This is a genomic window from Stutzerimonas stutzeri, from assembly GCF_024448715.1.
In the GTDB taxonomy this organism is placed as follows: Bacteria; Pseudomonadota; Gammaproteobacteria; order Pseudomonadales; family Pseudomonadaceae; genus Stutzerimonas; species Stutzerimonas stutzeri_AR.
The window spans coordinates 1-461,373 of the sequence record NZ_JAMOHZ010000001.1 but is presented as its reverse complement, the minus strand read 5'-3'; the positions used below and the strand labels follow the sequence as shown (position 1 = coordinate 461,373).

The following is a 461,373-nucleotide window of genomic DNA, read 5'->3' as shown; positions in this document are numbered from 1 at the left end:
CCCGGATGCCGTACTGCATCGCCATGTACAGACAGGTGGGCGTTTTGCCGCACCGGGAAACACCGACCAAAATCAGATCTGCCTTGTCGTAATAGTGCGTGCGGGCACCGTCATCGTTGTCCAGGGCGAAGTTGACCGCGTCGATTCGCTCCATGTAATTGGCGTTATGGCTGATCGAATGGGATTTGCCGACCGAATAGGAGGAGCGTGACATCAGTTCATGTTCCAGCGGAGCAAGGAAGGACGAAAAAATGTCGATCATGAAGCCATTGGACTCAGCCAGGATGTCGCGAATCTCCTGGTTCACCAGCGTATCGAATATGATCGGGCGGGCACCGTCGCTTTCCGCCGCTTTATTGATTTGCTGTACCATTGCCCGCGCTTTTTCGGCCGTATCGATATACGGCCGGGTGAGCTTGGTGAAATTGATCGTTTCGAACTGCGCCAACAGGCTTTGGCCGAGTGTTTCGGCCGTAATCCCGGTGCCGTCGGATATAAAAAATGCAGTTCGTTTCATTGCGTCTGGGACCTTAAGTCAAGAACGGTTCTCAGCTATAGTAGGCCCCTTCGCCGAGCCTCGATTGGCGGGCATTGTTACTTATTTCGCAGGGCCAGGCCAACGTGCCGCGGATGGGCACGAACCGAGTTTCCAACATAACGTGGAGAGATCACCTTGGTAGAGTACGTAGTTTCCCTCGATAAGCTCGGCAATCATGACGTTGAGCGTGTAGGGGGCAAGAACGCCTCCCTGGGCGAGATGATCAGCAACCTCGCAGGTGCGGGTGTTTCGGTACCTGGTGGTTTCGCCACTACGGCCCAGGCCTATCGTGATTTCATGGAGCTCAGCGGTCTCAACGAGCAAATCCATGCGCTTCTCGATGCGCTGGACGTGGACGACGTCAACGCCCTCGCCAAAGCCGGCTCGCAGATTCGCGGTTGGGTCATGGAGGCTGAATTTCCGCCCAAGCTGGACGCCGACATCCGTACCGCATTCGCCGAAATGGCTGCTGGCAATGAACAAATGGCAGTCGCGGTCCGCTCTTCGGCAACCGCCGAAGACCTGCCGGATGCCTCCTTCGCGGGTCAGCAGGAAACCTTCCTCAATATCCGTGGCGTGGACAACGTGATCCGCGCGGCCAAGGAAGTTTTCGCCTCACTGTTCAATGACCGTGCCATTGCCTATCGCGTGCATCAGGGCTTCGACCACAAGCTGGTCGCCCTGTCCGCCGGTGTGCAGCGTATGGTGCGCTCCGAAACCGGCACTGCCGGCGTGATGTTCACGCTGGACACCGAATCCGGCTTCCGTGACGTGGTCTTCATCACCGGTGCCTACGGCCTGGGCGAGACCGTCGTGCAGGGTGCAGTCAACCCCGACGAATTCTACGTGCACAAGCACACCCTCGAAGCAGGCCGCCCGGCAATCTTGCGCCGCAATCTGGGTAGCAAGGCGATAAAGATGATCTACGGCGAAGAAGCCAGCGCCGGCAAGTCGGTCAAGACCGTCGATGTCGATCAGGCCGAACGCATGCGCTTCTGCCTCACCGACGAGGAAGTCAGCAACCTGGCCCGCCAGGCAATGATCATCGAGAAACACTACGGCCGCCCGATGGATATCGAGTGGGCCAAGGATGGTGATGATGGTCAGCTTTACATCGTTCAGGCTCGCCCCGAGACGGTGAAAAGTCGCACCAGCGCCAACGTCATGGAGCGCTACCTGCTCAAGGAAAAAGGTACTGTGCTGGTCGAAGGTCGCGCTATTGGTCAGCGTATCGGCGCGGGCCCGGTGAAGATCATTCGTGACGTTTCGGAAATGGACAAGGTTCAGCCGGGCGACGTTCTGGTGTCGGACATGACCGATCCGGACTGGGAGCCGGTGATGAAGCGCGCCAGCGCCATCGTCACCAACCGCGGCGGTCGTACCTGCCACGCGGCGATCATTGCACGTGAGCTGGGCATCCCGGCGGTCGTGGGTTGCGGCAATGCCACTGAACTGCTGAAGGATGGCCAGCGTGTCACTGTCACCTGCGCCGAAGGCGACACTGGCCTGATCTTCGAGGGCGAGCTGGGCTTCGATATTCGCCAGAACTCCATCGACGCCATGCCTGAGCTGCCGTTCAAGATCATGATGAACGTCGGAAACCCGGATCGCGCATTTGATTTCGCCCAGTTGCCGAACGAAGGCGTCGGTCTGGCTCGCCTTGAATTCATCATTAACCGCATGATCGGGGTTCATCCGAAGGCTCTGCTCAACTTCGATGGGCTGCCAGCCGACGTCAAGGGTAGCGTTGAGAAGCGCATTGCCGGTTACGGCGATCCAGTCGATTTCTACGTCGAGAAGCTGGTCGAGGGCGTGAGCACCCTGGCCGCTGCGTTCTGGCCGAAGAAGGTCATCGTGCGGCTGTCGGACTTCAAGTCCAATGAGTATGCCAACCTGATCGGCGGCAAGCTCTACGAGCCGGAAGAAGAAAACCCGATGCTCGGCTTCCGCGGCGCTTCGCGCTATATCAGTGAATCCTTCCGTGACTGCTTCGAGCTCGAATGCCGCGCAATGCGCAAGGTCCGCGACGAGATGGGGCTAACCAACGTCGAGCTGATGGTGCCCTTCGTGCGCACCCTGGGCGAGGCGTCGCAGGTCATCGATATCCTCGGCCAGTTCGGCCTCAAGCGTGGCGAGAACGGCCTGCGCATCATCATGATGTGCGAGCTGCCGTCCAATGCGTTGCTGGCTGACGAGTTCCTCGAATTCTTCGACGGCTTTTCCATCGGCTCCAACGACATGACTCAGCTGACCCTGGGGTTGGATCGCGACTCGGGCATCATCGCGCACCTATTCGACGAACGTAATCCGGCGGTCAAGAAGCTGCTGGCCAACGCGATCGAAGCCTGCAACAAGGCGGGCAAATACATCGGTATTTGCGGTCAGGGTCCTTCCGATCATCCGGACCTGGCCAAGTGGTTGATGGAGCAGGGCATCGAAAGCGTTTCGTTGAATCCGGACTCGGTTCTGGATACTTGGTTCTTCCTGGCGGATGCCGAGATCGACTGATCTCGCAGGCAAAAAAAGGGGCGGATCTTCCGCCCCTTTTTCCTTGAAGCGAAGAGCGCATGTTTTGTTGCATGCGATCTTTGCGGTTCCTGGATTGTCCCAGGCGCCGACGGCTTCAAGTTGATGCCTTCACGGGAGGTCCGTTGGTTTGCGACGGTGGCTGGGCTGGCGTCGAGGTTCGAAACGGTTATGCGAGAAGGAGGTTTTATGCAATACGTCACCCCTGATCTGTGCGATGCCTATCCTGACCTGGTTCAGGTTGTCGAGCCGATCTTCAGCAATTTTGGCGGCCGCGATTCGTTCGGCGGACAGATCGTCACCATCAAATGCTTCGAGGACAACTCGCTGGTTAGGGAGCAGGTTGACGTAGAGGGTACCGGCAAGGTTCTGGTGGTGGATGGTGGCGGATCGCTGCGGCGTGCGCTGTTGGGCGATATGCTGGCCGAGAAGGCTGCCCGCAATGGCTGGGAAGGAATGGTCATCTACGGTTGCATCCGTGATGTGGATGTCATTGCACAGACTGAGCTCGGCGTCCAGGCGCTTGCCAGCCATCCGATGAAAACCGATAAGCGCGGTGTTGGCGACCTGAATATTCCGGTGACTTTTTGTGGCGTGACGTTTCGCCCTGGTGAATACATATATGCCGATAACAATGGCATTCTGGTTTCGCCTGAATCTCTGAAAATACCGGGCTGATTCGAGCTTTTCGGTTACCCGAGCCCGGCTTTGCCGGGCTTTTTGCAGTTTGAAGAGGCGAAGATGCTGTCTGAGGATAATGCCCAATCAGGGTTGCTGCACGCCTTGGTGCTGGATGGGCGCGGCGGGGCACGTCAGATCGCTTATACCGATCTTGCTGCTCTAGAACTGAGCGAGGCGGAGAGCCTTTGGCTCCACTGGGATCGTAGCCAGCCCGCCGCTCAGAGCTGGCTACGCACGCGCAGCGGACTAAGTGCTTTCGCTTGCGACGTTCTACTGGAAGAGAACACAAGGCCGCGGTCGCTTGCGTTGCCTGGCGACGAGCTGCTGCTGTTTCTTCGCGGAGTTAACCTCAATCCTGACGCCGAGCCGGAGGACATGGTCTCGTTGAGAGTATTCGCCGGTGCGCGTCGGGTCATCACTCTGCGTTTGCGTCCGCTGCGCTCCACCGAGGCGGTTATTCAACAGTTGGAGGCTGGTGTTGGGCCGAAGACTTCTTCGGAGATACTGCTCGGTCTGGCTGATGCGCTTACTGATCGAGTAGATGATCTGGTTGCGGTCCTGACTGAGAAACTGGACGCGGAAGAGGACCGCATCGAAACCGATGAGCGTTACACGCCGCCTCAGGACAAAATGCTCACGCTGCGCCGGCAAGCCGCAAGTCTACGCCGTTTTCTGCTGCCTCAGCGCGAGATATATGGTCAATTAACTCGTAATCGGCTGCCCTGGTTCGTCGAAGACGACACGGACTACTGGAATGAGCTGAGCAACCGCCTGATCCGCTATCTCGAAGAGCTGGAATTGGTACGTGAACGGGCCAACCTGGTTCTCGAGGCGGAAGAGCGGCGCATGCGTGAACGCATGAACAGAACCATGTACTTGCTTGGCATTATCACCGGCTTCTTCCTGCCGATGAGCTTTCTTACCGGACTGCTTGGAATCAACGTTGGTGGCATTCCTGGATCGGAGAATTCGTACGGTTTCGCCTTGGCTTGCGCAATGATTGCCGCGGTTGCGGGGTTTCAGTGGTGGGTTTTCCGGCGCCTGAAATGGGTGTGAATGTGACTGCCTGCGCCTACATGCCGTCTAGGTCAGATAGTTTAGCGAGGTGAACATGCGCGATCCCTTTGAAGAGTCGCTGCGGAACATGCTCAATGAGCAGCCGGCACGGGATGACGATGCCTGTCTGGACCGTGTTCTGAAAACTGCCAACCGCCAGGTTGGTGCGGGCGACCTGTTCGGCCTGATGGGCCATTGGCTCCATGCAGTACTGATCGCACTTAGCAGCCGCACTCCGCATACCTCGGCGGTAACGCGTCGCCTCTCGCCCAATTCTTCTTTCGATAAGGCTGACTGATCATGGAACTCGATCCCTGGAGCCAAAGCCTGATAGGTGCAATGAGCGCACTTTGGGCGCCAATTGCTGCTTTCATTCCACGTTTGTTTGGTGCGTTGCTGGTTGTGGCGGTCGGGTTCGTAGTCGCCAAATTACTAGACGCATTGCTCTCAAAAGTGCTGGCAAAGGTAGGTCTCGATCGGCTGGTAGCTGGTACGGGTGTGACCAAGCTGCTTGGCCGTGCTGGGATCCGTATGCCAGTTTCCGCCTTGATCGGCAGGACCGTGTACTGGTTTGTACTGCTGATTTTCCTCGTGTCGGCTGCCGAATCCCTTGGGTTGGCACGGGTGTCGGCGGTCCTCGATATGCTGGCGCTTTACGTGCCGAAGGTATTTGGGGCAGCGCTTATCCTGCTTGCCGGTGTGTTGTTGGCGCAGTTGGCCAGCGGCCTGGTGCGAGGCGCTGCAGAAGGTGTAGGCCTTGAGTATGCCAGCGGCCTTGGACGAATGGCCCAAGGGCTTGTGATCATCATCAGCATCTCGGTCGCCATTGGTCAGCTGGAAGTGAAGACCGAGCTGCTCAATTACGTGATCGCCATCGCCCTGATCTCCGTCGGGCTCGCCGTTGCGCTGGCTCTTGGCTTGGGCAGTCGCGAACTGGTCAGCCAGATTCTTGCTGGCATCTATGTACGTGAACTTTACGAAGTGGGGCAGCGCGTCAGGCTCGAAGGCTTGGATCTGAGCGGTGAAATCGAGGAAATCGGAACAGCGAAAACCTTGCTGCTTACCGATGATGGCGAATTGGTTTCGATTGCAAATAGAGTTCTGCTGGAGCAGCGTGTCGGCAGCCGTTAGGCTCGGTATCTGCTAAAGTGCGCCGCCCCTTTTCGCTGGTTCCCGTGAACGGTGGCCACGACCATGATTGCCGGTTCGAAGCGTCTTGACTAAAGCCCATTCGCCCACCATGAGCTATGACCCACGCCAGCTTTCTGACGAAGAGCTGGTGCAGCGTGCCCATGTCGAGTTGTTTCATATAACGCGTGCCTATGAAGAATTGATGCGGCGATATCAGCGCACTCTTTTCAATGTATGCGCCCGCTATCTGGGTAACGACCGAGACGCCGATGACGTATGTCAAGAGGTGATGCTCAAAGTACTGTACGGGTTGAAGAACTTCGAAGGGAAATCGAAGTTTAAAACCTGGCTATATAGCATTACTTATAACGAGTGCATTACCCAATACCGCAAAGAGCGGCGCAAACGACGGTTGCTCGATGCGCTGAGCCTGGATCCGCTTGAAGAAGCATCAGAAGAAAAGAGTCCGGTTGTTACTGAGAAGGCCGGGCTTGAGCGCTGGCTCGTGCATGTGAATCAGATAGACCGCGAAATCCTCGTGCTGCGATTTGTAGCGGAACTTGAGTTCCAAGAGATCGCTGACATTATGCATATGGGACTAAGCGCAACGAAGATGCGTTACAAGCGGGCCCTCGATAAGCTGCGCGAAAAATTTTCCGGTATAGCTGAAACTTAACTGCTCGAAGTTGTCATAGTGGTAGCGAACAGCTTGGGCCTTAGTTAGCCGGTTTCCTTAGATTGTTCTGATACTAACCACCAGATGGGGATTTACGGATGAAGCTTAAAAACACCTTAGGCGTTGTAATTGGATCGTTGGTTGCCGCCACTTCTGTTAGCGCGCTGGCCCAAGGCCAAGGCGCAGTAGAGGTGGAAGCGTTCGGTAAGCATTACTTCTCCGATAGCTCCCGTGGCTTCGAAGACGAAGGCGAGCTCTATGGCGCTGGCGCCAGCTATTTCCTCACTGACGATGTCTCCCTGGGCCTGTCCTATGGTGAATATCACGACGTCACATCGGACGAGCCGGTAGCGGGCGGCGGTCACAAGAACATCAAGGGTAGCCTGACTTCACTTGATGCGGCCTACCACTTCGGCCAGCCGGGCGTCGGTCTGCGTCCTTACGTTTCTGCTGGCATGGCTCACCAGAGCATCGGCCAGGCTGCACGTAGCGGTCGCGATCACAGCACGTTCGCAAATATTGGTGCCGGTCTGAAGTATTACTTCACCGAGAACTTCTTTGCCAAGGCTAGTGTTGACGGCATGCATAACATCGATGCCGGCGACAGCGAGTGGATGGCAGGCGTAGGCGTAGGTCTGAACTTCGGTGGCGGCGCACAGCAGCAGGTCGCCCAGGTCGAGCCGACTCCTGAGCCGGCACCGGCTCCGATCGTTGATACCGAGCCAGAGCCGGAACCAGAACTGGTTCGTGTTGAGTTGGACGTCAAGTTCGATTTCGACAAAGCCCGTGTTCGTGAAGAGAGCTATAGCGACATCAAGAATCTGGCTGACTTCATGCAGCAATACCCGCAGACCAGCACCACCGTTGAAGGTCACACTGACTCGGTGGGTACCGATCAGTACAACCAGCGTCTGTCCGAGCGTCGTGCTCAGGCCGTTCGCGACGTGTTGGTCAATCAGTACGGCGTGGAAAACCAGCGTGTTGATTCGGTCGGTTATGGCGAAACCCGCCCGGTTGCTGACAACAGCACCGATGCAGGTCGTCAAATCAACCGTCGCGTAGAAGCTGAGGTTGAAGCGCAGGTTCAATAATCTGTGCCAAGTGTCATGAAAAAGCCCGGCATTGCCGGGTTTTTTCATGCTCGCCTATATAGAAATTCCGATGCGCACCACTGGAGCAGATAAGTTGTCGGATGTGAACCCGAAACAAGAAAAAGCCCGCCGAGGCGGGCTTTTTCATTGGAGCGTTACAGCCTTAAACGGCAACCACATCGATCTTGGCTTTGGCCGCGGACTCGCGGAATTCGGCGATCTGATCGAAGCTTAGATAGCGATATACGTCTGCTGCCATGGTGTCGATTTGCGCTGCGTAAACCATGTACTCCTCGACAGTCGGCAGTCGACCAAGGATCGAAGCGACCGCTGCTAATTCTGCAGAGGCCAGGTACACGTTGGTGGCATCGCCCAGGCGGTTGGGGAAGTTACGAGTCGACGTGGAGACCACCGTCGAACCGGTTTCCACTCGAGCCTGGTTACCCATGCACAGCGAGCATCCCGGCATTTCCAGGCGTGCACCAGCGCGACCGTAGATACCGTAGTAGCCTTCCTCGGTCAGCTGATGCTGGTCCATCTTGGTCGGTGGCGACAGCCACAGGCGGGTCGGCAGCGAACCTTCGACCTTGTCCAGCAGCTTGCCAGCGGCGCGGAAGTGACCGATGTTGGTCATGCAAGAACCGATGAACACTTCATCGATTTTCTCGCCCTGTACGCTGGATAGCAGGCGGGCATCGTCCGGATCATTCGGTGCGCAGAGGACCGGCTCGGTGACTTCGGACAGATCGATTTCGATGATTTCAGCGTATTCAGCGTCAGTATCGGCAGCCAGCAGCTCCGGCTTGGCCAGCCAGGCTTCCATCGCTTGAGCGCGGCGCTCCAGGGTGCGAGCGTCGCCGTAACCTTCGCTGATCATCCAGCGCAGCAGGGTAATGTTGGACTGCAGGTATTCGGCAATCGCAGCTTCCGGCAGCTTGATGGTGCAACCTGCAGCGGAGCGCTCGGCGGAGGCGTCAGACAACTCGAAGGCCTGCTCGACGGTCAGTTCGTTCAGGCCTTCGATTTCGAGAATGCGGCCGGAGAAGATGTTCTTCTTGCCTTTCTTCTCGACGGTCAGCAGGCCTTTCTGAATGGCGTAATAAGGGATCGCATGGACCAGGTCACGCAGGGTGATACCGGGCTGCATCTTGCCCTTGAAGCGAACTAGCACAGATTCCGGCATATCCAGTGGCATCACGCCGGTAGCGGCAGCGAAGGCGACCAGGCCGGAACCGGCCGGGAAGGAAATGCCCATCGGGAAGCGGGTGTGCGAGTCACCGCCGGTACCGACGGTATCCGGCAGCAGCATGCGGTTCAGCCAGCTGTGGATGATGCCGTCACCTGGGCGCAGGGAAACACCGCCGCGGGTCATGATGAAGTCCGGCAGGGTGTGATGAGTGGTGACGTCGATCGGCTTCGGGTAAGCAGCGGTATGGCAGAAAGACTGCATGACCAGGTCGGCAGAGAAGCCCAGGCAAGCCAGGTCTTTCAGCTCGTCGCGAGTCATCGGGCCAGTGGTGTCCTGGGATCCGACGGTGGTCATCTTCGGCTCGCAGTAGGTGCCCGGACGGATGCCTTTGCCTTCCGGCAGACCGCAGGCGCGACCGACCATCTTTTGTGCCAGGGTGAAGCCCTTATTGCTTTCGGCAGGCGCTTCCGGCTTTTTGAACAGATCGGACGGGCCCATGCCCAGTTCCGCGCGCGCTTTCTCGGTCAGACCTCGACCGATGATCAGCGGAATACGGCCGCCAGCGCGGACCTCGTCGAGCAGGACGTCGGTTTTCAACTCGAACGTAGTAACCAGTTCATCGCTGCCATGACGACGGACTTCGCCCTTGTACGGGTAAACGTCGATCGCGTCGCCCATCGCCAGATCGGAGCAATCGAACTCGATCGGCAGAGCGCCAGCGTCTTCCATGGTGTTGTAGAAGATCGGGGCGATCTTGGTGCCAAAGCAGAAACCACCGGCGCGCTTGTTCGGCACATTCGGGATGTCGTCGCCGAAGAACCACAGCACCGAGTTGGTGGCGGACTTCCGCGAAGAACCGGTACCGACCACGTCGCCGACGTAGGCAACCGGGAAGCCTTTGGCTTTTAGTTCTTCCATCTGCTTGAGCGGACCGACCGAACCAGGAACGTCCGGGTTGATGCCGTCGCGGGCCATTTTCAGCATGGCTAGTGCGTGCAACGGGATGTCCGGGCGCGACCAGGCATCAGGCGCTGGAGATAGGTCGTCGGTGTTGGTTTCGCCAGTGACCTTGAAGACGGTCAGGGTGACTTTTTCGGCAACCGGTGCGCGGTTCTTGAACCACTCGCCTTCGGCCCAGGATTGCATCACCGCCTTGGCGTTGGCATTGCCGGCCTTGGCTTTTTCGGCTACGTCGTGGAAAGCGTCGAACATCAGCAGGGTGTGCTTGAGTTGCGCAGCAGTGGTGTCGGACAGTTCCGGGTTGTCCAGTAGGTCGACCAGCGTGACGATGTTGTAGCCGCCCTGCATGGTGCCCAGCAGTTCTACGGCGTGCTGCTTGCTGATCAGCGGAGAGGTAGCTTCACCCTTGGCGATGGCGGCGAGGAAGCCGGCCTTGACGTAGGCAGCTTCATCCACACCGGCCGGAACGCGGTTGGTGATCAGATCGAGGAGAAATTGTTCTTCGCCGGCTGGCGGGTTCTTCAGAAGTTCGACCAGGCCTGCGGTCTGCTCGGCGTTCAGCGGCTGGGGCACGACGCCCTGGGCGGCACGCTCTTCTACGTGTTTGCGATAGGCTTCAAGCACAGTTATTTACCCTCATCAGTGGTCCCTTGGGTGTCTCGGGACGCGCATCCGGAAGCTGTTTTCAAAGTTTTACGCCGGGTTTGGATGCCGGATGCGCAGGGTAGAGGGATCTGCGCATCCGCGAATGCCGGTTCAACTGTGCTCGTGACGCTTTGAAAACAGCTTCGTACGGATCGTGGCGCCGAAAACGGCGGGCCGATTCTACTGGAATGGGTCGGTAAAGTTAAGTGAGTCGCCGTGGCGACCGAAGCCCGCCGGTATTCGCAAGGTGCGGTGATGCATGGCTGAACCCGCGCGCTGCGTGCTATGCACAGCTAACAGTAGAGTGCGAGTTGGATTCTTCAGTGACCCGGCTTGGACAAAAGTCTAAGATGCAGCGCTGTTCTTCGATCCATTATCGTCATGTCCAATCAGCGCATCAAAACCCCATGTGTGGGTCTCTGCTCAACCGTTTATGGTGATCTCGTCTGCCGCGGCTGCAAACGTTTCCACCATGAGGTGGTGAGCTGGAATGCCTATAGCGAGGAGGGCAAGCGCTCCGTCTGGCGCCGGCTGGAGCTGCTCCTCGCGCAGGTGATGGCTGCCAAGCTGGAAATTTTCGATGCGGATCTGTTGCGCCGCCAATTGGAGAGCCGGCAAGTCCGCTTCGTCGTCGAGCAGTCGCCGTACTGTTGGGCGTACCAGTTGATCGCTCGGGGTGCCCGTGTGATCCAGCAGCTTGAGGCCTACGGCGTGGTACTGCTGCCGGAGTTCCGTGATTGGGCGTTACCTGAGCTTCGCGACGCCATCGACCGGGAGTTCTTTCTTCTGTCAGAGGCGCATTACCAGCGCTATATCGCTCCGCAGTTCCTGAATGAGACCGCCGACTAGGTTCTGGCTGCAGGAGAGTGGATGGCCGCGATTACGTCTGCATGGCGCGCCTCGGTTGGCTTAGCGGCGCGCCAACTCATCCAGGTGTTCGATGATAGCGTCCGGTTTGAGTACTAAGACGTCGCTTTCCAGCGCATCCAACACGACCTCGGCGGTATTGCCCATCAGTGCACCGGAGAAACCAGTGCGGGCTACGGTGCCGATCACAGTGACAACTGCTTGGAGTTGATGGCAGACGCGAGGAATCAGCGCATCTGCCGGGCCTTCTTCGATATGGAGTTGGCTGTCTGGAATGTCGAACTCGGCCTGGAATTGTTTGCAGGCATCGCGATAGCGGGCCTCGATGGTTTCCTTCAGTTGGAAGGCAGGGTCCGCAGCTGAAAGCATCGCTGACGGATGAGCGCTGATAACGTGGAGACAGCCCTCGGCGAGCGAGGCGATTTCGTAGCCGTGGCTGATGATGCTGGCGTGAAGTGTGCGATGTTCAGTATCGGCGTTGCCGACGTCGACCGCGGCGAGGATATTGCCGCCGGTCCAGGGTACTTCGGTCTTGGTCATCAACACTGGGCAGGGGCAGTAGCGCAGCAGCTTCCAGTCTTCCGAGGTCAACAGGGCGCGTTTTAACGGGTTATCGGCGACATGTTGCTTGATGACCAGACCACAGCCTTCGGCTTGCTGCACAGCGATGATGGTCCGATGATGATTTTCATGCCAAGCCTGATGGGTGCCGACGGTATGGCCCTGGTTCTCCAGTTCCATACGAAGCCTGCCGAGATACTCACTGTGATCATGTTTGCCGTCGCAGATCAGGAGGTGCAGTCGCGACTGGCTGACACTGGCAATCAAGCGGGCCCGCCTCAGGGCCAGGTTTTCGGGTAGCTTTGGGTCAATTACCACGAGAATGCAGCGAGTGGCTTGCATGATCGGCTCCGTTTCCGGTTTCGGATGATTTCACTATAGACAAGCCACCCGCTCTGGCCAGTGACGCAATCCAACAGCTCTGGTCGTGGCAGACGCTCTTCGTATAATGCGCTGCCGACGACAACGGGCCGCGTTGCCGCCGCCATTCATCTCTTTGATACCAGAACCTCACCATGCTCCCCGAACTAAACGATTTCCTTGGCTGTGCCACGCCTACTGCCTGGGTCGATGCTGCACTGCAGAACCAGGACGTGATGCTCATCGATCACGGTAATTGCGAGAAGAAGGCTGCTGGTGCCGCCTTTCAGTTGATGTTCCGATATATCGACAAGCCCGACTTGCAGAACAAGATGTCGCGGTTGGCCAGGGAAGAGCTACGGCACTTCGAGCAAGTGTTGTCGATCATCCGCAAACGGGAAATTGCCTTGCGCAACGTCGGGTCGTCCCGCTATGCCGCGGGGTTGCGGGAGTTGGTGCGCAATCATGAGCCCTACCGGCTCACCGATACGCTGGTGACTGGCGCTTTCATTGAAGCGCGCTCGTGCGAGCGCTTCGCGATGCTCGTCCCGCACCTGGATGAAGAGCTCGGTAAGTTCTATCACGGGCTGCTTAAATCCGAGGCGAGGCATTTTCAGGACTATTTAAAGCTGGCGTATCTCTATGGGGTTGCGACGGATATCGATGCGACCATCGTTCGGGTGCGTGACCGGGAGCGCGAGCTGATCGAAAGTCCCGACAATGAGTTTCGCTTTCACAGTGGTGTTCCGAGCGCCGCCTGATCGGTTCAGTTCAGGTCGAATGCGGCCTGGTGGAAACCTGACTCATCGACCTGCAGGACCCAGCCCTGCCGGTCCCAATCGCCAAGCACGATGCGCTTGGCTGGCTGATTATCGACCTGCAGCGAATGCGTTGCGGGTCGATGAGTGTGACCGTGAATCAGCGTCTGGACCTTGTAACGCTGCATGATTCGAACAACCTCGTCCGGCGTAACGTCAACGATGTCGCTGGCTTTCATGCGGGTTTCTTGCTTGCTGCTCGAGCGAAGCTTTTGCGCCAGTTGCTGACGCTTGGCGAGCGAGAGGTTGTGCAAGATGAACAGGCTAAGGGGGTTGCGCAGCCAGCGGCGTAGCCGCATATAGCCTTCGTCTCTGGTGCACAGGCTGTCGCCGTGCATCAGTAATACGCGTTCGTTGCCGAGCTGCGCCACATGAGGATCCGCCAATAACGTGCAGCCTGCTTCACGACAGAACCCCTTGCCAATCATGAAATCGCGATTGCCATGCATCAGATAGACGCGAGTTCCTCTTTCGCTAAGTGTTCGTAACGCTCCGGCGATTTCATGCTGAAAAGGCGTCATGCCGTCATCGCCGACCCAGACCTCGAAGAAATCCCCAAGAATGTAGAGCGCCTCGGCCTGCGCAGCGCGATCATCAAGGAAGCGAAGAAACGCCCGGGTGATATCCGGGCGTTGTTCTTCGAGATGCAGATCGGAAATCAGCAGAATCAAGATGCTTACTCGACGATTTCAGCTTTCTCGATGATCACGTCTTCCACCGGAACGTCTTGATGGCCCGACTTCATGGTCGTAGAGACACCCTTGATCTTCTCGACCACGTCCATGCCTTCGACGACCTCCCCAAAGACTGCATAGCCCCAGCCCTGTACGGTCGGCGCGGTGTGGTCGAGGAAATCATTGTCTTTGACGTTGATGAAGAACTGCGCAGAAGCCGAGTGCGGCTCCATGGTGCGCGCCATGGCCAAGGTGCCGGTCTTGTTGGAAAGGCCGTTGTTGGCTTCGTTCTTGATCTGGCCGCGGGTAGCCTTCTGCTTCATGCCCGGCTCGAAGCCGCCGCCCTGGATCATGAAGTTGCTGATTACACGATGGAAAATGGTGCCATCGTAGTGGCCGCTCTTGACGTATTCCTTGAAGTTGGCGGCGCTTTCAGGGGCCTTGTCTTCGAACAGCTTGACGGTAATGACGCCATGATTGGTATGGAGTTTGATCATTGGAAACCTTCCTTATGAGACGAGCGGGAGAATCGCGTCGCGACGGGGCACCCGGCGCGATTATCAAGATGGACGTCCCTGCTGCAGAGCGTCGCGCGGCAGGACGCTTTGCTCTGTCAGGGGGTTGACGGGTCCGCTATGATAGGCGCTTTGATTTGGCCGGCCTACCCTGAGAGAGTGTTTACAAATTACTGCGCTCGGCCAGGCCGCGTTGAAATCAGCCTCAAGATGCTCATGTGCGACGTGTACATTCAGCTTTTCGGCTGATCTCGCCTTGCCTGGCCATCGCTCGCTACATTTGTAAACACTCTCTGAGCCGCATACTCGCAGATCGTTAAGGACACCATGAGCAAGCCTGAGACTACCGCAGCCACCAATTTTCTCCGCCCGATCGTTCAGGCTGACCTGGACTCGGGCAAGCACGCCAAGATCGTCACGCGATTTCCGCCCGAACCCAATGGCTATCTGCACATTGGCCACGCCAAATCGATCTGCCTTAATTTTGGCCTGGCCAAGGAGTTCGGCGGCGAGTGCAACCTGCGCTTCGATGACACTAACCCGGCCAAGGAAGACCAGGAATACATCGATGCGATCAAGAGTGACGTGCAGTGGCTCGGCTTTCAGTGGGCCGGCGAGGAGCGTTATGCCTCGAATTATTTCGCTCAACTGCACGACTGGGCCGTCGAGCTAATCAAGGCCGGCAAGGCCTATGTCTGTGATCTGACGTCGGAGCAGGCGCGCGAATATCGTGGCAGCCTGACCGAGCCGGGTCGCAACAGCCCGTTCCGCGATCGCTCGGTTGAAGAAAATCTAGACCTTTTCTCGCGGATGAAGGCCGGCGAGTTCCCGGATGGTGCCAAGGCACTGCGTGCAAAGATCGACATGGCTTCGCCGAACATGAATCTGCGCGATCCGATTCTCTACCGCATCCGCCATGCTCATCATCATCAGACCGGTAACGACTGGTGCATCTATCCGAGCTATGACTTCACGCATGGCCAGTCGGACGCCATCGAGGGCGTGACCCATTCCATCTGCACGTTGGAATTCGAAGATCATCGTCCACTCTACGAGTGGTTCCTCGAAAATCTGCCGGTCCCGGCCCGCCCGCGCCAGTATGAATTCGCTCGGCTGAATCTGAACTACACCATCACCAGCAAGCGCAAGCTCAAGCAACTAGTCGATGAAAAGCATGTCAGCGGTTGGGACGATCCACGCATGTCTACGCTCAGCGGCTATCGCCGCCGCGGTTACACGCCTGCGTCGATCCGCACTTTCTGCGACATGATCGGCGTGAACCGTGCCGGCGGTGTCGTGGACGTGGGCATGCTCGAGTTCGCCATTCGCGAGGACCTCGATGCCAACGCGCCACGTGCCATGTGCGTGCTCAAGCCGCTAAAAGTCGTCATTACCAACTATCCGGAAGGTCAGGTCGAAAACCTGGAGCTGCCGCGTCATCCGAAACAGGACATGGGCGTGCGCAAGCTGCCGTTCTCGCGGGAGATCTATATCGATGCTGGCGACTACGAAGAGATCCCGCCGGCCGGCTTCAAGCGCTTGGTTCCGGGCGGCGAAGTGCGGCTGCGCGGGAGCTATGTGATCCGCGCCGACGAAGCGATAAAGGATGCCGAGGGCAATGTGGTCGAACTGCGTTGTTCCTATGATCCGGACACGCTTGGCAAAAATCCCGAGGGGCGCAAAGTCAAGGGCGTGATTCACTGGGTGCCGGCAGCGCAAAGCGTCGAATGCGAAGTGCGCCTGTACGATCGGCTATTCCGCTCGGCCAATCCTGAGAAAGACGAGCAGGGCGGCAGCTTTCTCGACAATATAAATCCGGATTCGCTGGTCGTGCTCAAAGGTTGCCGCGCTGAGCCTTCACTGGCGTCCGCTGAAGCCGAAGATCGCTTCCAGTTCGAGCGCGAAGGCTATTTCTGCGTTGACCGTAAGGACAGCCGGCCGGATGCGCTGGTATTCAACCGTACCGTGACCCTGCGTGACTCCTGGGGAGGCCAGTAATGGTGTTGTCGATCTACAACACGCTGACCAAGACCAAGGAGCCACTCAAGCCGCTGATTCAGAACCAGGTGCGGATGTACGTCTGCGGCATGACGGTCTACGACTTCTGCCATATTGGGCATGCGCGGGTCATGGTGGCATTCGATGTGGTTTCGCGTTGGTTGCGCCAGCGTGGCTACGACCTAACCTACGTGCGCAACATCACCGATATCGACGACAAGATCATTCGTCGTGCCCAGGAAAACGGTGAATCGTTCGAGGCTCTTACAGGCCGCATGATCGCCGCGATGCATGAAGATGAAGCACGGCTCAACGTGTTGCGTCCCGATCTCGAGCCGCGCGCCACCGAGCATATTGCTGGCATGCACAGCATGATCCAGACCCTGATAGATAAGGGATTTGCGTACGCACCGGGTAACGGAGACGTGTACTACCGGGTCGGCAAATTCGTTGGTTACGGCAAACTGTCACGGCGCAAGATAGAGGACCTCAAGATCGGTGCGCGCATCGAGGTCGACGAAGCCAAAGAAGATCCGCTGGACTTCGTGCTGTGGAAAGCCGCAAAGCCCGGCGAACCGAGCTGGCAATCGCCGTGGGGGGCAGGGCGTCCGGGTTGGCATATTGAATGCTCGGTGATGTCCACTTGCTGCCTGGGCGAGACCTTCGACATCCACGGCGGCGGGCCTGACCTAGTCTTCCCGCATCATGAGAACGAGATCGCTCAGAGCGAGGCGGCGACCGGCAAGCAGTACGCCAACGCATGGATGCATGCCGGCGCGGTGCGCGTCGATGGCGAGAAGATGTCCAAGTCACTGGGCAACTTCTTCACCATTCGCGAGGTGCTGGAAAAGTATCAGCCGGAAGTGGTGCGCTACCTGTTGGTGTCGAGCCATTACCGCAGCCCGATCAACTATTCCGAAGACAGTCTGAAAGAAGCCAAGGGCGCGCTTGAGCGCTTCTATACCGCGCTCAGGGGCTTGCCGGCAGCATCTGCAAAAGGCGGAGAAACGTTCGTGGCACGCTTTGGCGCTGCCATGGATGACGATTTCAACTCACCCGAAGCCTGTGCTGTGCTGTTCGAGATGGTTCGCGAGATCAACCGTCTGCGCGACACGGATCTGCAAGCTGCCGCCGAGCTCGCTGGCCGGTTGAAGGAACTGGCCGTAGTGCTTGGTGTGTTGCAGATGGTCCCCGACACCTTCCTGCAAGCTGGTGCTGAGGGCAAGGTGGATGCAGCCGAGGTCGAAACGCTGATCGCCGCGCGTCTACAAGCGCGTGCTGACAAGAACTGGGCCGAGTCCGACCGGATTCGCGATCAGCTGACCGCCATGGGCGTTGTGCTCGAAGACGGTAAGGGCGGAACGAGCTGGCGTCTAAGCGAATAAGTTACACAGCCCACAGTCAGTCCCGCGCAGTGGATTAGCTACCACCACCGGTGGGCTGAAGCCCACCCTATGTCGGAGGCGAAACCGTCAATGCCGGTGTCCAGCGTCGTTCAAGCGTCTTGCGGAGCTATGCCGCAAACTTAACCTGGATAAAGGCCCTCGGCACGCAGTCGCTTGTACAAGGTGTTGCGACTGACGCCGAGGTGCCGGGCTAGATGCGAAATATTGCCGCGACAGGCTTCGAACTGACTACGCAGTTGTTGGTTCGGCTGGGTTCGCTGGGGCTCGAGCATGTTGAGTTGGCGCTGCGAGTCGTATCGGCCCTCGTCGGGCTCGGCTTCGAGGTCATCGAAGAAGTCATCAGGCAGATGTTCCGGCCTGATCTGCTGTTCGTCAGCCATCGCCAGGGCGACCTGGATCACGCTGCTCAGCTGACGGATATTGCCGGGCCAGGGGTGGCGTTCGAACAAGCGCTGGACTTCGTTGCTCAGGCCAGCCCATTGCTGTGGCTCGCGATGCTGTTCCCATACCCGCTGAAATAGCGCGAGCTTATCGGCTCGCGCACGCAGCGGCGGCAGCTCGGTACTGAAACCACTGACGCGGTAGAACAGGTCCTGGCGAAAGCGCCCGCTTTCGACCTCCTGCCGCAAAGACCGGTTGGTCGCGCAGATCAGCCGGAAGTCCACAGGATAGGGGTCGCCACCTCCAAGCGGTTGCACGCAACGGTCCTGCAGGACGCGTAACAGCCGGGCCTGTAAATTGGGCGGCATGTCGCCGATTTCATCAAGAAATAGCACTCCCTTGTCGGCCTTGCGAATCAGGCCGCTGCTGCCTTTGTGATGAGCGCCGGTGAACGCACCTTTCTCGTAACCGAAAAGCTCTGATTCGATCAGCTCGCCAGGAATGGCCGCACAGTTAACGGCTATCAGCGGTGCCGCCGCTCGGGAGCTGGCCGCGTGTAGCGCCTTGACCAGAAACTCTTTGCCAACGCCGGTCTCGCCGTGAACAAGGACTGGAATATTCTTTTCCAGCATCCGCTGAGCCTGGCGAGCCACTTTCTGCACACGCGGATCACCGTAATCAACCCCTCCCAGATCCACCGCGTACTTTGCGGCTGCACTACGAAAATCTCGGGCTTGAATGCGCGGCTTCTGCGGTCGTCGAATGGTCCCATGAAATCGATGGCGACCCATGGCGCGCAGCAGCATCGGTTGTTCTTCCGGCTGGTTAAGCAATTGCAGCAGGGGTACATCGAACAGCATGTCGATTCGGGTGCGCGTCAGCGTTACGCCGAGCAGGTTGTCAGCGCGACGGTTGGCCGAGACGATCAATCCGGACTCATCGAAGATCAGCAGGCCGGCCCACTGACTGTCGAGATTGTCCTGGCCCGTGTTGAAGGTCAGCTGGAAGTAATCGTCATGGAACAGGTTGAGGATCAGTCGGTTCTCCACCGACTGGCTCATCATCTTGACCATGCCCAGGGTGTGCGAGGGCGGCAAATAGCTGTCGCTGGAAACGTCGAGCACCGCAATCAGCTGTCGCTGCGCATCGAAGATCGGAGAAGCGGCGCCGGAGAGGTAGCGGTTGGCCTTGAGGAAATGTTCGTCGCGCTGAATGTGTACTGCCTGCCCGCTGGCCAGCGCGGTTCCGATGGCGTTGGTCCCGGTGTCCCGCTCCATCCAGCTGGCGCCAGGGGAAAAGCCCCGACGCTGGGCGGGCTCGACGAAGCGCCGGTCGCCCCAAGACTCCAGTAATTGGCCGCCGCTGTCGGCCAGTAGGATCAGGCAGCTCGAATTCGAAAGGATATTTTCGTAGTAAGGCAGCACTTCGCGCTGGGTGGTTTGCACCAAGTTTCGCTGGCGTTCGAGCAATGCACTCACATCCTGCTCAGCGGGCTGGCCGAAGCTCGGCGTGCTGAGTGGGTTCAGGCCAAAGCGCTCGCAGCGGTGCCAGGACTCTTCGACCAGTGTCTGGTGGGAAATGGACTGGACTGGGTCGGCCATGTCGCCCTCTTCGAATGCGAGTTCTTGTTGTTTTCGCTGCGTTGCAGCGTGCGCCCTGAACAGTCTTGTTCATTTTTGTTCACTGTCAATGTTCATAAATGTTCATTTTGAACAGTTCAGAACTGCTCGTTTACCACTGGAGCTCGAACCAGAGCCGCCGTTTCGAAATGGCACGAATATGGCAATCGTTCTCCTATAACAAATAGAAGGATGCGACATGTCCCTCACGCTGGAACACGTCACCAAGAAGGTCGATGGGCAGCTACACATCGACGACGTTTGCCTGGGCTTCGAGCCTGGTTCGTTCAACGTGCTGATCGGGCGAACGCTAGCGGGTAAAACCTCACTGATGCGCCTAATGGCCGGCCTCGACAAGCCGAGTAGCGGCCGCATTCTCATGAACGGGGCCGATGTGACCGGCGTGCCGGTACGCAAGCGCAACGTGTCGATGGTTTACCAGCAATTCATTAACTACCCGACGTTGACTGTGTTTGAAAACATCGCATCGCCGCTGCGTCAGATTGGGGTTGGTAAGGTCGAGATCGAACGCAAGGTTCGCGAAACGGCGGAAATGCTACACATCGAAAGCTTTCTGGAGCGGCACCCGTTGGAGCTTTCCGGTGGCCAGCAGCAGCGGACGGCCATGGCCCGAGCGCTGGTGAAAGACGCCGATCTGGTGCTATTCGACGAGCCGCTGGTAAACCTCGATTACAAGCTGCGCGAGGAGCTCCGTCAGGAAATGCGCGAGCTGTTCAGGACGCGGCGCAGCATTGCCATATACGCCACCACCGAGCCCAACGAAGCCTTGGCGTTGGGCGGCACGGCCACCGTTCTGCATGAAGGGCGGGTCATCCAGAGCGGACCGACGTCTGAGGTTTATCACCGGCCGAGCCAGATGCTGAGTGCCGAGTTGTTTTCCGAGCCGCCGATTAATTTATTGCCAGGGCGTATCGCTTCCAGTGAGGTCAGCTTTGAAGATCGCATGCATTTTCCGCTGAACGCCGATCTGCGCGGACTATGCGAGGGGGCTTACAGCTTCGGTGTACGTCCCAGCCACATCGGGCTGGTGCCGTCCAATGATGACGACCTGGAGGTTTCTGGCACGGTCGAACTGGCGGAAATCAGCGGCTCGGAGACCTTTCTCCACGTGCGCAACGAGCACTTCAGCTTGGTTCTGCACGTGCAGGGAGTTCACGACTATCCAGTGGACTCGCCCATTCGCGTCTACATCCCGACTCACAAGCTGTTCGTCTTCGACGCCACGGGCCGGTTGGCCCAAGCGCCGGCGCGACGTGTCTGAGGAAGTCCCATGGCAGAGATTCGCCTACAGAACCTGGCCCACAGCTACAGTGCGCAGCCGCGTGGCGCAGCGGATTACGCCATCCGCGAGATGGACCATGTCTGGGAACAGGGCGGAGCTTATGCATTGCTGGGCCCTTCCGGCTGTGGCAAGTCAACTTTGCTGAACATCATTTCCGGTTTGCTCAGCCCATCCGAAGGGCAGGTGCTGTTCGACGCGCGCGAGGTGAACAGGATGACGCCCGAGCAGCGCAACATCGCCCAGGTTTTTCAGTTCCCGGTCGTCTACGACACCATGACTGTGTTCGACAACCTTGCTTTCCCCCTGCGCAATCAGGGCGTCCCGGAGGCGCGTGTCACCAGCAAGGTCCATGAGATTGCCGAGGTACTCGATCTTCATCCGCTGCTCAAGCGAAAGGCTCGCAACCTGACCGCTGACGAAAAACAGAAGGTGTCCATGGGGCGGGGATTAGTGCGGGACGACGTATCAGCGATCCTCTTTGACGAGCCGCTGACGGTCATCGATCCGCACTTGAAGTGGAAGTTGCGACGCAAGCTCAAACAGATCCACGAGCAGTTCAACATCACCATGATCTACGTCACTCATGACCAGCTGGAAGCCTCGACCTTCGCCGAAAAAATTGCGGTGATGCATGGCGGTCAAATCGTTCAGTTCGGCACGCCGCGCGAGCTTTTCGAGCGCCCCCAACACACCTTCGTGGGTTTCTTCGTCGGCAGCCCGGGAATGAATTTGATTGACGTTCGGGCTGAGGAGGGCGGTGTGGCGTTTGGCAATCAATATCTGCGCTTGTCCGAATCGCTTGCGGCGCGCCTGCCATCGCTCGTCGGCAAGCGCCTGCAGATCGGTATCCGACCCGAGTTCGTGCAGGTCGCCGACGAGGCGAGCGGCGGCATGCAGGTTGATGCGGTGCGCGTCGAGGACCTCGGCACCTACAAGATTTTGACCTTCCGCATGCAAGGCCAGCTACTCAAGGCGCGCCTGCCTGAAGATCAGGTCGTCCCGCAAGGGCAAGCCTGGGTGGGCTTTCCGGCGCAATGGCTGATGCTCTACGCGGATGATCTACTAGTTGAGGAGTTGCCATGAGCAAGGTTCAGGACAACCGCGCTTGGTGGCTGGTACTACCGGTTTTCCTGCTGGTGGCGTTCAGCGCCATTCTGCCGATGATGACGGTGGTCAACTACTCGGTGCAGGACATCTTCGATTCATCGACACGATTCTTCGTCGGTGCCGATTGGTATCGGCAGATACTCAACGATCCGCGTCTGCATGATTCATTGCTGCGCCAGTTCATCTTTTCCGGCTGCGTCTTGCTGATCGAGATCCCGTTGGGTATCGCCGTCGCGCTTACGATGCCGACCCGTGGGCGCTGGGCTTCGCTGTGCCTGATCGTTATGGCGATCCCTTTGCTGATTCCATGGAACGTGGTCGGCACCATCTGGCAAATCTTCGGCCGCGCAGATATCGGCCTGTTGGGTTACGTCCTCAACGAACTGGGCATCAGCTACAACTATGCCTCGAATACGCGTGACGCCTGGGTGACGGTGCTGGTGATGGACGTATGGCACTGGACATCGCTGGTCGCGCTGCTCTGCTATTCAGGCTTGCGTGCAATCCCTGACGTCTACTACCAGGCGGCACGCATCGATCGCGCATCGGCGTGGGCGGTGTTCCGCCACATTCAGCTGCCAAAGTTGAAGAGCGTATTGCTGATCGCCGTGATGCTGCGCTTCATGGACAGCTTCATGATTTACACCGAGCCGTTCGTGCTGACCGGTGGCGGCCCGGGTAATGCCACCACTTTTCTCAGCCAGACACTCACCAAGATGGCGGTGGGGCAGTTCGATCTCGGTCCGGCGGCGGCGTTCTCGCTGATCTACTTCTTGATCATCCTGCTGGTGTCCTGGCTGTTCTATACGGCGATGACCCATGGCGACCAGAAATGAAGAGGGCCAGCTAATGCATCTGCGCAAGCGAGCGGTACTGATCCTCTACATCACCTTTCTGATGGTGCCCATTTATTGGCTCGTCAACATGTCGTTCAAGAGCAACACCGAGATCCTCGGTGGGCTTACGCTCTGGCCGCAGGGCTTCACGCTAGACAACTACCGCGTCATTTTCACCGACCGCAGCTGGTATAGCGGCTACATCAATTCGCTGTATTACGTCTGCCTGAATACCCTGATTTCGCTGACGGTGGCGCTGCCGGCGGCGTATGCCTTCTCACGCTTTCGCTTTCTCGGCGACAAGCATCTGTTCTTCTGGCTACTAACCAATCGGATGGCGCCGCCTGCGGTGTTTCTGCTGCCGTTCTTCCAGCTGTACTCGTCGATCGGCCTGTTCGATACGCATATCGCCGTGGCGCTGGCTCACTGTTTGTTCAACGTACCGCTGGCAGTGTGGATTCTCGAGGGCTTTATGTCCGGTGTGCCAAAGGAGATCGACGAGACGGCCTACATCGACGGTTACAGCTTCCCCAAGTTCTTCCTGAAGATTTTCATTCCGCTGATCGGCTCTGGCATCGGTGTCACCGCGTTCTTTTGCTTCATGTTTTCCTGGGTGGAGCTGCTGCTCGCTCGAACGCTCACATCGGTGGACGCCAAACCCATCGTCTCGGTAATGACGCGGACCGTATCGGCTTCGGGAATCGATTGGGGCGTGCTGGCTGCCGCCGGGGTGCTGACTATCCTGCCCGGCATGCTGGTGATTTGGTTCGTGCGCAACCACGTGGCCAAGGGCTTCGCCCTCGGACGGGTATAGGAGAGCTATCGATGAATTGGATGGCCTGGACCACACCAACTGCTGCGTTCTTCGCCGTGATCGGCCTGATGCTGGCGCTGATGAGTGCGTGGGAACTGCGCCGGCCCTGCGTGCCGCGAAAGGGCTTGCTGCCCATCGTCACTACGCGGGGCGATCGGTTGTTCATTGGACTTCTGGGCAGCGCCTATTGGCATCTTTTGCTGATAGGGCTGACCGACTGGAGCATCTGGATAGCGTCCGCGCTGTCTCTTGTCTGGTTGTTTGCAGTGATGCGCTGGGGTTGAGCCTTGCGGCTCATCCTTCCAAAAAACCCAAAGGAGGTGTTTATGTTCGAGAATAAAAACAACACCCGACATGGCATGGCGCTCGCTGCCCTGCTGACGTTGTCCGGCATTACGGGAGCGGCCTGGGCCGACGCTTATGAAGATGCGGCGAAGAAATGGGTCGAGTCGGAGTTCAATCCGTCGACCCTGTCGCCCGAGCAGCAGATGGAAGAGTTGCGCTGGTTCATCAAGGCCGCCGAGCCGTTCCGCGGTATGGAGATCAACGTCGCGTCGGAAACCATCACCACTCATGAGTACGAGTCGAAGACGCTAGCGCGCGCTTTCAGCGAGATCACAGGTATTCGCCTGCGGCACGACCTGATGCAAGAGGGCGACGTGGTCGAGAAACTGCAAACACAGATGCAGTCGGGTAAGAATATCTATGACGGTTATATCAACGACTCCGACCTGATCGGCACTCACTTCCGCTATGGCAAAGCGGTTGCCATCAGCGACATGATTGAGGGCGAGGCCAAGGATTACACGCTGCCGACACTCGACCTGGACGATTTCATCGGTATCTCCTTCACCACAGGGCCGGACGGCAAGATCTATCAGTTGCCGGTCCAGCAGTTCGCCAACCTTTACTGGTTCCGTGCCGACTGGTTCGAGCGCCCCGAACTGAAGCAGCAATTCAAGGAGCGCTACGGGTACGAATTGGGCGTACCAGTCAACTGGTCCGCTTATGAAGACATCGCCGAATTCTTCAGTAATCACGTCAAGGAAATCGACGGACAGCGCATCTACGGCCATATGGACTACGGCAAGAAAGACCCGTCGCTGGGCTGGCGCTTCACCGATGCCTGGTTCTCCATGGCAGGTGCTGGCGACAAAGGGTTGCCGAACGGCTTGCCGGTGGACGAGTGGGGCATTCGCGTTGAGGACTGCCATCCGGTGGGCTCTAGCGTTTCCCGTGGCGGCGCAACCAACGGACCGGCGGCGGTCTATGCGACACAGAAATATGTCGACTGGATGCGTGAGTACGCGCCGCCAGAAGCGCAGGGCATGACGTTCTCCGAATCCGGACCGGTCCCGGCTCAAGGCAACATTGCTCAACAGATCTTCTGGTACACCGCCTTTACTGCGGACATGACCAAGCCCGGCCTGCCAGTTGTCAATGAAGACGGCACGCCGAAATGGCGTATGGCGCCGTCGCCCAAAGGCCCGTATTGGGAGGAGGGGATGAAGCTTGGCTATCAGGACGCCGGGGCCTGGACCTTCCTCGTATCTACGCCGGAGAAGCGCCGGCTGGCCGCCTGGCTCTATGCACAGTTCACGGTGTCGAAAACCGTGTCGTTGAAGAAAACGCTTGTCGGTCTGACCCCGATTCGTGAATCCGATATCGACTCCGACGCCATGACCGAGGCAGCGCCGAAGCTGGGTGGGCTGGTTGAGTTCTATCGTAGCCCGGCGCGGGTGCAGTGGACGCCAACCGGAACCAACGTGCCGGACTATCCGCGTCTGGCACAGCTCTGGTGGCAGTACATCGCCGAAGCGGCCAGCGGCGACAAGACGCCTCTGGAAGCGCTCGATGGTCTTGCAGAAGCACAGGACACGATGATGGCGCGGCTGGAACGGGCCAATGTACAACCGAAGTGCGGACCAATACTCAACGAGCCTCGCGATCCGGAATACTGGCTGAGCCAGCCGGGCTCGCCGAAGCCCAAGTTGGAAAATGAAAAGCCCCAAGGCAAGACGGTCAGTTATAACGAACTGATCAAGTCCTGGGAGCAAGAGCGTTAAGCCGCTACCGCATGCGCGGCTGGGCCTGCAACGGAAAAACGGCACTCGAGGGTGCCGTTTTCTTGAACGCCATGTAGCTGCCCGGAGCCAAGCACGTCATTGATAACGCGCTCACATCAAGTGTGCAAATGCTCCGCCGCGTGCAGCGTATTTTCCAGCAGACAGGCGCGTGTCATCGGACCGACCCCGCCGGGTACCGGCGTAATCCAGCTGGCGCGCTGTACCGCAACATCGAACTCCACGTCTCCGACCAACTTGCCGTCGGCCTGCCGGTTGATGCCTACATCAATGACGATTGCGCCTTCCTTAATCCATTCACCTTTGACCAGCCCGGTGATGCCGGTCGCCACTACTATCAGGTCGGCACGCTTGACGTGCTCGGCCAGATCATTAGTGAAGCGATGCGTAACCGTTGTCGTACAGCCCGCCAACAGCAGTTCCAGTGCCATGGGCCGGCCGACGATATTGGACGCACCGACGACCACTGCGTTGAGTCCGTGCAGGTCGATACCGGTGCTTTCAAGCAGCGCCATAATGCCTTTCGGTGTGCAGGGACGGAGCAGGGGCATACGTTGCGCAAGCCGGCCAATATTGTATGGGTGGAAGCCATCCACATCTTTGTCTGGGCGGATGCGTTCAAGCAGCTGCGACGCGTCGAGGTGCTTAGGCAATGGAAGCTGCACGAGGATACCGTCGATAAGTGGGTCGTCATTGAGCTGATCGATCAGCGCCAGCAATTCGGCCTGGCTGGTTTCAGCGGGCAGGTCGTGGGCGGTGGAGTTAAATCCGACTTCCTCACAGTCCTTGCGCTTGTGCGCAACATAGACCTGAGACGCCGGGTCGGTGCCCACTAGTATCACCGCCAGTCCTGGAACTCTGAGGCCTTGCTGAGAGCGCTCGGCGACTCTGCCGGCAATCTGCTGGCGGATATTGGCAGCGATCTTTTTACCGTCGATCAGTTTTGCGGTCATGACGCTTGATTAACCATCGGGAGATTGAAAAGGATGCGCATTCTCGCACGGTGGTCCCGTCGGGCAAAGACGATGCGGCCATCTATTCCCGTAACTCCTTTACCAGACTGAAATTTTTTCGGTTTTGGTGTTGACGGCCTGTAGGTGGCCCATTAAGATTCGCCCCGCTTGTCGAGCACAGCTTGCTGCTGGGTAAGACGGCTTTTGAAGGTCTGTGCCTTCACTGGCCGGAGCTTGAAGTCTGCGCTCCGAATAGAATGCAGATATAAAGCGCCCGTAGCTCAGTTGGATAGAGCATCCGCCTTCTAAGCGGATGGTCGCAGGTTCGAGTCCTGCCGGGTGCGCCATTTTGGGCTCTGGCATAAGCAAGGCAATATGGTGGGCGTAGCTCAGTTGGTAGAGCACAGGATTGTGGCTCCTGCGGTCGTGGGTTCGAACCCCATCGTCCACCCCATATTCCGAAGCGCCAGGCACTGCCTGGCGTTTCCGTTTAGAAGTTCTGCGGACGTGGTGGAATTGGTAGACACACCAGATTTAGGTTCTGGCGCCGCAAGGTGTGAGAGTTCGAGTCTCTCCGTCCGCACCATACAGGCGCTTCGTATCTGAAATGATGCGGAGTGTAGCAGCCGGCCAGTGGCCGGTTTTTTTTTGTCTGTTTCATTGGTTCGTCCGGGCGTCAGGGCTGGATTGTTCGATAACTCTACGAAGGTGCAGCGCAGCTGCTTCAGTGCTGCGGGTGCCTTGCCGGACGGGGTGACTTCTGTCATGCGAGCCACTAGAATGCTTGCCCATTCTGGGGCCGGAACGCCGGCTTATGTCTGTGCAACGAGGAAAATCCATGCAAGTTTCTGTTGAAAGCACCTCCGCTCTTGAGCGCCGCATGACCATTGGCGTGCCGGTCGAGCGCATCGAGACCGAAGTCAACAAGCGTCTGCAGCAGACCGCCAGCCGTGCCAAGATCCCAGGTTTCCGTCCCGGCAAGGTGCCGATGAGCGTGATTCGTCAGCGCTACGAAGCGGCTGCTCGTCAGGAAGCGCTGGGCGATTTGATCCAGGCCACTTTTTACGAGGCCGTAGTTGCCGAGAAACTGAATCCTGCCGGCGCACCGGCAGTCGAGCCGAAAGTGTTCGAAAAGGGCAAGGATCTGGAGTACGTCGCGACTTTCGAAGTATTCCCCGAGTTCAAGGTCGCCGGCTTCGAAGGTATTGAGATTGAGCGTTTGCAGGCCGAAGTGGCAGATTCGGACGTCGACAACATGCTCGATATCCTCCGTAAGCAGAACACTCGTTATGAGACTACCGATCGCGCCGCCGAGAATGGCGATCAGTTGAACATCGACTTCGTTGGCAAGATCGATGGTGAAGCCTTCGCTGGCGGCTCGGCGCAGGGCACCCAGCTTGTATTGGGTTCGGGTCGCATGATTCCTGGTTTCGAAGACGCGCTGGTTGGTGCCAAGGCGGGTGAAGAGCGGGTTATCAATCCGACCTTCCCTGAGGACTATCAGAACCTCGACCTCGCCGGCAAGACTGCCGAGTTTACTGTGACTATAAATAGCGTTGCCGCTGCGCAGCTGCCGGAGCTAGACGACGAGTTCTTTGCTCAGTTCGGTGTTCAAGAAGGTGGCCTCGAAGGCTTCCGTGCCGAAGTGAAGAAGAACATGGAGCGTGAGCTACGCCAGGCCATCAAGACCAAGGTCAAGAATCAGGTCATGGAAGCGCTGGTCAGTGCCTACCCGATCGAGGTGCCGAAGGCGCTGATCGACAACGAAGTGAATCGCCTGCGCGTTCAGGCTGTGCAGCAGTTTGGGGGCAACATTAAGCCCGACCAATTGCCGGCTGAGTTGTTCGAAGAGCAGGCCAAGCGCCGCGTCGTGCTCGGTCTGATCGTCGCTGAGGTGGTCAAGCAGTACGAACTCAAGCCTGACGACGCGCGGGTTCGCGAGCTAATCGAAGAAATGGCTTCGGCCTATCAGGAGCCCGAGCAGGTCGTGTCCTGGTACTACAAGAACGACGAGCAATTGAACGAAGTCCGCTCTGTTGTGCTCGAAGAACAAGTTGTAGATACTGTCCTGCAGCAGGCTAAATTGACCGACACGTCGGTCTCCTACGAAGAAGCAGTGAAGCCTGCGGAAGCCCCGCAAGCTGCCTGAGTCTCTTCAAACCGTTTAATGCACATTCATAAGCCAGCCTCGCGCTGGCTTATGTCTTTGCGGCGTGACATAGGGAGTATCGTTGGACATGTCCGGCAATTCGTTTATGCAAGCATCAGACATCCAGGCCGCAGGTGGCCTGGTGCCGATGGTCATTGAACAGTCCGCCCGTGGCGAGCGCGCGTATGACATTTATTCCCGTCTCCTCAAGGAGCGGGTGATCTTCATGGTTGGTCAGGTCGAAGACTACATGGCCAACCTGATCGTTGCACAGATGCTCTTCCTCGAAGCAGAAAATCCCGAGAAGGACATCCATCTCTACATCAACTCCCCTGGCGGCTCCGTCACTGCGGGTATGTCGATCTACGACACCATGCAGTTCATCAAGCCGGACGTGTCGACCATCTGCATCGGGCAGGCCTGTAGCATGGGTGCTCTGTTATTGACCGGTGGCGCGGCCGGGAAGCGTTACTGCTTGCCACACTCGCGGATGATGATTCACCAGCCGCTGGGCGGTTTCCAGGGGCAGGCCTCTGACATCGAGATCCATGCTCGGGAAATCCTCACTATCCGTGAGCGTCTGAACAAGGTAATGGCCGAGCACACCGGCCAGCCGATGGAAGTGATTGCTCGGGATACCGACCGCGACAATTTCATGAGTGGCGAAGAAGCCGTCAAGTATGGACTGATCGACCAAGTCCTGGCTCAACGGCAGATGGCAGTCTGATCTCGTCCGCACGGCGATATCCGGCGGCAGTGTGGGCTTGAAAAAGCCCACGATTGCCTTCATCTTGTGTTTAAAGCCTTCCCGATTGGATCGATCGAATGACTGATACCCGCAACGGCGAGGATTCCGGCAAGCTGCTCTATTGCTCTTTCTGCGGCAAAAGCCAGCATGAAGTACGCAAGTTGATTGCCGGGCCCTCGGTCTTTATCTGCGACGAGTGCGTTGACCTGTGCAATGACATCATCCGTGAGGAGGTGCAAGAAGCACAGGCCGAGAGCAGCGCGCAAAAACTGCCTGCGCCAAAGGAGATCAGCGGTATTCTTGACCAATACGTCATTGGTCAGGAACGCGCCAAGAAGATCCTGGCAGTAGCGGTTTACAACCATTACAAGCGACTCAACCAGCGCGATAAGAAAGAGGAAGTCGAGCTGGGCAAGAGCAATATTCTGTTGATCGGGCCGACCGGCTCGGGCAAGACCCTGCTCGCTGAGACGCTTGCGCGGCTACTGAATGTGCCGTTCACCATCGCCGACGCCACCACGCTCACCGAGGCTGGCTACGTAGGCGAGGATGTTGAGAACATCATTCAAAAGCTGCTGCAGAAATGCGATTACGATGTGGAGAAAGCTCAGATGGGCATCGTCTACATTGATGAGATCGACAAGATTTCACGCAAGTCTGACAACCCGTCGATTACTCGGGACGTATCGGGCGAGGGTGTGCAGCAGGCGCTGCTCAAGCTGATCGAGGGTACGGTCGCCTCGGTTCCGCCCCAAGGCGGTCGCAAGCATCCACAGCAGGAGTTCCTACAGGTCGATACGCGCAATATCCTATTTATTTGCGGCGGCGCATTCGCTGGCCTTGAAAAGGTCATTCAGGGGCGTTCGACCCAAGGTGGCATCGGCTTCAATGCAGAGGTTCGCAGTAAGGATTTAGGCAAGAAGATCGGCGAATCGCTGCGTGCGGTAGAGCCTGACGACCTCGTCAAGTTTGGCCTGATTCCGGAATTTGTGGGCCGTCTGCCAGTTATTGCCACGCTCGATGAATTGGATGAGGCCGCCTTGATCCAGATCCTTACCGAGCCCAAGAATGCACTGACCAAGCAGTACGCCAAACTATTCGAGCTCGAAGGTGTGGATTTGGAGTTCCGTAACGATGCGCTCAAGGCTGTCGCAGGTCGCGCGCTAGAGCGCAAGACCGGCGCACGTGGCCTGCGTTCGATCCTTGAGGGCGTTCTGCTGGACACCATGTACGAGATTCCTTCACAAAAGGATGTCAGCAAGGTGGTCATCGACGAGAGCGTTATCGAAGGTACATCACAACCTCTACTGATTTACGAAAACAGCGAGCCGCCCGCAAAGGCTGCGCCAGACGCGTAACAGAACAAAGGGGCCTCCGGGCCCCTTTGCATTTCTGCGCCATCCTTGTTTTTTGCCCTGCGTGCCCTCATCTTAATTGCCAGGGTGTTTCCCCGTTCACCGCCGTATGGCCGTCGTAGAGCTGAATTTATGAAGACAACCATCGAATTGCCCCTTTTGCCGCTGCGCGACGTCGTGGTTTACCCGCACATGGTAATTCCGCTGTTCGTTGGCCGGGAAAAGTCCATCGAGGCCCTCGAGTCCGCCATGGCCGGTGACAAGCAGATACTGCTGCTGGCTCAGAGGAACCCAGCCGATGATGATCCGGCTGAAGAAGGCCTGTATCGCGTGGGTACGATCGCGACCGTTTTGCAGCTGCTCAAGCTCCCCGACGGCACTGTCAAGGTGCTTGTAGAAGGTGAACAGCGCGGCGTCATAGATCGTTTCTTCGATGTGGATGATCACTGCCGTGCCGAGGTGTCGCTTATCGAAGAGTCGGACATCGAGGAGCGCGAAGCGGAAGTCTTTACCCGCAGTCTGCTGAGTCAGTTCGAGCAATACGTTCAGCTCGGCAAAAAAGTCCCCTCCGAAGTGCTCTCATCGCTTGCAAGCATCGATGAACCGGCGCGCCTGGTTGACACCATGGCTGCGCATATGGCGCTCAAAATCGAGCAGAAGCAGGCGATTCTGGAAATTACCGAGCTGCCCGCTCGGGTTGAACACGTACTAGCCTTGCTGGATGCCGAAATCGATCTGCTTCAGGTTGAAAAGCGTATCCGTGGACGCGTTAAGAAGCAGATGGAGCGTAGCCAGCGCGAGTACTATCTGAACGAGCAGATGAAGGCTATTCAAAAAGAACTGGGTGATATCGACGAAGGTCACAATGAAATCGATGACCTGAAGAAGCGCATCGAGAATGCTGGCCTGAGCAAAGATGCCCATGCCAAGGCGACAACCGAGCTGAACAAGCTCAAGCAAATGTCGCCAATGTCGGCTGAGGCCACTGTGGTTCGGACCTACATCGACTGGCTGGTGAACGTGCCCTGGAAGGCCGCCAGCAAGGTGCGCCTCGATCTGGCAAAGGCTGAAGACGTACTCGATACCGACCATTACGGCCTCGAAGAGGTGAAGGATCGCATTCTCGAGTACCTTGCCGTGCAGAAGCGCGTCAAGAAGCTCAAGGGGCCGGTGCTATGTCTGGTTGGCCCGCCGGGCGTGGGCAAGACTTCGCTGGCGGAATCCATCGCACGCTCCACTAACCGTAAGTTTGTGCGAATGGCGCTGGGTGGCGTGCGGGATGAGGCCGAGATTCGCGGGCACCGCCGTACCTATATAGGGTCAATGCCAGGCCGGTTGATTCAAAAGATGAGCAAGGTCGGTGTTCGTAACCCCCTGTTTCTGCTTGATGAAATCGACAAGATGGGCAACGACATGCGCGGCGATCCGGCATCGGCGCTGCTTGAGGTGCTTGATCCCGAGCAGAACCATAACTTCAATGACCATTATCTTGAGGTCGACTACGACCTGTCCGATGTGATGTTTCTCTGCACCGCCAACTCCATGAATATTCCGGCGCCACTGCTGGATCGCATGGAGGTGATACGTCTTCCTGGGTATACAGAAGACGAGAAGATCAATATTGCGATTCGCTATCTGGTTCCGAAGCAGGTGCAGGCAAATGGATTGAAGAAGGCCGAGCTGATTTTCGACGAAGAGGCCATACGCGACATAATTCGCTATTACACGCGTGAAGCTGGCGTTCGCGGTTTGGAGCGCCAACTGGCGAAAGTCTGCCGGAAGGTAGTCAAAGAACATGCGGCAGAAAAGAGCTTCGAGGTGAACGTCACTGCCGAATCGCTCGAGCATTTCCTTGGGGTGCGCAAGTTCCGTTACGGGCTTGCTGAACAACAGGATCAAGTCGGCCAAGTGACCGGCCTGGCCTGGACTCAGGTCGGCGGCGAGCTACTGACCATCGAGGCGGCTGTGGTGCCTGGTAAGGGTCGTCTGACCAAGACCGGTTCGCTCGGCGACGTGATGGGCGAGTCGATTACCGCTGCACTTACTGTCGTCCGTAGTCGGGCCAAGAGCCTGGGTATTCCGCTGGACTTTCATGAAAAGCAGGACATTCATATTCACGTGCCGGAAGGGGCAACGCCGAAGGACGGCCCCAGCGCCGGTATCGGGATGTGCACGGCGCTTGTTTCCGCGCTGACGCAGATTCCCGTTCGCGCCGAGGTCGCCATGACCGGAGAGATCACCTTGCGTGGCCAGGTGTTGGCCATCGGTGGGTTGAAAGAGAAATTGCTCGCCGCACATCGAGGCGGCATCAAGACGGTAATCATCCCTGAAGAGAATCAGCGTGATCTGAAAGAGATTCCTGAGAATATTAAGCAGGACCTGCAGATTAAACCGGTGAAGTGGATTGACGAAGTCCTCCAAATTGCGCTGCAATACGCGCCGGAGCCCTTGCCTGATGCGGCTCCCGATATAGTTGCAAAGGAAGACAAACGCGAGTCTGATTCCAAGGAGCGAATCAGCACGCATTAGTCTGGAAGGCTTTGTTGACACATTTTCGGCGTCCTTGTTATAAACCGGCCCCTTGTGTCGCTGCTATTTCAGCACCGCTTTTGCTTACACCAAAAATTAAAGATTTGACTCAACAGAAATAAGGGGACTTAGAGTGAACAAGTCGGAACTGATCGATGCCATCGCTGCATCTGCTGATATCCCGAAAGCTGTTGCTGGCCGCGCGCTGGATGCAGTGATTGAATCCGTCACTGGCGCACTGAAGGCTGGTGATTCCGTGGTACTGGTTGGTTTCGGTACTTTCGCTGTAAAGGAACGCGCTGCTCGCACCGGCCGTAACCCTCAGACTGGCAAGCCGATCAACATCGCTGCGGCCAAGATCCCAGGCTTCAAGGCAGGCAAGGCTCTGAAAGACGCTGTCAACTAAGCGTTTTCGATCCGGCCAGTTGTCAGTTAGCACTGGCCCTGGCTTGGAGCGGTTATTCGAACAGGTTTTGCCTGTTGCGTTCGGGCTTGGGGGATAAGGCCCAACCGCTCCAAAGCTCCGAGAAGGCGCATCCCTGGATGCGCCTTTCTTTTATCTGGATTCCACCCGTGCTGCAGCGACCGTTGCGCAGCTGACTCCTGGGGGACGCATGCTTCAGAATATCAGGGACAATTCACAAGGCTGGATTGCCAAAACCATTATCGGCATCATCGTTGTGCTGCTGGCACTGACAGGCTTCGACGCTATCTTCAATGCCGCGAGCAACAGCCGCCAAGCTGCAGAGGTCAACGGTGAGGAAATCTCGCTGGACGAGCTCAACCAAGCGATGAACATGCAGCGTCGGCAGTTGGCTCAGCAGCTGGGTGGCGATTTCGATCCGGCATTGCTGGATGACAAGCTAGTGCGCGAGTCATCCCTTCGCGCACTGATCGATCGAGCACTGTTGCTGCAGGGTGCACGCAGCGCCGATTTTGCCTTCTCCGAGACAGCCCTCGATCAGCTGATTCTGCAGACACCCGAATTTACCGTAGACGGTGCATTCAATGCGGCACGGTTCGATCAAGTTATTCAGCAAATGGGCTACACCCGTCTCCAATTTCGCGAGCTGCTGAAGCAGGAAATGCTGATCGGACAGCTTCGTGCTGGCATTTCCGGTTCTGGTTTTGTCACGGATGAGCAGATCGAAGCGTTTGCTCGCCTAGAGCAGCAGACCCGTGATTTTGCGAGCATTACCGTGCCGGCGGATGCGGATGCGGTTGAGGTAGGCGACGAAGAGGCGCGTGAGTACTACGAGCAGAACACTGACCGCTTTCGCTCGCCGGAGCAGGTTGTTCTTGAGTATGTCGAGCTGAACAAGGATTCGTTTTTCGACCAAGTCGAGGTATCGGATGAGGAGGTGCAAAACCTCTATCAGGAGCGCATCGCGAACCTGGCGGAGCAGCGCCGTGCAGCGCATATCCTGATCGAGTCGGATGAGTCCAGCGACGCCGAGGCTAAGGCGAAGATCGAAGAGATCGCCAAGCGATTGGCTGCAGGCGAAGATTTCGCGGCGCTTGCCAAGGAAGCTTCCGAGGACCCGGGTTCGGCCAATGAAGGCGGTGATTTGGGTTTTGCTGGGCCAGGTGTTTACGACCCGGCTTTCGAGGAGGCGCTTTATGCGCTTGACGAAGGGCAGGTGTCGAGTCCGGTGCGTTCTGATTTTGGCTGGCATTTGATTAAACTGTTGGGTGTTAGGTCGCCCGAAGTGCCAGCGCTCGAAGATATGCGGCCTGAGCTGGTTCGAGAGCTCAAAGCGCAGCAGGTCGAGCAGCGTTTTGTCGAGGCGAGCAAGTTGTTGGAAGACACCGCATTCGAGTCTTCTGATCTCGCGCAACCGGCGCAAGAACTAGGTCTGACAGTGCAGGCGACCGAACCATTCGGCCGTGAAGGCGGGGCCGGTATCGCTGCCAATCGACAGGTTATCCAGACAGCGTTCAGTGACGAGGTTCTGATCGATGGCGCCAATAGCAGCGTCATCGAACTGGATCCGGACACCGTCGTTGCGGTGCGCGCCAAGGAGCATTTGCAGCCGGAGGTTTTGCCTTTCGATTCGGTGAAGGAAGACATCATCACTCAGCTGCGGCGTAGCAAGGCTGCCGAGATGGCAGGCGAGGAGGGCGAGCGCTTGATGGCTACGCTGCGTGAAGGAGGACAGGCGGCACAGCAGTGGCAACCAGTGGAAGCCGCTTCGCGAAATCAGGACGGCGTTGAGCCGGCGGTGCTACAGCAAGTGTTTCGGATGCCGCGGCCTGCGGCGAGTGACAAGCCAACTTACGGTAGTGTTCGTCTTCCCAACGGCAGCTTTATCGTTATTCGCCTGGATGGCGTAAGCGAGCCAACAACGGAGCTCTCGGAGGACGATAAGCAGAACTATCGTCGCTTCCTGGCCTCGCGCAGCGGACAGCAGGATTTTGCCGCCTACCGACAGATGCTGCATGCCGATGCTGAGATAGAAACGTTCTGATAGGTCGCTGACAGATCTGCGCAAGCATAAAAAACCCGCATTCAAGTGCGGGTTTTTTATGAGCGATAGATCAGTCTTCGATCGCCCCCATTGCCGTGGTGTTGAAGCCACCGTCGACGTAGAGAATTTCACCGCTAATGCCGGAGGCCAGGTCCGAGCAAAGGAAGGCGCCGGCATTGCCGACTTCATCGATGGTAACGTTGCGGCGCAGTGGGGTTTGCTTCTCGTTGGCCGCCAGCATCTTGCGGAAGCTTTTGATCCCGGACGCTGCCAATGTACGGATGGGGCCAGCTGAAACGGCGTTTACGCGAGTGCCCTCCGGACCGAGGCTGCCGGCCAGGTAACGCACACCTGCCTCGAGGCTGGCTTTGGCCATACCCATTACGTTGTAGTTGGGCATGGTGCGTTCTGCACCCAGATAGGAAAGCGTGAGGATGCTGCCGTTGCGGCCTTTCATCATCGGGCGACCGGCCTTTGCCAGCGCTACAAGACTGTATGCGCTGATGTCGTGCGCGATACGGAAGCCGTCACGGGTGGTGACGTCGGTAAAATCGCCATCGAGCTGATCGCCTGGGGCGAATCCTACCGAGTGAACGATGCCGTCCAGACCATCCCACTTTTCACCCAGCGCTTCGAAAACCTTGACGATCTCATCGTCGCTCGCGACGTCGCATGGGAAGCACAACTCCGGACCCGACCCCCAGCTGGCGGCGAATTCTTCGACGCGACCTTTGAGCTTATCGTTCTGATAAGTGAAAGCCAGTTCGGCGCCTTCGCGGTGCATGGCCGCGGCGATGCCGGAGGCGATCGACAGTTTGCTGGCGACGCCGACGATCAGTACGCGCTTACCGGTAAGAAATCCCATGTGCTTGTCCCTCTTCTGGTTGTTCATCAGCCGCTGGCACCATAAAGGCAGACTCCAGCAACTGCTGTGTATACGAATGTTGGGGGGCGGCAAAGATCGCCTCGGCCACTCCCTGTTCAACTACCTTGCCTTGCTTAACCACCATCATCTGGTGGCTTAACGCCCGAACCACCGCCAGGTCGTGGCTGATGAACAGATAGGTCAGGTTGTACTTGGCCTGTAGCGAGCGTAGTAGCTCAACCACCTGCCGCTGCACTGTTCTATCCAATGCCGATGTAGGCTCATCAAGCAGGATGAGATCCGGCTTGAGCACCAGAGCCCTAGCTATGGCGATCCGCTGTCGTTGCCCCCCAGAAAATTCGTGGGGATAGCGATGGCGGCTCTCGGGGTCCAGTCCAACCTCGACCAGCGCATCGATGATCGCCTGTGCTTGTTCCTCTGCAGACCCCATACCATGAATGCTGAGACCTTCACCGACGATCTGGCCGACCGACATCCTGGGGCTGAGGCTGCCAAACGGATCCTGAAATACCACTTGCATCTGCCGTCGTAGCGGGCGAACCGCACGTTGCGACATTTGCTGCAACGCCTGCTCCTGAAATCTGATCTCGCCGCTACTGGATAGCAACCGTAGAATTGCGAGCCCTAAGGTCGACTTCCCCGATCCGCTTTCACCGACGATCCCCAATGTCTGCCCCTTCGGCAGGCTGAACGTGACGCCATCAACTGCCTTGATGTGATCGACAGTGCGCCTGAACAATCCCTTCTTGATTGGGAACCAGACCCGCAGATCGCTCACTTCCAGCAATGCCGGTGCCGACGCTTCAACCGTTACCGGTCCGCCGCTAGGCTCTGCCGCGAGCAGTTCCCGGGTGTAAGGATGCTGCGGCGAGCGGAACAATTCTTCACAAGGCGCCTGTTCGACGACGCGACCGCTCTGCATGACACATACGTGATGGGCGATTCGCCGGACAAGATTGAGATCATGGCTGATCAGCAGCAGAGCCATCCCCAGGCGCACCTGAAGTTCCTTGAGCAGTTCAAGGATTTTCAGCTGCACCGTTACATCCAGCGCCGTGGTCGGCTCGTCGGCGATGAGCAATTCAGGTTCGTTGGCCAGCGCCATGGCAATTACCACACGCTGGCGCTGTCCGCCGGATAATTCGTGCGGATAGGCCCGAATCCTTTGTTTAGGTTCTGGGATTCCAACCAGCTCGAGCAACTCAAGGGTCCGGGCCGTAGCGGCCTTGCCGCTTAACCCTTTGTGGATCTGCAGCACTTCGTTGATCTGCGTGCCGACGGTATGCAGCGGGTTGAGTGAAGTCATCGGCTCCTGAAACACCATCGCGATGCGATCGCCGCGTATGCCGCGCATGCGTTTTTCATTCGCCTTGAGCAGGTCTTCTCCGGCGTAGCGAATTTCACCGGCCGGGTGCTGCGCGAGCGGATAAGGCAGTAGGCGCAGTATCGAGTGAGCTGTGACTGACTTGCCGGAACCGCTCTCGCCGACGAGTGCCAGGGTCTCGCCCTTGCGAATGTCGAAGCTCACGCCCTCGACGACTCGCTGAGTCCGGTCCCCGCTGACGAACTCGACGGCTAGATCGCGAACCTCTATAAGATTTTCGGCCATGCTATTTCCTTGGGTCGAAGGCATCGCGGGCGGCCTCGCCGATAAACACCAACAGAGTCAGCATGATCGCAAGGACCATGAACGCGCTGATGCCCAGCCACGGCGCCTGCAGATTTGCCTTGCCCTGCGCCACCAGCTCACCCAATGATGGCGCGCCGGGTGGCAAACCGAAGCCAAGGAAATCCAGGGCGGTCAGCGTGCCGATTGCCCCGGTAAGGATGAATGGCATGAAGGTCATGGTAGAAACCATGGCATTGGGCAATATGTGGCGGAACATGATTGCACCATTTCGCATGCCCAGCGCTCGAGCTGCGCGCACGTATTCGAGGTTGCGACCCCGCAGAAACTCGGCACGAACCACGTCGACCAGGCTCATCCAGGAGAACAGCAGCATGATGCCGAGCAGCCACCAGAAATTGGGCTGCACGAAGCTTGCGAGGATGATGAGTAGGTAAAGCACTGGCAATCCGGACCAGATTTCCAGGACACGCTGCCCAACGAGGTCGACCCAGCCACCGTAAAACCCTTGCAGGGCGCCGGCGATCACACCGATCACCGAGCTGATTAAAGTCAGCGTGAGCGCGAACAATACCGAAATGCGAAAGCCGTAGATGACACGGGCAAGTACGTCTCGGCCCTGATCGTCGGTACCCAGCCAGTTTTGCCCCGATGGTGGGGCAGGGGCGGGAACCTGAAGGTCGTAATTGATGCTGGAATAGTTGAACGGGATCGGCGGCCATATCATCCAGCCGTCCTTTTTTTCGATCAGCTCCTGGATGTAGGGCCCCTTGTAGTTGGCCTGCAGCGGAAACTCGCCGCCGAATGTCGTTTCCGGATAACGCTTGAATATAGGGAAATACCAGCCTCCGTCGAAACGCACCACGATCGGTTTGTCATTGGCGATCAGTTCGGCGCCGAGACTTAGGACGAATAGTACGAGAAACAACCACAGCGACCACCAACCGCGTTTGTGGGCCTTGAAGAGAGCGAAGCGCCGCTGGTTCAGCGGGGTCAGCTGCATGTCAGGCCTCCCTGCTTTCAAAGTCTATTCGCGGATCGACCAACGTATAGGTCAGATCGCCGATCAGCTTGACTACCAGGCCGAGCAGGGTGAACAGGAACAGGGTGCCGAACACCACGGGATAGTCGCGGTTGATGGCGGCCTCGAAGCTGAGAAGGCCAAGACCGTCGAGGGAGAAGATCACTTCGATCAGCAGCGAACCGGTGAAGAACATACCGATGAATGCCGACGGGAAGCCTGCGATGATGATCAGCATCGCATTTCGGAACACGTGGCCATAAAGCACTCGATTCTTGCTCAGACCCTTGGCACGGGCAGTGATCACGTATTGCTTGTTGATCTCGTCGAGAAAGCTGTTTTTCGTCAAGAGAGTCAGGGTCGCGAAGTTGCCGATGACCAATGCGGTGACCGGCAGCGCAAGATGCCAAAAATAATCGATGATCTTACCGGTCAGCGTTAGCTCGTCGAAATTACCAGAGGTCAAACCTCTCAGCGGGAACCAGTTCCAATAACTGCCGCCGGCAAAGAGCACGATCAGCAGAATGGCAAACAGAAACGCCGGAATTGCATAGCCGACGATGATCGCCGAGCTGGTCCAGACATCGAACGGGCTGCCGTGGCGCGTGGCCTTGGCGATGCCCAACGGTATCGACGTCAGGTACATGATCAAGGTGCTCCAGAGTCCCAACGAGATCGAGACCGGCATCTTCTCGATGATCAGATCGGTGACCTTGGCGTCGCGGAAGAAACTCTCGCCGAAATCCAGGCGCAGGTAGTTACTGAGCATGATCCAGAAGCGTTCCGGTGCCGGTTTGTCGAAGCCGTATAGGCGTTCGATTTCGGCGATCAGATCCGGGTCCAGGCCTTGCGCACCCCGGTAGCTATTGCTGCCGGTGGCCACTTCGGAGCCGCCACCAGCGATACGGCTGGTCGCACCTTCGAAGCCTTCCAGTTTGGCGATTGCCTGTTCGACCGGGCCGCCAGGCGCGGCCTGGATGATGATGAAGTTAATTAGCAGAATGCCGAAGAGGGTCGGAATAATCAGCAGTAGCCTGCGAAAGATATACGCGAGCATCCCTAGCGCTCCGCGGCAGTGCTGATGGCGCTGGCGGCCTCTGCTTTGGCGGCCGGCTCGTCGCTGACTGCTTCCGGATCAGGTGCCTCGGCGCTGGGCTTGTGCCACCAGGTCATCAGGCCGATATCGTAACGGGGCGTGATTTCGGGATGAGCAAGGTGATTCCAGTAGGCGACACGCCAGGTCTTGATGTGCCAGTTTGGAATTACGTAGTGGCCCCACAGCAGCACGCGATCCAGTGCACGGGTGCTGGTGATCAACTCTTCACGCGAGTCGGCGGCGATCAGGTTCTCCACCAGCGCATCGATTGCCGGATCCTTCAGCCCGATGAAGTTGCGACTTCCTGGATTGTCCGCACTTGCCGAATGCCAGTATTCGCGCTGCTCGTTGCCTGGCGAACTAGATTGGCCGAAACCGCTGACGATCATGTCATAGTCACGTGAGCGTAGTCGGTTGATGTACTGCGAGACGTCGACCCGGCGGATTTCGAGATCGATACCCAAGCCGGCAAGGTTGCGCTTGTAAGGCAAGAGAACCCGCTCGAAGTCCGCCTGTACCAGCAGAAACTCCAGTTTGACCGGCTTACCGCTGGCATCCACCATACGGTCGTTTTCTATTTTCCAACCCGCGGCGGTAAGTAATTCGTAGGCGCGACGTTGTTGCTCGCGGATCATGCCATCGGCGTTGGTCTGTGGCAGCTTGAAGGGCTTGTCGAACACGCCCTCGGGTATCTGGCCGCGCAGTGGCTCGAGAATGCTCAGTTCTTTCTCGCCCGGCAAGCCGGAGGAGGCGAGCTCGGAATTGTCGAAATAGCTGCGGGTACGGGTATAGGCGCCATTGAACAGTTGGCGATTGGTCCATTCGAAATCGAAGAGCAGGGCCAAGGCTTCCCGAATTCTGGCGTCCTGCAAATGCGGTTTACGAATATTGAAGATGAAGCCTTGCATGCCTTGCGGGTTATGGTTGGCGATCTCCTCCTTGATGATCCGCCCGTCCTTGACTGCCTCGGTATCGTAGGCGGTAGCCCAGTTCTTCGCGCTGGTTTCTAGCCAATAGTCGAAGTGCCCGGCCTTAAAGGCCTGGAGCGCCACCGTGTTATCACGGTAGTAATCGAAGCGCACCTGATCGAAGTTATAGAAGCCGCGGTTGACCGGCAGGTCCTTGCCCCAATAATCTTCGACTCGGACATATCGGATCGAGCGGCCAGCCTCTACCTGCTCTATTCGATACGGCCCGCTGCCCAATGGGGGCTCCATACTGCCGGAGGTGAAATCCCTTTCTGCCCACCAGTGTTTCGGCAGCACCGGCAGCTGTCCGAGGATAAGCGGCAGCTCGCGGTTGCCCGCGTGCTTGAAATCGAAACGGACGCGACGCGGCCCCTCTACAACGGCTTTCTCGACGTCAGCGTAATAGCCGCGATAATGCGGCGCTCCCTTGCTGATCAATGTCTCGAAGGTGAAAACGACATCCTCGGCCTTCACCGGCTCGCCGTCGTGAAAGCGGGCTCCGGGGCGCAGATAGAAACGTACCCACTCGTTGTTCGGGCCTTTCTCGATTTTTTCCGCCAGCAGACCGTAGACCGTGAACGGCTCATCCAGGCTATTGGTTGTCAGGGTGTCGTAGACGAGACCGATATCGTCCGCTGCGACGCCCTTGTTGATGAAGGGATTGAGCGAATCGAAGCTACCGAAGCCTGCCTGTCGCAGGGTTCCTCCCTTGGGGGCGTCGGGATTGGCATAGTCGAAATGGGAAAAATCCGCAGGATATTTGGGCTTCTCGCCATACAGGGTCAACGCATGTTGCGGAGCTGCTTCGGCAATTCTCGCAAGACACACAAGGGCAAGGATGCCCGCATGCAGGAATGATAGGGGTAAGTTTCTTATCATTGAGCCTTCTCCAAGTCCTTCAACCACCAAGCACGTAGTCCGAGTGTATAAGGGGGTGTGGTGACATGGGCGAACCGATTACGGTAAGCCAGACGGTGATAATTGATGAACCAGTTGGGGATGGTGTAGTGGTTCCAAAGTAAAACGCGATCAATGGCGCGTACGGCGGAAACCTGCTCGTCTCGGGTCTTGGCTGAGATCAGTTTTACGATCAGCTTGTCGATCACCGGGTTGGTGATGCCGGCGTAATTGCGGCCACCCTTGACGTTTACTTGGCTTGAGTGGAAATACAACCACTGTTCGAGGCCTGGACTCAAACTTTGACTCAGGGTTGTCAGAATCATGTCGTAGTCGTATTGATCCAGGCGCTGCTTATATTGCGCGCCATCAACGCTACGCAGACGAGCCTGTATGCCGATGCGCGCCAGATTCTCCACGTAGGGCTGGAGGATGCGCTCGAGTCGCGGGTTGACGAGCAGGATCTCGAATTGAAATTCACGGCCTTTCTTGTCGCGAAGGCCCTCCGAGGTGAGCTCCCAGCCGGCTTCTTTGAGTAAAGCCAGCGCCTTGCGCAGGGTGTCGCGTGGGATGCCGCGTCCGTCCGTTTCCGGTAGCTCAAACGGTTCGGTAAACAACTTGGGGGGAAGCTGATCGCGGAACGGCGACAGCATTAGCCACTCACCCCCTTCCGGTGTGCCGGTCGCTGAAAACTCGCTGTTCGGGTAATAGCTCTCGCTGCGCTGATAGGCGCCGTAGAACAAAGCACGATTGGTCCATTCGAAATCAAACAGCATGCCCAGTGCCTGGCGAATCCGGATGTCGGAAAAGACTAGTCGACGCCCGTTCATGAACAGGGCTTGCGTCTGGGTGGGAATCTGATGCGGTATCTCCGCTCGAATTACATCGCCGCGAAGAACAGCCGGAAATTGGTAGCCATTGGCCCAATTCTTCGCTTGGTGCTCGATATAAAAGTCGAATTCACCGACCTTGAACGCTTCGAAGGCAACTGTACTGTCGCGATAGAACTCCACCTGGACACGATCAAAATTGTATTTACCACGATTGGCTGGAAGATCGGCTCCCCACCAGTTCTTCACCCGCTCGAACGTCATGCGACGTCCCGGCTGAACCTCACTGATGCGGTAGGGACCGCTACCGAGCGGTGGGTCGAACGTAGTGGCGCGAAAATCCCGGTCTTTCCAATAGTGTTGGGGCAATACTGGCAGCTCACCGAGACGCATAATTAGCAATGGATTGTCGGGCTTGTCGAATACGAAGCGAATCCGATGGCGATTGAGTATGTCGACTCGCTTGATTCCCTGTAGGTCGGTGCGAAACCGAGGATGGCCGTCTTTGATCAATAACCGATAGGAAAACGCTACATCGTAGGCGGTAATTGGCTGGCCATCATGGAAGCGTGCCGAATCGCGCAGATTGAAAACTACCCAGCTATGGTTGTCGCTGTATTCGATGGTTTCGGCGATAAGACCATACGCCGAAGCCGGTTCGTCTCCCGAGGGATCATAAATGCCAGTGCCTACCATCAATGGCTCGTTCAGCTCGCTTATGCCGTACTGGAAAAACCCCGGCGTCGCGATTGGACTCGTCCCTTTAAACGTGTAGGGGTTGAGCGTGTCGAATGTCCCAGAGGCCATCACCCGCAAGGTACCGCCTTTCGGCGCATCGGGATTCACCCAATCGAAATGGGCAAAGTTATCTGGATACTTGAGTGCGCCAAACTGCGCATAACCGTGGCTTTCGCTGATGGTCGCGAAGGACGGAAAGCTCAGTCCTAGGCAGCTCAATAACAATAGGACGGGTCGCATCAAACGGTGAATCCGATCCATGGCGCTTTCGGTCTTTTCGGCCGAGTACAGTAACAGCTTGTATCCACTGGAAAAAGGCCGACCATCTGGGCAAACTCCCTTTCCTTTAGCCGCCCGAACGTTGGGTAAGGTCGCGAATCTTTGAGTGAAACTAGCTATGGTTTGCAGTCATGGATAGACCGCTTGAACCAATCCGATTTGCCCGCACTGGCTGCGGTCGTTCAGGACCTGCAACGGCTTACGGAGCAGGAGCACTCGTCAGTACAGCAGCTTGCGGATGTACTGCTGCGAGATGCGTCGCTGACAACAAAGGTGCTTCGGGTCGGCAACAGCAGCTATTACAACCCATCCCAGGAAACCATCAAGACCATTTCCCGCGCCATCGTCATGATCGGTTTCGATAATGTTCGGCTGATCAGCCTTTCGGTCAGCCTGATCGACGGCCTCCTTGATCGTGCGCCGCGACAGCAATTGCAGGAGTTGCTGGCTCGCTCGTTTCACGCTGCCGTGCAGGCACGCAACATCGCCGGGTATGTGCTGACGAGACACGAGGAAGAGGTGTTCATCGCGGCACTGCTTCATGACGTTGGCGAGCTTGCATTCTGGGGCTGCGGTGGCGAGCAGGCCGACGAGCTTGGCGACGCGCTGGCGGCCAGCGACACAGATCACGACCAAGCAGTCCAAAGGGTGCTCGGTACCAGTTTTCGTCAGTTGAATCTGGGGCTGATCAAAAGTTGGAATATCGGTGAGTTGGCTAGTCTCGCTCACAACACGGCAAATCTGCGTGACCCTGCGGTTCGTTCGGTCAGCTTGGGAGTCCGTATCAGCGCGGCTGCATTGAGTGGGTGGGGATGTCCGGAAATGGAGGGTCTGGTTAGGGAGTTGGCCGAGTTCAGCGGCATATCCGAAGCCGACGCCATGCAGCAGATTCTTGCTAGCGCAGATGAGGCGGTCAAAGTGGCGACAACTTTCGGCGCCAGCCGACTCTGCAAGCTAATCCCTTCGACTGACCCGGAACAAGTGTTGCTACAACAGGCGCAACGCAAGGCAAGCCAGTTGCAGCCAAATCTGCTGCTGATGCAACAGGCAATGCAGGATCTTGGGGCGATGGCTACCACTCGCGGTGATGTAGGGCTGATCCTCGATACCTTGCTTAAGGGTTTGCATCAAGGCGCGGGGTTGGAACGCGTGATGCTGACGGTCCTTGCTGATCAGCATACGACCTTTCGCGCCAAACGCGTCGCAGGAGAGCAAACTCAGCCTTGGCTTGACGAATTCGCCTTGCCTGCCGACCAATCCGGTCAGATGCACATCTTCAGTTACGTACTTCGACAGCGTCAGCCGTTATGGATGGGCGTACCGGCAAGCTACAACCTCGATGAGCTGATTACTTTGCCGCTTCGTCAGCAGCTGGGTAAGGGGATGTTCTTCATTGCACCATTGATGGCGGGCACTCGAGAGATCGGTGTCCTCTACGCTGACAACCGGATATCCGGCCGAGCGCTGAAGCACGAGCAGTTCGTCGCATTTCAGCGTTTCACTCAATTGGCCGGGCGTTGCCTTGATGCGCTAAGCAAGCGCGGTTAACAGCTAAATGGCGTCGTATAGGCGCTTTGCGCGCCTGCAGCTAATGGGGGAGGTAGAGCGTTAGAGTCTGGCCTGGCTTTAGCATCACGCTATCCTTGGGATTCCAGGTCTTCAGATTGTTAATCCGAACATTGAAGCGTCTGGCGATCTCATAAAGTGAATCACCTTTCTTGACCTTGTAATAGGTCGGCGCGGATTTGGCGTGCTGATTGTTGCTAGCCGCCTGGAGAAACAGTGCCTGACCAACCTTCAGGTTGCTGCCCGACAAGTTGTTCCAACGCTGCAAGTCACGTACCGAGACTTTCTTTGCCTTGGCTATATCCCAAAGGTTATCGCCCTGGCGAACCCGATAGCTGCGCGGCGCCGGTTGGCTTCGCGCAACAGCGTGCAACAGCTCGCGAGATTGACCGGCACCGGCTGATTGCGGAATGCTCAGCACTTGGCCGATTTGCAGTCGATCACCCTTGAGGCGGTTGATATCACGAATAATATTGACTGAAAGATGGTGTCGGTTGGCGATCGCACCGAGCGTGTCGCCTGGGCGCACCTTGTACTGCTGCCAATCGACCAGATCTTGCGGCTTCATCAGCGCCAGGTTGGCGGCAAGCATTTCCGCCTTAGCGCTCGGGACTAGGAGATGCTGCGGTCCGTCCATGGTGATCCGGCGGGTAAACGCTGGATTGAGTTGATAGATCTCATCCTCGTCTATGTCCACCATCTCGGCGACTTTGGCTAGATCCATGCGCTGCTTCAGGGTGACCACTTCAAAATAGGGCTCGTTGGCGATCGGGCTAAGATTGAGGCCATATGCCTCGGGACTCTGCACCATTTGCGAGAGCGCCAGTAGCTTAGGCACATAGTCCTGCGTTTCACGGGGTAGGGGCAGGTTCCAGTAGTCGGTGGGTAAACCGAGTTTCTGGTTGCGCTCAATGGCTCTGCTGACTGTTCCTTCGCCGGCATTGTAGGCCGCTAACGCCAGCAGCCAGTCGTCATTGAACAGGCCATGCAGATAAGTCAGGTAGCGCAGTGCGGCGGTGGTCGAGGCGGTAATGTCACGCCTGCCGTCGTACCAGCTGGTTTGTTGCAAATTGAAGTGGCGGCCGGTCGAGGGAATGAACTGCCAGAGGCCCATTGCTTGAGCTGGTGAATAGGCGAAGGGGTTGTAAGCGCTTTCGATTATCGGCAACAGCGCCAGTTCAAGCGGCATGTCGCGCTCTTCGAGCTGCTCGACGATGTAGTGGATATAGAGGCTGCCGCGCTCGCTGGCAATCTCGATGGACTCCGGACGGCTGGCTAGAAGCAGGCGTTGCTGCTCGATGCGGGGATTGCTGGCCAGATATTCCTGCATCTTGAAGCCGTGCCTCAAGCGATCCCAGATATCCGAGTGTGTCGGCGCAGCGGGTTTGTGCGTGAGCCAGAGGGTCTCCTGCACCAACGGCGCAGCTGCCGTCTGAGGGCTCATGCCTGTCGGTGCTCGTGAAACAGTGCTTTGGCAGCCAGTTATAGCGAGACAGATTGCCAGCGCCAAAGCCCGGCCGGAGGCTGCCAAGGCGTCCGGATTAGGGCTGTTCGAAGAGTAAGACGGCATTGGCTGAAGGTTACCCCAGAAGCAAAATTCGAGGGAGTGTAGGAATGCCGTTTCGGTGGGTCAAGCGGACGCCGCGGTTTTGGGGACTGGTCGACCTTCGTTAAAAGCTATCCTTCCAGGAGCGTAATGCGGCGAACACAGTTTCTGGCGTGTCGAGCGGATGGCCGACTCGCCGGCTTGCGGCAGCTACCACGGTGGGTTCTGCGCTGCGCAGGAACGGGTTGGTAGCCTGCTCGGTCCGCAGGTCAGACGGGAGAGTGATGCGTTTCGCCTCGCGCAGCCGGGTTACCTGTTCGAGCCGCTCGGCAATCTCTTGATTGTCCGGTTCGACTGCCTTGGCGAAACGCAGATTGCTCAGAGTGTATTCATGGGTGCAGTACACCTGGGTTTGCGTAGGCAACGCCGCCAGCCGCTGCAAAGAGGCGAACATCTGTGTCGCGGTGCCCTCGAAAAGACGCCCACAGCCGGCAGCGAACAGGGTGTCGCCGCTCAGCAGCCAGGGCGTCTGCGCGTCGTCATGGAAATAGGCAATGTGGCCAAGGGTATGGCCAGGCACCTCTATGACTGCCAACTCGTGGTCGAGTACGCGGATACGCTGCCCATCGCTGAGGGCGTCATCTCTTGCTGGAATGTTCTCCGCGGCAGGGCCGTAGACTCTGGCGCCATGCTTGGATTTGAGCTGCTGCACGCCGCCGACGTGATCCGGGTGGTGATGGGTGATCAGGATATCGGTCAAGCGCCAATCGGGATGGGAATCCAGCCACGCCTGAACGGGGGCCGCATCGCCTGGATCCACTGCAGCACAGCGGCGGCGTTCTGAATCCTGCAGCATCCAGATGTAGTTATCGGTGAAAGCAGGTAAAGCTTCTATTTTCAACATATGTGCGGTCGCCAAGCCATTCGTAAAAGCGCATCCTAACAGCCGGATTTGAAAGTGAACCGGCCGGAAATCGCGGTCGGACTGGCCAAACCGATGAACGGAGGCGAGCCATGAGCGATGAGTCTTGTGCCAAGACAGACGACCGGTGGCTGTCCCTGATGAACGAGGCATGTACCTGGTTTGATGGTCCGTCTGGTCGCCAGTTGCTGGAGCAGGAGCAGCGGGTGATCAGCTTGGAGTTGGCGCGTTGTTTCGGCAGTTATTTGGTGCATTACGGTCCTTTTGCCGACACGCCGATCGAGCCGCAGAAAATCAAGCGCAGCGTGCGAGTGGGGCCTCCATTACCGGGTGTCGAAATCATCTGCGAAGAGCAATCTTGGCCGATCGGCGAGCACGCTGCCGACGTTGTGGTCGTCCAGCACGGGCTCGATTTCAGTCTTTCGCCGCACGCCCTGTTGCGCGAGGCTGCTCGTAGCGTTCGGCCAGGGGGGCATTTGCTGATCATCGGTGTCAACCCGTGGAGCCCTTGGGGTGCAACGCGTCTGCTGTCGCGCAAGGCCTTTCGCCATGCTCGCTGCATTCGTCCCACGCGGGTTGGTGACTGGCTGAACCTGCTCGGATTCGCGCTGGAGAAACGTCGGTTCGGGTGCTATTGTCCGCCGCTTTCTTCGGGCCGGTGGCAGGCGCGGCTGGCCGGGTTGGAAGTTGCCGGCCAACGGCTGCAGATGCCTACCGGTGGCTTCTACGTGTTGGTGGCGCGGAAATTGATGGTGGGCCTGCGACCCCTGCGGCAAAACCGACGGGAGCGTATGGGCCAACTGCTGCCGATGCCGGTGGCGAAGGTCAGCCGGCGCGATGCCGAACAGTAACGAGCAAGTAATCCTTCATGAGCGATGACACGGTCGAAATCTATACCGATGGTGCCTGCAAGGGCAATCCGGGTCCGGGAGGCTGGGGTGCGCTGCTGATCTATAAGGGCGTGGAGCGCGAGCTCTGGGGTGGCGAAGCGGAAACCACCAACAACCGGATGGAGCTGATGGCGGCGATCCGAGCACTGGAAGAGCTGAAAAGGCCTTGCCAGGTACGGTTGGTGACCGACTCCCAGTACGTCATGCAAGGCATCAACGACTGGATGCCCAACTGGAAGAAACGGGGCTGGAAAACTGCAGCCAAGCAACCGGTGAAAAACGCGGACCTGTGGAGGTTGCTGGACGAGCAGGTCAGTCGCCACCAGGTGAGCTGGCAGTGGGTCCGCGGGCACACCGGCCACCCCGGAAACGAGCGCGCCGATTTGCTGGCCAATCGCGGCGTAGTGCAGGCCAAACGACAAACCGCTTGAGAGAGTTGCGAACATGCGTAGCGTAGTGCTGGATACCGAAACCACCGGCATGCCGGTGACCGATGGCCACCGGATCATCGAGATCGGTTGTGTCGAAGTAATCGGTCGACGCCTTACGGGTCGGCATTATCACGTGTATTTGCAGCCGGATCGTGAAGTCGACGAGGGCGCCATCGCGGTTCACGGGATCACCAATGAGTTCCTGATTGGCAAGCAGCGCTTCAATGATATTGCCGATGAGTTTTTCGAATTCATCAAGGGCGCGCAGCTGATCATTCACAACGCAGCGTTCGATGTCGGATTCATCAACAACGAATTCGCTTTGCTCGGGCAACAGGATCGCGCCGAACTGAGCGATCACTGCAGCATCCTGGACACCCTGCGAATGGCGCGCGAGCGTCATCCAGGGCAGCGCAACAGTCTGGATGCGCTGTGCAAGCGCTACGGCGTGGACAACTCGGGGCGCGATCTGCACGGCGCTTTACTCGACGCCGAGATCCTCGCCGATGTCTACCTGACCATGACGGGAGGTCAGACCAATCTATCCCTGGCTGGCGACGGTGCTGATTCCGAAAATGGCGGGCGTCGGCAGCCAACGCCGATCCGCCGGTTGCCGACCGATCGACCCAGTACGCTGGTCATCCGGGCCAGTTCAAATGAAGTTGCTGCGCATGCGGCCCGCATGCAGGCCATCGAAAAAGCGGCTGGCGCGACGCCACTCTGGGTTCAGTTGGAGCAGGCCGTGGAAGTCGAGGCTGAGGCTTCGCCAGCCTGAGAATTCGAGTCGGCGCTGCCTTTGTCGCGGCGACGGTGTTGTGATCGGATTTTCGGGGCTGGTACTTGAGGGCAGAGCTTCTACGCTGAGGGGGAACGTCCTCAGGAAGTGCCCATGTACAAAGACCTCAAGTTCCCCATTCTCATCGTTCATCGCGACATCAAGGCCGACACCGTTGCTGGCGAGCGGGTCCGCGAAATAGCAGCTGAACTCGAGCAGGACGGCTTTCATATTTTGCCTACGGGCAGTGCCGCAGAAGGGCGTATCGTCGCCTCGACGCATCACGGGTTGGCCTGCATTCTGGTTGCCGCCGAAGGCGCGGGCGAGAATCAGCGGTTGCTGCAAGACGTTGTGGGGCTGATCCGTGTGGCGCGGCGTCGCGCACCACAGCTACCAATATTCGCTCTCGGTGAGCAGATCACCATCGAGAACGCCCCGGCCGAAGCAATGGCTGACCTGAATGAGCTGCGCGGGTTGCTTTATCTTTTTGAAGACACGGTGCCCTTTCTGGCTCGGCAGGTCGCAAGGGCCGCGCGCAGTTATCTGGATGGTCTGCTTCCGCCGTTCTTCCGTGCGCTGGTTCAGCACACGGGTGACTCCAACTATTCCTGGCACACGCCTGGGCACGGCGGTGGCGTCGCGTTTCGTAAGAGTCCGGTCGGTCAGGCCTTTCACCAGTTCTTCGGCGAGAACACGCTACGCTCCGATCTGTCGGTTTCGGTACCGGAACTTGGCTCGCTCCTCGATCACACAGGGCCGCTGGCAGCGGCAGAGGCCCGCGCGGCACGCAACTTCGGTGCAGACCACACGTTCTTCGTCATTAATGGCACTTCGACAGCAAACAAGATCGTCTGGCATTCGATGGTGGCGCGTGACGACCTGGTATTGGTCGACCGCAACTGCCACAAGTCGATTCTGCATTCGATCATCATGACGGGCGCGATCCCTCTGTACCTGACGCCCTCACGCAACGAGCTCGGCATTATCGGTCCCATCCCGCTCGAAGAATTCTCACCAGAATCGATTCAGGCCAAGATCGACGCCAACCCGCTGGCTCATGGGCGGCCGCCTCGGGTGAAGCTGGCGGTGGTAACCAATTCCACTTACGACGGCCTCTGCTACAACGCCAACCTAATCAAGCGAACCCTCGGCGACAGCGTTGACGTCTTGCATTTTGACGAGGCCTGGTACGCCTACGCCGCCTTTCATGAGTTCTACGACGGCCGCTACGGGATGGATACTCGCGAACAAGGACCGTTGGTATTCACGACCCACTCGACGCACAAGGTGCTGGCTGCCTTTAGTCAGGCTTCGATGATTCATGTGCTAGACAGTCAGCAACGGCAACTGGACCGCGATCGCTTCAACGAAGCCTTCATGATGCACATCTCGACGTCCCCGCAGTACGGCATCCTTGCATCGCTCGATGTGGCGTCGGCGATGATGGAAGGCCCTGCCGGCCGCTCGCTGATTCAGGAAACGTTCGATGAGGCGCTGAGTTTTCGTCGTGCGCTGGCCAATCTCCGGCAGCATCTGGCTGCGGACGACTGGTGGTTCAGTATCTGGCAACCATCGGCGGTTGACGGCGCAGAAGAGCTGATTACGGCGGACTGGTTATTGGGGCCGGAAGCGGACTGGCATGGCTTCGGTGATGTTGCCGACGACTACGTCTTGCTAGACCCGATCAAGGTCACACTGGTCACTCCGGGGCTTACCGCTGGTGGCAAGCTGGGTGAGCGCGGCATTCCCGCTGCGGTTGTCAGCAAGTTTCTCTGGGAGCGAGGCCTTGTGGTGGAAAAAACCGGACTCTATTCGATTCTGGTGCTGTTCTCCATGGGCATCACCAAGGGCAAATGGAGCACCCTGTTGACCGAGTTGCTGGAGTTCAAGCGGCACTATGACAATAACGTACCGCTATGCGATGCGCTGCCAACCATCGTGAACGCCGGCGGCAGCATGTACGTTGGAATGGGTTTGCGAGATCTATGTGACTCGCTACACGAGTGTTACCGGGAGAACGCCACCGCAAAAGCTATGCGGCGTATGTATACCGCCTTGCCGGTATTGGCAATGAAGCCGGCCGATGCGTATGACAAGCTGGTGCGGGGGGAAGTCGAAGCGGTACCCATCGAAGCGCTCGAAGGCCGTATTGCCTCGGTAATGCTGGTGCCGTATCCGCCAGGTATTCCGCTGATCATGCCCGGCGAGCGGTTCACCGCCGAAACGCGCTCCATACGCGATTATCTCGACTTTGCGCAACGTTTCGCCATGCGCTTTCCCGGGTTCGATGCCGATGTACATGGACTGCAACGTGAGGATCATCCGGAGGGCGCGCGTTATACGGTTGACTGCATTCTGGAGAGCTGAAATACGTCGCTTCGGCAGTTAGGGTCGGTATTGCCGGATGTCAAAGTGGATGATGCGCAAGGGCGTGGGTTGCATCACAACGTCCCGCATCGACTTTCACCCGGCTGTTGTTATAGTTGTTCGGCTAAGAACAACCCTGCCGAGGGGCTGTTCAACTTGATTAAGGCACTGAGGTGCCTCGGCTGTCGAGGATGATAGCGTGACTGAATACCAAGCCTTCCGCGTGGAGCTGAAGGATAAGATTGCCCATGTAGCGATCAACCGACCCGACAAGATCAACGCCATGAATGCGGCGTTCTGGAACGAGATCGTCGACATTTTTCAATGGATCGACGATACGGATGAGGTTCGGGTGGTTGTGCTGTCGGGTGAAGGCAAGCACTTTTCCGCAGGTATCGACTTGCAGCTGCTGGCTCAGGCCGCAACCCAGATGGGTACGGACATCGGACGCAACGCCGAGCGCCTACGCCGCCAAATTTTAAAGCTACAGGCTTCGTTCAATGCTGTGGACAATTGCCGCAAGCCGGTTATTGCAGCCATTCAGGGCTATTGCATTGGTGGTGCGATTGATCTGATTGCGGCCTGTGACATGCGTTACGGCACGTTCGATGCGCAGTTTTCCATCAAGGAAATCGACATGGGCATGGCTGCGGACGTCGGTACGCTGCAGCGGTTGCCGCGAATCATCGGCGACGGAGTGATGCGCGAGTTGGCTTATACCGGACGCACCGTGGACGGCAAGGAGGCACAGGCCATCGGTCTGATCAATCGGGCATATCCCGACCAGCAGGCATTAATGGATGCGGTGTTAGCGCTGGCGTCCGACATCGCTGCGAAATCACCAGTGGCGATTCGCGGCACCAAGGAAATGATCCGCTACATGCGTGATCACCGTGTCGACGATGGCCTGGAGTACATCGCCACCTGGAATGCGGCAATGCTTCAATCGGCAGATCTCAAGGTGGCCATGGCCGCTCACATAGGCAAACAGAAACCGGACTTCGCTGACTGATGCATCATCTAAACGTTGCGCGGGAGGCGCGCTAGGCATGGTTACCGGAGCTACTTCACTCAGCCTGGTTCGCGATGAGTTATTCGCGACCATGGAGGAGGCCGAGCAGAGCCTCGAGCATTTCATCATCGATCGAAACAATGGTGGCCTGTTGCAGCAGGCTGTCGAAAACCTTAAACAGGTTCGCGGTACTCTCAGGCTCATTGAGCTGACGGGCGCCGAGCTGCTCGCGCAGGAGATTCTGCAGCTGGCGACCGATATCCCAGTTGGGGCAGGCGAGGATCGCGACGCTCAGCTAGCGTCATTGAGCAATGCGCTCTACGTGCTCGGGCGTTATCTGGAAAGCGTCGACGCCAGCCGTCAGGAAATGCCCGAGCTGCTTCTGCCGCCTATCAACGCACTGCGGCTCGTTAGTGCGCAGCCACCGTTGCCGGAGAGCTTTTTCTTCAGCGCTCGCCTCGATCATGCGCGTCCGCCGGTGACTGCCGCGGTGCGGGAACCTGCAGCGAGAGCTATCGAAGCACGCCGATTGCGGCAGATGTATCAGGTCGGCTTGCTTGGCTTCATTCGCGAGGACAATACGTCGGCCAGCCTCAAGCTCATGACGCGAGCGCTACATCGGTTGGATATTCTGTTTGCCAATACGCCCGGCGGGCGTTTGTGCTGGCTGGGTAGCGCCGCGCTGGAAGCCCAACTGGACGGCCAACTGCTACCGCGCCAATCGCGCAAACAGCTCTTTTCCAGGCTTGATCGGGAGCTCCGGCAACTGAGCATCAGCAGCATCTACGAGCCACCGCGTGTTCTGCTCAAGGAGCTGCTGTATCTGGTTGCGCTGGCGGAAAGTAACGGCCCTGTGGCGACGCAGGTCCGGGAGATTTTTTCTCTCAGCTCGCTCCCCTTTACCGATCATCTTCTCGAAGACGAGTCCCAACGTCTCGCTGGTCCCGGTCAGGCCGTGATGCGCTCGCTGTCTTCGGCGATCCGCGAAGAGCTGGCGAGCCTCAAGGATTTGCTCGACCTAATCGAGCGACAGACAGCCCCGGCCGAGTCATACGCCAATCTCCACAGTCTGTTGGGCAAACTGGCGAAAACTCTTGGGATGGTCGGCTTGTCGTCTGCCTCCAGTACCCTGCATGCACAACTGGCAGCAATCTCTTGCTGGAACGCTGAACAGGTGCCGGATTCACATGCGCTACTGAAATTGGCCGACGCGGTGCTTTATGTAGAAAGCATGGTCGCCAGCCTGGAACGCGGCGAGCGGCGTGATTCGCGCCCGCAAATTGCACAGCCGGGCCTAGAAGCGGAAGCTTTTGCCAATCATCAGCTCACCGAAGCCTACATTGTGGTTATCGGCGAAGCGACCGCCGGTCTGGCGCTGGCCAAGCGCGCAATTACCGCTTACTTGGAATCCAACGGGGAAAAACTGCACCTGGCCAATGTTCCCTTTAGCCTGATGGCGGTCCGTGGCGGGCTGCGTTTCCTCGAACAGGATCGCGCTGCAGACCTGATCGGCGCGTGCGCAGACTTCATCCAGAAGCAGATGCTAGAAGGTATGCAGATGCCACCGGAGCAAATGCTCGAAACGCTCGCCGATGCCTTGACAAGCCTCGAATACTATCTCGAAGGCGGCGCGATACTGCGTCGTGACGATTCGCGCATTAGCGTGCTGGACCTGGCGACCGAGAGCGTTCGGGCACTGGGTCTGCCGGTGGCTGCCTGATGAACCTGCGCTGGCAACCCGCACTGCTCGATCCTGCAAGTGAAGGTGGATGGGCGGTGGTGCATTGTCAGCACGGATTCCTGTTCGATGCCAACGGTGTGTTGTTTCCGAGAGGCTGGCTCAAGCGTCTTGAGTTGCCGCTGATCACCGAGCAGGGCCTCGGTTATTTCGAGGGCGAGCCAGTATTTTTGCTGGAGCTGGCACATCCCGCCGAAGTGCCGGGCGCATCTTGGCAAGGGCTGCGTCAGTTCATGCTGCAGGACGATGATAGCGATAGATTCCGCATGCTCGGTTTTGCCGCGCAGATCGGTACCTGGGCAAGTCATCATCGCTTCTGCGGCAGTTGCGGTAATGCGATGTGCCAGCATCCGTCAGAGCGGGCGATGCAGTGCGAGAGTTGCGGCATCCACCATTACCCGCGTATCTCTCCGAGTATGATCGTTCTGGTGACACGAGGCGATGAGTTGCTGCTGGCACGTTCGCCGCGGTTCGTTCCAGGCGTATACAGTACCTTGGCAGGGTTCGTGGAGCCGGGCGAGTCGGTCGAGCAATGTGTGAGGCGAGAAGTGTATGAGGAAGTCGGAGTTTCTATCCATGCGCCTCAATATATCTGTAGCCAAGGCTGGCCGTTTCCGCACTCACTGATGCTCGGTTTCCACGCTGAATATGCATCTGGGGGAATTGTCATGCAGCCGGAAGAAATCGAGGATGCCGCCTGGTTTTCCATCCATGATTTACCCGCACTGCCCGCGCCGAAATCCATTGCGCGCTATCTGATCGATCTGTATTTGGCGCAGCGCTTAGGCGGTCCCGAACCAGTGCTGCCAGGCTAAACGCAGGCTCAGCGCCAACACCACGACGATGAATATCGGCCGAATAAATTTCGATCCGCCCTGGATCGCCGTCCGGGCGCCGAGGTAGGCGCCGGCCATCAACGCGAACCCCATGCCGATACCCAGAGCCCAGGCAACCTGGCCGCTAATTATAAAAACGGCGAGCGCAGTGCCGTTACTGACAAAGTTCATGCTGCGCGCCACGCCGCTGGCTCTGAGCAAGTCGAGCGGATAGAGCAACATGCTACTGACGGTCCAGAACGCACCGGTGCCAGGGCCGGCTACTCCGTCATAGAAGCCCAGTCCCAGTCCTTGAGGCCATTGACGGCCCTTGGCTATTGGCGTTGCGCTTTCTAGTGGCGTGGTCGGCACGCGGCCGAACAGCAGATACAAACCGCAGATAAAAACCACCAGCGGCAGCATCAAATTGAGCCAGCGAGCCGGTATCAGATGTGCCAGTCCTGCGCCCAGTGCTGCGCCGATGGCGGTAGCCAAGAGCGCAAATCGCCATTGTCGAGGGTCGAAGAGCTTCCTGCGATAAAACGTGAAGCTCGCCGTGGCCGAGCCGAAGGTCGCACATAACTTGTTGGTGCCGAGAACCAGATGCGGCGGCAGTCCTGCGGTGAGCAATGCCGGTAAGGTCAACAGACCACCGCCACCGGCAATCGCATCGATGAAACCGGCGAGAAAGGCGACGACCATGAGAGCGGCCAGTACCGGCGGGTCTATGGCGAGTTCGAAAAACGGCATGCGTTGACACTCATGAGTGAAGCGGTGAAAGGCAGGCGGCGCATGATGCCGGTTGCGCTGTTGCAAACCAAGGCCTGGGCCAGCGCTCAGCTCGCATAGCGCGGATACGCAGTCTGGCGGCAGAATTTAACAGCCAGTTTCAAATTTAGCGCGTGAGCCCGCCACAACAGAATGTCGACTCGTAAACAGTGTTCCGTGCGCACACTGGTCGCCGTGCTTGCTGCTGTCGATAATGCACCACTGAATTTCAAGGACGGTAAGTAATGCAATATCTGGGGCTTGCGGTAGTCGTCGCGTTGCTTGCGTTGATCACCGCGCTGGTGGCGCTGCGGCTATTGCTTAGCGGTCGCTGGCTACTGGGATGGCTGCGTGGCACCTTTGGTATGCTGGTTCTCACGCTGGGTGGTCTGATTGGCTTGATTGCCTGGGATGTAAGAACTTATCAGCCACTTGAACAAGGCAAACCACTTGTTTCTCTATCTTTTCAGGCTGATGGCCAGCAGCGCTACCAGGTAAAGGTGGAAGAGGGCAATCAGATCCGATTCGTCACGCTGGAGGGTGACCTATGGCAGCTCGACCTTCGCGCGCTCCATTGGAAAGGGCTGGCCACGCTGATTGGTCTGGAACCCGGTTTTCGACTGGAGAAGCTTTCCGGACGCTATCTTGCGGTGGAACAGCAGAATCAGGCTCGGCGTCCTCGTGTCGAACTCGGACAAAGCCTGGCTGGGATCGATTTCTGGGCGTGGTTGCAGGATTGCCAATGCGCACCTCTGATTCTTGAGGCACGCCCCCATCGGGTCAGCTATCTGCCTATCGCCGATGGCGCCGATGGCGCCGAATATACAGTTGAGATGGCACCCACCGGGTTGCTGGCGAAACCGGTAAATGCTGCAGCGGAGCAAGCGATGAAGAATTGGTAATGGCAATCCACCGCGCATGAAAAGGGACCCAAGGGGTCCCTTTTTCGTCACAGCGGGTTCAGGCGAGGTAGCCGCCGTCCACGTTGAGCGACAGGCCTGTGGTGTAGCTCGACGCGTCGCTCGCCAGATACAGTACGGCGCCAGCCATTTCGCTCGGATCGGCGACGCGATGCAGCGGAATATGGCGCAGCGCTTCTTCGCGGATCGAGTCGTTCTTGACCAGCGCGGAGGCGAACTTGGTGTCGGTCAGGCCCGGCAGCAGCGCGTTGCAGCGGATGCCCTGTGGTGCGCACTCCTTGGCGAACGCCTTGGTCATGTTGATCACGGCCGCTTTGGTAATCGAATAGATCCCCTGGAAGTTGCCAGGCGTCACGCCGTTGATCGACGCAACGTTGATGATGCTGCCTCCGCCATTTTTACGCATTAGCTTGCCGGCCTCGACGGACATGAAGAAGTATCCACGAATGTTGACGTCGACAGTCTTCTGGAATGCCGAGACGTCGGTATCGAGGATATGGCAGAACTGCGGATTGGTAGCCGCGTTGTTGACTAGTATGTCTAGTCGGCCGAACTGCTCGCGTATCTGCTCGAAGACGGTCTGGATCTGCTCCAGTTCGCCGATGTGACAGGCCACCGGAGTCGCCTTGCCGCCAGCGGCGACGATAGCGTCCGCGACGGCCTGACAGCCTTCGATCTTGCGGCTCGAAACGATGACATGGGCGCCTTGCTGGGCCAGTAGTTTGGCGATCGCCTCACCGATACCGCGACTGGCGCCGGATACGAAAGCGATTTTGCCATCCAGATCGAACAGAGTGGTTTTGCTCATGGAAGGGTTCCTATTGGTGAGCTGTGTTACAGCTTCGATTTGTTGATGATCTGCAGGCTCATTTGTTCAAGCAGGGCGTTCATTTGCACGAATTTCGCGAACCGCTTGTCTTGGGTCTGACCATGAAAATAGCGGTAATAGATCTGCTGGACGATGGCGGCCAGGCGAAATAGCCCATAGGTGTAGTAGTAATCGAAGTTATCGATGCGAATACCTGCTCGCTCTGCGTAATAGTCGACGAAAGCCTGACGACTTAGCATTCCCGGCGCATTGCTGGGCTGCTTGCGCATCAGCTGTACGGGTGCCGGGTCGTTAGCTTCGATCCAGTAGGCGAGCGTGTTACCGAGATCCATCAGCGGATCGCCAATGGTCGCCATTTCCCAGTCTAGGACACCGATGATCTCCATCGGGCTGTCAGGGCTGAGGATCACATTGTCGAAGCGATAGTCGTTGTGGACGATGCCGGGTTTATGATGATCGGCAGGCATCTTGTCCCGCAACCAGGCTTTGACCGGCTCCCAGTTCGGTGCGTCCGGGGTGATTGCACGCTCATAACGATCGATCCAGCCGGTAATCTGACGCTGGACGTAGCCTTCCGGTTTACCTAGATCGCCCAGGCCGCAAGCCTTGTAATCGACACTGTGCAGATCAACGAACTTGTCGATGAAGCTTTTGCACAGAGCGGTGGTCCGCTCCGCCGTGAAGCCCAGCTCCGGCGGCATATCCTCGCGCAGTATGATGCCCTTGACCCGTTCCATGACGTAGAACTCAGCGCCGATAAGCGTCTCGTCGACGCAGTGGGCGTAAGCTTTTGGGCAGTATGGGAAGCCGGCGTTGAGCTGGTTGAGTATCCGGTATTCACGGCCCATATCATGCGCGGATTTGGCCTTATGGCCGAACGGTGGGCGACGCAGCACGAATTCCTGTGTCGGATATTCCAGCAAATAGGTCAGGTTGGACGCGCCACCCGGAAACTGCGAAATGCTCGGTGTACCTTGCAATCCTGAGATACGGGTCTTCAGGTATTGGTCGACGAGTTCTGTTGGCAGTTCTTCGCCTTCACGGATGCGGCTGGTCTGATCTGTTAGCGCCATGCTTGTCCCTTCTCTTGTAATCGAGCCTCGACGAACCGGGTGTTGCCGCGCTTGTTCGCAGGCCTCCATCCGATCATCCGGCGTCCGTAATTTAATGCGCTGTACGAGCATCACCAAGCAAAGAGGGTCGTTATTGGCCGGGGTGTTGCTGGCCAATCAAGGCGCTTGATGCATGATCTTCATTAAATGTGCGCAAAAAAAAACCGAAGTCGTCGGACTTCGGTTTTGGTTGCGTCTCGGCTGGATCAGGCCGGGAACAGCTCGCTCAGTTTCAGAGCGAGCATCATGTCGCCTTCGGCGCGCAGCTTGCCCGCCATGAAGGCCTGCATACCATCGGTTTCGCCACTGATCACGCCTTGCATGGTTTCGCTATCCATGATCAACGTAACGTTGGCATCGGCCGACTCACCCTTGTGGAAGTCACAAGTGCCATCCTTGACGACCAGATAGTAGTTTTCCGCGTCGGTGATATTGAACTGAAACACCAGATCCAGGCCGGCCGCAGCGCTAGGGTTGAACTTGGCCTTCATGCCTTGGATGGTTTCGTCGACGTTGCTCATCGGGTAGTTCCCTTTGGTTATCGTGGAAAAACATGCAGCCTTAGGCCGCAGTTGGGCTGGAGCTTATCGATAGGTGACGAGCTCCGGATTTTTCAGCAACTCCAGATGCACATAGCTGTTGAACGAGGCCAGTGCCATATCTCGATCGCGAAATTTCAGATGACTGAGCGAAGTGTTGACGATCTGCCAGTTCATTTCGAATGCCTTGATGGGCGGCACGCCGATAACCAATTGAAGCAGCGCCGTAATGGTCCCGCCAGAAGTGAATACAGCGATGCGATCTTTCTTGCCTGCCTGGTCAAGCAAACGATTCAAACCGGTCTGGACGCGGTCGATGAAGCTTTGCCAGCTTTCCAGCCCTTCTTTCTCATGCTCGCCGGAAACCCATCGCTGAATCGCGTAACTGAACAGGCGCTGGAACTCGGCCCGATGGTTGGCGGCGTTAGCGAATATCTGTATGGCGCTGGGTTCCACAGCCAGCAGGTCGTGCATGTGAGCACGGATCACTTCATCGGCACGGAACTCATTGAAAGCTGAATCGACTTCAACTACGGGCTGCTGCCCTTGGTACGAGCCTAGCCGATCAAGGGTGGTCCTTGCCGTGTCCTGCTGTCGGTTCAACTCACCGCTTATGCAACGGTCGAAGCGAATATTTAATTGGTTGAGGTGATCACCCAGAGCGGCTGATTGCTGGAAGCCGAGCGGCGACAGAACGTCGTAGTTTTCCGCGCCGAATGACGCCTGACCATGTCTGATCAGATAGATACTGCCCATGCTCCGCTCCGACCCCTGTTTTCGCGAGGGTAGGGGGATCGCTTTAGAGTGTCAACGATAAATCATACGTTTGTTTGAATTGCACTGCGCTGGCCCCTATAGCCGTGCAGTCGGTATGCTTGACCGGTTTGCGCCATGTCGGGTTTCTGCTGGCGCCTGTAGATAATCCTAGGAGGATCTGTGGAATTTCTTGCTGACTATGCAAGCTTTCTGGCTAAGACCGTAACGCTGGTGATCGCGATTCTAGTTGTGCTAGTTGCGCTTGCTTCGCTGCGGCGCGGGCGGCATAAACAGGGCGGCGGACATCTTGAGGTCCATAAGCTCAACGATTTTTACAAGTCGATGCGCGAGCGCCTTGAACAGTCATTGATCGAGAAGTCTCAGCTCAAGCTTCAGCGCAAGCGTGAAGCCAAGGCTGCGAAGTTGGCGAAGAAAAATCCCGAAAGCCGACCGCGTGTGTTCGTGCTGGATTTCGATGGCGACATCAAGGCTTCCGCGGTCGAGAATCTACGCCACGAGATCACCGCATTGCTGACCCTGGCGACACCTCAGGACGAAGTGGTTCTACGTCTTGAGAGCGGTGGCGGCATGGTCCACGGCTATGGCCTGGCAGCCTCTCAGCTTGTGCGTATCCGCGATGCGGGGGTGCCTTTGACAGTGTGCGTCGACAAGGTAGCGGCAAGCGGTGGTTACATGATGGCCTGTATCGGCCAGAAGATTCTCTGCGCACCGTTCGCGATACTCGGTTCCATCGGCGTCGTTGCGCAGCTGCCTAATGTTCATCGATTGCTCAAGAAGCATGACGTCGACTTCGAGGTGCTGACCGCAGGCGAGTACAAGCGAACCCTGACGGTGTTTGGTGAGAATACCGAGAAGGGACGAGAAAAATTCCAGGATGACTTGGAAACTACTCATGAGCTGTTCAAGAACTTCGTTGCGCGCTACCGCCAGCAAGTGTCCATTGACGATGTTGCGACCGGTGAGATTTGGCTGGGTATCGCCGCACTTGGCAAGCGACTCGTTGACGAACTGCAGACCAGCGACGAATACCTAGCCTCACGCGCACGTGAGGCGGACCTGTTCCAGCTGCATTATGCGGAAAAGAAAAGCCTCCCCGAGCGATTCGGCATGGCGGCCAGTGCCGCGATGGAGCATGGCTTGCTCAAGGGATGGACGCGGCTGAACGAGCAACGATTCTGGCAATAAGGAGCTACCGATGGCAATTTTCAAAGCATTGCAGACCAGCGAGAACGCGGACAGCCGCTTCGAGACGCGTGTCGTCGAGCGCACCACCGATGATCTGCCTAAAGGCGACGTGCTGATTCGCGTGAGCTATTCGTCGTTGAACTACAAGGATGCGCTTTCGGCCAGCGGTAACCGCGGAGTGACCCGCAATTTCCCGCACACGCCGGGCATCGATGCTGCCGGTACCGTAGTCGAGTCCAGCGTCTCGGAGCTCGCCAAAGGCGATGAAGTCATCGTGACCGGCTACGACCTGGGGATGAATACAGCAGGTGGTTTTGGTCAATACATCCGCGTTCCTGCTGCATGGGTGATCAAGCGTCCTTCCGGTCTGTCATTGCGTGACGCGATGGTGCTCGGCACGGCAGGCCTTACCGCCGCGCTCTGCATCGACAAGTTGGAGCAGGCTGGTCTCGAGCCAGGTGAGGCGCCGGTACTGGTCACCGGTGCAACTGGCGGCGTCGGCAGCATCGCCGTCGCGCTGCTGGCCAGCCTTGGCTACAACGTAGCTGCGGTGACTGGCAAGGCCGATCAGGCGGAATTCCTCAAGGGACTTGGTGCCAAGCAGATCGTCGAGCGCAGCGCGCTACAGGCGGGGGTTGAAAAGCCAATACTCAAGGAACAATGGGCCGGTGCCGTTGATACCGTCGGTGGCGATATCCTGTTCAACGTGGTCAAGGCTCTTCAGCGAGGAGGGAGCGTCGCCTGTTGTGGGCTCACGGCCGGCACCGGGTTTCAGGCCAACGTGCTGCCTTTCATCCTCCGTGGCGTGAATCTTCTGGGTGTCGATTCGGTAGAGATTCCGCTGGTTGTGAAAGCGTCCATGTGGGACAAGCTGTCGCTGCAATGGAAGCTGCCGAATCTGAGCGATTTGGTCCAGGAGATTTCGCTGCAGGATTTGCCTGGGGCTATTGATCGGATGCTCGCTGGGCAGCAGGTTGGACGCATGCTGGTCCGGCTGGATTGAGACAGCCGCACCGTCGCCGCTTCGCCAGCTATTGAGATCATAGGCATAACCGATTTTCCTGCTGCGCTTGTTTGAGCGAACCTGCCGCCACTCAAAACGCAACAGCGGGAATCGGTTTATGAAGACACTGGCAGAGAAAATCAAAGAAACATTCGGAAAAAAGCAGACCGTTCAAGTCGCTACGCTCGAGCACCCAAACTTCTGGATGTATTACTGAGCCGATGTATCAGTGAAATAAAAAAACCCGCCAAGTTAGGCGGGTTTTTGCGTTTTAACCTTTGCTGACTGCTTACATCGCTCAGCTTTGCCGGCGACGGAACAGTGGCAAAGGCTCGTCAGTTGCGGCCTGGTAGGTAACTGAAAAGTCTTTGAGGCTTTCCAGCGCCTCGTACGGGTCACGGTCCGGGCGCACGGCAAAGGCATCGAAGCCGCAGCGACGCATATAGAAAAGCTGATCGCGGAGCACATCGCCAATTGCGCGAATCTCGCCCTTGTAGCCGTAACGTTCACGCAGCAGACGCGCGCTCGAGTAATGACGGCCATCTGTGAAAGCGGGAAAGTGGAGCGCGATGACTTGGAAGTGCTGCAGGTCATCAGCTAGTTCTTCTACGGCTTCGTCGGAGTCCAGCCATATTCCCAGGCCGCCGTCGCGGGCCTTTAGCGCGTGGGCATGATCGAGCCACAACTGAAAGGGCACGATCAAGTCGTCGCAATTGGACAGACCATCCAGCGTCGCGTCCTTGGGCAGTAGATGCCATGTTTCGTCGATGACCTGGCCGTCCTTAATGATTCGCTGCATAGACGCGCTCCTTGAAGGGGTCGATACCGATACGGCGGAAGGTGTCGAGAAACTGTTCATCTTCGGTACGCTGCTCCACATAGACGCCGATGACCTTTTCGATCACGTCGGGCATTACGTCCTGCGCGAACGATGGGCCGAGGATCTGACCAAGGCTTGCATTGCGGCCCGAGCTGCCGCCGAGGGAGACCTGGTAGAACTCGGCGCCTTTCTTGTCCACGCCAAGGATGCCGATGTGGCCGACGTGATGGTGACCGCAGGCGTTCATACAGCCGGAAATGTTCAGGTCGATATCGCCGATGTCGAACAGGTAATCCATATCATCGAAGCGGCGCTGGATCGCTTCTGCGATCGGAATCGACTTGGCGTTAGCCAGCGAGCAAAAGTCGCCACCAGGGCAGCAGATGATGTCGGTCAGCAGGCCGATGTTCGGTGTGGCGACGCCCAATTCGCGGAGCTCGTTCCACAGCTCGAACAGACGCGACTGCTCGACGTCGGCGAGGATCATGTTCTGCTCGTGCGAATTGCGCACCTCACCGAAGCTGTAGCGATCAGCCAGGTCGGCGATGGTGTCGAGTTGCTTGTCGGTGACATCGCCCGGGGCGACGCCGGTGCTTTTCAGCGACAATGTGACGGCCGCATAGCCCGGCTTCTTGTGGGCCACGACGTTGCGCTCACGCCAGCGGGCAAATCCGGGGTGTTCGGCGTCGAGCTGGGTGAGGGCGGTGACCTCGTCTTCCAATGTCTTGTACGCGGGATCGACAAAGAACTTGCTGACGCGCTCGACTTCCGCATCGGTGAGGGTGTTCGCGCCGTCTTTCAGATACGACCACTCGGCTTCGACGCGCTCGGCGAAGACTTCCGGGGTGAGCGCCTTGACCAAAATCTTGATGCGCGCTTTGAACTTGTTGTCGCGACGGCCGTAGCGGTTGTACACACGCAGAATGGCGTCGAGATAGGTGAGCAGATGCTGCCATGGCAGGAATTCATTGATGAAGCTACCGACGATTGGCGTACGGCCCAGACCACCACCAACGGATACGCGGAAGCCCAGCTCGCCGGCTTCATTCTTCACCGCCTCAAGACCAATGTCGTGCACTTCGATGGCGGCCCGATCACTGACGGCACCGTTCACGGCGATCTTGAACTTACGCGGCAGGAAGGCGAATTCCGGGTGGAAGGTCGACCATTGGCGGATAATTTCGCACCACGGGCGTGGATCGATCAGTTCGTCCTTGGCAACGCCGGCAAACTGGTCCGTAGTCGTGTTACGAATGCAGTTGCCGCTGGTCTGGATCGCATGCATCTGCACGGTGGCCAGCTCGGCGAGAATATCCGGTACCTCTTCCAGCTCGGGCCAGTTTAGTTGCACGTTGGTCCGGGTGCTGATGTGGGCGTAGCCCTTGTCGTAGTTGCGGGTGATCTCCGCCAGCTTGCGGACCTGGGTCGACGACAGTAGGCCATACGGCACAGCAATACGCAGCATCGGCGCGTAGCGCTGGATATACAGGCCGTTCTGCAGGCGGAGGGGCAGCAATTCTGCGTCGGTCAGTTCGCCTGCAAGGTAGCGGCGAATCTGGTCGCGGAACTGGCGCACGCGATCCTCGATGATGTGTTGGTCGTACTGATCGTAAACGTACATGAAGTGTCCTGTTTTTCAGGCTGTCTACAGCTTTTTGCGCGCACGGCCGCGCACCCGTTCAGGGAAGGGCGGCAAGATACCAGCTACCGGTTATACGCAAAAGTGATGTTTGGGAATATGTTTAGAACGAATCCCTGAATTTTAGGCATTTGAGCGCTTGGCCTTGAGCGCCTCGTCTGCGTGGTCTTAACTGCTAGCAACGCGAGATACCAATAATAAGGAGAACAGTCGTGTCCGAACATTCCAATCGCCACGGTAATGACAGCAGGGCGGACGCCACTGCGATATTCGTCCTGATTCTTCTGGTGGTTGCAACGGCAGTTTTCTGGGTCAGCCACCAATAAGCCGGGGTTGTTGGGGCTGCATCACAGCCCCACGAGATACAGCACCAGCTTGACCACGCCAAGAATGACTAAGACGAATACCACTGTGAAACCCACGCCCAACAGGATGAAGTGGCTGGGCTTGCCGTGACTGAAGTCGCGAGTCCGGTTTTTTTCGCTCTGAACACCCAGCGCACCGGCTAGCACGCTTTGCAACATTTGCCGCAGGGTAAGGGGTTTGTGCTCTTGCTCTTCGCTCATGGGCACCTCTCAGCCATCGTCTGCTAGGAGTCTAGTCAGCTCCGGATGCAGGGGCAGCATTAATGGCTGAGGTGAATGCCGCTCCTTCTGCCAGGTCATGGTAATCATTTTTCCGGACATAGCAGGCTGGTCTCCTATGATGAGTAGATTTCCGCATCACTGTCCCTTAAACCAGTCCCACAGGCCGAGCGAATAATTTGGCAGCAGATTGATGCCGAGCGCCGATTTCAGCAAATACAGCACGACCAGCCCCACCAGCACCGAGAAAAACAGGAACAGCGTGATCGCGCCGGCCTTGGCTGCCAGCGACAAGTTGCGCTGTGCTCGCGACAGGCTGCGCTTGTTGCGTCCACCGACTAGCACAAAATAGTACTGGTTGCTCCAAAAGCTAAAGGTGCCGCGCAGGTCGATTTTATGGCGCGCCCATGAGCGCGTGGCAAAGGCGCTGCGAAGCCCCTCCAACTGCTGGTCGGTGAAGCTCTCGCGAAGCTCTTCAGGAAGTCGCTGCTTCAAGCCGATGATGAACGCATCACGCTCCAGCGCTGCGGTACTGTCGGTGGCGGGGTAGCGGCCATGGCCGTCGTTGGAGCTTGGATCGGGTGTGAGCATAGCGTCAGGTTGCCGTCAGTACAGTGGATAAGCGGTGGAGGCATGCAACTAACCGGCCGGAGCAGCGTTCGCCTGGCCGATTGTTTCTAGCTCGCGTTTCAATTTGCCGAAGGCAGGCCGCTGCGAGGGTAGGTCGGACATGCACAATTGCTGCAATCCGGAGAGTCGCTGCAAGCGCGGATCTGAATCGGCATCGTCGCAACGCTCCAACAATTCTTCCAGTAAACAACCGAACGCGCGCGCCTCGATCCGCTGGAGTTTCTGCCCTTGGCAGCCTTGTGGATCGAAGAACGAGGCCGCGCCAAAGTCGCTGAGCAGCGAATTGCCGACCGGATCGACCAGCAGGTTATGGCCATAGAGGTCGCCATGGAGGATGCCGCGCTGGTGGAGATGATCGACCACCGAGGCCACGCTCGAGGCAATTCGCAGTATCTGCCGGGCGGAAAAACGTCGCTCGGGCGCGTAGCAATCGCGCGTGCAACTGGCGAAGGATGGTGAACCGGCAAGTACCTCATAAGTCGGTTCGATAAGCTCCATCAACAAGCCAGGCAGGGCGTCGACGCTCTCGGCCAGCGGGCCAGCGACACGAATCAGGTTGGCATGCTCACCCGCGGCAATGCTCGCGGCCATCTCGCTGTGCGGTAGCCCATCGCTGGTCAGGCTGCCCTTGAACAGTTTGGCAGCCATGGGTCTGGGTGCTTGTCCGGGCGGTTGCCAGTCGGCGCGATGAATGATGCCGGAAGCACCCTGGCCGAGCACCTCACCCAATTCAATCTGCTCACGATCGACCGGCGGCAGCGGATGCTGCGCCAGTATTCGCGCTTCCATCGCATCACTGAACGGGTTGCCACCAAAGGCCAGCCAGCTCAGGCGCGGCATCGTCAGTAGCCATTCGGGCAGCGCGGGCAATCGGTTCGCGGCAATGCGCAGCAGTTCCAGTCGGGTACAGTTGGCAAGCGTTTCAGGCAGCGTCTGTAGTTGGTTACCTGCGAGCATAAGCTTCTGTAACCACTCGCAGCGACCGATCTCGTCAGGTACCGCTGCGAGCTGGTTGTCGGTCAGAATCAGCCAGCGCAGCTTTGGCGGTAGCGATTCGGCCGATAAATGGCGGATGCGGTTGGCTTTGAATCCCACCATCTCCAGATTGGCGCAGCTGCCGATTGAGGTGGGTACAGCAGTGAAGGCGTTGTACGAGCAGAACAGGACACGCAGCTTGTGCAGGCGCGACATGTCGTCTGGCAGGCTGCTGAGCTGGTTGCCCGAGAGGTTGAGTATCTCCAGGCTGTCAGCCAGATTGAAAATTTCGCGCGGGAACGTCTGGAGTTGTTCTGACAGATCGAGGCGGGTGGCGCCGGTCAGTTCGCCACGTTTCAGTTGTTCGAGCGTATGCATGCTGTTCTCGTGCCGTCTTAGAAAGACCTGCAACAGTGGGTGCGTGCTGATGGAAACGGTGCTTGCCGATGCGGTCAGCAAATCAATGCGCTAGGACAGTGCCCGCTCATCGACGTTCAGTCTGTCCGCTCTGATGCGAGCGGCTCCGCTGGTCGCTGACGTGCGCTTACGATTCGCTCGGCGCGTGCGCGCAATTGTCCGCAGCCGCCATCGATGTCCTGTCCCGCTGAATTGCGCACCTTGGTCAGCACGCCGTTCTGATGCAGGTATCGCATGATTTGATGAATACGGTCGGTGTCCGGTCGCTGAAACTGATCATCGTTAAGGCTGTTGTAGGGAATGACGTTCATGATCGCAAACTTGCCTCTAAGCAACCGGATGATCCCATCCATCTCGTCCTGGCCGTCATTGATACCCTTGAGCAACGTCCACTGATACTGGATGGGATAATCCACCAGTCGTGCATAGGCTTCGCCCAGTTCGACCAGTTCGGCAGGGTCGAACTGCGGCGCGCGTGGCAGCAGTTCGCGCCGCAGCGCTGCGTCGGTGCTGTGCAGCGACAACGCCAGTGCGGGCTTCACCCTTTGCTGGGGCAGGCGCTCGAATACACGTGGATCGCCGACCGTGGAAAACACCAGATTCTTGTGACCGATACCGCCATCGGTGCCCAGCATGTCGATGGCGTCGAGCACGTTGTCGAGGTTGTGTGCTGGTTCGCCCATGCCCATGAACACTACTTTCTTCACCGGGCGAAAACGTCGGGCGAGAGCGACCTGGGCTACGATCTCGGCGCTGCCAAGTTGGCGCAGCAGGCCACTTTTGCCGGTCATGCAGAACACGCAACCCACTGCGCAGCCGACCTGGCTCGACACGCAAAGCCCATCACGTGGCAACAGTACGCTCTCGACCATCTGACCGTCCGCTAGCTCTACTAACAGGCGTGCAGAGCCATCTGCACCGGGATGTTCGGAACGCAGCCTGACCAGGCTGGTGACGGTTTCGCTGAGAGCGGGCAGCCCATTGCGGACAGACAAGGGCAGGAAGTCTTCGGTTTTCTGATGTCGGGTGCCGGTGTCCAGCGCCTGGCCCTTGAGCCAGGCACGCATCACCCGACCGGTATGAACGGGCTTGGCGCCGATCTCGGCAAGCTGCTGGTAAATGTCTTGGATGTGCATAGGACGCGCATTCTAGCCAAAGGCCGGAATCTGGTCTGTAGCGACGTGAGCGAAGGGGTGGCCATTCCTGCTGCTGATTATTCCTTGAATCGGCGGCTACCCAACGCGAGTCCGAGCAGCAGTAATGCAAGCAGGCCGAAGGCAAGCGTCAGCGAACCGTAGTGAGCAATCACGCCGATCAATGCCGGGCCAGCGAGAACCCCGGCAAAGCCTATGGTGGTTGCGGCGGTGATCGCCTGGTTCACCGGCATGGCCTGTTGGCGGCTCAGCGAGGAAATCAATACCGGCGAAACATTGGCGCAGCCCAGACCGCACAACCCGTAGCCGAGCAGGGCGAACACCCAGTGTTCGGTCAATATGCTCAGACCGATGCCGAGCGCCGCCAGCAGGCCACCGAAGCCGATCACCCGCGCCGTTCCGAGACTGTTCACCACTGGAGTACCGGCAAAACGCCCGATAGTCACCATCAGCGCGAAGCTGGCGTAACCCAATCCGCCCTTGGCTGTGTCCAGCGCCTTGTATTCGGTGAGATACAGCGCGCTCCAGTCCAGCACTGCGCCTTCGGCGAGATAGACAACGAAACACAGGCCGCCGACCAGCAGCACCATGCCGGTTGGGCGAACGAAGGCGACGCCGCCAGCCGGCGCCTTGTCTCGAAGAAATCCGGGCGTCACGGTGACAATAGCCGTACCGATCACTCCGATCATCAGCAAGGTGCCCGCTGCCGGTGCGAGGCCTAGCGTTAGCGCTCCGGTGAGCGCCACGGCACCACAGATCGAGCCCAGACTGAACATGCCGTGAAAGTTCGACATGTGCCGCTTGCCGGTGTCGCGCTCGATCAAAACACCCTGGATGTTCAGCACCACATCGATGACGCCCAGACTGCCGCCGAAACAGAACAGAGCGAGGCCGAGGATCCAGATTGATTCGGTGAAGGCCATCCCTGTCAGGGCGAACAAAAGCAGCACTGCGCTGAACAGCACAACCGGACGTATCCCGCGATGTGTCACTAGCAGCCCGGATAGCGGCATCCAGGTTAGCGAGCCAACACCGATACACAGCAGCAGCGTGCCGAACAGTGCATCGCTCATCTCGATGCGCTCACGCACGTAAGGCACCAGCGGAGCCCACACTGACAGGCCGAATCCTGCCATGAAGAAGCCGACGCGTGTGGCGCGACGAGCAACGGGTGACGTGGCATCGACGGAGTGAGTCGCCGCAGACATGCACGAGTGTCCTTGATCAGCAGGAGTAAAGGCGTGGCGCTGTGTATCACAGCCGATTTATGCAGCGATCATTGTGTCAAAGAACGAGAGGGAAAGCCGATTGCGGTTAGAACCGCGGCAGAGAAGGTAACGCCCGCGCATCTCAGCCAGTTCGGCACATTCAGCCGCAAGCACGCCCATGGTAATCTTCGGCTTTTGCCAGAAACGCGGCCCGGAGCGGTACATGAAGTTCATTCACCAGCGCGAACACCTCAACGAAGATGACTTCGTGATCATCGAATGCTCGCAGCCGTGCAACATTCGTCTGATGAACGACAAGAATTTCCGCAGCTTCAAGAATGGCGGTCGCCACGCCTACCACGGCGGAGCCTTTGACAAGTTCCCAGCGAAAATCAAAGTACCCAACACCGGCTTCTGGAATATCACCATCGATACCGTGACGCGCAAAGCGGTCAGCGTTACTCGTAAGCCAACCCTCACGCACTCGATCAAAATCGTTCGTAACTCGCCGTCCGAGCTGAGATAACCCGCATAACTCTGCTGTGCGGCCCAGGTGCGCTGGGACTTTCCGTGCCTGACGGAATGTCGCTCGTCGGGCCGCGCATTGTTCGCTGCATTGACGCTTGCGTTCATGCTTGCGTCTATTTAGCTTTACGTGAAGATTCTTTTGCTGGAGCTAACTATGCAGAAGCCCGTCCCAGGCGACCACGTCGATGGCGTGCTCGCTCAATGGCACAACCTGCTTCCAGAATGCGATGTATCGCCGATGGCGGTATTCACGCGTGTGTATCGTCTCTCCAAATATCTCAACCGCAGTGTGGCGACGGTCTTTCGCAAACACGGGCTGCACGACGGCGAGTTCGATCTGCTCGCCACGCTTTACCGCAGCGGTGAGCCTCGGGGATTGACGCCGAACGCCCTACGCCACGCCGCGGTGCTCAGCTCGGGCGCGATGACCAATCGTCTCGACCGGCTCGAAGCGGCTGGACTGATCCAGCGCGTAGCCAATCCCGAAGATCGTCGGAGCCTGCTGATTCGCTTGAGTGACGAAGGGCAGACGGTTTTGCTCAGGTGCCTCAACGAATACGTGGCGACCCTACATCAGCTGCAAACCCCTCTCGATGCGCAACAAAAACAGGCATTAGCGGGCGCATTGCGCACGCTCCTGCTGTCGCTTGAAGGAAAAAACGATGACTGAAGCTAAGCGTCGCACGCATGCGCACCTGGGCATGCTGTTGTGGGCATTGTTTGTGGGCCTGTCGTTTCCTGCGGTGGGCCTGATGAGTGAAGGTTTACCACCGTTATTGCTTACAGCCATCCGCTTCAGCATTGCCGCACTGGCACTGCTTCCAATGCTCTGGCGCAATGACGAGTGTTGGCCGAGCCTGTCGGGGCTGCTGCTGTATGCCTTGATGGGGCTGAGCCTAGCTGGCTTCTTCGGCACCATGTTCTGGGCTGCGCATCGTATCAGCGCGTTGTCGATGGCCACGCTATTCGTCAGCGTACCGCTACTGGCCTACTGCATCGGTCGCGGCTTGGGCGTGGAGCGGCCTGAGGGGCGGCTGCTGGCGATACTGGCGTTGGGCGCGTTCGGCGCGCTGGGCCTGGCTCTTGCTGAAAGCAATGGAAACTTCGCGGAACTCAAGCTCGGCTTTGGAGAGCTGGCATTTTTCTTCGGCTGCATCGCCTCGGCGCTATATCCGGTGCTGAGTAAATGGGGCCTGCATCGTGGCGTACTTGCTCAGCAGGCCGGGTTGCGGACCTTTTGGAGTCTGCTCGCAGGCGCCGTTCTGATTGGCATATTGGGGCTGATCTTGGAGGAGCCTGCCGGGCTCACAAAGATGAATCTGAGCGACGCGGCACTGGTGATCTACCTCGGCGTCTTCTCAAGCGGCATGACGTTCTTCCTGCAGCAGCGGGCCACGGCAGTGCTGACGCCTGGCGCGGTAACCGCTTATAGCTATCTGGTGCCTTTCGTGTCGATGGTGTTGCTATTTATCGAGCATCCGCAACGAATCGGTTGGCATTGGCTACCGGGAAGTCTGCTGGTAATGCTTGCCATCGCTCTGTTGCTGCGGCACGGCGCGAATCATGACTGACCGAATCAACCCCCGCTCAGGCTGAGAAAATAGCTGTAGAACTCGTTATCCCTGACATACCCCAGCGACTCGTATAGATGCTGTGCGCCGGTGTTGGTCTTTGCCGTCTCCAGCGCTAGACCCACGGCGTCGGTCGCCATTGCATGCTCGCTGGCGCGGTTCATTAACATCCGTCCGATGCCTCGGCCTCGGGCGCTTTCGGCGACGTAGAGGTCATTCAATATCCACGAGCGCTGCGCAGAAATGGACGAGAAGATGGGGTAAAGCTGAGTGAAGCCCAGGTAGGTTCCTGCGGCGTCCCGCGCATAGAAAATCACCGACTCGTCATTACGGATGCGTTCGGCGAGAAAGATGTTGGCCAATGCGAGATCGGACGGCTGGCCATAGAACATCCGATAAGCATTGAATAACGGGGCAATGCCGCTTACCTCGGCGACTTCGGCTCGCAGAATTTCAGGTTGCATGATTTGCCTTCGCTCTGTGATGGAATACCGCAACGTTAGTTGAGTCGGCTCGCAACACCGGCATGTACCGGCTCACACCAATTCGCAGAGTGTCCTGCCCAGTTCGGCAAACGCTGCGTTGCGGTCGTCGAACGAGGCGGCCGTCTCGGTCATGTAGATGCTGACAATTAAGGGTTCCCGCCCCGGCGGCCAGATAACGGCCACGTCGTTCATGGTGCCGTGATTGCCGCCTCCCGTCTTGTCGCCGATCCGCCAGCTGGCTGGCATACCGGCCCGCAGCTTGGCATCGCCTGTCTTGTTGGCAATCAGCCAATCGCTTAGCCGCTGCTGTGACGACGCGGAAAGGGCCTCGCCGAACAATAAGGCATCCATGCAGTGCGACATGGCGTCTGGCGTCGTGGTGTCTCGCGGATCGCCGGGCGTCGCTTCGTTGAGCTCGGTTTCCCAGCGATCGAGCCGGGTCATTTTGTCGCCGAGTGTCCGGGCAAATTCGGTAACCCCGACTGGGCCACCGACGTGCTCGAGTATGAGATTGCCCGCCGTATTGTCGCTGTGGGTCAGCGCAGCTTCGCACAGCTGGGCGAGGGTCATTCCGTTGCCGTCGGCCTGGCTTTGCGTGATCGGTGAATAGTCGACTACATCGGCCAGCTCAAAGCGGACAACATGATCGAGCCGTTCCTGCCCCCTATCTACTCGAGCCAGCAATGCGCCGGAGGCGAGCAGTTTGAAAGTGCTGCACATGGGAAAACGCTCATCGGCCCGATGCGCCCAATGTAAATTTATTTGCGGACTTCTAACCACCGCACCGATGCGTGCACCGAGTCTGGCTTCTAGCTGGATCACCTTACGGATGAAGCTATCTTGGGATGCATCGCTTGTATTGCCATTCAACGGACTAGCCGCGCAAACGCTGCCGACGGCGAGGCTGGCCGTCGCCGAGAGGAAGCAACGTCTTGTCAGGCTCAATGAAACCTCCTGTTAGAGGTGGGAATCGTGTAAGTGCATTGGTGCCTGGCATGCTCGATCAGGCGGATGGAATTATTCGTCTTCGGTGCAAGCGCTAACTGCGCCCATGCATCTAAGGCGATGCTGAGGCGGATCGCCCAGCGTCCAGCTGTCGTCTTCGGCGCTGTATCGCGCTTCCATCACAGCGTTGTAGCTGAACTGCCACCGTCGCCGTTCACGCCCGTCCAACGACTCGATTTGCAGCACTACTTCTTCGCTGGAAAAGGATTCGTCGGCGAGCGCGGCTGCTTCGGCGCGATCCAGAAGTTCGTCGTTCAGGCTGAATTCGAAGGCATGCAGCCCATCGATTTCGAGCATGTCGGCAGTTTCGAGCTGGTCGAGCAGGTAAAGGGGAGCGGCGGGCATGATTGGTGTGTACCTAATCGAAAAGATAAGTATGGTTGGAGTGCCCTGCTAATCGCGCATAACAGGGCAAAATGCCCCGTCGATATACGCTTTCATGGGCAAGACTCAAGCGCTACTTCTGCTCCCAAAAGCTCGCATCGCTGCGTTAGTTGTCATAACCCAGGTTAGGCATCAGCCAGCGTTCGGTCACAGCCAGTTCCTGACCCTTGCGCTTGCTATAGCTCTCGGCCTGATCTTTGTCGATCTTGCCGACCGCGAAGTATTGCGCCTGCGGATGGGCGAAGTACCAGCCGCTGACGGCGGCAGTGGGGAGCATGGCGTAGTGCTCGGTCAGGGTGACTTGGCTCGCACCGTCCGCATCGAGCAGCTTGAACAGTGTGGCTTTTTCGGTGTGATCGGGGCAGGCCGGGTAGCCGGGAGCAGGGCGGATGCCCTTGTATTGCTCCTTGATCAGCTCTTCATTACTCAGTTGCTCTTCCGGGTCATAGCCCCACCAGTTCTTGCGCACCTGCTGGTGTAGCCATTCAGCGCAGGCTTCGGCAAGGCGGTCGGCGAGCGCTTTCACCATGATCGAGTTGTAGTCGTCACCGGCGTCCTGGTAGGCCTTAGCGACTTCTTCGGCGCCGATGCCTGCGGTGGTGATGAAGCCGCCCACATAGTCGGTCACACCGGTGTCCTTTGGCGCAACGAAATCGGCCAGGGAGAAGTTCGGCTTACCATCGGTTTTAACGGTCTGTTGGCGAAGGTGGTGCAGCTTGGCTAGTGGCTCGCCATTGTCGCCGTAAACCTCCAAGTCATCTTCGTCGATCTGATTTGCCGGCCAGAACCCGAACACGGCACGCGCCTTGATCAGTTTTTCATCGACCAGCTTGGTCAGCATGGCCTGCGCGTCCTGGAATAGCGCAATGGCGGCTTCACCGACGATTTCGTCTTCAAGAATGCGTGGGTATTTGCCAGCCAGATCCCAAGCGATGAAGAACGGCGTCCAGTCGATGTAATCGACCAGAGTGCGCAGATCGATGTCTTCCAGCACCTTGCGGCCGGTGAAGGTTGGTTTGACCGGCGAATACTCGGCCCAGTCGAATTTGGGTTTGACGGCGATGGCTTCGGCGTAAGTCAGGCGTTCGGTGCGGGCGCTGCGGTTTGCGGTGCGCTCGCGGATGATTGCGTACTCTTCGCGGGTTTTTTGGGCGAAGGCCGGCTTCAGTTCTTTCGACAGTAGCGTGGTCGCCACGCCCACCGCGCGCGAGGCGTCGGTGACGTAGACCACCGCGTCGTTCTTGTAATGCGGATCGATCTTCACCGCGGTGTGCGCCTTGGATGTGGTGGCTCCACCGATCATCAATGGCAGGTGGAAATCCTGGCGCTGCATCTCACGGGCGACGTGGACCATTTCGTCCAGCGATGGGGTAATCAGACCGGACAGACCGATGATGTCGCATTTTTCGGCGATGGCCGTCTGCAGGATCTTTTCTGCCGGGACCATGACACCCATGTCCACTACGTCATAGCCGTTGCAGCCGAGCACCACGCCAACGATATTCTTGCCGATGTCGTGAACGTCGCCCTTGACCGTGGCCATGAGAATCTTGCCCTTGGCTTCTGGCTTGTCGCCTTTTTCGGCTTCGATGAAGGGAATCAGGTGCGCCACGGCCTGCTTCATCACGCGGGCTGACTTGACCACCTGCGGCAGGAACATCTTGCCCGAGCCGAACAGATCGCCGACCACGTTCATGCCGGCCATCAGCGGGCCTTCGATGACCTCGATGGGGCGCGCGCATTGCAGACGGAATTCTTCGGTATCTTGAACGATATGGGTAGTGATGCCCTTGACCAGTGCATGTTCCAGCCGTTTCTCGACGGTGAAACCGCGCCACTCCTCGGTTTCCGCTTCCTTGACGCTGCCGTCGCCCCTGAAATCATCGGCGATCGCCAGCAGCGCTTCGGTGCCGCCGGTCGTGCGGTTGAGTACCACGTTCTCGACGGCATCGCGCAGTTTCTTTGGAATCTCGTCGTAAATCTCCAGCTGTCCGGCGTTGACGATGCCCATCGTCAGGCCGTTTTGGATGGCGTAGTAGAGAAAGACCGAGTGGATCGCCTCGCGCACCGGATTGTTGCCGCGGAACGAAAACGACACGTTGGACACGCCGCCCGAGGTCAGGGCGTAGGGGAGGTTATCGCGGATGTAGGCGCAGGCTTCGATGAAGTCCACGGCGTAGTTGTTGTGCTCATCGATTCCGGTGGCGATGGCGAAGATGTTCGGGTCGAAGATGATGTCTTCTGGCGGGAAGCCCACGTCATTGACCAAGATGTCGTAGGAACGCTGGCAGATTTCACGCTTGCGCGCGGCGGTATCGGCCTGGCCGGCCTCGTCGAACGCCATCACCACCACGGCGGCGCCGTAGCGCTTGCACAGCTTGGCGTGCTGCTTGAACTGCTCGACACCTTCCTTCATGGAAATCGAGTTGACGATGCCCTTGCCCTGGATGCACTTGAGGCCGGCCTCGATCACCTCCCACTTGGAGGAGTCGATCATGATCGGCACGCGGGAAATGTCTGGCTCCCCGGCGATCAGATTGAGGAAGGTCACCATGGCCTTCTTCGAGTCCAGCATGCCCTCGTCCATATTGATGTCGATCACCTGCGCGCCGGCTTCGACCTGCTGCAGGGCGACTTCCAGGGCCTCGGTGTAATTGTCTTCGCGAATCAGGCGGGCAAAACGCGCGGAGCCGGTGATGTTGGTCCGCTCGCCGACGTTGACGAACAACGAATTGCGATCGATGGTGAAGGGCTCGAGGCCGGATAGCCGGCAGGCCTTTGCAATATCAGGAATCGCTCGCGGTGCATACTGGGCGACGGCCTTGGCGATCGCCTCGATATGGGCCGGCGTGGTGCCGCAGCAGCCGCCGACGATATTGAGGAAGCCCGCAGCCGCAAATTCCTCGACTACGGAGGCCATTTCCGCCGGGCTTTCATCGTACTCACCAAAGGCGTTTGGCAGGCCGGCATTGGGGTGCGCCGATACATGAGTTTCAGCCTTGTTCGAGAGTTCTTCCAAATAAGGCCGCAGCTCTTTGGCGCCAAGCGCGCAGTTCAAGCCGACGGAGATCGGCTTGGCGTGGCGCACGGAATTCCAGAACGCCTCGGTGGTCTGGCCGGACAGCGTGCGACCAGAGGCGTCGGTGATGGTGCCGGAGATCATGATCGGCAGCTCGAAACCGATCTCTTCGAAGACCTCCTGCACGGCAAAGATGGCGGCTTTCGCGTTGAGAGTGTCGAAGATGGTCTCGATCAAAATCATATCCGCGCCACCTTCGATCAGGCCGCGGGTGGCTTCGGTGTAATTCTCCACCAGCTCGTCGAACGTGACGTTGCGGTAGCCTGGGTTGTTTACGTCCGGCGAAAGCGAACAGGTACGGCTGGTCGGGCCGAGTACGCCAGCAACGAAGCGCGGGCGGTCGGGCGTTTCGGCCGTTTTTGCATCGGCGGCCTGACGGGCGAGGCGGGCGCCCTCGACGTTCAGTTCGTAGACCAGTTCTTCCATGCCATAGTCGGCTTGCGACACGCGGGTAGCGTTGAAAGTATTGGTTTCGACGATATCGGCGCCGGCGTTGAAGTACGCTTTTTCGATGGCGCTGATGGCGTCCGGCCGGGTGAGGATCAGCAGGTCGTTGTTGCCCTTTAGATCCTGAGGCCAGTCGGCGAAACGTTCGCCGCGGTAGTCGGACTCGTCCAGTTTATAGCTCTGGATCATGGTTCCCATGCCGCCGTCGAGAATCAGGATGCGCTCCTTGAGCGCCTGCTGGAGTGCCTGGAGACGGGCGTTGCGGTCGAGCATGGGGACTACCTGAAAGCTAGTTTGCGAGGACCACGAATGATAGCAAAGCTGCATGCTTTTTGATCGCACCCCGGCTTTACATGAAGTGCACTCATGTTCGTGCAGCAATGCGGTCTATTGCCGGGAAATACGTTAATCCCTACTAAAATACTAGGACTTTATCCGGAGCAGTGCTTGGCGTACACTGCCTCCATGTCTGAGAGGAGTTCCCATGAGCGCCATTACCATTACCGAAGCTGCACACGATTACCTGGCCGATCTGCTTGAGAAGCAGAACACCACGGGCATCGGCATCCGGGTCTTCATTACTCAGCCCGGCACGCCCTACGCGGAAACCTGCATCGCCTACTGTAAGCCCGGCGAAGAAAAGCCGGACGACATTGCTATTGCGCTAAAGAACTTTACCGCCTGGATCGATGGCGTCAGCGAGCCCTTTCTGGAAGACGCGTTGGTCGATTACGCCACCGACCGCATGGGCGGTCAGCTGACCATCAAGGCACCGAATGCCAAGGTGCCAATGGTCAATGAAGACAGCCCGCTGAATGAGCGCATCAATTATTACCTGCAAACTGAAATCAACCCGGGGCTGGCCAGCCACGGTGGGCAAGTTACGCTAATCGACGTGGTCGAGGAGGGCGTAGCGGTGTTGCAGTTCGGCGGCGGTTGTCAGGGCTGTGGACAGGCCGACGTGACGCTCAAAGAAGGCATAGAAAAGACTCTTTTAGAGCGTATCCCAGAGCTCAAAGGTGTGCGTGACGTGACGGACCATACCAATAGGGATAACGCCTACTACTAAAGCTGCAAAGGCCGCAACGGCCCAAGTTGCGGGCGTTTCAGATAAAATTTTGGCAAAAGGCCACTATTTGTTCGGCACCACCACCACAGCGCTTGCTCGCTGGGATAAGCTGTCCGGGTTCTGGGGACCTGGATAACTGAGCGAGCGCTGCATGTCTGCCGTTTCCCTGTTAATTTGCGATGATTCGAGCCTGGCGCGCAAGCAATTGCTGCGTGCGCTTCCGGCTGCCTGGCCGCTGAACATTTACCAGGCGGCCAGCGGTCGCGAGGCGCTCGAATGTATTCGTGGGGGCGGCATCGACGTGCTGTTGCTCGATCTCACCATGCCGGATATGGACGGCTATGAGGTTCTCGCGGGGATTCGTGATGGCCAGCTCGATTGCAAGGTCATCGTCATATCCGCGGATATTCAGGAAGAGGCCGTACGACGCGTGCTGGCGCTGGGCGCGCTGGCATTCATCCGTAAGCCCGCGGACCCCATGCATTTGCGGCAGACGCTGGCCGGGCTCGGGCTGATGGGCAGCGAATTATCGATGCTCGGCGAGCGGGAAGCAGGGCCAATCGTCTTTCGCGATGCCTTTAGCGAGGTGGTGAACGTCGCGATGGGGCGTGCGGCGGCGTTGCTCGCAAAGGTCCTTGGGGTCTTCGTGCAGCTGCCCGTGCCTAACGTGAATATTCTTGAAGCCAGCGAGCTACATATGGCGCTCGCGGATGCGGCCCACGGCGACAAGCTTACCGCGGTTTGCCAGGGCTATATCGGCGGCGGCATTTCCGGTGAGGCATTGCTGATCTTCCACGACTCGGAAGTGGCCGACATGGCGCGCCTGATGCACACCGATGATTATCGAGAGCTGGAAATGCTGCTCGATCTGTCGAGTCTGTTGATCAGCGCATGCCTGAGCGGGATCGCCGAGCAGATCGACGTTGTATTTTCCCTAGGGCATCCGCAGGTGCTGGGGCAGCATGCTTCGATCGACGAGCTCATCCGCTTCAACCGGCAGCGCTGGAAAAGCACGCTCGCGGTGGAAATCAGCTACAGCCTGGAAGGCCACGATATCCATTTCGATCTATTGCTGCTGTTCACCGAGGATTCGGTTGAGCTGCTGTCTCGCAAACTTGCCCACATGATGAACTGAGCATGTCCGACTCGACCAATCTGAGCGAACTCCACTGGCTTCAGGCAATTGTCCAAAGCATTGACGTTGGCGTCGTGGTGCTGGATCGCGTCTACCGCGTCGATGTATGGAATACCTTTATGGAGAATCGCTCCGGGCGGTTACCCGAAGACGCGCATAAAAAATCTTTCTTCGAGCTGTTCCCTGAGGTGGACGAGCAGTGGTTCCGACGCAAGGTGGAAAACGTCGCGACGCTTGGCACTCCATCCTCCACGATCTGGGAGCAGCGTCCGTATCTGCTGCGATTCAAGAATTACCAGCCGATCACCGGATTGGAAGATTTCATGTATCAGAACACCACGCTGCTGCCATTGAAGGGACCCAACGGCAGTATCGAGCAGATCTGCTTGATCATTTACGATGTGACTGACGTGGCAACCAACCGCCGCCAGCTGCAGGCGGCAAACCAGGAACTGCAGCGGCTTTCTAGTACCGATCGCCTCACTGGCCTGTTCAACCGAGGCCATTGGGAAGAGATGCTGCGTCAGGATTATGCTCGGCACCGTCGTTACGACAGCAATGCAGCGCTGGTGATGTTCGATATAGATCACTTCAAGAAGATTAATGACAAATACGGCCACCAGGCTGGTGATGCTGTAATCCAGCAAACAGCCAACCTCATCCGGCAGAGCATGCGGGGCGCCGACGTCGCCGGACGCTATGGCGGCGAAGAATTCGTGGTGCTGCTGCCGGACACCGACAGTCAGGGTGCGGTGATGTTTGCCGAACGGCTGCGCCAGTCTTCCGAAGCTTATGAGGTGAACCATGAGAACCACCGTATCCGATTTACCATCAGCTTCGGTATCGCTGATCTCAGTCTACCCACCAGCGGCTATGCGCAGCTGATCGAACGGGCTGACAGCGCTCTCTATGCGTCGAAGTCGGCGGGCCGCAACCGAGTGACGCTCTACCAATAGGTTGGTTGTCGTTAGGCCAAATTACGTTCAGTCAGAAAATTTAACAGCGCGACTTCCTCGCTGCTCATCCATTTGCGCTTTCTTGCCTTCGGCAGCCGTGCGAGGTGGCCCGACGCGAAGGCGTCGAGGACATCGGGATGGATATAGCACTGGCGACATACCGCTGGGGTGTTACCCAGTTGGCGGGACACCTCCTTGACCGTTTCGACCAGGTTGCGCCGAGCGACTGCGTCGGGCTGCCACTCACGCTTGCGCAGATATTCCAACGTGAGAGCACTGCCTGCCCAGGTGCGATAATCCTTGGCGGTGAAGTCCCCACCGGTCATTTCGCGAAGAAACTGATTTACGTCGCTGGAGCTCACGGCATGGCGCTGTCCGTTTTCGTCCAAGTATTGAAACAAATGTTGCCCAGGCAGTTCCATGCAGCGCCGCATGATGCGCGCCAGGCGTTGGTTCTTCAATGTGACCTGATGCTCCACGCCGCTTTTGCCTCGAAACTGAAAGCGAATCGCAGTACCGCGTACGTCCACGTGGCGCGTGCGGAGGGTGGTCAGGCCATAGGAGCGGTTTTCTCGCGCGTAACGTGAATTGCCGACGCGAATCAAAGTCGACTCAAGCAACTGCACCACCAGCGCCATGACTTTCTCGCGCGGCATTCCACGCAAAGCCAGGTTCTGTTCCAAACGCGCACGCAGTTTGGGCAACGATGCACCGAACGACAGGATGCGTTCGTACTTGTTACTGTCTCGGATCTCTCGCCAGCGTGGATGATAGCGGTACTGTTTACGGCCACGTGCGTCTCGCCCGGTTGCCTGCATGTGGCCCATGGGGTCGGGGCAGATCCATACGTCGGTATAGGCCGGAGGGATGGCCAGCTTGTTGATTCGTGAAATATCCGCTGTATCGCGAATGCGCTCTCCGCTCGGGAGAAAGTAGGCGAACTTGCCCCTCAGTATCCGGCGGCTAATGCCGGGACCGCCGTCGTCGACATAATGCAGATCAGCAGGAAGTGCCGGACAAAGAGCCGTGCCGGTATCGGGCTGCTCATCCTTTGGCACGGGACGAATGCCTTGCTTGGGCCAGATGAGTCTCATCGCTCTGGTCGATCAGCATCTGAAATCCCTCATGAACGCATCGCGTCGCTATCGTGCGGACGTGATAGCGCAAGCAACCCTTCGGTCTTGCGACGCTCGAGTAAGCGTTGTAACACGACCCGGTGCGTCGAAGACGTTGATACAGATAGCGGTCAGTCCTCGCTCTCCTGGCTGTTACGCATCAACAGCCGAATCGCCGCAACCAGCTCGTCGATTGCTTCACGATAGAGGGCCGGATCTGCCTTTGTCTCGGCATGGTCAGCATGCTTTCGTGCGGTTTCGAGATGTTCATTTATCGAGGAATAGTCGCCAATCATATGAGCACTCCTGGGTCGAAGATTAGAAAAGGGAAGCCGCGCTAGAGGTCGCGCGGTCCCGTCTCTTTAAATGACCCATGTGAACCGTGGGCGTTCGCGCCGCATATCAGCGGGATCGGGGATGGCTTAGCGCTTTGGTCCATTCGTGATTACCGCAACGAGGGCAAATGGCCATCTGCTGACTCTCGATGACACTGGGAAAACCGCAGCGCGTACAGGCAAATAGGCCGCTGGAAGGTGCCTGCCGATAAGTCGGTCGATGCTCGGGCGGCAGCACCGGGAGACCCGGTCGTACCGCTTCGGAATCGTTGAAAAAGAGGCTGACATCGCCATCGGTTTCAAGAATGCCGAGGCGGACCTGACCCAAGTGCTCAACGCCTTGCTGGCGCAGCTCCATGAAGAACTCGTCGGACGATATGTTCAATCTGTCCAGACTGTTCAGCTCATACAACCCATCCTTGATGATCGTAACCGGCTTGCCCTCCATCCAGTTGGAGAGCCGCTCGCTATGGGTCATCGCCAGAACTGTCAGTCTATAAAGCACAAGCAGGGTGACGAAAACCGCTACGATCGGAAGCAGCGGTACGTCCTCATAGAAAGACACGTCACCGGCTGCCGACCCCAGCGTCAGAATCACCACCAGCTCGAATAGCGATAGCTGCCTAATGCCGCGACGCCCGCTGATCTTCAGGAACAGAAACACCCCAACGAAGGCGAACAGTGCGCGCAGCGCCACTTCCGCGAGGAACAGCAGCGGAAAATCATCAAGCAGCATGCGCTGCCAATCAAAGGGAGTCATCCGGCCTCGCTAGCTAACGTCGATATTCGGTCATTCACCTGGCATGCCCGGTTGCGCTGGCATGGACCAAGCGCTCAGCGGCACTCCATCCTTGCTCAGTTGCAGGCGCGCATTCTCCAGTAGCCCAGCAAGGTGAGCAGGAGCGGCGTATTGAGAACGAGCAATGTGGGAAATCGTCAGGATCTCATCGCCCGCCGCGTTGATTACCCGCAACGAAAAGCTGGCGTCTTCGTTATTTGCCTTCGCAGCCGCATGGCAGGGCAGAAAGGCCATCTCGCTGATGCGCATGGCTTCATCCAGTGCGATGTGTTGGGTAGTCATGGTCATCACTCCGCGGTGTTGCGAGAAGCCATCCCATCGGCTGGCGCGACGTCGAATACAAGATCGATGCCGTCGCCACTGCCATCGCCTACGACCGAGCCCACCACAGGCTTGTGCGTTATTCGGCGGCCTTTGTAGTGCTCGCCCAGCCGCTGCTGGGCGACTTCGCACACATGCGTGATCAGCCCGGTGAACTGCGCATCTCGGGGAATGATGAATTTCAGCGTGATGCTATGTCCTTCTAGACCCTCCGGCAGGTTTGCCAGTCCGCTGCTGTGCCACTGATCATTGACGTAGGCTTCTGCACCTTTCATGGCTCGCTCCTGTTTATCCACTTATTGCTGGGACCGTAAAACAAGCGAATGGATCAGTTTGAAAGCGGAACCAGGATGCAGGGCGGGATTCGGGTCGTAAACGAAAAAGCCCGGTGCTTGCACAACCGGGCCTTGGCTCATTCAGAGCTGGTGCGTTTATTCCGGCATGTGCCATGGGGCGAAGTGGACACCCTGACGGCTCAGATCGGCGCGGGCTTGTTCCAATGACTGGCCAAGTTTGACCGGATCGGAATAGACGCTGCTAGAAAGTTTGCAATGGCCAACCGCGCGGGATTCGCTGCGATCTACAACGGTAATGCTCAGTTCACCATTGCCTTCGAGAAGGGTCCAGGCGACGCACTGGAAGGGCTTGAATGCGCGATCAGTGATGAGAAGGGCGTCGTTGAAACGAAGGGGGCTGTTCATGGGGCATGTCTCTCTGTTTGATACCCAAGGAATCGGATTGAGCCTTGCCGCCAGGCTGCCGGCGTTGGCCTTACATTCCATTGATGTACACAGAGGACTGATAAGTCACATCGAGAGTTCGTCACCCTTCAGTATTTTTGCAATTAGTCGAAGGTATAACATCTGGTGTGCTTCTGTTCGTCATTAAGCCTGTGCTGGATGCCGCGATTTTGCTGGGGCGGCACTATTTTTTAACGGCGTTTGGTCGCGCATCAAACAAACGGAGAATGTTGTGCCGGCACATGAGAAACAAACCACTGTAATGCAAAATGGCCGGGACTTAAGTGCCGGCCATTTTGTTTACAACTGCCAGTTACCAGTTATTGAAGCTGAGCGGTATCAACTATCCTGTCACACCTTGAATTGCCGGAGCAGTCGATTCAACTGTTCGGCCAGTTGCCCCAACTGATCGCCAGCTGCGCTCGATTGCTCTGCGGCCAGGGTACTTTCCTGGGCCAGCCCGGCTGCCTGAGTCACGTTCTGATTGATGTCCTCGACTACGTGGGCCTGCTGCAGCGTAGCGCTGGCGATCGACGCGTTGAGGCCGGAAAGGGTGCGCAGTGCTTGGGCGATCTGACCCAGGCTCTCACCCGCCTGGCTGGCTTGTTCGACAGTGGCTTGCGATGCTCGGCTGCTTTCCATGATGACGGTGACCGCGGCACCGGAGTTCTTCTGCAAGCGCTCAATCATCGTGTGGATTTCCGCGGTCGACTGCTGTGTGCGCTGCGCCAACAAGCGGACTTCGTCAGCCACGACGGCGAAACCACGACCTTGCTCGCCAGCACGTGCCGCCTCGATCGCGGCGTTGAGCGCCAGGAGGTTGGTTTGGTCGGCGATCGAACCGATCACCTCGAGAACCGAGCCGATCTTGGTGGTTTCATCTGCCAATGATTGAATCACGCCGACGGCCTCGCCGATAGTTGTCGACAGTTGGTCGATTTGTTGCAGACTGGTTGCGATGCTGCGCTGGCCCTGACCGGCCTGGCTTTCAGCCTCACCGACCTCGTTGGAGGCGTGCTCGGCATTCTTCGCTACTTCCTGCACCGCATAGGTCACTTCGTTGATCGCCGTTGCCACCAGCTCCATTTGCTGCGATTGCTGCTGGCTCTGCTGGTGCGCTTGTCCCGCAAGCCCGCCGAGGGCGTTGGAGGACTGTTCCAGCGATCCGGCGGTCTCGAACAGCTGACTGATAACCGTACGGAGTTTCTGCGTGAAGCTATTGAAGTCCCGGCTCAACGTCGTCAGCTCGTCGTTACCCGATACGTCGAGGTTGCGCGTGAGATCAGCTTCGCCGCTGGCGATGTTGGCCATGGCTTGCATGGAATGGCGCAACGGTTGTGTGATGCTGCGAATTAGGATGGCGACCAGCACGGCCATCAGCGCGGCGATGGCCAGCCCGATGATGGAGAAGCGAACAAGGTAGTTCTGAAACTCCGCTTCCACGTCATCGACATAAATGCCTGTGCCGATGATCCAGCCCCAGGGCTTGAACAGCTCAACGTAGGAGACTTTGGGCACGGGATCCTGTTCGCCCGGTTTGGCCCACATATAATCCACCAGACCTGCGCCCTGCAGGCGGGCTATTTTGACCATCTCATTGAACAGAGCCTTGCCGTTAGGATCCTTAAGATTGGATAGGTCTTTACCTTCCAGCTCCGGCTTCATGGGATGCATGAGCATCGTTGGCGTCATGTCATTGATCCAAAAATAATCGTTCTGGCCGTAGCGCAGCACGCGGATCTGGTCCATGGCGGCCTTTTGTGCCTCGGCGGTACTCAGGGTGCCGCTGGCTTCGAGCTGCTGGTAATAGACGAGAATGCCGTTGGCCGTCTCGACGATGTTCTGGGTCATGACCTGCTTGCCCTTGTACAGGTCGGTCCGTACTTGCTGAATCATCAACAGGCCGAGGATGAATAGCATGGCAACTGCTACCATCGGAATCAGCCAGAGGCGTTTACTGATTGGGAAATTTCGCAGCAGATTCATTGGCTTGTGAGCTCCTGTTGAGGCTTTATCTTCTTTATTATTTGTACGCTGAGATCGGATGGAGCTTGGCGCCATGGTCTGCTCTGCATTTGTCCTACGGCAGTGGTTGGTTTCATGGGCCCTCGTGTAGCTTTTCGGCAAGTCTCGATAAAAGATGAGGGTGCCGACGTCGAGGCAGTGAATTTAGTTGGTACAAGCGAGTCAGAACAGCGCTCAGATAGCTGTCTGGCATATACCTTGGTTGCATATTCAAATGCGGTGGATTGCACCGCTGATGGGGATTAGATGGATCTTTGGATTGCCTTCCAGGCGTTGATTTTAGGTGTGGTAGAGGGCATCACTGAGTTTCTTCCCATTTCCAGTACCGGTCACCAGATCATCGTTGCCGACCTGATCGGTTTTGGCGGCGAGCGGGCACTGGCCTTCAACATCATCATCCAGCTGGGCGCGATCCTGGCAGTGGTGTGGGAGTACCGGCGCAAGATCTTCGACGTGGTGATTGGGCTGCCTAAGGAAAAACAGGCGCAGAAGTTCACAGGCAATCTGCTTGTGGCGTTCTTTCCCGCTGTTGTGCTCGGGGTGACTTTCGCGGATCTCATTCACGAGTACTTGTTCAATCCGATTACCGTGGCGACTGCGCTGGTCATTGGCGGAGTGGTCATGCTCTGGGCGGAAAAGCGTCAGCACCGCGTTCAGGCAGAGACCGTCGACGACATGCACTGGACCCACGCGCTGAAGGTGGGGTGCGCTCAGTGCCTGGCACTTATTCCCGGCACGTCGCGTTCCGGGGCGACCATCATTGGCGGGTTGTTATTCGGTCTGTCGCGCAAAGCGGCTACCGAGTTCTCTTTCTTCCTGGCGATGCCGACCATGGTTGGCGCGGCGGTCTATTCGGGTTATCAATACCGGGAGCTGTTTCAGCCGAACGACTTTCCAGTGTTTGCGATCGGCTTCGTCACGTCGTTTATCTTTGCAATGATAGCGGTTCGAGCCTTGCTCAAATTTATAGGCAACCATAGTTATGCGGCATTTGCCTGGTATCGAATCATCTTCGGTCTCATCATCCTGGCGACCTGGCAGTTCAGCCTGATTGACTGGAGTACCGCGGCGGGCTGAACGTTCTGAAGCTGGTTGTTTGAAGGGTACCCTGTGAACGCTTACAAACATCGATTGCTGCAGATAAACGGCATCACGCTTAGCGTCTACAGCGCTGGGCCGGAACAAGGGCCGGTGGTCTGGCTGCTGCACGGTTTTCCCGAGTGTTGGTATTCGTGGCGGCATCAGATGCGTGCTCTTGCAGAGGCGGGCTACCGCGTCCTGGTGCCGGAGATGCGTGGCTACGGACAAAGCAGCGCGCCGGATGACATCGCTGGCTATGACTTGGTGACGATATGTGGCGACATCCAGGCCGCGATGGACCTGCTTGGCCATCGCTCGGTGGCGGTGGTAGGCCACGACTGGGGCGCACCGGTTGCCTGGCACCTGGCCCTGCTCGAGCCAGAGCGAGTTCGCGTAGTTGCCACGATGGCCGTTCCCTACGGCGGGCGCCCGAAAAAGCCTGCAATCGACATCATCCGCAGCCAGTTCGCCGATCGCTTCAACTACATCCTCTATTTCCAGCAGCCAGGCGTTGCCGAGGCCGAGCTGGATTATGACATCCCTCGAACCTTGCGAATGATGATGCACAACACCTCGGCAGCCGTGCCCAAGAATTACTTCCTGAAGGACAAGCCGGCCGGCAGTTCGCTGCATCAGGACCTGCAGGATCCTGGCTTGCCGCCAGCCTGGTGCGATCCGGAAGCATTCGCCATCTATGTCGCTACGTTCGAGGGACGCGGCTTCCGTGGTGCGCTCAACTGGTACCGCAATTTCGAACGCAACTGGGAGCGAACCGCGCCACTGGCCGAACGCAAGATCGGGCAGCCCGCGCTATTTCTGCTAGGTGATAAGGACCCGGTTGGTACGCTGGAAGCGCATACGCTGCAGAAGATGCCCGGCTGGGTACCTGATCTTGAACAGCACATGCTTGGTAGCTGCGGACATTGGGTGCAGAGCGAACAGCCCGAGCAGGTAAACAGGCTGCTGCTCGGCTTTCTTGAGCGTCGCTACACGCCGGTCCAGTAGATATCTGGCGTCTCGTCGCTAGCAGAGTAAGGTTTTAGAATCACCGGCTTTGCCACCGGATCATGTGCCATGGAATTACGCGGTCAGCTGAAAAGCTGGAACGATCAGAGGGGATCCGGCTTTATCCGGCCGGAGCAGGGCGGTGACGAGATCTTCGCGCACATCTCGAACTGTTCAGTGGCTGGCCGGGTGCGTTGCTCGCTCAGCAGGCATTGCGCCACAAGACCCGCGAGTTGTCGTTCCAGTTGATGTTCTGGTTGATCGTCGTTGCGCAATCAGGTGGCGTGGTTCGACTATCTGTCCAGCGGCTGTATCGATTGCTGTTGCAGCTGTGAGTAGCAGAGGCTGATGTATCGGATACAAAAACGCCCCGGCTTAACGGGGCGTTTCGTTGTGCGACGATTCTCAGATCACGCCGAGGCTACGCAGGTAGTCATCGTAGGTGCCGCTGAAGTCAGTCACACCGGAGTCCGACAGCTCGATGATGCGCGTCGCCAGCGAGCCGACGAACTCTCGGTCATGACTGACGAAGATCAGCGTGCCCGGATAGTTCTCCAGCGCCAGGTTCAGCGCCTCGATCGATTCCATATCCAGGTGGTTGGTCGGTTCGTCCATTACCAGCACGTTGGGCTTTTTCAGAATCAGCTTGCCGAACAGCATGCGGCCCTGTTCACCACCGGAAATCACCCGAACGGATTTTAGGATCTCGTCGTTGGAGAACAGCATGCGACCGAGCGTGCCGCGTACTACCTGTTCGCCGCCCTGGGTCCACTGACCCATCCAGTCGAACAACGTCACATCGTCTTCGAAGTCATCGGCGTGGTCCTGCGCGTAATAGCCGAGCTCGGCGCTCTCGGTCCACTTAACCGAACCGGCATCGGGCTGCAGCTCGCCGACCAGCGTACGCAGCAGAGTAGTTTTGCCAATGCCGTTGGGGCCGATAATGGCGACGCGTTCGCCGGCCTCGACGGTGAAGCTGAAGTTCTTGAACAACGTCTTGCCATCGAAACCCTTGGCCATGTGCTCGACGGTCACGGCCTGGCGGTGCAACTTCTTGGTCTGCTCGAAACGGATGAACGGGCTGACGCGGCTGGACGGCTTGACCTCGGCCAGCTGGATCTTGTCGATCTGCTTGGCGCGTGATGTAGCCTGTTTGGCCTTCGAAGCGTTGGCAGAAAAGCGGCTGACGAACGTCTGCAGCTCAGCAATCTGCGCCTTCTTCTTGGCGTTGTCCGACAGCAGTTGTTCGCGCGACTGAGTCGCAGCGGTCATGTATTCATCGTAATTGCCCGGGAACAGGCGCAGCTCGCCGTAATCAAGGTCAGCCATGTGCGTGCACACGCTGTTCAGAAAGTGCCGGTCGTGGGAAATGATGATCATGGTGCTGTTACGCGCCGTAAGGATATTTTCCAGCCAGCGAATGGTGTTGATGTCCAGGTGGTTGGTCGGTTCGTCGAGCAGCAACACTTCCGGATCGGAGAACAGCGCCTGCGCCAGCAGCACGCGCAGCTTCCAGCCAGGTGCGACTTCGCTCATTGGCCCGAAATGTTGCTCAAGTGGGATGCCCAAGCCCAGTAGCAATTCGCCAGCGCGAGATTCGGCTGTATAACCATCCATTTCGGCGAAGTCGGTTTCCAGCTCGGCCACCGCCATGCCGTCTTCTTCGCTCATTTCCGGCAGCGAGTAGATGCGCTCACGCTCGGCTTTGACTTTCCACAGCTCCTCGTGACCCATGATCACCGTATCGATGACGTTGAAATCTTCGTAGGCGAACTGGTCCTGACGCAGCTTACCCAGGCGCACGTTGGGTTCGAGCATGACTTGGCCTGCCGACGGCTCCAGGTCTCCACCAAGAATTTTCATGAAGGTCGACTTGCCACAACCGTTGGCGCCGATCAGGCCATAGCGATTGCCGTTGCCGAACTTGACGGAGACGTTTTCGAACAGCGGTTTAGCGCCGAACTGCATGGTGATGTTAGCGGTGGAGATCAAAGCCAGTATTCTCGCGGGTTGCAGGGTTTTGGATTTACGCTTGGTCCCGTTTTGGTCCCATTTTCAGCTTATTCATTTCGTTCCAATCACCTTCGCCATCGATCCAACGAGCGTATCGAGATAGGAGAATTTGTAACGAATGGCCGAGCTGTTTAGCGATGAAAGCAGGTGTCATGCCTGCCATTAAGCACATGGTTGCGTACGTGTGGCGCGCATTGTACGGAGGACGGTAACGAATACCCAGCGCCTTCATGGTCGGTCGCATTGATGGTGCAGGTCACTGGTCTGCTGAATGAACAATGCGTTCTTGCTTGGAGGGAAGCAGTAGGGGAACTCGGTGACTTTACCTGAGCCCGTCGCACGAGGTTCGGCACTCGCCTTGAAGCGTAAGTAGTCGCCTTGTGTTTGGTAGTTTTCCAGCGCTGGCACTGCGATCGCCTCTAGGGCTTGGGCCAGGTACTGCACCGAAGGTCGTACCGCTAAAGGAAAAAAGCCAATCGCCCCGTCATGGGAGGCAGGGCGAATTCGGCGTCACCCAGGAGTCATCCGCCCAGGGCCAACAGAGCCGGCACGGTCAATACGGCGGTGTAGTACCCCATGAACTGGACGCCGATGTTGAAGCCGAGAAAGCGCGAGAGGAAACCTCCGAGTAGCGGTGAGAATCACCATTAAGCCAAGCAGACCGCCTTCCCAGATGCCGATCACCAGAATAAGCCCAACAAAAGTGGCGATGACTGCTTCGTGACTGACTTTGCGCGAGACGAACGATGCCGCCCGGTGTGCAAAATTCATGGAGAACGGGTATGCGATCAAGATGGCAATGATCACGGCCAGCATGCCGTAGCCGAAAAACTCCCACGTACTCATTAACGTATGCAGGTTGTTGATCTCGCCGGTGGCGCTATCGACCGAGAAGCGCGGCGGGGCGTTGAACAGCGGGGCGGCAGGACCTGCAGCGACAGGGCTCAATGGCAGGCCGAAGGCGATCAATGGGATCAGCGCCTCGGCGATGTAGGTCGCCTCGGTTACACCGTTGCGCGCAGTGATCACGGTCGTGAGGCGATGGTAGGCGTGCTTGATCCGCGCTCCGATCACTTCGCCCATGATGACTGTCATCGCTACCGGGCTGAAGACGAAGGTTGCACTCGACACTGCGGCCGTGGCCAACGTCATGCCGGTCTGGCGTTTGTCGAGCACCTTAAGCGGGTTCGGAAAGTATCCGCCCCAGCTTTTCACGTCCGGCGATAGTGAAAACACCCGCACGCCGTCACGTTGCATGCGAACGCGCTCCCCTGGAGACATGAGCGCGAACAATGAAGCGATGAGGGGACCAATCGCGATGCCGAGAAAATAACTTACGCCTAGCTTCACCCCATGCTGCGCGGTCAACGTCTGCAGCGCGACGATGACCAGCACGAAGGGCACCAGGGTCAGCACCGAGGCCCACCGACCGGCCGAGAAGTAGGCAATAAGGATCGCGGCACAGAGAAACACCCATGGCGCGAACTCCTTGATCACATCACCGAACGGGGCCAACAGCACCGCGAACAACACCGACAACGGCACGGCAACGAGCGCGGCGATGGCACCGCCAGAAATCATCTTGCGAAGCGCGATGTGAGGTACGCCGAGTTTTCGCAAGTAATTGGCTTCGGCCATCAATGGCGTGGCCATGGTGTCGCCCGGAATGCCCAGCAAGGCGGTCGGAACCGCGTGGGTCATATGTTTGGCCACCGCGCCTGCAAGAAAGAAGGTGAACACACCCTCCGGCGGAACGCCAAGGAGCACCACCAGTAGGGTCAAGGGGGCGAGGGTGGTGGTTTCATCACTCCCGGAAATCAGGCCAATGGCGGCGAACACCACTGCGCCGATAAGTCCCATACCAAAGGCGACGAGGATCTGGTCGAGTAAGCCTTCCATTACGAACGCCCTCCGCTCAGGCTGACTTGCGCAGGTAGCGCATCGACAGGCGAGGGCACTTCGGTGGCATGCCGGACCTCCGCGGCTTCGGCTTCACGGAACAGGTCATAGAGCGCCAGCTCACGTAATTCGGCCACTACTTCGGGTGGCAGCTCATCCAGCCGTCCCAGGGTGCCATGCTCTGCCGTCAGATCGGCGAGCACCTGCTGGCGGAACGTCGGGTCGGCCATATGCTTGACGACTTCTCGCTTGGGCTTGAACAACATGGCGCTGATCACGCCACCGGCTAGACAACCCAAAATGCCGGTCAGCATGGCGTAAGCCCGCGCCATCTGCGGCGACTCGACCAAGCCGAGCAGCAGGTGTTGGGCGAGATAGAAGGTGGCTAGGCTGACGCAGGCGCCAATGATGATTGCCATAACCAGGTGACGGCTGTCGACGGTGTCACCCCAGACTTCGTAGAGCTCGGGCTTGTTCATAGCGGTGCCTCCTGCCTGGAGAGACGTAGGGCACGGGTCTTGGCCATTGAATATTCCACGATGCTTCTCCTGCCCTGGTGGGCTTTTGTTGTTATTGGGAAAAACGCGTCAGGTCGGGGTGCGTTCGAGCGTTCGCTCCCGTCTTGCCTTGATTGCCTTCGCTGTACGTGAAGCCGTCTGCCGACCAAGCTCATGGTCGATGAACGTGCCGGTGTCCACCAGCGTGTCCAAGTTCACGCCGGTTTGAATACCCAGGCCATGGAGCAGGTAGACGACGTCCTCCGTTGCGACATTGCCGGTAGCGCCTGGTGAATAGGGGCAGCCGCCAAGCCCGGAGACGGAGCTGTCGAATACCCGAACGCCGGCCTCCAGCGCCGCGTGCAGGTTGGCCGCAGCCATACCGTAGGTATCGTGGAAATGACCGGCGAGGGCAGCGATCGGTATTTCCGAAGCGCAGGCCTCAATCAGGGCGCGGGTCTTGCCCGGCGTGCCGGTGCCGATGGTGTCGCCCAGGCTGACTTCATAGCAGCCCATCTCATACAGCGCGGCGCTGACCCGGACAACCTCGGCTATCTCAACGTCGCCGCTGAGGGGGCAACCCAGCGCGCAGGAGACATAGCCACGCACGGCTATGCCCCCTTCCTTGGCTTTGCTGAGGACCGGTTCAAACCGCTCCAGGCTTTCGGTAATGGAACAGTTTATGTTCCGCTGCGAGAAAGCTTCCGAGGCGGCTGCGAACACGGCGACCTCGCGGCAGCCGCTTTTCAATGCCGAGTTCAGGCCTTTCTCGTTGGGTACCAGCGCGCTGTAGGTGACGCTAGGCAACGGAGCGAGGCAGCGCATGATCTCGTCGGAACCTGCCATCCGCGGGACCCAGCGAGGCGAGACGAACGCGCCGACTTCCAAGTGGCGCAGGCCTGCCGCGACGAGCCGTTCGATCAGCCTGACGCGAGTATCCACGGGCAAGGCGCGCGGCTCGTTCTGTAAGCCATCGCGCGGGCCGACCTCAACCAGCCTGACCGCATCGGTACTCATTGGCCGCGCTTCTCGTTGAGCAGCGCTTCGGCGCGATCCGCGCGCACGTCCTTGGCCTCGACCATGCGCTTGACCACCCAATCGACCTCATCACCGCGTGCACCGGCTGACAACGCGATGTTGCGAGCGTGCAGCGCCATGTGGCCGCGCTGGATTCCTTCGGTAGACAGCGCCCGCAGAGCGCCCAAGTTCTGCGCCAGGCCAACGGCGACGGCAATCTCAGCCAGCTCCTGGGCGGTCTTCACACCCAGGATGCGCAGGGAAAGCTGCACCAGGGGATGGGTCTTGGTTGCGCCGCCCACCAAGCCCAGCGGCATGGGCATCTCGATGGTGCCGACCAGATGGCCGCTGCCGTCCTTTTCCCAGGTCGTCAGCGAGCCGTAGTGCCCGTTGCGACAGGCATAGGCATGCGCGCCTGCTTCCACTGCGCGCCAATCGTTGCCGGTAGCGACTACCAGTGGGTCAATGCCGTTCATGATGCCCTTGTTGTGGGTCGCGGCCCGGTACGGGTCAATCGCGGCGAACGTATAGGCGTCGATGATGCCCTCAATCACATCTGCCCCGTTGTAGTCGGTGGTGTCCAGCTGTTCGGGCGCGATACGCACCTGGGCACGCGCCAGGCGCAAGTCGGCCAGGTTAGAAAGGATGCGAAGGCGCACCTTGCCGCCGGTGAGCCGCTCCATCAAAGGTGCCACGGCCTCGGCCATGGTATTAACCGTGTTAGCGCCCATGGCGTCGCGTACGTCGACAATCAGGTGTGCAACGAGCATCGGCCCCCGTGGGCTCTCGATAAAGGTATGCACCTCGATGTCCCGGCAGCCGCCGCCCAGCTTGTTCAGTAACTGGTCCTTGCTGTTGGCCAGGGCAACGATCTCCTCCTTGTTGCGCAGCAGGCTGAGGCGGGCGTTGCAGGGATCATCCACGCCCACGATCTGGACCTGGGCGCGCATGAGCGGCGCACTGCTGGAGGTGAGGAACCCACCTGTCGGGCGCGCCAGCTTCGCCATGAATGAAGCCGCAGCGATGATGGACGGCTCCTCGACCACCAGCGGGATCAGGATGTCGCGACCATTGATTTGGAAGTTGCTGGCGATGGCGTAAGGCAACTCGAACTTGCCCACCACGTTTTGGATCATTCCGTCTGCAATTTCCAACGGCAGCGCGCCGACATCACGCAGCAGGGCAGTGTCTGCTTCGGGCAAAGTGAGCAGCTGCTGAAGGTGCTCGAGGCGCTGGCCAGGGGAAAGGTTTCGGAATGGGGACAAGCGGGAGTCAACGGACATCAGGGCGCTCCTCGGGGAGTCAGTTGTTGTTGGATGCGTCAACGGTAGCCCGTCTGTATCCTTGAAAGAAGGTACAGTTTCGCGAGACAGTTCGAGCCTGCACTCTCACCGGAACTCCACCATGGCTCGTCAGACGCTTGCGCAAAAAGTTGCCGCAGCCATTGCGCAGCAGATAGCCGATGGCGCTTTCAAGGCCGGGGACAAGCTGCCTTCGCTACGCGAGTACATGCGCCTGCACCGGTACTCGAAAAACACGGTCATCGCCGCCTATGAGCACCTGGCTTCGCAAGGGTTGGTCGAAGGCCGCCATGGCCGCGGCTTCTTTGTCTGCGACGCACCAGCGATCAGCACGGAGGACGATGAGTCGGAGCCTTATACCCGCGCGCTGGACACCATCTGGATGATGCGCCAGCAGTTCGTGCGCGAGCCGGGACACTCGCATCTAGGTGAAGGATTTCCACCGGTGGAGTGGCTGATGGATATGCGCCTGGACAGGTTTCACCGCCAGGTGGTGAGGGGAGGAGTCACAACCCTGTTTCGCTATGGCACGCGTCTTGGCAATCCAGGGCTGCGCCAACGGCTGATTCAAAAGCTCGCAGACTACGCGATCACCGTCTCGCCAAGGCAGGTCGTCACGACTCTCGGCGCGAACCACGGGATGGATTTGATCATTCGCCGCTATGTGATGCCGCGCGACGTCGTGCTGGTGGAGGACCCGGGTTACTACCCTCTGTTCGGTAAGTTGCAGCTGCAAGGCGCGCGCATGCTCGGGGTGCCTCGCCAAGCGGACGGCCCTGACCTGGACGCACTGGAGCGTATCCTCAAGCGGCACAAACCCAAGTTGTTCTTTCTGCAGTCCATCGGGCATAACCCTACTGGGTCCGACCTCTCGCCAGCCAAGGCGCATCGACTGCTACAGATCGCCAATATCCATGACCTGCTCATCGTAGAGAACGATGCCATGGCCGACTTCAAGCCAAGTTCGTCGGTCAAGCTCTCGGCCCTGGATCAACTGAGCCGTACGCTGTATCTGGGGAGCTTTTCAAAATCGATCTCAGCGGCACTGCGGGTCGGTTTTATCGCTGGCAGCAAACAGCGCATCGAGGAACTGGCCGACCTGAAGATGCTCCTGCACAACAGCGGCGCCGAATACAGCGAACGCACCATTGACGTGATCCTGGGGGAAGGGCACTTCCTCAGACACCTGGCGCGCCTGCAGGATCGGCTCCGGGATGCCACACGTCGCGGACTGGAAATCCTCGATGAACTGGATGCCGAAGTTTTCTGCCGTCCAGAACAGAGCCTCTATCTCTGGGCCCGTTTTCCCGGTGTCGATGACACCAACGACCTGACCCGCCATTGTCTGAGCAAAGGCGTAATGCTCGCCCCTGGTTCGATCTTCGCTGTAAACCGTAACGTCCCCGTCCCCTGGACGCGTCTCAACGTGGCGTACCTGGACGATCCGGCCTTCCGTGAAAGTTTGAAAACCTAAAAGCCCTGACCGCTTTCAACGATGAGGCGCCACCGGTAATCGGCAAGGCAAATGCATGCCGGCGTAGCGCGTTCGTGAAGCTAGTGTTCTGTCGAGTAATCGTCGACGTCAAAGAGGCCGGCCTACGAGATACGAATTTGGCTGTTAACCATTAGTAGCGCTTACGGGATGGTTACCCGTCCTTCCTTTCCCGTCTCCCTGAAGCGCGCCTCCAGAACCTGCGCCAAGCGCTGCTTGGCCTGGTCTTCGCCGTGAATGAGGCGGATTTCTGTCGGCCATTCGTTCATCCGGGTAACGAAGCCGACTAAATCAGCTTGATCGGCGTGGGCCGAATAGCCGCCGACGCTATCAATGCTGGCGCGGATGTCGATGCGCTGCCCGTCTAGATCGACGAACCCGCCTTCCGGTCCATGTGTCTTGATGTCTCGACCTGGCGTGCCCTTGCCTTGATAGCCGACGAATACAACATGATGCCGAGGGTCGCCCAGCATAGCCTTCAGGTAGTTGACGATTCGCCCTCCGGAGCACATGCCGTTGCCTGCGATGACAATAGCCGGTCGCGCGGTTTCGGTGAGGTGTTCAACGATGCGCATATGCTCGTCGTGGCTGTCGACAGTGATGAGCTGCTTGAAGGACAGCGGCTTGCGACCTTCTTCCAGGCGGTGCCGGGCGTCTTCATCCCAGTAGCCTTGCAGCTCCTTGTAGGTCTTGGTGAATCGGCCAGCAAGAGGCGAGTCGAGAATTATGGGGATTTGCGGCCAGTCGATATCGGGAGCGCCTTCCTTGGGCTGCTTTCCAGGTTCGCTGTGCGTGACGCTCGCTTCAGCCGACTCGCTTTTCTCATGGAGAATATCCTCCAGCTCATATAGCAGTTCCTGTGTTCGGCCGATGCTGAATGAGGGAATCAGCACGGTGCCTTGGTCTGCCAGTGCGCGCTCAATGGCGGCCTGCAGACGCTCGCGGCGGTGCGCACGGTCTTCGTGGCGGCGGTCGCCGTAGGTGCTTTCAAGGATCAGTAGATCCGCGCGCTCGGGCGGAACGAGGTCAGGCAGAATCGGCGAATGGGGCGCACCCAGATCGCCGCTGAACACGACTCGCTCGCCACCGGACTCGGGGGCGCTCAGTTCCAGTTCGACATAAGCCGAACCCAGCACATGCCCGGCTGGCTGCAGGCGGACCTTGCAGTCACCCGTATCGGTTTCGTGCAGGGTGAACCAGTGATCATAGGGCAGGGCAATGATGCGCTGCTCAACCACCTTGAGGTACCGCTCCAGCTGTTCCTGATCGCGGCTTATCGAGAGGCGGAACGCGTCCTCAAGCACGATTGGCAACAGCCGGGCGGAAGGCTCGCTGCACAGGATCGGCCCGTTGAAGCCCGCGGCCAGTAGGTTCGGAATACGCCCGACATGGTCAATGTGAACATGAGTCACGATCAGCGCTTTGATGCCTTCGATTGAAAAATCCAGGGTCAACTCGTCGTCGTGCTCCCCTTCGTCTTCACCCTGAAACTGGCCGCAATCGATCAACACACTGCTGGTGTCGTCTATCCACAATTGATGGCACGAGCCAGTGACGCCTTCGCGAGCACCGTGGTGGATGAGTTTCGTATGTTTCATCAGGTTTCCTCGTGCCAGGGCTTCCGTCTGGTTACCGGTGCAATACGGTTCGGTAGCAGGGGCCGAGCAGCGCGACTACGTTTGCGCTTCGGCCCTGATGAAGTCAACGAACGCCCGCAACGGCGAAGGGGTATGACGACGTCCGTGGTAGTACAGGAAGGGACCGTCGAAGTGCTGCCACCAATCTTCGAGGATGGGCACCAGCCTTCCGTCGGCCAGCTCTTCGCGCAAGAATTCCTCAAAGGTGTAGACGATACCGAGGCCGGCTACGGCGCCACGGATCTTGAGATCGTGGCAGGACGTGAGCAGCTGGCTGCGCGGCGGGATTCGAAACGTCCGGCCGTCCTTCTCGAACTCGAATATACCGACCTTACCGCTTTCGAAGCGGTGGCCCAGCAGTTCGTGGTCTTCCAGTTCGACAGGATGAAACGGTGTGCCTCGTGCGGCCAGGTAAGCTGGCGCGGCGGCGGCAACAAAGCGCTGGCGCCGAGGGCCGATCGGCACGGCGATCATGTCCTTGGCCAGGCTTTCCTCGTAGCGTACCCCTGCGTCGTAGCCCGCAGCGATGACGTCTATAAAGGTGTTTTCCATCATCACCTCGACATTCACGCCGGGGTAGAGCTTCAGGAAGCGCGTCAGCAGATCCGGCAGCATGTAACGCGCTACGGGAACCGGGACATTCAGTTTGATTGTTCCGACCGGGCGATGCGCGTCGTCATCCAGATCATTGAAGGCAGACTGAATTTCAAGCAGGGCAGGGCGCAGGCGCTCGAGCAAGCGCTCACCGGCAGCTGTCGCGGTCACGCAGCGTGTGGTGCGGTTAAGCAGCCGCACGCCTATATCGCTTTCAAGGCGGCGTACGCAGTCGCTCAACGAAGAGGCGGACATTCCACGCTTCTGCGCGGCGGCTCGAAAGCCGCCGGCTTCAACAACGGATGCGAACAAGGCGACGTCACTTAGATTGGGCTGGCGCATGAAGCCTCCACTTGGCTGAAGGCAACTGTACGCTGCGCCGTACGGGTCATCCAGAAAAGATCGGATTATCACATCGCTGTCGTACAGAAATAATCGACTCTCCTCCGGCATTGCCGGTTTCAACAGAGGGTTCAGCTATGTGGAACAGCACCGAAACGCCCCCAGCGGGCTCCCAGCGAAGCACCAGCCGATTCCTGGCCCTAGCGCGCACACTGACCGCGGGCGTCGCGCTTGTAGGGGGCATGAGCATTGAGGCCTCCGGTCGCGTTGCGCCGAAACCGGACTGGACCGCAAGCGACATACCTCCGCAGGCGGGTCGCATTATCCTGATCACCGGTGGTACCAGTGGCATGGGATTCGAGGATGCGCTGGCACTCTCGCGTGCCGGCGCTGAGGTCATCATTGCCGCTCGCAACCCTGAGCGCGGCGCACAGGCCATCGCTCGGATTCAGGAGTCGGTGCCCGATGCAAAGGTGGTATTCGAGGCAGTGGATCTGGCCAACTTTTCCTCCGTACGTGGCCTGGCCGAGCGTCTCAAACATCGGCTGCCGCGTCTCGACGTGCTGATCAACAATGCCGCCATCATGGCGCCGCCCGAGCGCGGTACCTCCGCCGACGGCTTCGAGCTTCAGCTGGCAACCAACTACCTGGGGCACTTCGCCCTGACCGGCCTGCTGGTGCCGTTGCTGCGTGAAAGCCAAGATGCCCGAGTGGTCAGTCTCTCAAGCATTGCCGCCGCTCGCGCAGAGCTGAACTTCGAAGACCTGCAGGCCGAGCAGGCATACAACCCCTACACCACTTACGCGCAGTCGAAGCTCGCTGTTCTGCATTGGACCTTTGCGTTGCAACGGCGCAGCGAGGCTGCGGGCTGGGGCATCCGCAGCATCGCGGCGCACCCTGGTGTCGCCGTGACCGAGCTGATCGCACGCGGCCCAGGCTTGAACAGCCAATTCGGTCAGCAATGGGCCGAGGACCGTGACGAGTACCACTCAGCGGCTCAGGGCGCTTTGTCCACGCTATATGCGGCCACCGCTCCTGAGGCCATTGGCGGTGCCTACTACGGCCCGACCGGAGATGAGGAAAAGCGCGGTCCGCTGGGCTTCGCCAAGACCCCACCGGCAGCCACCGCTGAGGCGGAGGCCGAGCGGCTCTGGGTCGTCTCCGAGCAGCTCACTGGTGTCGCCTATCCCTGATGCAACCGGGGCACGGATGCTGTCCCGTGCCCACTCATCTGCAATGTCTCCTTTAGGAGCTTCCATGAACACGTCTTCCCACCTGCATCGGCTGAGCGTCGCTCTCAACGCCCGTGACCATGAGCTGCGCCCGGCATTGTCCGGGTTCCTTCTATTCCTCTGCCTTTTCGCGGGCTACTTCATGCTGCGTCCGATACGCGAATCAATGGGCATCGCGGCGGGCATCGAAAATCTGCAGTGGCTGTTCACCGTGACCTTTCTGGCCATGCTGGCGGCCGTTCCGCTGCTCGCCTGGCTCAGCTCTCGGGTACCTCGCCGGCACTTCGTCGATTGGGTGTACGGCTTTTTCGGCATCAACCTTCTGGTGTTCGTTGTGCTGTTTCAGCTCCAGCCTGATAGCACCTGGTTGGCGCGCGTTTTTTACGTATGGATATCGGTCTACAACCTGTTCGTTGTGTCTGTGGCCTGGAGCCTGATGGCAGACGTGTTCGACAGCGAGCAGGCCAAACGCCTGTTTGCCTTCATTGCAGCCGGCGCCAGCGTCGGCGGCCTGCTGGGGCCAGCCCTGAGCGCAGCGCTTATCGGCTCTGTTGGCACGTCCGGGCTGATGTTGCTGGCGGCTCTGTTGCTTGGTCTGGCGTTGGTTTTGAAGCAGGTACTGATGCGATGGCGTGAAGATGGCGGCGCCGGCAGGCCAGGCGCGGAGCCGACGGAAAACCCCCGCCAGCCATTGCCCGGTAATCCGTTCAGCGGGTTGACGGCGGTGCTCAGGTCGCCTTATCTGCTGGGGATCGCCGGGTTCGTGGTGCTGCTGGCGACGGTCACTACCTTTCTCTACTTCGAGCAAGCTCGCTTGGTTGCCGAGCGTTTCCCCGATCGCGAGGCGCAGGTCAGAGTCTTCGGCATCGTTGACTTCATCGTGCAGGCAGGCGCTTTGCTGTCCCAGCTGTTCATTACTGGCCGCATCGCGCAAAAGGTCGGTGTGCGTGTGCTGCTGGCGATCGTGCCGATGCTCATGTGTATCGGGTTTGTCGGCCTCGCACTGGCGCCCGGATTTGCCCTGCTTGCGGCGGTAATGATCGTGCGACGAATCGGTGAGTACGCATTCGTCCGCCCCGGAAGAGAGATGCTGTTTGCGCCGTTGGACGCCGAGAGCAAATACAAGGCCAAGAACTTCATCGACACAGTGGTCTATCGAGGCGGAGATGCCGTCAGCGGCTGGGCTAAAAGTCTGCTCGACATGCTCGGGCAGGGTAACAGTCTGGCTGCGCTGATCGGTGCGGCTTGCGCGCTCCTGTGGGCCTATCTTGGATGGCAACTCGGGATGCGGGCCGATCATGGACAGAAGCCCAGGCCAGTTACCTCCGGTGCCGTCGGAGCCTGAAGCCCGAGAGCTCGCTGCCATTTTCTCCGGCAGAAAACCAACAGCTGCGCGCGGAGTTGTTGTCATCCGTGCGCGGCGTGCGCAGGAGTCGGCAACCATCTGATCGTTTGCTGACGTAGACGTCGTGCATGGCACGCCTAACTACCTCAAATTCGCCAACCGCCAAGCCCGCCATTCGGCCAAACGAAAAGGGAGATATGGCTGCCCGTTGCGCTTTTCCAACTGATTACATACGGCGTAGCGTTGTTACTGTGACCTGATGGTGGCAATGGGCCGGCTTATAGAGCCGGAAAAGGTGGTTTGTCTAGTCTTATAGCTGCCATTTTTTCTTAAAAAAACATTGACAAGAATTTTTATGCACATACGACAAGGCCCGACCACAACACGCTTTCAGGGCGTTTCCTCTGTTTGGCTGTCTTGACTTAAGTGACTGATTTATAACGTGTAAATGCTATTGGGCAAAAACTCGCCGATCTGTTCCTAAGCCGCGCCAGTCGGGCCTTTGGGCGAGTCATCCCACTTATGTGCACAGCGTTATCCACAGCTTCTGTGGATAACATATAAAGCCCCGATACAATGGGCTTTGAGGCTCCACTGCCCGGGCAAAGCTCGACTTGGGTCGCGACGAAAAGCGGCTTTTCACCCAGGTCTGGCGATGCGAACTATGAACAACCGTCGCAGAGCGCGGCGCAATCTTGACAACAGCGGAACGCTCCGTTCGGAGTGTTATGGTATAACATCTAAATCGGAAGCGTTATGAGTAGTCGGAAGGTTTCAGCAGGTTTTATCGGGATGGCAGTAGCGACTGGCATAGGCGCTATGCCTGCGATGGCGCAGGACGCAGAAACGGCAGTTCTGGAGGAGGTTGTGGTCACGGCCGAACGAGAGCAGAGAGACGCCGCTGCGGGGTATCGAGCCAGACGTTCGATAAGCGCAACCAAGACGGACAGCCCGCTGGAGGAAATCCCGCAAGCGGTCAGCGTCATTCCCGACACGGTCCTTGAAGATCTAGATAGCCCGCGCATTGAAAAGGCGTTGGATTACGCCGGCGGTGTGGCGCGTCAGAACGACTTTGGCGGCCTGACCATGTATGAATACAGCATCCGCGGGCTGACCACCTCGGAGTTCTACAAGGACGGTTTTAGCGTCAACCGCGGTCACATGAATCCGCAAGACGCTTCCAACGTTGAGCGCATCGATGTTCTCAAGGGGCCAGCGTCCAGTCTCTATGGCCACGGTGATCCCGGCGGCACCATCAACATCGTCAGCAAGCGTCCCCAGAACGACCAATTTGCACGTCTGGATTTGAGCGCTGGCCGCTGGGACCGGTATCGCAGCAGCCTGGACGTGAACACGCCACTGGATGATGAAGGCAAAATGCTCTATCGCATGAATCTCGCGGTGGAGGACAACCAGAGTTTCCGGGATTACCGTTCCGGCGACCGCCAGTTCATCGCACCGGCTTTCAGTTGGGAGCTGACGCCGCAGACCCGCCTTCTCGTACAAGCCGAGGTCATTCGCAACAGTCAGGTGTTCGACCGCGGTGTGGTGGCGCCGAACGACCGGCTCGGCAACGTCTCACGCTCGACGTTCCTGGGGGAGCCCGAAGACGGTGATATTCAAAACAACAATGAGAGCCTGCAGGCCGAGATCGAACATGACCTGAATGCCAGCTGGACGGTCCGTCTCGCCAGCCATTACAAGCAGGGCCGCCTGAACGGTGGCGCCACCGAGGCGAGCAGCTTCGCTGATGCTCGAACGATCAACCGCGAGTACCGCTACCGAGACTTCGACTGGCAAGACAGCATTACCCAGCTGGAACTGCGCGGCTTGGTCTACACCGGTAGCGTCGAACACAACCTGCTGATCGGCACCGAGTATGAGCGCTATGCGAAGAACGAGCGGCTGCTGCGCTCAAATCCGGTGTCACAGATCGATATCTATCAGCCGGTGTACGGCCAGCCGCGGCCACCGTTCAGTGTGGGGCTCAATGGACGCAGCACCGATCGGCACGAGCTGGTCCATTCCCGTTCGCTGAACTTGCAGGACCAGATGCGTTTCACCGAAAAGCTCTTCGGTGTCATCGGTGCTCGCTACGACCACTATGAACATCGCCTGGATAACGAAGTAAGCGGCACGCGCACCGAGCAGACTCACGAAAAGCTGACCCCGCGTATCGGCGCGCTGTATCAGTTAACGCCCAATGTCGGCATGTTCGCCAACGCCTCCCAATCGTTTAAGCCAAACGGTGGCGCGGACGCGTCCGGCGCGGCTTTTGACCCGGAAGAAGGGCTGGGTTACGAGGCCGGCTTCAAGCTGGATTTACTCGACAGCCGTCTCGGTATGACGGTCGCCGCCTTTCATCTGACCAAGGAGAACGTGCTCACCGCTGACCCTGCCGATACGACCTATCAGGTTGCAGCCGGTGAAGTCCGTAGCCGCGGTATCGATCTTCAGCTAACCGGTCAGCTTACCGACCAGATTCGCGTCATTGGCGCCTACGCCTATGTCAATGCCGAAGTTACCGAGGACAACACCCTTGCGCGCGGAAGCCGTCTGCTCAACGTGCCTGAGCACAGCGGCAGCCTGCTTGGCGTTTACGAATTTCTCGATGGCGGTTTGAGAGGACTGGAACTGGGCGGCGGGGTGAACTACGTCGGCGAGCGATCCGGCAACGTCTCGGACAGCGGCTTCGAACTGCCGGGCTATACAACCGTGGATTTGCTAGCACGCTACAAGGCTACGGAAGACTTGACCTTGGGTGTGAACCTCAACAACGCCTTCGACCGCACTTACTACGAGCGCTCTTACAGCAATGTTTGGGTGATGCCGGGTGAACCGCGCAACCTCAGCCTGAGCCTGTCGTTGAATCTGTAATGCCTGACCCGGCTCGGTCCACGAACCGGATACCAATCCCCATTTATAGGAAGAAGAAATGAGCAAGCAACACGCGAAAATAACCGCTGCACTGATCGCGATGCTGATGGCAGGTCAAGCCTGGGCCCACGGGATGTGGACGGAGGAACGGCGCGGCAACATCGAGGTCATTTACGGCCACGGCCCCGAGGACAACGCCTATGACGCGAAGAAGATTTCCGGAGCCTGGGCGACCAACCTGTCCGGCGGGAGAATACCCGTCACAGTCGAGCGGCTCGACGATCATGCCCGTCTTCAGCCTTTGGATGACGCAGCGGTGATCAGCGTGGCGCTGGACAACGGCTACTGGACGCAAGCCGCGGATAAAAAGTGGCTGAACGTCGGTGAAACCCAAGTGCCGGGCGCACTGGACTCCGGTCGCTATTACAAATACAGCCTGGCGGTTCTGAAGGAAGGTGCGCAGCTACCCGCGCTGGACAAGCTCAAGCTGGTCATCGTGCCGCAGCGTGATCCGCTTGCGGTCGACGTCGGTGACGAGCTGGAGGTGCAGGTGCTGGTGGATGGAAAAGCCACAGAAGGCATCGATCTGATCGGCGACTACGTCAACGACCCGGAAAGAGTTGTCGCCACCACTGATCAACAGGGCAGGGCTCGAATCCCAGTGCGCAACCGGGGCCTGAACGTGATCGCGGCAGCGACCACGGTCGACAGTGACGATCCGGACGCACGCGTGCGCGGTATGTTCTCGTCGCTGACCTTCGTCAGCGCCGATCACAAACACTGATTGCAAGCGCCGCCCAGGCAGCGGCGGCGCAACCTGATCAGAGCCAGCCTTTCTCTTTATAGAACCGCTCGGCGCCTTCGTGCAGCGGTGCGGTGAGGCCTACGCGGATCATGTCCTTGGCTTCCAGGCCGGCAAAGGCAGGATGCAGGCGCTTGAACCGTTCGAGATTGTCGAACACGGATTTGACCAACTGATACACGACGTCCGGATCGGTCTTCTCCATGGTTGCCAGCACCGCCTTGCCGCCAATGGAAGGCACCGCCGCGTCCACGCCCGGGTAGAGCCCGGCTGGAATTTCGGCCGCGGTGTAGTAATCGGCACCCTGGAGAAACTTATCGATTTCCGTACCGCTGACCGGAATCAGCTCGGCTTCGACATTCGTCAGTGCCTCCTGAATGGCACCGCTGGGATGGCCGACTACGTAAGTGATCGCGTCGAGGTTGTTGTCGCCGAGCGCCGAAGCCATTTCCGCGGGCTTGAGTTCGCCAGCCAGAGAGAAGTCGGCGTTGGTCCAGCCCTTGGCCTTCATTACTTCGTCGAAGGTGTCGCGGCTACCGGAGCCTGGAACGCCGATGTTCACCCGCTTGCCCTTGAGATCATCGAAGGTCTTGATGCCGCTGTCGCTTCGGGCGACGACGGTGAGAATCTCGGTCTGCAATGAGAATACCGCCCGCAACTCTTCGATCGGACCGTCCTTGTCGAACGGAGGGAGGCCATTCAGGGCCTTATGCTGGTGGTCGGATTGGATGAAACCGAATTCGAATTCGCCGTTTTTCAACGACACGATGTTAGTCACGCTGCCGGCGGTGGACGGCGCATTGCATTTGATTGCCGGCTCCGTCTCGGCGCGATTGAGAAACCGGCATATCGACTGGCCGGCGGTATAGTAGACGCCGGTCTGGCCGCCCGTGCCGATGGTGACGAAACGCTCCTGGGCCACGACCGTGGTCGCACTCAGCGAGCCCGCTAAGACACAGCCCAGCAAGCTGATACGGATATTCTGGTTCATCGTCATTCCCTCTCATGTTGTTGTTATTGGGTGAAACAAGGTCAGCCACGTCGTCTATCGCGGCAACGGCGGCCTATCCGGCTTCGCTGCAAGCGCTGCTACGCAACACCGCCTCAGGCGCTGGCGGCAATAACCATGATTTCCACGAGCACGTCCGCCGACGCGAGGCGTGCTTCCACGGTTGCCCGCGCGGGTGCGCAGCCGGTCGGCAACCACTCACTCCAGACGACGTTCATCGCCGCGAAGTCGGCGTCGATGTCCTTCAGCCAGATCTGTGCACTGAGCATTCGCGAACGGTCGGAACCGGCTGCGGCCAGCAGATCGTCTATCTTCGCCAGCACCTGACGGGTTTGCCCGGACACGTCCTCGCTGCGGTCATCCGGCACCTGTCCGGCGAGAAAAACAATATTGGCGAAGGTCACGGCGGCAGACATGCGTTCATTGCTGTTGATGCGCTGCAAGGTCATACGGAGTCCTCTGTTTTAAAGTGAAGTTAGGACGTAAGCGCCAGGCCATCCAGCGCAACGCCAGGTCGCTTGTTACTGATCAGGTCGCAAAGCAGCTCGGCGCTGCCGCAGGCCAGGGTGAAACCAAGGCTGCCGTGACCGACGTTGAGCCAGAGATTGTCAATGCCAGTAGCGCCAAGCAGCGGCGTACCCTCCGGGGTTGCCGGGCGCAGGCCGGCCCATTGGGTCGCGCTGCGATAATCTCCCGCGGCAGGGAAGGTCTCGCTGGCGAGGCGTTGCAGCATCGCGATCCGTCCGTGGTCGAGGTTGGCATCCCAGCCGCCGATGTCGACCATCGCAGCAACGCGCAGTTGTTCGCCGAGGCGTGCGTACACCACCTTGTTGTCGTAATCGGTCACGTTGGTTTCTGGAATCCCCAACCGGCTATTCAACGGCAGTGTCAGGCTATAACCCTTGAGCGGATAGATCGGCAGTTCGATGCCGAGCGGCCGTAGTAAGGCGACGCTGGCGGCACCGGCGGCAACAACCAAATGGTCCAGCTTCAGTTCCTCCTTGCCGACATTCAGCGAGCGAGTCCGGCCACGCTCGCTGTGCAACGCGTTGACCGCCTGCCCACTGTGCAACCGAAAGCCCGGTGACTGTTCCAGCCGCTCGAGCAGGCGCCGACAGAACAAATGACAATCGGCGACCTCATCGCCCGGCGAATAGATTCCACCTCGTAGTTCTCCAGCCAAGGGGAGCAGCGCAGGCTCGATTTCGGTGCACCGCTGGGCGTCGAGCACTAATTGATCTGAACTCGTACCGAGCCCGGCAGCGGCTTTGTCGAAATTCGCACCATCACGATAGATCACCAGCTTGCCATTGGCGCGCCAGGCGAAGTCGCTCAGCCCATCGTGCTCGCGCCAGCTACGTAAGACTTGCTGACTGTGCAACGCCAGGCGCAACAGGTGCGCCGCGTTGCGCTGGTTGGTCGAGCGCCGACAGGCGAGCAGAAAGCGCAGACACCAGCGCCACTGCTGCATGCTCATCCGTGGCCGGAAACGCAGAGGTGCGTCGGCGCCGCGCAACATCCAGCCGAGCGCCTGCAGCGGGACACCCGCGTCGGCCAGAGGCGAGACGTAGCGATAACTGAGCTGGCCGCCGTTGGCAAAACTGGTCTCCAGCGCAACCTGATCGCGCTTTTCGATCAGCTCGACCTGATGACCCTGGCGTATCAGTGCATAGGCCGTTGTCAGGCCGACAACCCCGGCACCAATTACCGCAATTCGCATCGCTTCGCTCCCTGATCGTGGTAACAGGAGCCTATGGCGAAGGCGAGCGCAGCGGCCAATGAAAGGATGGAGACAATGCATAACCTGAGGTTATGCTCTGGCGGATCAGATCAGGAACATACGCATGCGCCTTCGCCACATCGAATTGTTCCAGGCCATTTTGCAGACCGGCAGTGTTACCGCCGCGGCGCAGCTGCTGCATATCTCACAGCCGGCGGCGAGCAAGATTCTCAAGCATGCCGAGCAGCAGCTCGGATTCGCGCTGTTCAATCGTGTGCGCGGCAAACTGCAGCCGACCGCGGAGGCACGCATCCTTCAGCAGGAAACCGAACGCCTGGCGGCTGACTTGCAAAACCTTCGGCGTTTGGCGGATAACCTCGGCCGCGGAGAAGACCGTGCGTTACGACTGATCTGCACACCCGCGTTGGCACAGGCGCTGCTGCCCGATGCGTTGCGCTGCTGGCGAAGCCGCTTCGCCAACACGCCGTGTCAGCTCGCGACTCAACACACGGCGGAAATCGTAGAGGCGTTGCTACTGCGCGAAGCCGATCTTGGGCTGACATTGCAGGCCGTGGAACATCCAGGCCTCAGCAGCCAGATCCTCGCGCAAGGGCAAATGATGGTGATCGCCCCGAGCGGTTGGTGGCCCAGTAATGTATTGCAGCAACCCTTGCGGCTTGAGGAGCTAGCCGATGCGCCACTAATCGGGCTGGACACCCGCGATGCGCTGGGCGGCCTGCTGCGAGGCCATCTGGAGCAGCTCAGCCCACCACCGCGCATCGATACTTGGGTACAGACTTATCAGTTGGCGCGTTCACTAGTAGCCACCGGGCAGGGGATTGCACTGGTCGATCCGCTCACGGCGTTGGCCAACGAAGGGCAATTGATTCAGGCACGTCCACTGGAGCCGCTGATCCCGGTGCCGCTGTATGCGCTAGTACGAGCGCAGGAAGCGCCTTCTACGGCGCAGTTGGAGTTGCTGGACCAGGTTCGCCAGCACGCAGACAAGCTGATGGCCGCGCAGGGACGGCTGCGGGAGATGCAGCTACAGCGTTTCGGTGAATCGAGTTGAACGAACGGTACTCGGTCACTCCCGGTAGAACACCTGCACGAGGTGATAACCGAACTGGCTTTTCACCGGCCCATGCACCTCACGCAACGGCTTCTTGAAAATGATTTGGTCGATGCTGCGCACCATCTGCCCGGGGCGAATTTCGCCTAGGTCACCGCCTTTCTTCCCGGATGGGCAGGTGGAATATTTCTTCGCCAGCACATCGAAGGCTTCGCCGTTGGCGATGCGCTTTTTCAGCTGCGCGGCTTCGGCTTCGGTTTTCACCAGAATGTGGCGCGCCATGGCTTTGGGCATTGCATTTCTCCTCGGGGTGCGGCGGCGATTGTAGTCAGCGCGCTGGTAAAACCGAAGCAGCATAACCACCGTGATGACCGCTCGGCCGGAAAAAAAGCCGACGAACGGTAGTTATGAGCTCTGCATGTTAGCGCTACCATTCGGCGCAACAATCATAACGCAGCACGTCGATGCTGCCGGAGAGCCGATAGTGGATTCCCACTCCAACAGCGATTTTTCTGCTATCAGCCGCGTGCTGGTGGTTATGGGCGTCAGCGGTTCAGGCAAGACCGAAACCAGCCATGCCGTCGCCGATGCACTGGGTTTTCGTCATATCGAAGCCGACAACTTTCATCCCGAAGAAAATGTTGCACGCATGCGTGCCGGCACACCGCTATCCGACGCTGATCGTGTCGAGTGGCTGCAGAAGCTCATCATCGAGATGCAAAAGGCAATCGACGACGACGTTGGCTTCGTGCTCGCCTGTTCCGCACTCAAGCGCCGCTACCGCGACCTGCTGCGCGATGCGGTTCCCGCCTTGCGTTTCGCCCATCTGTCCATCGATTACGACACTGCCGTTCAGCGCGTCGGTGGCCGTGCCGGGCATTTCATGCCGATTTCTCTGGTGGACAGTCAGTTCGCCACGCTTGAATCGCCGGAAGGCGAACCGGGTGTGCTGGTGGTCGATGCCAGCGAGCCGCGCGAGCAGGTGCACGAAAAAATCGTCAGCTGGATGCAGCGCGACCCTGGATTGGAAATCGCCGATCGAGAGAATCTTTCCGCGCATCCGCTTGATAGCGCTAACACAGAGCTGGAGCGCGGCGCTGAATTGACCAACGCGCCTATTTACAGCGGAAAAGTAGCGCAGAGCTTCGATCGGATCACCGATTGGCTGATGGCCGCTTTGCTCGCTTTTATGGTGATCGTGGTGTTCAGCAGCGTGGTGCTGCGTTACGCCTTCGGTACCGGTTGGACTGGCGCCGAGGAGCTTTCGCGATTGGCCTTCGTCTGGCTGGTCTTTGTCGGCGTCGCCTCCAGCATGCGCCGGGGCGAGTTGATGGCCTTCAGCATAATCCGCGATCGCTTTCCGCGACTGGCCCGCCGCGTGGTCGATTCGACCAGTTGGCTGATGGTAGCGGTTGCAAGCGGCATGGCCGCTCTGGGCGGATGGAATCAGATGCAGTTCGGCTGGAACATCAACAGCCCGGTAGTGGGATACCCGTTGGCTGTGGCGATGTTGCCGGTCATGGCGAGCATGATCGCTCTGACGGTCCTGGCGCTTCTGCAGTTAGTGAACGTGTGGCGCGGGCAGCCCCAGCCGCATGCCGCTGACGCCAATGTAACGGCCGACTGACCTTCCGATAACAACATGGGCAATGCCCGCCAGAGGACCGTACATGACTGTCGTCGTCTTCCTTTCTTCACTGTTTGGGTTCATGGCCTTCGGCATGCCGATCGCATTCGCGCTGATCCTCACCGGCGCGGTGCTGATGTGGTACCTGGATTTCTGGGATGTGCAGCTGATTGCGCAGAACCTGCAGGCTGGTGCCGATAGCTTTCCACTGCTGGCCGTGCCGTTCTTCATTCTCGCTGGTGAGTTGATGAACGCCGGTGGCATTTCTCGCCGGATCATCAACATGGCGCAGGCCTATTTCGGCCACAAGCGTGGCGGCTTGGGGTATGTCGCGATTGCCGCCTCGGTGCTGCTGGCAAGCATGTCCGGCTCGGCGCTGGCGGATACCGCGGCGCTGGCCACGCTGTTGCTGCCGATGATGCGCGAGCGCGGTTATCCACTGAGTTCGTCATCGGGTCTGGTAGCGGCCGGCGGCATCATCGCCCCGATTATCCCGCCCTCGATGCCCTTCGTGATTTACGGCGTGGTGACCAACACGTCGATCAGTCAACTGTTCCTTGCCGGTATGGTGCCCGGTTTGATTATGGGCGCGGGTCTGGTGGTGGCCTGGACGCTGATTGCGCGCAAAATCGAAGAGCCGCCGCAAGCGAAGGCCACCCGTGCCGAGCGCCGCAAGGCGCTGGTCGACGGAGCAGCCGCCTTGATGTTGCCGGTAATCATTGTCGGCGGGTTGCGCGGCGGGCTGTTTACTCCAACCGAGGCGGCGGTAGTGGCGGCAGTCTATGCGCTGGCTGTTTCAACCTTGCTGTATCGCGAACTCAGCTGGCGCGGCGTGATTGAAGTGCTGACCCGCGCGAGCCGCACCACGGCATCGGTGATGTTCCTTTGCGCTGCGGCAATCGTCTCCGGCTACATGATCACGCTCGCGCAGCTGCCGGATGAGATCGCCACGATGCTCGGCCCGCTGGCGCAAGATCCGAAGCTGCTGATGGTCGCCATCATGGTACTGATGATCGCGATCGGCATGGTTCTCGATCTGACACCGACCATTCTCATCCTTGGCCCTGTGCTGGCGCCTATCGCGGTCAAAGCTGGTATCGATCCGGTGTACTTCGGCGTGATGTTCGTATTGATTGGTTCCATCGGTCTGATTACGCCGCCGGTGGGCACTGTGCTGAACGTCGTCGGCGGTATCGGTCGATTGCGCATGGAGACGCTGGTGCGCGGCGTGATCCCATTCTTCGTTGTTTATCTGGTTATCGTCGCACTGCTGGTTGCCGTGCCGTCGATCATCACCGTGCCGCTGCAATGGCTGCGCTGATCGGGGCGAGACTCGCTCCGACTGGCTGCAGCGGTACGCAGTTTCTGCCTCGGCGGGAGACGCTTCACCTTCATTTCATCCACAACAACAAAAGGTAAGACAGCATGAAACGATTTCTCATAGCGGCCCTGGCGGCCACCACGCTCGGTAGCGCCATCACCGCGGTCAGCGCACAGGCAGCTGATGACGTCCGTTCGCGGATGATCCGCTTTGGTTATGGCCTCAACGAAGACAGCAACCAGGGCAGGGCGGCGAAGCTGCTTGCCGAGGAGATCGCCAAGGCGTCCGACGGCAAACTCAAAATGCGGACCTTCGCCTCCGCCAGCCTGGGATCGGACGATCAGATGCAGAACGCGCTGATGGGCGGCGCGCAGGAAATGATGGTTGGCTCGACGGCAACGCTGGTTGGCATTGCTGAGGAAATGGCGGTTTGGGACACGCCGTTCCTCTTTGAAAGCGAGAAGCAGGCGGATTACGTGCTGGATGGCCCGGTCGGGCAGAAGGTCATGGATGCGCTGGAAGAGAAAGGGCTGGTTGGCCTGGTCTACTGGGAGAACGGCTTCCGCAACCTCACCAACAACGTGCGGCCGGTTGAGAAGATGGAAGACTTCAACGGTATCAAGCTGCGCGTGATGCCCAACCCGGTGTTCATCGACACCTTCAAGCAGATGGGCGCCAACGCGGTTCCGCTGCCGTTCTCCGAGCTGTTCACTGCGCTGGAGACCAAGGCGGTCGACGGTCAGGAAAACCCCTACAACACCATCCTCTCCTCGAAATTCTTTGAGGTGCAGAAGTACCTGAGCGTGACCAATCACGTCTACAGCCCATGGATCGTCACGGCGTCCAAGCGCTGGTGGGATGGTCTGTCCGAGGCCGAGCAGAACATCATCATGGACGCGGCGAAGAAGTCGCGTGATTCGGAGCGCGAAGACACCCGTGCCGAAGCCCGCGAAGCCTTGGCACAAATCGAAGAGCACGGCATGGAGATCAACAAGGTCAGCCCTGAAGAAATCCAGCGTATGCGCGAGCAGGCCAAGCCGGCGATTCAGACTGTGATCGATACGGTGGGTGAGCCGCTGTTCAACGAAGTCCAGGCCGAGATTGCAAAGGCTCCGAAGTGATCTGGCGCGCCCCTGCGGGGGCGCCGTCCCGTTGTAGAATCTTCTTCTCTCCTCGCTGGATCACGCTATGAGTTCTCGCCGTCGCCGTTCGCTGGAACGGGCCACGTTATCCGACGTCGCGCGCAGCGCCGGTTGTTCGCTGATGTCCGCCTCGCGTGCATTGTCGCAACCCGACCGAGTGTCCGACGCGTTGCGCGAGCGAGTCATGGCGGCGGTCAAGACGCTGGGTTACGTCCCGCATACGGCGGCGCGCAACCTGGCGAGCGCCCGCTCGAACCTCGTGGCAGTGATCATCCCCTCATTATCGAACGCGGTGTTCGTAGATACCGTTGAGGCCATTCAGCGCGTGCTGATGCCGGCCGGTTACGAGCTGATGATCGGTGTCAGCCATTACCACCCCGAAGAAGATGAGCGCTTGCTACGTGCCTACCTGGCGCATCAGCCGGCGGGGCTGTTGGTTACAGGCTTCGAGCGCAGCGACGCTGCGCGAGAAGTGCTTGGCAGCTATACCAGCCCCATCGTTACGCTGATGGAGCTGAGCGATGCCGATGAAGAGTATTGCGTCGGGTTTTCCCAATTCGAGGCGGGCGCGGCGATGACTCGCCAGTTGCTGGAACGTGGGTACCGCAACATCGCTTTTGCCGCTGCGCAGCTCGATCCGCGTACATTGCAACGCGCCGAGGGTTACCGAAGCGTGATGCGGACAGCGTCTCGCTATGACGCTGCGTTGGAAATGCTAACGCCCGAGGTTTCGTCCATCGGTCTGGGCGCCGAATTGCTCGATAGGCTGCTGGCGAAGCATCCGGAAATCGATGCCATATTCTTCAACAACGACGACCTGGCGCTGGGCGCACTGTTTCGTGCGCGTCAACTGCAGCTCGCCGTGCCGCAGCGCTTGGCAATTGCCGGCTTCAACGACCTGCCGGCCGCGGCATGGATGCATCCTGCGCTGAGCACCGTACGCACCATCCGCGGTGAAGTTGGCAAGCTGGCCGGGCAGATGCTGCTCAGCCTGATGCGTGGCGAGTCGCCGCCAAAACGGCGAATCGATGTGGGCTTCGAAGTGGTGATGCGCGAAAGCGCATAAAAAAACCGGCAAGCGTTGCGCTTGCCGGACCTCTCTTTATTCGGCTTGCTGCGCCGCAGTGACCTGCTGGGCGATCTCGATCATCTGCTCGCGCATCCAGCGATTGGCCGGGTCCTGATCCGTGCTTTCGTGCCAATAGATGTGCGTCTCCAGTGGTGGGATTTCCACTGGTAATGGAATCTGATGCAAGTCATGGCGCCGCGCGAAACGCTCCGGCACTGTCACCGCCATGTCGGTGTGCTGAATTACTTGAGTGGCCATCATGTAATGCTGCGAGCGCAGGGCGATCTTGCGCTGTTGCCCCATCTTACCCAGCGCCAGGTCGACCATCCCCAGACCGCTGCGCCGGCTGGAAATGTGAATGTGCGACAGCGACAAATATTCCTCGACGCTGAGTTTCTCCTTCGCCAGCGGATGACCGCGACGCATGGCGCAAACATAACGGTCTTCCAACAGCTTGACGTGACGCACCTGCGGGTCGGTATTTAGCGGGGCGTCCATGGCGAAATCGAGACGGCCAGCAGCCAATTCCTTGGTGGTTTCGCGGCGCTTGGCCAGCATGCTTTCGATTTTCACGTTCGGCGCCAAACGACGCAGACGCTGAAACAATGGCGGTAGCACCACCGCCTCGGTGAGGTCGGTCATGCTGATGCGGAACGTCTTGTTTGCCTGCGCAGGGTTGAAGGTCCGGCTTTCCTGCACCGAGACCCGTAACAGCTGCAGTGCATTGCGCACCGGTCCGATGATGTTTTGCGCCATCGGCGTCGGCACCATGCCTTGTGCTGTGCGCACGAACAGCGGGTCATTGAAGGTCTCCCGCAAGCGGGCCAGGGCGTTGGAAACGGCGGGCTGAGTGATGCCGACGATCTGCCCAGCGCGGGTCAGGTTCGCCTCGGTGTAGATAGCGTCGAAAACGATGAACAGATTCAGATCGACCTTGTTCAGGTTCATTGTTGTGCTCTCCGGCGTGTATCGGAATTCGCCGATCATATATCGGTGATGAATGTTTATACACGAGGAAAATAGCTTAGATAAATCGTTGGGCGTCCTCTAGCATCTTAAAACTACAAAACGTTACCTGCAGAAGGTCTGTCGCCATGGATTTCGCCTATTCCCCCAAGGTTCAAGAGCTACGTGAGCGCGTCCAGGCGTTCATGGATGCGCATGTCTATCCCGCCGAGAAAATCTTTTATCAGCAGGTGAGCGAGGGTGACCGCTGGCAACCCACCGCCATCGTCGAGGAGCTCAAAGCCAAGGCTAAGGCCGAAGGTTTATGGAATCTCTTTCTGCCGGATTCCGAGCTGGGCGCCGGGCTCACCAATACCGAATACGCACCGTTGGCAGAGATCATGGGTAGCTCAGGGCTCGGCCCGGAAGCCTTCAACTGCTCCGCGCCCGATACCGGCAACATGGAGGTGCTTGTGCGCTACGGCAGCGAAGCGCACAAGAAGCAGTGGCTCGAGCCGTTGTTGCGCGGCGAGATTCGTTCCGCCTTCGGTATGACCGAGCCGGGAGTGGCTTCGTCCGATGCAACCAACATGCAGGCCCGCGCCGTTCGCGAGGGTGACGAGTGGGTCATCAACGGCCGCAAGTGGTGGACCTCCGGTGCCTGCGACCCACGCTGCAAAGTAATGATCTTCATGGGCCTGACCAACCCGGACGCACCGCGCCACCAGCAGCATTCGATGATCCTCGTACCGATGGACGCGCCGGGCCTGAAAGTACTGCGACCGCTGCCGGTGTTCGGCTATGACGACGCCCCTCATGGTCATGCCGAAGTGCTGCTGGAAAACGTTCGCGTGCCGTACGAAAACGTGCTGCTCGGCGAGGGCCGCGGCTTCGAGATCGCTCAAGGGCGCCTTGGCCCAGGCCGCATTCACCACTGCATGCGCTCCGTGGGTGTCGCCGAGCGTGCGCTTAAGCTGATGTGCGAGCGCTCGGTCAACCGCACCGCGTTCGGCAAGCCTCTGGCGCGTCTCGGCGCCAACCTGGATCACATCGCCGAGTGCCGCATCGAGATCAACATGGCGCGTCTGTTGACGCTAAACGCGGCGTACATGATGGATACCGTGGGCAACAAGATCGCCGCGAGCGAGATTGCCCAGATCAAGGTCGTCGCCCCTAACGTGGCGCTAAAGGTAATCGATCGAGCCATCCAGATTCATGGTGGTGCCGGTGTTTCCGAAGACTTCCCGCTGGCGCACTGGTGGGCCATGCAGCGCACGCTGCGCCTTGCTGACGGCCCGGATGAGGTGCACCGTGCTTCGATCGCCAAACATGAACTGGGTAAGTACTTTCCGCGGGAAATGTTGCGTAGCCGCTAAGGCGTCGCTAACACCGGGCAAGAGGCAAAGCCACGCGAGTGGCTTTTGCTTTGATGGCTGACCGAACGAGGCGGGCCGAGCGACCGTAGGGTGGGCTTCAGCCCACCAGCACAGTCATCGGTGGGCTGAAGCCCACCCTACAAACTGTTCGCGATTATTTGATGGTGTGATCGCTGGAATTGGATAAAGCGTTCGCGAGCAAGCTCGCTCCTACGGTTCGTGCGGCTCCGGCCCTTGTAGGAGCGAGCTTGCTCGCGAACAGGTCTGCAGCCGCACGAACCGCTAAGGACACCATTACGTCCGCTAACTATAAAGGCCGGCTACCAGCCCTCGATAACGCCGGTAGGCCCGTTCATAGGCATCGAATGCACTGGCGGACGGCTCGACCGCAGTTGCCTCGTCAACACTGACGCAGCGCTGGCATAGTGCTTCGAGACTGGCTTCAGGGTCGATCTGTCTCGTATGGCACCAGGCAGCCTGGATTGCGCCACCCAGCGCCGCAGCCTCGCTGTGCGTGGCGCAGATTACCGGTGTATCCATGACGTCCGCGACGATCTGCCGCCACAGCGGATTCTTCGCGCCGCCACCAATCAACTGAATCCGCTCGCTACGAATCCCACTCTCGCGTAGCAGGTCCAACCCGTAGCGCAAGCCGAAGGTCACGCCTTCGACCACTGCACGACATAGGTTCGCTCGGGTCAGGTTATCTGCGGTGAGGCCATGCAGACTGGCAGTGGCTTGGGGCAGGGCGGGTACGCGCTCGCCGTTTAGGAAGGGCAGCATGGTCAAGCCTTCGGCTCCGATCGGTGCTTGCGCCGCCAATGTATTGAACTGTTCCAGATCAAGTTGCAGCAGCTCGCGGATGGCGCCGTTGGCGTTGGTCAGGTTCATGGTGCAAATCAACGGCAGCCAGCCACCACTGGACGAGCAGAAGGTCGCAACGGAGGGCTGTGGACTGATGCTCGGCTCATCAGAATAAGCGTACAGCGTCCCGGATGTGCCCAGGCTCATGGTAATTGCACCGGGGCTGATGTTGCCGGTACCGATCGCTCCCATCATGTTGTCGCCACCGCCGCTCGATACGATGGCCTGTGGGTTCAGGCCCAGCCGCTCCACCAGTTCCGGACGTAGCCGGCCGACCGGTTGATCGGACTTGATCAGCTCCGGCAGCGCGGCTACGAGGCGACCGCTGGGATCAATATGCCGCAGTATTTCGATGTCCCACCGTCGCGCGCGCACGTTGAAGTAGCCGGTACCCGAGGCGTCGCCGTACTCGCTGCAGCAACGCCCTGTTAGCCAGTAGTTGAGGTAGTCGTGCGGCAGCAAGATATGCGCAATGCGCTCGAACAGCTGCGGATGCTGCTGCTTCATCCAGAGCAACTTGGATACGGTGTAGCCCGGCGCAATGACCACACCGAGCCGTTGCAACGAGCCGCGTTCACCGCCCAGCCAATCCAGCAATCGCCGGTTTTCGTCGGCCGATTCGGTGTCGCACCATAGCTTGGCCGGGCGGAGTACTCGGCCTTGGCCATCCAGCGTGACCAGGCCATGTTGTTGCCCAGACACACCGATACCGAGCACACGACTGCCATCCACCCCGGCCTCGGCTAACGCTGCCGCGGTAGCTCGCTGGAACGCTTCGATCCATTGCGCCGTATCCTGCTCCCGACGGCCGTTGGGGCCGCTGTTCAGTTCGTGGCTGGCCGAACCCTGACCCAATACCTCGCCGTTATCGGCATCGAGCAACAGCGCCTTGGTGCCCTGGGTTCCGCAATCGATGCCTAGAAACATTGGCTGGCCTCCGTCAGCGGGTCAGCAACAAGTCGAGGGTGCCGCTCACGCCCAGTGTGCGCAGTCGCAGCAGGTTGCGCTCGAAGGCGTCACGGAACGCTAGTGAACGGGGGACCTGCGAGCCAAATATTTCTTCTCGTCCGAGCAACCGCTCGGCAAGCCCCTCGTCTTCTTCGATCAGCGACTGACAGAACTCTGCCCGCGGATCGGGAATACTGTATTGGGTTCCGTTCTCGTCCTCTCCTTTGAGGTACATCGCCCATGCGGCCACGACCAGTGCCGCGCGGTCCAGCTCGGCACCATCAGCGATCAGACGATTGAGAGTTGGCACGGTGAACTTGGGAAATTTAGAGGAGCCGTCCGAGCAAACCCGCTCCAGTTGATCGGCGATAGCGCAATTGGAAAAGCGATCGATCAGGGTCTGCTTGTACTGCGTCAGATCGATGCCGGGCACGGGCGCCAGCTGCGGTGTGACGTCGTCATCCATATAGCGGCGGATGTATTCGACGAACAGCGGATCGGCCATGGTTTCATGCACGAAGCGATAGCCGCGTAGGAAGCCCAGGTACGTAAGCGCGAGATGACTGCCGTTGAGCAGCTTTATTTTCATCTCCTCGTAGGGCGCGACGTCATTGGTAAACTGCACACCGACCTTCTCCCAGGCCGGTCGACCGGCGACAAACCTGTCCTCCAGCACCCATTGCACGAAGGGTTCGCAGACCACGGGCCAGGCGTCATCGATACCGTGTTTCTGGCGGAGATCCTTGCGGTGCGCTGCGCTGGTCGTCGGCGTAATACGGTCGACCATTGCATTAGGGAAACTGACGTTCTGCTCGATCCAGCTGGCCAGGTCCGCATCGACCAGATTGGCGAAGGCCAGGGTTGCCTTGCGGGTGACGTCGCCGTTATGCGGCAGGTTATCGCAGGACATGATCGTAAACGGCCCATTACCTTCACAGCGGCGCTTGGCAAGCGCTGCGCAGAGCAGGCCGAAAACGCTGATTGGAGTGCTTGGATTCTCCAGGTCGTGCTTGATATGCGGCAGCGTGGCGTTGAACTGCCCGGTGCTGTCATCGAGGCAGTAGCCGCCTTCGGTAATGGTCAGCGAAACGATGCGGATCGCCGGGTCGGCCAGCCGGGCGACCACGGCTTCGGGACCATCCCGTGTAACCAGCAGCATGTCGCGAATGCTGCCCACCACTCGAACTTCGGTATCGGGTCGATCGTCGAGTTCGACCAAGGTGTAGAGGTAATCCTGCGAGGCGAGGGCGTCGCGCATGGACAACTCGTTGGCGCGCGTGCCGATACCGCAAATTCCCCAGTCGAGCCCTTCGCCGGTGTTCATCAAGGCATCGGTGTAAGCCGCCTGATGGGCGCGGTGAAAGCCACCGATGCCGATATGGGCGATCCCAGCTGTGACCGATTCGAGCGTGTAAGACGGGCGGGCAACGTGCACCGGTAGCTGCGGCAGATTCTGTTCATTCAATTTCATGTCAGGCCTCGCTGGGCGTGTATTGAGGAAAGCCGTAGCCGAATCGCGGGCGCCAGGCGGCAGCGATTCGCCAGCAAGCTGGCTCCTACGTGGAGCAGCGGGAGTCAGGCCACTTGTTGCAGCGGTTGGCCAATCGCCAGGCCATTACTGTCGAACAGATGGCAATGGGCAGCGTCCAGGGTCAGCTTCAGCGCTTCGCCATAGCGCGGGGTAAAGTCACCGCGGATGCGCATGGTCAAAGGTTCGCCGGTCTGGGTAATGACGTGGCAGTAGGTGTCGCTGCCCAGCCGCTCGCTGACGTCGGCTTTCACTTCCAGCTGGCAGCTACCATCGGTGCTGCGGTTTAGGTGCTCCGGGCGGATGCCCAGCGTGACCGGATCGCCGATGGAAAGCGTCGCGCCGCCCAGCGGTAGATAGAGCCGGCACTGCGCGTCGAGCTCGACCTCGCAACCAGTGGCGTCGACATTTCGGATATGGCCCTTGAGAAAACCCATCTTCGGTGTGCCGAGAAAGCCGGCAACAAACAGATTGGCAGGTTGATGATAAAGCTCCATGGGCGAGCCGACTTGCTCGATGCGTCCGCCGTTGAGCACCACCACCTTGTCGGCCAGGGTCATGGCTTCGACTTGGTCGTGAGTGACGTAGATCATCGTCGCCTGCAATTCCTGATGCAGGCGCGACAGCTCCAGGCGCATCTGCACACGCAGTGCCGCGTCGAGGTTCGACAACGGTTCGTCGAACAGGAACACCTTTGGGTTGCGCACGATGGCGCGGCCGATGGCAACGCGCTGGCGCTGGCCGCCGGAGAGCTGGCGCGGTTTGCGTTCGAGCAACGGCTCCAGCTCCAGGGTGCGGGCCGCGGCCTCGATCTTGCGCGCCACTTCCTGCTTGTCGGCGCCGGCCAGGTCGAGGGCGAAGGACATGTTCTTGCGCACTGTCATGTGCGGATACAGTGCATAGGTCTGAAACACCATGGCCAGGTCGCGCTTGGCCGGGCCGAGGTCGGTGATGTCGCGGCCATCAAGTTCAATCCTGCCGCTGCTGACTTCTTCGAGCCCGGCAATCAACCGCAGCAGTGTTGACTTGCCGCAGCCGGACGGGCCGACGAAGACGACGAACTCGCGGTCGCGGATGTCCAGGTCGATGCCCTTGATGATGTCGTTGCCGTCGAAACTTTTCTTCAGGTTATGGACTTTAAGGTCTGCCATGTTCGAATCCTCTAGTTCTTGTCGATCTTGTCGATACGGCGGCGGTTATTTCACGGCACCGAACGACAGGCCGCGGACCAGCTGTTTCTGGCTGATCCAGCCGAATATCAGAATGGGGGCGCAGGCGAGGGTGGAAACGGCCGAGAGCTTGGCCCAGAACAGCCCTTCGGGACTGGAGTAGGAGGCGATCAACGCGGTCAGCGGGGCGGCATTGGAGGAGGTCAGGTTCAGCGACCAGAACGCCTCGTTCCAGCACAGGATCAGCGATAGCAGCATGGTCGAGGCGATCCCACCCTTGCTGATCGGTAGGAGCACGCGAACCATCTCCTGCATCAGCGTGGCGCCGTCCATGCGCGCCGCTTCGAGGATGTCGCGGGGGATGTCCTTGAAGTAGGTGTAAATCATCCACACCAGAATCGGCAGGTTGATCAACGTGTAGATGACGATCAGCACCGTGCGGCTGTCGAGCAGGCCGAACTGTTTGGCCAGCAGGTAGATCGGCACCAGCACGCCCACCGGCGGCAGCATCTTCGTCGACAGCATCCACAAGAGGGTGCCCTTGGTGCGTTTGGTCTCGAAGAAGGCCATGGAGTAGGCCGCGGGTATCGCGATCAGCATGCCCAGCGCAGTGGCGCCGAAGGAGATGGTCACTGAATTCCAGGCGTACTTAAAGTAGCCGCTGCGGTCCTGGATGTGCAGGTAGTTCTCCAGCGTCGGCGTGAAGATGAACTGCGGCGGCGTGGCGAAGGCGTCGATCTCGGTCTTCAGGCTGGTCAGGATCATCCAGAAGATCGGAAAGAACAGCAGCAGCGCCACGGCCCACGCGAACAGCCCGACGACGAGGGTGTTGAGGCGGCGACTTTGTTTGAGCGTTAGCATCGGTCTGCCCTCAGTATTTTTCGGTGAGATTCTTGCCCAGCATCCGCACCAGGATGATCGCCGCGATGTTAGCGATCACCACCGCGATCAGGCCGCCGGCCGATGCCATGCCGACGTCGAATTGCAGCAGCGCCTGGTTGTAGATCAGGTAGGCAAGGTTGGTAGAGGCGTAGCCGGGACCACCGCTGGTAGTGGTAAAAATCTCGGCAAAGATGGACAGCAGAAAGATCGTCTCGATCATCACCACCACGGCGATGGGGCGTGCTAGATGTGGCAGTGTCAGGTGCCAGAAGATCGCGATCGGGCCGGCGCCGTCGAGGCGGGCGGCTTCCTTCTGTTCCTGGTCGAGGGACTGCATCGCAGTCATCAGAATCAGGATCGCGAAGGGCAGCCACTGCCAGGACACGATGATGATGATCGACAGCAGCGGATGCTGGGCCAGCCAGTCGATCGGCTGCGCTCCGAAAAACTTCCAGACCGCGGCGAGGATGCCCGAGACGGGGTGATAGATCAGATTCTTCCAGACCAGAGCGCTGACGGTCGGCATGATGAAAAACGGCGAGATCAGCATGACGCGAACGATTCCACGGCCGGCGAAATCCGCCGCCTCCAGCAACGCGGAGATCAGCACGCCGAGCACCACGCTGATCAGCAGCACGCTGCCAACCAGCAGCAAGGTATTGATCATGCCGGGCATGAAGCCGGCATCGGTCAGGAAGTAATGAAAGTTCTCCAGCCCGACGAAGTCGTTCTCACCGGGATAGAGCAGGTTGTAGCGGATGACAGAGAAGTAGACGGTCATGGACAGCGGCACCAGCATCCACAGCAGCAACAGCGCAACGGACGGGCTGACGAGGAACCAGCTGGGGCCGAATCGGCGTGGCTTGCGCTCGTTCGACTCGCTTGCCGTATCGGTAACAGGCGCCTTGGACAAGGCTGTGGAGGTGGTAGCCATGGGCGTGCTCCGGCTGAAGAAAGGCCGATGAGGACTCAGCGAGCCCTCACTGGGGAGGTAGCGGCTGCCTACTTGGGCTGCTTACTTTGGATAGCCGGCGCGCTTCATTTCACGCGTGGTCGATTGCTGCACGGCGGTAAGCATCTGCTCGACCGGCATCTGGCCGGTGAGCGCGGCGGAGAACATTTTGCCGACCTGGGTGCCAATGGCCTGGAACTCGGGAATGGTCACCAGCTGAATACCCACATAAGGCACCGGCTTGGCCGATGGCGAGGCCGGGTCAGCCTGCTTTAACGATTCCAGGGTGATCTTGGCGAAGGGCGCAGCGGCCATGTATTCGTCGCTGTAGGTGGATTCGCGAGTGCCCGGCGGCACGTTGGCGACGCCGTCGGTTTCGGCGACCAGCTTGGCGTAATCCTGCGACGTGGCCCAGGCTGCGAAGGTCTTGGCAGCGTCTTTCTTTTGCGAGCTGGTGGGAATGGCCAGTGCCCAGGAGTAAAGCCAGGCTGAACCTTTATCGGTAGTTTGCTGAGGCGCGAAGGTGAAGCCGACTTTGTCCGCAACCTTGCTCTGCGACGTATCGGTGACGAACGAGCCAGCCACGGTCGCATCCACCCACATGGCGCATTTGCCACTGTTGAACAACGCGAGGTTTTCGTTGAAGCCGTTGCTCGATGCCCCCGGCGGGCCGTATTTGCTCAACAGGTCGACATAGAAGTTAGCTGCTTTGGTCCATTCCGGGCCGTTGAATTCCGGCTGCCAGTTTTCATCGAACCAGCGTGCGCCAAAGGAGTTGGCAACAGTGGTCACCAGCGCCATATTCTCGCCCCAGCCGGCCTTGCCGCGCAGGCACATGCCGTACTGGTCTTTGTCGGGTTTGTGCAGCTTCTCGGCAAACTCGGCCATCTGGGTCCAGGTTGGATGCTCCGGCATTTGCAGCCCAGCCTGATCGAACAGATCGGTGCGGTAGTAGGTCATCGAGCTTTCGGCGTAAAACGGCAGGGCATACAAAGTGCCGTCTACCGACAAACCTTCACGCACCGAAGGAAAGACATCATCAAGATCGTAATCGGCAGGCAAATCGGTCATCGGCGCCAGCCAGCCCTTGTCGCCCCACAGCGAAGCTTCGTACATGCCGATGGTGAGCACATCGAACTGGCCGCCCTGGGTGGCGATGTCCGTAGTCAGGCGTTGGCGCAGGACGTTCTCTTCGAGCACGACCCAGTTGAGTTTCACGTCGGGATGCTGTTCTTCGAAGGTCTTGGAGAGGCGCTGCATGCGGATCATGTCCGCGTTGTTGACCGTAGCGACGGTCAGGGTTTCGGCGGCATGGGCCACTCCGATCATCGCAATACAGGTGGTGCCGAGCAGGAATTTGGCGATTTTCATCTTGGACTCCTCTTCCACTGCCAGTGGCGGCGGAAGCGCTTATTGTTTTTGTTGTTGCTCGCGTACTCCGGTACGAGCGTCTCGCGAGCATTACAACGCCATGGATGGCAGGGTCACAAAGCCCTGACTGCACATCGTCTGATACTTATTTGCACTCCTTTGCTAAGGGTTAAGCCAACGGTCAATCATTCATCCAAGCATTCGCACCGGCCGGCGAGGGCGCCAAGCCCGCGGGAAGCAAACGGCTGGCAGAGACCTAACCGCGCATGGCGGTACGAGGAATATCATCAGGTGGGAAGATACGATGCGTATCAGCTGGCGAGGTTCTGTTCGGTTAATCGCTGCTCGACCAGGCGGCGGTAGCAGGAGGGCGTCATACCCTTTAGCTGTTGAAAACGGCGGTTGAAGTTGGAGAGATTATTGAAACCCGACTCGAAGCAGACGTCGGTGATCGGTTTGTCATTGTCCAACAGCAGCTCGCAGGATTTGCTGATGCGCAAGCTGTTGACGAACTCGACGTAGCATCGTCCGGTGGCGCGCTTGAAGAAGCGCGAAAAATAGGTGGGCTTCATGCTCAGATGGCCCGCGACTTCCTCGAGCGGCAGCTCGCGCATGTAGTTATCGAAGATGTAGTTGACCGCCATGTTGGTGCGGTCGGCGTGGTGCTCGTCGCCTAGTTGTGCCGAGGTGGCGCCAGAGAGCAGTTGATAATCGTCACAGCCGGCGAGCAGCTCGAGCATGATCAGAAAATAGCCGAGGCGGGTGGCGCCGCGGCTGTCGGCGACCCTTTGCATCAGCCTGCTGGCCTCGGCAATGGTGCGTGGACAGCGGAACTCGATGCCATAGCGCGAACGCTCGAGCATCGGTGTCAGGCTGCGCAATTCGGAGAAAACGCTGTGGCCCGCTTCGAATAGCTCATCGGTAAAGTTGACGAGCATGTCGCGCTTGGCGACCACTTCACCCTCGTCGACCTGGCTGATCCAGTTATGTGGCATGTGTGGGCCGGTGAGGAACAGGCTGTCCGGACCGAAATTGCCTACATAGTCCCCGACGAAGACCTTTCCCGAACTGGCGACGATCAGATGCAGCTCGTATTCCTTGTGGTTGTGCCAGCGCACCAGTGGGCACGGAAAGCCGTGCTCCCGGTAGATCAGCGAATTGCCGTGGTGATCATCCATCAGCTCGTAGGATGGGTCGGAGATCTTCAACGCTTTCATGCTGGGTGCCGTCGTCCTTTTCTTTTCCCCTTGGGTTATAGACGTTCATGGCGCCGGGGCCAATCGGTCAGGCAATTTCGTATCGGTAGGGCAGGTCAGGACCGCGACGGGAGCAGGTGATTGCGGCTGCCTGAACGGCAAAGGCCAGCAGTGCTTGCAACTGATCGTGCTCAACCTGCGCCAGCGCCGCGGCAGTGTCCAACCCCTGCGTATGCAAGTAACTCAGCAGAGCTGCCTGGAAGGTATCGCCGGCTCCTACGGTATCGCGCACGGTGACGGCTTTCGCCGATGCGTAGAGGTCGCCATGACGACGGCTGAATAGCTGTGCACCTGCGCCGCCCCGGGTCAGCACGACCAGCTCGCAGGGGCCCTGTAGCCAGCGCTGGGCAATGGCTTCAGGCGCTTCGCCGGGATAGAGCAGCGCCAGGTCCTCATCGCTGACCTTGATCAGATGAGCAAGCTCGGCGAACGCCTCGACGCGTTCCCGCCAGCGCAGCAGGTCAGGCTCGACATTGAGACGAATATTCGGGTCCAGGGAAATCAGCCGACGTCCGCTTTCACGGCGCACCAAAGTCAACAAGGTATCCGCAATCGGTGCAGTGACCAGGGAATAGGAGCCGACATGAATGCCGCGAATTTCATTACCCGGCGCAGAGAGGTGTTCCTCGCGCGGTAGGCGGTCGGCACACCCTTCGCCGCGAAAACTGTAAATCGGCGCACCATCAGCGCCGAGCGCGACCATGGCCAGAGTGGTCGGTGCGTCGAACGGCACCAGATAACGCGTATCGACGCCTTCTTCGTCGAGCACCTGCCAAAGTCGTTGGCCCAAGTAGTCCCTGGATATGCCGGCAAATAACGCGGATGGCGTACCCAGCCTCGCCAGCCCGACAGCGACATTGAACGGTGATCCGCCGGCAACCGCTTCCAGATTCAAGCGATTGCTACGGGAACCTGCCGGAGCTGCGAACACGTCGAAAAGGGCTTCGCCACAGACCAGATACATGATGGATTCCTGCCGCTGGGAATCCCCTGAGCTTAACCGTGACGCGCACGGTGTGACAGTACGCCGCAGGCAATCGACCGATACGATCTTGCACTCGCGGCTGATGTTTCAGTAGACCCATACCTCGACTCGTCTGTTCTTTATACGGCCGCGCTCGCTGTTCGACGCGACTGGAAGTTGGTCACCCAACCCATTGATATCCTTAACTAGAATCCCACCTCGTGACAGCTCGCGGCGGACCGCCATCGCGCGCAGTTTGGATAACAACGCAGTGCGCGCCGAGTCACCTTTCGCATCGCCGAAGCCTACCAGCACCGCTGCGTTCATCTGCTTGTCGGTGCTTTGCAGGTAATCGATCAGGCGTCCGACGTCACGCTGTGCCTTGTTATCCAGGCGCGCGCTGCCCTCATCGAAGCGAAAGTTGACCGTTAGCCGCTGCGCCTGGCTTGCGAGATTCTGGTAGAGCTGCGGCATGCTTGTCTCAACCGGCAATTTGATTGCGGTAATTGCCTGCGCGACATAGCCGGACTTGCCTACGATCGATTGGCCAGCGGCACTGTGAACGAAATCGAGAAAAGCTCGGGTCCAGTCTGTTTGTTCGGCAGGGTTGGCATAGAGAAACAGGCGTCGCGACAACGGGTAATCTTCGGTCGCGACGAGCGCAGTGGTGGGCCGCATGGGCTGCGAGTCGCCATCGGCAATGGCCAGGGCTTTTGAACTCCCAACCGAGGCAAGCCCGACAAACCCGATCGCGCCGGGGCGGGTACTGACTGTCTCGGATAATTGGTCGTTGGACTCGTACCGCGTGGCGCTGGCAGCCAGCGTCTTGCTCTGCGTGCCGAGCACAAGCTCTTTGAAGGTGTCGTAGGTGCCGGACCGGTCATCGCGCGCATGCAGTTCGACCGCAAGATCATCGCCGCCCAGCTCCCGCCAGTTCTGAATCTCGCCAGCAAATAATCGGGCAACCTGTTCGACGCTGAGCGAAGCAATTCGATTGTTCGGGTGAACGATGATCGCCAGGCCGTCGATAGCGATGACCTGTTCGGCCTGCGCGCTACGTAGATCGCCCAGACTGGCGAGGCTTTCATGTTCACTGTTCTTGATCGGTCGCGACGCAGCGGCCAGGTCGGCGGAGCCGTCCTTCAATCCGGCAAAGCCGGTACCTGTCCCATGAGCCGCGACCAACGCGTGGAGCGTACGGCCGGAGCTGTCGGTGGCACTGATTCGCTGCTCGTTCTCGCGCCCAGCTGAGGCAATCCGTACCGAACCAAAACCCTGCGCCTCGAACATGCCGGTAATCAGCATCGGCGCCAGCTTCGCGCCAACGGTGTTCGACCCATGTATACGCAGCACTGCGCTGCCATCTGCAGGCACCGCCGGCAAGGGGGCGCTTACCGCGAGCGGGCTGGCACCGAACAGACCGAGAAGCGCCAGGCGCAGCGCTCGTTTCCCTGTCGTGCGTACGAACGCTAAAAATGCCATGCAGCAACTCTCCCATGCAAAGAAGCGGGGAGATTAAGAAGGTTTGTTTACCGTTACGTGACGGCGGGCCGAAGCGAGGGTGTGAAATTGCTGCGCTCGGTTAGAACCCACGATGTCTCGCCGCGCGGCGGTCGCACGACGCGGCGGATACAGGGCCGCAACTATCAGTTCAGCTCGATCCAGACCGGGCAATGGTCGGAGGGCTTTTCCATGCTGCGGATGTCGTAGTCGACGCCGCAGTTGGTGACGCGGTCATGCAGGCCGGCGGTGGTCAGGATCAGATCGATGCGCAGACCGCGGCGCGGATCGTCCTCGAAGCCGCGGCTGCGATAGTCGAACCAGCTGAAGCGATCGACCACTTCCGGGTTGAGCGTGCGGAAGCTGTCCTGTAGCCCCCAATTCTTCAACCGCGTCAGCCATTCACGTTCTTCCGGCAGGAAGCTGCACTTGCCGGTGCGCAGCCAGCGCTTGGCATTCACCTCACCGATACCAATGTCGCAGTCTTCCGGCGAAATGTTGAAATCGCCCATGACGGCAACTGACTGATCGGGAGTGAAGCGCTCTTCCAGCAATGTCTGTAAGTCAGCGTAAAACTTGGTTTTGGCCGGAAACTTGGTGGGGTGAATGCGGCTTTCACCTTGCGGAAAATAGCCGTTCATCACGGCAACGGGCTCGCCGTTGGCATCGGCGAAGCGGCCCCAGATGAAGCGCTTCTGCGAATCCTCGCCATCACCGGGAAAGCCCTTATGGATTTCCAGCGGAGCCTGCTTTGAAAGCAGCGCGACGCCGTAGTGACCTTTCTGGCCGTGGTAGTGGACGTGATAGCCGAGGGCCTCGATCTCGGCCTGGGGAAACTGCTCGTCGGCCACTTTAGTTTCCTGCAGGCCAATCACATCCGGCTGATGCTTTTCAATAAGTGCAGCTAGTTGATGAGGTCTTGCGCGCAACCCATTGATATTGAAAGAAACAAGCTTCATCGGTGCAGGCTCCGGCAAAACCGGGATTCTAATCGCTTGGGCAGATCGGCGCGAGCCGTGTCACGCGGGTCGGCAATAACCGGCTTGGAGAAGGCACGACCGCCGAGCCGGTGCTAACGTGAAATCAGCGCTCGACAACAATAAGAACATCAACAAGAGAACCGCCATGCCGATGCCTGCCGAAGTACGAATGCTGGACAGTGGTTACGCCAGGGAAGCGCGATCGCTTCTGTATAACGCCTATCGACACGAACCCACATTCGCTTACCTGTTCGAATCCGATCGTCCTGGTTACGACCAGCGCGTGCGTGCAACGGTGCGCGAATTGGTCAACCAACACTTTCTGCAGGACCAACCGGCGCTGGGGCTGCTGCTGGACGATCGACTCATCGCCGCCGCCTTGATCGCACCGCCGCAACGACGCCTCGATATTACCGAGAGCTGGGCGTGGCGCATGCGCATGTTGCTGACCACCGGTTTTCGCTGCACCCGGCGCTACCTCGACTATCACGCCGCAGTGCTTGGCTGCCTGCCGCCGGGCACTTTTCATGTGCTGCCGTTGATGGCTGTTCATCCGCAATTCCAAGGGCAGCATTACGGCGAACAGCTGCTCGAGGCCCTGCACAACTGGTGTGCGGCGGACGCGGGCTCACACGGGTTGATGATCGATACCGGCAACCCGCGCTACCTGAATTTCTATGAGCGCCAGGGCTACGAGAACATCGGCCAGGTGGCAATCGGTCCGGTGGTCGAGCATGTGTTTTTCCATCCCGCGCCGCGTCAGGTCGAAGCCAGCGGCGGTTAACGGCGAATTTTGCTGTTTGCCAACAGTCCAACCATCGGATGTCCGAAGAAGTCTTCCCAATGTCTTGCTTGACGCTGTATGTGCCGTGCTACACGCATCGATGCCATCCCGAGCCTCGGTGTGTGTCGTGCTAGCATCGCTCGTCATGCACTTATCTCTCATTGGCCGAATTGTCGCGTCCGGACTTACGTTGCTTGTAGTTTCATCCGCTACCGCTGCGGAGCTGGACGTCAATGTCGAGCCCTCCAACGCTGAGTTGCGCGAGAACGTCGAAAACTACATTGGCGAGCTGGGCGACCGTAGCGAGCGGGAACTGCTGCGCTACAGCCGTATAGCGCAGCAGCAAGCGCAAAAAGCGCTCCAGGCTCTGGGCTACTACAACGGCCAAATCGAATCCGAAGTCACCGGCGGCGAGAATACACAGTTGACGCTGCGCATCGAGCCCGGCGAGCCGGTTCGGTTGCGCAACATCACGGTGCGGGTGGAGGGGCCGGCTGCCGAGTTACGTGCCTTTCGCGTCCCGCGCAACACGCTGAACGCTGGCGCCGTGCTCAATCATGGGCAGTACGAGGAAGTAAAGCAGCAGATCCTCAACCAGGCTTCGCGCTATGGATTTTTCGATGGCCGCTTCAAAAGCCAGCGTCTGGCGGTCGACCCTACCGCGAACGCCGCCGACGTGGAGCTGGTATTCGACAGCGGCCCCCGCTACGTGCTGGGCGATGTGCGATTCGAGGGCGACTCGCCCTTCGACCCCGATCTGCTGGCGCGCATGGTGCCGTTCGAAGCCGGTACTCCGTATGACTCGGAGCTGGTGGCCGATCTCAATCAGGCGATGCAATCGAGTGGCTACTTCGAAGGCGTGCGGGTCGATGCCAATCCTGCCAATGCCGAACAGCAGCGTATTCCGGTAGCGGTGCAACTGACCACTCGCGAGCCCCGTACCCTGGGTCTCGGTCTCGGTTATTCGACCGACGTCGGGCCGCGTATGCGTTTCGATTTCCTTCGCCATTGGGTCAACCCGCAGGGCCACAGCTACGGCATCGAGTCCGAGCTGTCTGCCCCGCGGCAAAATGTCGGGCTCTACTACGACGTGCCGCTTGATCCGCCACTGACGGACAAGCTGCGTTATGCCGCGGGCTATCAATATGAACAGCTAGCCGACAATGACAGCCTCAGCCAGCTATTGACGGTGGGCCCCGAGTGGCACCGCAAGCTACCTAGCGGCTGGCAGCGGGTCTGGTCGCTGAAATGGCGCCACGAACAATACGAGCTTGGCGACGATTCAGGCGTCAGTACGTTGCTGATGCCCGGCGTTGCCTATAGCTACCTGCGCAGCGATAACCGTATCGACCCCAGCCGTGGCTATCGCCTGGAATTCGAGCTGGCCGCCGCGAAGGATGGTGCGTTGTCTGATGCGGACCTGATCCATGCGAACACCACCCTCAAAGGTCTGATCACACTCGCCGAGCGCCATCGCTTCCTGGGCCGCGTTCAGGTCGGCGGAAACTGGACCGACGAATACACCAACGTACCGCCGTCGCTGCGCTATTTCGCCGGTGGCGATCAGAGTGTGCGCGGCTATGACTACCAGAGCCTGTCGCCGACCAACTCCGATGGCGACCGAATCGGTGGTCGTTATCAGCTGGCGGTCAGTGCCGAATATCAGTACTCGGTAACGGACAAGTGGCGGGTGGCTACGTTTGTCGATCAGGGCAATGCGTTCAATTCGCTGGAGTTGCCATCCCTTAAAAGCAGCGTGGGTCTGGGCGTTCGCTGGGTTTCGCCGGTCGGGCCGATCCGCGTCGACCTGGCGCATCCGCTAGACGACGACGGAGGGGTGCGGCTGCATTTTTCCATGGGGCCGGAGCTTTGAGGCGTACCACGAGGATTATGGGTTGGGCGCTGCTGGTCGTGCTTGCAGTGCTGTTGTCGATCGTTCTGGCTGTGGGCGCCGTGCTCGGCACCACGTCGGGCAGTCGCTGGGCCCTGAGCAAGATTCCAGGGGTGCGGGTCGAACAGTTCGAGGGGCGTCTTGGCGGTCGTTGGCAGGCGGAGCGGCTGATTTGGGAACAGGACGGCAGCCGCGTCACGGTGGCGTCACCGAGGATGGACTGGTCACCGGCGTGCCTGCTGCGCATGACCCTTTGTATCGAGCATCTGGTTGCCGGGGATGTCGATCTGCAATTTCCGCCCAGCCCTGATGAGGAACCAAGCGAGCCCTTTAGCCTGCCCGAAATCACATTGCCGCTGGAGCTTCGAATCGAGCGAGTCGAGATCGGCCGGCTTCGGCTGAATGACGTCGAACAGTTGCAAAGCCTGCAACTGCGCGCGGACTGGCGTAAGGACGGTCTGGACATCAAGGCCTTACAGGTGCGCCGCGAAGATCTTTCGCTGGATATGGCTGGCCGCGTGCAATCGAACGGCGATTGGCCGCTGGAACTGGCGGGCAATGCAGCCATCCAGTCGCCTAGTCAGCAACCCTGGGCGCTGAAAATCGCGGTGGATGGTGAGCTACGTGAGCACCTGATGCTGAATGTCGAAAGCCAGGGCTACCTCGATGCCAAGCTCAGTGGCCGGGTACGCCCGTTGGAGCCGGAGCTGCCGGCGAATCTGCTGTTGGTGATCGAGCGCTTCAAGGCCACCCCTGAGTTGCCTGATGCGCTGCGCCTGGACAGTTTTGAGCTGACCGCCGAGGGCGATCTGAAGCAGGGTTACCGGGTGATCGGCGAGGGCAGCTTTCAAGGCGAGGGCGGCGCGGTCGGCATCGCGTTGAGCGGCTTGATCGACGCCACTCAGGCGCAGGTGGAAGAGCTACAGCTGGATGTCGACGAGGGTCGGCGGATCAGCTTGAACGGGCAGGTCAATTGGCAGGATGGATTAGCGGGCGAAGCGGAATTGGCCTGGCGCGATTTTCCTTGGCGCAGGCTGTATCCAGGCGTGGAAGAGCCGCCCGTGGCGCTGCGCACGCTAAACGCACAATTGCAGTATGAAGACGGCAATTACCTAGGCAACTTCAATGCGGCGCTGACTGGGCCTTCCGGCGACTTCACCTTGCAAAGCCCTATCAGCGGCGACCTCGAAATTGTGCACCTGCCACAACTGGAGTTACAGGCCGGGCAGGGCGCGGCCACCGGAAATCTAAGCGTGGGCTTCGCCGACGGTATCGACTGGAATACCACCTTGAATCTGAGCGGGCTCGATCCTTCCTACTGGGTCGCCGAATTGCCAGGCCAACTCGGTGGCATTCTCAGCAGCCGCGGCACCCTGCGCGACGAGCAATTACAAGCCGAAGCGCATCTTGATCTGGACGGCACGCTGCGCAAGCAGCCGCTACATCTACAGCTGGAGGCGAGCGGTCAGGACGACACTTGGAGTGTCCCCCGCATTGATCTACAGCTCGGTGACAACCGGGTCCAGGGCAGCGGCCGCTGGGCCAAGACGTTGCAGGCGAGTCTGGAGCTGGATTTGCCGCGTTTGGCGCAACTCTGGCCTGATCTGCAAGGTCAGCTGGCCGGTAACCTGAGCCTGGCGGGTACACCTCAAGCGCCCCAGGGCGAGTTGGCGGTCGAGGGAAACAATGTTGCGTTTCAGGAAAACCACGTGGAGCGCCTGCAGCTGACAGCCAACCTTCAAGAGGGGGAACGTGGTCAACTGCGGCTCATCGCTGACGGGTTGCGGGCAGGTGAAACCGATCTCGGCCAATTGCAGGTGAATGCCAACGGCAGCCGGCAGGCGCACGAGGCCGAACTGCGATTGCAGGGCCCGTTGCTGGATTTTTCCCTGGCGCTGAACGGCGGGCTGCACGGCGAGGATTGGCAAGGGCGGTTGGTGCGGGCCGAGCTGGACGCAAAGGGGCAGCAGTGGTCGCTGCAGCAACCGGCATCGCTGGAGCGGCTGGCCAGCGGCCGGATCACCTTTGGTGCACACTGCTGGGGCTCTGGTTCCGCCACGCTGTGTGCCGAGGATCAGCGCCTACTGCCTGATCCACAGCTGCGTTATCACCTGCGTGATTTTCCTCTGGAATCGATCGGTGCCTACTTGCCGAACAATCTGATCTGGCAAGGCGAGGTCAACGCCGACCTGTCGCTGGATCTACCGAGCACGGGTCCCAGCGGGACCATTCGCGTCGATGCAGGTCCAGGCACGCTGCGCATGCGCGACGGCGAGCGGTGGCTGGAATTTCCCTATGCAACCCTGGCGTTGAACAGCGAGTTGACGCCGCAACGAATCGATAGCCGATTACGCTTCGAAGGCGGCGAACTTGGCGAACTCGATGTGCGCTTGCAAGTTGATCCAAGCACTGATGCGAAAGCCATCTCCGGCAGCTTCCGCCTGAGCGATTTCGATCTCTGCGTGGCTCAGCCCTTCGTCGCTCAGGTCGAGCGGCTGGAGGGGCAGCTGAACGGCAATGGCGAGCTGTCCGGAAGCTTGCAGCAGCCGCAGGTCAACGGTGAGCTGACCCTCAGCGGCGGCGAGATTGCTGGCAGCGAGCTACCGGTCAGTTTCGAGCAGTTGCAGATTCGCGCCGTCATCAACGGTGAGCGTGTGCGCCTCGATGGCAACTGGCGTAGCGGCGAGCAGGGGCGGGGCGAGATCGCCGGCACGCTGGACTGGCGCGACGCGCTGGACCTGGATATGCGCGTGAGTGGCAGCCGGCTGCCGGTTGTCGTCGAGCCTTATGCCGAACTGGAGGTGGAGCCGGATCTACGGTTGCAACTGGCCGATGATCAGTTGGCCGTGACCGGCAAGGTGCGCGTGCCCCGCGGCGATATCACTATTCGCGAATTGCCGCCGTCAACCGTCAAGGTTTCCGAAGACACGGTGATCATCGGCGAAGAGGCTGAAGAGGCGCAGACGCCGTTGGCAATTCGTATGGACATCGATGTCGAAGTGGGCCAGGACCGGCTGCGGTTTTCAGGTTTCGGCCTGACTGCTGACCTTGCCGGTTATTTGCATATCGGTGACAACCTCGATGCCCGCGGCGAGCTCAATCTCAACAATGGGCGCTACAGGGCCTACGGCCAGCGCCTGACCATACGCCGGGCGCAACTGCTGTTTACCGGCGTACTGTCACAGCCATTCCTGAATATCGAGGCCATTCGGCGGATCGAGGCCGATAACGTCATCGCTGGTTTGCGCATCACCGGCAGCGCCGAACAGCCGCGGGTCAACGTGTTTGCCGAACCCGCGATGAGCCAGGAGCAGGCCTTGTCCTATCTTGTGCTTGGGCGGCCGCTGGGTGCCGATTCTGGCGATAACAATATGCTGGCACAGGCCGCCCTCGGGCTCGGCCTAGCCGGTAGTGCGTCAATAACCGGAGACGTTGCGCAGCGTCTGGGCATCCAGGATTTTCAACTCGATACCGAAGGCAGCGGCGCCGAGACCAGCGTAGTCGCCAGCGGGCGACTGACCGACCGTCTGACACTCCGTTACGGGGTTGGCGTATTCGAATCTGCCAATAATGTTGCTCTGCGTTACCGGCTGACCAAGCGTATTTTTCTCGAAGCCGCTAGCGGGCTGGCCAGTTCGCTTGACGTGTTCTATCGGCGTAATTTTTAAGGCGCTACGGCGTTGCATCTACGCTTGAAAAAAACGTGGCGAATCGACTGGCGGCGCTGCTGCCTTGGGCTACTCTGTTGGGCTTACGTAACCGGCAACCAGGGATGACTGATCGGTCGATCTGCAAGCCTCTCAGTGTCTTTTCGATGCTGTGCGAACGGCATGTAAAACGACGTTGCGCCAAGCGCTTGTGGTGGTGGTAGGATCGCTCGGTCGCTCCTTGCGTCGCAGCTATTACAGGGCTCTGGCAAGGGTTCTGCAAGTTGTCGGTAGTAGTACCCAGCATATGAAGTCGGGGTCATTACTGGCCGTTTCGGTAGAGCGGGAGAGGCAGTCAGGCTATAGGCGTTGTGCTTCTACTGCGCTCCGACGCGGGCCGCTTGGGCAAGGATGTCTAACATAATCAATAAGGGTGCCTTGAATGGAATTCCTGCAAAACCTGGTCAATAGCGTTAACGGTCTCGTCTGGGGACCTCCCATGCTGGTGCTGATTCTCGGCACCGGTTTCTTCCTCATGATCTTGCTCAAGTTCATGCCTCTGGTGCGCATCGGAACCGGCTTTGCGCTGATCTGGCGTGGACGCGCAAAGGGCGATGAGTCAACAGGCGAAATCAGCCCGTTCCAGGCGCTGATGACTTGCTTGGCCGCCACCGTCGGTACCGGCAATATCGCCGGCGTCGCCACTGCGATCTTCCTCGGCGGCCCTGGTGCGCTGTTCTGGATGTGGTGCACGGCGCTGGTGGGAATGGCGACCAAGTACTGTGAGGTCGTCCTGGCGGTGCATTACCGTGAGAAGGATGATCGCGGCGAGCATGTCGGTGGCCCGATGTATGCCATCAAGAATGGCCTGGGCAAGCGCTGGTTATGGCTGGGTGGCGCATTTGCGATCTTCGGCGGGCTGGCCGGTTTCGGAATCGGCAACATGGTGCAGGTGAACAGCATGGCGCTTGCGCTCGAGAGCACCTTCTCGGTGCCGCTGTGGGTCACCGGCCTGGTCACCATGGTGTTCGTCGGGTTGGTTATCCTGGGCGGCATCAAGCGGATCGGCGCAGTAGCCGCCGCGCTGGTGCCGTTCATGTGCGTGGCCTATGTAATCGCAGGTATTGTGGTGCTGGTGGTCCATGCGGCTGAAATCCCGAGGGCATTCGACCTTATCTTTACCCATGCCTTCACGCCAATCGCTGCCACTGGCGGCTTTGCCGGTGCGGCCGTCATGGCCGCGATTCGCTTCGGCGTGGCGCGCGGTATTTTTTCCAACGAGGCAGGACTGGGTACTGCCGGTATCGCGCAGGCAGCCGGCACCACGCAGAGTTCCGTGCGCTCCGGCCTGATCGGCATGATGGGGACGTTCATCGATACCATTATCATCTGCTCCATTACCGGTCTGGCAATCGTCTGCTCGGGCGTCTGGACGGGTGGCGAAAGCGGTGCTGCACTGTCGGCCGCCGCGTTCGAATCGGCCATGCCTGGATTCGGGGCTGCAGTGTTGACGATCGCCCTGGTGGTATTCGCCTTTACAACCATCCTGGGCTGGAGCTATTACGGTGAGCGGTGCTGGGAATTCATGGTCGGCACCAAGGCGATCTGGCCGTTTCGCGTCGTCTGGGTACTGGCGGTACCGTTCGGCGCAATCGCGCAGCTGGATTTCGCCTGGTTGTTTGCCGATACCCTCAACGGGCTGATGGCCATTCCCAACCTGATCTCCCTATTGCTGCTGAGTCCGGTCGTGGTCAAGTTGACCAAGGAATACTTTGCCCGTAACCCGGTAGCCTGATAATCCGGGCCGCGAGAGCCTCTCGCGGCCTATGACCGAAGGAGTTCACATGACTGAAATTACCCACAGAGGCAACCCGATCAAGGTTGTTGGTGCCGTCCCGCAAGTCGGTCAGAAAGCCAAGCCGTTCAGCTTGGTTGGCGGTGACTTGGCTGATGTTGCGCTGAGCAGCTTCTCCGGCAAGCGCAAGGTTCTTAACATCTTCCCGAGTATCGATACACCGACTTGTGCCACTTCGGTGCGCAAGTTCAATGCTCAAGCCAATGGGTTGGATAACACGGTGGTGCTGTGTATCTCCGCCGACCTGCCGTTTGCCCAGAAGCGCTTCTGCGGTGCCGAGGGCCTGGAGAACGTGGTCAATCTTTCGACCATGCGTGGCCGCGAGTTCCTCGAGGATTACGGTGTGCTGATCGCCACTGGCCCGCTCGCTGGCGTATCTGCGCGCGCGGTCGTCGTGCTGGACGAACAGGACCAAGTGCTGCACAGCGAACTGGTCGCCGAAATTGGTTCCGAGCCCGATTACGAAGCTGCCATCGCATCGCTCAACTAGCTCAACTGATAGGAAGCGGTGCAACGCCGTTTCCTTCGCCATTCCAAATCTGGCGACAGAAATAACGCTGAGTCATTTATCCCTTTTTGTCGTTATCAATTGGCTGAAATCCCCTGTCAGCGCTTAGCTTGCATTTAGCGCATCCCTACAGATTGCTGCGATCACGATGGCCTTAGGCCAGACTTTATTAATTGCCTACAAAATCTTTCTCTTTCGCCGCGGTCCTAGCATCGTTGCCCATTGAATGGATTCGCTTATGTCTACCTCGCGCGTCAAAAAGATCGGTGTATCCGGCACAGGAATGATCGCCCACTGTTTTGTTCGGTTGATCAAGCAGCACTACCAGGATCTGGAAATCTCCCGCGTATTGACCCGTCGGCCGCTCAACTCCTTTACCGATTTCCCACTGACCGATCGCCTCACCAATTCCATCGACCAACTGATCGACAGCGCTGACCTGATCGTCGAGTGCAGCGGTGACGTATTCCATGGCACCGAGGTCATCGAGCGTGCCTTCGAAGCCGGCCTGCCGGTGATAACGATCAATGCCGAATTGCAAGTCACTACTGGCTCCTATCTTGCTGGCAAGGGCTTCATCACCGAGGCTGAAGGCGACCAGCCGGGGTCGTTGGCGGCACTGCATGAGGAGGCCCTGATGATGGGCTTCAAGCCGTTGGTATACGGCAATATGAAAGGCTATCTGAACCATGATCCGTCGCCAGAGGACATGGCCTACTGGTCAAAGCGTCAAGGCATTAGCATCGACCAGACGACCTCATTCACTGACGGCACCAAGGTGCAGATCGAACAGGCAATCGTGGGTAACGGCCTCGGCGCGACCATCACCAAACAGGGACTGGAAGGGCTCGCTTCAACCAACCTGACTGAAACAGGCAATTTGCTGGGCATGATGGCCGAGCGCCTTGGTCAGCCGTTCGTTGATTACGTGATTCCTTCCGGCTATCTGGCGGGGGGCGTGTTCCTGGTCTGCGGGCATGACGACAACCAGCGAGCTGCTGTCGAATATTTCAAGCTCGGCCCAGGACCCTATTACACGCTGCTGCGTCCGTTCCACCTGTGTTCGCTGGAGGTCGGCAAGACCGTGCGCCGCGTGCTCAATGGTGGTGGCGTGTTGCTGAATAACTCGACCACGCCGACGCTAGGCGTCGGTGCTATCGCCAAGCGGGCCATGCGCCCCGGTGAGCTGATCGAGCGCGGTATCGGCGGTTATCAGTTCCGCGGTGAGGCGCTCAAGCTCGACCAGAATCCAGATCATGTTCCGATCGGGCTGTTGCGCAAGACCGCACTCAAGCGTGCGGTCGAGCCAGGGCAGCTGATCACCTTTGACGATGTCGACATTCTGCCGAGTCGCGCGCTGGAGATCGTCATGCAGCAGCGTGCAGAGCGAGTCGCGACGGTCAGCCATAGCGCGGACGCGCGCCCGACAGGGTCGGTCGGGATGATGGTCATGGGCGGCTGACGGCTGTTGTGCAAATCAAACGAAGGCCGCTGATGCGGCCTTCGTTGTTTCTGCGCCTGGATTGAATCCGCAATCGCGTCACATCGGTTGCTTGATCTGTAGCACAACCAGCAACCGTGCAGCTCCGTACGGTCAGGTCTTCTTCATCGACCAATAGGCCGGTTTGAACAGGTCCCGCTCGCCGAGCAATACCACACCTGCCGCAAAGGCACATAACACCAGCGCGATGTACAGGCACAACTGGAGCAGGCCGTGCGGGGCGGGGAGCCAGTGCAGCGCGGTGGCAACTGCAGCGCCAGTCGCCACCCAACGCAGGAGAACGCTAAGAGCCAGTCCTTTTGGCGACGCCCGATAGACGTACAGTCCCATGAATATCGCCTGCAGCGCCGCTCCGCTGGAAAACGCAAATGCAAGGCCTTCGGCACCGTATTGACGGTAGAGCAATGCATCGAGGCTGATAGTCAGTACAGAGCTGACCAGCGTAATCGCCAAAAATAGCCGCGACCGATGTTGGGCGAGGAGGGCGCGCCCCCATAACAGCGCCAGCCCCATCGCCGGGAGACCAAGCGCATACAGGATCACCAGCGATGCCGTGGCGTCGGTTTGCGTGGCACCGAACTGACCTCGTTCCAAGAGCACCGATACAACCGTCTGGGGGAACGAGCAGAGCACCACCGCGGCGGGGACCAGAAACAGCAGAGTTGCCAGCAACCCCTTGCGTATCACCACGGCGTGGCCGCTGAGATCTTCGTCGTTCCAACTGGAAACGAAGCGAGGGAAGAGCACCGAAAGCACCGACAGTGCATAAAGCGTGAGCGGAATCGTGACGATGCGGAACGCAAACGAGAGCATCGTGATGCTGCCCTCGTCGAGAAAGGAGGCGAACATCCGCTCGGCGAGAATGCAGCCCTGTTGCGCGCCGGCGGCCAGTAGAATCGGGGCGAATGCGAGGCCGAAGCCACCACCGTGACCGGTCGCTTCGACCTCGACACCTCCGCGCAGATAAGCGATACGTCGGTGCTGCACCAGGATCAACGCCAACTGGGGCAGCAGCATGCCAATAAATATCACCATCCCGGTGGGTTGAAACAACAGGATGCCGATGATCGCGCCGGCATTGAGTAGTACCGTTCGCACCATCGGTAGGATGAACACCTCATCCATATTGAGCAGTGCACCCTGGCAATACAGTACGGCCTGAACCGCGATCAACACAGCACCCACGCAGAACACCAATTGCCCGGAGGCAACCTGAGCGTCCGACCAACCTGGCGCCAGCAGGTTGAGAATCCAATAGCTGCCGACGATGGCAATAGTGCTTACAGCGGCGCCCATAAGCATTACACGCCAGTAAAGCCAGCGGCTCACGGTTTCGAACAGGGCTTCAGATTGGCTGCGTAATTTCTGCAGGTAAGGGATCATCGCATCGCGAAGCGCGAGGCCGAGGAAGTTCTCGAAGAACATCGGCAGGATCAGTGCCACGAAGATAAGGTCCGCTTCCCAGCTCAGGCCGAAGGCTTTGGCAATGAACAGGTCGCGTAAGAAGCCGAGAAGAAAGCTGGCGACAGTCAACGCCAGGATGATCAGTGATGCGTTCATTCCTTGATCCTGTGCAGGCCATTATCGGGTGGCCTGATGAAGTCGGCATATCGCATCCGATTGAATGGACCGCCAGCGTAGTTTCGTGAATCGCGCGCGGCAGAGCCCTAGCGACGATACATAGACTGAACGACTGAAACATGGTTCCTGTGCGTTATTAGCGCGCTTGACGGTCCCGCAATCGGCATGGACAAGTGCGGATACGTAAAAATGCCGTAAATCCCCTTTGCGAGCGGGGCGTGACTGCTTATGGTTCACGCTCATTTCCAAGCGAACCCAGTTCATGTCCGAGGCAAACACTTCTTCTACCGGCTCCGCGCGGCGCTGGCTGATCATTGGCGTCGTGGTTACGGCTATTGCGTTGCTGCTTTGGTGGCTATGGCCAACTGCATCCGAGACACCTCAGCCACAGCGCGGCGGGCGTGCCGCTTTCGGCGCGCTCGCTGGGCCGACACCGGTGCGCGTTGCATCGGTCGAACAGGGGCAATTCGAGGTCTATTCCAAAGCACTCGGTACCGTCACGCCGCTGAATACGGTGAACGTGCGCAGCCGTGTCGCCGGCGAGCTGGTCGACGTGCGTTTCGATGAAGGTCAACGAGTCAGTGCTGGCGATCTGCTTGCGGTCATCGATCCGCGCCCCTACGAGGTGGCGCTGCAACAGGCAGAAGGCACGCTGCAGCAGAACCGCGCGTTGCTGCAGAACGCACAGGTCGATCTCAAGCGCTATCGAGGATTGTTCGCCGAAGACAGTATCGCCAAGCAAACCCTCGATACTCAGCAGGCGTTGGTCAATCAGTATCAGGGGACGCTTGCGGCCAACCAGGCGGCGGTCAACGAAGCCAAGTTGAACCTGCAGTTCACAAAGATCCGCGCGCCAATAGATGGTCGCGTCGGCCTTAGACAGCTGGATCAGGGCAACCTTGTCGCTGCCAACGACACCACGCCACTGGTCGTCATCACCCAGACCCAGCCAATGGCGATCAGCTTCACGTTGCCAGAAGGTGAACTGCCACCGGTCATCAGCCGCTTTCGCCGCGGCGATGAACTGACGGTGCAGGCCTGGGACCGTGGCGAGCGGATCCTCTTTGGCGAGGGTGTGCTGGAAAGCGTCGACAACCTGATCGATCCGACCACAGGCACTTTGAAAATGAAGGCTCGCTTCGACAACGAGGCAGAGCTGCTGATACCCAATCAGTTCGTCAACGTCCGCCTGCGCGTAGAGACTCTGGATGACGCCATCCTGATTCCTTCGGCGGCTCTGCAGTTCGGTTCGCGCGGCAATTACGCCTATGTGGTCGGCGAAGATTCCAAGGTCGAGCTGCGCACGCTGGAAGTGGGGCCGAGCAACGGCGAGAAGACAGTCATTATCAACGGTCTGAGCGTTGGCGAGCGGATCGTCATGGAAGGCACCGACCGCCTGCGTGACGGCAGCGAAGTGGAAGTGGTAGACCGCAAGAAGCTCGCCGAAGAGGCAGCCGAAAATCCCAAGGTCGATACTCAGAGTGACAAGGAGCGTTCAGCGCGATGAATATCTCGCGGCTGTTCATTCTCCGGCCGGTAGCAACCACACTGACCATGATCGCCATCCTGCTGGCGGGCTTGATCGCTTATCGCATGCTGCCGATTTCGGCTCTGCCGCAGGTGGACTACCCGACCATTCGCGTATTGACGCTGTATCCCGGCGCCAGCCCTGAAGTGATGACCAGTGCCGTTACCGCGCCGCTGGAACGGCAGTTCGGTCAAATGCCGGGGCTGACACAGATGTCTTCGACCAGCTCTGGTGGCGCTTCGGTGATTACCCTGCGTTTCTCGCTGGAGGTCGAGCTGGATGTGGCCGAGCAGGAAGTACAAGCGGCCATCAATGCGGCGGACAATTTACTGCCCAACGATCTGCCGGCTCCGCCGGTCTACAATAAGGTCAACCCAGCCGACACCCCGGTGATGACCCTGGCGGTAACGTCGGAAAGCCTCTCGCTGCCGCAACTTCATGATCTGGTCGATACGCGCATGGCGCAAAAACTGGCGCAGGTCAGCGGCGTGGGCATGGTCAGCATCGCCGGTGGCCAGCGCCCCGCGGTACGTATCCAGGTCAATCCCGAAGCCCTTGCGTCCTATGGACTGTCGCTCGCCGACGTCCGCTCTCTGGTGACAAGTTCCAACGTCAATCAACCCAAAGGCAACTTCGACGGACCAACGCGGGTGTCGATGCTCGACGCCAACGATCAATTGAAGACGCCAGAGGAATACGCTGAACTGATCCTGGCGTACGAGGGCGGTGCGACGCTGCGTCTGGAGGATGTCGCCGAGATCGTTGATGGCGCCGAGAATGAGCGTCTCGCTGCCTGGGCCAACGAAAGCCAGGCCGTGCTGCTGAACATCCAGCGCCAACCAGGCGCCAACGTTATCGAGGTGGTCGAGCGCATCCAGGCGCTGCTTCCGGAAGTCACCGCGAGCATGCCGGCCGGGCTCGATGTGGTCGTGCTTACCGATCGCACACAGACCATCCGCGCTGCGATAACCGATGTACAGCACGAACTGCTGATGGCCACGTTTCTGGTGGTAATGGTCACCTTCGTCTTTCTCAAACGGCTATCAGCGACGATCATCCCGTCGATCGCCGTACCGCTGTCGCTTGTCGGCACTTTTGCGGTGATGCACCTCGCCGGGTTCTCGCTGAACAATCTGACTCTGATGGCCCTTACCATCGCCACCGGCTTCGTGGTCGACGATGCCATCGTCATGCTCGAAAACATCGCACGCCACGTAGAGGAGGGCGAGACGCCGCTCCAGGCTGCCCTCAAAGGTGCCAAGCAGATCGGTTTCACGCTGATCTCGCTAACGCTTTCGCTGATCGCGGTACTGATTCCGTTGCTGTTCATGCAGGACGTGGTGGGCCGCCTGTTCCGCGAGTTCGCCATCACCTTGGCAGTCGCCATCCTGATTTCGCTCGTGGTGTCCCTGACCCTGACGCCGATGATGTGCGCCAAGCTGCTCAAACCCGCCACGGCGGAGAAGTCCGGACCGGACTGGGTCGAACGGCTCATCGGCGGATACGCGCGCTGGCTGACCTGGGTGTTGGGACACCAGACCCTGACCTTATTGGTTGCCGTGGCTACGCTGGGACTGACCGTCGTGCTTTATCTGGCGGTGCCGAAGGGCTTTTTCCCGGTGCAGGACACGGGTGTGATCCAGGGCATCAGCGAAGCCCCACAATCAATTTCCTTTCGGGAGATGAGTGAGCGCCAGCAGTCGCTGTCGCGCGTCATTCTCGCCGACCCGGCGGTGGCCAGCCTGTCGTCGTACATAGGCGTCGATGGCGACAACGTGACCCTCAATAGTGGTCGCTTGTTGATCAACCTAAAGCCTCACGGTGAGCGGGATGTCACGGCGAGTCAGGTCATTGATCGTCTGCGGCCGGAGTTGGCGAAACTGCCAGGCATCGAGCTGTATATGCAACCGGTGCAGGACCTGTCGATCGAGGACCGGGTCAGCCGTACGCAGTTCCAGTTCAGCCTGGAATCTCCCGATGGCGAACTGTTGCAGGAATGGACGCCGCGCTTGGTGACGGCCTTGCGTGAGCGCCCCGAACTGACCGATGTCGCCAGCGATTTACAAAGCAATGGCCTGCAGATCTATCTGGATATTGACCGCGATGCGGCCGCTCGCCTCGGAATCGAGATATCGGCAATAACCGATGCCTTGTACGACGCCTTCGGCCAGCGGCAGATTTCGACCATCTTCACCCAGGCCAGCCAGTATCGCGTGGTGCTCGAGGCCGAGACGGGCAGCCGTCTTGGTCCGCAGGCGCTTGAACAGCTGTTCGTGCAAAGTGAGGGCGGCACGCCGGTGCGGCTATCGAGTCTGGCGACGGTGGAACAGCGCAACGCGCCATTGCTGATCAATCACATCGGCCAGTTTCCGGCGGTGACGCTATCGTTCAACCTGGCGGACGGCGTATCGCTGGGCAAAGCGGTAGACGTCATCGAGGGGGTCGAGGCCGAGATCGGATTGCCAGCGGGTATTCAGAGTCGCTTCCAGGGAGCCGCCGAAGCTTTTCAAGCTTCACTGTCGAGCACCTTGCTGCTGATCCTGGCGGCGGTGGTGACCATGTATATCGTGCTTGGCGTGCTTTACGAGAGTTACATTCACCCAGTCACCATCCTGTCTACGCTGCCATCGGCGGCGGTTGGCGCCTTGCTCGCGCTGTTGCTGACCGGTAACGACCTGGGACTGATCGCCATCATCGGCATCATCCTGCTGATTGGCATCGTCAAGAAGAACGCGATCATGATGATCGACTTTGCCCTCGAGGCCGAACGTCAGCAAGGCATGAGCCCGCAGGATGCGATCTACCGGGCCGCGCTGCTGCGTTTCCGCCCGATCCTGATGACGACTCTGGCTGCATTGTTCGGCGCGGTACCGCTGATGCTTGCGTCGGGTTCCGGTGCCGAGCTGCGTCAGCCGCTGGGCCTGGTGCTTGTTGGCGGTTTGCTGTTGAGCCAGTTGCTGACGCTATTCACCACGCCGGTGATCTATCTGTTCTTCGATCGACTGGGCCAGCGGTTTGCCCGGAAAAACGTGAAAGGGCAAGAGGTGGGTGTATGACCGGTTCGCGGCCAGCCCGTAGGATGGCAGGGTGGCTAAAGCGCTCGGCGCTGCCGGCTCGTCCAGCCTCCAGCGTTCAGTCTCCAGCGGCTTTTGCGCGATGAACCTGTCCGCACCTTTCATTGCCCGTCCGGTGGCGACCATGTTGCTGAGCCTGGCGATCCTGCTGTTGGGCGGGGTCAGTTTCGGACTGCTGCCGGTATCGCCACTGCCGAACATGGATTTTCCGGTCATTACGGTACAGGCCAGCCTACCCGGCGCCAGCCCCGAGATCATGGCATCCAGCGTGGCGACGCCGCTGGAGCGGTCGCTCGGCAGCATTGCTGGCGTCAACCAGATGAGCAGCCGCAGCAGCCAGGGCCAGACACGGATCATCATCCAGTTCGACCTTGATCGGGACATCAACGGCGCTGCGCGGGAGGTTCAGGCGGCGATCAACGCGGCGCGTAATCTATTGCCCAGCGGTATGCGCAGCATGCCCACCTATCGCAAGGTCAACCCGTCGCAGGCGCCGATCATGGTGCTGTCGCTCACTTCCGAAGTGCTCGACAAAGGCCAGCTCTACGACATCGGCTCCACGGTGCTCGCGCAGAAATTGTCGCAGGTGCCAGGAGTCGGTGAAGTGCAGGTAGGCGGGAGCTCACTGCCGGCGGTGCGAGTGGAATTGCAACCGCAACAGCTGGAGCAATACGGCGTATCGCTCGATGAGGTGCGCGAAACCATCGCTTCGGCTAACGTGCGGCGGCCCAAGGGCATGGTCGAGGACGACAATCGCCATTGGCAGGTGCAGGCCAACGATCAGCTGCACGAGGCTGCCGATTACCTGCCCTTGATCATCCGCTACGAGGACGGTGCAGCGTTGCGCCTGAGCGACGTCGCCGAGGTCCGGGATGGCGTCGAGGATCGCTATAACGACGGCTTCTTCAATAATGACCGTGCCGTGCTGTTGGTGATCAACCGACAGGCCGGCGCCAACATCATCGAAACCATCGAAGGCATTCGCAACGAGCTGCCGGCATTGCAGGCAATCGTGCCCGGCAGCGTCAACATGGCGGTGGCGATGGATCGCTCGCCAGTGATCCGCGCGACTTTGCATGAGGCCGAGCGGACACTGCTGATCGCTGTGGGCCTGGTCATCGTGTTGGTATTTCTCTTTCTCGGCCGACTGCGCACCGCGCTGATACCGGCATTGGTGGTGCCGGTGTCGCTGGTCGGCACCTTCGCGGTCATGTATCTGCTCGGCTTCTCGCTCAACGTGCTCTCGCTGATGGCTCTCATCCTCGCCGCCGGTCTGGTGGTGGACGATGCCATCGTGGTGCTGGAGAACATCGCCCGGCACATCGATGAGGGGATCCCGCCGATGCGTGCGGCTTATATCGGCACCCGTGAAGTGGGCTTCACGCTGTTGTCGATGAACCTCTCGCTGGTGGTGGTGTTCATCTCGATTCTGTTCATGGGCGGCATTGTCGAGCGGTTGTTTCGTGAATTTTCCGTCACCCTCGCGGCGGCCATCCTGGTCTCGCTACTGGTGTCGCTGACGCTGACCCCCATGCTTTGTGCGCGCTGGTTGAGACCGCATCAGCCCGAACATGATGGTCGTCTGCATCGCTGGAGCCACGACGCTCATCAATGGCTTTTGCGCCACTATGATCGTTCCCTGAGTTGGGCGCTGCGCCACCGCCGAATCACCTTGCTGACGCTGCTGGCGACCATCGCCCTCAATGTCGTCCTCTACATTCAAGTGCCCAAGACGTTCCTGCCGCAGCAGGACACCGGCCAGCTGACGGGCTTTATCCGCGGCGACGATGGCCTGTCGTTCCAGGTCATGCAGCCGAAAATGGAAATCTATCGCAAGGCCGTCCTGGCGGATCCGGCTGTAGAAAGCGTGGCAGGTTTCATCGGCGGGCAGGGCGGCATCAACAACGCCTTTATGATCGTCCGGCTCAAGCCATTGGAGGAGCGCAAGATTTCCGCACAGAAGGTGATCGAGCGCATCCGCAAAAATCAGCCGAAGGTGCCGGGCGGGCGCATGTTTCTGATGGCCGACCAAGACTTGCAGTTCGGCGGTGGCCGGCAGAGCAGCTCGGCGTACTCCTACGCCTTGCTGGCCAGCGACCTGGCAGATCTGCGTACATGGTTGCCGCAAGTGACACGGGCGCTGATGGCCTTGCCGGAGCTGACCAGCATCGATGCCAACGAAGGCGAGGGTGCACAGCAGATCAGCCTGAAGGTCGATCGTGATGCGGCCAAGCGGCTTGGTATCGACATGAGCACGGTCACGACCATGCTTAACAACGCCTTCAGCCAAAGGCAGATTTCCACCATCTACGAGTCGCTCAACCAGTATCAGGTGGTGATGGAGATCGATCCGGCCTATGCCCAGCATCCTGAGGTGCTGGAGCAGATCAACGTCATCACCAGCGACGGTCGAAGGGTGCCGCTGGCGGCCTTTGCACGCTACGAGCGCAGCCTTGAAGAGGATCGGGTCAGCCATGAGGGGCAGTTCGCCGCGGAGAATATCGATTTCGATCTGGCGCCGGGTGTCAGTCTCGATCAGGCGACGCAGGCCATCGAGCGTGCAGTGGCCGCCATTGGCATGCCCAGCGAGGTGCAGGGGCGTCTGGGCGGCACCGGCGATGTCTTCCAGTCCGTTCAGCAAGGCCAGCCGTTGATGATTCTTGGTGCCTTGCTACTGGTGTACATCGTGCTCGGCATTCTTTACGAAAGTTACATCCATCCGTTGACGATTCTTTCTACGCTGCCATCGGCCGGTGTCGGTGCACTGCTGGCGATCATTCTGACGCGCGAGCAGTTCAGTCTGATTTCCCTGCTTGGGTTGTTTCTGCTGATCGGCGTGGTAAAGAAGAACGCGATCCTGATGATCGATCTGGCACTGCAATTCGAGCGTAACGATCGGCTGTCTCCGGAAGAGTCGATTCGTCGCTCCTGTCTGCTGCGTTTCCGCCCGATTCTGATGACCACCATGGCCGCCATTCTCGGCGCGCTGCCGTTGCTGATGGGCGGCGCCGAAGGAGCCGAGATGCGTCAGCCGCTGGGCTTGACCATCATCGGCGGGCTGCTGCTGAGTCAGATCCTTACCCTCTACACCACGCCAGTGGTCTATCTGTACCTGGACCGCGCGCGTCATCGTTTCAACAGCTGGCGCGGTGTACGCACCGATGCTGCACTGGAAAATCCGCTATGAGTTCGTTGCATTTGAAACACCCCATGCGTCCTCTGGCCCTGGTGGCCATGGCGTTTTCACTGGGCGCCTGTACGCTCGGCCCCGACTATCAGCGGCCTGATTTACCAATGGCAGCTGAATTCAAGCAAGCTGAAGGCTGGAAGGCCGCGGCGCCGGCTGATGTCTTGCAGCGTGGTGACTGGTGGACGCTCTATGGCGATACCGAACTGAATGCGCTGGTGGCGCGGCTGAACGTTTCCAATCAGAACCTGGCGGCAGCGGACGCTCAGTATCGCCAGGCACGAGCGCTGGTGCGTGGCGCGCGTTCGCAGCTGTTCCCCATCGTGGGGGCCAGTGGTGGCGTCTCGCGCGGGGGGCAGGGCAGCAGTTCTTCCAATAGCTCGTTTTCAGAGGACTTCGGTAGCAGTAGCGGTGTGAGCGAGAGCTACGAGGTCGGCCTCGACGCCTCTTGGGAGTTGGACATATGGGGGCGTTTGCGGCGTAATCTCGAGGCCAATCGCGCCAACATGCAAGCGAGTGCGGCGGATCTCGCGGCAGTCCGCTTGAGCCTACAGTCCGAGCTGGTTCAGACCTACCTACAGTTGCGTGTGATGGACGAACAACAACGGCTGCTGGATCAGACCGTCGAGGCGTTCGCGCGCTCGCTGCGCCTGACCGAAAACCAGTACCAGGCCGGTATCGTGCCGAAGTCGGACGTCAGCCAGGCGCTGACCCAGCTCAAAAGCACCCAGGCCCAGGCGATTGATCTGCAATGGCAACGTGCGCAGATGGAACATGCCATCGCGGTGCTGATCGGCGTGCCGCCATCGGAATTGAACATTGCTGAGCGTAGCGATATTCCGCAACTGCCTGAGGTGCCGTTGGCATTGCCATCGCAGTTGCTGGAGCGTAGGCCGGACGTCGCCTCGACCGAACGCCAGGTGATCGCCGCCAATGCCCAGATCGGCGTGGCTGAGGCGGCCTGGTATCCGGACCTGACCCTGAGCGCCAGCGGCGGTTATCGCAACAGCAGCTTCAGCGACCTGATCAGCCTGCCCAACCGCTTCTGGTCGCTGGGCCCGCAAACGGCGCTGACGCTGCTCGACTTCGGCAGCCGGCGCGCCGAGCTGGAGCAGGCCGAAGCCAGCTATGACCAGACCGTGGCGAACTATCGTCAGACAGTCCTCGACAGCTTCCGTGAAGTCGAGGACAACTTGGTGCAACTGCGGGTTCTGGCCGAGGAGGCGGTCGTACAGCGCGAAGCACTGGAAGCGGCGCAAGAGTCGCTGCGTTTGATCGAAAACCAGTACCGCGCGGGTACCGTCGACTTCCTCAGCGTGGCGACTGTACAGACCACCACACTGAACAACGAGCGCACCAATCTCACGCTGCTGGGTGACCGCCTGACTGCCAGCGTGCAATTGATTGCGGCACTGGGTGGTGGCTGGACTATCGAACAGCTCGAGAGCGAGCCGGATCTTTAACAGACAGCGTTATTCAGGAATGAAAAAACCAGGCCGAGGCCTGGTTTTTTTCTGCTGATGACGGTAGCTCAGTGACGCTGTTTGCGATTCACCGTCTGTGCCGCCTTGATGATGTCGGCGCCGATAACCGGCTCGAACTCCTTCCATACCGGTCGCATGGCTTCACGCCAGGCTTCGCGCTCTGCTGGGGTCAGCTCGATGATTTCCGAGGTGCCGGCTTGGCGAATGCGCTCGCGATGGGCTTGGTTGGCTTCTTCGGCCGCACGGTTAACCTCGTAGGTTACCTCGTCGATGATGCCTTCAAGTTCGGTGCGAATTTTGTGTGGGATGCCGTACCAGAAGCGCGTGTTGCTCACCAGCATGTAGTCGAGCACGCCATGATTGCTCTCGGTGATGTAAGGCTGCACGGTATGCATCTTCTTGCTGTAGATATTCGACCAGGGGTTTTCCGCGCCTTGGACGGTGCCGTTCTGCAGTGAGGCGAAGACATCGGCAAAAGCGATCTTTTTAGTAGGCGCCCCCACTTGAGCGAATTGTGATTCCAACACCGCAGAAGGCTGAATGCGGAACGCTAGTCCGGTGGCATCGCCTGGTAGGCGCAGCGGCTTGGTTGCCGACAGTTGCTTCATACCGTTGTGCCAGTAGGCCAGGCCGGTAATATTTTCCTTTTCCATCGAGCGCAGCAGCTGACGCCCCTTGGCGCGCTTCTGAAAGCGGTTGACGGCTTCCAGGTCGTCGAACAGGAAAGGCAGGTCGAACACTTGCACCTGTTTGGTGTATTTCTCGAACTTGGCCAGCGAGGGTGCCAGTAGCTGGACTTCGTTGTTGCTCAGAGCTTCCAGTTCGGTGGCATCGCCAAACAGCGTGGAGTTTGGGTAGACCTCGACGATCACCTGGCCCGGCAAGCGTTCTTCGACCAGTTTTTTAAACAACAGGGCGCCCTTGCCCTTTGGGGTTTCTTCGGCGACGACGTGGGAGAACTTTATGACTATCGGCTCTGCTTCGACCGTTGTCGCGGTCAGTGCCAGCATCAGTCCGGCGAGGGTGATGATCGGCTTGATCATTGAAAGGCTCTTTATTTTGGTTGGTTGGCATTGCATCCGTGAACCGGATGCGATTGAGCTTCAACGCGACGTTATGCCAAATAAGCCGAACCACCTAAAGCGCTTTTTCGCAAAATTCATAATTGAAAGAGCAGGAGCGGGAATAGATCACAGTTTGCCAGTATGAATCGCCGCCCTGCGTCGCAAAGCGGCGACGCAGGGCCATCGGAAGTCAGCTGTTCGCTAGCTGCCAACCGCCGCCCAAGGCCTTGTAGAGCGCGACGACACCGCGATACAGCTCGACTTCAGCCTGTGCCTGGGCGTCTTCGGCGACGAGCCGTTCACGCTCGGCGTCCAGTAGCACAAGGAAGTCTACCGTTCCTTCGCGATAGCGGATCTCAGCCTGCTGCGCCGCGGCGCGACTGGCGCTTGATTGGCGTAGCAACGACAGCAGTCGTTCCTGGGCGCGGGCATAGTCGCTGAAGGCGTTCTCAGACTCTTCCAGTGCGAGCAATACCTGCTGTTCGTAATTGGCCAACGCACCCTCGGCATCGGCTTCGGCACCGCGCAATCTGGCGCGTACGCTACCCATGTCGAATGCCGCCCAACTGATGCTCGGTGCGACTCCCCAGGCCTGCGCAGCGCTGGAACCAATCTGCGATCCGCGCCCGGCAATGAAGCCGAGGAAACCCGACAGGCTCACCCGCGGAAACAGGTCCGCCGTCGCGACGCCAACGTTGGCGGTGGCCGCGGCCAACTGGCGCTCTGCCGCCCGGATGTCTGGACGACGGCGCAGCAATTCGCCGGGATCGCCAATCGGCAAAGCTTTGGCAATCGCCGGCAGTTCATGTGGCGACAGATCGACGCTGAGCTGATCGGCGCGCTGGCCGAGCAGAGTGGCGATGCGATTGCGCGCACGGCTTTGGGCCGCCTGAAATTGCGGCAGGCTGGCCTCGGTGGCGGCCAAACGAGCATCGGCGCGCAGAACATCGAGCTCACTCCCTATGCCGGCGTCGCGCAATTGTTCGGTCAGCCGATGCGAGTCGCGCTGATTGTCCAGGTTTTCCCGAGCGATGCGCTCGCGCAGCTGGGCGCCACGAAGCTGTCCATAGGCATCGACCAGTTCGGCGATCAGGCTCACTTGCAGCTGATAGAGCTCGGCTTCGGCGGCTTCGGTCTGTGCTTCGCTGGCTTCGATACGCCGCTGGATGCGCCCGAACAAATCCAGCTCCCAGGCCATGTCCAGACCCAGGTCGTAGCGCTCGATGTTGCTGCGCTCTTCACTGAAACCGGGTTGCTGGGCTTCACCGTATTCGGCGGTAGCGCCAGCGGTTACCGTTGGGAAACGATCATTGGCATCGTCGTCGCGAATCGAGCGTGCCGCACGTAACCTGGAGAAGGCGATGCGCAGCTCACGGTTTTCGGCCAAAGCCTGACCGACCAACGCATCCAGAGTGGGGTCTTCAAACTGGCGCCACCAGGCGGATTCGAACCGTGAGCGGTCGAAGTCTTCTGCGGCGGCTTGGTCGATCTCTGCTGGAGCCGTTTCCGGCGTACGGTAATCGGGGCCCACCGCACAGGCGCTGAGGGCCAATATCGCGGCTAGCAGGAGCGGGGCGGTGATAACAGCCTTCATGCATGAATCTCCTTCAGTACAGCCTTTTTCTCCTCGCGCTTTTCGACGAAAGCGCGAATCACCAGATAAAACACCGGGGTCAACAGCAGCCCAAAGAAAGTCACGCCGAGCATCCCGCTGAACACCGCGACGCCCATGGCATGGCGCATCTCGGCACCGGCACCGCTGGACAACACCAGTGGCACCACACCCATGATGAAGGCGAAGCTGGTCATCAGGATCGGGCGCAGCCGCAGCCGGCAGGCTTCGAGTACCGCGGCCAACCGATCCATGCCTTCTTCCTGCTTGTCCTTGGCGAACTCGACGATGAGGATGGCGTTCTTGCACGCCAGGCCTACCAGCACGATCAAGCCGATCTGAGTGAACACGTTGTTATCACCACCCGAGAGGATCACGCCGGTGATGGCCGACAGCAGCGTCATCGGCACGATCAGGATTACTGCCAGCGGCAGGCTCCAGCTCTCGTATTGCGCCGCCAATACCAGAAACGCCAGCAGCACGCAGAGCGGGAAGACGAACATCGCGGTGTTGCCGGCCAGAATTTGCTGATAGGTCAGCTCAGTCCACTCGTAGCTCATGCCGTTCGGCAACTCGGCCTGGAGCAAGCGCTCCATGGCGTCTTCGGCTTGACCGGAGCTGTAGCCCGGCGCAGCTGCTCCATTGATCTCAGCGGTAAGGAAGCCGTTGTAGTGCATCACGCGATCCGGACCGGAACTGTCGCTGACCTTGACGAAGGTCGACAGCGGAACCATTTCGCCACGGTCGTTGCGTACTTTCAGTTGGCCGATCTGCTCGGGCGTCAGACGAAACTTCTGTTCGGCCTGGACGTTGACCTGATAGGTGCGACCGAAGCGGTTGAAGTCGTTGGCATACAACGAGCCGAGGTAGACCTGCATGGTGTCGAAAATCTGATCGATCGGCACACCATGGGTTTTGGCCTTTTCCCGGTCGATATCGGCATCGATTTGCGGCACATTGACCTGATAACTGGTGAACAGCCCGGCCAGCTCAGGATACTCGGCGCTCTTGGCTAGGACGTTCTGGACCTGCTTGTACAGTTCTTCGTAGCCGAGGTTGCCGCGATCCTGCACTTGTATGCGGAACCCCCCAATGGTGCCCAGACCCTGAACCGGTGGCGGCGGGAAGATGGCGATGAAGGCGTCTTGGATCTGCGAGAACTGCCCATTCAGATCTGCCGCAATGGCGTTGGCCGAAAGCGACGGGTCTTTGCGTTCGTCGAACGGCTTGAGCGGTGTGAAGACGATGCCGCTGTTGGGGCTGTTGGTGAAGCCGTTGATCGACAGGCCCGGGAATGCCACGGTGTTCTCCACGCCCGGATGTTCGCTGGCGATCTGCGACATGCGCTTGATCACATCCTCGGTGCGATCCAGCGTGGCGGCGTCCGGCAATTGCGCAAAAGCGACCAGGTACTGCTTGTCTTGCGGCGGCACGAAGCCGGTCGGTGTGCTGGCGAAACCCATGTACCCCAAGCCCACCAAGCCGACATACACCACCAAGGCAATGCCGCTACCGCGCAGGATGCGTTTCACCGCGCCAACATAGCCATGGCTGGCCCGGTCGAACACTCGGTTGAACGGCGCAAACAGCCAGCCGCCAAAGAGCTTGTCCAACAAGCGCGAGAAGCCGTCCTTAGGCGCGTCGTGGCTGCGCAGCAGTGCGGCGGCAAGCGCCGGCGACAGGGTCAGCGAGTTAAACGCCGAGATCACGGTAGAGATGGCGATGGTCAACGCGAACTGCTGGTAGAACTGCCCGGTGAGACCGGAAATGAACGCAGTCGGAATGAACACCGCGCAGAGCACCAAGGCCGTGGCGATGATGGGACCGGTCACTTCCTTCATGGCTTGCTTGGTGGCTTCCACCGGCGACTTGCCGAGGCCGATATTACGTTCGACGTTTTCCACTACGACGATGGCGTCGTCCACCACGATGCCGATGGCCAGCACCAGGCCGAACAGCGACAGCGCATTGAGCGAGAAGCCGAGCATGTGCATGACGGCGAAGGTACCGATCAGCGACACCGGTACTGCAGCCAGCGGAATGATCGAGGCACGCCAGGTCTGCAGAAACAGAATCACCACCAGCACCACTAGCACGATGGCCTCGAGTAGCGTGTGCACCACCGCCTCGATGGAACCGCGAACGAAAATGGTCGGGTCGTAGACGATTTCGTAGTCCACGCCCTCAGGGAAATCCTTTTTCAGCTCGGCCATGCGCGCCCGCACCGAGTCGGAGATTTCGATGGCATTGGAGCCGGGGCGCTGGAATACCGGGATGGCGACGGCGGGCTGGTTGTTCAGCAGTGATCGCAGGGCGTACTGACTGGACCCCAGTTCGATGCGCGCGATATCCCTGAGGCGAGTGATCGAGCCGTCTTCGCCTGCGCGAATGATGATGTTCTCGAATTCCTCCTCGGTGACCAGTCGGCCCTGAGTGTTGATCGAAAGTTGGAAATCAGTCGCCCCCGGTGCTGGCGGCGCACCCAGCGAGCCGGCCGCGACCTGACGGTTCTGCTCACGGATAGCGTTGACTACATCGGACGCAGTGAGATTGCGCGAGGCGACCTTGTTCGGGTCGAGCCAAACGCGCAAGGAATAGTTGCCCATGCCGAACAGTTGCACGTCGCCGATTCCGTCCAGACGCGCCAGCTCATCCTTGACGTTCAGCGCAGCGTAGTTGGACAGATAGAGCATGTCGTAGCGCTCGTCCGGCGAGGTCAGGTGGACCACCATGGTGAGGTCCGGCGAGGCCTTGTCGACCGTCACGCCGAGGCGCTGCACCTCGGTGGGCAGAGTCGGCATGGTACGCGTCACGCGGTTCTGCACCTGCACCTGGGCATTGTCCAGGTCAGTGCCCAGGGCGAAGGTGATGGTCAGGGTCAGCTTGCCGTCGGCGGTGGCCTGGGACGACATGTAGAGCATGCCTTCAACACCAGTGATGGCCTGTTCCAGCGGCGAGGCGACGGTTTCGCCAATCACCTTGGGGTTGGCGCCGGGGAAGTTAGCGCGCACCACGACGGTAGGCGGCACTACTTCCGGATATTCGCTGATGGGCAGCTGGAACAGCGAGATGGCGCCGCCAATCAGGATGATCAACGACAGCACCGCCGCGAAAATCGGCCGCTGGATAAAGAATTGAGAGAAATTCATGACGCACTCCGGGGGAGAGGGTGCGCATCACGCACCCTGACGGAATCGGTTTTCGGGGTGTGCGCCGAGGCGCACTGTCGACTGGCTGCTGCGCTAACTCAGCTGCTATCTGTTTTAACTGTTGGGGCGTCGCGGCACGCTGCGATCGACCACCTCGGTCTTGAACGCCGCGGTGATGGCGCGATGCTGTTCTTTGAGCGCGGCGAGGGTATCGGCGTCTGCCATGGGCACGGTTTCTGGCGCAACCGTATTGCCCGGACGGACACGCTGCAGGCCGTTGACGACGATGGTTTCGCCTTCATTGAGACCGCTGCGGACAATGCGCAGCCCTTCGAGTTTCGGTCCCAGTTCGATGGAGCGGTAATTCACCTTGCCGTCCTCGCCAAGCACCAGCACAAACTTCTTGCCCAGATCGGTTCCCACCGCCACGTCCTTGATCAGCACTGCATCGTAGGTGGCGCTGCCAACCAGCTTCATCCGCGCATAAAGACCCGGCGTGAAGTGCCCATCACGGTTGTCGAACACGGCGCGCCCGCGGATGGTGCCGGTACGCGGATCGACCTGGTTATCGATGAAATCCATGTGACCGAGGTGCGGGTGACCGTCCTCACTGGAAAGTCCGAGGTAAACGGGCGTCGCCTCGCCGCGTTCGCCTTCGCGGGCCAGTTCGCGGTACTTTAGGTAGGTACGCTCGTCCGCCTCGAAGTAGGCGTAGACCTTGTCAGTGGAAACCAGTGTGGTGAGCAACGCCTCGCCAGCGTTGACTAGGTTGCCGGCGGTGATCATGGCGCGACCTGCACGACCGTTAATCGGTGCGGTGACGCGGGTGAAACTGAGGTCCAGTTTGGCTGCCTCCAGTTGCGCCTGTATTGCCGCAACTGCGGATTTCGCTTCGCTGGCGGCACTGACGCGAGCGTCAGCCAGTTCAGCGGAAATCGCATTACTGGCCCGTAGCCGCTCGCCGCGCTGGGCTTCACTGGCGGTGCGTTGCTGCGTGGCGCGTGCCTGTTGCAACTCGGCTTGCAGGCGTTTTACCTGAGCCTCGAACGGGCGAGGGTCGATCTGAAACAACAGATCGCCTTTCTTGACCAGTGCGCCTTCCTCGAACGCGACCCTATCGATGAAGCCGGAAACCCGCGGGCGGATCTCGACCGACTCGGGTGCTTCCAGGCGCCCGGTGAGCTCGTCCCATTCGGTGACTTGCTGCTCGATGACTTCAGCGACGCTGACAGCCGGCGCCGGCATCGCCGCTTCGGTGGCTTCAGGTGCTTGCCCGCAGGCGCCAACAAGGGCAGCGACAACCGCAACCAATGGGTAACGCAGGGCTTTGAGTGAACGTTCCATGCCTTGACTCCGCAACTCGTTTTTATCGATGGCGGGAGTGTGCGGGGCAGCCTCTGAATGCAGAAATCGAACGAGGCGAATATGGATATCACTCGCAATGATGTTGCAGATCGTTTCATCAATGGCGAGAGAGTACGGGCGTCGGGCGGCGCTCCCGTTTCAGCTCGACCTCGGCTGTGGTGGGCTAAAGCCCACCCTACGGAAGACGACGATCAGACAGTAGGGTGGGCCGGGCGGCGTTCCGTTTTAGCCCACCACAATGGGTGAATCCGCAGGTCTGGTGGGCTGAAGCAGAACCCCATCGGCCTCAGGTAACGGTGATCCGCCCCGTAGGATGGATGAAACCCATCGCGATTCGGGTTGTTTCAGAGACTATCCGGATCGCCAACGAACATCTGGATACGCGAGCGCAGCCAACGTTCGGCGGGGTCGTTGTCTTGGGCGCCGCGCCAGGCCATGGACAGCTCGAAGTCCTGGCTGGTCTCAAATGGCAGTGGCTCTGCACGGACCCCACCATTGGCGGCCAGGGCCGCAGCGGCGTAGTCCGGCACGGTGGCAACCAGATCGGTACCCGCCAGCAGGCTCGCCAGCCCGTTGAACTGCGGGACCGCCAGCACCACCTTGCGCTTGCAGCCATGCAGCGCCAGTTCCTCGTCGATGTAACCGTTCAGATCTCCAGCAAAAGAGACCATGGCATGTGGGCGCGAGCAGTAGTCCTCCATGGCCATGCGGCCAGGAATGCTGTCGGCGCGCAGCAGCATCGGTTTCGGCCGGCGCAAGATCTTGCGTTTGGCATTGGCTGGCAGCTCCACGGTGTAGCAGACGCCTACTGAGATTTCCCCGGATGCCAGTAGGCCAGGCATCAATAGATAGTTGGCACGCCGCACGACCAGCACCACACCCGGCGCCTCGGCGCGTATGCGTCGGAGCAACTGAGGCAACAAGGCGAATTCGACCTCGTCCGTCAGGCCAATGCGAAATACCAGTTCGCTTGTGGCTGGATCAAAAGTCGAGGCGCGGCTGACCGCTGTGGAAATCGAATCCAGCGCAGGTGAGAGCAGGCCGGCAATTTCCTGCGCGCGAGCGGTCGGTTCCATGCTGCGGCCGGTGCGCACGAACAGCGGATCGTCGAACAACGTGCGCAGGCGCGCCAGTGCGGCACTGATTGCTGGCTGGCCGAGAAACAGTTTTTCAGCCGCTCGGGTCACGCTGCGCTCGTGCATCAACGTTTCGAAGACGATAAGCAGGTTCAGATCCACGCGGCGAAGGTCGTTGCGATTCATGCCATTCACTTCAAGCTGTGGTCAGACAAAGGGCGTGGCTGACCTTCAAGGTTGCGCCTGCATTCTAGACAGATCGGCGTGACGCCGGCATGTCCATTTCCGCTTTGCAATTACACAAACCTGCAGGTCGTGATTCGGATTTACATACAAAGCATCATCATTCCCGCGCATGGCGACTATCGAGCGGAATGCGGGAATCGCGGCTGGAGTTGTGTCGGCAGTGCAGATAGAGTCACTAATACAGTAGTAACCGAGGGGTCTTTCAATGTCCCGCATCATCCGTTTCCATCAGTTCGGCCCTGCCGAAGTTCTGCGCTACGAGCAGCAGGACGTGCCACGTCCGGGTCCCGGCGAAGTGCTTATCGGCGTGAGCGCTATCGGCATCAGCTGGAACGACGTGCTTTGGCGGCAAGATCTCGCGCCACGCCACGCGCGGCTGCCGGCGGGGCTGGGCAGCGAGATCGCCGGCGAAGTACTGGCCGTCGGCGACGAGGTGGATGGCTTCACGGTGGGTGATCGGGTGGCAAGCTTTCCAGCGCATGACCTCAACCAGTACCCACTCTATGGCGAGCGCGTGCTGCTACCGCACACTTCGCTCGTTCATTATCCCGACATACTCAGTCCGATCGAAGCCTCTATCCACTACACGCCAGCGCTGGTGGCTTACTTTGCGCTGGTTGAACTGGCGCAACTCGAACCGGGGCAGTATGTCCTTATAACCGAAGCTCGCCATTGCACCGGCCCGACCGCTGTCCAGGTGGCGAAGGCATTGGGTGCGCGGGTGATCGCCACGTGCGATACGGCCGAAGATCGCGATTTCCTGCGTGAGTTGGGTGCCGAAACGGTGATCGCCACCGAAGAGGAAGACTTGGTCGGCCGGCTGCAAAAAATCACCGCTGGCACGGGCGTCGAGGTGGTGCTCGACGCCTGTGGGGGGTCTCAGATGAAGCTCCTGGGCGATGTCATCGCGCCGCGCGGTAAGCTGATTCTTTATGGACTGAACGGCGGCAACGAGACAGCTTTTCCGGCGTGTGCGGCGTTCAAGAAAAATTTCAAATTCTTCCTTCATTGTTTGTGCGATTTCACCGGCCAGCCGGAAATGGGTATTGAACAGAATCGTGACGCGGTCCAGCGCGCGCTGTTGCATATCAACCAGCTCACCGCCGACCGGCTGATCACGCCGCAAGTCGACAAGGTGTTCGCATTCGATGAGGTGGTTGCCGCCCACCAGTACGTCGAGAGCGGCGTTCCGCGCGGACGGGTGGTGCTTGGCGTCGAGTAACACAGGCCCTGCGCAGGGGCCTCTCATCGCTTCATAGAAACTTTTCCCTCACCGTTCAAGTCCTCCGAAGACAGGTAATTCACCTTGACGGAGGAAATCTACATGGCCGAAGAAAAGCAGACGCTGCCGCCTCAGGAACAACCCGAACCCGGTAAAGAAGGCTTGATGAATCCTCGCCCGGAGTTCAAGGGCGAAGACTACAAGGCAGCCGGCAAGCTGCAGGGCAAGGTAGCGATCATTACCGGCGGTGACAGCGGCATCGGTCGTTCCGTAGCCGTATTGTTCGCGAGGGAAGGCGCCGATGTGGCGATTCTCTATCTCGATCAACACCAGGACGCTGACGAAACCCGCCGCGTAGTCGAAAGCCATGGCCGTCAATGCCTGACCTTTGCCGGCGACGTGGCTGATCGCGAGGTCTGTCGCAAGGTCATCGACGAGACGCGGGCCAAGTTCGGCAAGCTCGACATCCTGGTCAATAACGCCGCCGAACAGCATCCGCAGGAAAGTCTGGAAGACATCAGCGAAGAGCAGTGGGAGAAGACCTTCCGCACCAACATTTTCGGCATGTTCCAAATGACCAAGGCGGCGCTGGCCCACCTCAAGCAGGGTGCGTCCATCATCAATACCACTTCGGTAACGGCCTACAAGGGTAGCCCGCAGCTGCTCGATTATTCCGCAACCAAGGGCGCCATCACGGCGTTCACCCGCTCGCTGTCGATGAACCTGGCCGAGCGCGGCATCCGCGTGAATGGCGTAGCACCAGGTCCAATCTGGACGCCGCTGATTCCGTCGACCTTCGACGCGGACAAGGTCGAGAAATTCGGCGCGAACGTGCCGATGAAGCGTCCCGGCCAACCCGAAGAAGTGGCCCCGGCCTATGTCTATCTAGCCAGCAGCGATTCGTCATATGTCAGCGGCCAGGTGATTCACATCAATGGCGGCTCGGTGGTCAACGGCTAAGCCACGCCATAGGAGTAACGATATGCCTCGCACGATCTGGAAGGGTGCCGTCAGTTTCGGTCTGGTTCATATTCCCGTCGCGCTGGTGCCCGCCACTACCCGCACCGGGATCGACTTCGATTGGCTGGACAAGCGCAGCATGGACCGGGTCGGCTACAAGCGCATCAACAAAACCACCGGCGAAGACATCGACAGCGAAAACATCGTCAAAGGCGTCGAGTACGAGAAGGGTCACTACGTCGTGATAAGCGATGAGGAAATCAAGTCAGCGCACCCCAAAGCGACGCAGACGGTGGATATCGTCGCCTTCGTGGATGCCAAGGACATATCGTTCCTCTATATCGACACGCCTTACTACCTGACGCCTGACCGACGTGGTGAGAAGGTCTATGCGCTGTTGCGCGAGACCCTGATCCAGACTGGCAAAGTCGGTATCGCCAACGTCGTGCTGCGCAACAAACAGCACCTGGCGGTGGTGATGCCTCTGGGCAAGGCGCTGGTGATGAACACGCTACGTTGGGCTGAGGAAGTACGGGGGCTGGAATACCTTGAGATGAAGGACGAAGCGCTCAATGCCGACCTCAACCCGCGCGAGCTGGACATGGCCAAGCGACTGGTCGAGGACATGAGCGACGAATGGAATCCCGACCAGTACAAAGACACGTTTCAGGACCAGATCATGGACCTGGTGGAAACCAAGGCCCGCGAAGGCAAGATCGAAGCTGTGGGCGGGCCGGAGGAAGCGGTCGATCGCCGCAGCGCCGATGTCATCGACCTGACCGAACTGCTCAAGCGCAGCCTGGCAGGAAAGCCCTCCGCGAAAAAGGCGGCACCCCAAGAGGAAGTCGACGATTCGGACGAGGCAGAAGAGGCCGCGCCACGCAAGCGCACAACGAGCAAAACCGCCGCCAGCACCAAGTCCAAGCCTGCTGCCAAGTCGACGGCTAGCAAGGCGTCCGGCAGCAAGTCATCGACTACTCGCAAGAGCACCGCGACGAAATCGAGTACCAAGAAAGCCAGCTGACCTCGACGGGAGCTCCGTGTGCCAGAAAAATCCGGCAAAAGCCGCCCCGATGTGGGCGGTATCGGCATCAGTAGCCCGCAGCGGATCATTGATGCGCGCAGTGGCGCCACCAAGTTGCAGCTCGCTCAGTACTATCTGGCGGTAGGCGATTGGATAACACCGCATTTGGCCAATCGACCGCTCTCCATTGTTCGCGCTCCCGAAGGTGTGGGCGGCGAGAGCTTTTTCCAGCGTCACTGCGGCCGTTTGAAGATGCCGCATATGCGCGTACTGGATAAATCTCTCGACCCTGAACACGCGCGCCTCATCCAGGCGGACAGCGTCACGGCAGTGGTCGAGGCGGCGCAGATGGGCACTATCGAATTTCATACCTGGAATACTCGCAGCGACCGTATCGATCGCCCGGACCGGATCGTGTTCGACCTGGACCCGGACCCGGAATTGCCGTGGACGCGGATGATTGAAGCGACCCGTATGACGCTGGACCTGCTTGGCGAATTGGGACTCAAGGCATTTCTGAAGACCAGCGGCGGGCGCGGCATGCATGTGGTGGTGCCGATCGAGCGTCGCCAGAGCTGGGATTGCATCAACGAATTCGCCCGCGGCGTGACGCTGCGTCTGGCCACCGAGGCGCCCGAACGGATTGCCGGAAAAATGGGGCCGAAGAACCGGGTCGGCAAGATTTTCGTCGACTACCTGCGTAACCAGCGTGGCGCCAGTACCGTGGCAGCTTATTCAGCTCGCGCACGGCCAGGCTTGCCGGTCTCGGTCCCGATCATGCGCGAGGAACTGGAGCAGATTACCGGTGCGGATCAGTGGAACATCCTGAACCTGCACGAGCGGTTGGATTCGCAAAGCATGGACCCCTGGTCCGACTATGCATCGACCAGGCAGACGATCTCCGCACGTTTGCTCAAAGACCTCACCGGTAACTGACGCGACAGGTGGCCTTTCTAAACCCGGATCTCCAGCTAGCCTTCCACTAGTGTAGCGAACACCACGCCGGCCCGTCCGTCCCGCTGCAGGAACCATCCTAGAGCGGCTGAAGTCGATTTCTCAGATGGGCAGACATAACAAGTAACAGGAGATACCGATGACCGTGCGAGTATCCCGGCGACAGTTCCTCAAGTTCGGTGCGGCAGGTGTAGGCGCATCGAGCATGGCCATGATGGGGTTTGCACCTGATGAAGCCGTCGCGTCGATTCGTCACTTCAAACTGACCGGTGCGAAAATCTCTCGCAACATCTGCACCTACTGCTCGGTAGGCTGCGGCATGTTGCTCTACTCCCGCGGTGATGGTGCCGCCAACGTTATCGACGATATCTACCACGTCGAAGGCGACCCTGATCATCCGGTCAGCCGCGGTTCGCTGTGCCCACGTGGAGCGGGCGTGCTCGACTTCATAAACAGCGAGTCTCGAGTCAAATACCCGGAAGTGCGCGAGCCATTCACCAACGAGTGGAAACGCATCAGTTGGGATGAAGCGTTCACGCGCATCGCGCGGCATATGAAAGACGACCGCGACAAGAATTTCGAGACCCATGACGAGCAAGGGCGGCTGGTCAACCGTTGGATGACGACCTCGATGGTGGCGGCTTCGGCCTGTACCAACGAAACCGCCTACCTCACGCAGAAGATTACCCGCGCACTCGGCATTCTCAAGATCGACAACCAAGCGCGCGTCTGACACGGACCAACGGTGGCAGGTCTTGCCCCTACATTTGGTCGCGGTGCTATGACGAACCACTGGGTCGACATTGCCAACGCTAACGTCATTCTGTCCATGGGCGGCAATTCAGCCGAAGCGCATCCCGTAGGCTTCCGCTGGGTCATGCATGCCAAGGAGCGCAGCAATGCCATCCTGATTTCCATTGACCCGCGCTTCAACCGCACCACGGCGGTAGCCGATTATCACGCCTGGCTTCGTACCGGCACGGACATTGTGTTTCTGGGTGGTTTCATCAGTTACCTGATTGAGTCCGACCGTTACGCTCATGAGTACGTCCGCGCATACACCGATGCCAGCCTGATCGTTAAAGAAGGCTTCGGCTTCGAGGAGGGGTTGTTTACCGGGTACAACTCGGAGGACAAGGCCTACGACCGTGAAACCTGGAATTTCGAGCTGGACGAGCGCGGTTTTGCTCGCTCCGATCCGAGCCTCGAACATCCGCGCTGCGTGTTCCAGCTGATGCGTCAGCATTACAGCCGTTACACCATCGACCAAGTGGAAAACGTCTGCGGCATGCCCAGGGACAAGGTGCAGGAATTGTGGGATTTGATGGCGCAGACATCCGCGCCCGACAAGACCATGACGATCCTCTACGCGCTCGGGTGGACCCAGCACACCATTGGTTCGCAGATCATCCGTTGCGGTGCGATGGTGCAACTGCTGCTTGGCAATATGGGCATGCCCGGCGGCGGCGTGAACGCGTTGCGCGGACATTCCAATATCCAGGGCCTGACGGATATCGGCCTGCTTTCCAACCTACTGCCCGGTTACATGAACCTGCCATCGGTGAATTTGCAGACCTACGCCGATTACATGAAGACGCGCATCAAGCCGCCGCTTCTCGAAGGCGAGGTTTCCTACTGGAAATTCTACGAACGCTTCTTCGTCAGCCTGATGAAGGACTGGTACGGCGACGTTGCGACAGTCGAGAACGACTGGTGCTATGACTGGTTGCCAAAGCTCTCCGAGCCGATTTACGACGTGCTCTATGCCATCAACGATATGACCATGGGCAAAATGACCGGAGCGTTCTGCCAAGGCTTCAACATTCTTGCGGCATTTCCGAACAAGGCCAAGGTCATGGATGGCCTGTCGAAGCTCAAGTACTTCGTGATCATGGACCCGCTCACCGTAGAGACTGGCGAGTTCTGGAAAAACTTCGGTGAATACCACGACGTCGACCCATCGAAGATCGGCACCGAAGTGTTTCGACTACCCACCACCTGCTTCGCCGAAGACGACGGTTCCATCACCAACAGCTCGCGCTGGTTGCAATGGCATGAGAAAGCCGCACCTGGCCCTGGCGAGTCGATGACCGACACCGAAATTCTCGGCGAAGTCATGTTGCGGATAAAACATCTGTATCAGGAGGAGGGCGGCGCGTTTCCGGACCCGATTCTGAATCTCACTTGGAATTACAAAGATCCGAAATTCCCAAGAGGCGAGGAGCTGGCGAAGGAATACAACGGCAGGGCGTTGGCTGACCTGACCGACGAAGCGGGTAATGTGATCCGTCGCAAAGGTGAATTGCTGAAGGACTTCAGCGAGCTTCGTGCTGACGGCTCGACCGCTTGCGGTTGCTGGATCTATTCCGGCGCCTGGACCGAAGAAGGCAACATGATGGCCCGGCGCGACAACTCCGACCCCTACAACACCGGCAATACGCTGGGGTGGGCCTGGGCGTGGCCGATGAACCGGCGCTTGCTCTATAACCGTGCGTCAGCGCGGCCAGACGGCACGCCATGGGCACCCAACAAGGCGTTCATCTGGTGGAATGGCGAACGTTGGACAGGCGCGGACGTACCGGATTTTCCGGTGACATCACCACCGTCCCAAGGCGTTAAGCCATTCATCATTACCCAGACAGGGAGCGGGCATTTCTTCGCCTCCGAGTGGATGAACGAAGGGCCATTCCCGGAGCACTACGAGCCGATGGAAACCCCCATCGATCGCAACCCGATGAGCCCGAACAACCCGTTGGCGCTGAACAACCCGATTGTTCGTGTGTTCGAGCAGGATCGGGATTCGTTCGGTAACAACCAGGACTTCCCGTATGCGGCGACGACCTATCGCTTGACCGAGCATTTCCACTACTGGACGACGCATGCGCGGCTCAATGCGATTGCCCAGCCGGAGAAGTTCATCGAAATGAGCGAAGTGCTCGCCGGGGAGTTGGGTATTGCGGCTGGGGAGCGCGTCCGAGTAACGTCCAAGCGCGGTTTCATCACTGCTGTTGCGGTGGTGACCAAGCGGATGATTCCGCTACAGATCGATGGTCGTACCGTGCATCAAATTGGCATTCCCATTCATTGGGGCTTCAAAGGTGTGGCCAAGAAGGCACACCTGACCAACACCCTCACGCCGTTTGTGGGTGATGGGAATACGCAGACACCGGAGTTCAAGTCGTTTCTGGTGAACGTAGAGAAGATTGGAGGAGCCGTCTGATGCGTGGTGACCAGATCAACCTGCAAAATATCATCGCCCGCTCGGCAACCACGACGCCGTCGCCGCAAGTGCGTCACGGCGGCGTGGAAAAGGTCACCAAGCTGATCGACGTCTCTGTCTGTATCGGGTGCAAGGCGTGCCAGGTCGCGTGCTCGGAATGGAATGACTTGCGCGACGATGTGGGTGAATGCGACGGGACCTACAACAACCCGCAGGATCTTTCGCCAGAGTCGTTCGAAGTCATGCGGTTCTCGGAGTACGAAAATGAGCAAGGCGGGCTGGAGTGGCTGATTCGCAAGGACAATTGCATGCACTGCGCCGAGCCGGGCTGCCTCAAGGCGTGCCCGTCGCCCGGTGCCATCGTCCAGTACGCCAACGGCATCGTCGATTTCAACTCGGAGCATTGCATCGGCTGCGGATATTGCGTCGCTGGGTGTCCCTTCGATATCCCGCGGATTTCGAAAAAGGACAACAAAGCCTACAAATGCACGCTGTGTTCTGACCGGGTGTTCCATGGCCTTGAGCCGGCGTGCGTGAAGAGCTGCCCGACCTCGGCGATCATGTTCGGCACCAAAGAAGACATGCTCGACTACGGCGCCCATCGGGTCGAGCATCTCAAGGGGCGCGGCTACGACAACGCTGGCATCTACGACCCCTCAGGCGTGGGTGGCACGCACGTGGTGTATGTGCTGCAACATGCGGATAAGCCGGAAATCTACAGTGGCTTGCCGCGTGATCCGCATATCAGCCCGACCGTGGAACTGTGGAAGGGCGTAACCAAACCGATCATGTCCGTGGCGCTGGGCGTGTCGGTGTTGGCCGGGTTCTTCCACTATGTGATGAAAGGGCCGAAGGAGGAACCCGAGGACGATCCCGATCCAGAGCTGGCGGCAGCCGATCGGGAACTCGACCGTCGCGGGGAGGACCGGTTATGAGTCATTCCAACGTCAAATACGGCATCCTGCGCTACGGTTGGTGGACACGGGTCAATCACTGGCTCATCGCGATCATGTTTGTGATGCTGACGCTGAGTGGCCTCGCATTGTTCTATCCGGCGTTCTTCGGGCTGACCTCGCTGTTCGGCGGCCCGGAGCCGACACGCATTGTGCATCCATATATCGGCGTGTTCATGTCGTTGTTCTTCGTCATCCAGGCGGTGCGCTTCTTCGGCGACAACCTGATCCGAAAACACGATGTTCAATGGGCCAGGCAAATCGGCGACGTGCTCAGTAACCGCGACGAGCGGTTGCCTCCGGTGGGTAAGAACAACGCCGGGCAGAAGCTGGTGTATTGGATATTCCTCGCCACCGTGCCGGTACTGCTGATTACTGGAATCGTGCTCTGGCGCCCCTGGATCGCTGATGACATGCCGGTCTGGGCCCTGCGTTGGGCCGTGATGATTCATGCGATTACGGCATTCATCGCGATCATCACGCTGGTCATTCACATCTACTCGGCGATCTGGGTCAAAGGCTCGGTTCGCGCCATGACGCAAGGCCGCGTGAGCCATGCCTGGGCGCGGCACCATCACGGGCTTTGGTACGAGGACGTCATGCGCAACAAGAAAACCGATGCAGAAAGCTCCGCTCCGAACAGCGAAGTACAGGATCGCCAATGAACAAAGGAGCAGCAGTGAACCATTCGTATGGAAGCGCACCTTCCGGAATCATGGAAGCGCCACACGTGGTGTTGCCGGACGCCAAAGTCTTCAGTAAACGCGCGACTCGGCTGAGAGAGCTCGTTGTGCAAGTTCCCTCGTTGGACGAGTTTCTCGCCTTCATGGCGCGCCTGGTGCAGGCGCAGCACCAGGTACTGATCGAGCGTGAGCCTGTCTGGCGACCGGCGGCGGATGCGTTCGATCAGGCCTTGAAACATGAAATGCCGCCGTTGGGTTTCCGCGCGTTGCAACGTGATGTGCAATGGCAGGATGATTTGTTTGCCATCCTCGACGCCGTGGAGCTGCACGTGGGCGAACGTCAGCGACCGTTACTCACAGCGCTACGCGAGATGCCCGCTGAACAGCTCGATGAACTCGCCGACGACGTATTCGAGGCGCGCCCCGGCAACGCGGCGACACGCGCTTTGTTGCCGCTGGTAGCCGCGGCATTACAGGTCGCCTGGATGCGTCTGGCTATAGACCTGCCTAAAGCGCCAGCGCGGCCTACCGGTGATGCGCAGGCGCTTTGTCCGAGCTGCGGCGCTGCGCCGGTGGCCAGCGTCGTGCACAACGAGCGCCATCGCAGTGGCGTGCGCTATTTGCACTGTTCGCTATGCGCGACGGAATGGCACCTCGAACGCATCAAGTGCAGCGCGTGCGACAGCAGCGGCAAGCTGATCTACCTGGCGCTGAATGACGAGCAGGGCAAGCCTTTCCTACCGGTCCAGGCGGAAGCCTGCGATGAATGCCACAGCTACCTGAAGGTGATGCAACGTGAACTTCACGGTCGCGCCGACCCGGTTGCCGACGACCTCGCCAGCCTGGCGCTGGATTTGCTGTTGGCCGAGCAGGGGCTATACGGGCGTAGTGGCTATAACCCCTTGTTAATCGCTGGCGACTGATCAGCACGTCAGAGCGTTTCGTAGGCGAGAGCTTGCTCGCGAATGCGGTTGTCAATACAGCAGCGGCGCCCCGATTCGCCAGCAAGCGGGCTCATACAAAGCAGTCACTGCGATCGCTTATGGGAAGTCATCGGCGTTCGTCTTTTGCCATCAGCTTCGGCAGCGCTATGCACTGGCGATCAACAGGCGTGCCATAGGGCGGTGCGGCGACGTGCAGCGGGCTTTTACGCTGAACTTTTGAGGCCTCCCTTGGCTCGGAAGAACAGAGCCCGTGAAAGCCCGTATGGCGGGTTTTTCCTCCGGTAAATCCAACCCGCTCGATTCCAGATCGTAAGTGGAGGGATTTGCTGTACCGCAACGCCTTGGTCTCAGGAGCCCGTTCGATGAACGATGCACAGCCCCATGTAACGATTCACCCCCGACTTGAACAAGCACTGCAGATGCCGCGTATTGCCATCGAGGCGACTGAGCCGGTTCTCGACGGTGGCCGATTCGCTGCCAAGGCCATCATCGGCCATCCGGTTAATGTCACCAGCAAGATCTTCGCCGACGGCCATGACCAATTGGCCGCCGCGATCTGCTGGCGTACCAAGGACGAAAGCGCCTGGCGCCGAGCACGCCTCAAGCTGCTCGGCAACGACAGCTGGGAAGGTCAGTTCACGCCGACGCAAGTGGCGTCCCACGAATTCATGATCGAAGCCTGGTGGGACATCTACGAGACCTACCGTTACGAACTGTCGAAGAAGCATGCCGCCGGGGTACCGGTTCAGCTCGAACTGGAGGAGGGGCGCCTGCTGCTGGAGCGGGCCAGTCAGCGTGCACACGGAGAAACCAAGGCGATTCTCGACGATTTGCTGCATCGCTTGAGCATGGCGCACCTTGACGATGAGCGCGTCTCGGTGATGCTTGCCAGTGAAACCGCTGCCGCCATGGCCGATGCCGACCCGCGTGAGCATTGCAGCCAGAGCGAAGTGTTCCCCCTCGAGGTCGAGCGGCCCCTGGCGCAATTCGCCAGTTGGTACGAGCTGTTTCCACGCTCCGAAACCGACGATCCGAATCGTCACGGCACCTTCCGCGATGTGCACAAACGTCTGCCGTCGATCCGCGACATGGGCTTCGATGTGCTCTATTTCACGCCGATTCATCCCATCGGCCGTCAGCACCGTAAAGGCCGAAACAATACGCTGAACGCCGGCCCGAACGATCCGGGCAGTCCCTATGCCATCGGTAGCGAAGACGGCGGCCACGATGCTGTGCACCCGCAACTCGGTTCGGTGCAGGATTTCCGTGATCTGGTTGCCGCTGCCCGCGAGCATGGTTTGGAAATCGCCCTCGACTTCGCCATCCAATGCTCCCAAGACCATCCCTGGCTGAAGGAGCATCCAGGCTGGTTCTCGTGGCGGCCGGACGGGACCATTCGCTATGCGGAGAACCCGCCGAAGAAATATCAGGACATCGTCAACGTCGACTTCTACGCCGAAGAAGCCATGCCGGACCTGTGGATCGCTCTGCGCGATGTGGTCTGGCATTGGGTCGAGCAGGGCGTGAAGATCTTCCGCGTCGACAACCCCCATACCAAGCCGTTGCCGTTCTGGGAGTGGATGATCGCCGATATTCGTGAGCGCGATCCGGACGTGATGTTCCTCTCTGAAGCGTTCACCCGGCCGGCCATGATGGCGCGCCTGGGCAAGGTCGGTTTCAACCAGAGCTACACCTACTTCACTTGGCGCAACAACAAGGCGGAGCTGAGTGAATATTTCACCGAACTCAACGAGCCTCCGTTGCGCGATTGCTACCGCCCGAACTTCTTCGTCAACACGCCCGATATAAACCCGTTCTTTCTGCATGACTCCGGCCGCCCAGGATTCCTGATCCGCGCCGCGCTGGCGACCATGGGCTCAGGGCTCTGGGGCATGTATTCCGGCTTCGAGCTGTGCGAGTCCGCGGCGATTCCCGGTAAGGAGGAATACCTGGATTCGGAGAAGTACGAGATTCGCCCACGCGACTACCACGCGCCGGGCAACATCATCGCCGAGATTGCGCAACTCAATCGCATCCGCCGGAAGAACCCGGCGTTGCAAACTCATCTCGGTTTCAAGGCTTACACAGCCTACAACGACAATATTCTCTTCTTCGGCAAGCGCACGCCGGATCGTTCGAATTTCATTCTGGTTGCGATCAGCCTTGACCCGCACAACGCCCAGGAAGCGCATTTCGAATTGCCGTTGTGGGAGCTGGGCTTGCCTGACCATGCCGAGACGCGCGGCGAAGACCTCATGAACGGGCATCGCTGGACCTGGTACGGCAAGACGCAGTGGATGCGAATCGAGCCATGGCACCTGCCGTTCGGCATCTGGCGGCTCACCGCCGACGCCGTTGATCCGAACTTAAAGTAGATTCTAGAAAATCTCGCGTAGCTATAAATATCAATAAGTTATGCGAAGTAGTTAATAGATAGTCTAGCTAACTAATTTGCTGAATCCACTTTGTCAGCCTCCGTCAGACACCTTGCGTGTCGGGTCTGGAATGCCACAAAAGGAACGAGAATATGGCTAAAGCGCGCAAACCAGCCGCCTTTATCAAAGACCCCCTTTGGTATAAGGATGCGGTGGTCTATCAGGTCCATCTCAAATCCTTTTATGACTCGAATAACGACGGCGTTGGAGATTTCCAGGGGCTGATCGACAAGCTCGATTACGTCGCCGACCTGGGCGTTAACACCGTCTGGCTGCTGCCGTTCTATCCCTCGCCACGCCGCGATGACGGATACGACATCGCCGAATACCGCGGTGTGCATCCCGACTACGGCACCATGGCCGATGCCAAGCGTTTCATTGCCGAGGCGCACAAGCGGGGTCTTCGAGTGATTACCGAGTTGGTCATCAACCACACCTCGGACCAGCATTCTTGGTTTCAGCGTGCGCGCAAGGCGAAGAAAGGCTCCGCGGCGCGCGACTTCTACGTCTGGTCAGATACGGACCAGAAATACGACGGCACGCGGATCATCTTCCTCGATACCGAAGTGTCGAACTGGACTTGGGACCCGGTCGCCCAGCAGTACTTCTGGCACCGCTTCTATTCGCACCAGCCGGACCTCAACTTCGATAACCCGCAAGTGATGAAGGCCGTGCTAAGCGTGATGCGGTACTGGCTCGACCTGGGCATTGACGGGTTGCGACTGGATGCCATTCCCTATCTTGTGGAGCGCGACGGCACCAACAACGAAAACCTGCCTGAAACCCACGTGGTGCTGAAGCAGATTCGCGCTGAGATCGATGCGAACTACCCCGACCGCATGCTCCTGGCCGAGGCCAACCAGTGGCCGGAAGACACTCAACTTTATTTCGGCGGCGAGGAAGGCGGCCCCGGTGACGAGTGTCATATGGCCTTTCACTTCCCGCTGATGCCGCGTATGTACATGGCGCTCGCCCAGGAAGACCGCTTTCCGATCACCGACATCCTGCGACAAACCCCGGACATTCCGGAGAACTGCCAGTGGGCGATTTTTCTGCGAAACCATGACGAGCTAACGCTGGAAATGGTGACCGACAAGGAGCGCGACTACCTCTGGAACTATTACGCCTCCGATAAGCGCGCGCGGATCAACCTCGGCATTCGTCGGCGCCTGGCGCCGCTGCTCGAGCGTGACCGTCGCCGCATCGAGTTGCTCAACAGCCTGTTGCTGTCAATGCCCGGTACGCCGGTGATCTACTACGGCGACGAAATCGGCATGGGAGACAACATCTTTCTCGGTGACCGCGACGGCGTGCGTACGCCAATGCAGTGGTCAGTGGACCGCAACGGCGGTTTCTCACGCGCCGACCCGCCGAGCCTGGTTCTGCCGCCGATCATGGACCCGCTGTACGGCTACCAGGCGATCAACGTCGAGGCGCAGCAGCGCGATCCGCACTCGTTGCTGAACTGGACACGGCGTCTGCTTTCGATCCGCAAGCAATTCAAGGCGTTCGGGCGCGGCACGTTGAAAATGCTGGCGCCGAGCAACCGACGGATCCTTGCGTATTTGCGTGAGTACACCGGGCCCAACGGCGAAACCGAGGTCATCTTCTGCGTGGCCAACGTATCGCGCTCGGCTCAGGCCGCAGAACTGGAACTGTCGCATTACGCCGGCATGGTGCCGGTGGAAATGGTCGGCGGCAGTGCCTTCCCGCCGATCGGCCAGTTGCCGTATCTGCTGACATTGCCACCTTACGGCTTCTACTGGTTCCAATTGGCAACCAGTCACCAGATGCCCAGCTGGCACCAGGAACCGGTGGAAACCATGCCCGACTTTCAGACCCTCGTGCTCAAGCGTCTGGATACGCTTAATGCGACGAACAAACGCATCCTGGAAACGGAGTCGCTGCCGGCCTATCTGCCGAAGCGGCGCTGGTTTGCCAGCAAGGATGCCTCCATCGACTCGATCAAAATCTGCTACAGCGTGCCGTTCGGCGATCCGCAGCGGCCGGTTTTGCTGAGCGAGATTGCTGTCGAGTCCGCCGGCCGCACCGATCTGTATCAGTTGCCGCTGGGCTTCCTCGATGAGGGTGATTTCGATATCGCCTTGCCGCAACAACTGGCTATGGCGCGGGTGCGCCGGGGGCCGCAGGTAGGTCTGTTGACCGACGCCTTCGCGCTCAACCAATTCGTGCTAGGCGTGATTCAAGGGCTGCGTGAAGAGCAGGTGCTGCCCTGCGGTGACGGCGAGATTCGCTTCCAGCCGATGGCGCAGTTGGCCGATATCGAGCTACCGGCCGATGCCGAAGTTCGCTACCTCACGGCGGAGCAGTCCAACAGCTCGGCAATCGTTGGCGGCAGCATGATGATCAAGGTGTTGCGCCGCGTCTCGGCAGGCATGCACCCGGAGTTGGAGATGGGCGGCTTTCTCACCGAGCAGGGTTTCACCCATATTTCGGCGATGCTCGGTCAGGTCAGCCGCTTCGACAAGCGGGGCGAGCCTTATGCGCTGATGGTCGTGCAGCGTTATCTGGACAACCAGGGCGACGCCTGGGAATGGACGCTCAATACGCTCGATCGCGCCGTACGCGACCAGATCGCTGGCGGTGTCTCGCTGCACGAAAATCAGTTCAGCGCGCTTGAAGAGCTGGATGCCTTCAATCGCCTGCTTGGCCAGCGTTTGGGTGAAATGCACATGACCCTCGCTGCGAAGACCGACAATCCGGCGTTCGCCAGCGAACCGACCAAACAGGCCGATGCCAAGGAGTGGACCAAAGCCGTATCCGCTCAAGTGGAGCGAGCCCTGGATTTGCTACAGACCCACCGAGGCAATCTGGACCGCAAAGCTGCCGCCCAGGTTGACCAATTGCTCGGTCAACGCAAGCAGCTGACAGCCGAGGTAAAGCGGCTTGCCGACAAGACACTTGGCGGTCTGCGTACGCGCGTACATGGCGACCTGCACCTCGGTCAGGTACTGGTGGCTCAGGGCGATGCCTACTTCATCGACTTCGAAGGCGAGCCGGCGCGCTCGTTGGAGGAGCGTCGGAGCAAGCTGAGTCCGTTCAAGGATGTCGCCGGAGTGCTGCGGTCCTTTGAATATGCAGCCGCGATGACCAGGCGCAACGCGCAAATCAGCGACAGCTCCGAAACGGCGGATCAGGCCCGGCAAAACATATCCGAAACCTACCAGCAGAGTGCACGCGGCGTGTTTCTCGAGGCCTATCGCGAAGCCACCGCTGAGATGTCGCACGCGTGGGCGGATGCCGCTGGGGCCGATGCTGCGCTGGCCTTGTTCAGCCTGGAAAAAACGGCGTATGAGGTGGCCTATGAGGCAGAGAACCGCCCGGCCTGGCTGTCCGTCCCGCTCCAGGGACTGGCGACGCTGGCACAACAGATTTCCGATGGAGGTTCCCTATGAATGATCGTCCGGCCGTGACCATGCCCGGTGAAACCCTGCTACCAACCGATGCTGACGTCGATGCGCTGGTGCGCGCCGAACACGGCAATCCGTTTTCTATCCTCGGTCCGCACTCCGACGGTGACGGGCAGGTGGTGCGCGCTTACCTGCCTAACGCGTTGGGCGTCGAAGTGCTGGAACGTACCAGTGGCCGCTTGTTGGCCGCGATGGAGCAGGGCCAGGTGCCCGGTTTTTACTTCACCCGGCTGACCCATCCGCAACCCTATCTGCTGAAAATTCGCTGGGCTGGGGGTGAGCAGATCACCGAAGACCCGTTCAGTTTTGGACCGCAGCTCGGCGAGATGGACATGTACCTTTTTTCCGAGGGCAACCACCGGGAGATTGGTCGTGTATTCGGTGCGCAGCCGATGGAAGTCGACGGTGTGCAGGGCGTGCGCTTCGCCGTTTGGGCCCCCAACGCCCGCCGGGTGTCGGTGGTAGGCAGCTTCAACGAATGGGATGGCCGTCGGCATCCGATGCGTCTGCGTATACCTTCAGGTGTCTGGGAAATTTTCATCCCGCGGCTGCAACCCGGCGACAAGTACAAATACGAAATCCTTGGGCCTAACGGTGTGTTGCCGCTGAAAGCCGATCCCATCGCGCTTGCGACCGAGCATCCGCCGGGAACCGCTTCGGTGATCTCTCATCCATTGGAATATCAGTGGAAGGATGAAGCCTGGTTGCAACAGCGGGTCGCACGGCAGTCCTACAATGCGCCGATGACCATCTACGAGCTGCATGCGGGCTCCTGGCGTCGCGATGGTGGAGACGATGGCCGCCTGTACGACTGGCATGAATTGGCCGAACGGCTGATTCCATACGTCGTCGATCTGGGCTTCACACATATCGAGCTGATGCCGATCATGGAGCACCCCTTCGGCGGTTCCTGGGGGTATCAGCTGCTGTCGCAGTTCGCGCCCAGCGCGCGCTATGGCAACGCGCATGACTTCGCAGCCTTCGTCGATGCCTGCCACAACGCCGGCATCGGCGTGATTCTCGACTGGGTGCCTGCGCACTTTCCCACCGACGCCCATGGCCTCGGTGAATTCGATGGCACTGCACTGTACGAATATGCGCACCCCTTCGAGGGCTTTCACCAGGACTGGGACACCTTCATCTACAACCTCGGTCGCACCGAAGTACACGGCTTCATGCTCGCTTCGGCGCTGCACTGGCTGCGCGAATTCCATGTCGACGCGTTGCGCGTCGATGCGGTGGCCTCAATGCTCTATCGCGACTATTCGCGGGAGGAGGGCGAGTGGATACCCAACCGCCATGGCGGCCGGGAAAACCTTGAGGCGATCGACTTCCTGCGTCATCTCAACGACGTGGTGGCGACCGAAACACCTGGCGCCCTGGTCATTGCCGAAGAATCCACGGCATTTCCGGGGGTCAGTAAACCGACGTCGGAAGGCGGGCTGGGCTTTGCCTACAAGTGGAACATGGGCTGGATGCACGACAGCCTGAAGTACATACAGCAAGACCCGATCAACCGGCAGTACCACCATGACCAAATGACCTTCAGCATGGTCTACGCCTACTCGGAGCACTTCGTACTGCCGATCTCCCACGACGAAGTGGTGCATGGCAAGGGATCGTTGATCGACAAGATGCCCGGTGACCGCTGGCAGAAATTCGCCAATTTGCGCGCTTATCTGTCATTCATGTGGACGCACCCGGGCAAGAAGCTGTTGTTCATGGGCTGCGAGTTTGGCCAATGGCGCGAATGGAGCCACGACCGCGAGCTGGACTGGCACTTGTTGGAAGAGGCCGACCATCGTGGCGCGCAGAATCTGGTCCGTGATCTCAACCGGCTGTACAGCCAGGAACCGGCATTGCACGGGCTTGATACCGATCCGCAAGGCTTCCAATGGCTGATCGGCGACGACCGCAGCAACAGCGTGTTCGCCTGGCTGCGCAAGAGCTCGACCGGACATCCGCTGCTAGTGGTGGGCAACTTCACGCCGGTAGTGCGCGAGGGCTATCGGATCGGTGTTCCGATGGATAGTCGCTGGCTGGAGATCTTCAACAGCGATGCCGAGTGCTACGGTGGTTCCAACGTCGGCAACGGGGGTGGAATTCTGGCTGAGCAGATGCCGGCACACGGACAGGAGGTTTCTCTATCGCTGACGCTGCCACCGCTCGGTGTCGTTATTTTGCGACCGCAGGTGTAAGCGGGCGTAAGTAAATAGTGGCGCTCGGTACGGAGCGCCACTAACGCAAAAAGCCGGGGCGATTGAATCGTCCCGGCTTTTTCATTGCCTATGGGTTCTGCTGATTTTCAGGCCGCGGTGGGCGGATGCTCTTCCGGCTGCGTTTCGGTGGGTTGAGCCTCGTTGCTGGAACGCAGTTTCTTCGCCCGTGCTTCGAGCACGACATAAACAATGGTGGCGAACATTAGCGGTACCAGGAAATACACCACCCGATAGCCGATGAGCCCTGCGACAACAGCGCCCTTGCTGAGATCGCTCGCCAGCATTGCGACAAATACTGCCTCGATCACGCCCAGGCCCGCCGGGATATGCGTAATCACGCCGGCGATGCTGCTGATCATGAGAATTCCCAGTACCTCGGGGTAAGGTGCCTTCTCCGACAGCATGTAATAGACCACCAGCGCCATCAGCGACCAGTTGGCCGCTCCCAATACCAGCTGCAGTGCCGCGAGGCGCAGCGATGGCAGATGAACTTCATGGTCGCGTATCGTCCATTGGCGACGCTTGGAGAAGCCACACGCCCAGAGATAGATCACCGTAACCGCCAACAGGGCAGCGCCCAGCACGCGCAGAGCCGTATGGCCAATCTCCCAATCATCCGGCGGCGTGATCCAGCCCATGGAAAAGATCAGGCCGGCCAACCAGATATAGCCAAGCCAGTTGGTCAGTAAGCTCAGGGTGAACACACGAGTGATCTGCGAGGCTCGCAGACCGAGCCGTGAGTAGAGGCGATAGCGCAGCGCGATCCCGCCGACCCAGGCACTCAGGTTGAGGTTGAACGCGTAGCAGACGAAAGTTACCGGGAGAATTTGCCGGACCGGCAGGTTGTGCTGTGCGTAGCGTTTGCCGAGTACGTCGAAGAAGCAATACACGGCATAGCTGGCGAACGCCGCAGCCCCGGCCATCCATAGCGTCTGGGCGCTGTAGTTGCGCAGAGTTTTGTAAACCTCGCCCCAGTCGACGTTGCGCGCGAGGCCGATCAGCAGCACGGCAACCAGAATAAAGAAGACGTATGTGAGGATCTTCTTGATCAACGGCCAGCGCCGTCGCCAGCCGCTACGTGGTTCATGGTCTTTGGATTGCCGGGTCATCGGTGATCTCGCTGCAGAGGGGCTGGGTTTGGCTCCAGCGGCTCAGGATCGAGCAGCTGCAGCTTGGGCCGATGCGCGGGAAACAAACCCACCATCTCCGGGAAATGACGTAAAAAGTGGAAGATGAAAAACGCCAATGGCGCACGCCACCAGTAACCGCGGATGATCCGCTCAAGCGGAATGCGGCGACAGTCTTCCTGCAGCAGCCGGTCGAGTTTTTCGTGCAACTGGCGGTTGAAGTTATGGTCGCGGATGATCAGGTTCGCTTCGAGATTCAATGAGAGGCTGAGCGGGTCGAGATTGCTCGAGCCGACGGTCGACCATTCGTAATCCGCCAGCGCGACCTTGCCGTGCAGTGGCCTGCGGCAGTACTCGTGAATTTCGACCCCGTCGCTCATCAAGTAGTTGTAAAGCATGCGCGCGCCGAACTTGGCGATCGGCATGTCTGGCTGACCCTGAAGAATCAGGCGAACCCGCACACCGCGCCGTGCTGCGTTGCGGATTTCGCGCAACACGCGATAACCAGGAAAAAAGTAGGCATTGGCAATCAGCAGCCTTGAGCGCGCATCACGTATCGCTTGCAGGTAATGCTGCTCGATGTCGTTGCGGTGGTTGTGGTTGTCACGGGTAACGAAGAGGGAACGGGCTTCTCCTCGGCTGACCCCGACGAAACCATTGCTCTGCGTACGCACCCGGCGGTGCCACCAGCGTCGGCCGTCCTGAGCCGGTGCGATGGTGGTAAGGGCGAAGCGGTGAATGTCGTGCACCACCGGTCCTTCTACCCGCAAGGCATAGTCTTGCTTGGCCGCCGGGCCGTAGTCGCCGAGGTGGTCTGCGGAAAAGTTGATCCCGCCGATGAAGGCAAGATCGCCATCCGTGACCACGATCTTGCGATGCATGCGGCGAAACACATTTACGCGCCTGCCGAGCAGACGCTTGCCGGGGTCGAACATGTGAATGCGCACCCCGGCGCGAGTCATCGCAGCGGCGAATTCGCCGTTGAGATCAGCCGATCCATAGCCGTCCACCGTGACATCGACGCTGACGCCACGTTCGGCCGCCGCGATCAGCACTTGCTGAAGCTGCTCGCCAACCTTGTCCTTGAAGAAGATGAAGGTTTCCAGCAGGACTTCCTTTTCGGCGGCCGCAATGGCCTCGAACACGGCAGGAAAGAATTCCTCTCCGTTTTCCAACAACTGAAGACGATTCCCGTCTCTCCAGTGAAAATTCATAGGTGTATCTCCACCGCCAGGGGCAGATGATCGGACAAGTGCGTCCAGGGTTTGTTACCGAGGATTCGCGCTTTATGGCTCGTGGCATTTCGAACATAAATACGGTCCAGACGCAGCATTGGCCAGCGCGCCGGGAAAGTCTTCGCGACCTTGCCCTGCGCAACGGCAAACACCTCGTGCATGCCGGCGCAGCGGTCCAATACCTGAGCGCCCTTCAGTCGCCAATCGTTGAAGTCACCAGCCACCACTACGGGCGCGTCGTGCGGTAGTGAGTCGAGTAGCTCGCAGAGCAATGCCAATTGCTGCTGACGGTGCGATTCGCGCAGGCCGAGATGCACACAGATCGCATGAAATTGATCGTGCCCCGGAACCTGTAACACGCTGTGCAACAGCCCACGTCGTTCCGGGCCGGCGATGGAGATGTCCAGATTTTCGTAGCGCGTGATCGGAAATTTCGAGAGCAGGGCATTGCCGTGGTCGCCGTCGGGGTAGACCGCGTTGCGGCCGTAGGCGAAGTCGGTCCAGATGCTGTCGGCGAGAAATTCATACTGCGACATTTTCGGCCAATCATGGAAGCGCAGGGCGTGCTTCTCATGCGTGCCCAGCACCTCCTGCAGAAACACCACATCGGCCGAAACCGCTCTGACCGCCTCGCGTAGCTCCGGCAGAATGAAGCGTCGATTCAGTGCGGTGAAACCCTTGTGAGTATTGACGGTGAGCAGGCGGATCGAGTTGACCGCCGTGGACATGTGCGCGTCCAGATCGCTGCTGTCCAGCGGGTGATTTTTGTCCAGATTCAAACCAGTGCTCCTTCCAGCTGGCCTGGAGTGGTTTCCAGGTCTTCCTCCAGCCCGAGCCGGCGCAACAGCTGTCGCGCATCGTATGGCGCCCGGACCTTCACATCGTTGTCGAAATAGCAGTACACCTCGCGCGACTTTCGAACTGGCGGCTCGTCGGAGGTGATGAGTTGCGCGTCATCAGGTTGTTGGCCTTCGCTCCACAGGCTGATGCGTCGACACCAGTTATCCAGTGCCTCTTCGCTATAACCGCTGGTGTAGAGCTCTTCAGCGCCATGCAGACGGATATAGACGAAGTCGCTGGTGAGGTCTTCGCGGTAGGGCCATTTGCCCGCCGTATCGGCAACCACCAACGCAACGTTGTACTTACGCAGTAATGCGACGAATGCGGGATCGACGAAGCTTTGATTACGAATTTCCACCGCATGTCGCAGCCGGCGCTTGTGGTCGATTTGCAGATAACTGCGCCCCTCCATACGCGCTTCACAGCCTTTTGCCGATTCCAGCGCGGCCTCGGTGTCATGAGGCAGCAACTTCAGGAAAGTCTCGAATTGCTCGGGATCAAATTTGAAGGACGGCGGGAACTGCCAGAGCATCGGCCCGAGCTTGTCCTTGAGTGCAAGAACGCCGGATGCAAGAAAGTTGGCGATGGGCTTTTCCACGTCCCGCAACCGCAGGATATGGGTGATGTAACGCGGCGCCTTGACGCTGAAAACGAAGCCTTTGGGTGTTTCGTCGTACCAGCCGGCGTACAGCTCGGGACGTTGCAACGCGTAGAAAGAGCCGTTGATCTCGATGCTGCTTACGGCACGCGAGGCGAACTTCAACTCGTTCTTCTGGGTAAGTCCCTTGGGATAGAAGTCGCCTCGCCAGGGAGCGTAGCGCCAGCCTGAAATTCCGATATGGATGGCTGCCATCGCCTGCTCCTGTTTGCTACCGCGGGTTCTGCATGCTGGTCGGATCGCTGGCCGGGAAGGTATCTGCGATCGCCTTGTCCACCACGTTTTCCTCCGAGCCAGGCCCGGCCGGGCTGCTGCGTTGTGGTTGAAGCTCCACCTTGATCCAGCCACGCTCGCGCCGATCGAACGCCTCGAAGGCGGCTATCACGTCGGTCATTGGCTTGATCTGAGTGAGAATTTTCGCCGGATCGATACGCCGAGCCTGAATCATCTCGATCAGGCGCGGGATGTATTTGCGGTGGTGGCAGTTGCCCATGTTCATGGTGATGTTCTTGTTCATCGCCATGCCGATTGGGAAGGTCATGGCATCCGGTGGATACACCCCGATAATGGACAGGGTGCCGGCCTTCGACAGGCACTGCACAGCCCACTCCAACGCTTGCGACGGCGCGTCGCCCGGCTGCCACTGGCCGCTCTGATCCGCTTGCGCGCCGTCGGCCGGTTTACCGCCGCAGCAGCCATGCTCGGCGTCGATGCCCACCGCATCGATCACCCGATCGACACCGATGCCCGCCGTGAGCCGCTTGAGCGTTTCCACCGGATCTTCGCGGTTGAAGTCGATGATCTCGGCGCCCTGATGTTGGGCCATGCGCAGGCGATCTTCGTACTGGTCGATGGCAAAAACGCGACCGGCACCCAGTAGCTTGGCGCTGGCAATAGCGAACTGGCCGACCGGGCCGCAGCCGAATACCGCCACGGTATCGCCGGATTTGATCTCGGCCATCTCAGCGCCGAAATAACCGGTGGGGAAGATGTCGGAAAGCAGGATTGCCTGATCATCGCTGATCTCGGGCGGTAGCTTGACCAGGCCGATGTTGGCAAACGGGATACGGGCTTTTTCCGCCTGCAAGCCATGGAACGGGCCGGTCGCGGATGGACCGCCATAAAACGCTGTGCCCGCTTCCTTGCCGTTAGGGTTGGCCACGTCGCACTGGGCGAAATAGCCCGAGCGGCAATAAGAGCAATTGCCGCAGGCGATTGTCGAAGGAACCACAACACGATCGCCAACCTGCAGGTTGCGCACGTCGTCGCCAAGTTCTTCGACTATACCCACCGCTTCATGACCGAGAATCGTGCCGGGTTTCATACCGCTGAAGGTGCCGCGAATGAAGTGCAGATCGGTGCCGCAGATGGCCGAGGCGGTGATGCGCACAATGGCGTCGGTAGGGGCTTCAATACGGGGTTCGGCTACATCCTCGAGGCGGATATCGCCGACACCGTGATAAACGACTGCTTTCATGGCTACTCCGTAATGGACCGATCAAGCCGGGCAGGGCTTCATCGTCTGAATGGGCGGTGAACTGCGAGTCGGTCAGCCATCACAGTGCAGACCGGGCGTTCCTGCGAATCGCTGCCAGACCCTGGCAGGTGGAACAAACCAGCAGCATGCGACATCGAGCAGGTGCACCTTCATTCGGACTGATCGCGGCTTTCACGGTTCATCTTTTTTTCAGCCGGGCGTGGGCGGGCCTGTCTTGGACGCGGCTAGAACTTGCACCGCAACGACAGCGCTCGATGATTGGCCTGATACCCAATCGAGCCGCAGCGGTGTTATGCGCGGGGTGAGTTCCAGGGTAGATCGCCAGCGAAGGCGTCTGCGAGGTAATCGATCATCGCGCGCACCTTGGCCGGTGGGCGGCGGTCCGGCGGGTACACCACATGGATGCCGCCGAGGCCCAGAGGCGGCTGATCCAGTTCCACCACCACCAGCTCACCCCGGCTCAGCGCCGCGGCGACGATGAACTGTGGCTGATAGATCAAGCCCTGGTCGCCCACCGCGGCAGCGACCAGTGCCGCGCCGTTATTGGCTACCAGATTGCCCTCGATGCGCACGCGAACTTCGGCAGCGGGTCCGAAGGCCCATTCGCGACCGCCGAGCAGCGTGGACAGGCTATAGCCCAGGCAGTTGTGCTGGGTCAGTTCGCTGACCCGACGCGGCACACCGTGCTCCGCGAGGTAGCCGGGTGAGGCGCAGACAAGCATCGGGCAATCGGCTAAACGCCTGGCCTGCAACGGGCTATCAGTGAGGCGGCCGATCCTTACGGCCAGATCCCAGCGGCCGTCGACCAAGTCGACTTGGCTATCGGTCAGTCCCAACTCGACCTTCACCGCGGGATGGCGTCGGCTGAATCGGGGCATCAGCGGCGCAATGAAACGGGTGCCGAATGACAGGGGCACATTCATGCGCAGCAATCCTGAGGCTTCGACCCGCTGCGAAGCAACGCTGGCTTCGGCCTCATCGATCTCCGGCAAGATACGCAGGCAGGCCTCTAGATAGCTGTTACCAGCTGCCGTCAGGCTCAATCGCCGCGTGCTTCGGTGGAACAATTTGACACCGAGCCGGGCTTCCAGCGCGTCGACATGCTTGGCCGCCATTGCAGGCGAAAGCCCGAGATGACGCGCGGCAGCGGAGAGGCTACCGGCACTGGCGGCACGGGCGAATACACGCATTCCAGTAATTCTGTCGAGCATCTAGTTCCTACTCTCAGTTGAAACTGTTGAGGCGTTTTGCCTTGTTCAGGCTAAACGGAGTGTAATCCATACTGTCCTTCCACCAATGAGGGCGAGCCATGACCAGTGATCGAGAGCGCGCGGCAGACCGAGTGCGGATGCCGACCCTGTTCGTGCCGCATGGCGCCGGCCCGTGTTTCTTCATGGAATGGAACCCTATCGATGCCTGGGACAAGATGGCGGCGTTCCTTAACGGCATCGCCACGACCTTGCCACAGCGCCCCAGAGCCATCGTGCTTGTGTCCGGGCACTGGCTGGAACTGCAAGTCAAAGTCACCGCCAGCGCCAATCCCGAGCTCATCTACGATTACGGTGGCTTTCCTGCGCACACTTACGAGCTGCGCTACCCGGCGCCAGGTAATCCATCGCTGGCTATGCGTCTGGTCGACTTGCTCGGTGAGGCCGGTATCGAAGCCGGCACGGACCCACAGCGCGGCTACGATCACGGTGTCTTCATACCGCTCAAACTGATGTTTCCCGAAGCAGAGGTGCCAGTGGTGCAATTGTCGTTGCGTCGCGATCTAGATGCCCAAGCGCACCTGGACATAGGTCGTGCTATTGCGCCTTTGAGGGACGAAGGCGTGCTGATCGTCGGTAGCGGTATGAGCTTCCACAATATGCGTGGCTATGGCGATCCGCGTTTCGCGTCGATCTCGGATGAGTTCGATCGCTGGTTGAGCGAGGCCGTGGCGTCTCCGCCCGCGCAACGTGATGCGGCTCTGCAACATTGGACCGAGGCGCCCGCCGCACGGCTTTGTCATCCACCGCGCGCTGAGGAGCATTTGCTGCCGCTGATGGTTGCTGCTGGCGCCGGTGCGACCAGTCCGGGGCGCAAGATTTTTTCCGATCGCGTCATGCATACGACGCTTTCGGCTTATCAGTTCGGCTGAATGTACAGCCCGTCGAAACGAGGATTCACCATGCTCAGCTCCACCGTACAGATCGACACATCCAACCCGAGCCGCCTCATCCGCCGTCTTTGCAAACACTGGAGCCATAAGTTCGAGGTCAGCTTCGATGACCAGCAGGGCAGCATCGCGCTAGGTGCGGGGAAGTGCCTGCTTCGTGCCGGCGAGGGAAGCCTGCGCGCGGAAGTTCAGGCCGAGGACGAAGCGCAGCTGGGGCGATTGGAAACCGTTGTCGCCGATCATTTGCAACGCATGGCATCGGACGAGACCTTCACGTTCGATTGGCAGCGCTGACGGCTATTGCTCGTTGCGCGCGAAATTTGGCAATGAGCTGACCGGCTGGGAGAAGCGGAAGGGGATCGACACCAGGGAATCGCCGTAGGGTTTCTGCACCACAAAGTGCAAGTGCGGTCCGGTGCTGCGTCCGGTGTTGCCGGATTTACCCAGCACCGCGCCAGCCTTCACCTGCTGACCCGCTTTCACCTGTACCGAACCACGTTTCAAGTGCAAGTAGGCGCTATGGGTGCCGTCGTCGTGCAGAATTCGCACATAGTTGCCGGCTGGATCAGGCAGGCGGCCTCCTTGACCATTGCGCACTTTGAGCACCGTACCGGCGCGTGCTGCGGTGATCGGCGTGCCCACCGGCATCGCCACGTCCACGGCGTAACGGCCCTTTGGCGAGTTGTGGCTGAAGTCCCCGCCGGCACCTTGTGAAATACGGAACGGACCGCCTTTCCACGGCAGCGCATAGGCGTGGCCGCCGACGGACCCTTTCTTGCCCGGCTCGGGCGAATAGATCAGCGCATAGCGGAACGACTGCTGATACATCAACGGATAGCCCGATTGGCGTTTGCGCAACGTGGCGATGCGCATGCGGGTACGTGCTGGCACTGTCTTGCGAACCACGCCTTTGCCGACGCCCGCGACGTTGACCATGTGTGTCAGGCGCAGCACCACTTCAACCGGCACGTCCGTATCGTTGCGCACGTCCATTGCCTTGCCGGTGCCGACGCGATTCACGAGTAGCCGAACGGTACCGGGTTTGCCAGCCGGAAGCGTCGCGTTAGTGATGGCGCCACCGGCCAGTGCCGGCAAAGCGGTGGCGGAGCAGAGAAACAGCAGAGCGAAGGCGATGATCAGCCGGATTGAAGCCATAGGGTGTGATCCGTCACGGAAAGGACAACCCGCCTGCGGCCGGCAGGACAGATCCGTCGGGGTTCGAGAATGCCGCGCTGGGGTTGGGACTAAAGACGAAATGCGAGGTTCACTACCGCACGTCGAGAACCACCGAACGGATGAGTTGCCCCGATCTCTAGGCAAAACACCGGCATGTTGGCTGTGCCCGTAGGAGCGAGCTTGCTCGCGAAGCCTTTGCGTGGTCTAGGTTCGCCAGTAAGGACACAACGTCCCCCTCGCTCCTACAAAGCGGGGAACACGCAGGCCAAAAAAACGCCGCAGCCTTGCTCAATAATGCTGCGTTTCTTCTGAGTGAACAGCTTCACGCCAAGCGTGCGCTTGTATAAATGTCAAAGCCCCGATATCGGGGCTCTGACATTACTTGGCGCGTCGCGATTGGCGCTATTCCTCTTCTTTGATCAACTCAAACAACAGCAACGAGCGACCGGTCATGGCGTATTCATCATTGAATTCGAAACGTTCGGACCGGGCGTTGGGGTTGTTCGTGTCGATCAGGCGATTCCAGTAAATGCCCTGAGGCACTTCCGGCAACGTGAAATTCACCACGTCGTGATGGGCGTTGACGATGATCAGCAAGGTCGCGTCGGAGCCGGCTCTGCGGATGCCGGTTGCTTGTGCACGGCCATCAAGCAGCATGCCCATGCAGCGGTTGTTACCATCTTCCCAATGCTCGACGCTCATTTCCTCGGCGTGCGGTGCCAACCAGGTAACGTCCTTGACGCCCAGTTCCTCGTTATAAGCGCCAACCAGGAAGCGGCCGCGGCGCAGCATTGGATAACGTTGGCGCAAGCGGATCAATTTGCGCACGAACGCCTGAAGCGTGCGGCTCTCTTCTGGAATCTCCCAATTGACCCAGCCGATGTCACTGTCCTGGCAATAGGCATTGTTGTTGCCGTGCTGGGTGCGAGCGAATTCGTCACCGGCCACGATCATCGGTGTGCCCTGAGCGAACAGGAGCGTGGCGAAGAAGTTGCGCATCTGACGGAAGCGCAGCTCGTTAATTTCCGGATCATCGGTCGTCCCCTCGACGCCGTGGTTCCAGGAGATGTTGTTGCTGCTGCCGTCACGGTTGCCTTCGTCGTTATCCTCATTGTGCTTGTCGTTGTACGACACGAGGTCGTTCAGGGTGAAACCGTCGTGGGCGGTAATGAAGTTGACCGAGCTGAACGGACGGCGGCCACGCTGATTGAACAGATCGCCGGAACCCGTCAGGCGCGCTGCGAAGTCTGGCAGTTGGTCGCCATCGCCTTTCCAGAAGGCACGAACGGTGTCGCGGAACTGGTCGTTCCACTCTGCCCAGCCGGGTGGGAACCGGCCCACCTGGTAGCCTCCCGGCCCGCAATCCCAGGGCTCGGCGATCAGCTTGGTCTTGGCGAGTACCGGATCCTGGCGACAGGCGACGAGGAAGCCGTGGCGCTCGTCATAGCCGCCATGCTCACGACCGAGGATGGTTGCCAAGTCGAAGCGGAAGCCGTCCACATGCATTTCTTCGGCCCAATAACGCAACGAATCCGTGACCATCTGCACGACGCGTGGGTGGCTCATGTCCAGCGTGTTGCCAGTCCCGGAATCGTTGATGTAGTAGCGTTTCTCGTCAGGCATCAGCCGGTAGTAGGAGGCGTTGTCGATGCCGCGCATGGACAGGGTAGGGCCAAGCTCGTTGCCTTCGGCGGTGTGGTTGTAGACCACATCGAGAATGACCTCCAGATCCGCGTTATGCAGGTGCGCAACCATTTCCTTGAATTCACTGATCTTGCCGCTGGCCAGGTACTGCGGTTGCGGTGCGAAGAAGGCGATGCTGTTGTAGCCCCAGTAATTGCTCATGCCCTTTTCCAACAGGTGTTGGTCTTGGACGAAGGCGTGAATCGGCAGGAACTCTATCGAGGAGACACCGAGCTTGCGCACGTAGTCGATCACCTCCGGCGTCTTGAAGCCACCGAACGTGCCTCGCATGTCTTCAGCTACCGAAGGGTGGCGCATGGTGAAGCCGCGCACGTGGGTCTCGTAGATGATGGTTTGGTCCCAAGGCACCTGTACCGGACGGTCATGGCCCCAGGTGAAGGCCGGGTCGATGATTTTGCATTTCGGCACAAAAGGGGCGCTGTCCCGCTCATCGAAACTGAGGTCGGCATCGGCATGCCCGATGGTGTAGCCGAACAGCGCCTCGGACCATTTCAGTCCGCCCACGAGTTGCTTGGCGTAGGGATCTATCAAGAGCTTGTTGGGGTTGAAACGATGACCGGCATCGGGCTCGTAGGGGCCGTGCACGCGGTAGCCATAGATCTGACCTGGATGGGCATCGGGCAGGTAGCCGTGCCAGATCTCATCGGTGTATTCAGGCAGCTCGATACGTTCGAGCTCGGTTTCGCCATCGGTATCGAACAGGCACAGCTCAACCTTGGTGGCGTTCGCGGAAAAAATCGCGAAATTAACCCCCAACCCATCCCAGGTGGCACCAAGCGGGAAGGGCAGGCCCTCACGGATACGCGACGGGGTCAGAATCTGAGGCGCCGCAGGCTTTTTTCTACTCATGAAATCTCCGATGGCAACTCTTGATAATGCTGTGCAGGACGATGGAACGCCGCGGCCGTCCGGAGCCAGTGGGTCCGGAGCGTGCCGCGATGTGGTTCAGGCTTCTTTCTTGGCCCGCGGTGCGCGAGTCTTTTTCACGCCTTCCGGAGTGCCTTCGGCGGCGTCGGTTCCGGCCGCGGGCTTGGGACGCGCGCTACCTTTAGCCGCGGCGGCTGCCTTGGCGGGTTTGACATCCTTGGCCTCCTTAGCGTCTTTCGCCGGTTTGGCTGCCTTGGCAGGTTTGGCTGCAGGTGTCGCATCAGTCGGTTTGGTGGCGGCCTTGCGGGCGCGGCTCGCGGGCTTGGCAGTCGACGCGCCGTTTTCTGCCTCGACAAGTTTGCGTGCCATCTCCCAATGACGTTCGCCCTGGCCCTCAGGGCGGCCCTCCGATACCCAGATGTCGTACGCGAATTCGCGGATGCGCTGCTCGTCTTTATTCATCGTTCTGATTCTCCTGTTGAACTGATTGATACCTGTAAAAGTGCCAAGGGCAGATGCTGCAAAACCTCTGTCGCACTCAGACCCGCTTGTTTGGGTGTGACTGTCATTCCGTCAAAAAGTCGCTCCAGCGCATGACCGCTCAGCGCATCGGGCATTTGCACGCGGGTGTCGCCCCAGCGCTCTGCCGGGATTTGTGGCGTACGACTGTCGCCGAGTAGACCGCTTGCAAGCCGCGCGGCGATAACAATCAGCCAAGTCCCATCCAGTTCGCGCGCGAAGGCGATCAGCTGATCGGCGTGCTCGCCTTCGACCTTCAAAGGCAGATAACGTCCTTCGGTGAACAGGCGCGGTTGGGCACGGCGCAACCTCAAGGTACGAGCGACCAGCCATTGCTTGATGCGACCGTCTTGCCAGCTCGCTAGCAGCTCGGCCGGCTGCGCCTGCAAATTGAAGGTGGCGCGACGCCGGTCGAAATCCACCGGGCGGCGATTGTCCGGATCGACCAGACTGAAGTCCCAGTAATCGGTACCCTGATAGAGATCCGGCACGCCGGGCGTCGTCATCCGCAGCAGCGCTTGGGTCAGGCTGTTCAAGGCCCCGGCCGGCGCCAGCTCGGCCGCGGCAGCGGCGATATCGGCGCGTAGCGTCCTGCACTCATCACCAAGCAGTAACGCCCGCAGATATTGCTGGCAGGCGCCTTCGTAATCGCCGTGGGGGTCTGTCCAGGTGCTGCGCAGCTTGGCTTCGCGGATCGCCTTTTCCTGCCATTTGATAATGCGCTCGCAGAACCCCTCCATGGCGTCGCGATCGTCCGCCGCGAGGTCCAGCGGCCAGCAGCTGACCAGAATCTGGAACAACAGCATCTCGTCGCCGGCCGAAGGAGCCGGGCCTTCGGCCAGCTCCTGGCGCTGACCGTACGCGAGCTGCCGCCAATGGCGCACCTTGGTGGCGAACCACTCGGCGCGCTCGCTGATTACCGTCATGCGAGCGCGGGTGTCTTCGCCGCGTTTGTGGTCGTGTGTCGCGGTGGTCAGCAGATTGCGCGGAAAGTGCTCGGCGCGATCCAGGCATTCGGTATGAAAAGCATCGACCGGCGCGCTGAACGTCTGCGGATCGAAGCCGACATCGTTGCGTGACAGCAGTGCGCCGGACCGATAGCAGGCGGTGTCTTCCACCGCCTTGGCAGCGGCGGGCGAAGTAAGCTGTTGGAAACGCGTGCAGGCGTAGCGGCGAATTCGCCGTGCCGGACCTGGTGGCAACGAACGCAGGCTTTCGCCGCCGAGCCAGCGGTCGAGTAGATCCAGTAAGGGCCAGTCCGCCTCGCCCAAGGTGGTGCGGGCACCAGCCAAAGCTTGTTGGAAAAACGGCTCGTCGGCTTCGCGGCGTCCGTGCGCGCCAATATAGGTGCGGTACACCGGGAAATGAACGATCAGCTCCAGCAGCGCCCGGCGGATCGCGCCGAGGGTGATATCCCGCGTCATCACGTCGTAGCGAGCAACCTGCAGCAGGGCTTGTGCAACGGTTTCAAAATCGCCTGCCAATGGCCCGGTCAGAACGAGTTGGCGCGCCTGACGAACTTCTTCCATGAAATCAGACGGGCGCTCCGCCGTTTCACTCCAGAGCGAGCAGAGCACCGATTTACCGGCCGGATCGTGCTGCAGCAGCGAGACCTGATTCATGAATTCATAGCCGGTGGTGCCGTCTACGCCCCAGTCGTCATGCAAATGCTCGCCACCAGCGAGGATCTTCTCGACATAGATCGGCACATGGTCTTGGGCCGCTTCGGCGGGGCGCGCGGCGTTGAGACGGTCGACCCGACGACGCAGCTGGCGGCAGTAACCGCGTGGGTTGGCCAGGCCATCGACATGGTCGATTCGTAACCCATCGACCAAGCCTTCGCTGATCAGCTCGAAAATCTTGGCGTGGGTTTCCTCGAACACAACCGGCCGCTCGACGCGCAGACCGCCCAGCTCGTTGATGTCGAAGAAACGACGCCAGTTGATATCGTCGCCCGCCGTACGCCAGCTGGCGAGGCGGTAATTCTGTCGTTCGAGTAGAGCGTGCAGGCGTTTGAAGCCTTCCTCAGTGGTGGAGTCGTAGTGCTTGAGCGCGTCTTCGAGGACCTGCCGGGTAGCGTCGTCCTTGAGCAGACGAGCCAGATCCGCGCGCAACTGGCGCGCGGTCTGGTAGGCCGCTGGCTCGGTTTTCAACGCATCGAAGTGCTGCGCCAGTGTGCGCAGCTCAGCACTGTCGGTCAGCCGCAGAATCTCGCCGTAGCTGGGCGGGGTAATCGGGAAGCGGTGTTCGTAATGCTCGGCGTAGAGCGCGCCGTTTTCGACGTCTAGCCGCAGTGGGATCTTGCCCTCCTGCAGCGCCTCGCCGTAGTCGCTACCGAGGAATGGAACCAGCAGCTGGCCTTCGAGCAGCGGGTCGGGCGAATTCCACTGAATATCGAAGAATTGCGCGTAAGGGCTGCGGCGGCCCCATTCGAGCACATCCAGCCACCAGGGATTACCGGAGCCGCCAACCGCCATGTGGTTGGAGACGATATCGAGGATCAGCCCCATGCCCTTGGCGCGCAGTGCATCGACCAGACGGCGGAGGGCGGGTTCGCCGCCTAGTTCGGGATTGATGCGCGTTGGGTCGATGACGTCATAACCGTGCATTGAGCCAGGGCGTGCGGTTAGCAGAGGCGAGGCGTAAAGGTGACTGATCCCAAGGTCGGCGAAGTAATCGACCAACGCGGTGGCATCGTCGAGGGTGAAATCGCGATGGAACTGCAATCGCAGCGTGGCGCTAAGGTCTCTCATCGATGTTCGCTTCCAATGGCCTGCTTGCGGGCGTCGGCGAGAATTTTCAAACGGCGGGCACAGGCAGGGTCGTCAAGCAATGATGCGCTGTCGCCGGGATAGCGGCGGCGCCAGTTGGGGTGGGTGTCGACGATGCCAGGCATGTTCGGCTGTTCCAGCAGGCACAGCGCATCTTCGATCGGAAACAACACCAGCGGTGCCGGCGTACGCCCGAGGAATGCTGCGCAGGCATTGGCCAATACCTCGGGATCGGCAAGGTCGCCCTGGATGTCCGGTGCGTATTCGCGCAGCAGGCGAAGCAGGCCCGCACGCTCGCGCTCGCGCTCTTCAAGCTGCTTGGGGCGCTCATGCTCCTGATGCTGGCCGACGCGGATACGCCAGTCGATGTCGTGGCACTGCCACCAGCCGTGGATGGTCGGCAAGTCATGGGTGGTGGAGGTCGCCAGTGCGCTGCGCGGCCACTGCATCGGCGACTTGAAATTGCCATGGTTGTCGCGCTCGAAGAACAGCACGCGCATGCCTAGCAATCCACGTGCTGCGAGCTTTTCGCGTAAACCTTCGGGCACGGTACCCAGATCTTCACCCAGAACCACTGCATTGCGCCGCCAGGCTTCCAACGACAGCAGCCGCAGCAGGTCGTCGAAGGGGTAGTTGAGGTAGACGCCTTCCGTAGGCCCGGCACCTGCGGGCATTACCCATAGGCGCATCAGGCCCATGACATGGTCGATACGCATGCCGCCTGCGTGAGCGAGATTGGCCCGTACCATCTCGATGAAAGCGCGGTAGCCGTTGGCTTTGAGTCCCCAGGGCGAAAAGGCGGAAATGCCCCAGTTTTGCCCTTGGCGATTGATGATATCGGGCGGCGCACCGACACTCAGCGCCGCCAATACTTCCTCCTGGCGGCTCCAGGCTTGACTGCCGCCACCGTCGGCACCCACCGCCAAGTCGCTGATCAGGCCAATCTTCATGCCCGCGCTGCGCGCGGCGGTCTGGGCGCGTTCGAGGCCGCGCGCGATCAACCATTGGCAAAAAGCGTAGTAACTCACTTCGTTGGCATGTTCTTTAGCAAATTGCTCAACCGCGGGACTTTGCGGCGTGCGGTATTCCTCCGGCCAGTCGCGCCAATGTTGCGGGTAACCTTCGGGGCTGAGCAGGTTGGCGTGCAGGGCCTCGAAGCGGCAATGGTTTTCCAGTGCTTCGCCGCCTGCCTGGCGGAAGCTGTCGAAGTCCGCCTGCTGGGCATTACCGCCCGTGGCGAAGTCGTCATAGAGGGTGCGCAACAGGCATTGGCGGGCTTTGGACACCGCCTCCCAATCGATCAGCTCCAGCTTTTCGAGGCGCTGCAGCTCTTCAGCCAGGCCGCATGAGTCGATGGCAATGCGCAGCGGCGTGTCGCCGAGTATTGCCTCCGGTGCGCTGTGCAGAACGTTGTAGAACAGCCGACTCGAGGGCGAATAGGGGCTGTATTGGCTGCTGTTACCGGTAAACATCGCGTGAACCGGGCTGATGCCCAACGCATCGGCACCGTGCGCAGCGGCGTTGCGCGCCATGGCTTCGAGCGCCAACGTGTCGCCCAGCCCGCCGTCGCCGGGACGGCGCAGGCCGTAGAGCTGCACGGTAAGGCCCCAGGCGTTAGGGCCGGCCACGTCCTCGACACTGGGGCAAGCGTGAGGCGCAACTGCGAGCGTAATGTGCTGACCGGCTATTTCCAGACGGTGATAGCCCGGCACATCGATCACAGCAAGGCGCGCCTGCTCATCGAGCGTCCCGTTGTCACGATGCCCATCTTCCAGTTCCAGGCTGTAGCGCGTGGACGGCTCGAAATATTGACCTAACTCCAAGGCGACGCCCTGGTCGAGCGTCAGTAACGGAGGCAGGCTAGACGCGCTGTCGCCAGCCTTGAGCTTCTCTAGGCTGCGTTCGATTTCGGCGTCGCTGTCGGCGTTCAGCCCCAACCCGTTAAGCACTGCGTGCAGGACGTCAGAAGTCACCCGCTGGTCGCGGCCGTCGGCATCGACCCAATCGATGGACAGGCCAGCCGCCTGGGCAAGGCGGTTTAGTCGTTCATCGCTCATTCATCTCTCCAGTACGTCGGTCAGGTACATCGTTCAGGCACATCCTGGCGGTGCGCGCCGGCAGCTTGTTCGGGCTCTGTTCAGCGCCGCTTTGGCGGCTGCTATGCAGCAATCGTGCTTCAGCAGAAGCAGGCGTAATGACGATATCGTTGCTGCTCAGATTGAGTTCCAGACGCAGCTCGCTGCCGTCGCCCAGCTGCCAACGCGCCAGTGCTGCGGCTTCGCCGAGCGCTTCGGCGCCGAGAAAGCGCGAGCCGTCCAACCGTGGCACGAGCACCTCGTGACGGATTTTCAGAAGTTGGCGATACAAGGCCAGCCATTCGGCGTGCTCGGGCTGATCGAACTTGCTGAAGTCGGGCTTGGATGCCTCGAAAGTTGCCACCGCGTTCGGGTCGGGAATGCGTTCACGGGTGGTTTCGTCAGCGAATTCGGCAAATTCCGCGAACTCGCCGCGACGACCTTCACGCACCGCATCGGCCAGCTCGCCGTGATGGCTGGTGAAAAACAGGAACGGCTCGCGCGCTCCCCATTCCTCGCCCATGAACAGCAGCGGAATCATCGGTGAGAGCAACAGAACGGCGGTCGCTGCCTTCAAGGCATCGGGATCGGTGAGGCCGATCAGCCGATCACCAAACGCGCGATTGCCGGTTTGGTCATGGTTCTGCAGAAACAGCACGAATGACGTTGGGGAGAGATGCCCGCTGGGCTCGCCACGCGATTCGCCGCGGCGGTTTTGGTGGCCTTGATAGATGAAGCCTTCACCGAGAAAGCGGACCAGCTTGTTGGTCGAGTCCTGATGGTAATCGGCGTAGTAGCCTTGGCTTTCGTCGGTCAGCAGCGTATGCAGAATGTTGTGACCGTCATCGTCCCACTGCGCGGTAAAACCTTGGGTAAGCAGGCTGGAGCGGTTGTCTTCGTTCTCCAACACCAAGTGCACATGGCGTCCGGGTTCCGCTTCGGCGCGTACGCGCTCGGCCAGTTCGGTGAGGAAGGTGCGATCAGGAATGGCGTGGACGGCATCCATGCGCAGGCCGTCGAAACGGTATTCCATCAGCCACATCAGTGCATTGTCGATGAAGAAGTCGCGCACCTCGCGGCGGCGGAAATCGATGGCGTCGCCCCATGGCGTCTGCTGATCGTGACGGAAGAAGTGCTTGGCGTAACGGTGCAGGTAATTGCCGTCCGGCCCGAAGTGGTTGTAGACCACATCGATGAAGACCATCAGGCCAAGACCGTGCGCGGTGTCGATCAAATGCTTGAGCTGTTCGGGCGTCCCGTAGGAAGCCTCGGGCGCATAAAGCAGCACGCCGTCATAGCCCCAGTTGCGATCACCGGGAAATTCGGCAAGCGGCATCAGCTCGATGGCGGTAACGCCGAGCTCGGCCAATGCTTGTAGACGTTGCTCGATTTGCGCATAGCCGCCGTAAGCCCCGACATGCAGTTCGTAGAGAACGGTTTGGTGCCAAGGCCGGCCCAGCCAGTCGCGGTTGCGCCATTGATAGGCGTCGGGATCGACGACCACGCTGGGGTCATGTATGTCGCCTGACTGCGCGCGCGACGCAGGGTCAGGCACTTGCAATTCATTGTCGATGAGAAAGCTGTAACGCGTACCGGCTCCAGCCTCCGCCTCGATGCTGTACCAGTCATCTTCACCTTCGTGCATGGGCAGCGCCTCGCTGCCGTCTAGCACCAGGCTTACGCTTTGCGCGTCGGGTGCCCAGAGCCTGAACCGGGTACGGGAATCATCGAGTAACACCGGTCCGTGTTGCCCATTGCGGGCAGGCCTGCTTTGCATTGATCGACCTCGTTAGAAAGTGACAGTGGCCTGGCTCCGCTCGCCCAGCAACCGGTGGTACAACCGGTCATAGGGTTCGATCGCGTGACGCCAGAAGAAACCGCCGCTCATGGCGCGGCAGCGCATCGCATTGAGCAGCTGTGGTTTCTCGTAAATCGCCAGGGCGCGCTCCACTGCGTAGCGGTAGCTGTCCAGCGTGGCCTCGTTGAACAGGAAACCGGTGACGCCGTCGTCGATGCTGTCGGCCAGGCCACCCGTGCGGTGGGCAATCGGCAGCGATGCGAAGCGCTGTGCATACATCTGGCTCAGCCCGCACGGCTCGTAACGCGAAGGCATGAGCAGAAAATCACTCCCGGCGAACAGCCGCCGCGCATCGGTCTCGTTGAAGCCGATATGCGCGCCCACCCGACCGGGAAAGCGTTCGGTGAGCCGACGTACATCATCTTCGATGTGCGAGTCGCCGCGCCCGAGGATGGCCAATTGTCCGCCGCGCTGAACGATCGTCTCGGCGACTTCAACGGTCAGGTCAATGCCTTTTTGATGCACTAACCGGGACACCACCGCGAACAGCGGTCCGGCGCCTTGCTCAAGGCCGAACAGCTCACGAATATGCGCGGCATTGGCGGCTTTACCCGCCCAGTCGCGGGACCGGAACTGGCTAACCAAATGTGGGCAGCTCTGTGGCTCCCAGCTCTCGTCGATACCGTTCAGAAGCCCGCTGAGCAGACCCTGGCGCGCCTTCATGGCGAGGAAGCCTTCCATGCCACAACCAAACGCCGGGGTAGTGATTTCCTGGGCGTAGGTCGCGCTGACGGTGGTGACGTGGCTGGCGTAGGCAATGCCGGCCTTGAGCAGCGACAGCGCGCCGTAAAACTCCATCCGCTCCGGGCCGCAGGCTTCCAGAGGAATGCCCAGTTTGCGGCGCAGGCTCATGTCGATGTTGCCCTGGTAAGCCAGGTTGTGGATGGTGAAGATGCTCGGTGTGTTCAAGCCGCGCCAATGCATGTAGGCCGGCGTCAGCCCGGTCGGCCAGTCATGGGCATGCACCAGATCGGGGATCCAGCGGATGCAAGCCGTACCAGCGGCGATGTCCGCTGCGGCCATGCACAGACGGGCGAAGCGTATCGGGTTATCCGGCCAATCGTGGCCCTGCTCATCGCCATAAGGCAGACCGTCGCGCTCGTAAAGTTCCGGGCAGATCAGCACGTAAATGATCAGACCATCGTGCATGTCGAGACGACCAATCCTGCACGACGGTAGGTCGCCATGGGACAGAACGCTGCCAACGATGCGAATCGGCTCGCCGCATTGCATGACTTGGTTGTAACCCGGGATCAACACCCGCACATCATGGAGATCGCCCAACGCCCTGGGCAGGGCCGCCGACACATCGGCGAGACCGCCCGTTTTGACCAGATCGGTCAGCTCGGAGGTGACGAATAAAATGTTCTTCTTGTCGTTCTGAGTGCTGCGTAGTTGCAGCAACGGCCGCTCGGAAGGCGACATCAGACGTTCGGTAGTGTTCAAGCGGACAGGCCGGGCATTCACAGCTGCAATACTCATAAGCAATTTCCCCAAAGACCGGCGCCTACGCCAAGGTCAATTACGAGCACATATTCCCAACACAGCGCCAATCTGAGCGCTGCAAACCATGAGCACGGCAACACTGATTTTTCTTGTTCGGACCCGCTGATTTCGCGGCATAGGGCTACTGTGGCCCTACCTTGAAAAAAGACCGAACGACCATGAATTAGTTCTCAAATTCCGATGGAATCCATTGCCGGGAACTTTGCCGGAAAAGGCCGGCTCGGAAATCTGACTCAACAGTGTTGTTTTCAAGCCGCAAGTTGGAGCTGAAACCATGCAAGACCTCGCTGAAATCGTACGATTTCTACGTGACAAACAACTGAAGTTGACCACTGCCGAATCCTGCACGTGTGGCCTGATGGCTTCGCTGTTGGGCGACATCCCAGGTTGCGGCCAAGTGCTGGACAGCGGGTTCGTCGTGTATTCGCCAAAAGCCAAGAACCGATTGCTCAACGTCAGCTTCGAAACCATCGAGACCTTCGGACTGACCAGCGAGGAAGTCGCTACCGAGATGGCTATCGGGGCACTGAACGCAAGCGTCACGGATATCGCCATTGCCAACACCGGAGTCGCCGACGACAGCGAGGAAGATGCCGGCGGAACTCAGTGCTACGCCTTTGCACTGATGCAAGGCGAGCGCCAGGTGAGTATCAGCGAGACGGTTCAGTTCGAAGGGGACCGTGTGGAAATTCGCAAACAGGCGGCACGCTATGGGCTGGAGCAGCTGCCGGAAAAATACGAACAGTTGCTGCGCAAACTTGCCGAACACAGCTGAACGCAGCGCTGGACCACGCACCGGGCCGCAGCTAACGCATCGTGCATTTTGTTACGGCGAAACCTGACGTCTCGCCACGACCATTACACGGGTGGCTGGCGCTCAGGCTCCACATGCTCCGGCACCGAATGATCGATGCTGGGTTTCTGCCCGACGCTCAGGTCCGCACGCAGCTGTGGCAGGCATTTCGGGAACTGTCGCTGGATGAATCCGATCAGGTTCTCGCGCAGGTGGCAGCGCAAATCCCAGTTGCGGGAAGAGTCCGGCGAGCTGACAAGCACGCGGAGCTGGATCGACTTTTCACTGGTATCGGTCACCTGCAGCACGATGACCCGACCATCCCAGAGCTCCGGCACTTCCTGGCAGAGCCGGCGCAGTTCTTCGCGCAGCGGCTCCAGCGGCAGCGAATAATCGACCCAGAAAAATACCGAGCCGATGATGCTGGAATTACGCCGCGTCCAGTTCTGAAACGGCTTCTCGATGAAATATTGCAGCGGAACGACCAGCCGACGATCGTCCCAAATACGCACGATGACATAGGTGCCGGTGATCTCCTCGATGCGTCCCCATTCGTTCTCGACAATCACCACGTCGTCCAGGCGGATCGGCTGGGTAATCGCGATCTGGATTCCGGCAATCAGGTTGGCAAGTACTGGCCGCGCGGCGAAACCTACAGCCAAACCAGCAAGACCTGCAGACGCGAGCAGGCTGGCGCCAAACTGACGGGCTGCTGGAAAAGTCATCAGCATGCCGGCAGCGCCGATCAGCAGGATGAAAAAACTCAGGGTGCGCAGTAGCACCCGCGATTGCGTCTGGATCTGCCTGGCACGCAGGTTGTCGATCACATCCACCGGATTTTTCAGCCGCACCGCCTGTTCAACGCCACGCAACAGACGCAGAGCCAGCCAGGTGAAGCAGGCAATGATCAGTAACGTGGTGACGCGTCGCGCGGCGCCTATCAACGCGAGTTCATCGCTAGCGGTGGAGAGCACAGTTTGTAAGCCGAGCAGCGGCAGCAAGACCCGGATGGGTTTTTCGAGCTGTTCGGAGACTGCCTTGGTAAACAGGAAACCGCGAGCCAATCGCAGCATTACAGCTGTCAGCACACGGCTGAACACGCTCAGCAGGACCACGACAAAAGATGCAGCCAGCAGCGTGCGCAGTGCCGGCTCGGTTATGTAGTTCTCCCATTGCAGGAAAAAGTCGAGGATTTCGATAAGCCAACTCCGCATCCAAAGGTTGCATCAGTGACTGGCAGCCTCTGTGCAAAGTTCAGGGTCGGCGTGCAGCCAGTCGGATGGGCGGAACTCCCCGCGATGGCTCCTCTCACATCAACAAGGGGGCGAGAAGCCCTGCTCGCATCCAATCCATCTGGAGAACCGACATGCAAAGTGCACAGACCGGAAACGACGTCCGCATCGAACGATTGATCGAATGGCTGCGCGATGCTCACGCCATGGAAGCGCAAGCCGAATCCATGCTCAGCAAGCAGGCCAGCCGCATTGAGCACTATCCCGAGTTGAAGGCGCGCATCGAGCAGCACATTACCGAAACCCAGAACCAGGCCAAGCTGATCGAAACCTGCCTGCAGCGCTACGACAAATCCTACTCGGGCTTCAAGGACCTTGGCGGCAAGATGATGGCGATGGGCCAGGCCATGGGCGGCATGATGGTCAGCGATGAGATCGTCAAAGGCGCCCAGATGGGTTATGTCTTCGAAAACCTGGAAATCGCCTCCTACGAAATCCTGATTGCGGCCGCAGAAGCGGTTGGCGATACCCAGACGAAGGAAATCTGCACTCGCATTCTGGCTGAAGAGGTCGCGATGGCTGATTGGATGCGCAGTCACCTTGCCGAACTGACCCAGGCTTATCTAACCCGCGCGCAAACGCCGAATGTGGAAGCCAAGCGCTGATTGTGAAATGCGTCGTCAGAAAGGGCCGCTAGCGCTCGGAGATTTTGGCGCAACCCGCAGCGGAGGCCATGCCGCTGCGGGTTGCGTAGAGTTCGAAGCGCAGTTCCTGAGCGAGCCGTACCAGGTTAGCGGCATCGCGGCACTGCTCGTCGGTGATGCCGAAAACCGTCAGCTCTTCACCGTCGTGATGTTCTTCGTAGAGCCGCACGGTGACGCGGCTGTCTTGCTGGGCATGACAGTCACAACGAAAGGGCTGAAGGTAGTTACGAAGGATGTTCTCTATCGTCAGCAGAGGTAGACGTGAACTCATGACCCTTCCTCCTATCGTGCGTCCAGACTCGGCGAGATTACTCGCACCCATATTCCGCCGCTTTGAATTCGCGGCATCTTTCAACGCTAGCAGGACCTGCCCGGTTGTAAATACCGTTTTGTCGCCGCTCGGCAGAAGAACCTCCAGCGGCCAAACCTGCGCCGTTGCGCTTCGCAGCGCAGTTTCGACGAGCAGACGCGGCGGCAGTATTCAACCGTAACGGCCCGACCGTGAATGCATCGCGACGGGTGACAGCCACAGAGGAACCAACGATGAAAAAAATAACGACACTGATATTCGCGAGCCTCATGGCGACATCGGCGTTCGCTCAATGGCCCGCCGGTACACCCGAAGACGAGCGGGGCGCGCGTCCTAGCCCGATGGGTAATCCTGCGCCGCAGGAAACCTTGGATACCCACAAGGACAGTCAGGGCCGCACGGTTACCGAAGACGGCGACCCGGTTGCCACCCCGCCGCAGACCGAAGGCGAATCCGATCCTGACGCGCAGGACCCATCGGTGAGTCCGGGCCGCCACTCCAGCCACGGTGGCCCGACTGATCCGGCATCCGATCCGGGCAATCTGGAATAACCCCGTCGGGAACTCAGGAGCGTCACCATGGCCCTCGACGAATACAACCGAAAGCGCGATTTTGCCGCAACTCCCGAGCCGGGCGGTAAGTCTCAAACGAGATCCAAGCGAGCCAAGAGCGCGTTGCAATACTGCATTCAGAAGCACGATGCGACGCGGCTGCACTACGATTTTCGACTGGAGCTCGACGGCACGCTGAAGAGCTGGGCTGTTCCCAAGGGCCCATCGCTGGATCCGAAGTCCCGTCGTTTGGCGGTACACGTCGAAGACCACCCGCTGGAATACGCCACGTTCGAGGGCAGCATTCCGGCAGGCCATTACGGCGCTGGCGATGTGATCGTCTGGGATCGTGGCGTGTGGATTCCTCAAGGTGATCCGCAGGAGGGCTATCGCAAGGGCAAGCTCAAATTCACTTTGGAAGGAGAAAAGCTCAGCGGCACCTGGAACCTGGTGCGCACTCGAATGGACGGCGGCAAGGAGCAGTGGTTTCTAATCAAGTCGAACGACGAGGCGGCGCGTCCCGAGCAGGAATACGACATTGTCGAGGCGCTGCCAGACAGCGTACTCAGCGATCGCACATTGATTCCGCGCAAACGCGGCAAGGCGAAAATCGAAGTCGCCGCCAAGCCGGTCAAGACGCCCGTCAAAAAGCAGAGCCGCAAGCAGGAGCCGCGGGCGACGCTATCGGGCGCCAAACCTGCGCCATTGCCCGACAGCATCAAACCGCAGCTGGCTACCTTGGTCGAATCGGTGCCCGACGGCGATTGGTACTACGAGGTCAAATTCGACGGTTACCGGATCATGGCGCGCATCGAGTCCGGCAAGGTGCAACTCTTTACCCGCAACGGCCACGACTGGACGGCCAAGATGCCGCAGCAAGCCGAGGCGCTCGCGGCGCTTGGGTTGGAATCGGCCTGGCTCGACGGTGAAGTGGTCGTGCCAAACGAGGAGGGCACGCCAGACTTCCAAGCGTTGCAAAACGCCTTTGAGATCGGGCGCAGTGGCAGCATCGTCTATTACCTGTTCGACATGCCTTATCTGAACGGCATGGACTTGCGCGAGGTCCCGCTGGAAGAACGCCGCGCGGCTTTAAGCCAGACACTGGAAACCAACGATAGCGAGCTGTTGCGGTTTTCCGCTGACTTCACCGAGCAACCGGAAAGCGTCCTGGAAAGCGCCTGCCAGATGAAACTGGAAGGGCTGATTGGTAAGCGCGCAGGCAGCACGTACGTTTCCAAACGCAGCAGTAGCTGGGTGAAGATCAAATGCAAGAATCGGCAGGAATTCATCATTGTCGGCTTCACCGATCCCAAGGGCGCGCGCAGTGGTTTCGGTGCATTGCTATTGGGGCTGCATAACGACAAGGGCGAACTGCACTACGCCGGCAAAGTTGGCACGGGCTTTAACCAGATCACCTTGAAAAGCTTGCATGCCAAGCTGAAAAAACTAGAAGCCGACAAAAGTCCGCTGGCCAAGGCGCCGCCGGCTGCGGATGTCCGAGGTGCGCACTGGCTCAAGCCAGAATTGATGTGTGAAGTCGCCTATGCCGAGATGACCCGGCAGGGTGTGATTCGCCATTCGGTGTTTCACGGCCTGCGTTCGGATAAACCCGCGCAGGCGATCACCCATGAGCGGCCTGCGAAGGCAGCAAAGGCAGCGGCGCCCCGCAAATCCACGGCCAGCGCGTCGAACAGCGCCGGCAAGATCAAGATTTCCAATCCCGAGCGCATCATCGACAAGTCGATCGGCGCCACCAAAATTGAGCTGGCCCGGTTCTACGCCGAAGTTGCGCCTTGGGCCTTACCACATTTGCGTCAGCGCCCACTGGCGTTGGTCCGTGCGCCGGAAGGCATCGAGGGGGAGCTGTTTTTTCAGAAGCACACCGAGAAGCTGAGCATTCCGCATATCACTCAGCTGGACACGGCGCTGTTTCCCAAGCATGCGGCGCTGATGACCATCGACAGCGTAGAGGCGCTGGTCAGCGCGGCGCAGATGGGCACCATTGAGCTGCACACCTGGAATGCCGTGGCGCCCGTGCTCGATCATCCCGACCGATTCGTGCTGGACCTCGACCCGGACCCTGCGCTGCCGTGGAAGCGCATGGTCGAAGCGACTCAGCTGACCCAGACGTTGCTCGATGAAATCGGCTTGCAGTCCTACCTCAAAACCAGCGGTGGTAAGGGTCTGCACATACTGGTGCCACTCGAGCCGGTCCATAGCTGGGCCGAAGCGAAGGCCTTTAGCCAGGCCATCGCGCAGTACATGGCGAAGCTGCTGCCACAGCATTTCTCGGCGGTGAGCGGCCCGAAGAATCGAGTCGGCAAAATCTTCATCGACTACCTACGCAATAGCCAGGGCGCCAGCACCGTTGCCGCCTACTCGGTCCGAGCGCGCGAAGGACTCTCGGTGTCAGTGCCAATCCACCGTGATGAGCTGGCCGATCTCAAGGGCGCGAACCTCTGGACCATCCGCAATCTTATGCAGCGATTGGAAGAGCAGGGTGACGACGACCCTTGGGCCGGTATCGACGAGACGGGACAAACGATCACAGAGGAAATGCGCGAGCGACTCGGGATGAAATAATTGCTCCAGTGGTGGGATGATCAGTAATCGCTGCAATCCGCGCCTTGACGCAGGTAGCTCATCACGTGGGTTTCGCCTTTGGAATCCAGGTAAGTCATCTTGGCTTCGACCACGGCACAACCGCCATTCGGCACTTCCATCGAAATGACTTTTGCGACGTCCAAATCATCGCCGTATTGGTACGGCACCGCCTGCGGCGCGGCATTGGCCAGTTGAGCGAACAGGGAAATACCGGCAATCCAGAATAGATTTTTCATAGTGACCTCTTCGTGAGTTGAGGCGCGCCAGAGGCATCGGGCGTGCACTCGGAATAAAACGGGCTGCCAACGAGGGAGGCAGCCGAAAGGGACACGCGTCGAACGACCCAAAGGAGTAATCATCGAACGACGGGCGGCGGGATGGTGATCAGCCGCCGTCATGCCTCTGAAACAAATAGTAAAGTTTGGCGGGTACCGGAAAAATAGCGGCTGGCGAGAGGAACCCTTACCGAATCGGTAACAATGCTCAGGCCCAATATTCCGGGTTCTGCAGCACTTCGTGATAGCCAAAAAATGCTTGCGGCAGCTCCTGCTTGAGAAACTCTACCCAGGTCTTCACCTTGGCATCGAGGAACCGCCGCGAAGGGTAGAGCGCATAGATGGATTTTTCCTGCAGGCGGAACTGCGGCAGCAACCGCACTAACGAGCCCCGTTGCAGCGCCGGGACAGCCACATAGTCCGGCAGAAGACAGATGCCCATTCCCGCTTCGGCAGCGCTGCTCATCGCCTCGGCGACGTTTACCTTGAAGGTTTCGCCCGGCCGAATCGTCTGTTCCACGTCATCGCCGACGAAACTCCAACTATCGCTGAACACCGGATCGGCGAGGCGCAGGCACCGATGGTGTTCGAGATCGGCCGGCACCTGTGGCGCACCATGCTGCTTGAGGTAGATCGGCGACGCGCAGACCACATGGAACACCGTGCCCAACCGCTGGGCGATCAGCTCGGAATCCGGCAGTTCGCGCGACAGGGTGATGATCACGTCGAGGTTGTCTTCCAACGGATCGGGCTGCCGCTGGGACAGCAGCAGATCCAGATTCACATCCGGATAGATTTCGTTGTAGCGCCCAGCCAGCGTCGCCAGCAACTGAATCCCCAAGCCGATAGTGGAATGCACTCGCAGCCGCCCCTTGGGCACCAGATGCGCGCCGCCGGCTTCGACGCGTGCCTGTTCGACCTGTTCGATAATTGCTCGACATTGTTCAAGGAAGCGTTCGCCTGTTTCAGTCAGCGCCAAACGCCGCGTGGTGCGATGTAGAAGACGCGCTTGTAGATGGTTCTCCAACTCCGACACCAGCCGGGAAACCTGAGCGGTCGACGTATCGGACTGCAGCGCCGCCGCCGTGAAGCTGCCGGCGTCGGCTACTCGTACAAAGACTCGCATTGCATGGAGCATGTCCATTGGCTTACCACCTTCTTCTATGCAACGCAGCCAGGTCCGCTTGCTGTCGTTGAGCGACGAATGAATGTGTTCTGCCTGTCATGTCACTCTGATCCTGAAAATCGTCATTTGTCGTCGCTCAGGCTTTCCGCGGATGACTCAGTGCGCAAGCTGTGTCGACGATCCACGCTCGGCATCTTCCCAGCCGCCGCCCAATGCCAGAAAAAGGTTGACCTGATCCAATGACAACTGTGCTTCTGATTTAGCCAATGCGGCTTCGGCAGAGGCGAGGGTACGCTCGGTATCGAGGCTGTCGAGGTAGGCCAGGCGGCCCTCTTGGTATAACCGGCGAGTGTGATCGGCGGCGTGGCTGGCGGCGTCACGGGAATCACGCAGCGCTTGGTTGCGCTTCAGATCATGGGCATATTGCGTCAGCAGCGTCTGGGTCTCGCGCAGAGCGTTGAGTACCGCGCCGTCGAAGCGAGCCAGCGCGGCATCGGCGCCGGCTTCCATGGCGCGCACTCGGGCGCGATCGATCTGCGTCGGGAAATGCCATGAAATAGCGGGTCCGAACTCCCAGCGGCGAGTGATCGGATCGGCGATGTGTTCGAGCATGCCGGTGTAGCCGGCCGAGGCGCCGAGGTTGATTTGCGGGTACATCATCGCGGTGGCGACCCCAATGTCTGCGGTTGCCCCGGCGAGCATGCGTTCCGCCGCACGAATGTCCGGGCGACGCTTGAGCAGTGCAGCGCCATCACCGACCGGAATCGGCTGGCTCAACTGCGGCGCATGTCGGCAAGCAGCTACTGATTCAGGCAGATCACCGGGCGTGCGACCGAGCAGGGCGGCGACCTGATACAGCGCTGCGGATTTCTTCGTTTCGAACGGCGGCAGTTCGGCACGCAGTGCTTCGACTTGAGCGCGTGCGCGGGCGACGTCCACTTCGTTGCCACGTCCGCCGTCCAACAGGCGCGTGGCCACGTCCAGTTGCCGCCGCTGAATATCCAGCGAATGCTCGGCGATGGTTAGCTCCTCGCTCGCGTGACAGGCCTCGACATAGTTGCGCACGACTTGCGCCACGACGGTGATGCGGGCGGTGTCCAGCGCCGCTGCGCTGGCATCGGCACTGGCGCCGGCTGATTCGGCGGCGCGCTTGAGTTTGCCGAACAAGTCGAGCTGATAGCCGACCGAAATCCCTACGTCGGCGAGATTCATCACCGGGATTTTTTCCTGCAGGGCCAGTGACTCACTGGATAGCTGGCCGCGCCCGAGCGAGCCGGCGCCGCCAATCTCGACCTCCTGCGCATGGTGAGCCATCTGGAAACCTTCATAGGCGCGCCGGAGCGTGTGATAGGCGAGGCGAACATCGGTGTTACGCTCCAGCGTCTCGGTCACCAACTGGTCGAGGAGCGGGTCGTCATAAAGCTTCCACCAATCGGCCGGCAGCTCGGCTTGGTTCGCCTTTGAACTCCCAGCCAGATCGAACGGCGCCTGAGCCTCGGCGCGTTTAATTATGGCGTCCTCAGGGAGTCGGTAGTCGGGACCTACGGCGGTGCATGCGCTGAGCGTACCGGCGAGGGCAAACAGGGCGATGAGAGATTGGCGGCTCATGGATTTGCGGACTCCGTCGCGGCGGTCGTTGGCCAGGGCAGCACGGACAGAGTCGCGGTTCGACCTATGACCAGTCGAATGCCTGTTTCCTGCCCCTCATCCAGCACTACGCGCACCGGAATCCTCTGAGCCAGCCGGACCCAGTTGAAGCTCGGATTGATATTGGGTAGCAGCGAATTACCACGCGCGCGGTCACGGTCCTCGATGCCGGCGGCGATACTCTGCACGTGGCCGCGCAGGTGCTGGGATTCGCCCATGATCTGAATGTCCACTGGTTGGCCAATCTCGATGGCGTGAAGCTTGGTTTCTTCGAAATAGCCTTCGACGCGCAGCGAGTGGGTGTCGACGATTGATAATACCGGCGTGCCGGTACGAACGTAGTCGCCGACGCGCATGGTCTGATCGCTGAGATAGCCGTCCACCGGGCTGATGACGGTGGTGCGTTTGAGGTCGAGGCGGGCCACGCCGAGGGCAGCTTCGGCGGTCTTAAGCGCGGCTTCGGCGCGTTTGACCTGGGTGTCGCCAATTTCAACGGTTTCGGCGGCAATCAGGTCCTTCAGCACGCGGTTGCGCTTGGCTTCCCGGCGCGCCTGGTCAAGCTGGGCACGACGCTCGATAACGGTGGCTTCGGCTTCATCGACGGCGAGTTCGAAGCGCGCCTGGTCGATGACGAACAGCACCTGGCCACGGCTGACCTTCTGGTTGTCACGCACCCGCAGCTCGGTAACCAGGCCGGAGACGTCGGGCGCAACCTGAATGATGTCGGCATGCACATGGCCATCCCGGGTCCAGGGCGCTTCCATGTAGTAATCCCACAGGTGCAGGCTGACAGCGATGGCGATGCCTACGGCCAGCAGAGTCAGCACCACGGAGCCGGTGGCAGGTATCCATTTCTTCACGATTCGAGTCCCGGTGTGAGGGTGAACAGGGCGCCAAGGACCATTACGTACAGGGCGAGATTGAACAGCGGTGGGTGCCAGATCCAGCGATACAAACCCAGGCGCGCCAGGGTCATGGCGAGAAGACTTTTGAGCAAATAGGCGCCGAGCATCAGTACCAGCAGCATCGGCACGTAGACGCCATAGATATTCAGATGACCGATCATGCGGACGCTCCGAGGGAGTCGAATTCAGAATGTTCGTGCGGCGACGGTACGACCGGCGCATCGGGAAACAGAGCCAGGCGCAAGCCATGCAAGGCCTGGCAGGCCTCGCGCGCCAATTGGCCGGGCAGCAACTGCTGCAGAGCCTCGTCCAGTAGCAGGCGCAGGCTGTCCGGTGCAGGCGCGGGGTGATGAGTTTTTGCGCAGCGCTGGAAGTAGTCGTGCGCGGCGATCAAGATCGGCTGAAGCTGCTGCTGGATCGATACGGGCAGCTGTAGTTGTTTGAGCTCCAGTAGACGGAAGCAGATCCGCAACTCCCGGGTGGCGTCATGTAGCGCCAGGCCATGGTCGTCCAATTGGCCGAGACGCGGCAGCAGCTGTGCGGTGCGATCGATGACTTCTGAGGCGACGCTGTCGTAATCCTGCTTCTGCTTTGCCAGTGTTAGGCGCGACAGGCTGATCCAACCGCTACGCGCGAGCCTTCGCGCCGCCCATTGTGTGCCGAACGGCCTGGTCAGGCGCGCCCAGATCAGTGCCAGGACGACGCCCAAAGCGGTGGATAGCGCGATGTCGGCGAACAACGCAAAGTCAGCCTTGTAGCTGTCTTGAATGGTGATGGTGGAAATGGTCTGCACCGCCAGCAGAATCACCGTGCCGGTGTACTGCGGCCGGCCGGCGAGGGTGCCAAGCAACAGCAGCGGCACGGCGAGGAGGGCGGCCAGGCTGCCGAAGTCATGCACATTGGGAATCAACGCGAACAAATAAATGGTTGCCGTTGCGATGGAAGCCAACGTCGCCACCAGGAACGATTTGATGAAGGGCGCCGGGTTGTCCTGGCTGGCGAAAAAGCAGCTGGCGACGGCTGCGATGAACACACCGGTGTAACCGTGCTGCCAGCCCGACAGATACCACGCCAGGCTGATGAGCAGCACGAGCAGCCCGGCGGATACCGCAGAGAACGCCAGCAGCGCGTAATCGTAATGGCGCGGCGCGCCGATCAGCTGACGCACCCGGTAGCGCAGCACCGGCGGTTGCGTCGGATGGTCTTCAGCAAAGCATTGCCGAAGGTGCTGAGCATCCTGCCAAAGATCGATCAGCGCACGGAATTGGCCGAGGGCACTGACGAACGCTAGCCGATGCGCCGGAAAGCTGTCGCCCAACTCGATTTCCAACTGCAGGCTGCGCGCGCCGAGCTGCTGCGCAGTGACTCCGGAATGGTCGCCCTGCATCCAGCAGACGACACGCTGTAAATGCTCTTCGAGGTCGGGCAGCGGTTCTTGTAAATGCCGACGAAGATGACGCAGCGCATCGCCCAAGGAGATCAGCTGCGGTGTGAGCATGGCCATCCGGGCGCGAAAATCGCGCGCATACCTGGCTGGCAGATGACTGCTGCTGTCGTACTCGAGGTGGAGAATCATGCCGTCGAGCCCCATCACGTCGATCATCAGGCGGTGCAACGCATGCTGATCGAAGGCGTCTGGCTCCGTCGCGTTCAGCATCTGACGTGTAGTCGCCCGTGCGTCGTCTAGAAGCAGCGCCATGCGTGCATTCAGCACCGGTGCGATACGGCTCGGAAACAAGACGGCATTGACCATGCTGGCGCAGACGATGCCCAGCAGAATCTCCTCGGAACGGGCCAAGGCGACATGGAAGATGCTTTCCGGATGGTTGACCTCGGCCAGGCTGATCAGCGGCACGGTATAAGCGGCTAACAAAAAGATGTAGCTGCGTGGAGAACGGTCGAGCAGTGACAAATAGAGCAGGGTGGTGATCCACAGCGCCATCACCAGGCTCAGCATGACTGGCTGCTGAGCGAACAGCGGCAAGATGGCAACCGATGCCGCCGCGCCGAGCAGCGTACCGAGCGCCCGGTAGATCGCCTTCGATCGCGTGGCGCCGGACAACGGGTGCGAGACCACATAAACCGAGGCCATCGCCCAGTAGGGGTTGTCCAGCGGAATCGCGAGGGCGATATAAAGCGCGAGCAGCGCAGCGAGCAACGCCTTGGCTGAAAACAACCATTCGCGCCAAGTAGGCATATTCATAGGAGTCTGATTTTTTCGAGGCCGTGGCAGCGTTGATGAACAGCAGAGCGCCACGGCGAATTGCACAACTTGTTACATTTAACGCGATCGGGATATGACAAATCGAACAACCAACCGGACAATCACGTCACTTTTAATCCGAGTGTACGGTCAGTTGATCGCGGCGTTTGCGATCCTCTTACTGTGTAATCAGAGGCACGATGAAGCGAATCCCCAACTACGGCCTGTATGGCGAAATCGCGCAGCCCGCTTGGCGCAATATGTTGCACTGCGAGTGGATCAACGAACGCAGCGAGCAGTACCTATGGGAGATCAAGCCTCATCAGCACGACGCCTTGCTGCAGCTGTTCTATATCCGCAGCGGAGGCGGCGAAGTTTCACTGGAGAACCAGCGTCTGCCTTTCGCCGGGCCGAGCATGCTGGTTCTGCCGAACCGTACGGTGCACGCGTTCAGTTATCACCGCGACACGGACGGGCCGGTCTTTACCGCTGCGCAACGGCCGCTGGAGTCGATGGCGCGGATTGTCGCGCCCGGTTTGCTGGGCTTTCTGCAACGCCCCAGCGTTGTGCCTTTGCCCTGGCAAGCCGACGGCTGCGAGCCGATCTGGCCGTTGATTCAGCTGATCGAGGCGGAAGCGAAAAGTGAAGCACGGGGCAACATTGCGGCGGGCCACTCGTTATTGCTGGCGTTGCTAATTCAAGCCGCGCGGCTGGACGCGTCCATCAATACCGCTCCGCGACCTGGCAAAAGCCGGCGGGCTGCTGTACTGCGGCGGTTTCGCGAACTAGTGGATCAGCATTTTCGCAGCCATTGGACGCTCGGACATTATAGCGAGGCCCTCGGAATGACGACGGCCACGCTGGGCCGCGTTTGCCGCGCCGAGGCTGGCGTCGCACCCAGCGCAATCGTCAGTGAACGCATCGTTCGTGAGGCGCAGCGTCAATTGGCTTATACGAGCCTCGATATCCAACAGGTCGCGCGCGACCTGGGATTCGCCGATACCGCGTATTTCAGCCGTTTCTTTCGCAAACAGGCCGGTCTCAAACCCAGCGAGTTCCGGGGCGCATTCAAGCGAGATGACTGAGTGCGCACCCGGATCATCGGCTTTGCCGGCGTTGAGCGATGAATAAGGCTTGGCAGAACGCCGCGCAGCGCCATAGCGCGTAAAAATCATGGCGCCATATCCACCATGGATGGGCAAAGAGCTATAGCCCAATGCAGATAACGCTGGGTAATCATTCCGTTCTCTCTGGGTCTAGTGTCAAACGATGTCCGTGTCGCCTACGACGGCAGCGGCAGTTCTAAGGCTCATTGAGCCATCCACCTTCAATCAGCACGTGACAGTGAAGGAGATGAACATGAGTGACTCCAGAGACGACAACGGTTTTTCGCGCAGGGAGGTCCTGGCGTTGAGCCAAGGCCTTCTGGTACTCGGTGCTGTGCCCATGCGTGCTTTGGCGGCACCGGCCCAGACTGTTGACAATGATTCGCCTGTCCGGAAAACAGTCACCTCGAAAGTCTCCTTTGTAGTCAATGGCAAACGCCGAGAACTGGAGGTGGACAATCGCACCACTTTGCTCGACACCATGCGCGAGCACCTGCATCTGACCGGCAGCAAGAAAGGCTGCGATCACGGGCAGTGCGGCGCATGCACCATGATTGTCGACGGCCAGCGCATCAACAGTTGTCTGAGCCTTGCGGTCATGCACCAGGATGCGGAGATCACCACCATCGAAGGGCTTGGCACACCGGAGCAGCTGCACCCGATGCAGGCAGCTTTCGTCAAACATGACGGCTATCAGTGCGGCTACTGCACGCCGGGCCAGATCTGTTCGGCGGTATCCGTACTCGATGAAATCAAGCAGGGCATTTCGAGTCATGTCAGCGGCGACATTACCGCGGCGCCGCCGCTCAGCGCGGACGAGCTGCGTGAACGCATGAGCGGCAATATCTGTCGTTGCGGCGCTTACTCCAACATCATCGATGCCATAAGCGAAGTGGCTGGAGGGCGCGCATGAAATCCTTCACCTATGAGCGCGCTGAGTCTCCGGCTGACGCGGCCGCTAGTGCAGCGCGGACGCCCGGAGCCAAGTTCATTTTCATTGCCGGCGGAACCAACCTGTTGGACCTCATGAAGCTCGAAATCGAGACGCCGATGCACCTGATCGATGTCAACGGTCTGAAACTGGACAAGATCGAATCCACTGCTGAGGGCGGCATCCGCATCGGGGCCCTGGTCAGCAACACCGCCTTGGCGGCGGACACGGGAGTCAGGCGGGATTACGCGGTACTGTCCCGCGCCTTGCTGGCTGGCGCGTCCGGTCAGCTGCGCAATAAGGCGACGACTGCTGGAAACCTGCTTCAGCGCACCCGTTGTCCATACTTCTACGACACCAATCAGCCATGCAACAAGCGTCAGCCCGGCAGTGGCTGCGGCGCGCTGAAAGGCTTCAGCCGCCAGCTCGCGGTAGTTGGCGTCAGCGATGCCTGCATCGCCACCCACCCCAGCGACATGGCCGTGGCGATGCGAGTACTGGATGCCACGGTGGAAACGGTCCGGCCCAATGGGGCAACACGGCGCATCCCGATCGCCGATTTCCATCGCCTGCCAGGCGACACCCCGCATATCGAAAACGCGCTGTTGGCGGGTGAGCTCATCACGGCAGTCACGCTGCCCAAGCCACTCGGCGGCGCGCATTTCTATCACAAGGTGCGCGACAGGGCCTCGTACGCTTTCGCCCTGGTGTCGGTCGCCGCGGTTGTGCAGCCGGACGGCAGTGGGCGGGTCGCGCTCGGCGGCGTGGCCCACAAGCCATGGCGGATGGAGGATGCCGAGGCCCAGCTCTCCAGTGGCGCGGGTGCGGTCAGCGAGCGTCTGTTCGCAGACGCCAGGCCCACTCATCACAACGAATTCAAGCTCACATTGGCCCAGCGCACGCTCGGTGCCGTGTTGGCAGAAGCGAGGGGCTAAGCGATGAAATTCGAAACAGCTGCAGGCGAAAACCCGATCGATCGGCAAAAGGTGGTCGGCAAGCCCGTCGACCGTATCGACGGACCATTGAAAACGACGGGAACGGCGACCTACGCCTACGAGTGGCATAATCAGGTCAGCAACCCGGCCTACGGCCACGTGATCGGCTCTGCGATCGCCAAAGGCCGCATCGCCTCTATCGATCTGAGCCATGCGCGCCGTGCGCCAGGCGTCATCAGCATCGTGACTGCCGACAATGCGGGTTCGTTGGGCAAGGGTGATCGCAACAATGCCAAGCTGCTCGGCGGGCCGGAAGTCGAGCACTATCATCAAGCGGTGGCGCTGGTGGTTGCCGAAACCTTCGAGCAGGCGCGTGCCGCGGCGGAGCTGGTGCAGGTCAGATATGAACGCATACCCGGAACCTTCGATCTGGAAGCGGCAAAAAACATTGCCGTCAAACCCGAAAAAATCACGGGCGGCCCGGCGGACACGGCAGTGGGCGACTTCGCTTCCGCCTTTGCCGATTCCCCCGTGCAGCTCGATGCGACCTACACCACGCCCGACCAGTCCCACGCCATGATGGAACCTCACGCCTCGATGGCGGCTTGGGAAGGAGATCGGCTAACGCTCTGGACCTCCAATCAGATGATCGAGTGGGGCGTCCAAGACATGGCGAAAACGCTGAAGATTCCTCCGGAAAATATCCGCCTGATCTCGCCTTTTATCGGTGGAGGCTTTGGCGGGAAACTTTTCTTGCGGGCTGACGCGCTATTAGCCGCACTGGGCGCTCGTATCGCTGAACGGCCGGTAAAGGTCGCGTTGAGCCGGCCATTGATTGCCAACAACACCACGCACCGGGCGGCCACTATCCAGCGCATTCGCATCGGAGCAACCGAAGACGGACGAATCACAGCCATTGGTCATGAGAACTGGTCAGGTGACTTGAACGCAGACAATGCGGAAGCTGGGGTGCGCTACTCTCGGCCGATGTATGCCGGCGCTCACCGCATGAGCCAAACTCGCTTGGCAGCACTTGATTTGGCTGAAGCCAATGCAATGCGAGCGCCCAGTGATGCGCCAGGGTCAATGGCGGTTGAAGTTGCAATGGACGAGATGGCCGAGAAGCTCGGGCTTGATCCGGTTCACTTCCGCATCCTCAACGACACCCAGGTGGACCCAGAGCATCCCGAACGCCATTACTCTCAGCGCAAGCTTATCGAGTGCCTGAACGAGGGAGCCCGTCGGTTCGGCTGGAGCGAGCGCGTCGCGCAGCCGGCGTCTCGGCGTGAGGGCGCCTGGCTGATCGGTATGGGTATGGCCGGCGCCTTCCGCGACAGCCCTGTGACAAAGTCCGCCGCCCGGGTTCGACTCGACGGCAACGGCATGGTGACGGTCGAGACCGACATGACCGATATCGGCACCGGTAGCTACGTCATCATCGGCCAGACCGCTGCAGAGATGATGGGTGTGCCGCTTGAACAGGTCGTGGTCAAACTGGGCGACTCGACGTTCCCGGTGTCATCCGGCTCCGGCGGTCAATGGGGTGGCAACAGTTCGACCTCCGGTGTCTATGCGGCCTGCGTGAAACTGCGTACCGCGGTTGCGCAGAAGCTGGGTTTCGATATCGACCAGGCGGTGTTCGAGGACGGAGAGGTTCGGCAGGGTGAGCGCCGGGTATCGCTGGCTGAAGCCGCAGCCGATGGCAACCTAGTTGGTGAAGACACCATTGAGTTTGGTGAGCTCGATGAGCGATACCGTCTCACAAGCTTCGGCTCCCATTTCGTCGAGGTCGCGGTACACGCCCATACGGGCGAGGTACGCGTTCGACGCATGCTCGCCGTTTGCGCGGCCGGGCGCATCCTCAATCCCAAGACCGCGCGCAGCCAGATCATCGGTGCCATGACCATGGGTGTAGGCGCTGCGTTGATGGAAGAGCTGGCCGTCGACACGCGCTACGGCTTTTTCGTCAACCACGACCTCGCCGGCTATGAAGTGCCCGTCCACGGGGACATCCCGCATCAGGAGGTAGTGTTCCTTAACGAGGAGGACCCGCTGTCCTCGCCGATGAAAGCCCGAGGCGTCGGTGAGCTGGGCATCTGTGGCGTAGCTGCTGCGGTCGCCAATGCAATCTACAACGCCACTGGCGTGCGCGTTCGCGACTATCCAGTGACCTTGGACAAGCTCCTCGGCGATATGCCGCAGGCTGTATAAGCCTGCAAGCCGGTTTAGGAAGCTAATGTTCGAAGCGTGGGCGTGGCCGGTGGTGTTTATCGGAACGGGATGATCCAGGCGTTTAGCTATTCGCACGTTGGCATCAACGTGCGGCCTTTCGCTAGTCATTTTGGAATCTGAAACCTTTGGAGTTTGGCGTCTCTTTCCGCCCGTTAGTTTCTGGATGCGATTGTTTCCCCGAGAATTCTTCGTGTATCGCTGGCAGGAGGGAGGCCGAATACCCGCGCGTAATCCCGACTGAACTGCGTAGGACTTTCATAGCCCACCTCGAATGCCGCAGCCGTGACATTTTTGCCGCTCGCCACCATAAGCATTCGCGCCTGGAGCAAACGAACACGTTTTTGATACTGCACCGGGCTCAAGGTGGTCACCGACTTGAAGTGACGGTGAAAGGCCGAGACGCTCATTGCCGCTTCCTGCGCCAGGCTTTCAACCCTGATGGGTTCTGCGAAATCTCGACGGATCCGCTGAATGGCCAAGTTAACGCGGGATATGGCGGTATCCGGTGCTGCGATTTCCCGCAACATCCAGCCGTGCGGGCCTTGCAGCACGCGAAACAGAATCTCGCGTTCGTACGCAGGCGCCAGGGCCGCGATGGCGTCGGGATTGCCCATCAGCCGCAACAGCCGCACCCAGGCATCCATCAGCTCGGGCGTGACGGCGGCCACCGAGAAACCAGGGTCGCCTTCATGACGATCAGCAGGTTTAGGCAGGTCAGCCAGCAGCGTGGATAACACGGTGGGATCGAGCGTCAGGCTGACCGCCAAGTAGGGTTCGCCCGTTGCAGCAGGGTGCACCGTGCCCACCGCGGGTAGCTCAATGGACATGACGAAATAGGTCGCCGGGTCGTACCGCAGCGTACTGTCGCCCACGGTCATGGTTTTGCTGCCCTGCAGGATCAGGTTGATCATCGGGTCATAGACCGCCGCCAGCATATGCTCGGGAATCTTGCCCTGGACCATGGCGACACGCGGAATGCCCGTCTCTGTGCGGCGGTTTTCGGCCTTGGCGGCGAGGGTGCGGAGTTCGTTTAGTTGGTCGTTCATGCTGGCCATGCTGAATGGCGGAACAGGCGCAGCGCAAGCAAAAAGCAGAAACAGGCAGGTTTCGAGTAGGAACGGCTGCGTTCGCGATGACAGCGCCCCTTAGTGTGGAGGCTCATTCAACCAGTCATGGAGCACGTCATGGGCGTTATCGTCATTACCGGAGGCAGTCGAGGGATCGGTGCCAGTGCAGCGGAACACGCCGCTCGCCACGGCATGGGCGTCATCCTCACCTACAACCAGCATCCGGACGCCGCGGATGAGGTGGTGCGACGCATCGAGCAAGCGGGCGGCAAGGCCGTTGCGCTCAAGCTTGACGTGGCGAATGTGGGGAGTTTCGAGGCGTTCCGGGAGGCCGTCCTAGTTACACTCCAGAATACTTGGGGCAGAAGCACGCTCGCCGGTTTGGTAAATAACGCCGGTTACGGCCTGTTCAATCCTTTGGCCTCGGTCAGCGAGGCGCAGTTCGATGGGCTGTTCAACGTTCATCTCAAAGGACCTTTCTTCCTGACGCAGGCCTTGCTGCCACTGCTGGAAGCAAACGCCAGCATCGTCAACCTGACCAGTGCCACCACCCGCGTGGCCACGGCTGGGGTGGCGCCTTATGCGGCGTTCAAGGGTGGCCTGGAGGTCCTCACGCGCTATATGGCCAAGGAGTTCGGCGGTCGGCGCATCCGTGCTAACGCTGTTTCCCCTGGAGCGATTCGAACCGAGTTGGGTGGCGGGCTCAATGACGAGTTCGAGGCGATGCTGGCTGCGCAAACAGCGTTGGGCAGAGTCGGTGAGCCAGAAGATGTGGCTCGGATCATCGTCATGCTGCTGTCGGAAGAGGGCGCTTGGATCAATGCCCAGTCAATTGAAGTCGCGGGCGGCTACATCATCTGAGCAATCGAGGACCTGTCATGCTGGATCATATTTTTCTGTCTGTGAGCGACATCGAGCGCTCCATCCGTTTCTACGAAGCGGCCTTGTTGCCGCTCGATATCACAGCGCGCCTGGACTACGACGGTAAGGACGGCCCACCTGGGCATCCGGACCTGAAAGGCTTCGGCGCCAACGGCCGTATGTTTTTCTGGTTGCGCAAGGGTGACGTTGATGGCCGCGCTGTGCATGTCGGTTTTGTAGCAAACAGCAAAGCCCAAGTTGAAGCTGCCTATACGGCCGCGTTGGCCCATGGCGCGGTCGATAATGGCGCACCGGGCGCACGTCTGCACTACGACCCGAATTACTACGCCGCTAACGTCCTGGATCCAGACGGCTACAGCCTGGAATTCGTCTACAAGAACTGGCAGCACGTCCAATGAAGCCGTTAATGATCTATGGCGCAACCGGCTACATGGGGCGCATGGCGGCCGAGTATGCCGTAGCGCAGGGGCTGGATATCGTGATTGCCGGGCGCAATCACGACAAACTGCGCGTGCTGGCTGCCCAGCTGGACGTTCCTTATCGCGTGTTCGCACCTGATGCCCGGACGGCCGAATCCCTCAAAGGGGTCGGCGTGCTGGTGAATTTCGCTGGGCCTTTCGCGCAGACAGCCGATGCCTTGATGCGGTCCTGTATCAAGGCTGGTGTCGACTATCTGGATATCACGGCCGAGATCAATGTGTACCGGTTGGCTGAGCGATTGGGCGCTGAGGCGGCCGAGTCGGGCGTCATGCTGCTGCCTGGCGTTGGCTGGGACGTGGTGCCGACGGACTGCCTCGCGGTGCATGTTGCTCGCCGTGTGCAGAATCCGCAGTCACTTAGCATTGCGCTTCAGGTCGCGGGTTCTATGTCGCGTGGATCGGCCCGCAGTGTCAGCGAAATCATTGGTGCGGGGCTTCTGGCTCGGATTGACGGGCAGCTTGTGGCAACACCTGATGCGCAACCGCGACACTTCGATTTTGGCGACGGCCTGGAACTGTGCGCGCCGCTGTCTTTCGGCGACCTGGTCACCGGCTGGCACTCTACCAGCATTCCCAACATTTCAATGTTTGTGCATTTCTCCGGCGATCCCTTCCCAGAAGGAGACCTCTCACAGGGGCCCGAGGGTCCGGACGCGCAACAACGTGAAGCTCATCGCGCCCGAGCAGTAGCCGAGGTGACCGGCGCTGACGGCACTGTCGCGCGTTCAGTGATCGAAACCGTCAATGGCTACACCTACACGCCGCTTGCGGCAGTAGAGGCGGCACGCCGGGTAATGAGTGGCGAACGGCGGCCGGGTTTCGAGACGCCAGCAAAGCTGCTGGGCGTCGGGTTCGCCGAGAGCATCGCCGGTACGGCTATCACTGGTCGCTGATTCTGCCGGGGTAGCGGCCATGCTCGGTGGCTCCGGAATCCGCAGCACTGTCGCTTGCCTTGAGCTCATGGGCAAGCAGCCTGCCGGCAATCCGCGCCACGTCCACCAGGCGCTCACTGGACATGCCACTGCATGCTGCCGCAGACAGCCCCCGCAGGGTGATCAGCATGTAGTCAGCCAGCGCCTGCGCGGCGTCCGGGCATACCTGATCCAGGTAGCGGCGGATCGCCTGGATTCCGGCGTCGCCGAATTTCTCGGCCGTGTTTCGAGCGACCGGATCGTCCGCGCGCATGCCTTCGGTGATCAGGCAGCCACGCAAAGCGCTATCTCGCCCGTACTGCTGCGCAGCGGCAACCAGTAGTGAGGTTAGCGCTTCCGCAGGAGGGCGATCCGGTGCCAGCAGCCTGTCCATCGGGAGCGCGTTTTCACCGGCGTAGCGATGCATTGCACGCTCGAACAGCTCGGCCTTGCTGCCATAGGCGGCGTAGAAGCTCGGTGGCTTGATGTTCATCGCCTCGGTCAGGTCAGCCAGGCTGACCGCGTCGAATCCACGCTGATGGAACAGTGCCTGCGCGATGGCTATCCCTCGCTCCCGGTCGAAGGCGGGGCGGCGCTGCCTGGGTTTTTCGTTCATGGCTGTCTCTCGAGGTTGATACGACAACTGTAGCGATCGCTACATGCAAGTTCAAATACGTTCTTGCCTGGTCGATTGAATTTAGTGATCGCTAAATAGTTTGCGGGTAACCATGGCTCCATGTAGTGTTCGCTACATATTCACTCATTGAGGTATTTCTCATGCAATTCAAAAACAAGGTTGTGCTGGTCACTGGCGGTTCTTCGGGCCTCGGCTTTGCGATCGCCGAAGCGTTCGCCAGCCAGGGCGCGGACCTGATCATCACCGGGCGCCGCCAACCTCAGCTCGACGAAGCCGTGAGTCGCCTCGGTGGGAATGTTTCTGCCGTGCGGGCCGACATCTCGAGCCCTGAAGAACTTGCCGATCTGTACACGGACATAAGGGCAGTCCATGGCCGTATTGATGTATTGATCGCCAATGCCGGGATGGGTGAAGTCGAGCCTCTGGGGGCAATCACTGAAGCGGGTTTCGATCGGGTGTTCGCAACCAACGTCAAAGGCACTACGTTTACCGTTCAGGGGGCGCTGCCGTTGATGGGTGAGGGGAGCAGCGTCGTCATCATCGGCTCGACTTCCTCGATCAATCCCGGGCCTGGCATGAGCGTCTACGGCGCCACCAAGGCCGCATTGCGCGCCATGGTGAGGAGCTGGATTCTCGACATCAAAGGCTCGGGCGTACGCATCAACTTGCTCAGCCCCGGTCCGGTGGACACCCCGTCACTGCGCGACGTGCTTGGCGAAAACGCGCAGCAGGTGATCGATGTATTCAAAGAGAAGAGCACGCTCGGACGGATCGGCCAGGCGCACGAGATCGGCCAGGCCGCGCTCTTCCTGGCGAGCGATGCGTCGAGCTATGTCAACGGCGCCGAGCTGTTCGCCGACGGTGGGGCTTCTCAGGTCTGAACGGGCATCGCTCACACGCTGAGCTTCCATTAATTCGAAGAATGCTTAGCCGGCTCCCGACACGACTACGCCGCGTAATAGCCAGTACCGCTTCGCCCCCAACGACGAGCGCGGCGTATAAAGGCACGCGCCCGACTCGTCCAGCCGCAAGTCCGTAGGGTCGAATTTATTCGACCGCGTGGCTGAAGCTGAACCGCCACGGGCGAACAAGTTGTTGACGGGTGGCGAGCCCTACCAATCTGCCGAGCCATCGGCATCTTACGGAGTATCCTGATGAGTGAATTTGCTGGATCGGCAATCGATCATATGGGCATTGGCGTTTCGGACATTTTGCATGCGCGCGCGTTTTACGAGCGGGCTCTTGAGCCGCTAGGGATCACATTGATGATGAGCATCGAGGCCGATCCCCCTCAATCGACCCCCCGGCGGCTGGGGTTCGGTTCAGTAGATAAGCCGTTCCTTTGGCTACACGATGCTCCCGTTCCCAGCCACGGGGCCCATATCGCGTTGATCGCACATAGTCATGAAGCGGTCGACGCGTTTCATGCAGCAGCCATGGCCGCAGGCGGCCAGGACAACGGGGCACCGGGTATCAGATCCCAATACCACTCCGATTACTACGCCGCCTATGTACTAGATGCTGACGGAGTGAACCTGGAAGCGGTTTGCCAGCTAACGACCTAAGTGCCTGGATTCAAGCGACGCCAGAAGCTGTTTGGTAAACAGGTGCTGGCGATCCTTCAGCCGAAACAGGCGCGGCGAGAACAGCCAGCTGTGGGTGATCCCCATAAGGCTGGAATAGACAAAGAGCGCGCGCGGCTCGGCTGTTTCAGCGAACCCGTCATCGCATGCCTCGATCAGCTGCTGAAGCAACTGCACAATATTGCGGGTGAGCTTGCGTTCGCGCTTGATGGTGTCAGCCATCTGACCGGTCAATTCCGTCTTATTCAGCAGAATCTCGAATGATTGCCGATGCCAGCGGTTTTCCAGGAGCAGGCGAAACCATTCGCTGATGAAGTGTTCAATCGCAACCAGCGGCTGCTCCGTCATGCCGCGGCATTGTTCGATCAGCTGTTCCAGCGGCTCTTGGGAAAATCCCAGTACCGCTTGATACAGCTCGTCCTTGTTCTTGAAATGCCAGTAAATCGGTCCGCGGCTGAAGCCCGCCGCATCGGCGATCATGGCTAGCGTCGTGTTGGAGTAGCCGTTCTTGCTGAACAGCGCCAAGGCCGCGGCGATGATCTTCAGGCGGGTCTGTTCGGCATCTTCTTTGGTACGGCGCATGGTCGTGGTCGGTCAGGTAAGCGAAATCGGTTTCGGTCTACCGTGCAAGCTTGAATCGTAGGGCCGAATTTATTCGGCCGGCAGACAGGCATCGGTTGCGGCCGAATAAATTCGGCCCTACGGAAATTGGTTCAAGCGCTCGTGCCGAGCTTATAGCGCCCCGGTGGATAACCCGTCCGGGGCGCTATGGGTACTTATTTTCCTGGACAAAGAGCGGGTCGGGTCAAAGCTTTCCGTCAGCGGCCATCTGCATGAAGGTGGTATCGAAGTGCAGTTTGACGTTCGCGTCCGATCCCAGCAACTTGTCTCCCGGCATCTCAATACCGATGAAAACCACCGAGTCGGCGCCGTCGCCGAGCAGTCCGTGATCGAAAGAAAATTGGCGAACGCTGTCCATCGCCTTATACGCCTCGTCACTTTCAATGAATGCCAGCGAGTCGGCCGGCTTCCAGAACATCTTCATGCCCTTGAGCTGGCTTTCGTATCCGGCTTGATCGGTACCTGAAGCCTGACCCAGCATAGCGCGGGCCTTGGCGCCTTTCTCGGTGTCGCTCTCCAGAATGCCCATGACCTCGTACCAGGCGCCGACCACGGCTTTGCCAAAATCAGGATTGTCGGCCAGGGTTTCGCTGTTGACGATGGTCAGGTCCTTGATATGTCCGGGGATTTGGCTGGAATCGAACGTTTTGTGCGCGCCGGGCATGCCAGCCACTTCATCCAGTAGCGGGTTCCACGTCACGACGTTGCGCACATCCTCGGTGTTGAAGGCAGCTACCAGATCGGCATCGGAGGTGTTCACGACCTGGACGTCGCGTTCGCTCATGCCCACACTGTCCAGCGCCTGGGCAAGCAGGTAATGAGAGACCGAGAGTTCAACCAGATGAATCTGCTGATCTTTGAGGCTATTCAGATCGGCGCTGTCCTTCATCACCATGCCGTCGTTGCCGTTGGAGTAGTCGCCCACGATCAGCGCGGTGGTGTCGACGCCTCCTGCGGCGGGGATCGAGAGGGCGTCCATGCTGGTGGCGACCACACCGTCAAACTGGCCTGCAGTGTACTGATTGATGGATTCGACGTAGTCGTTTACCTGGGTAATGTTCACCTCGATCCCGTACTTATCGGCCCACTTCTTCATGATTCCCGACTCGTCGGCGTACTTCCACGGCATCCAGCCGGCATAGATGGTCCAGGCGATATCGAACGACTTTTTAGTTTCAGCCTGTGCGGTTAAGGGGCTCAGGGCAGCAAAAATGACCGCGCCAGCGCAAAGCGCTCGCTTGAAGGTGTTTGTTTGCATGGTGAATCTCCTTTTCATCGATCAGAAGAATTTCAAGTAGCGCTGGATTTCCCAGTCGGAAACATGGGTGTGGTAGGCATTCCATTCGTCACGCTTGTAGTCGACGAAGGCCTGGTACATCGCGTCGCCAAACACCTGACGCGACAGCGGGTCGGACTCGAATGCATCAATCGCTTCGGAAAGGGTGCGCGGCAGCGTTTCGATGCCCATCGCGGCGACGTCCTTCTCGCTGTAGTCGTACATGTTCTCGCGGTGTGGGTGGCCCGGTTCGAGCCTGTCGCGAATGCCTTCCAGCCCTGCGGCGAGAATCATCGCGGCGCCGAGATAGGGATTGCAGCCAATATCCGCCGCGCGGCACTCGACCCTCGCACCCTGGGACGGGATGCGCAGCATGTTGGTGCGGTTGTTGTTGCCGTAGCAGACAAATACCGGTGCCCAGGTCGAGCCGGACATGGCGCCCTTGCGGATCAGCCGCTTGTAACTGTTGACGGTCGGTGCGATGACCGCGCAGATCGCCTTGGCATGCTTCAGCACGCCGGCGATGAAGTGATAGGCGAGCGGGGTAACGCCGCAGCCGTGCGGGTCATCACCGTCGACCTCGAAGAGGTTCTTGCCCGAGCCCAGATCCGCCAGGGACATGTTGTAGTGCGCGCCGCTGCCGGTGCGCTGCGCCGAGGGCTTGGGCATGAAGGTGGCGAAGGCGCCGTGCTTGCGGGCGATCTCGTTGGCCATCATGCGGAAGAACACGAAGCGGTCGGCCATGGTCAGCGCGTCGGCGTATCTGAAGTCGGTTTCGAACTGGCCGTTGGCGTCTTCGTGGTCGAAGGAATAGACGCCCCAGCCCATCTCGTTCATGGCTTCCACCAGCTCATCGATCACCGGCAGGTTGTCCATCAGCAGACGCGGGTCGTAGCAGGGCTTGGCCGCGGTGTCGCGGTCGCTGAGCGGGGCAAATCCGCCGTCCGCTGTGTCCTTATAAATGAAGAATTCGGTTTCGATGCCTAGATTGAAGCTGTAACCCATTGCCGCAGCGGCTTCGGTTTGGCGCTTCAGAATGCCTCGTGAACAGGCGTCGAACGGCTTGCCGTCCAAGTACAGGTCGCTGGCAAACCAGGCCAGGCTGCGGTTCCAGCTGCACTGAGTCGCACTGGCTGGATCCGGCATCGCCGCAACCTCGTTGTCACTGATCTGCTGCGGCACGCCATCCAGCGCGGCGCCGGTATACAGCTCGGAGCCACGCAGCATCTGGCCAAGGTGTGCCAGCGGCACGAACTTGCCTTTGATCACGCCATGCATGTCCACGTAGCTGGCCATGGCGTACTTCACGCCCTGGTCCAGCAGGCGCTGTTTGAGTTCGTCGATCTGGGAAAGCGGAAATGTGGTCATGATGGGAAATCCCTTGCTGAATTCGAGCCAGCGTCGTGCGCTGTGGCACGAATCCTTCATCCAATATACATGCCAGTGTGTATAGTTCTGACGTCACAGCCTTCCCAAACCCACACGAACCCCGCTTTGGAGCGCCGCAAGTGACTGAAGTCGAACAGAAAAAAGAATTCGCCGAGCTGGGTGACATGACGCTCGACTGCGGTCAAGTACTGCGCCAAGCGCGGCTCTGCTATCAAGTGGTGGGCGCGTCGAATGCACTGAAAAATAACATTGTGCTGATTCCCAGCTACTACGGTGGTTCGCATTGGGGCAGTTTGCCCTTACTTAGTGCAGGGAGTCCCCTGGCTGGCGGTGAGTATTGCGTGGTGCTGACCAATCTGTTCGGGGCCGGCTGGTCCAGCTCCCCCAGTAATACAACTAAAGGGCAGGGCGGAGCGGACTTTCCACGAGTCAGCCTGGCGGATAACGTGCGTGCGCAGAAGCGACTGCTCGACCAGATGTTTGGCCCGGATTGGCAGTTGGCGCTCGTGACCGGCTGGTCCATGGGCGGGATGCAGGCGCTGTATTGGGGGATGCTCTACCCCGAAAAGGTGCAACGCATTCTGCCGTTTTGTTGCACAGCGCGTTGCTGGCCGCACAATTTCGTTTTTCTCGAAGGCGTCAAAGCTGCGCTGTGCGCCGATTCGGCCTGGCAGGATGGTCGCTACAGTTCGCCCCCAGAGCGCGGGCTGCGTGCATTCGGCCGTGCTTATGCAGGCTGGGCATATTCATCAGCTTTCTTTCGCAACGAGCACTGGCGGGAGCTGGGCTTCGATCGACTCGAAGCATTGCTTGAATACTGGGAAGACGATCACGAGCTGCAGGACGCCAATGATCTGCTTTGTGTGCTGAACACCTGGCAATCCGCTGACCCGGCAACCCTGCCGGGTTTCGCTAATGGGGAGACAGCACTTTCTAGTTTGACGGCGCGAGCCATCATAATGCCGAGCAGCACCGACCAGTACTTTACCGTCGAGGATGCACATTACGAGGCGTCGTTGATGCCGAACGCCGAGCTACGCGTGCTGGTATCGGATTGGGGCCATTGCGCTGGCGGACCGGGGCGCACCCCGCTGGCGATGAAGCAAGTGTTCACCGCGATGCGGGATTTGCTGTTAACAGAGCGAAAAACGTCCGAACCGGACGAGCAATGCCGCTTCTGATTGGTGAGTCGCTCAGACGTTGCTCAAACGCCCGCCTTTGCGCTCCTGTCATGGCATGAATCTCGCTACTAGCATGCAGCCATCATGTACAGCGTGCTGTGCTATCGACCCGCGCAAGCGGAACTCTTCGGTCTGTGAAGGCGCTTATGCAAACAACATCTACCGATATCCTCTGGCTAGTACTCTGTGCGGGTCTGGTCTTTAACATGCAGATCGGCTTCCTGTGTCTGGAGGCAGGTCTTACCCGTAGCAAAAACGCCATAAATGTAGCCACCAAGAACATGGCGGATATGTGCATCGCTCTGTTGCTCTACTGGTGTTTCGGCTTCGCCTTGATGTTTGGTAGCAGCGAGAATGGCCTGATGGGCTCAGGGCTGTTCATGGTGGATTTCGCTATCAACGACAGCTGGCCGCTTGCGTTCTTTCTGTTCCAGGCAATGTTTTGTACGACCGCTGCAACCATTGTCTCTGGCGCTGCGGCCGAACGTATGCGCTTCAGCTCATACCTGGTCGTCGCGGCGATTTCGGCCGGTTTGATCTATCCATTGTTCGGCCACTGGGCCTGGGGCGGTGCGTTGCGTGAAGGGGAGGGCTGGCTTGCGCAACGTGGCTTCGTCGATTTCGCCGGTTCCACCGTCGTACATAGTGTCGGTGGCTGGATTGCATTGGCAGCGATCATGGTTATCGGACCGCGTTCCGGGCGCTTCGACGGTTCTCACCAACGCCAGACCATGCCCGGATCGAATCTGCCATTGGCGATGCTCGGCGGGCTGCTGCTCCTGTTCGGCTGGTTCGGCTTCAACGGAGGCAGCACGCTGGCGTTCGACATGCGGGTTCCTGGCATCGTCGTAAACACGGTGATTGCAGGTATGGCAGGGCTTGCGATGGCGATGGCGGTTTCCTGGTTGCGCCTCGGCTATATAGAACCGGTGCTTCCGCTCAACGGCATGCTCGCAGGATTGGTCGCAATCACCGCCAGCGCTCACGCCGTCAGCATTGCTGATTCACTGATCATTGGTGCGGGCGGTGCCTTGGCAATGTGGCTGGCTGATCGGTTATTGCTGCGCTGCAACATCGACGATGCGGTAGGCGCCGTTCCTGTGCACCTGGCGGCAGGGCTTTGGGGCACCGTCGCGGTTGCAATCTTTGGTGATTCAGCCTTGCTCGGAACCGGACAGAGCCGGGTAGAACAGTTGGTAACTCAGCTCGAAGGCATATTGGTGTGTGGGCTCTGGGCATTCGGCCTGACCTATTTGCTGTTGCGCACAATCAACCGTTATTTCCCGATGCGGGTAGATCCGGAGGATGAGCGCATCGGCCTTAATGTCAGTGAACATGGCGCCCGTACTGAGCTGATCGAGCTGCTCGACGCCATGGCCGAGCATCAGCGCAAGGGCGAGTTCCAGCGCGAGGTCGAGGTCGAACCCTTTACTGAAGTCGGGCAGATCGCAGCGCAATACAACAAGGTGATTCGCGCGTTGCATAGCGCTGTAGCGAAGACCCAGATGATCGTCCGGGATATTCGCGACGGCATCGTTACCTATAGCCCGGATGGTGTGCTGACCAGCTGCAACCCGGGTGCCGAGCGGCTGTTCGGCATGACTGCGGAGCGCATCGTTGGCCAGCCATTCCACCGATTCGTGGCAGAAGGGGCCAGTTGGAAGGGCGAGCTGTTTCCTCAGCCTGGCGGCGAGACGAAATGTGAATTGATGCTGCACGGACGAAACGGCGAGCTCTTCGCGGCAGAATTGACCGCTAGCCAAGGCGGCACGTCCGAGGACGTTTACGTCTGTACGGTGCGCGACGTTACTGAACGGCGTCGTATAGAAGAGCAGCTTTTTGCCGAGAAAATGCTCGCTCAAGTGACCCTTGCCTCAATAGGTGACGGCGTAATCACGACAAGCCGGACTGGCCACGTGCGCTACCTCAACCCCAGCGCGGAGAAACTGACTGGGTGGCGTCAGCACGAAGCCCAGGGCCTGAAGCTGGCGAGTGTGTATTGCCTGTTAGACGAAAACAGTGGTGCACCGCTGCCGGATCCCATGGGGCCCTTGCTTCGGCGCCGTAGTGACAATCAGGGAATCGGCGACCGGCCTGCCGGGGTGCTGCATCGTCGCGATGGCACGCAGGTCGTGGTCCAGGATGCTGTCGCACCCATACGTGATTCGAGCGGGACGATCATCGGCACTGTATTAACCTTTCGGGACGTCACGATCCCGCGTCAATTGGCGCGCAAGCTGTCGTTCCAGGCGAATCACGACAACCTGACTGGCTTGGTGAATCGCTCGGCTTTCGAGCTTCAGATCGAAATGCTCCTGCGGCAGCCGTCCGGGGGCGAGCATGTGCTTTGTTATATGGATCTGGACCAGTTCAAGGTAGTCAATGACACCTGTGGACATGCCGCGGGAGACGAGCTGTTGCGTCAATTGGGGCAACTGCTCAAATCTCGGGTCCGTAGCACCGATATCCTGGCGCGTCTTGGCGGCGACGAGTTCGGGATCTTGTTTATCGGCTGCTCGCTGAAGCAGGCCGTCATCATTGCCGAGGGCATTCGGCACGCTGTCGACGAGTTCCGCTTTAGCTGGGAGGGCAAGAGCTTCGCGATTGGCGCCAGTATTGGCCTTGTTGCCATGGATGAGCATGTGAAAACCCTAGGGCCCTTGCTCGGGGCGGCGGACAGTGCGTGCTACGCGGCCAAGGACGGTGGCCGTAACCGAGTCCACGTTTATCAGGCCGACGATAAAAAGCTGATGGAGCGCAAAGGCGAGATGCAGTGGACCCACCGGCTGCGGCAGGCACTGGACGGCGACCATCTGCGCCTATTCGTCCAGCCGATCCGTTGTGCCATGGGCGATGACGGAGTTCAGCGCTACGAAGTTCTGGTGCGTATGCAGGGGGAGGATGGCAGCATCATTCCGCCGGGCGCATTCATGCCGGCGGCCGAACGCTACGATCTGGCACCTGCGGTGGATCGCTGGGTAGTGGGCAATTTCCTCGCATGGGTCGGGGATCGCTGCCGACAGAGCGACACGCCGCCGAGTCATTATTCGATCAACCTCTCGGCGATGTCTCTGGGCGAGGAGAGCTTTCTCGAATTCATTCTGGCGGCAATCAAACGTCACAATATTCCGACTGAATGCCTGTGCTTCGAAATCACCGAAACGGCCGCCATTGCCAATTTGAGTCGTGCCATGACATTCATGGAGCGACTGAAGGCAGCCGGCTGCAGTTTCGCTCTGGATGATTTCGGTTCCGGCCTGTCGTCGTTCGGCTACCTAAAAACCCTGCCGGTGGATTACCTGAAGATTGACGGCAGCTTTGTTCGAGACATCGTCCGGGACCCGATTGCACGCGCCATGGTTGTATCAATCAACAGCATCGGGCATGAGATGGGGTTGAAGACCGTAGCGGAGTTCGTCGAGTCGGCCGACATCCTTGAATGTTTGCAGCAGATCGGTGTTGATTATGTACAGGGTTACCATCTCGGGCGGCCGCGACCACTGGCTGAACTGTCCGGCGTGCGAATGATGCCGCGGTGACCCACTGCACCATCTAGAGGTCTCGTTGATGTGTTGTCGCATCGCGAGCCTTCGTGCAGCAGCGGACTTGCTTGCGTGTGCCCGGGCAGTGCGGCCCTGGCATCGTCCGCACCGAACCCGATCACAGAGACAAGCTTCGAGCGCGGTTTCCAACCGCCTCTTGCTTATCCATACCGTGACCGTGCCTGCGCAGCAGCTCTACGGCAGTCCAGGCACTTGGTGTGTCCAGCCAGGCGACAAACGCAGGTACAGCGTTTGAGCCCGGCGCGTCCAAGGCTTTAGCCTGCGATAGCGGTGAGCTTGGCCAGTTGGTCCAGATCGGTCTGCATGCCGGAGGTTTCCCGGATTCGTCCGAGAATTTCGCGTTTCAGCGCGGTGAACTCAGGCGACAGCTTCATATCCTGGTTTCGCTGAGCGGGTAACGGCACATCATAAATGGTATCGATGCGCCCTGGCCTTGGTGCCATCAACACGACGCGACCGCCAAGATAGATGGCTTCTTCAACGTCGTGGGTGACGAACAGGATGGTGGTTTTTTCCAGCTTGTGTACATGGCGGATCAGGTCATGCATCACTTCGCGGGTCTGAGCATCCAAGGCGCCGAACGGTTCATCCATCAGCAGCGTGGCCGGCTTGGGCATCAGCGCTCGGGCAATGGCTACGCGTTGCTGCATGCCGCCGGAAAGCTCGCTAGGGAAGGCATCGGCGAACTTGGTCAGGCCCATCAGGCTGAGCAGTGCATCGGCGCGGCCACTGGCGGTCTCGACATCGCCATCGCCGCGTACGGTGTCGGAAATGACCTTGAGCTGACGGCAGAACTTGATGTTCTTCATCACCGTCAGCCATGGATAGAGGCTGTAATGCTGAAAGACCATGGCACGGTCGACGCCCGGGCCGTCGATGGCCTTGCCGTCGAGCTGAATTTCGCCACGGCTGAGCGTCTCAAGCCCGGCAATGATGCGTAGCAGGGTGGATTTGCCACAACCAGAGGCGCCTACGAACGTGACGAACTCGTTGGGGCGAACATCCAGGCTGACCGACTGGAGTGCTTCGATTTCTCGCTTGTCACTGACGAAGGTTTTACCCACCTGCTGAATGCGGATTTTGGCGTCGGTCATGCTTGTTTTCTCCACGGAAAGGCGCGGCGTGAAAGCCAGCGGAAGGCCTGGTCTGTCAGCAAGCCAATCAGGCCGATCAAGAGGATGCCAGCGAAGATCTTGTCGGTATGCATGTAGCGCTGGGCCTTGAGGATGGCGTAGCCAAGACCCGAGTTGGCGGCGACCAGTTCGGCGACGACCAGATAAGTCCAGGCCCAGCCGCAGGTGATGCGCAAGGTGTCGAGTATCGCCGGGCGCGCGGACGGCAGAATGACCAGCTTGACGATTTCGCCCCGGCTGGCGCCCATCGTCTGTGCGGCCTCGATTTGAGTCATGGGCACACGGCGTACGTCTTCGGCCACCATCAACACCATCTGGAAGAAGGTGCCGATAAAGATGATGAGCACCTTGGAGCCTTCATCGATGCCGACCCACAACATGACCAGGGGAATGAACGCCACCGCCGGCATATAGCGTATGAAATCGGTCAGGGGTTCAAGAAATGCCTGCACCGGGCGGTAGGTGCCGATGTACAGCCCCAGCGGTAGCGCGAGCAACGCTGAGGCGCCAAAGCCGGCCATGACCCGCCAGACACTGATGCCGATGTCGGTGAGCAGGCCTTCGCTGGCCCACCAGCGGCCGAGCCGTTCCAGCACGGCCCCGGGGCTGGGCATGAACATGGGGTCAGCCAGCCCCAGCGCGGTATAGGCCCACCAGAGGACGAAGGGCGACATCAGGCCAGCAGCGGCCAGTGTCCAAATGGTGGTTTTCGGCAGCTCGCCGCGAATGCGCCACCAACGGATGCGCCTTACCGCTGTAGGCGGTGCGATGAAAACAGTATCGCCCGGCTTCGCCTCGTTGGCGGTGGGTACGTCCAGCTCAGCGGCCGAGGCCAGGGAGAGATGTGCCGTCATGCAACCACCTTTTGCGCAAGTGTGGAAATCGGAGTCGCTACGCTGATCCAGCCGAGCGTAGGGGGGAACCGGCCAATGCGTGCCAAATCATCCTCAGGAATGCCCGAGGGCTGGCTGAAGTTCCAGTAGCTCGCTAGCAGGCTGTCCCCGACGCGCCCCGGAAGCGTGGAATGGCTGATCATCCAGGGCGTTGCGCCGTTGCGCTGGCGGCCAAATGATATTTCGCAGGCAAGCAGGTCGGTACGCCGATCGGGTGTTGCGCGGGCGAGCTGCTCGCGCAAGTCGCCGCCGGTATCCAGCGCAGCCGGTCTGTCAGCGGCGAACATGAAGTAATCGCCTGCCATCAGCAGGCAGGCCTGGCGCTCCGGCTCGTCAGCCGAGCGCAGCCACAGCCCCCAATTGGTGCCCTGGGACTCGGGGATGCGCTGCCAGACTTCGTGATAACTGCCGTCCAGCCCATCCTCGATCAACCGATCAGGACCCTCAAATTTCATGCAGCCAATGTCCGGTGCACCACCGGGCGGCTGATAATCGATCAGGCGATGCCACTGACACAGGTCATCCTGCACATCAGTCAAACCGGCGAAGCCGGCCTGTTCACACAAGGCCTGCTGTTGTGCATGAGTACAGGTGGCGAGCGAAGCCGACGGCGGCGTGGTCGGCGGATGCGGGATGCGCACATCGGCGTGCAGGTTTGAAGTTTGCAACCAATAGACTTCGCTGGACTCGTCGCGGTGTCCTGCGCTTGTGGTCAGCAGACGACGGCGCCATACGCCCAGATAGGCATCGGGTACGGATTTCATGCGTGGTACTCCGGAAAACGTTTGAGGGTTCGCCAGAAGGCCATATCGTGGTTGGGCCACAACAGCGCCTCGGTTTCGGCGGCCAATCCCTTGAGCTTGCGGATGCTGTCCAACGCCAGGTCTTCGCGGTCCTGCCAGCAGAGACCAGGTGCTATTTCGTCCGTTAGATTTTCCTGCAGGTCCGCCGCATCGCCGGTGAGAATTACCGGGCGGCCTTGCGGCAATTCGATGAGCAACGACATATGTCCGGCGGTGTGCCCCGGCGTATTGATTGCCTGCACGCCGGGCACCAGGGCGTATTCCTCGCGCTGAACCTTCCAGCGATAGTCACCGGTGAAGTCATCGGCGAAATAGGCGTCGTCGGCCTGGGTGCGGGCGGCTTCCAGTTCCGCTTCGTGCACATGCACGTCGCAGCCGCAGAACTCGCACAGGCCACCGGCATGGTCAAAATGCAGGTGACTGAGAAATACCAGATCGATATCGGCTGGCGTAAGGCCGTGCCGGGCTAGGTGCGCCGGTAAACGCTGGTCTTCGGTCATTTCCGGCGGACCCATGGGAAACTCCACCGGGTCGAACCAGCGTGCCTTCAGCGCAGGGTCGCTGAGCTTGGCGTAGTCGCAGCCGACATCGAAGAGGATGCGGCCCTGGCAGGTCTCGATCAGGAACGCCAGAATCGGCGCCTCGATCTGGGTACCCTGGCCGCGGTTGCGCGTGGAAATCGACTTGTCGTAGCGATGGGTAGCGGTGAGCAGCGGCCAGAGCTTGAGCACATCGGTCATGCGGGCATCTCTAGTAGGGCGATGAGCGCATCGCTGGTGATCACCTCGCCAAACAGCCCGCCCTCGATACCGATCATCGACAGGGCCGCTGCGTGCAGCGAAGGGTAGGCCGAGCCGCACGCGTCAGCGACGGTCAGGCAGCCAAAGCCGAGATCAACCGCGTGGCGTAGCGTAGAGGACACGCACACCTCGGTGGTAACGCCGGCAAGGATCAACTGGCGAATACCGCGATTGCGCAGCAGCAGTTCCAGATCGGTGTGGGCAAAGGCGCTGTAACCCGGTTTGTCTATTACCGGCTCTCCGGGTTCGGGTTTTAACTCGTCGATCAGGTCGTTGCCGAATTCGCCGCGCACCATCAGACGGCCAAGTGGTCCAGGGCTTCCAATGGGGGCACCGCTGGCTTCCGCGCGTCGACGCTTGGTGTCGGGGAGGTCGCTGAGGTCGGCACGATGGCCTTCACGGGTGTGTATGACAAACAACCCGCTGCGGCGCGCCGCGATCAACAGCTGGTGGATTGGCTCGATGGGCGCGCGCAGCCGTTCGATGTCCAGCCCGGCTTTATCGGCATAGCCGCCTGGCGAGCAGAAGTCGCGCTGCATGTCGATCACCAGCAGAGCGGCGTGCTCCAGCGCCAGATTCACTGCAAGTTCCCCAAGGCGAATTCGTGGCAGACCGCCGCGGCAATGCCGCTGACGATGTCCTCGGCCATGCGTTGCCCCTTGCCTGCGGTGGAGCCTCTGGCCGAGGACAGCACGCCCGAAGGCGGTACCCATTCGGTTCGGGCGGGGTACATATCGTAGGGCGGAAAGTCCGCAGGACCATCGTCCGGAATACGTTCGAGCGCAACCAGGCTTGGGTGGTAATGCAGCATCAACGAGGTTTCGATGACCGCCGCGTGCTCCAGCGCGAAGCCTGGAAAGCCATTGGGAAACACATCGACCAGCGTGTCTTCTCTGCAGAAGTCCCAGTGTTCCAGACGCATGACCTCGATATCCGCGTCCGGCCCCAGCTCGCGCAGCGCCAACTGGATGCCTTCGGTGACGAACCACTGATTCTCGTAATGGCCGACCACCAGGACCATACGCTTGACCCCATGCCGATGAAACTCGCGGACGGCGTCGCGCACCAGTGCGCTCAGCGTGGCGCCATCCAGGCTGGTGGTACCGCAGAAATGTTGCCCGCCGCCGCACTTGGGTTGCGACTTGTAACCGTAGGACAGCGCCGGCGCCACAAGCCCGCAGATCCGGTCGGCGACGTCGGCGCAAATGGCACTGGCCAGCAGCGCATCGGTGCCCAACGGCAAATGCGGGCCATGCTGTTCGGTGGCACCGCAAGGCAGGAAGAGCACGGCGCCGTCACGCACGCGGCGTTCGTACTCGACCCAGCTGAGTTGATCCATGTGTACGCTGTTCATAGCGAGGGGCTCCGGATTACGTTCAGGGCCGGCCGTTCCGGCCAGCTGGCGATCAGCGCGGCGAGGGTCACCAAGGCCGCGCCGGTCCATTCATGAATGCCGATGGCCTGCTCGCCGAGCCAGGCGGAGGAGAGCACCGCAGCCACCAGTTCGAACACGACGAGCACGGCAGCCCGTCCGGCTTCGATGTGGCTGACGCCGTATTGCACGGCGGCCATGCTCAGCAGCCAGCCGAGCGACATGAGGGCGATCTGCCAACTCAACTCAAAACTCAGCGATGGCGGGTATTCACCGAGCAAAGGGCAGAGCACAGCGGCGATCAAGGCACTGCCCACGAAAGGCGCCAATGTCTTGCTCGCCAAAGGCACCCGATCGGCGGCGCGGGTGGCAAGGTTGTTCAGGCTGAAACCGAGGCCTGCCGCGAGCGCAAGCCAATCGCTACCGCTCAATGGCTGGAGCAGTTCGCTGCTGATTCCGAGCGTCAGCGCTATTCCAAGCATGGCCAGAAGCAACGCGCCGACTCGCAGCAATGTCAGGCGCTCGCCCAGTAGCAGCCAGCCACCCAGCACGCCCCACACGGGGGCGAGATAGAAAAGAAGCATGACCCGCACCACCTCGCCAATGGCCAGCGCTGTCACCAACGCGGCGGTGGCACCGCCTCCGCACACCGCTATCGCCAGCAGGCCCTTGCGCTGCGGCAACCATGCGCGGCGTTCACGCCATACCACGGGCAGGGCAATGAAGCTGAGCAATCCGTAGACGAGTAGTACCAATGGCATGCCGACCAGTCCGAGGCTGGCAAAATGGTGCAGGGGCAGCCAGCCCAGGCCCCAGGTGGTTGCACCTGTGACCAATAGAATCTGCGGTAGCAGCGTGCTCACGCGCCCATCCATGAGCCGCCATTGGGACCGAGAATCTGCCCTGTGAAGTAGCTGGCGTGGGGCGAGAGGAGAAACAGGATCGCGGCGGCGACTTCTTCAGGTGTGCCGAGCCGGGCCATGGGGATATCCAGCTCCTTGGCCATCCATTCATCACTCATGTGTTCTGGCGACACCATGGCTGTCGCGATGGGGCCAGGCGCGACAGCGTTTACGCGAATGCCGTCTACGGCGAACTCGCGTGCCAGCGAACGGGTAAGGCCGATTACGCCGGCCTTGGCGGTGCAATAGGCGGCATAGTCGCTCCGGCCCAGAAAGCCTAGATCCGAGGCGACATTGACGATGGAGCCACCACCGCGCGAGCGCATGTGTCGCAGCGCGTGCTGGGTGCAGCGATAGACGCCGTGCAGATCGACGTCGAGTACCCGTGACCAGTCTTGCTCGCTGGTGTCGAGAAAGGGTTTTTCGAGAATGACGCCTGCGTTATTCACCAGCAGATCCAGCGGACCGTCTGCAAGAATTTGCTCGAACATACCGGCAACGGACGAGGGTGAGCTGACGTCCGCTTCCACGCTCCGCGCCTTGCCGCCAAGCTCGGCGACCAGCTGCTGCGCCAGTTCAGCCTGCCCATGATGGTTGACCCATACGCTGGCGCCCGCGTTGACCAATGCGACTACGGTCGCTCGGCCAATGCCGGTCGCCGCGCCGGTCACCAGAGCCGCCTTGCCTTCGAGCATCAATGCATGACCTCGCCGTGGCTGACCGACAGTGCCTGGCCGGTCAGGGCCGCGGCCAGCGGCGAGCCGAGAAACAGGAAGGTGCCGGACAGGTCCGCTGGCGTCAGCAGTTCTGGGATGGCCTGGGCGGCCAGCACCGCGACCAACTCTTCGGCCTCTGTGCGGCCGTTTTCCTCGGCCATCACGCGCAGCGAGCGCATCGCCGCTTCGGTGCCAATCCACCCCGGACATACGGCGTTCACGCGGATGCGCCGTGGACCCAGCTCCCAGGCCAGCGAGCGAGTCAGACCGACCACCGCATGCTTGCTCGCCGCGTAGGCAGAAAATCTCGGGACGCCTTTGAGCCCCCAGATGGACGCTTGGTTGATCACACTGGCACCGGCCCGCAGTCGAGGCAGCAAGGCACGGGTCAGGCGCTGCATGGACGAGACATTGTTGTCGAGCAGCTGCGCCCAGCAGGCGTCTGCTTCGCAGGTGGGTTCGGTGATCGGCGTCTGGTATTCCACGCCCGCGTTGTTGACCAGCACATCAACCGACCGCCCGCGACAGGCGAGATCGTCGGCGAAGTGCTGCACCGCATGCCAGTCCGACAGCTCCAGCGTCGTGGCATGCATCTCGGCATCGGTTTGCAGGCTCTCCACGAGCTCGCCAAGGGCATCCGCGTTACGGTCGACCAGTTCCAGCGTGGCGCCGGCTTCGGCATAAGTCTGCGCCAGTCGCCGGCCAATGCCGCCCGCCGCGCCAGTCAGTACGACACAACGTCCGTGATAATCGAGGGCTTTATGCATTTCACACCGCCGTGAGGAAAGACACGCCAACTGCACCGTAGAAGCTCTCAGCCTTATGTGGCCCTTCACCGACTACGCCATAGTCGTCATCCAGCACGCGACGCAGGCGGTAGCGATGGAAACTGCCAAGCAGGTCGCGCATCGGGATCACCTGGTTGTAAGTGCTGCCATACAGCTCCACATGCAGCGCGGGCAGGCGATACCAAGGCGCTACCGGTTTCTCGTGATGAGCGTTGTGAAAGGAAAAGTTAAGCAACAACAGGTTCAGCGCCGGCCAACGCGCGGATACCAGGTTGCTGAAGGTATTGAGCTGTTCGTAGGTGCGATCGCGTTGCTTGTTCTCAGGCACCTTGCCTTCTTCAAGCACGGCGAATGCGTCATAGGTGTGCTGATAGGCATCGGCGAAGCGCAGCACCGTGACCATCAGCATCCAGGCCACGCCATATAGCACCAGTGCCTTTAGCGACAGCCATCCCAGCAGGGCGAACAACAGGGTGCGGACGAGCATGACCCGGGCAACCTTGCCGCGACGTGCACGGTGTTTCTCGTTGGCGGTGACGAAGGGCAGCGCGATCACGTAGAAATGCATGATCAGCTCCACAGCCGGCACGTAGGCCCACTCGAGCGCCAACACCAGCTTCTGAAACCAGACGGGGCGTGCCTTGAGAAAGGCCTTGCTGTCGAAGGTGATGACATCGGCGCGGTCGACGTGGTGACGCATGTGCTTCTTGCGCAGGTCCTGAAACTCGGCATAGCAGCTGCCGGTCAGCCAGCTGCAGACGCTGCCGGCCCACTGGTTGTGCTTTGGCACGCTGAAGATGGTGCCGTGGGCAAATTCGTGGATCAGGTACGCGGCGATGATCATTGCATGGCCGAGCAGCAGCATACCCAGCGCGTTGAGCCAGCCATTGGCCGGGAAGAGCAGGGCTAGCCCGACGAGGTAGCCGAGCAGGGCATAGCTAATGGCCAGGGTGTTCGGCACCTTGCCATCGGCATAACGGTAAAGCGGTTTGCTGGTTTGCATATCGATCTCCAGCCGAGGCGAGCGTAGCCCGCCCCGGCACGCATTACTTAGCGAGCGCTTCGGTAAATTGCGGGTCGTAGGTATTGCTGAAGTCCGGAATCGAAGGGATCTGGCCGTTGTCCATCAGCAGCTTGGCGATAACCGCGCCGCTGCCGTGGAAGGAGTGAGTGTCGTCGCTGGGGGTGAAGCTCTTTCCCATCTCCGCGAGGGGAATGTTGTACGCGCCGGACATTTGCTCGATCGCCTCTTCGGCACTTACCCCCAACACTTCACCGATGATCTCGGCCGACTCGTCGGGGTGTTCCTGCATGTAGGCGAGGCCGTCCAGGTAGCCCTGGATCATTGCTTTGATGGCGGCGGGCTTCTTGGAGATCACCGCCTCGTCGAACGCCAGCACATCGGTGATCAGGCCCGGCGCGTCCTTGGAGGAGTACACCACCTTGAACTTGTCACTCCCACCCATGGAAAGGATCTGCGATACGTTGGGTTCGTAGGTCACGCCAATGGGCAGGTTCCCCGAGGCCATAGCGCCCGGAATGCCTTCGGGCGTCATGTTGACTGGCTGGATATCCTTCTCGGTCATGCCGTTCTGTTGCAGCGCATAGGCGAGCAGAAAATCGGACGGCGACAGCGGGTTGTAGCCAACCTTCTTACCCTTGAAATCCGCAACCGAGCTGATCGAGGCATCCGCGACGATGGCATCACCGCCGTTGGAGAAATCGATGGGCATCACAACGCGATGTTTAAGGCCTTTGGCGACAGAGGCGACTACCTGGTCGTAGGTGAGCATGCCGCCATCGAGTGCGCGGCTGAGCATGGCAGTCGGGATCAGGGCAGGGTCGTTGAAGAACTGCAACTCCACATCCAGCCCGTGTGGTTTGAACAGATCCTTCTTGTCGGCTACATAGAACGGCCCGTAACCGGCCCATACCACGGTGCCGATCTTCATTGTTTCCGCCGCCTGGCCGGCCAGCGGAGCGAGAACGGCCGCAGCGGCCAGCGTGGCACCGAGCAGCGTCTTGTGCAGTGAACGAAGCAGTGGAGCAGTCATGGTGAAATTCCTACACAGTGGAAGAACCGGCACGGGATGACATCGCGTCCTCCCGGGCTTTTATCCCGCCGTGTAGTCCTATCCTTAGGACCGGAAAACTCTCGGACCAGCCGCCCATTCGCATGAGCCGGAACCCTAGTTCGCCTTGGTGTTGCTCCTGTGTGCCGAGCGTCATGAGTGCTGTGGCGACTCATCCCGTTCACTATGGCCTGAGCAGATTGCGTGCCACTTTCAGCAGCGACCTAAATGCTTTTACGTTCAATAACTTGCGAACTAAGGTATGATGACTGGTTATGAAATCTGTGGGCTGTCTGCGCTCAAATGGTGAGCAGTGCGCCGCAATGGTGCTAGCGATTGAAGTAAACGGCGCGAATAAGAGGTTCGAGGAGGGTAACGCCACGACCCGCTCCGCGAATCATGCAGTCCCTGGCATCGGCGCCAGCATGGCTACTCAGCTCATGGCGGTCCATTGGCCAGACACATTGCGGATGAATACATGTGGATACGGTCGACACTCAGCCGTTCTAGGCTGTTTGCGATGGAGCGCTGCGCCGTCGGCGGATAGTCCACGATAGGCTTGTTGGACAGCTCGTCGAGCCGGCGCAGATCAGCGTGAAAGCCGTACGGGGCGGGAAGGGTGTTCTGGTGTACGGCCTCGTAGGCCGTGACCTGCTGGCGAAACTCTGGGGATGGCTTCGCAAGCAAGCACGACCTGCAACCAGACTGTCAGGAGCGACTCTTCATGTAAGCCCGCCAGCCGCCCAGTTCGCTGATGTCGCGTGCATCTTGCAGGCCGTATGGTTCACAGATGAAGCCAGTTTCCCAGCGGCCATCGGCAAGCTGTACCTTGCCCAGGCCGAGCGGGGCGGGAATGCCAGTCAGGAACGAGCCGAGCTCACTGCTCGGCATGTCCCAAACCTCTACTCCGATCGCCACGCCGCCTTCGTTCACACGGACCATGCCCGGGCGGAACGGAGGGCCTCCGGCGAGCGCATAGAGCTTGTAGTCCGGCGAGCTTTGAGTGACTTCTAACAGCCGGCCGCCGCGTTGCTTCAGTTGCCAATTCAACGGCAAGCCGTCGAGGTGAGCGCCACAGACAACCACGCGAGCTCGGTCGTTACGAGCCGGACTCTGTGGCGCGGGCGAAGTGATCGACTGCCCGCCGATGAGCGTGATGCCGGTGTGGCGCTGCAGTGCATCGGCCAGGCTCAGCAGGTATTGGTCGGTAAAGACGCGGCCAAACAGGGTGATGCCCCACGGCAATCCGTTCTGCATTATGCCTGCCGGCACCGCAACGGCCGCGTAGTCCAGCATGTTCATGAAGTTGGTGTAATAGCCCAGGTCCGAGTTGCGCTTGACCGGCTCGGCGTGCAGCTCGTCCAGCGTCACTGGCCGCGGGTAGGCCGGGGTCAGCACGCAATCGACTTCGGCCATGACCCGGTCGCAGATCGCCTTAAGTTGCTGCAGGCGATATTGGGCGCGGAACAGTTGCACGGCGGTGGTGCCGGGCGCCTTCTCCAGCACGGCGCGGATCACCGGCAGCACGGCGTGGGGCTGCCGCTCGATCAGCTCGCCAGCGACGCTGTAGCGCTCGGCGACCCAAGGGCCTTCGTAGAGCAGGCGAGCGGCTTCGAGGAAGGGCCCGAAGTCGATTTCCACCGGCTCGCCGCCGACGGCTTTAAGGTGCTCGACGGTGGCGGCGAACAGCGCGGGGCTTTCCGGGCAGCCGAGAAATTCCAGGCCCTTCGGCACGCCGAAGCGAAAACTCGCCACTTCGCCGAAAGCCGAGCCGTCGTTCCACGACGGATTGGCGCGGCTGTACTCGTCGCGCGGGTCGAGCCGGGCGGTCAGTGCCAGCAATTGGCTGGCCTCGGCGGCGGTGGCGGTGAAGTAGGTGACGCAATCGAGCGTGCGGCAGGCCGGCACCACGCCGGCGGTGGAGATCAGCCCTTTGCTGGCCTTGAGGCCCACCAAGTTGTTCAGCGCCGCCGGCACACGGCCGGAACCGGCGGTGTCGGTGCCCAGGGCAAAGGTCGCAACGCCCAGCGCCACGGCCAGCGAGGAGCCGGCGCTGGAGCCGCCGGAGGGGTAGTCCGGGTGTAGGCTGTTGCGGCATTCGCCGTAGGGCGAGCGGGTGCCGTTGAGGCCGGTGGCGAACTGGTCGAGGTTGCACTTGCCCAGCGGCACGGCGCCAAGGGCGATCAGTTGCTCGACGAGGGTGGCGCTGGCGTCCGGGGTGTAGGCGAAGGCCGGGCAGGCGGCGGTGGTGGGGATGCCCGCCAGGTCGATGTTGTCCTTGATCGCGAAGGGGATGCCGTAGAGCGGCAGCTCGGCGGGCGACTTGCCATCCAGCGCGGCGAGGTAGGGTTCCAGCTCTTCCGTCGTCAGCAGGTGGATGAACAGCTTGAATTCGGGATTGAGGGCAGCGGCCTTGTCGCGCAGTCCAGCGATCAGCCGGCGCGGGGTGGTTTCACCGGCGGCATAGGCGGCGCGCAGGGTGTCGAGGCGCAAGTCGAATGTGTCGTTCATGCTCGTGTCCTTCGTAGGGTGGAAAACGGCGCAGCCTTTTCCACCGTTGATGTTCGGGCCGGCCCTGCGGGCCGGTTGGTGGATCGGTGAAGCGTGATCCACCCTACGGTTGTTCGGCGTCAGGCCTCCTCGATCACTACCACGCGCTGGCCGGCGCGCACGGGGGAGCCGGGCTGCACGCGGACCTCTTTCACCACTCCGCCGACGGGCGCAATAAGCGGGATCTCCATCTTCATCGACTCGAGAATGACCAGCACGTCGCCGGCCTCGACCGTCGCGCCCGGCTCGACCTGAACCTGCCAGAGGTTGCCCGCTATGTGGCTTTCCACGCCGTGCTCGCCGGCACCCAGTGGAGCGTTTTCACCGGGGTCGGGGGCGACTTCCTCACTCTCGAAGTGGGCCTGACCGGACGCGATCCAGCGTTGACGTTCGGCATCGAAAGCCGCGCGCTGCTGGGTGCGGAAGGCTTCTATGCCCGCGGCTTCCTTCGCCAGGAAGTCCTGATAGTCGGAGAGGCGAAGCTCGGTTTCCTCGATCTTCAATGGGTAGCGACCCAGGGGGAAATCGCGGCGAATCCTCACCAGCTCTTCGGCCGAGACCGGGTAGAAGCGGATCTGGTCGAAGAAGCGCAGCAGCCACGGCTGGCCGCCGAATGCCTCGACGGCACGGTAGCGGTTCCACATCTGCAGGGTGCGGCCGACGAACTGGTAGCCGCCCGGGCCTTCCATGCCGTAAACGCACATGTAGGCGCCGCCGATGCCCACGGAATTCTCCGCGGTCCAGGTGCGTGCCGGGTTGTACTTGGTGGTGACCAGGCGGTGGCGCGGGTCCAGCGGGGTGGCCACCGGCGCGCCGAGATAGACATCACCCAGGCCCATCACCAGGTAGCTGGCTTCGAACACAGTGCGATAGACCGCGTCGAGATTGGGCAGGTCGTTGATGCGGCGGATGAACTCCAGGTTGCTCGGGCACCAGGGTGCGTCCTTGCGCACTGTGGTCATGTACTTCTCGATCGCCAACTGGCAGGCCGGGTCGTCCCAGGACAGCGGCAGGTGGACGATGCGCGAGGGGACCTTCAGATCCTGCGCCGAGCATACGGCGTCCCAGAGGCCGGCTACGGTGTCGAGTAGCGTGTTCAGCGGCAGGGTTTCTGGCTGGTAGTGGACCTGCAGCGAGCGGATGCCGGGGGTAAGGTCGATCACACCATCCAGGCTCTCCGCCTCCAGCGCCTGCATCAGCGCATGACCGCGGAAGCGCAGTACCAGATCCAGCTCCGGCTGGCCGATCTCCAGCAGCAGGTGGGTGTCGCCGGAGAGGCGCGCCATCAGGCGGGTGTCGGCCTGTCCGAGGTTGAGGACGATGGGGGAGGTGAGGGCCGAAGCCCTTGCCGTCATCATAGGAGCGAGCTCGCTCGCGAACCGGTCGACCTCGGAGGTGAAGCCTTCGCGAGCAAGCTCGCTCCTACAAAAGCGGGTGCATTCCTCATCCAGCGCCTTGGCCAGCACCCGCGCGGACGCCACGTCCACGGGCACGAAGCGCACCTTGTCGCCGGCCTTGAGCTGGCCGAGTTGCCACAGATCCGCCTCGATGATGGTCACTGGGCAGACGAAGCCGCCCAGGCTCGGGCCGTCCGGGCCGAGGATCACCGGCATGTCCCCAGTGAAGTCCACCGCGCCGATAGCGTAGGGATTGTCGTGGATGTTCGACGGATGCAGGCCGGCTTCGCCGCCGCTCTCGCGCACCCACTCGGGCTTGGGCCCGATCAGACGCACGCCGGTGCGGCTGGAGTTGAAGTGCACTTCCCAATCTGTGGCGAAGAAGGTCTCGATGTAGCCTTCGGTGAAGTATTCCGGCGCGCCATGCGGGCCGTAGATCACGCGGATCTCGCGGATCGCTGGCAGGTTGCTGCACTGCTCGGGCGGCAGGCTGGCGCCGACGGCAGTGTCGGCGAGCGGAGCCAGGTGCAGCACGTCGCCGGCGCGCAGGGCGCGGCCTGCATGGCCGCCGAACTGGCCGAGGGTAAAGGTGCTTCTGCTGCCCAGATACTCGGGCACCTGCAGGCCGCCGCGCACGCAGAGGTAGCTGCGTGCACCGGCTCCGGCAATGGTGCCGATGGCCAGGATGCTGCCGGCCGGGACGAAGAGGGCGGTGCACATGGGCTGCTCGACGTCGTCCAGCTTCAACGGGATCTCGGCACCGGTCACCGCTACCACCGCATCGGTGTTGAAGCGCAGCAGCGGCCCGCTCATGGTGATTTCCAGCCCGGCAGCGTCTGTAGCGTTGCCGAGCAGGGCGTTGCCCAGGCGCAGGGCACGGTTGTCCATCGGGCCGGACGGCGGCACGCCCACCGACCAGTAGCCCTGGCGCCCGGGAAAGTCCTGAACCGTGGTCTGGGTGCCGGCGGTGATCACTTCAAAGGTGGTGGCTCGGTAGGTCAGGCCTTCCAGGCAGCGGGTCCAGGGCGAGCCCTCGGCGAAGGGCGCGTAGGCGAGGATTTGCCGCAGGTAGTCGCGGTTGGTTTCTACGCCGTAGAGCAGGCTGTCGGCCAGCGCCTGTTCGAGCGCGGCGCGGGCGGCGTCACGGTCCGGTGCCCAGGTGATGAGCTTGGCGATCATCGGGTCGAAGTAGGGCGGGATCTCACAGCCGGCCTCGACCCAGGTGTCGATGCGCAGGGCCCGGCCGTCGGCCTCGGGGAAGTCGACGGCGGTCAGCAGCCCGGGGCTGGGTTGGAAGTCGCGGCCCGGGTCCTCGGCATACAGGCGCGCCTGGATCGAATGACCGCTGGGCTTTAGGGTTTTCGCCAGCTCGGCCAGTGGCGGCAGCTCGCCGGCTGCCAGCTCGATCATCCAGCGCACCAGGTCGACGCCCCAGACCTGTTCGGTAACGCCGTGCTCGACCTGCAGGCGGGTGTTCACTTCGAGGAAGTAGAAGCGCTCGGCCTCGCTGTCGTAGACGAATTCGATGGTGCCGGCGCTGCGGTAGTTGACGGCTTTAGCCAGCCGGATCGCCGCCTCGCAGAGCTGCTCGGCCATGCCGGCCGGCAGATTCGGCGCCGGGGTTTCCTCCAGAACCTTCTGGTTGCGCCGCTGCACTGAGCAGTCGCGCACGCCGAGAGCAATCACCTCGCCGGCGCCATCGCCGAATACCTGTACTTCCAGGTGGCGGGCGCGCTGGATGTATTTCTCGATGAACACGCCAGCGTTGCTGAAATTATTCTGCCCCAGGCGCTTGACCGCCTCGAAGGCGTCCGACAGCTCGGCCGCCGAGCGGCAGACTCGCATGCCGATGCCGCCGCCACCGGCAGTGCTCTTGAGCATCACCGGGTAGCCGACCTGTTCGCCAGCTTTCAGAGCGGCGTCGAGGTTTTCCAACAGCTGGGTGCCCTCCAGCATCGGCACGCCATGCTGCTCGGCCAGCGCCCTGGCGGTGTGCTTGAGGCCAAACACCTGCAGTTGTTCCGGGGTCGGGCCGACGAAGGCAATGCCAGCGGCTTCACAGGCTTCGGCAAAAGCGGCGTTTTCAGAAAGAAAGCCGTAGCCGGGGTGGATGGCGTTCGCGCCGGTTTCCTGCGCGATGCCAAGGATCTTCTCGACCACGAGATAGGTGCTCGATGCGGCGCCGTCACCCAGGCTGTATGCCTCATCGGCCTGCTGAATATGCAGGCTGGCGGCGTCGGCCTCGGAGTAGACGGCCACCCCCTTGCAGTCGAGCGCCTTCAAGGTGCGCTGGATGCGGCAGGCAATGGCCCCGCGGTTGGCGATCAGGAGTTTGTCGAACATTCGAGGAGTTCCCGAAGGTGGCGGGCCGTCCCGCCGCTATTGGGTCTTCACCACGGTCGTCCATGGCGGAAAAGCAGTTTCATTAGCCGGTTTCAAGCGGCCGTCAGTCGATCTCGCGAGGCGAATCCGACTTATAGACGGGGGAGGGCTTCAAGCACTGGCCCGAGCGGCTCTGACATAAGGTGAAGAGCCAGCGTCGAATCACTTGCGGCTTAAGGCTCGCCGGTTGCCTGTTTTTCAGTCCCATACCAGCACCTCGGCCGGCGTGGGGTTCCATCCATTGCACGGGTTATTCAGCTGGGGGCAATTGGAGATCAGGACGATCACGTCCATCTCGGCTCTCAGCTCCACGTACTTGCCTGGCGCTGAAATGCCATCCTCGAAGGTAAGGCCGCCATCGACCGTGACGGGCACGTTCATGAAGAAGTTGATGTTCGCACCGATGTCGCGCTTCTCGAGGCGCCCGTCGTGCAAGCTGGCACGCAGGAAGTTGTCACGGCAGCTGTGCATGTAGCGCTTGTCCAGTGCGTAGCGGACCACGTTGCTCTCCTGGGCACAGGCGCCGCCAAGCGTGTCATGGCGACCGCAGGTGTCTGCAGTAATCGTCAGCAGCGGATTGCCCAGGTTTGAATACAGCACCGTGCCGGCGGTTAGGTAGACCTTGTTCTGCTTACGCAGCGTGCGCTGCGGGTCGAAACGCTCACGTGGGTTTTGCGCACTGAAGAACAGGGTGTCGATAGCCTGGTTGCCTTCAAGGTCCAGCAGTCGCAAGGACTGGCCCGCTTTTACTTCGAACAGGTAAGGCTCGCCCGCAGGGATTACATGGCGGAACACGGCGGTTTCTGGGTGAAGGTTGCTCTCGTGAATGGTCATGGCGGCGCCTCCTCAGATGTAGAGCCGTTCGGTGTTATGAAAGGCGCGGCCGTTTTCGGGGCGCGAGGTTCGGCAGAGCACGCTGATACCGTCACTGTCGACTCGGTGCCAGCTCAGTTGAACAGGCTTTGGCGCGTATTCGGGGGATGGGTCCATGGGGTGTTGCAGGGCCGTGAGCACCACCAGCGCATCCATGGGGGCGTAAAGTTCGACGTAGTCACCCGCTTTTGAATTGTCGGGCTGAAAAGCGAAGCCGCCGTCCGCATCCACAGTGACCTTGCTGAACAGGTTCAGGGTCATGAGCAGATCCTGCAGGTTGAGATTCCATTTGCCCATCTCCACCAGAAGGTTGTCCGCACCGTTGCGAAAAAAGCCGTTTCGCAGCTCCTGGTAGCGGCCCTGGCCATACTTCTCGGCTACTTCATCGGCCTTGAGCACGCCACCAAAGCTGTCGTGCCAGCCGCAGGTATCGGCTGTTATGCAAGCCAGCACTCGGCCCATGTCTGAATACAGGCAGTGGCCGGTGGTGAGTTTGGCGGTGTGTTGGCCTTTAAGGGTGTCAGGCAAATTCAGCCGCTCGCTTTTTTCAGCGGCGTTGAACATCAACAGGCTGACGTTGGCACCGCCTTCGATGTCGGTCAGGCGCAGCAATTGTCCGCGCTTGAGCACGAAGGAGGTATGCCCGCCGCCGGGAAGTGTTTCTTCATACAGAGTGGGGCGGATTGCAAGTGAAGCGCTCATGTCAGGCTCCTTGATTGGCGGGATGCATTTGGCCGAGCTGTGCCGATAGATCGCCAATGGCGGCGCGGGCAACTCGACGGTCTGCGTTCAGTGGAATGTCGTAGGTCACGCGAGCGCCATAGGCGCCAGGCGCATGGGGATCAAGGCGGATCTTGTCGAATACCAGGATGCGAGTGCCGAGGGTGAAACCTTCGGACAGGTCATGGGTGACCATGAATACGGTCAGCCGGGTTTCCCGCCACAGCTGAAGCAGCAGCTCGTGCATGTCCTTGCGGATACCGGGATCGAGCGCGCCGAAGGGCTCATCGAGCAACAACACGCGAGGCTTCATGATCAGCGCTTGAGCGATCGCCAGACGCTGCTGCATGCCACCGGATAGCTGCGCCGGGTACTTGTCCAGCGATTGGGCCAGGCCGACCTTGCGCAGGACCACTTCGGCCTGTTCACGTGCTTCACGCTTGCCTTGGCCGAACAGTCGGCCCAGCACGGGGGCCTTGGGAAGTTCCAGGCCGAGGGCAACGTTGTTAAGTACCGATAGGTGAGGGAAGACCGAGTAGCGCTGGAATACAACGCCACGACTGGCATCCGGTTCGTTGGCGATGGGCCTGTCGTCCAGCAGAATCTCGCCGCGGCTGGGCCGTTCCTGCCCAAGCAACATGCGCAGGAATGTGGATTTGCCGCAGCCGGACGCACCAACCAGGGTGCAGAATTCGCCTTCGGCGACGGTCAGGCTCAGGCGCTCCAGCACCACCTGATCGCCGTATTCCTGCCAGACGTTGTTGACCTGAATGAACGGCTTGATCGTCTGTTCGCTGGCCTGGGTCATGCTGGTTTCGGTCATGCCTTGGCTCCTTCATACCAGGGAAAGGCCAGCTGGGTGAGCTTGCGCAGACTGAAATCCATGGTCCATGCGAGCAGAGTGATCCAGGCTACGTAGGGCAGGATCACATCCATCGCTAGATAGCGACGCACCAGGAAGATTCGGTAGCCCAGGCCATCGGTGGACGCGATGGCTTCGGCGGCAATGAGGAAGAGCCAAGCGGAGCCGAGCACCAGTCGCATGGCAATCAGCAGACGCGGCAGTATCTGGGGCAACACCACGCGCAGGATCAGCGTCCAGGTGTTCGCGCCGAGGGTTTGCGCCTTGATCAACAATTCCGGCGGAATCTCCCGGGCGCGTTGTTCCAGATCGCGCGCCAATACCGGCGTTACGCCAATCACGATGAGCATGACCTTGGACAACTCGCCAAGCCCGAACACGATGAACAGAATCGGCAGGATCGCCAGCGGCGGCACCATGGAAAGAACAGTCAGTAGCGGTGATAACGGCGCGCTGAACAGCGGCAAGGTGCCGGCCGCGACGCCAAGGCAGAGGCCAACGACTGCAGCAACCGCCAAACCTACTGCGAGACGTTTAAGGCTGGAGGCGGTGTCCTGCCAGAAAAGGTAATCGCCGCTGCGCTTGTCAGGGGTGAAGGCCAGGCGCTCTACTGCACTGGACATCTGCGTGAAGCTGGGTAGGAGCTTATCGTTGGGGTTGGTTTCCAGCCGCTGCGCCGAACTGGTCAAATAAGCGAACAGGATAATTGCGAAGGGCAAGATCACCAGCAGCGTCCAGCCAGTGCGTCCCGGGACACGGTTGATCAGGCGCATAGGGAGGTCCTACTGCTGATCGGGGAGTGTTGCCGCGGGTCGGTCGTCTTGTCGAATCCGAGCGGTGGCATAAAAGAGCCTCCAGTGAGTGGACATGGCAAAGGAGCTGCGTTTCAAACGCCGTCTCCCGGGCTTTTATCCCGCCGTGTAACCTCACTGGAGGTCGCCAACTCTCGGACCAGCCACTCGCATCGCGAGCCGGAACCCTAGTCAGCTATTTCTGAATTTTCTCGTCCGTGAGCCGCAGCTTCCTGGCAACTGGGAACGTAGCAAGTCCAATGCCAATAATTTTCTGCCGTAATCCGTGCTGCTCAGGTTGAGTCTTCTGAACATGCGCGCCGTAAGCGTGCACGAGGACTCCATATCGCACGATTTATGGGCGTCATCCGTACTGGAGCGAGAAACTGGATTAGCGGCGATCGCCAGAAGCTGAGTGCGAACCGGGCTCTAATCTGCTTGGTTCGATGGCTGATGGTGCCATGCTGTGGCTGATCTCGATGGAGATGGCTCTTAACACCTCGAAACGCTGCGGGTCGCGCATCGCATCCATTGGATTTAAGGCATCCAGCCGAGCGGCAGGTTGTGAGGAGAATCGAAAAAAACCGACGAGATTAGGCTGAGATCTCAGTTACGTAGCTTCGCATAATGTATATTATGTTAAATACGATGTTATGTTGTGAATGTCCGATCTACTACACGACTGAGACCTCAATCGTGCTCCAGATCGGATTTGCTCTGTTCCGCATGATTGCCCCCTTTGCCATTTAGCAGATGGCTCAGCACCGAGCGCAGCTTTCCGGCCTTGACCGGTTTATCCAGCACCGGCACACCGACACCCTGCAACTGGCGGCGGCACTGGTCGCTGCGGTCTGCGGTAATCATCACTACTGGGATCGGCGTTCGGAAATATGTCTGCATGGCCTGCGCCACGTCCCAGCCGGTCACGCCCTGATCCAAATGGTAGTCGGCGAGAATCAACTCGGGCGGTGATTCATTCAGAGCCGCCATTGCGGCCGCCTCGTCGGTGGCGGTTAGCACCTCGCAGCCCCATTGCCCGAGTAGCGCGGCCATGCTGTGCAAGATGCTCAGCTCGTTATCCAGTACCAGCAATCGGCGCCCTGGCAGCGGATCGCCCAGCATCGGCATCATCAAAGGCGCTTCGCTGGCTGATACTAACGGCGCCTCGGCCAGCGGCACGTCGATGCTGAATACCGAGCCACGACCCGGTTGCGAGCGAACATGTATGTGGTAGTCGAGCATGGTCGCGATCCGCTCGACGATGGCCAGTCCCAGGCCGACCCCCGCGCGTTCAGCGGCGCGCTGAACGCCCAGTTGGTTGAATTCCAGAAAGATTGACTGCATCTGGTCCGCCTCGATGCCGCAGCCGGTATCCCAGACCTCGATCCGTAGAAATTCGCCACGCTTGCGCGCACCCAGCAGCACCCGGCCCTTATCCGTATAACGACAGGCATTGCTAAGAAAATTACGCAGAATGCGCGTCAACAGCCGGAAGTCACTGCGCAGCGCATACGCTGGAATGTAATGGTCGAAGCCAAGACCTTCCGCTTGCGCCACCGATTGGAATTCGGAAACCAGTGGCAGCAGCACTTCATCCAGACGGTACACCTCGATATCCGGCTTGATCGCTCGTTGATCGAGCTTGGAAATGTCCAGCAAGTCGGTGAGCAAATCTTCCGCACCTTCCAGCGCCAGATGCGCGCGCTCGACGAGATTCTGCTCCGCACCAGGTAAGCCCCGCTCACGCAAGGTTGAGATCAACAGGCGCGCCGCGTTGAGCGGCTGCAGCAGATCATGGCTGGCCGCTGCGAGATATTTGTCTTTGCTGTGGTTGGCCGCTTCGGCCGCATCACGTGCCTTGCGCAGTTCGACAGTCCGTTCAGTGACGCGCTGTTCCAACTGCTCGTTGAGCTGCAACAACCGCAACTGCGCCAGCTTGCGCTCGGTGATATCGGCAACGAAGCCCTCGACCAGGCCGTCCTCATCCGGTTTGAGCAGCAGGTTCATTATCACGTCAATCGCACTGCCATCCTTGCGGCGCAAACGGGTCTCATAGCCGAACAGGCCCCGTTGAGTGCTGAGAACGTGACGGATGCGCTTCAGCTCTTCCTCACCGCCGATGAACAGGTGATGGGAAAGATCGGTCAGCCCCCAGAGCGCGTCCGAGGGGCTGTCGTAGCCGAGCATACCTGCCAAGGCAGGATTGGCCGCGCGGATGCCCTCCTGCAGGCTGGCCTGAAAAATCCCGTGTACCGCATGTTCAAACAGCCATTTGTAGCGATTGCGCTCGGCTTCCAGTTCTTCGAGGCGCGCAACCAGTTCGGGATAGTGGCTTTTGCGTGCCGAAAGCGTTCCTAGCCCAAGCAGGCCAGCGAGAGCGTTGTCCTGCTCAGAGTGCTTCGGCATATACAACTTCGACGTCGCGCTGGGTCGACGAGCGAGGGTTAGTCAGAATGCAGGGGTCCTGCATGGCGTGCCGCGACAGGAATGGAATATCGGAAAGATTTACGCCATGCAATCCCAGCGTTTCGTTGAAACCAATGGCCTGCTTGATCTGAACCAGATGGGTGACCAAACCATCGCGAATCTGTGTATGGGTCATACCGCGCGTATCGATGCCGAACGTTTGCGCCACGACCTTGAAGCGCTCGGGCGCAGCGCTGTAATTGAATGCCACTACATGCTCGACCAGCACCGCGTTGCACAAGCCATGCGGGAGATCGAGATAACCGCCCAGACTATGGGACATCGCGTGCACTGCACCCAGAATAGCGTTGGAGAAGGCCAGGCCGGCTTGCATGCTGCCGAGCATGATCTTTTCGCGTAGCTCTATATCTGCCGGATTGGCAATCATCTGCACTAGATGACCGTTGATCAGGCGCATCGCCTCCAGCGCGTGCGGGTCGGTCAGTGGCCCGTTGCCGGTCGAGACGAAGGCTTCTATTGCATGTACCAGTGCGTCTATGCCGGTGCATGCCGAGAGGAACGGATCCATGCTCAGGGTGGTTTCCGGATCGATCAGCGAGACGTCTGGGACCGCGCCCTTGCTGACGATGGAAAACTTCATCCGCTCGTCCTGGTTGGAGATGATTACGAACTGCGACACATCTGCAGAGGTCCCGGCCGTCGTTGGAATCAGAATCAGCGGCGGGCTTGGTACGCGCAGCGTGTCGACACCCTCGAACTCGATGATATTTCGCCCGTGAGCCACTGCAATACCGATGCCCTTGGCGCAGTCCATCGGACTACCGCCGCCCACGGCGACGATGACATTACAGCCCTCGTTGCGATACACCTCTGCGCCGAGCATTACTTCTTCGGAACGGGGATTGGCTGAGACTTGGGTAAACAGATGATAGTCGATGTCCTGGCGGGTCAGGCTTGCCTGAACGTCGCCGACCCAACCGGCGGCGACTACGCCCGGGTCGGAAACCAGCAGCACCTTGCGCGCGCCAAAGTTCTTCGCGTAGTTGCCGACACTGTGCCGGCAACCCGCACCAAACACGATCTCGGGGGAAACGAATTTGCGCTGCAGGCTAAGATTGGGGCTCATACAACGGCCTATAGTTATTATTTGTTACGTCCGGCAAGCCTACTGTTTTCTATGATCAAAGCAATCCGCAAAAGCTCCATACAGCCTTAATGTGTCCGTCAGCCGCCTCAGCAAAGCAGACACTGATAGAAGCGGCATCCCCTCCCCCCTTTACACACAGCGAAGTTCGAAACGCACGATAGCTGGTCATCGAGGCAAAAAAACGCGGCCAGAAGGCCGCGTTGCGTTGATGGACCATTTGTGACTTATAAAGCCAGAGCAGCCCCCGCACGTTCAGTGCAAGCAAGTTAAGCCGGCGCGTAGGAGCGGCGCACCGGGTCCTCCGAGGTCAGAAGAATCCGAGCGGATTGATGTCGTAGCTGATCAGCAGGTTCTTGGTCTGCTGGTAATGGTCGAGCATCATTTTGTGCGTCTCGCGACCAACACCGGACTTCTTGTAGCCGCCGAACGCGGCGTGCGCCGGGTACAGGTGATAGCAGTTAGTCCAGACGCGCCCGGCCTTGATGCCGCGGCCCATGCGGTACGCTCGATTGATGTCACGGGTCCAAACGCCAGCACCCAGACCGAACTCGGTGTCGTTGGCAATCGCCAGCGCTTCCGCTTCGTCTTTGAAGGTAGCGACACCGACCACCGGTCCGAAGATCTCTTCCTGGAAAACGCGCATCTTGTTGTGCCCTTTGATCAGAGTTGGCTGCACGTAATAACCAGTGGCCAGGCCACCTTCGAGCTTCTCAGCCGCGCCGCCCGTGAGAATCTGCGCGCCTTCCTGCTGGGCGATTTCCATGTAAGAGAGGATTTTGTCGAACTGTTGTTCGGACGCCTGGGCACCGACCATGGTGTCGGTATCCAGCGGGTTACCGCGTTTGATGGCCTTGATCTTCTTCATCACCACTTCCATGAAGGGTTCGAAGATGGACTCTTGAATCAGCGCGCGCGACGGGCAGGTGCAGACTTCCCCCTGGTTGAAAAATGCCAGCACCAACCCTTCTGCGGCCTTCTCGATGAAAGCCGGCTCGGCCTTCATGATGTCTTCGAAAAAGATGTTTGGCGACTTGCCGCCTAGCTCCACGGTGCTCGGAATGATGTTCTCTGCGGCACAACGCATGATGTGCGAGCCGACCGGGGTGGAACCGGTGAAGGCGATCTTGGCGATACGGGTGCTGGTGGCCAGCGCCTGGCCCGCCTCTTTACCGAAGCCCTGCACAATGTTCAGCACACCCGCCGGCAGCAGATCGTCGATCAGCTCGGCGAAGACCATGATCGAAAGCGGCGTCTGCTCGGCGGGCTTGAGTACCACACAGTTGCCGGCAGCCAGTGCGGGAGCGAGTTTCCAGGCCGCCATCAGCAGCGGGAAATTCCACGGAATGATTTGACCGACCACACCCAGCGGCTCATGGAAGTGGTACGCCGCGGTGTGTTCGTTGATCTCGGCAGCGCTGCCTTCCTGGGCGCGAATGCAACCGGCGAAATAGCGGAAATGGTCGGCGGCCAGCGGCACGTCGGCATTCAGGGTTTCGCGAACGGCCTTGCCGTTGTCCCAGGTTTCGGCGATGGCGAGCTTTTCCAGGTTGGCTTCGATACGGTCGGCAATTTTCAGCAGAATCAGCGCGCGATCCTGAACCGAGGTCTTGCCCCAGGCATCGGCAGCGGCGTGAGCGGCATCTAGGGCGAGGTTGACGTCTTCCGTTCCGGAGCGCGGGAACTCGGCGATCACTTCGCCGTTGACTGGCGAGGTGTTGACGAAGTATTCGCCTTTCACCGGCGGAACGAACTCGCCGCCGATGAAATTGCCGTAACGCGGCTTGAACGAAATGACAGCGCCTGCAGTACCGGGTTGGGCGTAGATCATGAGCGGCCTCTCTAATTTCTGCTTGTCGGAGCCTGGCCGGGAGGTGGACAGGACATGGAGCGATCTTAGGCAGCGCGGGCCGCCTGCCGGAATGCACCCAAGGGACAGAAGCCGTCCTCATTTGGTAGTAGACGCGAAGGCTTTAACAGGCACTGGCAGAGCGTTGTGGTGCTGGCCCCGATGCAGCGCAGGATCAATGGATTGATGGGTTGCATCTGCGTGCCCCAGCCTCCCCTGTAGCCGACCGTCCGCCATGTGCAGATGGCGCGAACGAAAAGGCCGGCGTAAGCCGGCCTTCCATGTTTACCGCAGCGCCATCAACGCTTGGCGACGGTCTGATCCTTCGGCAGCTTGAACGTCCAGACCATACCGCCCTGGTTGAAGTCCTTGATGCGCTTGGCAACTTCCCCGCCCCACAGCGGAACCGCCCCGCCCCAGCCGGAGAGCACGGAAACGTATTGTTCGCCGTCCATTTCCCAGGTGACCGGCGAGCCGATCACGCCGGAACCGGTGTTGAATTCATACACTTTCTTGCCGGTTTTGGCGTTAAAAGCCATTAGATAACCTTCTGGGTTACCGGTGAACACCAGGTTGCCCTTGGTCGCCAGCACGCCGCCCCACAGCGGCGCGTAGTTCTCGTAGCGCCAGACTTCCTTGCCGGTCTTCGGATCAATCGCGCGCAGTACGCCGATGTACTCCTCGTTCAGCGGATGGATGGTGAAACCGGCCCCCAGATAGGCGGCACCCTTCTTATAAGCAACGCCCTCGTTCCAGATGTCCATGCCCCACTCGTTCGATGGCACATAGAACAGTCCGGTGTCCTGGCTGTAAGCCATTGGCATCCAGTTCTTGCCACCTAGGAACGACGGCGCAACGAAGACCGACTTGCCCTTGTCCGCACCCGGCGCGCCGGGACGGTTAGCGTCGTCGTAGATCGGACGGCCATTTTTGTCGAGGCCTTTGGCCCAGGTGATCTTATCCACGAAGGGGAAGCCACGGATGAACTTGCCGTTGGTACGATCGAGCACATAGAAGAAGCCGTTTCGGTCGGCTGTGCCGGCGGCCTTGATGATCTTGTCACCCTCCTTGTAATCGAAGGAGATCAGCTCGTTCACACCGTCATAATCCCAGCCGTCATGCGGTGTCGACTGGAAGTGCCATTTGATAGAACCATCGTCCGGGTCCAGAGCCAGGCGCGAGGAAGAAAACAAGTTGTCGCCCGGCCGCAGGTGTGAGTTCCAAGGCGACGGGTTGCCGGTACCGAACAACAGCGAATCGGTATCCGCATCGTAATAGCCGCCCAACCAAGGCGCTGCGCCGCCGGTCTTCCAGAGATCGCCTGGCCACGTCTTGCCAGCTTCCCCGCCGGAGATGCCGTTTTCGACCTTCTTTCCGTCCTTCATCACATAGCCCATATGGCCTTCGACGGTCGGGCGGGTCCACAGCAGCTCGCCATTCTTCGGATCAAAGGCTTCGATCTTGCCCACCACGCCGAATTCGCCACCGGCAACGCCCGTGATCAGCTTGCCTTTGACGATCATCGGCGCGGCAGAAATGGAATAACCGGCCTTGTAGTCTGCAACGGTCTTTTTCCAGACGACTTTGCCGGTGTCCTTGTTCAGTGCGACCAGCTTGGCGTCGAGGGTGCCGAAGATCACCATGTCGTCATATAGCGCAACGCCGCGATTGATCACGTCGCAGCAGGGCATGATGCCGTCGGGCAAGCGCGCATCGTACTGCCACAGCTCTTTACCGGTGCGCGCATCGACAGCAAAGACCCGCGAATAGGAGCCGGTGAGGTACATCACGCCGTCCTTGATCAGCGGTTGTGCTTCCTGGCCACGCTGTTTTTCTCCCCCCAAGGAGAAACCCCAGACGGGGCGGAGTTGGCTGACGTTTTCGGTGTTCAGCTTCTCCAATTGGCTGTAGCGCTGCCCTTGCAGCCCCAGGCCGTTGGTAACGATCTGATCTGTGGACTTGGCGTCATCGAGGATTTCCTGATCAGTGACTGCCCATGCCGACACGCTGGACATCGCCATGGCGACGCAGAGCGCTGTCAAGGCGAAGGGCTTGCGAAGACCGGTGTGCTTCATTGCGGCTACCTCTACGGATTCATTGTTATCGTCGCCGGGAAATTTTCCCGGTCTAGTGCCGATTCTTCGTCCAAGGCCTTTTGCCAACAATTGCACCCAGTACCGATTTCACTCATCCCTTGGTAGCAATACCGCGCTGTGAGGAGCGCGGTTCCAGCATTGCACTGACTTGGCCAGCTGCCTGGACAGTGAAACGTCATCGGCGCAATCGAAAACCATCGTTATAGCTTGTTCAAGGACGAGCAATACTGGCGCGGCTTCGATCACCAGAATGTGCAGAGCATTTACGTCGTACGGGTTAGGCCGCGTAGCGCGAGCTTCAAACAGGACTACTTCACGATCTTCCATCGCATGGATGGCGAGCAAGCTGCGCCCAGCCTGGGTGAATGGCAGCAGGAGCGTGGCGACGAGCTGACCCAGCGTTAAGCGCTGTCAGTTGCCGCTCAGTCAGCCTGATACAGCTCCGGCAGCTCGTAACGCAGCCCGTAGCTGGTGTATATCTTCTCGAGATCACTTTCCTCGATCAGCCCTTCCAGCACACCTTCGATGGCGTAGGCCAATTGACGGTTGGATTCATGCACGGCCATGCCCAGCTCCCAGGCCTGCTTGCCCATGTTCGGGTAGGCGTTCTCGGCCAGCTTTAGATGACTGTCGTTGGCTTGGTGCAACATCCAATCGATTTCACCGCGCATCGCCATGGTGGCGTCTACTTCGCCAGCCTGCATGGCCGTGAACGCCGCCTGTGCCGTTGGATAGTGATGAAGCATTTTGGCGATGCTGCCGTTGAACACGGACGACAAATAGAAGGACGGCACACTTTCCACTTCGACTCCGACCGGGTGGAAGCGGAACACACCAACGCTCGAAACCTCATCGATGCGCCGATCATCGTAGGCGGACTGCCAGCGTTCGCGCTGATAGGGACCGAACATCACTACCAGTTCGTTGATCAACTCGCCCAACTCGTTCTGCTTGTAGGAGAACTCGCGGTCATAAGGCACGCGCATCATCACGTCGGCCAACACGTTCGGCCGCAAATAATGCCCTTTCCAGATGAAGTTGCGTAGGTCATCGTCGAGCGTCTCGTCCGGCGTGACCCACAGCACTTCGACTTTCAGGTCCAGCCCCGCTGCCAGTTTGCGCGCAAGGTCGGCATCGACCCCACGCGCCTCGCCATCGACCATGTAGCTGTAGGGCGGGAAGTTTTCATACATCGCCACCTTGAGCACGCCCGAATCGATGATGTCGTCGAATGCACGCACCTTTACCACGTCCGCCTGGACCAGCGCGCACGAAAGTAACAGGCAGAGGCCCCCGAGCAACTGGCGCATGGTAATCACCGTTTGGCAGCTTCGCTTTCGATGTAAGTACGGATCGCCCAGAGCGCTTCCTGGCTGAGGTAATCGGCCATGCGTGGCATGTAGACGGCACCATCGCGAACCGCACCGTTGATCACTCGCTCCTTGTACCACTCGTCGCCGTCGTAGCTGGCTTCAAGGTCGCGCAGGTCCGGGGCTATACCACCAGAAATCGCCTCAAGGCCATGACAGCGGGCGCAGTTCTGATTGTATGCGGAGGCGCCGATTTCAATAGCTTTGGCGTTGTCTTCGTTCGGCGCACGATAGGGATTTTCTTCGACCCACTCTTCGCCTAAAGGGGCCAGCCCTTTGGTCTCGACTTTTTGTGGTGTGACGTCGCCATGAGCCATCGCCAACCCGGCAAAGCCGAAAAGTCCGACAGCGAAGAGAGCGCGCAATGAGGTTTTGTTATTCATGACTACCACCGTTGTTTTCGAGTACCTGAGCGAAGCAGCCCCGTTCGGAGCGCATGTCGGTCATCTTGGCGGTGGCGCTGTGATGGCAGAATCCTGCTTTGGTTGTCTGCATCTCCTCCCTTGGTAGTAGGGCCTCGTGCGGCTATTACGAGGCACCGAGGTAGCAAGGCGAAAACACAGGCCGACTGGGAAGTTTTCCCAGCATCAGCGGGAGCTTTTCCGTATCGATCACCGCGACGCCCTCCCAATAATCGAATCGCCTGGCCGGCCGCTGGCCGCACGCCGCTGACTGGTGCGCGAGCATAGCGCCCGGCCTCGTTCGAATCGACCAAGGGAAACCAACCATGACAACAAGATCACCCCTGGGCAGCAAACGCCCTCTCGCCATCGCCGTGCTCGCTGGCGGCCTCTCATTAAGCGGCTTTTCAAGCGCTGCGAACGTCACTTGGGACGACATCGCCAACGATCATCTTTCGACCGAAAACGTGTTGCAGTACGGCCTGGGAACCAACGCTCAGCGCTGGAGCCCGTTGGCCCAGGTGAACGATGAAAACGTCTTCAAGCTGACCCCTGCCTGGTCCTTTTCCTTTGGCGACGAGAAACAACGAGGCCAGGAGTCCCAGGCAATCGTCCACGACGGTGTTATCTACGTGACCGGATCCTACTCGCGAGTGTTCGCGCTCGACTCGCGGACCGGCAAACGTCTCTGGAGCTACGCTCACCGTCTGCCGGACGACATCCGCCCTTGCTGCGACGTGGTCAACCGCGGCGCTGCTATATACGGCGACAAGATCTACTTCGGCACCCTCGACGCCCAGGTGGTGGCGCTGAACAAGGACACCGGCAAAGTCGTCTGGAAAAAGAAGTTCGGCGAACATGGTGCGGGTTACACGATGACCGGCGCGCCCACCCTGATCAAGGATCAGAAGAGCGGCAAGGTCCTGCTGATTCACGGCAGCTCCGGCGACGAGTTCGGCATTGTCGGCAAGTTGTTTGCGCGCGATCCGGACACGGGTGAAGAAGTCTGGATGCGTCCCTTCGTCGAAGGTCACGTAGGCCGGCTGAATGGCAAGGACAGCACGCCGACCGGCGACATCAACGCGCCGTCCTGGCCGGATGATCCGAACTCACCCACCGGCAAAAAAGAGGCTTGGAGCCAGGGCGGCGGCGCTCCATGGCAGAGCGCGAGTTTCGATGCCGAAACCAACACTATCATCGTCGGCGCAGGCAATCCGGCACCTTGGAACGGCTGGGCGCGCACCGCTGAAGGTGGCGATCCGAAGGATTACGACAGCCTTTACACGTCCGGACAGGTCGGCGTCGATGCCACCACGGGCGAAGTGAAGTGGTTCTATCAGCACACGCCGAACGATGCCTGGGACTTCTCCGGCAACAACGAGCTGGTCCTGTTCGACTACAAGAACAAAGACGGCAAGACCGTCAAAGCCACGGCCCACGCCGACCGCAACGGCTTCTTCTATGTCGTTAATCGGCAAGACGGCAAGCTGCAGAATGCCTTTCCATTCGTCGACAACATCACCTGGGCCAGCCATATCGACCTGAAGACCGGCCGACCGGTGGAAAACGAAGGTCAGCGCCCGCCGAAACCCGAGCCCGGTGAAGCGCACGGCAAGTCGGTGGAAGTCTCGCCGCCCTTCCTCGGCGGCAAGAACTGGAACCCCATGGCTTACAGCCAGGACACCGGCCTGTTCTACGTACCCGCCAACCATTGGAAAGAGGACTACTGGACCGAGGAGGTCAGCTACAAGAAAGGCAACGCCTACCTCGGTCAAGGTTTCCGCATCAAGCGCATGTTCGATGATCACGTCGGGATTTTGCGCGCCATGGACCCAACCACCGGCAAGGTCGCGTGGGAGCACAAGGAACCGCTGCCACTTTGGGCCGGCGTGCTCGCTACCAAGGGCAACCTGGTGTTCACCGGAACCGGTGACGGTTACCTGAAGGCGTTCAACGCCAAAACCGGCGAGGAGCTGTGGAAGTTCCAGACCGGCAGCGGAATCATCGCGCCGCCGATCACTTGGGAACAAGACGGCGAGCAGTTCATTGGCGTAACCGTTGGTTATGGCGGCGCCGTGCCGCTGTGGGGCGGCGACATGGCTGTGCTGACCAAGCCGGTCGCCCAAGGCGGCTCGTTCTGGGTCTTCAAAATTCCTGCTTGGGACAAGCAGACCGCCAAACGATGAGACGCCGGCTGTGCTCGATGATCGGGCACAGCCGTGCAGCCATGAATGTAAAGAACTGGCGGGCCGTTAGAGTTGGCGCTCTCCCGGCCCGACAGTCACCTACTCCGATTACTCCTTTCCGCTGCTCTTGACCAGGGAACCACCATGAACCTGTCCCGTTATCTACTCTCCATCGCGGTGCTCTTCAGCGCGGCGTTATCGGCCGATGATCAACCGCCAACCATCAATGGCTGTGTCATCCAGCCGGAAAGCAAATGCGTCAACGCCGATCTTCGCCGCGCCGATCTGAGCAACCAGGACATGCGCAAGATGGATTTAGCCGGTGCCGACCTCACCGGAGCCAATCTGAGGCACGCCAATCTCGATTTGGCCAATCTGGAGCAAGCCAACCTGACCGGCGCTACCCTCACCCGCGCCAGTTTGCAACAAGCCAACCTGCGCCTGGCGAACTTCACCGATGCGCAGCTGGTGGCGATTCAAGGGTGGGGGCTGTTCGCTCAGGCCGCGCGATTCAATGGAGCCAACCTGAGCGCGGCCAATCTTGAATTCGCTCGTTTGAGCGGTGCGAAGATGCATGGCGCCAACCTCACCGCGGCCAATCTGGAAATGACCTGGCTAAGCAAGGCCGACCTCGACCATGCGAATCTGACCGATGCCAATCTGCAGGAAGGCAAGCTCAACGACGCCAACCTCGCGAACGCGACCCTGACTGGCGCGCGCCGACACTATGCAACCTTTCAAGGCACCTATATGGACGGTTGTCTCGGTTGCCCGGTGGACTGGGAGAAGTAATACCGGCGGATGCATCGAACCGGAGCGCCATGCGCTTTAATAAGGGATACGCGCTCCGTTTCCCAGGACCGAAGCTACAGCGGCTTGAAGTGGAGGCCCTATCATCATTCGTATCCCCCAGCTGACCGCCCTCGATAGCCTGCCCCGCTTCGACGGCCTCGCGCTCGACCGTATTCTCACGCCCTCGACGCCTGCGGAATTCTCTCAGGCCGTCGACGACATCCTGGACTTCGCTCAGATCGGCTTCGATACCGAATCCAAACCCACCTTCAAGGTCGGGGAAGTCTCCAGCGGGCCACACCTCATTCAGTTCGCAACGTCGGAAAGGGCCTACCTGTTTCAGGTCGGAACGCCCGGTTGCGCCGAGGCCGCCAAGCGGGTGCTGGAGACGGACCAAGTATTGAAAGTCGGATTCGGTCTGGCGTCCGATCGCAGCCGTCTACGCACCCGGTTGGGAATCGAATTGCGGCACAGCGTCGATTTGGGGTCGGCTTTGAAATACCACGGCAAGAAGGGTCAGGTCGGGCTTCGCGGTGCAGTGGCGGCGGTGCTGGGCGCCGGTATTGGCAAGTCGCGCAGCGTGTCGACCTCCAACTGGGCGAATAAAAATCTGACCGAAGCGCAGCAGCGTTATGCCGCCAACGATGCCTATGCCGCACTGATGGTATTTCTCGCGCTGGATGCCCAGTCGCACACGTCACTACTGGATCGGACGACCTCAGCATCTGGAAAGCAGCGCTGAGAAGGCGTTGCGGCCTGATAGCCTTGGCATCCGTCAGCAAAGGGAGCCAGTAGGCTAACCGCCCGGCCATGCAATAACGGATCGCTCGACCGACCGGTCTTCTCGCCCTTCAAGCCTCGCAGAGCGTGCGATCGCCGACGCGTAGCAATCCCTGATCTATGGCCAGATGCACCAGCTCCGCCTGGGAGCTGACCGCCAGCTTGCTCTTGAGCAGTGCCATGTGGTTGGAGACGGTCTTGCTGCTGATGCAGAGACGCTCGGCAATCTCGCGGTTGCCGATACCACGGGCGAGCATGAGGAATATCTCCATCTCGCGCGGCGTCATGTCAGCCAAACGTCCTTTCATAGGGGTCGTCGAACGCCGCTGACAGGCCAACTCGGTAGCCAAGGGTTGCTCGATGAATGGTTGTCCGGCAAGCACCTTGCGCACTGCTTCGACCAGTACATCCGGCGCACAGCGCTTGGTCAGATAGCCGGATGCGCCGGCATCAAGCGCCTGGCGGACCAGCGCCAGCTCATCGTGCATGCTGAAAATCAACACCGGCAGCAGCGGCAGGCGCTGGCGTAGCCGCCGGCACGTTTCTAGTCCGCTGATCCCAGGTAGGCTCAGGTCAAGCACAACGAGGCTGGGGATATTCTCCTGCACCCGTTGCAGCGCCAGCTCGCCACTCGCCGCCTCGACCACCGTCACCTCGGGCATCAAGGCTGTGAGCAGGCTGGCATAGCCCTGCCGAACCACCGCATGGTCATCCACCAGCAGGATTTTCATGATGATGCCCCGTTGAGTGGCAGATCGAGATAAAGCGCCCACCCGCTGCCAGGGCGGTGCCGGAAGAGCAACTGCGCGCCGAGGCAATGGGCACGCTCACGCATAGAACGCAGACCGACGCCTGCCTGAGCTGGCGGCTGACCATGGCCGTTATCACGAAGCAGCAGACGAAGAGCATCAGTGCTTCCGCGCAGGTGCAGTTGCACGCAGCTTGCCTGCGCATGGCGAGCCACATTGGTCAGCGCCTCCTGCACAAGCCGATAGAGATGAAGCTTGTTCTGTACGGACAAGGCTGGAATTGGTCCGCGAAGCTGGAGCCGACACTCGATTCCCAGCGAGCCCTGCCACTGCTGGACAAGTTGCTCGATGGCCTTCTCCAGCGAAAGGTGATCGAGCATCACCGGATAGAGATCGCGCACCAGAGTGCGAAAGCCGTTCTGCAGATCGAGGCTGTGCTGCTCAAGATGACGGGCAGTTTCACGTACGGCGTCCGGCTTGTCGGCTTGTATACGCAGAAGACAAGCCCGAGCACGAATGCCGGCAACGTACTGGCCGAGGTCATCGTGCAGGGCCTGAGCCAGCTGGGTGCGTTCGCGCTCCTGCAAGGCAATCAACGCCTGAGTGAGCTGATCGTTATCGCCCCGCGCCTGCTCGAGGGCTGCAGCCATGCGATTGAAGCGCTCGGTCAATCGACGCGCCTCGGGCAGGCGGTGCGACGACAGTCGGGTATCGAGCCGGCCTTCGGCAATGCGGACCAGTGCGCCGAGCAATTCGGTCAGCACACGCATGCCCGGGCGCAACGCCCAGCGGATCGCCAGCAGGCTGAGCAACAGCGCCAGGGCGAACAGCGTCAGCAGCTGCAACAGCGAATCCCGTACCTCTTCAACCTCGTCGCGCGGATCGACGCTGATCCGCAGGCGCTTGCCATCGGCTAAAAGCCGCTCGGTGGCCGGCGCCAGCTCGGCGGGATACAGCCAGGCGCCGAGCCAGTCGTTGAACGTCTGAGCCGCACCATGCTCTGTTGATTCTTCGGCCGTCAGCCAGCGCACGCGAATATGCCGCAGGCTATCGGTGAGTCCTGGCCGCAACGATTCGGGATCGCGCTCAGCCATCTCACTCAAGTATTCGACGACGGCGGCCGCGGCATCGAGCTCACGCTGCACATCATGGCTGGCCTGACGCAACAGCGCCGCCAGGCAGACGGTTGCCACCAGAACGAAGAATAGCGTGACCAGCAGATTGATTCGCCAAAGAGCGGACATACATGGAGCTTCCGGTGTCGTGGGACCGCGGTGCAGGCCTGGATTCACGGCGAGCGCGTCACTTCACCACGAACCGGCCTTCCATCCCTTTGTTCTGCAGGCCCTTACAGTAGAACGGGTAGGTGCCCGGCTTGACCGGCAAGAAGAAGATCTCCGCCTCGCCTGCCTCTTCGAACTCCAGCTCGACCAGCGTGATCGCCTTGATTTCTACGCCACCGGCCTCGACTTTTCGCAGGAAAATCGACTTGGCGAACTCCGGCGCCTGGAACGCGCACTCCTTCTGCCCGTCGGCGATGACCTTGAGCTGATAGGCAACGCCGGTTTCCAGCTGATATTCCTTCTGCGAGACCGCGTAATCGGTCTCCTCGGAGCCGAACTTGAGGTCAGGCAGCGACTGAGTGCGCAACGTCAAATCACCCGTCGCGTGAGCATGATCGAAACCGATCAGGCTGCCGATGAATAGCAAATTGAGCGCCAGGGCTTTGAATGGAGGCATAGGAGTCTGCTCGTTATTGTTATCGGTGGGCCTATCCTATGAGCAGCCGCGGGACGCTTGTTTACTACCTTGGTACACAGCGACTGGTACTTTCTGCATATTTTCCCACCCCGCCATGGTTCCTATGCTGGCCGCAACGCCATAGGAGCTGCCCATGCGCCATTTCGTACAACGAGCCGGCTACCTCATCGCCCTCGCCTGCGCCCCGCTTGTTGCCACCGCTGCGCCGGCATCCGGCGAGACGTTGTCGGTGCGGATCGGGTATCTGGGTTACCGCCCGGATCCGGGACCGCTGCTCTCCAACGTGATTCCCGAGCCAACCGATGCCGGGCAGCGTGGCGCCGAGTTGGCCATCATCGACAGCAACACCACCGGACGTTTTCTTAAGCACAGCTACACACTGACGGCCATCAACAGCGATACCCCCGAACAACTCCTCGAAGACGCACGTCAGCTGCATCGGGACGGCTTTCGTTTATTCGTGGTGAACGCACCGGCCGTTAACCTGAGCCAACTCGCCAATGCAATGCCCGACAGCCTGCTGATCAATGCGGGCAGCACCAGCGACGAACTGCGCACTACGAGCTGTCTCGCCAACGTGCTGCATACCCTGCCGAGCCGTAGCATGCTGGCTGATGCCTTGGCTCAGTTTCTCGCTGTACGCCGCTGGAACCGCTGGCTTTTGATCAGCGGCCCGACGCCAGAGGATCAGGCCTATGCAGAGGCACTGCGGCGCGCGGCCAAACGCTTCGGTCACAAGATCATCGAAGAGAAGCCCTGGTCCTTCGATAACGACCAGCGCCGCACTGCCCAGGCGGACATGCCGCTGTTCACCCAAGCCGACGACTACGACGTGGTGGTGGTCGCGGATGAGCGCGGCGATTTTGGCGAGTACGTGCCTTATCACACTTGGCTGCCGCGTCCGGTAGTCGGCACGCAAGGCTTGATCCCGACCGGCTGGCACAAAACGGTCGAGACCTATGGTGCCGCGCAGCTGCAAAAGCGTTTCGAAGCGCACGCCAATCGCTGGATGAATGACCGCGACTTTGCCGCCTGGATTGGCGTGCGCAGCCTGGCCACCGCGATCACCAAGCTCGGCGTGACCGACCCGCAGGCTATTCGTCAGGTCTCGTTGAGCGACACCCTGCCGGTGGATGGCTTCAAGGGCCGCAAACTCACCTTCCGCCCCTGGAATGGCCAGCTGCGTCAGCCGATTCCACTGGTGCATCCGCGCGGGCTGGTTTCCAACTCGCCGCAGGATGGTTTCCTGCATCCCACAAGCGAGCTGGACACGCTCGGCTTCGACCGACCGGAAAGTGAATGCCGGCTGAGCGAGGCGAAATCGTGATCACCGTCCGCCGCCTCACAGCGGTGCTGTCCGCGGCGCTTGGTGTTGCCGCCGCTGACGCATATGCCGAGTTGGCATTGCGCTGAATAGCGTTACCGAGCCTGCACAACAACAAGAGAACCTCAGAATGCCCAGAACACTTCTTGCCGCCGCCATCTCCTGTGGTTTGACTTGCGTGAGCGTTTCCGCGTTGGCCGCCACCGCGTACGTCTCCAATGAAAAGGACGACACCATCAGCGTGATCGACCTAAACAGCCTGGAAACGGTCGAGACGCTTGAAGTCGGTCAGCGACCGCGCGGCCTGACGCTGTCCCACGACAACAAGCTGTTGTACATCTGCGCCAGCGACTCGGACACGGTTCAGGTCATGGACCTGGCGACACGCCGAATCATCAAGCAACTGCCATCCGGGGCCGACCCTGAGCAGTTCGCGCTGCACCCGAACAATAAATGGCTGTACATCTCCAACGAGGACGATGCCCTGGTCACCGTGGTCGACGTCGATAATGAAGAAGTGTTGGCGCAGATCGACGTAGGCGTCGAGCCCGAGGGCATGGCCGTGAGCCCGGACGGCAGATGGGCGGTAAACACAAGTGAAACCACCAACATGCTGCACTGGATCGACACGTCCACGAATGCGCTGGTGGACAACACGCTGGTCGACCAACGCCCGCGCCATGTCGAATTCAGTAAGGACAGCAAGGTGCTCTGGGCGTCCTCGGAAATCGGCGGCACGGTCAGCGTGGTCGACGTCGAGCAGCGGCAGATCCTCAAGACGCTGGATTTTCAGATCAAGGGCGTGCACCGAGACAAGGTTCAGCCGGTGGGCATCAAGCTCAGCTCAGACGGCAAATACGCCTTCGTCGCTCTCGGCCCCGCTAACCACATTGCTGTTGTCGATGCGAAAACCTACGAGGTGCTCGATTACCTGCTGGTTGGCCGGCGTGTCTGGCACATGGCATTCAACCTCGACGAGAGCCGACTGCTGACGACCAATGGCGTGAGCGGCGACGTCTCGGTCATCGACGTGGGTACGCTCAAGGTGGTCAAGTCGATCAAGGTCGGCCGCTATCCCTGGGGTGTGGTGGTTGCGCCATGACTGCCCTGCAGCTCGATTACGTCAGCTTCGCCTATGGTGCTCGTCAGGCCTTGCAGGATGTCAGCTTCCGTGCCGCAGCCGGACGCTTCACCGCCCTGCTCGGCCCGAATGGCGCCGGCAAATCCACGCTGATCGCACTGCTTACCCGGCTCTATGATCTGCAGCAGGGCAATATCCAAGTGGCCGGATACAGCCTGCGCGATCAACCGCGCCGGGCCCTGCGCCGCCTCGGCGTGGTGTTCCAACAGAGCACCCTGGATCTGGACCTCAGCGTCGAACAAAACCTGCGCTACCACGCCGCGCTGCATGGGATGCCACGAACGCTGGCGAATGCCCGTATCGAACTGGAACTGGACCGCCAGCAACTCGGCGAACGACGCAAAAGCAAGATTCGCGAGCTCAACGGCGGTCACCGGCGGCGGGTGGAGATTGCCCGCGCGCTGCTGCACGAGCCCAGCCTGCTACTTCTCGACGAAGCCAGCGCCGGACTCGATCCGGCCAGCCGCCAGGCGCTTAACGACCACGTCCGCCAGCTTTGTCGCAATGAAGGTATGAGTGCGCTCTGGACCACGCATCTGCTCGATGAAGTCCGCGCCGACGACGATCTGCTGATCCTCAATCGCGGGAATCTGGTCGCTCAGGGCCGTGCCGATGTGTTGTCCGCCATGGACGGCAATCTGGAACAGACCTTCATCCGCCTGACCCGTCAATCGGCCGCGGCCTGATGCGCCTACGCCCTGCCCGTCAGCCACTTTTGGAGCATGCCTCATGACTGCCTATTGGGAATGCCTGCGTGCCATCGTCTGGCGCGAGTGGCTGCGTTTCGTCCAGCAACGCTCACGGTTCTTCAGCGCATTGGTGCGGCCGATGCTGTGGCTGGTGGTGTTTGCGGCCGGTTTTCGCGCGGCGCTGGGCATCGCGATCATTGAACCGTATGACACCTACATTACTTACGAAACCTACATCGTTCCCGGCCTGGCCTGCATGATCCTGTTGTTCAACGGGATGCAAGGTTCGCTCTCGATGGTCTACGACCGCGAAATGGGCAGCATGCGCGTACTGCTGACCAGCCCGTTACCGCGCGGTTTCCTGCTCGCCAGCAAGCTCTTGGCGACCGCGCTGATTTCACTCCTGCAGGTCTATGCGTTTCTTCTTGTGGCCTGGCTCTACGGGGTGCAGCCACCCGCAGCGGGCCTGCTTGCGGTATTGCCTGCATTGCTGTTGGTGGCGCTGTTGCTCAGCGCGTTGGGACTGTTGCTCTCAAACGGTATCCGTCAGCTGGAGAACTTTGCCGGGGTGATGAATTTCGTCATCTTCCCCATGTTCTTCTTGTCCTCGGCGCTATATCCGCTGTGGAAAATGCGCGACGCCAATGAATGGCTGTACTGGATCTGCTCGTTCAACCCCTTCACCTTTGCGGTCGAACTGGTGCGCTATGCGCTGTACGAGCGATTTAATCCGATGGCGCTGGCGATCTGCTTCGGCCTGACCCTGTTGTTCAGCTTGCTCGCCGTGCTGAGCTTCAATCCGCAACACGCCGCGTTGCGGCGAACGGCCTGAGCGAGTCTCTACTACTTTGGTACTGGTTTTTCTGTCGATTGTAGGATTTCAAAACAGCGCTCATTGCTCTGTAATGTGGCCGACCGAAGTACTGGAAAGCGGAAGATGACAAGTCTGCCGGTGTTGTTGCTGATTGCAACCAAGTGGGAGGCACCTAAGGGCGTATCCCATCGTTCCGGCATTGAACGTTACCGATGCAGCATTCTGCGCGCCGCCGTGACCTACCCGCCTGAAACTGGTTCGACGCAACGCGCCACCGATCATCCGCTGTCGCACAGGACGAAGCGCTACCCGAACCACCCCACCATAATCACAACAATGAGGTGACCGGCCATGTACAAGATATTAATTGCTGATGACCATCCACTGTTTCGCGAAGCCATCCACAACGTCATCCAGGATGGCTTTCCAGACAGCGAAATCCTTGAAACTGCCGACCTCGACAGCGCATTGGCGATGACGCTGGAAAACGACGATCTGGATCTCGTGCTGCTCGACCTGAACATGCCCGGCATGCATGGGCTCAACGGCCTGATCAACCTGCGCAACGAGGCGCCGACCATTCCGGTAGTGATCGTTTCCGCCGAGCAGGATAAGCAGATCGTGTTGCAGGCGATCACCTATGGCGCTTGCGGTTTCATCACCAAGTCTTCGCCGCGCACGCAAATGACCGAGGCCATCGAGCAGATTCTCAACGGCAACGTCTACTTGCCCTCCGATATTATCCGCAGCCAAAACGCCAATAACCGCCGCTCTCAACATCACGAGCAGAGCATCCCGCCGGAGCTGCTACAGGCGCTGACGCGCAAGCAGTTGCTAGTGCTGGAACGGATGACCAAAGGCGAATCGAACAAGCAGATCGCTTACAACCTCGACATTGCCGAAACCACGGTCAAGGCCCATGTCTCGGCGATCCTGCGCAAGCTCAACGTGCACAACCGCGTGCAAGCGATCCTTTCTGCTGGCGACATCGACTTCGCGGCCTATCTGCGTCGCTGATCCTCACCCCGTAAAGCATTCGCGAGCAAGCTCGCTCCTACAAGGGCAACGTAGGTCGTAGGAGCCAGCTTGCTCGCGAACAGAGCTGGGCGAACCGGCTCAAGCGTGCCCCTGTTCCATCATGTGACACATGGCCGTTTTCAGCTTCATCGGGCGCACCGGCTTATGCATCAGCATGTGGCCCAGCTCCCTGACCTTCTGCTTGAGTTCGTTGCTGTAGTTGGCGGTGATCATTAGCGCCGGTAGTGGGCTGGCGCGACGGGCATTGACCGTGGCGACCACATCGACCCCATTGCAGCCGTTATCCAGATGGTAATCGGCGATGATCAGGTCGGCGTCGGCGTGGAAGTTGTCGACCTGACCGGCCAGGTCTTCTTCGGACAAGGCGGTGGTCACGGCGCAACCCCAGCCTTCGAGCAAGGTGCGCATACCTGCACAGATTGCAGTGTCGTTGTCGAGCACCCAGACCCGCGCGCCCTTGAGCCTTTCCAGCAAAAGATCGGTGGTTGCGGGCTCCACCTGGGCTTTCGGTGCGCGCTTGGACAATGGGACCTCGATGGCAAATACCGAACCACGCCCCGTTTGCGAGCGCACCATAATGCGGTGGCCGAGCATGCGGGCGATCTTTTCGACGATGGCCAGCCCCAACCCGAGCCCTCGGTCCTGGTTGGGCCGCACGCCCTCGCCTCGCTTGAATTCCTGGAACACCTCTTCCAGCTTGTCTTCGGCGATCCCCACGCCGGTGTCCCAAACCTCGATCGACAGGCTTTGACGTCGACGGCGGCAACCGAGCAGCACACGGCCTTCGGGCGTATAGCGAATCGCATTGGTGAGCAGATTGCGCAGTATCCGGGCGAGCAGCTGGATATCGCTGCGCACCAGCGCTGAGCACGGGATGAAGTCCAGTTGCAGCCGCTCGCTGCCTGCAATCTGCCGGAACTCTACGGCAAGGTTTTCCAGCAGCTCGCTAACGGCAAAGGGCGCGATATCCGGCTTGATCACGCCCGCGTCGAGTTTGGAAATATCCACCAAGGTGCCAAGCAGATTCTCCACATCTTCCAGCGAATTGCTGATATTGCGGATCAACCCGCCACTAGGTGCCGCAGGCTGTTCCATCAGCGCACTGGTAAATAGCCGCGCCGCGTTGAGCGGCTGTAGCAGGTCGTGGCTCACCGCGGCGAGAAACTTGGTCTTCGACAGATTGGCCAGTTCGGCCTCGCGCTTGGCTTCACGCAGACGCGCCTCGGCGTGCGCGCGCTCGTCGATTTCGCAGAGCAGCTGTTCGTTCAGGCTGGTCAGCTCCGCGGTCCGTTCGCGCACCCGCTGTTCGAGGTTTTGATAGGCCTGATGCAGCGCTTCGGCGGTGCGGCGGCGGTCGGTAATGTCCTGAATCAGCACGAAGATGCCCGCCACTTCGCCGTTAGGCTGCCGATTCGGCACGTAGGAGCGCAGCATGTAGCGCTGCTGACCGGCATGGTTGTGCTCGGCCATTTCGAAACTGACACTTTCCCCGGACATGGCCCGGTCGATATAGGGCTCGAGCTGCTGCCAGTGCTCACCGCTGTGGATCTCGGGCAGGCACTGGCCGAGCATGCCGTCGCTGGGCCAGCGATACCATTCCTCGTACACCTTGTTGGTGAATTCGTAGGTCAGGTCTGCCGACACATAGGCGATCAACGCCGGCACGTGGTCGGTGATCAGGCGTATCCAGCGTTCGCTTTCACGCAGCGCCTCAGCGTGCCGGTAGCGCTCGGTGATGTCGGTGAATGTGTTGACGAAGCCGCCGGTGGGCAACGGATGGGTGCGTATCTCCAGCGTACGTCCGTCGAATAGATGCTGTTCGAGTTCGGCCAGCGGCAGGCCGTCGGTGTCGCGTGTGTTGGGCGTCAGCAGCTTGAGCTCGCTGTCGGCCATGACCTCTTCGAACGGCCTATGCGCCTCGATCGGCGCCAGGCCGCAAAGCTCAAGAAAGCGACGATTCCAGAGCTCCAGCCCTCCGTCGGCGCTGACCATGGCGACGCCCTGGGACAGGTTGTCCACGGCGCGCTGCAGCAATCGGGACTTCTGCGCTAACGCCTGTTCGCGGCGCATGGTTTCGCTGACCTTGACCTCGGTAATGTCGGTGTAGAGCATCACCAGCCCGCCTTCGCGGGTCGCGCGTTCGCTGACCTGCACCCAGCGGCCGTTGTGCAGACGGTAAACGGTGGGATCTTTGCCTTTACCGCGATGCTCCTCGGCGATCAACCCGCTACTTTCCGCCAACCGCCGCACCTCGGCTAGCCGGGTGCCGCTGTTGATACGTGCTCGAGTGCGGCTCCAGAGGGATTTGAAGCGCTTGTTGAACAGCACGATGCGCTGGTCTTTGTCGAACAGGACAAAGGCGTCGGAGATGCTTTCGATGGCATCGACCAAGTGCTGATGCGCGGTTTCGGCCCGTAATCGCGCATCGCTGAGCAATCGATTGCTGGCTTTCAGCTCGGCCATCGCCTGGTTCAGTGCATCGGTGCGTTCGCGCACTTGCTCGGCCAATTCGACCGAATGCTGAAACGCGGCATAAGAGGCATCGCGCCCCGTGCCGCTGGATTCGATGCGCTCGATGAGCGCTGCGTTGATACGGCGCAGCTTGTCGTTCTCGCGCTCAAGCTCGATCTGCCGCTCCAGCAGTTCAGCGAGCACTCTTTTCTCCAGCCCGCCCTCCAGGCCGGCCAATGGCGACACCGGTGAAGGTCTGGTTGATGTGCATGCCATTGAACTGCTCTCCGTAGGTGTTGAAACCGATCACCTGTTGGCGTCGAAGAAAGGCGGACGCCTGCTCGCTGGTCTCCTCGGTCTCGATTTCCAGCCGTCGCAGGAAGCAATCGCAGCCTATGGTCAGCAGAGGTGCGCCCAGCCGCTGTTCGAGACGCTCGAACAGCGTTTCAAGGTTGGGCATCAGCGGTCCGGGACGCATGGCCGTAAGAACAATGCCGTTCTCCACCGCGCAATAGAACGTCAGGCTAAGGTCGTCGTTGACCTTCTGAATCGAGCGCACGTAGTACTGCTCGTTAATGCGCACCGCGAGCGGGTGTGCGGCGAACAACCGGTGGTCAAGGTCACTGACATTCACGCCGATCAGCCGGGCGTATTCCTCGGCAGCGGGTTCTGCGTTCAGTTCGTAGACGCGGCGAGCGTTGCTATCGGCCTGGGTCACGACCAGTTTGTCGTTGCGCGGCAGCATGTGGTGAGTGGTGAAAACCTCGAAATCCAGCCAGGTGTTGACCAGCACCACTATGGCCGCGCCGCTGTGGAACCTGCCGTCGTAATAGACGTGGGTATCGGTCAGATGGTTGTCATCGCCGGCCGAGCCGCCAAAATGCGGAATGCTGCCAAACGCAGCGCTCAACGCCGCCAAGACGATTTCCTCGCGGCTCGATAAGCCATCGAGCAGGGTCATCGCGAAACTGTGGCCCTTGATCGGCGCTAAAGAATTGCTGCGACAAACATTGCCCAGACGTTCCACCAACTGCTGGGCGTCGATCAGGCTGAAGCGATCCATCTCGACGATCAGTTCGCTGGCAATGGAGAAGCTGCGGTGATCGAAGCCAATCGCTGTCACGCAGCTGCGGCCATAGCCTTGCGAGGTGATTTCTCCCGCCGAGGTGCAGCCCACCACACGCACGCCGCCGAAGTACTGCTGCAGCGCATCGCCCAGCGCCGGAAGGTCGTATTCGGCCGAACAGAAGAACAGCACGAATCCGAGATGCGGATGGATCAGCTGGCGCGCCAGATCCTGCGCCACCGTTTCGACGTTACGGGCCTCTGACATCGCTGTGCGTATCACTTCGGATTCTTGCTCGACCACGCACCGCACCCCATCAACCGTTTCGTATGTCCTCATTCTTAGTCAGGGCATAGGGCTCGGAAATGCTACTTCAGTACCGGCGGCGACCTGCCAAGGTAGCAAAGCGGCGAAAGAGTGCAGGCTCGGCGCTCCTAGCTTCATCGAACAAAAAAAAGCGGACGCCCGAAGAGGCGTCCGCCTGGATGTTGCAGGCTGCGCTTAGAAGCTCAGCGCGGCGCCTATGGCGTAGGTACGGGTGTCCTCGTCGAGGGCGTCGGTGTCCCGCCCCCTCAGCTCGAACTGGTTCAATTCGGCAACCAGCTTCAGGTTGTCGTTGATGGTACGGAAGTAGGCGATACCACGGGTTTCGTAATCGGCAGCGGTGCCCAGACCATTGCCATCATCTTTGGTCTTGCCGGTAGACAGGGCAATGCGGTTCTTGCCAAAGGTGTAGGAGCCCTGAAGCAGGTAGCCGTCGCTATCCACGTCACGAAGCTGCGCTTCGCCAGCGTTGTTGGTATAGAACGGGTTGATGCCTTCGGCCTGGAAACCCGAGGCGGTGACGGAGAATGCGCCCATTTTCGCCTGGATACCGTAGCCGATGCCCTTGGAGTCGACTTCATCGACACTGCTGTCGGTGTTCTTGGATGTCTGCTGCATGCCGTTGACCCAGGAGTAAATCTTGGCCCCGGCGAGATCGAACTGGTAAGTGATCTCGGTCTCGAAGCGTGGACTGTCCTGGTAGGCCTCATCCAGTGCGCTGCTGGCGTCATCCGTGGTGTCGACCGGATCCATGATGCCGGCGGCAATACGTAGGCCGCTCATGACCGGCGAGCGATAGGTGATCTGCGAGGTCGGGAACGGGTACGGATAGCCTGTGCCGATATTGCCGAACGAAACACCGCCGAAATCGACCAGCCCCAGAGTGTCGCTGACCTGGCCATATCCGGTGAGCATTTCGTCCAGAAAAATGTTCGATCGACCAAAAAGACCGAAGTCCTTACCGAAGAGCACCTCGCCCCATTGGTCGCTGGACGCCGTACCGTAGAATTGGCGAACGTCGATGCCAGTCTCGGTGGCATTGGTGTCGCTGTCGTTGATCGTTACCCAGAAAGACGAGCGCCCACCGACTTTCAGGTCATCGAGCTGCTTGCTGAAGTTGAAGCCGATGTAATTGGGCAGAAAGCCCATTTTCACACGGGACTGGTCCCGGTCGAATTGCTCCCCGGCACGATCCACGTCGCTGCTGACATAAAACGTGTTGAAGTAGCCGTCGACAGCGAACGTGGTGTCATCCTTGTCGTAAAGCATGATTTCGGCAACTGCCGACTGGCTCAGGGTCATCGCAATCACGCTGGCCAGGGCCAACGGCATTAGGGTGGTAACTGCTTTCTTCTTGTTGTGCATGGCGCTCTCCGCTGATGTGACGACGGGCAGTCGTGTCGAGGCGGATTATCGAAAGCACAACGGGTCGGCCATACACTGCGATGGCGGCGATTGGCTACTGCTTTGGCGGCGATTGCCGTCTTGCGCTGTAAGCAGGTGACAGTCGAGCCGGAAGGAGCAGCGCTTAGGTAGTACGCCGTCGCGCTTTGGATGTAATAAGCATCACGTCATACCTGGTCCGCATGACGGCCGTGCCCAGCGCGGCTGGCAGACGAGGTTATTAGACTGAAGTGCTGCCATTTCAATCATCAAGTCGCATGGCGGCGGGGCGAGCGCTGGATAGCATGGGTGTATAACAATACGCCTAGAGGCATCTATGAAACGCAGCGCCGGCCTCCTATCGCGCTTGCTACTGGTGGTATGCGTGCTCGCCAGCCCGACGCTTTTCGCCCAAGCGCTGGATACGCAGATCCAGCAGCTGTTTCCCAAGGCCACTCGCATCGAGCCGAAGCAGGACAACCCGCCGGTGCACAGCGTCTATCAACTCGACGAATTGCTTGGCTACGCCTTCGAGTCCACTGACTACTCCAACTTGCAGGGGTTCTCCGGCAAGCCGATACGGCTGTTGATCGGTATGGACACCGAGGGCGTGCTCGTCGGCGTCACGGTGTTGGAACACCATGAACCGGTCTTCTTGCATGGACTTGGCGAGCAGTCGCTGTTCGATTTCGTCGAGCAATACCGGAACACGTCGATCGGCAAACCAATCGTGGTAGGCGGGCAGAGTGCGGCGGGCGCAAGCGATTCGGTGACCCGCATCGACGGAGTGAGCAAGGCAACCGTGTCAGTGGTGATTCTCAACGAAACCGTCCTGCTGTCAGCCTTGGGCGTCGCGCGCAAGCTGCTCGAAGGCTTCGCCAGTGGTTCCTTGGCCACTGCAAAAACCGACCTCTATGAGCCGCTCGACTGGACGCAGCTACTCGAAAGCGGATATCTCCAGCACTGGACCATCAGTCGCGACGAGGTAGAACAGGCCCTTGGGCCACTCGATCGTTATCTGGAGATCAAGGCTGGAAGCGACGCGCCGTTCAGCGACCTCTATTTCGCTTACCTGAATGCACCGAGCATCGGCCGCAACCTGCTCGGCGAGGCCGGTTTCGCCAAGCTCAACGAAGAATTGAAGCCCAACGAACAGGCCGTGCTGGTGCTCTCTTCCGGCATGTACCACCATGTGCCGGGCGACTTCGTGCCCGCCACAGCACCGAGTCGCCTGGTACTGATGCAGAACGACCACGCCATCGAACTGCACGACATGAATTTCAACAATGGCGCGGTGATGGAGATGCTCGACATCCCGCTCGATGGTTTCGAGGCGAACGTCTTCCGCATCAAGGCGCATAACGCCTTCAACCCCGCAGAGCCTGCCGGGTTACGTTTGAACGTGAACCTGCGGCGCAACCCTCTTGTGGAAAGCAACACGCATTTCATGCGGGATTTCCAGCTTGACCGCGACCTTTTCGATATCGAAAAAGCGCAGATCGCGGCCGAGCCGACGCCCATCTGGCTACGCATGTGGCAGGAGCGCTGGTGGCAGACCGGCCTGCTTGGCCTGTCGCTGCTTGTGCTGACCTGCGTATTCATCTGGCAACACCGCATCAGCAGTCATAGCCGTGGCTTTCACCTATTTCGGGCCGGCTTTCTCTTGTTCACTCTGGCGTTCGTTGGCCTTTACGCCCAGGGTCAGCTGTCGGTGGTAAATATCTTCACCATGTTCCTGGCGCTGGGGAAGGATTTCGATATCCGTGTGTTTCTAATGGATCCGGTGATCTTCGTCCTCTGGAGCTTCACTTTTGTCAGCCTGTTCATCTGGGGCCGCGGTGTGTTCTGCGGCTGGCTCTGTCCGTTCGGCGCGCTACAGGAAATGCTCGGTTGGGTGGCCAAGCGTCTACGCATCCGACAGTGGAAAGTGTCCGATCGCCTTCATCTGCGCCTGCAATGGCTGAAGTACTTGATCCTCATTGGGCTGGTGCCGGTGGCCTTCTACTCGCTGACGCTGGCCGAGCGGCTCGCTGAGGTGGAGCCGTTCAAGACCAGCATCACGCTGTTCTTCGTGCGGTCCTGGCCGTTCGTGCTTTACGCGGTGATCCTGCTCGGGCTCGGCCTGTTCGTGCATAAGTTCTACTGCCGATACGTCTGCCCGCTGGGCGCCGGGCTAGCAATGCTCGGCAGATTTCATCTGTTTTCATGGCTCAAGCGCATCGACGCCTGTGGCCAGCCCTGCCAGCATTGCAAGAATCATTGCGAGATCGGGGCGATCAAGCGCGACGGGGGCATCGACTATGACGAGTGCATCCAGTGCCTGGAGTGCATCGTCATTCTTAATAACGATGACCAGTGCGTCGCGACCATCAGTGCGCGAAAAAAGGCGGAGAAGGCCGGGCGGCATCCTGGCAGCGAGCTGATCGCCACCGACGCCATGGAGCCCACTCCAGCGTCCTCAGCAGGCCTTGTAGGGGGAACAGGAATACACGTTCAGCACCAACAAGGCTGACCTTTTCAGCGACAAGCACGGCGTCTGCTCAGCTCCTATTTGTTCTGCATCACGACGCTGCGTATGTCATCAGCCAATTGGCGAACACGCTCTTCACTGGTATCCCATGAGCACATGAAGCGCGCACCACCGACACCGATAAATGTGTAGAACATCCAACCCCGACTTCTGAGCGCTTCCAGCGCCAACGGCGGAATGCTCACGAAGACGCCGTTCGCCTGCACCGGAAACATCAGCTCCACATCCGGAACGTCGCTGATCAATTTGGCGAGCAGCTGTGCGCAATTGTTGGCGTGCTGTGCGTATTTCATCCAGGCGTTGTTTTCCAGCAGCCCGACCCATGGCGCGGATAGAAAGCGCATCTTGGATGCCAACTGGCCGGCTTGTTTGCAACGGTATTCGAAGTCTTCGGCCAGCTCCCGGTTGAAGAACAGGATCGCTTCGCCCACGGCCATGCCATTCTTGGTTCCGCCGAAACAAAGCACGTCCACACCGGCCTTCCAGCTCAGCTCCGCTGGAGACAGGCCGAGAAACGCACAGGCATTGGCGAAACGTGCGCCGTCCATGTGTAGATGCAATCCCAGCTCTTTACAGGTATCGCTGATCGCTCGAAGCTCGTCAGGCTGGTAGACGGTGCCGATTTCGGTGGCCTGGGTGATGCTGACGACGCGCGGCTTGGGGTAATGGATGTCCTTGCGCTTCAGAGCGATCTCGTGGATCGCCGTCGGGGTCAACTTACCCTGCTCGGTGCGTGCAACCAGAAGCTTGGAGCCGTTGGAAAAGAACTCCGGCGCGCCGCATTCGTCAGTCTCGATATGCGCAATGTCACCGCAAATAACGCTGTGATAGCTCTGACAAAGGGACGACAACGCCAGGGAGTTGGCTGCGGTACCGTTGAATGCGAAGAACACTTCACAATCGGTTTCGAACAACTGGCGGAAGTGATCGGCCGCACGCGCGGTCCACTGGTCGTCGCCATAGGCGCGGTCGTGTCCCTGATTCGCACTGGCCATGGCCTCCCAGGCCTCTGGACAAATACCCGAGTAGTTGTCGCTGGCAAATTGCTGATTGGCGGTGCTCATCTAAACCTCTTTATAGGTTGCTGCTTCAGCTACTGATCGGCAGAAAAATCACAGTGTAGAGCCCCAGCGCGCCGAGCACGGACACCGAGGCGCCCAGCCATAGAACTGAGAGCGCATCGGCATGGATTCTTCCACTTTTAACTCCGCTGGCGCTGCGTGCATAACGCCGCTGTTGAGTCGTCCAGATGCCCAGCGCGGTGATCAATGAAACCGCCACGAGCGCACCTACGAAAAAGCCGTGGTACGGCATCCAACGTAGAAAAAGCGCGCTTACAGTGATCATCGTGAGCAGCGTTCGCCCCCAGGCCAGCGAGGTGCGTTCTGGTTGTAAGCCAGGATCTTCATGCAGCGGCGGCGACGGTGTCTTGGGGGCCAGTCGACGACGAAAGGAAATGTGCATGGTTAGCCGCGCAGCGCAACGAAACTGATTAGTACCAAGGTCACCAGGGTGCCGCCGATCGATAGGATCGGGATCAGCAGCGGAAACGGCAGCGGGCCGCTGTGACGCATGGCACGTTCGATCGTCAGCCAGCGAACGCAGGCCGTAGAGCTAATAAACATGGCCAGCAGCAACAGCGAAATCGAAAGAACCTTGCGGACTTCTAGGACAAAGATGTCGCCAGCAAAGGCCTCCACTGCGACACCGCCGGCCAGTAATGCGAGTGACGTGCGGATCCAGGCGAGAAAGGTTCGTTCGTTGGCTAAGGTGAACCGCGGGTCAGGTTCCTTTCCGCCAGATAACAACCGGTGACTCCAACGACTGCGTTCCATTGTGCTAATGCATCTCCGATCGGATTGTTTCCAAGCATTCAAACAGAAACGCCGCCGCCTTGCAGGTTCCATTGCGCCAATGCAATCAGCTCACGTGGTAATGTCCTGGCACTGGTATTTTCTTGGAGACCTCTATGTTGCTTCGCCTGGTAACCGCCCTCGCCCTCGGAACTGCCACGCTCATTGCCGTTGCAGACGACCACACCCATGCGCACCACCAGACGGCTGGCCCGACGGCGCCAGCTGTTACGCAGGTTTGGTCTCGCGCCATGCCGCCGAGCGCCCCTACCGGCGCGGTGTATTTCACGCTGAACAACCCCAGCGACAAGCAGGATCGCTTGGTCGGCGTACAGACATCACGCGCAAAAAAAGCCGAGCTGCACACCCACGTACACGAAGGCGAGATCATGCGCATGCAGCAGATCGACTCGGTCGAAGTTCCGGCCGGCGGTCATGTGGAGTTCAAGCCTGGCGGTAGCCACGTGATGCTCTTCGAACTCAGCGAGCCGCTGGTGGCTGGGGAGCATTTCCCTGTGACACTGATTTTTGAGAACGCCGGTGAGGTGACCGTCGATGTCTCTATTCAGGAGCAGGCGCCGGAATCGAACGGACACGCCCACAAGCATCATTGAGGATTGGCGAGTTTAGACTTCGGCTGATTTCGATCAGCTTGCCGTCCTGCTTCAGAAAGCTACCGATTCGCAAAACATTCGGGGCGCCGGTTCGAGTAACCGGCCCCCTCCTCCATAGCTACCTTCTTCCTGATAAGACGACAGCCGAACCAATACTCCCGCGCATGCGGATCAGATTCCCGTTGGCGTTCGCATGGTGACGAACTCTTCCGCGGCAGTCGGATGAATGCCGACTGTATCGTCGAAGATTCGCTTGGTGGCGCCGGCCTTCAACGCTACGGCCATGCCTTGCATGATCTCGCCGGCATCCGGCCCTGCCATATGGCAGCCCAGCACCTTATCGGTTTCGGCATCGACCACCAGCTTCATCAGGCTGCGCTCGAGGCTGTCGGTCATGGTCAGCTTCATCGGCCGGAAGCGACTCTCGAATAGCATCACCTTGTGTCCCTGCTTGCGCGCCTCTTCTTCGGTCAGCCCAACCGTAGCCATGTTTGGCAGGCTGAACACAGCCGTGGCGATAGTGTTGTAATCGACCGGGCGATACTCCTCCGGCTTGAACAGCTGACGCGCAACGGCCATACCTTCTGCAAGCGCAACCGGAGTCAACTGCACGCGTCCGATAACGTCACCAATGGCCAGAATTGACGGTACCGAGGTGTGGAACTGGTCATCGACAGCAATGAACCCGCGTTCATCCAGTGCGACATCAAGGTTGTCGAGCCCCAAGCCGTCTAGCATCGGGCGCCGACCGGTGGCGTAGAGGATGCAGTCGGCCTCCAGCGTACGGCCATCTTTCAGCGTTGCCAGCAAGGTACCGTCTGCCTGCTTGTCGATGCGGGCAATATCGGCATTGAACTGCAAGTCGACGCCCTTCTTGATCATCTCGTCTTTAAGGTGATCACGTAGCGAACCATCGAAGCCGCGCATGAACAACTCGCCGCGATACAACAGCTTGGTATCGGCGCCGCAGCCGTGGAAGATCGAGGCGAATTCGACAGCAATGTAGCCGCCACCGACCACCAGCACGCGGCGCGGCAGCTTATCGAGATAGAAGGCTTCGTTGGATGTGATGGCGTGTTCGCGACCAGGGATTTCTGGAACGAAAGGCCATCCACCGGTGGCGATTAGAATGTGCTCAGCAGTGTAATGCTTGCCTTCGACTTCGACGGTATGGGCATCAACCAGGCGCGCATGCGCTTGCAACAGGGTGACGCCGCTATCGATCAAAAGATTCTTATAAATGCCGTTAAGGCGCTGAATTTCACGGTCTTTGTTGGCGATCAGGGTCTTCCAATCGAACGTCGCGCCATCGATGGTCCAGCCATAGCCTTGGGCCTGGCCAATGTCTTCGGCATAGTGGGCGCCGTAGACCAGCAGCTTCTTCGGCACGCAGCCGACATTCACGCAGGTGCCGCCCAGGTAACGGCTTTCGGCTACCGCCACGCGGGCGCCATAGCTTGCGGCGAAACGGGCGGCACGGACGCCACCGGAACCCGCGCCGATGACGAATAGATCGAAGTCGTAAGCCATGTACTGTTGTCTCCCTTGTAGAACACACAGCATAACCCAGGCTTTTCGCCTGTTCACCGAAGGAGTGCCGCATGCGCCCTACCCTGACCCATCTCGCCTTGCATGTGCCCGACCTGGACGCCTGCATCGCGTTCTATGAGCAGTTTTGCGGCATGCATGTGTTTCACGAGCGTGCCGGAAAAGGCTCGCGCATCGTCTGGATGGCCGAACCCGGCAAGGAGCGAGAATTCATCTTCGTCATCATGCCGGGCGGTCAGGATCGGGCCCTGGCTGACGACGATTACAGCCATTTTGGTTTTGCACTTGCGAGTCGTGGTGAAGTCGATGCGATCGCGGTGCGTGCTCGCCAGGCTGGGTGCCTGATATGGGAGCCGCGCGACGAGTCCTACCCGGTCGGCTATTACTGCGGCGTACGGGATCCGGCAGGCAATTACGTCGAGTTCAGCTATGGCCAGCCGCTGGGACCGGGCGCCGAAGAAATGCCGGCTCCCTAAACGAACAAAGCCACCCTGAGGTGGCTTTGTGATCGACGCGGCGTGAATCAGAATGCCTTGCCGGTCAGATAGAAGTTCTCATAGCAGAAATTGGTCGCCGCGATATAGCCCTCGGCACTACCGCAATCGAAACGTTGCCCCTTGAACTTGTAAGCCAGCACGCAGCCATCCTGCGCCTGACGCATCAAGGCGTCGGTAATCTGGATCTCACCACCCTTGCCCGGTTCGGTCTGCTCGATAAGGTCGAAGATATCCGGAGTGAGGATGTAGCGGCCAATGATCGCCAGGTTAGAAGGTGCATCTTCCGGCTTGGGTTTTTCCACCATGTGGCTGACCCGGAAGATGTCGTCACGGATCATTTCGCCAGCGATCACACCGTATTTGCTGGTTTCTTCCGGCGGCACTTCCTGAATCGCTACGATCGAGCAGCGGAACTGGTTGTACAGCTTGACCATCTGCGCCAACACCGGGTCACCGTCGAGGTTTATGCAAAGGTCATCGGCCAGGACTACAGCGAAGGGTTCGTCGCCAATGAGCGGGCGCCCGCTGAGAATCGCGTGGCCCAAGCCCTTCATTTCCACCTGGCGGGTATAAGAGAAACTGCACTCGTCGATCAGCTTGCGGATACCGACCAGATATTTTTCCTTATCGGTATTGCGGATTTGGTGCTCGAGTTCGTAGCTGATATCGAAGTGATCTTCGAGGGAACGCTTGCCGCGACCGGTAACGATCGAGATCTGGCTCAGCCCGGCGGCCAGTGCCTCTTCAACCCCGTACTGAATCAGGGGTTTGTTTACTACCGGCAACATCTCCTTGGGCATGGCCTTGGTTGCAGGGAGAAAGCGCGTGCCATATCCGGCCGCAGGAAAAAGGCATTTCTTGATCATGTGAGTCCTTGAAAAGAATGTTCCAGTTGATGCACTGCGCCTGATCGGTCAACAGCCATACCCTGCATGTCCCGCCGACAGCGGCTGACTAGAGGCTACGACCACCGAAACGACGATGGGTTCGCATGCTGTCGCAGCGAATCCAGGCCTTCTCCGTCGGCTGATTCTGACCGATGGTCATTGACTTCCGCGGTGTGCATAGCCTGATCTGAGCGGGATTACTTGCCAAGTAGGCGAGCAAAATAAGTGTCGGTTCGTTGAGCTGCTGTCGTTCGTAGCTAATGCGGCGCGTTATGCCATTGATCGTCCCATCATTGCCAAATCAGCCTGCAACTGTATAAATAAACAGTCTTACGGGCGACTACGCTCGCGTACTACCGAACCGGACGTTCGATGCGCCAGGCTTTGGAAAATCCCCTCTATTACCTTGAAAACTTTCGGCAGGTGCTCGCCTGGGTTGGTGAACGCCATGGCGATCTGCTGGATGACCGTGAGCGATCATTTTTGCAGAGCTTTAAGGATGTGCCGCAGACATCCCAAGCGTTGCTGGTTCGTATGGTGATGCGCAAGGGATCTTTGTTTCGGGCCAGTAAGTTGCGTTATGCCGAGATCGGCTGCCCGCTAGCTGCCGCGGCGGCGCTCGTCGAGCAAGGTTGGATCGACGCCAACCCGACGCTGGATTTGGCCCAGCTGTTCGGTCTGCTTAAGAAGGACGAGCTGATCAAAGTGCTCGGACCTATGGCCTCCAGTAGCCAGCGCAAAAGCGACCTGCTACAGGCCTTGATGACCGAGCATGCACAGCCCAAACCTTTCGCCACTTGGTGCGAAGCGCTCGGCGAAGCGGCCTTCAGCCTGAACATCAGCGACTTTTGCGATCGGCTGCGGCTGATGTTCTTCGGCAATATCCATCAGGACTGGACCGAATTCGTGCTCGCCGATCTGGGCATCTTTCGTTACGAGCAAGTGAGCTTCTCCCCCGCTTCCCGCGCGTTTCACAGCCGCGACGACGTGGATGCCTATCTATATATGCATCGTTGCCGCGAGCGTTTCGAGGCGGGTGAAATGCTGGACGAGGTGCTAGCCGATATACCGTGCGCGCCCTACGCCAACGAATGGTTGGAGAACCGACGCGGCAAGCTACTGCTGAACATTGGTCGTCAATACGAGCGTATCGGTAATCTGCCGCAGGCGTTACGCCTGCACGCGGTCAATCGCTATCCCGGCGCGCGAGAACGTGCCATCAGAGTGCTCGAACGGTGCGGCCAGCCTGAGGCCGCTTTGCATCTGGCGAGTGAGGCGCAAACCGCGCCTGAAAGCGAACATGAAGCTCAGCAGCTACAGCGCATCCTCCCACGCCTGCGGCGTGTCCTCGGCGCGCCCGCTACACGCCGTAGCGCCGTGGTCGAAGCGGAGCGCATCGATCTGGTTTTGCCCCGCCAGGTTGGCATGAGTGTCGAGCAGGCGGTGCGGGAACATCTGTCTCGTAGCGAAGCGCCGGTTTACTACGTTGAAAATGCTTTGATCAATTCGCTTCTTGGCCTGCTGTGCTGGGAGGCGATTTTCGCGCCGCTTTCGGGGGCCTTCTTCCATCCATTCCATGCGGCACCGGCGGATCTCGCCCGCCCGGATTTCTACAGCCGGCGTGCCGGGTTGTTCGATGCATGCCTGGCCAAGTTGGGAACGGGCGAATACCGCGACTGCATTCGCCGGAGGTTTCAGGAAAAATTCGGTGTTCAGTCGCAATTCGTCAGCTGGGGGCTGTTCGACGGCCAATTGCTTGAGCAGGCGCTCGACTGTTTATCCGCCGCGCATCTACAGGCTTGTTTCCAGCGAATCCTGCGGGACGTGCCCAACCATCGCAGCGGTTTGCCGGACTTGATTCAATTCTGGCCCGGCGAGCAGCGCTACCGGATGATCGAGGTAAAAGGCCCCGGTGATCGCTTGCAAGACAACCAGAAGCGCTGGATCGACTTCGCGCTGCGTCATGACATGCCCATCGCCGTCTGCTATGTGCAGTGGGCTGAGGATGCGCCTTGAAGTATCGGGTCGCGGTGCGCGCCCTGTGCGAGTTCACCGCCAAAGAAGGCGATCTGGACCTGCGCTTCACCCCTGCACCCACCGCGCTTGAAGGTATCGCCGGGCATTCCACAGTTACCGCTCGCCGAGCCGAAGGCTATGAGCGCGAGGTGTCGCTGGAAGGACAGTACCTCGATCTGCTGGTCCGCGGCCGCGCCGATGGTTACGACCCGGCGCAGAATCGTCTGGAAGAGATAAAGACCCATCGTGGCGACCTCTCACGGCAACCGGTAAACCATCGTCACTTGCATTGGGCCCAGGCCAAGGTCTACGGCTGGCTGCTCTGTGAATCGCGCGGATTGGCATCGCTGAATGTTGCCTTGGTGTACTTCGATGTTGTCAGCCAAAAGGAAACCCTGCTGGTCGAAACCCTTAGCGCCGCAGAGTTGCGAGCCTTCTTCGAAATCCAGTGTCAGCGCTTCATCGCCTGGTCTGAACAGGAACTGGCGCACCGGGCTGAGCGCGACGAGGCGCTCATCAATCTGAAGTTTCCTTACGGCGAGTTTCGCAGCGGTCAACGGCAACTCGCAGAGGCGGTATACAAGGCCGCCTGTACCGGCACGCACCTCATGGCGCAGGCGCCAACCGGCATCGGCAAAACGCTCGCCACGCTGTTTCCCCAGCTGAAAGCGTTTCCAGGCCAGCAGCTGGACAAACTGTTCTTTCTCGCCGCGAAGACGTCCGGCCGCCAGCTGGCACTGGATGCGCTGACCAGCCTGAAGAACGACACCCAGACGCCATCGGTACGGGTGCTGGAACTGATCGCTCGCGATAAGGCGTGTGAGCATCCGGACAAAGCCTGTCATGGCGAGTCCTGTCCACTCGCCCGCGGCTTCTACGACCGGCTCCCGGCCGCCCGTGCAGAAGCCGTCACCTGCCAGTTTCTCGACCAGGCGACGCTGCGCGAAGTGGCGTTGGCGCACCAGGTCTGCCCTTATTACCTCAGCCAGGAACTCGCTCGCTGGGCCGATGTGGTGGTCGGCGACTACAACTATTACTTCGATCTTAGCGCCCTGCTCTACAGCCTCACGCTGGTCAATCAGTGGCGTGTCAGTGTGCTGGTAGATGAGGCGCACAATCTGCTCGAACGTGGCCGAAGCATGTATACCGCGGAACTAGATATCAGGAATTTCAGAGCTTTACGGACGATAGCTCCAGCAGCTCTGAAGAAGCCGCTCGAACGTATTCTGCGCTGCTGGAGCGATGTGCATCGGCTGCAGGAAGATAACTATCAGGTTCAGCCGGAGCTACCACACAAACTCATCAGCGCTTTGCAGCAAGCCATCAGCGCGATCACCGATTACCTCGGTGAAAACCCGTCAGGTCTCGATCCCGGATTGCAGTCGGCGTATTTCGATGCGATGCACCTCTGCCGCCTGGCTGAACTGTTCGGCGCGCATTCGCTGTTCGATTGCACGCTGCTGCCGTCACGGAATCGACAAAACGGGCGCAGCTCGGTGCTCTGCCTGCGCAATGTTTTGCCTGCGCCGTTTCTTGCGCCCCGCTTCCTCGAGGCGAGATCTTGTGTGCTGTTCTCCGCCACGCTCAACCCGCAGCGGTTCTATTCCGACACCTTGGGCGTACCGCCAAACCACGTCTGGGTCGATGTGGAATCGCCGTTCCGTGCAGAGCAGTTGCAGGTCCGCCTGGCGCGGCACATCTCCACGCGCTATCAGGATCGTGCGGCCTCGCTGCAGGCGATCGTCGACCTGCTTGCACAGCAGTATCACCAGCGTCGCGGCAACTACTTGGCATTCTTCAGCAGCTTCGATTATCTGCAGCAAGTGACCGCTCTGCTGGCGGCTCAGCATCCCGAGTTGCCCTTCTGGGAGCAGACGCGAGGCATGCATGAAACGGCTCGCAGTGCTTTTCTTGCGCGCTTCACTTGCGAGGGTCATGGCATCGGTTTTGCTGTGCTGGGCGGCGCTTTTTCCGAGGGCATTGACTTGCCCGGTGACCGGCTGATCGGCGCCTTCATCGCCACCTTGGGCCTGCCGCAGGTCAATCCTGTCAACGAGCAAATGAAAGCGCGGATGGATGAGCTATTTGGCACTGGCTACGACTACACCTATCTCTACCCAGGCTTGCAGAAAGTCGTACAGGCTGCCGGACGGGTAATCCGCACCACGGACGATCACGGCGTGGTTCATCTGATTGACGACCGCTTCGCGCGTCCACAAGTCAGACGTCTCTTGCCTGATTGGTGGAGCGATGCGGTTTAACCCGGCTTGCAGTCATCACACCTCCCCGTTTCCCTTGGCCGACGTTAGCCAAATAGCGGAAACATCTCGATTCCGTTTCATCGAGCTGCAATCTGCGAGTTAGACGAAAGTCTGACTCCTGACATTTCTTTACAAATTGCATTGACAAGGCTCTACCCGTAGCCATAATCCCTGATGTCGTATGACGACTGATAACAGATATCGGTCGCCTCGACACGCGCCGCCTGTTGGCTACCGCGCTACACCCCGCTTCGTTTTTAGCCTCATGGCAGCACGTAGCGGACTACTTAAAAAAGGGAGCACAACAACAATGACCCCACGCAATCCCCTATCTGCCGCCGTATTCGCAGGCACCCTGTCGCTGGCGCTTGGCGTCCCGGCCGTTGCTCACGCCGCGGACGGGTTCGTTGAAGGTACGAAGGTCTCGCTTGGTGCGCGTAACTTCTACATCAACCGTAACTTCGTCGATCCGGCCTATAACGATGGCCAGAACAAAGGCGAGGAATGGACGCAGAGTTTCATTCTCAATATCCAGTCCGGCTACACCCCTGGCCCGGTTGGCTTTGGTGTCGACGTGCTTGCCGGTCTGGCCGTCAAGCTCGACGGTGGTGGCGGTACCTATGGAACCGGACTGCTTCCAGTCCGTGGCTCTGGTGACGACCGTTATCCGGCTGATGACTATGGCCGTGTAGCGGTTGCAGCCAAAGCAAAGTTCTCCGAAACCGAATTGCGTGTTGGTGAATGGATGGTGGTGTTGCCGATCCTCCGTTCGGACGACGGCCGTTCGCTACCGCAGACTTTCCAGGGCGGGATGATCACCTCCAAGGAAATCAGCAACCTGGCCCTGTACGGTGGCCAGATGCGCCAGAACAGCCCCCGTGACGACGGGAGCATGGAAGACATGATCTACGGCGGCGCCAGTTCGGACCGTTTCAACTTCGCTGGTGGTGAATATTCCTTTACCGACAAGACCAAGGTTGGCGTTTGGCATGCGCGCCTGGAAGACATTTACCAGCAGAACTACTTCCAGATTCTGCATACCCAGCCTCTGGGCGACGACTTGGCGCTGACCGCGAACCTTGGCTACTTCACCGGTAAGGAAGAAGGCAGCGCCCTGGCTGGCGACCTGGACAACAAGACCTACTCGGGCCTGTTCGGGCTGCAGTTCGGTGCCAACACTTTCTATGTCGGCCTGCAGAAAGTAAGCGGGGACAATGGCTGGATGCGCGTCAACGGCACCAGTGGCGGCACCTTGGCGAACGATAGCTTCAACTCCAGCTACGACAATGCCAACGAACGCTCCTGGCAACTGCGTCATGACTACAACTTCGCTGGTGTTGGCATCCCTGGGCTTACCCTGATGAACCGCTATATCAGCGGCGACAACATCGAAGCCGGTGGTGTAGACGACGGCAAGGAATGGGGTCGCGAGTCCGAGCTGGCTTATACCGTACAGAGCGGTGTGCTGAAAAACCTGAACGTCAAATGGCGCAATTCCAGCATTCGTCGCGACTTCAGTGCCAGCGAGTTCGACGAGAACCGCCTGATCTTCAACTACCCGATCTCGATTCTGTAAGCGTCACCACGCTGGACGCAACACTCCTCGCTCCTGTTGCGGAAACTTTCGCCCGTCCTTATGACGGGCTTTTTTTTGCCCGGGCGGATGTGTTTTTGACGCGCCAGAAACGTTTCGTCTCCTACGGTCCGGGACGAGTCGTACGTTCGATGCTAATTCGGCAATTGGCCGTCATGGCCTCGCCGGGCGCCAAGATGCGTATTCCGTTCGTCATCGGGTCGTGCATGCCGAGCGCGTTGTTGGCGTGAGAGACCGGTTCCACTGCGAAAAAACCCATCTCCGCTGGCGGCGTAAATACCACTAAATGCTGGAGCGCACTGGTCATAGTCAGCGCGATTCCCTTCTCTGGCCAGTGAATCCATGCCCGCCCGTCCCAGCCGACGAAGCAATTGTCCAGGCCGGGCTCTGCCAGGCGTTCTGGCTGCCGAAAATCCCACTGAGCCGGAACGCTCACCAACTCAGCGGGTAGATTTCGTTCATCGTTGAGCCACACCGATTGCGCGGCGAATTGCAGCACGCAGTCGTCGTGACGGGCGAAATAGGGGTGCCAACCGAGCCCTGCGGGCATCGATCGCGTGTCGGTGTTGCGCAGATTCAGGCTCAACTCGACGCCCTGCTCGTTCAAGCGCAGTTCGTGTTCGAGTTCGAAGGCGAACGGCCAGTCAGACCTGCCCTCGCCTTCCGGCTGATGAGTCAGCCGCAGCGTCAGTTCAGTCTCACTCTGTGCAGTCAACATCCAACTGCGCTTCCAGGCGACACCATGAATCGGCAGAGCGTGATCAGGCGACAGGTTGCGCAACGAATAGCGCTCGCCTTCAAACTCGAAGCCGCCGTTGCCAACTCGATTGGAGAACGGCGCCAGAACGAAGCAGCCGGTACGACGCACGCTGTCGGAGCCGTCCCATGGGCGCAGCAGATCGATACCGTCAAACGTCAGTCGAGTAATCGCACCGCCGAGTGCCGGGCAGATTGACAGCCGAAGCGGGCCTTTTTGCAGATGCGTTTCAGACAGATCTGACGGCTGGTGTTGCATGCGGAATCCTCAGGCAAGTTGGACTTGCGAATACACGAAGAGACGTGAAGTCCCGCGCAAACGCGCTTGTGGCTCGCTGCGCGGGTGTGACGCCTGGGTATGCAAGGAACAGAACCAGAGCTTGTGGCCATGGTTCCAGAACGGCCGAAGCCGAAGTTTGAACGCGCCGGTAAGCGCACTCAAACAGCCGTCACCAACTCCCCGCGCTCGATAAACGTGCGCAGATTGGCTAACAGCAATTCTTCCATCGCCAGCCGGGTTTCTTCCGTGGCGCTAGCGATGTGGGGTAGCAGAACGACGTTCGGAAGATCGAGCAAGGCTTGAGGCACGCTTGGCTCTCGGGCGTAGACGTCAAGGCCGGCGCCTCCCAGACGCCCCTCAAGCAGTGCTTCGACCAATGCCGGTTCGTCCACCACCGAGCCGCGCGAGACGTTGATCAGCATGCCTTTCGAGCCAAGCGCATCCAGCACTGCGCGGTTGATCAGGTTGCGGGTGCTTTCCCCGCCTGGGCAAGTCAGCACCAGAAAATCACTCCAGCGCGCCAACTCGATCAGGTCGGATTCATAGCCATACTCACAACCTACGACCGGCCGACGATTGTGATAGCGCACCTGCATGTCGAAACCGCTGGAGCGCTTGGCGACGGCTTCACCGATGCGGCCTAGACCGACGATGCCCAGTCGCTTGCCGTAGACCTTTCTCGCCAGCGGGAGGCCGCCTGAGGGCCATTCGCCGTTGCGGACGAAACGGTCGGCACGCGACATCTGTCGAGCGCAGTCGATAACCAAACCGAAGGCAAGGTCCGCGACGCAGTCGTTGAGCACGTCTGGCGTATTGCTCACTGGAATACCCCGTGCCCGCGCCGCCCCTACGGCGATGGAGTCGTAACCAACACCGGAACTGATGATCGCTCTAAGGTTAGGCAGCCGCCCGATCAATTCCGCCGTGCAGCCGAAGCGCGCCGAGGTCACCACGATTTCGATGCGCTGGGCGTGCTGGTCGAGCAAGGCATCGGCGTCCTGGTCCCAGATGCGCAGTACTTCATGCTCCGCAGCCAGGCCGCGGTTGAAACGGTCGGTAAGGGGACCGAGCTGGAGAATGCAGGTCACAGAATTACCTCGATTGGGTGAACGATTCGGTTAGAGCACCTTGCCGGGATTCATCAGTCCTTTGGGGTCGAATGTTGCCTTGAGCGCGCGCATCAGCTCGAGTTCCAGCGGGTCCTTGTAGCGCAGGGCTGCGGCGCGCTTGGCCTGGCCGAGGCCATGCTCAGCGCTGATGCTGCCCTTGAAACTGACGGTGGCGTCGTAGATGACCTCCATGATCGCCTCCTGCTGCGCCTTGAACGCAGCATCTTCGGAGTCGATTGGCTTGCTGATGTTGTAATGCAGATTGCCGTCGCCGACATGGCCATAGGCGACGATGCGCACGCCGGGAAATTGCTCGAGAAGGCGCCGATTGGTGGTCTCGACGAATTCCGGAATGCAGCTCACCGGCACGCTGATATCGTGTTTGAGGCTCGGCCCCTCATGGTTCTGCGCCTCGGAAATGCCCTCGCGCATGGCCCACAGCGCCGCTACCTGGGCTTCGCTACTGGCGAGCACGGCGTCGGTCACCCATTCACCCTCCAGCGCCTCGCTGATCCCGATTTCTAGCAGATCATGAAGCGGCGCTTCCGGTTGGGTATCGCTGAGTTCGATCAGCACGTACCAAGGATGCACGTCGGCGAACGGATCGTTGCACCCAACAACGTGATGCAGCACAAAATCCACGCTCTGCCGCGACATCAGTTCGAAGCCGGTCAGGCGATCACCGCACAACCCGCGAATCAAGCCGATCAATTCGACTGCTGCCTGCGCGCTGGGCAAAGCGACCCACGCCGTCGTCACGCTGCGCACCGCTGGATACAGCTTGAGCACCGCCGCGGTGATGATGCCGAGGGTGCCTTCCGATCCGATGAACAGGTGCTTGAGATCGTAGCCGGTGTTGTCCTTGCGCAGTCCGCGCAGGCCATTCCAGATCTGCCCATCCGGCAGCACGACCTCCAGGCCAAGGGCGAGATCGCGCATGTTGCCGTAACGCAGCACCGCGGTGCCACCAGCGTTGGTGGCGAGGTTGCCGCCAACGGTGCAACTTCCCTCCGCGCCCAGCGACAGCGGAAACAGCCGCCCGACCTCCACTGCCGCCTCCTGCAGCGTCTGCAGAACCACCCCAGCCTCGACGGTGATGGTCTCGTTCGCAGGGTCCACTTCGCGAATACGTGTCATGCGGGTCAGTGACAGCACCACCTGGGTTCCGCTGACGTCCGGGATCGAGCCGCCGCACAGGCCAGTGTTGCCGCCCTGCGGAACCAGCGCGACCTGGTGTTCATGGCACAGCCGCACCACCGCCGCAACCTCATCGGTACTGGCCGGGCGCACCACCAGAGTAGCCTTGCCGCGGTAGGCGTTGCGCCAGTCGCTCAGATAGCTCTGCATGCGTTCTGCATCGCGAACGATGCCGGATGCCCCGACGATGGTCTCGATTTCGCGAATGAATTCGTCCGGCAGCGTACTCATCACATCCTCCTGCAATTGATCATCGTGCAGCGCATCGCGGTCAGGTGATCGGTGCCGGATTGAACAAGGTGATGTCGTTGTGAATCCTGTGCTGTTCGGCCCAGGTCTTTTTGCGGCCGCTGGCAACGTCCAGGTAGTAATGGAACAGCTCCCAGCCCAGCTCCTCGATGCTGGAGCGGCCGGTGGCGATGCGCCCGGCGTCCACGTCGATTAGGTCGGGCCAGCGCTCGGCCAGCTCGGTGCGGGTGGAAACTTTGACAACCGGTGCCATGGCCAGGCCATAAGGCGTGCCACGCCCGGTGGTGAACACGTGCAGATTCATACCCGCCGCGAGTTGCAGCGTGCCGCAGACGAAATCGCTGGCAGGCGTTGCGCAATAGATCAGGCCCTTGCCGCTGAAGCGCTCGCCAGGGCCGAGTACGCCATTGATAGCGCTGCTGCCGGATTTGACGATGGAACCGAGGGATTTTTCGACGATGTTCGACAGGCCACCCTTTTTGTTGCCTGGCGTAGTGTTGGCGCTGCGGTCAGCCGCACCGCGCTCCAGATACTGGTCGTACCAGTCCATCTCGCGCACCAGCGCCTCGGCCACTTCCGTCGTTTCAGCGCGGGAGGTGAGCATGTAGATGGCGTCGCGAACCTCGGTGACCTCGGAAAACATCACCGTAGCACCGGCGCGAATCAGCAGGTCCGAGGCATAGCCCAGCGCCGGATTGGCAGTGATGCCGGAGAAGGCGTCGCTGCCACCGCATTGCATGCCGAGTATCAGCTCGGAAGCCGGAACGGTCTCACGCTGGCGGCGGTTGAGCTTCTCTAGGCGAGTCTCTGCCAGTGCCATGATCTGTTCGATCATTTCACTGAAACCGGTATTGGACTCCTGCAGCCGGTAGAGCCAGGGCTCGCTGAGATCGACCGATGCATCGCCTTCATGCATTACCTGTTCGGCTTGCAACTTTTCGCAACCGAGGCTGATGACCAGCGCTTCGCCACCGAGATTCGGATTACGCGCCAGATTGCGCACGGTGCGGATGGGGATGTAGGCATCCTTTGCATTGATGGCCACGCCGCAGCCATAGCTGTGCGTCAGCGCCACCACATCATCGACGTTGCGATATTTAGGCAGCAGTTCTTTGCGGATGCGCGCGACCGCATGATCGAGCACGCCGGTCACACACTGCACCGTGGTGGTGATACCGAGCACATTGCGCGTACCCACCGTGCCGTCGGCGTTGCGATACCCTTCAAAGGTGAAACCTTCGAGCGGCTCGAGCCGTTGTGGCACGGCGTCGGCCATGGGCAGGCTGTCGAGCGGCGGCGCCGAAGGCATGCGCAGTTGGGTTTCCTTCACCCAGGAACCGCATGCGATGGGTTCGAGCGCGTAACCGATGATCTGGCCATAACGGCGTACCGGCTGGTCGACGGCGATGTCCACCAGCGCGACCTTGTGACTCTGCGGCACCGATTCGACTGTGACCAAACCGTCTTCGAAGCGGGCACCGGTCGGCACACCACCGTCGTTGACCACCACTGCTACGTTGTCCGCCTCGTTCAAACGGATGTAACGAGGCGAATCTTGATGCTGAATCAGTTCCACGGTTTCGTTCATTTAGGTCTCCGGTATGGCCCGGTTATTGTTGTCTTACGCTCGTCGAATGGATCTTCCAGACATGGCTCGAGCCGCGGTTGTGGGTGGGCCGGGCGATCCGCGTTAGCCCCACCATTTACTCGCTCCGTTGGTGGGCTGAAGCCCACCCTACTAAGCCGCTCAGAGCGGGCTGGGTCAGATGGTGAACTCGACATCGTAGGGTGGGCTTCAGCCCACCAAAGTCCACAGGCCAGCTGGCGAGCTGAAGCGGAGTACCGCCCAGTCCACTCTATGCAGCCGCGATGACAGTAGGGTGGATTCAGCCCACCGTTGTGCGCTCCGTTGGTGGGCTAAAGCCCACCTACAGGGTAATCAACGCACCATGCATGGCCGCTTGTTGTTGAAGGTCCACTCGGGAATCAGGTATTGCATGGCGATGGCGTCGTCGCGCGCGCCCAGGCCTTTTTCCAGATACAGCTCGTGGGCCTTTTGCAGCGCATCCCGATCCAGCTCAACGCCCAGACCGGCCTTGGCCGGCACAGCGACCTTGCCACCCACGATCTGCAGCGGCTCGCGGGTCAGGTATTGACCGTCCTGCCAGATCCAGTGGGTGTCGATAGCGGTGATCTTGCCTGGTGCCGCTGCGGCCACATGGGTGAACATCGCCAGCGAGATATCGAAATGGTTGTTGGAGTGCGAGCCCCAGGTCAGGCCCCAGTCGTTGCACATCTGAGCCACACGCACCGAACCGCTCATCGTCCAGAAATGTGGATCGGCGAGCGGAATGTCCACGGACTGCAGCTGGATTGTGTGGCCCATCTGCCGCCAGTCGGTGGCGATCATATTGGTGGCGGTCGGTAGACCGGTGGCACGGCGAAACTCGGCCATCACTTCGCGACCGGAGTAACCGTTCTCTGCACCGCATGGATCTTCGGCGTAGGCCAGTACGCCGTGCAGATCCTTGCATAGGTCTATGGCTTCGGCCAGGGACCAAGCGCCGTTGGGATCGAGGGTGATGCGCGCATCGGGGAAGCGCTCGGCCAGGGCACGGATTGCCTTGACCTCTTCGCTGCCCGGCAACACGCCGCCCTTGAGTTTGAAGTCTTTGAAGCCGTAACGCGCGTAAGCCGCTTCGGCCTGGCGAACAACCGTTTCGGGCGTCAATGCCTCTTCGTTGCGCACGCGGAACCAGTCGTCGCTGGCATCCGATTCGTCGCGATAGCCAAGGTCGGTCTTGTTGCGGTCGGCGATGTAGAAGAGGTAGCCGAGCATCTCGACTTCGTCGCGCTGTTGGCCGTCACCGAGCAGGGCCGCAACCGGCACGCCGAGGTGCTGGCCGAGCAGATCGAGCATGGCCGATTCGAGCGCGGTGATGGCGTGGATGGCAATGCGCAGATCGAAGGTCTGCAGCCCGCGGCCGGCAACATCGCGGCCAGCAAAGGCTTTGCGCGCCTGATTCAACAGGCCGTTGTAGTTGCCGACCGACTGGCCGACAAGAATGGCGCGAGCGTCTTCAAGCGTCTGACGAATCGCCTCGCCACCGGGGACTTCGCCAACACCTGTATTGCCGGCGCTGTCCTTGAGAATAAGGATGTTGCGGGTGAAATACGGACCATGTGCGCCACTCAGATTGAGCAGCATGCTGTCCTGACCGGCGACCGGCACCACTTGTAGTTCGGTAATTACCGGAGCGCCTTGATGCACTGGGTTGTTCATACGCGTCTCTCTATTGTTTTTATGGTCTGACTTGCGGAAAAACGTAACGAGTCGGCAGTAGGCACGACCCGATTATTCCGGATCGTGCCGCGTGCCGAGCGCAGCCCTATTAGCCGATGTAGGTGGTCTTCACCGTGGTGTAGAACTCCTGCGCATAGCGCCCCTGCTCGCGTGGGCCGTAGGACGAGCCTTTGCGACCGCCGAACGGCACGTGGTAATCCACGCCTGCGGTCGGCAGATTGATCATCACCATGCCTGCCTGGGAATGGCGCTTGAAGTGATTGGCGTACTTCAGCGACGTGGTGCAGATGCCGGCAGAAAGGCCAAACTCGGTGTCGTTGGCCATGGCAAGCGCTTCGTCGTAGTCCTTGACGCGAACCACGTTGGCCACCGGCCCGAAGATCTCTTCACGACTGATGCGCATATCGGCTGTACTGTCGACGAACAGGGTCGGCGCCAAGTAGTAACCTTCAGTGCCAAAGCTGACACGCTCGCCGCCGCACGCCAGGCGTGCGCCCTCTTCCTTGCCGAGCGCGATGTAGCTCAGATCCTGATCCAGCTGCGCCTGAGAAACCACAGGGCCAACATCGACGCCCTTCTCCAGTGCCGAACCGACCTTGATCTTCTTGACGCGCTCGATCATGGCTTCGACGAAACGATCGTAGATGCCTTCAGTCACGATGATGCGGCTGGATGCGGTGCAACGCTGGCCAGTCGAATAAAAGGCGCTCTGGGTAGCCAGCTCGACAGCGGTGGTGAGATCGGCGTCATCGAGGATGATCTGCGGATTCTTGCCGCCCATCTCCAATTGAACTTTGGCACCACGGTTGACGCACGTGTTGGCGATGCCGCGACCAACGCCTACCGAGCCGGTGAAGCTGACGCCGTCGACACGCTTGTCGTTGACGATGACTTCGCCGACTTCGCGCCCCTTGCCCATCACCAGATTGAACACGCCGGCCGGGAAGCCGGAGCGCGAGATGATCTCGGCAATGGCCCAGGCACAGCCGGGAACCAAATCAGCAGGCTTGATCACCACACAGTTGCCGAAGGCCAGAGCCGGAGCGATCTTCCATGCCGGAATGGCGATCGGGAAGTTCCACGGGGTGATCAGGCCAATTACGCCCAGCGGCTCGCGGGTTACTTCCACGCTCACACCCGGACGCACCGATTGCAAGGTCTCGCCCGCCTGGCGCAAGCATTCACCCGCAAAGAACTTAAAGATGTTGCCGGCGCGTGCGACTTCGCCGATTGCCTCGGGAAGGGTCTTGCCCTCTTCGCGGGCCAACAGCGCGCCGAGCTCTTCGCGGCGGGCAAGGATTTCCAGACCGACCTTTTCCAGCGCATCGGCGCGAGCCTGAATACCGGAAGTCGACCAAGCGGGGAATGCCTTGCGGGCTGCAGCGATGGCGGATTCAACCTGGGCAGCGTTCGCCTGGGCATATTCGCCGATGACATCCGACAAATCGGACGGATTGATGTTGGCCTGGTAGTTGTTACCAGCTACCCACTGGCCATCGATGTAATTGTCGTAACGCTTTACGTCTGCCACGGAACGCTCTCCTTGGTGATGTCCGCTAACAGGGGCAAGCCCGAACAGGCTGCCACTGTTGGCGGGTGGGGCGAGTGATAGGTCGGGCGGGCCGTTATTGAGCACCTTGCTTCTTGATCAGCGCTGCGAGCGCTTCGTACTCGTCTGGCAGCAGATCGGTCAGCGGCGCGCGGACCGGGCCGGCGTCATAGCCAGCGATACGCGCACCAGCCTTGACGATGCTCACGGCGTAACCTTTGCAACGGTTGCGGATATCAAGGTACGGCAGGAAGAAATCGTCAATCAGCTTGCCGACAGTTTCATGATCATCTCGGGAGATGGCCTTGTAGAAATCCATCGCCATCTTCGGAACGAAGTTGAATACGGCCGAGGAATAAACCGGGACGCCTAGGGCCTTATAGGCAGCAGCGTAAACTTCGGCGGTAGGCAGGCCGCCCAGGTAGGTCAGGCGCTCGCCGAGGCGGCGGCGGATCGAGACCATCAATTCGATGTCACCCAGACCGTCCTTGTAGCCGATCAGATTCGGGCAACGCTCGGCCAGTTGCTCGAGCAGCGGCGCGGTCAGACGGCAGACGTTGCGGTTGTAGACCACGACGCCAATATTGACCGATTTGCACACTTCCTCAACGTGCTTGGCAACGCCTTCCTGACTGGCTTCAGTCAGGTAATGCGGCAGAAGCAGCAGGCCCTTCGCACCCAGACGCTCGGCTTCTTGTGCGTAGGCGATGGCCTGACGAGTCGGGCCGCCGACGCCTGCGAGGATCGGTACCTGGCCCGCACAGGTATCTACGGCGGTCTTGATGACATCCGGATATTCCTGAGGTGTCAGCGAGAAGAACTCGCCAGTGCCGCCCGCGGCGAAAAGCGCCGTTGCGCCATAAGGCGCCAACCATTCCAGTCGCTTGATATAGCCGGCACGGCTGAAGTCGCCCTGTTGGTCGAAATCAGTAACCGGAAAGGACAGCAGACCAGAAGAGAGGATGGCCTTCAGTTCTTGTGGATTCATTGTTCGAGCATCCTGTGAAGCTATCGGTATGTGAGGTAGGGCCGCAGCCTTGGAGATACGTTATCGTACAACATCGAGAGATGCTACCTGTTTGTTCAAGATCTCTCGTCATTGGATCGGCCAAATATCTACGAACGTTCAAGCACCTATCTAGCGAATTCCGACGAATCATTTTTTGACGTCTTTCACGAGCAAGAAGCGAAACGGGAGCACGGCCAAAGGGCCACACAAGCGATTTTTAATTACCTCAGTGATTTGACATCCAACATTGGCGCTGATAAAAATCCCAACAAGTCATACGACAACGTATGACACCAAAACAACCAGAGCTCAAAAAGCCATGATGTTTCCGCACCTTACTTGCGCCCCGCAGCGCCAGCCCTATGTCGCTCTACGCAGACTGCTACGGCCTGTGCAGGTGAGCAATCATGCGTTTGCCCCCATCTCGATGAAGCTCTGTCATCCGTGCAGACATTGCCAAGGCTACATAAGCCGCACTCTCAGATCAGAAGTGCGCCTTCTGCATCCAAGGCTCAAGGCAGCCCTTTATTCCACTAGCTCGGCAAAAAGGAAGGACGCTGACCGCCCTTTCTATGCCGCGCTACTGACAATCCCTCGCTCACAACAATAAGCAGGAGCAAGACAGCAGATGCTAGATGCAAAGATGGCGACACCGGTAGTAAAGGAGATGCAAGTCATACCGGTAGCGGGCTATGACAGCATGCTGCTCAACCTCTGCGGCGCTCACTCCCCTTACTTCACCCGCAATCTGGTTATTCTGAAGGACAGCGCCGGTCGCACCGGCATCGGTGAGGTGCCCGGCGGCGAAGGCATTCGCCAAGCGCTCGAACGTACCAAGGGCCTGGTAATAGGCCAGCAGATCGGTCGCTACAACGGTGTGCTGAATGCGTTGCGCCGTGCCATCGCCGGCGGTTCGGCCGGCGGTCCGCAGACCACTCAGCATCAAGTGACCTCTGAAGCAGAAGCCGCGGTGTTGAAACAACCGCACGAGATCAACCTGCGGCTGGATAACGTCATCACCGCGGTCGAGGCCGCCCTCCTCGATCTGCTCGGCCAGCACCTCGACGTGCCTGTGGCAGAGCTACTCGGCAGCGGCCAGCAACGTGACAGCGTGCCAATGCTGGCGTACCTCTTCTATATAGGTGATCGCAACCGCACCGACCTGCCCTACCTCGCCGGCACCGGCTCGGCCGATGACTGGTACCACCTCCGTCATCAGCAGGCGGTGACGCCCGAATCCATCGTTCGACTGGCCGAGGCCGCCACGGCGCGCTATGGCTTCAAGGATTTCAAGCTCAAGGGCGGAGTGATGCGCGGTAGCGAGGAGATGCAGGCGGTTGCCGGCATCAAGGCGCGCTTCCCTGATTCGCGCGTCACCCTCGACCCCAACGGCGCCTGGTCATTGGCCGAGGCCATCGAGCTGTGCAAGGGCCAAGGCCATATCCTTGCGTATGCGGAAGACCCCTGCGGACCGGAAAACAGCTACTCCGGCCGCGAGATCATGGCTGAATTCAAGCGCGCCACCGGCATTCCGACCGCCACCAACATGGTCGCCACGGATTGGCGGCAGATGGGCCACTCGTTCCGCCTGGACGCCGTCGATATTCCGCTGGCCGATCCGCATTTCTGGACGATGCAGGGTTCGGTGCGACTGGCTCAGTTGTGCGAGCAGTTCGGCCTGACCTGGGGTTCGCACTCCAACAATCACTTCGATGTATCCCTCGCGATGTTTACCCACGCAGCCGCGGCCGCGCCGGGCAACATCACAGCGATCGATACCCATTGGATCTGGCAGGAAGGTCAGGAACGCCTGACCCGCGACCCGCTGCAGATCGTTGGCGGCGAGGTGCAAGTACCGAACAAGCCCGGCCTCGGCATCGAGCCGGACATGGATCGGATCCTGGCGGCCCATGCGCTCTATAACAAGGTCGCCACTGGCGCCCGCGATGACGCCATGGCCATGCAGTATTTGGTGCCAGGCTGGAAATACGATCCCAAGCAACCCAGCTTGGGACGCCCATAACCTCAACTTGAGCTACAACCAGAACGATAAAACGAAGCGCCCGCAACCCCAACAACCGGAGAGACTCAACAATGAAAAAAGCAATTAGCGCCTCCCTTGTGTCCGCCATATTGGCAACTGCCGTTAGCGGCGCGTTTGCCGCCGAGACCGAATGGCCCACTCGCCCGGTACAAGTCGTGGTTATCGCCAACGCTGGCGGTGATACCGACTTCAATGCCCGCACCATGGCCAAGTACTTCACCAAGATCACCGGCGAAGCGATGGTCGTCACCAACGTTGCCGGTGGCGGCGGCACCCTCGCTGCCGAGCAGGTCAAGCAGGCCGACCCTGACGGCAACACCATCCTCTTCACCCACACAGGGCAGTTGATCGTCAATGAAGTGGCGGGCCTGACCGAAGACAGCCTCGATGCCTTCGATATCTGCTGCATCGCCGGCGTGGACAAGGGCACCGTGTTCGTCGCGTCGAAGGAATCGGGACTTACTTCGCTGGAAGACCTGATTTCGAAATCAAAGGCCGAACCGAGCAGCGTGACCTATGGCACCGAGATGGGTAGTTATTCCCACCTGCAGGGCCTGATGTTCGAAGGACTGACCGACACCAAGCTGAAGATGGTCGATGCCGGCACCGTATCCGAGAAAGTCGTCGCGCTATTGGGCAATCGTATCGACCTCGCCGCGATCAGCTACGGGTCCGTCCAGGACTATGTAACCAGCGGCGAGATGGTCGCCCTTGGGCAGCCCAACGACGAGCGTAATCCGTTGCTCGGCGACGTGCCGACCTTCAAGGAACAAGGCGTCGATTTCGTCATGGAGAAGCCGTACGTGGTGGCGTTCCCGGACGGCACCGATCCGGCCATCATCGAAAAGATGGCAGGTATCGTGAAGCAGATTACCGAGATGCCGGAATACGGCGAAGAGCTGCGCAAGACCTTCAAGCAGCCGGTCAGCTACTTCGGCACTGAAGCGTCCGTCGAACGCCTGAAAAACACCCGCGAAGACTTCATGGAATACAAGGAAGAGTTGCGCCAAAACAAATAAGCACCGCAACACGATGCCGGGCGCGCGCCCCTGCGCCCGGCAATCTTTCTTCCTTCAAATATGAGTGCCGCCCATGGATACCTATAAGAGAAAGGAGCTACTGGTCGGAGCCTTGATGCTGGGCGCCGGCCTGTTTTACCTGTTCCTGACCATCAACCTTCCGCGCAAAGGCACCATTGACGCCTCCACCGTTCCCTACGTCTTGTCGTTCGGGCTATGCCTGCTCGGCGTGCTGCAGCTGCTGGCGGCAAGGAAGGCTACGCCAGCGGCGGCCGACCCCGACGAAGACGCCGGGCCTGGCAACGATATTCCACCGGACTACCCCACCGTGTTCAAAACCCTGGGGCTGATCGCGGTGTATGTTGCCCTGCTGCAAAAGGTCGGCTTTCCCATCATGACGGCGTTGTACCTGTACGTGCAGTTCATCGTGATCACGCCGCGAGAGCAGAAGATCAACCACATCAGTTACGTCGTTATCGCGGTCATCACTTCCGCAATCATCTATTACCTCTTCCGGCAGGGCTTCGATCTGATGCTTCCCACCGGCTTTCTGAAAATCTAGGAGGCGGCCATGATCGATCTACTGCAGGCCGGCTTTGGCGCGGTTTTCTCACCCTACATTTTTATCCTGATCACCCTTGGTGTTGCCGTCGGCATCGTCTTCGGCGCCGTGCCAGGCCTTTCGGCCACCATGGCGATCGCGCTTTGCCTGCCGCTGACATACACAATGGGTCCCGCTGCCGGGCTTTCATTGCTCGTAGCGCTGTTCGTCGGGGCGACATCAGGAGGCCTGATATCGGCGATTCTTTTGAAGATTCCCGGCACGCCCGCATCCATCGCCACCGTCTTCGACGGCGGACCGCTGATGGAGAAAGGCGAAGGCATGAAGGCGCTGGGCGTCGGCGTGGTGTTCTCCTTTCTCGGCACGATCTTCAGCATCGTTGCGCTGATGTCGATTGCACCGTCACTGGCCAAGGTAGCCCTGCGCTTCGGGCCGCACGAATACTTTTCCATTGCGATCTTCTCGCTGACGCTTATCGCTACCCTGTCCACCGGCTCCCTGGTCAAGGGCATTTACGCCGGCACCTTGGGTTTCGCGTTTTCCACCGTTGGTATCGCACCCGTCGACGCGATTCGCCGCTTCACCTTCGATTCACCGAACCTTAATGGCGGCTTCGCCATGCTGACGGTGATGATCGGCATGTTCGCTGTGGCGGAAGTGATCAAGATCGCCGAAACCGGTCGCTCCATGCACAAGAGCAAGATCGCCACGGTCAGCATGAAGGGCGTCAAGGGCTTCGGTTTTTCAATCAAGGAGTTCTTCGGGCAGCTGCCCAACGCCTTCCGTTCGTCATTGATCGGTATCGGCATCGGGATACTGCCAGGCATCGGGGCCGGCACGTCGAACATCGTTTCCTACATCATCGCCAAGAAACGTTCCAAGTACCCTGAGAAGTTCGGCAAGGGTGTGATCGACGGCGTGGTGGCCAGTGAGACTGCCAACAACGCCGGTATCGGCAGCGCCATGATTCCGTTGATGACGCTCGGTATTCCGGGCGATACGGTCACCGCCATCATGCTTGGCGGCTTCATGATCCACGGCATTCAGCCTGGCCCGCTGCTGTTCATCAGCCAGGGCTCGCTCGTTTACACTATCTTCGCCGCGCTGATTCTCGCCTCGGTGGTCATGCTGGTGATGGAGTTTTACGGGCTGCGCATCTTCATCAAGCTATTGGCGGTGCCCAAGCACATTCTGCTGCCGATCATTCTTGTGCTTTGTGTAGTGGGTGCGTTCGGCCTCAGCAGCAGGGTGTTCGATGTCTGGACTATTCTGCTGTTCGGCTTCATCGGCTACGGCTTCGTCAAAGGTGGAATGCCCGCGGCGCCGTTCATCATTGGCTTCATCCTCGGGCCGATGGCTGAAACCAACCTGCGCCGCGGCTTGATGCTGTCCGATGGCAACTTCATGGGCTTTCTCACCGACCCGATCTCGGCGGTTTTTCTGCTGATGGCAGTGGCTTCGGTTGGTTGGCATTTTTACAGCTCGCTACGCAGCCGCAAGGAGGTGGCCAGCAAGCTGCAAGAAACCTGAGGTCGTCAAAACCAGCCCGCTTAGGCGGGCTGGTGGTTCTAAGAACAAACAAGACCGTGCCCGCTTTCGCGCGGTTTTTCGTTCAGGCGCGTTTACCGATTTCGATCTGCGCCTGTGTCCATCCGGATACCTTCTCGCTCAGGCTGAGGCCCAGCCCTGGCCGATCCGGGACAATCATCTGACCGTCGCGTATTTCCAGCCGCTCGTTGAACGCTGGCTCCAGCCATTCGAAGTGCTCGACCCACGTCTGGTGCTCATAAGCGGCAGCCAGATGCAGATGAATCTCCATGACGAAGTGCGGCGCCATAATCATTCCGCGCTGCTCCGCTGCATTCGCAACCTTGAGGAACGGCGTGATGCCGCCCAGCCGCGGGGCATCGTGCATGATTACGTCCACCGCGCCGCTATCGACATAGCCCAGCGCTTCGGCGGCGCTTGTAAGCATTTCACCGGTGCCCACCGGCGTGTCCAGCTGAGCGGCGAGCGCGGCGTGTCCGGCCACATCATGTGCATCCAGCGGCTCCTCGATCCACTCCAGTTGGTACTGCTCCAGCTCTCGCCCCATGCGCAGCGCGGTGATCCGATCCCATTGCTGATTGACGTCGACCATCAGCGGCACCTGTTCCCCCAGGTGCTTGCGCAAGGCTTCGACGCGTTGCAGGTCCGTTCGCCGATCGGGCTGACCGACCTTTATCTTTATGCCGCCAATACCGAGTTCCCGCGATTGGGTGGCCTTGTCCACAATCTCCTCTATAGACGCCTGCAGGTAACCGCCCGACGTGTTGTAGCAAGGTACCGCGCTGCGGCGTGCCCCAAGCAGTTTGGATAGCGGCAGAGCGGCACGCCGTGCCTTGAGATCCCATAGCGCCGTGTCGATGGACGCGATTGCCTGCGCGGCCACCCCACCGCGCCCTACCGACGCACTCGCCCAGGCCATTTTGCTCCAGAGTCGACTAATGTCGTTGGGATCTTCCCCGATCAGCAGCGGTGCAACCTCTTGGGCATGAGCGTATTGCGCCGGCCCACCCGTACGCAGGCTGTAACTGAAGCCAAGGCCGGAATGACCCTGGCTGGTTTCGATTTCTGCAAACAATAGGCTGACCGACTCGAGCGGTTTCTGTCGTCCGGTCGCCACTTTGGCGTCGCTCACCGCCTGCGACAGCGGTAGCTCTACCGAGCGCAAGCCAATCCAGGTGATGCGATCGGGAATGTATGGATTCATGATGTGCTGCTCCAGAGCAGGCGCTATAAGGCCGAAGCGGCATGATGGACGGCAAGATTGATACGGGTCTAATCTAATCAGTCACTCGATTGATACCGGAAATGGATCAATGTTCGACTTAGCCCAACTGCGCTGCTTCACCGCGCTGGCCGCAGAACTGAACTTCCGTCGCGCCGCCGAGCGTCTGCACATGACCCAGCCGCCACTGAGCCGGCAGATACAGTTGCTGGAGCATCAGCTGGGCGTCGCCCTGTTCACCCGCAGTACTCGCGCGGTGGCCTTGACTGCCGCGGGCCGCGCCTTCTTTGTCGACGCGCAAGCGTTGCTCGAACAGGCCCACCGTGCAGCCCAGGCCGCCCGTCTGGCCGCTCAGGGGGAAAGCGGGACGGTGAGCATCGGCTTCGTCGCTAGCGCGGTGTACGATTTCCTGCCTCGAGTGGTGGCACAGGCCAGACGCGACCGCCCCGGTGTGCAGATTGCCTTGCAGGAAATGACGACCTTTGACCAATTTCAAGCCCTGCACACCCGACGCATCGACCTGGCCATCGTGCGTGCACCACTGAACCAGCCAGGGTTGATCAACGAATGTCTGGTGCGCGAACCCTTCGTTCTGGCCGTGCCCTGCGAGCATCCACTGGCGACGCAGGAACCGCTTGGGCTTGCTGCTTTGCATGGCCAGCCGTTCATCATTTACTCGCATGCGGCCTGGCAGCCGTTCAACGAGCTGCTTACCGGCATGTTTCGCTCCAGTGGTGTGCAACCGGACTACGTTCAGTCGCTCGGCAATACATTGACCATTCTGTCGCTGGTCAACGCCGGCATGGGCGTGGCGTTGGTGCCGCGCAGCGCCAGCGCGGTGAGCTTCGAGCATGTGCGCTGGAGGGGAATCGAGCTGCCCACAGGGGTGCACAGCGAGCTGCATTTGGCCTGGCGCGACGACAACGACAACCCCGCCGTTGCCGCGCTTCGCGAAGCGGTGCGCCACTCGGCCAACGAAACTGCTCAGGCGCGCTGACCCACCTCGGCCTGCTGCACGGTCCAACCGGCCACCCGTTCGCTCAGGCTCAAGCCGAGACCTGGCCGATTGGGTACCAGCATGCGCCCGTCGCGAATTTCCAGACGTTCCTCGAACAATGGCTCCAGCCACTCGAAGTGCTCGACCCAGGGCTCGCGGATATGGGTCGCCGCCAAGTGGACGTGCAGCTCCATGGCGAAGTGAGGCGCTAGGGTCATGCCGGCCTGCTCGGCCAATGTCTGCACCCGCATATACGGCGTGATACCACCGACGCGTGGAGCATCCGGCATCAGGAAATCGGCAGCACGCTGGCGAATGAACTCCCAGTGTTCGGCCGGGCTGGTAAGCATCTCGCCAGTGGCGATCGGCGTATCGAACTGGCGCACCAGCTCGGCGTGCCCCTCGGCGTCGTAGCAGTCCAGCGGCTCCTCGATCCATATCAGGTCGAATGGCTCCAGGCGTCGACACATACGTCGGGCCGTCGGTCGGTCCCATTGCTGGTTGGCATCGACCATTAGTGGGAAGGCTTCACCCAAGTGCTGGCGCACCGTACCGACCCGATGCAAGTCCAACGCCCAGTCCGGCTGGCCGACCTTGAGCTTGATACCACCGATGCCTTTGTCTCGCGAAAGATCGGTGTTCTTCAACAGCTGATCCAGCGGCGTGTGCAGAAAGCCGCCGGAGGTGTTGTAGCAGCGTACCGAATCGCGCTGAGCCCCGAGCAAACGCGCCAGTGACAACCCGGCACGGCGTGCTTTGAGATCCCATAGGGCCACGTCGAAGGCACCAATAGCCTGGGTGGCCAGGCCGCTGCGACCCACTGAGGCGCCAGGCCAGCATAGTTTGTCCCACAGCTTGGCGATGTCGCTGGGGTTCTCACCGATAAGGTTGGGTGCGACTTCCAAGGCATGAGCAAACTGCCCAGCACCACCGGCGCGCTTGGAATAGCTAAAACCCAGCCCTTGTTGGCCATCGCGGGTTTCGATCTCGGCTATCAGGATGGCGATCTCCGTCATCGGCTTTTGCCGGCCGGTAAGCACCTTTGCATCGCTAATAGGGTTGGCTAGTGGCAGTGCCACCGATCGCAATCGCAGCCAGGCGATACGGTCGTCGTCAGCACAGATCATAGCGGGCTTGTCGTTCATAGAATCTCCTGATGATAGAACCCGACGGCTTGCTCGAGCGAAACTTGGCTGCGCAATCGATGGTTGGCGAAGATCGCTACCAGTCGGCTGCGACTGCTAGCCAACGTTCCAGCGACCAAATCGCGCACATAACCGCTGACCGTCACGTAGTACCAAGCCGCCTGGAAATTGTGTTATGGCAGGCTTGACAAGCGTTCTACGCACGGACTAGTCATCATACAACCATGAACACACTGCCTGTCACACCCATCCTTTCATCATGCAAGGATCCCACTCGACTTTAGTGGAATGTAATTGCCAAGCTCCGCCCGCTAGCGTGGTGCTTTGGGAGCGCCTCTGAACGCGCTAACGCTAGACAGGATGCTACATACAGAGGGATGAAAAGGCTTTTCTGATCGTTGAGCAGCTACTTGAGCAGCAGCAAGAAAATCGCCCCCCGGGTTGACAAAGTTGAAGGGCGGCAGAAATAATCGACTCAAGTCATCCGACAACCGATGACATCAAAACAATAAGCGACGGGCAGACCAGAATGACAAGCACGACGACCACTCCCACACCCTTCAATCGCCTCCTGCTGACAGGCGCGGCAGGGGGATTGGGCAAGGTGTTACGCGAAACGCTTCGCCCCTACGCCAACATCCTTCGCCTTTCCGATATTGCCTCGATGGAGCCCGCCGCCGGTCCGCACGAAGAGGTGATGCCTTGTGATCTCTCTGATAAAGCAGCCGTACACGCGCTCTGCGAAGGCGTCGACGCCATTGCGCATTTTGGCGGGGTATCAGTCGAGCGGCCTTTCGAAGAGATTCTCGAAGCCAACATCCGTGGCGTTTTCCATATCTACGAGGCGGCACGTAAGCACGGCATCAAGCGCATAATCTTTGCCAGTTCCAATCACGTCATCGGTTTCCACAAGCAGACCGAGACCATCGATGCTAGCGCCCCACGCCGCCCGGACAGCTACTACGGCCTGTCGAAATCCTACGGCGAAGATATGGCGAGCTTCTATTTCGACCGTTACGGCATCGAAACCGTCAGCATCCGCATCGGCTCTTCCTTCCCCGAGCCGCTCAACCGCCGGATGATGGCCACCTACCTCAGCTATCGCGACCTGACCAACCTGATCGAGCGTTCGCTGTTCACCCCGAATGTCGGGCACACCGTTGTCTACGGCGCCTCGGCAAACCGTGACCAGTGGTGGGATAACCACATGGCGGCGCACCTGGGCTTCAAGCCCAAGGACACCTCCGAAGTCTTCCGCGACAAGATCGAAACCCAGCCGCCCTACGCGCCCAATGACCCAGCCTTGATCTATCAGGGCGGAGCCTTCTGCGAAGCAGGTCCGTTCGACGACTGACCTCCTCCCGCCACGCCGCGAACAACAACAAGAGAATCGCCATGGCAAACCAAGCAGAACTGATAGTCGATGCGCAGAACGCAACTGGAGAAAGCCCGGTCTGGGTCGCCTCCGAGCAGGCGTTGTACTGGGTCGATATTCCCAATCGTCAGCTGCTGCGCTGGAAGGCAGCTGACGCTTCTGTGACCCGCTGGACAGGCGATCAGATGATCGCCTGCATCGCGCGCCGCGAGGGAGACGCGAATCGATGGGTTGCCGGCATGGAAGACGGCATTTTCGATATCGTCCCGCAGGATGACGGCACGCTCAGCGCAACCCGGCTCGCCGACGTGCAACATGGCCACCAGGGCATGCGCTTCAATGACGGCCGTTGCGACCGCCAGGGACGCTTCTGGGCCGGTACCATGGTGATGGACATGGCAGCCGGTATTCCGGCTGGTGCGTTGTATCGGCTCGACGGATCGGCCAGCGATGAAGCGCTCGGTGCTCATCTGAATGATTTCGTCGTCCCCAACGGTTTGGGCTTCAGCCCGGACGGCCGCACGATGTATCTATCTGATTCGCATCCCAGCGTGCAATGCATCTGGGCCTTCGATTACGACATCGACAGCGGTACGCCGAGCAACCGCCGTGTATTCGTCGACATGAATCAGCACCCAGGCCGTCCTGACGGCGCCGCGGTGGATATCGATGGCTGCTACTGGATTTGCGGCAACGACGCCGGACTGATTCATCGTTTCACACCGGACGGTCGCCTTGACCGCTCGCTCCAGGTGCCGGTGAAGAAACCGGCTATGTGCGCCTTTGGCGGCCCTGGTCTGGACACCCTATTCGTCACATCCATTCGCCCAGGCGGTGACCTTTCCGAACAGCCCCTGGCTGGCGGCGTGTTCGCCCTGCAACCCGGCGTCGCCGGACTGGAGGAAACACGCTTTCGCTAACGATTCACCCATCAAAGACAGGCCTGTAGTTGCCCGGTCTTGAAGCTTTAACGCTGCACACCAACAACAACAAGATGGAGAACCACATGAACTTCAAACGCAAGTTGCTCCTCGCTGCACTTCCCTTCGCGTTCTGCCTGTCGAATGCCGCCTACGCGGACATGACGTTGAAGATCGCCGAAATCCACCCGGCCGGTTACCCGACCGTCGTGGCGCAGGAACACATGGGCGAGAAGATTGAAAAAGCCACCAACGGTGAGCTCAAGTTCCGCATGTTCTCCGGCGGCGTGCTTGGCTCGGAGAAGGAAGTCGTCGAGCAGGTCCAAATCGGTGCAGTGCAGATGACTCGTGTGAGCCTCGGTACGCTCGGCCCGGTAGTGCCAGATGTCAACGCGTTCAACATGCCCTTCGTGTTCCGTGACCACGAGCACATGCGCAAGGTCATTGACGGCGAGATCGGTCAGGAGATCCTCGACAAGATCACCAACTCCGAATTCAACATGGTCGGTCTGGCATGGATGGACGGCGGTGTGCGCAACCTCTACACCAAAGAGCCGGTGCATAATCTTGAAGACCTCAAGGGCATGAAAATTCGCGTGATGGGTAACCCGCTGTTCATCGACACCCTGAATGCCATGGGCGCGCAGGGCGTGGCGATGAATACCGGCGAAATCTTCAGCGCCCTGCAGACCGGTGTGGTCGACGGTGCCGAGAACAACCCGCCAACAATGCTCGAGCACAACCACTTCCGTGCTGCCAAGAACTACTCGCTAACTGGTCACCTGATACTTCCCGAGCCCATCGTGATGTCCAAGACGACGTGGAACAAGCTGACGCCTGAGCAGCAGGACATCGTCAAGAAGTACGCCAAGGAAGCGCAGATGGAAGAGCGCAAGCTGTGGGACGAGAAGACCGCCAGCAGTGAAGCCAAGCTCAAGGCCGAAGGTGTGACCTTCATCGAAGTGGACAAGAAGCCCTTCTACGATGCCACTGCTCCGGTTCGCGAGAAGTACGGCGCACCTTACGCCGAGCTGATCAAGCGTATCGAAGCCGTCCAGTAATTCGTTCCCTCTGAAAAACCTCGCGGCGGCGGGCCTTCGCCCGTCGCCGCGCTTGTGGTGGAGCCTGATGAAAAACACGCTGCTGCGCGTCAACGACGCGATCTACATGAGTTGTATATGGATCGCGGGCCTGGCCATCGTGGTCATGTCCCTGATCATCCCTTGGGGGATCTTCGCGCGCTACGTGCTAGGCACCGGAGCCGGCTGGCCTGAACCCGTGGCTATCCTGTTGATGGTGATCTTTACTTTTCTCGGCGCTGCGGCGAGCTATCGAGCCGCAGCGCATATGGCAGTGAACATGTTTACCGATCGCCTACCGGAGCACATGCACCGCTACGTTGAGCTGTTGGTGCAAATCCTGATGGGCATCATCTGCCTGTTCATGACCATCTGGGGCACCAAGCTCTGCATAGCGACCTGGAACCAGTTCATGAGCACTCTGCCCACTCTGCGCGTCGGGATTACCTATTCTCCCGTCCCGATCGGGGGTGCAATCACATTGCTGTTCGTTATCGAGCGATTGTTCTTTGGCGACCAAAGCCAAAGACGCGTGGTTAATTACGAGCTGGTTGAAGACAGTAAGGAGGCAGTGTAAATGGATGCCCTGATTCTTCTCGGCAGCTTTGCCGTCCTGTTTCTCCTGCGTGTTCCGGTGGCCTACGCCCTTGGCCTGTCTGCCTTGATTGGCGCTTGGTGGATCGACATTCCATTCGACGCGATAATGATTCAAGTCGTCGGCGGCGTTAACAAGTTCTCTCTTTTGGCGATTCCCTTCTTCGTATTGGCTGGCGCCATCATGGCCGAAGGGGGTATGTCGCGGCGGCTGGTTGCTTTCGCTGGCGTGCTGGTCGGTTTCGTCCGTGGCGGACTTTCCCTAGTCAATATCATGGCCTCCACCTTCTTCGGCGCTATTTCCGGCTCGTCACTGGCGGACACCGCTTCGGTAGGCTCGGTTCTGATTCCGGAAATGGAAAAAAAGGGCTATCCGCGCGAGTTTTCTACGGCGGTTACGGTCAGTGGTTCGGTTCAGGCACTCCTGACGCCACCCAGTCATAACTCGGTGCTGTATTCGCTGGCCGCCGGCGGTACTGTCTCGATTTCGTCGCTGTTCATTGCCGGCATCGGTCCAGGACTGCTGCTGAGCGCTGTGATGATGACAATGTGTTTGATCTTCGCTCGGGTACGCAATTACCCCAAGGGGGAAGTGATCCCGCTCAAGCAGGCGCTGAAGATCTGTGTCGATGCACTCTGGGGCTTGATGACGATGGTCATCATTCTTGGCGGCATTCTCTCGGGCGTGTTCACGGCTACTGAGTCCGCCTCGATCGCCGTTGTCTGGGCCTTCTTCGTGACCATGTTCATCTACCGCGATTACAAGTGGCGTGAGCTGCCCAAGCTGCTGCACCGCACGGTCCGCACTCTGTCGGTGGTGATGATTCTGATCGCCTTCGCCGGGAGCTTCGGCTACATCATGACGCTGATGCAAATCCCGTCAAAAATCACGACGATGTTCCTCACCCTGTCGGATAATCGTTACGTGATCCTCATGTGCATCAATATGATGCTGCTGGTGTTAGGCACGCTGATGGACATGGCGCCACTGATCCTGATCCTCACGCCGATTTTGATGCCGGTAATTACAGGCATCGGTGTGGACCCGGTGCACTTTGGCATGATTATGCTGGTCAACCTCGGAATCGGGCTGATAACTCCACCGGTAGGTGCGGTATTGTTTGTCGGTGCTGCGGTTGGCAAGGTGACCATCGAGAACACCGTCAAGGCGCTGCTGCCCTTCTATGGCGCTCTGTTCCTGGTTCTGATGGTCGTTACCTACATTCCGGCGATCTCGCTCTGGTTGCCAAGCGTGGTGCTCTGAGAGTCTCATCGCACGAACAAAGACGCCGCCCACCCGGGCGGCGTTTTACTTTGAAAGCCAACAAACAATTCGCCAACCGTAGACACTAAAAAGCCACCGGTGCCGTAGGTACACCGCCAAACGGAACGGATTCCGCCCAGGACAGGACTGACCCTATGCAAACTGCCGCTCCATTCCCACGCCATATCGCCGTACTGATTCTGGCCACCCTGGCCTGCTCGTTCGCGGGCAATCATATCGCTGCCCGGATTGCCTTCGATCATGACACAGGCCTGCTGCTGGCCATGCTCTGCCGTGCCGGAGTGACCCTGCTGGCATTGGGCGCGTTGGTCTTCTGGCGGCGCGAATCCCTGCGCCTGAGCGGCGCTACCTGGCGATGGCAGATCCTGCTCGGCCTGCTGATCGCGGTACAGAGCTTCTGCATCTATTCGGCGGTGGCGCGCATTCCGGTGGCGCTGGCCCTACTGGTGGTGAATCTATCGCCCATCATGCTGGCGCTGCTGACCTGGTTGCTAGGCGGCCCAAGACCGACCCACCAGGCGCTGGCGATCATGGGCGTGATCCTGTTCGGCCTGGTGCTGGTGCTGGACGTCCCGGCACGCCTGATCAGCAGCGAGGCGCCGGATGGCCAGTGGATCGCCGGCATCCTGTTCGGCCTGACCGCAGCTGCGGTATTCGCGATCGCACTGTGGATCACCGAGCACAAGCTATCGAATATGGCGGGCTCGGTGCGCAGCATGCTGACGCTGATCGTCGTATTCGGCACCTCCGCCCTGCTTGGCGCCAGCGACCTGATACCGGGTGGCCTGGGCTTGCCCAGCGCGAGAGCCGGCTGGATCGCCCTGGGATGCTTGGTATTACTCTATGGGGCGGCTTTTTCGACGCTGTTCATCTGCATGCCGCGCCTGAATATCGCACGCAATGCTCCGGTAATGAACGTGGAACCGGTCGCTGGCATGCTCTTGGGCTGGCTAGTGCTCGGCCAGTTGCTTGGACCCTGGCAGGTGCTGGGCGGCCTGATCGTGGTCAGCGGCATCGTTCTGCTGGCTTACCGCAAGCACTGAGGCGAGAGGAACAAACGGCCTGGCGCTCGGCCCGCTGAGAATAGTGGGCTTGGCGCACCGCCCTTCAGCCAAGTCGCTACATGACGGAACGCTTGAGCTGCCGGACGGGGCTAGCAAAGCGTGTGTTTGACATTCGGGGAGCAGCTGATTGCCGACTCGGCACCTTCCATGAACCCCGGCACAGCGCGCCACTACACCACGAGCCGTTCGCCGCAGTATGCGTCACAGACGTGCGCCAGGGCAGATGTTCAGTCGACCTTGTCGGTTTCAGCCTCTTCATGCGCCTGGCGCAGACGCTCGCGACTGTTGGTCAGATGCAGGCGCATAGCCGCTCGGGCAGACTCAGCATCCTGGCGGGCGATGGCGTCATAAATTTGCTCGTGTTCGCGACCGAGGCGCTGCTGATAATGCGGCTGGTCGTCGTGCGCCAAACGCGCCGAGTTGAGCCGACTGCGAGGAATGATCGCCGTGCCCAGGTGATTCATGATGTCGGTGAAATAGCGATTGCCGGTCGCCTCGGCGATCTGCAGATGGAACTGGAAGTCCGATACGGCGGCCTCGCTGGAAAGCGCTGTGCTCTGCTGCAGCGAATCCAGAAAGGCTCGCATTGCCGCTAGCTGCTCTGCGGAGCGACGCATCGCTGCTAGCCCGGCCGACTCGACTTCAAGGCTGATGCGCAATTCAAGTATCGACAACACGTCGCGCAGCGTACCGATGGTCGCCGGGTCGATGCGAAGGCCCGTAGTACTAGGTGTGTCGAGCACGAACGTGCCAATACCGTGGCGCGTTTCGACCAATCCGGACGCCTGCAGTCGTGAAATTGCTTCGCGCACAACCGTCCTGCTCACGCCTTGCGCCTGCATGATTGCCGATTCGGTCGGCAGCTTGTCGCCGCGCTTGATAACGCCGTCGCGTATCTGCTGAGACAGCTCCGTCACCAGTTCCTGGGCAAGGCTGCGATGCTTTCGGCGGACACGAGGCTGGACGCTCTGGTTTTCCATGGGCAGATCGATCTCTATGAAGCGAAGTAACCCGTATCATAGCCCAGCGGTTGTACGATAACTATCCGCAGCCTCATCGTTTGGCTGTCCGGCGACCTTGTGTCCGAAATCCGCACGGCTTCCAGATGCTTCCTATACTGATGAAGCCATCTAATCGGGAGACTAGTATCATGCGCCGCACATTGCTATTCCTCGCAACTGTCGCCGTCAGCACGCCACTTTGGGCAATGCATTGCCCGCAGGACATGGCCAGGATCGACGAAGAGCTGCAAGCCAACCCACCAAGCGATCCGGCAATCCTGACCAGAGTGAAAGAGCTCCGCGCAGAAGGCGAGAAACTGCACAAGGCCGGCGATCACGAACAGTCTCTTGAAGTATTGGGTCAGGCACAGGAACTGCTCGACGCCGAGCAATAGACTTATCGTTCTCCATTCACCGAGTAACTGCCGTGTTTGTGGCGATTACTCGGTGGGCTGGCGATCAGGTGTCTTCGCTAGAGCCACCTCATTTCGAGCAACGGACGCGCAGTTCCTTGCGGTCGAAATTTTCTTCGCTGCTCAGGGTTTCGTAACCCTCAGGACAGACTTCACGCGCCTGGGTCTCGCAAACAGGCTGTCCGGTATCCTTCGTACATGCAAACACGTATTCATCGATTCCGTCTGCAGGCGGCACCGTTTCTATGCCGCTGCAACTGGTTAGAAGTCCCGTTAGTCCGGCGATAGCGCCACATTGTACGAATGGCAGTCTGACTCGACGCATAAACGAGGCCCCCTTGCAGCCTTGATTCTCACAACACTGACACGAGCTAACGGCAACTTGATGCCCAACTACGCAGGACAAGTGCAACTGCCGGTACGATAGTTGGGTACTGAGTTGGTACGTGTCGGGTTTGGGTGCGCCTGGCTCTAGCGCGGGTTCGGTGCGTCGTCCATTTCGGCATTGTCGACGTCCATATCCGGCGTCTCACGCTCGACTGGATTGTCGTTCCCATTAACCCGCGGTACCCCAAGGCCATCTCCCGGTAATTCATCGACGCCCGGTTGATCATCTGGATTCACGTCAGTGCGCCCTGGGCTTAACGGCGGTGCAGAGCCGGGAATCAGAATTCCATCGTCATCGCTGACCTCAGCGCTGCTGCGAGTTTCGCCCAACGGTTGCCGATCGTCGCTCTGGATGCTCATCGTCCACCTCCGTTCAGTTGCCTTGTACCGATAAGAGGATTGAGGAGCCACTGCGTTCAGGTAGATGGGCTGCCATTGGTCATATGGCAAGCAACGCGTTCAATTATCGTAAATACGAAAAAACCGACGCCGAGGTCGGTTTTAAGGTACAGCAAACAATAGCCAAAATACGTCCATGGTGCCCGGAGCGGGAATCGAACCCGCATACCCTTTTCGGATGAGGGATTTTAAGTCCCTTGCGTCTACCAGTTTCGCCATCCGGGCAAGGACGGAAATGCGCGATGCTCGATCGCGGCGCAGGACTATAACCAGCCGCCCGCCGAGGTGCAACCCGAACGGCCGCCACGTATGACCGAAAGCCGAATCGCAGGCATAAAAAAACCGCAAGCTTGCGCTTGCGGTTTCTTCATACTGGAGGCCGATGTCGGAATCGAACCGGCGTACACGGATTTGCAATCCGCTGCATAACCACTCTGCCAACCGGCCTCAAAACGAAGACGCCGCATACCGCGGCGCCATCGTCAACAAATTGGAGCGGGAAACGAGACTCGAACTCGCGACCCCGACCTTGGCAAGGTCGTGCTCTACCAACTGAGCTATTCCCGCGTCGTCTTGATGACGGGCGCCATTCTATAACTTCAGCACGCCCCGTCAAGCCTTTGATTAAAAAAGTCTTATTTCTTTTCCGTAGGGCTGAGATGGGGCCAGGCAGCCATCAGGTAATTGACCATCGACCACAATGTCAGCGCCGCGGCGATGATCAGCAATGCATAGCCGAGCCCTACCCAGAAAGTTGCCAGGGGTGGGTTGGCCAGCAAGATGACGAGCGCCACCATTTGTGCAGCCGTCTTCCACTTGCCCAGGTTGGATACCGCTACCTGCGCGCGTGCGCCCAGTTCCGCCATCCACTCGCGCAGGGCCGACACCACTATTTCCCGCCCAATGATGATCGCCGCCGGCAGGGTCAACCAAAGATTCGAATGTTCTTCGACCAGTAGCACCAGAGCAACCGCCACCATCAGCTTGTCAGCCACCGGGTCGAGAAAGGCGCCGAATGGCGTGCTCTGCTGTAAACGTCGCGCAAGGTAGCCATCCAGCCAGTCGGTTATCGCGGCAATGGCGAACACTGCGCTCGACGCTAGATAGCTCCATTGAAAGGGAAGATAGAACAGCAGGATGATGATCGGTATCAGCAGTACGCGCAGCACGGTGAGAATGTTTGGAATGTTCATCGATACCACTGATCCGCGGATTTAGGAGGTGATTCTACTCACTGTGCAGAGCGGCATAAATCGCCTCGGCAAGCTTTTTACTGATCCCGGGAGCCTTGGCGATTTCCTCAAGGCTGGCGCGGCACAGTTCCTGAAGACCACCAAAATGCTTGAGCAGTTCGCGACGGCGCTTCGGTCCGATGCCGGGCACGCCCTCCAGCGTCGAGGTGGTCCGAGCTTTCCCGCGCCGTGCACGGTGGCCCGTGATAGCGAAACGGTGCGCTTCGTCGCGCACCTGTTGGATCAAGTGCAGCGCTGGCGAATCCCCTGGCAAGGTAAATTCATGCGCCGCATCGTTTAGGTAAAGCGTTTCCAAACCCGGCTTGCGCGTCACGCCCTTGGCGACGCCAAGCAGGATCAGCTCGGGCACGGCAAGCTCCTGTAGCACCTCACGGGCCATGTTGAGCTGCCCTTTTCCGCCATCCACCAGCAAGATGTCCGGTAGTTTCCCCTCCCCTTCGGCAGCCCTTTTGAACCGTCGAGAAAGTGCCTGATGCATTGCTGCATAGTCATCACCGGCGGTGACGCCTTCGATGTTGTAACGGCGATAATCGGACTTCAGCGGTCCTTCCGGACCGAATACCACACAGGAAGCGACTGTGGCTTCGCCGCTGGAATGGCTGATATCGAAACATTCCAGCCGTGTCGGTGGCTCGTCCAGGTCCAGCGCCTCGGCCAAGGCTTGGAAGCGCGCGGCCAGGTGCTGACGATTTGCCAGGCGTGCCCCAAGCGCCTGTTCGGCATTGGTTAGCGCCAGCTGTTGCCATCGCGCACGAGTTCCACGTACGCGATGGGTTATGGTCAACTCGACGCTACGCAATTCCACAATTGCACTGATCAGCGTTTCAAAGTCTTCATGGACGGTATTGACGATCAACTCGGACGGCAGATCGCGTTCCATGGAGCCGAGGTAGTACTGTTCGAGAAACGCCTGCAACACCTCGCTGACGCTTTCCTCAATGGCCACTTGCGGGAAGAAATTCTTGCTGCCCAGCACCCGTCCACCACGCACGCTGATCAGATGCACGCAGGCGCCGCCTGGGCTCACCACGGCCGCGACAATATCGACGTTGCCACTGCCGCCTTCCATGCTCTGCTGATCCTGGACCCGGCGAAGGATTCCAATCTGGTCGCGAATTTCCGCGGCGCGCTCAAAATCAAGCGCCATCGCAGCGTTTTCCATATTTTTCGACAGTTCCTCGGCCAAGGCATTACTGCGCCCCTCAAGAAACATCACCGAGTGCCGAACGTCTTCAGCGTACTCCTCTGGGTCGACCAGTTTTACGCAGGGCGCCTTGCAGCGCTTGATTTGATATTGCAGGCAAGGCCGGGTGCGATTGCGGTAATAGCTGTCTTCGCATTGGCGAACGAAGAAAGCCTTTTGCAACAGGCTAAGGCTTTCACGGATCGCCCCGGCGCTCGGATACGGACCGAAGTAGCGACCGGATTCCTTCTTGGCGCCACGGTGAATGCTCAGTCGTGGAAAATCTCCGCTGGAAAGAAACACGTAGGGGTACGACTTATCGTCACGCAGCAGGATGTTGTAAGGCGGGCGCCACTGTTTAATCAGCGTCTGCTCGAGCAGCAGCGCTTCAGTTTCGTTCGCCGTGATGGTGGTTTCGACTTGGGCAATCTTTGCGACCAGCGCGGCGGTCTTTGGCGCCTGGCCGGTCTTGCGGAAATAACTCGCCAGGCGCTTCTTGAGATTTTTCGCCTTGCCGACGTAAAGCAGCTTGGAATCGGCATCGAACATCCGATAGACGCCGGGACGCCCGCTACAAGAAGCCAGGAACGCAGAGGAATCGAAGCCGCTCATCAATTGATGGTATCGACCATGCCGTGACGGACCGCCAGCAACGCGAGCTCGACATCACTGGTGATCGAAAGCTTTTCGTATATGCGGTATCGATAGGTATTGACGGTCTTGGGCGACAGGCAAAGCTTGTCAGAGATGGTCTGTACCTTCTGACAATTGGCAATCATCAGAGCGATCTGGATTTCCCGCTCGGACAGTAGATCGAACGGCGAGCCGTTGACCTTCGGCTGAAACGATTTGAGCGCAAGCTGCTGAGCAATCTGAGGGCTGATGTAGCGCTGGCCAGCGAACACCATGCGAATCGCCTGGATCATCTCCTCGAGCGCCGCGCCCTTGGTCAGGTAACCGGCGGCGCCTGCCTGCAGAAGGCGCGTCGGGAAAGGATCTTCTTCGCAAATGGTTACGGCGATGACCTTAATGTCCGGATGGCTACGCAGGAGTTTGCGGGTAGCTTCAAGGCCACCGATTCCGGGCATCTTTACATCCATCAAAACCACGTCCGGCTTGAGTTCACGCGACTTCTTTATCGCGGTCTCGCCAGATTCCGCCTGACCAATCACCTGCAAGCCGTCTATGTCGGCGAGCATGCGGGAAATGCCTGTGCGCACCAGATCGTGGTCGTCAACCACCAGCACTCTAATCAAGCAGACACCTCTTTCAGTGCAAATTCAAAGCTGGCTGGCTGCTCGCTTCACAAGCGGAGAACTCTAACAAAAACTGGCCGGGTTACCCAGACCGCACGTCATTTATGGCTAGGTGACAGCACCCCACGCGCCCGGCTTATGGGCAGTTTGGCTGAACCTGAACGCGCATACGAACGTCTGACTCATCAACCAAATTGAATCCTACTCGCCGGTATCACTTTTGACAGCAAGTCTCATTGCAGCTCTCGTTCTAGCCGCCGTCCACCTGTTTGCGGCGCGCCTGCGTATGCTCAACCGCTTACCCCGCAGCCGCTGGCTTTCTATGGCTGGCGGTGTTTCGGTGGCTTACGTATTTGTCCATCTGCTTCCCGAACTGGCCCGTGGTCAAGAGGTGATAGACGGTAGCGATATTCAATTGCTCAGCTACCTAGAGCACCATGCTTATCTGCTCGCGTTGCTTGGCCTCGCCATCTTTTATGGCCTGGAGCGCCTCATCAAGCAACGCCGGCGCGAGCTGCGGGAGCACGAAGAACCTCATTCCGGCGTGTTCTGGCTGCACATCACGGCGTTCGCCATATACAACGGGCTGATTGGCTACCTGCTGGTCCACGGCGAAAACAACAATACGACCACTTTGGTGCTCTATTGCATCGCGATGGGCCTGCACTTTTTGGTTAATGACTTCGCGCTTCAGAGCGACCATAAGGACCTATTCAGCCGCCGCGGTCGCTGGCTACTTTCGGTAATGCCCGTGGTTGGCTGGGCCCTCGGTACCACTACCGAAATTTCCGAGCTGGCGGTTTCAGCGGTGACGGCTTTCGTTGGTGGCTCGATCATCTTGAACGTCCTCAAGGAGGAACTACCGGAAGAGCGTAACAGCCGTTTCGGCGCGTTCCTGCTGGGCTCGATCGGCTATTCGATGCTGCTACTCAGTGTCCAAGGCGGATAGCCATTTGTGCCGTGGCAGATTCCATGCTTACGGCAAGGCCCGGTTCTACTCGCCGCGGCTGCGCCGATCTGATATCGAATCCGTATTTCAAGCCGGGTAGCTAAGTTCCCGCAAGAAATCGCTCACCTTTATCAATCCAACGCTTCCGCGCGCGCTCGATCTTGCGCTTTACTTCATATGCGGAGGGCAATATATTCGCCAAACCATATGTCTAAGCTTGCCGCCCCGCCATGACCGAGCACCTGACTCCCGCCACAGTTTTCAAATGCCTATCTGACGAGACCCGCGCTCGAATGACGCTGCTGATCGCTCACGAAGGCGAGCTGTGCGTTTGCGAGTTGACTTGTGCGCTCGACGAGATCCAACCGAAAGTATCGCGACATCTCGCTCAACTGCGCAGTTGCGGGTTGCTGGAAGACCGTCGGCAGGGCCAATGGGTTTATTACCGTCTGCACCCTCATCTGCCCGACTGGATTCACCAGATGCTGCAGGCCGCTCTCAACGCCAACCAGCAATGGCTCGCACCCAATAGCCGGCGGTTGGAAAACATGCGCAACCGCCCTGAACGCAACACCCGCTGCGATTGACCAACAAGGAGAGTTCCGCCATGTCCGATGACCAAGCCATCCCGCTCGACCTGCCCAACATCGATGAGCAGTTGCTTGTACGGCCCGACATCGAGCGGTTGAGTGGCCCTGGCGACACGACCCATGCGCCGCGCATTCTGTTGCTCTACGGCTCCAATCGCGAACGTTCGTTCAGCCGCTTGATGACTGAAGAAGCCGAGCGGCTTCTGCAACAGCTCGGCGCCGAGACCCGGGTATTCAACCCGTCGGGCCTTCCGCTTCCAGACGACCAGCCAGACAGCCACCCGAAAGTGCAGGAGCTCCGTGAGCTGATGCAATGGTCAGAAGGTCAGGTCTGGTGCTCGCCAGAACGTCACGGGTCCATGAGCGCGGTATTCAAAGCGCAAATCGACTGGGTGCCGCTGGCCATGGGCGCAATCCGCCCGACTCAGGGCAAGACTCTAGCGGTCATGCAGGTCTGCGGCGGCTCGCAGTCGTTCAACGTGGTCAACCAGCTGCGAGTACTGGGTCGCTGGATGCGCATGTTCACCATCCCCAACCAGTCTTCGGTGCCCAAGGCCTTTCTCGAATTCGACGAGGCCGGGCGCATGAAGCCCTCGGCATTCTATGACCGTTTGGTGGACGTCATGGAAGAGCTGATGAAGTTCACGCTGCTGCTGCGTGATCGTCAGGATTACCTCGTCGATCGTTATTCCGAGCGCAAGGAATCCGCGGAATTGCTATCCCGACGGGTCAACCAGCACTCCATTTGATCAGCCCAAAGACGCGCGGCGTGGCGCCTCCCTACCGCGCAACGCTGAAGACAGCCCAACTCGATTGAAGGCCGACCACTCCATGCTCAAGACTTTCACCTTGTTCGCACTGACCGCCGTCGCGGAAATCGTCGGCTGTTACCTGCCCTATCTCTGGCTGCGACAGGGCAAGAGCGCCTGGCTACTGCTGCCGGCCGCGTTGTCGCTGGCGCTGTTTGCCTGGTTGCTTTCGCTGCACCCGACCGCCGCTGGACGCGTCTATGCCGCGTACGGCGGCGTTTATATCGGCACGGCAATCCTCTGGCTGTGGTTGGTGGACAAAATCCGACCGACCGGCTGGGACCTGCTTGGATCCGCAATAGCCCTACTGGGCATGGCGATCATCATGTTCGCACCACGCAGTAGCTGACCTGTCCTTCATTCTTTACGGAAATAATGGCATGACCATCAAAGTTGGCATTAACGGCTTCGGCCGCATCGGACGTCTGGCTCTGCGCGCGGCCTGGGATTGGCCGGAGCTGGAGTTCGTACAAATCAACGACCCGGCAGGCGACGCGGCGACCCATGCACACCTGCTCAACTTCGATTCGGTCCATGGCCGCTGGCAGCACGAGGCCGGTCATGACGACGAACAGCTCGTCATCAATGGCAAGCGCATCAAGATCACCGCCAACAAGGCCATTGCCGATACCGACTGGTCCGGCTGCGATCTGGTGATCGAAGCCAGCGGCAAGATGAAGACCGTTGCAGTGCTGCAGGGCTATCTGGAACAACGTGTGAAACGCGTGGTAGTCAGCGCGCCGGTCAAGGAAGCTGGCGCGCTGAATGTGGTGATGGGCGTAAACGATCAGCTGTTCGATCCGGCGCAGCACCGCATCGTCACCGCTGCCTCCTGCACAACCAACTGCCTGGCGCCGGTGGTCAAGGTGATCCATGAGCATCTGGGCATCCGCCACGGCTCAATCACCACCATTCACGACCTCACCAACACCCAGAGCATTCTCGATCAGCCGCACAAGGATTTGCGCCGAGCACGGGCGTCGGGCATGAGCCTGATACCGACCACCACCGGCTCGGCCACCGCTATCGCAGAAATCTTTCCAGAGCTGCGAGGCAAGCTCAACGGCCATGCCGTACGTGTGCCGCTGGCGAACGCTTCGCTGACGGACTGCGTATTCGAGGTGGAGCGCGCCACTAGCGTCGACGAAGTCAATCAACTGCTCAAAAACGCCGCAACGCACGGTCCGTTGAAAAACATTCTGGGCTACGAGGAAAGGCCATTGGTATCCATCGACTACCGCACCGATCCGCGCTCATCGATCATCGACGCCCTCTCGACCAAGGTCGTCAACGGCACCCAGGTGAAGCTATACGCCTGGTATGACAACGAATGGGGATATGCCAATCGCACCGTGGAGCTGGCAAGAAAGGTTGGTCTGGCCTGAATTGGTCGAACTCCGTGGCGGGTTCTGAAGATGTTCTGCGGCCAGTATGTCGTGCGTCGCACAACCTCGCGATACCCACCACCATTCACATCCAGGGCCCACCATGCCGCCGCTCTCCCCCGCCATCCGCCAGTATCTGATCGTTACTGGCAATTACTGGGCCTTCACCCTTACCGACGGCGCGTTGCGCATGCTTGTGGTGCTGCATTTCCACACGCTGGGGTATACCCCGCTGCAGATCGCCGCGCTGTTTCTCTTCTACGAGATTTTTGGCGTTATCACCAATCTGGTTGGTGGATATTTAGGTGCCCGGTTGGGCCTGAACCGCACCATGAACATTGGACTGGCGCTGCAAGTGGTGGCGCTGCTGATGCTGACGGTGCCCGCTACGTGGCTGACGATTCCCTGGGTGATGGGCGCACAGGCGCTGTCCGGCATCGCCAAGGACTTGAACAAGATGAGCGCCAAGAGCTCAATCAAGCTGCTGGTGCCGGGTGATCAGCAAGGCACGCTGTACAAATGGGTGGCGATTCTTACCGGCTCGAAGAACGCGCTCAAGGGTGTTGGCTTTTTCATCGGTGGCGCCCTGCTCGCCGTGATCGGCTTCCGCGGCTCACTGCTGGCGATGGCCGGCGCGCTCGCCATGATCTGGGTTGCCAGCCTGTTCTTGCTAAAGAAAGATCTGGGCAAAGCCAAGGCAAAGCCGAAATTCCGCGACCTGCTTTCCAAGAGTCGAGCGATTAATGTGCTCTCCGCCGCGCGGCTTTTCCTGTTCGGTGCCCGTGATGTCTGGTTCGTGGTGGCGCTGCCGGTGTATCTCTCCGCAGTTTTTGGCTGGGATTTCTGGCAAGTCGGCGGCTTTCTCGCCGCCTGGGTAATAGGCTACGGGTTCGTACAATCAGTGGCCCCGTCGTTGACCGGCAAGACGCGCGGCCATGTTCCGGATGGGCGCGCCGCGTTCATTTGGGCGCTGCTCCTCGCCGGCCTCCCCGCACTGATCGCGCTTGGCCTGTATACCGGGCATTCGCCGCAGCTGGTGCTGATCGGCGGGCTGACGCTGTTTGGCGCTCTGTTCGCCGTCAACTCTTCGCTGCACAGCTACCTGATCGTTTCCTACGCGAAGGAGGACGGGGTGTCGCTGGATGTGGGCTTCTACTACATGTCCAACGCCCTGGGCCGGCTGGTTGGTACGTTGCTGTCGGGCTGGGTTTATCAGGCGCATGGCCTTGAAGCTTGCCTATGGATTTCCAGCGCCTTCGTGCTGTTGGCAGCCTTGATATCGCTTGGCCTGCCCCGGCACGTCGGGGCACACCTTTGAACTGCATGGAATTGTTGCAGCACCAATAAAGTCTGCAGACGCTTCAGCGAAGCAGACGCTGATAGAAACGGCATTCCCGTTCCAGCGCATCGGCCAGGTTGGCCGCCTGCCGGAAGCCGTGGCGCTCTTGCGGATAGAGACAATATTCGACCGTCACGCCACGTTCGCGCAGAGCTGCGACCATGGACTCGGTCTGCTCAGGTAGCACGACCGCGTCTTGCCCGCCTTGAAAAAAAATCACCGGCACCCGAATCAGCCCCGCATTGAGTAGCGGCGTTCGCTGTCGATAGCGCTCGGCGTCGACCGCCGGATCGCCTATCAACCAATCCAGATAATCGGCCTCGAACTTGTGTGTAACCCGGCGCAACGCTAATGGATCACTCACGCCGTAGAGGCTGGCACCGCCGCTGAAACCAGCATTAGCAGCCAGTGCGCAGAGCGCGCTGTAACCGCCCGCGCTCGATCCACGGATGAAGGCTCGCGCTGGGTCGATCTGGCCGTTTGTTGCAAGCGCCTGCACCGCTGCGCAGGCGTCTTCCACATCAACCACGCCCCATTCGCCACGCAACCGTTGCCGATATGCCCGTCCGAAGCCGCTGCTGCCGCGATAGTTGATATCGGCAACGGCGAAACCGCGTTGGGTCCAGTATTGAATCCGCGGATCGAAAACCGGATAGCTAGCAGACGTAGGCCCGCCATGCATGAACACCACCAATGGTGGCTTTTCCAGCGGGAGGCTTTGGCACTGCGTATTGCTCGGCGGGTAGAAAAAAGCGTGCGCCACCTCGCCGTGCCCGGTAGAGAAGCTGAACGGCTGTGGGCGCGACAACTGGTCGGCTGCCAAAGGCTGTTGGCCTCCGGCAAGAATTTCGACGACGCCAGTGACCCTATCGAGCGCCAGTACGGCAGACGTCTTATCAGCAGACCCGGCAATGCAATAGAAATGCCGCTCATCGACAGCAAGCTGGCGACAGCGACTGAACGCCATTGCAAGCTGTCGTTCGTTGCCTTGGCTGTCTTGCTCGAACAACAGTCCGTAGCCATCCACCATGCGCGTCATCAGCAAGGCGCCATCCGCTAGGGGCAGATAGCTCACCGTGCCCAGCTGCCAAGGCGCCGGTGCATGATCACAACGTGCTTGGGCGAACCCAGCCGTGTCCGTTACCGGAACAAGGCTGTCACCTTGCATTCTCCAGGGTTGCCACCAGCCTTCGCGGTCACTCAGGCAATACAAGGCGCCATCCGCAGCGAAGCGCGGCTGTTGCAGCGATTCATTTCCCGCTGCGCCGGCCAGACACCGCGGTGCTCCCCAGCAATCACTTTCGGTGCGTTCGGCGGTCCAGAGACGCGTAGCGGTCCATGGCTGTTCGGGGCGTTGCCATTCGATCCAGGCCAGGCGTTGCCCGGTCGTATCCAAGGTCGGTGACGAGTAGAAATCGCTTCCCTCGGCCAATACGCTGCGGCTGCCGTCCATCAGCGAAACACTGACCAGACGATGTTCTGAGCGAGCTTCTTCAGCGGTTTCTTCCACGGCGAGAACGGCCCGGTGGCGCGTGTCGAACTGCAGATCACCGTACCGGCAAGCGTCATTAACAGTAAGCGCAATGGGCGGCGTCGCTGCGTCCGTAGATAGGTCCTGCAGGTAGATCTGCTGATCATGCTCGTTGACGAAGGCGATTCCCTCGTCGGTCAGACAGAAGGCACCACCGCCGTACTCATATATGCGACTGCGAAGCGAGAATCCGGACGGCGTCAAACAGCGCGAAACGTCGGCGCGCCAGTACCACAACGTCGAACGCGCATCAGCCGGATCGTATTGAATCCAGAACAGACCATCATGACCGGCGCGAAGCTCGGCGAAATCACAACTGGCAGAAGCGGCGTCGGCTGCCGTCCAGTCGCTGGGCCAGAAGCCATAGGGGATTGCGGTCTTGGTCATCCGTTCGACTCCGGTCCGTCAGGTTTGAGCCGACCTTACACCTTGAGGATCAGCTTCGAGGCCTTCTCGTTGCGGAAGGTCAGTTCATCCAGTCCGCGCGGCGCCTGCTCGGCCTCGGTGCGCGCCGCAAGAATCTTGCCGTGATGCGCGGACTTGCTACACACCGGATCGGCATTGGCCGCATCGCCAGTGAGCATGAAAGCCTGGCAGCGGCAGCCGCCGAAGTCGTTTTCCTTTTCATCACAAGACTGGCAAGGCTCGGGCATCCAGTCGAAACCACGAAACTTGTTGAAGCCGAACGAGTGCTTCCAGATTTGCTCGATGCTTTGTTCGCGCACGTTGGGAAAGGTGATCGGCAGTTGCCGCGCGCTGTGGCAAGGCAGCGCTGTACCGTCGGGCGTGATGTCCAGAAACAGATTGCCCCACCCGTTCATGCAGCCCTTGGGGCGCTCTTCGTAGTAGTCGGGCGTGACGAAGATTAACTTGCAGGGATGATTCTCGGCGGCGAGCTTGTCGCGCCATTCATTGGTGATGCGCTCGGCGCGCACCAACTGCTCCTTACTCGGCAGCAAGCCGGCACGGTTGAGCTCCGCCCAGCCGTAGAACTGGCAAGTGGCGAGTTCCACGAAGTCGGCTTCCAATTCCAGACACAGCTGAATGATGCGCTCGATATTGTCGATGTTGTGGCGGTGGGTAACGAAATTGAGCACCATTGGATAGCCATGGGCTTTTACCGCTCGCGCCATAGCGAGCTTCTGGGCGAAGGCCTTCTTCGAGCCGGCGAGCAGGTTGTTTACCTCTTCATCGGCGGCCTGAAAGCTGATCTGGATATGGTCGAGTCCGGCATCGGCGAAACTGGCAATCTTTTCCTCGGTAAGACCGATACCCGAGGTGATCAGGTTGGTGTAATAGCCTAGATCCCGCGCCGCCTTGATCAGCTCAGCCAGATCCTGCCGGACTAGCGGCTCGCCACCGGAGAAGCCCAGCTGCGCCGCACCCATCTCGCGCGCCTGGCGAAATACGTCGACCCATTGCGCAGTGCTCAGTTCATCGTGACTGCGAGCGAAGTCCAGCGGATTGGAACAGTAGGGGCATTGCAGCGGGCAACGATAGGTCAGCTCCGCCAGCAGCCAAAGCGGCGGACCGGGTTCGAAGCCGGGCTTAGCGAAGCTCGATCCAGAACCGCTCAACGGCTACCTCCAGAAACGCGACGATGTCTTCCTCGATCCCTTCTGCATCCGGGAAGCGCGCCTGCAGATCGGCGACGATGGTGCCGACGGTGCGAGCGCCATCCACTTCACTCAGTACGGCCGAAGCGCTCTCGTTGAGCTTGATCATGCCTTCCGGATAGAGCAGTACATGGCAGTTTTGCGCCGGTTCCCACTGAAAGCGAAAGCCGCGGCGGAAGGCAGGGATATGGGTCAGTTGGATGTTGCTCATGGTCCTTTTGTCTCGCCGATTATCAGGTGGGGGCGGTGGGCTGAAGCGGAGCGCCGCCCCGGCCCACCCTACGGACCGCAACCCTCCGCGGTCCAGGCGTTCTTCCGACAGGTCAGAACGTGATCCCTTTATGCCAGACACGCTGGCGGGTCACCGTGTGGTAGGGCGGGCGGTCCAGCTCGTAGGCCATGCTCATGGCGTCCAGCATGCTCCACAAAACATCGAGTTTAAATTGAAGAATGTTCAGCATGCGCTCCTGGCTTTCACGGGTCGTGTAATGCTCGAGTGTGATGCGCAGGCCGTGCTCCACATCGCGGCGCGCTTCTTTCAGGCGCTTGCGGAAATAGTCGTAGCCGGAAACGTCGATCCAGCTGTAATGCTGCGGCCATGCCTCCAGTCGCGACTGGTGAATGGTCGGCGCAAACAGCTCGGTCAGCGAGCTGCTGGCCGCCTCCTGCCAAACGGCACGGCGGGCGAAGTTGACGTAGGCATCGACGGCGAAGCGCACGCCGGGCAGAACCAGTTCCTGTGAAAGCACCTGCTCGCGATCCAGCCCCACCGCCTCGGCCAGTCGCAGCCAGGCCTCGATACCACCCTCCTCGCCCGGCGCACCGTCATGGTCGATGATTCGCTGGACCCATTCGCGCCGTGCTTCACGGTCCGGGCAGTTGGCCATGATCGCTGCATCCTTCAGTGGAATGCTGACCTGATAGTAGAAACGATTCGCCACCCAACCCTGGATCTGTTCGCGCGTGGCACGCCCCTCGTACATGGCCCGATGGAAAGGATGATGGATGTGGTAATAGTCGCCCTTGGCGCGCAGCGCCTGCTCGAACTCGGCGGGGGACATGGCTGGCAGGGTCATGGGGCTTCCTTACGGTGTGGTGCGATTGTCTATAGGCGGCGCATGCGTTTCGCCATGCGCAGGCTACAACTCGATGCTCATGCCATCGAACGCCACCTCGATCCCATGCGCGTCGAGAATTCCGCGCTCGGCAGAGTCCTGGTCGAGGATCGGGTTGGTGTTATTGATATGGATCAGGATTTTGCGAGCCGCAGGTAGGCCGTCGAGCACTTCGATCATGCCGCCAGGTCCGCTCTGCGAAAGATGGCCCATCTCTGAACCAAGCTTGGTCCCTACTTCCCGCACGCGCATTTCGTCATCACGCCAGAGCGTGCCGTCGACCAACAGGCAGTCGGCGCCGCGCATGAGTTCAAGGAGCTCTGGACCGACCTTGCCCAGGCCCGGCGCATAGAAAAGCTTACCGCCGGTATTACGGTCTTCGATCAGCAGGCCAATGTTATCGCCCGGATGCGGATCGTTGCGGTGCGGCGAATACGGGGGTGCCGAGCTGCGCAACGGGATCGGCGTGATGTTCAGGTTCGGACAAACCGGAATCGAGAAACTACCTTCCAGCTCAATCGGGTTCCAGCGCAGGCCACCATTCCAGTGCTTGAGCATGTTGAACAGTGGGAAGCCGGTGGTGAGATCTTGGTGAACCATCTCAGTGCACCAGACCTCATGCGGGCAACCTTCACGCAGGGTCAGCAGCCCGGTGGTGTGGTCGATCTGGCTGTCGAGCAAAATGATGGCGCCAATCGCGGTATCGCGCGGTCCGCGAGCTGGCTGCAGCTTCGGAAAGGACTCCAGCTGGGCACGGATATCCGGCGACGCGTTGCACAGAATCCAATCCTCGCCGTTGTCACTGATGGCGATGGACGACTGAGTGCGTGGTTGAGCGCGCAGCGTGCCGGCACGTAGCCCGGCGCAGTTGGCGCAATTACAGTTCCACTGAGGGAAGCCGCCGCCAGCAGCCGAACCGAGAATCTGGATGAACATGGGCAGCTCCGTAAAAAAACGAAACCCCGACCGGGGCCGGGGCAGATCAATCAGCGATTGGCAAAGTACATGGTGACTTCGAAACCAATGCGCAGGTCGGTAAAAGCGGGTTTAGTCCACATGGATAAATTCCTCTCTATATGGCGACGGAAATATTCCGACGTCCCATTAAGCACCCTGATCCGCCAAAAGCGGAATGGTACTTTGGAAGGAGACAGCGTCCTGCGTTAGTAGTGCCTTGTCCGTAAAGCGTTGCAGCCCGCATAACAGAGCCTTGCGACCATCTGTCAGGGTTGCCGGGTAGCCGAACGGCCATGGGTGCCACGCCAGCCGAGCTCGTTGGTGAGCGTCGCCATCGGCGATAACATCTCGTAATTGAATTCTGTCAACGCCACGCCTTCTTGAATACGGATCGGCCAATCGTGGTTGGCAAGTGCTGCCTTGCCGATCACCAACAGATCTGCCTCGCCGTTATCCAGCAACGCTCGAGCCTGCGCCTCGGTACCGATGCCGCCGTTGACCATGACAGGAATGGTCACGCTGCTCTTCGCGATAGCAGCCAGGCTCGGCCCCTCGTCGAAAGCAGGTGCGCTGGCGTCGTATTCAGTGACGTGGAGGTAATCCAGGCCGGCCGACGCCAGCGTAGCGAGCCGATAACGCGCCGCATCGATGCCACCGTCCCACTTCAATCGGCTGTCAGTGACCATTCCTTGCGACATCCGCATGCCGACGACGAAATTAGTTCCGACGGCTTCTCGCACGACGCGAATGACTTCCAGCGGCAAGGCCAGTCGGGCTTTGAAATCGCCACCCCAACGATCGGTGCGTTTGTTGAATTCGGCAGTGATGAATTCGTGCAACAGATAGCCATTGGCGGCGTGCAGTTCGACGCCGTCGAACCCGGCATCACTCGCGTGTCGCGCGGCCTGTACAAACCCGGCAATGGCTTCCTGGATTTCAGTCTCGGTCATTTCCGCTGGTGTGGCATAAGGCCCCTCTCCGCCATAAAAACTCAGCTGCCGACCGTCGGGCTGCACAGCGGAAGGCCCGACATGGCGCGCATGATGGATGTTGCCCTGAGTCTGTGCACCGCCGTGCATGAGCTGCGCGATGATCGCGACGCCCTCTTCGTGTACGGCGCTGACAATGGGCACCCAGCTGTCGCGCTGGCCTTCTGTCGCCAGCCCCGGCTGGTTGAAATAGCCCTGGCTGTATGCCGTATCGGTGTAGGTACCTTCGGTGATCAGCAGCCCGAAGCCACCCTTTGCGAACGCCTGGTAGTAGTCGCGCATCAGCTCGTTGGCGCAGCCGTCCGGCTCGGCGCTGACACGGGTCATCGGCGCCAGCACAGCGCGGTTGCGCAAGCGCAGCTGATTCAATTGAACGGGTTCGAACAATACGGGCATCGGTGATTCCTCGTCAGGCCAGGTTGTGCTGAATCTGAGGACCTTACACACAGCGGAGTTCGAAACGCACGATAGTTGGTCGTTAGGCGGCATAAAAAAGGCGCCGATCATCGGCGCCTTGGCTGTGCTGACGAGCGTTTCAGACGAGGCGGAATCGACCGACCTACGACTGCAATTCGCTGCCCAACCGCGCAAGGTCGGCGCTGGCCGCGGAGGTTTGCTCAGTGGCAGCAGCCGATTGATCGGCCACGTCGCGGATGTTCGAAACGCTGCGATTGATTTCCTCCGCGACGGCGCTCTGCTGTTCCGAAGCGGTCGCAATCTGCTGGTTTATCTGCTGAATGCTCGATACCGCGGCATTGATCGCATTGAGCGCTTCTCCAGCCAATTGCGCCGCCTCGACCGTTTGGTCTGCCAGACCGCAGCTCTTGCCCATGACTTCAACCGCGCTTTCGGCGCCACTCTGCAGCGCCCCGATCAGCTGCTCGATTTCCAATCATGCGCCACCTCAAAAGTTGTACAACAAGACATAAACCGGCGCATCTTGTACAACTTACATTGAAAACCGTCAATGATTGAACGCCAAGTTATTATCGCCTCAGGACTGCTGCAGAGCTGTGCGCTAGGCGCGCCCAGTCTCTATGAAGAGCGTGGCGGCGGCTGATCCGTCAAGACAGCCGCGGCTCATAAGCAGGTACTCACGGCGCAAATTGCGGCACGTGGCTGAGGCTGAGCCGATACAGTAAGCAGCTATTGGTGAAAGGCTTCAGCCAAGAGCACGAGCTGATGGCTTGACTGAAGCCGCAAACATCCTATCCAGTGCAGGCATTTCGGATGAAAGAGACGTGGTCCCCGTTTCCCTGGGTTTGCTTTGCAATGTGCGTGGGCGTGATGGGCACGGCCCTGATATCGCCGTTGTATCCGCTCTACCAGCAAGCCTGGCAGCTTCGTACCAGTGATATTTCGATGATCTACGTCGTTTATATGCTTGGGGCGCTGTTCGGGTTGCTGTTCATGGGGCGCCTATCGGATACGCTGGGTTTCCGCCCAGTGATGATGGCGGGGTTGCTGCTCGGCTGGGGCGGCACGCTGCTGACGATGATCGCTTGGAGCCTGCCGAGCCTGAACATCGGTCGCTTTGCTGTGGGTCTGTCTTCCAGCCTGATCGTCACCAGCGCCTCGGTGGGGTTGGTGCATATCTCCCGCGACGGGGCTTCACAGCGCATTGCGATGATCACCAGCTTTCTGCTCGCCTTCGGTTTCGGCCTTGGGCCCATTACTGGCGGCATCACCGGCCAGTGGCTGCCCCATCCGCTGATCACCACTTATATACCGTCGCTGGTACTGGGTGTGCTGGCCGTTTATGCCCTGATGCGAGCCGAGGTAAAGCCCCACGCCGGCAAAGTACCGCTGGGCTGGCGCGCGTTCGTTCCGCGTCTGGCCTGGGCCGCCCGCCACGATTCGCTGGCGTTCGCCCTTACCTGTGCCTGCCCGTTCTTCGCGTTCGGCGTCTTTGGGATCTACGCCTCGATGGCCCCGTTGTTCCTCGACAAAATGGTGCCCTGGCACGGACCGATCGTGAGCGGCACGGCGATCGGCGTCATCTTGATGGCTTCGGCGATGGTGCAGCTGCTGTCCGCAAAAATGAGTGCGCGCTGGTGCGGCTTTTTCGGCCTGCTGGCGGTTGTCCTGAGCAACGCCATGTTGGTTTTCAACTTCAAGGTTGGCTCGTCAGTCATCTTCATGATCGGCGTCTGCGCGGCGGCGGCGAGTCATGGCATGTGCCTGTTGGCGGGCATCAGCATGGTCAATCGCATCGCCAGCCCAACAGAACGCTCGGGGCTGATCTCGACTTATCTGGTATGCGGTTATGTCGGCAGTATTCTTCCTCTGATCGCCGTCGGCTGGATCGCCGACCATTACGGGTTGCCCACCGCAATAACGATACTGGGCCTATGCGTGATCGCCGTCGCCTCGCCGGTGGCCGTGTGGTTCTTCTTGCATCCCAGGATGCGAGAGGCTTGAAAGGAAGCGGACGTTCTATGGATGGATGAGGCCGAAGCTTCATACATTCTATTCAGCAGCCTTCGCACCCGCATACGCCACTTGCGCGGCCTCGCTCCGATGGGCCCCGTGGACTCCAACCGCACCAATGCACCGGTTATCCACGTAGAGGGGTATGGCTTCTGTGGACGCTTGCGGATGTTGGGAGTGAGTCGTCAGTAGCGCATCGTCCATCAGGCCGCATTGCTCGACAGCCGTTGCTTGTTGAGCCTTCTTGATCGCGCATCGAGCACTGTCTGGCGGGCTGCCGTCCAGTTTGACAAGCCCGAGCGGTTCCCCCGTGGAATCGACGATAGCAATAGATACCGCCCAGCCATTACGTTCAGCCTCAGCGCGCGCCGCGCTCAACACGGCTTCCGTCCCATGCGCACCGAGTTGGTAACGATCCTCCACGGGAGGAGGCCCAGCGTAAATGGCGGCTTCTACGTCCCACAGTCCTGACAGGAATCCGCGTCCCATAAGCCCTCCGATACGATCTAGCTTTTATTTTTGTTATTCACCAGGCAGTGCTTGGTAACGTCCTCAATCCGCGTCAGGCCTAGCAGCGCCATGTCACGTTGCAACTCGGCACCTAACAGCTCGATCGCATGTGATACGCCCGCTTCGCCCGCATACGCCGCGGCGTAATTGAATGGTCGACCGATGAACACCATGCGCGCACCCAGCGCTAATGCCTTCAATACATCCGTACCGCGACGAAAACCGCTATCGACCATCACCGGAAGATCGTTGACCGCCTCGACAATACCGGGCAACGCTTCCAGCGCCGACAGAGTGCCGTCGAGTTGACGCCCGCCGTGGTTGGAAACAATGAGCGCATCGGCTCCACAGTCACGGGCCTTGCGAGCATCGTCCGGATGGAGAATCCCTTTGACCACCAGCTTGCCCGGCCAAAGCTTTCGGACCAGTTCAAGATAGCTCCAGTTGAGGTGAGTGCGGCCAGAAAAATCACGCTTCACGTTACGCGAGATCACCGCGATGCCGCGGGTGGCGTAGTTGTTTTCGAAGTGCGGCATGCCGTGGTTCAGCAGCGTGCGCAGAAAGGTTCCGAACAGCCAGCGAGGCCGCATCAACCCGTCAAAGGCGAGACGCAAATTGGGGCGAAGCGGCGAATAAAAGCCCGAACGAGTGTTGTTGTCGCTGTTCGGCGGTACGGGGTAATCGACGGTGATCACCAGCTTGTCGAAGCCGGCTGTGCGGACGCGTTCGATCAGCGCCTCGATACCGGCGTGATCACCGGGCAGGTAGGCCTGAAACCAGTCGGTCTGGCCGTTATTGAGCACGTCTTCCATGCGGATCAACGAGCTGCCGCTGAGAATCATCGGAATGCCGGCCTTGGCCGCCGCCTGCGCCTGGACCAGGTCGCCGCGATAGGCCGACAGCGCACTGATGCCCATCGGCGCGATGCCGATCGGCAAGGCGTAGCGCTGGCCGAGCAGTTCGGTTTCCAGCGAAATGTTCGAGACGTCTACCAGCGCCCGCGGCAGGAATGAATAGGCGTCAAAGGCGCTGCGATTGGCGCGGGCGGTGTGCCCGTCTTCGGCCGCATTGGCAATGTAGCCGTAGATCGGCCGCGGCAGATGGCGCTTCGCAGCGCGATCGAGATCGTGCAGGTTCAGGATCGACGCCAAGCGTCGCGAATGGTTACTTGGCATCTACAGACTGTTCCTGCTGTTGTTCTGAAAACCCGCTCGGGCGGGCCTGCGGATTGACCAGATCCCGCGGGCGTTCGCCCTGCAAGGCCTGACAGATATTCTCCACCGCGCAGTTGGCCATGGCTTCACGGGTCTCGTGCGTAGCCGAGCCGATGTGCGGCAAGGTCACCACGTTATCCATGCGCAGCAGCGGTGAGTCCTGCAGCGGTTCACGCTCGAAGACGTCCAGCCCCGCCCCGGCGATCAGGCCATCGTTCAGCGCGCGAATCAGACCAGCTTCATCGACTACTCGTCCTCGGGCAATGTTGATCAGAAAGGCCGAACGCTTCATTGCCCTGCACTGCTCGTAGCCAATCAAGTGTTCGGTCTGCTCGGTCAGCGGCACGGTCAGGCAGACGAAGTCCGACTCGGCTAACAACTGCTCGAAGGTACGGTGTTCCAGCCCCCACTCCGCCTCAAGCTCGGGCTTGGACGAGGCATTGCTGTAAAGCACGCGCATGTTGAACCCCAGTGCACGGCGGGCAATGGCTCGACCGATGCGTCCGAGCCCGACCATGCCGAGGGTCTTGCCGTGCACATCGTGACCGAACTGAGGCTCGCCTACATGCTGCGTCCAGCGGCCTTCGCGGACCATGTTGGCCAGCTCGACCAGGCGCCGACTGCTGGCCATGATGAGCATAAAGCCGGTGTCGGCAGTGGTTTCGGTGAGCACGTCCGGAGTATTTGTCAGCAGGATGCCACGACGGCTCAGCTCGTCCACCGGGAGGTTGTCGTAACCCACCGAAATGGTGGCTATGGCTTCCAGTCCTGGCGCTTCGTCCAACATCGCAGAGGTAACCTGCAATTTTCCGCCAATCAGCCCATGCGCCTGGCGCAGCGCGACGGCTACTGCCTCTGGCTGCCGCTCCGGCTCCTCGAAGTACGTAACTTCGAAGTGTTCGCGAAGGCGTTGCAGATGCGACGCCTTCAACCGGCGCAGGGCAACGACTCGTTTCATCTCCCTCTCCATCTACACACTCCCCTATCAGTCGGGCGCGAGGCCGGGCATATCGAAACCCGCCTCGTCGAGCAGGACAAAAAGTTCACCGCGCTGCTGCTCGTTGAGTTCCAGCAATGGCGGTCGCACCCGAGACCAATGCTCGATGTCGCTGTAGCGGGCGGTAGCGGCCTTGAGAGCCGGGATCATCGGGAAGCGCTCGAACAGCTTTCGCGTACCCGTCAACGCGGCTTGCTGGTCGTCGGCATCCGCCGCGTGCCAAGTCTTTGCAAGCGTGGCGATCGGCCCTGGATTGACGTTGGCAGTGGCACTGATGCACCCGGCGCCGCCGGCACGCAGGGTCTGTAGCAGAAAATGCTCGCTCCCGGCGTAGACCTGGAAACCGTCGGCGCTGAAGTTGTCGATCATCGCCAGCGTGTTGGCCCAATCACCGGAACTGTCCTTCACCCCTATTATGTTGTTCGGATAGGCCTTGAGCAGACGCTCTATCAATGCCAGCGAGAGCGGCACCTGGGAGACCGGCGGGATGTGATAGAGGTAGATGCGCAGACGGTCATCGCCGACTCGCTCGATCACCTCACTGAAATAGCGGAACAGGCCCTCATCGGACACGCCCTTGTAGTAGAACGGCGGCAGCATCAGCACGCCCTCCACGCCTTTGGATACTGCGTGACGGGTCTGCGCCACGGTATCGGGCAGCGCGCAGGCACCCGTGCCGGGCATCAACCGCTCGGCCGGAATACCGGCTTCGATCAGAAAATCGAGTAACCGAATCTTCTCCTCGACCGAGAGCGAGTTGGCTTCCGAGTTGGTGCCGAACACTGCCAGCCCGACATCGTTGGCAAGCAGCCAGCGGCACTGTGCAACAAAGCGTTCCCGGTCAGGCGCGAGCTCCGTTGTGAAGGGTGTGATCACCGGGGACCAGACACGACCCATGGTTTGGCTCATGGTGCTTTCCTTTCTGTTCTGATAATCCGGCAACCCAAGCGGGCTGCCGGTTTTTTGGTTTCAGGCCAGCCGGGTGCGCCGGCGCAGGGGTGCTAGCAGCCAGCGGAATACCGGCGTTGCCTGCAGTATCGAAAACGCAGCGATGCACAGCAGTACTACGGCAATGGGACTGGACAGGAAGATGCCGTAATCGCCGTTGCCGATGAGCATCGACTGGTGAAAACCGTTCTCCATGACGGGTCCGAGAATCAAGCCAATGACCATGGGGGCCGGTGACACGCCAGCCTTGGCCAACCAGTAGCCGAACAGGCCGAAGCCGAGCATCAGGCCCACTTCGAACAGGCTGTTGTTCATCGCGTAGGCGCCGATGATGCACAGCGCGATAATGCCGCAGGCGACGAAGCCGTCCGGGATCTTGGTGACCATCACGCTGGCCTTGGTGAACATCAAGCCAACGCCGAGCAGGCCGATGTTGGCGAACAGCACCGCCCAGATCAGCGTGTAGGTCACGTCGCCATATTCGCTCAGCAGGTTCGGGCCGGGCAGAATCCCCTGCACCATTAGCGCGCCGAGCAGGATCGCGGTAGCGGAACTGCCTGGAATGCCAAGGGCGATGGTAGGAATCAGCGCACCGCCAACCACCGCATTGTTCGCCGACTCAGGTGCCGCGACACCGGCTGGATCGCCTTTACCGAAGCCGCTCTTGTCCTTGGCGAAGCGTTTGGCCTCGTTGTAGGCGAACCAGCTGGCGGTATCGCCGCCGGTACCTGGAATCAGACCGACCACGATGCCGATTCCACTCGAACGAAGGATGTTGGGCATCAACGCCTTCAGTTCGGAGAGCTTGGGAATCAGCCGGTCAGTGATGCGGCTGGCGACCTTAGTGGCGGCGTTAGAGTTTTCCACCAGCGCCAGCGCCTGCGGAACCGAGAATAGGCCGATCAGGGCGACGGTGAAGTCGATGCCGGAGAACAGATTAATGTTGCCGAAAGCCATGCGTGGCGTACCGGTGGTCAGGTCCATGCCCACGGTGCTGATCAGCAGTCCCAGGACGCCGGAGAACAACCCGTTGATTACCGACCCTTGCGCCAGCGAGCCGATGATGGTGATCCCGAGCACGGCGATGGCGAACAGCTCGACCGGCCCGAATTCCACCACGATGGTGCCGAGCAAGGGCGCGGCCATAAGCAGGGCTAACGCACTGATGGTGCCGCCAATGAAGGAGGCGAACAGCGAAATGCCCAGCGCCTTTCCCGCCTGGCCCTTCTGACACATCGGGAAACCGTCGAGCACGGTCGCGGCGGCCGAGGGGGTGCCAGGCGTGCGCAGCAGGATGGCGGCAATGGAGCCACCGTAAGAGGCGCCGACATAGAGCGAGGCCAGCATGCTCAGGCCGGTCGCGGGATCCATCCCAAAAGTTAGCGGGAGCAACAGCGCCAGCGCCATGGTGGCGGACAACCCAGGCATGGCGCCGACGAATAGCCCAAGCAGGATGCCGCCGAAAATCGCGGCGAAGTTGGTGAGGGTCAATACGTTGATCAACCCTGTCATGACGATCGAACTTTCCACGGAAAAGGCCTCACCGAAGAGTGGAAGGATGGCGCTCAGGAGAGCGCCGGCGGAAGCAATGGAATGGGAAGCCCAAGGAACTGGACGAACACCAGACACACGACTGCCACCAGCACTACCGTGCCGATCACCGCGAAACGCACCGAGACCGTACGGATCACTAACAGCGCCAGCGCCATGAATAGCGCAGTCGACAATAGATAGCCGAGCGGGCCGATGACCGCGACGTAGGCCGCGGCCAGGGCGAAGACCAGGGCGGTTACTGCGTAGCGCGGCTTGGGCGCACCCTCTTCGGTAGCGACCTGCGGCTCAGCATCAAGTCCGCTTGCGGAACGCCAGCGCAGCAACTCCGTACACACCATCGCCAAGGCAAGCAGCCCAACCGCCACGGAGTAAATCAGTGGCATCTGCGCGGCCGCCTCCGGATAACCTTGGGCATTGACGAAAAACACCGCAGCCAGAGCCATACCGAAGAGCCCGAGTGCCAGCCTATTCTTGTTCATCTGCGCTTCCCCTCGTTACGTTCGCGATCGCATCACCGTTACTTGGCGTCGACTTCCTGCCAAATACCTTGGAACTCCTTCTCCATGCGCTCGAACATCTGGCCGTAGTCTTCGCCGGTGACGATGTCGATGTTGAGGGCGCGCTTCTTCGCATCTGCCAGGAACGCCTGGTCGTTCTTCAGCGCTGCGAAGGCGGCGATCAACTGGTCACGCGCCTCGTCGGGAATCCCGGCCGGTGCGCTGTAACCGCGCGAGGAGCCAGCGACCACATCGACGCCCCTCTCTTTCAGAGTTGGCACGTCGGGCAGGCTGTCGACCCGCTTGTCCGCAAAGACCGCCAACGCCTTGAGGTTGCCGCTTTTGACCTGGCTGTAGACGGTGCCGACGTTGTTGAAGCTGACATCGATCTTGTTACCCATCGCAGCGGTGGACGACGGACCGTCGCCTTGGAATGGCACCTTTTGGAACGACAGACCCGTGGCCTTCTCGAGCAATAGCGTGGTGAAGAAGTCATCGCCGCCCATACCGGAATTGCCAACGGTGATCCGCCCGGGCTTCTCCTTGGCCGCGGCGAGCAGATCCTCGATGGTGTTATAGGGGCTGTCCTTGGCCACCACGGCGATACCCGGGTCGGTGACCACATTGGCGATCGGCGTCAGCTCGTCGATGTTGTAGGTGATCGCGTCGTTCATGATGTAGTTGGTCATCAGCATGGGTGTGTTGGTGATGCTGATGACCGAGCCATCCTTCTTCGACTGCTTGGCCAGGCGCGTCCAGGCGATCGCGCCGGTCGCCCCCGGGATGTACTCGTTGACGAAATTGGCGCCCAGACTCTTGGTGAGATACGGCTGTACCAGTTGCGCCAGCACGTCGCTACCGCCGCCCGGCTTGAAGCCCTGCAACACGGCGATTTCATCACCAGCGACGTATTCCGCCTGGGCGGCAAAGGGAACTGAAAACGCCGTAACGGCGGTCAGGACGGCAGCGGACAGTTTCTGGTTGATCTTCATTTCGCTCACTCCACATTTCTTGTTGGATTTATCGTGTTGGGCCACTCAAGCCCAGACGTGGTCAGGGGCGGCAACCGTGCGCCGCCGCCCCTACAGCGGGTGATTCTTTTCGTTGCTCAACGGTTGTTTTCGAGTGTCATCCAGGGTTGGTTGTCAGCGCCGATCGAATAGCGCGCAATGGCCTGCTCGTCGAAGTTGAAACCGAGCCCTGGGGTTTGGTGCAGCTTGATGTAACCATCCTCCTGCTGCAGTTGCCGGTCGATCAGGCGACGGAAGTTAAGGACCTGGTCGTCCCAGAAGAACTCCACGTAGCCGGCGTTCGGGGTCGCCGCCACCAGCGGTGCGTGTACGTCGTGGAACCAGTGCGGGTACATCGGCACACCGTAGCCGGCGGCCATCGCGGCGATGCGTCGCCATTCGGTGATGCCGCCGCAGACCACCGCGTCGGTCTGCAGGATGGCCGCGCCGCCCTTGTCGAGCAGCTCCTTGTGACGCCAGCGGCCAACCTCCACCTCGCCGGTGGCGATGGGAATCGGTGTGGCCCGCGCCAGCCGTGCGTGGCTGTCGATGTCGTCGACCAGGAAAGGCTCCTCGACGAAGCTCGGGGTATAGCGCTCGAACCGACGGACGTATTGCAGCGCTTGGGTGACGTCGCTCCAGCCGTTGTTGACGTCCAGCATCAGCTCGACGTCGGGGCCGATGGCCTCGCGCGCCGCCGCGACTCGCGCTTCTTCTTCCTTCGGCGAGAGGCGGCCGGTTTTCATCTTCACCGCCTTGAAGCCGAGCGACACGTAGTGCGCCATCTCCTCGCCAAGCAATTCGGGAGTTTTGCCGTCGAGGTAGTAACCACCGCTGGCGTAGGCCGGCACCCGGTCGGCACTGGCCGCACCGAGGTAACGGTGCAGCGGCAGGCCGGCGCTGCGCGCATTAAGATCCCAGAGGGCGGTGTCGAGAATGCTGATGGCACGCATGACGACGCCAGCCCGGCCCTGCAGCAGTGCCTCTTGGTACATCTCCCGCCACAGCGCCTCGACGTCCAGCGAATCGCGGCCGAGCAGCACTGGCGCCAGCAGCTTCTCCACCGCGATCGGTAGCAGCTCGCCCCCGGCACTGCCGACGTAGCAGAAACCGATGCCGGTCACACCGTCGATGGATGTCACTTTCACCAGACCGTAGTCCCGGGCGTGAACCGTGCGATTGGAAAATGAAGTGACCCGATCCAGCGGCACGCGGGCTGCACAAACAGAGATGGAGCTGATTATTGCCATTGTTGTTCCTCATCTCGGATTCCGATGTAAGCGCTTTCATTCCCTGTCTCAACTGTCCTAATTACTTACTGATAAAGGCGTTTTAGGGGAGTTAAAGCAGCTATGTAATCGCTTACATTTGCAAAATAATACGATGTAAGCGTTTACAAAAACTTAGTTTCGGTTTTTCCTAATGTCAAACAACATTTGCTCAGCGGCAATCAGAAGGACACAGAAATGGCTGATTCGGTACCTGGCTTCTCGTCATTGCTGTCACGTGCCAGCCTGCAAGACGTTGCCCGACTGGCAGGTGTGTCGACGGCTACCGTATCGCGGGTTATCAATGGTAGCGCGACGGTCAGCGACGACAAGCGCCACGCTGTTCAGCGCGCCTGCGATGAGCTCGGCTATGTACTTAACGCGGCGGCGAGGACATTGGCTTCACGGCGCAGCATGACCATCGGAGCAGTCGTCCCCACACTCGCAACAGAAACGTTTTCCCGCCCGCTCGCAGCCTTTCAGCAGACGGTGCATGAGGCCGGCTACACCCTGCTGGTCGCCAGTTTCGGCTTCGATTCGCAAGTCGAGCTGAAGGAAGTGCAGACCATGCTGGAGCATGGCGTGGACGCCCTGATGGTGGTTGGCCGCACCCACGATCCGAAGATGTGGGATCTGATCGACCGCAAGCGGATTCCCTGCGTCCAGGCCTGGTCGCAGGACAGTGATCGCCCCAGTGTCGGCTTCGACAACGTCGTCGTTGCGCGGCAGATGGTCGAACATCTGCTTTCCCTGGGGCACCGCAAGTTCGCCATGATCGTCAACGAACGGTCGTTCAACGACCGTGTCGGTGACCGGATCGCAGGCACCCAGGCGCGCCTCGCCGAAGAGGGTTTGGACCTACCCGCCCAATGGCGCGTGGCGGCTGACCTTACGCTTGAAAGCGCGATCGTGGCCATGCAGCGTCTGCTGCGAGGCCCGGAGCGGCCGACAGCTGTCATTTGCGCCAATGACCTGCTGGCGTTCGGCGCACTGCTGGCCGCCAAGAACCTGGGCGTCCGTGTGCCCGAAGATATTTCGGTAGTCGGCTTCAACGACTTCGATTACGCCAAGTACATGTCCCCACCGTTAACCACCATTCGCGTGGATCTTGCGCAGATAGGCGCTTATGCCGGCGCTTATCTGCTCGAAGCTCTTGCGGGCAAGAGACCCATCGGCCTGATCGAGACAACTACCGAACTTGTAGCACGGGGTAGCTCGGGCCCAGCTCCGACCAGGCCCGAGTAAGCCCACCCTGCCGCGTCGTCACTGTGTGCCGAGCGCTGCGGCATCGTTCCAACCCATCGAGAGGAAACGCCATGACCGAAAACAATGACAACAAGGCCAAGCATCCCGCGCAAGGCATGAGCAAGGGATTGACTAACTACGGCGATGCGGAATTTTCACTGTTTCTGCGCAAAGCCTTCATCAAAGGCGCCGGCTATTCCGACGACGCCCTGTCGCGGCCCATCGTCGGCATCACCAACACAGGCAGCGGCTTCAACCCCTGCCACGGCAACGCGCCGCAGCTGATCGAAGCGGTCAAGCGCGGGGTGATGCTGGCCGGCGGGCTGCCGGTGGACTTTCCGACGATTTCGATACACGAAAGCTTCGCCCACCCCAACAGCATGTTCCTGCGCAATCTCATGTCGATGGACACCGAGGAAATGATCCGCGCCCTGCCAATCGATGCGGTGGTGCTCATCGGCGGCTGCGACAAGACCGTCCCGGCTCAATTGATGGGTGCCGCGAGCGCTGGCGTGCCGGCCATCCAACTTGTCAGCGGATCGATGTTGACCGGCTCCCACCGCGGCGTGCGCGTCGGTGCCTGTACTGACTGCCGACGCTTCTGGGGCATGTACCGCGGCGAGGAGATCGACCAACAGGAAATCACAGAGGTCAACGACCAGTTGGTAGCCAGCGTCGGCACCTGCTCGGTGATGGGCACCGCCAGCACCATGGCCTGCGTTACCGAGGCGCTGGGCATGATGCTGCCAGGCGGCGCCACGCCACCGGCGGTCACCGCCGACCGCATCCGCATTGCCGAGCGCACCGGCACGCAGGCGGTGAAGATGATCCAGTCGGGAATGACGCCTGACCGCATTCTGACCAAAAAGGCCTTCGAGAACGCGCTGATGGTGCTGCTGGCCATTGGCGGTTCGACCAACGGCATCGTGCATCTGGCGGCGATCGCCGGCCGTTGCGGTATTCACATCGACATGGATCAAGTCGACGCGCTCGGTCGCAATATTCCGGTCCTGGTCAATCTCAAACCGTCCGGTACGTATTACATGGAAGACCTGCACAAGGCCGGCGGGCTGGCGCCCATACTGCGCGAACTGCGGCCCTTCCTGCACCTCGATGCACTGACGGTGACCGGGCGCACGCTGGGTGAAGAGCTCGACGAAATCGCCGCCTTTCCGCAGGAGGTTGTGCGCCCGCTGGATAACCCGATCTATCCGCAGGGCGGCATCGCTTTTCTGCGCGGCAACCTTGCGCCGGACGGGGCGATCATCAAGCAATCGGCGGCGAGTGCCGAGCTGATGGAGCACGAAGGTCGCGTGGTGGTATTCGATGGCCTGGAGGATCTCGCTCAGCGTGTCGACGACCCGGACCTCGATGTCAACGCCGACGACATTCTGGTACTCAAAAACATCGGCCCGAAAGGCGCGCCTGGGATGCCGGAAGCCGGATATATCCCGATCCCGCGCAAGCTGGCGCGCGCCGGTGTGAAGGACATGGTGCGGATTTCCGACGGACGCATGAGCGGCACGGCGGGTGGCACCATCATTCTGCATGTCACGCCGGAGGCGGCCGTTGGCGGGCCTTTGGCGCTGATCGAGAGTGGCGACCGCCTGCGCCTGAGCGTAAGCGAACGCAAACTCGAGTTGCTGGTGAGCGATGAAGAAATGGCCCGCCGCCGCCAGTCCCTGACGCTGCCAGAGCCGCGGGAAGGCGATGGGCGCGGATATCGCAAGCTGTTTCTGGACACCGTCACGCAAGCCGATCAAGGCTGCGATTTCGATTTTCTACGCAGCCTGGACGAATCCGGCAGCATCCCTTCTCCCAAGTGACCTCCCTTATCGCGCCGCAGCCAACGGCTGCGGTTACTACACCCATAGCCAGGAGTTTTAAATGACCTCGACAGAGCAAGCGGACTACCTGTTTACCCCCGCTATTCCCAGTCTCGCTGTAGCCGGCACCGAGCAGCGTTTCCCGGTGCGGCGAATCTACTGCGTCGGGCGCAACTATGCCGACCATGCGCGCGAAATGGGCCACGATCCTGACCGCGAGCCGCCCTTCTTCTTTACCAAGCACCCCGACAGCCTGTTGCCAGATGGCAATGTCTTCCCTTATCCACCGGGAAGCGAGAACGTGCATCACGAGATCGAGCTCGTGGTAGCTATTCATCGCGGTGGCGCAGACATTCCCGCCGAGACGGCACTGGACCATGTGTTCGGTTACGCGGTCGGCCTGGACATGACCCGCCGAGATTTGCAGGCCGAAGCCAAGAAGCTGGGCCGTCCCTGGTGCGTGGCCAAGGCGTTCGACCAGGCGACGCCTTGCTCGGCGTTGATGCCGGCCAACGATATCGGTCACCCGGAGTCTGGCCGTATCTGGCTCGATATCAACGGCGAGACGCGCCAGGAAGGCGACCTGGCTTCCCAGATCTGGCGGGTATCGGAAGTGATTGCCTACCTGTCGCGCCTGTTCGTACTTGAGCCGGGCGACCTGATCATGACCGGTACCCCAGCCGGCGTCGGGCCCGTGCAGCGCGGCGATCGACTGAGCGGCGGCGTACAGGGTATTGGCACGCTCGATATTGAAATTGGTTGATAACGACTGGGCGCTACCAGGTCCGCTGTTGCATTCGTTAATGCCCCGCCGCGCAGCAGCGGGGCATTAACGACGATCAGGACCAGCATGCACCCGGCGCAGCCGCATTGGTAACGACGATCCAACCACCGGCGGCGGCGCGCAGGGCTTCTAACGCAGCAGCCAGGTCCGCACGGCGCAGGGCGCGCATGGCTGTGGCGACTTGTGCTGGACGGGTGATGTCATGACCGGCCAGACAGTTTTGCCAGGCTTGTTCGGCCCGAGCGCGCAGGTCTGCCGGGCCGGCAACATGCTGATCGCTCAGTTCATTGGCGGCGCACTCGATAATCTCGGCGGACTGATCGACCAGTCTCATCGCGAACTCTTCGAGGAAAACCTGGATGTAGCCGAGGATTTGCGCAGCCGAGGCCGTTGGGGATTGCACCGCGAAGAGCATGCCCGGGTAACTGCCGAACTGGCTGAAGCGGCTAAAGACCGCGTAGCCCAGCTGTAGCTCGCTGCGCAGACGGCGAAAGAAATCACCTTCGATCAACCGTCCTAGCAGCCGCCAGGACGCCTCGCATTCGGGATCGCGTTCCGGCAATGGACAGAACAGCAGAAATGCCGTTTCGGCCATGACCGACCCACCACTGACATCGTGCCAGCGGTAGCCCATCGATCGTGAAGGCGAATCGGGCACAGCCGGTGCAGGCGCGCCCGGCAACGTGCTGATCGCATCGCCCAGCATGCCACCCAAGCTCGACGGAAAACCGACCGCCAACCCCTCCCGCTGCGCTGATTGCCAATGCCGAGACACCGCCAAGCGCTCCAGCGCCGCTTGCTCGTTCACTTCAGAAGTCACATCTGCGAGCAGGCGCGGCAGGCGCTTGATCAATTGGCGAATCAGCATGTCGTCCCCACTGAGCGTTCCGGCGCGCTCGGCCATCTGCACGCCCTGAACGAAGGAAGCGACTGGCGGCTCAACGAGCAATTGGGAAATGTCGCCAAGGATCGTGGGTATCGCCTCAGCGAAACCGCTCAGACCAAGCGTCCAGCTATCGCCCAGATCATCGAAGCGCAGCTCGACACCGGCCTGCTGCGCCGCCCATATACGTGACCGCAACGCATCCCACAACACATGCCAGAGTCCCACCGGAGGCTGACCGGCAATGAATTGCCAGCGCACGAAAAGCGCACCCTGCCCGTTCGTAGCTTCCGGCCCAAGCCAGCGCAGCGCTGGGTCAAGATAGATCGTCTTTCGCCGCATGGTGTCCGTCCGCAGCCATGGATTGGGCGCCGGTTGCTGCCAGCGCCACGCTAGCGGCTCTGCTCTTGGCTGCGGCTCGAATGCCAGACGCAGCGGGAAGCCGCCGGTCTCTACGGGCCCGCATTCGGAGGGATCGGAAGTCATAACCAGCGGGCCCGATGCGATCATCTGCCCCAACAGCACACCCAGCGCATGACGAATCGCCGTTTCGTCACTGTTATCGCTCCAGGCCAGCGGCTCCACCCAATGGCGCAGTCGCGTCAGCGGCTCGGAGCCCTGCAGGCTTCGCCGTCGGATACGCAAATATTCGTCACGGCACGGCTGCCAGCGTGCCTCATCGGAAAAGAAGCGCAGCCAGTCGAGCACCGCATCGACAATTACCGCACGTTCTTTCGACCCTCGTTCGGTAAGCGCCAGTTCGATAATCACGACGCCCTGCCCTGCATACCAATAAGGCGCGCGCGCCTTTACCGTCAGGCACAGCTCTTCGTCGCGCAGCCGCTGAGCAAGCCCAGCGGGCGCTTCGGAGGCGAGCCAGGTGAAAAGATGGTCCAGCGCCGGCACGCAATGCTCGGGCATGTCCTCAAGGGCGAAGGCCAGATGCAGGCGCGGCTGGGTATTGTCCAGCTGCAGGCGAAGCCAGGAATCGCGGCTACAGCGCAATGACGGTGCCTTGCGAGCGATAGCAGGGCCAGCAGCGAGCGCGCCATCAGCCAGCGTAGCGAGATGCTGCAACTCGTCAGCCTGTTGCGGGCCGGCCAATAGCAACTCGATCTGCCCGCAATGGTAGAACCGCTGGTGATAATCACGCAGCGCCTGCTGAAATTGCGCCTCCTCTACCGGCAGCGTGTCGCGGTTGCCGGCATGAAAATCGGTGAACGGATGTACCTGATCGAACGCCTTGGCCAACGCCGCGTCGCACAGTGTTTCGGCGTCCTGCGCGCGGGCGAGATACTCAGCCTGTAGCACCTCGCGCTCGCGCAACTGCGCGGCTGGGTCGAGCAGCGGGCTGGCGAGCATGTCCAGTAGGCGACGCAAGCCTTCTTCCAGTCTGTCGGCCGGCAGTTGAAAGAAATAGTCGGTATGGCGCTCGCGAGTCGAGGCGTTCAGTTGTCCACCGCAACGCTGAACGAACGGCATCAGGCTGTGCGTGGCGGGATAGTTGCGGCTGCCGAGAAACAGCAGATGCTCGAGAAAATGAGCCAGACCGGGATAAGCCTTTGAGGCGTCATGTGAACCCGCATGAATGCGCACCAGCGCCGCAGCGTGCGAGCTCTCTGGCAGCGACAACAGGCGCACCCGCAAACCGCTAGTCAAGATCACTTGTGGCGGGCGCTGGGCAGGATCGGTTAGCTGGTGCATGGCGGCATTGTGGTTCCGACTGGGGGTCCAACAGCATCGCGCCAAGCCGTGCCCGACACAATGGTGCCAAAGCATGACCCAGGCAGCCGGCAAGCGCGATCGCGACAGCCAGTTCAGGTATCCAAATGCCCGTCGAGGAACTGCAACAGGCGGCGCTGCATCAGCTTGCCCGAGTTGCCCAGGCAAGCGACCGGCGAGCCACGCAGGCTCTGCTCTGAAAATTCGGCCGCTTCACCCGCCATCGCCAGTGGACAATCGAGGCCCAGCGTGAGCTTGGCCAGCTGGCGCAGTAACACAGCGTTTGGCGGAAGATTGGAATAGAGCACCAGGGCGCGGGGTCGGACCTTTTCGCAGACCAGCGTCAGCTCATCCAATGGCTGATCGATCGCCAATACGTTGACCGCCACAGCCTCGCTGGAAAGCAGCAGACCCGCAATCAGCAATTCCAATTCTCGGCATTGTCCAGGTACCGCTGCCAACAATACTCGGCCCTCCGCATGGCCACGCGCTAACTGCAAACGCTGCAGCACACGGGCCCGCAGGAACGTATCGAGGAACAACCATTCGCTGGTCCGGCCAAATTCGTCCTGACACAGCAACAATTGTTGCCACAGCGGCAGCAGCACGTTCTGAAAGACGATCGGCAATGGATAGGTGGAAAAAATCTGCCCGTATACCTGGTCCAGTCGGGACTCGTCGAAGCAGCTCACTGCACGCTGCACGAGCGCCTGCCATTCGCCCCACTCGCCGACCACCGCTTCCTGCTGCTCCGGTAGAACAGCGGCCTTGGTGGCGGCGCTACGTGAAAGAATGCTGCCCACCTTGCTCACTGCAACGCCACGTTCGGTCCAGGCCAGAATGCTGCGTACCGCTTCGATATCGGCCATGGAATAAAGACGATGGCCGCTTTCGGTGCGAGTGGGTTGTATCAGACCGTAGCGCCGCTCCCAGGCGCGCAGCGTGACCGGATTGACGCCGGTCAGGCGCGACACTTCACGTATGGGGAACAGCTCTTCCCGCTTGAGCGAATCGGAAGAAAGCAGCTTGGAAGCACGGACGGATTCGGTCATGACGCGGCGAGGCTCATGCAGATGGATTGGCGCATTGTAACCCAGGGTCTGCAGACATAGACCGCGCACGCAAGGCACAGATCACATCTTGGAGCACTCCCGAACTGACGGCTAATTCTCTGATTTTCCGCCATTCCAACCGGGGCCAAGGCGGCAAATCCATTGATATAAGGCATCGTGCCGCCCTTTTCGAACTTGTTCTAGAATGCCGCGACCACGCTCAAGAGACGCTCAGATGATCAATGCCAAGCTGCTGCAACTGGTAATCGAAGCTTCCAACGACGGAATCGTGGTAGCCGAGCAGGAAGGCGACGACAATATCCTCATCTATGCCAACCCCGCATTCCAGCGCCTGACCGGTTATGAAGTGGACGAAATCCTCTACCAGGATTGCCGTTTTCTACAGGCGAATGACCGAAGCCAGATTGGTGTTGCGGCCATTCGCGAAGCCGTCAAGAGCAACAAGCCGTGTCGCCAGATCATCCGCAACTACCGCAAGGATGGCAGCGCCTTCTGGAACGAGCTTTCGATTACGCCAGTGTTCAACGAAGCGGACCAGTTGACCTACTTCATCGGTATCCAAAAGGATGTCAGCCCTGAAGTCGAGGCCAGGCAGCGGGTCCGTGAGCTGGAAGCCGAAGTCCGGCGACTCAAGGACCAGCTCGCCGCCCTGAAGAACTAACCTTGCGCGCTTGATTTTCCATAAGTGTCCGCGAGCTATAACGCCTGCGGTGCCCGGCGACACAGCTCAACCAACGCCTTCACCCAACTTTCGTGCGTGTTCAGGCAGGGAATCAGCTGCAGCTCCTGACCACCGGCGGCGATGAATTGCTCGCGGCCACGGTCGCCGATTTCCTCCAGGGTCTCGATGCAATCGGCGACGAAAGCCGGGCACATCACCAGCAGCTTCTTTACTCCCTTTGCCGCCAGCGCTTCCAGGTGCGCTTCGGTATAGGGCTCGATCCACTTGGCGCGGCCCAGGCGCGACTGGAAAGACACCGACCACTGTTCCGGGCGCAATCCGGCGCGCGCTGCAAATGCGGTGCTGCTCTGCAGGCATTGAGCGCGGTAGCAACTGGCGAGCACCGCGCCTTCGGCACGTTGGCAGCAGTCGTCCGTTTTCAGGCAATGCGAGCCGGTCGGATCGGTCTTGTGCAGGTGCCGCTCGGGCAGACCGTGAAAGCTCAACAGCAGATGATCGAATTCCTGCGTCAGGTGTGGCTTCACGCTGTCGACCAACGCGTCGAGGTATTCAGGCTGGTCGTAAAACGGCTGCAGGATCGATAGCTTGATGTCGAGGCGCTTGTCGCGGATAGCCCGACGCGCCTCTTCGATCGCAGTTGTCGTAGTGCTGTCGGCGAATTGCGGATATAACGGCGCGAATGTCACCTGCTTGATGCCCTGCCCCGCCAGTTTGAGCAGCGCACGCTCGATGGACGGCTCGCCATAACGCATCGCCAGTTCCACAGGTCCTTCTTTCCAATAGGGACGAACTGCCTCGGTCAAGCGCTGGCTGAGCACTACCAGCGGCGAGCCCTCCGGCCACCAGATCGAGGCATAGGCGTGCGCCGATTGCGCCGGGCGCTTGATCAGGATCAGCGACACCAGCAGCCGACGAATCGGCCACGGCAGGTCGACGACGTACGGATCCATCAGGAACTGGTTGAGATAGCTGCGCACGTCGTCCACCTCGGTGGACGCCGGTGAACCCAGGTTGACCAACAACAACGCCTGCTCAGTCATGCACATTCCTGACTACTTATTTAAGGATTAGCCGCAACCTATTGGCTAGCGGCCTATTTTCACACAGCGGCTACGGCTTGCGCAGGTCCGCCAATGCCGCATCCAGCTCGACAAAACGAAACTGAAAACCGGCAGCTTGCAATCGCATCGGCACAGCCCTCTGCCCGCCGAGAATCAACCCGGACAACTCACCCAGACCGGCCTTCAACGCCAGCGCCGGGACCGGCACTACTGCCGGTCGCCCCAGACTGCGCCCCAGCGCCTTGGCGAACTCGGCGTTGCGCACCGGCTGCGGCGCGCAGGCATTGTAGGGGCCGCTCGCCTCGGGCTGCTGCAACAGGAAATCTATCAGGGCGATCTGATCATCTATGTGAACCCATGGCATCCATTGGCGACCGTTACCCTGTCGCCCGCCCAATCCAAGCCGAAACAACGGCAACAGGCGCTGCAGGAATCCGCCCTCGCGAGCCAGAACCAGACCAGTACGCACCAGCACGACACGCACCCCGAGCCTCTGCGCACGAGCGGCGCTCTCTTCCCAGGCGTTGCATAGCTGGCTGGCGAAATCGTTCGTCACGGGCGAGTGGTCTTCGGTCAGCTCACGCTCACCTCCATCACCGTACCAGCCGACCGCCGAGCCGGAGATCAGCACCTGGGGCTTCTGCTCGCGCCCCGACAGCCACTCGATCAACTGCTCCGTGAGATTGATGCGGCTATTCCACAGTAAAAGGCGTCGCGACTTGGTCCATGGACGATCGGCGATCGGTGCGCCAGCCAGATTGATCACCGCATCTATAGGCATCTGACCAAGTTCATGAAGTTGACCAATGCCTGTCACCTGACCACCGCAGCGTTTGGCGACCTGCTCAGGTGAGCGACTCCATACCCATAGATGATGCCCTTCGGCCAGCCAGCGTTCACACAGCTTTCGCCCGATCAGTCCGGTCCCTCCGGTCAGCAATATGTTCACGGCGATCACCTCGCGTTTTCGTCATAGGCAGCTGAGCCAAGTCAGATCCAGACGCTCTACTAACGCGTCCATACAATGCCCAGTGCTTGTACAGCTTATTGATTGAGAGCCTAGCCTAAGACATGGCTAATCAGTCAGCGCTTGAGCGACGCTTTCACCTGCTTGAACGCCGCATCGAAAGGCAAACAAGCGCAGCGAAATCGAGTAAGCGAGCCCGTCCTTCCAGTGCGGCGTGCTCTGGAAATGTGTATCAGCCTTTCTCGCCGAGTCTTACAGCCTTGTTGACTTGTACAAGCTTGCGTTTATGCTGGCCACATTGTTGTACAACTCTCGCCAACTGTACAAGTTCACACTGAGCCCCGATCCATGACCCATACCTCACGCTCCATCAAAGTCGGGATTAGCGCCTGCCTGCTCGGCAACCCGGTGCGCTTCAACGGCGGACACAAGGAGTCGCGTCTGTGTAGCGAAACGTTGGCTCGCCATTTCGAGTTCGTGCCGGTCTGCCCTGAAGTAGCCATTGGCCTGGGCACACCGCGAGAACCGATCCGACTGGTTGGCGATCCGGCCAGCCCTCGAGCCGTCGGCACCGTGCACCCTGAATTGGATGTCAGCGACGCTTTGACCGCCTATGGCAAGCACATCGCCGTCGACCTGGACGACATCAGCGGCTACATCCTCATGCAGAAATCTCCTTCTTGCGGCATGGAGCGGGTCAAGGTTTACCAGGCCAACGGACACCCGACCGAGGGTGGCGGCTCCGGCCTGTTCGCCCGCGCACTAATGGAGGCGCGGCCAGATTTGCCGGTCGAAGAGAACGGCAGGCTCAATGATCCAGTGCTGCGAGAGAACTTCCTGACCCGAATCTTCGCCTACGCCGAATGGCAGCACCTACTGAGCGCGGGCCTGACTCGAAAGGCCGTAGTTCGTTTCCACTCGCGCTACAAATATCAGCTGATGGCAACCGATCCGCTGCAATACAAGGCGCTCGGTCGGCTGGTCGCGACAATCGGCAATACGCCGTTAGATGAGTTCGCCCCGTCCTATTTCAGCCAGTTGATGGCGGCGCTCAAGAAAACCGCCTCGCGCAGCACCCATAGCAACGTACTGCAGCACCTGAGCGGCTACCTCAAGAACGATATCGGCAGCGAAGACAAGCAGGAGCTTCAACGTCTTATCACTCAATACCGCGAAGGCACCGTGCCGCTGGTGGTACCGCTAACGTTGCTCAAACATCATTTCCGCCGCCATCCGGATCGCTATGTGGCCGACCAAGCGTATCTGCAGCCGCATCCCGAAGACCTTAGCCTGCGCAACGGCATATGAACATGAATCCGATTTTTGACGACGACATGGCTGCGCCCGCTGCCGAAGGCTGGGTTCCGATCCGGGAAGTGGCGCGCCTTACCGGGGTAAATCCTGCAACTTTGCGCGCGTGGGAGCGGCGCTATGGTCTGATCGTTCCGCGACGCACGGCAAAGGGCCATCGGCTCTATGACGACAGCCTGATCGAGCGCATTCAAAACATCGTCGGCTGGCTCAATCGCGGCGTCGCGGTTAGCCAGGTCAAGCAGTTGCTGGAGACGCGTCAGCCAATCGGCGTGACCGAGCACAGCCAGTGGGGCAGTCTGCAGGACGAGATGCTTCGCGCGATCAGCCAACTGGCCGAGCGAAAGCTCGACGAAAGCTTCAACCGTGCGCTGGCGCTCTATCCGCCACGCACGCTCTGCAAGCACTTGCTGCTGCCGCTGATGATGAGCCTCGAGCAGCGCTGGGTTAGACGCTTCGGTGCGGAACTCGAGCGCGCACTGTTTCATTCATGGCTGCGCACCAAACTCGGTACGCGTCTGTATCACGATAATCGTCAGCACAGCGGCGCGCCGCTGCTGGCCGTAAGTCTGTGCGATCAGCGCTTCGAGCCGGGTCTTTGGCTCTGTGCCTGGCTCGTCTCCAGTGCCGGTTGTCCGGTGGAAATTATCGAATGGCCTGTATCGCTCGCTGAGCTACCGCTGGCGCTAGAGCGGATGGCTCCGCGCGGTTTGCTGCTATACGCCAGCCAAGCACTGGATAGCAATCGCCTGCAACGGCAACTCCCGCGGCTGGCCGACCATAAGAGAATCATGCCGGTCATGCTTGCTGGCCCGGCAGCCTGCATTCACCGGGCCGAGTTAAGCGCCCTACCCGACCTGATGCTCGCTGATGATCCACTGACCGCGCTCGAAGCGCTGCAGGCAAGCCGGCTGCTCGATGGCCCGAAAGGATATATGGAATGAACCAACTGCTCTGGTTGCGCACTGATCTGCGCGTCACCGACAACTCTGCTCTTGTGGCCGCAATGAATGCAGGGCCAACCATAGCGCTTTTCCTGATCACGCCCGATCAATGGTTTGCTCATGACGACGCGGCATGCAAGGTGGATTTCTGGCTGCGCAATCTCAGCGAAGTCTCGGCACGGCTGGCCGAACTGCACGTGCCGCTGCTGATCCGCATCGTTCATGACTGGAGGGCAGTGCCCGCAGTCATCGCCGATCTGTGCCGCGAACATGCAATCGACAGTGTGCACGTCAACGATGAGTATGGGGTGAACGAGCAACGCCGTGACGATGCCGTGGGTCGGGCGCTTCAAGGTACCAAGGCGAGCCTGCACCGCCATCTCGATCAACTGCTCTTTGCTCCGGGCAGCGTGCAGACGCTGTCGGGCGGTTGCTTCAAGGTTTTCAGCCAATTTCGCAAGGTTTGCTATTCACGCCTGAGCCAGTCCCTACCGCCCTGCCTGCCCGTGCCTGCACGACAATCGCCCCTGCCTCTGACCAGCGATCCGGTACCGACCGCGGTCGACGGTTTCGCAGTGCCCAGCGACTACCTGCGCTCGCTCTGGCCTGCTGGCGAAAAGTGTGCACGCGAGCGCCTGGCGATATTCGCCGAAGACGATCTGGCCGAGTACCAACTGCGCCGGGACTTCCCCGCCGAACCCGGTACCAGCCAGCTTTCCGCCTACCTGGCGGCTGGCGTCATCTCGCCGCGCCAGTGCCTGCACGCTGCGCTGAGGACAAACTTGGGCGAGCTGGACAGCGGCAACCCTGGGGCGGTTGTCTGGATCAACGAATTGCTCTGGCGGGAATTCTACAAACACATTCTGGTTGGTTATCCGCAGGTTTCCATGGGTCGCGCATTCCGTCGTGAGACCGAGGCGCTGCCTTGGCGCCATGCACCGGATGAGCTGGCCGCCTGGCAGCAAGGCCGCACCGGTTTCCCGATCATCGACGCCGCCATGCGTCAGCTACTAGCCACCGGCTGGATGCACAACCGCCTGCGTATGGTCGTCGCGATGTTCCTGACCAAGAATCTGCTGATCGACTGGCGCGAAGGCGAGCGTTGGTTCATGCGCCACCTCATCGACGGCGACTTGGCCGCGAACAATGGCGGCTGGCAATGGAGCGCATCCACGGGTACCGACTCGGTACCGTACTTCCGCCTGTTCAATCCGCTCAGTCAGTCGGCGAAGTTTGACCCTGAGGGCCGCTTCCTGCGGCAATGGCTGCCCGAACTCGCACAGCTGGACAACCGCGACATTCATAACCCAGCCACCAAGACCGACCTGTTTGGCACCGCCGAATATCCGCAACCGATCACCGACCTGGCGATGAGCCGTGAGCGAGCGCTATCCACTTTCAAAAACCTGGGCGAACCAGTATGAGCGGCCTTAGCGCCACTGTTCATACAGCAGGAACGTGCCGATGATTCCAGCCCCTCTGATCGAAGCCTTGCGCAGCGCCGATCACGTCGTGGTTTTTACCGGCGCCGGCGTTTCGGCTGAAAGCGGCATACCCACTTTTCGCGATTCACTGACCGGACTATGGGAGCGCTTCGATGCCACCTCGCTGGCTACGACGGAGGCCTTCCAGACCGATCCGGAATTGGTCTGGGGCTGGTACGAATGGCGACGCATGAAGGTGCTGCTGGCTCAGCCGAACCCGGCGCACCGAGCCATTGCCGAGCTGGCCCTACATGTGCCCCGCCTGACGCTGATAACGCAGAACGTCGATGACCTGCATGAGCGCGCCGGTAGCACGAACGTCATCCATCTCCATGGAAGCCTGCATCAGCCGCGCTGTTGCAAATGTGGCGAGTCCCCGAACCAGCCGTTGGGCATGCCCAACGAGCCGGAAGGCGGCCGCCGGGTGCAACCGCCGCCCTGCACGACCTGCGATGGGCTGTTGCGCCCCGGTGTCGTCTGGTTTGGAGAAAGCCTGCCTGCCGGCGCGCTGAACGCCGCGTTCGAGGCCGCCGAGACGTGCGACCTGCTGATTTCGGTCGGCACGTCCGGCATGGTTTATCCCGCAGCAGAGGTCCCCGGGCTTGCCTGGCGTGCCGGAGCGGTCGTCGTGCACGTCAATCCCTTGCCCCAGACCAATCAACGCGAGCGGGAATACACCTTGGCTGGCCCAGCGGGTGAACAGCTGCCGGTATTGGTCGCGCAGGCGTTCGAGATTCGTTGAACAGGCGCCGCCGCTATAGGCTGACCGAACCGATAAATTGCTGCAGCTCGGCTGTCTGCGGATTGGCGAACAGCTCGCGCGGATCACCCATCTCATGCACCTTGCCGTGATGCATGAACACCAGCTTGCTGCCCACCTCTCGGGCGAAGCGCATCTCGTGGGTCACCATCACCAACGTCATGCCTTCGCTCGCCAACTGCTTCACCACGGCCAGCACTTCATTGACCAGCTCCGGGTCCAGCGCCGATGTGATTTCGTCGCAGAGCAGGACCTTGGGTGACATTGCCAGCGCGCGGGCAATCGCCACGCGCTGCTGCTGGCCACCGGACAGGCGCTCGGGATAGGCATCGAATTTCTCCGCCAGCCCGACCTTCTCCAGCATCTGCCGCGCCAGCCGCTCGGCTTCCGCATGGGGCGTCTTTTTCACCACCTTGACTGCCAGCATCACGTTCTCGCCGGCAGTCAAATGAGGGAAAAGGTTGAATTGCTGGAACACCATGCCGACTTTCTGCCGCAGGCTGCGCAAGTCAGCGCGGGCGGCATCCAGGTAATCGCCGTCGACTTCGATGACACCGTCATTGATCGTCTCCAGCCCGTTGAGCGTACGCAGCAAGGTGCTCTTACCGGAGCCACTGCGACCGATGATGGCCACCACCTCGCCCTTCTCGACTCGCAGATCGACGCCCTTGAGCACGTGGTTCTCGCCGTAATACTTGTGCAGCGCCGATACGTTAAGCAGTGACATTCAGCCTCCTTTCCAGGTGATACGCCGCGAGTGACAGCGGATAGCAGAGTGCGAAGTAGCCCAGCGCGACGAGGCCATAGACCATGAACGGCTCGAAGGTGGCGTTGGCCAGCATGCTGCCGGTCTTGGTGAGCTCGGTGAACCCGATGATCGAGGTGACGGCCGTGCCCTTCACGACCTGCACCGAAAACCCCACGGTGGGCGCTACCGCGATCCTTAATGCCTGAGGCAGCACGACATATCGCAGCGTTTCCAGCCGGGTCATTGCCAGGCATTCGGATGCTTCCCATTGCCCGCGGGAGACCGACTCGACGCAGCCACGCCAGATCTCCGCGAGAAAGGCACTGGTGAACAACGTCAGCGCCACGGCCGCGGCGAGCCAGGCGGACACCTCCACCCCAAGCAGTGCGACGCCAAAGAACACAATGAACAGTTGCATCAACAGCGGTGTGCCCTGAAACAGCTCGATATAACCGTGAGCCAGGATGCGCAGCCAGCGGATCGGTGCAATCCGCGCCAGCATTATCAGCAGCCCGACCACGCCGCCACAGACGAATGCCACCAGTGACAGCACCAAGGTCCATTGCAGGCCGACCAAGAGGTTGCGCGCGATATCCCAGAAGGTGAATTCCATCAGCGCGCTCCCACGACGTAGCGCCGACCGATCCAGCCCAGCAGTTGCCTGATCAGGATGGCCATCGACAGATACAGCAAGGTGGTCACCAGGTAAGTTTCGAACGCACGGAAGTTGCGCGACTGGATGAAATTCGCGGCGAACGTCAGCTCTTCGGTGGATATCTGCGAACAGACCGCTGATCCGAGCATGACGATGATGATCTGGCTCGACAGGGCCGGCCAGACTTTGGCCAGCGCCGGACGCAACACCACATGGCGGAAGGTTTCCATGCGAGTCAGCGCCAATGCCGACGCGGCCTCAATTTGCCCATGGGGAATCGCCTGGATGCCGGCCCGGATGATCTCGGTGGAATAGGCGCCCAGGTTGATCACCATCGCCAGCACCGCGGCTTCCCACTCATTGAGGCGCAACCCCAGCGCAGGTAGCCCGAAGAAGATGAAGAACAGCTGAACGATGAATGGAGTGTTGCGGATCAGCTCGACGTACAGGCCGAACAGGTAGTTGAACGGCCGAATCCGCCAGGCGCGCACCAGCGCGCCTGCGATGCCCAGCCCAACCCCCAGTAAAGTGCCGATGGCGGTCAGGCCCAGGGTGAACATCGCGCCTTGTAGCAGCACATCGGTGTTCGCCAGGACCGGACCGAATTCCATCTGATAAGCCATGGTCGATCTCCAGATCCGGTGGTGCCCTTACAGGTCCGCCGGCAGGGGTTGCTTGAGCCACTTCTCGCTGATTTCACTCAGGCTGCCGTCCTGTTTGGCCGCCGCGAGGATGTCATTGACCTTCTTCAGCAAGGCCGGCTGGTTCTTGTTCAGCCCGACATAGGTCGGCGAATTCTTCAGATTGAGTTTCATGCTCGGCAGGCGCTTCGGATTACGCTCGGCGATCGCCGCCATGACCACGTTGCCGCTGGCAATCAGATCGACCTGTCCGGATAAATAAGCGGCGATGGTCGAGTTGTTGTCTTCGAAGCGCTTCAGGGTCGCGCCCTTAGGGGCCGCCGCACTGAGCTCAATGTCTTCAACGGAGCCACGGGTAATGCTGATGGTCTTGCCATCCAGATCCTCAAGGTTCGACACCTCAGTCTCCTCGGGGCCGAACACGCCCAGGTAGAACGGCGCATAGGCATCGGAGAAATCGATCACCTGCTCGCGTTCGGCGTTCTTGCCAAGGCTCGACACCACCAGATCGACCTTGCCCGTGGTCAGGAACGGAATCCGGTTGGTGCTGTTGACGGCAGTCAGTTCGAGCTTGACGTCCATCTGATCAGCCAGCAGCTGCGCGGTATCGATATCCAGGCCGCGCGGCTGCAGGTCCGGACCCACCGAGCCGAACGGCGGGAAATCCTGAGGCACTGCCACTTTGAGCACGCCCCGCTTGGTGATGTCCTCCAGACCGTCTGCGACGGCAGCGCCGCTGGCCAGCGTGATGCCCAAGCACAGGGCGGTGATCAGTGAGCGAGTCGCGTTGAGCATGATGGAGCTCCGATGGATGGAAGACGGCATCGGCTTTGCACGCGTCATGCCAGTGGAGCAGCAAGTCCCTTGTAAGGGGGCGGCACGCCCCAACTGGTACGACTGGTCTGAACAGTTCTGATCCGACCTGCTTGCGTTTCGTCCCTTTGCGGTGCGGTGTCGCCCGATTACGGTGCGTGGGGATGCATAGAAGCGGTTGAAGCCACCCAATGAATAGCTGCACTCGACTAGAGCCTTGCCCATGCAACCCATCAACCGAGCAGTACCCGAATATGCGTTTGCCTCGATCCGTCAGCTGATCGAAGACGACGCCTATCAACCCGGGGATGCCCTACCCTCGCAGCGCGAACTGGCCGAACGGTTCGGCGTCAGTCGCGCCTCGCTGCGTGAAGCGCTTTCCTCGCTCAGCGCACTTGGGCTGGTACGAATCCAGCCTGGCAAAGGCGTGTTCGTTCAGGACCAGCCAGACCTCGCCGCCGATGCCGAACAGGCTCAGGGATGGCCGTTTGCAACACAGGTTTCAGCAGCGGACACCTTCCAGCTGCGCTTTGCTCTGGAGGGTTTCGCATCGAGTCTCGCCGCTTTGATGCTGAGCAGGGACGAACTGGACGCCTTGAGCGATAACGTCGAAGCGATGCGTCTGGAATTGCGCGCTCAAGCATTCGAACCTGCAGCGCAACTGGATTTCGATTTCCACCGCCGGATTCTCCGTGCCGCCGGAAACCAGGCAATCGTCGACATACTGACCAGCCGCTCGGACATCTACCTGGAAAGCCAGAAGCTGCCTTTCATACGCCCCGAACGGGCCATGGAAACCTGGCAGGAACATCGCAGGATCCTCCGCGCCCTGTCGCGCCACACGCCGTCCACCGCACAAAAAGCCATGCAGGCGCACATACGAGCCGCCGCCTCGCGCACTGGCATCAGCTTTGCCGGACCTGCCGCTTGAGTGCAGTCAGCGATGCGCCCTACTTGAGTCCGGCGATACCCGCCACGATTAGCGCGACCGACGCGAGCTTGACCGGCGTCAGCGCCTCGCCCAGCAACAAGGCGCCCAGCAACACCGTGCCGAGCGTGCCGATACCGGTCCAGATTGGATAGGCGACGCTTACCGGCAGCTCGCGCAACGCCAAGGTCAGAAAGTAGATGCCAGCGCTGGCCGCGACGATCACCAGCCCGCTGGGAGCGAGCCGGGTGAAGCCGTCGGCATATTTCATCGCCAGTGCAAACAGCACTTCAAACCCTGCCGCCAACAACAGGAACAACCAGGCGCTGGCCATCAGAAGTCCATCGCCAGCTCTGCCAGGCGTCGTTGCGCCATTGCATAGGACGCTTCGAACGCCATTCCGCCGAACTCATCATTTTCTACCGCGACGACTTCGACATCGGTGATGCCGATCAACCCGAGCACATCGCGCAGGTGGGTATCGGCATGATTGAGCCGTGCATTCGCGCCATCCGGGCCGTACCCGCGATCTCCGCGAGTGGTGATGATCAAACCGCGCTTGCCAAGCACCCGTGGCTTGTACTGGCTCGCCGGATCTTCAGGGGTGAAATCGAAGGTGCGGCCGATACGGACAATCTGATCGATCCAGGCTTTCACTCCGCTGGGAACGCCGAAGTTGTACATGGGCGCTGCGATGACCAGACGATCCGTGGCTAACAACTCATCGACCAACTCGTCACTGAGGGCGAGCTCTGCGCGCATCGCCTCCGAGCGTTCACGGGGATCGTGAAAGGCGGCCGCAACCCAGCCCTCGGTAACGGGCGGCAGAACGATGCGACCCACCTCCCGGCGCGAGATATCACTGTCGCGCTGCTCGGCTGCCAGGGCCTGAAGAAAATGATCGAGCAAGCGCCGCGAATGTGAGCGTTCGCCGCGCGGGCTGCCTTGTATGGCTAGAATTTTTTTCATCGGTTATCTCCATGAGCCGCACCGATGCGGCCGTCGGAGCTAAATTATTGGCCGCTGCGAATGACCGCAAATGAGCAATACTCTTCCCGAATGAGCTGAATTCATCTGGGGCTTCTGATGTTTGCAAACTTGCCACTCACCGCGTTGCGTACTTTCGAATCCGCAGCGCGACTGCAAAGCTTCAAGGCGGCGGCCGAGGAGCTTGCCGTAACGCCTACGGCGGTGTCGCATCAGATCAAGGCGCTTGAAGGCTGGCTGGGCGTACCACTGTTTCAGCGGATGGCCCGCGGCGTGCGCCTGACCGATTGCGGTGAGCGGCTGTTTCGCAGCCTGCATGGCGCTCTGCTGGAGGTCGTGCAAGCGGTCGACCAGTTGCGCCCCCAGCCGAGCACCGGGAACCTGACCCTATCGGTTACGCCGGCCTTCGCCGCGCTCTGGTTGATTCCGCGCCTCGGGCGCTTTTATCAGGCGCACCCCGGCATCAAAGTGCGTGTCGAGACCAGCACCGAACTGCTCGATCTGCATCAGGACGCCAGCATCGATTTGGTAATCCGCTATGGCTATGGCAATCACCCCACCCTGCACAGCCAGTGCCTGCTCGACGAATGCTTCGGTGTTTATGGCGCACCGGATCTGCTCGCCTCGCTCGACCCGGCTCGGCTGACGCTGATTACCGTACGCTGGCGCAACCCACAGCTTTATGATCGCAGCTGGAAAGCCTGGTGCGGAGCCGCTGCCGAATCATGGCTGGAAAGCGCCGAGCTGCGCGAATACGACGACGAACACTACGCGTTGCAGGCCGCCATCGCCGGGCAAGGTCTGGTGCTGGCGAGCAATGTGCTGGTATCGCAGAGTCTGGCGATGGGGCTGTTGCAGCCCTATCGCGCCGAGGTCACGGTGCCCGGTGCATCCTACACGGCGCTCTGCGTGCCCGGCCGCGAGCGCCATCCGCCAGTGAAGGCTTTCTTCGACTGGCTGAACGACGAGTCCGCCAGTCGCTGATCCCTGTCAGGTTAGGGCCGTGACCACCGCTGTCTGATACGCCGCACGCAGTTGCAGTCGCTCGTACCAGTCACGCAGGTGCGGCAGGTCTGGTCGCTCGATGGGCATCTCGAACCAGGCGTAGGCGAAACAACCCAGCGGAATATCACCCATCCCGAACGAGGCGCCGGACAGATAAGGCTGCTCGGCCAGGGTTTGGTCCGCGATGGCCATGAGCTTGCCGCATTCCGCCACCGCGGCCTGTACGGCCGGCATGTCGCGTTGGTCCGGCGCCGTGCGAACGATGTTCCAGAACACTGTGCGAAAGGGAGCGGCCAGTGACGAGGTAACCCAGTCCATCCACTTGTCCGCCTGAGCGCGTTGACTTGGGTCGGGGTTCCACAGCGCGCCTTCGCCGTACTGCGCAGCCAGATACCGCACGATGGCATTGGATTCCCACAAGACCAGCTCGCCGTCTTCCAAGCACGGCACCAGCTGATTCGGATTCTTCGCGATGTAATTGGCCTCGCCGACGACCCCGAAGGCGCCACCGGCATCGATGCGGGCATAGGGAACACCCAGCTCTTCCAGGCACCAAAGCGCCTTTTTCACGTTGGTCGAATTGATCCGACCCCAGAGTTTCAACATGCGATTGCGCTCCTGTCCGCTGACGTTTGCCGTCAAAGCCGCAACCCTAGCCGTAAACCGATGTCAGCCGCTAGCGATACGCCGCACCACGGTTAGCGAGTCTTTCCTCTGTCGGCCAGCAGCCGTGTGGCACCTTGGGCTTTCTGCGTGTACCAGAACACGCGGCTGACGCCACGGGTGATCGCCACGTAGGCCAGGCGAAGACTCTCGTCGGCCATGGCCTGGTCGTAGCTGTTGCGAAAGAAACCGCAATAGGCATATAGCGCGTTGCGCAACGGATGGCGTTCCGCTGGCAGGCAGTCATCGACGATGATCGCGACCTCGGCCTGCAGCCCCTTGGCGCGGTGAATTGTGTAGGTCTTGACCGGTAGCTTGCGATCCAGCTGTGCCTCGATTGCACGCAAGGGTTCGTTGCGCCGGCTGAGCACCAAGACCGCATTGCGGTCCGCATTCGGGCGACTGGCGACGTGCTCGCACTGGGCCTGGATGTCGCGGATCAGCTCTGGCAGTCGCGTCTTCACATCGAAGCGGGTAACCAGTTTCACTCCGTGATCGCCCTGCTGTATTGCCTTGGCCGCCTGGCTGGCCTTTGCCTGCTTGAACGCAACTGCGCTCAATACCGCCTCGCCATCTCGGACAATCGGCTCGATCGAGCGGTAGTTGGTTTCGAGCATCAACACCCTGCTCTTCTTCGAGGCACCTCGGCTGGGGAAGTACTTGTCGAAATCCATGAACAGTTCCGGCGAACTGCCGCGCCAGCCATAGATTGATTGCCAGTCGTCGCCGATGGCCATCAGGCTCACGGCCTCGTCCTGGCGCGACAATGCATGATGTAGCGCCTGCAGCCACTGCACGATTTGCGGTGAGATGTCCTGGAACTCATCGATCAGCAGGTGGCTGAACGGCGCCAACGCGGCGGTCGATACACCGTGGTCGGACGCCGCCAAACGCTGGGTCAACGACTGAAAGGCACCATTGAAAGTAGTCAGCCCCTGGCTCTCCAAGAGCGCCTGAAAGTGCTTCCAGAACAGAATCAGCGCTTCGATGAAGGCGCGCTCACGTGGCGAGCAGTCCATTCGGGCAGGCTGCATGTGTTCGATCCGGATGCCGATGCTCTCGATGAAACCGGCTTGCGCATACAACGCTTCGAACAGCGGCAGCGGGGTGAACTCACCGGCCAGTTTGAACCCGTCCAATGGCGCCTTGGGTACGCGTTTGCCTTTCGACTCGCCAGGCTGCGGCAACTGCAGTAATTCGTGCACCCGCACGCGGAAAGCGTCTTCTTCGACGTAGCAGGTTTGATAGGCCTGCTTCAGCAGCCGCTGCTGTGCCGGACGCAAGCGCGAGGAAGTCAATGGGTTATCCAGCTCGGTGGGCGATGCGCCCTTTTCGTCCAGTTGCTCGAACCAGACCGGTTTGCCTAGTACGTCTTTGGCGAGGACCGCCATGGCCGAATGAAAGGTTCGTACGCACTGGCGCGCGCTGGCTGGATCGAAATCGAAATTCCAGAAACTCAGCACCTTGATCAGCTGCTCACGCAGTTGCGAGCAGGAAGCATTGGTGAAGGAAATGACCGTCAGCCTTTCCGGCGCGATGCCCATATGGCACAGCATGAACACAACGCGCAGTACCAACGTGGTGGACTTCCCCGAGCCGGCGCCAGCAAAGATGCGCGTCACCGGGCTGTCACTGAGGATCATCGCCCACTGTTCGTCCGAGGGTGCGCAAATCACGCCTGCCTCTACAGCACGGCCGACGCGCAAGCGCATCGCTTGGACCTGCTGGTCCTCGACCGATAGTTTCGCTGGGCCATAAATACCTTCACTGGCGGACTTGCGGGGTTTCGCCCGAGGCTTGATGGGTTTCTCGGCAAGTGGGGGCTTCTTCGGATGGCGACCGGCCTTGGCAGATTGTTTGGCAACGCGCTTGGCCGTTGGTGTCGAAACCGCGCTTGGCCAGCGGCGCAATACCAATTCTTCCTCCGATCGCATATAGGCCGATGTACGAGGGAAACAACGCGCCAGAGCTCCTGACAAAAGCAGTTTGTAGCGCTTGACGGCAGACAGCATTGGATACCAACCAGACCATGAGTAGGTGATTGATATGGTAAGGGTTTTTCGCATATGACTGATGCTGAGGCGAGGAGCGGTTACCGGCGCCAGTGCCGTTCAGCGTCTCGGTAAGCATGCTAAGCGCAGGAACTGCAGCGCTTTCGGGGCTTGTCATCGACGTGCTGCGGCTTCCAGCGATGCATCAGTCGCTCTTCACGTTCGTCGGTTGCGTGGCACCCTGCTCGCGGGTTGACTACTAACCTGTACCGCCATCTCGAATGCTTGCTGATCCTTATCCATTACGCCGCAATCGACAGGATCTTATGTACAGAATCGGTTTCGCCTGCATGTATCGTCATCCCGGCCATAGCGAGTCGCTGAAGGAATTGGAGGCGATCGAGCGATCGTTCAACCCACGTTCGACCACATTGCGCTGGCTCAATAGCGTGTCGCAGGAGGTTGCGCGGGAAAAGCTGAGCGGCATCATCGAACACAATCTGGCAGCACAGCTGCGCCTGCTCGAATACGTCGGCACATTGCCTCAGTCCATGCGCATGCTCCGCTTGAGCAGCGATCTGCTGCCCTTCTATAGCCATCCCGAGGCGGCCGAGTTTTATCGCCAGACCGAAGTTCGCAACAGTATCGAGGCGGGCTTTGCAAAGATCGGCGAGCATGCCAGAGCTCTGGCTATCCGCCTGTCGCTGCATCCCGGCCAGTACTGCGTGCTGGGCTCGGACAAACCACAGGTAGTTGAAAACAGCTTGGCGGAATTCGAGTATCACGCCGACATGATTCGGATGATGGGCTTCGGCCGGCAGTTTCAAGACTTCAAATGCAACGTGCATATCGCCGGACGGTTGGGTATCGAAGGGATCCGCGCGGTGTGGCCGCGCCTTTCGCAAGAAGCGAGAAACAGCATCACCTTCGAGAACGAAGAAAAGACCTATGGCGTCGATGACTGCCTGCAACTCGCTGATCTGGCGCCGGTGGTGCTGGATATTCACCACTGCTGGATCAACGAGGACCATTACATCGATCCGCACGACTCACGCGTCGCGCAAATCATCGACAGCTGGCACGGCGTGCGACCGACAATGCATTACTCGCAGCCACCCGAAAGCCTGATGGAGATAGGTTTTTCCGCCAACGAAAAGCTGGAAATGCCGATCCTGCTGGAGAAAGTCAGCAAGCGCGATCTCTACAGCCACAGCAAGCGCATGTGGAACCACTGGACCAATCTATACGCGAGGGAATTCCTCGACCGTTTCGACATCATGTTCGAGGCCAAGGACAAAAATCTCGCGACACGGGATTACTACCGCGACTATCTCGTCTAGTCAGATACTCACGGCGGATCTAGCGGGCGCCAGGGATCATCGACTAGATAAAGCGGAGCGAGGCGAAGCTCGGGTACAACGGCGCTGCATTTGCAACTGCATTGAATGTTCATCCTGCGCGAACCCCGTGACGGTTTGCGCAGGATGGCAGAAGGTCAAAAATTCCTTAGTCGAATTTCCTGCTCTCGCCGTCTGGCCAGCGCATCGGCGGCGATCAATGCCAGCAACGGCAGCACGCCGACCTTCAGCCCCAGTTCCCATGATCCAAGGAACCCAATCAGTACCGCTCCTACAACAACGATGGCAGCAATGCAGTGAGCGCAGAAGCGCCACAACTCGAGTGCAACGACCTGAGCATTCTGGTTGTTGATCATGGTGAGCCCCTCTTTCTTGTTGTAATCGCTTTGTACACTTTGAGCGTAGTCAGCCTACGTGCGAGCGCAAACACATTTTTGTTTCAGAGATGTGTCTATCTCGCCGGTTTCAGGGTTTTTTGAAGTGGTTGAGGTCAGCTTTCATAGGGGTCAGTCATAGCAAGATCGGCAGACAGAAGGATTCGCTCGACCGGGGTGGTCATACCTCAATCCGAATAATCAGGCCGCTCCGTCGTGAACAATTTTGCCCAGTGCGCACCGCAAGATCTCGATGGTGCGGTCTACGTGTTTCAGCTTCTCCAGTCCGAAAAGGCCGATACGAAAGGTCTGAAAGTCAGCCGGCTCATCACATTGCAGCGGTACGCCTGCCGCGATCTGCAAGCCTTGCGCGGCGAATTTCCTGCCGTTCTTGATATCGCTATCGTTGGTGTAACACACCACCACACCCGGCGCCTCGAAGCCGCCGGCTGCGACACTCGAAAATCCCTCTTCGGCCAGCAACGTTCGGACGCGCTGCCCCAACTCCAACTGTTGGGCGCGAACGGTCCCGAAGCCATAGGCTTTCGTTTCCAGCATGACATCGCGAAAACGCGCCAGGGAGTCGCTCGGCATGGTCGCGTGATAGGCATGACCACCCTGCTCGTACGCCTGCATGATCTGTAGCCACTTCTTCAGATCGCAGGCAAAACTGCTGCTCTGGGTTGCTTCGACGCGCGCCTGGGCGGCCTGGCTTAGCATCACCAGGGCGCAGCAAGGCGACGCGCTCCAGCCCTTTTGCGGAGCGCTGATCAACACATCGACGCCGCATGCCTGCATGTCTACCCACAGCGCGCCGGAAGCGATGCAATCCAGAACGAACAGACCGCCAACCGCATGCACCGCATCCCCCACGGCATGTAGGTAATCGTCAGGGAGGATCATCCCGGACGAGGTCTCGACATGCGGTGCAAACACCAAGTCCGGCTTTTGCGCCGCGATGGTTGCGATGACTTCATCGATGGGAGGGGGAACAAATGCAGCCTGAGGCTTTTGGCTTTCCGGTCGCGCCTTGAGCACGGTGGAATGCGCCGGGATCGAGCCCATCTCGAAAATCTGCGTCCAGCGATAACTGAACCATCCGTTACGGATCACCAAACACTTGCGGTCATGGGCTAGCTGACGCGCAACCGCCTCCATGCCGAAGGTGCCACTGCCGGGCACCACGACGACAGCATGAGCGTTGTAGACAGTCTTGAGCGTGGAGGAGATATCGTTCATTACGGTCTGGAACGACCGGGACATGTGATTCAAAGATCGATCGGTGTACACCACCGAATACTCGATCAGTCCATCGGGATCGACACTGGGAAAGAGGTCCGACATGGATAACTCCACAGGCAAGAGCTAGCCCTCGACCCTGCCCGAAGCTGATTCGCTTTACAAGGTTTACGCACCGCCCTTTCAGCGATTGATGTCGCCGCCGCGATACAGCGAGTCGACTCCTACCGTCTGCCCTAACGCCAACAGAAATAAGCCTGCGCTATCTACGCACACCTATCGTTCCTTCCCCGTTAAGTTCACTTATCAAATTACCGTTTGTCGGATTTCATATAGGGGAAAGTTGGTGACTGCGTAACGGCAAGTTCAAAAAAATGACGGCACCATAGTTCAGGTCACGGTTGTTTTCAGCGCTCTAAACAGTTCTGCATTGATGTCACTACGCACAAGCAATATCAAACTAATATCATTCTTTTAGATCGACGGGTTATTGGCGCCCATAAACAGGCGAAATATATTCTCTTCATTTGGAAAACGAATTATAAAGGCACTCCCAAGACGCCGAAGCCGCCCCATTGGCCGTCTCGCAAACCAGGATTCGTTCTGTAGCTGTTTGCGTAACCCGGGTCGCTTGTTGATCAACCCGCCATTCCTCCGGCGCGCTGCGGTGCGCAATTGGATGTGCGTACTCACGGTGAGATAAATGCCTGTCATCACGTTTTCGAGTGTTCGTAAAAAGGCACTCATTTCCACGATTACCCTAACTGCATTGCTGGGCGTGCTGCCGATTGACAGCCCCGCGTTCGCAGCGACCGCGAACAGCACCCGCGTCTCGGGTATTTCTTACGCAGCGTTGATAAACAAGTACACCAACACGCTATGGCAGAACGGTTCGTGGCGCGCCTCGGCAGGCGTTTCCATTCGCGCTAGCGCAGCCAACATGGCCGCATTCAAGGCAGGCGGTTATGCGAAAACGGCAGATGGTCAGGTCCGCAAGATCACCTCGGTGAAGGTAGCTGGCGCAGACCTCAGGGTATTCATGGAAGGTCCGGCGTTTGATGGCAGCCTCGTGGGCTATCCAAAAAAGCTCAGCGTCAGCAATGCGGCCAGCGCGACGCCATTCAAATCGCAGCCCGCTATCGCTGAAGCGCCTGCGGCAAGTTATGCGGCGCTGATCAACAAGTTCACCAACAGCTACTGGTCCAACGGCTCGTGGCGAGCTTCGGCGGGTGTTTCGGTTGCCGCCACTTCACAGAACCTCGATGCGTTCGAAGTCGGCACTCGAGTTCGATTGGCTGACGGGCAGGAACGCACCGTCACATCGGTAAAAGCTGCAAGCGGTGCGCTGACCATATTCATGAATGGTGCCGTCCTGGATGGCTCGCTGGTTGGCTACCCGAACAAGCTCCGGGTGGCCGCTGCTCCGGCTTCATCCGCGCTAGCCGAAGCCCCGGCTGTGCAGCTGGTTGGCGTGGCGTTGTCCGGCGCGGCGTTCGGGCCATCGGTCCTGCCCGGCAAGCACGGCACCAACTACATTTATCCGGCCGAGTCGTATTACAAGAAGTACGCGGAGCAAGGGTTGAAGCTGGTTCGCCTGCCTTTTCTCTGGGAACGGCTACAGCCACAGCTAAACACGGAGCTCGACGCGGCGCAGTTGAAGCTGCTCACACAGTCTCTCGACTTCGCACAGAAGCATGGCGTCAAGGTCGTCCTCGACATGCATAACTACTACCGCTACTACAAGCAGCCGATCGGCTCGGAAACCGTACCGATCAAGTCGTTTGCCGATACCTGGAAGCGCATCGCGCAGAAGATCGGCAACCATCCGGCACTCAGCGGTTACGGCCTGATGAACGAGCCGAACACCAAGGGGCTTTGGCCTGAGGCAGCATTGGCTGCGGCCAAGGCGATTCGTCAGGTAGACCAGACCAACTGGATCTATGTCGCTGGCGACCGGTTCTCTAGCGCCTGGCACTGGCCTCAGTCCAACACCCAACTTATCGCTGACCCCTGGATGCGCGATCCGGCGAACAACCTGATCTTCGAAGCCCATATGTACCTCGATCGCGACACGTCCGGCATGTACAAGGACAAGACCGAAACCTTCGCGCCGGACCTGGGTATCACGCGCGCCAAGCCTTTCGTCGATTGGCTGCGGTCAAACAAGTTGCGCGGTTTCATCGGTGAAATAGGCGTACCGAACTATGCGCCCGATGCGATCATGGCGATGGATAACCTGCTTGGCTATCTGCGTGAAAACTGCGTTCCGGTCACCTATTGGGCCGGCGGCCCCTGGTGGGGTAACTACATTCTCGCCTTGGACGTATCGGGCGGTGCGGAGCAGCCACAACTGCCGGTTCTGAGGAAACACGCAGCCACACCGAACAGCTGTGCGGCCATAGGCGAACCGATGTAAGCCATTCGCCATACACTGCTTAACGGAAGGCCTGACACGCACTGCGTGTCAGGCCTTTTTTTGCCCTCGATTTCCTCTACCTAACAGAGAATTACGTTGGCCTGCTCCGTGTCACCCCGCGCTCAAGCAAGCGGAACCAATCGCCGAATCGGCGGGACGAACCCTTTATGTCTGAATCCAGGTACCTAAACGGCTGGCATGACTCGCGCCGAACACTCCGAGGACGAAAATGAAGGAAGGAATCTTGCTGGCCGCCACCGGCCTGCTGGTTGTACTGACCTGTTTGCCGCTCTGGAAAAATCCGGTCTGGTGGGTACGCGACCTGGATTTTCCCCGATTACAGCTGTGCGTACTGGCGCTCGTACTGCTGTTTGCCCAGGCGCTGTTTCTCTCCTATGCCGAACCCCTACAGATATTGCTCTCGGCTCTTTCGGTTGGCTGTCTGGCGTATCAGGCTTGGTGGATCATTCCCTATACCAGGCTGTGGCATCGTGAGGTGAAATCCGCCGATACGAGTCAGGATAAACCTCGTATTCGCGTCATGGCGGCCAACGTCCTGACCCCGAACCGACAGGCTGACAAGCTCAAAGCGCTGGTACGCGAGCATCGCCCCGATGTGCTGGTTACGCTCGAAACCGACCATTGGTGGGAGACGCAGCTGGACGAGCTGAGTGACCAATATCCGTACAGCATCCGTTGCCCCTTGGATAATCTCTATGGGATGCACGTCTGGTCGCGGCTTGCACTGGAAAATGCCGAAACGTGCTTCCTGGTCGAAGACGACGTGCCGTCAATGCACGCCAATGTCCGGCTGAACGACCAGCTGGCGATCCGCATGCATTTTCTTCACCCGGCCCCGCCCAGCCCCACCGAAAACGATGAATCGACCGAGCGCGACGTCGAACTGCTGGTGGTTGCGAAAAGCGTGCAGGACGACGAGGACACGATCCCGATCATCGTCACCGGCGACCTCAACGACGTCGCCTGGTCAGCCAATACGCGGCTGTTTCGCAAGATAAGCGGGCTGCTCGATCCGCGTGTCGGGCGCTGCATGGTCAACAGCTTCCACGCTCAGCACTGGTTTTTACGCTGGCCGCTGGATCACCTCTTCCATAGCCACCACTTCCAGCTGGTACGTATTCAACGGCTGCCGAAGTTCGGCTCCGACCATTTTCCCGTACTGGTCGAACTGCAATACGACCCTGCTCCCGAACAGCAGAGCTTACAAGGCGATGCGCAGGATGAACGTGAGGCTGCACAAAAGCTCGGCGAGGAAGGCGTTAGCGAATCTGAGGTGCCAGAGCCGGACAAGCACTAAAGCCGAGCCCCGCCTCTCGACCTTACCGCATCAAACGCGAATGCGGCAGTCGTCACGCCGGTTGCATATCGAAGCCGCACCGAAGCGATTCCAGGCATTGATGGTGGCGATTGCCAGCGTCAGGTTGACGCGCTCTGCCTCGCTGAACTGCTCGCAGAGCTGCTCGTATTCAGCGCTACCTGGGTGACCGCCGGACAACTGCGTGAGGTTTTGTTGGAGCTGGCTCCGCAATGCATCGCCGACAGGACCGCAAGCATCGGTGAGCTAACTAACCGCACAGATCATTGACAACCCTTGGATATCGCCGGTCGATGAGGTCGTTCGATCTTCATTCCTTTCTCTGCATCTCAGTTCATGGGAACAGAGCGTCCTGCTGACGAGTCTTCAGCAGTACTACCATCTCCATATGCATGTCGCTCTGTCTGAATTGCAGCGGGTCGCTTCGGTGCCGGGTGGCTCTCCGGCACTTGGTCGAGGGTCTACGCTCATTTTAGGCAGTTCGACATGAGATGACCGGCGCTGCGTTCAGAGGCGACTGGTCTTGGGGCGACTTTGCTGCTGGTTCACCCGCGATGCATCGCACGACAGAGGACAGGCAACATGAAGGCCACCACGCTCGGCATCAGGCTCGATGAGGCAACCTGTAATCGAATCGAGGCAGTTGCTCGACGGATCGATCGCACGCCGCAGTGGCTGATCAAGCAGGCGACGCTGAACTACCTGGAACAGCTCGAAAGCGGCACCGAACCTGTCAGCGCTTCAACCATCGAGCCCGCCGAGGACGACCTGGCGGTAGCCATCGAGTCGCGTAATCAGCCATTCCTTGAATTTGCCGAGAGCATCCTGCCGCAGTCCGTACTCCGCGCCGCCATCACCGCAGCCTATCGCCGCCCCGAACCGGAGGCGCTGCCGGTGTTGCTGGAACAGGCTAGGCTTTCGCCGGAAAAGGCCGACGGTACCCACAAGCTGGCGCTGCGCATCGCCGAGAAGCTGCGCAACCAGAAAAGTGCGGGCGGGCGCCAAGGATTGGTGCAAGGCCTGCTGCAGGAATTCTCGTTGTCATCCCAAGAAGGCGTGGCATTGATGTGTCTGGCCGAAGCGCTGTTGCGCGTACCGGACAAGGGCACCCGTGATGCGCTGATCCGCGACAAGATCAGCACTGGCAATTGGCAGCCGCACCTGGGCAACAGCCAGTCGGTGTTCGTCAACGCGGCGACCTGGGGCCTGATGCTGACCGGCCGGCTGGTGGCTACGCACAATGAACAGAACCTCTCGTCGTCGCTCAATCGACTGATCGGCAAGGGTGGCGAGCCACTGCTCCGCAAAGGTGTGGACATGGCCATGCGGCTGATGGGCGAGCAGTTCGTCACCGGCGAAACCATCAGCGAAGCACTGGCCAATGCGCAAACCATGGAAGCCAAGGGCTTCCGCTATTCGTACGACATGCTCGGCGAAGCGGCACTGACCGCAGGCGATGCGCGACGCTATTTGGCCTCGTACGAGCAAGCGATTCACTCGATCGGCATGGCGTCGCGCGGTCGCGGCATCTACGAGGGGCCGGGCATCTCGATCAAGCTATCGGCGCTGCATCCACGCTACAGCCGTGCGCAGTACGAACGGGTGATGGACGAGCTCTACCCGACCCTGCTTTCCCTGACCCAGTTGGCCAAGCGCTACGACATCGGGATCAACATCGACGCCGAGGAAGCAGACCGCCTGGAACTGTCGCTGGAATTGCTCGAACGGCTCTGCCTCGATCCATCGCTGAACGGCTGGAACGGCATCGGCTTCGTCATCCAGGCCTACCAGAAGCGCTGCCCCTATGTGGTGGATTTTCTGATCGACCTCGCCAAACGCAGCCGCCACCGCCTGATGATTCGCCTGGTGAAAGGTGCTTATTGGGACAGCGAGATCAAGCTGGCGCAGATCAATGGGCTGGAGGGCTATCCGGTCTTTACCCGCAAGGCCTACACCGATGTCTCTTTCATCGCCTGCGCGCGCAAGCTGCTCGCCGCGCCTGAAGCGATCTATCCGCAGTTCGCCACCCACAACGCACACACGCTGGCGGCGGTTTATCACCTCGCCGGGCAGAACTATTATCCCGGCCAGTACGAGTTTCAGTGCCTTCATGGCATGGGTGAGCCACTTTACGAGCAGGTCGTCGGCCAGGATCGCCTCAACCGGCCCTGCCGCATCTATGCACCCGTGGGCAGCCACGAAACCCTGCTGGCCTATCTGGTGCGTCGCCTGCTGGAAAACGGAGCCAATACGTCTTTCGTCAACCGCATCGCCGACAAAAGCATTTCCCTCGAGGAACTGGTGGCCGACCCGGTGGTTACTGTGGAAAAGATGCTGGCCGAAGAAGGCTCGCTCGGTTTGCCACATCCACGTATTCCGCTGCCGCGCCACCTCTACGGCGACGTCCGGCTCAATTCCTGCGGCATCGATCTGTCCAACGAGCACCGTCTGGCCTCGCTGTCCTCCGCACTGCTCGCCAGCGCGCATCAGGTCAACAGCGCAAAGCCGCTGCTCGGCTGCGACAGCGCATCGACGATGCAGACCGAACCGTTACTAAACCCAGCCGATCACCACGACGTGGTGGGCCAGGTGCAGGAAGCCAATGAAGGGGATGTCGACAACGCCCTGCGCTGCGCCGTGGAAGCCGCGCCGATCTGGCAGGCAACGCCGCCGCAAGAACGTGCATTGGCGCTGGAAAGAGCCGCCGATCTAATGGAACAGCGTATTCAGCAGTTGATGGGCGTGCTGGTGCGCGAGGCCGGAAAATCTTTCATCAACGCCATCGCCGAAGTCCGGGAGGCGGTGGACTTCTTGCGTTTCTACGGTGCCGAAGTGCGCAGCAATTTCGACAACGACACGCATCGCCCGCTCGGCCCGGTGGTGTGCATCAGCCCGTGGAATTTCCCGTTAGCAATCTTCACCGGCCAAGTGTGCGCCGCGCTGGGCGCCGGCAATACGGTGCTGGCCAAGCCAGCCGAACAGACCCCTCTGATTGCCGCGCTGGGCGTGCAGATTCTGCATGAAGCCGGCGTGCCGGCTGGCGCATTGCAGCTATTGCCGGGACGGGGCGAAACCGTAGGCGCGCGCCTAGTGGCGGATGAGCGCGTGCGCGGTGTGATGTTTACCGGCTCCACCGCAGTCGCCTCGATTCTGCAGCGCAGCATCTCCGGGCGCCTGGATACGCGTGGCAGGAGCATTCCGCTGATTGCCGAAACTGGCGGGCAGAACGCGATGATCGTCGACTCCTCTGCCTTGGCCGAGCAGGTGGTGATGGATGTGATGAACTCGGCCTTCGACAGCGCCGGTCAGCGTTGCTCGGCGCTACGGGTACTGTGCGTGCAAGAAGACGTCGCCGAGCGGGTCATCGACATGCTCAAGGGCGCCATGGCCGAGGCGCGCATGGGCAATCCGCAACGGCTGTCGGTGGATGTCGGGCCGGTGATCGATGCCGAGGCGCGCGACAACATAGAGCGGCATCTACAGGCCATGCGCGACAAGGGTCGTCGGGTGCATCAGATGGCGCGGGTCGATGAGGAGGAAATCGCTCGCGGCACCTATGTGATGCCGACGCTGATCGAGCTGGGGCACCTCGACGAGCTGCAGCAGGAAATCTTCGGCCCGGTGCTGCACGTGTTGCGCTATCGCCGCGCCGAACTGGATCAGTTGCTCGATCAGATCAATGCGGCCGGTTACGGGCTGACCCTGGGCGTGCACACCCGTATCGACGAAACCATCGCTAAGGTCATCGACCGAGCCAAGGTCGGCAATCTTTACGTCAACCGCAACATCGTCGGCGCGGTGGTCGGCGTGCAGCCCTTCGGTGGTGAAGGCCTCTCCGGCACGGGACCCAAGGCCGGCGGCCCGTTGTACCTGTATCGCCTGCTCTCGGCACGACCGCATGACGCACTACTGCGAGCGCTGGATTTCGGCGGCACGCAGACACCGCCCGAGATGCGCAGGCCGGCTGAACAAACCAAAGCCGCCAAGCTGTTCAGAGAATGGGCGCAGAAAAATGGTCGGACCGAAATATCGGCGCTGTGCGACCGCTACGCCGAACAATCTCAAAGCGGTAGTACACGGCTGCTCAATGGTCCTACTGGCGAGCGCAACAGTTATAGCCTTCTGCCTCGCGAATACGTACTGTGCCTGGCCGAAGACGAACATGACCTGTTAGCCCAGCTTGCCGCGGTACTAGCTGTCGGCAGCGAAGCGGTGATCACGGAAACGCCGCTCGGCAAGGAACTGCTCGACAAGCTGCCGCAAGAGGTGCGAGCTCGGATCACCCTTGTCACGGACTGGACCCGCGACGAGGTACGTTTCGATGGGGTGCTACACCATGGCGACGCCGATCAGTTGCGCGAGGTCAGCCAGCAACTGTCGCGCCGCAGCGGGCCTATTGTTGGCATAGAAGGCCTGGCCAAAGGCGAGACGGACATACCGCTGGAACGCCTGCTGATCGAGCGTGCCCTGAGCATTAACACCGCCGCGGCCGGCGGCAACGCCAGTTTGATGACCATCGGTTGAATCGCGGCGTGCTTAACGTGCAGGTCGCGGTGGCCGATTGAGTCGCTGACTGTGGACGCAACGCGACGCCGGACAGCAGTTCGGCTCGCTACAAAACCGCTACCACCTCGTATCGTTGGCGGCGCCCGTCCACCAGTACTTCAACCTCATCCCCGTCGCAACGACCTAGCAACGCCTGGCCCAGCGGTGAGCGTGGCGATATGACCAGCACATTCACGCCTTTATCCATCACTCGCAACCCGGCGGCGTCCGGGCCGAGGAACACCCAGCGGGATACACCTGCCTGCTCCAGCGAGACCAGCGCACCAAGTTTGATCGTCTCATCGAGCTGCGCGCGCACTGGCAAATTGCGGTAGCTGGTCAGCGCAGTCTCGATCTCATGCACGCGGCGGCGTTGACCGTCGGCCAGGTAGGCAGCTTCCAGACCGCGGGTGTCGTATTTATTCTCCGCCTTGCTCTCAGCGTGGGTCGCTGCCTCGTGAGAAGCTTTGAGGGCGTCTTTGGCGATGACGAGGTCGGCTTGTAGCTTTTCGATGATCAGCGTTTGGATGCGGGTCTTGTTCATGCGGGCTCGAATAAAGCAGTCATGACCTCTAGCATCGCATCGGCGCGAACCGAGAGCCACGACGTTTCGCCGCGCTGCGCCCGACATCTTTGCCGTGCCGGTGGGCGGCATCCTGGCCAGTGGTCGGCTGATCAATGAACTGAGGGCTGGAACGGGCTGTCCAGAGCTGAAGCGTCCGGATCAGTCGAATCGACTGCCAATATGCGCCTTCGAGGCAATATTTTTTAAAGAAACCGGAAATTTGCCGCAGGCGATGAAGCAAGACGCTGCTTATACTGACCTCCCTATTCCAACCTGGAGCCACCCCCGTGAATAAAGCCGAGTTGATTGAAGCGATCGCCACCTCCGCCGATGTCCCAAAAAGCACCGCTATTCGCGTACTGGATGCTTTCACCGAAAGCGTCACCAACACACTGCAGAACGGTGACAGCGTAACGCTGGTCGGCTTCGGCACTTTCGCCGTTAAAGAGCGCGCCGCTCGCGACGGTCGCAACCCGCAGACAGGGGCGACTATCAAAATCTCCGCGGCCAAGCTGCCAGGCTTCAAGCCAGGCAAGTCACTGAAAGACGCAGTGAACTAAGCACCTCGTATACCGGGCCGCTGACGTCCAGCCGGACGCAGCGCCTGTTCAAGACGCCTCGCTCCTCCCTTCTTTGTCTACCCCTCGCAAAATCGCTCCTCCTGAGCACTGTTGCCTTTGATTCCGTTAACTGCCGCCCTGAATCCCAATGCCTGCGCCGTTATGGAGGCTGCCGCTGTGCCACCCTACAAAACTGAATCTCATTGCCTGCCGTTGCGGGAGGCTTGCGCTGTGCCCCAAGACAAGTAGGGTGGGCTTCAGCCCACCGCCGACTCTGTCCAGGCAGCTGAATCACTTATCCCGATCGATGGCAAAACCCGACCACGCCTGACGCGACGGCATGATTTCCAGCCGGTTGATGTTGATATGCGCCGGCAGCGTAGCGACATAGAAAATTTGCTCGGCGATATCTTCGGCGCTCAACGGTGTGGTGGTGCTGTAGAGCGCGTCAGACGCGGCCTGATTGCCCTTGGTACGAACCAGGGTGAACTCGGTCTCGGCCATGCCCGGAGCGATATCGGTGACCCGCACGCCCGTAGCAATCAGATCGCAACGCAAGTTGTAGCTGAACTGCTGCACGAAGGCCTTGCTGGCGCCATAGACGTGGCTGCCTGGGTATGGCCACTGACCGGCGACCGAGCCGATGTTGACGATGCTGGCGCCTTTGCCGGTCTCGATCAGCGTGGGCAGCAGTGCGTGGGTGACATTGACCAGGCCGGTGATATTGGTATCGATCATGGTGTGCCAATCGTTCAGATCGGTCTTCTGCGCCGGCTCCGGGGCCAGTGCCAGGCCGGCGTTGTTGACCAGACAGGTCACAGCGCGGAAGCCTTCGGGCAGCTGCGCGACCACCTCACTCACCGCTTCGGCCTTGCGCACGTCGAGCGTGGCGACATGCACCGGCACCTTGACGCCAAGCTCCTCTTTCAACGCATCCAAGCGCTCGGAACGGCGCCCGGTGAGTACCAGAGACCAGCCCGCCTCGGCAAAACGACGAGCAGTTGCGCGCCCGAACCCAGAAGTTGCACCGGTGATGAAAACGACCTTGCTGTTCATGCTTTTCCTCTTCGATTGGCGATGCTCGTAGAAGCACCGCGATGGGTATCGGCTGTCTATAGTCCTTCGGCAGCCTGAAAATTTCGAGCAGTTTTCCGACCTGTGCGGTAACCGAGGCGGTGGCAAACGTCGTGGATGGGCAACCCCTTGAACCATTGGGGTTTTCGTTTCGGCAACACTTTAAACCGCAGGCCATCAGTGTATTTCTGCAGAGTTGCTATGCGGCGACCCGCATTGATATAGACAAATTTGCATTCTAGGATCAGGGCAGCTTGATCAATTATTTACTCGATAAGAACAACTAACAGGACCCGTCATGACCCAGCCAATTGCCATCCCAACAGTCAAACTCCTGATCGGCGGTGAGCTGGTCGAGTCCTCTACCACCGAATGGCGTGACATCGTCAATCCGGCTACTCAGGAAGTGCTGGCGCGGGTGCCCTTCGCCACCGAAGCGGAGATGAACGCCGCCGTTGCCAGCGCCAAGGAAGCTTTCAAGACGTGGCGCAAGACGCCGATCGGCACGCGCTCGCGGATCTTCCTCAAGTATCGGCAGCTGATCCGGGAAAACATGAAGGAGCTGGCCGCAATCCTCACCGCCGAACAGGGTAAGACCCTGCCCGACGCCGAGGGCGATGTGTTCCGCGGCCTGGAAGTGGTCGAGCATGCCGCCGGCATCGGAAACCTGCAGCTGGGCGAGTTGGCCAACAACGTCGCCACTGGCGTCGACACCTATACGCTGCTGCAACCGCTGGGCGTTTGTGCCGGCATCACCCCGTTCAACTTCCCGGCGATGATTCCGCTGTGGATGTTCCCGATGGCCATCGCCACTGGGAACACCTTCGTGCTCAAGCCATCCGAGCAAGACCCGATGGTGACCATGCGTCTGGCCGAGCTGGCGATGGAAGCCGGCGTGCCGCCGGGCGTGCTCAACGTCATTCATGGTGGCGCCGATGCGGTGAACATGATCTGCGATCACCCAGACATCAAGGCCGTTTCCTTCGTTGGTTCGACCAAGGTCGGCACCCACGTCTACAACCGCGCCAGCCAGGCCGGCAAGCGTGTGCAATGCATGATGGGCGCCAAGAACCACGGCATCATCATGCCCGACGCGCACAAGGAGCAGACGCTCAACAACCTGCTTGGCGCAGCGTTCGGCGCGGCGGGTCAACGTTGCATGGCATTGTCGGTGCTGATTCTGGTCGGCGAGGCGCAGAACTGGTTGCCGGATCTGGTGGCCAAGGCCAAGACGCTGAAAGTCAACGCGGGTGCCGAAAACGACACCGATCTCGGTCCGGTTGTCTCTTGCGCAGCGCTGGATCGCATCAGCTCGTTGATCGAGCGCGGCGTTTCGGAAGGTGCCGAGTTGGTACTCGATGGGCGCAATCCACAGATCGCCGGTTACGACAAAGGCAACTTCGTTGCGCCGACCATCTTCTCCGGAGTGAAGCCTGATATGAGCATCTACCGCGAGGAAATCTTCGGCCCGGTGCTCTGCGTGATGCAGGTCGACACCCTCGACGAGGCCATCGAACTGATCAATGCCAACCCCAACGGCAACGGCACCGCCCTCTTCACCCGTTCCGGCGCCGCAGCCCGGCATTTCCAGGAAGAGATCGACGTTGGTCAGGTCGGCATCAACGTACCGATTCCGGTGCCGGTGCCAATGTTCTCCTTTACCGGCTCGCGTGCCTCGAAGCTCGGCGACCTCGGCCCGTATGGCAAGCAGGTGGTGCAGTTCTACACTCAGACCAAAACCGTCATTCAACGCTGGTTCGACGAGAACGAAGTTGGCGGGCCGGTGAACACCACCATCAACCTCAAGTAACGCAATCGGCGCCGCGCATCAGCGGCGCCGCCTTTTCGCCACCCACAACCAGTCGCCACTAACAAGAAGAAGGAAACGGCCATGTATATCGGTTTTCTCGGACTTGGCAACATGGGCGGGCCCATGGCCCATAACCTGCTCAAGGCCGGCCATCAGGTCAGCGTTTTCGATCTATCCGCCGCCGCGGTTTCCGGGCTGGTGGAAGCCGGCGCGAAGGAAGCGACCTCGCCCGCTGCGATAGCAAAGTCGGGTGTCGAGAGCATCATCACCATGTTGCCCGCGGCCGCGCATGTGCGTCAGGTCTATCTTGGCGACGATGGACTATTGGCCCACGTACCGGCCGGCGTATTGCTGATCGACTCCTCTACTATCGATCCGATGAGTGCGCGTGAAGTTGCCGCAGCGGCAGCCAATAATGGCAATCCCATGCTCGACGCGCCGGTTTCCGGCGGCACTGTCGGCGCGGCAGCCGGAACCCTAACCTTCATGGTCGGAGGTAGCGAAACGGACTTTCAAAAGGCTCAGCCGATCCTCGCAGTAATGGGCAAGAACATCGTCCACTGCGGCGGCAGCGGCAACGGCCAGGTGGCCAAGGTTGCCAATAACCTGTTGCTCGGCATCTCCATGATCGGCGCCGCGGAAGCCATGTCTCTGGGCGTCGCGCTGGGAATGGATGCCAAGGTGCTGGCTGGCGTGATCAATTCCTCCAGCGGACGCTGCTGGAGTTCCGAGATCTACAACCCGTTTCCCGGTGTGGTGGAAAACAGCCCGGCCTCGCGCGACTACAGCGGCGGCTTCGGCACCGATTTGATGCTCAAGGATCTTGGTCTTGCCAGTGAAGCGGCCAAGCAGGTGCGCCAGCCGGTTATCCTCGGTGGTCTCGCGCAGCAGCTGTACCAAGCTTTCAGCATGCAGGGCAACGGTGCGCTGGACTTCTCCGCGATCATCAAACTCTACCGCCAAGAGGATCGAACATGACCCAGGCAGAGGCGCCGGTACTGATCGAAATTCGCAACCGCGTCGGCTATCTCACACTCAATCGTCCAGCCGGCCTGAATGCCCTGACGCTGCCCATGGTGCGCACCCTTCATCGCCAGCTGCAGGATTGGGCCGACGACCAGGACGTAGTCGCCGTGGTCCTGCGCGGCGCCGGTGAAAAAGCATTCTGTGCCGGTGGCGATATCCGCTCGCTGTATGACAGTTACCAGAACGGCGAAAATCTGCACCGTGAGTTTTTCGAGGAAGAGTACGCCCTCGACCAATACATCCACGCCTACAGCAAACCGCTGCTGGCATTGATGAATGGCTTCGTACTTGGGGGCGGTATGGGCCTGGTCCAGGGCGCTTCGCTGCGAGTGATCTCCGAGCGCACGCGAATGGGCATGCCGGAAGTCGGTATCGGATATTTCCCCGATGTCGGCGGCAGCTACTTCCTGCCGCGCCTGCCCGGCAACCTCGGCATCTATATGGGCGTGACCGGCAATCACGTTGGATCGGCCGATGCGCTCTACGCGGGGCTTGCCGATTATTGCGTGCCGCATGAGCGCTTTGCAGAACTGGAACAGCGCCTCGATGAGCGGGACTGGAGCACGGCACCTCGTGCAGAACTGACCGCCCTGCTCGCTTCCATGGGAAGCACCGAGTTGCCCGATGCGCCGTTCAAGATGCTTTTCCCAGCCATCGAAAAGCATTTCAGCCACGACAGCATCGCTGCCATCCGCGAATCGCTGGCTGGCGAAACCCGCGCCGAGTACCGCGACTGGGCCGCCGAAACGCTGAAGCTGATCGAAAGCCGCTCGCCGCTGTCCGTCAGCGTCACCCTGGAAATGCTGCGTCGCGGCCGGAAGCTTTCCCTGGCCGAGTGCTTTCGCATGGAGCTGCATCTGGACCGGCAGTGGTTCGACAAAGGGGACATCATCGAAGGCGTGCGCGCACTGATCGTCGACAAGGACAAGAGTCCGCGCTGGAGCCCGCCTACGCTCAATGAAGTAACACCGCAACGTGTTGCTGATTTCTTCGCGGGTGCCTGAGGAGGATCAATGCAAGACATCGAACTGAGCGAAGAACAGCGGATGATCCGTGACATGGCGCGCGACTTCGCCCGCGCCGAGATTGCCCCCAAAGCTCAGGCCTGGGAACAGGCCGGCTGGATCGGCGACGAGACGGTAACCCAGCTGGGCGACCTCGGCCTTCTCGGCATGATCGTCCCCGAGCAATGGGGCGGCACCTATATCGATTACGTCGCCTACGCGCTGGCCGTCGAGGAAATATCGGCGGGTGACGGCGCTATCGGCGCGCTGATGAGCATTCACAGCTCGGTCGGCTGCGGCCCCATCCTGAAATACGGCACACCGGAACAACAGGACGAATGGCTGCCGGATCTCGCCGCTGGCCGTGCCATCGGCTGCTTCGCCCTCACCGAACCCCAGGCCGGCTCCGAAGCGCACAACCTGCGCACCCGCGCCGTGCTGGAAAACGGCGAATGGGTGATTAACGGCGCCAAGCAGTTCGTCAGCAACGGCAAGCGCGCCAAGATCGCCATCGTTTTCGCGGTCACCGATCCGGAGCTGGGCAAGAAGGGCCTGTCGGCGTTTCTCGTACCCACCGATAACCCCGGCTTCGTCGTCGACCGCCTGGAAAGCAAGATGGGCATCCGCGCCTCAGACACATGCGGCGTGACCCTTCGCGACTGCCGCATCCCCGAAGCCAACCTGCTTGGCCCGCGCGGCAAAGGCTTGGCGATTGCGCTGTCGAATCTCGAAGGCGGCCGTATCGGCATCGGCGCACAGGCGCTCGGAATCGCTCGCGCGGCGTTCGAAGCGGCGTTGGGTTATGCCCGTGAACGCATCCAGTTCGACAAGCCGATCATCGAGCACCAGAGCGTGGCGAATATGCTCGCAGACATGCATACCCGGCTCAACGCGGCGCGCCTGCTGATTCTGCATGCGGCGCGCCTGCGCAGCGCCAACCTGCCGTGCCTGTCGGAAGCGTCCCAGGCCAAGTTGTTCGCCTCGGAAGTGGCCGAGTACGTCTGTTCCAAAGCCATGCAGATCCACGGTGGCTACGGCTATCTGGAGGACTATCCGGTCGAACGCTACTACCGCGACGCGCGAATCACCCAGATTTACGAAGGCTCCAGTGAGATCCAGCGCTTGCTGATCGCGCGCGAGTTGAATAGCTATGGGTTGTAATTGAATCTCGTGAAGCGAGTCGGATTCCCAAGACTAAACATAAAGTCAGTGCGGTAGAGGATCGCCAGCAAGCTGGCTCCTACAAACGCGTGGCGAGTCAACGAGACCTGTAGGAGCCAGCTTGCTGGCGATCAAAGGCCGGCGCACGCAGACGGCCACAACAAACAGTATTCCGAGCGGCAGATGCCGGCCACCGCGGACCGACATCAAGACAACAATAAAAAGGATACGAACATGCTCAAAGGTACGATGCAGCAGACCCCGCTGATGATCAGCGGCATCCTGACCCACGCGGCCGCGGCCCATGGTGACCGGGAAATCGTTTCGCGACTGGTCGACGAGCCTCAATGGCGCTACGACTACACAGGTCTGGCGAGGCGTGCCGGCCAGGCCGCCGCGATGCTGCAAAGCCTTGGCGTCAAATCTGGCGACCTGGTGTCATCAATGGCCTGGAACACCCATCGTCATTTCGAGCTGTTCTTCGCTGTGCCCGGTATCGGCGCCGTCTTGCATACTGCCAATCCGCGTCTATCCGACGAGCAAATCATTTATACGCTGAACCACGCCGGCAGCGGTGTTCTGCTGTTCGACCGCAGTTTTCTCGCCGTGGTCGAGCGTGTGCGGCCCCGGCTGGAACACATCCACACCTTCATCATGCTCTCCGACGCCGAGCGCACCGAGCCGGGTGAAGTGGGTGCGCTCAGCTACGAAACGCTGCTCGCCAAGGAGCAACCGATCACCGACTGGCCGCAATTCGACGAGAATGCGGGCGCCATGCTCTGCTACACCTCCGGCACCACCGGCAACCCGAAGGGCGTGGTGTATAGCCACCGCTCCGTCGTGCTGCATGCCATGGCCGCGGGCCTCACTGGCGCCTTCGGCTTCTCCGCGTTCGACTGCATCATGCCTTGCTCCTCGCTCTACCACGCCACTGCCTGGGGCGTGCCCTTCACCGCCGCCATCAACGGCTGCAAGTTCGTCCTGCCCTGCGACAAGATGGACGGCGCCAGTTTGCAGGAGCTGATCCAGGCCGAAGGCGTCACCTTTTCCGGCGGCGTACCAACCATCTGGAACATGTACCTCAATTATCTGGAGCGCACTGGCGAGTCCACTGGTGAGCTCAAATGCCTGGTAATTGCCGGCTCGGCCGTACCCAGGGCCCTGGCCGAGAAATTCGAGACGCAATACGGCGTCAGCGTCCGCCAGCTCTGGGGCATGACCGAAACCAGCCCGCTTGGTGTGGTCGCCACCCCGACGCCCAAGCTCGCCGCCCTGGGCGAAGCCGCCACCAACGAGGCCATCTGGACCCGCCAGGGCCGCCTGCAGTTTGGCATCGAGTTGAAGATCGTCGACGAAGCGGGCAACGAGTTGCCACACGACGGAATCAGCTCCGGCGCACTGCTGGTGCGCGGCCCCTGGACGGTCGAGCGTTACTTCCGCAGCGAAACCACCGCGCTGGACGAGAACGGCTGGTTCGACACCGGCGACATCGCCACCCTCGACCCCAACGGCTACATGCGCATCACCGACCGCAGCAAGGACGTGATCAAGTCCGGCGGCGAATGGATCAGCTCCATCGATATCGAAAACATCGCCGTGGGTTGCCCCGGCGTACGCATCGCTGCGGTCGTCGGCGTAACGCATGAGAAATGGGAAGAACGCCCAGTCCTCATCATCGAACCGCACGATGACGCCGATATCTGCGCCGAGGCGGTGCTCGCCTACCTCGAACCACAGATCGTCAAATGGTGGATGCCCGACGCGGTAATCATCGCCGCCGTGCCGCTCACCGCCACCGGCAAGATCGACAAGAAAACTCTGCGCGATCGCTACCGCTCGCACCTCGTCGACATGCCGGCGAGTGAAGCGAGTGCGGCGAGTATGTAGTCAGCCACTGACCGCAGGATGGACAGGTTGCGGGGCCAAGCTGGCTGCAATCCCTTGGGTTGCGCTTGCGCGGCCCGCCCCATCTCTGTTGCTTACAGGCCGCCGACGGTTCCGGCTCAACGCGCGACATAAGCGCCTCGGCCGCTACGCTTAGGAGCTATTCATGCCATCTGAAAATGCCCAACCCCGCCGAGGCCCGCTGGTTGGCCTGCGCGTGCTGGAATTCGCCAGCATCGGCCCCGGTCCGCATTGCGCGATGCTGCTGGCCGATCTTGGCGCCGAGGTGCTGCGCATCGAACGTGAGGGCGGCAATGGCTGGCCGAATCCGGTCGTCGATCGCGGTCGCAAGCGGTTGACGCTGGACATCCGCAGCGATGCCGGACGCGAGCGTTGCCTGGCGCTGGCGGAAAACGCCGACGTATTGATCGAAGGCTTTCGCCCCGGTGTGATGGAGCGCCTGGGTCTCGGGCCGGAGCAGGTTCATGCGCGCAATCCAAGGCTGGTCTATGGCCGCATGACCGGCTGGGGCCAAACCGGGCCGCTAGCTAAAAGCGCCGGACACGACATCAACTATCTGGCGCTTACCGGTGCACTTGCGGCAATTGGTGGACGCGAAGGCCCGGCCATTCCGCCGCTCAACCTGGTCGGTGATTTCGGCGGCGGCTCGCTGTACCTCGCGTTCGGCATCATGGCTGCGCTATGGGAGCGGGAACGTTCGGGCAAAGGACAGGTGGTCGATGCGGCAATCGTTGATGGTGTGTCATCGATGATGAGTTTCTTTGCAGGACTCTTGCCCAGCGGCGCAATTTCCCTTGAGCGCGACCGTAATCTGCTGTCCGGTGCCGCCCCGCATTACCGCTGCTACACCTGCGCCGACGGCCGCGACATCTCCATCGGGCCACTGGAACCGCAGTTTCTTCAGGAATTGATGCAACGAATCGATGCTCCGGCAAGCCTGCGCCAAGGTTGCGCCGATCGCGCCGACTGGCAGGAACAAAGCGAACAGCTCGCCACGCTGTTTGCCAGCAAAACCCAGGCCGACTGGTGCGCCCTGCTCGAAGGCAGCGACGCCTGCTTCGCGCCGGTGCTCACGCTGGAAGAAGCTGCGCAGCACCCGCACATGCAACAGCGCGGCGTCTATCGCGACATCGACGGCGCTCTGCACGCCGCACCGGCGCCGCGTTTTTCGCGAACGCCGGGCGCAATTAGGGATTCGGAAGAGGATGCGACAGGCTGGGATTGATGAGCACCAGAATCACTCGATTGCGGTGGGCTAAAGCCCACCCTACCTAAGCGACGCGGATCATCCATGGCGCCCCGCACCCACGCAGAAACTGTAGGGTGGGCCGGGCGGCGCTCTGCTTCAGCCCACCAAAGACGGCAGTATCACCCGTTGCGGTGGGCTAAAGCCCACCCTACGCGAGACCCGGAGCAGCCCGGACGCCGGCATGCCGACACAAGCCCGTAGGGTGGGCTTCAGCCCACCAGGACCCCATGACGCGCATATTAGTGAGCTAAAGCGGAGCGCCTTCCGGCCCGCCCTACTAGGAGCGGAACGGCCTGATGGCCCTCACGACGCCCGAACCGCTTCTCGGGCTCACTCCCCCAAATTGCGCGCAATCACTAACCGCTGGATGTCGCTCGTGCCTTCATAAATCTGGCAGACCCGCACGTCGCGGTAGATGCGTTCCACCGGAAAATCCTTGAGATAGCCATATCCACCCAGCGTCTGGATCGCCGCCGAGCAGACCTTCTCGGCCATTTCCGAGGCGAACAGCTTGGCCATGGATGCTTCAACGAGTGCAGGCTGACCGGCCTCGCGCAGTGCGGCGGCGTGCAACACCATCTGCCGAGCGACGGCGATCTGGGTTGCCATGTCGGCTAGGCGGAAGGCAACGGCTTGATGTTCGGTTAACGCTTTGCCGAACGCCTCACGCTCACGCGCGTAATCGCGGGCCGCTTCGAAAGCCGCGCGGGCCATGCCGACTGACTGCGCCGCGATGCCGATGCGCCCGCCTTCCAGATTCGCCAAAGCGATGCGGTAGCCCTCGCCCTCCTCACCCAGGCGTTGGGACTCGTGCACCCGCATGTCCTCGAACGCCAGTTGGCAAGTATCCGAGGCATGCTGCCCGAGCTTGTCCTCGACGCGCACCACCTGATAGCCGGGCGTGTCGGTGGGCACGATAAAGGCGCTGATGCCGCGCTTGCCGGCGTCCGGATCGGTCACGGCAAAGACGATCACCGTGCCGGCGTGCTGGCCCGAGGTGATGAATTGCTTGGCGCCATTGATCACGTACCCATCGCCGTCACGCCGGGCGCGGGTGCGCAAGCTACTGGCATCGGAGCCCGCGTGCGGTTCGGTCAGGGCGAAGGCGGCGATCTGCGCGCCGCTGGCAAGAGGCGTCAGGTAGCGTTGCTTTTGCTCCTCATTGCCGAAACGCAGGATCGGCACGCAACCCACCGAGTTGTGCACGCTCATGATGGTCGAGCAGGCACCGTCACCGGCCGCGATCTCTTCCAGCGCCAGCGCATAGGCGATATAGCCGGTGTCACTGCCGCCCCACTGTTCTGGGCAGAGCATGCCGAAGAAACCGAGCTCGGCCATTTCGCCAATCGCCTCGGCCGGGTAACGATGTTCACGGTCCCAGTCGGCGGCGAAGGGTTTCAGCCGCTCCTGGGCGAACTGCCGGGCCATGTCGCGAATGCTGGTTTGGTCTTCATTGAGCAGCATGGCAGATCCTCAGTCGAGCAGTTCGACGGCCATGGCGGTCGCCTCGCCACCGCCGATGCAGATCGCCGCGATGCCTTTGCGCAAGCCGCGATCACGCAGTGCGGCGATCAAGGTGACCAGGATCCGCGCTCCGGACGCACCGATCGGATGGCCCAATGCGCAGGCGCCACCGTTGACGTTGACCTTGGCGTGATCGAGCCCAAGCTCGCGCATGGTGACCATGCTGACCACCGCAAAGGCCTCGTTGATCTCGAACAGATCCACCTCGTCGAGGCGCCAGCCAGTGCGCTCCAGCAGCTTGTGAATGGCGCCGATGGGCGCGGTCGGGAACAGGTTAGGCGCATCGGCGAACACCGCGTGACCATGGATCACCGCCTGAGGCTTCAAGCCCCGGCGCTCGGCTTCGGAGCGACGGGTCAGTACCAATGCGGCGGCGCCGTCGGAAATCGAACTGGAATTGGCCGCGGTCACGGTGCCGCCTTCACGGAACGCTGGCTTGAGCGACGGGATCTTCTCCGGCATCGCCTTGGGTGGCTGTTCGTCGTCGCGGATGGTGCGCTGTTCGCGCCCCTGAGTGACTTCAAGCGGGACGATCTCGCTGGCGAAGCGGCCGCTGGTAATGGCATCACGAGCACGTTGCAAAGACGTCAGCGCGAAGGCGTCCTGTTCCTCGCGGCTGAATCCATGATTTTGTGCGCAGTCTTCGGCGAATGTGCCCATCAGCCGACCCTTGTCGTACGCGTCCTCAAGGCCATCGAGAAACATGTGGTCGAGCACCTTGCCGTGGCCCATGCGATAGCCACCGCGCGCTTTTTCCAGCAGATAAGGCGCGTTGGACATGCTCTCCATGCCGCCCGCAACGACCAGATCGACACTGCCCGCGCGCAGCGCATCGTGCGCAAGGATGGCGGCCTGCATGCCCGAGCCGCACATCTTGTTCAGTGTGGTGGACGCGGTCGCCTTGCCCAACCCGGCGCCTAGCGCCGCCTGACGTGCCGGGGCCTGCCCAAGACCGGCCGGGAGCACGCAGCCCATCAGCACCTCCTGCACTTGTTCGGCGGCAATGCCGCTGCGTTCGACTGCCGCGCGAATCGCAGCCGCGCCAAGCTCCGGCGCGCTGACGCTTTTAAGATCGCCCTGAAAGCCGCCCATGGGTGTACGGGCACTGCCCAGGATCACGATTGGATCGTTGTTCATCATGTGTCTCCCGATTATTTCGCGGCCATGCGCAGCGCGCCGTCGAGGCGGATTACTTCGCCGTTGAGCATGTCGTTTTCGATAATGTGGCGCACCAACGCCGCGTACTCATTCGCTCGCCCCAGACGCGGCGGGAATGGCACGCCGGCGGCCAGCGAGTCGCGCACTTCTTGCGGCATACCGGCCATCATCGGCGTCTCGAACACGCCTGGGGCGATAGTCATCACGCGGATACCGTGACGCGCCAGTTCGCGCGCAACCGGCAATGTCATGGCGACCACGCCGCCCTTGGACGCCGCGTAAGCGGCCTGACCGATCTGCCCATCGTAAGCCGCGATGGATGCCGTATTGATGATGACGCCACGATTGCCATGCACATCCGGCTCCCCGCGCGACATCGCCTCGGCAGCCAGGCGCAACATGTTGAAGCTACCGATCAAGTTGAGGCCGATGACCCGGCTGAAACTGTCCAGCCCATGCGGCCCCTGACGGCCGAGAACCTTCTCGCCGCTGGCAACGCCGGCGCAATTGACCAGCCCGTGCAAGCCACCGAAACGCTCGACCGCCGCATTCACCGCCGCCTGCGCCGCGACCTCGTCACACACGTTGGTGACTACACCGTGGGCGCTCGCGCCCAACGCTTCGCTGCGATCGTTCAACAGCTCGGCATTGATGTCTGCCAATACCACTTTGGCGCCGGCTGCGACCAGCGTTTCGGCAGCCGCCGCACCCAGGCCGGAAGCGCCTCCAGTGATCAGGAAAACCTTGTCTTGAATATCCACAGCATGACCTCGCGAAGATTTTAGGGACACAGCAGGCACGCGCCGGCGGTTCCCGCTGGGCTCATCTTCATCAGACCGATCAGACTGAACAATGGTCGTTGCACGCAATCGGACTGACTGTTTTGGCCAATCTGTGGATCGTAAGAGCTTGCTCGCGAACCGTTCTCAAAAAGGCGTCGCCAGTAGATTGGCTGAGCATGTAGGAGCGAGCTGTAGGGTGGGCTTCAGCCCACCGCAATGGAGCGCCCCTAGTTTCCGCCGAGAATCAATCCGCGGTACTGACCCGGATTGGTCCCGGTCCACTTGCGGAACGCCTTGTAGAACGAGCTGACATCGGCAAAACCGAGACGCTCGGCGATTTCGGCGTAAGTGATCGCAGCGTCTGCGAGCCACAGCGTGGCCATCTCCTGGCGCACCTGATCCTTGATCGCCTGGTATGGCTGCCCGGCTTCGGCCAGGCGCCGACGCAGCGTCGAGGGCGAGACGCATAGTGTCTGCGCGAGCTGTTCGCTGGTCGGCCATTGTTCCGGTGGTAACTGGCGCAGCTGCGCCTTGATGCGGCTGGCAAGGCTGGTGGTGTCGCGATATCTGACCAGGATGTTGGCTGGCGCATGAGCCAGAAAGTCGTGTAGCTCCTGCTCGCTACGCCGTACCGGCAGGTCGAGCACCTCGGCAGCGAAGATAATCCGCGTGCTGGGCCGGGCGAAGCGCAGGTTATCGGAGAACATTACCCGGTAGTCATAGGTATAGGCTGGTTCGTCGCAGCGCAGCTCCATAGCCATTAGAGGGATGCGCCGGCCGATCAACCAGCACGCCAGGCCATGCACCAACATCCAGAACGTGAAATAAGTGAAAGCCCGAAGCGGCCGTGCATCCGTGCGTTCCAGCAAAACGACCTCGGCCAGGCTCTCGCTACGGTGCAGCTCGCCGCGGAAATGCTCAAAAGTCAGCCCGAAGAAATCCAGTGCCAGCCGCATCGCGCTGTCCAGCGTCGGCTGTGCCAGGGCCGCTCGAGAGACGAAGGCGAAGCTGCCCGCGCGCATCCGCCGTGCATCCATACCGAAGAATTCGTCATCGAAGCGCCGAGCCAGTCGACGCCAGAGCTTGCTGTATTCGGCCACATCGATACGCGCCTCGGTCTCGGCGAGATCGAGAGCGGTCAGCCCAAGCTGGCGCAGCAGTTGCTCGGGTGGCAGCGAGGGCGAGGTCATGGCCAGCAATGCCTCCTCCACCAATCGCACGGAAATGGTGCCCTTGCCCTCGCGAGTCATACGCGCCCCATCATCACGTCGTGGCTGGTGGCAGCCACATCACGCAGAAAATCCCAGCACACGCGCATGCGCGCCAAATCCTTGTTTTCCACCGGCATCAGCATCCAGAAGGTGCGGGTGAATTCGATTTCGTCTACCAGCACTTCTCTGAGCAAGGGCTCCTTGCGCGCCGCGAACGCCGGTAATATCGCCAGCCCGGCGCCCGCCGCGACGGCTTCCTGTTGCGCAAGAATGCTTGTGCTGCGTAGCGAGTGCTGGCGCGGCCGCATGATTTCATCGAGAAAGTTCAGCTCCTTGCTATAGAGCAGGTCCTCGATATAGCTGACAAATACATGGCCGCTCAGATCTTCGCGGCTGCGAATCGGTGAATGCGCCGCCAAGTAGGCTTCCGAAGCATAGAGCCGCAGTACGTAGTCGGTCAGCTTGGTGATCACATAGGGACCGCGCTCGGGGCGCTCCAGGGTGACGACGATATCCGCTTCGTGACGCGCCAGCCGCACCGAACGCGGCACCGCGAGCAAGTCCACACCCAAATGCGGATAGTCTCGCGTCAGGCTGGCCAACTGACCGGCCAGCATTACCGTGCCGTAGCCTTCGGTGGCGCCGATACGCACCTGGCCTGAAAGTTTGTCAGCGGTGAGGCTCGGCTGCTCGATGGAGGTAATCGCGCTTTCCATGGCCTCGGCCTGGGCGAGCAGTTCACGCCCCGCCTCGGACAGGCGATAGCCCGCTTTGGCGCGGATGAACAACTGGCGATCCAGCGTCTTTTCCAACGCCTGGACGCGTCGTGCAACAGTCGTGTGATCGACGCCCAGACGCCGCGCCGCAACGGTCAGCTTGCCCGCACGGGACAGTTCGAGAAAAAAACGCAGGTTATCCCAATCCACTGCAAACTCCAGATCCGTTGAGCTTCAGTACGCCCGCCCGCGGATCGCTGTGCAAAAACACAGAATACCTCTGCATTTCGCACCATGGGTTTACTATTTTTACGCTGCTAGGCTCGTTCATCGAGCCCTGTTTCGCCTCACTACATTCGCAATCAGTTCAACAAGAAGAAGGAATCGACATGAGCCAGAAGATCCAGCTCGAAATGCGTGGCCATACCGCTCTGCTGACCATCGCCAATCCGCCGGCCAATACCTGGGACCGCGAATCCCTGGGAGCACTGGAACAGATGATCGACCAGCTCAACGACAATCCGGACGTTTACGCGCTGGTCATTACCGGTCAGGGCGAGAAGTTTTTCTCAGCTGGCGCCGATCTCAAGCAGTTCGCCGATGGCGACAAGGTTGCGGCCCGCGAAGTTGCTGAGTTTTTCGGCCGCGCCTTTGATGCGCTGAGCCATTTCCGCGGTGTGTCCATTGCTGCTATTAACGGCTACGCCATGGGTGGCGGCCTGGAATGTGCGCTGGCGTGTGATATCCGTATCGCCGAAGAGCAGGCGCAAATGGCGCTGCCGGAAGCCAGCGTCGGCCTGCTGCCCTGTGCAGGCGGCACCCAGAACCTGCCATGGCTGGTGGGCGAAGGCTGGGCCAAGCGGATGATCCTCTGCGGCGAGCGCGTCAATGCACAGCGCGCCGAGAAGATCGGCCTTGTCGAGGAAGTGGTGCCGCGCGGCCAATCTCTGGAAGCTGCGCTTAAGCTAGCCGAAGGCGTCAATGCACAAAGCCCCTCTTCCGTCAGCCGTTGCAAGCGCTTGGTGATGAATGCCCGCAGCGGTAGCCATGCAGAAGGCTGGGCTGGCGAGCGCGACCTGTTCGTCGAGCTGTTCGATACCCTGGACCAGAAGGAAGGCGTTAATGCCTTTCTGGAGAAACGCAACGCTAAATGGCAGAACGCCTGAGGATGTTCCGGCGAGGCGGTCGGACATAGCTCATCGCATTCATCGTCTCTACCTTGGAATACCGTAGTCGCAGAGTCGTAGTCATAACGAACCTGCCAGTACGCTCATCTTGATTATTGGTCTACAACGCATTGCCACCCACCAGAATGCAGGTAAAGCCAGGTGTCGCCATGCGCTCAAGCTGCCGAGGTGGCGCGTGAGCACATTGGCTTCCTTGGTGTGCGACTTCCTTGCTTTTGCAGCCAGGCGGCACGCTAGGCCTTGGGCAGGCGGCCCAGCAAATAGAACTCGTCGTTCGGCGGCGTCCGCGCCATCGACACCAGACGATTGGAAAGACCGAACAGCGCGGCAATCGCGCCGATGTCCCAGATGTCGCCAAGCGAGAAGCCGACTGCCTCCAGCCGCGCCTGCCCTGCGTCATCCAGCACGCCGCGCTGGGCAGACAAATGCAAGGCGAAATCAAGCATGACCCGCTGACGTTCGCTGATCGGCGCAGTGCGATAGTTGACCGCGATCTGATCGGCGATCAGCGGGTCCTTTGCGAGGATTCGCAGAATCGCACCATGGGCGACGACGCAGTACAAACAACCGTGATCGGCGCTGACCGCCACGACGATCATCTCCTTCTCGGCCTTGGTCAGGCTGTCGGACTCTCGTTCCATGAGCGCATCGTGGTAGCTGAAAAACGCCCGAAACTCATCGGGCCGATGAGCCAACATCAGGAACACGTTGGGCACGAAACCTGCTTTTTCCTGTACCGCCAGAATGCGTTCGCGTATGTCATCAGGCAGCGAAGCGAGATCGTCTATCAAGGGGAAACGACTGATGGGCTGTGTCATTGCGGACTCCGTATCGCTCAAAAGTGCGGTACCGGTTCGAACCGGCCCGATGCCGTTCTTCATTCACCGAGGCCGAGGTCAGCGATGCTCACTTCCCGCATACGGAATTTCTGCACCTTGCCGCTGATGGTCATGGGGAAGTCATCGACGAACTTGATATGCCGCGGTGCCTTGAAGTGCGCGATCCGCCCCTTGCAGAAGTCACACAGGTCATCGGCGCTGACCTCATGCCCCGGATGCAGCTTGACCCAGGCGACGATTTCCTCGCCGTAAGTCTTGTCCGGCACCCCAATCACCTGCACATCTGCCACCCCGGGATGGGTGAACAGAAACTCCTCGACCTCGCGCGGATACACGTTTTCGCCGCCACGAATGATCATGTCCTTGTTGCGTCCGACGATCTTGAGATAGCCCTCGTCGTCCATGATCGCCAGGTCGCCGGTGTGCATCCAGCGCGCGCCATCAATGGCGCCAGCCGTCGCTTCGGGGTTGTTCCAGTAGCCCAGCATCACGCTGTAGCCACGGGTACAGAGTTCACCAATCTGCCCGCGCGGGACGATGCGGTTGTGCTCGTCGACCACCTTGCTCTCCAGGTGCGGCTGGGTGCGGCCGACGCTGGTTACGCGACGATCCAGATCATCATCCGGGCCGGTCTGGGTGGAGACCGGGCTTGTTTCGGTCATGCCGTAGGCGATCTGCATCTCGGCCAGGTGCATGTCGTCGATCACCCGCTTCATCACTTCAATCGGGCAAGTGGAACCAGCCATGATGCCCGTGCGCAGGTTGCTCAGATCCAGCGATTGGCGCTCCGGATGGTCGAGCATGGCGATGAACATCGTCGGCACGCCGTACATGCCCGTGGCTTTTTCTTCGGCGGCGGCCTGCAGCGCGGCGAGTGGTTCGAAGGCGGCGCTCGGGTAAATCATCGTGGTGCCGTGGGTCACGCAGCCGAGGTTGCCCATGACCATGCCGAAGCAGTGATACAGCGGCACCGGGATCACCAGCCGGTCGTGCTCGGTGAGCTTCAGGCTTTCGCCGACCATGTAGCCGTTGTTGAGGATGTTGTAGTGACTGAGGGTGGCGCCCTTGGGGAAGCCCGTGGTGCCCGAGGTGTACTGAATGTTGATGGGGTCATCGAACTGCAGTTGCTCGCCGCACTGGCGAAGCTGTTCGGGGCCGACTCGCTCGGCTATGTCCATCAGGCCTTTCCACAGCAGCATGCCATCCACCGGTTTGTCGCACAGGCTGATCACGCCGCGAAGCTCCGGCAGCAAGTGGCTTTGCAGGGTTCCCACGGCCGAGCGTTCCAGCTCCGGCAGCAACTCATGAAGCATCGCGTGATAGTCGGAAGTCTTGAAGGCATCGGCGCAGATCAGCCAGCGGCAGCCAGACTGCTTGAGCGCGTATTCGAGTTCGTTCAGGCGATAGGCAGGGTTGATGTTCACCAGCACCACGCCAGCCTTGGCGGTCGCGAACTGCGCGATACACCATTGCGCATTGTTCGGCGACCAGATGCCCACCCGCTCGCCAGGTTTGAGGCCGAGCGCCAACAAGCCCCGTGCGCAGCGGTCCACTTCCTCGGCCAGCTGCGCCCAGGTGTAGCGCAGATTCTGATGGCGCACGACCAGGGCCTCACGGTCGGGGAAACGCTCGACTGCCCGGTCGAACGCTGCGCCGATGGTCATGGCCAACAAGGGTTTAGTCTGCGGTCCGCAGGTGTAGCTCGGAAGACTCATGTCGAATTCCTCAGTCTTATGTTTTTTATGAGGCTTTGGCGCCCGTCGTGCTGGAGTTGACAGCCATTCCGGGCATGATTACGTTAACGTAAAGGTAACAACGCAACAACCCATCGCGCCCCGACGCCTAAAGCCGGTGCTGGAACGCGACAAACAACAGGCTGGACCGCAATTGGAATCAACGTTTTCCGGCGTCCAGTAGTCGAATCAGAACAATTACAAGACAGGTGGCACATGAACTACTCCGGCCTCAACTTTGCTCTCGGCGAAACCGTCGACATGCTGCGCGATCAGGTACGCAGCTTCGTTGCCGGTGAACTGGCGCCCCGCGCCGAGTCCATCGACCGCGACAACCTGTTCCCCAGCGACATGTGGCGCAAGTTCGGCGACTTGGGCCTGCTCGGTATCACCATAGACGAGGAATATGGCGGCGCCGGCATGGGCTACCTGGCACACGTCATCGCGCTCGAGGAAATCAGCCGTGGTTCGGCCTCGGTGGGGCTGTCCTATGGCGCGCACTCCAACCTCTGCGTCAACCAGATCAACCGCAACGGCACGCCGGAGCAGAAGGCGAAATACCTGCCCAAGTTGGTTTCCGGCGAACACATCGGCGCGCTGGCGATGAGCGAGCCGAACGCCGGCTCCGATGTGGTTTCGATGAAGCTGCGCGCCGATCGCAAGGGCGACCACTTCGTGCTGAACGGCAGCAAGACCTGGATTACCAACGGCCCGGACGCCAACACCTACGTGATCTACGCCAAGACCGATCTGGACAAAGGCGCGCACGGCATCACCGCCTTCATCGTCGAGCGCGACTGGAAAGGTTTCTCGCGCGGCAACAAGTTCGACAAGCTCGGCATGCGCGGCTCCAACACCTGCGAGCTGTTCTTCGATGACGTCGAGGTGCCGGAAGAGAACGTGCTGGGTGTCGAGAACGGCGGCGTCAAGGTGCTGATGAGCGGCCTGGACTATGAGCGCGTGGTGCTCGCCGGCGGCCCGGTCGGGATCATGCAGGCCTGCCTCGACGTGGTGGTGCCCTACATCCACGACCGCAAGCAGTTCGGCCAGAGCATCGGCGAGTTCCAGTTCATCCAGGGCAAGGTCGCCGACATGTACACCCAGCTCAACGCCAGCCGTGCCTATCTTTACACCGTGGCGCAGGCGTGCGACCGCGGCGAAACCACCCGCAAGGACGCCGCCGGCGTCATCCTCTACACCGCCGAAGCGGCCACGCAGATGGCACTCCAGGCGATCCAAATTCTCGGCGGCAACGGCTACATCAATGAATTCCCGACCGGCCGGTTGCTGCGCGACGCCAAGCTCTACGAGATCGGCGCCGGCACCAGCGAGATCCGCCGCATGCTGATTGGCCGCGAGTTGTTTAACGAAAGTAAATAAGGCGAAGCAGGCGTTGAGATGAGGCGCGGTAGGGTGGGCTTCAGCCCACCTCCGTCCGAAAACGGTGGGCTAAAGCCCACCCTACGGGACCGAGCGCATCCCCCCACGGATTGAACCGGAGCCGAACATGGCCATCCTGAACACCCAAATCAACCCCCGCTCGCCGGAATTCGCGACCAACCGCGGCGCGATGCAGGAACAGGTCGAAAACCTGCGCGCCTTGCTCGGCAAGGTCAGCGAAGGCGGCGGCGAAAAGGCCCAGCAACGCCATGTTGCACGCGGCAAACTACTGGTGCGTGACCGCATCAACGCTCTCCTCGACTCCGGTTCGGCCTTTCTCGAAGTTGCGCCGCTGGCCGCTTACGAGGTCTACGGTGAAGACGTCGCCGCCGCTGGCGTGGTCGCCGGTATTGGTCGGGTCGAAGGCGTCGAATGCATGATCATCGCCAACGATGCGACGGTAAAAGGCGGCAGCTACTACCCGCTCAGCGTGAAAAAGCACCTGCGCGCCCAGGCCATCGCCCAGCAGAATCGTCTGCCATGCATTTATCTGGTGGATTCCGGCGGCGCCAACCTGCCGCGTCAGGACGAGGTATTCCCCGACCGCGAGCACTTTGGCCGCATCTTCTTCAACCAGGCCAACATGAGCGCCATGGGCATCCCGCAGCTGGCCGTGGTGATGGGCTCCTGCACTGCCGGCGGGGCCTATGTGCCGGCGATGGCGGATGAAACCATCATGGTGCGCAACCAGGCGACCATCTTTCTCGCCGGCCCGCCGCTGGTCAAAGCCGCCACCGGTGAAGTGGTGACCGCCGAGGACCTGGGCGGCGCCGACGTGCACTGCAAGACCTCCGGCGTTGCCGACCATTACGCCGAAAACGACGAACACGCGCTGGCCATCGCCCGCCGCTGCGTGGCTAACCTCAATTGGCAGAAACTCGGCCAATTGCAGGCTCGTCAGCCGCGGGCACCGCTATATGCCGCGGACGAGCTCTACGGCGTGATCCCTGTGCAATCCAAGCAGCCCTATGACGTACGCGAAGTGATCGCGCGACTGGTGGATGGCAGCGAATTCGATGAATTCAAGGCCCTGTTCGGCACCACGCTGGTTTGCGGCTTCGCCACATTGCATGGCTACCCGATCGCGATCCTGGCGAACAACGGCATCCTCTTCGCCGAGGCTGCACAAAAAGGCGCGCACTTTATCGAACTGGCCTGCCAGCGCGGCATTCCGTTGTTGTTCCTGCAAAACATCACCGGTTTCATGGTCGGGCAGAAGTACGAGACCGGTGGCATCGCCAAACACGGCGCCAAGCTGGTCACTGCCGTGGCCTGCGCTCAGGTGCCGAAGTTCACGGTGGTCATTGGCGGCAGTTTCGGTGCGGGCAACTACGGCATGTGCGGTCGCGCCTACGACCCGCGTTTTCTGTGGATGTGGCCCAACGCGCGCATCGGCGTGATGGGCGGCGAGCAGGCCGCTGGCGTGCTGGTGCAGGTCAAGCGCGAACAGGCCGAGCGCAGCGGGCAGTCTTTTTCCGATGAAGCGGAAGCAGAGCTTAAGCAGCCGATTCTCGAACAGTACGAGCGCCAGGGGCATCCCTACTATTCCAGTGCACGGCTGTGGGACGACGGCGTGATTGATCCGGCACAGACGCGTGACGTGCTGGGCCTGGCGATCTCGGCCAGCCTCAACGCGCCGATCGAGCCGACCCGATTTGGCGTATTCCGGATGTGAAGCCAGCCAGCGATTGGCTTCTACAGGAGAAGCAGATGACCGATTTTCAGACCATCGAACTGAGCAAAAACCCGCGCGGCTTCGCCACGCTCTGGCTCAACCGCCCGGAAAAGAACAATGCCTTTAACGCCGAGATGATTCGCGAGCTGGTGCTCGCCATAGATCAGATACAGGCGGACAAAAGCCTGCGCTTCCTGTTATTGCGCGGTCGCGGCCAGCATTTCTCGGCGGGCGCCGACCTCGCCTGGATGCAGCAGTCGGCCAAGCTGGATTTCGATGCCAACCTCGGCGACGCCCGTGAGCTGGCCGAACTGATGTACAGCCTCTACCACCTCAAATTACCGACGCTGGCGGTGGTGCAAGGCGCAGCCTTCGGCGGTGCCGTCGGTTTGATCGCCTGTTGCGACATGGCCATCGGCGCTCACGACGCGCAGCTGTCGCTCTCGGAAGTGCGCATCGGCCTGGCGCCGGCGGTGATCAGCCCCTTCGTAGTCAAGGCCATCGGCGAACGCGCCACGCGCCGTTATGCCATGACGGGTGAGCGTTTCAGCGGCGAGCGGGCGCGTGAGCTTGGCCTGCTGTCCGAAACTTATGCCGCGGCCGAGCTGGACGACAGCCTCAACAGCTGGATCGGCAACCTTCTGCTCAACAGCCCACAGGCCATGCGTGCCAGCAAGGATCTGCTGCGTGAAGCCAGCAGCGGCTCGCTCAGCCCTGCCCTGCGCCGCTACACCGAAAACACCATTGCGCGTATCCGCGTCAGCCCAGAGGGCCAGGAAGGGTTGAACGCCTTTCTGGAAAAGCGCAAACCGGCTTGGTTGGGGGACGCTTGATGTCCGGGTTCGTCTGGAATTCCGCCCCCTCTCCCCAGCCCTCTTCCCAAAGGGGCGAGGGGGTTGGTTCGTGCAGCGTCTGGACCACGAGGCCAGCCCGCGGCGAAGGCCGCGACATCCGCCTTGCCACATCATCCAGGCGAGCCAGCAATCGCCAAACCACACCATTACCCCGCCTCACTCCGTCATCCCCTCGCCCCTCTGGGGAGAGGGCCAGGGTGAGGGGAAACATACTCAAGGCTACGCAGGAGCCACAACAATGATAACCACCCTCCTGGTCGCCAACCGCGGCGAGATCGCCTGTCGCGTGATGCGCACCGCCAGGGCCATGGGCCTGACCACCGTCGCCGTGCACAGCGCCATCGACCGCGACGCACGGCATTCCCGCGAAGCCGACATCCGCATCGATCTCGGCGGCGCCAAGCCGGCTGAAAGCTACCTGCGAATCGACAAACTGATCGCCGCCGCCAAGGCAAGCGGTGCTCAGGCAATCCACCCCGGCTATGGCTTCCTTTCCGAGAACGCTGAGTTCGCCCGAGCCATTGAAGACGCCGGACTGATCTTCCTCGGCCCACCCGCCTCGGCCATCGACGCCATGGGCAGCAAATCCGCCGCCAAGGCGCTGATGGAAACGGCCGGCGTGCCATTGGTGCCCGGCTATCACGGCGAAGCCCAGGACGTGGAAACTTTTCGCGCTGCTGCGCAGCGGATCGGCTACCCGGTACTGCTCAAGGCCACCGCAGGCGGCGGCGGTAAGGGCATGAAGGTCGTCGAGCGCGAAGCCGATCTGGCCGAAGCGCTGCAATCGGCCCAACGTGAAGCGCAGTCCTCGTTCGGCGACTCACGGATGCTGGTCGAGAAGTACGTGCTCAAGCCTCGCCACGTGGAGATTCAGGTATTCGCTGACCAGCACGGCAACTGTCTCTATCTCAACGAACGCGACTGCTCGATCCAGCGGCGTCATCAGAAAGTCGTCGAAGAAGCTCCGGCACCGGGCCTCTCGCCGGAGCTGCGCCGCGCCATGGGCGAAGCGGCGGTCAAGGCCGCGCAGGCCATCGGTTATGTCGGCGCAGGCACCGTGGAATTTCTGCTCGACGCCCGCGGCGAATTCTTCTTCATGGAGATGAACACGCGCCTGCAGGTCGAGCATCCGGTCACCGAATCCATCACCGGCCTCGATCTGGTCGCCTGGCAGATCCGCGTCGCCCGTGGCGAACCGCTGCCGATCACCCAACAGCAGGTGCCGCTGAACGGCCACGCCATCGAGGTGCGGCTGTATGCGGAAGACCCGGATAACGACTTCCTGCCCGCTACCGGCACCCTCGATTTGTACCGTGAGGCGGCCGCTGGCGCCGGCCGTCGCGTCGATAGCGGCGTGGCCGAAGGCGACACGGTCTCGCCCTTCTACGACCCCATGCTCGGCAAGCTGATCGCCTGGGGCGAGAACCGCGAGGAAGCGCGGCTGCGCCTGTTAGCCATGCTCGATGAAACCTACATTGGCGGCGTGCGCACCAACCTCGCCTTCCTGCGTCGCGTGGTCGGCCACCCTGCCTTCGCGGCGGCGGAGCTGGACACCGGTTTCATTCCCCGTCACGAAGCCGAGCTGATGCGCAAACCTGGCGAACTGGCCAATGAATTCTGGCAGCTGGCTGGCGAACGCTTCGTGCAGTCCGAGCCGGCCCGGGTCCGAGACGATGACGCCTATTCGCCCTGGGCCAGTCGCGCCGGTCTGCGCTTCGGCATGCCGGCGCAAATCGGCTTGCATCTGAAGTGCAACGGCGAAAGCCGGACTGTGCGCGTCGAAAACAACACAGAAGCCGCTTTACGTAGGAGCGAGCTTGCTCGCGAAGCCGACACTGCGAGGTCCGCCGAATCTACTTTCGCGAGCAAGCTCGCTCCTACACAAGCCCTGCGCAGGCCGAAGGCGATTCGCCAGGGCCGAACTCTTTATCTGGAATGGAACGGCGAGCTGCAAGCCGTGACGGCGTTCGACCCCATCGCCGAAGCCGAGGCCAACCACCAGCATCATGGCGGCCTGACCGCACCCATGAACGGCAGCATCGTTCGGGTACTGGTCGAGCCCGGGCAGAGCGTCGAGGCTGGTGCCACACTGGTCGTGCTGGAAGCGATGAAGATGGAGCACAGCATCCGTGCGCAGCAGGCCGGCGCGGTCAAGAGCCTGTTCTGCGCCGAAGGCGATATGGTCAACGAAGGCTCGGTATTGCTGGAGATGGAAGAAGCTTGAAGCCGAACGAACCGTAGGGTGAAGCAGAGCGTTGCCCACCCTACGCCAGACAGCTTTTGTAGGGTGGGCTTCAGCCCACCAGAAAACTAACAAAACAGGTGAAGACGCTACGACGCCCGCCCCATGGAGCATTTATGACCCTGCCCAAACACGTCCGCTTGGTAGAAGTCGGCCCCCGCGACGGCCTGCAGAACGAAAAGCAGCCCATCAGCATCGCCGACAAGGTGCGGCTGGTGGACGATCTCAGCGCTGCCGGCTTGCAATACATCGAGGTCGGCAGCTTCGTGTCGCCCAAATGGGTGCCGCAGATGGCCGGCTCGGCCGAAGTCTTCGGGCAGATCAGGCAGAAGCCCGGCGTGACCTATGCGGCGCTGACGCCGAATCTGAAAGGCCTCGAAGCGGCCATTGCAGCAGGGGTCAGCGAAGTCGCGGTGTTCGGCGCCGCCTCCGAAGCCTTTTCGCAGAAGAACATCAATTGTTCCATCGATGAGAGCCTGGCGCGCTTCGCTCCGCTGATGGCGGCGGCGCGCGAGAACGGCATTCAGGTGCGCGGTTACGTGTCCTGCGTGCTCGGCTGCCCCTATGAAGGTGAAATCGATCCGCGGCGCGTCGCCCACGTCGCGCGCGAATTATTCGCCATGGGCTGCTACGAGGTTTCCCTGGGTGACACCATCGGAACCGGCACGCCTGGCAAGACCCGCCAGTTGTTCGAGATCGTCAGCCGTGAAGTCCCGCGCGACAAGCTCGCCGGACACTTTCACGATACCTACGGCCAGGCATTGGCGAATATCTATGCCAGCCTGCTCGAAGGCATCTGCACGTTCGACAGCTCAGTCGCCGGGCTCGGTGGCTGCCCGTACGCCAAAGGCGCCAGCGGCAACGTTGCCAGCGAAGACGTGCTTTACATGCTCAATGGGCTGGGCATCGAGACGGGTATCGATCTGGACGCGCTGGTTGCCGCGGGGCAACGCATCAGTGACGTACTGGGTCGACGCAACGGCTCGCGGGTTGCAGGGGCGCGTTTGAGTGCAGAATGATGGCAAACCTGATCGAACAAGTAGCCATATGAAAAACAAGAGGCCTACATGAACAAGATCTATCCCAACGCCCAGCAGGCGCTCGACGGTTTGGTCGAGGACGGCATGACCCTTGCCGTCGGCGGCTTCGGTCTGTGTGGCATTCCCGAGGCGCTGATCGCGGCGCTGCGTGACACCGGCACGAAAGACCTAACGGTGATCAGCAACAACGCGGGCGTGGACGGTTTCGGCCTCGGCCTACTGCTGGAGTCGCGGCAGGTGCGCAAGATGATTTCTTCCTACGTGGGCGAAAACAAGGAGTTCGAGCGCCAGTATCTCGCCGGAGAGCTGGAGCTCGAATTTACCCCGCAAGGCACCCTCGCCGAAAAGCTGCGCGCTGCCGGCTCCGGCATTCCCGCGTTCTATACCCGCACCGGCTACGGCACGTTGATCGCCGAAGGCAAAGAAACCCGCCAGTTCAATGGTGACTGGTACGTGATGGAAGAGTCGCTCCCCGCCGACATCGCCCTGGTCAAGGCCTACAAAGCCGACAAGGCCGGCAATCTGGTATTCAACAAGACCGCGCGCAACTTCAATCCGCTCGCGGCAATGGCTGGAAAGGTCTGCGTGGTGGAGGTCGACGAACTGGTCGAAACCGGCGAGCTGGACCCTGACCAGATCCATCTGCCGGGCATCTACGTGCAGCGCATTATCCACAACCCGAACGCCGAGAAGCGCATCGAAAAGCGTACGGTGAGGAGCTGATCATGGCCTGGACACGCGAACAGATGGCGCAACGCGCCGCGCAGGAATTGCAGGACGGCTTCTACGTCAACCTCGGCATCGGCCTGCCGACTCTTGTTGCCAACTACATCCCGGACGGCATGGACGTATGGCTGCAGAGCGAGAACGGTCTGCTCGGTATTGGCCCGTTTCCGACCGAAGACGAGATCGACCCGGACCTGATCAATGCCGGCAAGCAGACCGTCACCGCCCTGCCCGGCAGCGCCTTTTTCGATAACGCGATGAGTTTCGGCATGATTCGCGGCGGTCACATCAACCTCGCGATTCTTGGCGCCATGCAGGTGTCCGAGGCGGGCGATCTGGCTAATTGGATGATCCCCGGCAAGATGGTCAAGGGCATGGGCGGCGCGATGGATCTGGTGGCCGGGGTCAAGCGCGTCGTCGTGCTGATGGAGCACACCGCAAAGGGCGCTCATAAGATCATCAAACAGTGCGACCTGCCGCTGACCGGCGTCGGCGTGGTCGACCGGATCATCACCGACCTGGGCGTGCTGGACGTGACCGAACAGGGCTTGAAACTTGTGGAGCTCGCCGATGGGGTGAGTTTCGAGGCGCTTCAGGAAGCCACCGGTTGCCCGATTCGCCGCTGAGCCGGCTAGACGCTGGCCCGACGCCACTGTGCATAGCGTCCGGCCGCATGTAGCCTTGCTCGACAACTACAGAACGACAAACCCCGGCTCGCCACGAGCCGCGATGAACACGCAAGACTGGATACTTAATGGCAAAGCAGACCTTCAGCATTTCCGATCTGGCCAACGAGCTCGATATCACCACCCGAGCCATTCGCTTTTATGAAGAACAGGGCATGCTCTCGCCGACGCGACGCGGCCAAGAGCGCGTCTATACCCCCAAGGATCGCGTCGCCCTCAAGCTCATCCTGCGTGGCAAGCGTCTGGGTTTTTCGCTCGCCGAATGCAAAACCCTGATCGAACTCTACGATCCCAAGGCCGGCAACCAGAAGCAGCTGAATATCATGCTCGGCATGATCACCGAGCGACGCCAGCAGCTCGAGCAGCAGCAGTTGGATATCCAGCAAATGCAGCTGGAGCTGGATACTGCCGAAGAGCGCTGCCTCACCGCTCTGAAGGCGACCATGGGCAAAGAAGCAAGCTGACCCCGACCATGCCGACAGCCCCGCACGCACTTTCGTAGGCTCTTACACGCCGCCGGTTCGCGAGCAAGCTCGCTCCTACAATCCTGTGCGGCATGGTTACTGGATGCATACAAACACAGCCAACAAACGCGAACGTCGCTTGGCCTTTCGCAGGAGCGAGGTTGCTTGCAATTCGGGCCGTTCGCAGCCACCTCGCCGACACCAGCACGCCGGCTTCTGACCAACCTCCGCGCCTATCCCACCTTAATCGTCCAAAAAGCCAGACAGGTTTCCAGCGTTCTGGACATTGCTAAAGACAACCCATACGAGTGTCCATCGAGCTGGACACCGGCGTCTCGGCCAATTAGCCGAAACGCCTCTAAAACGCGGGTTGCAGCATTTTTTTAGAGTCAGGCACAGAACCTGCTAAGCGATAAGGGCTAGAGGCCAGAAACACCTGGCGGATACGACCGGATGTCGTTCTTCCGCCTTCCGGCTGCGTCACCGCACCGGGCCGCAACTCTTCTGGTTACTAAAACAACAAAAACAAGGAAACCTGCAATGTCTGTAAAGAAAAAGCTGTCCCGTCTCGCTTGCGCCATCGGCGCAACCACCCTCCTCAGCGCCACGCTGGTTAGCGGTAACGCGATGGCGACCGAGAAGATCCGCTGGCAGGTGCCGCTGGCGTTCCCCTCGCACCTCGTTGGCCTGACCACGCCGGTCAAGCATCTATCCGAATCGCTAAAAGCCATTTCCGGCGGCGATATCCAGCTGCGCTACTACGAGCCCGGCGAGTTGGTACCGCCGTTCGAAATCATGGATGCGGTGAGCAATGGCAAGTATCCGGCAGGCTACACCTGGATCGGTTATGACCAAGGCACCATCGCGTCGCTTCCGCTGTATTCCGGGGCTCCGTTCAACATGGAACCGCCGGCCTACCTGGCCTGGTATTACGAAGGCGACGGCAAGAAGCTGCTCGAAGAAATCTACGCCGAACGCAACATTCATCCGATGCTGTGCAGCATCATCGGCCCAGAGGGCGCCGGTTGGTTCGCCAAGCCGATCGAGAAGCTGGAGGACATCGACGGCCTGCGCATCCGCTTTGCCGGCATCGGCGGCAAGGTACTCGAGAAGCTTGGCGCCTCGGTCACGATGATCCCCGGTGGCGAGATCTATCAGGCGCTGGAACGCAAAATCATCGACGCCACCGAGTTCTCGCAACCCGCGATCGACAAGATGCTGGGCCTCGACCAGATCATCAAGAACTACATCATGCCCGGCTGGCACCAGACCCTGACGACCTCGCATTTGCTGGTTAACAAAGGCGTGTGGGACAAGCTGGAGCCGCAAAGTCGCGCGCTGATCGAGATGGGTTGCGAATCCGCCACGCTCAAAGGCTTCGCCGAAAGCGAATGGGCCCAGCCAACAGCTCTGCGCGAGTACGAAAAGCAAGGCGTAAAAGCCCAGGTACTGCCGGAAGAAGTGCTGCGTGAGCTGGAGCGCGTGACCAATGAAGTGCTCGACGAAATCGCCGCCGGGGACGAAATGTTCAACCGCGTCCTGACCAGCCAGCGCGCCTTCATGAAGCACCACTCCATTTGGCACGGCAAGGGTTACCTGCCGCGCGACTACTACCAGTACGACTGATAGCTCCGCTGAGCCTAGTGGCCTGTGTGGCTAGTTCAGTTAGTCAAATTCGGATGCCTACGTTTGAACGTAAACGCAGCAGGCAAAGCCATATCAGCCTGCAGGCGCGAACTTGAAAAGCAGCTAACCACACAGGCCATCAGGGGCACGGCGACGGCCGTGCCCCTCTTTTCCCTAGTACCGGTTTGCCGAGGTGGCCGTGTCCGTTCATTCCGTTTCCCCCAACGACGCAGTGCCCGCCGCTAACGCGGATGGGCTGCCGCACAACAAACTTTCCTGGTGGCTGGACAAGACCATGATCACCATCGGCGAACTCAGCGCCTGGCTCTGGGTGCTGTGCCTGCTGGTGGTGCTGACCAATGTGTTCAGCCGCTTCGTGCTGACGCGCGGCTCCATTGCGCTAGAAGAGCTGTCCTGGCACCTGTTTGGCGCCGCGGTGTTGCTCGCCCTGGCATACGCCGTGGTGCGCGACGATCACGTGCGGGTCGATGTGCTGAGCGAGAAATTCACCCTGCGCAGCCGGACCATCATCGAGTTGCTGGGCATCGTGTTCCTTGCCTTGCCAATCGTTGTGCTGATGGTCGACGCGCTGATTCCCTTCGCTTATCACGCGTTCGTCTATAGCGAGCGCTCGCAAGCGCCGAGCGGTCTGCCGCATCGCTTCATCTTCAAGAGCGTATTGCCGCTGGGCTTGATGCTGCTGGCTCTGGCTCTGTTCTCCAAGGCCACGCGCTGCAGCACGCTGCTGTTCAATTTCCCACGGGCCATTACGGCCCCCACGAATAACCGCGGTCGCGGTCATTCGCAGCCCTGATGGAGAAGCCGTAATCATGGGTCTGGAACAAATCCTCGTCATCAGCATGTTCGCTACGTTCATGGTGCTTCTGCTGCTTGGCTTTCCGGTGGCCTGGTCGTTGGCCGGCATCGGGTTGCTGTTTGCCGTGCTCGGCCATGTGATGGTCGAACACTTCGATGCCGATCTCTGGTTTACCTGGGATGGCACTATCGGCGTGCTGGATGCACGCATCTACGGCATTGTCGCCAACGAGTTGATGGTGGCGCTGCCGCTGTTCATCTTCATGGGCATCATGCTCGACCGGTCCGGCATCGCTGAGCGCTTGATGCACAGTCTGGTGCGGGTCCTCGGGCCATTGCGCGGCGGATACGCAATCACCGTGGTGCTGGTGGGCATTCTGCTTGCCGCCTCCACCGGTATCGTCGGCGCCTCGGTAGCGCTGCTGGGCATGCTTTCGATCGGACCGATGCTGCAAGCCAAGTACAACAAGAGCCTCGCGGTCGGCACCGCCTGCTCGGTCGGCACGCTGGGCATCATCATTCCGCCGAGCATCATGCTGGTACTGATGGCCGATCGTCTCGGTACTTCCGAGGCTTCGGTGGGCAAGCTGTTCATGGGCGCGCTGATTCCAGGCCTCATGCTGGCGCTGATGTACATTCTCTATATCGTCGTCATAGCCTGGGTGAAGAAAGACTTCGCACCCGCGCCGGCCAACCGTCAAAAGCTCGATGCACGTGCGCTGCTCGACGTATTCTGGGCCGTGGTTCCGCCGTTCGCGCTGATCCTTGCGGTACTCGGCTCGATTTTCTTCGGCATCGCCACCACCACCGAAGCGTCCGCCGTCGGCGCGTTCGGCGCGATATTGATGGCTGCCTGCAGTCGCAAGCTGAACATGAGCGTTTTCAAGGATGCGCTCTACCAGACCAGCCGCACCTCGGCCTTCATCTTCGGCATCTTCATAGGCGCCACGGTGTTCGCCGCCGTGCTGCGCGGTCTGGGTGGAGACGATGTGATCCGCGATGCGCTCACCGGATTACCGTTCGGCCAGACCGGCGTATTGCTCACGGTGCTGTTCATCACCTTCCTGCTGGGATTCTTCCTGGACTGGGTGGAAATCACTCTGATCGTCCTGCCGCTGGTAGCGCCGGTACTGTTCTCCATGGGCGTCGATCCGCTGTGGTTCGCGATTCTCTTCGCAATGTGCCTGCAGACCTCCTTCCTGACGCCTCCGGTAGGCTTCTCGCTGTTCTACATCAAAGGTGTCTGCCCACCGGGTGTGACCACTTCGGATATCTACCTTGGCGTGCTGCCGTACATCCTGATCCAGCTGCTCGCCCTGGCTCTGGTGTTTTTCTTCGCGCCGCTGGCGACGTGGTTGCCCAATGAAATCTACGCGCGCTAAAACCAGCTGATCGCGTCTCCGTCCGGCTGCCTTGCCCGAGGCAGCCGGCGCCTTCCATAATCGGCCGAACCCAATCGGATTGCTCTGCCCATGGCGATAGCACGCAACGACCTCGACCACAACGGCCTGACCATCGGCGTTTCTCCGGAGCGCTTTCGCGCCGTGGCGATGCCGCTGTTGTTCGATCACCTCAACGCTCAATGCGAAGGGACCATCGCCGTCAACCGCCAGGCACGTATCGTCTGGATCAACGACAAGTACGCCGAAAAGATAGGCATCAGCGATCCACGCAGCGTGCTCGGCAAGGAAGTCGAAGAAGTCCTCCCAGCCAGCCGCCTTCGCGAGGTGATGGAAAACGGCCAGCCGAGCATGCTCGACCTCATGGCTTTTGGTGACGAGCATTTCGTCGTCACTCGCATTCCGCTGCGCGACGAGGACGGCACGCTGGTCGGCGCATTGGGTTTCGTTCTGTTCGATCGCGCACGGCATCTCAAGCCGTTGATGAGCAAATTCACAACGCTGCAAAACCAGTTGCTCGCCACTCAGAATGAATTGGCCAAGGCTCGCCGTGCTCGCTACACCATTGCCGGCTTCATCGGCACCAGTCCAGCCGCCAGCGAGGTCAAGCGCCAGGCGCGTCGTGCCGCCCAGCTCGACGCCACGGTATTGATTCGCGGCGAAACCGGCACCGGCAAGGAACTGTTGGCCCAAGGCATCCACAACCTGTCGCCACGCGCCAATGGTCCCTTCGTTGCGGTGAACGTCGCAGCGATTCCGGAAACACTGGTCGAAGCCGAACTGTTCGGCACCGCACCAGGCGCCTTCACTGGCGCGGATCGCAAGGCACGCATCGGCAAGTTCGAAGTCGCCAATGGCGGCACCCTGTTCCTCGATGAGATCGGCGATCTGCCATTGCCTCTGCAGGCCAAGCTTCTGCGTGTGCTGCAGGAGCAGGAGATCGAGCCGCTGGGTTCCAACCAGGTCAAGCCGCTCAATGTGCGGGTCATCGCCGCCACGCATATAGATCTGGAAGCCAAAGTCGCCGCCGGACAGTTTCGCGACGACCTCTACTACCGCCTCAACGTGCTCGCGCTCAAGGTGCCGCCATTGCGCGAGCGCGCGAGCGATATTCCCGCCGTGCTTGAGCACCTGCTCGACGACATCGCCAATCGCTCCGGCCAAGCACCGATGGAGCTCGCCCCCGCCGCCGTGGCGCTGCTTTGCAGCCAACCCTGGCGCGGCAACGTTCGTGAGCTGAGCAATCTGCTCGAACGCGCCCAGTTGAACGCCGACGGCCCGGCGCTCGATGCACAGCACCTGTTGCCATTACTCGGCGAACAGAACGCCAGCGCCACGCCGTCCACACCGGCAGCCATGCCCATCACCATCGAACCGCTACCCGCCCAGGAAGCGACGCCATTGCAGCGGCTTGCCGAAAGCGTTGCCCAGGCCGAACGCCGTGCGCTGCAACACGCCCTGCTCGCCTGCAAAGGCAACCGCCGTCGCGCCGCGACAGAACTCGGCATTTCCCGCGCAAGCCTGTATTCGAAGCTGCAGTTGCATGGGTTGAGCGAGCGGTAATCGAGGCAAAGCGCCTCCAATGACACCACCACAACCGGAGGCTTCCGCGGCCGAGCGTCGGCCGCAGCCCATTCTCCGTCAGGCCTTCAGGCGCTCCATGTGGCCAAGCGCCTGTGCCAATTGGCGCAGTTCAGCGCTGGCGCCACGGTCGTGAAAGCGGCATCTATTGCTGCCAATTTCTCCTCGGTAAGACCTCGCTGCAGGCTCGTCACCATCCACAACGTGAACAGCACGACCATCCAAGACCGAACGTAAGCACCCAGACGCGCTGGGCAATGCGGAACTGACGGAAAAATTCATTCATGGCGGAATCCTTTTTGATTGCCGCGAGGCGACCATTCGCCCGACCACGGCCGGCTGGCCGGCACAGTCATAAGGCATCGTTCCATTTCATAAGGTGTGACGCTGACCGGCGTCTGGCGTGGCCGGCTGGAATCGCAGGGTCGGAGGCCGGCTATTGCGCCAGCCAACCGCCGTCGACGTTCCAGGCGGCCCCGCGCACCTGTTTAGCCGCATCGCTGCAGAGAAACAGCACCAGCTCGCCCAATTGCTCAGGCGTCACGAAATCCAGCGAGGGCTGTTTTTCCATCAACAAATCCCGTGTCGCTCGCGTCGGGTCGCCATGAACCTGCGCCTTGCTGTCGATCTGCTGTTGCACCAGAGGCGTCAGCACCCAGCCGGGACAGAGCGCATTGCAGGTAATGCCGGTGGTGGCGGTTTCCAAAGCAACGGTCTTGGTCAGCCCAATCACACCGTGTTTGGCGGCTACATAGGCGGCTTTCTGCGCCGAAGCGACCAGCCCATGCACCGAAGAGACATTGATGATTCGTCCCCAGTTGCGCTGTCGCATGCCCGGTAACGCCAGCCGCATGGTGTGAAACACCGAGGACAGATTGATCGCGATGATGCTGTTCCACCGCTCCACCGGAAAGTCTTCGACAGGCGCTACGTGTTGGATGCCGGCATTGTTGACCAGTACGTCCAACGCGCCGAATTCACGCTCGACCTGGCTAATCATGTCAGCGATCTGCTCAGCACTGGACACGTCGGCCGGATGATGCAGAACGCGCGTACCGTACGCCGCCACCTGGGCAACGGCGGCATCCACGTCGCCGAAGCCGTTGAGCATGATGTTCGCCCCCGCCTCGGCCAGCTTGCAGGCGATGCCCAGACCGATACCGCTGGTAGAACCGGTGACGAGGGCGGCTTTGCCTTTGAGAATCATGGCTGGCTCCGATTGCGACAGGTGGCGGTCGAGGGGGCGCTGCCAAAAGCGGCGAGCTGACTGTCAGCATAGCGGTTGCTACGGAAGGCGCTGGTTGCGGCAACAGTAAAGCGGGACGGCACAAAACCAGATGTTGGCGCGCCGGATAGCTCGAGAAGGGAATTCATCTGCGATTTTCCTTATTGTTCTTGTTATCTCGCTCGGCTAGCCCTATCGGGCCCGAGGCATCTGATTAATGCATCAGAAACAAGCGAGACCCTGAAGCTAGAGCGAAAGCCATGCCAGACCGGAATGCAAAGCAGCAGAAAGATTGGCAGACCATCACAAACCACGCACAGCAAGGCTGTTCAAGCACAGCCGGCTGCTAGGCGGACAGGGCCTGCCTGGAGGTAGCATGTCCAGCATCCTGTACATGCTCGCCATGCAATACACATCATGATGGCGCATGTCCTATTAGCTGGACTGCGCGCCTCGCCGCATCGACTGCTCCCCCTTGCAAACCGGTAGCTTGGAAAGAGAGCTTGTGCAGGTCACTTCCAGCCACGTCTAAATGGCGGTGAGGAAATATAGGCGATGGGTTTTACCCAGCCTGCGGTGCACGACGGATCGTTATCTGACGAATGCCGGCCTGGTAATCTCGCCGGGCTGGTTGCTATCACAGCACACCAGCAGGACTTGCCGAGAGCTGGACGCTCCACTTCCCGTTCGGACGCGGCTTCAGTCCATCGTCAGTAGATATTCGGTCAGCGTCCGGCCGCATGCTTCTATCCCATCGTTGGTAATCAGCTCGTAACCATGGGTATTTTCCGTCGGGATTGCCAGACAGCCGGCTCGCGCCGACGATCCCGAGCCAAGCACCGCGCTGGCATCAGACGCAAACCCTGGCATCAGGGCTGGCTGCGGTGCATAGCCGCAGCGCTCCGCCGCGCTGATTAGGTCGTCAGCGACCGACCTCGAATACAAGCCCTTCTCATCCCCGGTAAGAATGATCGGATCGGCGCATAGCCGCGTGGCGTATTCGTCAGCAATCGGACCGACTTCCAGAGCGACCGATATGGCTCCGGGTAGCGTGCGTGCGGCATATTGCGCGCCCGAATTGGTTTCCTCTTCGTTTGTCGTCATCACAAAATAGACGTCCCGCTTGAGCTCGCCCTTACGTGCAGCCAGCTGCTCGGCACTGCGCAGGGCCGCAACCACAGGCGCCCGGTCATCAAGGAAATGCGCGGCAATCGCATCGTGGACCCGGAACGGACGCCGCCAATGCTGGCTCAGAACCACGCGGCTTCCGGGCCTGACACCCATTTGCGTCAGATCCGCCTTGCTGCGTCGAGTGATGACATGCACATCGGACCACTGCACGTTGCCACTGAGAATATGAGTCGATTGAGGCGACTCGGACGTGCCATGCATCGTCCCGAAAGACAGTACGCCGGGCAGAATTTTCGACTCGCCCATGATGTCTACCGGGCACATGCCGAAGTTGACTGGAAATGCGCCGCCAAGCGCGACGACGTGAAGCCGGCCGTCTTCGGCGATACGCTTTACCAGCATGGCGATTTCGTCCTGGTGAGCCATCACCCGTATCGCCTCACTCTGTGCGGCTTCGCGAGATACGCCCGGCGCACGGATCAACCCGATGAGGTTGTTGGCCGGGTCGAGCCAGACCTCGTCACAGCTCGACTCCAGTTCTCTACGACAAATCGTCCGCACTTCCTCTTCCTGACCACCCGGCCCGCGAGCAATCAGAAGTTCTTCAAGCAGGGCAAAATCCGCCTCAATCGACATGTGGTCTCCATTAGTTATCTCTCCATCGCTGTGACATCAAGCGGCCGGGAGCGTGCCACGTGCATATCTGAAGGCGGTGATCGTCGATCTACAGCTAGGTGTGACTCGCTTTTATTACCGCGAGCAGGCGAAGATTCGCTGGTCTATGTTAGTAAGACATCGATGCCAGAGCCCTGGCGCCAGAGAGGACGAGACAAGCCATGACTGACGACACTGGAAAGTTGGTACTGCGGGTATCGGTAGGTGTGCTGATGCTGTTGCACGGCATCTTCAAGTTGCAAAACGGGGTCGGTGGGATTGCGGGAATGCTGGGCGGACACGGACTGCCTGCGTTTCTCGCGTACGGCGTGTATCTGGGCGAGGTGGTCGGGCCTTTATTGGTGATCATCGGCCTGTTTACACGCGTGGGTGCAGTGCTGATGGTCGGCAACATGCTGGTCGCCTTCGCCCTGGCACATATGTCGGAGCTATTCTCGCTCGGCAAGATGGGCGGCTGGGCGCTGGAGCTGCAGGGGATGTTCCTCTTCGGTGCCATCACCATTGCCCTGCTCGGCGCCGGTAGGTTCAGCGCGGGTGGGATCAACGGGCGATACAACTAGCACCACAGCGCCGGTTGCCAGTAAGGCCGGACAGCGATCCGCACAAGCCCGGAACCCACGGCCGTGCGGACCGTTACCAGTCACGGGATCAGCTTGCGCGCTCGCAGGCTGGCGAACACATCGAAAAAGGCTTGATCGCTGGCCTGGTAATCGAGAAATCCAAGCCGGCGGCTCTTCGACATATCGGTCACCACCTCGATCGGACGCCCGAGGTCTGCGTCGGTATGCCAGGGCGATATGAGCTGGCTGATGTCTGTCTCGGCGAGCCCGAAGCGTTCAGCCATCTCCTGCCAGACGCCGGCATCCGTCGCCATCTGCTGCTCCAGGGGCGCCGGTTTGCCTTCAAAAGATACCGCTTCGATTCCGAACCACTCGGCGATGCGTTGCCACATCCAGCTCCAGCGAAACACATCCCCGTTGACCACGTTGAACGCCTCATTGGCTGCTGCCGGCGTCGTTGATGCCCAGTGCAGATGCTTGGCGAGCTGACGCGCATCGGTCATGTCGGTAAGGCTGTTCCACTGCACCTCGGAACCGGGGAAACGGAACGGCCGACCAGTGAAGCGGCAGATCGATGCATAGACTGCGAGGGTCGTCGCCATGTTCATGGCATTGCCCACCGCGACGCCGGTGATCGTGTGCGGCCGATGCACGCTCCAGTTGAAGCCGTCACGCGCTGCAGCAGCGAAAAGCTCGTCTTCCTGGGCATAGTAGAAGTTCTCGACATTCAGACGTCCCTGTTCTTCGCGAAACGGCGTCTGCGGCAGAGCGCCCTTGCCGTACGCCTCGAATGGTCCGAGGTAATGCTTGAGCCCGGTCACCAACGCCACATGGCGCACTGTCGACGACGAGCGAACGGCTTCCAGAACGTTGCGGATCATCTGTGCGTTGACGCGAATGTTCTCCGCTTCGCTGGATTGGCGCGCCCAGGTGGTGAGGTAGACATGGGTCGGCGCCAGGCCGCTCAACGCGGCGCCGAGTGCTGACGGCTCCAGCAGATCTGCGCTAATCTGCGTCACGCCCGCTTCGGCGAGCGGTCGGCGCGCAAGCCCCGCCACTGGCCATTTTTCATCGGCAAGCAGGCGCGCAACTGCACTCCCTACGATTCCACTCGCCCCGACTACCAGCGCATGATTTGCCATGGTTCGTGCCTCCAACTAAGAACAGGTGGGGCACCTTAACTGCCGCAAAACCGCTATCCAAGTCGGCACCAAAAGGTGACCACCCCCATGCAGCCTGGCTCTGACGAAGAACAATGGCGCGAAGATTGCGCACCAAGACGTGTGCTCGAACTCTTCGCGACCAAATGGACCAGCATGATTCTGCACACGTTGCATGCCCGGCATGGCGGACTCGCCCGCACCGGTGTGCTGCACCGAAGCTTGCCAGGCATCTCGAAGAAAATGCTGATCCAGACCCTGCGCGAGCTGGAGGCAAGCGGGCTGGTAGAACGCCATGTTCACGACACAGTACCGCCCGCTGTCGACTACGGCCTATCGCCGCTGGGCAAACTTATGGTCCAGCCGATCGAGCTGATCTACGAATGGGCTCGAGTCAATGCAGCAGCCCTCGACAGCCTCCAACCCAGGCGAACCTCCCGACGCCGCTGAGCATGCCGAGGCCAGAACCAACTGTCCGCGGGCGCACCACCCGCCGAATGGCCTGGGCAACGCCGGCCACGCATCGCTATGATCTGAGCCCATGACATCCTCCGCCCCGATCCGCCAACCCTGCCCGCCCGGCGCCTGCGTCTGCGGGCGTGAAGAACTGCTGGAAGCCCCTGACAGCGATTTGCGCATCCTGCGCCTGACCCGCCAGGAGGAGAACCGGTTGCTGGATCGGCTGGAGAACCTGGCGAGCCTGGCCGACCTGGAGCGCATGCAGCAACGGATCCTTGAGCAGCTCGGCATTCGCCTAGAAATCGCACCGGGCTTCAACGAAGTACGCAGCATGCGCGGCATCCGCATTGATATCGCAGAGCTGCCCGGCCTATGCCGCAAGACCCGCCAATCGATCCCCGCCGCGATTCGACGAGGGCTGGAGAAGCGGCCTGAGATCGCCTACAGCCTGCTCAACGCCCACGACCTGTTTCGTGATATCTGAAGTTCGCCGGCAATGACCGCCCCGTTGTGCATATCGGGCAATAGCGCTCGCTGGCACCTTCTGCGATAGTTGCCCGAGTCAGCCGCACTGCGGTTGATACGCCGCTCACCCACAAGGTTTTCGGCGGTCGTGACGCATTGCGAGCCATGCTGCACCTACCATCCGCAGCCTGCAGCGTCCTTTCGCGCTACCCGCGCGTCCTGATGGCCGATCCGCCATCACCACAGCCGTCGCTGTTCGTCAGCGCCTGGCCGTTCGCCAATAAAACCAAGACTGATCCGAACAAGGACGCCTCATGAAACTGACCCGCTGCTTTACCGCGCTGGCCGCCGCCGCAGCCTTATCTGCCACCTTTGCCGCCTCAGCCCGCGAATACTCCGTCTCCACCGTGCTTTCCGACGCCTTCCCCTGGGGTCAGGCTGCGCAGAAGTGGGCTGATCTGGTCGAAGAGCGCTCCAACGGCGAAATCACCCTGCGTGTTTATCCCAATGCGCAACTGGTCGCTGGAGACCAGACCAAGGAATTCTCAGCTATGCGCTCCGGCTTGATCGACATGGCTGTCGGCTCGACCATCAACTGGTCGCCGCAGGTGCCGGAGCTGAACCTGTTCTCCCTGCCCTTCCTCATGGCCGACAACGCGGACCTCGACGCCATCACCCAAGGCGAAGCCGGCAAGCTCGCTTTCGCCGCCATCGAAAATCGCGGCATCGTCCCGCTGGCCTGGGGTGAGAACGGCTTTCGCGAAATATCCAACTCGGTGAAGCCCGTGAAGGCCCCGGCGGACCTAGCTGGCTTGAAAATCCGCGTAGTCGGCTCGCCACTGTTCCAGGACACCTTCAGCGCCTTGGGCGCCAACCCCACCCAGATGAGCTGGGCCGATGCCAAACCGGCGCTGACCACCGGTGCGGTGGATGGCCAGGAGAACCCCCTGTCGGTGTTCGATGTGGCGCGTGTCGATCAGGTCGGCCAGAAGTACCTGACGCTCTGGCACTACATGGCCGACCCGCTGATCTTCGCCGTCAACCAGCGCGTGTGGAAGCAGCTGCCTGAGGCCGACCGCGAGCTGCTGCGCCAGGCTGCGATCGACGCCGGCAAGTGGGAGATCGAGTTGTCACGCAGCGGCGAAGCCAAGCGTCTGGAAGACATCCGCGCGCGTGGAGTCGAGGTAACCGAGCTGAGCGATGCAGAGCATCAGGCTTTCGCCGAGGCGACCCGTAGCGTGCATGAAACGTGGGCGCCAAAGATCGGCGCTGAACTGGTCGAAGCAGCCCGCGCAGCGATCGCAGAGTAAAACCGTTTTACCCGGCGGTGCGACGCCGCCGGGATTCGAGGAATTCCATGAACAATCGACAGGACGCGCGCCTTGAGCGCGTGCTGGCTACCCTGGCGCTGGTGATCATCAGCCTGATCAGCCTGGCCAATGTGGTGGTGCGCTATTTCACCGACGCCTCTTTTGCATTCACCGAAGAGTTTTCGGTCTTTCTTCTGGTCATCCTGACCTTCGCCGGCGCCTCGGTGGCGATGCGCAGCAACCGGCATATACGCATCGGCTTCGCCGAGCGGCTATTCCCGCAGCTGCGCGTGCCGCTGATTCTTCTGCAGTGGCTGGCCAGTGTGCTGGTGCTGGGCCTGGTGGTCTGGTTTGGCGGGCAATTCGCGCTGGAAGAATATCAATGGGAATCGCAGTCACCCGGCCTCGGGCTGCCGAACTGGTGGTACGTGGTCTGGTTGCCGCTGCTTGCGCTGATGATGATCGTGCGGCTAACCCAGATGACCCTGGATCGTCTGCGCGGGAGGCTTACCGATGAGCCCTGATTTGTGGATGCTCGCCAGCTTTCTGCTGTTGCTGCTGATCGGCGTGCCGGTGGCGTTTTCCCTGGCCCTGTCCGGCGCTATCGGCATTCTCGCCGGCCTCTCGCCGGATATGCTCGCGACCCTCGGCACCAACACCTACAACGGCGTCGCTAAATACCCGTTGATTGCCATTCCGTTGTTCATCCTTACCGGCCTCGTTTTCGAGAAATCCGGCGTGGCGCTACGCCTGGTGCGCTTTGCCCAGGCGCTGATCGGACCGCGCCATGGTGGCCTGGCGATGGTTGCGATTCTGGTCTGCCTGATCATGGGCGGCATGAGTGGCTCAGGCCCGGCGGATGCCGCCGCAGTGGCAATGGTGATGCTGCCGAGCATGACCCGCGCCGGTTACCCGAAGCCGTTTTCAGCGACGTTGATTGCCGCTTCGGCATCGACCGCCATCCTGATTCCTCCATCCATCGCGCTGATCCTCTACTCGATCGTCGTGCCGGGCGTGGATTTGCGTGCGCTGTTTGCCGCAGGGCTGTTCCCGGGAATCATCGCCGGCCTGGTCCTGTTGCTACCGGCCTGGCTGTTGGCCCGCCGTTACGGCTGGGAAAACCCGGAAGGTGCCGAACGACCTCCTTTGGCAGAAAGCTTTCGCCAGGCATTACCGGCGCTTTTCGCACCAGTGCTCATCCTCGGTGGCCTGCGCAGCGGCCTGTTCACTCCGACCGAAGCCGCCGTGGCGGGCGTCACATATGGCGTGGTGATCGGCCTGTTCGTCACACGTGAGCTGGATTGGCGCAATCTCTGGAAGCTTTGCGGTGAAGCTGCAGTGATCTCAGGCGTGGTGATGCTGATCATTGCCCTGGCTGGCATCTTCGCCTGGGCCGGTACCATGCTCGGCACCTTCCGCCACTTGGCCGAGTGGCTGATCTCGCTGTCAGACAACGGCACGGTGCTGCTGATTCTGGTGATGATCGCTGTGCTGCTGGCCGGCATGCTGCTCGACGCGATTTCCATCTACCTGATCCTGATGCCCATCCTGATTCCGGTGATGCAGCACTTCGGCTGGAACCCGGTATGGTTCGGCATTCTGCTGGCGATGAACATCGCCATCGGCCAGTTCACCCCACCGGTCGCGATCAATCTGATGGTCACCACCGAGGTCGCCAAGATCCGCCTGGAACAGACGGTCGGCTGGGCCCTGCTGTTCGTGTTGGTGATGGGTAGTGCGCTGGTGCTGGTCGCGATCTTCCCGGAAATCGCGCTGTGGCTGCCGCGGGTGCTGGGTTACGAGGTCTGAAGGTAGTGCGCAGGGCGGTCCCTGGCTGCCCTGCGTGCGGCTTTTCAGAAGCAGCAAACAAAACAAGCGAGACAGCCACGTGCGCAGCAGCTATGCCTCGTTTGCTAGTGCGTAGCGCGTCCAGCCGCTCGCTTCGCCCAGGTAAACCAGCCCCTTTGGGGCTGCGCTATCTATACCCGTGCTGAGCCATGACCATTTGCACCAGGCAGTGGTCTATGACCGCAACAGAACCAAAACCCCGATTCCCTGGAGGAAAGATGGTCGAACGACTCTTCGTTTATGGAACCTTGGGACCGGGCCGGCCGAATGAGCACGTGCTTGGCGACATCGGCGGCTCCTGGGAAGCCGCGAGCGTGACCGGAACGCTCCGAGAAGAAGGCTGGGGTGCGGCCATGGGTTATCCGGGGATCGTGCTGGACAAACATGGCGACGTGATTCGGGGATTTCTGTTCACTTCGGAGAAGCTTGCCGATCACTGGGCCACGCTGGACGAATTCGAAGGCGAAGCTTACGCACGCGTATTGACCGAAGTAAGGCTCGACGGCAATCGAACAGCCGACGCCTATATCTACACGTTGAAAACGAATTAGTGCTCGCCTCTCTTGCTCGCTTCGCCGGCCGGCTTTTCCAGTAATCAAGCATCATCGATAAACGACCTGTAGGAGCGAGCTTGCTCGCGAATGGCCGCTATCGAAACGCTTCGCGAGCAAGCTCGCTCCTACGACAGCCTCCGATGCGAAGTTCTCCGCAGGTTCGCCCAGCCGGTGAAGCGCTCGGACCTGAACACCCACTTGGGGAGATCCTCAGCAGGCTGACAAGACCGGAACCCAATCCTTTCGCCCGGTCACGGCGACAGCTGGGCTCGATCGATCACAGACGCATGCTGTGCCATCAGTTCAGCGACCCAATCGATGAACACACGCAGCTTGGCGCTGACATGCCGATTTGGCGGAAAGGCAACGTACATCGGCATTGGGTCGAGCCGCCAGTTCTCGAACAGTGGCACCAATTCGCCGCGCGCCACATGGTCTTTAGACATGTAGTCAGGCAGCCAAAGCACGCCCAGCCCTGCCAGACCGGCTGCAAGATAAGCGTTGCCGTCATCTACGGAAAGTACGTAACGACCAAGTACGCTGACGCGCTCGCCGTTGCAGTGCATGGCATAGGGAAAGACCTTCCCGGTGCGCGCCCACAAAAAGCCGACGATGCGGTGATGCGTGTCCTCCAGATCTCGGGGATGTGACGGCATGCCGGCACGCTCAAGGTAGCTCGGCGCCGCGTACACCCCAAGTTGGAGATCACCTATGTGGCGAGCCATCAGCGACAGATCGGTGAGCTCGCCCCCGCGCACGACGCAGTCCACGTTTTCATCGATCAGATCCACCATGCGATCGCTCACACCCAAGTCCAACTGAATCTCGGGGTACTTCGCATGAAAGGCCGGCAGTGCTGGTATCAGAATCATGCGCGCGAACGGGCTGGGCACATCCACTCTGAGGCGACCCCTGGGCGCTGCCGAGGCGTTGGACAGACTGGTTTCAGCATCGTCCAGATCCGCCAGCAACCGCAGCACCCGTTCGTAATAGGCGGCGCCATCTGCCGTGACGTTGACCTTGCGCGTCGTGCGGTTGAGAAGCCTGACGCGAAGCCGCGCCTCCAGTTGCTGCACCATCTGCGTCACGCTGGTTTTGCTCAGGTGCAGTGTGTCGGCGGCTTTAGTGAAGCTGCCGGTTTCAACCACACGGGCGAATGCCTGCATCGCGGCAAAGCGGTCCATTTAGTCACCGAGTGTTGGGATTGTTTGGGATTCAAGAACAGTGCTGATCAGACTTGCGAGTTTATCCGTCCAGCGGGCGGCTCTACAGTCTCTTCGTCAACTACTTCCACTCGATATCAACAGACAGAAGAGGCATCCATGAACACACGTGACGTCGTTTTCCCAGCCGGGCGCCAGGCGCTTTATGAGCGTAACCATTACTCGCCCGCCGTTCGATCCAACGGAATGCTATTCGTGTCCGGACAAGTGGGTAGTCGCGACGACGGATCGCCGGAGCCTGACCTCGAAGCACAGGTCAGGCTGGCCTTCAAAAATCTCAACGCTGTTCTCGAAGCCGCCAATTGCACGTTTGATGATGTCGTCGACGTGACCATTTTCATCGTCGACCCCCAAACGCATTTCGAGAAGATCTGGAGTGTTGTCGTGCCGGAATACTGGGGAAGCGCGCCTCATCCTACTGTGACCGCTGTAGGCGTGACCTGGCTTTACGGGTTCCAGTTCGAGATCAAGGTGATCGCGAAACTGCCCGCCCCCTCTGCCGGTTGATCGACCTGCCTCAGTGCGTAAAAAAGCCGCCACCGATAACCGGTGGCGGCTTGTCTTGTGTCGCGCCTTAGCTGTTGAGCACGCCGTCGACCAGCGCCTTGGCTTCTTCCTGGATGCGCTTGAGGTGCGCGTCGCCCTCGAAGCTTTCGGCGTAGATCTTGTAGACGTCTTCGGTGCCCGACGGGCGTGCGGCGAACCAGCCGTTGTCGGTCACGACCTTGAGCCCGCCGATGGCCGCGCCGTTGCCTGGGGCTTCGGTGAGAATCTGAGTGATCGGCTGACCGGCCAGTTCGCCCGCCGTGACCTGAGAGGCCGACAGCTTGCCGAGTTTGGCTTTCTGTTCACGATTGGCCGGGGCGTCGATGCGCTGGTACACCGGAGCGCCGAAGCGCTCGGTCAGCGCCTGGTAGCGTTCGCCTGGGTCCTTGCCGGTCACGGCGGTGATCTCGGCGGCCAGCAAGCCGAGAATCAGGCCGTCCTTGTCGGTCGACCAGGCGCCACCCTGCTTGCGAAGGAAAGACGCACCTGCCGATTCCTCTCCGCCGAAGCCCAGACTGCCATCCATCAAGCCATCAACGAACCACTTGAAGCCCACCGGCACTTCCACCACCTGGCGGTCGATGCCCTTGGCGACGCGGTCGATCATCGACGACGAAACCAGCGTCTTGCCGATACCCGCCCCAGCGCTCCATTCGGGGCGGTGGGTAAACAGGTATTCGATGGCGACGGCCAGGTAGTGGTTGGGATTGAGCAGTCCGACCGAGCGCGCGACGATGCCGTGGCGGTCATGGTCTGTGTCGCAGGCGAAGGACACGTCGAAGCGGTCCTTGTTTTCGATCAAACCGGCCATGGCGTGCGGTGAGCTACAGTCCATGCGGATCTTGCCGTCCCAGTCCAGACGCATGAAGCGGAAGGTTGGGTCGACTCGGGTGGAGAGCACTTCGAGCGGCAGGCCATAGCGTTCGGCGATGCGCGTCCAGTAATGCACGCCGGCGCCGCCGAGCGGATCGACGCCGAATTTCAGGCCGGAATTGCGGATCGCTTCGAGGTCGATCACCTGATCCAGGCCGCCCACGTAGCTTTCGATGAAATCGAAACGCTGGGTCGTCGGCGCCTTGAGCGCTTGCGCGTAATCCATTCGCTGCACGCCCTTGAGCCCGGCGACCAGCAGCGCGTTGGCGCGTTCCTGAATCCATTTGGTTACGCCGGTATCGGCCGGGCCGCCATTGGTGGGGTTGTACTTGAAGCCGCCATCGGCCGGCGGATTGTGCGATGGGGTGATGACGATGCCATCGGCCAAGCCGCTGCTGCGGCCGGCGTTGTATTCGAGGATGGCGTTGGAGATCGCCGGCGTCGGGGTGTATCCGGGCTCACCATTGGTTTCGCTGCAGCCGGCGTCTATGCGCGTCTCGACCCCGTTGGCCGCCAGCACTTCCAGTGCGGAAACGAACGCCGGTTCAGACAGCGCATGGGTGTCCATACCGACGAAGATCGGACCGTCGATGCTCTGCTCGCGGCGGTAGTCGCAGATTGCCTGAGTGGTAGCAAGGATGTGCCATTCGTTGAAGCTGTTCTTCAGCGAGGAGCCGCGATGACCAGAAGTGCCGAAGGAGACCTGTTGCGCCGGATCCGAGGGATCGGGGCGCTCGCTGTAATAGCGCGAAATCAGGCGCGGAATATTGGTCAGCATGTGTTCTTCGGGTAGGCGTCCTGCGTTGAGGTCGAGACTCATCAGTCGTTCCTTTGGGAATGAAAACGTGGCCGAGCAATAGGCCGCATGGGAGCAATCAAGGCATCGGTCGATGCATTTATCTACGCGCTAAGACCATTCGTGCAGGGGCTTTGGTTCCCCATACCGCGCGCGGAATGTTCTGGCTGAATCGGACGCGCAAGATAGCGCCAATCTTCACCGCGCCGAAGCCCGCTTCCTTTCAGGCCAGCAAGCTTACCCAGGCCGAAACGAGCAACAACAGCGCCATGCCCTGATTGAAGCGCCGTAACGCGCGCCCCGAACGCAGAACTCGTGCGGCACCCCGGCCGAGCATGGCCCATGCGACCAGGCAAGGCACAGCGACAAGAAAGAAGATCAGTGCGTAAACGCCGTATTGAGCCGAGCCGGCATCCGCTCCGGTAAAGACGCTGATGACCGCGAGCGCCATCATCCAGGTCTTCGGGTTGACCAGCTGCAACGCGGCGCCACCGCAGGCGCCCATGCGTTTGCTGTTGGGATCCGTTGCGAGCCCGGTCGCCGGACTGCGGAACAGCTGCCAGGCCAACACGCTGATCCACGCCACACCGAGCCAGGCCATGCCCTGCTGCACCAGGGGATAACGCAGCAACACCCCTCCCAATCCCCATCCAACCAGTAGCACGATCATCGCGGCCCCGGCACAGGCACCCAGCACAATGGGCATCGCGGCGCGCAATCCATAAAGAGTGCTGTTGCTGAGAACCAGAATATTGGTCGGCCCAGGCGTAATCGATGCCACGAAAGCAAACAGAACGAAGGGCAGGAACTGGCTCATCGCGCCAACTCCCAACGAGCTGGGAGTTTGGAAAGGATCGAAAGCATGGGCAGAAACTCCAAGTGGGTGTGTCTGCCATGTTCCGCCGGGGCGCGTCAGCGGTCTGGAAGGTTTGAGCAGCGCTTGCGATACACCGCCGGGCTCAAACCATAGGCACGACGGAACCAGCGGCCGAGATGGCTTTGATCGGCGAAACCCAGCTGCACCGCGACGCTCGCCGGGGCCAGACCCTGGCGCAACAACTTGCGCGCCAGACTGAGTCGCAGCTGCACCAGGTAGGCATGCGGCGCCAGACCGAATGCCGCCTTGAACGCTCTGGACAGCCGGAAGCGATCCACCTCGGTGATCTGCGCCAGGTCATCCAGACCGACATCCTGATCCAAGTGAGCATGCAAAAACTCCCGCGCCCTGATCGCCACCGCAGGCAACCGCGGGTTCAGCTCCGTCTTCTGCCGCCAGTGAACGTGGCTAGACAGTTTTTCCAATAGCGCATCCAGCGCCGCATGCCGGACGATTCGCAGATCAGAGCCGTGCAATGCCTGGAATGCTCGGGCGATGTGATTGACCAAATCCGGCTCACTCGCCAAGGTTTCGGCGAAGCTTGGTAGGCAATGCTCAGGCGCCTCCTCGAATAGCGCCCCTAGCTGCCTTTCGAGCCATTGCGGCTGCAGATAGAGCATCGAATAGGTAAACCCGTCAGGCGCTGGAGCATGACCGTCATGAATCTCACCCGGCTCCAGCAAGAACGCCTGCCCCGCCGTGCTGCTATGCAACACCTTGCGGCAGTGGAACTGCTGTACGCCCTGTTCCGTAAAGCCGACGAGGTAGCTGTCATGCCAATGCGGATCGTAGGCATGACCTTCGAAATGGGCACGAATGGTCTCGATGCCCATTTCGGCATCCAGCTTCAAATCGACCCAGCTGTTGGCACCCATGGTTGGCTCTTCAATAACGAATGACTACAGGCGAAGGCCTGCGAACCTGCATTCTGTTAGGAGATGGACGGCCGTCATAGAAGATTTGTGCAACTACCGCCCACATTAGGATTGACGGTCGGCCTGGCAGAACGAGTTTGGGACCGGTAAATCGCATCGTTGCGCTGGGCCAAGCGTCAACGGTTCGGAGAGTGCCGGTCGTGAATGACCGGCGTCTGATCCGCTGCGTTTCAGACCGCTTTGGCAGCCGCCGCGAGCCCGGCTGGCCGTTGTTCGCGGAAGGCGAACAGGAAGGTCAGGAAAACGCCCAGCGCGAATACTGCCGGGAAAATCCAGATGCTCTGCCAGTCGTGGCCTTCCGTGCTTGCGAAATGATCGGTGACCTTTCCGGCGATCCAGAAACCAATGAGCATGCCGACGCCATAGGTCGCTAGCGTGATCAACCCTTGTGCTGAGCCCTTGTATGTCTCTCCGGCTTTGGCGTCGGTATAGATCTGTCCGGAAACGAAGAAGAAGTCATAGCAGATCCCGTGCAAGGCGATACCGGTGACCAGCATGAAGAGCAGATCGCCATTATTACCGTAGGCGAACAACGCATAGCGCAACGTCCAGGCAAGCATCCCCAGCAGCAGGGTCTTCTTGATGCCGAAGCGCTGGATGAATAGTGGCAGTAGCAGCATGAACAGCACTTCGGAAATCTGCCCCAGGGTCATCTTGCCGGTCGGGTTGTCCACACCGATCTCCGCGAGGAACGGATTGGCGTTCTGGTAGTAGAAAGCAAGCGGAATGCAGATCAGCACCGAGGCGAGGAAAAAGATCGCGAAGCTGCGATCCTTCAGCAGCTTGAGTGCATCCAGACCCAGCGCTTCCTTGAGCCCGCCCTGCTCGCGCCGGGCCAGCGGCGGCGTGCTCGGCAGGCTGAAGCTGTACAACCCGAGCAACGCCGAGGCGATGGCGCACATCAGGAAGGTGTTGCGTAGCGCACCGGCAGCGATGGCTTGCTGAGAATCCCAGCCGAACAGAAAACTGATCACCAGCCCGGCGATGATCCAGCCCACCGTGCCCCAGACCCGGATCTTCGAGAATTCCTGAGCGGGGTCACGCATCTGCCGGAAAGCCACGGCATTCACCAGGGCCAAGGTGGGCATGTAAACGATCATGTAACCCAGCACGAACGGGTAGAACGCACTGAAGTCGCTGGCCCGATAAAGCTGAAACAACAGCACCGCACCGACCAGATGGAGGATGGCGAGTAGGCGCTCGGCATTGAAGTAACGATCGGCGATCAGCCCGATCACGAACGGCGCCAGGATCGCGCCCCAGGATTGAGTCGAGAACGCCATGCCAATCTGGCCGCCAGTGGCGCTCAGGTTGTTGGCCAGGAAGGTGCCGAGGGTGACGAACCAGCCTCCCCAGATGAAGAACTGCAGAAACATCATCAGGCTCAGCCGTGCATTGAGTGTGCTCATGGTCTTGTCCTTGTTGTAGTGCACGTCGTGTCAGTTAAATTCGCCTTAATCGAGGCCCAACAGCCGGCGGTTTTTCGAGGCGCTGCTCGCAACGCCAGCGAAATCGTCGAAAGCTCGCGTGGCGCGGTTGATCAGCTGCTGTCGAATGAAAGGAGCGCCTTCCTCGGCCCCCTGCGCGGCGTTCTTTAAGCAGCATTCCCATTCGAGAACTGCCCAGCCCTCGTAGCCGTACTGCGTAAGCTTGCTGAATATCTGCTTGAAATCGATCTGGCCGTCGCCCAGCGAGCGGAAGCGCCCGGGACGATCGATCCAGCCCTGATAACCGCCGTAGACTCCGGAACGGGCGTCCGGGCGGAATTCGGCGTCCTTGACGTGAAACATGCCAATGCGTTCGTGATAGCGGTCGATAAAGCCGAGGTAATCCAGTTGCTGCAGCAGCAGATGGCTCGGGTCGTAGAGAATCTTCGCGCGCGGATGGTGGTCGACCGCGCCGAGGAAGCGCTCGAAGGAGGCGCCGTCGTGCAAGTCCTCGCCCGGATGAATCTCGAAGCACAGGTCGACCCCGGCTTCCCCGAACGCATCGAGGATCGGCCGCCAGCGCCGCGCCAGTTCGGCGAAGCCCTCCTCCACCAGACCGCTTGGCCGCTGTGGCCAGGGATACATGTAGGGCCATAACAGCGCACCGGAAAATGTTGCATGGGCGGTCAGGCCCAAACGGCGACTGGCCTTGGCTGCGAGGTGCAATTGATCGATGGCCCACTCGGTACGGGCCTTTGGCTTGCCACGCAATTCCACCGGGGCGAAGTCGTCGAACAGGCCGTCGAACGCCGGGTGCACCGCCACTAGCTGGCCCTGCAGATGGGTCGACAGCTCGCTGATCTCCACGCCTGCTTCTGCGCAAATTCCCTTGAGCTCGTCGCAGTAGGTCTGGCTTTCGGCGGCGCGTTTCAGGTCCAGGCATTGCGTTCCGAGCGTTGGAAGCTGAACCCCGCAATAGCCGAGCGAAGCCGCCCAACGCGCAAGGTTTTGAAGGTTGTCGAATGGCGCTTCCGGCCCGAGGAACTGCGCCAGGAAAATGGCCGGGCCGCGAATGCCGCTGGGTGTCTTGGGTTGCTGCATTTTGAGTTCCTATCGTTCGGTAGCGGCGAAGGTCATCCACTTGGCATCGCTGTGATGGCTGGCGATGACCGTCTCGATGAAGGCCATGCCACGCAGGCCGGCATCAATACCCGGAACTGCGGGCGCGCACTCCAGGCGGATGGAGGTGGCAAAGTCGGTATAGAGATTGGCCATCGCTTCGAGATACCCCTCGGGATGCCCCGCAGGCAGGCGCAGACGCCGAAGCGCGTCGTCGCACAGCCAACGCTGATCGACACCGGCACGCAGCACTCGCAGCGTTTCGCCGAGCGGGCGATGAACCAGGCTGTTCGGCTCTTCCTGGCGCCATTCCAGGCCGCCGCGCTCGCCATACAGGCGCAACGTCAGGGCGTTCTCTTCGCCGGAACAGACTTGACTGGCGATGAGAACGCCGCTCGCGCCGCCATCGGTCTGGAACAGCACGGCACCGTCATCGTCGAGCTGCCGTCCCGCGACATGCACGCCAAGATCCGCGCACAGTCGCTCGAAGCGCTGGCCGCTGACGAACTCGGCGAGGTTGAACGCGTGAATACCGATGTCGCCCATGCAGCCACTCGGTCCCGCTTGAGCCGGCTCACCGCGCCAGGTCGCCTGCTTGTTGCCTTGCCCTGCCTGGTCCTCGCTCAGCCAACCCTGCGGATACTCGACGAAGATCTTGCGCAAGCGACCGAGCGCGCCGCCCTGCACCATATGCCGCGCCTGCCAGACCATCGGATAGCCCTGGTAGGTATGCGCCAGTCCATACAGCCGGCCGCCGTCGGCCTGGATCGCAGCAAGCTGCTGCATATCCACCAGCGACAGCGCTGCCGGCTTTTCGGAAAACACATGGAATCCAGCCCGCAGAGCCGCCGCGGCGATGGGGGCATGCAAATGATTGGGCGTGACGATGACGAGTAATTCCATGCGCTGATCCGCCGGCCGCTCTTGCTCGCTGGCCAGCAGCGCCTCCCAGGACTCGTAGCAACGGTCCGGATCAAGGTGCAGTGCCGCACCACTTCGCCTGTTGTTTTCGGGATCACGGCTAAAGGCGCCGCAGACCAGCTCGATATGGCCGTCGAGGCGCATCGCCTGCCGATGCACCTGGCCGATGAACGCCCCTTCACCGCCACCCACCATGCCCACCCGAACCTTAGACCGACCGGTTGAATCCATGCTTTTGCTCCAGCTTTCCAGATTTGATCACTTCTCATGTAACCGGTTACATTGATTCAGAAGTTAGCACCGAAAGCCTTACTGTCAAGTCGGATGCGCTGCGTTACGCTAGGCACCGCTGACCGGCAGGGTTAGCGTCGATCATCGAGGAGTTATGCCGAACATTCGCAAGGTGGCCGAGCTGGCCGGGGTTTCCGTCGCCACCGTCTCGCGCACATTGAAGACGCCCGAAAAGGTATCGCCGCAGACCCGCGACCGCGTACACACGGCGGTCGAACAGGCCGGCTATCGCCCAAACCTGATGGCCGTGCAGTTCCGCTCGCGCAAGACGCGCAACCTCGTCGTGCTGGTCCCGGCCATCGCCAATGTGTTTTTTGCGCGGGTCATCAGCGGTATTCAGGAAGCCGCGCAGGCCTTCGATTACCGCGTGCTGCTGTGCAATACCTTGGGCCGTGAAGAAGTCGAGATCGCCTACGCCGAGCTGGTTCACGCCCACCAGGCCGACGGCGTGATCCAGCTGCGCGCGTTCAACCCCTTCGCTGAAACCTGTCTCCACGGCAATGCGCTACCGCCGATGGTCAACGCCTGCGAAGTGCTCGACATTCCACCCTGCCCGACCGTTCGACTGGATAACCGCGCCGCGGCCCGCGCAATGACAGAACATCTGCTTGCGCTGGGTCATCGCCGCATCGGCCTGATCAAGGGACCGCAAGGCAGCCCCCTGACTCGAGAACGTATCGCCGGATATGAGGATGCGTTGAATGAAGCCGGCATAGCCCTCGACCCAGAGCTGTTACGCCGCGGCAATTTCACCTTGCAGGCCGGTTACGACGCCGCCGGGCAGCTGCTCGACAACCCGGATCGCCCGACCGCGATCTTCTGCGAAAACGATGAAATGGCGATCGGTGCGATGCAGCGTATCCGCCAGTCCGGGCTGCGCGTCCCGCAGGACGTGTCGGTCGCCGGTTTCGATGACATTCCCTTCGCGGCTTTCAGCGACCCGCCGCTGACAACCATCGCCCAGCCCGCCGAGGCGTTCGGACGACACGCAGTCGAGATGCTCGTAGCGCAATTCGAACAGCGTGCCCTTAAGACGCCTCACCTGATCTTGCCTTACAACCTGATCGTGCGCGGCAGCACCGCCGCCGCTGCCAAGTAGCGCTGAACGCTTGGGATGACACACCTGCGCATTCATGTCGTCCATGCGGCCTTCCGCGCCTGCACGGCAAGAGCGGCTCGGTGGAGCCGCCCAATGCTCGACCGTACAGTGTCATCGAAAGCCAGCGATTTTCAGCCACTAACTAGCGCAAGCCTGCACTGCGCAGCGCACCTGGCGAATAATCCGAAGCGCTTGCGCGGTAGCTGAAGTCATAGGGCTTCGGCTGCTCGTTTGTCAGGCCGGACGCGATGTAGCGCCTGCTTTGCAGGTCGTAGAAGACCTCCATGGCGATAAGCGGTGCCTGAACGCCGTAATGGAAATAGCCGTGATTTTCGCCGACCCGCCAGAGTTCGCCGCGGCTGTCGTAGTGATCGGCCTCGACAATTGCCCAGGTGTCTTCATCGATGAAGTAGTGGCGTTTCGAATAAATATGGCGCTTGCCCGGCTTGAGTGTCGCCTCTACTTCCCACACGCGATGCAGCTCGTAGCGCGTGACGCTCGGGTCTACGTGGCCGGCCTTGATGAACTCATCATATTTATGCGTGGGCGAAGCAAGCTCATAGCTGTTGTAAGGAATGTACAGCTCGCGCTTGCCCACCAGCTTCCAGTCGTAACGATCAGGCGCGCCGTTGAACATGTCGCGACTGTCCGCCGTACGCAGCCCCGCGGTGGTGGGCCCGGCAGCGTCGTAGGCCGTATTGGGCGCACGACGAACCCGCCGCTGGCCCGAGCTGTAGATCCATGACCGCCGGGGATCGTCCACCTGGTCTACAGTTTCATGCACGAGCACCACTTCGCCAGCCTTGCGCGCCGGAGCGGTAATGCGATGGCTGTAGAAGAACAGCACATCATCGGCATCGCCCGGCTCGTACCCCGTGAGATGCTCAGCCAGGGTGAAGCGCTGCTCCGTCGTGACAACACTGAAATCGCCTTTGGGTTCCGGTGCCACGCTATCGGTTGTCAGCTTGAAGCTGCCCTTACGGTAACGGGTGATATGGTTCCACATGACCTCCAGGCCGGATTTAGGCTTGGGAAAAGCGATGGATCCTTCGAAATTTTCCAGGCCATTTCCATCATTGACCAGCCGCGCCGACGCCAAATTATGCTCGACAGACTTGACCGTCGAGCCCGTCACGGCAACTGTCCGGTGCGACGGATAAATCGGTAGATAAAAGGTTTCAGGGTAGCGATTGAGCATGGCGATCAAGCCAGGGCTGAGTTTGTCTTGATACTGCTTGTAGTTTTGCGCGGTGATTTTGAACAGCAGCTGCTCGTCAGCGAATGGATTGCTCGGCGCGCCGTTGTCAGCGAGGGTGCCGGCGTTCTTGTCGAGTCCACCTTTCCAGGCAGGAATGGAGCCGTCCGCGTTGCCGGCGCGCTCGGCGCCGATTGGCGTCAGTTCGCCAAGCGTCGGGGTGTCATTGGCCGCCGAGACGGCGTGAGCTAACGTCAGCGCGGTCAGCAAAAGGCCGCCACGCAGCAGGTGAGTGCACTGTTTCATAAGTTGGCTCCGCTCAGAAGGTAATGCCGACGCTCAGGGCCAGGAAGTCCCGGTCGCCACGGGTCCCGTAGGTCCCATCGATGAAGTCGGTGTAAGAAAGGCTGGCGTTGTAATCGCGTAAAGCGGCGTCCAGACCCAGACTGATCGCTTTCGATCCTTCGTTGAAACCTGAACCCTCGTTGGGCCCATAGCCCTTGACGTCATGCGACCAGGACAGCATCGGCTTCAAATCCACACCGGCAAACGCATCGGCATAGCTCAATACCATTCGGGCGCGATAGCCCCAGGAAAAGCGCGTGACGAACCCGTCGTCGTTGCAGTGCTGCGGGGTTTCTGAATTAGCCAGACAAACCTGATTGTCCGCCAGCTCGCCTGATCCAAAGGTGCTACTGCGACCGTAGCGAGGCCCGAATCGGCCTTCCAGACCGCCGACATAGGTCGCCCCTGCCTCACCAATCAGGAAAACCTGATCAGCGCCCCATATCTGGCTGAACGCATGGGTCGCGGTCACCTGCAGCTGGGTTACCTCTTTGCGGCGATAACCGTTGGATCTGGCGCTGTCTCCGCTGGCCAATGCTCCGCTCGTCAACAAAGGCGAACGTGACGGATCGTTGAGACTGGCCTGAATCAAATCGACGCCGTTGAATTGCAAGGGCATGTTGGGCCGGTAACTGAGTTCGCCCTGCAGCGCGGTCCCGCTCGAAAGAATGGTCGAGAACGACAGGCCATACATTCGGATGCCTTCGGGGTACTGCAACAGGTAGCCAGAGGTGCCAAGTCGCAGCGCACCGGCAAGCGAGCGGCCGGCGTCCGAGCCGAGGAAACCTGCGCAGGCGCCGCCCGACAGCCCGAGGTTGCCGCACAGTTGCGGCGCGAAGCCGGTATTGCTGAAGTACGGGCTGCTAACCGTTCCCACGTAGGGAAGGCGGCTATGGTAATTGGCTATGTAGGCACCGAATTCGGTGTCCAGCGATGGCACGAACCAGCGCAGCGACGTGCCCCACTGACCACCGTTGCGCGCGTTCTCTTCACCAGCCCGCCGAATGCGGACGCCCTCGTCATTGAGCGCGACGCCGAAGGGTGTGAGGCCCGCAACCGCCGCGGCATTCCCGGTGAGCACCGGACCGGAATCGAAGTCGGAGCAGCCGTCGGCCACGTAGTCATTGCTTGAAAAGAAGGTGCCGCAGTTGTCCAGGCTGGTCTGTTCCCAATCCAGCTGATAGAAGAAATCGGCCGAGACATTGTCGGTCAGATTCTGGATGGCGTAGACCATGTTGACCGGAATCAGACTTTCTTTGATTTCAGAACCGGGACGGCGCAACGCGGTCAGGCTGGCCGGGTTGATCGTATTGAGCCCACCCTGGATGAAGGTGCTCTCCCCCCAGCTAACCACTTGCCGGCCCAGCCGCGCCGAGCCAGGCTGATCAGCGATCTGATAGTTGTGGTAGACAAAGGCGTCGAGAATTTGCGCCCCGTCCGATTTTGCATTGCGCTTGCGGCCTGCGTCCTCGACGTCCTTGAAGCGCTGGCCCTCGTCGCGCAGCGCGTAGTCATACCAATAGGTGCCTCGCACGAACGCACCGGAGTCGCCCCTGCGTAGCTCCAGGTCATGTACGCCCTTCAGGGTTTTCGAGAACCAGTCGCCTGATTGATAGTTGCGCCGCCCATCGTCACCACTGGCGCTGCGCATCAGATCGGCGTCAGGGTCCCGGGTCGACAGGCTCGAGCCGATCGAGATCGCGGATTGCAGCTGCACATCCACGCCGGCCAATTGAAAGTCTGCCGCCGCGGCAGTGCCTACGGCACAGGCTAAAGGTGCCATGAAAAACGGCCATATACGGCCACGATTCGTAGTTGCCATCACTCTTATCCTCTTTATTTTTTCGAGTGAGCAGGGCCTAACCATTTAAAGGTCAGTGCCGCACTAATAGTTTTTGCTTTAGTATTTGAAGAACCCGATCCTGTCCGTCCCGTTTAGTAGTTCTGGATGGTAATTGGGCAGAACGAACAGGGACAAATAACGTCTTGGGATGCCAGCCATAACATCAACGAATAGGCCATCATGACTTTAAAACAGCTCGCTTACTTCATCGCGATAACCGAGGCTGGCAGCTTTTCTTCAGCCGCGCGCCGGGCCTATGTTGCCCAGCCGGCCTTAAGCCGGCAGATTTCGTTATTGGAAGAAGAACTTGAAATACAGTTACTGGAAAGGCAGCACGACGGTATTGTTTTAACTGACGCGGGCAAGAGACTTTATGAAATGGCGCGCTCGGTAATCCAAACTGTCAATTCGGTAAAAGATGAATTGAAATCGACTCAGGGAAATCCAAGGGGCCATGTTTCGATCTCTATACCCGCAACATCTTCTTCGCTCTTATTGCCGATTCTCATCGACCGCGCCAATAAAAAGTTCAGCGATATCGAACTGACAATTCGCGATGGGCTGACCAAAGAAGGCGGCCAGGCAGTTGAGCTCGGCAAGGTCGATTTCGGCGTCGTGCCCAATGCAGAAGAGCTGGATGACGTGGTCTCCGATCCCATATTCATCGAAGAGCTTTACTGGGTCGGCGAGCAGGCCATGGACGACACGGCCGATACCATAACGCTCGCGCACGCGGCGGCTACTGCGTTGGTTATGCCTCCCAAAGGACTGCATCTGCGTCGTCGAATTGAACAAGCTGCGATGGAAGCAGGTGTCGAATTGAATGTTCGCTATGAACAACAATCTGCGCTCGGACTAGCGAGCCTGGTTCGTGCAGGACTGGCAGCAACCATCACCAACTGGCCACCCATAGAAGACAACCTTCATTCCACCGCACGCCGGATCATCGAACCGGGCATACACCGTACCGTTTCCATCGTGCATTCAGCACATCGACCTTTGAATTTTGCCGCTTCGTGCATGCGTGATCTGGTGCGCTCGATATTGGTTGAACTGGTCCAGGCAGGACGCTGGAAGGGACAACTGATCGAGCGCGACCAGCCGCCCCTCGAGCTTTGACGTCAGGCCGCAGCGGGGCAATTCCCCCCTGATTGCGCAAGCGACTTCTGAGGATTCATGAAGATCAACCCAATCAGCCCGGCCCCGATCAGGATCAGACCGCAAACCACGAAGCCCTTCGCGTAGCCGGACGGATCGATGCCATCCGCCGCTTGAACCAGAAGCCCCGTCACCACTGGCGCGGAAAGGCCGGCCAGCGAAGCGAAGCCATTTCCAATGGCCAGCATGCTGCCACGCTGGCAATTAGGGGTGACTTCGGCAAGCATGGCAGGCCCCACCGAATACATAACCAGCGCCAGCCCGCCGCTCAAGGTCATGCATGCCATACGCACGGCAATGGAAAGGTCCGGCAGGATGAGCGCCATCGACAACAGGCCGCTGGCAATCAGACAGAGCGAAACGAATACGCCCCGCGCGATTCGCGAGGAGACACCTCGACGCATCAGGCGCTGGGACCACCAGGCCATGAACAGGCTGAGCGGCGTGGTTACCAGTACGAAAAGGCCGAACAGACGTCCAGTGTCCAGCGAGTCGATTCCCAGCCCCGTTTCCAAATACGCCGGCACCCAAGTCAGGGTCAATGCCAGCGACCAGTTGGCGGCGAAGTGGCAGATGTAATTGCTGATCACGGTGCCGTTGGTCAGTAGCTGCCGGTACGGCAGCGGATTCGAGCCAAGTCCACTGTTGAAATTGGGCCTGATGCGGTCCAGTTCACCTTCACGACCCAATTTGAGCCAAAACACACACCAGATCAGCCCCACAACCCCAAGGATCGCAAAGTTGGTCCGCCAGCCATAATGCAGGCTTACCCAGGGGATCATGACCCCAGCCACTAACAGCCCCAATGCACTTCCTGAATGAAGGAGCGCTACGGGCAGGCTGCGCCGGTCATCAGGAAACCACTTGTAAAGCGCGTGCGTCGCGACCGGAGAGGCCGGACCTTCGCCTATCCCCAGCAAGACACGACAGGCAATGATCGCCCACAGGGACGATACGAAGAGCATCGGGATTTGGATCAGCGCCCAGAAAAGCCCCATGCCGAGCAACAGCCAGCGGGCCGGTTTGCGGTTGGCGATGAATCCGCCTGCCACAGCGGAGATTGCAAACAGCCAGTGCAGGCTTCCACCGATCAGGCCGAACTCGGTCGGCGTCAGGTCCAGGTCCTTCATCATTGGCACCGCGACCAGGCCGATCACTACTTTGTCGAGGAAGTTGACCATCATCATGACGGCCAGCAAGCAGGCAATTGTCCAGGCGGCACGTGGACGATAGGTAGGTTCGAGACTGTGCATGGGCTTACTCTATTTATTGTTATGAACCCCGCCGCATGGCGGGGCGATGGGATTCGTCAGCTGGGCATCAAGATGCCCTTGGCGATGGTGTTGCGCTGGATTTCGCTGGTGCCGGTGAGGATGCGCATCATACGAGTCGCACGGAACAGCCACTCGACAGGGTTGCCCTGGATCAAGCCCGAACCGCCATGGATCTGCACCGCACGGTCGGCGATTCGAAACGCTGTCTCGGAACAGAACAGCTTGCACATCGAGGCCTGCACCTTGATATCCCCGCCCGCGTCGTTGAGCGCTGCGGTAGCGAACATCATGCTGCGGGCAGCGTGCAGCTCAGTGGCCATGTCGGCGAGCATGTGGTTGACCGCCTGGAACATGGCGATCGGCTTGCCGAACTGCATGCGTGTGCGGGCATGATCGAGCGACAGGTTTAGTGCCAACCCGGCCATCCCCAACATCGTCGGGCAGTGCAGCAATCGGTTGAGCGTGATGCGGCCCATCGCCAGTTTGAAGCCAACACCTTCATCGCCGATCCGATTGGCGACCGGTATGCGGACATCGTGCAGGACGATATCGCCATGGCTGCCGGGGCCGGACATGACCTGGTAGTCGGTCTCGACGGTGACGCCTTGCGCATGCAGATCGACAAAGAATGCCGTCACTCCGTCCACGCCGTTGCTGTCCGTGGTCTTTGCCATCAGCACGGCGAAATTAGCGTAGGGCGCGCCGGAAATGTAGCGCTTGGTGCCGTTTAGCACGTAGCTATCGCCGTCCAACCGAGCGCGGGTCTTGATCGCGCTGGCGTCCGAGCCGGCCTCCGCTTCGGTGAGTGCGAAACACACAGCCTTTTCGGCACGGCAGACCGGCCGAAGCAGACGCTCGATCTGGTCGTCGCTGGCCACCTTGAACAAATGCCCAATCCGCGGCGGCCCGCTCAATTCACCAAGCACGTGCGGCGCCAGCGCCGAACCGGTAAGCAATGCGGCTTCCTTCAGCGCGCATAGATCCACGACACTGAGGCCAGCACCACCGAGCGCCTCGGGCAGCATGACGTTGTAAAAGCCCAATTCACAAGAGCGTTTCCAAACATCCCGCAGCGCCTCTTTCGGGTGCGGCCTTCCCCAGCCGAGGTTTTCTCTCGCTTCGAGGGGTTTGATCTCGTCCTCGATGAAGCGCTTGAGGTCAGCGATCAGGTGCTGGGCTTTTTCACTTGGCTCGATCATGTCCATCTCCGTTCAAATCCGTCGCTCGCTGTGCTGCCAGTACGACTCACGTACCAGTCGGCGCACCACCTTGCCGTTGGGGTTCTTTGGTAGTTCGGCGACGAAGTCGACGCCACGCGGTTTTTTGAAGCCGGCCAAATGGCGGCCGCAGTGCTCGATGATCTGCACCTCGCTCAGCTCGGTGCCAGGCTTGAGCACGACCACCGCGCGCACCGACTCGCCCCACTGCTCGTCCGGTACGCCGACCACTGCGGCTTCGAATACCTGAGGCAGGCTGTAGATCACCTGCTCGACTTCGCTGGGGTATATGTTGAAGCCGCCGGAAATGATCATTTCCTTCTTGCGATCAACGATGAACAAGTATCCAAGCTCGTCCACGGTAGCGAGGTCGCCGGTGAGGTAATAACCGTCACGCATGACATCAGCGGTAAGCTCTGGCGCCTGCCAATAGCCCTTCATGATGTCGGGGCCCTTCACCACGATTTCCCCAACCTCGCCGGGCCGGACATCCTCGAAGTTCTCGTCGACTACCCGCAGATCCGTTTCGAAATAGTTTCGCCCGCAAGACGCGAGGCGCGCATGGCCGTCGCCCTGTAGATGGTCCTGTTCGGTGAGGATGGTCACTAACGAGCAGGTCTCACCCGCGCCGTAACCCTGCGCCAGGATCGGGCCAAAAACTTCGATGGCTCGCCTGACCAGCGTTGGTGGCATTGGCGCTGCGCCGTAAATCACCAGGCGCAGACTGCTGAGGTCGTAGCGCTCCACATCTGGAAAATTCACCAGCCGATTGATCATGGCCGGAACCATGAACAGGCGGGTCACCCGCTCGCGCTGGATGATTTCGAGAAGCGCCTGATCGTCATAGCGTTCGATCAACAGGTTGCATGCACCGGCAGCCAGGAGCGGCATGATCTGCATGCCGCTCGCATGTGTGATAGGCCCGACGTGAGCCATCACATCACCGGGAACGGCGCGACGCGTTGGGCTGGCAATACTTTTGCGAATCAGCGCCTTGCGGTTGCCGAAGGTGAGCATGGCTGCCTTGAGCACGCCGGAACTGCCTGAGGTGTAATGCAGGACGGCAAGCTGGTCGTCATCCGGATCGCACTCGACCGGACGCTCATCGCCGTGTGCCAGGACCTGCTCGTATAGAAAATCGCCGCCCGCGCCGAGCGTAATGATCCACTTGAGGGCCGGCAGCTTCGCGCGCTGGGCCTGCAGCGCCGGCGCGAATTGTGGATCAGCGATCACCGCCTGACTAACGGAGTCCGCAAGCACCCGAACGATTTCGTCGATGGACAGGCGTGCATTGATCGGCACCTTGACCATACCGTTCTTGTAGAACGCGACTTCCGCCTCCACCAGTTCGGAGCGGTTCGGCGCGAGCAATGCGACATGAGCACCGGCGGGCAGACCGACGTGCAACAAGCCGGAGGCCAACCGATTGGTACGTTTTTCCAGTTCGGCGAACGTGACGCGACGATAGGCATCGACGACAGCCTCGTGCTGAGGCCAATAGAGAGCACTGCGGCTCAAAATCTTCCCGAGGTTCAATTGTTGTTCTCTTTACTCAGACTTGAGCCTCGATGCTAACTGCCCCCCTTTTTCTGCCGCCAATACAACAATCGGATGCAGGCTATGCCGCAATGAGATACTTGCGCGCCTTACAGCCATATCGACAATCCGGTTTTACAACGCCCTGGACATGAGTCGACTTCACGCGATGCCGTTGCGCATTGCCGATGAACACGACGCCGCGGCCTCCTGTACCTGCGCCTGGAATGCTTCGCCAGCAGGTGACAAGCGATGCCCGCGGCGGCTTACCAGCCCGTAGGCCGAATGGTGACTCAGCCGTTCGCTGAGCAGTGTCAGCTCCATCAGCTCCCCACTGTCGAAATCCTTCTGTACGACATCCCGAGGCGCCATGCAGACCGCGTCGCTTTGCTCGGTCATGGTCTTCAACAGCAGGAAGTTGTCGCACTGGATGCTCAGCATTTCTCGCCCGGTATCGCTCAGAACACTCTGCGCCACCGGCTCCGGGAGTTGGGTCCCTGCCAGCGGGTAACCCGCCAGATCTGAAAAACGTATGCGTTGCTGGCGTAGCAGCGGATGTCCGGGCCTACAGAACAGCACGCCCTGATGAACCGGCAGCGGCAATATTTCCAACGCCGCGTCGGTCTCAAGCTCTCGAATATCGGAGATGAACAGCTCGATCCGCTCGTCGAGCAGGCGGTCACGCAGGCTCGACCAGTCACCGACAGTCACTGCGACGGCCAGGCGCGGATACGCCTTGATCAGCCTGGCCAGCGCCTCTGGCACGAGCCGTGCCGCTGGAAACGGGCCTGCCCCCACACGTAACTGCCCGGCTTCGAGATTGTCGATCTGCCTCACCGCCTCCTTCAATGCGCGACTGCTGAGTAACAGGCGACGCGCATGCTGCTCGACCAGTTGGCCCTGCGCAGTAAGGCTGATACCACGGCCGTGACGATTGATTAATGTGCAGCCAAGCGCCGACTCCAGGCTTTGAATGCTACGAGTCAGCGCCGGCTGACTCAGGTGCAGCGCCTCGGCCGCACGGGAGAAGTGCCCGTGGTCCACAAGCGCGACGAAATGGCGAAGCTGACGAAGATCATTCATGCGTGTAATGCATCCAAAGCTAAAGAACATTGCATTGGAATTATCAATCTAGCGAGGGCAGAGTTCAAAGGCCCGATTCGAGCCGTTCAGGCCTCGTTTAGCTTTCTTCGGAGTTCGTCATGCCCTTTATCCGTTTACCTGCCATCGCGGTGGCCAGCCTGTTCATCAGTACGTTCGCTTCAGCCGACCCGCGTCCCGCCACTGCCGCAACTCGCGACGCCAACGAAGCGGTCAAGCAACAGCTCGATTTCACCGACACACGTGCCTTCGAAGATGCCCAACGCGGTTTCATCGCCGCCCTGCCGAAGGCGGAAGTGATCGACGAACAGGGACAAACCGTCTGGTCGAATGCCCGCTATGCCTTTCTCGATAGCGAGCAGGCCCCCGCATCGGTAAACCCCAGCCTCTGGCGGCAGGCTCGGCTGAATGCAATCCATGGTCTTTTCGAGGTGACCGAGGGGATCTATCAGGTACGTGGGATGGACCTGGCCAACATGACTATCGTGGAAGGCAAAACTGGCCTGATCGTCATCGACCCGCTGCTTACGCCTGCTACCGCCAAAGCTGCGCTCGACCTGTATCGAACACACCGCCCTGCCCGCCCCGTCGTAGCGGTCATTTATACCCATAGCCACGTCGATCATTTTGGCGGGGTGAAGGGGGTGGCGAGTCAGGCCGACGTTGATGCGGGGCGGGTAAAAATTTATGCCCCGAATGGCTTCATGGAACATGCCGTCAGCGAGAACGTGATCGCCGGAAATGCCATGACACGTCGCGCCAAATACATGTACGGCACCGACCTGCCGGTCGGCCCGCAGGGGCACGTCGATACGGGTCTAGGCAAGGGATTGTCTCGTGGCCCGATGACCTTGATTGCACCGACTGACATCGTTCGCGAGAGTGGTGTGCAACGCATCGATGGCGTGGATATCGATTTCCGCCTCGCGCCAGGCAGCGAAGCGCCAGCGGAAATGATGATGTATTTCCCGGCGGCGCGCGTGCTGAACACTGCTGAACTGACTTCACAACAGTTGCACAACGTCTACACCCTGCGAGGCGCCGAGGTCCGCGATGCCAGCCTCTGGTCGCGTTATATCGATGAAGCGCTCGACCAGTACGGGCCCATCAGCGACGTCATCATTGCTCAACATCACTGGCCAGTCTGGGGCAAGGAGCAGGGCCGCCACTTTCTTGCCGTGCAGCGAGACCTTTACAAGTTCATCCACGACCAAAGCGTTCGGCTGATGAACCATGGCTACAGGCCTGGGGACATCGCCGAAACACTCAAACTGCCTGCCAGCCTGGCGACCGAGTGGGCCGCCCGGGATTATTACGGCACCCTGCGCCACAACGCCCGAGGCGTCTTTCAGAAGTATCTGGGCTGGTACGACGCCAACCCTGCCAACCTGAACCCTCCGGCACCGCAGGACGCCGCGCGCAAGACCATCGAATACATGGGCGGCATCGACAACGTAATCAAACAGGCACGAAACGACTACGCAGCAGGCAATTACCGCTGGGTCGCCACGGTAATGAGCCAGGCGGTGTTTGCCGACCCAAGCAAACGCGAGGCTCGGGAACTAGCGGCGGATGCCTTGGAGCAGCTCGGCTATCAGGCCGAGTCAGGTCCTTGGCGCGACGTTTATCTTTCGGGCGCACAGGATCTGCGCGGCACGGCACCGACCACGGCAACGGAGCCGGGTCTGCATAAGGATCTGCTGCAGGCGCTCGACACGGGAATGTTCTTCGACCTGCTCGGTGTCCGCCTCAACGGCACAAAAGCCGAAGGCAGGCACTTGGTGCTCAACTGGATATTCACCGACACCAATGAGCGCTTTCGGGTGAACTTGGAAAACGCGGCGCTGACCTGGCTACCCAATGCTCAGGCCGACGCCGCCGATGCGACGGTGACACTCACCCGAGCGACGCTCAACGACATTTTGCAGCGCCAGAACAGCTTCCCCAAGGCCCTTAAAACCGGTGAGATCGATGTCAGCGGAAACCCTAAGAAGCTGCTCGAACTGCTGAGCTTGATGGATGATTTCAAACCCGACTTTCCGCTTATCGAACCTCGATAACGGCGACCCGGAAAAACTGCTCAGCCCGTAGCGCACTTGTCACATGGCGCTCAGCATCGGGCGCTGATGGGCTGGGTATTTGGAATACGAGTTTCGCGGACCGATACCGGAACCATCGGCCTGCGCTGTCTGAAATCAATTTCATTAGGAGGCTAAGGGGATGGTGCTGTTGCACTGAAAAATGGCAAATTGTGGCACCTGCCCGTTTGTACTCCCACCTGGAACTCGAATGTCCATCAGCAATGCCCAGGCCGACGTGGCGTCGGCACCAGCGATACAACAAAGCAGTCCGCTGGCCATGCGCATCATCGGCGCGGTAGCGCTGGCGCATTTGATCAATGACTTGATTCAGGCGGTGCTGCCGTCGATCTATCCGATGCTCAAGGCCAGCTATGGTCTGACGTTCACGCAGGTTGGTCTGATTACCCTGACCTTCCAGCTGACCGCCTCGCTGTTGCAACCCTGGGTTGGTTATTACACCGACCGTCATCCCAAGCCATGGCTATTGCCGGCCGGCACGGTCTGCACCTTGATCGGCATCCTGATGATGTCCATGGTCGGTAGTTTCCCGTTGATCTTGTTGGCGGCGGGGTTGATCGGCATCGGTTCTTCGACCTTTCACCCTGAAGCTTCTCGTGTGGCACGACTGGCTTCGGGCGGGCGTTTCGGCCTGGCGCAATCGACCTTTCAGGTTGGCGGCAATGCGGGTTCGGCCTTCGGGCCGCTATTGGCTGCGGCGATCATCATTCCGTACGGTCAGGGCAACGTGGCCTGGTTCGGGCTGTTCGCTGTGTTTGCGCTATTCGTGCTGTATCGAATCAGCCGCTGGTACGCCAATCACTTGAGCCTGTTCAAGCTGAAACAAGGTCAGGCGGCGACTCATGGCTTGTCGAAAGGCCGGGTGATGAGCGCGCTGGTCGTGCTCGGCTTGCTGGTGTTTTCCAAGTATTTCTACATGGCCAGCTTCACCAGCTATTTCACCTTCTACCTGATCGAGAAATTCGATCTGTCGGTAGCCAGCTCCCAGCTGCATCTGTTCCTGTTTCTCGGTGCGGTTGCTGCGGGAACCTTCTTCGGTGGACCCATCGGCGACAAGATTGGCCGTAAGGCGGTGATCTGGTTCTCGATCCTTGGCGTGGCGCCGTTCACGCTGCTTCTGCCTCACGTCGACCTGTTCTGGACCAGCGTCCTGAGCGTTGTCATCGGTTTCATCCTCGCCTCGGCGTTTTCGGCCATCGTCGTATATGCCCAGGAATTGGTGCCGGGAAATGTCGGGATGATTGCTGGAGTGTTCTTTGGACTGATGTTCGGCTTCGGCGGGATTGGTGCGGCGTTGCTGGGGCATTTGGCGGACATTCACGGCATCGAATACGTGTACTTCCTGTGTTCGTTCCTGCCGTTGTTTGGTGTGTTGGCGATCTTCCTACCAAGAACCAAAAAAGCCTGAGGGAACTCCGAGGTCGTTGAACGAAGCAATCGACGGCAAGCGATTCAGCCTGCTGTCGAACCTGCCTCATGAACCGAGCTCCTCTCCTCTAACGCCTCCCACAAGCAGCGCCGAAACAGCTGATGCAACGGCAGTCGCTGCGCGCTGTGGCGGCTGACAAGCATCAGCTCGCGGTAGAAGGTGGCACTGCCGAGGGAAATGATGCGGACCGTTGGCGTACGTTCGAGCCACAGCCCGGCCTTCGGCACCAGCGCCACGCCCAGGCCGCTTTCAACCATCTTGACGATGGCATCCAGCTCGTCCAATTCCAGCCCAGGGCGTACATCCAGATGGTGTTTGCGCAGGAACTGACTTACCTGGCGACCACCGAAGGAGCTACGGTCGTAGCGCACGAAGGGATGCTCGACGAGCAACTTGAATGGGTCACCACCCTCGATGTTCAGCGGCGTAATCAGCACGAAAGGCTCTTTCTGGATCAGCTCGGCGTGCAGCTCCTTGGGGAGTGCGAACGGCGGGCGGATCATTACCGCCAGATCGATTTCGCCGGCATCGATCTGTGACAGCAGGTTCAGCGAAACGCCCGGTGCCAGCTTGGGCTCCACGCCTGGTGCCTCTCGCAATAATCGCAGCAGAACCGGCGGCAACAGCCCGGTCTGTACCGTGCCGATGGCGCCAATGCGTAATTCGCCACGGTAGTCGTCCACGGACTCGGGCTGCCCCATCAGGGCGAAGGTTTCAATGATCTGCTCGGCCAGCGGCAGCGCCCGCAAACCCGCCGCGTTGAGGTTGGCCGAACGCCCTGTTCTATCGAATAAACGAAGGCCCAGCGCGTCCTCGAGATTCTTTATCTGAGCACTGACCGCCGACTGGGTCAGGCCGATCTTGTTGCCCGCAGCCGCAAAACTGCCGCACCGCGCTATCGTCAGGAAGGTTTTGAGTTCGCGAATCATAGGGGCTCTCATCTATCGATTTTTTTGAGGCTCGGATCAAAAGATATCCGCTGTTTGCCCATACGACAAACAGCAAGAATGACGTCACCCGCCTCCCAAGAAGGAATGCCCGATGAGCCTCTCACCTTTCCACCTCGCGATCCCTGTTTACGACTTGCCAGCCGCCCGCCATTTCTACGGCGAGGTGTTCGGACTCGCTGAAGGACGCTCTTCCGACCATTGGGTCGATTTCGATTTCTACGGGCATCAGCTGGTGATCCACGAGCATCCCAAGACCCAGTCCCAGGATGCTGCGCACACCAATGCGGTGGACGGCCATGACGTACCCGTGCCGCACTTCGGAATCGTGCTGAGCTGGCCGGAGTGGGAAGCGCTCGCCCAACGTCTGCGCTCGCTGGGCACTCAGTTCGTCATTGAGCCCTATGTGCGTTTCCAAGGCCAAGTGGGCGAGCAAGCCACCATGTTCCTCTTCGATCCATGCGGCAACGCGCTGGAATTCAAGGCATTCAAGGACATGAGTCAGCTGTTCGCTAAATGATTGCCGGTATCGCCTTTTTCTGAAGCGAAATGGACTGCCTTAGTCCTCTCTCGCCGCAGGCATTAACTGCGAGCAGGAAGATGCTCAGCACCGTTGGCAGTTTGAAGTGGCCGGTTCACGCGGCCAGCTCAGGCGTTTGTTAGCGGTTTCACGCACTTGCCATTCTTGCGGGCTGGGCAGTTCTTGGGACGAAAGCATGGGTCAGCGCCGATGGGGAAGTTCCCCTGCGTATGGCCCATCACGGAGCGGAAAAAACTGACTGCCAATCTGCACGCGACACATCTGCTTCAGCGTCATAGCCATATTGCCATCGGCTCGTGGCGCCCCGAAAAACCTTCCCATACTCGCTAAACAAAAACGGCAGCGGACCGATAACCCGGTATGCCAAGCGAGACCTGCATCTATGGTGCTGGCCTCGCTCGGAGCCTGTCAGCCGGCCCCCTTAACCCGCTTTGCGCCTCGCAAGGGATCACGGGGTCGATACCGCCAACTTGCATATGGGAGCCCTCATCGTGCAACTCATCGATAACCGAGCCTTGATCGACGATGCCCTGAGCCACTCTGCTGCGCTGACCGGAGGCCGCTTCGACCATCGCTACTGGTTGCGCAAGGTAACGGACGTGAAGCTAGTGATCATTTCAAAGCCGGAGGTACTCTTCGACCTCTCGCTCAAGGTCTACATTCCGATTGCGCCGGGGCAGGCGACGCCGTGGTCTTACGGCGACGGCTGGTTCAATTGGCATTTTCTGGGAACCAAGGGCGCGATGGTGACGATCGCAAGGGAGATTATTTCTATCGCGATGCGCAGCCAGCAGGCTAATTCATCACTTCTACAGGCCTGGCTAACGGCGTTGGTGTCGTTCAGGCACAGCGACCAGACCATCGCTGTACTGGAACCGGAACCGCAGCAGGATCTGGCGGGACATTAATGGCCGCTCCGGCTGCCGAATGCCAAAGTCTTCCTGGTCGGTTCCCGCAGCAAACGGCAGCATCTGCTCGTAGCAGCACATCCAAATAGATCCCTGCTCTGCGCACCCGACCTCTCCTGCTCTATCCAAAACTTTCGTCACTCACGCCGCAGTACCGGTCGGGTCGCTCTGCTGATCGCTACCTTCGGTGATTAACGCAAAGGTAATGTCTGCCGCTTCAGACAACGCGTCCAGTATCCCGGACATGCTCGGAAGCACGCTGTCTCCGGAGCTGGACACCCGCGCGTGAGCCATCCAGCACGCCCAGCGGGACGATCCTCTCGGCAGAGCGGCGCACGCGGCGCAAGCCGACCGATCATCGCCTAACGCATCTATGCCCCACGCTCTGGCACGCCTTTGGCTCCGGCTGACAAGCCTGGTCGCTACCGTATCCATTCGCCCAGGCGCACTCGCCTCGTGGCGGTTGCCACGGGCACGACAACAACAAGAAGAAGGAAGCCCTCATGAAAGCAACCCGTGCACATATCGCACGCCGCTCGGCAGCGTCGCGTCTACTGCTGGCCGCCCCTGCCTTGCTGGCGGCTGCGATTGCCGAGCCCGCGCTGGCCGCTAGTTGTAGCGAGCTGGCCGGAGCCCAGGTTCCAGCTGCCGCCATCGCCCTGCCAACCTCCGGTGCCGGGGTGATATCGGCAACCGCGGTACCCGCTGGCGGCACCGCACCGCAAGCCTTCGGCGCGCATTGCGATCTGAACGTCGAAATCGCCCCGGTCGACCCGAGCGCACCGACCATCAAGATGCGCATCGTTCTGCCGGAGCAGTGGAACAGCAAGGCGATGATGTATGGCGGTGGCGGTTACAACGGCACCGTCCCCAACGTCGCGGGCAACGTCCCGGCCGGCCCGGTCGATCAGCCGACGCCGCTGGGCCGTGGCTATGCGGTGTTTGCCAGCGATTCGGGACACGTCGCCAATCCAATCAATCCGGGCGACTTCGCGTGGAATGAAGAAGCGCTCGCCAACTACGCCCACGACGCGCTGAAGAAAACCCGCGACACGGCGATGTTCATTATCGAACAGCGTTATGGCCGCCAGCCCGCCCGCAGCTACTTTGCCGGCGGCTCGACTGGTGGGCGCGAAGCCTTGGCGGTAGTGCAGCAATGGCCGAAGGATTTCCAAGGTGCAATCGTGCTTTACCCTGCTTACAACGCGGCGGCGCTGGATTTGCAGTTCGGCCGCATCACCCGTGCATTGGCCGCGCCAGGTGCGTTCCCCAGCCTCGAAAAGCGTGCCGCGCTGCTTGAAGCGTCGATGCAGGCATGCGATGGGCTGGATGGCGTGCGCGACCGGGTGATCAGCAATCAGGCTGCCTGTAACGCCTGGTTCGACCCGGCCAAGGCCAAGCTCAATGGCCGTCCGCTGCGCTGTCGTGGCGGGGCCGATACCGGTGACAGCTGCCTATCGGATGCGCAAATCAATGCGCTCAAGGTGTTCAATACGCCGATCCGTTTCAGCCAACCGCTGGCCAGCGGCGAGCGCGGCTATCCTGGCTTCAACACCTGGGGCACGGACCTTGCCCGTCCCGGCACTGGCCTGCAGCTGGTGGTCAACCGGCTGGGCCTAAACACCTTGCAGCCGGATTACCCCATGCCGGTACACGGCACCGGTTTCGCCGAGGGCGCGCCCTACCACTCGGGTTTCTGGGATGAATGGGTGCGCTATTTCATTACGCGCAACCCGACGTTCAACTCGCTGACGTTGGACCCAACCAACCTCGGCCCCTGGCAGGCGCGCGTCGATGCGTTGTCGCTGCGTCAGGACGTTAACGAGACCGATCTGTCGGCCTTCGTCGCCAACGGCGGCAAGATGCTCATGGCCCATGGCACTTCGGATCAGCTGGTCAGTACCCGTGCCACGGCCGAGTACTACCAGCGTGTGCAGCGGGACATGGGCGTCGGCCAGACCAGGCGCTTCATGCGTTATTACGAGATCCCCGGCTATGCCCATGCGGCGAGCACGGTATTCAACGCTGCCTGGGACTCGCTGACGGCGCTGGAGAACTGGGTTGAACGCGGCATCGCACCCAAACGACAGATCGTCGCCGACACCGCCGCGGTGCCAGGCCGTACCCGCCCATTGTGTGAGTACCCAGCCTGGCCGAAATACGTAGGCAAGCGCGACGTGAATAAAGCGTCGAGCTTCGTCTGTGTGAAGAGCCAGAAAGGCCGGCACTGAAGGGGATTCGTGGGCTGGGCGTAGAGCATCGAACGATGCAAATGGTGGTTCGCGCGCCCATCCCACGAAACAGACGTGCAGCGTACCGGTGCTGCTGATGTATCGCGGCGCTGAAACCCGGCAGCGTTGCCACGATGGTCCAGTCCATCTGACATCGGAACCTTAAAGCCGCCTGCCCTCTTGAACATGTCCAACCTGACGGACATCCCGATCAGCATAGCCGCCGCCCACGTGCCTGCTGGCCTACCGGGCTGAAGGCTCTAGCGCGCGAGTTCCAGCTGCCTGCACGATTTCCACCACAGTCGGTGCCGGGATGGCACACCTTTCGCTCAGCAGCTCTGACGTCTCGTAATTTTGCAGACGCCAGTGCCGCCACAGAGCGCGCTTTCAAAACAACAAGAACTGAAAGGACTGCCCGCACATGCACGCCCATCAGGCCTCACTTCCATCTCCCTGACCCCAGCACGGCTTAGCCAGCTGCGGGAACAATTTCGCCCCCTGTTTTACCCGCAACACTACAACCGATAAAAATAAGAGGAAGCACCCATGCAACATGACTGCAAAACCATCCGGCATCTGCTTTGTGCAGGCGCTGCTCTGGGCATCGCCGGGCCAGCCAACGCGGCTTTCATTGATGACAGCAAGGCAGCCGTAGAGCTGCGCAACTTCTATATGAACCGCGATTTCCGCGGCAGCGAGTCGACCCAGGCCAAGGCTGAGGAATGGGCCCAGGGCTTTATCCTGAAAATAGAGTCCGGCTACACCGAAGGCCCGGTCGGCTTCGGCGTGGATGCTCTAGGCCTGCTCGGCGTAAAGCTTGATTCCAGCCAGGATCGCTCAGGTACCGGTATTTTGCAGAGGGATTCGTCCAGTCAGCCCCAGGACGATTACGGCACGGCAGGTCTGACCGCCAAAGCGAAGATGTCCAATACGACGCTCCACGTCGGTACTTTGCAGCCGATCATCCCGGTGGTGATGCGCAACGACAGCCGCCTGCTGCCCAATATCTACCGCGGCGCCTGGTTGCAGAGCAAGGAAGTCGAAGGCCTCACTCTTGATCTGGGTATGCTCGACCGCACCCGCTATCGCGACTCTTCGGATTACGAAGAGATGGTCGTGTTCAACAGCGGCGCGAGGAACATCGATCTGGCTAACACGACCAGTAGCGATGAATTCGTGTTCGCTGGCGGTCGCTACCAGTTCTCACCCGAGCTGACCGGCAGCTACTACTACGGCGGGCTGGACGGTATCTACGATCAGCACAATTTCAACGTCGTGCATGTACTGCCGATCGGTGACAACCAGAGCTTCAAGACCGATCTGCGTTATGTACGCTCCACCGACGATGGCGGTAGCAACGTCGACAACAATGCCTTCGGCGCGCTTTTCACCTACCGGATCGGTGGCCATGGCTTCACCGGTGGCTATCAGAAAATGAGTGGCGACACTGGCTTTGCCTACATCAGCGGCGGCGATAATTCACTGATTAACCTTTTGCAGATCAATGACTTCGGCAACGAAGACGAGAAGTCATGGCAAGTTCGGTATGACTATGACTTCGCCGCTATGGGCATCCCTGGCCTGAGCCTGATGACCCGTTACGTGACCGGCGACAACGTCAACGTTGTCGACCGCTCCGGTGAAGGCAAGGAATGGGAACGCGATACCGACATCGCTTACGTAGTTCAGAGCGGACCGTTGAAAAACCTCGGCCTGAAGGTGCGTAACGCTACCGTGCGCAGCAACTTCGGCAGCGATCTGGACGAAACCCGGCTGATCCTGAGCTACACCATGGCGCTGTGGTGACAACACAGCGCCACTGAGAGCTCACCTCCTCGTTGATTTTACCGGGCCTGTTGCGGCCCGGTTTTTTCGTTCAAATCAACCGCGAAGGAAATCCAGAACACGCCCGGTAAAGCGATCGCCCACTTCGACGTTGGATAAATGAGCAGCATCGAACTCGACCAGTTTCGCATCGGCGATGCGCTCCAGCATGAAGCGGCCATGCTCGGGAGTGGTCACCGGATCCTGGCTCCCACAGACAATCAATATCGGCACTCTGATCGTACCCAGCTGATCGCGGTAGTCAGCGTCGCGCACCGCCGCGCAATTGGCTGCATAGCCTTGCGGTGAAGTGGTCGCGATCATCTGGGTGATGCGGCTCGTCTGTGTGGGTTGTTGCTCAGCGAAGGTCGGCGTGAACCAGCGTGCAATAGAGGCATCGCGCATGTCGCGCATGGCCTGCTCGCCACCTTTCAACACTGTGTCGATGCGGTCGTTCCAGACCTCGTCGGTGCCGATTTTCGCGCCGGTGTTGCAGATCACCAATCGCGTCAGCCGCTGGCCGGCGTTGATGCCCAGCCACTGGCCAATCAGGCCGCCCATGGACAGCCCGCAGAAGGCGAAACGGTCGATTCCCAGCGCATCAACCAACCCCAGCACATCCTGGCCGAGCTGTTCGATGCTGTATGGGCCAGGTGAGACGGACGAACCACCATGACCGCGCGTGTCGTAACGCAGCACGCGGAAATGCTCGCTGAAGGCTGGCATCTGTGGGTCCCACATGGCCAGGTCAGTACCCAGCGAGTTGGAAAGCACCAGTACCGGCGCATCGACCGGGCCGTCGAGACGGTAATTCAGTTCGCCATCGGCGAGTTTTACGGTGGGCATGGGGAATCTCTCTAGGAAGTCGATCTAAAGGTAGTCGCAAGAGCGAAAAAGATAGGCTTGCGGCGTGCCGCGGCATGAGGAATCCATCAAAGACCGTGTATGCGGTGATGGGATAAGAACGGTGGGCTAAAGCCCACCCTACCGGAGCTTGATTAGCCGTAGGGTGGGCTTCAGCCCACCATCCTTCGCGTAAGAAGTCAGACCCGCTCGACAACCAACGCCAACCCCTGCCCCACGCCGACACACATGGTCGCCAGGCCGAGCTTGCCACCGGACTTTTCCAAGGCGTGTACGGTGGTCATGACCAGGCGCGCACCGCTCATGCCCAACGGATGACCCAGTGCGATCGCGCCGCCCTGCGGGTTGACCTTCGGGCTGTCGTCTTCCAGACCCAGATCACGTGTCACCGCCAACGCCTGAGCGGCGAAAGCCTCGTTCAGCTCGATCACGTCGAAGTCACTTACGGCCATATTCAACCGCTCGCACAGCTTGCGCACCGCCGGCACTGGGCCGTAACCCATCACACGCGGCGCGACGCCGGCGCTAGCCATGCCGAGCACTTTGGCGCGCGGCTTGAGGCCGTATTTCTGTACTGCTTCGGCGCTGGCGAGAATCAGCGCCGCCGCACCGTCGTTGACGCCCGACGCATTGCCGGCGGTGACGGTCTTGTCGGGGCCGTTGACCGGCTTGAGCTTGGCCAGCGCCTCGGCACTGGTGTCGGGGCGCGGATGTTCATCAGTGTCGACAACCGTGTCGCCCTTGCGGCCCTTGATCACCACCGGGACGATTTCTTCAGCGAAGAAGCCTGCGGCCTGTGCCTTGCCGGTGCGCTGCTGGCTGCGCAGGGCGAACGCATCCTGATCCTCGCGGCTGATCTTATGTTCCTCAGCCACGTTATCGGCGGTCTGCGGCATGGCATCGACGCCGTACATTTCCTTCATCTTTGGATTGACGAAGCGCCAGCCGATGGTGGTGTCCTCGATCTTCTGCGTGCGGCCAAACGCCGTGTCGGCCTTGCCCATCACGTAGGGCGCTCGGGTCATGGACTCGACGCCGCCAGCAATCGCCAGCTCCATTTCGCCGCAGGCGATGGCGCGGAAGGCACTGCCCACCGCATCCATGCCCGAGGCGCAAAGGCGGTTCAGGGTCACGCCCGGCACGGTTTCCGGCAACCCGGCCAACAGCGCGGCCATGCGCGCCACGTTGCGGTTGTCCTCGCCAGCCTGGTTGGCGCTGCCCATGAAAACTTCTTCGATGGCAACCGGATCGAGCTGCGGATTGCGTTCCAGCAGCGCTTTGATCGGGGTTGCGGCCAGATCGTCGGCACGCACCGCGGCCAACGCGCCGCCGAAGCGGCCGATAGGTGTGCGTACGGCGTCGCAGATAAAGACTTCGCGTGTCACTCGTCACCTCCAGATTGTCCATGGGCGGCAGCCGTGCGGGCCTCCAGGGCGCGCAGGGCAACCAGTTCAGTCTCGGTGGGCGGTGAAGTTTCGCCCAGGTTGTCGGCGAAACGGATGGCCCAGCCGGTGTTCTCGATCACCTGCTCGCGGGTCACGCCGGGGTGCAGCGAGGTCACCACGAATTCGTTGGACCCGGCTTCGGGCTCCATGATGCACAGATCGGTGATGATTCCGACCGGCCCGTTGCCCGGCAGGCCGAGTTGCTTGCGATGATCGCCGCCTTCACCGAAACCGACGGATGTAATGAACGCCAGCTTGTCGACAAAGGTGCGGTGCGATTGCTTGAGGATAATCAGCACCTGCTTGGCCGACCCGGCAATTTCCGGCGCCCCGCCCGCCCCTGGCAAGCGAACTTTCGGTTGGTGATAGTCGCCGATCACCGTGGTGTTGATGTTACCGAACTTATCCACCTGCGCCGCGCCGAGAAAACCGACGTCGATGCGCCCGCCCTGCAGCCAGTAGCGGAAGATCTCACCGGTGGGCACCACGGTGTCGGCGGTCTCGGCCAGCTCACCGTCACCGATGGACAGCGGCAATACCGAGGGCTTGGCGCCGATCGGGCCGGATTCGTAGATCAGCACGACGTCCGGCGCATGGGTCAAGCGCGCCAGATTGGCGGCCTTGGACGGTAGCCCAATGCCGACGAAACAGACGCTGCCATCGCCGAGGCGACGCGAAGCGGCCACGGTCATCATTTCATTAGTGCTGTAGTCATTGGCGTGAGCGCTCATCACTTGGCCTCCTGCTGCGCGGCCAGCTTGGCCTGAAACGCTGAATAGTCTTCGGTACCGTGGATGAACTCATCGATCCAAGCGTTGAAGGTGTCGCGGTCGCGGGCGATGGGGTCCCACTGCTGATAAAAGCGGTTGTCGCGCTCGTAGTAACCGTGCGCATAGGACGGATGGGCGCCACCCGGCACTAGACAGACAGCGGTCAGCGCCCAGGTCGGCAGCACGCAGGCGTTCATCGGAGCATTAAGGTCATCGACGATTTCCTCGACGGTGACGATGCAACGCTTGGCCGCCAACGCGGCTTCCTTCTGCACACCGAGGATGCCCTGGATCAGCACGTTGCCTTTGCGGTCGGCCTTTTGCGCATGGATCACGGTGACGTCCGGGCGCACGCTCGGCACCGCCGCGAGGGTTTCGCCGGTGAAGGGGCATTGGATGAACTTGATCATCGGATTGACCTTCGGCAGGTCGGAGCCGAGATAGGCACGCAGCACCGCGAACGGCAGCCCGGAAGCGCCGGCAACATAGGCGTTGGCGAGGTCTGCGTGGCTGTGCTCTTCGATCTCCAGCGGCTGCGGCCACTGCTTTTCTACCGCGTCGCGCAGGCGATGCAACGAGCCGACACCGGGGTTACCGCCCCAGGAGAAGATCAGCTTCTTCGCGCAACCGGCGCCGATCAGCAGGTCATAGACCAAGTCAGGGGTCATGCGCACCAGCGTCAGCTCTTTCTTGCGCTGACGAATGATTTCGTGAGCGGCGGCGGTGGGAATCAGATGGGTGAAGCCTTCAAGGGCGACGGTGTCGCCATTGCTGACGAAGCGATCAATTGCTTCGTGTAGTGAAAGGAGCTCGGCCATGGGTCAGTCTCGTGTTGGTATCGAATGCACGAACGAATCGGTGCTTACGACCCACACTAACCATGGTTTTGAGGCAGAACAATCCGATAATCGATTAACTGTTCGGTATTCGAACAGTGATTAATTGGCTCACTCCTTCGGATCGCCGGATTACGCCTTCGGCTAATTCGACCTACGATGGACGTTCATTCCAGCGATCATCCAGCCCAATCGGCTGGGTAAAAAACCGTCCTCGCTGCGGTGGGCTGAAGCGTTGTAGGGTGGGCTTCAGCCCACCGGTGACAGCACGCTTCATCGACCCGGCATACGGCGTCGACGTCAGTGAAACAGCCGCGTGCTCAGCTCCCGGCTCGCCTCTCGCTGCGGTGGGCTGAAGCGGAGCGCCGCCCGGCCCACCCTACGGTTCTACTCCGTGCAGCGTTGTAGGGTGGGCTTCAGCCCACCGGTGACGGCAGCTGGACCAGAGTTGCAGGTCGGGTCACGCTTCATCGACCCGCATGCCGAGCCGATGTCAATGAAACAGCCGCGTGCTCAACTCCTTGCTTGCCTCCAGCAGCACCGGCAGAAAGCGCGTTTCCAGTTCTTGCCGGGTCACCCGACCGGCATGCGTGCCGACGTTCAGCGCGGCGAGTACCTGGCCGGCAGAATCCTTCAGCGGTACCGCGAGCGAGCGCAGCCCGACTTCCAGTTCCTGATCGATGATCACCCAACCCTGCTGCCTAATCTCGGCAATCGAAGCACGGATAGCTTCGGGCGTGTGCAGGGTGCGACTGGTCTTGATCTGCAACTCGGCGTGGTCGAGGTAATCATCCAGCGCCGCATCATCCAGCGCCGCCAGCAATATCCGACCCATCGACGTGCAATAGGCCGGCAATCGACTGCCTACACTCAGATCGACCGAAATCAATCGCTGCGGCGTCGCCGAGCGGGCCACATAAAGCACCTCGTCACCTTCCAGTGTGGCCATCGAGCAGGCCTCATGCAGCTGATCGCTGAGGCGGTCGAGAATCGGTTGCGCGGTCACGGCCAGCGGTGTGGACGACAGATAGGCGTGGCCCAGCGTCAGCACCTTGGGCAATAGCGAATAGGTGCGACCGTCGGTGGTGGCATAGCCGAGCTTGATCAGTGTGTGCAGGCAGCGACGCACCGCCGCGCGGGGAATCTCGGTGCGATGGCTGATTTGCGCGATGGTCAGATGACGCTTGCGCTCTTGAAACGCATGCACCACCGCCAGCCCACGGGCTAGCGAAGTCATGAAGTTCGGATCGCCTGTGAAGGCTTCAATGCGCTTGGCCGGCGAAGCAATGATTGCCGGCGCCATCGGCGTAGTTCGGGAATGGGATTCGTCGTTCATGGCAGACAGCCTTGTCGGGGAGCGTTGTTCGATTATCGTCCCGATGGTCGATAATCGCAAAGCCCACCGTCAAGACGTTCTGCAGAGCGCAGTCCGGCGATTGGACGCAGCTACGCCGAGGATTTTTTTGGGGGAACGGAAAGCAACAAACGGGACGTCCAGCCGGAGTCCACGTTGATCGCTGAGGCCACCCAGGTCGGGGGCTAGCCGTCAGGACTGGCTCATCACGAGGGCAATGCTCTGCGCCAGGTCATCCTGAGTGAACGGCTTGCCGAGCCTGGGCAGTTCGCCTGCCAGCCCGATTGGCTGGTCGGCATAACCAGTGACAAGAATCACCGGCAGGTCTGGATACCGCTGCCTGACGACTTCGGCGAGTTGCGTGCCGGTCATTTGAGGCATGGACTGATCAGTCAACACCAGCTGAACCCTGTTCTGCGCGAGAATTTCCAACGCCTTCTTTGCTGACTCCGCCTCGTACACATGGCAGCCAAGCTCCTCAAGCATCGCGCCGGTCGTCATCAACACAAGGGGGTCGTCATCCACCGCCAGTACACTGAGCCCCACAGGACAATGCGACTCAGACGCCTGTGACTGTTCAGCTTCAACCGGCGTGCCTTCACCTGTGGCAAGCGGCAGCCACAACTCAGCGGTAGTCCCGCGCCCCTTCTCGCTTTTGAGCACCAAACCGCCACCCGACTGCGCGGCAAGGCCATGAACCATCGAGAGTCCCAGCCCCGTGCCTTTGCCGACCCCTTTGGTGGTGAAGAACGGCTCCGTTGCACGTTCGAGCGTAATCTCGTCCATACCTTCGCCCTCATCCGCCAAGGCCAGGCACAGATAGTTTCCGGGTTCCAGCGCCCCCTCCTTCGAGTCGAGCCGGTGCTCACGAGCCGAAATGGTGACGGTGCCGCCCTCCGGCATCGCGTCTCGGGCGTTCACCGCCAGGTTGAGAAGCGCCAGTTCCATCTGGTTGGCGTCCGCCAGGACGGGTTGGAGCGAGAGGGGAAAACGGGTTTCGATTTGAATCCGAGGGCCGAGCGACTGCTGAAGCAGGTCGGCCATATCACGCACCAGAGCGGGTACATCGATCAGCTCGAGATTGAGATCCTGGCGTCGCGCAAAGGCCAGCATGCGCTGGGATAGAGATATGCCGCGCTGAGCGCCGCGAATGGCGTTGTCCAGCAACGGGATGATTTTCGGGTCATCAGGCAATCGCCGGCGCACGATCTCCAACCCTCCCAGCACGGCCATGAGGAGATTGTTGAAGTCGTGGGCGATGCCACCGGTCAGTCTGCCCAGGGACTCCATCTTCTGTGACTGGAACAACGCTTCCCGTGCCGTTTCCAGCTCGCGCTGGGCCTCCACGGTTTCGGTGATATCGCGAGTAATCTTGGCGAAACCTATTAGGTTGCCCGTCTCACTGCGGATAGGATCGACGACCACACTGGCCCAGAAGTGCGAACCGTCCTTGCGCACACGCAAGCCCTGACTTTCGAACCGCCCTTCACGCAATGCAGTATCGAGACCGCGCTGCGGGGCGCCATTCTCCCGGTCTGCGGGGGTAAAAAAGGTCGAATAGTGCTGCCCGATAATCTCGTCGGGCAGATACCCTTTGATGCGTTGGGCGCCCATGTTCCAGTTGGTCACCCGCCCTGTCGGGTCAAGCATGTAGATGGCGTAATCAGTGACGCCCTGCACCAGCAAGCGAAACTGCTGTTCGCTCTGTTTCAGCGATTCCTCAACCAGCTTGCGCTCGGTCAGGTCGCGAGTGACCTTGGCGAAGCCGAGCAGATCGCCAGTGGGTGACCAGATAGGATCAATCACTACGTGACACCAAAAGCGCGTGCCATCTTTGCGCACACGCCAGCCCTCTCCTTCGAAGCGACCCTCGGTTGCTGCAATGGACAGCGCACGCTGGGGCAGTCCTGCGGCACGGTCTTCGTCGGTATAAAAACGAGAGAAGTGCTGCCCGATGATTTCAGCTTCTTCGTATCCCTTGAAGCGCCGCGCACCGGCATTCCAGCTTGCAATTCTGCCATCGACGTTAAGCATATAAATGGCGTAATCGGTCACTGCATCAATCAACAGCCGATAACGCTCTTGCGCCGTAATCGACATATCCGAAGATGCCGTGTTCTGCATTGAAATACCTAAATCCGAGCGATTTAGTCAGGATTATGACCGGTGCAGCGAAGAAATGAAATGCACAGCAACCGTGACGCGACAAACAGTGCGGTATAGAACGATGCGGGAGCTATCACAGATCATGCTGGTCGGTTTTTTCCTCGATGATCTTTAATGTAGCCAGATTTCAAAGGCTTGCTAGAGCCGCTCGAAGCCAGGCAGAAACGGTACGCGTTGCTCGAGAAGCTCCAGCAGTAACGTGCCCGGCCAGGCTGGTGCGAAGCCGCCCCCGGCGCCGAATAGCAGAACTTCGCGAATCGCCATTGAGCTGTTCATTCTATGGCGGCCTTTCGGCGTGATCCTGATGGTCGTCCCGGCATTGTGCGTCAGTACCAGGAAGCACCGGCGGCCAGCCAGGCGAAACGGAGATACGGCAGCGCGAGAGCGTCGGCAGGCTGTTGTATCTGAGGTGCCGCAGCGAGAAGGCTGGGCGCCGCTACCAAATATCTTGGCGAGGTTACGACCCAACGACCATACATATAGAGAGATGCTGAAAGGACGGCGCTAGTATGCTTGCGCAAAATATCGGACGGCAGCTCACCGAAAGCGCTCTTGTAGGTTTCCGAGAAGCGCCCGAGGTGTAGAAAACCAAAATCCATGGCGATCTCGGCCGGCACAGGTCGAGCTTGCCGAATTTGCAACCTGTAGTCACGGCAGATCGCATGCATGACCAGCATCAGCCCGTCCGGTAACCGCACGCTTTTGTCTCCAACCGACCAGCGGAACACCCGGCGCGCCGGGCGGTTCGGCGAATCAGCCCGCTGCGCCGGGATAACCCGTCGATGCACGCAATGTATCGGCGATGGCCTGGGCCGCGACCGAGAGCTCGTGACCGGGCTTGGTCAGGATACCCACCGGTTTTTCGATTACCGGGTCGCTTAGCGCAACACAACGGGCGCCAAGTTCGAGCATCTGCTCGCGGCACAATGCGGGAACCGCGCTGACGCCCAGCCCGCAGGCGACCATGCGCCCGACCGTTACCAACTGATGGCTTTCGAACTGCGCCGGCAGGCTGCGTCCGCGTTGGCGTAGGTGGTCTTCGAGCATGAAACGCACATTCGAAGGCCGCTGCAAGGCAATGAAGGGCTGCTCCAGCAGCTGTTGCCAGGCGATTTCGCTATGGTCGGCCAACGGCGAATCGGCAGGCACCACTGCCACGAATCGGTCGATATAGAGCGGGGTGAAAGTCAGCGGTGTGGTCGATTCGGGCTCGAAGGCAATGCCCAGTTCCACTTGCCGATCGCGGACCATATCCATCACTTGTTCATTTATCACGTCGTGCACCGTGACGCTGATCGACGGGTATTGCTGGCGAAACGTTCGCAGGACCGAGGGCAACAGATTGCCAGCGAACGACGGCATCGACGCCAGCGCGACTCGCCCCTGCTTCAAGGTGAAGCGCTGGCGCAGCTCGTCCTCGGCGTTTTCCCAATCGGCGAGTAAGCGTCGCGCCAGCGGCAGTAGCGCCTCGCCTTCCGGCGTCAGGCTCACGGCACGGGTGGTGCGACTGAACAGACGTCCGCCGAGTCCATCTTCCAGCGCCTTGATAGTCAGGCTCAGCGCCGACTGGGAGAGATGCAAGCGCTCGCACGCCTGGGCGAAGCTCAGGGTGTGCGCAACCGCGAGAAAGGCCCGTAGTTGTTTGACGGTCATTGAATTCGATCCGGTTGGAGGCATGACAAGCAGCGTTGTCAGCGCTTTGTTTCGTTTAGCCAATTAATAACGCTTAAAAATCAACTTAACAAATTACTTTTCACCGGGAACACTCGAGCGCAACGATTCATGCGTCTCCAACAACAAGAAGGAATGGTTTATGGCTGGTTTCGACAAGCGCGTCAGCACCTATGCCGAAGCCCTCGACGGGCTACAGGACGGCATGACCGTACTGGCTGGCGGTTTCGGTCTATGCGGCATCCCGGAAAATCTCATTGCCGAGATCAAGCGCAAGGGCACCCGCGACCTGACGGTGGTCTCCAACAACTGTGGCGTCGACGGCTTCGGTCTCGGCGTACTGCTGGAAGACCGGCAGATCAGCAAGATGATCGCCTCCTACGTGGGTGAGAACGCCCTGTTCGAAAAGCAGCTGCTCAATGGCGAGCTGGAAGTCGAGCTGACGCCCCAGGGCACGCTGGCCGAGAAGATGCGCGCTGGCGGCGCCGGCATTCCCGCGTTCTACACAGCGACCGGCTACGGCACGCCCATCGCCGAAGGCAAAGACGTGCGCGAATTCAACGGTCGCCCGCACATTCTCGAACACGCCATCATCGGCGACTTCGCCATCGTCAAGGGTTGGAAGGCTGACCGCTACGGCAACGTCATCTACCGCCACACCGCGCAAAACTTCAATCCGCTGGCCGCAGCCGCTGGGAAGATCACCGTGGTCGAGGTCGAAGAAATCGTTGAACCCGGCGAGATCGACCCCACCCAGATCCACACGCCCGGCATCTACGTCGACCGCATCATCTGCGGCACCTTCGAGAAGCGCATCGAAAAGCGCACCGTCCGCAGCTGACTACAAATAAGAAGAGGTCAAGACCATGGCTTTAACCCGCGAACAGATGGCCCAGCGCGTCGCCCGCGAATTGCAGGACGGCTACTACGTGAACCTTGGCATCGGCATTCCGACGCTGGTCGCCAACTACGTGCCCGAGGGCATGGAAGTGATGCTCCAATCGGAAAACGGCCTGCTCGGCATGGGTGCATTCCCCACCGAGCAAGAGCTTGACGCCGACATGATCAACGCCGGCAAGCAGACCGTCACCGCGCGCGTCGGCGCCTCCATTTTCAACTCCGCCGAATCCTTCGCGATGATTCGCGGCGGCCACATCGACCTCACCGTACTCGGCGCGTTCGAGGTCGACGTACAGGGCAACATTGCCTCCTGGATGATTCCCGGCAAGCTGGTCAAGGGCATGGGCGGCGCAATGGACCTGGTCGCTGGCGCCGAGAACATCATCGTGCTGATGACCCATGCGTCGAAGGACGGCGAGTCCAAGTTGCTGTCCAAATGCACGCTGCCGCTCACCGGTGCGGGATGCATCAAGCGCGTGCTGACCGATCTGGCCTATCTGGAAATCGAGAACGGCGCCTTCGTCCTCAAGGAGCGCGCGCCGGGCGTAAGCGTCGAGGAAATCGTCGCCAAGACCGCTGGTGAACTGGTGGTACCGGATCATGTACCGGAAATGCAGTTCGGTTGATCCCGAGTCGTTTCGGAGCCTCGTGATGCGCTTGTCGCACGCGGGGCTTTTCCCGTTTTGAATCCAGGAGATTCGCCATGCAAGAAGTCGTAATCGTTGCCGCTACCCGTACCGCCATTGGCGCCTTCCAGGGCGCACTGGCCAATATCGCCGCGCCGGACCTGGGCGCCGCCGTGATCAAGCGCCTGCTCGAACAGACCGGGCTGAATCCCGCCGAGGTCGATGAAGTCATCCTCGGACAGGTACTGACCGCCGGCGCCGGTCAGAATCCGGCGCGCCAGGCCTCGGTCAAGGCCGGCCTGCCGCACGAAGTGCCCTCCTTTACGCTGAACAAGGTTTGCGGTTCCGGTCTCAAGGCACTGCACCTAGCGACCCAGGCCATCCGTTGCGGCGATGCCGAAGTCATCATCGCTGGCGGCCAGGAAAACATGAGCCTGGCGCCTTACGTATTGCCGAAGGCTCGTACAGGCCTGCGCATGGGCCACGCCGAGCTGGTCGATTCGATGATCAGCGACGGCCTGTGGGATGCCTTCAACGACTTCCATATGGGCATCACCGCCGAGAATCTGGTGGACAAGTACGGCATCAGCCGCGAGGCGCAGGATGCCTTCGCCGCTTCATCGCAGCAGAAAGCCGTCGCCGCTATCGAGGGTGGACGCTTCACGGACGAAATCACCCCGATCGAGATTCCCCAGCGCAAGGGCGAACCGTTGCGCTTCGATACCGACGAGCAACCACGTGCCGGCACTACCGCCGAGTCGCTGGCCAAACTCAAGCCCGCCTTCAAAAAGGATGGCTCGGTCACCGCCGGCAACGCCTCCAGCCTCAACGACGGCGCCGCGGCGGTGCTGCTGATGAGCGCGGATAAGGCGAACGCACTCGGCCTGCCAGTACTGGCTCGGATCAAGGCTTACGCCAATGCCGGCGTGGACCCCGCGATCATGGGCATCGCGCCGGTTTCGGCGACCCGTCGTTGCCTGGACAAGGCCGGCTGGTCACTGGACGAGCTTGATCTGATCGAAGCCAACGAAGCCTTCGCCGCTCAGGCGCTCTCGGTCGGCCAGGAACTGGGCTGGGACGCGAGCAAGGTCAACGTCAATGGCGGCGCCATCGCCCTCGGACACCCTATCGGCGCCTCGGGCTGCCGAATCCTGGTCACGCTGTTGCATGAAATGATTCGCCGCGACGCGAAGAAGGGGCTCGCCACGCTGTGCATCGGTGGGGGTCAGGGTGTTGCGTTGGCGATCGAACGCAACTGAACGACTCTCGCCAGATCACAGGGAGCATTCCACACGCTACTTCTGAAAACCGCCTGAAATACATCGATGAAGTAACGGCGCGCGCCACGCACGCGCGCCGCTCATAACAAAGAAAACAACACAGGATCACAACCATGCTTGGCTCCATTACCGCTCTGAGCGTAAAGCTCGTACAGCGATACCTACCCTCACCCTTCGTTTTCGCCATTATCCTCAGCCTCATCGTGCTGGCGGCCAGCATGCTCGTCACCGGCCAGGGTGTCCCTGCGATGGCGAAGCACTGGGGCACGGGCTTCTGGACGCTGCTGACATTCGCCATGCAGATGGCGCTGATTCTCGTCACCGGCCACGCGCTGGCCAGCGCACCAACGATTCACCGCGCACTCGCGAGCCTAGCCCCCATCGCACGCACCCCAGGCCGCGCCATCGTGCTGGTCACGTTGGTGGGGCTGGCCGGCTCCTGGATCAACTGGGGCTTCGGCCTGGTAATCGGCGCAGTGTTCGCCCGCGCGCTGGCCCGTGAGGTCAAAGGCGTCGACTATCCGCTGCTGGTAGCGGCGGCGTATTCCGGCTTTCTCATCTGGCATGGCGGCCTGTCCGGCTCGGTTCCGCTGTCATTGGCCACTGGCGGCGCGGATCTGGAGCGCATGACCGGTGGGGTGATCACCAGTGCCATCGGCGTCGGCGACACACTGTTCACCACGCTCAACCTGACCATCATCGCGCTGCTGGTCATCGGTCTGCCCCTCCTCAACTGGGCCATGCACCCCAAGCAGCCGAAAGTCGCCGATCCCGCGCTGCTGCTAGAGCCGGAACATCAGCCGCTGCCGCGCGAGACGCTGGCCCAGCGCATGGACGACAGCCGCATTCTCAACCTGATCATCGTCGCACTGGGCGCGGTGTATTTCGTCTACTACTTCGCCGAGAACGGCTTCGCCCTGACGCTCAATATCGTCATCGGCCTGTTCCTGTTCATCGGCCTGCTGTTGCACGGTTCGCCGGAACGCTACATGCGTGCGGTGCAGGATGGCATCGGCGGGATCAGCGGCATCGTCATCCAGTTCCCGTTCTACGCAGGGATCATGGGCATGATGGTCGGTGCCAACGCCGACGGCCTGTCGCTAGGCAAGCAGATCACCGAGTCGTTCATCGCCGCATCATCGGCCGATACGTTCCCGATGCTGGCCTTCCTTAGCGCCGGTCTGGTTAACGTTTTCGTACCGTCCGGTGGCGGCCAATGGGCGGTTCAAGGTCCCGTCATGCTGCCCGCAGGCCAGGCACTCGGCGTGAGCCCGGCGGTCACGGCGATGGCGATCGCCTGGGGCGATGCCTGGACCAATATGATCCAGCCGTTCTGGGCGCTGCCGATTCTCGGCATCGTCGGCCTCGGCGCGCGCGACATCATGGGTTATTGCCTGTTAATCCTGGTGTACTCAGGCCTGGTCATTTCTGGCTGCTTCTATTTCCTCGGCTGAATCGCTACCGATCGGCGACGGGATGCGAACGACTCAGGCGCATCCCGTCCCCGCTGCTCGAACAGCCCGTCACGTTCGGCAAACAGCCGCTCGGCCGCCTGCTTGAGCGGGGCGCGCAGTTCAGCCGAACGATTTGTTGATCGGTAAAGCGTACTGAGCCATCGGGGCTCAGGCCGCTGCGGCGCTGTCGAGGATACGTCGAGCGCGAAGAATCACCGGCAAGTCGATGAGCTTGCCGTTCAGGCTGATGGCACCGACGCCTTCGTGCGCCTCGACAATAGCCATGACCTCGCTCGCCCAGGTCACCTCCTCCGCCGCCGGTAGAAGGCCCTGGTTTATCGGCTGGACCTGACGCGGGTGCACGCAGAGCTTGCCGCCAAACCCCATGCGTCGCGCATCGAGCACATCGGCCTCGAGCCTTGAGAGATCATCGAGTTGCACGGTCACGCCATCGACCGGCGCGGCGATACGCGCCATCGCCGAGGCGAGGACCAGCCGCGAGCGGGCATACAGCAGCTCGTGTGCGTCACCAACGATGCCGGTGTCCACCTGGAAATCCACCGAGCCGAACGCCAATCGCTCCACCTTCGGCGCCGCCGCTAGCTCGCCCGCATTCCAGATGCCGCGAGCGGTCTCGACGATCGGCAGTATGCGCAGCGGCTCGGGAAGGCGCTCGGCAAGCCGGCTTAGCTGTTCGGCGGTTTCCGCCTTGGGCAACGACACACCGAGCAAACCCGGCGTGTTGAGCAGGCTGCAATCGTCTTCATACCAGGCCGTGTCGGTGCCATTCAGGCGCACCCAGCCGCGGCCACCTTGGGTCAGCCATTCGCGAATGGCCTCACGTGCTTCGTCCTTGCGCTCGGGCGTGACGGCATCCTCGAGATCGAGGATCACCACGTCGGCGCCGCTGGCGCAGGCTTTGTCGAAGCGCTCGGGGCGATCGCCGGGAACGAACAGATAGGACCGTGCGGACATGTTTCCTCCGTGGGACGACTCGGGCTCAGACCGAGCCGGTAGCAGGTGACGGGCGCCGGGCGAAGTGCCCGAGCAGCAGGCCGATGGCCAGCAGCAACGCACCGAAGGTGGCGTAGCCGCTGGCCATCGAACCACTCGCCTCGGCGATCAGGGCGAACAATGGTGGGCCGGCGACCACGCCGAAATAGGTGAAGAACAGCGTGCCGCCCGTGTACAGGCCCGCCGTGCCCGGCGGCGCCAGGCGCGCGACTTCGGACAGGTAAACGCCGTTCCAGCCGATCGCCGTGGCGCCG

Annotated in this window: 384 protein-coding genes, 6 tRNA genes, 7 pseudogenes and 2 riboswitches (1 of these 399 only partly in view); of the genes and pseudogenes, 184 read left to right on the top strand and 213 right to left on the bottom strand. The window is 60.0% G+C overall.

Features of this window, described 5'->3' with window-relative positions; all coding sequences use genetic code 11:
• On the bottom strand, nucleotides 1-517 hold the 5' portion of the coding sequence (gene ppsR / locus NAV33_RS01975) for a posphoenolpyruvate synthetase regulatory kinase/phosphorylase PpsR (RefSeq protein WP_255976354.1). It extends 302 nt beyond the left edge of the window; 517 of the gene's 819 nt are visible here — the first part of the coding sequence; the start codon lies at nucleotides 515-517; its stop codon lies beyond the left edge, outside the window.
• 156 nt (nucleotides 518-673) lie between these two features.
• On the opposite strand from ppsR, the gene ppsA reads away from it, so the two are divergent.
• The 7 genes from ppsA to NAV33_RS01940 all read left to right on the top strand — a co-directional run bounded on the left by ppsA (nucleotide 674) and on the right by NAV33_RS01940 (nucleotide 7,699).
• Entirely contained in the window at nucleotides 674-3,046 is a 2,373-nt protein-coding gene (ppsA, locus tag NAV33_RS01970; RefSeq protein ID WP_255976351.1) for a phosphoenolpyruvate synthase, read from the top strand.
• A 207-nt stretch (nucleotides 3,047-3,253) separates the two neighbouring features.
• The gene (gene rraA, locus NAV33_RS01965) at nucleotides 3,254-3,742 is read left to right on the top strand and encodes a ribonuclease E activity regulator RraA (RefSeq protein ID WP_255976348.1); all 489 of its coding nucleotides are present in this window, start codon (nucleotides 3,254-3,256) and stop codon (nucleotides 3,740-3,742) included.
• A 63-nt stretch (nucleotides 3,743-3,805) separates the two neighbouring features.
• On the top strand, nucleotides 3,806-4,801 hold the full coding sequence (locus NAV33_RS01960) for a zinc transporter ZntB (RefSeq protein ID WP_255976346.1): 996 nt from the start codon (nucleotides 3,806-3,808) through the stop codon (nucleotides 4,799-4,801).
• A gap of 55 nt (nucleotides 4,802-4,856) precedes the next feature.
• Nucleotides 4,857-5,099 carry a CrfX protein gene (locus tag NAV33_RS01955; RefSeq protein WP_255976343.1) on the top strand — a complete coding sequence of 81 codons (243 nt, stop codon included), beginning with the start codon at nucleotides 4,857-4,859 and terminating at the stop codon, nucleotides 5,097-5,099.
• A gap of 2 nt (nucleotides 5,100-5,101) precedes the next feature.
• Complete coding sequence (locus tag NAV33_RS01950) at nucleotides 5,102-5,932, top strand: mechanosensitive ion channel family protein (protein WP_255976340.1); 831 nt, start codon at nucleotides 5,102-5,104, stop codon at nucleotides 5,930-5,932.
• 85 nt (nucleotides 5,933-6,017) lie between these two features.
• On the top strand, nucleotides 6,018-6,608 hold the full coding sequence (gene sigX, locus NAV33_RS01945) for an RNA polymerase sigma factor SigX (RefSeq protein WP_255976337.1): 591 nt from the start codon (nucleotides 6,018-6,020) through the stop codon (nucleotides 6,606-6,608).
• Nucleotides 6,609-6,706: 98 nt separating this feature from the next.
• On the top strand, nucleotides 6,707-7,699 hold the full coding sequence (locus NAV33_RS01940) for an OmpA family protein (protein ID WP_255976334.1): 993 nt from the start codon (nucleotides 6,707-6,709) through the stop codon (nucleotides 7,697-7,699).
• 163 nt (nucleotides 7,700-7,862) lie between these two features.
• Here the strand turns inward: NAV33_RS01940 and acnB are convergent, their stop codons facing one another.
• On the bottom strand, nucleotides 7,863-10,472 hold the full coding sequence (acnB, locus tag NAV33_RS01935) for a bifunctional aconitate hydratase 2/2-methylisocitrate dehydratase (RefSeq protein WP_255976314.1): 2,610 nt from the start codon (nucleotides 10,470-10,472) through the stop codon (nucleotides 7,863-7,865).
• Between the two features lie 402 nt (nucleotides 10,473-10,874).
• Between acnB and NAV33_RS01930 the strand changes: the two genes are divergently transcribed.
• The gene (locus NAV33_RS01930; RefSeq protein ID WP_255976312.1) at nucleotides 10,875-11,342 is read left to right on the top strand and encodes a DUF1289 domain-containing protein; all 468 of its coding nucleotides are present in this window, start codon (nucleotides 10,875-10,877) and stop codon (nucleotides 11,340-11,342) included.
• A 60-nt stretch (nucleotides 11,343-11,402) separates the two neighbouring features.
• On the opposite strand, the gene NAV33_RS01925 is transcribed toward NAV33_RS01930, so the two are convergent.
• Entirely contained in the window at nucleotides 11,403-12,263 is an 861-nt protein-coding gene (locus tag NAV33_RS01925; RefSeq protein WP_255976308.1) for a universal stress protein, read from the bottom strand.
• Between the two features lie 173 nt (nucleotides 12,264-12,436).
• Here NAV33_RS01925 and NAV33_RS01920 point away from each other — a divergent pair, with 173 nt between their 5' ends.
• The gene (locus tag NAV33_RS01920) at nucleotides 12,437-13,042 is read left to right on the top strand and encodes a tRNA-(ms[2]io[6]A)-hydroxylase (protein ID WP_255976306.1); all 606 of its coding nucleotides are present in this window, start codon (nucleotides 12,437-12,439) and stop codon (nucleotides 13,040-13,042) included.
• 5 nt (nucleotides 13,043-13,047) lie between these two features.
• On the opposite strand, the gene lpxH is transcribed toward NAV33_RS01920, so the two are convergent.
• Together lpxH and NAV33_RS01910 are read right to left on the bottom strand one after the other, a co-directional pair.
• Complete coding sequence (lpxH, locus tag NAV33_RS01915) at nucleotides 13,048-13,770, bottom strand: UDP-2,3-diacylglucosamine diphosphatase (protein WP_255976304.1); 723 nt, start codon at nucleotides 13,768-13,770, stop codon at nucleotides 13,048-13,050.
• Nucleotides 13,771-13,775: 5 nt separating this feature from the next.
• The gene (locus tag NAV33_RS01910; protein ID WP_255976302.1) at nucleotides 13,776-14,270 is read right to left on the bottom strand and encodes a peptidylprolyl isomerase; all 495 of its coding nucleotides are present in this window, start codon (nucleotides 14,268-14,270) and stop codon (nucleotides 13,776-13,778) included.
• Between the two features lie 345 nt (nucleotides 14,271-14,615).
• Here NAV33_RS01910 and NAV33_RS01905 point away from each other — a divergent pair, with 345 nt between their 5' ends.
• Both NAV33_RS01905 and cysS read left to right on the top strand, forming a co-directional pair.
• Entirely contained in the window at nucleotides 14,616-16,286 is a 1,671-nt protein-coding gene (locus tag NAV33_RS01905; RefSeq protein WP_255976300.1) for a glutamine--tRNA ligase/YqeY domain fusion protein, read from the top strand.
• Entirely contained in the window at nucleotides 16,286-17,671 is a 1,386-nt protein-coding gene (gene cysS / locus NAV33_RS01900) for a cysteine--tRNA ligase (protein WP_272887180.1), read from the top strand. Before NAV33_RS01905 ends, cysS begins: the two co-directional genes overlap by 1 nt.
• A 140-nt stretch (nucleotides 17,672-17,811) precedes the next feature.
• Here cysS and NAV33_RS01895 read toward each other — a convergent pair whose 3' ends face one another.
• Nucleotides 17,812-19,674, bottom strand: coding sequence for a sigma-54-dependent Fis family transcriptional regulator (locus NAV33_RS01895; protein WP_255976298.1), 1,863 nt, complete (start codon nucleotides 19,672-19,674; stop codon nucleotides 17,812-17,814).
• A 217-nt stretch (nucleotides 19,675-19,891) separates the two neighbouring features.
• Here NAV33_RS01895 and NAV33_RS01890 point away from each other — a divergent pair, with 217 nt between their 5' ends.
• The 6 genes from NAV33_RS01890 to NAV33_RS01865 are packed head-to-tail and all read left to right on the top strand — an operon-like array spanning nucleotide 19,892 to nucleotide 25,818.
• Nucleotides 19,892-20,974, top strand: coding sequence for an ABC transporter ATP-binding protein (locus NAV33_RS01890; protein WP_255976296.1), 1,083 nt, complete (start codon nucleotides 19,892-19,894; stop codon nucleotides 20,972-20,974).
• A 9-nt stretch (nucleotides 20,975-20,983) separates the two neighbouring features.
• A complete protein-coding gene (locus tag NAV33_RS01885) occupies nucleotides 20,984-22,078 on the top strand; it encodes an ABC transporter ATP-binding protein (RefSeq protein ID WP_255976294.1) in 1,095 nt (364 codons plus the stop codon).
• Nucleotides 22,075-22,938, top strand: a complete 864-nt coding sequence (locus tag NAV33_RS01880; RefSeq protein WP_255976293.1) for a carbohydrate ABC transporter permease — start codon at nucleotides 22,075-22,077, stop codon at nucleotides 22,936-22,938. Before NAV33_RS01885 ends, NAV33_RS01880 begins: the two co-directional genes overlap by 4 nt.
• 13 nt (nucleotides 22,939-22,951) lie before the next feature.
• Nucleotides 22,952-23,752: a carbohydrate ABC transporter permease gene (locus NAV33_RS01875; RefSeq protein WP_255976992.1), complete on the top strand. Its 801-nt coding sequence runs from the start codon at nucleotides 22,952-22,954 to the stop codon at nucleotides 23,750-23,752.
• Nucleotides 23,753-23,763: 11 nt separating this feature from the next.
• Nucleotides 23,764-24,036 carry a DUF2160 domain-containing protein gene (locus NAV33_RS01870; RefSeq protein ID WP_255976291.1) on the top strand — a complete coding sequence of 91 codons (273 nt, stop codon included), beginning with the start codon at nucleotides 23,764-23,766 and terminating at the stop codon, nucleotides 24,034-24,036.
• A 42-nt stretch (nucleotides 24,037-24,078) separates the two neighbouring features.
• A complete protein-coding gene (locus tag NAV33_RS01865; RefSeq protein ID WP_255976289.1) occupies nucleotides 24,079-25,818 on the top strand; it encodes an ABC transporter substrate-binding protein in 1,740 nt (579 codons plus the stop codon).
• A gap of 116 nt (nucleotides 25,819-25,934) precedes the next feature.
• On the opposite strand, the gene folD is transcribed toward NAV33_RS01865, so the two are convergent.
• The gene (folD, locus tag NAV33_RS01860; RefSeq protein WP_255976287.1) at nucleotides 25,935-26,789 is read right to left on the bottom strand and encodes a bifunctional methylenetetrahydrofolate dehydrogenase/methenyltetrahydrofolate cyclohydrolase FolD; all 855 of its coding nucleotides are present in this window, start codon (nucleotides 26,787-26,789) and stop codon (nucleotides 25,935-25,937) included.
• Nucleotides 26,790-27,059: 270 nt separating this feature from the next.
• Here folD and NAV33_RS01855 point away from each other — a divergent pair.
• The 9 genes from NAV33_RS01855 to NAV33_RS01815 all read left to right on the top strand — a co-directional run bounded on the left by NAV33_RS01855 (nucleotide 27,060) and on the right by NAV33_RS01815 (nucleotide 36,038).
• Nucleotides 27,060-27,136 (top strand) — tRNA-Arg (locus tag NAV33_RS01855).
• A gap of 31 nt (nucleotides 27,137-27,167) precedes the next feature.
• Nucleotides 27,168-27,243 (top strand) — tRNA-His (locus tag NAV33_RS01850).
• Between the two features lie 47 nt (nucleotides 27,244-27,290).
• Nucleotides 27,291-27,375 (top strand) — tRNA-Leu (locus NAV33_RS01845).
• A gap of 252 nt (nucleotides 27,376-27,627) precedes the next feature.
• Complete coding sequence (gene tig, locus NAV33_RS01840; protein ID WP_255976285.1) at nucleotides 27,628-28,938, top strand: trigger factor; 1,311 nt, start codon at nucleotides 27,628-27,630, stop codon at nucleotides 28,936-28,938.
• A gap of 88 nt (nucleotides 28,939-29,026) precedes the next feature.
• On the top strand, nucleotides 29,027-29,665 hold the full coding sequence (clpP, locus tag NAV33_RS01835; RefSeq protein WP_255976283.1) for an ATP-dependent Clp endopeptidase proteolytic subunit ClpP: 639 nt from the start codon (nucleotides 29,027-29,029) through the stop codon (nucleotides 29,663-29,665).
• Between the two features lie 98 nt (nucleotides 29,666-29,763).
• On the top strand, nucleotides 29,764-31,044 hold the full coding sequence (gene clpX / locus NAV33_RS01830; protein ID WP_255976281.1) for an ATP-dependent Clp protease ATP-binding subunit ClpX: 1,281 nt from the start codon (nucleotides 29,764-29,766) through the stop codon (nucleotides 31,042-31,044).
• A 129-nt stretch (nucleotides 31,045-31,173) separates the two neighbouring features.
• A complete protein-coding gene (lon, locus tag NAV33_RS01825; protein WP_255976279.1) occupies nucleotides 31,174-33,570 on the top strand; it encodes an endopeptidase La in 2,397 nt (798 codons plus the stop codon).
• Between the two features lie 133 nt (nucleotides 33,571-33,703).
• Nucleotides 33,704-33,976, top strand: coding sequence for a nucleoid-associated protein HU-beta (gene hupB, locus NAV33_RS01820; RefSeq protein ID WP_003282502.1), 273 nt, complete (start codon nucleotides 33,704-33,706; stop codon nucleotides 33,974-33,976).
• Between the two features lie 208 nt (nucleotides 33,977-34,184).
• Complete coding sequence (locus NAV33_RS01815) at nucleotides 34,185-36,038, top strand: SurA N-terminal domain-containing protein (protein ID WP_255976277.1); 1,854 nt, start codon at nucleotides 34,185-34,187, stop codon at nucleotides 36,036-36,038.
• Nucleotides 36,039-36,108: 70 nt separating this feature from the next.
• Here the strand turns inward: NAV33_RS01815 and fabI are convergent, their stop codons facing one another.
• From fabI to NAV33_RS01785, 6 genes are read right to left on the bottom strand one after another with little or no spacing between them, the layout of a single operon-like run.
• Complete coding sequence (gene fabI, locus NAV33_RS01810; RefSeq protein WP_255976990.1) at nucleotides 36,109-36,903, bottom strand: enoyl-ACP reductase FabI; 795 nt, start codon at nucleotides 36,901-36,903, stop codon at nucleotides 36,109-36,111.
• Nucleotides 36,884-38,533: an ABC transporter ATP-binding protein gene (locus NAV33_RS01805; protein ID WP_255976275.1), complete on the bottom strand. Its 1,650-nt coding sequence runs from the start codon at nucleotides 38,531-38,533 to the stop codon at nucleotides 36,884-36,886. The genes fabI and NAV33_RS01805 overlap by 20 nt, the downstream gene beginning before the upstream one ends.
• Nucleotide 38,534: 1 nt before the next feature.
• A complete protein-coding gene (locus NAV33_RS01800; RefSeq protein WP_255976273.1) occupies nucleotides 38,535-39,554 on the bottom strand; it encodes an ABC transporter permease in 1,020 nt (339 codons plus the stop codon).
• A 1-nt stretch (nucleotide 39,555) separates the two neighbouring features.
• On the bottom strand, nucleotides 39,556-40,629 hold the full coding sequence (locus tag NAV33_RS01795; RefSeq protein WP_255976271.1) for a microcin C ABC transporter permease YejB: 1,074 nt from the start codon (nucleotides 40,627-40,629) through the stop codon (nucleotides 39,556-39,558).
• A 2-nt stretch (nucleotides 40,630-40,631) separates the two neighbouring features.
• A complete protein-coding gene (locus NAV33_RS01790; RefSeq protein WP_255976269.1) occupies nucleotides 40,632-42,515 on the bottom strand; it encodes an extracellular solute-binding protein in 1,884 nt (627 codons plus the stop codon).
• Nucleotides 42,512-44,341, bottom strand: coding sequence for an extracellular solute-binding protein (locus tag NAV33_RS01785; protein ID WP_255976988.1), 1,830 nt, complete (start codon nucleotides 44,339-44,341; stop codon nucleotides 42,512-42,514). The genes NAV33_RS01790 and NAV33_RS01785 overlap by 4 nt, the downstream gene beginning before the upstream one ends.
• Before the next feature lie 162 nt (nucleotides 44,342-44,503).
• Here NAV33_RS01785 and NAV33_RS01780 point away from each other — a divergent pair, with 162 nt between their 5' ends.
• The gene (locus tag NAV33_RS01780) at nucleotides 44,504-45,928 is read left to right on the top strand and encodes an HDOD domain-containing protein (RefSeq protein WP_255976987.1); all 1,425 of its coding nucleotides are present in this window, start codon (nucleotides 44,504-44,506) and stop codon (nucleotides 45,926-45,928) included.
• 40 nt (nucleotides 45,929-45,968) lie between these two features.
• Here NAV33_RS01780 and NAV33_RS01775 read toward each other — a convergent pair whose 3' ends face one another.
• Both NAV33_RS01775 and gloB read right to left on the bottom strand, forming a co-directional pair.
• Nucleotides 45,969-47,516 (bottom strand): lytic transglycosylase domain-containing protein, encoded by a 1,548-nt coding sequence (locus tag NAV33_RS01775; protein ID WP_255976267.1) that lies wholly within the window; start codon nucleotides 47,514-47,516, stop codon nucleotides 45,969-45,971.
• A 100-nt stretch (nucleotides 47,517-47,616) separates the two neighbouring features.
• Nucleotides 47,617-48,396: a hydroxyacylglutathione hydrolase gene (gene gloB, locus NAV33_RS01770; RefSeq protein WP_255976265.1), complete on the bottom strand. Its 780-nt coding sequence runs from the start codon at nucleotides 48,394-48,396 to the stop codon at nucleotides 47,617-47,619.
• Between the two features lie 110 nt (nucleotides 48,397-48,506).
• Here gloB and NAV33_RS01765 point away from each other — a divergent pair, with 110 nt between their 5' ends.
• The 7 genes from NAV33_RS01765 to nudC all read left to right on the top strand — a co-directional run bounded on the left by NAV33_RS01765 (nucleotide 48,507) and on the right by nudC (nucleotide 56,442).
• The gene (locus tag NAV33_RS01765) at nucleotides 48,507-49,265 is read left to right on the top strand and encodes a class I SAM-dependent methyltransferase (protein WP_255976263.1); all 759 of its coding nucleotides are present in this window, start codon (nucleotides 48,507-48,509) and stop codon (nucleotides 49,263-49,265) included.
• A gap of 17 nt (nucleotides 49,266-49,282) precedes the next feature.
• On the top strand, nucleotides 49,283-49,735 hold the full coding sequence (gene rnhA / locus NAV33_RS01760) for a ribonuclease HI (protein ID WP_255976261.1): 453 nt from the start codon (nucleotides 49,283-49,285) through the stop codon (nucleotides 49,733-49,735).
• Between the two features lie 13 nt (nucleotides 49,736-49,748).
• The gene (gene dnaQ, locus NAV33_RS01755) at nucleotides 49,749-50,510 is read left to right on the top strand and encodes a DNA polymerase III subunit epsilon (protein WP_255976258.1); all 762 of its coding nucleotides are present in this window, start codon (nucleotides 49,749-49,751) and stop codon (nucleotides 50,508-50,510) included.
• Between the two features lie 114 nt (nucleotides 50,511-50,624).
• Entirely contained in the window at nucleotides 50,625-52,877 is a 2,253-nt protein-coding gene (locus NAV33_RS01750; protein ID WP_255976256.1) for an Orn/Lys/Arg decarboxylase N-terminal domain-containing protein, read from the top strand.
• Between the two features lie 199 nt (nucleotides 52,878-53,076).
• Nucleotides 53,077-53,889: a crotonase/enoyl-CoA hydratase family protein gene (locus NAV33_RS01745; protein ID WP_255976254.1), complete on the top strand. Its 813-nt coding sequence runs from the start codon at nucleotides 53,077-53,079 to the stop codon at nucleotides 53,887-53,889.
• Nucleotides 53,890-53,926: 37 nt separating this feature from the next.
• Entirely contained in the window at nucleotides 53,927-55,609 is a 1,683-nt protein-coding gene (locus NAV33_RS01740) for a ferrous iron transporter B (RefSeq protein ID WP_255976252.1), read from the top strand.
• On the top strand, nucleotides 55,609-56,442 hold the full coding sequence (gene nudC / locus NAV33_RS01735; protein WP_255976251.1) for an NAD(+) diphosphatase: 834 nt from the start codon (nucleotides 55,609-55,611) through the stop codon (nucleotides 56,440-56,442). The genes NAV33_RS01740 and nudC overlap by 1 nt, the downstream gene beginning before the upstream one ends.
• Here nudC and NAV33_RS01730 read toward each other — a convergent pair.
• Nucleotides 56,410-57,192 carry a TSUP family transporter gene (locus NAV33_RS01730; RefSeq protein ID WP_255976249.1) on the bottom strand — a complete coding sequence of 261 codons (783 nt, stop codon included), beginning with the start codon at nucleotides 57,190-57,192 and terminating at the stop codon, nucleotides 56,410-56,412. The genes nudC and NAV33_RS01730 overlap by 33 nt on opposite strands.
• A 263-nt stretch (nucleotides 57,193-57,455) precedes the next feature.
• On the opposite strand from NAV33_RS01730, the gene NAV33_RS01725 reads away from it, so the two are divergent.
• A complete protein-coding gene (locus tag NAV33_RS01725; protein ID WP_255976247.1) occupies nucleotides 57,456-58,112 on the top strand; it encodes a hypothetical protein in 657 nt (218 codons plus the stop codon).
• 58 nt (nucleotides 58,113-58,170) lie between these two features.
• Here NAV33_RS01725 and NAV33_RS01720 read toward each other — a convergent pair whose 3' ends face one another.
• The 4 genes from NAV33_RS01720 to NAV33_RS01705 form a co-directional block, all read right to left on the bottom strand.
• Nucleotides 58,171-58,938, bottom strand: a complete 768-nt coding sequence (locus NAV33_RS01720) for an SDR family oxidoreductase (RefSeq protein WP_255976245.1) — start codon at nucleotides 58,936-58,938, stop codon at nucleotides 58,171-58,173.
• 26 nt (nucleotides 58,939-58,964) lie between these two features.
• A complete protein-coding gene (locus tag NAV33_RS01715; RefSeq protein WP_255976243.1) occupies nucleotides 58,965-60,032 on the bottom strand; it encodes a phosphotransferase family protein in 1,068 nt (355 codons plus the stop codon).
• Nucleotides 60,033-60,277: 245 nt separating this feature from the next.
• Nucleotides 60,278-60,592, bottom strand: a complete 315-nt coding sequence (locus NAV33_RS01710; RefSeq protein ID WP_045427587.1) for an SCP2 sterol-binding domain-containing protein — start codon at nucleotides 60,590-60,592, stop codon at nucleotides 60,278-60,280.
• A 63-nt stretch (nucleotides 60,593-60,655) separates the two neighbouring features.
• Nucleotides 60,656-61,366 carry a histidine phosphatase family protein gene (locus NAV33_RS01705; protein WP_255976241.1) on the bottom strand — a complete coding sequence of 237 codons (711 nt, stop codon included), beginning with the start codon at nucleotides 61,364-61,366 and terminating at the stop codon, nucleotides 60,656-60,658.
• Nucleotides 61,367-61,546: 180 nt separating this feature from the next.
• Between NAV33_RS01705 and sohB the strand changes: the two genes are divergently transcribed.
• Together sohB and NAV33_RS01695 are read left to right on the top strand one after the other, a co-directional pair.
• Entirely contained in the window at nucleotides 61,547-62,572 is a 1,026-nt protein-coding gene (sohB, locus tag NAV33_RS01700; protein WP_255976239.1) for a protease SohB, read from the top strand.
• 10 nt (nucleotides 62,573-62,582) lie between these two features.
• Nucleotides 62,583-63,575, top strand: a complete 993-nt coding sequence (locus tag NAV33_RS01695; RefSeq protein WP_255976237.1) for a YhdH/YhfP family quinone oxidoreductase — start codon at nucleotides 62,583-62,585, stop codon at nucleotides 63,573-63,575.
• Nucleotides 63,576-63,873: 298 nt separating this feature from the next.
• Here the strand turns inward: NAV33_RS01695 and NAV33_RS01690 are convergent, their stop codons facing one another.
• From NAV33_RS01690 to NAV33_RS01660, 7 genes are all read right to left on the bottom strand, one after another.
• Nucleotides 63,874-64,374 carry a DUF934 domain-containing protein gene (locus NAV33_RS01690; RefSeq protein ID WP_255976235.1) on the bottom strand — a complete coding sequence of 167 codons (501 nt, stop codon included), beginning with the start codon at nucleotides 64,372-64,374 and terminating at the stop codon, nucleotides 63,874-63,876.
• Nucleotides 64,358-66,016: a nitrite/sulfite reductase gene (locus NAV33_RS01685; protein WP_255976232.1), complete on the bottom strand. Its 1,659-nt coding sequence runs from the start codon at nucleotides 66,014-66,016 to the stop codon at nucleotides 64,358-64,360. The genes NAV33_RS01690 and NAV33_RS01685 overlap by 17 nt, the downstream gene beginning before the upstream one ends.
• Nucleotides 66,017-66,381: 365 nt before the next feature.
• The gene (locus NAV33_RS01680; RefSeq protein ID WP_255976229.1) at nucleotides 66,382-66,600 is read right to left on the bottom strand and encodes a DUF2970 domain-containing protein; all 219 of its coding nucleotides are present in this window, start codon (nucleotides 66,598-66,600) and stop codon (nucleotides 66,382-66,384) included.
• Nucleotides 66,601-66,756: 156 nt separating this feature from the next.
• Nucleotides 66,757-67,209, bottom strand: coding sequence for a 3-phosphoshikimate 1-carboxyvinyltransferase (locus NAV33_RS01675; RefSeq protein WP_255976227.1), 453 nt, complete (start codon nucleotides 67,207-67,209; stop codon nucleotides 66,757-66,759).
• Nucleotides 67,210-67,257: 48 nt separating this feature from the next.
• A complete protein-coding gene (locus NAV33_RS01670) occupies nucleotides 67,258-68,601 on the bottom strand; it encodes a leucine-rich repeat-containing protein kinase family protein (protein WP_255976226.1) in 1,344 nt (447 codons plus the stop codon).
• Between the two features lie 116 nt (nucleotides 68,602-68,717).
• On the bottom strand, nucleotides 68,718-69,776 hold the full coding sequence (locus NAV33_RS01665; RefSeq protein WP_255976224.1) for an RNA methyltransferase: 1,059 nt from the start codon (nucleotides 69,774-69,776) through the stop codon (nucleotides 68,718-68,720).
• A gap of 77 nt (nucleotides 69,777-69,853) precedes the next feature.
• Nucleotides 69,854-71,002, bottom strand: a complete 1,149-nt coding sequence (locus NAV33_RS01660; protein ID WP_255976222.1) for an MFS transporter — start codon at nucleotides 71,000-71,002, stop codon at nucleotides 69,854-69,856.
• A gap of 223 nt (nucleotides 71,003-71,225) precedes the next feature.
• On the opposite strand from NAV33_RS01660, the gene NAV33_RS01655 reads away from it, so the two are divergent.
• The 3 genes from NAV33_RS01655 to NAV33_RS01645 all read left to right on the top strand — a co-directional run bounded on the left by NAV33_RS01655 (nucleotide 71,226) and on the right by NAV33_RS01645 (nucleotide 73,101).
• Nucleotides 71,226-71,528, top strand: coding sequence for a DUF1883 domain-containing protein (locus NAV33_RS01655; protein WP_272887179.1), 303 nt, complete (start codon nucleotides 71,226-71,228; stop codon nucleotides 71,526-71,528).
• 156 nt (nucleotides 71,529-71,684) lie between these two features.
• Entirely contained in the window at nucleotides 71,685-72,200 is a 516-nt protein-coding gene (locus NAV33_RS01650) for a MarR family winged helix-turn-helix transcriptional regulator (RefSeq protein WP_255976218.1), read from the top strand.
• Nucleotides 72,193-73,101: a DMT family transporter gene (locus NAV33_RS01645; protein ID WP_255976216.1), complete on the top strand. Its 909-nt coding sequence runs from the start codon at nucleotides 72,193-72,195 to the stop codon at nucleotides 73,099-73,101. The genes NAV33_RS01650 and NAV33_RS01645 overlap by 8 nt, the downstream gene beginning before the upstream one ends.
• 5 nt (nucleotides 73,102-73,106) lie before the next feature.
• Here the strand turns inward: NAV33_RS01645 and NAV33_RS01640 are convergent, their stop codons facing one another.
• The 4 genes from NAV33_RS01640 to metH form a co-directional block, all read right to left on the bottom strand.
• Complete coding sequence (locus NAV33_RS01640) at nucleotides 73,107-73,565, bottom strand: GNAT family N-acetyltransferase (RefSeq protein ID WP_255976214.1); 459 nt, start codon at nucleotides 73,563-73,565, stop codon at nucleotides 73,107-73,109.
• A gap of 72 nt (nucleotides 73,566-73,637) precedes the next feature.
• Nucleotides 73,638-74,531: a class A beta-lactamase gene (gene bla / locus NAV33_RS01635; RefSeq protein WP_255976212.1), complete on the bottom strand. Its 894-nt coding sequence runs from the start codon at nucleotides 74,529-74,531 to the stop codon at nucleotides 73,638-73,640.
• 72 nt (nucleotides 74,532-74,603) lie between these two features.
• Nucleotides 74,604-74,936 (bottom strand): DUF5629 family protein, encoded by a 333-nt coding sequence (locus NAV33_RS01630; protein WP_255976210.1) that lies wholly within the window; start codon nucleotides 74,934-74,936, stop codon nucleotides 74,604-74,606.
• A gap of 145 nt (nucleotides 74,937-75,081) precedes the next feature.
• Entirely contained in the window at nucleotides 75,082-78,774 is a 3,693-nt protein-coding gene (gene metH, locus NAV33_RS01625; protein ID WP_255976208.1) for a methionine synthase, read from the bottom strand.
• A gap of 211 nt (nucleotides 78,775-78,985) precedes the next feature.
• On the opposite strand from metH, the gene nfuA reads away from it, so the two are divergent.
• From nfuA to NAV33_RS01610, 3 genes are all read left to right on the top strand, one after another.
• Nucleotides 78,986-79,570 carry a Fe-S biogenesis protein NfuA gene (gene nfuA, locus NAV33_RS01620; RefSeq protein WP_255976206.1) on the top strand — a complete coding sequence of 195 codons (585 nt, stop codon included), beginning with the start codon at nucleotides 78,986-78,988 and terminating at the stop codon, nucleotides 79,568-79,570.
• Nucleotides 79,571-79,721: 151 nt separating this feature from the next.
• Complete coding sequence (locus NAV33_RS01615) at nucleotides 79,722-80,705, top strand: response regulator (protein WP_255976204.1); 984 nt, start codon at nucleotides 79,722-79,724, stop codon at nucleotides 80,703-80,705.
• A 2-nt stretch (nucleotides 80,706-80,707) separates the two neighbouring features.
• Entirely contained in the window at nucleotides 80,708-81,661 is a 954-nt protein-coding gene (locus NAV33_RS01610) for a sensor domain-containing diguanylate cyclase (protein ID WP_255976202.1), read from the top strand.
• Nucleotides 81,662-81,672: 11 nt separating this feature from the next.
• Here NAV33_RS01610 and NAV33_RS01605 read toward each other — a convergent pair whose 3' ends face one another.
• From NAV33_RS01605 to NAV33_RS01575, 7 genes are all read right to left on the bottom strand, one after another.
• The gene (locus NAV33_RS01605) at nucleotides 81,673-82,755 is read right to left on the bottom strand and encodes a DNA topoisomerase IB (protein WP_255976199.1); all 1,083 of its coding nucleotides are present in this window, start codon (nucleotides 82,753-82,755) and stop codon (nucleotides 81,673-81,675) included.
• Between the two features lie 152 nt (nucleotides 82,756-82,907).
• Nucleotides 82,908-83,072: a hypothetical protein gene (locus NAV33_RS01600; RefSeq protein ID WP_255976197.1), complete on the bottom strand. Its 165-nt coding sequence runs from the start codon at nucleotides 83,070-83,072 to the stop codon at nucleotides 82,908-82,910.
• Between the two features lie 106 nt (nucleotides 83,073-83,178).
• Nucleotides 83,179-83,871, bottom strand: a complete 693-nt coding sequence (locus tag NAV33_RS01595; RefSeq protein WP_255976195.1) for a DUF421 domain-containing protein — start codon at nucleotides 83,869-83,871, stop codon at nucleotides 83,179-83,181.
• Between the two features lie 30 nt (nucleotides 83,872-83,901).
• Nucleotides 83,902-84,192 carry a hypothetical protein gene (locus NAV33_RS01590; RefSeq protein ID WP_255976193.1) on the bottom strand — a complete coding sequence of 97 codons (291 nt, stop codon included), beginning with the start codon at nucleotides 84,190-84,192 and terminating at the stop codon, nucleotides 83,902-83,904.
• Nucleotides 84,193-84,197: 5 nt separating this feature from the next.
• Entirely contained in the window at nucleotides 84,198-84,506 is a 309-nt protein-coding gene (locus tag NAV33_RS01585; RefSeq protein ID WP_255976191.1) for a hypothetical protein, read from the bottom strand.
• A 156-nt stretch (nucleotides 84,507-84,662) separates the two neighbouring features.
• Nucleotides 84,663-84,932 carry a hypothetical protein gene (locus NAV33_RS01580; protein WP_255976188.1) on the bottom strand — a complete coding sequence of 90 codons (270 nt, stop codon included), beginning with the start codon at nucleotides 84,930-84,932 and terminating at the stop codon, nucleotides 84,663-84,665.
• A gap of 390 nt (nucleotides 84,933-85,322) precedes the next feature.
• Nucleotides 85,323-86,957: a methyl-accepting chemotaxis protein gene (locus NAV33_RS01575; protein WP_255976186.1), complete on the bottom strand. Its 1,635-nt coding sequence runs from the start codon at nucleotides 86,955-86,957 to the stop codon at nucleotides 85,323-85,325.
• Nucleotides 86,958-87,242: 285 nt separating this feature from the next.
• Here NAV33_RS01575 and NAV33_RS01570 point away from each other — a divergent pair, with 285 nt between their 5' ends.
• The 4 genes and pseudogenes from NAV33_RS01570 to NAV33_RS01560 all read left to right on the top strand — a co-directional run.
• Entirely contained in the window at nucleotides 87,243-88,073 is an 831-nt protein-coding gene (locus NAV33_RS01570; protein WP_255976184.1) for an undecaprenyl-diphosphate phosphatase, read from the top strand.
• 33 nt (nucleotides 88,074-88,106) lie between these two features.
• A complete protein-coding gene (locus NAV33_RS01565) occupies nucleotides 88,107-89,081 on the top strand; it encodes an alpha/beta fold hydrolase (RefSeq protein ID WP_255976182.1) in 975 nt (324 codons plus the stop codon).
• Between the two features lie 69 nt (nucleotides 89,082-89,150).
• Entirely contained in the window at nucleotides 89,151-89,330 is a 180-nt protein-coding gene (locus NAV33_RS21500; protein WP_423836623.1) for a cold-shock protein, read from the top strand.
• Nucleotides 89,246-89,420 (top strand): annotated as a pseudogene (locus NAV33_RS01560) (DUF1294 domain-containing protein); the annotation flags it as partial. The gene NAV33_RS21500 and the pseudogene NAV33_RS01560, both read left to right, overlap by 85 nt.
• Nucleotides 89,421-89,486: 66 nt before the next feature.
• Here the strand turns inward: NAV33_RS01560 and NAV33_RS01555 are convergent.
• From NAV33_RS01555 to NAV33_RS01530, 6 genes and pseudogenes are all read right to left on the bottom strand, one after another.
• The gene (locus NAV33_RS01555) at nucleotides 89,487-91,073 is read right to left on the bottom strand and encodes an ABC-F family ATPase (RefSeq protein ID WP_255976180.1); all 1,587 of its coding nucleotides are present in this window, start codon (nucleotides 91,071-91,073) and stop codon (nucleotides 89,487-89,489) included.
• Nucleotides 91,074-91,107: 34 nt separating this feature from the next.
• Nucleotides 91,108-91,445: pseudogene (locus tag NAV33_RS01550) on the bottom strand (site-specific integrase); the annotation flags it as partial.
• Nucleotides 91,446-91,615: 170 nt separating this feature from the next.
• A pseudogene (locus tag NAV33_RS01545) lies at nucleotides 91,616-92,993 on the bottom strand (tripartite tricarboxylate transporter permease).
• Entirely contained in the window at nucleotides 92,993-93,472 is a 480-nt protein-coding gene (locus NAV33_RS01540; protein WP_255976178.1) for a hypothetical protein, read from the bottom strand. The pseudogene NAV33_RS01545 and the gene NAV33_RS01540 overlap by 1 nt, the downstream one beginning before the upstream one ends.
• A gap of 108 nt (nucleotides 93,473-93,580) precedes the next feature.
• Nucleotides 93,581-94,507, bottom strand: coding sequence for a hydroxymethylglutaryl-CoA lyase (locus NAV33_RS01535; protein WP_255976176.1), 927 nt, complete (start codon nucleotides 94,505-94,507; stop codon nucleotides 93,581-93,583).
• Complete coding sequence (locus tag NAV33_RS01530) at nucleotides 94,504-95,790, bottom strand: hydroxymethylglutaryl-CoA reductase, degradative (protein ID WP_255976174.1); 1,287 nt, start codon at nucleotides 95,788-95,790, stop codon at nucleotides 94,504-94,506. Before NAV33_RS01530 ends, NAV33_RS01535 begins: the two co-directional genes overlap by 4 nt.
• 121 nt (nucleotides 95,791-95,911) lie before the next feature.
• Between NAV33_RS01530 and NAV33_RS01525 the strand changes: the two genes are divergently transcribed.
• Complete coding sequence (locus NAV33_RS01525) at nucleotides 95,912-97,282, top strand: PLP-dependent aminotransferase family protein (protein WP_255976172.1); 1,371 nt, start codon at nucleotides 95,912-95,914, stop codon at nucleotides 97,280-97,282.
• A 161-nt stretch (nucleotides 97,283-97,443) separates the two neighbouring features.
• On the opposite strand, the gene NAV33_RS01520 is transcribed toward NAV33_RS01525, so the two are convergent.
• Both NAV33_RS01520 and NAV33_RS01515 read right to left on the bottom strand, forming a co-directional pair.
• On the bottom strand, nucleotides 97,444-98,898 hold the full coding sequence (locus NAV33_RS01520; protein WP_255976170.1) for an MBL fold metallo-hydrolase: 1,455 nt from the start codon (nucleotides 98,896-98,898) through the stop codon (nucleotides 97,444-97,446).
• A 75-nt stretch (nucleotides 98,899-98,973) separates the two neighbouring features.
• Nucleotides 98,974-99,873: a LysR family transcriptional regulator gene (locus NAV33_RS01515; protein ID WP_255976168.1), complete on the bottom strand. Its 900-nt coding sequence runs from the start codon at nucleotides 99,871-99,873 to the stop codon at nucleotides 98,974-98,976.
• A 137-nt stretch (nucleotides 99,874-100,010) separates the two neighbouring features.
• Between NAV33_RS01515 and NAV33_RS01510 the strand changes: the two genes are divergently transcribed.
• The 4 genes from NAV33_RS01510 (at nucleotide 100,011) to NAV33_RS01495 (ending at nucleotide 106,111) form a co-directional block, all read left to right on the top strand.
• Nucleotides 100,011-101,066 carry an SDR family oxidoreductase gene (locus tag NAV33_RS01510; protein ID WP_423836622.1) on the top strand — a complete coding sequence of 352 codons (1,056 nt, stop codon included), beginning with the start codon at nucleotides 100,011-100,013 and terminating at the stop codon, nucleotides 101,064-101,066.
• 64 nt (nucleotides 101,067-101,130) lie between these two features.
• Nucleotides 101,131-102,450 (top strand): NTP/NDP exchange transporter, encoded by a 1,320-nt coding sequence (locus NAV33_RS01505; protein ID WP_255976164.1) that lies wholly within the window; start codon nucleotides 101,131-101,133, stop codon nucleotides 102,448-102,450.
• A 792-nt stretch (nucleotides 102,451-103,242) separates the two neighbouring features.
• Nucleotides 103,243-105,327, top strand: coding sequence for a TonB-dependent siderophore receptor (locus NAV33_RS01500; protein ID WP_255976985.1), 2,085 nt, complete (start codon nucleotides 103,243-103,245; stop codon nucleotides 105,325-105,327).
• 58 nt (nucleotides 105,328-105,385) lie between these two features.
• On the top strand, nucleotides 105,386-106,111 hold the full coding sequence (locus NAV33_RS01495; protein ID WP_255976162.1) for a DUF4198 domain-containing protein: 726 nt from the start codon (nucleotides 105,386-105,388) through the stop codon (nucleotides 106,109-106,111).
• A gap of 37 nt (nucleotides 106,112-106,148) precedes the next feature.
• On the opposite strand, the gene NAV33_RS01490 is transcribed toward NAV33_RS01495, so the two are convergent.
• The 3 genes from NAV33_RS01490 to NAV33_RS01480 form a co-directional block, all read right to left on the bottom strand.
• Entirely contained in the window at nucleotides 106,149-107,120 is a 972-nt protein-coding gene (locus NAV33_RS01490; protein ID WP_255976160.1) for a TAXI family TRAP transporter solute-binding subunit, read from the bottom strand.
• 113 nt (nucleotides 107,121-107,233) lie between these two features.
• On the bottom strand, nucleotides 107,234-107,587 hold the full coding sequence (locus NAV33_RS01485) for a RidA family protein (RefSeq protein ID WP_255976159.1): 354 nt from the start codon (nucleotides 107,585-107,587) through the stop codon (nucleotides 107,234-107,236).
• 26 nt (nucleotides 107,588-107,613) lie between these two features.
• Nucleotides 107,614-108,939 (bottom strand): D-amino acid dehydrogenase, encoded by a 1,326-nt coding sequence (locus NAV33_RS01480; protein ID WP_336605339.1) that lies wholly within the window; start codon nucleotides 108,937-108,939, stop codon nucleotides 107,614-107,616.
• Nucleotides 108,940-108,982: 43 nt separating this feature from the next.
• On the opposite strand from NAV33_RS01480, the gene NAV33_RS01475 reads away from it, so the two are divergent.
• On the top strand, nucleotides 108,983-109,930 hold the full coding sequence (locus NAV33_RS01475) for a LysR family transcriptional regulator (protein ID WP_255976157.1): 948 nt from the start codon (nucleotides 108,983-108,985) through the stop codon (nucleotides 109,928-109,930).
• A gap of 15 nt (nucleotides 109,931-109,945) precedes the next feature.
• On the opposite strand, the gene NAV33_RS01470 is transcribed toward NAV33_RS01475, so the two are convergent.
• Complete coding sequence (locus NAV33_RS01470) at nucleotides 109,946-110,224, bottom strand: peptidylprolyl isomerase (protein ID WP_255976155.1); 279 nt, start codon at nucleotides 110,222-110,224, stop codon at nucleotides 109,946-109,948.
• A 244-nt stretch (nucleotides 110,225-110,468) separates the two neighbouring features.
• On the opposite strand from NAV33_RS01470, the gene NAV33_RS01465 reads away from it, so the two are divergent.
• The 4 genes from NAV33_RS01465 to NAV33_RS01450 all read left to right on the top strand — a co-directional run bounded on the left by NAV33_RS01465 (nucleotide 110,469) and on the right by NAV33_RS01450 (nucleotide 115,086).
• Nucleotides 110,469-111,557: a gluconokinase, GntK/IdnK-type gene (locus NAV33_RS01465; protein ID WP_255976983.1), complete on the top strand. Its 1,089-nt coding sequence runs from the start codon at nucleotides 110,469-110,471 to the stop codon at nucleotides 111,555-111,557.
• Nucleotides 111,558-111,600: 43 nt separating this feature from the next.
• The gene (locus NAV33_RS01460; RefSeq protein ID WP_255976153.1) at nucleotides 111,601-112,878 is read left to right on the top strand and encodes a TRAP transporter large permease; all 1,278 of its coding nucleotides are present in this window, start codon (nucleotides 111,601-111,603) and stop codon (nucleotides 112,876-112,878) included.
• Between the two features lie 104 nt (nucleotides 112,879-112,982).
• A complete protein-coding gene (locus tag NAV33_RS01455; RefSeq protein ID WP_255976151.1) occupies nucleotides 112,983-113,999 on the top strand; it encodes a TRAP transporter substrate-binding protein in 1,017 nt (338 codons plus the stop codon).
• A gap of 67 nt (nucleotides 114,000-114,066) precedes the next feature.
• Nucleotides 114,067-115,086 (top strand): LacI family DNA-binding transcriptional regulator, encoded by a 1,020-nt coding sequence (locus NAV33_RS01450; RefSeq protein ID WP_255976150.1) that lies wholly within the window; start codon nucleotides 114,067-114,069, stop codon nucleotides 115,084-115,086.
• Nucleotides 115,087-115,122: 36 nt separating this feature from the next.
• On the opposite strand, the gene NAV33_RS01445 is transcribed toward NAV33_RS01450, so the two are convergent.
• Complete coding sequence (locus tag NAV33_RS01445) at nucleotides 115,123-116,037, bottom strand: LysR family transcriptional regulator (RefSeq protein WP_255976149.1); 915 nt, start codon at nucleotides 116,035-116,037, stop codon at nucleotides 115,123-115,125.
• A 146-nt stretch (nucleotides 116,038-116,183) separates the two neighbouring features.
• On the opposite strand from NAV33_RS01445, the gene NAV33_RS01440 reads away from it, so the two are divergent.
• Nucleotides 116,184-117,410 carry an acyl-CoA dehydrogenase gene (locus NAV33_RS01440; RefSeq protein WP_255976148.1) on the top strand — a complete coding sequence of 409 codons (1,227 nt, stop codon included), beginning with the start codon at nucleotides 116,184-116,186 and terminating at the stop codon, nucleotides 117,408-117,410.
• 303 nt (nucleotides 117,411-117,713) lie between these two features.
• On the opposite strand, the gene xylB is transcribed toward NAV33_RS01440, so the two are convergent.
• The 10 genes from xylB to xthA form a co-directional block, all read right to left on the bottom strand.
• Nucleotides 117,714-119,201, bottom strand: a complete 1,488-nt coding sequence (xylB, locus tag NAV33_RS01435; protein WP_255976147.1) for a xylulokinase — start codon at nucleotides 119,199-119,201, stop codon at nucleotides 117,714-117,716.
• Between the two features lie 13 nt (nucleotides 119,202-119,214).
• Nucleotides 119,215-120,693, bottom strand: coding sequence for a mannitol dehydrogenase family protein (locus NAV33_RS01430; protein WP_255976146.1), 1,479 nt, complete (start codon nucleotides 120,691-120,693; stop codon nucleotides 119,215-119,217).
• Between the two features lie 104 nt (nucleotides 120,694-120,797).
• A complete protein-coding gene (locus tag NAV33_RS01425) occupies nucleotides 120,798-121,901 on the bottom strand; it encodes an ABC transporter ATP-binding protein (RefSeq protein ID WP_255976145.1) in 1,104 nt (367 codons plus the stop codon).
• A gap of 45 nt (nucleotides 121,902-121,946) precedes the next feature.
• Nucleotides 121,947-122,780, bottom strand: coding sequence for a carbohydrate ABC transporter permease (locus NAV33_RS01420; RefSeq protein ID WP_255976144.1), 834 nt, complete (start codon nucleotides 122,778-122,780; stop codon nucleotides 121,947-121,949).
• A gap of 10 nt (nucleotides 122,781-122,790) precedes the next feature.
• Nucleotides 122,791-123,735 carry a carbohydrate ABC transporter permease gene (locus tag NAV33_RS01415; protein WP_255976143.1) on the bottom strand — a complete coding sequence of 315 codons (945 nt, stop codon included), beginning with the start codon at nucleotides 123,733-123,735 and terminating at the stop codon, nucleotides 122,791-122,793.
• A gap of 81 nt (nucleotides 123,736-123,816) precedes the next feature.
• Nucleotides 123,817-125,124, bottom strand: a complete 1,308-nt coding sequence (locus NAV33_RS01410) for an ABC transporter substrate-binding protein (protein WP_255976142.1) — start codon at nucleotides 125,122-125,124, stop codon at nucleotides 123,817-123,819.
• A gap of 311 nt (nucleotides 125,125-125,435) precedes the next feature.
• Complete coding sequence (locus tag NAV33_RS01405) at nucleotides 125,436-126,341, bottom strand: AraC family transcriptional regulator (protein WP_255976141.1); 906 nt, start codon at nucleotides 126,339-126,341, stop codon at nucleotides 125,436-125,438.
• A gap of 67 nt (nucleotides 126,342-126,408) precedes the next feature.
• A complete protein-coding gene (locus NAV33_RS01400; protein ID WP_255976140.1) occupies nucleotides 126,409-127,344 on the bottom strand; it encodes a carbohydrate kinase family protein in 936 nt (311 codons plus the stop codon).
• A gap of 108 nt (nucleotides 127,345-127,452) precedes the next feature.
• Complete coding sequence (locus NAV33_RS01395) at nucleotides 127,453-128,826, bottom strand: substrate-binding domain-containing protein (RefSeq protein ID WP_255976139.1); 1,374 nt, start codon at nucleotides 128,824-128,826, stop codon at nucleotides 127,453-127,455.
• Nucleotides 128,827-128,990: 164 nt separating this feature from the next.
• Nucleotides 128,991-129,803, bottom strand: coding sequence for an exodeoxyribonuclease III (xthA, locus tag NAV33_RS01390; RefSeq protein WP_255976138.1), 813 nt, complete (start codon nucleotides 129,801-129,803; stop codon nucleotides 128,991-128,993).
• Between the two features lie 166 nt (nucleotides 129,804-129,969).
• Here xthA and NAV33_RS01385 point away from each other — a divergent pair, with 166 nt between their 5' ends.
• The 6 genes from NAV33_RS01385 to NAV33_RS01360 all read left to right on the top strand — a co-directional run bounded on the left by NAV33_RS01385 (nucleotide 129,970) and on the right by NAV33_RS01360 (nucleotide 139,971).
• Nucleotides 129,970-130,608: a GNAT family N-acetyltransferase gene (locus NAV33_RS01385; protein ID WP_255976137.1), complete on the top strand. Its 639-nt coding sequence runs from the start codon at nucleotides 129,970-129,972 to the stop codon at nucleotides 130,606-130,608.
• 145 nt (nucleotides 130,609-130,753) lie between these two features.
• A complete protein-coding gene (locus NAV33_RS01380) occupies nucleotides 130,754-132,481 on the top strand; it encodes an autotransporter assembly complex protein TamA (RefSeq protein ID WP_255976136.1) in 1,728 nt (575 codons plus the stop codon).
• Nucleotides 132,482-132,498: 17 nt separating this feature from the next.
• Nucleotides 132,499-136,167 carry a translocation/assembly module TamB domain-containing protein gene (locus tag NAV33_RS01375; protein ID WP_255976135.1) on the top strand — a complete coding sequence of 1,223 codons (3,669 nt, stop codon included), beginning with the start codon at nucleotides 132,499-132,501 and terminating at the stop codon, nucleotides 136,165-136,167.
• Between the two features lie 421 nt (nucleotides 136,168-136,588).
• Nucleotides 136,589-137,941: an alanine/glycine:cation symporter family protein gene (locus NAV33_RS01370; protein WP_255976134.1), complete on the top strand. Its 1,353-nt coding sequence runs from the start codon at nucleotides 136,589-136,591 to the stop codon at nucleotides 137,939-137,941.
• A gap of 49 nt (nucleotides 137,942-137,990) precedes the next feature.
• Entirely contained in the window at nucleotides 137,991-138,491 is a 501-nt protein-coding gene (tpx, locus tag NAV33_RS01365) for a thiol peroxidase (RefSeq protein ID WP_255976133.1), read from the top strand.
• 301 nt (nucleotides 138,492-138,792) lie between these two features.
• Nucleotides 138,793-139,971: an NAD(P)-dependent oxidoreductase gene (locus tag NAV33_RS01360; protein ID WP_255976981.1), complete on the top strand. Its 1,179-nt coding sequence runs from the start codon at nucleotides 138,793-138,795 to the stop codon at nucleotides 139,969-139,971.
• A gap of 132 nt (nucleotides 139,972-140,103) precedes the next feature.
• Here NAV33_RS01360 and NAV33_RS01355 read toward each other — a convergent pair whose 3' ends face one another.
• On the bottom strand, nucleotides 140,104-141,570 hold the full coding sequence (locus tag NAV33_RS01355) for a lipid II flippase MurJ (protein WP_255976132.1): 1,467 nt from the start codon (nucleotides 141,568-141,570) through the stop codon (nucleotides 140,104-140,106).
• A gap of 283 nt (nucleotides 141,571-141,853) precedes the next feature.
• Here NAV33_RS01355 and NAV33_RS01350 point away from each other — a divergent pair, with 283 nt between their 5' ends.
• From NAV33_RS01350 to NAV33_RS01335, 4 genes are all read left to right on the top strand, one after another.
• A complete protein-coding gene (locus NAV33_RS01350; RefSeq protein ID WP_255976131.1) occupies nucleotides 141,854-143,098 on the top strand; it encodes an MdtA/MuxA family multidrug efflux RND transporter periplasmic adaptor subunit in 1,245 nt (414 codons plus the stop codon).
• Complete coding sequence (locus tag NAV33_RS01345) at nucleotides 143,095-146,175, top strand: MdtB/MuxB family multidrug efflux RND transporter permease subunit (RefSeq protein WP_255976130.1); 3,081 nt, start codon at nucleotides 143,095-143,097, stop codon at nucleotides 146,173-146,175. The genes NAV33_RS01350 and NAV33_RS01345 overlap by 4 nt, the downstream gene beginning before the upstream one ends.
• Nucleotides 146,176-146,275: 100 nt before the next feature.
• Nucleotides 146,276-149,380, top strand: coding sequence for an efflux RND transporter permease subunit (locus NAV33_RS01340; protein WP_255976979.1), 3,105 nt, complete (start codon nucleotides 146,276-146,278; stop codon nucleotides 149,378-149,380).
• On the top strand, nucleotides 149,377-150,843 hold the full coding sequence (locus tag NAV33_RS01335; protein ID WP_272887178.1) for an efflux transporter outer membrane subunit: 1,467 nt from the start codon (nucleotides 149,377-149,379) through the stop codon (nucleotides 150,841-150,843). The genes NAV33_RS01340 and NAV33_RS01335 overlap by 4 nt, the downstream gene beginning before the upstream one ends.
• Nucleotides 150,844-150,911: 68 nt before the next feature.
• On the opposite strand, the gene NAV33_RS01330 is transcribed toward NAV33_RS01335, so the two are convergent.
• The 5 genes from NAV33_RS01330 to NAV33_RS01310 form a co-directional block, all read right to left on the bottom strand.
• Complete coding sequence (locus tag NAV33_RS01330) at nucleotides 150,912-151,904, bottom strand: TRAP transporter substrate-binding protein (RefSeq protein WP_336605346.1); 993 nt, start codon at nucleotides 151,902-151,904, stop codon at nucleotides 150,912-150,914.
• A 214-nt stretch (nucleotides 151,905-152,118) separates the two neighbouring features.
• Nucleotides 152,119-153,522, bottom strand: coding sequence for an efflux transporter outer membrane subunit (locus NAV33_RS01325; RefSeq protein WP_255976128.1), 1,404 nt, complete (start codon nucleotides 153,520-153,522; stop codon nucleotides 152,119-152,121).
• Nucleotides 153,519-156,689 (bottom strand): efflux RND transporter permease subunit, encoded by a 3,171-nt coding sequence (locus tag NAV33_RS01320; RefSeq protein WP_255976126.1) that lies wholly within the window; start codon nucleotides 156,687-156,689, stop codon nucleotides 153,519-153,521. Before NAV33_RS01320 ends, NAV33_RS01325 begins: the two co-directional genes overlap by 4 nt.
• Nucleotides 156,690-156,803: 114 nt before the next feature.
• Nucleotides 156,804-158,033: a multidrug efflux RND transporter periplasmic adaptor subunit MexE gene (mexE, locus tag NAV33_RS01315; protein ID WP_255976124.1), complete on the bottom strand. Its 1,230-nt coding sequence runs from the start codon at nucleotides 158,031-158,033 to the stop codon at nucleotides 156,804-156,806.
• Nucleotides 158,034-158,398: 365 nt separating this feature from the next.
• Complete coding sequence (locus tag NAV33_RS01310) at nucleotides 158,399-159,316, bottom strand: LysR substrate-binding domain-containing protein (RefSeq protein WP_255976122.1); 918 nt, start codon at nucleotides 159,314-159,316, stop codon at nucleotides 158,399-158,401.
• Between the two features lie 265 nt (nucleotides 159,317-159,581).
• Here NAV33_RS01310 and NAV33_RS01305 point away from each other — a divergent pair, with 265 nt between their 5' ends.
• The 11 genes from NAV33_RS01305 (at nucleotide 159,582) to glgB (ending at nucleotide 177,400) form a co-directional block, all read left to right on the top strand.
• The gene (locus NAV33_RS01305; protein WP_255976120.1) at nucleotides 159,582-160,598 is read left to right on the top strand and encodes a zinc-dependent alcohol dehydrogenase family protein; all 1,017 of its coding nucleotides are present in this window, start codon (nucleotides 159,582-159,584) and stop codon (nucleotides 160,596-160,598) included.
• Between the two features lie 102 nt (nucleotides 160,599-160,700).
• Entirely contained in the window at nucleotides 160,701-161,558 is an 858-nt protein-coding gene (locus tag NAV33_RS01300) for an SDR family oxidoreductase (RefSeq protein WP_255976118.1), read from the top strand.
• 22 nt (nucleotides 161,559-161,580) lie between these two features.
• Nucleotides 161,581-162,582: a Ku protein gene (locus NAV33_RS01295; RefSeq protein ID WP_255976116.1), complete on the top strand. Its 1,002-nt coding sequence runs from the start codon at nucleotides 161,581-161,583 to the stop codon at nucleotides 162,580-162,582.
• Between the two features lie 18 nt (nucleotides 162,583-162,600).
• On the top strand, nucleotides 162,601-163,518 hold the full coding sequence (gene ligD, locus NAV33_RS01290) for a DNA primase small subunit domain-containing protein (RefSeq protein ID WP_255976114.1): 918 nt from the start codon (nucleotides 162,601-162,603) through the stop codon (nucleotides 163,516-163,518).
• A gap of 163 nt (nucleotides 163,519-163,681) precedes the next feature.
• The gene (gene fdnG / locus NAV33_RS01285) at nucleotides 163,682-166,756 is read left to right on the top strand and encodes a formate dehydrogenase-N subunit alpha (RefSeq protein ID WP_255976973.1); all 3,075 of its coding nucleotides are present in this window, start codon (nucleotides 163,682-163,684) and stop codon (nucleotides 166,754-166,756) included.
• A complete protein-coding gene (fdxH, locus tag NAV33_RS01280) occupies nucleotides 166,756-167,691 on the top strand; it encodes a formate dehydrogenase subunit beta (protein WP_255976112.1) in 936 nt (311 codons plus the stop codon). Before fdnG ends, fdxH begins: the two co-directional genes overlap by 1 nt.
• Complete coding sequence (locus NAV33_RS01275; protein WP_255976110.1) at nucleotides 167,688-168,374, top strand: formate dehydrogenase subunit gamma; 687 nt, start codon at nucleotides 167,688-167,690, stop codon at nucleotides 168,372-168,374. Before fdxH ends, NAV33_RS01275 begins: the two co-directional genes overlap by 4 nt.
• A 50-nt stretch (nucleotides 168,375-168,424) precedes the next feature.
• Nucleotides 168,425-169,315 (top strand): formate dehydrogenase accessory protein FdhE, encoded by an 891-nt coding sequence (fdhE, locus tag NAV33_RS01270; protein ID WP_255976971.1) that lies wholly within the window; start codon nucleotides 168,425-168,427, stop codon nucleotides 169,313-169,315.
• Nucleotides 169,316-169,698: 383 nt separating this feature from the next.
• Nucleotides 169,699-171,711, top strand: coding sequence for an alpha-1,4-glucan--maltose-1-phosphate maltosyltransferase (locus NAV33_RS01265; protein WP_255976108.1), 2,013 nt, complete (start codon nucleotides 169,699-169,701; stop codon nucleotides 171,709-171,711).
• A gap of 152 nt (nucleotides 171,712-171,863) precedes the next feature.
• Nucleotides 171,864-175,187, top strand: a complete 3,324-nt coding sequence (gene treS, locus NAV33_RS01260) for a maltose alpha-D-glucosyltransferase (RefSeq protein WP_255976106.1) — start codon at nucleotides 171,864-171,866, stop codon at nucleotides 175,185-175,187.
• The gene (glgB, locus tag NAV33_RS01255; protein WP_255976104.1) at nucleotides 175,184-177,400 is read left to right on the top strand and encodes a 1,4-alpha-glucan branching protein GlgB; all 2,217 of its coding nucleotides are present in this window, start codon (nucleotides 175,184-175,186) and stop codon (nucleotides 177,398-177,400) included. The genes treS and glgB overlap by 4 nt, the downstream gene beginning before the upstream one ends.
• Nucleotides 177,401-177,507: 107 nt before the next feature.
• Here glgB and NAV33_RS01250 read toward each other — a convergent pair whose 3' ends face one another.
• From NAV33_RS01250 to NAV33_RS01225, 6 genes are all read right to left on the bottom strand, one after another.
• The gene (locus NAV33_RS01250) at nucleotides 177,508-178,530 is read right to left on the bottom strand and encodes a lysylphosphatidylglycerol synthase domain-containing protein (protein ID WP_255976102.1); all 1,023 of its coding nucleotides are present in this window, start codon (nucleotides 178,528-178,530) and stop codon (nucleotides 177,508-177,510) included.
• On the bottom strand, nucleotides 178,527-179,762 hold the full coding sequence (gene clsB / locus NAV33_RS01245; RefSeq protein ID WP_255976100.1) for a cardiolipin synthase ClsB: 1,236 nt from the start codon (nucleotides 179,760-179,762) through the stop codon (nucleotides 178,527-178,529). The genes NAV33_RS01250 and clsB overlap by 4 nt, the downstream gene beginning before the upstream one ends.
• Nucleotides 179,759-180,562: an endonuclease/exonuclease/phosphatase family protein gene (locus tag NAV33_RS01240; RefSeq protein WP_255976098.1), complete on the bottom strand. Its 804-nt coding sequence runs from the start codon at nucleotides 180,560-180,562 to the stop codon at nucleotides 179,759-179,761. The genes clsB and NAV33_RS01240 overlap by 4 nt, the downstream gene beginning before the upstream one ends.
• Nucleotides 180,559-181,476, bottom strand: coding sequence for a DUF72 domain-containing protein (locus NAV33_RS01235; protein WP_255976096.1), 918 nt, complete (start codon nucleotides 181,474-181,476; stop codon nucleotides 180,559-180,561). Before NAV33_RS01235 ends, NAV33_RS01240 begins: the two co-directional genes overlap by 4 nt.
• Nucleotides 181,477-181,492: 16 nt before the next feature.
• The gene (locus NAV33_RS01230; RefSeq protein ID WP_255976094.1) at nucleotides 181,493-182,758 is read right to left on the bottom strand and encodes a zinc-dependent alcohol dehydrogenase; all 1,266 of its coding nucleotides are present in this window, start codon (nucleotides 182,756-182,758) and stop codon (nucleotides 181,493-181,495) included.
• A gap of 311 nt (nucleotides 182,759-183,069) precedes the next feature.
• On the bottom strand, nucleotides 183,070-183,990 hold the full coding sequence (locus NAV33_RS01225; RefSeq protein ID WP_255976092.1) for a LysR family transcriptional regulator: 921 nt from the start codon (nucleotides 183,988-183,990) through the stop codon (nucleotides 183,070-183,072).
• Between the two features lie 98 nt (nucleotides 183,991-184,088).
• Here NAV33_RS01225 and NAV33_RS01220 point away from each other — a divergent pair, with 98 nt between their 5' ends.
• Nucleotides 184,089-184,919: a DODA-type extradiol aromatic ring-opening family dioxygenase gene (locus tag NAV33_RS01220; protein ID WP_255976089.1), complete on the top strand. Its 831-nt coding sequence runs from the start codon at nucleotides 184,089-184,091 to the stop codon at nucleotides 184,917-184,919.
• A 30-nt stretch (nucleotides 184,920-184,949) separates the two neighbouring features.
• On the top strand, nucleotides 184,950-185,231 hold the full coding sequence (locus NAV33_RS01215) for a DUF2218 domain-containing protein (protein ID WP_255976087.1): 282 nt from the start codon (nucleotides 184,950-184,952) through the stop codon (nucleotides 185,229-185,231).
• 3 nt (nucleotides 185,232-185,234) lie between these two features.
• On the opposite strand, the gene NAV33_RS01210 is transcribed toward NAV33_RS01215, so the two are convergent.
• From NAV33_RS01210 to glgA, 7 genes are all read right to left on the bottom strand, one after another.
• Nucleotides 185,235-186,092 (bottom strand): M23 family metallopeptidase, encoded by an 858-nt coding sequence (locus NAV33_RS01210; RefSeq protein WP_255976085.1) that lies wholly within the window; start codon nucleotides 186,090-186,092, stop codon nucleotides 185,235-185,237.
• Nucleotides 186,093-186,515: 423 nt separating this feature from the next.
• Complete coding sequence (glgX, locus tag NAV33_RS01205) at nucleotides 186,516-188,666, bottom strand: glycogen debranching protein GlgX (protein ID WP_255976083.1); 2,151 nt, start codon at nucleotides 188,664-188,666, stop codon at nucleotides 186,516-186,518.
• Nucleotides 188,667-188,762: 96 nt separating this feature from the next.
• The gene (locus NAV33_RS01200) at nucleotides 188,763-189,146 is read right to left on the bottom strand and encodes a DUF2934 domain-containing protein (RefSeq protein ID WP_255976081.1); all 384 of its coding nucleotides are present in this window, start codon (nucleotides 189,144-189,146) and stop codon (nucleotides 188,763-188,765) included.
• Nucleotides 189,143-191,956: a malto-oligosyltrehalose synthase gene (locus NAV33_RS01195; protein WP_255976079.1), complete on the bottom strand. Its 2,814-nt coding sequence runs from the start codon at nucleotides 191,954-191,956 to the stop codon at nucleotides 189,143-189,145. Before NAV33_RS01195 ends, NAV33_RS01200 begins: the two co-directional genes overlap by 4 nt.
• On the bottom strand, nucleotides 191,953-194,031 hold the full coding sequence (gene malQ / locus NAV33_RS01190; RefSeq protein WP_255976077.1) for a 4-alpha-glucanotransferase: 2,079 nt from the start codon (nucleotides 194,029-194,031) through the stop codon (nucleotides 191,953-191,955). Before malQ ends, NAV33_RS01195 begins: the two co-directional genes overlap by 4 nt.
• Entirely contained in the window at nucleotides 194,021-195,826 is a 1,806-nt protein-coding gene (treZ, locus tag NAV33_RS01185) for a malto-oligosyltrehalose trehalohydrolase (protein WP_255976075.1), read from the bottom strand. The genes malQ and treZ overlap by 11 nt, the downstream gene beginning before the upstream one ends.
• A 12-nt stretch (nucleotides 195,827-195,838) precedes the next feature.
• Nucleotides 195,839-197,389, bottom strand: a complete 1,551-nt coding sequence (gene glgA / locus NAV33_RS01180; RefSeq protein ID WP_255976073.1) for a glycogen synthase GlgA — start codon at nucleotides 197,387-197,389, stop codon at nucleotides 195,839-195,841.
• A gap of 298 nt (nucleotides 197,390-197,687) precedes the next feature.
• On the opposite strand from glgA, the gene NAV33_RS01175 reads away from it, so the two are divergent.
• Nucleotides 197,688-198,188 carry a CinA family protein gene (locus NAV33_RS01175; protein ID WP_255976071.1) on the top strand — a complete coding sequence of 167 codons (501 nt, stop codon included), beginning with the start codon at nucleotides 197,688-197,690 and terminating at the stop codon, nucleotides 198,186-198,188.
• 83 nt (nucleotides 198,189-198,271) lie between these two features.
• Here NAV33_RS01175 and NAV33_RS01170 read toward each other — a convergent pair whose 3' ends face one another.
• Complete coding sequence (locus NAV33_RS01170) at nucleotides 198,272-199,384, bottom strand: mechanosensitive ion channel family protein (protein ID WP_255976969.1); 1,113 nt, start codon at nucleotides 199,382-199,384, stop codon at nucleotides 198,272-198,274.
• A gap of 188 nt (nucleotides 199,385-199,572) precedes the next feature.
• Here NAV33_RS01170 and NAV33_RS01165 point away from each other — a divergent pair, with 188 nt between their 5' ends.
• A complete protein-coding gene (locus tag NAV33_RS01165) occupies nucleotides 199,573-200,103 on the top strand; it encodes a ferritin-like domain-containing protein (RefSeq protein WP_255976069.1) in 531 nt (176 codons plus the stop codon).
• Nucleotides 200,104-200,131: 28 nt separating this feature from the next.
• On the opposite strand, the gene NAV33_RS01160 is transcribed toward NAV33_RS01165, so the two are convergent.
• The gene (locus tag NAV33_RS01160; protein ID WP_255976067.1) at nucleotides 200,132-200,413 is read right to left on the bottom strand and encodes a DUF1652 domain-containing protein; all 282 of its coding nucleotides are present in this window, start codon (nucleotides 200,411-200,413) and stop codon (nucleotides 200,132-200,134) included.
• A 272-nt stretch (nucleotides 200,414-200,685) separates the two neighbouring features.
• On the opposite strand from NAV33_RS01160, the gene NAV33_RS01155 reads away from it, so the two are divergent.
• Nucleotides 200,686-201,003: a hypothetical protein gene (locus NAV33_RS01155; RefSeq protein WP_255976065.1), complete on the top strand. Its 318-nt coding sequence runs from the start codon at nucleotides 200,686-200,688 to the stop codon at nucleotides 201,001-201,003.
• A gap of 27 nt (nucleotides 201,004-201,030) precedes the next feature.
• Complete coding sequence (gene ligD, locus NAV33_RS01150) at nucleotides 201,031-203,586, top strand: DNA ligase D (RefSeq protein WP_255976063.1); 2,556 nt, start codon at nucleotides 201,031-201,033, stop codon at nucleotides 203,584-203,586.
• 20 nt (nucleotides 203,587-203,606) lie between these two features.
• Here the strand turns inward: ligD (NAV33_RS01150) and NAV33_RS01145 are convergent, their stop codons facing one another.
• The 6 genes from NAV33_RS01145 to NAV33_RS01120 form a co-directional block, all read right to left on the bottom strand.
• Nucleotides 203,607-203,843: a DUF2790 domain-containing protein gene (locus NAV33_RS01145; protein ID WP_255976061.1), complete on the bottom strand. Its 237-nt coding sequence runs from the start codon at nucleotides 203,841-203,843 to the stop codon at nucleotides 203,607-203,609.
• Nucleotides 203,844-204,090: 247 nt separating this feature from the next.
• Nucleotides 204,091-205,026, bottom strand: coding sequence for a LysR family transcriptional regulator (locus NAV33_RS01140; protein ID WP_255976059.1), 936 nt, complete (start codon nucleotides 205,024-205,026; stop codon nucleotides 204,091-204,093).
• 138 nt (nucleotides 205,027-205,164) lie between these two features.
• Nucleotides 205,165-206,616 carry an efflux transporter outer membrane subunit gene (locus NAV33_RS01135; RefSeq protein ID WP_255976057.1) on the bottom strand — a complete coding sequence of 484 codons (1,452 nt, stop codon included), beginning with the start codon at nucleotides 206,614-206,616 and terminating at the stop codon, nucleotides 205,165-205,167.
• Nucleotides 206,613-207,515, bottom strand: coding sequence for an efflux RND transporter periplasmic adaptor subunit (locus NAV33_RS01130; RefSeq protein WP_255976055.1), 903 nt, complete (start codon nucleotides 207,513-207,515; stop codon nucleotides 206,613-206,615). The genes NAV33_RS01135 and NAV33_RS01130 overlap by 4 nt, the downstream gene beginning before the upstream one ends.
• Nucleotides 207,512-207,721: a DUF1656 domain-containing protein gene (locus NAV33_RS01125; RefSeq protein ID WP_255976052.1), complete on the bottom strand. Its 210-nt coding sequence runs from the start codon at nucleotides 207,719-207,721 to the stop codon at nucleotides 207,512-207,514. The genes NAV33_RS01130 and NAV33_RS01125 overlap by 4 nt, the downstream gene beginning before the upstream one ends.
• A complete protein-coding gene (locus NAV33_RS01120) occupies nucleotides 207,718-209,763 on the bottom strand; it encodes an FUSC family protein (RefSeq protein ID WP_255976050.1) in 2,046 nt (681 codons plus the stop codon). Before NAV33_RS01120 ends, NAV33_RS01125 begins: the two co-directional genes overlap by 4 nt.
• 200 nt (nucleotides 209,764-209,963) lie before the next feature.
• Between NAV33_RS01120 and NAV33_RS01115 the strand changes: the two genes are divergently transcribed.
• The 4 genes from NAV33_RS01115 (at nucleotide 209,964) to paoC (ending at nucleotide 214,946) form a co-directional block, all read left to right on the top strand.
• Nucleotides 209,964-210,848, top strand: coding sequence for a helix-turn-helix domain-containing protein (locus NAV33_RS01115; RefSeq protein ID WP_255976048.1), 885 nt, complete (start codon nucleotides 209,964-209,966; stop codon nucleotides 210,846-210,848).
• Nucleotides 210,849-211,122: 274 nt separating this feature from the next.
• Entirely contained in the window at nucleotides 211,123-211,782 is a 660-nt protein-coding gene (gene paoA / locus NAV33_RS01110; protein WP_255976046.1) for an aldehyde dehydrogenase iron-sulfur subunit PaoA, read from the top strand.
• Complete coding sequence (locus NAV33_RS01105; protein ID WP_255976044.1) at nucleotides 211,779-212,735, top strand: FAD binding domain-containing protein; 957 nt, start codon at nucleotides 211,779-211,781, stop codon at nucleotides 212,733-212,735. The genes paoA and NAV33_RS01105 overlap by 4 nt, the downstream gene beginning before the upstream one ends.
• A 3-nt stretch (nucleotides 212,736-212,738) precedes the next feature.
• Entirely contained in the window at nucleotides 212,739-214,946 is a 2,208-nt protein-coding gene (paoC, locus tag NAV33_RS01100; protein WP_255976041.1) for an aldehyde oxidoreductase molybdenum-binding subunit PaoC, read from the top strand.
• A gap of 173 nt (nucleotides 214,947-215,119) precedes the next feature.
• Here the strand turns inward: paoC and NAV33_RS01095 are convergent, their stop codons facing one another.
• On the bottom strand, nucleotides 215,120-216,013 hold the full coding sequence (locus NAV33_RS01095; protein ID WP_255976967.1) for an AraC family transcriptional regulator: 894 nt from the start codon (nucleotides 216,011-216,013) through the stop codon (nucleotides 215,120-215,122).
• Between the two features lie 138 nt (nucleotides 216,014-216,151).
• Between NAV33_RS01095 and NAV33_RS01090 the strand changes: the two genes are divergently transcribed.
• The 3 genes from NAV33_RS01090 to NAV33_RS01080 are packed head-to-tail and all read left to right on the top strand — an operon-like array spanning nucleotide 216,152 to nucleotide 218,288.
• Entirely contained in the window at nucleotides 216,152-216,895 is a 744-nt protein-coding gene (locus tag NAV33_RS01090) for an SDR family NAD(P)-dependent oxidoreductase (protein WP_255976039.1), read from the top strand.
• Between the two features lie 17 nt (nucleotides 216,896-216,912).
• Nucleotides 216,913-217,314, top strand: a complete 402-nt coding sequence (locus tag NAV33_RS01085; RefSeq protein WP_255976037.1) for a VOC family protein — start codon at nucleotides 216,913-216,915, stop codon at nucleotides 217,312-217,314.
• On the top strand, nucleotides 217,311-218,288 hold the full coding sequence (locus NAV33_RS01080; protein ID WP_255976035.1) for a saccharopine dehydrogenase family protein: 978 nt from the start codon (nucleotides 217,311-217,313) through the stop codon (nucleotides 218,286-218,288). The genes NAV33_RS01085 and NAV33_RS01080 overlap by 4 nt, the downstream gene beginning before the upstream one ends.
• On the opposite strand, the gene NAV33_RS01075 is transcribed toward NAV33_RS01080, so the two are convergent.
• Nucleotides 218,275-218,922 carry a TetR/AcrR family transcriptional regulator gene (locus tag NAV33_RS01075; protein WP_255976033.1) on the bottom strand — a complete coding sequence of 216 codons (648 nt, stop codon included), beginning with the start codon at nucleotides 218,920-218,922 and terminating at the stop codon, nucleotides 218,275-218,277. The genes NAV33_RS01080 and NAV33_RS01075 overlap by 14 nt on opposite strands.
• 161 nt (nucleotides 218,923-219,083) lie before the next feature.
• Between NAV33_RS01075 and NAV33_RS01070 the strand changes: the two genes are divergently transcribed.
• Together NAV33_RS01070 and NAV33_RS01065 are read left to right on the top strand one after the other, a co-directional pair.
• The gene (locus NAV33_RS01070) at nucleotides 219,084-219,824 is read left to right on the top strand and encodes an SDR family NAD(P)-dependent oxidoreductase (RefSeq protein WP_255976031.1); all 741 of its coding nucleotides are present in this window, start codon (nucleotides 219,084-219,086) and stop codon (nucleotides 219,822-219,824) included.
• Between the two features lie 273 nt (nucleotides 219,825-220,097).
• Nucleotides 220,098-220,508, top strand: coding sequence for a VOC family protein (locus tag NAV33_RS01065; RefSeq protein WP_255976029.1), 411 nt, complete (start codon nucleotides 220,098-220,100; stop codon nucleotides 220,506-220,508).
• On the opposite strand, the gene NAV33_RS01060 is transcribed toward NAV33_RS01065, so the two are convergent.
• From NAV33_RS01060 to glnT, 3 genes are all read right to left on the bottom strand, one after another.
• Nucleotides 220,497-221,108, bottom strand: a complete 612-nt coding sequence (locus NAV33_RS01060; RefSeq protein ID WP_255976027.1) for a TetR family transcriptional regulator — start codon at nucleotides 221,106-221,108, stop codon at nucleotides 220,497-220,499. The genes NAV33_RS01065 and NAV33_RS01060 overlap by 12 nt on opposite strands.
• A 223-nt stretch (nucleotides 221,109-221,331) precedes the next feature.
• Nucleotides 221,332-222,405 (bottom strand): putative urea ABC transporter substrate-binding protein, encoded by a 1,074-nt coding sequence (locus tag NAV33_RS01055; RefSeq protein WP_255976025.1) that lies wholly within the window; start codon nucleotides 222,403-222,405, stop codon nucleotides 221,332-221,334.
• A gap of 21 nt (nucleotides 222,406-222,426) precedes the next feature.
• Entirely contained in the window at nucleotides 222,427-223,791 is a 1,365-nt protein-coding gene (glnT, locus tag NAV33_RS01050) for a type III glutamate--ammonia ligase (protein WP_255976023.1), read from the bottom strand.
• Nucleotides 223,792-223,931: 140 nt separating this feature from the next.
• On the opposite strand from glnT, the gene NAV33_RS01045 reads away from it, so the two are divergent.
• Both NAV33_RS01045 and amt read left to right on the top strand, forming a co-directional pair.
• Entirely contained in the window at nucleotides 223,932-224,993 is a 1,062-nt protein-coding gene (locus NAV33_RS01045) for an alpha/beta fold hydrolase (protein ID WP_255976021.1), read from the top strand.
• A gap of 146 nt (nucleotides 224,994-225,139) precedes the next feature.
• Nucleotides 225,140-228,532 (top strand): ammonium transporter, encoded by a 3,393-nt coding sequence (amt, locus tag NAV33_RS01040; RefSeq protein WP_255976019.1) that lies wholly within the window; start codon nucleotides 225,140-225,142, stop codon nucleotides 228,530-228,532.
• Between the two features lie 278 nt (nucleotides 228,533-228,810).
• Here the strand turns inward: amt and NAV33_RS01035 are convergent, their stop codons facing one another.
• The 22 genes from NAV33_RS01035 to NAV33_RS00930 all read right to left on the bottom strand — a co-directional run bounded on the left by NAV33_RS01035 (nucleotide 228,811) and on the right by NAV33_RS00930 (nucleotide 255,105).
• Complete coding sequence (locus NAV33_RS01035; protein ID WP_255976017.1) at nucleotides 228,811-229,650, bottom strand: ABC transporter ATP-binding protein; 840 nt, start codon at nucleotides 229,648-229,650, stop codon at nucleotides 228,811-228,813.
• Nucleotides 229,647-230,543: an ABC transporter permease gene (locus NAV33_RS01030; protein ID WP_255976015.1), complete on the bottom strand. Its 897-nt coding sequence runs from the start codon at nucleotides 230,541-230,543 to the stop codon at nucleotides 229,647-229,649. Before NAV33_RS01030 ends, NAV33_RS01035 begins: the two co-directional genes overlap by 4 nt.
• Nucleotides 230,540-231,346: a hypothetical protein gene (locus NAV33_RS01025; protein ID WP_255976013.1), complete on the bottom strand. Its 807-nt coding sequence runs from the start codon at nucleotides 231,344-231,346 to the stop codon at nucleotides 230,540-230,542. Before NAV33_RS01025 ends, NAV33_RS01030 begins: the two co-directional genes overlap by 4 nt.
• Nucleotides 231,343-232,125 (bottom strand): N-acyl homoserine lactonase family protein, encoded by a 783-nt coding sequence (locus tag NAV33_RS01020; protein WP_255976011.1) that lies wholly within the window; start codon nucleotides 232,123-232,125, stop codon nucleotides 231,343-231,345. Before NAV33_RS01020 ends, NAV33_RS01025 begins: the two co-directional genes overlap by 4 nt.
• Complete coding sequence (locus NAV33_RS01015) at nucleotides 232,122-232,766, bottom strand: cysteine hydrolase family protein (RefSeq protein WP_255976009.1); 645 nt, start codon at nucleotides 232,764-232,766, stop codon at nucleotides 232,122-232,124. The genes NAV33_RS01020 and NAV33_RS01015 overlap by 4 nt, the downstream gene beginning before the upstream one ends.
• A complete protein-coding gene (locus tag NAV33_RS01010; protein WP_255976007.1) occupies nucleotides 232,763-233,539 on the bottom strand; it encodes a creatininase in 777 nt (258 codons plus the stop codon). Before NAV33_RS01010 ends, NAV33_RS01015 begins: the two co-directional genes overlap by 4 nt.
• Nucleotides 233,536-234,420 carry an EamA family transporter gene (locus NAV33_RS01005; protein WP_255976005.1) on the bottom strand — a complete coding sequence of 295 codons (885 nt, stop codon included), beginning with the start codon at nucleotides 234,418-234,420 and terminating at the stop codon, nucleotides 233,536-233,538. The genes NAV33_RS01010 and NAV33_RS01005 overlap by 4 nt, the downstream gene beginning before the upstream one ends.
• Nucleotides 234,417-235,154 carry an SDR family NAD(P)-dependent oxidoreductase gene (locus tag NAV33_RS01000; protein WP_255976004.1) on the bottom strand — a complete coding sequence of 246 codons (738 nt, stop codon included), beginning with the start codon at nucleotides 235,152-235,154 and terminating at the stop codon, nucleotides 234,417-234,419. Before NAV33_RS01000 ends, NAV33_RS01005 begins: the two co-directional genes overlap by 4 nt.
• Entirely contained in the window at nucleotides 235,154-235,942 is a 789-nt protein-coding gene (locus NAV33_RS00995; RefSeq protein ID WP_255976002.1) for an SDR family NAD(P)-dependent oxidoreductase, read from the bottom strand. The genes NAV33_RS01000 and NAV33_RS00995 overlap by 1 nt, the downstream gene beginning before the upstream one ends.
• A 1-nt stretch (nucleotide 235,943) precedes the next feature.
• Nucleotides 235,944-236,966, bottom strand: coding sequence for a fatty acid desaturase family protein (locus NAV33_RS00990; RefSeq protein WP_255976000.1), 1,023 nt, complete (start codon nucleotides 236,964-236,966; stop codon nucleotides 235,944-235,946).
• 43 nt (nucleotides 236,967-237,009) lie between these two features.
• Nucleotides 237,010-238,017, bottom strand: a complete 1,008-nt coding sequence (locus NAV33_RS00985; protein WP_255975998.1) for an ABC transporter substrate-binding protein — start codon at nucleotides 238,015-238,017, stop codon at nucleotides 237,010-237,012.
• A gap of 47 nt (nucleotides 238,018-238,064) precedes the next feature.
• A riboswitch (guanidine-I (ykkC/yxkD leader) is annotated at nucleotides 238,065-238,167 on the bottom strand.
• 306 nt (nucleotides 238,168-238,473) lie between these two features.
• On the bottom strand, nucleotides 238,474-238,722 hold the full coding sequence (locus NAV33_RS00980; protein ID WP_255975996.1) for a hypothetical protein: 249 nt from the start codon (nucleotides 238,720-238,722) through the stop codon (nucleotides 238,474-238,476).
• A gap of 21 nt (nucleotides 238,723-238,743) precedes the next feature.
• A complete protein-coding gene (atzF, locus tag NAV33_RS00975) occupies nucleotides 238,744-240,546 on the bottom strand; it encodes an allophanate hydrolase (RefSeq protein WP_255975994.1) in 1,803 nt (600 codons plus the stop codon).
• A 119-nt stretch (nucleotides 240,547-240,665) separates the two neighbouring features.
• On the bottom strand, nucleotides 240,666-244,325 hold the full coding sequence (uca, locus tag NAV33_RS00970) for an urea carboxylase (RefSeq protein ID WP_255975992.1): 3,660 nt from the start codon (nucleotides 244,323-244,325) through the stop codon (nucleotides 240,666-240,668).
• A gap of 237 nt (nucleotides 244,326-244,562) precedes the next feature.
• The gene (locus tag NAV33_RS00965) at nucleotides 244,563-245,198 is read right to left on the bottom strand and encodes an urea amidolyase associated protein UAAP2 (RefSeq protein WP_255975990.1); all 636 of its coding nucleotides are present in this window, start codon (nucleotides 245,196-245,198) and stop codon (nucleotides 244,563-244,565) included.
• A gap of 12 nt (nucleotides 245,199-245,210) precedes the next feature.
• Nucleotides 245,211-245,939, bottom strand: coding sequence for an urea amidolyase associated protein UAAP1 (locus NAV33_RS00960; RefSeq protein WP_255975988.1), 729 nt, complete (start codon nucleotides 245,937-245,939; stop codon nucleotides 245,211-245,213).
• A 1-nt stretch (nucleotide 245,940) separates the two neighbouring features.
• Nucleotides 245,941-246,780, bottom strand: a complete 840-nt coding sequence (locus NAV33_RS00955; protein WP_255975987.1) for an ABC transporter ATP-binding protein — start codon at nucleotides 246,778-246,780, stop codon at nucleotides 245,941-245,943.
• A complete protein-coding gene (locus NAV33_RS00950) occupies nucleotides 246,777-247,592 on the bottom strand; it encodes an ABC transporter permease (RefSeq protein ID WP_255975985.1) in 816 nt (271 codons plus the stop codon). Before NAV33_RS00950 ends, NAV33_RS00955 begins: the two co-directional genes overlap by 4 nt.
• A gap of 122 nt (nucleotides 247,593-247,714) precedes the next feature.
• Nucleotides 247,715-247,813: riboswitch (guanidine-I (ykkC/yxkD leader) on the bottom strand.
• A 487-nt stretch (nucleotides 247,814-248,300) separates the two neighbouring features.
• Complete coding sequence (locus NAV33_RS00945; RefSeq protein WP_255975983.1) at nucleotides 248,301-250,016, bottom strand: PAS domain-containing hybrid sensor histidine kinase/response regulator; 1,716 nt, start codon at nucleotides 250,014-250,016, stop codon at nucleotides 248,301-248,303.
• A complete protein-coding gene (gene ercA, locus NAV33_RS00940) occupies nucleotides 250,000-251,163 on the bottom strand; it encodes an alcohol dehydrogenase-like regulatory protein ErcA (protein ID WP_255975981.1) in 1,164 nt (387 codons plus the stop codon). The genes NAV33_RS00945 and ercA overlap by 17 nt, the downstream gene beginning before the upstream one ends.
• Before the next feature lie 328 nt (nucleotides 251,164-251,491).
• Nucleotides 251,492-253,012: an acetaldehyde dehydrogenase ExaC gene (gene exaC / locus NAV33_RS00935; protein ID WP_255975979.1), complete on the bottom strand. Its 1,521-nt coding sequence runs from the start codon at nucleotides 253,010-253,012 to the stop codon at nucleotides 251,492-251,494.
• A 317-nt stretch (nucleotides 253,013-253,329) separates the two neighbouring features.
• Nucleotides 253,330-255,105, bottom strand: a complete 1,776-nt coding sequence (locus tag NAV33_RS00930) for a methanol/ethanol family PQQ-dependent dehydrogenase (protein ID WP_255975977.1) — start codon at nucleotides 255,103-255,105, stop codon at nucleotides 253,330-253,332.
• 195 nt (nucleotides 255,106-255,300) lie between these two features.
• On the opposite strand from NAV33_RS00930, the pseudogene NAV33_RS00925 reads away from it, so the two are divergent.
• A pseudogene (locus NAV33_RS00925) lies at nucleotides 255,301-255,531 on the top strand (branched-chain amino acid ABC transporter substrate-binding protein); the annotation flags it as partial.
• A gap of 17 nt (nucleotides 255,532-255,548) precedes the next feature.
• Here the strand turns inward: NAV33_RS00925 and NAV33_RS00920 are convergent.
• A complete protein-coding gene (locus NAV33_RS00920) occupies nucleotides 255,549-256,436 on the bottom strand; it encodes a substrate-binding periplasmic protein (protein ID WP_255975974.1) in 888 nt (295 codons plus the stop codon).
• A gap of 5 nt (nucleotides 256,437-256,441) precedes the next feature.
• Nucleotides 256,442-256,879 carry a cytochrome c-550 PedF gene (pedF, locus tag NAV33_RS00915; protein ID WP_255975972.1) on the bottom strand — a complete coding sequence of 146 codons (438 nt, stop codon included), beginning with the start codon at nucleotides 256,877-256,879 and terminating at the stop codon, nucleotides 256,442-256,444.
• Between the two features lie 344 nt (nucleotides 256,880-257,223).
• Between pedF and exaA the strand changes: the two genes are divergently transcribed.
• From exaA to NAV33_RS00900, 3 genes are all read left to right on the top strand, one after another.
• Nucleotides 257,224-259,083 carry a quinoprotein ethanol dehydrogenase gene (exaA, locus tag NAV33_RS00910; RefSeq protein WP_255975970.1) on the top strand — a complete coding sequence of 620 codons (1,860 nt, stop codon included), beginning with the start codon at nucleotides 257,224-257,226 and terminating at the stop codon, nucleotides 259,081-259,083.
• A gap of 144 nt (nucleotides 259,084-259,227) precedes the next feature.
• Nucleotides 259,228-259,875 (top strand): pentapeptide repeat-containing protein, encoded by a 648-nt coding sequence (locus NAV33_RS00905; protein WP_255975968.1) that lies wholly within the window; start codon nucleotides 259,228-259,230, stop codon nucleotides 259,873-259,875.
• A gap of 100 nt (nucleotides 259,876-259,975) precedes the next feature.
• On the top strand, nucleotides 259,976-260,617 hold the full coding sequence (locus tag NAV33_RS00900; protein ID WP_336605345.1) for a 3'-5' exonuclease: 642 nt from the start codon (nucleotides 259,976-259,978) through the stop codon (nucleotides 260,615-260,617).
• Nucleotides 260,618-260,726: 109 nt separating this feature from the next.
• Here the strand turns inward: NAV33_RS00900 and NAV33_RS00895 are convergent, their stop codons facing one another.
• Genes NAV33_RS00895 through NAV33_RS00885 form a run of 3 tightly spaced genes read right to left on the bottom strand, consistent with a single transcriptional unit; the run spans nucleotide 260,727 to nucleotide 263,144 of the window.
• The gene (locus NAV33_RS00895; RefSeq protein ID WP_255975966.1) at nucleotides 260,727-261,386 is read right to left on the bottom strand and encodes a response regulator transcription factor; all 660 of its coding nucleotides are present in this window, start codon (nucleotides 261,384-261,386) and stop codon (nucleotides 260,727-260,729) included.
• The gene (locus NAV33_RS00890; protein ID WP_255975963.1) at nucleotides 261,383-262,648 is read right to left on the bottom strand and encodes a sensor histidine kinase; all 1,266 of its coding nucleotides are present in this window, start codon (nucleotides 262,646-262,648) and stop codon (nucleotides 261,383-261,385) included. Before NAV33_RS00890 ends, NAV33_RS00895 begins: the two co-directional genes overlap by 4 nt.
• A 58-nt stretch (nucleotides 262,649-262,706) precedes the next feature.
• A complete protein-coding gene (locus tag NAV33_RS00885) occupies nucleotides 262,707-263,144 on the bottom strand; it encodes a copper-binding protein (RefSeq protein WP_255975961.1) in 438 nt (145 codons plus the stop codon).
• A gap of 154 nt (nucleotides 263,145-263,298) precedes the next feature.
• Between NAV33_RS00885 and NAV33_RS00880 the strand changes: the two genes are divergently transcribed.
• The 5 genes from NAV33_RS00880 to NAV33_RS00860 all read left to right on the top strand — a co-directional run bounded on the left by NAV33_RS00880 (nucleotide 263,299) and on the right by NAV33_RS00860 (nucleotide 268,150).
• Complete coding sequence (locus tag NAV33_RS00880) at nucleotides 263,299-264,492, top strand: ABC transporter substrate-binding protein (protein WP_255975959.1); 1,194 nt, start codon at nucleotides 263,299-263,301, stop codon at nucleotides 264,490-264,492.
• A 127-nt stretch (nucleotides 264,493-264,619) separates the two neighbouring features.
• A complete protein-coding gene (locus tag NAV33_RS00875) occupies nucleotides 264,620-265,591 on the top strand; it encodes a YVTN family beta-propeller repeat protein (RefSeq protein WP_255975956.1) in 972 nt (323 codons plus the stop codon).
• Nucleotides 265,588-266,316: an ABC transporter ATP-binding protein gene (locus NAV33_RS00870; protein WP_255975954.1), complete on the top strand. Its 729-nt coding sequence runs from the start codon at nucleotides 265,588-265,590 to the stop codon at nucleotides 266,314-266,316. Before NAV33_RS00875 ends, NAV33_RS00870 begins: the two co-directional genes overlap by 4 nt.
• A 43-nt stretch (nucleotides 266,317-266,359) precedes the next feature.
• Nucleotides 266,360-267,151, top strand: coding sequence for an ABC transporter permease (locus NAV33_RS00865; RefSeq protein ID WP_255975952.1), 792 nt, complete (start codon nucleotides 266,360-266,362; stop codon nucleotides 267,149-267,151).
• A gap of 333 nt (nucleotides 267,152-267,484) precedes the next feature.
• Nucleotides 267,485-268,150, top strand: coding sequence for a response regulator transcription factor (locus NAV33_RS00860; RefSeq protein WP_255975950.1), 666 nt, complete (start codon nucleotides 267,485-267,487; stop codon nucleotides 268,148-268,150).
• 99 nt (nucleotides 268,151-268,249) lie between these two features.
• Here NAV33_RS00860 and nahK read toward each other — a convergent pair whose 3' ends face one another.
• From nahK to NAV33_RS00845, 3 genes are all read right to left on the bottom strand, one after another.
• The gene (gene nahK, locus NAV33_RS00855; RefSeq protein ID WP_255975948.1) at nucleotides 268,250-270,898 is read right to left on the bottom strand and encodes a hybrid sensor histidine kinase/response regulator NahK/ErcS'; all 2,649 of its coding nucleotides are present in this window, start codon (nucleotides 270,896-270,898) and stop codon (nucleotides 268,250-268,252) included.
• A complete protein-coding gene (gene nosP, locus NAV33_RS00850) occupies nucleotides 270,816-271,955 on the bottom strand; it encodes a nitric oxide-sensing protein NosP (protein WP_423836625.1) in 1,140 nt (379 codons plus the stop codon). The genes nahK and nosP overlap by 83 nt, the downstream gene beginning before the upstream one ends.
• Before the next feature lie 234 nt (nucleotides 271,956-272,189).
• Nucleotides 272,190-273,377 (bottom strand): porin, encoded by a 1,188-nt coding sequence (locus NAV33_RS00845; protein WP_255975946.1) that lies wholly within the window; start codon nucleotides 273,375-273,377, stop codon nucleotides 272,190-272,192.
• Between the two features lie 355 nt (nucleotides 273,378-273,732).
• Here NAV33_RS00845 and NAV33_RS00840 point away from each other — a divergent pair, with 355 nt between their 5' ends.
• Nucleotides 273,733-275,907 (top strand): NosR/NirI family protein, encoded by a 2,175-nt coding sequence (locus NAV33_RS00840; protein ID WP_255975943.1) that lies wholly within the window; start codon nucleotides 273,733-273,735, stop codon nucleotides 275,905-275,907.
• Nucleotides 275,908-275,942: 35 nt separating this feature from the next.
• Here the strand turns inward: NAV33_RS00840 and NAV33_RS00835 are convergent, their stop codons facing one another.
• The 3 genes from NAV33_RS00835 to NAV33_RS00825 are packed head-to-tail and all read right to left on the bottom strand — an operon-like array spanning nucleotide 275,943 to nucleotide 277,760.
• Nucleotides 275,943-276,989, bottom strand: a complete 1,047-nt coding sequence (locus tag NAV33_RS00835; RefSeq protein ID WP_255975941.1) for a threonine aldolase family protein — start codon at nucleotides 276,987-276,989, stop codon at nucleotides 275,943-275,945.
• Nucleotides 276,990-277,014: 25 nt separating this feature from the next.
• Nucleotides 277,015-277,389 (bottom strand): DUF202 domain-containing protein, encoded by a 375-nt coding sequence (locus NAV33_RS00830; RefSeq protein WP_255975939.1) that lies wholly within the window; start codon nucleotides 277,387-277,389, stop codon nucleotides 277,015-277,017.
• 2 nt (nucleotides 277,390-277,391) lie between these two features.
• Entirely contained in the window at nucleotides 277,392-277,760 is a 369-nt protein-coding gene (locus NAV33_RS00825; protein WP_255975937.1) for a YidH family protein, read from the bottom strand.
• Nucleotides 277,761-277,894: 134 nt separating this feature from the next.
• Between NAV33_RS00825 and NAV33_RS00820 the strand changes: the two genes are divergently transcribed.
• Complete coding sequence (locus tag NAV33_RS00820; RefSeq protein ID WP_255975935.1) at nucleotides 277,895-278,392, top strand: copper chaperone PCu(A)C; 498 nt, start codon at nucleotides 277,895-277,897, stop codon at nucleotides 278,390-278,392.
• 171 nt (nucleotides 278,393-278,563) lie between these two features.
• On the opposite strand, the gene gorA is transcribed toward NAV33_RS00820, so the two are convergent.
• Entirely contained in the window at nucleotides 278,564-279,922 is a 1,359-nt protein-coding gene (gene gorA, locus NAV33_RS00815) for a glutathione-disulfide reductase (RefSeq protein WP_255975932.1), read from the bottom strand.
• Between the two features lie 71 nt (nucleotides 279,923-279,993).
• Here gorA and NAV33_RS00810 point away from each other — a divergent pair, with 71 nt between their 5' ends.
• Entirely contained in the window at nucleotides 279,994-280,416 is a 423-nt protein-coding gene (locus NAV33_RS00810) for a VOC family protein (protein ID WP_255975930.1), read from the top strand.
• A 47-nt stretch (nucleotides 280,417-280,463) separates the two neighbouring features.
• On the opposite strand, the gene galU is transcribed toward NAV33_RS00810, so the two are convergent.
• Nucleotides 280,464-281,303 carry a UTP--glucose-1-phosphate uridylyltransferase GalU gene (galU, locus tag NAV33_RS00805; protein ID WP_255975928.1) on the bottom strand — a complete coding sequence of 280 codons (840 nt, stop codon included), beginning with the start codon at nucleotides 281,301-281,303 and terminating at the stop codon, nucleotides 280,464-280,466.
• Between the two features lie 393 nt (nucleotides 281,304-281,696).
• On the opposite strand from galU, the gene NAV33_RS00800 reads away from it, so the two are divergent.
• From NAV33_RS00800 to NAV33_RS00790, 3 genes are all read left to right on the top strand, one after another.
• Nucleotides 281,697-283,340, top strand: coding sequence for a VRR-NUC domain-containing protein (locus NAV33_RS00800; RefSeq protein ID WP_255975926.1), 1,644 nt, complete (start codon nucleotides 281,697-281,699; stop codon nucleotides 283,338-283,340).
• On the top strand, nucleotides 283,337-285,601 hold the full coding sequence (locus NAV33_RS00795; RefSeq protein WP_255975924.1) for an ATP-dependent DNA helicase: 2,265 nt from the start codon (nucleotides 283,337-283,339) through the stop codon (nucleotides 285,599-285,601). Before NAV33_RS00800 ends, NAV33_RS00795 begins: the two co-directional genes overlap by 4 nt.
• Nucleotides 285,602-285,911: 310 nt before the next feature.
• Nucleotides 285,912-287,177, top strand: a complete 1,266-nt coding sequence (locus NAV33_RS00790) for an OprD family porin (RefSeq protein WP_255975922.1) — start codon at nucleotides 285,912-285,914, stop codon at nucleotides 287,175-287,177.
• 121 nt (nucleotides 287,178-287,298) lie between these two features.
• Here NAV33_RS00790 and NAV33_RS00785 read toward each other — a convergent pair whose 3' ends face one another.
• From NAV33_RS00785 to kdgD, 7 genes are all read right to left on the bottom strand, one after another.
• Nucleotides 287,299-288,210 carry an aldose 1-epimerase gene (locus NAV33_RS00785; RefSeq protein ID WP_255975920.1) on the bottom strand — a complete coding sequence of 304 codons (912 nt, stop codon included), beginning with the start codon at nucleotides 288,208-288,210 and terminating at the stop codon, nucleotides 287,299-287,301.
• 179 nt (nucleotides 288,211-288,389) lie between these two features.
• Nucleotides 288,390-289,319 (bottom strand): 2-hydroxyacid dehydrogenase, encoded by a 930-nt coding sequence (locus tag NAV33_RS00780; RefSeq protein ID WP_255975918.1) that lies wholly within the window; start codon nucleotides 289,317-289,319, stop codon nucleotides 288,390-288,392.
• A gap of 30 nt (nucleotides 289,320-289,349) precedes the next feature.
• Nucleotides 289,350-290,768, bottom strand: a complete 1,419-nt coding sequence (locus NAV33_RS00775) for an FAD-binding oxidoreductase (protein WP_255975915.1) — start codon at nucleotides 290,766-290,768, stop codon at nucleotides 289,350-289,352.
• Nucleotides 290,769-290,808: 40 nt separating this feature from the next.
• A complete protein-coding gene (gene garD, locus NAV33_RS00770; RefSeq protein WP_255976961.1) occupies nucleotides 290,809-292,362 on the bottom strand; it encodes a galactarate dehydratase in 1,554 nt (517 codons plus the stop codon).
• Between the two features lie 363 nt (nucleotides 292,363-292,725).
• The gene (gudD, locus tag NAV33_RS00765) at nucleotides 292,726-294,069 is read right to left on the bottom strand and encodes a glucarate dehydratase (protein WP_255975913.1); all 1,344 of its coding nucleotides are present in this window, start codon (nucleotides 294,067-294,069) and stop codon (nucleotides 292,726-292,728) included.
• Between the two features lie 109 nt (nucleotides 294,070-294,178).
• Nucleotides 294,179-295,621: an aldehyde dehydrogenase family protein gene (locus NAV33_RS00760; protein WP_255975911.1), complete on the bottom strand. Its 1,443-nt coding sequence runs from the start codon at nucleotides 295,619-295,621 to the stop codon at nucleotides 294,179-294,181.
• 94 nt (nucleotides 295,622-295,715) lie between these two features.
• A complete protein-coding gene (gene kdgD / locus NAV33_RS00755) occupies nucleotides 295,716-296,627 on the bottom strand; it encodes a 5-dehydro-4-deoxyglucarate dehydratase (protein ID WP_255975909.1) in 912 nt (303 codons plus the stop codon).
• Nucleotides 296,628-297,276: 649 nt separating this feature from the next.
• On the opposite strand from kdgD, the gene NAV33_RS00750 reads away from it, so the two are divergent.
• The 4 genes from NAV33_RS00750 (at nucleotide 297,277) to NAV33_RS00735 (ending at nucleotide 301,803) form a co-directional block, all read left to right on the top strand.
• Complete coding sequence (locus tag NAV33_RS00750; RefSeq protein ID WP_255975907.1) at nucleotides 297,277-298,671, top strand: enolase C-terminal domain-like protein; 1,395 nt, start codon at nucleotides 297,277-297,279, stop codon at nucleotides 298,669-298,671.
• A 71-nt stretch (nucleotides 298,672-298,742) separates the two neighbouring features.
• Nucleotides 298,743-299,711 (top strand): tripartite tricarboxylate transporter substrate binding protein, encoded by a 969-nt coding sequence (locus NAV33_RS00745; RefSeq protein ID WP_255975905.1) that lies wholly within the window; start codon nucleotides 298,743-298,745, stop codon nucleotides 299,709-299,711.
• 73 nt (nucleotides 299,712-299,784) lie between these two features.
• A complete protein-coding gene (locus NAV33_RS00740) occupies nucleotides 299,785-300,273 on the top strand; it encodes a tripartite tricarboxylate transporter TctB family protein (RefSeq protein WP_255975903.1) in 489 nt (162 codons plus the stop codon).
• A gap of 9 nt (nucleotides 300,274-300,282) precedes the next feature.
• Entirely contained in the window at nucleotides 300,283-301,803 is a 1,521-nt protein-coding gene (locus NAV33_RS00735) for a tripartite tricarboxylate transporter permease (protein ID WP_255975901.1), read from the top strand.
• An 82-nt stretch (nucleotides 301,804-301,885) separates the two neighbouring features.
• Here the strand turns inward: NAV33_RS00735 and NAV33_RS00730 are convergent, their stop codons facing one another.
• Nucleotides 301,886-303,025, bottom strand: a complete 1,140-nt coding sequence (locus NAV33_RS00730) for an L-talarate/galactarate dehydratase (protein WP_255975899.1) — start codon at nucleotides 303,023-303,025, stop codon at nucleotides 301,886-301,888.
• Nucleotides 303,026-303,134: 109 nt separating this feature from the next.
• Here NAV33_RS00730 and NAV33_RS00725 point away from each other — a divergent pair, with 109 nt between their 5' ends.
• Nucleotides 303,135-304,040, top strand: coding sequence for a LysR family transcriptional regulator (locus NAV33_RS00725; protein ID WP_255975897.1), 906 nt, complete (start codon nucleotides 303,135-303,137; stop codon nucleotides 304,038-304,040).
• Here the strand turns inward: NAV33_RS00725 and NAV33_RS00720 are convergent.
• Nucleotides 304,028-305,185, bottom strand: coding sequence for an L-talarate/galactarate dehydratase (locus tag NAV33_RS00720; RefSeq protein ID WP_255975895.1), 1,158 nt, complete (start codon nucleotides 305,183-305,185; stop codon nucleotides 304,028-304,030). The two genes, NAV33_RS00725 and NAV33_RS00720, sit on opposite strands and share 13 nt — an antisense overlap.
• A 529-nt stretch (nucleotides 305,186-305,714) precedes the next feature.
• Between NAV33_RS00720 and NAV33_RS00715 the strand changes: the two genes are divergently transcribed.
• The 6 genes from NAV33_RS00715 to NAV33_RS00690 all read left to right on the top strand — a co-directional run bounded on the left by NAV33_RS00715 (nucleotide 305,715) and on the right by NAV33_RS00690 (nucleotide 311,481).
• Nucleotides 305,715-306,539 carry an NAD-dependent epimerase/dehydratase family protein gene (locus tag NAV33_RS00715; RefSeq protein ID WP_255975893.1) on the top strand — a complete coding sequence of 275 codons (825 nt, stop codon included), beginning with the start codon at nucleotides 305,715-305,717 and terminating at the stop codon, nucleotides 306,537-306,539.
• Nucleotides 306,540-306,580: 41 nt separating this feature from the next.
• Nucleotides 306,581-307,480, top strand: coding sequence for an SMP-30/gluconolactonase/LRE family protein (locus NAV33_RS00710; protein ID WP_255975891.1), 900 nt, complete (start codon nucleotides 306,581-306,583; stop codon nucleotides 307,478-307,480).
• 86 nt (nucleotides 307,481-307,566) lie between these two features.
• Nucleotides 307,567-308,541, top strand: a complete 975-nt coding sequence (locus tag NAV33_RS00705; RefSeq protein WP_255975889.1) for a TRAP transporter substrate-binding protein — start codon at nucleotides 307,567-307,569, stop codon at nucleotides 308,539-308,541.
• Between the two features lie 67 nt (nucleotides 308,542-308,608).
• Nucleotides 308,609-309,136: a TRAP transporter small permease gene (locus NAV33_RS00700; protein ID WP_255975887.1), complete on the top strand. Its 528-nt coding sequence runs from the start codon at nucleotides 308,609-308,611 to the stop codon at nucleotides 309,134-309,136.
• Nucleotides 309,137-310,417 carry a TRAP transporter large permease gene (locus tag NAV33_RS00695; protein ID WP_255975885.1) on the top strand — a complete coding sequence of 427 codons (1,281 nt, stop codon included), beginning with the start codon at nucleotides 309,137-309,139 and terminating at the stop codon, nucleotides 310,415-310,417.
• A gap of 155 nt (nucleotides 310,418-310,572) precedes the next feature.
• The gene (locus tag NAV33_RS00690; protein WP_255975883.1) at nucleotides 310,573-311,481 is read left to right on the top strand and encodes an EamA family transporter; all 909 of its coding nucleotides are present in this window, start codon (nucleotides 310,573-310,575) and stop codon (nucleotides 311,479-311,481) included.
• Nucleotides 311,482-311,729: 248 nt separating this feature from the next.
• Here the strand turns inward: NAV33_RS00690 and NAV33_RS00685 are convergent, their stop codons facing one another.
• Nucleotides 311,730-312,482 carry a FadR/GntR family transcriptional regulator gene (locus NAV33_RS00685; protein ID WP_255975881.1) on the bottom strand — a complete coding sequence of 251 codons (753 nt, stop codon included), beginning with the start codon at nucleotides 312,480-312,482 and terminating at the stop codon, nucleotides 311,730-311,732.
• A 170-nt stretch (nucleotides 312,483-312,652) separates the two neighbouring features.
• Here NAV33_RS00685 and NAV33_RS00680 point away from each other — a divergent pair, with 170 nt between their 5' ends.
• Nucleotides 312,653-312,898 (top strand): hypothetical protein, encoded by a 246-nt coding sequence (locus tag NAV33_RS00680; protein WP_255975879.1) that lies wholly within the window; start codon nucleotides 312,653-312,655, stop codon nucleotides 312,896-312,898.
• A gap of 489 nt (nucleotides 312,899-313,387) precedes the next feature.
• Here NAV33_RS00680 and NAV33_RS00675 read toward each other — a convergent pair whose 3' ends face one another.
• The 7 genes from NAV33_RS00675 to gacA all read right to left on the bottom strand — a co-directional run bounded on the left by NAV33_RS00675 (nucleotide 313,388) and on the right by gacA (nucleotide 317,394).
• Nucleotides 313,388-313,663, bottom strand: coding sequence for a hypothetical protein (locus tag NAV33_RS00675; RefSeq protein ID WP_255975877.1), 276 nt, complete (start codon nucleotides 313,661-313,663; stop codon nucleotides 313,388-313,390).
• Nucleotides 313,664-313,839: 176 nt separating this feature from the next.
• Nucleotides 313,840-313,927, bottom strand: a tRNA-Leu gene (locus NAV33_RS00670).
• Nucleotides 313,928-314,075: 148 nt separating this feature from the next.
• A tRNA-Cys gene (locus NAV33_RS00665) sits at nucleotides 314,076-314,149 on the bottom strand.
• A 44-nt stretch (nucleotides 314,150-314,193) separates the two neighbouring features.
• Nucleotides 314,194-314,269, bottom strand: a tRNA-Gly gene (locus tag NAV33_RS00660).
• Between the two features lie 68 nt (nucleotides 314,270-314,337).
• Entirely contained in the window at nucleotides 314,338-314,895 is a 558-nt protein-coding gene (pgsA, locus tag NAV33_RS00655; protein ID WP_255975874.1) for a CDP-diacylglycerol--glycerol-3-phosphate 3-phosphatidyltransferase, read from the bottom strand.
• A 34-nt stretch (nucleotides 314,896-314,929) separates the two neighbouring features.
• Nucleotides 314,930-316,750, bottom strand: coding sequence for an excinuclease ABC subunit UvrC (gene uvrC / locus NAV33_RS00650; protein ID WP_423836621.1), 1,821 nt, complete (start codon nucleotides 316,748-316,750; stop codon nucleotides 314,930-314,932).
• Nucleotides 316,750-317,394 carry a response regulator transcription factor GacA gene (gene gacA, locus NAV33_RS00645; protein ID WP_255975870.1) on the bottom strand — a complete coding sequence of 215 codons (645 nt, stop codon included), beginning with the start codon at nucleotides 317,392-317,394 and terminating at the stop codon, nucleotides 316,750-316,752. Before gacA ends, uvrC begins: the two co-directional genes overlap by 1 nt.
• A gap of 286 nt (nucleotides 317,395-317,680) precedes the next feature.
• On the opposite strand from gacA, the gene NAV33_RS00640 reads away from it, so the two are divergent.
• The 6 genes from NAV33_RS00640 to arsJ all read left to right on the top strand — a co-directional run bounded on the left by NAV33_RS00640 (nucleotide 317,681) and on the right by arsJ (nucleotide 322,445).
• On the top strand, nucleotides 317,681-318,343 hold the full coding sequence (locus NAV33_RS00640) for a hypothetical protein (RefSeq protein ID WP_255975868.1): 663 nt from the start codon (nucleotides 317,681-317,683) through the stop codon (nucleotides 318,341-318,343).
• Between the two features lie 230 nt (nucleotides 318,344-318,573).
• Nucleotides 318,574-318,930 carry a metalloregulator ArsR/SmtB family transcription factor gene (locus tag NAV33_RS00635; protein ID WP_255975865.1) on the top strand — a complete coding sequence of 119 codons (357 nt, stop codon included), beginning with the start codon at nucleotides 318,574-318,576 and terminating at the stop codon, nucleotides 318,928-318,930.
• A 20-nt stretch (nucleotides 318,931-318,950) separates the two neighbouring features.
• A complete protein-coding gene (gene arsH / locus NAV33_RS00630) occupies nucleotides 318,951-319,682 on the top strand; it encodes an arsenical resistance protein ArsH (protein WP_255975863.1) in 732 nt (243 codons plus the stop codon).
• Nucleotides 319,683-319,764: 82 nt separating this feature from the next.
• Nucleotides 319,765-320,091: a YnfA family protein gene (locus tag NAV33_RS00625; RefSeq protein WP_255975861.1), complete on the top strand. Its 327-nt coding sequence runs from the start codon at nucleotides 319,765-319,767 to the stop codon at nucleotides 320,089-320,091.
• A 31-nt stretch (nucleotides 320,092-320,122) separates the two neighbouring features.
• Nucleotides 320,123-321,127: an ArsJ-associated glyceraldehyde-3-phosphate dehydrogenase gene (locus tag NAV33_RS00620; RefSeq protein ID WP_255975859.1), complete on the top strand. Its 1,005-nt coding sequence runs from the start codon at nucleotides 320,123-320,125 to the stop codon at nucleotides 321,125-321,127.
• Nucleotides 321,128-321,230: 103 nt separating this feature from the next.
• Nucleotides 321,231-322,445: an organoarsenical effux MFS transporter ArsJ gene (gene arsJ / locus NAV33_RS00615; RefSeq protein WP_255975857.1), complete on the top strand. Its 1,215-nt coding sequence runs from the start codon at nucleotides 321,231-321,233 to the stop codon at nucleotides 322,443-322,445.
• Between the two features lie 43 nt (nucleotides 322,446-322,488).
• Here the strand turns inward: arsJ and NAV33_RS00610 are convergent, their stop codons facing one another.
• The 8 genes and pseudogenes from NAV33_RS00610 to NAV33_RS00575 form a co-directional block, all read right to left on the bottom strand.
• A complete protein-coding gene (locus NAV33_RS00610; RefSeq protein ID WP_255975855.1) occupies nucleotides 322,489-324,384 on the bottom strand; it encodes an alpha/beta hydrolase family protein in 1,896 nt (631 codons plus the stop codon).
• Nucleotides 324,385-324,419: 35 nt separating this feature from the next.
• Complete coding sequence (pqqE, locus tag NAV33_RS00605) at nucleotides 324,420-325,574, bottom strand: pyrroloquinoline quinone biosynthesis protein PqqE (protein WP_255975853.1); 1,155 nt, start codon at nucleotides 325,572-325,574, stop codon at nucleotides 324,420-324,422.
• Complete coding sequence (pqqD, locus tag NAV33_RS00600) at nucleotides 325,546-325,824, bottom strand: pyrroloquinoline quinone biosynthesis peptide chaperone PqqD (protein ID WP_255975851.1); 279 nt, start codon at nucleotides 325,822-325,824, stop codon at nucleotides 325,546-325,548. The genes pqqE and pqqD overlap by 29 nt, the downstream gene beginning before the upstream one ends.
• Before the next feature lie 112 nt (nucleotides 325,825-325,936).
• On the bottom strand, nucleotides 325,937-326,689 hold the full coding sequence (gene pqqC / locus NAV33_RS00595) for a pyrroloquinoline-quinone synthase PqqC (RefSeq protein ID WP_255975849.1): 753 nt from the start codon (nucleotides 326,687-326,689) through the stop codon (nucleotides 325,937-325,939).
• Between the two features lie 63 nt (nucleotides 326,690-326,752).
• The gene (gene pqqB / locus NAV33_RS00590; RefSeq protein WP_255975846.1) at nucleotides 326,753-327,664 is read right to left on the bottom strand and encodes a pyrroloquinoline quinone biosynthesis protein PqqB; all 912 of its coding nucleotides are present in this window, start codon (nucleotides 327,662-327,664) and stop codon (nucleotides 326,753-326,755) included.
• Nucleotides 327,665-327,714: 50 nt separating this feature from the next.
• Nucleotides 327,715-327,786, bottom strand: a complete 72-nt coding sequence (gene pqqA, locus NAV33_RS00585) for a pyrroloquinoline quinone precursor peptide PqqA (RefSeq protein ID WP_003253598.1) — start codon at nucleotides 327,784-327,786, stop codon at nucleotides 327,715-327,717.
• A 165-nt stretch (nucleotides 327,787-327,951) separates the two neighbouring features.
• Nucleotides 327,952-329,070, bottom strand: a complete 1,119-nt coding sequence (locus tag NAV33_RS00580; protein ID WP_255975844.1) for a HisA/HisF-related TIM barrel protein — start codon at nucleotides 329,068-329,070, stop codon at nucleotides 327,952-327,954.
• 163 nt (nucleotides 329,071-329,233) lie between these two features.
• A pseudogene (locus tag NAV33_RS00575) lies at nucleotides 329,234-329,563 on the bottom strand (methyl-accepting chemotaxis protein); the annotation flags it as partial.
• 341 nt (nucleotides 329,564-329,904) lie between these two features.
• On the opposite strand from NAV33_RS00575, the gene NAV33_RS00570 reads away from it, so the two are divergent.
• Nucleotides 329,905-331,095, top strand: a complete 1,191-nt coding sequence (locus NAV33_RS00570) for an MFS transporter (protein WP_255975839.1) — start codon at nucleotides 329,905-329,907, stop codon at nucleotides 331,093-331,095.
• Nucleotides 331,096-331,143: 48 nt separating this feature from the next.
• Here the strand turns inward: NAV33_RS00570 and NAV33_RS21495 are convergent, their stop codons facing one another.
• The 8 genes from NAV33_RS21495 to NAV33_RS00535 all read right to left on the bottom strand — a co-directional run bounded on the left by NAV33_RS21495 (nucleotide 331,144) and on the right by NAV33_RS00535 (nucleotide 339,084).
• The gene (locus NAV33_RS21495) at nucleotides 331,144-331,593 is read right to left on the bottom strand and encodes a GlcG/HbpS family heme-binding protein (protein WP_423836620.1); all 450 of its coding nucleotides are present in this window, start codon (nucleotides 331,591-331,593) and stop codon (nucleotides 331,144-331,146) included.
• A gap of 17 nt (nucleotides 331,594-331,610) precedes the next feature.
• The gene (locus tag NAV33_RS00565) at nucleotides 331,611-332,789 is read right to left on the bottom strand and encodes an alpha-hydroxy acid oxidase (RefSeq protein WP_255975837.1); all 1,179 of its coding nucleotides are present in this window, start codon (nucleotides 332,787-332,789) and stop codon (nucleotides 331,611-331,613) included.
• The gene (locus NAV33_RS00560) at nucleotides 332,779-333,786 is read right to left on the bottom strand and encodes a 2-hydroxyacid dehydrogenase (RefSeq protein ID WP_255975834.1); all 1,008 of its coding nucleotides are present in this window, start codon (nucleotides 333,784-333,786) and stop codon (nucleotides 332,779-332,781) included. The genes NAV33_RS00565 and NAV33_RS00560 overlap by 11 nt, the downstream gene beginning before the upstream one ends.
• 27 nt (nucleotides 333,787-333,813) lie before the next feature.
• Nucleotides 333,814-334,734, bottom strand: a complete 921-nt coding sequence (locus NAV33_RS00555) for a dihydrodipicolinate synthase family protein (RefSeq protein WP_255975832.1) — start codon at nucleotides 334,732-334,734, stop codon at nucleotides 333,814-333,816.
• Nucleotides 334,735-334,794: 60 nt separating this feature from the next.
• Nucleotides 334,795-336,303 (bottom strand): tripartite tricarboxylate transporter permease, encoded by a 1,509-nt coding sequence (locus tag NAV33_RS00550; RefSeq protein ID WP_255975830.1) that lies wholly within the window; start codon nucleotides 336,301-336,303, stop codon nucleotides 334,795-334,797.
• A 35-nt stretch (nucleotides 336,304-336,338) separates the two neighbouring features.
• Nucleotides 336,339-336,806, bottom strand: coding sequence for a tripartite tricarboxylate transporter TctB family protein (locus tag NAV33_RS00545; RefSeq protein WP_255975828.1), 468 nt, complete (start codon nucleotides 336,804-336,806; stop codon nucleotides 336,339-336,341).
• A 38-nt stretch (nucleotides 336,807-336,844) separates the two neighbouring features.
• Nucleotides 336,845-337,816: a tripartite tricarboxylate transporter substrate binding protein gene (locus NAV33_RS00540; RefSeq protein ID WP_255975826.1), complete on the bottom strand. Its 972-nt coding sequence runs from the start codon at nucleotides 337,814-337,816 to the stop codon at nucleotides 336,845-336,847.
• Nucleotides 337,817-337,932: 116 nt separating this feature from the next.
• Nucleotides 337,933-339,084, bottom strand: a complete 1,152-nt coding sequence (locus NAV33_RS00535; RefSeq protein ID WP_255975824.1) for a mandelate racemase/muconate lactonizing enzyme family protein — start codon at nucleotides 339,082-339,084, stop codon at nucleotides 337,933-337,935.
• Between the two features lie 216 nt (nucleotides 339,085-339,300).
• Here NAV33_RS00535 and NAV33_RS00530 point away from each other — a divergent pair, with 216 nt between their 5' ends.
• The 3 genes from NAV33_RS00530 to NAV33_RS00520 all read left to right on the top strand — a co-directional run bounded on the left by NAV33_RS00530 (nucleotide 339,301) and on the right by NAV33_RS00520 (nucleotide 342,936).
• Nucleotides 339,301-340,347, top strand: a complete 1,047-nt coding sequence (locus NAV33_RS00530) for a LacI family DNA-binding transcriptional regulator (protein ID WP_255975821.1) — start codon at nucleotides 339,301-339,303, stop codon at nucleotides 340,345-340,347.
• A 116-nt stretch (nucleotides 340,348-340,463) separates the two neighbouring features.
• Complete coding sequence (locus NAV33_RS00525) at nucleotides 340,464-342,173, top strand: IlvD/Edd family dehydratase (RefSeq protein ID WP_336605344.1); 1,710 nt, start codon at nucleotides 340,464-340,466, stop codon at nucleotides 342,171-342,173.
• A 61-nt stretch (nucleotides 342,174-342,234) separates the two neighbouring features.
• Nucleotides 342,235-342,936 (top strand): fumarylacetoacetate hydrolase family protein, encoded by a 702-nt coding sequence (locus tag NAV33_RS00520; RefSeq protein ID WP_255975816.1) that lies wholly within the window; start codon nucleotides 342,235-342,237, stop codon nucleotides 342,934-342,936.
• 76 nt (nucleotides 342,937-343,012) lie between these two features.
• On the opposite strand, the gene pqqF is transcribed toward NAV33_RS00520, so the two are convergent.
• Both pqqF and NAV33_RS00510 read right to left on the bottom strand, forming a co-directional pair.
• Nucleotides 343,013-345,544: a pyrroloquinoline quinone biosynthesis protein PqqF gene (pqqF, locus tag NAV33_RS00515; RefSeq protein ID WP_255975813.1), complete on the bottom strand. Its 2,532-nt coding sequence runs from the start codon at nucleotides 345,542-345,544 to the stop codon at nucleotides 343,013-343,015.
• Between the two features lie 113 nt (nucleotides 345,545-345,657).
• Nucleotides 345,658-346,614: a MerR family transcriptional regulator gene (locus NAV33_RS00510; RefSeq protein ID WP_255975810.1), complete on the bottom strand. Its 957-nt coding sequence runs from the start codon at nucleotides 346,612-346,614 to the stop codon at nucleotides 345,658-345,660.
• Nucleotides 346,615-346,849: 235 nt separating this feature from the next.
• Between NAV33_RS00510 and NAV33_RS00505 the strand changes: the two genes are divergently transcribed.
• Complete coding sequence (locus tag NAV33_RS00505) at nucleotides 346,850-347,296, top strand: PAS domain-containing protein (RefSeq protein WP_255975808.1); 447 nt, start codon at nucleotides 346,850-346,852, stop codon at nucleotides 347,294-347,296.
• A 35-nt stretch (nucleotides 347,297-347,331) separates the two neighbouring features.
• Here NAV33_RS00505 and hemH read toward each other — a convergent pair whose 3' ends face one another.
• Both hemH and NAV33_RS00495 read right to left on the bottom strand, forming a co-directional pair.
• A complete protein-coding gene (hemH, locus tag NAV33_RS00500; RefSeq protein ID WP_255975806.1) occupies nucleotides 347,332-348,357 on the bottom strand; it encodes a ferrochelatase in 1,026 nt (341 codons plus the stop codon).
• A gap of 70 nt (nucleotides 348,358-348,427) precedes the next feature.
• On the bottom strand, nucleotides 348,428-349,327 hold the full coding sequence (locus NAV33_RS00495) for a TIGR01777 family oxidoreductase (protein WP_255975804.1): 900 nt from the start codon (nucleotides 349,325-349,327) through the stop codon (nucleotides 348,428-348,430).
• Nucleotides 349,328-349,693: 366 nt separating this feature from the next.
• On the opposite strand from NAV33_RS00495, the gene NAV33_RS00490 reads away from it, so the two are divergent.
• Genes NAV33_RS00490 through NAV33_RS00475 form a run of 4 tightly spaced genes read left to right on the top strand, consistent with a single transcriptional unit; the run spans nucleotide 349,694 to nucleotide 353,826 of the window.
• Nucleotides 349,694-350,653 (top strand): YbgA family protein, encoded by a 960-nt coding sequence (locus NAV33_RS00490; protein WP_255975802.1) that lies wholly within the window; start codon nucleotides 349,694-349,696, stop codon nucleotides 350,651-350,653.
• A gap of 2 nt (nucleotides 350,654-350,655) precedes the next feature.
• On the top strand, nucleotides 350,656-351,600 hold the full coding sequence (locus NAV33_RS00485; RefSeq protein WP_255975800.1) for a MerR family transcriptional regulator: 945 nt from the start codon (nucleotides 350,656-350,658) through the stop codon (nucleotides 351,598-351,600).
• Nucleotides 351,597-353,024 (top strand): deoxyribodipyrimidine photo-lyase, encoded by a 1,428-nt coding sequence (gene phrB / locus NAV33_RS00480; RefSeq protein WP_255975798.1) that lies wholly within the window; start codon nucleotides 351,597-351,599, stop codon nucleotides 353,022-353,024. The genes NAV33_RS00485 and phrB overlap by 4 nt, the downstream gene beginning before the upstream one ends.
• Before the next feature lie 40 nt (nucleotides 353,025-353,064).
• Entirely contained in the window at nucleotides 353,065-353,826 is a 762-nt protein-coding gene (locus tag NAV33_RS00475) for an SIR2 family NAD-dependent protein deacylase (RefSeq protein WP_255975796.1), read from the top strand.
• A 13-nt stretch (nucleotides 353,827-353,839) separates the two neighbouring features.
• Here NAV33_RS00475 and NAV33_RS00470 read toward each other — a convergent pair whose 3' ends face one another.
• From NAV33_RS00470 to NAV33_RS00455, 4 genes are read right to left on the bottom strand one after another with little or no spacing between them, the layout of a single operon-like run.
• Nucleotides 353,840-354,571 (bottom strand): amino acid ABC transporter ATP-binding protein, encoded by a 732-nt coding sequence (locus NAV33_RS00470; protein WP_255975794.1) that lies wholly within the window; start codon nucleotides 354,569-354,571, stop codon nucleotides 353,840-353,842.
• Entirely contained in the window at nucleotides 354,558-355,208 is a 651-nt protein-coding gene (locus tag NAV33_RS00465) for an amino acid ABC transporter permease (RefSeq protein ID WP_255976960.1), read from the bottom strand. The genes NAV33_RS00470 and NAV33_RS00465 overlap by 14 nt, the downstream gene beginning before the upstream one ends.
• Nucleotides 355,205-355,870 carry an amino acid ABC transporter permease gene (locus tag NAV33_RS00460; protein ID WP_255975792.1) on the bottom strand — a complete coding sequence of 222 codons (666 nt, stop codon included), beginning with the start codon at nucleotides 355,868-355,870 and terminating at the stop codon, nucleotides 355,205-355,207. The genes NAV33_RS00465 and NAV33_RS00460 overlap by 4 nt, the downstream gene beginning before the upstream one ends.
• 27 nt (nucleotides 355,871-355,897) lie before the next feature.
• Entirely contained in the window at nucleotides 355,898-356,683 is a 786-nt protein-coding gene (locus NAV33_RS00455) for a transporter substrate-binding domain-containing protein (protein WP_255975790.1), read from the bottom strand.
• 241 nt (nucleotides 356,684-356,924) lie between these two features.
• Between NAV33_RS00455 and NAV33_RS00450 the strand changes: the two genes are divergently transcribed.
• Entirely contained in the window at nucleotides 356,925-357,632 is a 708-nt protein-coding gene (locus NAV33_RS00450; protein ID WP_255975788.1) for a FadR/GntR family transcriptional regulator, read from the top strand.
• A 19-nt stretch (nucleotides 357,633-357,651) separates the two neighbouring features.
• On the opposite strand, the gene NAV33_RS00445 is transcribed toward NAV33_RS00450, so the two are convergent.
• Together NAV33_RS00445 and NAV33_RS00440 are read right to left on the bottom strand one after the other, a co-directional pair.
• Nucleotides 357,652-357,963, bottom strand: a complete 312-nt coding sequence (locus NAV33_RS00445; protein WP_255975786.1) for a DMT family transporter — start codon at nucleotides 357,961-357,963, stop codon at nucleotides 357,652-357,654.
• Nucleotides 357,963-358,598: an FMN-dependent NADH-azoreductase gene (locus tag NAV33_RS00440; RefSeq protein WP_255975784.1), complete on the bottom strand. Its 636-nt coding sequence runs from the start codon at nucleotides 358,596-358,598 to the stop codon at nucleotides 357,963-357,965. Before NAV33_RS00440 ends, NAV33_RS00445 begins: the two co-directional genes overlap by 1 nt.
• A 117-nt stretch (nucleotides 358,599-358,715) precedes the next feature.
• On the opposite strand from NAV33_RS00440, the gene NAV33_RS00435 reads away from it, so the two are divergent.
• Entirely contained in the window at nucleotides 358,716-359,600 is an 885-nt protein-coding gene (locus NAV33_RS00435; protein WP_255975781.1) for a LysR substrate-binding domain-containing protein, read from the top strand.
• 6 nt (nucleotides 359,601-359,606) lie between these two features.
• Here NAV33_RS00435 and NAV33_RS00430 read toward each other — a convergent pair whose 3' ends face one another.
• Together NAV33_RS00430 and NAV33_RS00425 are read right to left on the bottom strand one after the other, a co-directional pair.
• The gene (locus NAV33_RS00430; protein WP_255975779.1) at nucleotides 359,607-360,227 is read right to left on the bottom strand and encodes a glutathione S-transferase; all 621 of its coding nucleotides are present in this window, start codon (nucleotides 360,225-360,227) and stop codon (nucleotides 359,607-359,609) included.
• Nucleotides 360,228-360,319: 92 nt separating this feature from the next.
• Nucleotides 360,320-362,296 carry an ATP-dependent helicase gene (locus tag NAV33_RS00425; RefSeq protein WP_255975777.1) on the bottom strand — a complete coding sequence of 659 codons (1,977 nt, stop codon included), beginning with the start codon at nucleotides 362,294-362,296 and terminating at the stop codon, nucleotides 360,320-360,322.
• Nucleotides 362,297-362,601: 305 nt separating this feature from the next.
• Between NAV33_RS00425 and NAV33_RS00420 the strand changes: the two genes are divergently transcribed.
• The gene (locus NAV33_RS00420) at nucleotides 362,602-363,615 is read left to right on the top strand and encodes a UV damage endonuclease UvsE (RefSeq protein ID WP_255975774.1); all 1,014 of its coding nucleotides are present in this window, start codon (nucleotides 362,602-362,604) and stop codon (nucleotides 363,613-363,615) included.
• A gap of 155 nt (nucleotides 363,616-363,770) precedes the next feature.
• Here NAV33_RS00420 and NAV33_RS00415 read toward each other — a convergent pair whose 3' ends face one another.
• The gene (locus NAV33_RS00415; RefSeq protein WP_255975772.1) at nucleotides 363,771-363,989 is read right to left on the bottom strand and encodes a hypothetical protein; all 219 of its coding nucleotides are present in this window, start codon (nucleotides 363,987-363,989) and stop codon (nucleotides 363,771-363,773) included.
• A 219-nt stretch (nucleotides 363,990-364,208) separates the two neighbouring features.
• Complete coding sequence (locus NAV33_RS00410; RefSeq protein ID WP_255975770.1) at nucleotides 364,209-365,351, bottom strand: aminotransferase class V-fold PLP-dependent enzyme; 1,143 nt, start codon at nucleotides 365,349-365,351, stop codon at nucleotides 364,209-364,211.
• A gap of 598 nt (nucleotides 365,352-365,949) precedes the next feature.
• Here NAV33_RS00410 and NAV33_RS00405 point away from each other — a divergent pair.
• Nucleotides 365,950-367,662, top strand: coding sequence for a glycoside hydrolase family 5 protein (locus NAV33_RS00405; RefSeq protein WP_255975768.1), 1,713 nt, complete (start codon nucleotides 365,950-365,952; stop codon nucleotides 367,660-367,662).
• Nucleotides 367,663-367,891: 229 nt separating this feature from the next.
• Nucleotides 367,892-368,980, top strand: coding sequence for an endonuclease/exonuclease/phosphatase family protein (locus NAV33_RS00400; protein ID WP_255975765.1), 1,089 nt, complete (start codon nucleotides 367,892-367,894; stop codon nucleotides 368,978-368,980).
• Between the two features lie 30 nt (nucleotides 368,981-369,010).
• Here the strand turns inward: NAV33_RS00400 and NAV33_RS00395 are convergent, their stop codons facing one another.
• Complete coding sequence (locus tag NAV33_RS00395) at nucleotides 369,011-369,211, bottom strand: hypothetical protein (protein ID WP_255975763.1); 201 nt, start codon at nucleotides 369,209-369,211, stop codon at nucleotides 369,011-369,013.
• A gap of 369 nt (nucleotides 369,212-369,580) precedes the next feature.
• On the opposite strand from NAV33_RS00395, the gene putA reads away from it, so the two are divergent.
• Nucleotides 369,581-373,522, top strand: a complete 3,942-nt coding sequence (putA, locus tag NAV33_RS00390) for a trifunctional transcriptional regulator/proline dehydrogenase/L-glutamate gamma-semialdehyde dehydrogenase (protein ID WP_255975761.1) — start codon at nucleotides 369,581-369,583, stop codon at nucleotides 373,520-373,522.
• Between the two features lie 88 nt (nucleotides 373,523-373,610).
• Here putA and NAV33_RS00385 read toward each other — a convergent pair whose 3' ends face one another.
• Nucleotides 373,611-374,087 carry a GreA/GreB family elongation factor gene (locus NAV33_RS00385; protein WP_255975759.1) on the bottom strand — a complete coding sequence of 159 codons (477 nt, stop codon included), beginning with the start codon at nucleotides 374,085-374,087 and terminating at the stop codon, nucleotides 373,611-373,613.
• Between the two features lie 308 nt (nucleotides 374,088-374,395).
• On the opposite strand from NAV33_RS00385, the gene NAV33_RS00380 reads away from it, so the two are divergent.
• Nucleotides 374,396-374,668, top strand: coding sequence for an HU family DNA-binding protein (locus NAV33_RS00380; protein ID WP_255975756.1), 273 nt, complete (start codon nucleotides 374,396-374,398; stop codon nucleotides 374,666-374,668).
• 291 nt (nucleotides 374,669-374,959) lie between these two features.
• On the opposite strand, the gene NAV33_RS00375 is transcribed toward NAV33_RS00380, so the two are convergent.
• Nucleotides 374,960-375,724, bottom strand: coding sequence for an SDR family NAD(P)-dependent oxidoreductase (locus tag NAV33_RS00375; protein ID WP_255975754.1), 765 nt, complete (start codon nucleotides 375,722-375,724; stop codon nucleotides 374,960-374,962).
• 316 nt (nucleotides 375,725-376,040) lie between these two features.
• On the opposite strand from NAV33_RS00375, the gene NAV33_RS00370 reads away from it, so the two are divergent.
• The 6 genes from NAV33_RS00370 (at nucleotide 376,041) to NAV33_RS00345 (ending at nucleotide 383,873) form a co-directional block, all read left to right on the top strand.
• The gene (locus NAV33_RS00370) at nucleotides 376,041-377,552 is read left to right on the top strand and encodes a CoA-acylating methylmalonate-semialdehyde dehydrogenase (protein WP_255975752.1); all 1,512 of its coding nucleotides are present in this window, start codon (nucleotides 376,041-376,043) and stop codon (nucleotides 377,550-377,552) included.
• 81 nt (nucleotides 377,553-377,633) lie between these two features.
• Complete coding sequence (gene mmsB / locus NAV33_RS00365; RefSeq protein WP_255975750.1) at nucleotides 377,634-378,530, top strand: 3-hydroxyisobutyrate dehydrogenase; 897 nt, start codon at nucleotides 377,634-377,636, stop codon at nucleotides 378,528-378,530.
• Nucleotides 378,527-379,582 carry an enoyl-CoA hydratase/isomerase family protein gene (locus tag NAV33_RS00360; RefSeq protein WP_255975748.1) on the top strand — a complete coding sequence of 352 codons (1,056 nt, stop codon included), beginning with the start codon at nucleotides 378,527-378,529 and terminating at the stop codon, nucleotides 379,580-379,582. The genes mmsB and NAV33_RS00360 overlap by 4 nt, the downstream gene beginning before the upstream one ends.
• Before the next feature lie 9 nt (nucleotides 379,583-379,591).
• Nucleotides 379,592-380,743: an acyl-CoA dehydrogenase family protein gene (locus tag NAV33_RS00355; RefSeq protein WP_255975746.1), complete on the top strand. Its 1,152-nt coding sequence runs from the start codon at nucleotides 379,592-379,594 to the stop codon at nucleotides 380,741-380,743.
• A 234-nt stretch (nucleotides 380,744-380,977) separates the two neighbouring features.
• The gene (locus NAV33_RS00350; protein WP_423836619.1) at nucleotides 380,978-382,630 is read left to right on the top strand and encodes a long-chain fatty acid--CoA ligase; all 1,653 of its coding nucleotides are present in this window, start codon (nucleotides 380,978-380,980) and stop codon (nucleotides 382,628-382,630) included.
• Between the two features lie 163 nt (nucleotides 382,631-382,793).
• Complete coding sequence (locus NAV33_RS00345; RefSeq protein WP_255975744.1) at nucleotides 382,794-383,873, top strand: CaiB/BaiF CoA transferase family protein; 1,080 nt, start codon at nucleotides 382,794-382,796, stop codon at nucleotides 383,871-383,873.
• A gap of 354 nt (nucleotides 383,874-384,227) precedes the next feature.
• Here the strand turns inward: NAV33_RS00345 and NAV33_RS00340 are convergent, their stop codons facing one another.
• The 5 genes from NAV33_RS00340 to NAV33_RS00320 all read right to left on the bottom strand — a co-directional run bounded on the left by NAV33_RS00340 (nucleotide 384,228) and on the right by NAV33_RS00320 (nucleotide 389,498).
• Nucleotides 384,228-385,361, bottom strand: coding sequence for an acyl-CoA dehydrogenase (locus tag NAV33_RS00340; RefSeq protein ID WP_255975743.1), 1,134 nt, complete (start codon nucleotides 385,359-385,361; stop codon nucleotides 384,228-384,230).
• Nucleotides 385,362-385,370: 9 nt separating this feature from the next.
• Entirely contained in the window at nucleotides 385,371-386,558 is a 1,188-nt protein-coding gene (locus NAV33_RS00335; RefSeq protein ID WP_255975742.1) for an acetyl-CoA C-acyltransferase, read from the bottom strand.
• Nucleotides 386,559-386,572: 14 nt separating this feature from the next.
• Nucleotides 386,573-387,340, bottom strand: coding sequence for an SDR family NAD(P)-dependent oxidoreductase (locus NAV33_RS00330; RefSeq protein ID WP_255975740.1), 768 nt, complete (start codon nucleotides 387,338-387,340; stop codon nucleotides 386,573-386,575).
• A gap of 248 nt (nucleotides 387,341-387,588) precedes the next feature.
• The gene (locus NAV33_RS00325; RefSeq protein ID WP_255975739.1) at nucleotides 387,589-388,611 is read right to left on the bottom strand and encodes an AraC family transcriptional regulator; all 1,023 of its coding nucleotides are present in this window, start codon (nucleotides 388,609-388,611) and stop codon (nucleotides 387,589-387,591) included.
• Nucleotides 388,608-389,498, bottom strand: coding sequence for a LysR family transcriptional regulator (locus NAV33_RS00320; protein WP_255975737.1), 891 nt, complete (start codon nucleotides 389,496-389,498; stop codon nucleotides 388,608-388,610). Before NAV33_RS00320 ends, NAV33_RS00325 begins: the two co-directional genes overlap by 4 nt.
• A 179-nt stretch (nucleotides 389,499-389,677) precedes the next feature.
• Here NAV33_RS00320 and NAV33_RS00315 point away from each other — a divergent pair, with 179 nt between their 5' ends.
• Entirely contained in the window at nucleotides 389,678-390,454 is a 777-nt protein-coding gene (locus NAV33_RS00315; RefSeq protein WP_255975735.1) for an enoyl-CoA hydratase, read from the top strand.
• A gap of 254 nt (nucleotides 390,455-390,708) precedes the next feature.
• On the opposite strand, the gene NAV33_RS00310 is transcribed toward NAV33_RS00315, so the two are convergent.
• Both NAV33_RS00310 and NAV33_RS00305 read right to left on the bottom strand, forming a co-directional pair.
• Entirely contained in the window at nucleotides 390,709-391,293 is a 585-nt protein-coding gene (locus NAV33_RS00310) for a peroxidase-related enzyme (RefSeq protein ID WP_255975733.1), read from the bottom strand.
• 59 nt (nucleotides 391,294-391,352) lie between these two features.
• On the bottom strand, nucleotides 391,353-393,029 hold the full coding sequence (locus tag NAV33_RS00305; RefSeq protein ID WP_255975731.1) for an AMP-binding protein: 1,677 nt from the start codon (nucleotides 393,027-393,029) through the stop codon (nucleotides 391,353-391,355).
• Nucleotides 393,030-393,263: 234 nt separating this feature from the next.
• Between NAV33_RS00305 and NAV33_RS00300 the strand changes: the two genes are divergently transcribed.
• The 12 genes from NAV33_RS00300 (at nucleotide 393,264) to NAV33_RS00245 (ending at nucleotide 407,579) form a co-directional block, all read left to right on the top strand.
• Nucleotides 393,264-394,427, top strand: a complete 1,164-nt coding sequence (locus NAV33_RS00300) for an isovaleryl-CoA dehydrogenase (RefSeq protein WP_255975729.1) — start codon at nucleotides 393,264-393,266, stop codon at nucleotides 394,425-394,427.
• A 127-nt stretch (nucleotides 394,428-394,554) separates the two neighbouring features.
• Nucleotides 394,555-396,162: a carboxyl transferase domain-containing protein gene (locus tag NAV33_RS00295; RefSeq protein WP_255975727.1), complete on the top strand. Its 1,608-nt coding sequence runs from the start codon at nucleotides 394,555-394,557 to the stop codon at nucleotides 396,160-396,162.
• Nucleotides 396,163-396,197: 35 nt separating this feature from the next.
• A complete protein-coding gene (locus NAV33_RS00290; protein WP_255975725.1) occupies nucleotides 396,198-396,995 on the top strand; it encodes a gamma-carboxygeranoyl-CoA hydratase in 798 nt (265 codons plus the stop codon).
• 259 nt (nucleotides 396,996-397,254) lie between these two features.
• Entirely contained in the window at nucleotides 397,255-399,240 is a 1,986-nt protein-coding gene (locus NAV33_RS00285) for an acetyl/propionyl/methylcrotonyl-CoA carboxylase subunit alpha (RefSeq protein ID WP_255975723.1), read from the top strand.
• Nucleotides 399,241-399,374: 134 nt separating this feature from the next.
• Entirely contained in the window at nucleotides 399,375-400,277 is a 903-nt protein-coding gene (locus NAV33_RS00280) for a hydroxymethylglutaryl-CoA lyase (RefSeq protein ID WP_255975721.1), read from the top strand.
• 48 nt (nucleotides 400,278-400,325) lie between these two features.
• Entirely contained in the window at nucleotides 400,326-401,021 is a 696-nt protein-coding gene (locus NAV33_RS00275) for a CoA transferase subunit A (RefSeq protein WP_255975719.1), read from the top strand.
• A 2-nt stretch (nucleotides 401,022-401,023) separates the two neighbouring features.
• Complete coding sequence (locus NAV33_RS00270) at nucleotides 401,024-401,650, top strand: CoA transferase subunit B (RefSeq protein WP_255975717.1); 627 nt, start codon at nucleotides 401,024-401,026, stop codon at nucleotides 401,648-401,650.
• Nucleotides 401,651-401,778: 128 nt separating this feature from the next.
• Entirely contained in the window at nucleotides 401,779-402,174 is a 396-nt protein-coding gene (locus NAV33_RS00265) for a MerR family transcriptional regulator (RefSeq protein ID WP_255975715.1), read from the top strand.
• 540 nt (nucleotides 402,175-402,714) lie between these two features.
• Nucleotides 402,715-403,800 carry a TRAP transporter substrate-binding protein gene (locus NAV33_RS00260; protein WP_255975713.1) on the top strand — a complete coding sequence of 362 codons (1,086 nt, stop codon included), beginning with the start codon at nucleotides 402,715-402,717 and terminating at the stop codon, nucleotides 403,798-403,800.
• A 199-nt stretch (nucleotides 403,801-403,999) separates the two neighbouring features.
• Complete coding sequence (locus NAV33_RS00255) at nucleotides 404,000-404,614, top strand: TRAP transporter small permease subunit (RefSeq protein ID WP_255975711.1); 615 nt, start codon at nucleotides 404,000-404,002, stop codon at nucleotides 404,612-404,614.
• Between the two features lie 16 nt (nucleotides 404,615-404,630).
• Complete coding sequence (locus NAV33_RS00250) at nucleotides 404,631-405,998, top strand: TRAP transporter large permease (protein WP_255975709.1); 1,368 nt, start codon at nucleotides 404,631-404,633, stop codon at nucleotides 405,996-405,998.
• Nucleotides 405,999-406,088: 90 nt separating this feature from the next.
• Nucleotides 406,089-407,579, top strand: coding sequence for a sigma-54 interaction domain-containing protein (locus tag NAV33_RS00245; RefSeq protein WP_255975707.1), 1,491 nt, complete (start codon nucleotides 406,089-406,091; stop codon nucleotides 407,577-407,579).
• A 454-nt stretch (nucleotides 407,580-408,033) separates the two neighbouring features.
• Here the strand turns inward: NAV33_RS00245 and NAV33_RS00240 are convergent, their stop codons facing one another.
• Nucleotides 408,034-408,804 (bottom strand): 3-hydroxybutyrate dehydrogenase, encoded by a 771-nt coding sequence (locus tag NAV33_RS00240; protein WP_255975705.1) that lies wholly within the window; start codon nucleotides 408,802-408,804, stop codon nucleotides 408,034-408,036.
• A 717-nt stretch (nucleotides 408,805-409,521) separates the two neighbouring features.
• Complete coding sequence (locus NAV33_RS00235; protein ID WP_255975703.1) at nucleotides 409,522-410,589, bottom strand: M28 family peptidase; 1,068 nt, start codon at nucleotides 410,587-410,589, stop codon at nucleotides 409,522-409,524.
• Between the two features lie 200 nt (nucleotides 410,590-410,789).
• On the opposite strand from NAV33_RS00235, the gene NAV33_RS00230 reads away from it, so the two are divergent.
• Nucleotides 410,790-411,188 carry a DoxX family protein gene (locus tag NAV33_RS00230; protein ID WP_255975701.1) on the top strand — a complete coding sequence of 133 codons (399 nt, stop codon included), beginning with the start codon at nucleotides 410,790-410,792 and terminating at the stop codon, nucleotides 411,186-411,188.
• Nucleotides 411,189-411,268: 80 nt separating this feature from the next.
• Here NAV33_RS00230 and NAV33_RS00225 read toward each other — a convergent pair whose 3' ends face one another.
• Nucleotides 411,269-412,330 carry an SDR family oxidoreductase gene (locus NAV33_RS00225; protein WP_255975699.1) on the bottom strand — a complete coding sequence of 354 codons (1,062 nt, stop codon included), beginning with the start codon at nucleotides 412,328-412,330 and terminating at the stop codon, nucleotides 411,269-411,271.
• Nucleotides 412,331-412,417: 87 nt separating this feature from the next.
• Between NAV33_RS00225 and NAV33_RS00220 the strand changes: the two genes are divergently transcribed.
• The 6 genes from NAV33_RS00220 to NAV33_RS00195 all read left to right on the top strand — a co-directional run bounded on the left by NAV33_RS00220 (nucleotide 412,418) and on the right by NAV33_RS00195 (nucleotide 416,981).
• Nucleotides 412,418-412,798, top strand: coding sequence for a winged helix-turn-helix transcriptional regulator (locus NAV33_RS00220; protein WP_255975697.1), 381 nt, complete (start codon nucleotides 412,418-412,420; stop codon nucleotides 412,796-412,798).
• Nucleotides 412,799-412,889: 91 nt separating this feature from the next.
• A complete protein-coding gene (locus NAV33_RS00215; RefSeq protein ID WP_255975695.1) occupies nucleotides 412,890-413,291 on the top strand; it encodes a hypothetical protein in 402 nt (133 codons plus the stop codon).
• A gap of 295 nt (nucleotides 413,292-413,586) precedes the next feature.
• Complete coding sequence (locus tag NAV33_RS00210) at nucleotides 413,587-414,582, top strand: DctP family TRAP transporter solute-binding subunit (RefSeq protein ID WP_255975693.1); 996 nt, start codon at nucleotides 413,587-413,589, stop codon at nucleotides 414,580-414,582.
• Nucleotides 414,583-414,629: 47 nt separating this feature from the next.
• Nucleotides 414,630-415,106: a TRAP transporter small permease gene (locus tag NAV33_RS00205; protein ID WP_255975691.1), complete on the top strand. Its 477-nt coding sequence runs from the start codon at nucleotides 414,630-414,632 to the stop codon at nucleotides 415,104-415,106.
• A complete protein-coding gene (locus NAV33_RS00200) occupies nucleotides 415,096-416,391 on the top strand; it encodes a TRAP transporter large permease (protein WP_255975689.1) in 1,296 nt (431 codons plus the stop codon). Before NAV33_RS00205 ends, NAV33_RS00200 begins: the two co-directional genes overlap by 11 nt.
• A 257-nt stretch (nucleotides 416,392-416,648) precedes the next feature.
• Entirely contained in the window at nucleotides 416,649-416,981 is a 333-nt protein-coding gene (locus NAV33_RS00195; protein ID WP_255975687.1) for a gamma-glutamylcyclotransferase family protein, read from the top strand.
• A gap of 254 nt (nucleotides 416,982-417,235) precedes the next feature.
• On the opposite strand, the gene NAV33_RS00190 is transcribed toward NAV33_RS00195, so the two are convergent.
• Entirely contained in the window at nucleotides 417,236-418,168 is a 933-nt protein-coding gene (locus NAV33_RS00190; protein WP_255975685.1) for a LysR family transcriptional regulator, read from the bottom strand.
• 138 nt (nucleotides 418,169-418,306) lie between these two features.
• Here NAV33_RS00190 and NAV33_RS00185 point away from each other — a divergent pair, with 138 nt between their 5' ends.
• Nucleotides 418,307-418,714, top strand: coding sequence for a RidA family protein (locus NAV33_RS00185; protein WP_255975684.1), 408 nt, complete (start codon nucleotides 418,307-418,309; stop codon nucleotides 418,712-418,714).
• A gap of 67 nt (nucleotides 418,715-418,781) precedes the next feature.
• On the opposite strand, the gene pgm is transcribed toward NAV33_RS00185, so the two are convergent.
• The 6 genes from pgm to NAV33_RS00155 form a co-directional block, all read right to left on the bottom strand.
• Entirely contained in the window at nucleotides 418,782-420,446 is a 1,665-nt protein-coding gene (gene pgm, locus NAV33_RS00180; RefSeq protein WP_255975682.1) for a phosphoglucomutase (alpha-D-glucose-1,6-bisphosphate-dependent), read from the bottom strand.
• A 199-nt stretch (nucleotides 420,447-420,645) separates the two neighbouring features.
• Complete coding sequence (locus NAV33_RS00175; RefSeq protein WP_255975679.1) at nucleotides 420,646-421,239, bottom strand: LysE family translocator; 594 nt, start codon at nucleotides 421,237-421,239, stop codon at nucleotides 420,646-420,648.
• A gap of 95 nt (nucleotides 421,240-421,334) precedes the next feature.
• Nucleotides 421,335-422,174 (bottom strand): AraC family transcriptional regulator, encoded by an 840-nt coding sequence (locus tag NAV33_RS00170; protein WP_255975677.1) that lies wholly within the window; start codon nucleotides 422,172-422,174, stop codon nucleotides 421,335-421,337.
• Nucleotides 422,175-422,404: 230 nt separating this feature from the next.
• Nucleotides 422,405-423,643, bottom strand: coding sequence for a nucleoside permease (locus tag NAV33_RS00165; RefSeq protein ID WP_255975674.1), 1,239 nt, complete (start codon nucleotides 423,641-423,643; stop codon nucleotides 422,405-422,407).
• Between the two features lie 45 nt (nucleotides 423,644-423,688).
• Nucleotides 423,689-424,762 (bottom strand): sugar phosphate isomerase/epimerase family protein, encoded by a 1,074-nt coding sequence (locus tag NAV33_RS00160; RefSeq protein ID WP_255975672.1) that lies wholly within the window; start codon nucleotides 424,760-424,762, stop codon nucleotides 423,689-423,691.
• Nucleotides 424,763-424,771: 9 nt separating this feature from the next.
• Complete coding sequence (locus tag NAV33_RS00155; RefSeq protein WP_255975670.1) at nucleotides 424,772-425,932, bottom strand: Gfo/Idh/MocA family protein; 1,161 nt, start codon at nucleotides 425,930-425,932, stop codon at nucleotides 424,772-424,774.
• A 154-nt stretch (nucleotides 425,933-426,086) separates the two neighbouring features.
• Between NAV33_RS00155 and NAV33_RS00150 the strand changes: the two genes are divergently transcribed.
• On the top strand, nucleotides 426,087-427,091 hold the full coding sequence (locus tag NAV33_RS00150) for a LacI family DNA-binding transcriptional regulator (RefSeq protein ID WP_255975668.1): 1,005 nt from the start codon (nucleotides 426,087-426,089) through the stop codon (nucleotides 427,089-427,091).
• Nucleotides 427,092-427,233: 142 nt separating this feature from the next.
• Here the strand turns inward: NAV33_RS00150 and NAV33_RS00145 are convergent, their stop codons facing one another.
• On the bottom strand, nucleotides 427,234-428,592 hold the full coding sequence (locus NAV33_RS00145) for a DUF1329 domain-containing protein (protein ID WP_255975666.1): 1,359 nt from the start codon (nucleotides 428,590-428,592) through the stop codon (nucleotides 427,234-427,236).
• A gap of 13 nt (nucleotides 428,593-428,605) precedes the next feature.
• Complete coding sequence (locus tag NAV33_RS00140; protein ID WP_255975663.1) at nucleotides 428,606-430,453, bottom strand: DUF1302 domain-containing protein; 1,848 nt, start codon at nucleotides 430,451-430,453, stop codon at nucleotides 428,606-428,608.
• Nucleotides 430,454-430,654: 201 nt separating this feature from the next.
• Here NAV33_RS00140 and NAV33_RS00135 point away from each other — a divergent pair, with 201 nt between their 5' ends.
• Nucleotides 430,655-431,593, top strand: a complete 939-nt coding sequence (locus tag NAV33_RS00135; protein ID WP_255975660.1) for a LysR family transcriptional regulator — start codon at nucleotides 430,655-430,657, stop codon at nucleotides 431,591-431,593.
• 2 nt (nucleotides 431,594-431,595) lie between these two features.
• Here NAV33_RS00135 and NAV33_RS00130 read toward each other — a convergent pair whose 3' ends face one another.
• The 4 genes from NAV33_RS00130 to NAV33_RS00115 form a co-directional block, all read right to left on the bottom strand.
• A complete protein-coding gene (locus tag NAV33_RS00130) occupies nucleotides 431,596-432,885 on the bottom strand; it encodes an MFS transporter (RefSeq protein ID WP_255975658.1) in 1,290 nt (429 codons plus the stop codon).
• 56 nt (nucleotides 432,886-432,941) lie between these two features.
• The gene (locus NAV33_RS00125; RefSeq protein WP_255975655.1) at nucleotides 432,942-434,105 is read right to left on the bottom strand and encodes an acyl-CoA dehydrogenase family protein; all 1,164 of its coding nucleotides are present in this window, start codon (nucleotides 434,103-434,105) and stop codon (nucleotides 432,942-432,944) included.
• Nucleotides 434,106-434,117: 12 nt separating this feature from the next.
• Nucleotides 434,118-435,659: an AMP-binding protein gene (locus tag NAV33_RS00120; protein WP_255975653.1), complete on the bottom strand. Its 1,542-nt coding sequence runs from the start codon at nucleotides 435,657-435,659 to the stop codon at nucleotides 434,118-434,120.
• 162 nt (nucleotides 435,660-435,821) lie between these two features.
• Nucleotides 435,822-436,742 carry a LysR family transcriptional regulator gene (locus tag NAV33_RS00115; protein ID WP_255975651.1) on the bottom strand — a complete coding sequence of 307 codons (921 nt, stop codon included), beginning with the start codon at nucleotides 436,740-436,742 and terminating at the stop codon, nucleotides 435,822-435,824.
• A 119-nt stretch (nucleotides 436,743-436,861) separates the two neighbouring features.
• Between NAV33_RS00115 and NAV33_RS00110 the strand changes: the two genes are divergently transcribed.
• The gene (locus NAV33_RS00110; protein ID WP_255975649.1) at nucleotides 436,862-438,820 is read left to right on the top strand and encodes an alkyl/aryl-sulfatase; all 1,959 of its coding nucleotides are present in this window, start codon (nucleotides 436,862-436,864) and stop codon (nucleotides 438,818-438,820) included.
• Between the two features lie 229 nt (nucleotides 438,821-439,049).
• Nucleotides 439,050-440,267, top strand: a complete 1,218-nt coding sequence (locus NAV33_RS00105) for an MFS transporter (protein WP_255975647.1) — start codon at nucleotides 439,050-439,052, stop codon at nucleotides 440,265-440,267.
• A gap of 44 nt (nucleotides 440,268-440,311) precedes the next feature.
• Here NAV33_RS00105 and NAV33_RS00100 read toward each other — a convergent pair whose 3' ends face one another.
• Nucleotides 440,312-441,217, bottom strand: coding sequence for a LysR family transcriptional regulator (locus NAV33_RS00100; RefSeq protein WP_255975644.1), 906 nt, complete (start codon nucleotides 441,215-441,217; stop codon nucleotides 440,312-440,314).
• A 112-nt stretch (nucleotides 441,218-441,329) separates the two neighbouring features.
• Here NAV33_RS00100 and NAV33_RS00095 point away from each other — a divergent pair, with 112 nt between their 5' ends.
• The 4 genes from NAV33_RS00095 to NAV33_RS00080 all read left to right on the top strand — a co-directional run bounded on the left by NAV33_RS00095 (nucleotide 441,330) and on the right by NAV33_RS00080 (nucleotide 446,721).
• The gene (locus NAV33_RS00095; RefSeq protein ID WP_255975642.1) at nucleotides 441,330-441,755 is read left to right on the top strand and encodes a VOC family protein; all 426 of its coding nucleotides are present in this window, start codon (nucleotides 441,330-441,332) and stop codon (nucleotides 441,753-441,755) included.
• A 512-nt stretch (nucleotides 441,756-442,267) separates the two neighbouring features.
• Nucleotides 442,268-442,684: a hypothetical protein gene (locus NAV33_RS00090; protein WP_255975640.1), complete on the top strand. Its 417-nt coding sequence runs from the start codon at nucleotides 442,268-442,270 to the stop codon at nucleotides 442,682-442,684.
• A 503-nt stretch (nucleotides 442,685-443,187) separates the two neighbouring features.
• A complete protein-coding gene (locus NAV33_RS00085; RefSeq protein WP_255975638.1) occupies nucleotides 443,188-444,915 on the top strand; it encodes a tannase/feruloyl esterase family alpha/beta hydrolase in 1,728 nt (575 codons plus the stop codon).
• A gap of 546 nt (nucleotides 444,916-445,461) precedes the next feature.
• Nucleotides 445,462-446,721 carry an OprD family porin gene (locus tag NAV33_RS00080; RefSeq protein WP_255975636.1) on the top strand — a complete coding sequence of 420 codons (1,260 nt, stop codon included), beginning with the start codon at nucleotides 445,462-445,464 and terminating at the stop codon, nucleotides 446,719-446,721.
• A 75-nt stretch (nucleotides 446,722-446,796) separates the two neighbouring features.
• Here the strand turns inward: NAV33_RS00080 and pcaD are convergent, their stop codons facing one another.
• From pcaD to NAV33_RS00035, 9 genes and pseudogenes are all read right to left on the bottom strand, one after another.
• Nucleotides 446,797-447,585, bottom strand: coding sequence for a 3-oxoadipate enol-lactonase (pcaD, locus tag NAV33_RS00075; RefSeq protein WP_255975635.1), 789 nt, complete (start codon nucleotides 447,583-447,585; stop codon nucleotides 446,797-446,799).
• Nucleotides 447,586-447,782: 197 nt separating this feature from the next.
• On the bottom strand, nucleotides 447,783-448,988 hold the full coding sequence (gene pcaF / locus NAV33_RS00070; RefSeq protein ID WP_255975633.1) for a 3-oxoadipyl-CoA thiolase: 1,206 nt from the start codon (nucleotides 448,986-448,988) through the stop codon (nucleotides 447,783-447,785).
• A complete protein-coding gene (locus tag NAV33_RS00065) occupies nucleotides 448,985-449,779 on the bottom strand; it encodes a CoA-transferase subunit beta (RefSeq protein ID WP_255975631.1) in 795 nt (264 codons plus the stop codon). The genes pcaF and NAV33_RS00065 overlap by 4 nt, the downstream gene beginning before the upstream one ends.
• The gene (locus tag NAV33_RS00060) at nucleotides 449,779-450,636 is read right to left on the bottom strand and encodes a CoA transferase subunit A (RefSeq protein ID WP_255975629.1); all 858 of its coding nucleotides are present in this window, start codon (nucleotides 450,634-450,636) and stop codon (nucleotides 449,779-449,781) included. The genes NAV33_RS00065 and NAV33_RS00060 overlap by 1 nt, the downstream gene beginning before the upstream one ends.
• Before the next feature lie 511 nt (nucleotides 450,637-451,147).
• Nucleotides 451,148-451,990: an IclR family transcriptional regulator domain-containing protein gene (locus NAV33_RS00055; protein ID WP_272887172.1), complete on the bottom strand. Its 843-nt coding sequence runs from the start codon at nucleotides 451,988-451,990 to the stop codon at nucleotides 451,148-451,150.
• 210 nt (nucleotides 451,991-452,200) lie between these two features.
• On the bottom strand, nucleotides 452,201-454,132 hold the full coding sequence (locus NAV33_RS00050) for a hybrid sensor histidine kinase/response regulator (protein ID WP_255975627.1): 1,932 nt from the start codon (nucleotides 454,130-454,132) through the stop codon (nucleotides 452,201-452,203).
• A gap of 180 nt (nucleotides 454,133-454,312) precedes the next feature.
• Entirely contained in the window at nucleotides 454,313-454,450 is a 138-nt protein-coding gene (locus NAV33_RS00045; RefSeq protein WP_255975625.1) for a hypothetical protein, read from the bottom strand.
• 236 nt (nucleotides 454,451-454,686) lie between these two features.
• Nucleotides 454,687-454,782: pseudogene (locus tag NAV33_RS00040) on the bottom strand (AraC family transcriptional regulator); the annotation flags it as partial.
• Between the two features lie 145 nt (nucleotides 454,783-454,927).
• Nucleotides 454,928-455,827, bottom strand: a complete 900-nt coding sequence (locus tag NAV33_RS00035) for a LysR family transcriptional regulator (RefSeq protein ID WP_255975623.1) — start codon at nucleotides 455,825-455,827, stop codon at nucleotides 454,928-454,930.
• A gap of 160 nt (nucleotides 455,828-455,987) precedes the next feature.
• Between NAV33_RS00035 and NAV33_RS00030 the strand changes: the two genes are divergently transcribed.
• The 4 genes from NAV33_RS00030 to NAV33_RS00015 all read left to right on the top strand — a co-directional run bounded on the left by NAV33_RS00030 (nucleotide 455,988) and on the right by NAV33_RS00015 (nucleotide 460,105).
• On the top strand, nucleotides 455,988-456,686 hold the full coding sequence (locus NAV33_RS00030) for a CoA transferase subunit A (protein ID WP_255975621.1): 699 nt from the start codon (nucleotides 455,988-455,990) through the stop codon (nucleotides 456,684-456,686).
• Nucleotides 456,687-456,711: 25 nt separating this feature from the next.
• Nucleotides 456,712-457,371: a CoA transferase subunit B gene (locus NAV33_RS00025; RefSeq protein WP_255975619.1), complete on the top strand. Its 660-nt coding sequence runs from the start codon at nucleotides 456,712-456,714 to the stop codon at nucleotides 457,369-457,371.
• Nucleotides 457,372-457,448: 77 nt separating this feature from the next.
• Nucleotides 457,449-458,630 carry an acetyl-CoA C-acetyltransferase gene (locus tag NAV33_RS00020; RefSeq protein ID WP_255975617.1) on the top strand — a complete coding sequence of 394 codons (1,182 nt, stop codon included), beginning with the start codon at nucleotides 457,449-457,451 and terminating at the stop codon, nucleotides 458,628-458,630.
• A gap of 134 nt (nucleotides 458,631-458,764) precedes the next feature.
• Nucleotides 458,765-460,105 (top strand): short-chain fatty acid transporter, encoded by a 1,341-nt coding sequence (locus NAV33_RS00015; RefSeq protein WP_255975615.1) that lies wholly within the window; start codon nucleotides 458,765-458,767, stop codon nucleotides 460,103-460,105.
• 168 nt (nucleotides 460,106-460,273) lie between these two features.
• Here the strand turns inward: NAV33_RS00015 and NAV33_RS00010 are convergent, their stop codons facing one another.
• Together NAV33_RS00010 and NAV33_RS00005 are read right to left on the bottom strand one after the other, a co-directional pair.
• Nucleotides 460,274-461,080, bottom strand: coding sequence for an HpcH/HpaI aldolase/citrate lyase family protein (locus NAV33_RS00010; protein WP_255975613.1), 807 nt, complete (start codon nucleotides 461,078-461,080; stop codon nucleotides 460,274-460,276).
• 25 nt (nucleotides 461,081-461,105) lie between these two features.
• Nucleotides 461,106-461,373: pseudogene (locus NAV33_RS00005) on the bottom strand (hypothetical protein); the annotation flags it as partial.

Bases quoted from the DNA above. Each gene is read 5' to 3' on its own strand.
- NAV33_RS01495 (WP_255976162.1), top strand. From the start codon at position 105,386: ATGAGCAAGCAACACGCGAAAATAACCGCTGCACTGATCGCGATGCTG.
- NAV33_RS01165 (WP_255976069.1), top strand. From the start codon at position 199,573: ATGCAAAGTGCACAGACCGGAAACGACGTCCGCATCGAACGATTGATC.
- NAV33_RS00205 (WP_255975691.1), top strand. From the start codon at position 414,630: ATGAACAATCGACAGGACGCGCGCCTTGAGCGCGTGCTGGCTACCCTG.
- NAV33_RS00750 (WP_255975907.1), top strand. From the start codon at position 297,277: ATGCTAGATGCAAAGATGGCGACACCGGTAGTAAAGGAGATGCAAGTC.
- gudD (WP_255975913.1), bottom strand. From the start codon at position 294,069: ATGAACAACCCAGTGCATCAAGGCGCTCCGGTAATTACCGAACTACAA.
- NAV33_RS01690 (WP_255976235.1), bottom strand. From the start codon at position 64,374: ATGCAGCGAATCATTAAGGACGGCCAGGTCATCGACGAAACATGGCAT.
- mmsB (WP_255975750.1), top strand. From the start codon at position 377,634: ATGTATATCGGTTTTCTCGGACTTGGCAACATGGGCGGGCCCATGGCC.
- NAV33_RS01385 (WP_255976137.1), top strand. From the start codon at position 129,970: ATGCCGATGCCTGCCGAAGTACGAATGCTGGACAGTGGTTACGCCAGG.
- NAV33_RS00415 (WP_255975772.1), bottom strand. From the start codon at position 363,989: ATGATCAACAACCAGAATGCTCAGGTCGTTGCACTCGAGTTGTGGCGC.
- nudC (WP_255976251.1), top strand. From the start codon at position 55,609: ATGAACCTGCGCTGGCAACCCGCACTGCTCGATCCTGCAAGTGAAGGT.
- NAV33_RS01485 (WP_255976159.1), bottom strand. From the start codon at position 107,587: ATGACCTTGCAGCGCATCAACAGCAATGAACGCATGTCTGCCGCCGTG.
- NAV33_RS00450 (WP_255975788.1), top strand. From the start codon at position 356,925: ATGCAACCCATCAACCGAGCAGTACCCGAATATGCGTTTGCCTCGATC.
- gloB (WP_255976265.1), bottom strand. From the start codon at position 48,396: ATGTTGAAAATAGAAGCTTTACCTGCTTTCACCGATAACTACATCTGG.
- NAV33_RS01295 (WP_255976116.1), top strand. From the start codon at position 161,581: ATGCCTCGCACGATCTGGAAGGGTGCCGTCAGTTTCGGTCTGGTTCAT.
- NAV33_RS00710 (WP_255975891.1), top strand. From the start codon at position 306,581: ATGGCAAACCAAGCAGAACTGATAGTCGATGCGCAGAACGCAACTGGA.
- NAV33_RS01740 (WP_255976252.1), top strand. From the start codon at position 53,927: ATGGTTACCGGAGCTACTTCACTCAGCCTGGTTCGCGATGAGTTATTC.
- cysS (WP_272887180.1), top strand. From the start codon at position 16,286: ATGGTGTTGTCGATCTACAACACGCTGACCAAGACCAAGGAGCCACTC.
- NAV33_RS01500 (WP_255976985.1), top strand. From the start codon at position 103,243: ATGGCAGTAGCGACTGGCATAGGCGCTATGCCTGCGATGGCGCAGGAC.
- NAV33_RS00125 (WP_255975655.1), bottom strand. From the start codon at position 434,105: ATGATCGAGCCAAGTGAAAAAGCCCAGCACCTGATCGCTGACCTCAAG.
- NAV33_RS00890 (WP_255975963.1), bottom strand. From the start codon at position 262,648: ATGTCCGCTCTTTGGCGAATCAATCTGCTGGTCACGCTATTCTTCGTT.
- NAV33_RS01175 (WP_255976071.1), top strand. From the start codon at position 197,688: ATGCAAGACCTCGCTGAAATCGTACGATTTCTACGTGACAAACAACTG.
- NAV33_RS00680 (WP_255975879.1), top strand. From the start codon at position 312,653: ATGCGCCGCACATTGCTATTCCTCGCAACTGTCGCCGTCAGCACGCCA.
- NAV33_RS00060 (WP_255975629.1), bottom strand. From the start codon at position 450,636: ATGGCCGAGCTCCTTTCACTACACGAAGCAATTGATCGCTTCGTCAGC.
- NAV33_RS01930 (WP_255976312.1), top strand. From the start codon at position 10,875: ATGTCCAATCAGCGCATCAAAACCCCATGTGTGGGTCTCTGCTCAACC.
- pqqC (WP_255975849.1), bottom strand. From the start codon at position 326,689: ATGACCCTGCCAGCCATGTCCCCCGCCGAGTTCGAGCAGGCGCTGCGC.
- NAV33_RS01805 (WP_255976275.1), bottom strand. From the start codon at position 38,533: ATGGCCGAAAATCTTATAGAGGTTCGCGATCTAGCCGTCGAGTTCGTC.
- NAV33_RS01680 (WP_255976229.1), bottom strand. From the start codon at position 66,600: ATGAGCGAAGAGCAAGAGCACAAACCCCTTACCCTGCGGCAAATGTTG.
- arsH (WP_255975863.1), top strand. From the start codon at position 318,951: ATGTCCGATGACCAAGCCATCCCGCTCGACCTGCCCAACATCGATGAG.
- glnT (WP_255976023.1), bottom strand. From the start codon at position 223,791: ATGACCACATTTCCGCTTTCCCAGATCGACGAACTCAAACAGCGCCTG.
- NAV33_RS01440 (WP_255976148.1), top strand. From the start codon at position 116,184: ATGGATTTCGCCTATTCCCCCAAGGTTCAAGAGCTACGTGAGCGCGTC.
- NAV33_RS01665 (WP_255976224.1), bottom strand. From the start codon at position 69,776: ATGCACATCCAAGACATTTACCAGCAGCTTGCCGAGATCGGCGCCAAG.
- phrB (WP_255975798.1), top strand. From the start codon at position 351,597: ATGAACCAACTGCTCTGGTTGCGCACTGATCTGCGCGTCACCGACAAC.
- NAV33_RS00215 (WP_255975695.1), top strand. From the start codon at position 412,890: ATGACATCCTCCGCCCCGATCCGCCAACCCTGCCCGCCCGGCGCCTGC.
- NAV33_RS00300 (WP_255975729.1), top strand. From the start codon at position 393,264: ATGAACTACTCCGGCCTCAACTTTGCTCTCGGCGAAACCGTCGACATG.
- NAV33_RS01650 (WP_255976218.1), top strand. From the start codon at position 71,685: ATGCAGAAGCCCGTCCCAGGCGACCACGTCGATGGCGTGCTCGCTCAA.
- NAV33_RS00635 (WP_255975865.1), top strand. From the start codon at position 318,574: ATGACCGAGCACCTGACTCCCGCCACAGTTTTCAAATGCCTATCTGAC.
- NAV33_RS00810 (WP_255975930.1), top strand. From the start codon at position 279,994: ATGCGCCCTACCCTGACCCATCTCGCCTTGCATGTGCCCGACCTGGAC.
- NAV33_RS01675 (WP_255976227.1), bottom strand. From the start codon at position 67,209: ATGCTCACACCCGATCCAAGCTCCAACGACGGCCATGGCCGCTACCCC.
- NAV33_RS01705 (WP_255976241.1), bottom strand. From the start codon at position 61,366: ATGGGCAGTATCTATCTGATCAGACATGGTCAGGCGTCATTCGGCGCG.
- metH (WP_255976208.1), bottom strand. From the start codon at position 78,774: ATGCTCGACCGCAACGCCCGTCTCCAGGCACTCCAGCAGGCGCTCAAG.
- NAV33_RS00540 (WP_255975826.1), bottom strand. From the start codon at position 337,816: ATGAAGATCAACCAGAAACTGTCCGCTGCCGTCCTGACCGCCGTTACG.
- NAV33_RS00080 (WP_255975636.1), top strand. From the start codon at position 445,462: ATGCAACATGACTGCAAAACCATCCGGCATCTGCTTTGTGCAGGCGCT.
- NAV33_RS00565 (WP_255975837.1), bottom strand. From the start codon at position 332,789: ATGCCAAGTAACCATTCGCGACGCTTGGCGTCGATCCTGAACCTGCAC.
- NAV33_RS01910 (WP_255976302.1), bottom strand. From the start codon at position 14,270: ATGATCAAACTCCATACCAATCATGGCGTCATTACCGTCAAGCTGTTC.
- NAV33_RS00310 (WP_255975733.1), bottom strand. From the start codon at position 391,293: ATGACACAGCCCATCAGTCGTTTCCCCTTGATAGACGATCTCGCTTCG.
- NAV33_RS01595 (WP_255976195.1), bottom strand. From the start codon at position 83,871: ATGACTCCCTTTGATTGGCAGCGCATGCTGCTTGATGATTTTCCGCTG.
- lon (WP_255976279.1), top strand. From the start codon at position 31,174: ATGAAGACAACCATCGAATTGCCCCTTTTGCCGCTGCGCGACGTCGTG.
- NAV33_RS01795 (WP_255976271.1), bottom strand. From the start codon at position 40,629: ATGCTCGCGTATATCTTTCGCAGGCTACTGCTGATTATTCCGACCCTC.
- NAV33_RS00065 (WP_255975631.1), bottom strand. From the start codon at position 449,779: ATGAGCGCTCACGCCAATGACTACAGCACTAATGAAATGATGACCGTG.
- NAV33_RS00155 (WP_255975670.1), bottom strand. From the start codon at position 425,932: ATGGATTCAACCGGTCGGTCTAAGGTTCGGGTGGGCATGGTGGGTGGC.
- rnhA (WP_255976261.1), top strand. From the start codon at position 49,283: ATGAGCGATGACACGGTCGAAATCTATACCGATGGTGCCTGCAAGGGC.
- NAV33_RS00400 (WP_255975765.1), top strand. From the start codon at position 367,892: ATGAAGGAAGGAATCTTGCTGGCCGCCACCGGCCTGCTGGTTGTACTG.
- pedF (WP_255975972.1), bottom strand. From the start codon at position 256,879: ATGAATAACAAAACCTCATTGCGCGCTCTCTTCGCTGTCGGACTTTTC.
- NAV33_RS00375 (WP_255975754.1), bottom strand. From the start codon at position 375,724: ATGAACAGCAAGGTCGTTTTCATCACCGGTGCAACTTCTGGGTTCGGG.
- NAV33_RS00675 (WP_255975877.1), bottom strand. From the start codon at position 313,663: ATGAGCATCCAGAGCGACGATCGGCAACCGTTGGGCGAAACTCGCAGC.
- NAV33_RS00210 (WP_255975693.1), top strand. From the start codon at position 413,587: ATGAAACTGACCCGCTGCTTTACCGCGCTGGCCGCCGCCGCAGCCTTA.
- NAV33_RS01475 (WP_255976157.1), top strand. From the start codon at position 108,983: ATGCGCCTTCGCCACATCGAATTGTTCCAGGCCATTTTGCAGACCGGC.
- NAV33_RS00020 (WP_255975617.1), top strand. From the start codon at position 457,449: ATGCAAGAAGTCGTAATCGTTGCCGCTACCCGTACCGCCATTGGCGCC.
- NAV33_RS01275 (WP_255976110.1), top strand. From the start codon at position 167,688: ATGAGTCATTCCAACGTCAAATACGGCATCCTGCGCTACGGTTGGTGG.
- NAV33_RS01115 (WP_255976048.1), top strand. From the start codon at position 209,964: ATGAAGCGAATCCCCAACTACGGCCTGTATGGCGAAATCGCGCAGCCC.
- NAV33_RS00105 (WP_255975647.1), top strand. From the start codon at position 439,050: ATGTCCATCAGCAATGCCCAGGCCGACGTGGCGTCGGCACCAGCGATA.
- NAV33_RS00640 (WP_255975868.1), top strand. From the start codon at position 317,681: ATGCTCAACCGCTTACCCCGCAGCCGCTGGCTTTCTATGGCTGGCGGT.
- folD (WP_255976287.1), bottom strand. From the start codon at position 26,789: ATGACCGCAAAACTGATCGACGGTAAAAAGATCGCTGCCAATATCCGC.
- NAV33_RS01470 (WP_255976155.1), bottom strand. From the start codon at position 110,224: ATGCCCAAAGCCATGGCGCGCCACATTCTGGTGAAAACCGAAGCCGAA.
- NAV33_RS01265 (WP_255976108.1), top strand. From the start codon at position 169,699: ATGAACGATGCACAGCCCCATGTAACGATTCACCCCCGACTTGAACAA.
- NAV33_RS00045 (WP_255975625.1), bottom strand. From the start codon at position 454,450: ATGAACAGCTCAATGGCGATTCGCGAAGTTCTGCTATTCGGCGCCGGG.
- NAV33_RS00870 (WP_255975954.1), top strand. From the start codon at position 265,588: ATGACTGCCCTGCAGCTCGATTACGTCAGCTTCGCCTATGGTGCTCGT.
- NAV33_RS00620 (WP_255975859.1), top strand. From the start codon at position 320,123: ATGACCATCAAAGTTGGCATTAACGGCTTCGGCCGCATCGGACGTCTG.
- NAV33_RS00095 (WP_255975642.1), top strand. From the start codon at position 441,330: ATGAGCCTCTCACCTTTCCACCTCGCGATCCCTGTTTACGACTTGCCA.
- NAV33_RS01800 (WP_255976273.1), bottom strand. From the start codon at position 39,554: ATGCAGCTGACCCCGCTGAACCAGCGGCGCTTCGCTCTCTTCAAGGCC.
- NAV33_RS01210 (WP_255976085.1), bottom strand. From the start codon at position 186,092: ATGGCTTCAATCCGGCTGATCATCGCCTTCGCTCTGCTGTTTCTCTGC.
- NAV33_RS00370 (WP_255975752.1), top strand. From the start codon at position 376,041: ATGACCCAGCCAATTGCCATCCCAACAGTCAAACTCCTGATCGGCGGT.
- NAV33_RS00505 (WP_255975808.1), top strand. From the start codon at position 346,850: ATGATCAATGCCAAGCTGCTGCAACTGGTAATCGAAGCTTCCAACGAC.
- NAV33_RS00460 (WP_255975792.1), bottom strand. From the start codon at position 355,870: ATGGCTTATCAGATGGAATTCGGTCCGGTCCTGGCGAACACCGATGTG.
- NAV33_RS01430 (WP_255976146.1), bottom strand. From the start codon at position 120,693: ATGAAATTGAATGAACAGAATCTGCCGCAGCTACCGGTGCACGTTGCC.
- clsB (WP_255976100.1), bottom strand. From the start codon at position 179,762: ATGAATTTTCACTGGAGAGACGGGAATCGTCTTCAGTTGTTGGAAAAC.
- NAV33_RS01875 (WP_255976992.1), top strand. From the start codon at position 22,952: ATGCATCTGCGCAAGCGAGCGGTACTGATCCTCTACATCACCTTTCTG.
- NAV33_RS00245 (WP_255975707.1), top strand. From the start codon at position 406,089: ATGGCGATAGCACGCAACGACCTCGACCACAACGGCCTGACCATCGGC.
- NAV33_RS01870 (WP_255976291.1), top strand. From the start codon at position 23,764: ATGAATTGGATGGCCTGGACCACACCAACTGCTGCGTTCTTCGCCGTG.
- NAV33_RS01880 (WP_255976293.1), top strand. From the start codon at position 22,075: ATGAGCAAGGTTCAGGACAACCGCGCTTGGTGGCTGGTACTACCGGTT.
- NAV33_RS01730 (WP_255976249.1), bottom strand. From the start codon at position 57,192: ATGCCGTTTTTCGAACTCGCCATAGACCCGCCGGTACTGGCCGCTCTC.
- NAV33_RS01670 (WP_255976226.1), bottom strand. From the start codon at position 68,601: ATGCATACGCTCGAACAACTGAAACGTGGCGAACTGACCGGCGCCACC.
- NAV33_RS01105 (WP_255976044.1), top strand. From the start codon at position 211,779: ATGAAATCCTTCACCTATGAGCGCGCTGAGTCTCCGGCTGACGCGGCC.
- NAV33_RS00110 (WP_255975649.1), top strand. From the start codon at position 436,862: ATGCCCTTTATCCGTTTACCTGCCATCGCGGTGGCCAGCCTGTTCATC.
- NAV33_RS01200 (WP_255976081.1), bottom strand. From the start codon at position 189,146: ATGAATAAAGACGAGCAGCGCATCCGCGAATTCGCGTACGACATCTGG.
- NAV33_RS01570 (WP_255976184.1), top strand. From the start codon at position 87,243: ATGGATCTTTGGATTGCCTTCCAGGCGTTGATTTTAGGTGTGGTAGAG.
- NAV33_RS01790 (WP_255976269.1), bottom strand. From the start codon at position 42,515: ATGATAAGAAACTTACCCCTATCATTCCTGCATGCGGGCATCCTTGCC.
- NAV33_RS01020 (WP_255976011.1), bottom strand. From the start codon at position 232,125: ATGACCGATGTGCTCAAGCTCTGGCCGCTGCTCACCGCTACCCATCGC.
- NAV33_RS00570 (WP_255975839.1), top strand. From the start codon at position 329,905: ATGAAAGAGACGTGGTCCCCGTTTCCCTGGGTTTGCTTTGCAATGTGC.
- NAV33_RS01350 (WP_255976131.1), top strand. From the start codon at position 141,854: ATGTCCGAGGCAAACACTTCTTCTACCGGCTCCGCGCGGCGCTGGCTG.
- NAV33_RS00410 (WP_255975770.1), bottom strand. From the start codon at position 365,351: ATGTCGGACCTCTTTCCCAGTGTCGATCCCGATGGACTGATCGAGTAT.
- NAV33_RS01920 (WP_255976306.1), top strand. From the start codon at position 12,437: ATGCTCCCCGAACTAAACGATTTCCTTGGCTGTGCCACGCCTACTGCC.
- NAV33_RS01610 (WP_255976202.1), top strand. From the start codon at position 80,708: ATGTCCGACTCGACCAATCTGAGCGAACTCCACTGGCTTCAGGCAATT.
- NAV33_RS01630 (WP_255976210.1), bottom strand. From the start codon at position 74,936: ATGCCCGCCGCTCCCCTTTACCTGCTCGACCAGCTCGAAACTGCCGAC.
- nosP (WP_423836625.1), bottom strand. From the start codon at position 271,955: ATGTCAGAGGCCCGTAACGTCGAAACGGTGGCGCAGGATCTGGCGCGC.
- NAV33_RS01035 (WP_255976017.1), bottom strand. From the start codon at position 229,650: ATGACCGACGCCAAAATCCGCATTCAGCAGGTGGGTAAAACCTTCGTC.
- NAV33_RS00715 (WP_255975893.1), top strand. From the start codon at position 305,715: ATGACAAGCACGACGACCACTCCCACACCCTTCAATCGCCTCCTGCTG.
- pqqD (WP_255975851.1), bottom strand. From the start codon at position 325,824: ATGAGCAACATCCAACTGACCCATATCCCTGCCTTCCGCCGCGGCTTT.
- NAV33_RS00475 (WP_255975796.1), top strand. From the start codon at position 353,065: ATGATTCCAGCCCCTCTGATCGAAGCCTTGCGCAGCGCCGATCACGTC.
- NAV33_RS01655 (WP_272887179.1), top strand. From the start codon at position 71,226: ATGAAGTTCATTCACCAGCGCGAACACCTCAACGAAGATGACTTCGTG.
- NAV33_RS00100 (WP_255975644.1), bottom strand. From the start codon at position 441,217: ATGATTCGCGAACTCAAAACCTTCCTGACGATAGCGCGGTGCGGCAGT.
- NAV33_RS00275 (WP_255975719.1), top strand. From the start codon at position 400,326: ATGAACAAGATCTATCCCAACGCCCAGCAGGCGCTCGACGGTTTGGTC.
- NAV33_RS01095 (WP_255976967.1), bottom strand. From the start codon at position 216,013: ATGAACGACCAACTAAACGAACTCCGCACCCTCGCCGCCAAGGCCGAA.
- NAV33_RS01585 (WP_255976191.1), bottom strand. From the start codon at position 84,506: ATGAAAGGTGCAGAAGCCTACGTCAATGATCAGTGGCACAGCAGCGGA.
- NAV33_RS00345 (WP_255975744.1), top strand. From the start codon at position 382,794: ATGCCATCTGAAAATGCCCAACCCCGCCGAGGCCCGCTGGTTGGCCTG.
- NAV33_RS01515 (WP_255976168.1), bottom strand. From the start codon at position 99,873: ATGCGCCAGCCCAATCTAAGTGACGTCGCCTTGTTCGCATCCGTTGTT.
- NAV33_RS00965 (WP_255975990.1), bottom strand. From the start codon at position 245,198: ATGACCATTCACGAGAGCAACCTTCACCCAGAAACCGCCGTGTTCCGC.
- NAV33_RS00520 (WP_255975816.1), top strand. From the start codon at position 342,235: ATGACCTCGACAGAGCAAGCGGACTACCTGTTTACCCCCGCTATTCCC.
- tig (WP_255976285.1), top strand. From the start codon at position 27,628: ATGCAAGTTTCTGTTGAAAGCACCTCCGCTCTTGAGCGCCGCATGACC.
- NAV33_RS01300 (WP_255976118.1), top strand. From the start codon at position 160,701: ATGGCCGAAGAAAAGCAGACGCTGCCGCCTCAGGAACAACCCGAACCC.
- NAV33_RS00930 (WP_255975977.1), bottom strand. From the start codon at position 255,105: ATGAAGCACACCGGTCTTCGCAAGCCCTTCGCCTTGACAGCGCTCTGC.
- NAV33_RS01455 (WP_255976151.1), top strand. From the start codon at position 112,983: ATGAAACGATTTCTCATAGCGGCCCTGGCGGCCACCACGCTCGGTAGC.
- NAV33_RS00885 (WP_255975961.1), bottom strand. From the start codon at position 263,144: ATGCCTCCATTCAAAGCCCTGGCGCTCAATTTGCTATTCATCGGCAGC.
- NAV33_RS00435 (WP_255975781.1), top strand. From the start codon at position 358,716: ATGTTTGCAAACTTGCCACTCACCGCGTTGCGTACTTTCGAATCCGCA.
- exaA (WP_255975970.1), top strand. From the start codon at position 257,224: ATGACAACAAGATCACCCCTGGGCAGCAAACGCCCTCTCGCCATCGCC.
- NAV33_RS01360 (WP_255976981.1), top strand. From the start codon at position 138,793: ATGATCGCCCACTGTTTTGTTCGGTTGATCAAGCAGCACTACCAGGAT.
- NAV33_RS01310 (WP_255976122.1), bottom strand. From the start codon at position 159,316: ATGAATCGCAACGACCTTCGCCGCGTGGATCTGAACCTGCTTATCGTC.
- NAV33_RS00455 (WP_255975790.1), bottom strand. From the start codon at position 356,683: ATGCTCAACGCGACTCGCTCACTGATCACCGCCCTGTGCTTGGGCATC.
- pqqF (WP_255975813.1), bottom strand. From the start codon at position 345,544: ATGCACCAGCTAACCGATCCTGCCCAGCGCCCGCCACAAGTGATCTTG.
- NAV33_RS01710 (WP_045427587.1), bottom strand. From the start codon at position 60,592: ATGAGCAACGTCGACGAAACCATCCAAGGCATGAAGGCCAAGTTCAAC.
- NAV33_RS01955 (WP_255976343.1), top strand. From the start codon at position 4,857: ATGCGCGATCCCTTTGAAGAGTCGCTGCGGAACATGCTCAATGAGCAG.
- NAV33_RS00225 (WP_255975699.1), bottom strand. From the start codon at position 412,330: ATGGCAAATCATGCGCTGGTAGTCGGGGCGAGTGGAATCGTAGGGAGT.
- NAV33_RS01370 (WP_255976134.1), top strand. From the start codon at position 136,589: ATGGAATTCCTGCAAAACCTGGTCAATAGCGTTAACGGTCTCGTCTGG.
- NAV33_RS00265 (WP_255975715.1), top strand. From the start codon at position 401,779: ATGGCAAAGCAGACCTTCAGCATTTCCGATCTGGCCAACGAGCTCGAT.
- NAV33_RS00905 (WP_255975968.1), top strand. From the start codon at position 259,228: ATGAACCTGTCCCGTTATCTACTCTCCATCGCGGTGCTCTTCAGCGCG.
- NAV33_RS01010 (WP_255976007.1), bottom strand. From the start codon at position 233,539: ATGAACAGCGTACACATGGATCAACTCAGCTGGGTCGAGTACGAACGC.
- NAV33_RS00625 (WP_255975861.1), top strand. From the start codon at position 319,765: ATGCTCAAGACTTTCACCTTGTTCGCACTGACCGCCGTCGCGGAAATC.
- NAV33_RS00560 (WP_255975834.1), bottom strand. From the start codon at position 333,786: ATGAAACGAGTCGTTGCCCTGCGCCGGTTGAAGGCGTCGCATCTGCAA.
- NAV33_RS00385 (WP_255975759.1), bottom strand. From the start codon at position 374,087: ATGAACAAGACCCGCATCCAAACGCTGATCATCGAAAAGCTACAAGCC.
- NAV33_RS01865 (WP_255976289.1), top strand. From the start codon at position 24,079: ATGTTCGAGAATAAAAACAACACCCGACATGGCATGGCGCTCGCTGCC.
- NAV33_RS00145 (WP_255975666.1), bottom strand. From the start codon at position 428,592: ATGAAACAGTGCACTCACCTGCTGCGTGGCGGCCTTTTGCTGACCGCG.
- nfuA (WP_255976206.1), top strand. From the start codon at position 78,986: ATGAGCGCCATTACCATTACCGAAGCTGCACACGATTACCTGGCCGAT.
- paoA (WP_255976046.1), top strand. From the start codon at position 211,123: ATGAGTGACTCCAGAGACGACAACGGTTTTTCGCGCAGGGAGGTCCTG.
- NAV33_RS01715 (WP_255976243.1), bottom strand. From the start codon at position 60,032: ATGGCGCTAACAGATCAGACCAGCCGCATCCGTGAAGGCGAAGAACTG.
- NAV33_RS01140 (WP_255976059.1), bottom strand. From the start codon at position 205,026: ATGGACATGCTCCATGCAATGCGAGTCTTTGTACGAGTAGCCGACGCC.
- NAV33_RS00875 (WP_255975956.1), top strand. From the start codon at position 264,620: ATGCCCAGAACACTTCTTGCCGCCGCCATCTCCTGTGGTTTGACTTGC.
- NAV33_RS00285 (WP_255975723.1), top strand. From the start codon at position 397,255: ATGATAACCACCCTCCTGGTCGCCAACCGCGGCGAGATCGCCTGTCGC.
- NAV33_RS00895 (WP_255975966.1), bottom strand. From the start codon at position 261,386: ATGAAAATCCTGCTGGTGGATGACCATGCGGTGGTTCGGCAGGGCTAT.
- NAV33_RS00555 (WP_255975832.1), bottom strand. From the start codon at position 334,734: ATGAGCCAAACCATGGGTCGTGTCTGGTCCCCGGTGATCACACCCTTC.
- NAV33_RS00140 (WP_255975663.1), bottom strand. From the start codon at position 430,453: ATGGCAACTACGAATCGTGGCCGTATATGGCCGTTTTTCATGGCACCT.
- kdgD (WP_255975909.1), bottom strand. From the start codon at position 296,627: ATGAATCCACAAGAACTGAAGGCCATCCTCTCTTCTGGTCTGCTGTCC.
- NAV33_RS00830 (WP_255975939.1), bottom strand. From the start codon at position 277,389: ATGCACATTTCCTTTCGTCGTCGACTGGCCCCCAAGACACCGTCGCCG.
- NAV33_RS00730 (WP_255975899.1), bottom strand. From the start codon at position 303,025: ATGAATCCATACATTCCCGATCGCATCACCTGGATTGGCTTGCGCTCG.
- NAV33_RS01215 (WP_255976087.1), top strand. From the start codon at position 184,950: ATGCTCAGCTCCACCGTACAGATCGACACATCCAACCCGAGCCGCCTC.
- NAV33_RS01750 (WP_255976256.1), top strand. From the start codon at position 50,625: ATGTACAAAGACCTCAAGTTCCCCATTCTCATCGTTCATCGCGACATC.
- NAV33_RS01380 (WP_255976136.1), top strand. From the start codon at position 130,754: ATGCACTTATCTCTCATTGGCCGAATTGTCGCGTCCGGACTTACGTTG.
- NAV33_RS01640 (WP_255976214.1), bottom strand. From the start codon at position 73,565: ATGCAACCTGAAATTCTGCGAGCCGAAGTCGCCGAGGTAAGCGGCATT.
- NAV33_RS01960 (WP_255976346.1), top strand. From the start codon at position 3,806: ATGCTGTCTGAGGATAATGCCCAATCAGGGTTGCTGCACGCCTTGGTG.
- NAV33_RS00705 (WP_255975889.1), top strand. From the start codon at position 307,567: ATGAACTTCAAACGCAAGTTGCTCCTCGCTGCACTTCCCTTCGCGTTC.
- NAV33_RS00425 (WP_255975777.1), bottom strand. From the start codon at position 362,296: ATGCTGTCTGCCGTCAAGCGCTACAAACTGCTTTTGTCAGGAGCTCTG.
- NAV33_RS01230 (WP_255976094.1), bottom strand. From the start codon at position 182,758: ATGAAAGCAGTCGTTTATCACGGTGTCGGCGATATCCGCCTCGAGGAT.
- paoC (WP_255976041.1), top strand. From the start codon at position 212,739: ATGAAATTCGAAACAGCTGCAGGCGAAAACCCGATCGATCGGCAAAAG.
- NAV33_RS01720 (WP_255976245.1), bottom strand. From the start codon at position 58,938: ATGAGCAAAACCACTCTGTTCGATCTGGATGGCAAAATCGCTTTCGTA.
- NAV33_RS01220 (WP_255976089.1), top strand. From the start codon at position 184,089: ATGACCAGTGATCGAGAGCGCGCGGCAGACCGAGTGCGGATGCCGACC.
- NAV33_RS00230 (WP_255975701.1), top strand. From the start codon at position 410,790: ATGACTGACGACACTGGAAAGTTGGTACTGCGGGTATCGGTAGGTGTG.
- NAV33_RS01120 (WP_255976050.1), bottom strand. From the start codon at position 209,763: ATGAATATGCCTACTTGGCGCGAATGGTTGTTTTCAGCCAAGGCGTTG.
- glgX (WP_255976083.1), bottom strand. From the start codon at position 188,666: ATGAGTAGAAAAAAGCCTGCGGCGCCTCAGATTCTGACCCCGTCGCGT.
- NAV33_RS01000 (WP_255976004.1), bottom strand. From the start codon at position 235,154: ATGCTCGAAGGCAAGGCGGCTCTGGTGACCGGCGCGGCGACCGGCATT.
- NAV33_RS00030 (WP_255975621.1), top strand. From the start codon at position 455,988: ATGGCTGGTTTCGACAAGCGCGTCAGCACCTATGCCGAAGCCCTCGAC.
- NAV33_RS01415 (WP_255976143.1), bottom strand. From the start codon at position 123,735: ATGGCTACCACCTCCACAGCCTTGTCCAAGGCGCCTGTTACCGATACG.
- NAV33_RS01345 (WP_255976130.1), top strand. From the start codon at position 143,095: ATGAATATCTCGCGGCTGTTCATTCTCCGGCCGGTAGCAACCACACTG.
- NAV33_RS01520 (WP_255976170.1), bottom strand. From the start codon at position 98,898: ATGAAACATACGAAACTCATCCACCACGGTGCTCGCGAAGGCGTCACT.
- NAV33_RS01445 (WP_255976149.1), bottom strand. From the start codon at position 116,037: ATGAACCTGAACAAGGTCGATCTGAATCTGTTCATCGTTTTCGACGCT.
- NAV33_RS00335 (WP_255975742.1), bottom strand. From the start codon at position 386,558: ATGAACAACGATCCAATCGTGATCCTGGGCAGTGCCCGTACACCCATG.
- NAV33_RS01065 (WP_255976029.1), top strand. From the start codon at position 220,098: ATGAGTGAATTTGCTGGATCGGCAATCGATCATATGGGCATTGGCGTT.
- NAV33_RS00920 (WP_255975974.1), bottom strand. From the start codon at position 256,436: ATGCGCCAGTTGCTCGGGGGCCTCTGCCTGTTACTTTCGTGCGCGCTG.
- NAV33_RS01160 (WP_255976067.1), bottom strand. From the start codon at position 200,413: ATGAGTTCACGTCTACCTCTGCTGACGATAGAGAACATCCTTCGTAAC.
- NAV33_RS21495 (WP_423836620.1), bottom strand. From the start codon at position 331,593: ATGGGACGCGGATTCCTGTCAGGACTGTGGGACGTAGAAGCCGCCATT.
- NAV33_RS00290 (WP_255975725.1), top strand. From the start codon at position 396,198: ATGACCGATTTTCAGACCATCGAACTGAGCAAAAACCCGCGCGGCTTC.
- NAV33_RS00355 (WP_255975746.1), top strand. From the start codon at position 379,592: ATGCAAGACATCGAACTGAGCGAAGAACAGCGGATGATCCGTGACATG.
- NAV33_RS00735 (WP_255975901.1), top strand. From the start codon at position 300,283: ATGATCGATCTACTGCAGGCCGGCTTTGGCGCGGTTTTCTCACCCTAC.
- uvrC (WP_423836621.1), bottom strand. From the start codon at position 316,750: ATGAGCGGCTTCGATTCCTCTGCGTTCCTGGCTTCTTGTAGCGGGCGT.
- NAV33_RS01525 (WP_255976172.1), top strand. From the start codon at position 95,912: ATGGCTCGTCAGACGCTTGCGCAAAAAGTTGCCGCAGCCATTGCGCAG.
- NAV33_RS01605 (WP_255976199.1), bottom strand. From the start codon at position 82,755: ATGAGACTCATCTGGCCCAAGCAAGGCATTCGTCCCGTGCCAAAGGAT.
- NAV33_RS01725 (WP_255976247.1), top strand. From the start codon at position 57,456: ATGCAATATCTGGGGCTTGCGGTAGTCGTCGCGTTGCTTGCGTTGATC.
- NAV33_RS00580 (WP_255975844.1), bottom strand. From the start codon at position 329,070: ATGCCCGTATTGTTCGAACCCGTTCAATTGAATCAGCTGCGCTTGCGC.
- NAV33_RS00260 (WP_255975713.1), top strand. From the start codon at position 402,715: ATGTCTGTAAAGAAAAAGCTGTCCCGTCTCGCTTGCGCCATCGGCGCA.
- NAV33_RS01410 (WP_255976142.1), bottom strand. From the start codon at position 125,124: ATGAAAATCGCCAAATTCCTGCTCGGCACCACCTGTATTGCGATGATC.
- hemH (WP_255975806.1), bottom strand. From the start codon at position 348,357: ATGACTGAGCAGGCGTTGTTGTTGGTCAACCTGGGTTCACCGGCGTCC.
- NAV33_RS00695 (WP_255975885.1), top strand. From the start codon at position 309,137: ATGGATGCCCTGATTCTTCTCGGCAGCTTTGCCGTCCTGTTTCTCCTG.
- NAV33_RS01940 (WP_255976334.1), top strand. From the start codon at position 6,707: ATGAAGCTTAAAAACACCTTAGGCGTTGTAATTGGATCGTTGGTTGCC.
- NAV33_RS01535 (WP_255976176.1), bottom strand. From the start codon at position 94,507: ATGAGTACCGATGCGGTCAGGCTGGTTGAGGTCGGCCCGCGCGATGGC.
- NAV33_RS01325 (WP_255976128.1), bottom strand. From the start codon at position 153,522: ATGAAGGCTGTTATCACCGCCCCGCTCCTGCTAGCCGCGATATTGGCC.
- NAV33_RS00990 (WP_255976000.1), bottom strand. From the start codon at position 236,966: ATGCAAACCAGCAAACCGCTTTACCGTTATGCCGATGGCAAGGTGCCG.
- NAV33_RS00315 (WP_255975735.1), top strand. From the start codon at position 389,678: ATGAGCCAGAAGATCCAGCTCGAAATGCGTGGCCATACCGCTCTGCTG.
- NAV33_RS00690 (WP_255975883.1), top strand. From the start codon at position 310,573: ATGCAAACTGCCGCTCCATTCCCACGCCATATCGCCGTACTGATTCTG.
- NAV33_RS01925 (WP_255976308.1), bottom strand. From the start codon at position 12,263: ATGCAAGCCACTCGCTGCATTCTCGTGGTAATTGACCCAAAGCTACCC.
- uca (WP_255975992.1), bottom strand. From the start codon at position 244,325: ATGTTCGACAAACTCCTGATCGCCAACCGCGGGGCCATTGCCTGCCGC.
- NAV33_RS00530 (WP_255975821.1), top strand. From the start codon at position 339,301: ATGGCTGATTCGGTACCTGGCTTCTCGTCATTGCTGTCACGTGCCAGC.
- NAV33_RS01540 (WP_255976178.1), bottom strand. From the start codon at position 93,472: ATGAACAAGCCCGAGCTCTACGAAGTCTGGGGTGACACCGTCGACAGC.
- NAV33_RS01490 (WP_255976160.1), bottom strand. From the start codon at position 107,120: ATGAACCAGAATATCCGTATCAGCTTGCTGGGCTGTGTCTTAGCGGGC.
- NAV33_RS01125 (WP_255976052.1), bottom strand. From the start codon at position 207,721: ATGATCGGTCATCTGAATATCTATGGCGTCTACGTGCCGATGCTGCTG.
- NAV33_RS01580 (WP_255976188.1), bottom strand. From the start codon at position 84,932: ATGAACAGCCCCCTTCGTTTCAACGACGCCCTTCTCATCACTGATCGC.
- pgsA (WP_255975874.1), bottom strand. From the start codon at position 314,895: ATGAACATTCCAAACATTCTCACCGTGCTGCGCGTACTGCTGATACCG.
- NAV33_RS00445 (WP_255975786.1), bottom strand. From the start codon at position 357,963: ATGGCCAGCGCCTGGTTGTTCCTGTTGTTGGCGGCAGGGTTTGAAGTG.
- NAV33_RS00165 (WP_255975674.1), bottom strand. From the start codon at position 423,643: ATGAGCACACTCAATGCACGGCTGAGCCTGATGATGTTTCTGCAGTTC.
- fdxH (WP_255976112.1), top strand. From the start codon at position 166,756: ATGCGTGGTGACCAGATCAACCTGCAAAATATCATCGCCCGCTCGGCA.
- NAV33_RS01890 (WP_255976296.1), top strand. From the start codon at position 19,892: ATGTCCCTCACGCTGGAACACGTCACCAAGAAGGTCGATGGGCAGCTA.
- NAV33_RS00115 (WP_255975651.1), bottom strand. From the start codon at position 436,742: ATGAATGATCTTCGTCAGCTTCGCCATTTCGTCGCGCTTGTGGACCAC.
- NAV33_RS01090 (WP_255976039.1), top strand. From the start codon at position 216,152: ATGGGCGTTATCGTCATTACCGGAGGCAGTCGAGGGATCGGTGCCAGT.
- NAV33_RS01225 (WP_255976092.1), bottom strand. From the start codon at position 183,990: ATGCTCGACAGAATTACTGGAATGCGTGTATTCGCCCGTGCCGCCAGT.
- NAV33_RS00195 (WP_255975687.1), top strand. From the start codon at position 416,649: ATGGTCGAACGACTCTTCGTTTATGGAACCTTGGGACCGGGCCGGCCG.
- atzF (WP_255975994.1), bottom strand. From the start codon at position 240,546: ATGAACGACACATTCGACTTGCGCCTCGACACCCTGCGCGCCGCCTAT.
- NAV33_RS01480 (WP_336605339.1), bottom strand. From the start codon at position 108,939: ATGCATTGTCTCCATCCTTTCATTGGCCGCTGCGCTCGCCTTCGCCAT.
- NAV33_RS01775 (WP_255976267.1), bottom strand. From the start codon at position 47,516: ATGCCGTCTTACTCTTCGAACAGCCCTAATCCGGACGCCTTGGCAGCC.
- NAV33_RS00700 (WP_255975887.1), top strand. From the start codon at position 308,609: ATGAAAAACACGCTGCTGCGCGTCAACGACGCGATCTACATGAGTTGT.
- NAV33_RS01320 (WP_255976126.1), bottom strand. From the start codon at position 156,689: ATGAATTTCTCTCAATTCTTTATCCAGCGGCCGATTTTCGCGGCGGTG.
- NAV33_RS01575 (WP_255976186.1), bottom strand. From the start codon at position 86,957: ATGAATCTGCTGCGAAATTTCCCAATCAGTAAACGCCTCTGGCTGATT.
- clpP (WP_255976283.1), top strand. From the start codon at position 29,027: ATGTCCGGCAATTCGTTTATGCAAGCATCAGACATCCAGGCCGCAGGT.
- NAV33_RS01645 (WP_255976216.1), top strand. From the start codon at position 72,193: ATGACTGAAGCTAAGCGTCGCACGCATGCGCACCTGGGCATGCTGTTG.
- NAV33_RS01195 (WP_255976079.1), bottom strand. From the start codon at position 191,956: ATGAGAGACCTTAGCGCCACGCTGCGATTGCAGTTCCATCGCGATTTC.
- NAV33_RS01400 (WP_255976140.1), bottom strand. From the start codon at position 127,344: ATGTATCTGGTCTGTGGCGAAGCCCTTTTCGACGTGTTCGCAGCTCCG.
- NAV33_RS01590 (WP_255976193.1), bottom strand. From the start codon at position 84,192: ATGACTACCCAACACATCGCACTGGATGAAGCCATGCGCATCAGCGAG.
- NAV33_RS00220 (WP_255975697.1), top strand. From the start codon at position 412,418: ATGCAGCCTGGCTCTGACGAAGAACAATGGCGCGAAGATTGCGCACCA.
- NAV33_RS00535 (WP_255975824.1), bottom strand. From the start codon at position 339,084: ATGGCAATAATCAGCTCCATCTCTGTTTGTGCAGCCCGCGTGCCGCTG.
- NAV33_RS00720 (WP_255975895.1), bottom strand. From the start codon at position 305,185: ATGAACGACAAGCCCGCTATGATCTGTGCTGACGACGACCGTATCGCC.
- gorA (WP_255975932.1), bottom strand. From the start codon at position 279,922: ATGGCTTACGACTTCGATCTATTCGTCATCGGCGCGGGTTCCGGTGGC.
- dnaQ (WP_255976258.1), top strand. From the start codon at position 49,749: ATGCGTAGCGTAGTGCTGGATACCGAAACCACCGGCATGCCGGTGACC.
- NAV33_RS00785 (WP_255975920.1), bottom strand. From the start codon at position 288,210: ATGCAACACCAGCCGTCAGATCTGTCTGAAACGCATCTGCAAAAAGGC.
- NAV33_RS01070 (WP_255976031.1), top strand. From the start codon at position 219,084: ATGCAATTCAAAAACAAGGTTGTGCTGGTCACTGGCGGTTCTTCGGGC.
- NAV33_RS00050 (WP_255975627.1), bottom strand. From the start codon at position 454,132: ATGCAGAACACGGCATCTTCGGATATGTCGATTACGGCGCAAGAGCGT.
- pgm (WP_255975682.1), bottom strand. From the start codon at position 420,446: ATGAGTCTCGACCTCAACGCAGGACGCCTACCCGAAGAACACATGCTG.
- clpX (WP_255976281.1), top strand. From the start codon at position 29,764: ATGACTGATACCCGCAACGGCGAGGATTCCGGCAAGCTGCTCTATTGC.
- NAV33_RS01685 (WP_255976232.1), bottom strand. From the start codon at position 66,016: ATGTACGTTTACGATCAGTACGACCAACACATCATCGAGGATCGCGTG.
- NAV33_RS00235 (WP_255975703.1), bottom strand. From the start codon at position 410,589: ATGTCGATTGAGGCGGATTTTGCCCTGCTTGAAGAACTTCTGATTGCT.
- xthA (WP_255976138.1), bottom strand. From the start codon at position 129,803: ATGAAGCTTGTTTCTTTCAATATCAATGGGTTGCGCGCAAGACCTCAT.
- NAV33_RS00775 (WP_255975915.1), bottom strand. From the start codon at position 290,768: ATGAGTACGCTGCCGGACGAATTCATTCGCGAAATCGAGACCATCGTC.
- NAV33_RS01460 (WP_255976153.1), top strand. From the start codon at position 111,601: ATGACTGTCGTCGTCTTCCTTTCTTCACTGTTTGGGTTCATGGCCTTC.
- exaC (WP_255975979.1), bottom strand. From the start codon at position 253,012: ATGATCTACGCCCAACCCGGTACTGCAGGCGCTGTCATTTCGTTCAAG.
- treS (WP_255976106.1), top strand. From the start codon at position 171,864: ATGGCTAAAGCGCGCAAACCAGCCGCCTTTATCAAAGACCCCCTTTGG.
- NAV33_RS00545 (WP_255975828.1), bottom strand. From the start codon at position 336,806: ATGAACAAGAATAGGCTGGCACTCGGGCTCTTCGGTATGGCTCTGGCT.
- NAV33_RS00305 (WP_255975731.1), bottom strand. From the start codon at position 393,029: ATGAGTCTTCCGAGCTACACCTGCGGACCGCAGACTAAACCCTTGTTG.
- NAV33_RS00240 (WP_255975705.1), bottom strand. From the start codon at position 408,804: ATGATTCTCAAAGGCAAAGCCGCCCTCGTCACCGGTTCTACCAGCGGT.
- NAV33_RS00190 (WP_255975685.1), bottom strand. From the start codon at position 418,168: ATGGACCGCTTTGCCGCGATGCAGGCATTCGCCCGTGTGGTTGAAACC.
- malQ (WP_255976077.1), bottom strand. From the start codon at position 194,031: ATGAGCGATGAACGACTAAACCGCCTTGCCCAGGCGGCTGGCCTGTCC.
- mexE (WP_255976124.1), bottom strand. From the start codon at position 158,033: ATGGAACGTTCACTCAAAGCCCTGCGTTACCCATTGGTTGCGGTTGTC.
- NAV33_RS00840 (WP_255975943.1), top strand. From the start codon at position 273,733: ATGAAACGCAGCGCCGGCCTCCTATCGCGCTTGCTACTGGTGGTATGC.
- NAV33_RS01085 (WP_255976037.1), top strand. From the start codon at position 216,913: ATGCTGGATCATATTTTTCTGTCTGTGAGCGACATCGAGCGCTCCATC.
- NAV33_RS01510 (WP_423836622.1), top strand. From the start codon at position 100,011: ATGTGGAACAGCACCGAAACGCCCCCAGCGGGCTCCCAGCGAAGCACC.
- NAV33_RS01465 (WP_255976983.1), top strand. From the start codon at position 110,469: ATGGGCGTCAGCGGTTCAGGCAAGACCGAAACCAGCCATGCCGTCGCC.
- NAV33_RS01075 (WP_255976033.1), bottom strand. From the start codon at position 218,922: ATGAACGAAAAACCCAGGCAGCGCCGCCCCGCCTTCGACCGGGAGCGA.
- NAV33_RS01895 (WP_255976298.1), bottom strand. From the start codon at position 19,674: ATGGCCGACCCAGTCCAGTCCATTTCCCACCAGACACTGGTCGAAGAG.
- treZ (WP_255976075.1), bottom strand. From the start codon at position 195,826: ATGCAAAGCAGGCCTGCCCGCAATGGGCAACACGGACCGGTGTTACTC.
- glgB (WP_255976104.1), top strand. From the start codon at position 175,184: ATGAATGATCGTCCGGCCGTGACCATGCCCGGTGAAACCCTGCTACCA.
- NAV33_RS00325 (WP_255975739.1), bottom strand. From the start codon at position 388,611: ATGACTCGCGAGGGCAAGGGCACCATTTCCGTGCGATTGGTGGAGGAG.
- NAV33_RS00340 (WP_255975743.1), bottom strand. From the start codon at position 385,361: ATGCTGCTCAATGAAGACCAAACCAGCATTCGCGACATGGCCCGGCAG.
- pcaD (WP_255975635.1), bottom strand. From the start codon at position 447,585: ATGCCCACCGTAAAACTCGCCGATGGCGAACTGAATTACCGTCTCGAC.
- NAV33_RS00430 (WP_255975779.1), bottom strand. From the start codon at position 360,227: ATGTTGAAACTCTGGGGTCGGATCAATTCGACCAACGTGAAAAAGGCG.
- NAV33_RS00860 (WP_255975950.1), top strand. From the start codon at position 267,485: ATGTACAAGATATTAATTGCTGATGACCATCCACTGTTTCGCGAAGCC.
- NAV33_RS01080 (WP_255976035.1), top strand. From the start codon at position 217,311: ATGAAGCCGTTAATGATCTATGGCGCAACCGGCTACATGGGGCGCATG.
- xylB (WP_255976147.1), bottom strand. From the start codon at position 119,201: ATGTTTCTAGGCATCGATTGCGGAACCCAGGGCACCAAGGCGCTGTTG.
- NAV33_RS00280 (WP_255975721.1), top strand. From the start codon at position 399,375: ATGACCCTGCCCAAACACGTCCGCTTGGTAGAAGTCGGCCCCCGCGAC.
- NAV33_RS01765 (WP_255976263.1), top strand. From the start codon at position 48,507: ATGAGCGATGAGTCTTGTGCCAAGACAGACGACCGGTGGCTGTCCCTG.
- ligD (WP_255976063.1), top strand. From the start codon at position 201,031: ATGGCCCTCGACGAATACAACCGAAAGCGCGATTTTGCCGCAACTCCC.
- NAV33_RS00725 (WP_255975897.1), top strand. From the start codon at position 303,135: ATGTTCGACTTAGCCCAACTGCGCTGCTTCACCGCGCTGGCCGCAGAA.
- rraA (WP_255976348.1), top strand. From the start codon at position 3,254: ATGCAATACGTCACCCCTGATCTGTGCGATGCCTATCCTGACCTGGTT.
- glgA (WP_255976073.1), bottom strand. From the start codon at position 197,389: ATGAGTATTGCAGCTGTGAATGCCCGGCCTGTCCGCTTGAACACTACC.
- NAV33_RS01405 (WP_255976141.1), bottom strand. From the start codon at position 126,341: ATGAAAGCGTTGAAGATCTCCGACCCATCCTACGAGCTGATGGATGAT.
- NAV33_RS00405 (WP_255975768.1), top strand. From the start codon at position 365,950: ATGCCTGTCATCACGTTTTCGAGTGTTCGTAAAAAGGCACTCATTTCC.
- NAV33_RS00200 (WP_255975689.1), top strand. From the start codon at position 415,096: ATGAGCCCTGATTTGTGGATGCTCGCCAGCTTTCTGCTGTTGCTGCTG.
- NAV33_RS01905 (WP_255976300.1), top strand. From the start codon at position 14,616: ATGAGCAAGCCTGAGACTACCGCAGCCACCAATTTTCTCCGCCCGATC.
- NAV33_RS00610 (WP_255975855.1), bottom strand. From the start codon at position 324,384: ATGACCAAGACCGCAATCCCCTATGGCTTCTGGCCCAGCGACTGGACG.
- NAV33_RS00470 (WP_255975794.1), bottom strand. From the start codon at position 354,571: ATGTCACTGCTTAACGTATCGGCGCTGCACAAGTATTACGGCGAGAAC.
- NAV33_RS01660 (WP_255976222.1), bottom strand. From the start codon at position 71,002: ATGTCTGCGGCGACTCACTCCGTCGATGCCACGTCACCCGTTGCTCGT.
- NAV33_RS00740 (WP_255975903.1), top strand. From the start codon at position 299,785: ATGGATACCTATAAGAGAAAGGAGCTACTGGTCGGAGCCTTGATGCTG.
- NAV33_RS21500 (WP_423836623.1), top strand. From the start codon at position 89,151: ATGGAATTACGCGGTCAGCTGAAAAGCTGGAACGATCAGAGGGGATCC.
- NAV33_RS00185 (WP_255975684.1), top strand. From the start codon at position 418,307: ATGAACACACGTGACGTCGTTTTCCCAGCCGGGCGCCAGGCGCTTTAT.
- NAV33_RS00790 (WP_255975922.1), top strand. From the start codon at position 285,912: ATGACCCCACGCAATCCCCTATCTGCCGCCGTATTCGCAGGCACCCTG.
- NAV33_RS01600 (WP_255976197.1), bottom strand. From the start codon at position 83,072: ATGATTGGCGACTATTCCTCGATAAATGAACATCTCGAAACCGCACGA.
- NAV33_RS01145 (WP_255976061.1), bottom strand. From the start codon at position 203,843: ATGAAAAATCTATTCTGGATTGCCGGTATTTCCCTGTTCGCTCAACTG.
- NAV33_RS00865 (WP_255975952.1), top strand. From the start codon at position 266,360: ATGACTGCCTATTGGGAATGCCTGCGTGCCATCGTCTGGCGCGAGTGG.
- putA (WP_255975761.1), top strand. From the start codon at position 369,581: ATGAAGGCCACCACGCTCGGCATCAGGCTCGATGAGGCAACCTGTAAT.
- NAV33_RS01885 (WP_255976294.1), top strand. From the start codon at position 20,984: ATGGCAGAGATTCGCCTACAGAACCTGGCCCACAGCTACAGTGCGCAG.
- NAV33_RS01950 (WP_255976340.1), top strand. From the start codon at position 5,102: ATGGAACTCGATCCCTGGAGCCAAAGCCTGATAGGTGCAATGAGCGCA.
- NAV33_RS01420 (WP_255976144.1), bottom strand. From the start codon at position 122,780: ATGCTAACGCTCAAACAAAGTCGCCGCCTCAACACCCTCGTCGTCGGG.
- NAV33_RS01505 (WP_255976164.1), top strand. From the start codon at position 101,131: ATGAACACGTCTTCCCACCTGCATCGGCTGAGCGTCGCTCTCAACGCC.
- NAV33_RS00955 (WP_255975987.1), bottom strand. From the start codon at position 246,780: ATGACCGAAACCAGCATGACCCAGGCCAGCGAACAGACGATCAAGCCG.
- pqqB (WP_255975846.1), bottom strand. From the start codon at position 327,664: ATGTTCATCCAGATTCTCGGTTCGGCTGCTGGCGGCGGCTTCCCTCAG.
- NAV33_RS00055 (WP_272887172.1), bottom strand. From the start codon at position 451,990: ATGAACGACGAATCCCATTCCCGAACTACGCCGATGGCGCCGGCAATC.
- NAV33_RS00360 (WP_255975748.1), top strand. From the start codon at position 378,527: ATGACCCAGGCAGAGGCGCCGGTACTGATCGAAATTCGCAACCGCGTC.
- NAV33_RS01615 (WP_255976204.1), top strand. From the start codon at position 79,722: ATGTCTGCCGTTTCCCTGTTAATTTGCGATGATTCGAGCCTGGCGCGC.
- NAV33_RS00835 (WP_255975941.1), bottom strand. From the start codon at position 276,989: ATGAGCACCGCCAATCAGCAATTTGCCAGCGACAACTACTCGGGTATT.
- NAV33_RS01055 (WP_255976025.1), bottom strand. From the start codon at position 222,405: ATGCAAACAAACACCTTCAAGCGAGCGCTTTGCGCTGGCGCGGTCATT.
- NAV33_RS00945 (WP_255975983.1), bottom strand. From the start codon at position 250,016: ATGCCGAAGCACTCTGAGCAGGACAACGCTCTCGCTGGCCTGCTTGGG.
- NAV33_RS00250 (WP_255975709.1), top strand. From the start codon at position 404,631: ATGGGTCTGGAACAAATCCTCGTCATCAGCATGTTCGCTACGTTCATG.
- NAV33_RS00175 (WP_255975679.1), bottom strand. From the start codon at position 421,239: ATGAGCCAGTTCCTGCCCTTCGTTCTGTTTGCTTTCGTGGCATCGATT.
- NAV33_RS00150 (WP_255975668.1), top strand. From the start codon at position 426,087: ATGCCGAACATTCGCAAGGTGGCCGAGCTGGCCGGGGTTTCCGTCGCC.
- NAV33_RS00845 (WP_255975946.1), bottom strand. From the start codon at position 273,377: ATGCACAACAAGAAGAAAGCAGTTACCACCCTAATGCCGTTGGCCCTG.
- NAV33_RS00035 (WP_255975623.1), bottom strand. From the start codon at position 455,827: ATGACCGTCAAACAACTACGGGCCTTTCTCGCGGTTGCGCACACCCTG.
- NAV33_RS00825 (WP_255975937.1), bottom strand. From the start codon at position 277,760: ATGGAACGCAGTCGTTGGAGTCACCGGTTGTTATCTGGCGGAAAGGAA.
- NAV33_RS01395 (WP_255976139.1), bottom strand. From the start codon at position 128,826: ATGGCATTTTTAGCGTTCGTACGCACGACAGGGAAACGAGCGCTGCGC.
- NAV33_RS01785 (WP_255976988.1), bottom strand. From the start codon at position 44,341: ATGCGACCCGTCCTATTGTTATTGAGCTGCCTAGGACTGAGCTTTCCG.
- NAV33_RS00985 (WP_255975998.1), bottom strand. From the start codon at position 238,017: ATGACTGCTCCACTGCTTCGTTCACTGCACAAGACGCTGCTCGGTGCC.
- NAV33_RS01335 (WP_272887178.1), top strand. From the start codon at position 149,377: ATGAGTTCGTTGCATTTGAAACACCCCATGCGTCCTCTGGCCCTGGTG.
- NAV33_RS00880 (WP_255975959.1), top strand. From the start codon at position 263,299: ATGCGCCATTTCGTACAACGAGCCGGCTACCTCATCGCCCTCGCCTGC.
- NAV33_RS00160 (WP_255975672.1), bottom strand. From the start codon at position 424,762: ATGCAGCAACCCAAGACACCCAGCGGCATTCGCGGCCCGGCCATTTTC.
- NAV33_RS01425 (WP_255976145.1), bottom strand. From the start codon at position 121,901: ATGGCAGACCTTAAAGTCCATAACCTGAAGAAAAGTTTCGACGGCAAC.
- ercA (WP_255975981.1), bottom strand. From the start codon at position 251,163: ATGAGCCCCAATCTTAGCCTGCAGCGCAAATTCGTTTCCCCCGAGATC.
- NAV33_RS00485 (WP_255975800.1), top strand. From the start codon at position 350,656: ATGAATCCGATTTTTGACGACGACATGGCTGCGCCCGCTGCCGAAGGC.
- NAV33_RS00510 (WP_255975810.1), bottom strand. From the start codon at position 346,614: ATGACCGAATCCGTCCGTGCTTCCAAGCTGCTTTCTTCCGATTCGCTC.
- NAV33_RS01450 (WP_255976150.1), top strand. From the start codon at position 114,067: ATGAGTTCTCGCCGTCGCCGTTCGCTGGAACGGGCCACGTTATCCGAC.
- NAV33_RS01030 (WP_255976015.1), bottom strand. From the start codon at position 230,543: ATGACGGCACATCTCTCCCTGGCCTCGGCCGCTGAGCTGGACGTACCC.
- NAV33_RS00015 (WP_255975615.1), top strand. From the start codon at position 458,765: ATGCTTGGCTCCATTACCGCTCTGAGCGTAAAGCTCGTACAGCGATAC.
- nahK (WP_255975948.1), bottom strand. From the start codon at position 270,898: ATGGCATGCACATCAACCAGACCTTCACCGGTGTCGCCATTGGCCGGC.
- NAV33_RS00995 (WP_255976002.1), bottom strand. From the start codon at position 235,942: ATGCATAAAGCCCTCGATTATCACGGACGTTGTGTCGTACTGACTGGC.
- NAV33_RS00440 (WP_255975784.1), bottom strand. From the start codon at position 358,598: ATGAAAAAAATTCTAGCCATACAAGGCAGCCCGCGCGGCGAACGCTCA.
- NAV33_RS00820 (WP_255975935.1), top strand. From the start codon at position 277,895: ATGTTGCTTCGCCTGGTAACCGCCCTCGCCCTCGGAACTGCCACGCTC.
- NAV33_RS00025 (WP_255975619.1), top strand. From the start codon at position 456,712: ATGGCTTTAACCCGCGAACAGATGGCCCAGCGCGTCGCCCGCGAATTG.
- NAV33_RS01025 (WP_255976013.1), bottom strand. From the start codon at position 231,346: ATGAAATCCGTACCCGATGCCTATCTGGGCGTATGGCGCCGTCGTCTG.
- galU (WP_255975928.1), bottom strand. From the start codon at position 281,303: ATGATCAAGAAATGCCTTTTTCCTGCGGCCGGATATGGCACGCGCTTT.
- NAV33_RS01340 (WP_255976979.1), top strand. From the start codon at position 146,276: ATGAACCTGTCCGCACCTTTCATTGCCCGTCCGGTGGCGACCATGTTG.
- tpx (WP_255976133.1), top strand. From the start codon at position 137,991: ATGACTGAAATTACCCACAGAGGCAACCCGATCAAGGTTGTTGGTGCC.
- NAV33_RS00525 (WP_336605344.1), top strand. From the start codon at position 340,464: ATGAGCAAGGGATTGACTAACTACGGCGATGCGGAATTTTCACTGTTT.
- NAV33_RS00295 (WP_255975727.1), top strand. From the start codon at position 394,555: ATGGCCATCCTGAACACCCAAATCAACCCCCGCTCGCCGGAATTCGCG.
- NAV33_RS01060 (WP_255976027.1), bottom strand. From the start codon at position 221,108: ATGCGCCGTACCAAAGAAGATGCCGAACAGACCCGCCTGAAGATCATC.
- NAV33_RS00170 (WP_255975677.1), bottom strand. From the start codon at position 422,174: ATGGGTGCCAACAGCTGGGTCGATTTGAAGCTGGATGCCGAAATGGGC.
- NAV33_RS00010 (WP_255975613.1), bottom strand. From the start codon at position 461,080: ATGTCCGCACGGTCCTATCTGTTCGTTCCCGGCGATCGCCCCGAGCGC.
- NAV33_RS01355 (WP_255976132.1), bottom strand. From the start codon at position 141,570: ATGAACGCATCACTGATCATCCTGGCGTTGACTGTCGCCAGCTTTCTT.
- NAV33_RS01815 (WP_255976277.1), top strand. From the start codon at position 34,185: ATGCTTCAGAATATCAGGGACAATTCACAAGGCTGGATTGCCAAAACC.
- NAV33_RS01695 (WP_255976237.1), top strand. From the start codon at position 62,583: ATGGCAATTTTCAAAGCATTGCAGACCAGCGAGAACGCGGACAGCCGC.
- NAV33_RS00420 (WP_255975774.1), top strand. From the start codon at position 362,602: ATGTACAGAATCGGTTTCGCCTGCATGTATCGTCATCCCGGCCATAGC.
- NAV33_RS01155 (WP_255976065.1), top strand. From the start codon at position 200,686: ATGAAAAAAATAACGACACTGATATTCGCGAGCCTCATGGCGACATCG.
- NAV33_RS00085 (WP_255975638.1), top strand. From the start codon at position 443,188: ATGAAAGCAACCCGTGCACATATCGCACGCCGCTCGGCAGCGTCGCGT.
- NAV33_RS00685 (WP_255975881.1), bottom strand. From the start codon at position 312,482: ATGGAAAACCAGAGCGTCCAGCCTCGTGTCCGCCGAAAGCATCGCAGC.
- NAV33_RS00135 (WP_255975660.1), top strand. From the start codon at position 430,655: ATGACTTTAAAACAGCTCGCTTACTTCATCGCGATAACCGAGGCTGGC.
- arsJ (WP_255975857.1), top strand. From the start codon at position 321,231: ATGCCGCCGCTCTCCCCCGCCATCCGCCAGTATCTGATCGTTACTGGC.
- NAV33_RS00130 (WP_255975658.1), bottom strand. From the start codon at position 432,885: ATGCACAGTCTCGAACCTACCTATCGTCCACGTGCCGCCTGGACAATT.
- amt (WP_255976019.1), top strand. From the start codon at position 225,140: ATGCAAACAACATCTACCGATATCCTCTGGCTAGTACTCTGTGCGGGT.
- NAV33_RS01530 (WP_255976174.1), bottom strand. From the start codon at position 95,790: ATGTCCGTTGACTCCCGCTTGTCCCCATTCCGAAACCTTTCCCCTGGC.
- NAV33_RS01375 (WP_255976135.1), top strand. From the start codon at position 132,499: ATGGGTTGGGCGCTGCTGGTCGTGCTTGCAGTGCTGTTGTCGATCGTT.
- NAV33_RS00270 (WP_255975717.1), top strand. From the start codon at position 401,024: ATGGCCTGGACACGCGAACAGATGGCGCAACGCGCCGCGCAGGAATTG.
- NAV33_RS00490 (WP_255975802.1), top strand. From the start codon at position 349,694: ATGACCCATACCTCACGCTCCATCAAAGTCGGGATTAGCGCCTGCCTG.
- NAV33_RS01305 (WP_255976120.1), top strand. From the start codon at position 159,582: ATGTCCCGCATCATCCGTTTCCATCAGTTCGGCCCTGCCGAAGTTCTG.
- fabI (WP_255976990.1), bottom strand. From the start codon at position 36,903: ATGGGATTTCTTACCGGTAAGCGCGTACTGATCGTCGGCGTCGCCAGC.
- NAV33_RS01235 (WP_255976096.1), bottom strand. From the start codon at position 181,476: ATGGCAGCCATCCATATCGGAATTTCAGGCTGGCGCTACGCTCCCTGG.
- NAV33_RS00350 (WP_423836619.1), top strand. From the start codon at position 380,978: ATGCTCAAAGGTACGATGCAGCAGACCCCGCTGATGATCAGCGGCATC.
- NAV33_RS01250 (WP_255976102.1), bottom strand. From the start codon at position 178,530: ATGACCCGGCAATCCAAAGACCATGAACCACGTAGCGGCTGGCGACGG.
- NAV33_RS00960 (WP_255975988.1), bottom strand. From the start codon at position 245,939: ATGAGCGCTTCACTTGCAATCCGCCCCACTCTGTATGAAGAAACACTT.
- NAV33_RS00950 (WP_255975985.1), bottom strand. From the start codon at position 247,592: ATGCGCCTGATCAACCGTGTCCCGGGACGCACTGGCTGGACGCTGCTG.
- NAV33_RS01135 (WP_255976057.1), bottom strand. From the start codon at position 206,616: ATGAGCCGCCAATCTCTCATCGCCCTGTTTGCCCTCGCCGGTACGCTC.
- NAV33_RS00800 (WP_255975926.1), top strand. From the start codon at position 281,697: ATGCGCCAGGCTTTGGAAAATCCCCTCTATTACCTTGAAAACTTTCGG.
- NAV33_RS00745 (WP_255975905.1), top strand. From the start codon at position 298,743: ATGAAAAAAGCAATTAGCGCCTCCCTTGTGTCCGCCATATTGGCAACT.
- fdhE (WP_255976971.1), top strand. From the start codon at position 168,425: ATGGAAGCGCCACACGTGGTGTTGCCGGACGCCAAAGTCTTCAGTAAA.